Genomic DNA, 345,206 nt, shown 5'->3' with positions numbered 1-345,206 from the left:
AATTTTTAGAGTCAAGTATTCGGTGTTTTTTAGTTGCTGTTGCAGATGAATTTGATAAAATTGAGGAAGCATTTTTAACAGATGGGGCTTTTTAACAAGAGTGACCCCATCTTCTTTTACCGCAACTTGGCTTCAGGAGCGCTTGCACTAGGCTTTTGACGGGGTTGTCACCCCGTGAGCTCCCTCTCGCCACACTTTGCGTCGCCCATAGTCAGGATGAGCCTCGCCGGGAGTAAGCCTCACACTGGCAAGCTGCCATAACGCCGTGCCGTAGCGTCGTTCTCCATCGCTAAACCAGCCAATCAACTCGGCAGCAGATGCCCATGCCCACGCCCCTGCTGTCCCTTGGCGGAATAATTCATCCCGTTTGTGTCCTGCTTGTGCGGCGATCCAGTAGCGTGTTTCTCGTTCGATGAAGTAGATCGTCCATCCTTCGCACTCACTGGGGGGGAAGGTTCTCGCCCACTCGAGTGTATACCTCATCCCCCTCGACCGTGAGGTCTGCCGTCTTTGGCGCAGCAGGTGACCATTGACTGAGCTGGTTTGCCAAACGGTTCTCCCAGCGCAGGATCGTTGAGTGAGATTTACCGAAAGAGTGCCCAGTCGCTACTCCCATTCCTTCAGTGCGGACGTTCATCGCCAACGTCACAATTGTTGAGGAGGTCTGTAGGCCCGCCATTGGAGTCCCAGTTCGGTTGTTGAATTGCCTTGCGGCAAGCTTTACACATATATTTCTGCACAACAGCACCGTCTTGGAGGGTAACCTTGCCGTTTTTGACGACCTGCTGACTTTCACATTCTGGGCAGTGCATCGGCTCTCATCCACCCAATGCAACTATTTTACACATCACTCCTTAACAGACCAGTGCCCGCCCATATAAATCCCAGCTAGCACAAATTGGTTGATCCGACCTGCGCGGTCATAGTAGCTAGAAAGTCGTTGCAAGAACCAACGCCCTGCCGTTACCATGAACCCAATGTAGAGTACGGAATACAGAATTGTTGGTACCGCACCCGCCATGCTGTTCGTGCGCGTCACTGCGATCGCTAGTGCCAACAAACACCAAGCCGTGACATCATCGACCGCCGCGCACGTCAGAGCCAAAGTCTCCAACCGTGTACCTTGCAAGTTATTTTCGGTAATGATTCGAGCCAATACAGGGAAAGCGGTAATCGACATCGCCGCCCCCAAAAATAAAGCAAAGGCGGTAAAGGCGACGCTACTATTAGAAACCAGCGGATAAAGCAGCAAAGCGAGTAAACTACCCAGAGAAAAGGGTACTAAAATGCTAACGTGTGAGGTTAAAATTGCGATTTCTAAGTTGCCGCTGAGATATTTCGGATTTAGCTTTAAGCCAATCAGAAATATAAAGAAAATTAACCCAACTTGAGACAGCACGTTCAAGAAAGGAAGGGTTTCGGCTGGGAATAAATTGGCGGCTAAATCTGGAGCAATCAAACCAAACAGAGATGGTCCTAGCATAATCCCAGCGACAATCTCGCCAATCACCAAGGGTTAATTGATGAAGCGACACCCCAGTCCCATCAGTCGGGAGAGTCCAATCACGATCAGCACTTCAACGAGGACTAAAACGACTGCGTGCATAATTGCCTCAATAGCGATTCTTGAGTTGTAGAGCGATCGCTGCCATCAATCAGTCTACCCTCAACCTAATTTCTCAATAGTATTTGAGCAGATTCTTAAATATTTCTATATCTTTTTGCTGCCAGTTGAAGATTGCTTGGCTTCACATGGACTTTGCTAACCAAGTTTCTGCGAGGAGTGAGTCAGGGATCGGGCTTTTATGTCTCTCATCAACTGAAGAAAAATTTTTTAATTAATAGCTTGTCACTCAGCGGCAAGTTTCACTTTTTCCACATTTACAAAGCGAGGTTGCAAGGTGACAACCGTTTTGCGATCGCAATCCTTTACCTGACATTGCTAAATTAAACTTTAATTTAGAAATGCCCAATTTAGGGCAATCTAGAGATTCCAGCTAAATCTTGGCAAATTCACCAGAATCTGCCTCAACCGTTTTAGCTTGATAAAAGCAGTTTTGAAGAAAGGCTTTATGTAGGCGATCGCTAGAATAGTTGTTGTCACGTATACAAACAAAATTCATAAACCTTAAACTGCCTCTCCCACCAAGTATGCACAAGCAAATTTAGCTGATCTGGGGGGAAGAGGGGTTCGAGACAGACAGATAAAACTAAATTCTTCCCTTGACTTACCAAAATAGAATTGTCATGTTTAATAATGAAGAATATCTATCTAAAGATGGGGAATCAATCTTGAATCAAGTGTTGTACTGACTCAACTTGATCAATCTCTAGCAGATTCTTCTGCATATTACTCGCTGTTATGGAAACCCAAGACTCAGCTATCCATCAGTTTGAGCTTCAACTCTGAGTCGAATGCGCTTGAGGGGTCGCGGCAAAAGCTAAAGCTGGGAAGCTTATCTAACCGTATCTCTATGCATCGGGAATAACTCCGAATTATAGCCAAAGATCGTAATATGTGGAAGCTTTTAAAAGAATTGTTTTCTTCAAGACAATTTATCCCTCACGGTCACTGCTACCTGTGGCAAACGAAACTGGTATGGCTTCACCTGGTTTCTGACTTGTTGATTGCGATCGCCTATTTCTCAATTCCGGCGATGCTCATCTACTTCATCCACAAGCGGAAAGATATTCCCTTTCAAGGGATATTTGCCTTATTTGGAGCCTTTACTATTCTCTGCGGTACCGGGCACCTGATGGAAATCTGGACGCTTTGGCATCCAGTTTACTGGCTGACAGGAATTGAGCAAGCGATGACTGCCTTGGTTTCCTGCTACACGGCTCTACAAATGGTAACGCTGCTGCCGCAATTCCTGGCTTTGGAAACGCCCGAACAGCTAGAGATTCTCAACCAGGAACTCCAGAGCGAGATTGCAATCCGGGTGCAGGCAGAAGAAGCATTACGCCGCGTCAACGATGAGTTAGAAATTCGGGTTAGCGATCGCACCGCCGAGTTATTAAAAACGCTGCATAATCTAGAATCTGAAATCGCCGAACATAAACAGACACAGCAGGAGTTACTCCAGAGTCAGCATTTCATTCAACGGATTGCCGAAGCAAGCCCCAATGTTTTGTTTCTCTACGATCTGAGCGAGCAGCGCAATGTTTATATTAATCGTGAAATCGCCGTTACTTTAGGGTATACCCCCCAAGAAATTCAAGAAACGGGGTTAGATTTCCAGAAGCTGATGCATCCTGACGATTTCGCTAGACTGCCGGAATATTTCCAACAATTCGAGGACGCCTCTGACAGCGAAATCTTTGAGAATGAGTACCGGATGAGGCATCGAAATGGAGAATGGCGGACTCTGCTCAATCGGGATACTCTGTTTGCGAGAACCGCTGACGGCAAGGTGAAGCAGATTCTCGGCACGACCAGCGATATTACTGAAAGAAAGCAAGCAGAAGTTGAAATTCGTCTGTTGCTGGAAGCAACCCAAGCCATCAATCGTTCTGTTGACGTAGATACTGCTTTAGCAATTATTCTGCGGTTAATTTGTACGACAATCGGCTGGGATTTGGGAGAAACTTGGGTTCCGTCTGATGATGGTACAGTTTTAAAAAATAGTCCGGGTTGGTACGGGTGCGATCGCGATGCGGTCGTCGCTTTGCAACATAGCTCGGTTGAAGAATTCCGACGCCATAGCGAAACAGTCACATTTAGAGCCAACGTGGGTCTGCCAGGGCGCGTTTGGTCATCGCAGCAACCAGAATGGGTAGAAGATGTTTCCGCGACCACACAGGAAACCTTTGTGCGATCGCAAATCGCCGCAAAAGTTGGATTAAAGACGGGTTTGGGCGTGCCAATTCTCGCCAATCAGCGAGTGTTGGCAGTTTTAGTTTTCTTTAAGCGTGGCAAAAGTGCAGAAGATCGACATTTGTTTGAGCTAGTAAGTGCAGTTGCGGCTCAGTTAGGTTGGCTGATTGAGCGCAAACTTGCCGAAGCCGCTCTCAGAAGCAGCGAAGAACGGCTGCAAATGGCGTTAGATGGGAGTGCCTTAGGGATATGGGATTGGAATTTAACGACCGGAGAGATGTATTTCGACCGGCAATGGAAGAAGATGCTGGGGTATGAGCCAGAGGAGATTGAGAACAGTTACCAGTCCTGGGAGCGGCTAGTACATCCAGAGGATACCTCTAGGGCGATAGACTCTTTAACCTTGCATCGGGAAGGTAAAACACCCGTTTCCGAAATTGAATTGCGGATGCGCTCAAAATCAGGCGAATGGAAGTGGATTTTGTGTCATGGTAAGGTGATGGAGCGCGATCGCTCTGGTGTGGCGCTGCGGATGACGGGGACGCATAAAGACGTTAGCGGAGCGAAGCGCGACGAAGTCGTTCGCATTGCCTTAGAACGAGAACTCGCCTTGCGGGAAGCTCGCCTGAATGCCTTTTTCAGCTCGGCTCCTGTCGGATTGAGCATCATGGACGAGCAACTGCGATTCGTGCAAATCAACGAACTCCTGGCAGAGGTGAATGGTTTCCCTGCGGGTGACATGATTGGCAAGAGCCTCTGTGAAGTCATCCCCGATATCGCCCCTAAGCTGGAACCTCTCTATCGGCGAATGTTCGCAACAGGCGAATCTATTCTCAACCAAGAAATCAGCGGTGAAGTACCGAGCCAACCGGGTATTGTTCGAGACTGGATGGTTTCTTTCTTTCCCATACCAGACGAGGATAATCGGCTTTCTGGCGTTGGGGGAGTGGTGATGGAAATCACTGCTCGTAAACAAGCGGAGGTGGCACTGCGCTCGGCGACCGAACGCCTGCAACATCTGCTCACCTCTAGTCCGGGAATTATTTATAGCTGCAAGGCATCGGGGAATTATGACATCACCTTTGTCAGTGAGAATATCAAGACAGTTTTAGGCTATGAAGCCCAAGAATTTCTCGAAGATGGAACTTTTTGGGCAAGCCACATCCATCCAGAAGATGTTAGTCGCGTCTTTGCTGAATTACCGCGACTGTTTGTTACAGGAGATTACGCCTACGAATACCGCTTTTTGCACAAGGACGGAACTTATCGCTGGCTCTACGATCAGATGAAATTGGTCAAAGACGAAGCAGGTAATCCCATTGAGTGCGTTGGGTATTCCTTAAACATCAGCGATCGCAAGCACTCAGAAGAGCGGCTGCGACTGCTGGAGCGAGCGATCGCCGCTTCTAGCAATGGTATTGTCATTAGCGATGCCCAACTGCCCGACACGCCAGTGATTTACGTCAATCCAGCTTTTGAGTCCATCACGGGTTACTCGGCAGCAGAAACTCTGGGCAAAAATTGCCGCTTTTTACAGGGACCCGACACCACCCAACCCGCTCTTGAGGAGCTGCGGCTGGCACTGCGCGAAGCAAGAGAGTGTCGCGTTGTGCTGCGGAACTATCGCCAAGACGGCAGCTTATTTTGGAATGAATTTTCTATTGCTCCGGTGCGAGATGCTTTAGGGTGCTTGACTCACTATGTGGGGATTCAAGCGGATATCACCGAGGAGCGAATCGCAGTAGAAGCGCTGACCAATCAATTTAGCCGGACTGTCCTGCTCAAGCAGATTGCCGAAGAAATCCGCTCTAGTTTAGAACCTCAGCACATCTTTGCCACCGCCGCCGAACAAATTTCTCAGCTACTCAGGATCGATCGCTGCCTCATTCATACCTACGTGGTGGAACCGGAACTCAGAATTCCGATAGTCGCTGAGTTTGTGGCTCCTGGTTATCAATCGCTACTGTCTTTGGATATCCCTGTCGTTGGCAATCCCCATGTCCAGCTAATGCTCGCACAAGATGCTGCCATTTCCTCACCGGATGTTTATGCTGAGCCTCTTTTAGAAGCGGTTGAGCCATTTTGCCGCCAGATCGGTCTAAAGTCGATGCTAGCAGTGCGGACTTCTTACCAGGGAGAACCGAACGGAGCAATTGGCTTGCATCAGTGCGATCGCATCCGTCAGTGGACAGCAGACGAGATTGAACTATTAGAGTCTGTTGCGGCTCAAGTCGGGATTGCGATCGCTCAAGCTTCCCTCTTAGAGCAGGAAAAACAACACCGTGCCTATCTCGACTGCCAAAATCAACAGCTACAGCAAGAAATTAGAGTTCGTCAACAGGCACAAGAAGAGCTTGTCAATGCTCAAAGCGAACTGCGGCGGCAGTTAGTCGCGGTAGAGTCGGCATTGGATGGTATGGCGATTCTCAATGCCGAGGATGAGTACATCTATCTGAACGATGCTCATATCAAGATTTTTGGATACGACAACATTAATGACCTTTTGGGTAAGACTTGGCACAAACTTTTTTACCCAGATGAAATTAATCGCTTGGCTCAAGAAGTTGTTCCGATTCTGTTACGAGAGGGAGAATGGTGTGGAGAAGCAATCGGTAAAAAGCAGGATGGAAGCACCTTTTTCCTAGAAATTTCTCTGACTTATACCGAAGAGGGATTTCGGGTTTGCATCTGCCGGGACATTAGCGATCGCAAACAAGCGGAAATTGCCTTGCAACAGCAATTTTTGCGGGAACGGTTGGTGGGGACTATCCAAGAACGCATTCGCTCCTCTCTTAACCTAGAGGCAGTCTTGAAAACAGCCGTGGATGAAGTCCGACAATTTTTGGCAACCGATCGGACAATTATTTACCACTTTAATCTAGACTGGAGCGGGGTTGTGGCTGTCGAGTCAGTGGGCGAGGATTGGACGCCAATTGTCGGAAGCAATATTCAAGACGGCTGCTTTGTGGAAACCTATGTCCCCCTTTACCAGCAAGGTCGCATTCGAGCGATGGCGGATATTTACAACGCGGGTCTAAATGAGTGCCATATTGATTTACTCAGCCAGTTTGAGGTGAAAGCGAACTTGGTGGTTCCGATTTTGCAAGGAGAAAATTTGTGGGGATTGCTGATTGCCCAGCACTGTGAAGGCGCAAGGGAGTGGCACTCCTCCGAAATCGAATGTCTCAGACAGTTATCTGTGCAATTGGCGATCGCTATCCAGCAATGCACGCTCTTTGAAAAAGCCACCACTGAAATTATCGAGCGCAAACGGGTCGAGGAGGCATTGCAACGGAGCAACAGTCGGTATCAAAATTTGGCAACAAACATACCGGGCATGATTTATCAATTTATGATGCGCCCGGATGGGATGATGAGTTTTCCGTATATCAGTCCCGTTTGCCAAGAAATCTTTGGTCTTTCTCCAGAAGCGGTTCAGCAGAATATATCTTTAATATTTGATGTCGTTCATCCAGATGACTTACCCAATGTCATTGAATCGATCGCTGTCTCAGCGAATACGCTAAAACATTGGCATGGCATCTGGCGAATTATTGTGCAAGGGAACATCAAATGGATTCAAGGGGATTCTCGACCGGAAAAGCAAGCGGATGGGAATATTCTCTGGGATGGTTTGATGATCGATATTAGCGATCGCTTTCAGGCTGAGGCAGAATTACGCAGAGCGAAAGAAGCTGCCGAGGTTGCCAACCACGCCAAGAGCCAATTTCTCGCCAACATGAGCCACGAACTGAGAACGCCACTCAATGCCATCCTCGGCTTTACCCAAGTGATGAACCTTGACTCATCTCTATCCAAAGCTCATCAGGAATATCTGGGAATCATTAATCGAAGTGGCGAACATCTCTTGGAATTAATCAACGACATTCTAGAAATGTCCAAGATTGAGGCAGGCAGAACAACTATTCATGAAAATTGCTTTGACTTAATTCGCCTCTTGGACAACCTAGAAGAGATGTTTCGATTAAAAGCGAAATCCAAGGGATTACAGATTATCTTAGACTATGCCCCAGATATTCCTCAATACGTGCAAACAGATGAAAGTAAATTGCGGCAAATCTTGATGAATCTCCTCGGAAATGCCATCAAATTTACTTCATCCGGCGGTGTCACCTTGCGAGTTAGACATCAAATCGATAATCCGCAGAAATCTCATTCCCCATTATCCATTCCCAATCACCGTTTGGTGTTTGAAGTCGAAGATACCGGCCCTGGTATTTCCCCACAAGAAGTAGACAAACTATTTGAAGCTTTTTCCCAAACAGAAACAGGTCGGCAATCTCAGCAAGGAACTGGATTAGGCCTACCAATTAGCCGCAAATTTGTGCAACTTCTGGGAGGAGATATTGCAGTCAGCAGCCAAGTAGATCGGGGAACGCGATTTTCATTTGATATCCAGATTCGTCAAGCTGAAGCGACTGATATTCAAACGACACAGCCGCAACCCAGGGTGATTGGTTTAGTCCCGAACCAACTTCAATATCGCATCCTAGTGGTGGAAGATCGCCTGGAAAATCGCATCCTGTTAGTCAAACTCCTGACAGATGTTGGATTTGAAGTGCGTGAAGCCGAAAATGGTCTAGAGGCATTTGCCCTGTGGAAGACTTGGCAACCGCACCTGATCTGGATGGATATGCGGATGCCAGTGATGGACGGGTATGAAGCTACCCGACGCATTAAAGCGGATGTGAATGGTCAGGCGGTAGTCATTATTGCGATAACGGCTAGTGCCTTTGAAGATCAGCGAAACCTGATTTTGTCAACAGGCTGCGATGATTTCATCGGCAAACCTTTCCGGAATGAAATTATCTTTGAAAAAATGGCTCAACATTTAGGGGTACGTTATCTTTATGAAGAGTCATTAGAAGGCGAAAGTTGCTTCCTCCCTCGACCTAGGGGGAGTACGGAAACTTCAACACCCAATTCATCGTTTCTCCTAACTCCTTCATTCTTTCAAGAGATGCCTGTTGAGTGGATTGCAGCTCTCTATCAAGCCGCTATTGAGGCAGATGCGGAGTTGATTTTGAGCCTCGCCGAGCAAATCGCGGAGTCAAAGGCTCCAATATTCAATGCTCTGGTGGATTGTGTCAACAACTTTCAGTTTGAACAGATCACTGATTTAATCGAACAAATTATCTAATGAATAGCGATCGCGTATTTCCACTAAACGGAAATATTCTACTTGTTGACGATACGCCAAACAATCTGCGGCTGTTATCCGATTTGTTAAGTCATCAGGGCTATAAGGTTCGCAGCGTAACGAACGGACAAACTGCTCTAAAAGCGTGTCAGGCAAAACCGCCGGATTTGATTTTGCTCGACATCAATATGCCTCAAATGAATGGCTATGAGGTCTGCGAAAAACTGAAAGCTAACGAGCAAACCCGCGAGATTCCTGTAATTTTTTTAAGCGCTCTCGATGAGGCGATTGACAAGGTAAAAGCTTTTACGGTTGGCGGAATCGATTACATCAGCAAGCCGTTTCAGGTAGAAGAAGTGTTAGTCCGCGTCAAGAATCAACTGGCTCTGAGAGAAGCACAAGTAAAAGTTCTGGAACTGAACGCAGAGCTTGAAAATCGGGTCAAGGAGCGTACCAGTCAGTTAGAAAGGACGAATCAAGAACTCAATGAAGAAATTCTTGAGCGCAAGCGAATCCAGAGCCAACTGCTAGATATGGCGTTGCACGATCCGTTAACTGGCTTGCCCAACCGGGCTGTCTTCATGGAGCGTCTCGAAAACGCACTCAGCCGGACTAAGCAAGAGGCAGATTATCAGTTTGCGGTGTTATTTCTCGATTGCGATCGCTTTAAAGTCGTCAACGATTCTCTTGGTCATCTGGTAGGAGACGAACTGCTGATTGCATTTGCCAAGCGTGTCCAAAAGGCTCTCGCCCGCCGACTCGAACCCTGTCTGAGCATCGTCAATACGCTAACACGATTAGGAGGGGATGAATTTGCAATCATCGTTGAACAAATTAATGATGCCTGCACTGCTACCGTAGTTGCCGATCGAATTCTTCAAGAACTCATGCATCCTTTTCAACTATCCAGACATGAAGTATTCATGAGCGCCAGTATTGGCATCGCTTTGGGAAACAATAACTATGAACAACCTGAATATTTGTTGCGGGATGCAGATACCGCTATGTACCATGCAAAGACATGTGGCAAAGCTCGGTATCACGTTTTCGATCCAGCCATGCACCAGGAAGCTATCCAGCTTTTACAGCTAGAAACCGACCTGCGAAAGGCTATAAATCAACAAGAATTTCAAGTTTATTATCAGCCGATTGTTAAACTGAATACCGGCAAACTTGCTGGATTTGAAGCCCTAGTGCGCTGGAATCATCCCCATCGGGGATTTATCTCTCCATTGGACTTCATTCCAATTGCAGAAGAAACGGGTTTGATTACTCAGATTGATACTTGGGTAATGCGGGAAGCTTGCCAGCAATTAAAGATTTGGCAACAACAAAAACTAACGCAAGAACCTCTAACAATTAGCGTGAATCTTTCAGGTCGGCAGTTTTCCCAATCAAACTTAATTGAGCAAATTGACGAAATTTTTCAAAAAACTCAACTAAGTCCACAAAGCTTAAAACTAGAAATCACAGAAAGTGTCCTTATAAATAATAGCCAATCAGCAATGGCAATTATTCAGGAACTCAAGAAGCGTCAAATTCAGTTAAGCCTTGATGACTTCGGAACAGGTTATTCTTCCTTAAGTTACTTGCACTGCTTTCCAATTAATACCCTGAAGATTGACAAATCTTTCGTTAACCGTATGGAAAGTAGTCAAGAAAATATAGGCCTGGTTCCCGCAATTATGAGAATGGCTCATACGATGGGGATAAATGTGATTGCTGAAGGAATAGAAACTTCCGGTCAATTAGCCCAACTAAGAGCGCTCAATTGTGATTTTGGTCAAGGATATTTGTTTTCCAAACCTGTAGAAAGTAAATTAGCTTCAGAACTAATTAAAGCAGATCCTCAGTGGTAACAATTCTCTAGGAAACTTTCTTTTTATTCTAAAAATTAAATTTAATCTGCGGAGCATACAAAATAAATTTAATCGGGGGAGTGTACATCTGCTTGTATTTCTCCTTCGGCTAAAAGATACGGTGTTCGCACGTCTTTAGTTAAGTTGCAAAACGTTGATTGATTTCCCTGGCATCCCCCCAATAAACTGGGAGATTTTAACTTGATTTTCCCCTTGTTTAAGGGAGGTTATGAGAATAAAACGACGCTTGCAAGTTCAAGAAGACTTGTGTGTCCACGGTAGCCTTTAAAAGAGGGTAAAGTATTTTGTAGGTTGGCTTTCTTCCTTCAATCCAACACCCTGTTCGGTTGGGTAAGACCTAATCCTTCAAACCAACCGCAGATTTCGTTGCTTTAAAAATTTCCACAAAATTATTTTATGTATCACGGCTTTGTCCCTTTAGTCTACTATCTCCGGATATATATACAAAAAAGGAAACAATTCGTTAGATTTATAAAAAGTTAGTCTGAAGGCTTGAACTCCTTAGCCGGACAGCACAGACCTTTCCAAAATCGCACCTCTATCAACACTAGCCGCACTAAACTTTATGGTATCAACTCCTCCATCTCAAGCTTCGTCATCTCAATACGAAGTTACTAATTCAGAAGCAGAAATCGAGTCTTTGGTTATCGAAGCTAAACCAGAAAGTGATATTGATTTAGAGTTTCTATACACCAGAGATATTGAATTTCGCCAGGAAACCATTTACTTCATTGTTGTAGATCGTTTCTATGACGGCGATCCTGACAACAGCGAAGGGCCAAACCCAGAACTTTACGATCCAGAGCGAAAAGATTGGGGTAAATATTGGGGTGGAGATTTACAGGGAATTATTGAAAAACTAGATTACTTAAAGGACTTAGGAGTTACCGCAGTTTGGCTTACCCCCCTGTTTGAGCAAGTGGAAGCATTATTTGTTGAGCAAGCTGCGATTCATGGCTATTGGACGAAGGATTTTAAACGGATTAATCCTCGCTTTATTGGCAAGGATGAAGAACCTTCGCTCAATAAAACTCAAGATACAAAAGATACAGTTTTTGACAGATTAGTTGCTGAGTTACACAAACGCAAGATGAAACTGGTGTTGGATATTGTGTGTAATCACAGCAATCCAGATTTCAGCGGGAAGAAGGGAGAACTCTACGACGATGGAGTAAAAATTGCTGATTTTAATGACGATAAAGATAACTGGTATCACCACTATGGTGAAGTTACCAATTGGGAAGATGAGTGGCAGGTGCAAAATTGTGAATTGTCTGGTTTAGCAACTTTTAACGAAAATAACGTCGAGTACCGAAACTACATTAAATCAGCCATTAAACAATGGCTAGACCGGGGAGTTGATGCTTTACGGGTTGATACTGTAAAGCATATGCCGATCTGGTTTTGGCAAGAATTTAACGCGGATATTACCACTCACAAACCAGATGTTTTTATCTTTGGCGAGTGGATTTTTAGCGACCCTCGAAGCGACCTTTCGGTAGAATTCGCCAATGAATCTGGCATGACAATGCTAGATTTTGGTTTTTGTTTGGCAATCCGAGCGGCTTTGGCGCAGGGTGCTGAAGGAGGATTTCACCTGATTCAAGATGTTCTGGATCTGGATCATCGTTATTGCGGGGCGACGGAGTTGATTACATTTATTGATAATCACGATATGCCCCGCTTCCAGTCATTGAATCCCGATCCAGAGATGCTGCGGGTAGCGATCGCTGTGATTATGACCTCCCGTGGGATTCCCTGTATCTACTACGGTACAGAACAGTATCTCCACGACGATACCAACGACGGGAACGATCCTTACAACCGTCCGATGATGGAAAATTGGGACACCGAGTCACGCCTCTATCGAGATATCCGGTTGCTATCAGGTTTGCGGCGATTAAATCCAGCTGTATCGATGGGGAGTCAATGGCAAAAATATCTAACGCCTGACGTTTATTGTTATGTACGCCGTTACCGCGATTCTGTTTTGTTTGTAGCGATGAATCGAGGGGAAGCTGTTAAGTTGGAAGCAATTGATACGGAGTTACCAGACGGCGAACATACCGATATTTTAATGCGGCGCAAGTTTGAAGTTACAGACGGAAAGTTGCAAGACTTGGAACTAGACGCGCGGGATGTAATTGTCATCAGTCATGTTGGGGAACGCATCAAGGGGCAAACGATTGTGCGGGTGCAACTTAATGGAGTGCAGACACAGCCGGGTGAAACTGTTGTGGTAATCGGAGATTGTCCGGAGTTAGGCAATTGGGATATCTCTAAGGCGTATCCGCTAGAATTCATCAATACTAATACTTGGTTTGGGGAAATTCCCTTTGATGAAAGTGCTGGAAAGTTAATTACTTACAAGTATGCACTGTGGCGTGAAGGTCAGGCACCCTTGCGCGAAAATACTGTCGGTCGCCGCTGGGTTATTGCCACGGAAGGGACAGTAAAATGGCGCGATAGATGGGCAACAGGACGGGAATCTTAAGCATTTAAACGCAAAGGTACGCTAAGGAAATCCCAAAGGTACGCGAAGGAATATTTAACTTTGTGTACCTTGGTGATTTCCTTTAGTAACTCTGCGTTATAAATTTTAAGTTATTCTAAGGTTGCTAACAGTTCGAGGAAGACTCCGTTTGTCCAACCAAAGCCTATTTCGTTGGAACTGTAGCCAAAGAGAATTTCATGGGAAACATTGGCGGAGCAATTACAAACGTCATATTTTTCTACCAGCGTTCCGTATTTTTCAAACTCTTGCACTAGCAGAGATATAAATTTTTTCGCTAAACGATCGGCGTCTTCGTGATAACCATAGCGATGAAGTCCTTGAACTGCAATTAACTGTAAAGGTGCCCAACCAAAGGGAGCATCCCATTGATTTCCGGTTACATGAGTGCTGGTGAGTAATCCTCCCGGTGCCTCAAATTCGGGTAAATTTTCGGCTACTCTTTTGGCTTGTTCTTCAGATGCAATTCCAGCCCACAAAGGATAGAATGTGGTGGCAAATTCATAGGGGCGACGCTTGCCAGTATGGAAGTTGTAATCAAAGTAAAGTCCAGCTTCTTCATCCCAAAGAAATCGGTCAATTAATTTGTGGCGGTTGCGAGCGCGATCGCGCCACTGATGAGCAATTTCTTCATATCCCAAAATATCGTTTATCTGGGCGGTATCTTGCTCTGTTTTATAAAGCAAAACATTCAAGCAAACAGGCGCATAGTGAATAATATCTACACTAAATGGGCCAAAACGGTTGCTGATGTCAAACCCAGATTCTCGCATGGAACGATCGCCTTTGTAAAATAAATCAGTTAAGCGATCGCTCTGGCGGTCATAATACAAGTTGACATCGTAAGCTTCAACTGCAAACGTCCGATAATATTCCCGTACCCGATCATAATGAGTTCTCCCTTCTTCATCCCGCTCGGAAATTAACACTTCCGGCGCTGGACCTTCACCTAATGCAAAATAGCGCGAAAGTCCGGTTGCTTGATTCAGGTGGGGGGGTAATGTCCAATAGTAGTAAAAACGTTCAACGGTTGGCAGTACTGATTGCAGCCAGTCCCGATCCTGCGTGTGCTGGAAGAGAGCCAAAATCATCGGCGTAAGGACGGGAGGTTGCGATCGCGTCAGCATATAGGTACGATTGGAATTCAAAATCGTGCCGTAATGCTCAATTTCATAAATTAGCTGTTCCACCAAGCTTTTGGCTAATTCTATTTCTCCATCTCGCAACAATCCTAACTGGATAAAATAGCTATCCCAGCCGTACATCTCATTAAAACGGCCGCCCGGAACCACATAGGCATGAGGTAAATAGAGCAACCCGTGATCTTCAATTTGATCGACTTCTGCCGGTAAGGTGCGAATTTCAATTTGATTAAATTCTTCGTTGCTCAAAACTTCCCGCAAAGATGCCTCAATGAGCGCTCGATCTTCTGATTGCGAGACATAGATAGGCCAACCTTTACCGGGAATATGACCAATTTTCGGGTCGCGGGCAGCATCCAAAATATGCTCGTGAGAGCGATAGAGGGTTTTCCAAGTTTTTTTAATGTAGGCTTTTACTGCCTGAATTTGTTCTAGGGAGGGAAACAATTCGGTTTGAGGTAATGATTGATTAATCACGATTTTTCCTTAGTATTTGTAATAAATCTGTCTGTTACCCCCATCGATGGGGGGCAACAGTATCTGATGTCCAGTATGACAAAGGGGAATCGGTATTAGCGATCGCTTTCGCTAATTAATAAAGCTACCGGAAAGTGTTTTAAGGCGTCCCCAATCAACACCGTGCCATTCGCTCTTAGGGACTGAGAAGTAATTGCATCTTTCATTGCAGATGGCATTCCCTGCGGTAGCTTCAACTGGGTGTCACCCCATACTTCGCCCAAAGGATATTCTCCTTCTTGGACAACGTTCGTCAGCAATCGCGGGACAATCGTAATTGCCACCCGATTTTCATAACTTCTGGCAAAAGCAACAATCCGATCCTGAAACTTCCCATCCACTTCTAGGGGTACGTAATCTCCTTTTTGGAAAACTGCCAAATTTTGTTTTCTTGCCTCCAGAACCTTAGCTATCAAGAAAAGCTTAATTCTTCCATCCTCCTGACTCGTAAATAGCTCATCGATCAGCTTCAGAACATCTGCCTTAGCTTTCTCTTTAATCTCTTTAAGGAATGCTAGCCGCTGCTCAAAATCCACTGGACGCCGATTATCCGGGTCTACTAAACTCAGCTCCCATAACTCCGTTCCTTGATAAAAATCAGGTACACCAGAAGCGGTAATTTTTAGCAAAGTTTGGGAGAGAGAATTGAAAATTCCGTAGTAAGCTATCGATTGTTGGAAGGGCAGAAACTCCTGGAGAAATTGATTATCTGTGGAAGGCTTCAGGACTTCTTCGATAAAAGCAACAAAGCCATCTTCATAATCAGTATCCGGTCTGAGCCAAGCGGTGTGAACCTTAGCCTCTCGAACCGCTTTCACTACATATTCTTTCACGCGCTCTACAAAGTGCGATCGCTCGCTTTCAGCAAACGGAAAAGCACCAACCAGCGTTTGGTAAAAGAAATATTCATCATTCTTTTGAGGAAAAACCCGACCCTTCATGCGGCGTTTTTTAGAGTCGTTAATTTTACTCCAAGTTTTTACCTGTTCTTCCCACTCATCGGGAATTTCTGAAAGCACATTTATTCTAGCTCTGACATCTTCCCCACGCTTGGTATCATGGGTTGCCGTGGCATTCATTTTATGAGGCCAACGCTCATGCTGCTTTTGGTTGAACTCGTGAAAATCTGCAACGCTAACCCCAAATTGGCTCGGATTTCCACCCACTTCATTCAGGGATAAAAGTCGGTTGTAAACATATAAAAGCGTATCCTCAATTCCTTTCGCCATCAATGGGCCAGTCAACTGCTGAAGTCTCATCACGAAGTGACGCTGTACTTCTCTTTGTTCTGCCTTTAAAGAGTCCTCCTCTTCTAGCAACAAGAGTTTTTCAATGTAGTTCAGTTCCTTCAAAAGCAACGGCACTTGCTCTCTAGCTTTTTCAATGACTTCCTTCACATAGAAACGATCCGATTCTCTTAATCCCTCTTGATTGATATAAGTTCGATAAACGGGAAACAGTATCAGAATCTCAGCCAAGGCTCTTTGCAGACCATGCTGAGTAAAATCGATTCCTACTCTAGAATGCCCCGATACTCGTTTCAAAAGATGGGCTAAATTATCTACATCTCCCGCCATATTTTTCTCTACAATCAGCCTTTTTTTATCCATAAAAAGCTGCTCGTAGGGGGTGTTTAAACCTGTCAGTCTAGAGTAAATCTCAGTAAACCGTTCCTCGCTCTCAGTTCGGCAGAAAATACCGTTAACATAGTTTAAGAAGTCATAGCCGCTGGTTCCCTCTATAGGCCAGTAAGCAGGTAAATCTTCTTTATGTTCCAGAATTTTTTCAACCGTAATATAGACATCTCCAGCTTTGTTTCTCAGCCGTTGCAAATATTCACTTGGATCGTAGAGTCCGTCAATATGGTCGATTCGGAGTCCTGTGATTGTTCCAGACTCAACCAACTGACTTATAAAATTATGAGTTTTATGAAAAACCTTGATTTCTTCGACTTTGACAGAAATTAATTCGTTGACGGTGAAAAATCTTCTATAATTCAGTTCTTCAGCACCCACTTTCCAAAACGAAAGGCGATAGAACTGTTCTGAAAGCAACCTGTCAAGAGAATTAAAACTTTCTGGATTGCCCTTCTCTCCATTAAAAAATTCTATGTTGCTATCGATAAACTCCTGAACCTCTGGATTTTGGGTATAAAGTTCCCCCAAAAGTCCTTTTACAAAGGCTATCTGGTCATATCGTTCTTTACCTTTTGGTTCTACTAGCGTGTTTTTAAGCAGGTAAAGAATCCCTAGTAATTTAACAAAATCTGGATGATTTCTTCCCAGAGATTTAGCTAGTTTTCCTAAGTTATGAGTAATAAACGGGGCATAAGATTCTATTTTTACAGGAAGTTTTAAGCTAAAGTAGTTAACACTCAGCCCGCTTTGATCGTACTGGAGTTGAATTTCGGCATTTTCCAAACAATCTCCATAAAAATTCCCCAACATTGGGGCAAGAACGCGCTCTCTCAGGTTTTCATAAGGATGATTCCAGTCAATATCGAAGTAATCGAAATACTCGGAATTTGGTCCATTTTCGAGAATGTCCATCAAGAACTGATTTTGGCTATCATAAGCCATGTGGTTGGGAACAATATCCTGTACCCATCCCATATCGTAATTCTTGATTTCATTCACCAATGCTTCAAAATTTTCCGGTGTTCCTAGTTCGGGATTTAGTTGTGTGGGATCAACAACATCGTAGCCATGAGTGCTACCTTCTCTTGCTTTAAAAATGGGCGAAGCGTAAAGATCGGAAATTCCTAATTCAGCGAGATAAGCAATAATTTTCTTGGCTGAATCAAAGGGAAAATCTGCATTAAATTGAATTCGGTAAGTAGCTGCTGGAATCCGCATGATGTAATTTTAATTCCTCAATGATTTTTCTAATTTTGTCAGGTGAACAGTGCTTGCTCTACAGTGACGACTGGCGAAGCAAAGCCTCAATCGTCTCGTTATCATCAGTTTGATAATTAGGATTGGAAGGCTCTGCCTCGTCTATTATCCTGCTATCTCGTAGAGAACAATACTCTGTGGTTTGATGGTCAATTCTTGGTTTGGCGTGAGTTTTTCCGGTAAAGTGGAACCAGAACCCATCCACTGAGTATCGGAAGAGTCTAAAATCTTTTGCCAGTTGCCACTTGGTAGATTAGCTGTAAAAGTGACCTCTTTTTGATTGAAGTTCATAATGGAGTATATCTGACTAGCTTCACTCCAACGCCGAAGGAATAAGATTTTATCGGCTTCAATGCTGGACGCTTCTAGGGTGTTTTTGTCTGGTTTCTTCAAAGCAGGAATTGTTCGGCGTAGATGTATAAGTTGCTGATAAAATTCCCAAAGAGCTTTGTGTTTTCCTTCTTTTCGTTTTTCCCAGTTAATCTGACACTTCTGGAAGGTTTCAGGACTTTGGGGATCTTGCATTTCGCCTCGCCCCACAAATACTTTGAATTCTTCTTCTTTACTCTTGCGAATTGCTTCAATCAAATCCTTATCTGAATGACTGATAAAATAGAAGAAAGGCGCTTCCTCACCATATTCTTCACCCATGAAAAGGAAGGGAACAAAGGGAGATAGAAAAATAGCAGCCGCAGCTACTTTCAGCTCTTCTAAGGAAACAAGCTGAGATAACCTTTCTGCCAGGACGCGATTACCAATTTGGTCGTGAGTCTGGGTAAAAACAATAAATCGATATCCTGGTTCGTCTTTGGAAGAACTACCATGACGGCGCTTTCTATGAGAAGCGTATTGTCCGGAGTAAATAAAGCCTTCTTTGAAAGATTTTTCGAGTTGTTCAACCTTTCCAAAATCCTCGTAATACCTATCGTTCTCTCCGGTGAGTAAGGTATGCAATGCGTGGTGAAAATCGTCATTCCACTGTGCATCTATTCCATAGCCGCCCACTTCTTTGGGTCGAATGACTCGGACATCGTTCAAGTCGCTTTCGGCTATCAGATAAAATTTTCTACCTTGTTGCTGGGAAAAATTAGCAACTTGGTCTGCCATTTCCTGTAATAAGGGTCTAGCACCCATCTCAAAAATGCCCTGAATGGCATCTAATCTTAGACCGTCTATGTGATATTCTTGGAGCCAGTAAAGAGCGTTTTCTAAACAAAAATTACGGACGCCATCGCTGTATTTGTCATCAAAATTCATCGCCTCTCCCCAATCACCGCGATATTTGGTAGTGAAGTAGGGAGCAAAATCTCGGAAGTAATTTCCTTCAGGACCTAGGTGATTGTAGACGACATCGAGAATGACTGAGATACCGTGTTGGTGACAAGCATCAACGAGTTTTTTTAATCCTTCGGGGCCACCATAGGAATTCTGCACGGCAAAGGGAAACACCCCATCATATCCCCAGTTTCTCTCACCGGGAAATTGAGCAACTGGCATAATTTCAATGGCATTAATCCCTAACTCGCTTAATTCAACAAGTCGGGGAATTATTGCCTCAAAGGTGCCTTCTGGAGTGAAGGTGCCAACGTGTAATTCATAGATAATAGTTTCATCTAAGGGAATGCCAGACCAATTAGTATCATTCCAGGCAAAAGTGCTAGGATCGATGACTTGAGAAGGGGCGTGTACCCCCTTCGGTTGGTATTTTGAAGCTGGGTCTGGTCTATCAGTTGTTCCTTCGAGTTTGTAGTAGTAAAGCGTTCCTGGTTCAATGCCTGAAGCTTTAACTTTCCAGTAACCTTCTTCATCCTGTTGCATTGTGAGAAGGCGTTCTTCAGGAGAAACAATTTGTACGGCTACTGTATGAAGAGTGGGTGCCCAAACGGTAAATTCACAATTTCCGTTGCCCAAGTAACAAGCGCCAATTCTCACCTTTAATTAGCCTCGCTGTTAAGAGTATTTTTTGCCTAATGGCGAAGTCGCGTTAACGTATCCCAGAATATAGTTACGTTTAGTTACGTAGAACTGCCATAAGGTGTATTTTTATTTACTCAATTAGCGATCGCGCATATCAGCTTACTGACCTCTGGCAATGGCAGAAGGCTAAAAGCCACGCTGGTAGAGTCAGAAATGACTGCCTCTGTACTTGTGGCTAAGCTTTAGTGGCATCTTGAAATAGGGGGATTGAGAAAAATGCTATGGAAACAATGAGGATTCCTTTTCAATTGATTTGGGTAGTGGTAGCGATCTGTGTGCTGCCTAGCTTGCTGAATTTGTTGGGAGTGGATTTTGCCTCACCGAAGCATCCCTTCGAGGTGCCAGCTGTTGTGGGAATGTCTCCCCGCGCATTTGTCGAAGCGATGCAGTACACGCTTTCCGGAAGCTTTCTGCACACCATTCTGGAGTGGAGTGCGTTCTGTATTGCTCTGTCCATTGTTATTTTGTCTTTGATTCACTTCAGCCTGAAGCGCGATGCTGTCACGCTCATAATTGGCGTGGCAATGTTTTGCGCGGGGTGCATGGACACCTTTCATGCTTTAGCCGCCGACCGATTGAGCCAGGGGATAGCAGATAGCCAAAACCTAATTCCTTTGACTTGGGCAGTCTGCCGACTTTTTAATGCTTTGATTCTGCTGGGAGGCGCGGGAATTTTTCTGGCGACGAAACCAGGAAAGTGGAAGGGAGGCGCGGGTTTTGTTGCGATCGCTAGTGTATCTTTTGCTGTTGCTTCTTATACAATTGTCTATTTCTGTACCCATAGCGCCATACCGGCAACTATTTTCCCGAACGCGCTTGTCACTCGTCCTTGGGATGTCCCTCCCCTCTTATTGTTTATCTTTGCAGGTATTTTTGTTTTTCCTCGCTTTTATAATGCTTATCCCAGTCATTTTTCTTTAGCGCTAGCGATTAGCATGATTCCCCAAATCGCCAGTCAACTCCACATGGCTTTTGGCTCAACTGCATTATTCGACAACCATTTCAATATTGCCCATTTCCTTAAAATTATTGCTTACCTCGTCCCATTTATTGGCTTAAGTTCGGAGTATATTCATACTCTTCGCGAAGAAGCTTTAACCGTTGACAAATTAGAAGCCACACAAAAAATATTATTAGATAAAACCAAGCAGTTAGAACTCATTAATCTTGAGTTGCAAAAACAAATCGCTGAGCGTCAGCAAGTAGAAGAGGCGTTGCACCGCTCCAACGTCGGGCTTGAAAGGAGAGTTGAGGAGCGAACAGCAGAAATTAGACAGACAAACGATCTGTTATTGCTTGAAGTTTCTGAGCGCAAGCAAAGTGAAAATCGCTATCGAGAAAAATCTCAAGAGCTAAAAATTACTCTACTTAACCTCCAGAAAACTCAAGCTCAATTGATTCAAACTGAAAAAATCTCCAGCCTCGGTCAATTAGTGGCTGGAGTTGCTCACGAAATAAATAATCCAATTAACTTTATTCACGGCAATATCAATTATGCCTGTGACTATGCGAATAGTTTGCTCTATTTGTTACACCTTTACCAACAGCAATACCCCCCTACACCTGAAATTGACCAAGAAATTGAAGCAAGCGACCTTGATTTTATTATTGAAGATTTGCCAAAGTTACTAAAATCAATGCACTTAGGAATTGAGCGAATTCGAGAAATTGTTCAGTCCTTACGTTCGTTTTCTCGCGTCGATCAAGCGGAAATGAAGCCGGTTGATATCCACGAAGGCATTGACAGCACCTTGCTAATTTTGCAGTATCGACTGAAAGCGATCGCTGGCGGTCCCACGATCACCGTGACCAAAGAATATAGCGATTTGCCATTAGTTGAATGTTACGCGGGACAGTTGAATCAGGTGTTTATGAATCTGCTGAGTAACGCGATTGATGCACTAGAAGAGTCAGTCGCTAAGGAGGAAATATTTTGTCTTTTACCCAGTATTAAAATTAGCACCGCTGTTGAAGACGAAAAGCTAGCGGTGATTCGCATTGCCGACAACGGCCCAGGCATGACAGAAGAAGTCCGTTCTCATCTATTCGATGCCTTTTTCACAACGAAACCAGTCGGGAAAGGTACCGGCTTAGGGCTATCGATTAGTTATCAGATTGTAGTAGAAAAACATAGTGGCAGTATGGAGTGTATTTCTGCACCCGGAGAGGGGGCAGAGTTCGTCATTAAGATTCCGATTTCGCAGAACAAGATATCGCAACTCTAAATGATTCCAGAAGTCGAGGATCTATGTCGGCAGAGGCGATTAGCATAGAGTTGAGTATTGAGAAACGCGAGACGAACAGATGAACTTTTGTAGCGACAATGTCACCGGGATTTCGCCGGAAATTATGGCAGCGATCGCTGCCGCTAATCAGGGTACCACCATGCCTTATGGTGATGATAAATATACCCAGCGCTTGTCAGCCCAGTTCAAGGAATTGTTTGAGACAGATGTAACCGTTTTTCCCGTCACCACGGGTTCTGCTGCCAATGCCCTCGCCCTGTCCGTTATGACACCTCCGTTTGGGGCGATTTACTGTCATCGCCAATCTCATATCAATCTGGATGAATGCGGGGCACCCGAATTTTATACCGGCGGCGCAAAGCTAGTAACCCTGGATGGTGCAGATGGCAAGATTCGCGCCGCTGACTTGGCTGCTGTACTGGCAAAATCGGGCGCTGGCGTCGTCCATCACGTACAGCCTGCGGCTGTAAGCTTGACTCAGGCAACGGAAGCTGGAACTATCTATCAGCCAGAGGAAATTTCCCAGATTGCCGAAATTGCCCATTCCTACAATTTGGGTTTACATATGGATGGTGCCCGTTTTGCGAATGCGGTTGCTAGCTTGGGTTGTTCTCCAGCGGATATCACTTGGCGGGCTGGGGTTGATGTACTATCGTTTGGAGCGACTAAAAATGGTGCAATGGCAGCAGAAGCCGTCATCTTTTTTAATCAAGATTTGGCAAAAACTTTCGCCTATCGTCGCAAGCGCAGCGGGCATCTCTTTTCAAAGATGCGGTTTTTATCTGCCCAGTTGGAAGCTTACATTAAAGATGATTTGTGGCTGAAAAATGCTGCCCATGCTAATCAGATGGCTAAGAAATTAGCGCACGGGCTAACAGCGCTACCAGGAATGAACCTGTGCTATCTGGTTGCAGTAAATGAAATCTTTATTCAGATGCCGGAGGAAGTTATCCAAGGGCTTCTTGCCGATGGTTTCCAATTTTATCGCTGGGAGGGGGAATATTCATCAACCGTGCGATTAGTAACGGCTTTCAACACTAAGGAAGAGGATATCACTGCCTTGATTGAGGCGGCGCGGGCACACTGCAACGTGGTTTCTTCACCTCTAATTTCCACCTTCAATTTTTAGTAGAGAGGGCAAAGTTCCTTTCCCTAGCTTATGATTTTGTGCCCCGCAAGAGAGCCGAGTATTCGCGAAATGAACGCTGCGGCGCACCCACAATAGAGAATACCGATTTTGCTTGTGAAGAAGCATTATCAAGTAATAGTTCCAGTTCTTGAACTGCTTCTGGCGGCGTCTGCTGTCGTGCTGTCCAATCTGCAAAGTCAATCGGCAGATGCCACTGTTGTATCGCGGTGAAGGGCATCCCAATACTTTCGCCAGCCGCTTGCCACTCAGATATCATCCAATCCCAACTATGAGAAGGATCGCGTAGTTTTTCCACCTGATTGATAAACTCTGCCAGTGCAATATCTTCCGGTGAAATAATGTCCACAACCACAAACTTTCCACCCGCTTTCAACACTCGAAAAACCTCATTTAGCGCGGGTGTCAAGCTGGGGAAGTGATGGGCGACATAGCGGCAAGTCACAATATCAAACTGCTCATTTGAAAAGGGGAGTGCTGTAACATTGGCTTCCTGAAAATGCACGTTATTTAAGCCTCGTGCCATTGCTTGCCGCGATGCCTCTATTAACATTTTCTGGCTTAAGTCGATGCCAATCACTTCGCGGACATGAGGGGCGAAAGCAAACCCCGTATGTCCTGCCGCACACCCTACATCAAGTACACTCATCTCTGCTGTTGGTTCACCTGCCTGCACCATCAGCTCCAGATCGTGCCCTTGTGCGAAAATGGGTGATGTACTGTATGCATTTGCTGCACGGTCAAATTGCTCTCGGATTGCTTCTTCTGGCTGCATTTTTGGCTCCTAAAATAGGTGTGGACAGGATAGAAATTCGGTGGAATTAGTGTTTTTAGCTCTAAGCCAATCGGATTGAGAAGCGATCGCTTTCTGTGTCAACATCAACGCACGATGCAGGCAATGCCGATAACACGCAAAGCGTTAAAACATGCTCAACCCAGCAATTTCAGCATCTCAATCGCCAGACTCAGAATCAGCGGCATCTCTAGAGACGGGCATCACCAGCACCTTATCAACGCGATTGCCATCCATATCCATCACTTCAAAACGCCAACTACCCAGATGAAAATGGTCGGCAGCCGTAGGAATTTTCCCTAAATGGGTAATCATAAAACCGCCCATTGTGTGATAGTTTCCTTTTTGCGTTCCCGGCAATTCCTCAATATCTAATATTTCAAAAAACTCTTCCACCGACAACATTCCATCAATCAACCAGGAACCATCTTCGCGTTGTACGGCTGGAGGAGATGTTGTACTATCGATTTCTACATCACCAACGATTTCTACTAAGATGTCGTTGAGCGTAACTACTCCCTGAGTGACGCCGTATTCATCTACAACCAGCGCCATGTGAGTGCCGGTTTGCTTGAATAATTCTAGAACTTTCAGCCCTCCGGTACTTTCAGGCACAAATACCGGCTGTTTCAACGAGAGCGTTAGGTCAAGCTGTTGTCCGGACAGACAGCGCCCTAATAGGTCAGTCACGGGAATGATGCCCAAAACATTATCCAGCGCCCCCTGACAAACGGGAAATCGGGAATAGGCGCTGTTTATAATCTTGCGTTGATTTTCTTCCTGGGAGTCTTCTAGGTCAAGCCAGACAATATCCGGTCGGGGTGTCATTAACGCACTCACGGGTCGGTCTCCCAGGCGAAACACTCGTTCCACCATGTCTTGTTCTGCTTCCTCAAAGGTTCCCGCCTCCGTGGCTTGCTCGATTAAGGCTGTAATATCGTGTTCGGTGATTTCACCATCGGTAGACGGTCTGATGCCCAACAGCCGCACCATCATATCTGTGGAGGTACTCAATAGATAAACAACTGGGGCAGCAATAGTAGCCAACATCCGCATCGGGATAGCAACAGATGAAGCAATCCGTTCTGGATAGTTTAAAGCCAGCCGCTTGGGCACTAGTTCGCCAATAATCAGTGTCAGATAGGTGATGATCAGGATGGCGATCGCTGATGCGATCGCGTTTTTATACGGAGCGATCCAGGCAATCAACCCTAATAGAGGGGTAAGGCTTTTGGCGATAGTTCTTTCGCCGAAAGCACCGGAGATAATTGCTAGGAGGGTTATCCCCACCTGAACAATCGCCAAAAACTGATTCGGGGAATTCGCCAGTTCCAAGGCAGCGCGTGCTTTGACATCCCCTTGGTTAGCCAGCTGTTGCAGCCTCACCTTCCTAGCCGAGACGATAGCTAACTCTGACATCACAAAGATGCCATTGGCAACGATCAGTAGCAAAACAATCAGAAATTCGGTAGTAGGGGTCATTTGTCCATGTGTCAGTAATATCGGCGAACGGTGCCTTAGATGGAAGTAGGGGCGATACCCGAAGTTGGATGGTTAGAAAACCAGAGAACCAATGTGCCCACCCCGATATCAAAAGCTGGGGTTCCCCAAAAAAGCAGTAGCTATAGAGAAAGTAGCATTTTGTGTAAAGCAGAAATCTATCGGTAGAGCAGTCTCGATTTGAACTGCCTTCTAAAATGATGGAAGTAGGGAGGTATACTCCTGCCTTTTTGTCAGAACGAATTAAGCATTTCCTCCAACTGATGGCATTTTCTTCTATTATTCGTGCCCTAGGGCGATCGCCTCTCACGACAGAACTCCTTTCTAAGCTCGACCAACAACGGTATCTACAGCTCAACGGCATTCCCCGTTTGCCAAAGGGATTGGTGGCTTCTGCCCTCGCGCAAGCCCAAGGACAGAATTTGTTCGTGGTGTGTGCCACCCTGGAGGAAGTCAGCCGCTGTTGCGCTCAACTGGAAGCGATGGGTTGGCAGACGGTACATTTTTATCCGACTTCTGAAGCATCGCCCTACGAGCCATTTGATCCCGAATCGGAGATGACTTGGGGACAGATGCAGGTATTGGCAGATTTAGTCAAGGCTGAGGCGACAGGAAGTCCTCACTCCTCAGCCAAGATGGCGGTTGTGGCGACGGAACGGGCGCTACAACTTCATTTGCCACCTCCTGAAGCTTTTAAGCCTTTCTGCATCACCCTGGAACGCGGACAGAGTTGGGATTTAAACGCCTTTAGCAAGAAGGTGGCGACTCTGGGATACGAACGGGTGCCTCTGGTGGAAATGGAGGGGCAATGGAGTCGGCGCGGGGATATTATCGATGTGTTCCCGGTGTCGGCTGAGTTGCCGGTGCGTTTGGAATGGTTCGGGGATGAACTGGATCAGATGCGGGAGTTCGATCCGGCAACTCAGCGATCGCTAGATAAGATTGAGCGGCTGGTGCTAACTCCGACTGATTTTAGTCCGATTGTTCGGGCGGCGTTAGAAGATACGAACCGCCAAGACGCCAAGGTCGCGAAGGAAGAGAGGGAAGAGAGGGAAGAGAGGGAAGAAGAACCAGAGAAGAGTACGCGGCGGTTGTTGGGGGTGGCTTTTGAGAAACCGGCTTCTTTGTTGGATTATTTGCCGGAAAATACGCTGATTGCGATTGATGAGCCGGAGCAATGTCGCGCCCATAGCGATCGCTGGGTGGAACACGCTGAAGAACAATGGGCAATTGCGAATAGGAAGGAGGAATTACCCAAAATTCACCGCAATTTTGATGAATCTTTAGCGGCGGCGGAACGCTTTAAGCGGCTGTATTTATCAGAATTGGTTGAGTCCTCAGTCCTCAATCCTCAGTCCTCCGCACTCAATCTAGCTAGTCGTCCGGTTCCGGTAACGCCGCATCAGTTTGCTAAAATTGCGGAAACTTTGCGGAAGGAACGCGATCGCAGTTTCTCGATCTGGATCGTTTCTGCACAGCCTTCCCGTTCTGTATCGTTGCTCCAAGAACACGATTGTCCGGCGCAATTTGTCCCCAATCCCCACGATTATCCGGCGATTGACAAGTTGCAAATCCAGAAGACGCCGGTGGCGGTAAAATATTCGGGGATCGCGGAACTGGAAGGATTTATCCTGCCAACCTTCCGATTGGTGGTGGTGACAGACAGGGAGTTTTTCGGACAGCATTCTCTGGCAAGTCCCAGCTATATCCGCAAGCGTCGTCGGGCGGCGTCTAAGCAAGTCGATCCCAACAAGTTGCGCCCCGGTGATTATGTGGTTCACAGAAATCACGGGGTTGGTAAGTTTCTCAGGCTGGAAAGTCTGACGGTTAATAACGAAACCCGTGAGTATTTGGTAGTGCAGTACGCGGATGGTTTGCTGCGAGTAGTGGCAGATCAGGTGGGTGCGATGTCTCGGTTTCGCGCCACGGAGGGGAAACCGCCGGAACTGAATCGAATGTCCGGCAAGGCGTGGGAATCTACCAAGAATAAAGTCCGCAAGGCGATTAAGAAGTTGGCGGTGGACTTGCTGAAGTTGTATGCTCAGCGATCGCAACAACAAGGTTTTGTTTATCCAGCGGATTCGCCTTGGCAAGAGGAATTAGAAGATTCTTTCCCCTATCAACCGACGCCGGATCAGTTGAAGGCGGTGCAGGATGTGAAGCGGGAAATGGAAAGCGATCGCCCGATGGATCGGTTGGTGTGCGGTGATGTCGGTTTCGGCAAGACGGAAGTCGCCATCCGCGCCATATTTAAAGCGATTACCGCCGGGAAGCAAGTTGCGTTCCTCGCCCCAACGACGATTCTGACTCAACAGCACTACCACACCCTAAAAGAGCGTTTCGCCCCCTACCCAATTGAGGTGGGTTTACTCAACCGCTTCCGCAGTGCTGAGGAACGCCGCAATATTATCAAACGACTGGCAACGGGTGAATTAGATGTCGTCGTTGGCACTCACCAACTCTTAAGTAAGGAAATTCGTTTCCGCGATTTAGGGTTATTGGTGGTGGATGAAGAACAGCGATTTGGCGTCAACCAAAAGGAAAAAATCAAATCTCTGAGAACGCAGTTGGATGTGCTAACTCTTTCCGCCACCCCGATTCCCCGGACGCTTTATATGTCATTGTCGGGAATCCGGGAAATGAGTTTGATTACTACGCCGCCACCGTCTCGGCGTCCGATTAAAACTCACCTGGCATCATACGATCCCGAAGCGATCCGTACGGCGATTCGCCAAGAACTCGACCGAGGGGGACAGGTGTTTTATGTCGTCCCGCGAGTCGAGGGAATTGAAGAAACGGCTACAAAGCTGCGAGAAATGGTGCCAGGAACCAGACTGGCGATCGCTCACGGTCAATTAGACGAATCTGAGTTAGAAGCGACGATGCTTGCCTTCAGCTCTGGCGAAGCGGATATCCTCGTCTGTACCACGATTATTGAATCCGGCTTAGATATCCCCAGAGTCAACACGATCCTGATTGAAGATGCCCATAAATTTGGTCTATCCCAGCTATACCAATTGCGCGGACGGGTAGGACGTGCTGGCATCCAAGCTCACGCATGGCTATTTTATCCCAAGCACAAGGCGCTCTCAGATGCCGCACGGCAACGGTTACGAGCCATTCAGGAATTCACTCAGTTGGGTTCTGGCTATCAACTTGCCACGCGCGATATGGAAATTCGGGGCGTCGGTAACTTATTGGGTGCGGAACAATCGGGACAGATGGATGCCATTGGTTTCGACCTTTATATGGAAATGTTGGAGGAAGCGATTCGCGAAATTCGCGGGCAGGAAATTCCCCAAGTTGACGATACGCAGATTGACTTGCAGCTGACGGCGTTTATCCCCGCGGACTACATCACCGATTTGGATCAAAAGATGAGCGCTTACCGTGCAGTGGCTGCGGCGAATTCTAAGGAAGAATTAGTGAGTATTGCCGCAGAATGGAGCGATCGCTACGGGAGTATCCCTAAATCAGCAACTCAGTTGCTGCGGGTAATGGAACTGAAACAACTGGCGAAAAAACTCGGCTTCAGCCGGATTAAACCAGAAAGCAAACAACACGTTATCCTAGAGACACCGATGGAGGAACCCGCCTGGAACCTGCTCAAAGATAATCTGCCAGAACACCTGAAAACTCGCTTTGTCTACACCTCCGGTAAAGTCACCGTTCGCGGTTTGGGCGTCTTGCCTGCCGAGCAGCAGACGGAACATCTGATTACTTGGTTGGGTAAGATGCAAGGGGCACTCCCAGAACCGGCACTCGTCTAATTTACATATCAGTACTGACAGCTCGGTTTGCAGGGTCGAAGAGTTGAAATTTGTCTTTAAGTTTGTCTGCGATTAGATCGGGCAAATCGGTAGTGTCAAAACCTCTTCCTATCTCCCTGCAAATTTTTTGTTATTTTTGCTACCAATCCTCTATCAATCTCAGGAAAGATAATGAACAAATTGCACTCAAAAAAATTACCTCGTTGGGTACTTCCGCTTTGACTGAATACTTAGTTTTAATGTAATTAATGAATGCAGTACAGCCAAGCTCACTGTGTAAATCTCCTAGATCAGAATTATCGGAACATTGGTTTAACTTATCTAATTCTGTTCTTCTAAAATTGGCTTGAGCTGGCATTTCATGATTTCAACCAGTCGAGAAATAAACTAAATTCAGTCTCTAAGCAATCCCAGCTTAGGTATTTTGACGTGGCATTTGTTTAATTGGTGATTATTTCATCAAATCTTTAAAAATCCTGATAGAATTTGTTCGTAGTTTTATGAAACATTTCTTTAGGGTTTGTATCTTGGAAATAGGGATGAGCAAATACTCAAGCAATTGGAAAACACAAGGGTGAACCTAATGAGTATGATCTGCACAGACAAACAGCCGAATACCCTAGAAAGTATTGCACTCGCTTCAGCAGAAAGCGTACAAGCAGCTAAAGTCGTTCGCTCGCCTAAAAAGCAGCAATTCGATATACTGCGCCCACTCCGTCAATGGCTGGACGGAATTGCGATTTCTGACCGTCAGATGGCTGAGCTTCTCGCAAAGGCGATTCCGGCACAGTGCCCCTTTGAGCGTGATATCAAGCTATTTGGTCACAAAGTAGGACATATTCCTCCGTTGTGCAAACTGAATCCGTTTTATGACCAACTGGTAGGATTGCGTTTTCGGGCGCTTTGTTATCTAGTCGATCAATGTGGTGTGGATATCCAGTCCTACATCTAGAGAAAACTAGAGCAAATTGTGCTAAGGCAAGCATACACTTTCTGGCGAGCGCCAGATGACAGTAAAGGTAAAGGTTCAGCATCAGCCCAGTCAATCGCATCTCACCCAGTTGGGCGTCTCCGCTAGACCCATTTGGATGAAAGAAGTTTCCGAATTTTCCTAAACCTACGACGATCCGGAAACTTGCTAGTTTTTAGAAGAGGATGTCACTGTAACGCCGGAAGATGAAAGGCTAGTGCAAAAGGCCAAAGGCGACTTGAGTAACTCCCGCCAGGATGCCTTGCACTTGCAAGATGAAAGATTTTAGCCAGGTAACGCTGCCAACTGCAACTCAATTTCATCGGGATTGAGCTTCTGACCAATAAAGACTAACTGAGTTTGCCGGGTTTCCTGTGGTTGCCAAGGACGGTCATAAAATTGATCGAATCTCGTTCCCACTCCTTGTAATACCAGCCGCATCGCTTTGTTGGGAACTGCCACAAATCCCTTGATTCGATAAATTTCCTGTTGTTGCACCAACGCTTCTAACTGTTCTTGCAGCTTCTGGGGATCGAAAGTACGGTTTAAAATCACCTGAGTCGAGGTAATTTCTTCGTCGTGATCGTGGTCTTCTTCAGTGTCGTGATGACTGGGACGATTATCTAAGTTGTCTTCTACGGCACTCTGGAAACCCAAGAGAACCTCCGGATCTAATTTTCCGCGATCGCTCGGTACCATCTTGACAGCACGAGACAGTTCTCGTTCAATCAACTTCACGACCTCAGCCTGCTGGGTAGCGTTCACCAGATCGGTTTTATTCAACACCACCAAATCGGCACACGCCAGCTGATCTTCAAAAAGTTCTTGCAATGGCGTTTCGTGTTCCAGATTGGGATCTTCCTGGCGCTGTGCGTCCACCGCTTCGGGATCGCTGGCGAAGGTTCCCGCCGCCACCGCCTCGCAATCCACGACGGTAATGACAGCATCTACCGTCGCGGCATTGCGAATTTCGGGCCAGCGAAATGCCTTCACTAGCGGCTTTGGTAACGCCAAGCCGGATGTCTCCACTAAAATGCAGTCGAGACTATCTCTGCGCTTCAGCAGTTCTAGCATCGTTGGCAAAAATTCTTCCTGAACCGTACAGCACAAGCAACCATTAGTTAATTCAACAATATTGCTGGTGCTGTCGGCTTCTTCTTCTGGACAGTAGCCACAAGAACGCAGCAATTCGCCATCAATCCCCAGTTCGCCAAATTCGTTGACTAAAACAGCGATGCGGCGTCCTTGATTGTTCTGTAGCAGGTGGCGAATCAGAGTTGTTTTACCACTCCCTAAGAAGCCGGTGATGACAGTGACGGGAATTTTGGTAGCCATTGTTTGAAAAGTGTTGAGTTTTGAGTTTTGAATTAATCATTCAGTACCAAGGCGGCGAGGGTGTATCTCCGTAATTCTTTATGAGTGCCTTGTATACACGATTGACTATTCTAGGCTGAAAGCTGAAATTTAGGTGGATGGCGCGATCGTTCCAGGGCGATCGCAGCTAAATTCTGGATGTCCTTCCCCAGCAGAATCTCATCATTAGAAAAATATAAAAACTAAATGCTTGAACCCCTTGTGTAGCAGCTATTTCAAAAATAAGAGGCTTTTCCGTACTACCTTGACAGGCAATCTGATTGTTCTTTTGGCGATGCGAGTCTATTAACAACAAATAAAATACAGTTATCTCCATCAGCCGGTGCAAGGTGAGTGCATTCCCCTTCACAGGCTTAAAGATAGTTGATGGCAAATACAGGTGGCTCTATATTAGCTCCAGCTTTTTCCCTCAGCATTCAGTAAGCGATCGCTCCAATTCCAAATACTCGCTTTTAGCCGCTTGCCGCCTATGTTTCATCATCACCACTTCTCCTGCACCGCTGGTACAGAAGCGTCATTCAAGCCAATGATTTTTACTTGTTTACACGAAAAAATATTGAAAATTTGTATACATAGCTACTTATTTTTTTAGTTCAAAGAAAGATATTGAGGTCATTATTTTTACTTGTTTTGATGAGAAAATATTAATATTCATGCACATGAATACTCAATCCATTTATCTAAAGATATTATTGAAAAAATTCCTGACACTGGCACGTAGAGGTCAATAATTTATGGCTTACGAACGAGTCTCCAAACGCTCCTCTGGGAATTCTCACATCCATAAAAAAGATTCTCGCTGGACTACCCCTGCGATGCCAGTGCAAGCTAAACCAGTTTCTGCGTCGCCACAAGAGCAGGAACTACCAAGTTACACTCCACTACCCGCTAATTGGGCGACTAATAATAACTTGATGCGGAGTCTGTCAGGGGCAGGAGTAGTCCAGCGTCAGGAAGAGTCGGGCAAAGAGGAGCTAGAACCGATTCAAGCGAAGCTTACCATTGGTCAGCCCGGAGATCAATATGAGCAGGAAGCTGACCAAACGGCACAGCGAGTCGTAAATCAGATTAACGCACCAGTTTCCAAGCAATCATCTCAAGGTGAAACTCTCCAGCGCGAGGAGATGCCTGAAGAGGAAGAACTTCAGATGAAACCCGCATCCGGTACTCTCCAGCGCGAGGAGATGCCCGAAGAGGAAGAACTTCAGATGAAACCCGCATCCGGTACTCTCCAGCGTGAGGAGATGCCTGAAAATGAAGATGAAGAACTTCAGATGAAACCCGCATCTAGCACTCTCCAGCGCGAGGAAATGCCCGAAGATGAAGAACTTCAGATGCAGCGTAAATCAGATAGTGAACCAATGGCGGCTACGCCTGACTTAGAATCATCTATTCAACAGGCTAAAGGTGGGGGACAATCACTCTCGGACAATATCCGAGAACCGATGGAACAGGCATTTGGGGCTGACTTCAGTGGCGTCAAGGTTCATACAGATGCTCAGTCTGACCAGATGAATCAATCCATTCAGGCGAAGGCATTTACAACGGGGCAGGATGTCTTCTTTCGCCAGGGGGCATACGATCCGGGGAGTCGGGGAGGGCAGGAGTTGCTTGCTCATGAGTTGACTCATGTGGTGCAGCAGAATACGCAAAATGCCAAAATTCAGCGTGTGGAGCAAGGAAAGGGGAAGGAAGAAGCAGCAGAATGGGTGAAGAAAAATCCGAGACCAGAAGGTTTAACGCCTTATAACAGGAAGCAGAAAAGAGCAAAACAACCTAGCGATTCCGAACAAGACATAACCTTGACTAATCTGGGACGAACAGAAGGAACGAATGAGTTTCTAAAAACTCTACAAAATCCAGAAACGCTTAAAGCATATCAAGAACTTGAACAATTAACTGGGAAAGATATCCTCAAACAAGCAAGTATTTGGCCCGTAGGTAAAGGGACTTTTGGGACAGTGGTTCCCTATAAAAAATCAGGAAGTTCAGATACCGATCCTGCTACTCATGTAATTAAGAAAGAAAACCTTGGTAAAAGAAATTATGATGAACGAAAAGCCGAACGTAAGCGAGCTATATATATTCCTTTAGTTGCTCATGAGTTGGGATTTACGCATATGCCGCTTTCTACATCAATGCCGCAAGATAGCCAGGTAGATAGGCAGAACAAACAGAATAATGTTCTTTCTAATCTAGCACCAGGAAAAGATGGCAGCAAAAAGATGGCTGCGGCATCAAACCCTCACTATGCGCTTGAAACAATAGATAGAGAGTTTGAGGATTTTGTAAAAAAGGCGACAGGGAAATTCAGGTCCGATATTTCAAAGGGAGACCTGGAGGAACTCGAAAAAAAATTTGGATATACCAAAAGATTGGAGGAAGCCGAGGAAAAATTCAGTTGGAAGAATAAAATTCAGGAGTTGGATGTAGATGAGCAGCAAATTCAGGATGTAGTAATCCTCGATATGCTGTTTCAGTATCAAGATGGTTCATATACTCAATATATGTTCGATCAAGGTGGTTTACAAAAGATTGATAATGATGATTATGGCATAGGAAAAGTGGATAGAAATCAAACTGGAGTATATTCAAGCTCATTTCCCGTAGGATTACCTAACGCAAATAAGCTTCTTACCGAGGCTACTAAAAAACGCATTTTAGAGATGGATGCGGAACACTTAAAAAAAATCCTTAAGGCAGCTACATACAAAGATGGATCTGACAACAACCCAAAAGAAAAGCAAAAGCAACAGGTATTTGATGAAGCAAAAGCTTTACGTAACTTAGAAGATATCCAGTTTCTAATAAAGAAAGCAGAGAAATATGGTGGCATCTCACTCCGAGAAGTGTTTGACTTATACAATGCTAGAGATAAAGATGCGGTTCTCGATCCTAAAAGTAGCAAAGCAGAAGGCTGTGAGTCACTGATCAAAAAAATAACCAAACAAGAGGAAGTTTCACCTAGTCAGCTATACAATATTTTAGGTGTTGAATTTCCTACAGCACGACAAGACCTTTTTCAAAATTATCCTGATGTCCATAAAGAATTAGGAGGCATTGACAAAGACCGTCAGCAGGAGCTACAGGAAGAACGTAAACAAAAGGGTTATGCTCCAAGTATCAAAGACAACCCAGAGTTTATAGAAGCTATCAAGGAACGCTCAAATGCACTTCGACCAGAGCGCCAAAAAGTTATTCAAGAACAGCAACAAGCTAAAAATTTGAAGGCTTTGCGAAAGCTAATTAATGACATACCTAGTCAATTTGAATCATTAGGAAATATTAAGGTAGATGAGCTTTTGAAATCAGCGCAAGACATTAAAGATACAGAGCAAATCGAAGGTAACGATCATAGATTTAGTCAGCTCAAGAACTGGAAAGCAAGACGCACTAAAGGCAAAATTCGAGAAAAAATCTCTGCACATAAAGGCTATAGCTATGGTACAATACAAGATTTGTTAAATAATGCAGAAGCGGAAAGTTCAGCCATTAATCATGGCAGAATTAAAAGTAAGGCAATGTATCCTGTGAATGTATTCCGCCTTCAGAAACTCATTGAAGAGAATAAATCTTCTCTTAAAAAGAGAACTGATTTACTCAACGATCATATGGACAAAATAGTAAACAGTATTAAAACTTTAGATCCAGTTCCTCTTAAAGAACTGAGAATTCTTGGTGATATTCGCTTAGATGTAAAGCCAAAATTAGAAGCTGATATATATGCTTTAAATAACTTGATAGGGCAGCTAGAAAAGATAGTGAATAATGTACTGAAACATAAAGAATATGTCAAAGTTTTTGGGGAAAGTAATGTTTTGGAGGAGTATATTGTGAATTTTAAAAATGTCATTGAGTTATATAAAAAGGCAGCTCAACGGAGTTGGGTACCCTGAGAATATGAACCGTGTTCTTGACAAAAAAAAGACTCTGCCTCAACTCCTCTACTCTTCCAAAAGAAATTAATCGCCTTCACTCCACATCATCCGGTAAGTCTTTATCGTCATCCCAACTTACTCCGGAAAATATTGCGATCTCTCACTTCCACAGAACAACAATTTAAGCAATAGCAGAGTGCGATCACTTGCAGAGTGCGTCTCGATGCACCCTACAAAATGCGATCGCGTTTACTTTGTACAGGAATCAGGAGAGGATGCGATCGCTCCAGTTCTTGACTCTGCTGCTCAGTTGATCTAGTAGCGAGAACCGCTATAAACTACAGATGAACGCAGATATTCAGTTCGCCCAAGGACTTTTTAAATAAGTTATAAGTCACTGGGTAGAGATAAACGTAACTCACGCTCGTGCTTCGTGGTTCATAGTTCGCAAGTAATTTTCTATCCCCCGATGAACTATGAACCGTTTCATTACTTAGGTTGTTTTGTGCCGACCTAGTTGATTAAGCTTGTTGCCACATCTCCTGAATTTCACCTGGGAGATAGCTAGCAACTTCCTGAATTCGTTCGGGAGATAGCTCCTCTTTGGTTGCAGAAAATACAGCTTTAATAATTGTTTCTGCGTCTCTTTCGGGTAAATTACCCTCTTGCCTCAGCCGAACTAAAAAGTTCTCCGGTTTGATTTTTAACTGGGGTCTTATTTTGCTTAAGAAACTGACAATTGGATTGGTGTCTTCCCACAAATCTTCCACTTCATCAGTTGCTGACTTGTCCAGTTCTTCCTCGACTCGCTCCACCGCTTCATTAGACATTACGTCGCGCATGGTGCGGAAGACTACTTCAGCCGCATTTTTTGCTTCATCCAGATCATTTAAGTTTCCTTTTGTCTTGACTTTCTCTAAAAATGCGTGGTGTGATGCCATAATTTTCTGCAAACCCTAAAATTATCAAACTTGATTCAATGAGCGCTCTCAAAATGGGACGCTCAAACTCTAGTTAATTTAGAAAAGTAATTTAATTCTTACGTCTCTCTGAAGAAGTAAATAATTTTTCGTAACTTTCTATCTGAATTTTCAGCCAATTAAATCGTTAGTTGCTGTATTATTAGTCATTTGATAGAGTAGAAAATATTACCTCCCAAGCGGGATGTGACTTTCTCGGTGTGTGGAAGCGCTGATACAACCGCTGCAATTTTGTAGATTTCTCAAAAGTCCATACACTTGAAATTCGGAAAATGAAACCTGTTCATCCCTCGCGTCAAAATCGCTTCATTCCTAGCAACTGGCGAATTGAGCAACTGCCTGGATTAAGTGCTGAAAATCAAGCTGGATTAAGAGACTGTGGCATAAAAACCACTTTGCAACTACTCCAACAAGCTAGTAGCCCGGTGCAAAGACAAGCTTTAGCTGTCCAGTTACAGATTCATATTCAACACATCAATAAATGGGTGGCTTTGGCGGACTTGTCTCGCCTTCCGGGTGTGGGTTGCGAATATTGTGGACTACTGCTTCATGCCGGAATTGCTTCTTGTGCCCAGCTTGCCCAGACGCCCGTTGAAAGGATACATCAACAAATTTTGCGGCTCCAAGTCGCCACTCTACAACGCCGGGATCTCTGTCCCACGCGGGGAGAAATCGCACAATGGATCGACCAAGCGCGTGCAGCTACGCGATCGCCTTCTTGCAGTCGCGTCTAAGAGACATTTCCTATCACCACGATGCCCAATAAAAGCTGACAATCCTGAAAGCTTGATGATAATGGCTTCACCATCACCTAGCCTCCAGGATTGTAGAAAATCGTGTGTTGTAGTCTAAGAGTCTTGAGGGAGCGTCAACTTATTATTCGGCAGTTGCGAGATCCGTGCTGCCGCGAGTGCGTTTGCGTGTCAGCGTGTTGAACAGCATCTGACCAATTGCCTTGATCAAGTTGCCATTTAATTCTTGGAACAGCTTCATATTCATGGCAAAAGCATCATTGGCTTCATCCACAATCTTGTCTGCTGTGGCATCATCAATGGGCAGATCGTTCATGGCTTGGCGATAGGTTGCCTTGAACGCCTTTTCATCGTCAATTTCTTGAAATTCGTAGAAAGCTGTCCCTTGCCCATCCGTGAGGTTCATCGCCCGTTGAGCAATGCCCTTGAGGATTTGACCGCCGGACAAGTCGCCAAGGTAGCGGGTATAGGAATGGGCAACTAACATTTCTGGGGCTGAAGTCGAGACTTCGCGGATGCGCTGGATGTATTCTTCAGCAGCAGGCGAGGCAGAGATTTGTTCGCGCCAGTTGGTGCCGTAGTAGTAAGCGAGGTCTTGTTCTAGGCTCTTTTTCCGGTTTAGCTGGGGAAAATAAATCTTAGACAGAATGGGGTGTTGCCGGTGCCCTTCCATCTCTTCTTCCATTGCGGAATAGACGAAGTAGAGGTTCTTTACCAAATTCCGGTAAGAGTTCTTCTCAACAACGCCTTTTAAAAAGCACTTGACAAAACCAACGTTTTCCGCCATTGTGTGGGATTTTTTGGTTCCCTCACGCAATTTGGTTGCTAAATTGCTGCTCATGCTAAATTTCTTATCCCTAAAGTCTACGGAGGAGCGTACCGATCTTTTCCACGGCTTGAAAACCGCTAAAACGTTAGATTAGACTGATTTGCTGAGAATTTTCATTAAGAATTTTGAACATCGGCAGCTCTTGAGGCTAAGTCGCGGGGAAGCAAGGCAGCGACGATTTGGAATTCTAGATCGGGCTAAAACGTCGCTACAAAGCAGCCGCTAGGCTCTCCGTAAACATTTTATAATTTCTCATTTTCTGGAGATTAGGGAAATCAACCCACTAAAAAGGGCGGGTTTCCCCGCCCTGAAAGGCTAATCGATGCCTCATCGTCACCCACATTTAAAAGCTTGAATGCCAAAGCTTGAAACGATGGAATTAAGGTAGATACATCTGTATTGAAACAAGGCTTTGATAGATATCTAGAAAAATCCGCTTCAGTTAGGGGAGTGTCAAGTCCTACTGTGCTGTCTGACTAGAACCAAGACTTGCTTGAATATCCGGAGGCAGAATTACTTTGTCAACAACGTGGATGACGCCGTTGCTGGCTGGAATATTCGGCTGGATCACCTTGGCGTTGTTTATGGTGATTTCGCTGCTGGCACTATCAACCTTAACGGTAACGGGGGTACCTTCAACGGTTTTCACTTCGCCGGATTTTAGTTCGGTGGAAGAAATTTTACCTGGCACCACATGGTAGCTCAGAAGCTTGACTAGAGTTTGTTTGTTTGCTGGTTGCAGGAGTTTGTCCACAGTACCGGCTGGTAAGGCGGCAAAAGCGGCATCAGTCGGTGCAAATACCGTGTATGGCTTGTCTCCAGTTAATTGGTCAGTCAAGCCTGCTGCTTGCACTGCTTTGGTGAGAGTGGTGAAGGAACCATTGCTGGCTGCTGTTTGTGCCAGTTCTCCCAGGTTTTTGTCTTCGGTTGCCGCACCATTGGCTTCCGCACCAGGGGAGGTGGTAGGAGAAACTTCAGCACTGGGTGAAGTAGTAGTAGCAGGAGCTTCAGCAACTGGTGATTCGGTTGTTGCGGTCGAATCGCCCGTCGGAGCTTGGTTCGCTGTGTTTGCACCAGGCTGACCGCCGCAAGCAGAGAGAACGACCAGGCTACCAACACCGATGACGCTGAACAACAGTTTTCCTAAACTTTTCATGAATGGCCTTTTGGTAAAGATAAATTACAGAGCTATTTACAAAAGTTAATAATAAATTGGTCAAGAGCCTCTCAGCCTATGGAGGTATTTAGAAACGCGATCGCGTCTCTCTAAGGAAAGGTATTACCAGGCTAATGCCAGCCCATCGGCGCGGGGTTCGGAAGCGGCAACCAGTACCCCGCCTTGCCGCAAGATGATCTGCCCCTTGCCAAACATTCCGGGTTCTGCACTGATTTGGATATCATGACCGCGTTCAGCGAGCGCAAAAGCAATATTCCGGGGCACCATCTGTTCTAAAAGCACTGTCTTGCCAGCGACAAACCGCCATCTCGGTGCATCCAGCGCTGCTTGGGGATTCATCCCATAGTCTAGGAGGTTGACAACGACTTGCAGATGTCCCTGTGGTTGCATGGGTGCCCCCATGACGCCAAATGGCCCTAAAGGTTGACCGTCTTGGGTAAGAAAGCCGGGAATAATCGTGTGAAAAGGGCGTTTCGCGGCTCCCACTTGATTTGGGTGTCCCGGAGTTAGGGTGAATCCCGATGCCCGGTTTTGCAGAGCGATGCCCGTATCGGGAACCAGAATGCCGCTGCCAAAACCACTGTAGTTAGATTGGATGAAAGATACCATCAGTTCGCTGTCAGCCGCTGCGAGATAGACGGTGCCTCCCTTGGGCAACCCAGGCTGAGCGATCGCAGCTTCTTTTCCAATCAAACAGCGTCGTTCGTCAGCATAAGCTTTGTTTAGGAGATGTTCTACAGGCACCTCCATAAACCGAGGATCGCCAATATATTGATGTAAATCTGCAAAAGCCAGCTTCATCGCCTCAATTTGCAGATGGTAGCTAGAAACTGATTCGCGGGGGTAATCGGGCAGGGGATAACCTTCGAGAATATTCAAAGCCATTAGCGTCGCGATGCCTTGAGTATTGGGAGGAATTTCCCAAACGGTAATGTCCCGGTAGTTGGTGAAAATCGGCTGCACCCAGTCGCAGGAGTGGGTTGCCAAGTCAGATGCTGTCAAAATACCGCCGGTTTTGGCAGCAAAGTTAGCGATTTTTTCGGCAATTTCCCCTCGATAAAAGCTTTCCCCTTCAGTTTGAGCGATCGCTCTTAGGGTTTTGGAATGAAGCGGACTCCGCCAAATTTCCCCGGCGGCGGGTGCCCGATTTTCTGGAAAAAATACTTCTTTAAATGGCTGAAACTCTGGTGCAATCAGCGGCAAATAGATTGCCTCGGCTCGCTTCCACGCCCGTGCCGTCTCCGGTGACACGGGAAAACCTTCTTCAGCGTATCGAATCGCCGGGACAAATAGCTGCTCAAACGGTAGCTTTCCCCAACGCTTCCATAATTTTTGCCATCCCGACACGGCACCCGGTACGGTGACAGTCAGCCAACCCAAATCGGGAAATTGATCCATCCCGGCAAAAGCGTCTAGATTGAGATGCTGGGGACTTTTCCCCGAAGCATTCAATCCGTGCAATTGCCCATCCCAAACTAAAGCGAAAGCGTCTGCACCGATGCCGTTGGAGGTGGGTTCTACGACAGTCAGCGCGATCGCCATCGCGATCGCGGCATCCACCGCATTTCCCCCAGCCATCAGCATTTCCATCCCAGCCAAAGCCGCCAGAGGTTGGCTAGTTGCCACAGCACCTCGCTGCCCCATCACCACTCGTCGGGCACTAAAGTAGGGATAATCGGTTAAATTTTCTGGCGGCATTGCATTTTTAAACCGGGCAATTTATAGCTGGATTAAAGCGGGAAACTCTGTACCAAAGTTGTCTGGACTGCCCCCTGTTCAGCCGGTTCGATCGTATTCATTAGAATAACCGCACTGCGTCCATTTGGGGCTAAGCGCACTTCTCTGAGCGCATATTTCATCGTATTATCGCGGTATGTATTCAGGCTGCTCAGGGTACGTCTCCGATTGTTGTAAATAATCTCAAGTTGTAGAGCAGCACGATCTGTATCCGCATTTCCTCCATACGCAACTGATGGGATATATTTTTGCCGCATTAATACCTGTAGAGGGTCTTTCTTATTCTTCACTAAAAAGGTATAAACTTCACTTCCATCTGGGTTGGTGACGCGAGAAAGAGCAGGCAGTCTTCTTCCTGCTGCTGGACGATTTAATTTTAATTTGTACCGAATTACCGAAGTTTTTTTAAGTAATTCTGTTTCAGCGGCTTGAGTCGTTGGGCTTGAAGATTCCTGAGTATTTTCTGTTTCTATACAGCCATATTCAACGCAAGAATTTGTAGGTGCATTTACGATTTGCAATTGTGCTTTAGGCGTTTCCGTAATCGGGTTTCGATAACTTTCTAGATAAATATAGTGACGACTATCAGTTGAGAAACCTGATAGTCTACGACTTGTTTTGAAAATTTCCGCGAGTGCGTCTGAAGATATGAAAATCGTCGCAACCACGACAAAACTCAGTGAAATTACGGGTAAACTTTTCATGGCAATCTTATTCTTTTGAATGCAGAGATTATTTGATTTTAAATTTTTACTTGAGGATTGACAATTTCTTTTAAATTAGCGAAACACTCAGTTCCTGTTAAACTGTTACCCGCTCAGCCTAGAAGCTTCTGCACCCTAAAATTCCTTAGAGTCACCTGTAATAGATATTTCCTGGGAGGGATGCTTTTTAGTATTTTTGCTTAATAAAGCTAGGAGTTTAGAGTCAGCAAGCAAACCCCACATTGGCAACAACAAAAGCATCCTCTCTAACCCCCTATTTAAAAAAACAGCGATAGAATATCATCCGTTAGCTCTAAACACTCAAGAAAATTTCAGCATGAACTTTTTTACATACCTGTTGCACTTAGCCGGATCGGGTGCTGGGGCTTACATTGGTGCTAGCCAAATTCGCGATCCTTTAACGCGCCCAAACGTCCTCGCCGGGTTCCAACTGGCAGAATCCGGTTCAGTTCCATTTCTGCAAGCATTGAGCGATCGCGCCGCTGCTGAAGGCGATACGTGGCTAGCTGAAAAACTTGCCCGCCACGCCTCTGATGAAAAGCGTCACGGTCAAATTTTTGCCCAAGCGCTGAAGCGGCTGAATAAGCAAGTCATTGACTTCAAGAAAGCCGCTGAAGCTAAGCCAGAGGGTAAGCCGGATGAACGCCGCCGCAGTCCCTTTTTTGAAGCTTACTTTGAAGGATACTCCCAAGAAAGCTTGAAACCGCAGAATATTGACTGGGTGGTGTTCATGGCTAGCACGTATATCCTAGAACTGGATGCCAGCAAAGACTTCGTTCGCATGGCTAATGTGTTACCAGAGGATGAACCGAACAGCGCTAGCTTGAAAAAGGGACTCCTCAGTATCGCCCACGACGAAACCGGACACGCCGCTTATCTTTTAGAAGCGCTAAAGCGTCGCCTCCCAGATGCAGCAGTAGAAGAGATGGTGGATGCGTGGCGGACTCGCAAGGTGAATGCTTTGTTGGCAATGGTGACAAATCTGATGCAGAAAAGCGGACAGATACCTTCTCTGGTTCAGGATGGCGTTCCCACAGAAATGTCTGAGGAAGCAGAACTAGCGGTAGCTTAACCTATTTTCTCGTTCTCTGATTTCCTGTAGGGCTTTCGCATTTAGGCGAACATTTCTGTTACACACCCTGATTTTTGAACCCGAAGACTTCGCCCTCAATCTAGCCGTGGGGAGGGCGAGGCATTCAGAGCAACTATTGTTACAGCAAGCGTTTTTTCGCTGGAATGCGAAAGCCCCTACAATCATCAGGATGCTGTAGCGCGGTCGATTTGGGCAACTTCTCGATCTGACAGCTTGACATCGACAGCACGCACAGAGTCTTCAATGCTGGAAACTTTACTTGCGCCGGGAATAGGCACAATGGCTGGAGATTTTGCCCGCAGCCATGCTAGGACAATATTGTAGACAGAAACGCTTTTTTCTTGGGCAAGTTGCGCGATCGCATCAATATCTTCCAGTTTGCCCACGCGACGGCTACCACCCAACGGACTCCAAGGTAAAAACGTTAGTTGTTCCTTTTCGCAATACTCCAGCACTCCGTCCTCTTCCGGCTGACGATTCCAAGGATTGTACTGATTTTGTACAGAGACAATCTCAACCACATCACGGGCGCGTTTAATTTGCTCTACTGAAAAGTTAGAGACGCCGACAAACCGGATCATCCCTTGTTCTACAGCTTCTTTGGCTGGTTTGAGCGACTCTTCAATCGTGTAATCTGTATCGGGTGCGTGGTATTGCCAAATATCTATCGGCTTTCCCCCCAAAGTCTCAAAGCTGATCCGAATTGTCTCTCGTAGATGCTTGGGGTTGCCGTTGCGCGTCCAGCTACCGTTAGGGCGCATCAGTCCGCCCTTAGTGGCAACCAGAACATTACTCTTATCACCTGAATAAGAGGAAAGCGCTTTACTAATTAAGCCTTCGTTGTGGTGCTTATCTGATTCATCTTTGCAGTAGGAATCAGCGGTATCAATCAGCGTCACGCCCAAATCGAGGGCGCGATGGATGACTTTGATGGATTCTGATTCTGGGGGTCTGCTACTTAAAGACATCGGCATTCCACCCAGTGCGATCGCGCTGATTTTGACACCTGTATGTCCTAGTTCTTTCGTTTCCATTGTTTGATTTTGCTTTCGTCTTCTACCCCTTCAATTGATTGAAGATTGCCGGATGGAAATCGTCTGTCTGACGGTTAGTTCTCAACAAGCGATCGCAAATTCTGTTGGTCAACACCTTGCAAGGACACAGCATTAGCGTGTCCATACGTCTAAAAGGGCAATTCTAACTCGACGCACTCGTATAAAATCGCAGTGCAAACCGCCAGAAAACCCGCGAAGCGAATAATAGCGCCAACGCCAGAATTCCCGCACTCACTATCCAACCCACCTCGACGCGCCCCAGCATCGCCTCCGCTGGGATAGTCGTTAAAAACGCTACTGGCACTATGAAAGTAAAGAAAAAACGGTAAGCAGCGGGATAAGCAACCATTGGGTATCGCCCAGCTTCTAAAAAGCCTCTGAGTACCTCAGTGACGTTGTAGATTTTCACAAACCAGATGCTAGTCGCCCCCAGCATAAACCACAGGCTGTACAGAATTGCGAAACCGAATAGTAGCGGTATCGTACTTAAGAAATAGTCGCTGATTCTCAAACCCAACCGCGCCCCAGCATAGCCAATCAGCACCCCTCCAAAGACTAAATCTGGCAGTCCCCAAGGAGAAAAGGCGCGGGTAGAAAGCCAAAATTGGCTGCTGATTGGCTTCAGCAGCACAAAGTCTAATGTCCCTTGCTGAACCTGATCGACAATCCGGTTTAAATTAGGCACCAAAAAGCTATTAGAAAAGCCTTGCAGGATCGTAAAAACTCCCAACACAACCAAAGCTTCCTCCCATTTCCACCCTTCAAAGGTGTAACCATTGCGGTAAAACAAGGACAACCCAAACATACTACCGGCTAGGTTTCCCAAACTACTGAGTGCTGCTAGAACAAAATTAACCCGGTATTCAAGTTCGGCAGCGATCGCTGTACTCCAAAATAGCTTTAGTACCCGTAGATATCGTTGCATCTTCTCAAGGTTGCAAGGTGTGCCAATTTGAAAGTAACGCGATTTAGTCCTAGCAAGACTGCGAGAGCGATCGCGTCTTTAAATCCCACTTTTCTGACGCGGATCGTCGCTGGGAGGATGCCAGCCGCCTTGCACCCAAAACCGACGAGATTTCTGAATAAAACCATCATTATGAAACTCATCATTAAAATCAAGTCGATTGCAAGTAGCTCTACCTGTAGGTGTAATACCTAAAATTTTTATACCGTCTGCTGTCCTGATAAAATGTTCAGCCCACGGTTGCTGACGAGGATTAAATAAGGGTATTTCTTCTTGAGTTTCTGTGTCAATTCCTACTATAAAATTATAACGACGCTCATTACAGCGACGGCAAGCTAAAGCTAAATTTTCAATCTCATCAGACCCTCCCAAAGACTGCGGGAACAAATGCTCTATGGTGAGTAGAGATGTACTCAAAAATTCAGGAGAATGGCAATACTCGCACAAATATTTTGCTCGTTGCCGTACCAACTGCTGGAGCTTATTTGAAATCGTCACGGTTGAGCAGCAATTTGGGCGTTGATGTAGGTAAAAATCATGTCTAATTCTCCTATACCCTCCAGTTCAGCAGCTTCTTCTGGCGTGAGAAAATCAGCCTTTTTTTTCTCCAAAAGTTCTTCCATCCGGGACTGGAGTTCTTCTGTGAACTTGAAAAGATTCATATTCTTTACTTTTTCAACTCGGATGCCAGTCGTTAGCCAAGAAGAGGGTCTAATTACTACTGGGGTCATGGCATTCTCACAGTCGATTTAGTTCTAGTGTACTATTAAGCGCGATCGCGCCTTCACACTTCATATCTATGAGCGATGAATAGTTAGGGATGCGATCGCTGTACTCCAAAATAGCTTTAGTACCCGTAGATATCGTTGCATCTTCTCAAGGTTGCAAGGTGTGCCAATTTGAAAGTAACGCGATTTGCGGATAGCAACACGGCGAAAGCGATCGCACTCTTCCCCTCTTTCTTCCTACGCCCCCATCCCCGAATATTGTTTCAATCCCCGCCGCCACATCCAACGATTCCAGACAAAAAACAGCAAACACCAACCGAACATTGCCAACAAACCCCGCCCTAAATCCACTGGCAACCCTACCAACAAGGCCGCCGGGAAATGCACCAGATAGGGAAATGGCGTCCACAGCACCACCTCACGCACCGCTGGCGGAAAAACTTCTAGGGGTGCCACAACGCCAGAAAGAAACAGATACAGCAAAAACCAGAATTGCTCGATGGCGCTAGCGCGTTCCGTCCAAAAAGCAAACAGAGCAAACGTGTATTGGATGAGAAAGCGGAGCGTGAAGGCGATCGCTAACACCCCGAAAAATAATAAAATTGTCCCCACACTCGGCAACCAAAGAGCCTTCGGGTAGAGAGTGAAAAACAAGATTATCAACCCCGCAATGAACGGTAAACGGGCAAGGCGTTCGGAAAGATGAGAAGCGACATGATGCCATACCGGGTCTAAGGGTTGCAGCAGCCGAGAAGACAACGTCCCTTGTACCACCTGCTTCTCAAATTCCCAAATTACCCAAACAACCGTAAACTGCCTCACTAGGAAAGCTGCAATGAAATAGCGGGCAAAATCTACTGGCGACAGACCAAACTGTCCACCTTGCGCGGCTGCCTCCATCCAAATCCCCATCAAGATGAAGGGCACAGAACCTGATAACGCCCACAAAAATAACTCTGCCCGATACTCCACCATATGAGCGTAATAAGCTATCAGCAAAGTTTTGGCTGTTCTAATTGCTGAACTCATACAACGACTCCCGCCCGAAACACCTGACCGATTACTTCTTCAATCGGCGGGTCAGTCACCGCCAAATCCAATACATCCATTTCCGCCAAAATTTTAGCGACTGTGCGTGTTAGCGCCTCCCGCCGCACCAGCAAACGCACCACTTGACCTTCTACCGCTTTGATTTCGCCATAAGATTTTAAAGATGCCAAACTTCCCCTTTCTACATCATCTTTCGGTAGCGGATGCGCCAACTCTACTTTCACCTCGCGGTACGGGGCAAAGCGGTCTAGGAGTCCATCCAAACTGCCATCATAAATTAGCTGACCTTGATGAATCAGTAGCACCCGCTGACACAAAGCAGTAATGTCTGCCATGTAGTGGCTGGTTAAGAGAATCGTCGCTCCATAGAGCTGATTGTACTCCCGCAAAAACTCCCGCACCCCAACCTGAGCATTGATATCCAGTCCCAGCGTCGGCTCATCCAAAAACAACACCTTGGGCTGGTGGAGGAGTGCTGCTAGCAACTCAGCCTTCATCCGTTCCCCCAAAGAAAGCTTCCGCACCGGCTGATTCAGCTTGCCTTGCAGTGAAAGCATCTCCGTCAGTTCCCCCACCATCCGCCGAAAATCTTTGTCGGGGATGTTATAAACAGCGGCGTTTATCCTCAGCGAGTCCATCGCTGGCAAGTCCCAGAGCAACTGTTGCTTTTGCCCCATCACCAGCGTAATTTGTTTCAAAAAGGACGCCTGACGCTGGAAAGGAACCTGTCCCGCCACTCTTACATTCCCTGCGGAGGGATGGATTAACCCCGTGAGCATCTTCAGCGTCGTCGTTTTTCCTGCGCCATTGGCACCTAAAAACCCCACGACTTCCCCCGGTTCAATCTCGAAGGAGACATCTTGAACCGCCTTCACCTCGCGGTAGGTGCGGCGCAGAAAGTGCTGTAATGTCCCCTTAAGTCCGGGTCCTTTGACCGCCACTGGGTAGACTTTGCTCAGTTTCTCAGCCGAGACGATGGGCATTGCAATTCTTGTAGTTTATGGATCTAACTTGATGATCTCAAAGGCGACTAGTTGTTGCTATCCAACTCTGGCAAGACTTTCGGCACTTCTTCTACCTTATTTGTTCTGTAAGCATGATTAGTTGACATTCTTGAGTATTTTTGAGTATAACTGAGACATAAAGAGTAAACTCAATAATACTCATCAATAAAAAATGGAGCAAGCATCATGTCAATTCGACTTCTTATTGAGCCTGCTTTTCGGGTTGATAAATCAACTTATGTCACCGAACTTGATCCATTAGTGCTGTATGAGTATTTTGGAGAACCGCAAAGTAACGGCGGCTCTTCTAATCTTCTGATTGCTAGAGAGGTTGTTGAACATAGTGAAGATGGCAGCATTATTAGCTTAGAGAGAAGCCAAGTGACATTTAAGACGGGTAGAAACGAGCGTCTCACTAGAATTATCGTTGCACAAGATGCGTTAGACAGATTGGAGAAAAACTCACACGAACTCCTTACTCAGTCTAACCTGCCTCAAGCAAAGATTCACCGTCCAGATACTCAAGACCAGAAAAAGCCGGAAGCATCTGTCAACATGAACAATTCTAGAAACCGAGCTTTTCAAGATGGGGATAGAAAATTTCTTCAGGAGCTAAGGTGCCTCCCTGCGAATACCATCGAAACTGGTCAGATGCTTATCACCAGAGTTCGTTCAGAGATTTATTCTGAAGGAAATTTGTACTATCACTCCACCTCTGGTAGATTTGTTGAAAGTCCGAGAAACTTCTGGACTATCAAAATTCAACCTAGAGCAAAAACGCTTCGGATTACAGTTAAAGGTCTACCAGAAGAGCATGATGGCAACTTGGTTAGTAGACTGAACTTAAAAAAAGACCGGGCAAGATATTCTTCTTTTATCATTGATGAAGTGAATCAAATTGATGATGCGCTCAAAGTGATCCGCAAAGCTATGACTCTCTAGACTCTGAAGGAGCGTATCAACGAAATAGGGCAGAGGTATCCCCTGCCCTAGTAGATAGCGCGATCGCTTCTCGTTAACTTACAGACTATGCATAAACTCGACCGTTGAGATAATAGTCTCGCGTACCCTTGGCATTAATGGCTTCTCCCAACCGATTTAAAGCATGGACGTAAGCTGCTGTTCGCATCGAAATCGCTAGTTCCTGAGATATCGACCAAATTTTCTCAGTTTCTTCGACCATTTTTTCCATTAAGCGTTGATTGACTTCTTTGAGCGTCCAATAAAGTCCGCTGCGATTTTGTACCCATTCAAAGTAGCTGACTGTAACACCGCCCGCATTAACTAAAATATCGGGAAAGACGTAAATTCCTCGTTCTTCCAAAATTCTGTCAGCCGCCGAACTAACTGGACCGTTGGCGACTTCAAAAATATATCTTGCTTTGATATCTTTGACATTCGCCTCATTAATTTGATTTTCTAAGGCGGCGGGAATCAAGACATCCACATCTAAAGCTAAAAGTTCCTCGTTGCTGATGACTTCATGTTCATCCATGTGGCAAACGGTGTCTTGGCAGTAGAGGGCTTTAATACCTTTGCTGGAGACTTTATATTGCCGAATACTGGGAATATCTAAACCTTTTTTGGAATAGACACCACCTTGGGAATCGCTAACCGCAACAACTTTATATCCGGCTTTGTAGAGTAATTCTGCTATCTCTGCACCAGCATTCCCAAATCCTTGAACGGCTACTGTTGTCTCTTGAGGGAGGCGATCGACTTTGCTCATGATGCTTTCAATCACAAAGAAAGCACCCATAGCGGTAGCAGTATCTCTGCCTAAACTACCCCCCATTGTTAACGGTTTGCCGGTGACAACGGCTGGGGTAATTTGACGGCGGATGATACTGTATTGATCCATCATCCAACCCATAATCATGGGATTGGTGTATACGTCGGGTGCTGGAATATCCACGTCAGGGCCAATAAAGTCTGCGATCGCATCGACATATCCTCGACTCAGCCTTTCTAACTCCATCTTCGAGAGTTCTTTGGGATTCAGCGTAATTCCCCCTTTCGCTCCGCCAAACGGTAAATTTAACACCGCACACTTAAAAGTCATCCAAAAGGCTAAGGATTGCACTTCATCCATTGAAACATTGGGGTGATAGCGTACCCCTCCTTTAGTTGGGCCTCTGGTATCATCGTAACGGACACGATAGCCCTGAAAAATCCTCAAAGTGCCGTTATCCATCCGGACAGGAATTGAAACGGCTAAACTGGCTTTTGGATATTTTAAGTGTTCGGCTGCATCGTCGGAAATAGAAACAAATTTTAGGGCTTGTTCTAATCTTTGGCTAGCATCAGCAAATAATGAGTCTGACATCCCACGATTCCTCCTGTTGCACGATCAAGCTGGTATGCAAATACAAATTTCAATTTAAGAAAAACAGAACGGTGCAAATTCAGATAACTCTTGAGGATTGGAAGTAAAAAAGTTAACTGGTATGCAGCATAACCAATTACCCATTACAAACCCTACAAGTAATGTTTAATTACACCACCTGCTTCAGTAGATTCTCGCAATAGAAAACGATTGCTTTGGCTAGTGGTTCTTAATTAAGTAGGCAAAAACCGAACCCCCTCTAAACCTATTTTTCAATCGGTAACTTTGCGAATTGCTCATCGTCGAGTTTCTCAGCAAAGTGAGGATTTTTTGTTTATTTTTACCGACTTAATAAGTGTGCGCGTCGCACGTATTGCAATTAATTTTCTTTCTTGGAAGACGCTTAACTTTCCCTACCAACATTAAAACATAAAAAAAACTGTATTATATGTAACATTTTAAGAATAAGCGACACAATTCCGGTTTAAGTGGAGTTTGGGACAGCGGATGAGGGGGGATGACCCATCAGCGCGATCGCTGTTTATGAAATATCTTGGAAATTAGTGGCAAGCTCTCTAAAGCAGTGTGAAACTGTAAACAGAGGAAATAATTCTCATCTGCCCTGATGTCAAGCAATCAGTTCTTGTGTCGGCTGAATTCTTATGATTGAAATCTTAGCCGCACTCTCTGCATCTGCGGCGGCAGGGATGAGAGTAGCTCTTCCCTTGCTGGTAATTGGTCTATTGCATAGTACCAATCTCTGGTCAAGCGTGCCCCTACTATCGCGCTTTCCTCCTCCTGTCGTTTTAGGAGTGCTGACCAGCTGGTCGTTATTTGAGCTGTTCGCCTCAAAAAAGCTGTTGGGTCAGCGCGTACTGCAACTGATCCAGCTACTTTTCAGCCCAATTGTCGGAGCGATTATGGGCGTTGCCGTTGCCCAAATCGCTGGCGCTTCCACTGGGCTTCTCTGGATAGTTGCTGTGGTGGGCAGCTTATTAGCGTTCGTCCTCCAGCTAGTTCAGGTCGGCTGGTTCTACCGGTTGCGGCGTCTACCGCTATGGGTCGTCTTTTTGCAAGATGTTCTGTGCGTTGTCTTGGTGATCTTCGCCTTCGATGCGCCCAAGCATGGAGGCCTCATTGCCTTACTCTTGTTGTGGCTGGCTATTCGCAGCTCTAAGGAATGGTATCGCTGGTATCGAGGACAAAAACGCTCTAGGGGACACTATCAGCAACCCGACTAAAGGAAAGCAAAAGTAAAAAGGCAAAAGAAAGGATTGTTTGTTTTTAGTTTGGCTTTTTTACTTTTTTGTTTTATTTTTAGTTTTTACATTAGTCCGACAAAGTGTAGAGGGCCGCGACCGCTAATTAACTCGATTACTAAGGCAAGAAAGCCAAGCATTGCCAGCCGTCCGTTCCAGACTTCTGCTGCTGTGGTCATGCCCCACTCCCAGCGCTCTTGGGGATACATTTTGACTTTCTTTTTGAGCTGTGTGACTTGGGATAGCTTCAAGCTGGGGGCGTCGAGAGCATCAATCACCAAAGTCGCCATTGCTTCAATAAAGCGGGGATGAGTATCTAATGCTGGCACGCGGCGGAAGTCGTGGATGCCAGATTCTTCTGCCAGTTCGCGGTACTCGATGTCAATTTCTTGTAAGGTTTCAATATGCTCGGAGACGAAGCTAATCGGTACAACTAACAAGTGTTCGACTCCCTTGGCTCCCAGTTCTTTTAGGGCGTCTTCGGTATAGGGTTTAAGCCACTCGACTGGCCCGACTCGACTTTGATAAGCCAAGGTGTGGGAATTGGGTCGATTGAGGGTCTGCATAATTAGAGCGGTGCAGTCCTCAATTTCTCTTTGATAGGGATCTCCGGCTTCTTCAACGTAGCTGACAGGAACACCGTGGGCGCTAAAAAAGAGATGAACTTGGTCGGGATTGGGAAATTGGTCCAGTTCTTGGGTAATCAACTCAGCCATTGCTTGCAGGTAGCTGGGTTGGTGATACCAGGAGGGAATGACGGTGTATTCGATTCGGCTCAGTGCTGGGTCTTCCTGCCACAGTCTTTCTAAAAGGCGGAAGCTGGAACCGCTAGTGCTAATGGAAAACTGGGGATAGAGGGGGAGAATTACCAGGTGTTCTATGGCGTCGCGTTTGATGCGAGCGATCGCTTCTTCTGTAAAGGGATACCAGTAACGCATCCCGATGTAAATATTCGCTTCTTGTCCTTGTTGCTGCAATTTTGCCTGAAGCGCTTCTGCTTGGGCTTCTGTAATCCGCCGCAGTGGGGAGCCGCCCCCGATTTCCCGATAGTTTTCTTGGGATTTTTTGGTTCTTAAGGTGGAAATCAGCCACGCTAAGGGTTTCTGTAGCCCAGAAAAGGGTATGCGAATAATCTCTGGGTCGGAAAACAGATTAAACAGAAAAGGCCCAACATCCTCTAAATCATCCGGCCCACCCAGATTTAGTAGCAAAACTCCTACACGACCCATAGCGGTTACAGTTTCCAAATCTTTCATTTTCGTTACTGATTTTAACAATAATATTCTTTTAAAGGTTCGGGTCTGCAATAAGAGATACAGATTTTAACTAGGGGTGGAGTAGTGGCTACTATTTTAAGAACTTGGAGTTATCAACACCAATGGCTGTATGATGCGATCGCTCGTTTAGCTGCTGTGAGTGTAGGCGGGGAAGCAAGATTTCGTCAACTACCTTTGCAAGGGTTAACGATCGATTCAGAAACGTGCTGCTATGCATGAAATGGAACCCGATCGATTGCGGCAAATTCTCCAAGAAGTCTACCGGGTACTAAAACCGGGAGGTATCTTTGCCCTAGTCGATTTTCATCGTCCCACAAATCCGCTATTTTGGCCTCCAATCTCCCTATTTTTGTGGCTATTTGAAACAGAAACCGCTTGGCAGTTGTTAAAGACGGATTTGCCTGGGTTGTTGCAGGAGATTGGGTTTAATCTGGTGGAAGAACCGACTCTCCATGCAGGTGGAAGTTTGCAGGTGATTCACGCCCAGAAATAAACCACTCCAGAACGCACCAGAAACAGAGCCAGGGGGAAGCAGCGCCTCTACTCTGCATTCCCAGATACACGAATTAGCTGCAAATGAGACGCCTTCTCTTGCCTCACAAGCGGCTAATCGCCACCAGAAAATCAAGGAAATATATTACAGATGAAAAGCGAAACAATTGAGCTGTTGTCAAACCGGGAGTTAGATAAAATGCGTCAGGCTGGACGCTTGGCGGCTGAACTCCTCAACCATCTAGAACCGATGGTCAAGCCAGGAGTCAGTACCCTAGAAATCAACGATGAAGCCGAACGCTGGACTTTGGCTCACAAAGCGAAAAGCGCCCCGCTGGGCTACAAGGGATTTCCCAAGTCTCTTTGCACCAGTATCAATGAGGTGGTCTGTCACGGCATCCCCAGCGCTAAACAGGTTCTCAAAGAAGGAGACATCATTAACATTGATGTGACGCCGCTGGTGGATGGCTACCACGGCGATACCTCTAAGACGTTTTTTGTCGGGAAGCCCTCACCCATCGCGAAAAAGTTGGTTGAGGTGACGCTGGAGTGCCTAAACAGAGGAATTGCTGAAGTCAAGCCGGGGGCGCGGATTGGCGATATTGGGGCTGCGATTCAAGCCTACGCGGAAGGAGAAGGTTTTTCGGTGGTGCGGAACTTCGCGGGACACGGTGTTCACCGGATTTTCCATACGGCACCTGAGATCCTCCATTATGGTAGACGTGGAACCGGGAAGCGTCTAAGACCGGGCATGGTTTTTACGATTGAACCGATGATTAATGAGGGAACTTGGGAAGTCGAGCTTCTCGACGATGGGTGGACGGCTGTCACACTCGATCGCAAGCTCTCCGCCCAGTTTGAGCATACGGTGGCTGTTACTGAGGAAGGCGTCGAAATCCTTACCCAAGCTTAAGATTAGCGGTTCCCCGATCAAAGGTTGCTTTGTCGGGATCGAGAAATTGCTGGGAATTTATCAGGAGCGTAGATGCACCAGGTTTTAGTTAAAAAATCTAAAATTGTTTGGCTTCTACCCAGTTCTTCGCCGCAGTACCTTTGGGAGGATAAATTCATGGAAATCCCTGAGGTGAAAGCATCCCCCGGCTTATAGCCGTGGGGAGTTTCAACGGCGTTGTTTTTGTAATTCAGCAACTTGTGCTTCTAGTTTGTTGATACGCTGCTTGAGTTCGATTACCAGAGTGGCTAGGCGGTCAAACATGGGGTCTGCTGAGGCTGGTCGATTGCCTCTAGGGGCGATAGGAGGCGCTGGTTTCGTTGAGCCGGTTCTTCCAGAGGGGGACTGGTTCTGTCCTTGTAACTGCGACTGTAGCTGATTGATTTGCGATCGCAATTGATAAGTTTCGGATTCCAATCTAGAAATCCGCGATTCTAAGTAAGATGACTCTTGCGCCAGTGTTTGTTTGGGCAGCAAGGCGATTCCCAACATGATAGCAAGGCAAAGCAACTCCATTTTTCTGAACATACATTATCGATCCTCCTAGGGAGGACAATGCGTGTGTTGGTAATTTCATGGGGCACTCAGCGATCGCTTGGTGAAAGCGATCGTCTTAAATTAAATCAGAACAAGCAGGCTGTGTGGGTGTATCGATTGATTCAGGCGCTTGGACTTTCGTCTTTCTAATTTTTGATTTTTTGCTTTGCGTCCAGCTACAGATATCACGGGCTAGCTGTTTCCCATTGACTGCACAGTTAGAAGCTTTTTTGGTAAACTCTTCTACCGATGTAGTCGGGTCGCCAGGTCGAGATTTCACAAGACCATGAGCGCATTCATTCCGGTCGTAGCTCCAGAGCCTCACAGCATCAATCAAATCTTCCCTAGTTTTATACGGAACTTTCTCATCCCGCCTTTTCCATTCCTGAATCAATCTTCCTAGGAAAGTTTCTTTATTTGTAAACTGATGAGTTTCACCGGATTCTTTCAGTCTAACAACTAAGTAACTGAGAAGCCGATCTGAAATGATGCTTTCCGCAATCATAATTGATTCCAGGAAAAACTCTTTTTGAATTGCCTCTTCCATGCGCTCAAAGGCAAACTTATAGGATTGAAATTTGATGATATTTTTGGTTGTTTTAGTTTTCATCCTATTAACCTTTGCGAGAGTCCGCAGTATGGCACCCACAACAGATCGGTCAAATTCCTCAAAAGTCAGGTTGTGTACTCAGCGTTAATCTTCACATAGTCATAACTCAAGTCGCAGCCCCAGGCGACACCAGAACCCGAACCATTCCCGATGTTCAGCGCGATCGCAACAGTCTGATCTTTGAAGTTGGTAGGTGAGGCGGGGCGACCAAATGCAACAGGTTGACCGGACTCTACTTGCATTAAGTCATTGCTGGAATCAGTGCTGAGTAACTCTTTTGCCGACGCCGCCGCCGCTTGTTTTAAATAAGCACTCGCCGCCGCCCGATCGAAGGGCAACGGTTGACCATTTTCCATCAATAAGAAGTCCCCTAGCTGAATGCGGAGATGTTCTTGATCGAACAGCACTCCGGAACGACCCGCCGCTGCTGCAATTCTTCCCCAGTTTGGATCGTGCCCAAACACGGCTGACTTAACTAAGGATGAACCGACAACCGTTTTGGCAACCTGACGGGCAGCTTTTTCATCAGATGCGCCGGTAACTTGCACTTCAATTAAGCAGGTAGCCCCTTCGCCATCACGGGCGATCGCTTTCGCTAAATATTGGCAAACTTCAGTCAGCATCGCCTCTAATTTCTCGGCGTCTGATCCCATCTCGGTAATCGCTGGGGTGCGAGATTCCCCATTTGCTAAGGCGATCAGCGTATCGTTGGTACTGGTATCGCCATCTACGGTAATTTGGTTGAAACTTTGGTCAGCGGCTCGACTCACCATTTTTTGCCAGAGAGAAGGAGCAACCGCCGCATCGCAAGTGACAAAAGCTAGCATCGTCGCCATGTTGGGATGAATCATCCCAGATCCCTTCGCCATACCGCCGATTCGCACCGGGCGATCGCCAAAAGTGGTCTCTAGGGCAATCGATTTGGTCACTAAGTCGGTGGTGACGATCGCTTGGGCGGCTGCATCGCCGCCGGTTTCAGAAGCGGCGGCGACCAATTTAGGAATTCCATCCCGCAGGGCATCCATCTTAATTCGTTGCCCAATGACGCCCGTAGATGCCAACAAGATAGAGTCAGAGGAGATATTCAGTATTTGAGCCAACATCTGAGCGCTTTCAATCGCGTCGATCCAACCTTGGGAACCCGTAGCGGCGTTGGCTTGCCCAGCATTGCAGAGAATTGCGTGGGCGCTGTGTTTGGTAGAGAGGTGCTGACGGCAATAATCGACACAAGCGGCGCGTACTTGACTAGTGGTGAAAACGCCTGCTGCGATCGCTTCTACCTCTGAATAAATTAGCGCTAAATCCGGTAAGCCTGAAGGCTTTAGTCCGGCGGCGATTCCAGCCGCCCGATACCCTCTAGGAGCCGTTACTCCACCACTAATGATTTGCCAGTTTGTCATCACTCCCCCTGAAAGATAAATGATGCAAATTTTAGCAATTCTCAGGGCTGCGGTGAGTGTTACTGAGTCATAAATTAAATTGGACGCGATCGCGTACAGCCCTTTGGGCATGAAAATAGCAAAGCGAGGCGTTAGCCTAGCGCCCAAAAAGTCAATTTGCTTTGTGGATGCTTTCTACAGTTCACGCCCCCTTCTACGCGAGCAATTGGGGAGAAGCGATCGCGTCCCCAACAGCGCTGTCTGGTTTCGGAAGTTGGCGACTGGCACAGGTTTTCGCGGATCGGATTGCTAAAAATGGTGGTGAGTCTTTTAGGCTTGTAAGAACTAATCGTCCATCAGGCGAGGAGCATCTTATCTCAAGCAAGCGGAACTTCAGAAGCAATCGCTTGACCTTAATATCCTCTAATCTGTAAGCCTTAATACTTCAATTCTTCACCCGATAATGAAGCAATAAGACACCAGTTGCATAGATTTTGCTGTCCGTGAGTTCTAAAGCGGTCTGCTTGATGACTCCAGAAAAAAGTGGAATGCCCGAACCGAATAGTACCGGACTCAACTTCAGGATGATCTCGTCAATCAAGTTTTCGCCAAGAAGCATTGTTGCTAAATCCGCGCCGCCGCAAAGGTAGATGTCTTTGCCGGTTTCATTTTTCAATTTCCTGACCAATTCAGTAATATTGTCTGAAACTAGTTCAACATTCTCATCGGGGCTTTCCTTCATCGTCCGCGAGAAAACGTACTGCTTCATCGCTGGGTAAGGATTGGTCACGCCGAGCTTTAGCCCAAACTCGTATGTCCTGCGTCCCATTAAAACGACATCAAACTGCTTGAGCGATTCGAGATAATCGGTTATGTGTTCGCCTTCCGGAGGAAAACCATCAATCGTGTGGTCTTCGTGGGCAATAAACCCATCAATGGTGCAAGCTACGTAATATTTTAGTTTTCGCATACAGCAATTCTGGTTTGGATGCAGTCCAGTTTTACCCCACCCCGGCTCTTCCCTGCAAGCAAAGAGAGAGTTGGGGATGAGGTTTCGAGCTGCAAGACTCTCCAAAACTCTTGAAACCTTTGAAAAGCCGTTCGTTAGGCTTGTGTGGGAGCGAAACCCAACCACAACCTGGCTGCTCGCTTCACATCGTAATCTACCAAGATCACCAGTCTGCTTGGTGTGTTAGGCGGAAATAGAAGATGAATTTAGCTCTCCTGACAGGCTAGAGGGATCAATACATTCAGCATCAGCGCTCGCCTCAAGTTGAGGAAAATTGATAAACCACATTAAATCGGTTAAATAAGTAAAACTTAATTAGGCTGTTTATTCGGTCGAGCGATGACATCCAAGGAAATTTCTATGATTACCATTGGATTTTTCATTAACAAGTCTGCCTGATGTATGCAATTTGAGCGATCGCGCTGCCTTGAATTAGGTTTTAGGTCAAATTCAGGAGTTTAGATAATCACCCGTTAATCAGCCTATTGGTTTAGCTGATTATGGCGTCTAATCTAAAGAAAAAATTTATAAATACCATTGAAGATTCCACTGATAAGTAACGCTTTTTAGCTAGGCGCTCACTAATCAAGGTGATATATTTACCTTTAACGCAGAGGAAAAGCAGCGTTACCTGACGCAAAGAAGCTAGCGCGACCAACCTCAGCAAATTTTTCAAAAGCTAATTGTCGTAAATCTATCACTAGGTTCGCGACTTGGTTGTAGCAAACAACCGTCAATTTTAGTGCATTAAACCTTTGACCCTTCTAGGAAATCGGTTTGGTATGCCTCTAATTGGCATGGCTTTTGCGTTCAAAAAGCGTTCTTTTAATTAAGATAGCTCTTCCGTTCAAAATACTAAACCAGATTGTAGGAAGGAGACTTTATGAGCGAATTTTCTAAACTTTCACGCCGCAAATTTATCCTAACTGCTGGAGCATCCGCAATGGGGTCTTTATTGCTCAAAGGCTGTTTAGGAAATCCCCCGGAATTCAGCAACAGAACGCAAGCACAGACAACGCCTGCCGCTAACATTAGCCCAGAACAAGCACCGGAAACTAATAAAGTAAAACTAGGATATATCCCAATTGTAGAAGCAGCTCCTTTTATTATTGCTCAAGAAAAAGGCTTCTTTGCCAAGTATGGCATGACTGGAGTTGAGCTTTCCAAGCAAGCTTCCTGGGGTTCTATGCGGGATAACACCGAAATAGGTTCAGCGGGTGGCGGCGTTGATGGTGGTCAATATCAGATGCCAATGCCGCATCTCATTACTGAAGGCTTAATCACCAAAGGTAATCAGAAAATTCCCATGTACGTGCTGGCTCAGTTGATTACTCATGGAAATGGAATCGCGATTGCTAGCAAGCATCTCGGAAAAGGTCTTGAGTTAAAAATGGACAAAGCGACGGCATTTTTTGACGGACTAAAATCCGCAAAAACTCCTTTTACCGCTGCTTATACTTTTTCACAAGTTAATCAGGATTTCTGGATTCGCTACTGGTTAGCAGGAAACGGCATCGATCCAGATACGGAAGTTAAATTAATTCCCGTACCCTCTGCTCAAACTGTTGCCAATATGAAGACGGGAACGATGGATGCTTTCAGTACAGGCGACCCCTGGCCTTATCGAATTGTTAAAGATAAGATTGGCTTCATTTCAGCATTGACAGCGGAAATTTGGAAGTGCCACCCAGAAGAATACTTTGCTATGAAAGCAGAGTGGGTTGACAAGAATCCCAAAGCTACCAAAGCACTTTTGAAAGGTCTGATGGAAGCGCAGCAGTGGTTAGATAATTTTGACAACCGGAAAGAAGCCGCTGAAATCCTTGGCGAACGAAATTATTTTAATCTTCCATCCGAAATTTTAGCCGAACCATTTCAGGGGAAATATGACATGGGCGATGGTCGTGTCATTGATGATAAATCAATGGCATCTCTTTACTGGAAAGATGAAAAAGGAAGTGTTTCTTATCCTTATAAGAGCCACGATCTTTGGTTTATCACAGAAAGCGTCCGCTGGGGATTTTTGCCTGAATCTGCATTGGCAAATGCTAAAGCCCTTATTGATAAAGTCAATCGGGAAGACATTTGGCGAGAAGCTGCCAAAGAAGCCGGAATTTCTGCTGCCGACATTCCTACAAGTACGTCTCGTGGCGTTGAAGAATTTTTTGATGGTGTCAAGTTTGACCCAGAGAATCCCACAGCTTACCTGCAACAACTGAAAATCAAAAAGGTGAAAGCTTAGTCGGTTGTCGGCAGTTAGTTGATAACAAATAACGGACAACAGACAGCAACCAATAGACCAACAACCCCTTAGTCAATTAGTAAAGTTTAGGAGAACCCTGTCCATGACAACGCTACAAAGACGCCCTGCAACTGCTTCCCAGAACACCTGGTTATCCCGTCTGAACAAACAATTTCCTGACCTGATACCGCCAATTATTGCGATCGCTATCTTCCTCGGCGCGTGGCAGCTGTTTTCTTGGACTCCAGGTGCAACGCTACCAGGGCCAATACAGGTTGTCAAAGATACTTGGATACTAATTTTCTGGCCTTTTTATGACCGAGGCGGTACGGACAAAGGTTTGTTTTGGCAGATTCTCGCTAGTTTACAACGAGTCGCTATTAGTTACTCCTTAGCAGCGATTATTGGTATTGCCTTGGGCATCTTGATTGGTACGAATAAAATGATGTCCAAAGCTTTAGATCCCATCTTCCAGTTATTGCGAACCGTACCGCCTCTAGCTTGGGTGCCAATTTCTTTGGCAGCATTGCGCCAAAACGAACCAGCCGCCCTTTTCGTAATTTTTATCACCGCTATTTGGCCTATCTTGATTAATACAGCGGTCGGAGTGAAGCAAATCCCCCAAGATTACAACAACGTCGCCAAAGTTTTGCAGCTTTCACGGAAAGAATACTTCTTCAATATTCTCATTCCTGCTGCTTTACCCTACATTTTCACAGGTTTGAGAATTGCAATCGGTTTGGCTTGGTTGGCAATTATCGCAGCAGAAATTGTGATGTCCGGGATTGTCGGGATTGGCTTCTTTATCTGGGAAGCTTATCAGAATAACGCAGTTAGCGAAGTTATCTTGGCTTTAATCTACATCGGTGTTGTTGGTCTGCTGCTAGATAAAGCGATGGGTTGGATCGAAACGCGGATTTTACCCGAAGGACAGAAGTAGGGACTGGGTAATGGGTAAAAAGCGCCTACTTACTACCTATTACCTACTACCAATCACCCGTTAGTCATCACCAATTACCAATTACCAATCACCAACTACCATGAGCGTTTTTGTTGCCGTTGACCAAATTGATAAAGTTTTTTCGCTAACCGGCGGTGGCACCTATGTCGCCCTCAAAGGAATAGACCTCCAGATAAAGAAGGGAGAATTTGTCTCTCTAATTGGTCACTCCGGTTGTGGTAAATCCACTTTGTTAAACATGGTGGCAGGCTTAGATTTGCCAACTGAAGGTGTAGTGACGCTGGAAGGGCAACGCATTACTAAACCTGGCCCTGACCGGATGGTAGTATTCCAAAATTATTCGCTATTGCCTTGGCGCACAGTACGAGAAAATATTGCGTTAGCTGTAAACTCGGTGATGAAAGATTTGCCAGCCGGGGAACGCAAAGCAATCGTTGAGCAGCATATCGATATGGTAGGGTTGCGTCATGCTGCCGATAAACCACCCGCTCAATTATCCGGTGGAATGAAACAAAGGGTAGCGATCGCACGCGCCCTTGCTATTCGGCCCAAGTTACTGCTACTAGATGAACCGTTTGGTGCATTAGATGCACTGACGCGGGGTAACTTGCAAGAACAGCTGATGAAAATTTGCGAAGAAAACCAAGTTACCGCCGTCATGGTGACTCACGATGTCGATGAAGCGGTGCTGTTATCTGACCGAATTGTAATGCTGACCAATGGGCCAGAATCCAAAATCGGTCAAATTCTGGAAGTTGATATTCCCCGACCCCGGAAGCGGATGGAAGTAGTAGAACATCCCAGCTACTACAGCTTGCGAAGTGAGATGATTTACTTCCTCAATCAGCAGAAACGGATTAAGAAAATTCGGGCGAGGAAGACGACAGCGATCGCTCGTCATGGTCTAGAAAAAGTTAATCTCGATATTGGCTTCTTACCGCTAACCGCTTGTGCGCCTCTAGCTGTCGCTAAAGAAAAAGGTTTCTTTACCAAGCATGGACTTGATGAAGTCAACCTGATGCGTGAAACCAGCTGGCGGGGAATCACCGACGGCATGACTGGCGGATATTTAGATGCCGCCCAGATGCCCTCCGGAATGCCTCTCTGGTTAACTCTGGGAGGTCATGAAAACCGCTCCGTTCCGGTCGTCACCTCCCTGACCATGACCCGCAACGGCAACGCCATCACCCTTGCCAAGCACTTCTACGAGGAAGGCGTCTACACCTTATCTGATTTTAAAGATTACCTGCGTCGCACCCCCGATCGTCAGCACCGGATGGGAATGGTGCATCCCAGTTCCATGCACAACCTGTTGCTGCGTTACTGGCTGGCAGCTGGTGGCATTGACCCCGACCGCGACGTATCCCTAAAAACCATTCCTCCCGCCCAAATGGTAGTGGATTTGCAAGCCGGAACGATTGACGGTTACTGCGTCGGGGAACCTTGGAACCTCCGCGCCGCCGAGGAAGAAATTGGCTTTACTATTGCGACAGACTTAGAAATTTGGCTGGGACACCCAGGCAAAGTTCTAGGAGTGCGGGAAGACTGGGCAGCAGCTTATCCGAACACCCACATTGCCTTAGTTAAAGCTCTCTTAGAGGCTTGCAAATACTGTGCAGATACGGGTAATGCCCAAGAAATTCGGGAGATTTTGGCGCGACGGGAGTATGTAAGCACCGATTTGGCTTACATCCAGATGGGAGAACCAAACTACTCTGCCTGTAGCTTAGAGCATCCCATGCGCGAGTATGCCCATCACCAGTTTTACGGTGAAGGTGGAGTCAACCGTCCCAGTCGCACTGAGCAACTTTGGATTATGACACAGCTAGCTCGTTGGGGCGATACTCCTTTCCCCAGAAATTGGGTAGAAATCCTGGAACGAGTCTGTCGAGTTGGTGCGTTCAGTACAGCAGCGCGAGAACTGGGTCTTGACATTAGTTACACTCGCGGCGCAATTCAACTTTTTGACGGCACTCCCTTTAACGCCGATGACCCAATTTCCTACCTCAACAGTCTGGCAATTAAGCAGGACTTTTCAGTTGCGGAAGTTGTCATCGATTCCAGGACAAAGACGGCAGCTTAATTAATAGAAACCCCAGCGAAGGTCATTCGCGGCTATACAAACTCTTGTCCGCCTGCGTGGATTGAATTTGAAACCCACTTTTGTAGAGTTTTGCCTGTGTAGCCGCGATTAGAAATCCCCTAGTTTTGCTCCCACAGTTTATTTACTCCTTCTACAGCCATGCAAGCTTTTAACTTTCAAACCTCAAATTCTTTAACTCAAAACTCAAAACTCAACACTCAAAAATCCCCCAGTTCACCGTTTTTGGTGATTGAGAACGTATCCAAAGTTTATCCAACACCAAAAGGTCCTTACACGGTGCTGGAAGACGTTAACCTTACCGTACAGCAAGGCGAGTTTATCTGCCTCATCGGTCACTCTGGCTGTGGTAAATCGACACTGCTCAACATGGTGTCGGGTTTCAATACGCCCAGCAGCGGCGAGGTGCGGGTTGGCTCTAAGCGCATCACCCAACCGGGGCCAGACCGCATGGTAGTATTCCAGAATTACGCTTTGTTGCCTTGGCGGACTGCGTTTGAAAACATTTACCTGGCTGTTAACGCAGTTTATCCTAATAAACCGGAAGCTGAAAAAAGGGCAATAGTGCGAGATCATCTAGCAATGGTAGGACTCACAGAAGCTGCTGACAAAAAGCCGCCGCAATTATCCGGCGGTATGAAACAGCGGGTGAGTATTGCTCGTGCTTTGGCGATTCGTCCCCAAGTATTGATTTTGGATGAGCCTTTTGGGGCGTTAGATGCAATTACTAAGGAAGAATTACAGGAAGAACTGCTAAAAATTTGGAACGACAACCGGGCGACGGTGTTGATGATCACTCACGATATTGATGAGGCTCTATTTCTAGCAGATCGATTGGTGATGATGACGAATGGGCCTCACGCTAAAATTGGTGAGGTAATGGAAATACCTTTTCCGCGTCCGCGCGATCGCGCCCGCATTATGGAAGATCCGCAATACTACAAACTCCGGAATCACGCTCTAGATTTTCTCTACAATCGCTTCGCTCACGACGACGAATAAAGCAACAGGCAAAAGGAAAAATAACGCACCTTTTTTCCTTTTGCCTTTTAGCGCGTTAATTATAAAAAATACTAACGCTTTTTAAACAATCTCAATGGTGTTTCTATAGTAAAGAGGCTGGGAAAATGCGGATAGGCAGAAAGCTAACAAAACAACTCAGAGCCGCTTCCAAAGACGAAAACTTTCTGCACGGGCTGGAAAATATAGAAGGCATAGTTTCCAAGGTTCTTTCGGTTGCTATGATATTAGTTATCCTGTTAGCAATTTGGAATCTAGGCTTGTCTTTGGCACAAACGCTGATTGGTCAACCAGATGAGCCTTTTACTAAAACATTATTCAAAATATTTGGGTTGTTTTTGAATGTTTTGATTGCTCTTGAAATACTAGAAAATATCACTGCATATCTAAAAAAACACGTTATTCAAGTTGAATTAGTTATTGTTACTTCTATAATCGCTGTTGCTAGAAAAATTATTATTTTAGACTTGGAAAAAACATCAGGGGTTGACATAATTGGGTTGGGAATTGCCCTATTATCTCTTTCAATTAGTTATTGGATTATTCGTCACATGAATGCCAAACAGCATAACGAATAAGGCAGGTTGAGGACTGACACCCACACCGGCAGATCGAAGCGCACTTAATGATGAAATTTCAACTTAAATGGGCGTCCAGCGGTGCTTTGAGAATCTCCGAGTGGGATTAGCCCATTAGTCGATGCCGCGATCGCATCACCAGCTACTTCCTAATACATCCGATTCTTCATATAGCCGTTTCTTCGGTAATTCCGAAGATTTTAAGGAATCGGATGATATGCTCTTGACTGTCTGAGTGCTAAGTTGAGCTTTGGGGCACAAAGCAGAGACATATTTAGGTAAACCAAGGATGGAAATTTTGAAAAAATTACGTGTAGCAGTGATTATTTTGGTAATGATAGGCGGTTTTTTGCTCAATCCTGCTGACACGGGACTAACAAATACAATAGCTTCTGATAACGCGGTTTATCAGGAACGGAGCAACCACAGCTCAGAAGGCATTGGCAAGTTTTACATGGGTCGAGAAATTGCTAAAGTGATGGGACATGAGGGAGCATTTTGGCTGGAACGACCGAGTCGAGAAGCTGAAGAGCGACCTTCTAAAGTGGTGAATGCCCTTAACTTGAAACCTACTGATATTGTGGCAGATATCGGAGCCGGGACGGGATACATGAGCTTTCGCATTGCTCCCCTCGTGTCACAAGGGAAGGTGCTGGCGGTGGATGTTCAGCCGGAGATGCTCGACATGATGAATTTTATGAAAAAAGAGGGAAATATTACGAATGTTGAGCCAATTTTAGCCACAATTAAAGACCCAAATCTGCTGACAGCAAGTGTCGATTTGGCGTTAATGGTGGATGCTTATCACGAATTTGAGTATCCCAGAGAAGTGATGGAAGCACTTGTGAAGGCGCTTAAACCAGGTGGACGTGTAGTTTTAGTTGAGTATCGCGGTGAAAATCCGTTTATTCTGATCAAAGCGCTGCACAAAATGACTCAAAAGCAAGTGCGTAAAGAAATGGCAGCAGTGGGTTTGCAATGGTTGGAAACAAAAAGCTTTTTACCTCAGCAGCATTTGATGGTATTTCAAAAGCTGGAGGGATAAGATAATTTTGGGCTGCTGCTATATTTGAGCACCCCAACCCCCCTTTTTAAGGGAAGCTAAAACCAATATTTTTCATTTCTAAACTAAAAAAACTTGATAAAAATCAGAATCTGTAAATAAAAAAGTATTTTTTTATTTAGAGCTTACCCAATATTGCCAAAGTCTTAAGAATTTTAGCCCCCCTTTTTAAGGGGGGTTGGGGGGATCGAGCTAGGAAGTTGCAAGCTTACGATTTTCTACCAAACTTAGTTTTTAAGTCGTTTAGTGTTGGTGATTTTTGTTGCATGCGATCGCTTGTTTTTTTCACACTAATTCCGCCACTCGCTTCACCTGCTGATTTCATTGACAAACTAATGCGTTTCAACTGCTCGTTGACTTCTAGAACTCGCACTTTCACAACTTGTCCGACTTTGACAATTTGTTTTGGATCGTCTACAAATCGGTCAGAGAGTTGCGAAATATGCACCAAACCATCTTGGTGAACGCCAATATCGACAAACGCGCCAAAGTTAGCAACATTCGTCACAATCCCTTCCAGTTCCATGCCAATTTGGAGATCCCTTATTTCTTTGACTCCTTCTTTAAAAGTGGCATATTTAAACTCGGCGCGGGGATCTCTTCCCGGCTTTTCTAGTTCGCTGATAATATCGCGCAGCGTCGGTTCGCCGACGGTATCAGTGACGTATTTCTTCAAGTTGGTTGACTTAAGTTTTTCTGCAACTTGTGTAATTTGCTCCAACGGTACATTTAAATCTTTAGCGATCGCTTGTACAACCCCATAACTCTCAGGATGCACGGCTGTATTATCCAAAGGATTTTCGCCAGCGCGAATCCGCAAGAAACCAGCCGCCTGTTCAAAGGCTTTTGGCCCTAATTTTGGCACTTTCATCAATTCCCGGCGGTTTTTGAATGCACCCTGCTTGTTGCGATAGGTGATGATATTTTTGGCAACCGTTGGTGTCATCCCGGAAACAAAGGTCAAAAGTTCTTTTGAGGCAGTGTTCAAATCCACACCGACATAGTTCACGCAACTTTCTACCGTATCATCTAGCTTCGTTTTCAGTAATTTTTGATCGACATCGTGTTGGTACTGTCCGACGCCAATCGATTTGGGGTCAATCTTGACGAGTTCGGCTAAGGGATCTTGCAAGCGACGACCGATGCTGATAGCACCGCGAACCGTAATATCAAGATCGGGAAATTCTGCGATCGCGACATCACTCGCAGAATAAATCGATGCTCCCGACTCATTCACCATGACTTTAATCGGTTTGCGATCCATCGTCTTGAGAATTTCTGCAACGAACTCATCCGTCTCTCGTCCGGCAGTGCCATTACCGATGGCTATCAGTTGAATATTGTACTTTTCAATCAATTTCTTGAGAGTGCTGGCAGCCTTCAATCGCTGCTCGGCTGCTTGATGGGGAAAGACAGCCTGGTATTCTAAAAATTGCCCCGTCTCATCAAGAACGGCAACTTTGCAGCCAGTCCGAAATCCCGGATCGATTGCCAGCGTCGGCTTCAATCCCGCTGGACTCGACAGCAGCAACTCCCGCAAATTACTTTCAAATGTCTTAATCGACTCGACATCTGCATAAGCTTTTCTATCAGCACGCACTTCGCTAATCAGGGAAGCTTTCATCAAACGGTTGAAGGCATCTTTGAGCATTCCCCGATAAAAGTCTCTCACCGCAGGGACTTTCGTTTGGATTTCCTGCGACTCCAAATACGACAGGACAACTTCTTCATCGAAGGAAAGTTCTAAGTTCAATACTTCCTCCGTCTCGCCTCGCAGCAGTGCCAGCAAGTTGTGCGGCGCAATATTTTTTACCGAAGCCTGGAAATTTCGGTACATCTCAAATTTGGTGGAACCTTCGGGATGATCGTTTTTGATGCGCGAGACGAATACCCCTTCGTTCATCAAATAGTCGCGTAGATGCGATCGCACCTCAGCTTTTTCAGACACCGCCTCCGCCAGAATGTCACAAGCACCTTTAAGCGCTTCCTCCACCGTCTTCACTCCCTTTTCTTCAGAAATATACTTTGTTGCCTCAGCCTCCAAGGATGCAGGCTGAGCAGTGCGATTGTTCAGCGACTTGATGAACTCTGCCAGGGGTTCCAGTCCTTTTTCCCTAGCGATGGTGGCGCGTGTCCGTCGCTTCGTTTTGTAGGGTAGGTAAAGATCCTCTAGTTCGGTTTTTTGCACAGAGGATTCGATTTTAGCTTTCAGCTCATCGGTCAGTTTACCTTGGGATGCGATCGCTTCCAGAATCGCCGCCTTGCGCTCTTCCAGCTCCGTCAGGTAGGTAAATCGCTCCGACAGGTTGCGAAGCTGGATTTCGTCCATTGTGCCAGTACGCTCTTTCCGATAACGAGCAATAAAGGGAATCGTTGACCCCTCGGCGAAAAGTTCCAGCGCACTTTGCACCTGAGAAGGTTTGAGAGAAAGCTCTTGTGCCAGTAGTTGAGGAATGTTCAGCATCGGATGTGTTCAGCAGTTACGAATCAGACACTTCTGTGATGATCATCCTAAAACACCCATCCACGAATTATTTTTATCGCTTCCACATTGACAGAAAGCTAATTGTGTGTAAAGGCACCCTTACTGCCAAGGAACATCAATGGGATATAGCTGTTCTCAGTTGGATGCAGTACATTTTTGACCTCTCTCCAAACCTCTGTCCTAGCAGGAGAGAGGCTTTGATTTAAGTCTTACTCCCCTTTCCCACTAGGGAAGGGCTGGGGGTTAGGTTTGTATTGGACTCAACTAGCTTGCCCGCTATATTCTCACCTGGGAGCTATCTGTCCATACTGTCACCCAATCGGGTGAACCACTTGGAGGAAGATAATAACCTTTAGGCAAAGTAACTCTAATAAATAGAGTTGGCGATTTTTGAGCGATAAAATTGCGTCATCTGACGCTGATAAAAATTACTTTTCATTTTAAGAATATGTTGCTAAATGATACTCTGCACCAATTACCCAAAGTTGAACTTCATCTTCATCTGGAGGGAGCAATTCCCCTCACAGCCCTTTGGCAACTTATAGAAAAGTATAATGCCGTTTCTTCCGTTGGTTCATTCTCCCAGATGGAGCAAAAATTTCAATACAAAGATTTTCAACATTTTATTGACACCTGGGTTTGGAAGAACAACTTTTTACGAGAATACGAAGATTTTACATTGATTGCCAGTAAAATTGCTGAGGATTTAGCTTCTCAAAATATTATTTATGTGGAAGCTTTTTATTCTCCAGGTGATTTTATTCGGCATGGACTGGAACCCCAGAAACTCACAGAAGCAATTCGCAAAGGTTTGGATGTTCATGCCGATAAAATTACAGTGAATTTAGTAGCCGACCTGATTCGAGATTTCGGACCGGAACAGGGAATGACTTGGGTAAAACAGATTCACGAGGTAAAAAATCTTGGAGTCTTGGGAATTGGCATCGGTGGCTCGGAACAAACATTTCCTCCCAAACCCTACGAAGCGGTTTACGAGGAAGCGAGAAACTTGGGATTTAAAACTTCTGCCCACGCGGGTGAAGCAGCAGGTTCTGAGAGTATCTGGGGAGCCATTCGCAGCTTAAAAGTGGATCGTATTGGGCATGGTGTACGTGCGATAGACGATCCAGAATTAGTATCCTTTTTGAAATCAGAGCAAATCCCAATAGAGATGTGTCCTATCTCTAATCTGAGAACAGGAGTCGTTGCTGACATTGAACTCCACCCGATTAAAAAATTATACAAGGAAGGATTGCTTATAACGGTTAATACTGACGATCCAAAAATGTTCAATTCGACTTTAGGTTACGAGTATAGAATGTTGGTTGAAAAATTAGGATTTTCTTTGGATGATATTGTAAATTTGATTAAAAATGCCATCAAATCTTCCTGGTGTGATGACACAGAAAAAATGGAGCTATTTGGAAAAATTGAAACGGCACTGCCTTTAATCAATTCCTAATCTCTTAAAATTTCTACAATTAATAAAAGTCAAGCCTCAATCTACCCTTTTTATTAGAAAAAAAGAAGCGCTCGCTTCTTTTTTTCAGAGAGCGAGCGCTTCTAATTAAAATTTGTTCTGGCAACAAAAGTTTGTCCAGTTGCAAAAGCAACACTTCAAGTATTTGTTCCTAAACTTCCCCTTCCTCGAACTTTGGTTTATCAAACATTCCCTTCAGTTTCTACTGGCACTAAAATGTACTTTACCTGCTTATCAGGCCCCTTGACAATCTGAGGTTCAGATGGAGTGGCATCCTCAGATGCACCTTTCAATGCTTCTCCCGCACCTCTGACATTCTCGTTAACATTATCCGCTGCATCCTTGAGTACATCCACTGTACCTTTCACAGTTTCGTTAACATTCTCCGCTGTACCCTTAACTGTGCTAAGGGTATCTTTTACGGTGTAATTAACATCCTGGGTGACGCCCTTAACTTTGTCCCCTACATCGATTACTGTGTCGTTAACGCTGACAGCTACGTTTTTTACACCATCACCTACGCTTCTTACAGTTTGGTTAACACCGTCAGCGGCATTTTTGACTGCATTTCCTGCATTTCTTACAGTCTGGTTTACCCGATCAACAGCACCCTTATTCGCCATAGCCCCAGCTATCGCACCCACCGTAGCACCAATGAATGCTCCAATCGCTATTTTAGTCAAGGCATTATTCATGCCTGTGTCTGCCGGAGGAGTATCATATTCGTGTGGAATTTGCTCAACAAATATTTCATCTTCACCCAAAACTTTGTCATTATCAATCATAAAAATCGTCTCCTTTCTACTTAAATAGATACTGATGATAGCCGCTTGCTTAAATAGGCAAAAAGCGATATTCCCTTAACCTAAGCAAATGCGGAAATATCCTTCGCTAACGCTTAGTTCAAACCCAACTAATTACAATTTTATTCTAATTTGCAAGGGTTGTTTTTCAGGGACAATTGATAAAGGTTAGGAGTCATGAATTATGAGTTATCAATTTCCAACTCTTAACTCCTAACTCCTAACCCTTCTATCAATCATTCGCAGTCATCAAGACTTGCTTCTAAATGTCAGCAGTATCTTCATAACGTTGGAAACCAGAACCTTCCCCTTCTTGGAGATAGGTTGCATTAGGATCTAGTGAGGTTTCAGTCTCTGAAAACCTATTTCGATTAACCACATCTTCCTCATCTGGGCCGGAAATATATGCTGTCTGCATATCCATGTCCCTTTCCATGCCGATGTTCGCAGTTGTCGTGACCTGCGGCGTACTGATCACCGGATGCTCTTTAGCTACCTTGACGTTCTGCTCGTAAGATGGCTTGATATCCTCAGCGGCATCCTGAACTGCGTCCAATCCACTGATTGCAGATTGCTTGGCATCCTCAGTTTTATCCTGTAGCTGGTCTGCGGCACCTGCTACAACTTGCTTAGCATTTGAAGCTGTACCCTTTACTGCGTCCAATGTACCTACTACAGCCTGGCTAACACCTTCAGCGGTATCTTGTAATGTGCCTACTACAGCGTAGTTAACGCCTTCAGCTACACTCTTAACCGCTTCGCCAACACCTTTGGCTGTCTGACCAACACCGCCAGCTACAGTCTTTGCTGCTTCGCCAACACCTTTTGCAGTCTGGTTAACACCGCCAGCAATAGTCTTTGTCGCATCGCCAACACCTTTGGCAGCGTGTTTCACACCCTCAGATGTTCTCCTACCAGCTACCAGACCGGCTAGTGTCCCTAAGGTAGCACCGATGAGTCCTCCCATCAGCGCTCTAGATAAGGCTGGATTCATGCTGCTAGATTGTTGTCCAGCATTCATACTGCCGGATTGTTGCCGAGCATTGATGTCGGTGGGTTGTTGCCGAGCATTGATGTCGGTGGGTTGTTGCCGAGCAACAGATTGAGATGTAATCGTAGGGCTGTTTTCTGCTCTTGCTATTCCACTAGGTTGAGTTGTGCTTTCTGTACGAATATAAGGTTGAGCTGTCTCGCTAGAGCCAGCATTTTCGTCACGTCTCTCGAAATTTGGCGTATTATTAGTCATCATTGTCTCTTTTGCCCCCAAGCATCTAAATATCGTTTTGCTGTAGCTCGTTATCTATTGCAACTCTAACGAGCCTCAAGAAGGATTTAACTGAGCTAAAGGCAGACATGACTCAACACCTATTGCATCTGTAGTTGTAGATATGGAATCCCAATCATCGTATATGGCTATACCTTGCTGGGTATTTAAGGATGTCTCCCTTGAGGTCGGTGTAAGTCTATACGTGCGATCGCTAAATTAGCAGTAGCAGTGACTTCAGATCGTTAAGCCGTTTTGGTAGGCAGGAGACGGGGCATTATGACACAGAGCAATCAGCCTTTTGATCGGCATGACGAAAATACTGACCGGATTCCGGCACAGTCCAGCGTTCCTCCAGCAGACACTAGCGGAGATGGCGGTGATGCTGCGTCAGATGCAGCCAACGAAGAGACTGACGCGGCTACAGAAGAGTCTGGTGTTCAGCCAACAGGCACCCGCAGGCGTGTCGCGAATGCTGCTTTAGCTGGAGCAACCTTTGGTGCTGTAGTCAGTGCAGCTGCTGCGGCGTTTACTGGTAAAAGTGTAGGTGAGGGTATTAAAGCGATTGTTGAAGGTGCTGCGGATTTAGTAATAAAAGGTGCTGCTGCGGGTGTTCACCCTACGATTGAAGGTGCAATCGACAGCCTTAAAGGCGCTGCTACGGGTGTCCACCCTACGATTGAAGACCCTTGGGATACGCATAAAGGTCCTGTGGCTGTTCAACCTACTATTCCTATTGAATATGGCAGCGACACGCTTCAAAGTCCTGCTGCGATTGTTCAACCTCCGATTGAAGATGCCAGGGACACACTTCAAAGTCCCGCTGCGATTGTTCAACCTCCGATTGAAGATGCCAGGGACACGCTTCAAAGTCCTGCTGAGCCAGTTAAAACCCCTGTATCTCCCGTTGATGCTATCCCCCAATTAAATCCGCCCCCTGCCGCTAGTGCAACTGCCGCTAGTGCAACTGCCACTGGTGCAACGGGTAGTGTTGCGAATGATGTAATGAACAGCTCTGCTTTAGTGCAACTGTTGTTGAATCAGGTAGGTAGTGAACTAGCAATGAGTTTCTACGAGCAACTACCAGCAATTGTCCTGGCTGAAATTCAACGGTTAAGCACCAACCCCACTCCGGAAGAGCAGCAGCGAATCAGAGACAGCTGGACAAAAGCTTTAGAACCCATCGCTATTGCGATTATCCAATCGGGACAATTATTCAAATCCAATGCTTTGTATCCAACAAATAATTATCCAACAAACAATGGATATCAGAAGTATACTCATTCAACTGGAGACAAGTTGAATTAATAAATTTATCAATTTGAGGATTTTTGATATAAATATTGGTAGTAAAATTTTACTATCAATCAAAATTTAAGTTGGAATGCGGCAAAGAAACCCAACTCGATTAAGCATTGGTTGGGTTTCTTTGTTGTTGGGTTTAACCTACTGTTATTGAGAATGCGATCGCTTACTTTTAGCGGTTGCCTTTCTTAGCGTTTTAAACAGTTTGTAGGTGCTTGTTTCAGTTGATTGTGGCGATAAAAACCATTTAAGTTAAGCAAAGCAGAACGATAGCGAACTTTTCTGACATTGTTCCTGCCAGGGCTATTCAGCCTGTCAATTACAGTAGCTCTCGCAACTTTCAAGTAACCCTGATTGTCCCAATTAACTAACCGGGTGCCTGATGAGTTTGGCGGTATATTTTGCCGACCAATATCTCCGACAATTTCTATCGCTTCGCCGCTAACAGTTCTCTTATTAACTACACCGCTAACACAAGCGGTTACTTCGCCCAAAGTTTTGGTATCGTAAAGGTCTCCGACTAGGCGATTTCCTTTTTTACTAAATACATAACAATGACCTAAATCTACACCCTGCTGGTTCCCAGTGCCTGAGGGAGGTTTGCTACAAAATGTGTAATTACCATTCGATAGGCTTTGAATAGACTGAACTGGGGTTGGGGTTGGGGTTGAAGTGCTGGATGCGATCGCTGTAATTTTTAACGGTGTAGCTGCCCAACGTTCATTAGGATAGATTTCTTTTACTTCACCACTGAATGTAATTGCTTTTCCTTCTGCCTTGAAACTATCAGGAAGATTACAAGTTGCATATCTTATACCATTCTGTCCTTCAGTTACGATGACATAAGTTTCACCAACCAGTGTCACTTTACCCTTTTTGTCTTTCACAGTTTCTACGGTTTTTCTATCGTCATAGGTACATGTAGAAGAAAGCTGTGCCAATTTGGAGGGTGATGTCTGTGATACAGTTAGTCGCTGGGTTGATTCTGAAGATTGGGCGATCGCAAGGACGTGTTTCCCAGAGGTGATTGTTCCCAAAAGGGTGAGAAATAAGCTAAAAAATAAAATTGATTTCCGGCTATTACTCATTTTGATTGTTCTCGGTAAACTAATTGTATACAACACCAATGTAGAAAGCGTTTCCGAAAACTCTGAGTTGATTATGTGTCAGTATTTGAACTGACATAGGAAGGCTGGCGAAGCTGCGAATTCTATTTGCTAAGATTATTCTCTTTCATCCTTACTCGTACATCTGTTTATGGTTTGCTAAAAGCTGTAAATATATCTCATTTATCTTTGCTTGCATCCATTTCTCTTTAAAGATTGCGGCTGATTCAGCTTTCACCGGATCTACTTCATTGGGTAAAATATCTTTCCTTGCTTGAAGCAGGGCTTCTTTAGAAGTTTCTTTTTGAGGATTTGACTTAAATTTTCTGCCGCTTTTATGATTGGCATATCTGCGCGATCGCGTATAACCCATTTGTAAAAACTTCCGTGCCATATCCGCGCCAACAAAATCATCTTGTTCTAGGTAATCCAGAAACATCTGGTAAATTTTTTCGCTCGATTCTCTGGCAATCTCTGGAGTTTTAAAGCGCCAGTAGGGAAGAATTTCTGATTTGTAGGGTTCTACCAAAAGCACCCCCTGCTCGCCCTTACCCACGCGATAAAGTTCGGGAGAAGAGCGAAAATCGATTGCCTTAAAATCTAAAGTGTAATCAAAGGGCATGATAATTTTTATTTTGAATAATAGACTTAAAGAAAAAAGTCTTGCTTCTATCGAAAGTAACGAAAGGAGTCTTTTCTGTCATGCTATCTAGCCCCCAATCCGTCAACACTGCCCTTTCCACAGGGGATCTGCGGCGAGTCCACCACATTGCCTTGAACGTCCACGATCTGCAAGCTTCCCGGCACTTCTACGGGGGTATCCTGGGTTTGTACGAACTGACGGGTGAAGAAGTGCCGACCACATTGCGATCGCTTGTAGCATCAGGCAAAGTTACCAATTTCGTCACCCCCGATGGTACCGTCCTCGACTTGTTTTGGGAGCCGGATTTGCCACCCCCAGACAATGACCCGCATCGCGCTTTTACCCGCGCCAATCACCTCGCCTTTGACATCGACCCGCAGTTGTTCGAGCGGGCGGTCGAGGTGCTAAAACAAAATCAAGTGCCCATCGATCATGGCCCTGTCAGCCGTCCCACCGGACGAGGCATTTACTTTTACGACCCGGATGGATTCCTGATTGAAATTCGCTGCGATCCAGCAGAAACTAAAAAGGAAAGTATCTAGTGGAGCGTGCAACCAGTGCAGCTAATTAAGGTGATGGAAGAGGCGTTAAACAAGCCTCCGATTCAATATGAACCACACAAGCACACGCTGAAAGCTTGGGCGATGTATTGTCTGAGAGACCGAGGATTTAAAGTGGTTTATGCGGAAAAAGCCGATTTTGCTGTTGAAACTCGTGGCGGCGAGAAGCTCTATTTTAAAGTGGCAAATAGTGCAGAGAATTTAGACGGGAAATCTGGCTGGATAGTATTGGATAGCTCAACGAATAACGTCAGCATAACTGCACCTCAACAATAAGTAAGCGGATGCAATTAAATTGAAGATGTTCGTAGGTTGGAGAGCCACTTGCGTGCGGGGGAACCCCCCGCACGCAAGTGGTATTTGGCTTGGGAAAGCCAACCCCTGCATAGATTTCGCTATCGCTCACCCATCCTATACATCACTAATTTCACTTAGCTTAAGTTGTCCTGATTGTATTGAGATTTACTGCCTTCTCCTGGCGAGAGGAACTACCTTATCTACATCTTGTGTGTAATCAACGACCAAGACACTAAAACACCAAGGCAACAGGCGATCGCTTCTAGAAAAATCTACCTTCGTAGGGAGGTTGAAGGCTAGGCGATCGCTGAGCATAGTATCAGGACTTTAAAATTTTCTATTGTGTCAATTTAAGGAAAAAAACCATGATGGGAACGCTTTTTACCTGGGTAGCTACGGCTCTTAGCCTACTAATTGTTGATTTACTTGTTCCAGGTGTTAATATTGCTACATTTCCTGCTGCCTTAATTGCTGCTGTAGCGATTGGCTTGGTCAATGCTGGAGTTAAGCCGACTCTATCTCTCCTATCTATGCCGCTTAACTTCGTCAGCTTAGGAACATTTTCGCTCGTCGTTAACGGGATATGTTTCTGGGTGGCTTCAATTTTGGTTCCCGGATTTAGTATGCATGGGATTTTAGCTTTTCTGTTGGCACCCGTCGTTCTATCTTTTGCGAATACTTTCATCAGCAAATATTTTGCTGAGAGAAACGCGGGTGTACTAACCGGCAGCAGTAGTGACTTGAAAACTCAAGGTTAATCTCTATCCAGAGAAGTAAAATTGATAGAGATTAAAAAAAGGAGGAAAGCTAGATGCTGTTCCTCCTTTTTTAGTTTGCAAGCTAGAAAGATGAATGCAGTTTTGTATACCATCTATCAAAACGAAGATAATTCGTTAGGGGGAGGTCTTCAATTACTTGATTTAGGAGAATAAGACTAATAAGAGTTTAAATAAGAAAGTTGAAGTAGTCTCATGAAATTACTCCGGATTCTGGCTGGTCTTCTCGTGCCTCCTTTAGGCATTTTTCTGACAGTTGGTGTTGGCCCAACTTTATTCATCAACATTTTGCTTACGGTTCTGGGTTGGCTTCCCGGTAGTATTCATGCAGTTTGGGTAATCGTGAAGCACGAAGAAAGAATGGCTGGAGGAGAAAACGTATACTAAACCAAGGTTAGTTAGACGCTTCTATCCCTTGTAGCGCTAGTAGTGGGAGTAGAAGTCTTTCTCGAGTGCTGGTTGCGTGTTAAAACCCTACTGCAAGTTTAAAAATTGAGTTTAAAAAACAGAACCAGCTAAGTCTTAGCTGGTTCTGTTTTAATTAATGGTGAGAATCTTTAGGAGTCCCTGATTTACTGACATGTTCCTTTTCGCGAATTGCATCTGCTGCTGTTCGTAACAACTCACTCAAGATTTGACGTACCTGACGTTCTTTCTTAGCGATCGCTACCCCAGCATCACCCAGTTTTTCTTCAACCTGCGATCGCTTTTGTTCTACCTGCTGAACCATTATTTCAGCTTGAGGGCGCGAACGGTCGTACCAGTGCTTCGCTTCGTCCAGGTACCCTTTCACGTCCTCGGCGCGTCCCCCGTAACGTGCAGCTAAATTCGCTCGGAGAATCGCTAATTGAGCTTGCAGTTGAGCATAACGCTCTTTCAGCGATGCGACCTCATCGCTGTTTTTGAGATTATTAATCGCAGACTCCAGGGCAGTTTTGGTAGAAGGCGAGGTATCTTTACCAGATTCTTCGATGTCTACTAGCAGCTTATCAATTTCTTGCTGGAGTTCATTTTCTTCGTTGTCCAGTTGAGCTTGTAGCTGTTTAACCTCTGCTTGCGTTTTCGCAATATTTCGATGTCTTAGATGGCTAAAACCTTCAACCGCTCCCTCAATCGTAGCCGTGACTTCTTCTTTGAGTTCGCCACCTTTATCTTGCAAGTTTTCCAGAACCACAGAAACCGCATCTTTAACAATTGAGCGAAGTTCGGTGGAACCTTCCTTAAACTCCGAACCCACCTGAGATACAGCAGATTGAACAATTTCCCGAATCCGCTCTGCTCTGAGCTGTCCTGTTTCTTTAGCTTGATGGAGATCGGTTGTAATTTGTTCTTTGATTTTATTATTAGGCATTTTCTTCCTCGGTTTGTAGTAGTTGATTTAGATGAAGCTTTAATTAAACTACTTGTACAAGCTTTCCAGCAAAAAAAAGAGGTTATAATTCGCTTCTTCTATCTTGGCGCGATCGCTTAAAAATCGGTACTTCCTTTAGGTAGAAAACTTCTAATTCTGTATTCGCTAACTTGCGAGCGGGAAAGCAGCAACGATCGCCCAACCGAAAAACAACGCACTCCCCAGTGCATAACTCCACACATTATTAAGTTGGCTGCCAGCAAAGGAGAAAATACCCATCGCTAGCGGAAATAGCGGCAGCAACAGGTAGATAAAACCAAGTTGCGGAACCAAGTACACCGCCAAAATAAAGCCGCCTACTAGCAGCACGCTTTGCCACAACCACCACGCTACCCGCGAGAGTACCCCAGCATCCTGTTGCGCCACTCCCGACGCTAGAAACCAAGGAAGGCAAGCCAACGACAGCAAAGGCCAAAGCTTCAGACGTGCTGGAATTAGCCACCATTGCAGCCACACCGACTGTGCCATTGCCCCAAAACCCACCCAAAGCAGTACAAACAGCCCCAAGCCTATCCCCAGCGCCCTGAGTGTAGGACGTTGTAGGCGCAAGAGAATCCCCAGCCAGACGATGCCTGCCACAAAGAACCAAATTCCGATTGCACCGCCGACGAGGACGCCACCCAAGCTGTCAATTTCCCCCATACGGCTCAGCAATAGGAGTGAAGCGCTGGCAAGGAATGGAGCTAAGAACGAACCTAGCAAGCTTTGTAGCGGATGCACCTTTGCCTTGGGTGTAGTCGCCGGGTCAGCAACAGCAGGGGCAACGGCGAAAAGGAACAACAGCCATGCCACCAGATGCAATGCATACCAAGCCATCCGACGGTCAATATAGTTACTGCTACTCTGAATTCTGAAGGTAGCATCGAGCCACGTTCGGGCAGCTTGGTGGCTGATATTGCGGAGGAGAATGGTGATGTGTTCGGCGTTCGGGATGATAACGAGCGATCGCGCCCTTCCCCCAGCAAAGTTATCGTTTTCTCCTCCTGCCGCCGCCAGCAACCGCTGGGCATTCGTCACAAATCCACCTTCCCAACTCCCGGCTTGTAGCTGAAGATTGCGCGGGATAGAAGGCGTCACTCCCGCACCCGTTGGCGAGACGGCAACCGTTGCCGCAAAGCGGTCGGGATTGCGGATACCCGCCGACATCACCGCACCGCTACCCATTGAGTGCCCCAGCAGCGCCAAGCGGCTGGGATCGACCTCTGGTTGCTCCAACAGGGCTGCATAAGCCACATTCAGGTCTTGCTGAAGTGAATCGCGCTCTAGGGGTGCTGGATTCGCGCCATGTCCGCCGAAATCCCACAACATCACGGCATACCCCGCGTGCGCCAAAACGTGCGCGTAGCCCAGCATTAACTGCTTAGAACCTGCATAGCCGTGCGCCACCAGGACACCGGGTATTTTCTCAGAACCCTGTGGTGCGACGTACAGCATCGGCAACCCTTTATCTGAGAATGTTCGCGTCACCAATCCAGTCCGCGCCGCCGCCACCCCCCACCAGGAAAGTGCAATCAGCAACAGCGCCACAATTAGCGAAAATAAGCGCTTGCGAGTCATATCAATCCTTAACTCCGGAGTTAGGCTTAGGGTGATAACCCTTGATATGATGCATCAGATTGCGTCAGAGAAACTCAGAGTTTTCGCGATCGCAACCTCCCCACTATCAATGGAGACTGAAGTTATGTGGCTGGTAACGATTCACTGTTCGGGCGATGCGTGGAAACAGAATGGGACTACCTGTAAAGCGATCGCAGACAAGTATCACAGCACTTGTATCTCTTCCAAAAAAACGCCAGACGGTCAGCGCTTCATGGAATACAAGGTTGAAGAGGTCGGAGACGCCGAATCTTTCCAAGACGAGTGTTTAAGTCTTGAAGGATTCACGGCTTCCTTTGAGGCACTTTGACATGAAGCACTTTGACCTCGGTGCTTTTGGTCGCTTGCTTTTCCGAATCATTTCCCCCATTCCCACCCACCGCTTCAGCTTCAAATTAGGAAGTCAAGAAAGAAGCCCAAGCTTATGTTTAAAGTTATCACCCGTGAATTTTCCCAAGAGTTTGAAAGATGGACGGACGCATTAAATACAGCTAAGTCGCTGCAACCGAAATGCAAAGGTCTGTTTCAAGATATCCGCATTTTTGATGGCAAAGAACTGGTATGGGTGTACAGCCGTTCTCATACTTATCCTCAATTTGTTGGCCCTGGCACCTATAACAGATTGGCACGCTTATTTCTTCAGGAAGCGACAGAAGAGGGCGAAGAAATTGAGGGAGAGGACAGCGATTCATAAAATAGCGGATGTGCCACTGGTTATTAATTTAATAAAAACCGAGGAAAAGTTCCTTGAGGAAGCTACTAACCGTCTTACTTCTTACTTTCACCGTGCTAATTGCCTTTCGCATTCCAGCTTTAGCCGCAGATACTGCTAACGGTGCCAAAATCTTTAGCGTCCAATGTGCAGGTTGTCATCTCAATGGCGGCAATATCATCAGGCGCGGGAAGAATCTGAAACTCAAGGCATTAAAACGAAATGGCATGGATAACGTGGATGCGATCGCATCCATCGTCGCCAACGGCAAAAACAATATGTCCGCCTACAAAGACCGCTTAACGGGGCAAGAAATCCAAGATGTTTCTGCTTACGTGTTAGAACAAGCTGAGAAAGACTGGCGTTTTTAATAAGTTGCTGGTTGCTGACACATAACTAAGAAACACAAATCTCAGTCGAGAGGTGATAAATGTCTGAACTACAGCAAATAAAGACCACAACTTTTAACAGCTTTGCTGACTGGTGTTTGCACAAAAATAGCATCTCAGAAGCAGCAAGACACACAGTTGAGGTGCTGTTAGAGGAAGCTGACACTTGGGACTGCTATGAAGCGGATCTGATACTTTCATACTGCACTGAGCTGGATCTCAGCAGTAATAGAATTATCGACTTGAATCCGCTTTCTGGGTTAACCAACCTCACCCAACTGTATCTAAATAACAATTGGATTACCGACTTGAGTCCGCTTTCTGGGTTAACCAATCTCACCCATCTGTATCTCGGTAACAATAAAATTACCGATTTAAGTCCACTTTCTGGGTTGACTAACCTCACCCAACTGTATCTCAATATCAGTCGCAGCAATAAAATTACCGATTTAAGTCCACTTTCTGGGTTGACTAACCTCACCCAACTGTATCTCAATAGCAATAAAATTACCGATTTAAGTCTACTTTCTGGGTTGACTAACCTCACCCATCTGTATCTCAGTAGCAATAAAATTACCGATTTAAGTCTACTTTCTGGGTTGACTAACCTCACCCACCTGTTTCTAAATAACAATCAAATTACCGATTTGAGTCCGCTTTCTGGGTTAACCAACCTCACCCACCTGTTTCTAAATAACAATCAAATTACCGATTTGAGTCCGCTTTCTGGGTTAACCAACCTCACCCATCTGTATCTCAGTTGCAATCAAATTAGCGACTTAAGTGGGCTTTCTAGATTAACTAACCTCACCCATCTGTATCTAAATCACAATCAAGTTACCGACTTGAGTCCACTTCCTGAGTTAATCAGCCTCACCCACGTGGATCTCCAAGCTAATCCAATTTTTCATCTCAGTTGCTTTTCATGGCTTCTACAGAAGCGGCGCACTCTCTTAACGAAGCCCATTGATTTTCAAAAAGCCAAAAAAGCTATTGAATCTGTCTACGCAACGATTGACAAAGAAGAACCAGAAGTTCTTTTTTCCCCTAGCCCACACGCGGGGTGTACTCAACTATTCAACTTGCTCAAACTAGACAATACACCAGAAGAACAAACATTTGAGATGTGGAAATCCCTGAATATGTTGGGAGAGTCACTATCAAACCAGCTCGGTTGGTTTTTGGAAAGACTTTCGTGCCTATCTCTGTGGAATCATATCCGGAATGAAATAGCGTTATACAAGATAGCACTAGAGCCGACAGCAGGCGACGAAGAAGTATGGTGGGAGTTGCGTAAACTAATTCATAACTCTCCAGAACTCATCGGAGCTGATTCCAGCTCTTTTGATGCAGAGGATATTTATCCAGTAACCCCCACAGAGATTTTTAAGCAAATCTACGCAACTGAATTTTATGTTTCTTCGTTAGGTGTCACTCTTGACCAAAAGACACGGGAAGCATTTGACTGTCTGAACCAGCTTTTCGAGAATTGTGGTTTGATTTTCCCGTTTGAGAAGGTTTGTGTAGTATGCGATCGCCCTACTAAACTATCCCTCGACAGCCAAAACCGCCTGCACGCCGAAGGTGAACCTGCGATTCAGTTTGCCGATGGATGGCATACGGGATATTATTATCACGGTGTAAAGTTGCCTGAAAAATATGGCAAATTGCATCCCCATCAATGGCAGGCGCAATGGATTTTAGAAGAAGACAACGCCGAACTGAGGCGAGTATTAATTCAGGGGATTGGCTATGCACGAATCTGTCAAGAATTACAAGCAACTGAATTAGATTCCTGGCAAGAATACACCTTGCTAAAACTTGATGCTGATATTGATGGTTTCCAGCCTGATGATCTTGATGATGATGCTCCTCAAAAAGAGCCAATTCACTTGCTAAAAATGACCTGTCCTAGCACAAGGTTTATTCATGCTATGCGAGTTCCACCAGATATTACATCGGCTCGTGCAGCGATTCGCTGGATCAATTGGGACATCGATCCAGAAGAATTTTCCGTGCAAACCTGAATAGTAAGTTTTAGAGTAATTAACCACAGATAAACACTAATAAATTATCTTGCGTTTCTTTGGGGTTTAATTTTGAAAAGGTTGATTTTTAGCGCTACTTACTTAAATAAAATACAGACCTAACCCCTAGCCCTTTACCTACTAGGGAAACTACCGTGTATACATAAGTCTTCTTGAACTTGCAAGTCCCGTTTTGATCCCCCCAACCCCCCTTAAAAAGGGGGGCAATCAAGTCAAAGTCCCCCTTTTTAAGGGGGATTTAGGGGGATCAATTAACGTTTTGCCAATTAATGAAAGATGTGTATACACCGTAGACTAGGGAAGAGGGAAAGACCCTCTCCTCGTAGGAGAGGGGTTTGGGGAGAGGTTAAGTTTGTGTATCGCATCCAACTTCTGGCACTATAGGCAATAATTTTATCTATACATAACAAAGCGTCAACATGAATTTACCAGAATCAAGTAGATTACAATTTACCCCAGATTTGAATATCTGCCGCGTACTGAATGGAATGTGGCAAGTGTCAGGCGCACATGGAAGAATTGACTCAAAAGCCGCAATCCAAAATATGTTTGATTACATGGATGCAGGCTTCACGACTTGGGATTTAGCAGACCATTATGGCCCCGCTGAGGACTTTATTGGAGAGTTCCGGCGGCAATTGGTCGCAAGTCGTGGTGAAGAGTCGCTGTCTAACTTGCAAGCTTTCACAAAATGGGTACCAAGACCTACTAAAATGACGCGCAAGTTGGTAGAAGATAACATTAATATTTCCCTAAAAAGAATGGGAGTTCATTCCTTAGGCTTGATGCAGTTTCATTGGTGGGATTACCGTGATAAAAACTACTTGGATGCGCTCAAGTATATGACGGAACTCCAAGAGGAGGGAAAAATCAAGCATCTAGCTTTGACAAATTTTGATACAGAACGTCTGAAAATTATTACCGAAGCAGGTATCAAAATTGTGTCCAATCAGGTGCAATTTTCTCTAATTGACCAGCGCCCTTTAGTGAACATGGTGCAATTTTGTCAAGAGAATAATATCCAGCTTTTTGCTTACGGGACACTCTGCGGCGGCTTGCTGTCAGAAAAGTACCTGGGACAACCAGAACCGCGAGCAGGAGAACTGAAGACGGCTAGCTTGCGAAAATACAAGAATATGGTGGATGCATGGGGTGGCTGGAGTTTATTTCAAGAGTTACTTTCTGTCCTCCAAGAGATTGCTCAGAAGCACGGGGTAAATATCTCGAATGTGGCGGTGCGTTATATTCTAGAGCAGCCAGCAGTCGCCGGTGCAATCGTCGGCGCACGGTTAGGGGTGTCGGAACATATTGAAGACAATGCCAGGGTGTTTGATTTGATACTGGATGCAGAGGATGATAGGCGAACGAATGCGATCGCTCAACAATCGCGCGATCTATACCAGGTCATCGGTGACTGCGGCGACGAGTACCGACGATAAGCAGCAACTTCGCTACGGTTAACCACCCTGTAAGGGTAGCTGATTTTTTTCTTAAGATCGGATAACAAGGACGATTCAGCCCAAACACGTTTACAAACAAATCACCTATGAGTGCAAACGCCATTATTACTGATAACCCGTTACTCATCGGCAAAGGGCTGCCCCCGTTTGATGCCATCAAGCCGGAACACGTCGTTCCGGCGATGACGCAGCTACTGGCTGAACTAGAACAGGAACTTGCCACCCTAGAAACTCAGGTAGAACCGACTTGGAGCGGTTTAGTCGATCCACTCCAACAACTGGTTGAACGCTTAACCTGGAGTTGGGGCATTGTCGGTCATTTGATGGCTGTGAAGAATAGCCCCGAAATCCGCGAAGCTCACGAAACCGTTCAGCCAAAAGTGGTGCAGTTTTCCAACCAGCTGAACCAAAGTAAGCCGCTGTATGAAGCATTCAAGGCACTGCAAAGTAGCAACGCTTGGGATAGCCTGGAACCAGCCCAAAAGCGGATTGTCGAATCAGCGATTAAAGATGCCGAACTTTCCGGCGTTGGGTTGGAAGGAGAAAAGCGCGATCGCTTCAACGCTATTCAACTCGAATTAGCAGAACTTTCCACCAAGTTCTCTAACCACGTCCTCGACGCCACCAAAGCGTTTAGCTTGACACTCACCAACAAAGACGAAGTTGACGGCTTACCGCCCAGTTTAGTGAGTCTAGGCGCTCAAACTGCCCGTGCTGCTGGCGAAGAAAACGCCACCCCTGAAAATGGCCCTTGGCGCATCACCCTGGATTTTCCCAGCTTTGGCCCTTTCTTGCAGCACAGCACCCGTCGGGACTTGCGCGAAAAGCTTTATAAAGCCTATATCAGCCGTGCATCGAGTGGCGAGTTAGATAACACCCCACTCATCGAACGCATATTGCAACTGCGCCAAGAAAAGGCAAAGCTACTCGGTTTTGACAGTTTTGCCGAGTTAAGCTTAGCCCGAAAAATGGCTCCCAGCGTTGAAGCAGTTGAGGCGCTGCTAGATGAACTGCGCGGCGCTAGTTATGATGCGGCTAAGAAGGAATTAGAAGAATTAAAAGCGTATGCTGCAAGTAAAGGAGCCGCAGAAAGCAGCGACTTGAAGCACTGGGATATCAGCTTTTGGTCGGAACGCCAGCGGGAAGAAAAGTTCGCCTTCAGCGCAGAAGAGTTACGCCCTTACTTCCCCTTACCACAAGTGCTAGATGGGCTATTCAGTCTCGTAAAACGGTTATTTGGAATTACCGTCACGGCGGCTGATGGTCAAGCCCCAGTGTGGAATGAGGATGTGCGTTACTTCCAGATTGCCGATGAAACAGGCAATGCGATCGCATACTTCTATTTAGATCCTTTCAGCCGTCCCGCCGAAAAGCGCGGCGGTGCCTGGATGGACGAGTGCCTAGTCCGTGCCAAAATTATCGAAGCTGGCACGCCCACTACACGCTTACCTGTCGCCTATTTGGTCTGCAACCAAACCCCCCCAGTCGATGGCAAACCCAGCCTGATGACCTTTGGCGAGGTAGAAACCTTATTCCACGAATTCGGTCACGGCTTGCAGCATATGCTGACCAAGGTGGATTATCCTGGGGCGGCAGGCATCAACAATGTGGAATGGGATGCGGTAGAATTACCCAGCCAGTTCATGGAAAACTGGTGCTATGACCGACCCACTTTGATGGGAATGGCGAAGCACTACGAAACCGGGGAAACCTTACCAGAGCATTATTACCAAAAGCTTTTGGCAGCACGCAACTACATGAGCGGTACTGGCACGCTGCGGCAATTGCACTTTAGCTTAGTGGATATCGAACTGCACCATCGCTATCAACCGGGTGGGAAGGAAACGGTGGCTGATGTGCGAAACCGCATTGCCCAAACCACAACAATTTTGTCCCCTCTGCCAGAAGACTCCTTTTTATGCGGGTTCGGACATATCTTTGCTGGCGGCTATGCGGCGGGTTATTACAGCTACAAGTGGGCTGAAGTTCTCAGTGCTGATGCCTTTGCAGCTTTTGAAGACGCTGGCTTAGAAGATGAGACGGCTGTAGCTTCTACAGGTAAGCGCTTCCGCGACACCGTGTTGGCGCTGGGTGGTAGCTTGCACCCAATGGAAGTGTTCAAGTCCTTCCGGGGACGGGAACCGAGTACCGAGCCTTTACTGCGCCATAGCGGCTTAGCCGTGGCGTCCCGTTAAGGAACATCTCGCCGGGAGTAGAGAGAAATCCCATCCTGTAGAGACGTAGAATTTTGCGTCTCTACAATCCCTAATATTTTGCACAATCTTTGTGCGTTCACACTTGTGCCTTAACACTTGTGCGTTAACACTTAGTCATCCGACTTGATAATTTTGCTGAGTTTTATAAAATTAATACTTGCATATAAGCAAGGATTCGCAAATGCCGTCTAATGTTGTTGTTGGGAATGCTCATAGTGAAGGTGCAAATCGTTCTGGTTGGTTTCTCGGTCATTTTATAAACCCAATCGATGACATTCGATCGACTTCCAGCCTAGAAGTGAAATGGGGGATTCACCCAGCAGGAGACGGTAGATCCGAATGGGCAATGAATGAGGAAGCAACGACACTTTCTATCCTGATTAAAGGACGATTTCACGTTAAATTTCCAGAGCAAGAAGTCTTATTATCTCGTGAAGGCGACTACGTTCTCTGGTCTCCAGGCGTGCCCCATTCTTGGTCTGCTGAGTCAGATTGTACCATTCTGACTGTCCGCTGGCCCTCGAAGTTGGGAGATAGTGTAGCAGTTAGTTAATTGCTTTCAATATCGCGTTAATCATCAAAAAAATTCATGTTTGCACAGAAAATTATTCTGGATTAATTCCCCAATTCACCCAAGCGATCGCTTCCCGCGCCGATATCATCTCAGGTGGTACGCGCAACACATGAATAAATCCGGTGCTTGGGCAAGTCATCTTCAACAAAGATATCGGCTCTATATCAATATCGGTATCAATTTTTAATAAACTGTATTTTTGATAAGAATCTAACGCAATTGCCCCTAATTCCTGGGCGATTCTTTCGTAGCCAATTCCTTGAATTAGCACTCGCCGCAGTTCGGCGTTATCTTCATCTATTATCCATTTTGCTTCCCACTGATTCGGATGCAGCTTCCCAGATTTTTCAAGTATTTTATTACGCAGTTCATAACTATGGCGATTAGAAATCGCAGCTAGACAAACAAAGTCCGCCTGCGCGGACTAACGGAAAATTTGACATCTTAAAACCTGCGTAGGCAGGTTTCGTCTGTATAGCCGCGAATTCCATTCGTCAAGGCATTCTCATTACCCAACCTTCAAGGGCACAGGGCGCAATCTTCCGGCTACTTCGACACTGGGAAAATTTGGATCGAAAGTCAAATTTTCCAATCCATCTTTGAGAAGTACAAAAGTATCCTCAATCTTTGCACCCCGTACACTGGGATTCCAGGCGATAGCCATATTTTCTTCCAACGTGTCATTAGTCGTCGGATTCGCTACAACTTCTCGCGCCAAATATCCAGTCGTTCCACCTTGATGATGTTCTCGGATGGCATTAGGATATCCGTGCTTTTGATAAACATCAGCTAAAGTGTCATAAACTGCATTCAGAGCGATTCCAGGCTTTAAAAAATTCAAAGCTTCCGCTTCAATTTGACGCACATCACCATGCAATTTGGCGCTTTCATCCGACGAACCGAATGATACAAATCGGGTCAGATTCGCATACAAACCATGTCTTCTGGCGCAAAATACCAGCATCGCTTGCCGTCCAATCTCTTCACCTGTGGCGGTAGCATGACGGTATAGGGGCAAACGTCTCTCGCCTGCTACCAGCGTCAGCGCTGGATGTATCCCCCGCGCCCATAATGCCTCCGCACCCGCACCGGCAAGCTGATATTCTGTCCAATCCGGCTTGGCGGCTTTGAGTACCTCTGTCATCGCCTCGCTTGCCTGACGCCCTAACTGGCGATATCGCTCCAGCTCGCTCGACATCAGGGTTCGTTTATGCTGTTGTAGAGACGCGGGTAATCGTTTCTCGACATGAGGAATCGGGCGATCGCTTAAAATTTTCCCCCCATTGGTCGCCTGTTGCACAAAAGATTCACGCGCCGCAGCATCAGCCCAAGGATTCGCATAATGCTGGAAATTTCCGGGAATTTCCTCATCTTTTAACCGCTGCGCTTCGATTTCATCGGTTAATATCCAGGCATCCTCAGCAGTCACCAGCACTTCTGCGATTCCAGTTTCAGCCGTCAGCAGTACGGTGCTGGAACCGCCAGCAGTCGCCCAGGCGAACCAATCGGTGCCGCGCAATCGCAACCCCTGCGCGTCAGCTTCCGTTAAGGCGTTTCGGATTAACTCTAGTTTCTGAGAGACTTCTTCACTAACTTGATTCATAACTCACCTCTTACAGCAGGAAATTCCTCCCCCAGCCCCTCCCGGAAACGGGGAGGAAACTGAAGTTCTTGCCCCTTCCCTGCAAACGAAGGGATTCGGGGGTTAAGTTTTGATTCACAACCGCACAGGATTCTCAAGTGTGATGACGACAGCTTGCAACTCCTTCACCTTCTCCTCTGGAAGCGCATCATTGGCAAACATACCTGCGGCTAGTTCGGTTCCCGCCAGGTACTTAAGCCGATCCTGAGTCCGATAGGGAGGATACAACTCTGCGTGCAGGTGTGCTTCTGGATGCGGATTTCCATCGGTGGGCGCTTGGAACCACGCCATCAAGTAAGGGAAAGGACGATTCCACAAGCCGTCATACTTGAGAGTAACCGTTTTTAAGGCTTTGGCGAGTCCTTGACGCTGCCCATCTGTCAGCTCCACAAATGTAGGGACGGGCTGAATCGGGGCAATCCAGACTTCGTAAGGGTAACGGGCGAAAGCGGGGACAAAGGCGATCGCTTCCTCATCCAGATAAATAATTCGCTGATTATCCAAAATCTCTTTTTGGATCAAATCTTGCAGCAAACCCTGCTGATGCTCCTGATAATACGCTTGTTGCCTCTCTAACATCCGCGCTGGGACGGGTGGAACAAAGGGATAAGCGTAAATTTGCCCGTGGGGATGCTGTAAAGTTACCCCCATCTCGACCCCTTTGTTCTCAAAGGGCAGTACATACTGAATCTGCGGCGTTTCGCCTAAAGCGCGAGTGCGATCGCCCCAAACTTGCAACAATAACTCTAATTGATCCAGTTCTAAAGAACTGAGGGAAGCTTGCGGATCTTGCGTAAATACGACCACTTCGCACGCGCCGTTTGCTGGGAGAGTCTGCACAATGCTAGCGGGTGGATTGTGCGCCCCCAAAGCCATTGAGGGAAAGCGGTTGTCGAACACCGCCATATCATATTTCCCCTGCGGGAGTTCCGTCGGAAACTGAGGATCTTTGGTAGGTGCTAACGGGTTGTATTCTGGGGGCGGCATAAAAGTCCGCCCCTGACGGTGACTTGCATAAGCAATCCATTCGCCCCGCAACGGATGCCAGCGCAGGTGAGGATTCGCCTGCACTGGCTCATTACTAGGGCTAGTGGCTGTAATTTCCTCCGCAATGGGGAATCTGCTGTATAGAATCAGCTTGCGACCATCCGGCTTCAACAGCTCCTGGGAATACATTGTTTTCTTGCCCCAATGCAGCTTTAACTGTTGTGAGCATAACGTCCTCTTCGTCTTCCTCACCCCTGCCTAGAGTTGCATATGCGATCGCTTCGATGGGAAATTTCGGAGTCCGGTCAGCATATAGCAGTCCGTTTGCTTCTTGGTAGGTATCGGTCAACTGGGTGTAACAAAAACCGCTAAATAACTCGACTCGGTTTACCACATCTAGTAGCGCCGTATACCGGATTTGCAGTTCGGAGACATCATGGGAACGCACATATCCCCAAGCTTTTTTATCTTCCCGACCCGCATAAGCAATACCGCCAAACTCAGTCAGCATAATCGGCTGTCCTTGATGAGGATAGCCATCCAGCGTCAGAACCCGCCCACCCGGACGTTGGCGATCGAAAAGGTCTGATAGCTTCACTTCTGGACCGTAGCGTTTTGCCATCCGAGTCGGCTTATTATCGTAGTCGTGGATAGCCAAAATATCGGTCGCCGCACTTTCCCAACCGTCGTTACCGATGACTGGACGAGTTGGATCGAGAGTCTTGGTCAAATGATACAGTGCTTGGACGCAGTGCTGGTGGGCTGCTGTCGCCGTCAAGTCGGGAACGCCCCAAGATTCGTTGAAGGGCACCCAGACCACAATGCAAGGATGGCTGGCATCGCGTTCAATGACCTCAGTCCACTCCTTGGTAATCCGTTCCACCGCTTTAGGAGAGAAGCGATAGGCGCTGGGCATTTCTTCCCAAACCATCAGTCCTAGCACATCTGCCCAATACAAGAAGCGGGGGTCTTCAATCTTCTGGTGCTTGCGAACCCCGTTGAATCCCATTGCTTTGACTAGCTCAACATCTTGCCGCAACGCTTCATCGGAAGGTGCGGTCATCAGAGTTTCAGGCCAATAGCCTTGGTCTAGAACCAGTCGCAGATAGTAGGGACGACCATTGAGCATAAAGCGATCGCGCTGGATTCCCACCGTCCGCATTGCGGTATAAGACTTGATTTCATCCAGCAACTCGCCATTAGACCACAACTGCACTTCAACATCGATCAGAGTTGGCTTTTCTGGACTCCAAAGCAATTCGTTGCGGTAGTCGTCAATACCAGGGTCAGAAAGGGCAATCCGTCGGTGAATCTCTCCGTGAATTACTTCATAGGTATCGTTGACTAGCAACTGGCAGCCAACGGTTAGTTTTACCTTTACCTCGATGCCATCGCACTGGTCACCTGCAACAAAAGCTTCAAAGCCAATTTCCCAACGCTCAAAGTGCGGCGTCCAGCGGATGCGCTCAATATAAGTAGAAGGAACGATCTCCGCCCAAACGGTCTGCCAAATCCCAGTGGTGCGCGGGTACCAAATACTGTGCGGTTCCAGTTGCCAATCTTGCTTACCACGAGGTTTTGCCAAGTCTTGGGGGTCGTCTTGCGCCCACACTGTTACCCGCTGCGGTCCGTCCTCATTAAATACTGGCGTAATATCGATGCTGAAGGGAGTATGTCCGCCTTCATGGTCAGCCATAAATTGACCGTTGATCCACACGCGGGCGCGATAATCTACCGCCCCGAAGTGAAGCAGCACCCGACCTGCACCCTTAACAATGTTAAATTCCCGCTCATACCAGCAGTTCGGGTGAAACCCTGTGTCGCCAATGCCACTTTTTGAGGATTCTGGCGCGAAGGGAACTTCAATTGTATGCGTCCACCCGGAAACATCTGAGGGTCGAGTTATTTTCCCCTCATCGTCATAAGTAAACTTCCACGGACCGTTGAGACAAATCCAATGCGATCGCTGTAACTGCGGACGCGGATATGCTCTGTCGAACTGGTCAAAATTAGACTGAGTAGCGCCGCCAGACGCGATATAACAATTCTCCAGCCATTTCCCCAAAGAGTGCATATAGTCATCTATCCAAGGTTATATTTCTAGAGTACCCATAAATATCTGAGTACTAACTCTTTTAAGTGTTTTTCTATAAAATTTTTTAAATGTCTACACAGTCTGGATTTCAGCGATTTAAGGTTATTTTTTTCTAGCAAAAATACAGTTTAAGAACCAAGACTGTTTAATGCCATTAATAGGATAAGTAATGCCTATCATTATTACTACATCCATTTGCCGATCTTTTCCGGAGCGAGGTACGTTGCCTCTGTACCACATATCCGGCTACTGTGTTATCGACGCCTCAAAATTGTAAGTCTTATCGTGACTCAGATACGTAACTTTTTGTTTGAGTTCCGTTGCCGTAATCGCTTGCATAAAATCCTCTAACGACGATTTAAAATTCGTGTAATCGTTGGAGTGAATTGGGATGGCGTAGAACTAACAATTTATTGAATTGCCTTAACGCCTCGCTTGGCATCGATTATCAGACGAATTGCGAATGCTTTTGTTCCATACAAGTGCAGCAAAACCAAATCGATATCCGAATACTGTCGAGGAATTTCCTTCAGTTGTTGGTTAGCGAAGGTATTGCCAGTAATAAAGAGACGAAATGCCGTCTTCCCAGAAGCAGGTTGAAGCTTTAGCAGACTCGCATAACAGGTGGTAGTACGGCTGTGAGGAGCATCGACCCGTGTTTTCCAGGCATCGACTTAAGCTAAAAATCAACATTCCCCTTGGTAACAGTTAAAGGTTCCAAGTTTTGAGCAGATTAGGTTGCATTAAACTCCCTTCTTTATTAATTGTAGCAGTTGCGGAAAGGGAAGATATGATGGGAATGTTTGTATTCAGTTTTTGCTCGGCAATGCACTCGAAACGAGCTTTGTGCATTTGCGAGAGTAGAATCAAATCGATCGACGGCAGATCGTTAAGATTTATGGCGGGATTTTTCCAGTGAGGTGAGCGAAGATATTCACCCAAATGCACTCTCTCTGGCTAATGGAAAAAATTTGGATTGGTCAGAATCGTAAATCCGGCGTTATGTCAGGATAACTGTGATGGTTGCAATTAAGAAAATTGGGAGATTTTATTAAATTGGGTTATTTGCCGTTCGCAGAAAGAGTATATTACTGTTGCTTCATTGATAACGTACCTTTTCTCAAGAGTAGGATACGTTAGCACAACGCTTGTCAGGCATTGTTAGAAGCAAAAGAGTAATAATTTTGCTGCGTTCATCGTTCAGGAACACACGCTCCAATTTCGGAGAAGAATCGCGAAAACTTAACGATTTAACGAGCCGAAGCAGGCTGGACAGGCGAGCTGGTAGATTTCAGCTTTGGTGAATATGCTGACTTTGACAAGGTTTCTGATATAGGATTAACATTAGCTCGCGCTAAGCTTCCTAAACTTTGAAATCCTTCTGACTTATTAAAGGTTTCCAAAACCTGATCTAAACCCGTCATCTCCAATAAAATCCTAACCTGTTCGCTCTTGGAATAAAGTAAAATTTTGCAACCTGCGGAGCGGGTAAGCCTCACCATTGAAACAAGAGCCATTAAGCCAGAACTACTGATAAAAGTGACATTTTTGAGATCGAGGAGAACAAATTTGACTCCTGCGTCGATCAGATTCTCAATTTCTTGATGAAACTGAGCTGCTCTAGAGCTATCAAAAATGTCTGGGGATTTAACGATTTTAAAAAGAATGCTCATCTTAAAAACCTCAATGGGTAAATGGACTAAGGTGAGCAGTGCCCACCTTAGAGTGGGTTAAAGTATCGATTTTTACAGGGAAATTTTGGATTCTTGGAAGTAGCGGGCGATCGCATTTTCCAGCGACGGCAACAGTACCCCTCGTTCGCTGCCCAGAACGCTGTAGATTGGGCGTGGTGCCAATAGCCTCAGCGCTTGCATGGGACAAGCTTCAATTCGGGTAGCATCGAAACCAGCTTTCTTTGCAGCAAACCGTGCCAAATCTGCCCAAGAACTCTCACCAGGGTTCGCAATGTGCCACAAACCGTTCTCGCTATCAATTAAGAGGTCAAGGCTGGCATTGACCAGATCCGGAACGTAGGTCGGTGAAACGACCGAATCTTCTGCCGCAATAAAGGGTTTTCCTGCCGCTAGGGTGCGGAGCGCCATTGTAATAAAGTTGTACTCGTCCCACGGCCCGAAGAAGGCGCTGGTGCGGACGACGAGCGACGAGGGATGAAACTTTAGAACTTGCGACTCAGCTTCTACTTTGCTGCGTCCATACACATTGAGCGGTGCAACAGCATCGCTCTCCACATAAGGAGCAACACCAGTTCCATCAAATACCAGATCCGATGAGAAGGTGAGCAACGCCACTTTCTGCATCGCGCAAGCAGCCGCAAGAGTTGCTGGGCCAACTGCGTTTTCGCGCAGACAAGCATCCGGTTCGCGCTCCGCATCATCTACGCGAACATATCCAGCCGCATTTACAACCGCCCAAGGCTTGAGTTCAGCCAGTACCCGCTTAACCGAGGCAGGATCGGCAATATCCAGTTCCTGACGGTTAAGGAGGTGATAGGGGATACCCCGGATGTCGCAAATTCGAGCAAAAGCTTTCCCCAGCGTGCCTCTCGCTCCAATAATGGCGAGCGGACGCGGTGAGGAAGAACGGACAGGTGTGGAGGTGCTTAGGTACTGAGGACTGAGGTGCGTTTCTGGGTTTTTGTGCCTCTGCGCCTCTGCGCCGTTGCTCTCCGCAACGGGTGGATAGAGCAGTCGCTGGTTTCTATGCCACCATCCTGGCACATCCAAAAGGGGATGGTGAGGCATCTCGCCGCGTGCCAACTCGCGCAGCATATGGGCGATCGCAGTTGGGCGGGGTTCGGGCGATCGCAAGTCGAACACCCCAGGCTCGTAATGACCGTTATCTTTTGTTACCAAGCTAGTCCAGTCATAAGAACCCAGGAGCGACCAAGCGGTGATAGCCCGCAGATCGATGCCTTCGGAACGCAGACGGGTTGCTGCTTCCCACACCTCTTTAACCCAGCGCAGTTGTTCCTCGCGGGTGCAACCGTGATGGACTTCAGTGACCGCAATTGGCAAGCCGTAGCGTTCCCATGTCTCTTTGATTAGCGTGTAGGGTCCGGCGATTCCTTCAGCACGCACCCGCACTGCCTCGACATCTGCGTACTGCTGCCGCCCATTTCCCCCATGCGTCCATTGGGGATAGCGTTCTAGGCGCTCATCCAGAAAGCGATCGCTCGTTAAGTAGTGGTTAATCCCAATGATGTCCGGCGGGCAGGGATTTTCTAAAAACCACTCCAGTTCAGCTTCAGGAATTCCAACTTTACATAGATATTGCCACATCGGGCGATCGGGATTGAGGCGACCAGACAGCAGATCGAAACTCAGCCAGCGACGCTCATTTTCAAACTCTGCTTGGTACGCCATCTGTGGCGTGCTGAACACCTTGCACAAGTCCTCGGTTTGCACCAGCTTTGCGTCTGGGTTAACTTGGCGAATGGCCTGCATTGACAGGATTGTGCCGCGGAGTTGCGTCAGCAATGCCTGCAAGAAAGTTAAACTATCCCGACCGTGAGGATACCAGTGACCGTATAATCCGCTAAAACGCGCTGTCGTGAGCGGCTCGTTAACAGGGGTGTAATTTTCCACCCACGGATAGCGTTGGGCAACGGCTTCGGCGAACTGGGCAAGCCCAGGGGCAAAGGTGGGATTCACCAGGCTCGTATGGCGAGGGCCACTGCCGTGGTGAACTAAACCGACAATGGGACGGATACCGAGTTCGCGCAAACGTCCCAGTCGTTCATCCGCCCAAGACCAATCGGCACTATCTGGCCCATCAGGGGCGGTTAATTCCCAGAGGATCGGGTAGCGAATGGCACTCACGCCGAGTTCGGCAAACAAATTGAGGTCACTTAAGCGCGTTTTGTGACCGTTTCGTTCCAACTGGTTGAAATAGCGATCGCCTACGCGGTTAACGGTACACTCTACTCCAGCCCACATCTCCAATTTAGAGTTTTGAGTTTTGGGCTTTGAGTTTTGAGTTCGTTCAGAATTGCTAATGATTAGTTCTTTACTTAAGGCTGCTCTTATCATTCCTCACCCCCGAATAACTTGTGCATGAAGTGTCAGTAGCCCATGACTCATGGCTATTGTTTCCGATGTTTTATTCATCGTTCATGGCAGTAAAAATGATTCAAGCAAGCATTAGTCATTAGCAAATCCCTAATGACTAATGACTGTTGACTACTGACTAATGACTAACGGCTTTTCCGTGACCGTTTCCGTTTGTAGTTGCAACTTCTGTCTGCGGGCGTTGTTCAACGATTTCACTGAGAGAAACATTCTGGGTGTAGTTGCTTCTCGCTTCCACAGGTTCTAAAGTGATTGGTTCTTGTTTCGTGCCAATCTGTTTGTGAACCGTGAGCGCCTGAGCCACGCATTGATCCATGTTGTAATACTTGTAGGTCGCCAAGCGTCCGACAAAATGTACCCCCGGGGTTGCATCAGCCAATGCCTTGTATTTCTTGTAGAGTTCGGCATTTTCTGGGCGCGGTACTGGGTAGTAAGGATCTCCCTCTGCCTGGGGGTACTCGTAAACAATGCTAGTTTTACTATGTTCTTGTCCGGTCAGATACTTGAACTCAGTGATGCGCGTGTATAAATGCTCATTGGGGTAGTTTACGACTGGCGCTGATTGATGCACAGGCTTGTTGTGCGTTTCATGCTTGAATTCAAGGGAACGGTAGGGAAGCTTTCCATAGCGGTAATCGAAGTAAGCATCAACAGGCCCGCTGTAAATCATTTCCCGGTACGGAATGACTTTCTGAATTTCCCGATAATCGGTGTTCAGCATGATTTTGATGTTCGGATGAGACAACATCTTCTCGAACATCCGGGTATAGCCGTGCAATGGCATCGCTTGATAGCTATCGGTGAAATATCGATCGTCTCGATTGGTACGGGTAGGCACCCGTGAGGTGACTGACTTATCGAGATCCGAGGGATCGATTCCCCATTGCTTGCGCGTGTAGTTCCGGAAGAATTTTTCGTACAATTCCCGCCCTACTTTGCTGACAACTACATCTTCGCTGGTACGGATCTGTTCTTTTTTCTCAGCAACCGAGGCGAAAAATTCTTCGAGTTGAAAGGAGGTGAGACTCAGTCCGTAAAGTTTATTAACGGTGTCGAGGTTGATGGGCATGGGTACCAGTTGACCGTCTACACTCGCCAAAACGCGGTGTTCGTAAGAGCGCCATTCGGTGAATTTGGAAAGGTACTCAAAGACTTCGCGGGAGTTGGTATGAAAGATGTGAGGGCCGTATTTGTGTACGAGAACGCCCGCATCATCGTAATGATCGTAAGCATTGCCGCCAATGTGCGATCGCTTGTCAACCACTAGAACCTTCTTGCCCGACTGAGTCGCCAGCCGCTCTGCAAGGACACTTCCAGCGAACCCTGCACCCACAATAAGATAATCGAACATTCTAAAAGCCTCGCTTATTTAATAGAAATATGGCGGTGAAACCCTTACGGGAGTAAGGGAAAAATGAAACGGCTACCCTTGGGTAGAAAGTAAAAATTGAAAAACTGAAAAGTCAGAAAATCAACCAAAAACCAGTCCTGATTCGCTTTGAGCGGACTAGCTCAGGATGTTTGTTGAGGTTTGTTAACCGAGGTAACTCCTGCACGCTCGTCCATTTGAGACGCTGAAGTTTTGGCAACGCGATCGCGCAATTCTTGAGATACACTCGTGTCGTTCATTACACCCTCAATCAGTTGCATCATCCGCGCCCAAGTGGAATCCCACGAATTCTGCGCTAAGAAAGCATCCACCTGACTCAGCCATGCCGATCGATCGTAATTTTGCTCGATTGCTGCTTCGGCTGCGGCGACGAAATCTGCGACGGTATCTGCAATCTGCACTAAACCCATCTCTCCGTAAGGACGAACGACATCCCGGATCGAGGTAGATACGACTGGCTTCCCAGCAGCGAGGTATTCTGGAGTTTTGGTAGGGCTAATAAAGCGGGTTGACTCGTTACGAGCAAAAGGCAACAACGCTACATCCCACCCAGCAAGATATGCAGGCAACTCTTGATAAGACTTCCCACCCAGATAATGAAGATTGGGATGTTGGGGCAGCTCTTTGGGGTCTATTTTGACGACTGGGCCAATGATAACCAGATGCCAGTCAGGTCGCGCTTGGGCCATGCCACTCAGCAGTTCCAGATCCATGCGCTCATCAATTACCCCATAGAATCCCAGACGCGGGTGGGGAATATTTTTTTGATCTGCTGGTTCCTCTGTCAGAGTTTTTGCTTGTGCAAAGTGCGCTCTTTCAATGCTACTGGGGAAGGCGTGGGCATTCGGGTGCTGGTTGCGCTTGGCTTCGTAAAGGCTCTGTCCGCCTGTAAATACCAAATCTGCACGTTTAAAGAGTTCGGCTTCGCGCTCAATCATCACGGGTGGCGCTCCCTTAAATGCAGATAGCTCATCCATACAGTCGTAGACAACGACTAAAGGATCTAAGTGGTCTGCGATCGCGATCGCCATCGGTGTGTAATACCACAGGATATACTCGCGGATCTGCGCTTGTGCTAACAAATCATCAAGCATTCCCTTTTGAGCAGCAATGATTTCTTCCTCACTCATTCCTTCGCTCAAGTAAGGCACCACCACCGAGACACCACTCTCGCGGAGGCTAACATCCAGCCGCCAAGATGGATCGGAACTGAAAATCGGTTCTTCAATGAAGAATACTCTTCGCTGCTTTGCACAGCGGCTCAAGAGATGTTGCGGTCGTTGGTAGACAAAATCCCAACGCAAATGCGACAAACAAATGAGCGCCGGTGTATTTGACAAGGAATCAGAACCATCCGACTGTAATGTTGGAAATGCACTCGCTGAGGGAGACTCAAGTGCATCTTTTATGGAGAACTGTATCTCCCATGCCCCACCATTACTCACACTATTCTTTATCAAATTTTTGGGCTGGGACATAAATAGCCTCAGATATTTCGTAGATTGGATTTAAGCTTTCAGAATCGCCTACCTACACACAAAGAAGAACAAAGTGGAAAGCCTTGAAGTGAAAAGAACACTTAAAATTAATTCCTAGCTATAACTACAAAAAGCAGCTAGAAATGATGTTTTCCTGCCTTGTTTACCCTTTTTGCGACTCTAAAGCAGTTTTATTGACTTCGCACTTCTGCTTAATTTATCGGGTTTTATTACCATCCGCTTCTGCCTGGAGAAGGAATTTGCTGCCACTGCTAAAAAAATAATAGCTATTGTTGAGTTCTAGCTTCTACCAGAGGAATGACGCGACTTCTTCCTAAAGAATAAATTTAATGTTAAATTAGTTTGTGCTAAATAATACAAAACACCTAAGTATAGTGACTTCTAATGGGAGTAAACAAGAGATGCGGGTGGGTTGCAGGACTTAGAAGACAATGCTTCCAAGTAGCAGCATTATTGCATCCCTTTTCGATGGCTGTAGTAGCTTCAGTAACGAGCGCACGTAATCTCACGTAATTTGTTTTACGCCGGTTTATCATTTTAGGTGCTTGCGTTTTAGGTTATTCAATAAGAGTTATGTTCGCCGAAGCTGTGTGCTTAGCGATCGCTCTAAATGGATTGAATAAAGGTGAATTAAATGCTTGTATCCTAAAAAAATACAGCACTAAATTTATATAATTTATGCTTTATGTATCACCTTTAGTAGCAAATACAAAAGGTGTGCAAAAGTTTTTCGTAAGTATTTTAATAGCTAAAGCTACTAAAGAAAATATCTTATTTAGGCTTTAAATAAAAACCTTAATAATATATTAATAATTTTTATTGAGCGTGGAGTATACTTCGAGGAATTGCCTCGAAAGGCCTTCTGCAAAGTTACTGAACAGTAGATAGTAACTTCTCTAGGAGAATTTGGCGAACCTCCCAAAGGGAGTGATGAATCTTGACTCTGTTTTACAAACTGAGCGTTGAGCGATCGCTTGCTCAGAGAAACTGTAAAGCAGATGGATGAAAGGGGAAAATAGCCAAGGAAAGTTAATAACGAAAGGAAAATATTTTCCCCTCGATGACACAGTCTCAACTAATCACTAAGCTTATCTGCTGTGCTATCGGGAGAAGCATAGCATAGCTCCCCATAGAACTGTTTGTATTCTTAAGCACACACTGGCTTAAAGTAAAGTCAATCCTTCAGGGAGAGGTGGGTCTGTTCCTCTGGTAGAAGTAAAGAGAACTGATGGCAGTTATTCTTCCTAAGAGCGATCGCATCTGAGGAGAATAGCAAAACGCTCTGGTAATTCCAGACCCGTATTCTAAACCACGATCGTCCTAGATCGGGACTTCATGAGCGGGAAGTATATCCAGTCTTCGTAATTTAGCTGCCCATGAAGTTAACAAGACTGTTTTTGAATAATAACAAATCGCAGAGTTCTAGAGAATAAGAAAAACCACTACGATGAAACCTTCTAATTTGTCCAAAGTTCTTTTTGCAAGTACCTTTGCCCTCACTGTAGCGGCTCTACCCTTAACTCTGCCTTCTGTTGCCCAAACAGGCGGTGGTGCTGGTGGTTCAGCTTCCGGTACTGGTACGGGTGCAGGTGGCGCAACTTCTGGTACGACGGGTGCAGGCGGTGCAACTGCCGGTACCACAGGCGCAGGCGGTGCAACTTCTGGTACTACTGGCATCGGTGGCGGAACTGCCGGTACTACAGGCGCAGGCGGTGCAACTTCTGGTACCACTGGCATCGGTGGCGGAACTGTCGGGACAACGGGCGCGGGTGGCGGAACTGTCGGGACAACGGGCGCGGGTGGCGGAACTGCTGGTACCACTGGCATCGGTGGCGGAACTGCTGGTACTACTGGCATCGGTGGCGGAACTGCCGGAACCACAGGCACAGGCGGTGCAACTTCCGGTACCACTGGCATCGGTGGCGGAACTGCCGGAACCACAGGCACAGGTGGCGCAACTTCTGGTACCACGGGTGCAGGTGCTACTTCCGGTACCACGGGTGCAGGTGGCACTACTTCAGGGACTTCTACTGCTCCTTACGGCACAGTCACAACGCCTGGGGGTGCAACAGGGACTACCGCTGCTCCTGACGCCACGACTACGACGCCTGGAGGCACTACTTCAGACACAACTACGGTTCCCGGTAGCACAACTCCCAACGGCGCTACTACAGACACCACTTCTTACCAAGGAGTTCAGTCTGCAAGAGGCGATCGCAACTCCAGTTGGGGCTGGTTAGGCTTGCTGGGTCTAATCGGTCTAGCTAATCTGTTCCGCAAGCAGAACCATGAAACTGCACGTCAGCGTTAAACCAGCGTTAAACCAAGGCGTGCAAGTCTTTAAAAACCAAAGCTAACAACAAAGCCCTGGCTGTAAACCAGGGCTTTACTCATATATATGTAATTTTTCAAAGTTTAGGAAAGTTTAGGCGATCGCTTTCAAGCTTTACACAGATCCCAGAATTGAATCCAGACCCCATTGATGCTTCAGCAAGTTCTGATAGATAGTGTCTCGAATTATCATTTGCTTATGTAGCTGAACCAAAAATTGTTGAGCTTGCTCGCGAGACATATGCTGCACTTGATCTGCAAAAGAAATTAGGCTAAATTCTTGCTCTAAAGACAATTCAATGGGGCGTTCCATAATATTCTCCTGTGCCCAACTAGGCCAAAAACTAAAGTTAAGTAATTGATATGTGTCTGAAAATGAAGCTAAATGAACTAGTTTATTTAAACTTCTTTTGTTGCCTGACAATTACAAAATATCATTTTCAAGTTTGCAGCTTCCTCTTCCACCCGATGTAACTTTAATTTCCTTAAGAAATAATCCGATAGATTTATTCAATAAGGATTAGCCAAATATGTAACACTTCTTTGCACTCAGGCTGTTTGAGCTGTCGGAGAGTGAAGGGCAGCACGAGCAGACTAAAGTTGGATAATGCCCATCTGCTTGCGTGTCAGATTGAGAGAGTCCTTTGTCACTATCGGATCTATCTGAACTTTTTTACAGGACACAAGAAAAATAAACTCTCTTTCCGCAGTGATGGGTAAAAAATAGGCATCTCAGGGAAGGAAGGCTAGAAGGTTAGGCTATTCTGCCGTATTTGCTTCAAATAAAAATCGCTAATTCCTGAATTAAAGCGAATCTGCACAAATTAAGCCATTTATTAATGCTTTTGACCATTTTTGGATCTATCCCCAAACAAGGAACATACTTCTAAGCAACCCTTCTAAGAGAAAATATCCACTTAAACTAAATAGCAAGCTCCTTCATCTATAGACCTGTCCGAAAGCTCAACTCCAAGCGAACAGCACAAAATATAACTACTTGTCAGCCAGGTTTAGTGACTCGCTAGCAGCGTAGGTTATCAAACCGAGCGCCCCTCACCGTCGCCGGGAGGGATTGGGAGATGCAGGTTTGCCTCTGAAGATAAGAGGAGGGGGTTCTACTGTCCCCCTTAAACGGGTATCCCTAATCTACATAGCGATTGTCCTGATATAGCTAGCTCAAAGCTGAAGCCAACAGATAACAAAAAGGCTTCCTAGACCCTTCTTCTTCCAGGCTCTGATCTAATGAAACAACTCGCTATTTCTCAATTCCGTAAATATGGCTTAATTGGCGTTATCTCATGCGCCACCATGCTAGGGACAAGTTTCTGCCTCTTGAGTCAAGCAAAAGACTATTCCGCTACTCAAGGTCATCCCTCCCTTGCTTCTGGCTTAATATGGCCCACTCAAGGGAATCTCACTCAAGGCTTTAATACTTATCACGAAGGAATTGATATTGCTAATAGCACTGGAACTCCGATTGTTGCTGCCGCATCGGGTACAGTCATCAAAGCTGGTCGTGATGATTCGGGATGGGGATTAGGCAACGTAATAGAAATCCAGCATCCTGATGGAAGCCACACGGTGTATGGTCACAATAGTCGTCTTTTGGTGAGTAAAGGTCAACAAGTTACTCAGGGTCAAGTAATTGCTGAGATGGGTTCGACAGGGAATAGTACAGGCCCTCATCTCCACTTTGAGTATCATCCTGATGGTCGTCTAGCGGTTGACCCGGCTGCCGGATTGCCCTCTTTAGTCGCAGGCAGGATTCCACCGCCGCAAAGAGCAACCGCTGCGCCTAAACCGATTGATCCGCCTCCAGTGGTTTCTCAGACTGTACGCAACAACGCGGACACGAGAGGCAACACCAAACTTTACCCGAATCTAAATGTTTATTCTGGGGGTCGTCAGCAAGGGAACTCTCTTCGAGTACCGCGCGCGATCGCACCCAAACCACTGCAACCGATTGCAGTGACTCCGGCACCAGCGACTTATGCTGTTGCTGCGACTTTCAATCAATGCGGCAACCCCTTGATTGAAGGTGAGACGGCAAGCTCTCTGGTGAAAGTTTGTCGGGAAAATGGTCAATTGTTTTATATGGGGCAATTAAAGCAACAACCGAGCGCTTCGATGCAGCTTGCTGCTTGGCGTGTTGGGCAGGATCGGTATCAAGCGGATAACGGCAGTTATTCTTATTTTATTAGTCCACGCGGAGTAGAAGTTTGGCGAAATGGTCGTCAGCTACGTTCTGAGCCTTTTAACGGTTCTTTGAAGATTTCACGGTTCTAAAAGCTTTGGTTTGACGACTGATGGTTACGAATCTTCAAAGAACGTGCTAAGAGAAAGTGCTACCCGATTTCTTCTCTAGATAGACTATCAGGTTCTCTATGGGCGATCGCTCTTTCTACCCTGATTTTCCAAGGGAGGTGACAAAGCGATCGCCTTTTCTTTACTTCTTCTTAATAAAACTTATTTTTCTTCACTTTTTTTCTGAATAAAAAATTAAGATTTTAAGATTGCGATAATGTCTACCTTATTGTTTGACTATTGTGAGGAGTTAAAGCCTTACAGTATTGATTAACCAGATAGACAAAGCGTTCTGACCGACACGAGCATTACCATCTCGCATCGATGCAACTTTTCTGAAGGTGCGTCAGTGCGGGAAAACAGCGATCGGACAACTGAGCAAACGATTTATTCTAAAGCGGGGATAGACCAGATATTTCTGGAACTTGACTCGTTGATTGAATTGCCATCTGTCAGTTCACATTATTTGTGTATTGCTGAATTGTCTGTATGTCTTGGAACGGCTACACTTGAACGTCTCATTTAGAAAGTAAATTACACATTAGGTTCCTCTAATGTGGCTGAAACTCAACAATTCATAAAAAATCACCTGAGTTTCCGAAAAATGTTTCCGAAAAACTCAGCAGCCATCCTGAAGCATCACAAAGTGTTTCTCAACCATACGGAGAAAAATCATGGAAACTCTTGCTTACATTCATGTTTCTAATACCTATGAAGAGGCAGAAGCTGGTATCGAGTATACTCTGCGTGACTTTTCGCTGAACTGGAAGCAACCACCGAGTTCAGCTTGGCTGGGTTTACTTGGTGTAGCTTTCTTGTTCGGAGGTCTCAGCGAGATCCAACCAGCTAACGCAGCACAGTATTTTGTAAATACAAACGGCAGTTGTCTCAATGCTCGCTACGGTCCCAGCACACGTTACGGAGTGCATAGCTGCGTCCGTAATGGAGCTGCACTTGCACCAGTTGTGGCTTATCGCAACGGGTATGCAAAGCTTTCTACGGGCCGTTATGTTGCTGCTAACTATATCAGCACGAGACCAGGTTCTGGTTCTAATCCTGGTTCTGGTGTTGGCGGTTCCTTTCTCCGCCTAGGCTCTAGAGGTTCTGCTGTTCGACAAGTTCAATCTGCTTTAGGGGTTTCACCGACTGGATATTATGGTTCGGTGACTCAAAGAGCAGTCCGGAATTTTCAGTCGAGAAATGGCTTACGTGCAGATGGAGTAGTGGGACCGCAAACTCGCAGAGCGCTGGGAGTATAGAGAAGATTTAGCTAAGAAGCTGGTCTATCTATCCTAGAACGAGCTGAGTTAACCTCATTTCATCGAATTGATTTTACTGTTTAACAAGAATAGGGCGCACAACTGCGCCCTATTCTTTTGGGTTTCACTCAAATTTGGGATGGGGTGAGTTTGCAGTCGATTGGTAGCAAAACTCAGTTAAATATCCCATCCTAAAGACTTCGCAACTTGATCTGCCAGAGTCATCGGGTCGAAAGGTTTCGCAATTACTGCCTTTACTCCTAGTTGAGCAAAACGGCGTTGGTCAGCAGCCTGCATTTTAGCCGTCAACAACAGCACGGGGATGTGCTGGGTTACTGGATTGGCTTGCAGCTGTTGAAAAGTCGTTGTACCGTCCCAGTCGGGCATCATCACATCTAGAAGGATGGCGTCAAGTGGTTCAACTTCAGCCTTGGCAAGCCCTTCCCTTCCGGAACTCGCTGTCATAACGTCCCAGCTGGCGACCATTTCTAAGCTTAGCTGAGCCACTTCCCGAATATCCTCTTCATCATCAATTACCAGGATGCGCTTCGTTGTCACCATTGCAGTTTTCCTTCCTGTTGGGAACCATCCGATTCAGCAAGGCAATGATGCGCCCTTCAAATTGTTCTGGAGTAATCCGACCTTTAGTTAGAAACTCGGTTTGTTCTAGCCGCAGCCGCTCTCTTTCGGCGTTGTTCAAATCCTTAGCAGAATATACCACGATTGGAATTTGGCGCAGGCGATTGCACTGACGCAGCCAGTCTACTACAGCAAAACCATCGTACTCCGGCAGTACGATATCCAGCACTAGCAGATCGGGATTGATATTTGCTAATTTTTGAATTGCCTCGCGTCCGTTCTTCGCGTGAATCGTTTCCAAACCGTGGCGCTCAAACCGAGCAATCAGTACCCGCGCCAGATCCAGGTCGTCTTCCACCAGCAAAACTCTAGCAATCTTTGCCTGTTGCAACGACTGCTCTAGCGCTTGAAATAAGGATGCTTCATTTAAGGGTTTGCGAACCCAGCCGGTAAAATCAGGAGGGCGCGGCTTGTCATCATCTGAGTTTGGTGGAAGCAATACCTGAGGCGGAATGTCGTTGATTGTAGAATCCGCGCTGTCAATATTAGAACTGGCTGCATTTTCCATTGCAATTGCATTGGAAGCGATCGCATCTGAAGACTCAGACGGCTGCAACTGACCCAGATCGGTTTGCAGAAGGTTTCCATCTAGCAGGCTACTTAAGGTCTGATTCTCTAAAGAAGATTTGAGGAGATTACTCTGCTCTGGGGATAAAACGCTGAAAATGACGATGGGAATTTCCCTTGTATCGGGTCGCTGTTTCAAAACCGCCATTGTTTGCCAGCCGTTCATACCGGGCATAATCAGGTCGAGCAGAATCACCGCAGGTTGCTCCTGTAGCGCCAATTGTACCGCTTCTTGACCTGAGAAAGCCGTCTTGACTTGGTAGCCGCGCTGTTCTAATAAAGTTTGGACTACAGCACAGACCGCAGGCTCATCATCGCACACCAGCACGAGAGGCGTACCTAGTGCATTCTCAGCATCCGAAGGTAAGGGCACGGCACTGTCCTGAGTATCCACAGGGGAGTATTCGGCTTGGGCTGTCGTCACATCTCCCAAAGACAGATTCTCCCGTTCATCCTCAGCATTCAGCATTCGTGTCTCACCACTCAAAAGGGGCAGTGTAAAGAAAAAGGTACTGCCTTCATTCAGCGTACTTTCGACCCAGATACGACCTCCATGCTGTTGCACAATGCTGCGACAGATTGCTAACCCCAGACCTGTGCCACCTTTATCGCGCGAGTCAGAGGCATCAACTTGTTGGAATCGGTCAAAGATGCTTTCCAGCTTCTGTGCGGGAATCCCTCGTCCCTGGTCTTTCACTTTGAACAATACTGTGAGGGTGAGAGGTTGAGGAAGTGAGGGGGTAAATTCTTTCCCTGTTCCACCCTCCCCGACTCCAGAAGCGGGAAATCGCGTCTCTACAAGCGGCTCCCTGGTCTGCTGAATTTCGGCGCTGAGATAGACGTTGCTGCTAGGAGGCGAGAATTTGATGGCATTGCTGAGTAGGTTCGTCAGGGTCTGGATGATCCGGTCAGGATCGGCGTACAGTTGGGCGGATAGGGGAGACACGGATAGGGTGACTCCAGCTTTGTCAGCCATTGCCCGCATCACCTCTGATGCCTGAAGCATTAGAGTTGCCGCATCGCAAATCTGATTCTCCATCGCCACCTGACCCGACTCGATGCGCTCAATATCGAGGATGTCGTTAATCAGGCGCACTAAGCGGTCGGTATTCGAGACGGCAATCTCCAGCATCCGTTGAGCCTTTTCCGGTTTAGCAGTCAGCAGACCCCCTGCCAGCAAGCCGAGGGCACCGCGAATCGAGGTTAGGGGCGTCCGCAGTTCGTGACTGACGATAGAGACAAACTCATCTTTGAGGCGTTCTATGGCGCGGCGATCGCTAATGTCACGAGCGATCGCTGAGGCACCCGTCACCTGACCCGCCCGATTCTTAATTGGAGAAATCGTAATGGCAACATCAATTTGGCTGCCGTCTTTTTTAAGGCGCACGGTTTCATAAGGGGGGATGCGTTCTCCCTGCTTGATTCTTGCCAAAATTGACGGCATCTCATTGAAGCGGTCGGGTGTCAACAGAATCGAGATTGGCTGTCCCTTGACTTCTTGGGCGGTATAGCCATAGATTCGTTCAGCCCCTGAGTTCCAGCTGGTAATGATTCCATCTAGTGTTTTGCCCACGATTGCATCCTCTGAGGACTCAACAATCGAGGCTAGTTGGGATAAAGCTTCCTCCCCCCGCTTGCGTTCGGTGATGTCTCGTAAAATTACGGTAAATATTTTTTCCCCAGCTAATTCCAGCTTAGAAATGGAAGCTTCCGCTGGAAACTCCACACCATTTTTACGCTGTCCAAAAACCTCGTTGCGCTCTCCCATCTTCCGGGCGGTACCCACAGAAGTGTCAAAATTGCGAATATGCTGACGGTGAGCGATCGCAGCCCGCTTTGGCAACAGCAAATCCAGGGACTGACCAATTACCTCATTGGCGGTATAGCCAAATATTTTTTCCGCCCCTTGGTTAAATAAGGTAATTTGTTGAGTTTCGTTTACGGAAATAATTGCATCCTCAGCAATATCTAAAATCCCAGCCAGTCGCGCTTGCGATGCCTTTGTCTCCTCCTCTGCCAACTTGCGCTGCGTGATGTCTTGAATCTGAGCAGTAAACAACGGTTCACCCTTGGCATTATGCACCAGCGATCCACTCAAGAAAATCCATACAATGTGTCCCTGTTTGTGGAGGTATCGCTTCTCCACGTTGTAATGCTGAATCTTGCCAGCCAGCATTTGGTGCATATATTCCAGATTGGTTTCTAAATCGTCTGGATGCGTAATCGCTTGGAAGTTCCTAGCCAATAATTCTTGCTCCGAATAGCCAACGATCTCGCATAAAGAACGATTGACTTCCAGCCAGCGTCCATCTGTTGCCACCAGCGCCATTCCCACCGCCGCATAGTCAAAGGCACTCCGAAATCGTTCTTCGCTTGCTTGCAGCGCCTCTTCCATCTGCAAGCGGTAAGCGATTTGGTTTTCCAGTTCTCGGTTCGTTGCTTCCAACACTGCGGGGCTTGGGAGAGCAAGCGCTTTAGGAACTAATGGCACCAGAGATGCAGCAGTGTAAACCGAGACTAAAGCGGTAATTGCTTTGACGAACCCAGACAGCCAATAGGTAGGATGCCAAAGCGTCCAAATCTCCATGACATGGGTGGTACCACACGCGATGATAAATGAGCCAAATAGTAGAAAAATCCAGTCAAATGGGAGATCCTCACGCTTTCGGACAAAGTAGAACAGCGTCACTGGGATCGAATAATAAGCAAGGGCAATCAGAGAATCGGACACGATGTGAAGCCACACCAAACCAGGCTTCCATAGGTAGCAATGACCGTGAGGGATAAACCCTCCTGAACTAAAAAAGACGTTTAAAAATTCCAGCATCCAGCTTCTTTCCTTACCCTTGAAGTAAAAAAGACGTTTAAAAATTCCAGTATTAAGCTTCTTTCCTTAGCAGCTTGAGTCTACCTTAAAGTAAATTTTCTGGCAGGGCGATAAGATACTCTCAGAAGAGGCTTTAATAACCTCCATTCCCCTCGTTGGTAATCCCATTTTGTTTGACCGTTACCATACTTAATTTTCTGAGTTTGATTTTCTGAAGCTACGGACTGGTAGAGACAAGGAAAATCGTAAGTATTTGACAATCCAAAATAGTATAGCAATCAGATTTTAGTTATGAGCTAGAGGTTCAGCTACCCGACTTCTTAGAGAATTCGGGTAGCTCGCCTTCTAATCATTTAGTAAACTTGCTATCAACTCATTCTGCTGGTGGAGGGATGCATAGCTTTCCTAGCCTAACTTATAAATTTTCTCTGTATTTGTTTTCTCTGCCGCCTCTGCGGTTCGTAAAAAACAACATTTTTAAAGTCAAATGTAATTACGATAGCCTTTATTATTTTATTAATACATCTTTTTCATTTAAAATGGTTTATATAGGTAGGATTAGCCTCATATTATTAAATACAGATTTTAGCAAAGGTGCGTTTGCCAATTAGTCTATGAATCCAGAAGACATTCGGATAGCGATCGCGCAAGCTAGAGACGCTTGGATTGCGCGTGACGGCGAGGCTCTAGCAGCACTGTTTACGCCCAACGGTGAAATCATCGTACCGGGTCAACGATGGCAGGGGCAAGAGAGAATTCGGCAAGAAGTCGCTCATTTTGCTCAGCAGTATTCAGATGTAAGAATTGAGATTCAGCAGGTTATCGTTGATGGCGATCGCGCAGTAGTCGAGTGGTATTACGAAGATACTGAAAATGCAACAGGTCGTTGTAACAAAGCCGATGATGTTATTGTTATTAATTTCCAAGCGGGTCGGATTAGTCGCTGGCGTGAATATTTTGATACTGAAACGCCTAAGTTAAGAACATGATAATTGATTCTGTCAAAATTTAAATGAGGTGAGGCAACTATGAGCGACGAGCAAGAGGTATTAGCCGCCAATCAAGCTTTCTATCGAGGCTTCGAGAAAAAAGATATCGAAGCCATGAGTGCAATCTGTTCGCAAGGAACCGGGACTCTTTGTATACACCCCGGACGCAAAGCACTGAAAGGCGGCAAGGAAATTCGCTCTTCCTGGGAACAGATATTTAAAAACACCAGCTACATTGAAATAGAAACGGAGATTATCGCTACAGAGATTCGAGATAATATTGCCTACGTCGTGCTTGTCGAAAATGTGTTTCAAGTCAGCGGTGGTAGAAGAGTCAAAGCCCAGTCGATGGCAACGAATATTTTTGAGCGAATGGCACAAAAGTGGTATTTAGTCCATCACCACGGGAGTCCTTTAATGCGTTAAAGGTTGGGAAGCCACCTGAAAACGGAGGCTTCCCAACTCTTGTGACGTGGCGTTTGAGGAACGAAACTTAATGTTGACATAGAGATAGAATGAGGAACTACAAATAATTCTCTCCATCTAATTAGTGATTTTCGTTCCTCAATCTCCGAAGTGGGTAACAACGTCTCCTGAAGTTTCTGTTGTACCTTACAGAACCCCGGATTAGAGTTGCTTCGCGATAGATTCTAGAGGATTAGGTTGAGCGTTTTTTGGAGGTTGTGGCACCACAGTTGGGTAAGGATTGATAAGAGCATCGTCAATCCAGCCAGAATAATACTTGATGCTGGTAGAATTTTTCGACAAATTTACTAACTCCAGATCGCCTCGCATAGCATTAAGATTAATGCCACCGCTAGGATCGCGCTCTATAGAACCAATGCCTCTAGTACCTCCCCCAGAGTGACACTCACACACTTCATCAAATCCTCGGACAAAGCGCGAACCGTCCCAATGCCAGTCATTACCAGGCCAGGAGACAGGAGAAAACCACACCGGCGGCTTTTCCGATGATCCAAAAATTTCAGACCAAGAAGTTGCCCCCTGCCCATCCAGCGTCACTGTGAAGCCTGTTTCATATCTGACTTCGTAACGACCTTTCCGGCGCGGCAGAGGTTGATCGTTACTGGTATAGTCTGTAGGCAACCACCAGAGAACTTCAACGGTTTGTCCCGCAGTCGCATCGAGAGTAGCCGCAGGGGTGTCGTTCAACAATGCGCTGTAGAGAGGTACTTTCTCGGTCGGCAGTTGTGCGGTGATGGCAAAGCGCCAGCATTTCCAATCAGGATTATCGGGAACTGACAATTGCAACTGGCAGACCCCGTTGCCTGTACCAACCCAAAGCCGATCTGATTCCAGCAATAGCTTATCGGGAATTGTACCGATGAGCGGACTGTTGTCTACGCGGTACGAAGTCACAGAACCAGATTGCAGGTCAGAAGAGTTGGGACGGTACGCGACTAATCCCATTCCTGGTGAATAGTTGTTGCCTTCTCCACTAATTTTTGTTGCCATCCAGAATGTTGGGCGATCGCGAGTTCCTGAAATCTCGAAATCCAGAATCTCTTGTCTATCCATCCCTTGTGGATGAATAACTGTCCATTTCTGCTGCTGCGGCTGATAACCAACGAGAGTTGTTTTGCCGGTATACCCTTCTCCTTGCGGAAAGGCAAGCGACCACCACAAGCGATCGCCTACAATTTTAGCGGCGGTAATGTAAGGAAAGCTCAGACAACTACCTGTATATAAGGTTTGAGTTTTCGATTGCTTATCAGGAGTAATTAGCTTAATTACGACTTTTGCTTCTTTTTGGCAATCTGGAGTTTCTGAATTCCCTTCACGACTTACCCGATATTGATAAGTCTTGCCTTCATATTCAATCGTTTCGTAACGAGAAGGCAGATTTAACTCTCCCCCTAGCGCTTTTTGATGCTTCTCTGGCTGAGAAACAAAATTTTTGGGGAGGCTTCCTGGTTGCACAGAAAAATTACTACTATTTTTGTCAAAAACAAAATCATACTTGCGGGATTGAAACTTTACAGTATCGCCAGCAGTCACAATGTTGCGGATGTGAAAATCAAATTGCTGAGAAGGCAATTCATCTTTATCGGAAACCAGTTTTGGCAATTTAGTTGCTGAATTATCCGAATTCGCTATCTGGGAACTTTTGTCAGTTTGTGAAGTCGTTTTTGAGTTTGAAGCCGTCGATTTAGTAGAATTAGTTGCTTGCTCAATTGCCTGAGGTGATTGAGGAGTTTGAGCTGCACAGGCATTGAGAATTCCAACAATACCGAAAATTGCCACGAGACGCTTCATAGAGAGGTTTTCTCTCTTTTTGGAAAAATCATTTAATAGGGAAATCACGTCTAAACACAGATGAACACGATAGAGATAGATACAATCTTCGTTTTTGAATTTCCCGATAAGTAAGGATGCGAAAAAAGCTTATTTAAATAACACTTTCGCTAACGTTTATTAAAGGTCTACAAAACAGATTTTTTCCCGTTTCAGCCTTTTCGAGATGTGTCCGTGCCTTGTAGTCGAGAACACGTGGATCTCTTGAAAATTAAATTGTGCGCTTACGTGCTGTCTCGACTAACGCCTGAAAGATCCGTTGCTGATAGGGATCTTGGAGAGCGAGTTCTGGATGCCACTGAAGCGCGATCGCCCAAGGATGCTGTTCGTGTTCCATCGCTTCAATTACGCCATCAGAAGCGCGTGCCGTAACCCTCCACCCTGGTGGTACTGTCCGCACCGCTTGATGATGCCACGAGACTATCTCCGACTCTGTAATGCCAATCATCGCTGCTAGGCGACTATCGGGGTCAATTTGCACATGATGTTCGCAGAAGCGAGACTGATGGGTGCGGTGCGCGATCGCGTCACCAAATTCATCCGGCAGATGCTGCACCAAATTGCCACCCGTTGCGACTACCAAAATTTCCAAGCCGCGACAAATCCCTAGCACTGGGATATCTGTATCTAAAACCAGCTTGGCTAAAGCTAGCTCAAAGGTATCGCGCTGATGATCGACGTTATAAACTGTGGGATGGGATGAGTCGTTGTAAACCGCGGGGTCAATATCACCCCCGCCAGAAAAGATTAAACCATCAATTCTTTCTAAAATGGCTGCGGGATCGGGTTCTCCCGGCGGTAGTAACATCGGTAAGCCACCCGCTAAGCGCACTGCCTCTACATAGTCGCCTCTAATACTAAACAGGCGCGTATCCATCTGACCAGCGGTAGTAATTCCAATGAGTGGCGGCTTAGATTTCATTTTCTGATGTTAGCAGTTGATCGGGCGATCGCTCTGGCTCTTTAACCTCAGCATTGCGAGATTTTATCCCTGATGCTGGGAATCGAAAAACCTCTCCTATTGCTTCCAGTCTCCATCCTGAGAGAAGCTTCCGGCAATAAAAAGCGATCGCTGTCTGTGCAAGGTAGCCAATTGCGAAATCTACCGAAACATCAAACGAGCGATCGCCGTCTTTGCATTCTTAGGCTGAGTTCCCCTTAAGCATGACTGTTTTTGCAGATTTAGCGTGTCGCAGGCAATACAGTTTGCTGTGGTGTCTTGGGACTTTCAACAGCGTATTGAGGCAAGGAGAAAGTAGCTGAATTTTTGAGGGAGACGCGATCGGCTTTAGATCGCCTTTGTTGGGTGCAACGTGCCGTAAACTCTGCATCGGTGAAGCCAAGCCAGAACATCATCCCTGCTGTTTAGTAATTCAGGAAAGTTGATATTTGTGAATATTCCCTAGGGGGTAATCAAATTAGGTTAAATTTAGGTTAAGGTAACATCTACAAGAGATTTTGAAATTAAGACTCAATGTCATAAAAAGATAGCCATGATTAATCCTGACCAAGCGAGCAAAAACAGCTTTCTTTACCCTCAAAGCCGCTATTACGGCTCATTTACGCCCGAACAACTCGCTTTTAATGCCAATTTGCAAGAGTTTGCTCATAAAGTTGGCTACATTTCTGCTCTAGAGACCGGAGGCAAGCTTGCTCCCGAACAGGCATATGAACAAGTGAAGCGTCTCTGGAAACAGTTGAAACAGAGCAAGAAGGCACTCTCGATTGGTGGAGATCGACCCTCAGAAATAAGATAGTTTTTAGAGAGTCGCATTATAAAACTGATACAAGCCAGTTGAGCAATGGAATTGCTGAATACCCCTTTTGTTGTCAGAGCGTCATTGAATGGCTAGATAGGAACTGATGACAAAAGTGTTGGTGATTGAAGATGAAGAAGTAATCCGTGAGAGCATCCTAGACATCCTGATTGAAGGAGAATTTATTGCCATTGGTGCTGAAAATGGCAGCATCGGAGTGCAATTGGCAAAAGAATTGCGTCCCGATTTGATTTTATGTGATGTGAGAATGCCAGAACTTGATGGGTACGAAGTTCTCAGGGCGCTTCGTTCCGATCCGGTTACAGCTCCAATTCCCTTCATCTTTCTCACGGCTGATACTACTGAAAACTTCTTTCACCAAGGGCAACTCTTAGGTGCAAACGGTTATCTTGCTAAACCGTTTACAACTGCTTCACTTTTAGAAGCGATCGCTACTCATATGAGAAAATAATCCGACTTTCTTATTCTTAAGCAGGTGCTTGGGAATGTCTATTTAAATTTACGACTAAAGGGGGAGGCGGAGCCTCTCTTTTTTTGTCTTTAGGCAGATGCCAGTGAACCAGGAAACTTTGGCATGAACAAGCGGCTATTTCTCATTGCTTTCTCATCACGCTTGTAGACTTTCAACGCATACTTGTAGAGAGAGTGCAGGAAGCAATGCCGTGGAAAAAACGGAAAAACAGAAGATGCTGGCAGGCGAGCTATATCTAGCGTCTGACCCGGAACTCGCTGCTGGAAGCAAACGGGCGTCTCGTCTATTAAGAATGTACAATGCGACAACTGAGGAAGAGCTAGAGTTGCGATCGCAAATTCTCAACGACTTGTTCGCTCAGGTAGGCTCAACGGTTCAAATTGTACCTCCATTTCACTGTGACTACGGTAGCAATATTTACGCTGGCAACGGGTTGTACATGAATTATGGATGCGTAATTCTAGACTGCAATACCGTTCATATCGGTGACAATGTTTTGTTTGGTCCCTACGTGCAAATTTACACCGCCTATCATCCGACCGATCCTGAAATCCGTCAAACAGGTCTGGAACTCGCCGCACCCATTAATATTGGCAATAATGTCTGGATTGGAGGCGGCACTATCATTTGTCCAGGGGTAACAATTGGCGACAACACCACAATTGGAGCTGGAAGTGTTGTTGTTAAAGATATTCCTGAAAATGTTGTGGCTGCTGGAAATCCCTGTCGCATTATTCGATCAGCAACTTAAATTTTTGTTGAGTTTAATTAGAATTCATTAGAAAATTTTTAATCATTTAACAGTAGGATGACTCCAGAAGAAACTAGATTACAAGAAGACCGCGATCGCAAAGCTCATTGGCGGCGATGGGGGTCTTATTTGAGCGAACGACAGTGGGGAACGGTGAGAGAAGATTATAGTCCTGATGGCTCGGCTTGGGACTATTTTACTCACGATCAGGCTCGTTCTCGTGCTTATCGCTGGGGAGAAGATGGGATTGCCGGAATTTCGGATAACCATCAGCGACTTTGTTTTGCGATCGCGCTTTGGAATGGGGAAGATCCGATCCTTAAAGAAAGGCTTTTTGGTTTAACTGGGAAGGAAGGAAATCATGGGGAAGATGTCAAAGAATATTACTTTTATCTGGACAATACTCCCACGCATTCTTACATGAAATGTCTCTATAAATATCCATACCAAGCTTTTCCATATTCTGAACTCGTTGAAGAAAATAAGTGCAGAGGTTATCAAGACCGAGAATTTGAATTACTTGATACTGGAGTCTTTGATTCCGATGCCTATTTCGATATTTTTGTTGAGTATGCCAAAGCTTCACCAGAGGATATTTTAATTCAAATCAGTGCTGTCAACCGAGGAACCGAAGAGAAAACTCTGCATCTTCTCCCAACTCTCTGGTTTCGCAATACCTGGTCTTGGAATAATTCTGAAGATAAGCCCAAAATCAAAAAGCTCAAAAGTGACGAAAATCTAAGTATTTTAGAAGCTACTGAAGCAACGCTGGGCGAACGCTGGCTTTATTGTGAGGGGAATCAGGGTGCGGAAACGCCGCCTCTACTGTTGTTTACAGAAAATGAAACAAATCAGGAAAGATTGTTTGGGGTAAATAATCCCTCGCCCTACGTAAAAGATGGAATTAATAATTATATTGTCAGCGGTCAAAAAGATGCTGTAAATCCTAACCAAACAGGAACTAAATTTGCTGCCAATTATAGATTAAGAATTGCTGCGGGCGAAACCAAGGTGATTCGACTACGACTAACTGATTCACCTGACTTTGCAGAACCATTTGGTGCGGATTTTGACACAGCTTTCCAAAATCGCAAACAAGAAGCTGATGAATTTTACGAAAAAGTTACTTCTCCCTGTTCGCTAATGGAAGACAGGCGAAATGTGCAACGACAAGCTTTCGCGGGAATGTTATGGAATAAGCAATATTATTACTATGTTGTAGAGGAATGGTTAAAAGGCGATCCGATTCATCCGTCACCCAAGTCGCGCCAAAGCATTAGAAATTCTGAGTGGATTCATCTTTTCAATGATGACATTATTTCCATGCCGGACAAGTGGGAATATCCTTGGTTTGCAGCCTGGGATTTAGCCTTTCATGTCATTCCCTTAGCAACAATCGATCCGAATTTTGCAAAGCGGCAACTCGATAGATTGACACGGGAATGGTATATGCATCCCAATGGTCAATTACCAGCCTATGAATGGGATTTCAGCGATGGTAATCCGCCGGTTCATGCTTGGGCAACATTCCGCATTTACAAGATTGAACAAAAAATGTATGGTCGCGCTGATAAGAAGTTTTTAGAGCGCGTGTTTCAAAAATTACTACTCAATTTTACCTGGTGGGTGAACCGCAAAGATATCGGAGGGAAAAATGTATTTCAGGGAGGTTTCTTAGGAATGGATAACATTGGTGTCTTTGACAGAAATGTAGAACTTCCTACAGGCGGAAACCTAGAACAGTCTGATGGTACAAGTTGGATGGGAATGTACTGTCTAAATATGTTAGCGATCGCGCTTGAGTTGGCGCAAGAAAATTCCGCTTACGAAGATATCGCTAGCAAATTTTTTGAACACTTCCTTTATATCGCTGATGCGATGAACTGTATGGGCGATGCAGAGACATCTCTGTGGGATGAAGCTGATGGCTTTTACTACGATATGCTGCATTTACCCGATGGTACTTATTTGCCCCTAAAAGTGCGTTCAATGGTTGGGCTGATTCCCCTATTAGCAGTTGCGACGATTGAACCAGGAATGTTGGAGAAACTTCCAGGTTTTCAACAACGAATGCAATGGTTTATTCAAAATCGCCCGAACCTGAAACAAAATGTCGCGTGTATGGAAACGCCTGGGGTTGGTGCTAGAAGATTACTCGCGATCGCTTATCGAGATAAACTCCGCCGGATCTTAGAGAAAATGCTCGATGAAAATGAATTCTTAAGCCCCTATGGGATTCGCTCCGTTTCAAAATTTCATGCGAGTAATCCATACATTTTTGAGGTAAATGGAGAAGAATACCGGGTAGATTATGAACCCGCAGAATCCAGGAGCGGCTTATTTGGGGGAAATTCTAACTGGCGCGGGCCTATCTGGTTTCCGATTAATTATTTAATTATTGAAGCTCTTCAAAAATTTCATTACTACCTGGGTGATGATTTCCAAGTCGAGTGTCCCACAGGTTCTGGTCAAATGATGAATCTCTGGGAAGTTGCGACAATATTGTCGCAAAGGCTAATCCGAATTTTCCTTCAGGATGAATCAGGTCAACGCCCCGTTTATGGCGATTCGGAAATCTTTCAAAATAACCCGCATTGGCGCGATTTAATTCTGTTCTACGAATATTTTCATGGCGATAATGGCGCAGGACTGGGCGCTAGTCATCAAACTGGCTGGACAGGTGTAGTCGCTAAACTCATTCAGCAATGCGGCGAATACGGCGGACAAAATCAAGCATCCGAACCCACTCAAAAATAGACTGAACGGTGAACTATTATCAGTAGCAGTGTAATTTTTGCTTACCACTGCAAACTGGACGGGCAAAGTGTTGGGAATTGGGAACCTGGGTAAACCGGAATTCAAGGCTGGAGTCAAATGGTTAGCTTGGTCAGCAGGTCTAGCAGTCGCCAGCGTAGGAGGTTGGCTAGTTTATGGGTTGCTGCTAAATCGCTCCAGCGATCCGGTGGCGGTGCGTTTGGTAAAAGTAGAGCGAGGCACCGTTGAGAACACGATCAATGAAAGTGGCGTGGTTGAATTAGGCGGTCAGCAAACCCTCAAATCCCCAGCGGAAAGCGCTGTGGAACGGGTGTTAGTACAACTTGGCGATCGCGTTCAAGCTGGTCAAAAACTCATCGTTCTGCGCGACACCAAGCAAGAAACAAGCCTCGACGCCCAGCAGTTGGAGATTACTAAACAGGAACTCACTTTGGCACGCAGTCGCCAGAAAGTTGAAGAAGCCCAGGAAAGGCTAACAACTGCCCGAAGAGAACTTCAAAATCGTGTCAATCAGCAGGCGGCAATTCGGAAACAGGAACTTAGCATCAAACGCAATCAGCAGAAGATTGCCGAAGCTCAGGAAAAGCTAACGGCTGCCCAACAGGAACTCAAGCAGCTGCAAGTCCTCGCTGACAAAGGCTTCATTCCAGCCAACGAACTCCAGAATCAGCAAGAACAAGTCCGCGATGCCCAGTCTGCTTTACGAGATGCTCAGTTAGAAGCGAGTACAAGTAACTTAGAACTCCAGAACCTTCAGCAGCAGCGTCAAACTGACCAGCAAGAAATCTTAGACAAGGTGGCGACTGCACAAACTGAACTGCGGCAGGCACAATTAGAAGTCGCTACCACCAGTCGGGACATCCAGATGAAGGTGCTGGAAATCAAAAATCTTCAGCAGCAACTCCAAAACAACATCGTCACTGCACCCATTCAAGGGAAAGTTCTCAACATCATGGTTAAGAATGGGAATGGCGTCAACATTGGGAATGACCTGCTGACTTTAGGCGATCCAACGCAAGAGTTGGTGAAACTCAATCTTTCCACGCTGAATGCTGCCAAAGTGAAGAGCAATCAACGTGTCCGCATTAGTGTGATTGGTCCCGATGCGAAGAAATTTACCGGACGAGTGCAAAGCTTGTATCCCCAAGCGATCGCTAGCACTTCTAGCAGCAGCGAGCAGGAAAGCCAATCCGGACAAGCCACCGTGCCTGCAACTGTCAAGCTTGACCAACCCACCCGCAGATTAATTCCTAGCAGCCAAGTCAGCGTCGAAATCATTTTGCAGCAGCGCCAGAACGTCGTGGTTTTGAATACGGAAGCCATACAGCGCTCTGGTTCTAAACCCTTTGTCTGGGTACGAGATCAAGGCAAGGCGCAAAAACGGGACGTATCTTTGGGGCTAGAGGGATTAACAACCGTAGAAGTGACTTCAGGTTTGCAACCGGGGGACTCCGTGGTGCTGCCCCCACCGGATGCTTCCTTAGAGCCAGGAACGCCGGTTATTGTTCAAGAGAAATTAGAAAAGAAAGATGAAAAGTGATTGGTAATTGGTGATTGGTAATTGGTAATTGGTAATTGGTAATTAATATCCTTGCTCTCATGCTCAGCCTGGGAAACAGAAAAAAGAAACATGAGAAGTAATTGGTAATTCCTAATTTTTAAGTTGATATGAGCCTCTCCCCCTTCGACCTCCTCGCGCTCACCTGTAACTCGCTACGCAGTAACCCTGTGCGTTCAACCCTTACCACTTTGGGCGTTTTTATGGGTGTAGCAGCAGTCAGCGCCACGCTTCAAGTGGGCAGCATCAGTCGAGCGGTAATTGCCAAGCAACTCGCTGAGAGAGACGCCCCTCAAGTCTCTGTCTACATGAATGGGGAACTCCGGTCAGAAGACATGGAATACTTGCGACAGCGGCTAGAGGGCGTGCGGGCAATCAGTGCCTCTAGTGGGTTCTATCCGAATCCTCAAACCTTATTTCAGGATGAAGAAGCCCAACCTAATATGAGGTCTGTTACTCAAGACTTTCTGCTCACGTCGGGAAAGCAATTGGTAGCGGGGCGCTTCTTCACTCCTGCCGATTTTGAAAACTATCGCCCTGTCGTGGTGCTCGATCAATTTTTAGTAGACAAACTTTTTAAAGGTCAGAAAGCTGTTGGAGAAACCATTTATGCTAATTCAAGACCCTACGTCGTTGTCGGGGTCGTGCCAACCGTTACCCCATCTTTTGGGGAACCTGAAGGTGAGGTATTGATACCGATGTCGTTTTACTACGCCCTGACGGGTAGCCGCGACCTTGGCTCCTTCAAGATACGCCCTTACAAAATAGAAGACTTAGAAGATTTGGCAGACAAAGCCAAGCAACTGATGGAGCAGCGCTTCCCAGGCAAAGAGGTTTATGCCTGGAACAACGTAGACGAAATCTTGGCGCAGCAGCAAACCTTGGAAATGGCATCCAATGGGCTGACAGCCGTGGGAATCATTTCGCTACTCATCGGTGGCGTTGGCATTGCCAATATCACAATCGCAGCAGTAATGGAGCGTACCCCAGAAATTGGGCTGAGGCGGGCAATTGGGGCAAAAAGGCGGGACATCTTGCTGCAATTTATTCTGGAAGCGGCAATCCTGAGTTTATTGGGGGGAACTGCCGCTATTATCTCGGTGCATGGCTTGACGATGGTTGTCGCCGAAACTTTTAAGTTACCTTACGAATTTGAAAGCAAGACGGCTGCTTTGTCCCTAGGATCTGCACTCTTGGTAGGAGTAGGCGCTGGATTTTTGCCTGCTGTGAGAGCTAGTCGGCTCGATCCCGTGAAAGCATTGCGTAACTCTTAGCCTCAGTTACAGGCATTGCGTAAAGCAACTCAATTTTGGATTTTGGATTAAATCGGCAATTGTTCAATCTAAAATCTAAAATCAACCAGCTAAAAGCTATCCGCGATCATGCACAAGCTCGACGACCCAGATTCAAAACCTCCAGCTTCTAGCGGTAGGTTTTTGCCGCCTATCCGCTCTCTTTTTGGGGGGGTCGTTCTGCTTGTGAGTGCAACTTTGGGCACGACGTTAACGTTAGCCACCGTTTTTAAGCTTCATTCAACGGCGGTAAGAGCGACGACAGCTAATGTTCGGACAGCAGCTCAGACACAGACGCCGGAACTCGCACGCCCGATTATGGTTTCGCCAACGGATAGAGCAAAGCTCAAAACGGCTCCAGTCTCAGAAAGTCCGGGGGTGAACATAGGCAAAGCAATAGTTTTAGGGGGAACTGGTGTAAAGAATGCGATCGCTCCTTCTTCTGTTTCCCCACTCGCAACTAAAACCAGTCCAACTTTTACGCTTAACACCCAGCCAAGACAATTCCCACCCTCTCCGACTACTAGCCCGCCTTTACAAACAGAGTTGGAGGGATCTAGTATCTCCCCATCGGCAAAAAGTATTCGCCCCCAATCTTCGCCTCCCGTTGCCGCATCTCGGTCAATTTTAAAGACGTTCTCTGAAGCCAGGAAACCAGCCGCTTTATTGGCTCAAGCGAAACCAAAACCCAACCAACAAGAAACCGTAACAACTGGGCGGGGGATTCAATTAACCCTAGCTGATGTTGTTATCTTGGTATTGCAAAACAATAAAGATATCAAAAATGCTTATTTAGAAAGAATCGCCCAAAGACAAGACTTAGCAGTGGCAGAAGATAGATTTGTCCCTGATTTTACGCCTAGATTATCATTTAATCTCGATCGCTTTGGTTCGGGTGGAAACACTAGCACGAATAGCGATCTTGGTGTTGGTGCCACTGTTGAGGTCACGGTTCCTACGGGAGGTAGGCTGAGTTTTGGTTGGGAAACGAACGGTCAAACGTCAAATATAAATAATTTCAATGTTGATAGAGATAACAATCTATTTGGCTCAAATCTTCAGCTACGTTTAACTCAACCTCTATTACGAGGTGCTGGTGTTGCAGTTAATCAAGCTCCTATTGAAATTGCTCGACTCGATGAAAGAGCAAATATTCAAGGTTTAAAATCAACTCTCATTAATACCATCACTGAAGCTATCTTAGCCTACCGCAATTTACTTAGAGCGCAGGAAAGACTGAATATTGAGCAGATTTCTCTAGAAAGCGCCCGCCAAATTTTAGAATTTAACCAAGCCTTGATTGAGGCTGGGCGACTCGCGCCAGTTGAAATTGTTCAAAGCCAGACAGACATTGCAAATAGAGAAGTCAGCTTGTTAGAGGCTCGGAATAATTTGGAGTCTGTCAAATTAATTTTGTTAGATATTCTAGATATCGAGCAAACTCTTAATATTGAACCTGTAGAAAAAATAGTATTGCAATCGAAGTCTTTAGATTTAAATAATCTAAAACAAATTGCCTTTCAAAACAGACCGGATTATTTGCAAGCACAGTTCAGCTTGGAAAGAACAAAATTTGAAAGATTAATTGCAGATAATAACCGGCGCTGGAACTTAGACTTAGATGCAGGTTACGGCGATTCCTTAGATGACACCACCCAACTAACAGCTGGGTTAATCTTGTCCCGTACCTTCGGCGATCTCACTGTGGAACGAGATTATCAACGAAGTCAAGTAAACTTCCAGAAAGCAGAAAATACTTTAGAAAGTCTGCGTCAAAGTATCGATATTGAAGTAACAGATAGAGTTAGAAATGTAAATCTAAGTCTTCGACAGGTGCAACTTGCCCAGCAAGCAAGGCAATTGGCTGAGAGAACACTACAAATAGAACAAGAAAAACTGAGATTGGGAAGAGGGTCAATTTTTCAGGTTGTGAGTTTTCAGAATAATTTAGTAGAGGCAAGAAACCGAGAACTGGATGCAACGATTGATTATCTCAATGCCTTGACAAATCTCGATCAATCTGTCGGTACCACACTGGAAACTTGGCAGGTGAAAATTGAAAGAAAATGATATTAAGTCTCAGGAAAAAAACCATTGTTAAACTACCTGAGTCTCTGTCTCCAATAGGGTTTGCTGAACTTAGGCGAAGGGAAAACTATCTTTTTCCAGCTACTTATTAGCCCTGACAGATTCTATCGGCATCACATCATGAAAGCGGGTATAGTCGATCGAGCGCCGCCCGTCCGGCATCCTAGATAAGATGTCCACAAAACGCATATTCCACAGGATATCGGACGTGGCAAAGGAGTGACGGGCATGGATCGTCTGTGAAACGATTTCGTCTAACCCAGTCAGCATCACGACGATCTCGCTTTCCGACTCAGCCAGGGAGTCTACCGTAACCCCATAAAGCGGACTCGTCTCGTCAATCTGATGCATCACCGTCCAGCTCAATGCAAACATGGATGTATGACTGCGAACTAATTTGAGATCGTAAAACCGACGCATGAATTCTCCCTCCCGATTGACTTCGTTGCGAACTAAAGTCACCCGGATCTGCGCTTCTACAATTACGTCGCGCCGCTGGTTAGCCGTCCGAAACATCAGAGTCGGCACCCCATCATAGGGAGCGATCGCTGCCACGCGACTGAAAAGCACGCTTGCCGTTGGCACGGAGAACCGCGCAAACGCCAGTCCAGTCGCCATTGCCACTCCGAAAAGACCCGCCAGCGCTTCGACTGTCACCACCGCATTCGCGTAAGGCGTACGCGGATACATCGCACCGTAGCCGATAGTCGCCATCGTCTGGACGCTGAAAAAGAAGGCGTCAAGGAAGGAACCCGGTTGAGCGTTCTGGATGCAATCTCCTCCAGCTAGATAGATGAGGGCAAATACCGTGTTGGAGACTAAATACAACAGACTGAACAGCGCTAAGAACCATCCCCAGGAAAGGGTAAGCAGCAAATGATATAGATCGCCCCGATGAAATCCCGATACCCCTCGCCGCACGATGTTCAACTGCCCATCCCGGCTCACAAAGCGCGTTAATGAGGGCGAACGATATCTTTTGCCCATAGATTTTTGTTATTAGGAATCGGCGTCACGCAGGCGATCTTTCCTAGAAAGCTATCCCATCAAGAGGACAAACACAAGCATCTCGGTTGAGCCATCGTTCTCCCACCTGCTTTAGCGCTGTCATCACAGGTTGAATTTCTCGCCCCTTCTGGGTGAGCGAATACTCTACGCGGGGAGGAATTTCTGCGTAGACTCGGCGTTCTACCAAACCATACTCTTCTAGTTCTCTGAGCCGTATCATCAACGTTTTGGTGCTAATTCCAGGCAATGCTTCTAGGAACTCGTGGGTACGGCGATCGCTTGTAAACAACTCTCTGAGAATCAGAATAGACCATTTACTGCCGATTAAGTCCACGGTGAACTGGATTGGGCATTTTGTCTCTATGCACTGGCTGCTGTTAAGCATTGATGCCTCTAGATATCGCTCTTTTCTTTGCTTATTCTGACCAATCTTCTGAACAGAGGGACGCTGAAGTTAGCTCCCGCCAAATATTTTAATCTTTCTTAATAAAGCTCTGGACAAGTTGCAGCGGGTCAATCTTTTACTTTTGGTAACTATAGTGTCCTTCCAGCCACTGTCAGATTTACGGATTTTCTATTTTTAGGAGTTGAGTAGGATGCAAATAGAAAGAACGAACAGCCTTCCTTTCCGCTCAACTTCTTCAATAAATCAAAATATTTGGGGTTCTTCAAATGATTCGATTACTTGTCGGTGTATTAGTCTTTGTTATCAACACAATTTACCGCGATCGCCCTTATCCCCGTTTTTACGTCCTAGAAACAGTTGCTCGTGTTCCTTACTTTGCCTATTTATCAGTTTTGCACCTTTACGAAACAGTTGGAATGTGGCGCAGAGCAGATTGGTTAAAAGTTCACTTTGCGGAATCTTGGAACGAACTCCATCACCTCCTGATTATGGAATCTTTAGGGGGTAATCAGCAGTGGTTCGATAGATTTTTAGCACAACATACTGCTTTACTTTATTATTGGGTGATCGTTGTTCTTTACATTCTCTCGCCTCGTTCTGCCTACAATTTCATGGAATTAGTTGAAGGACACGCTTATCATACTTACGATACATTTTTGCAAGAAAATGAATCAGAATTAAAAGCTACATCTGCCCCACAAATTGCTATCAATTACTATCGAGACGGCGACTTGTATATGTTCGATGAGTTTCAAACTGGAGGAGTTCCAGAAGAACGCCGTCCCGTCATCAACAACCTCTACGATGTGTTTGTAAACATTCGAGATGATGAAGCGGAACACGTCAAGACAATGATAGCTTGCCAGAAGCCTGATGCTCAATTAACCTTCAAGAGTCCCCATACGATAGAAGTAGGTGCAACATTCCTTGCCCCAGATGAAGAAGTTAAATCAGTTGTTATGCAATAGGATGTTCTGATAAAAAAACAAAAGGAGAGATATTTACAATATCTCTCCTTTTGTTTTTTTGAAGGATTTAAAAACGGCTGTATCTCGTTTTTGTCAATACATTAACGCCATTTATCACCACAGAAAAAACAAGTAATGAAAATTAAGCGATCGCATTCTTGTGAAATCTCAGTCGCTCAATCAATTCATAAAACGGTGTCCAGTTATCTTCTTGGTCAATTTTCTCCCAAACCGCTTCTATTTCGGGTCTGACTAATGCAGTTTTAGGATTATGACGACGTAACCGTGTTGCTATATTATCCAGTTCGCTATCTGGGAAACTGAGTAAAGTTTGCAGGTATAAATTTCTCCAGTCTTCCAATAATGCTGTAGCCTCAGGCGCATTCAAAAATTCTTCTGCTTTCAGAATATTTGTCGCATCGTCACGCCAATTGCGGTCAAACTGATTTGTTACTTCCCAAAAGAAACTGTGATAGCTTACTTGTGTTTCTACCAGGAGTTTCAGAGTTTGCATCACTAATTCTTCTGCGGCTAAATCGGGCAGATTCTCGAATCCCAATTTACCGATCATCCGCGCGGTGTAAGTTCGGTTATAATGCTCGGCAAATTGGGATAGAGCAACTTCCATCTCTGGCATAGGAATAACCGCAGATAGGGGTTGTTGGAGCATTTCTAAATTTAGCTGGCAAATTCCTGGTTGATTGCCGTAGCTGTAGCGTCCGTAATAGTCAAAGTAGGCAGCAGTAAATTTGGGGTCGTAGGTGTTAATAAAAGCGTAGGGACCATAGTCGAAACTTTCCCCAGTAATAGACATATTATCGGTGTTTAAAACCGCATGACAAAACCCAACGGACATCCATTGAGCAACAAGTTCTGCAACCCGCTTGACTAATTCTGCATAAAACAGAATGTAGCGGTCTTGCTTATCTTTGAGGTGAGGATAATATTGTTCAATTACATGGTCTAAAAGCTTTTCAGTTAAATCCTTGCGTCCAAAAAAGTGCAATCGCTCAAATGTACCAAAACGAATGTGGGAACGGCTGAAACGAATCATTACCGAGGATCTTGTTGGAGAAGGTTCATCGCCTCGCCAGAGTCCTTCTCCCGTTTCAATCATTGATAAACAGCGGGAAGTACGAACTCCTAAATAATGAAGTGCTTCAGCAGCTAAAACTTCTCTGACACCACCTTTAAGCGTGAGTCTACCATCGCCGCCTCTAGAATACGGAGTCGTACCAGACCCTTTCGTTCCAAAGTCATAAAGTTCGCCATCCGTACCGCGCACTTGTCCGTAGAGAAATCCTCTGCCATCGCCTAAGCGAGAGTTATATTCTCCAAATTGATAGCCGTGATAACGCAAAGCTAAAAATGGTCTAACTCCTTGAAACATCCCAAATGCTTCGATAAAATCATCGTCTGTCACCGTGTCTGGTTTCAGTCCCAATATTGGTAATAATTCATCGTTGCGAAAGCGCAGAATATATTTAGGAAAGTCTGCCGCTGCTACTCGATCAAAATAATCATCGCCTAAAGCTTCTAAGGCAGACTCATAATTGAGATTTAAAAAAGGATTGGAAAACTTTTCAGGAGTCATAAGTTACTAAAATACCCAATGAATGTAATTCGTGCCTATACAAACATACGGACTGAAACAAACATTATAAAGACTGCGTAGGCAGTCTTTGTTTGTATAGCGCCAGACTTTAGTCTGTTAGCGAAGCGGCACGAAGTGCGCGCACCTTTGCCAGATGTTTCATTTCTATGCTACGGATAAGCAAGTATACAGTTTCAGCATCAAAAGACTGAAATATGCTTATTCGTCCTGCTACACCTGCTGACGTGCCATCTGTCCTCCCGATGGTTGCCAAGATTTGTGCCTTGCATGAAGCTTGGGATTCAGCAAAGTATGGATTCTTGCCGAATCCAGAGTTGCGTTATGAGAAGTGGTTGAGTCGGATAGCCTCTAGCACAGCTCTAGAAGCGTCACCGCAACGCGATCGCAATATCTTCCTAGCCGCTGAGGCTGAAAATAAGCAAGTGGTGGCGTTTCTGGTGGCGACGGTAGAACGGGAAATCCCGATTTACCGTTTACAAGAATATGCTTTTATTCACGACCTCTGGGTTGAAGAGGAATATCGCCAAGCTGGAATTGCGAAGGCGATGGTGATGCAGGCGATTGAACGCTTTAACTCGATTGGAGTCAAACAAATTCGCCTCGATACGACTGTTGCTAACGAGGCGGCGCGGCGATTATTTTCTTCCTGCGGCTTTCGCGTCAGTACGATAGAAATGCTGATTGAATTAGGCTGATACCAAGAGAACGGCTTTTTTTGTAAGTAGAGGCATCGGGTTGAACAGCTCTACCGTACTCGACACTCTTGTTTGGACAGGGACCCGCACCAGAGTGTGACCGTTCCCTTCTCGTTCAGACCAAGGTGTGTTTTTCGAGAAGCTTAGCCAATCCCGGTATCCCTTCCTCCACGTTTTTCTTAGCCGAGCCGCGCAATTTTTTATAGGTACCCAATACGAGGCTGCTTCTGACGCTCTCCATCCTGGCATCGGTAACGCTCAGGATAGCATCTGCTGCGGGAGAGCGGCTGGCAACGAAGTGCGCGACTGGATCTCCTTTCTGGACACTCTCGCTCCAAATGGGATCGAGTGCTGTACACCATCCTGGCAGGAACTGCTCGACAGCGTAGCCAATGTACCCTGGCTTTATACCCTTGACGGCGTTGTAGCCTGCCTTTATGGCAAGACCAGATATACCTGACTTGGAAGCGACCTCCTCATCGAGCAATTTGCAGAAGTCATCTACAACTTCAGCCTTTTTGCTTGGGTTCAAGAGCTGGTCGCTAAGTGCCATTTCGATCCTCCTAAGTGTAAAAGCGCTGGATTTTGATTCCACTAATTGTTTAGGGAAAAGACAGAATAGATGCTATCACAGTTACAAACTGTAATAAAGAAAAACTTAAGCGCATAGTTAATCTGGGGGAAGCGATCGCCCCTATCTTCTACCTGTTACAACAAGGGTGTCAATGCGGGTATTGCATAATTTGGCAAGATTGCACCAAAAAATTTTGTATTCTTCAAAGTCGATTGAGATTACGACTAATCAATCAAACTTGCTATGACTAATGCCCTGCGGGTAATTTAGCACTAGAGCCTTTCCCTAACAGGACTTACGCAGTTAATTAGTGAATGCATAATTTTATCGTAGGGGCATGGCAATCAAAAAGCCCCTACAGCGTGTTGACGTGCGTAAGCCCTACCTGAAACTGACTCAGGCTAGATTTGAATATCTTCAGCAACTCCGCCAGACAACTCATGCCAAAATTGCCCAAATGTTTGTCAATTTGTCAGAGGATCAGCTACTGCGTGTAATACAAGGACTGGCAATCATTAACGATGTGTTTGAGGGCAAGGCATCCGAACCACCCAGTTAATACTACGGTTTAATTTGACTTGAGCGAGAAACCCCGGCGTGTCTGCCGATATTTACCTAACTGCACTTGGAAACTTACCGTATCAGTCTTTTCCCCACTTCTTGCTTCCAAAATCCACTGACCGGGACGAAGCTGCCAAAATAGGGAATTCGATGGCTGCGTTGCCAGTTTTTCCCCATTCAACCACCACTCTACTGACTGGCTGCGCGTTCCAGCGACTTTAAACTCTAGTTGTTGCATTTCTGTCTGTACATTCTCTGTACCTTTGGGATTCGTTTTTTCACCTGGGTGCAATAAGAAAACATCGCCATTGTGAGGAGACAAAATCTTGACGCCACTAGAGACAAAACTTGGTTGATGCTGCCTTGCTAACCACTCATCGTACTCTGGAGGCAACTTTGCAGTCCCTGACTGACGCTCATAATCGCTAATATCTTCTGCGTAAAAATATTCTTGCACTACTGAGGGACAATCTGGGGTAGGGCGTAAGCCAGAAATTGCACAGATTGGGCGTTGCACCAGATTTTCTGGAGGGGGAAAGATGGCAGGTTCTCGATTCTGATGGAGGTGTAACATGATGCGATTCCAGAGGGGTGCTGCACCTGTCACCCCCGAAACTTGTCGCATGGGATCGCCGTTAAAATTGCCCACCCACACGGCTACGGTGTAGTCGGTGGTAAACCCGACCGTCCAAGTATCTCGAAAATCGGAGGAAGTGCCTGTTTTAACTGCTGCGGGGAATGGTAAAGCTAGCACTGAGTCTACCCCAAAGGCACTTGCACGAGCATGGCGATCGCTCAACATATCCGCAATCAATCCCCAGGTGGAAGGGTTGGCAGATGGCACTTTGGAAGGTTTTCGGTCGGCAGATGGCAGGTTGGAGAATGTTGTGACTAGCGGTGTAGCTTCTCCACGTCTTGCTAAAGTCACATACGCCCTCGCCAACTCCCATAAACTGACTTCACCGCTACCCAAAATTAACCCCAAACCGTAATATTCGGGCGACCGATTTAAATGCTCAAACCCTAATTGATGCAAATGATTTAGAAAATTTTGCACGCCGACTTTTTCTAATACCCGCACCGCCGGAACATTTAGGGAATTTGCTAAAGCGACGCGAACTCGTACCGGCCCTAAAAAAGTTTCATCATAATCTGTAGGACTATAGAGTTTTGCACCGGGAATCGCGTAATGAGTTGGCACATCCGCCAAGATAGTATTCGGACGAATCGTGCGGTTTTGTAGGGCAAATTCATATAAAAAAGGCTTCAAAGTAGAACCGGGTTGACGTAATGCCTGTACTCCGTCGTTGCGACCCAGTTGTGCTTCATTAAAGTAATCGGGAGAACCTACATAAGCCAAAACTTCCCCCGTGTGGTTGTCAATGACTAAGGCAGCAGCATGATGAACATTATTGGGGGTGAGGGTACGAATCACTTGCTGCACTTGCGCTTCCACAAATTGCTGCAAAGGGCGATCGATACTGGTGCGGATTTGGGACATCCTATTGGGGATAGCGTTTTCTGGGGCTTTGCTCGAAGATTTTTGATTTTGAATTGAAGAATTAGATAGTTGATTAGATACCCAAAATAAAAAATGAGGAGCGGCAATAATTCCCTGTTGTCTCGGTGCTAGGGAAATCTCTTCTTTGTAAGCTCGATCTGCTTGTGCGCGAGTAATATAACCGTCTTCAACCATGCGATTCAGAACATAAATCTGCCGCTTCTTGAGGCGTTTCCAATGGTCGTAGGGATTGAAGTAAGTGGGATTATTCGGAACAGCAGCGAGAAGACTTGCTTGGGCAAGATTGAGTTCGCTTGCCGGAATATCGAAATAGTTACGGGATGCAGCTTCTAACCCATAAATATTCCCCCCCATTGGCAGGCGATTGATGTAAGCAGAGAGGATTGCATCTTTATTCATCCCGGCGGCGATGCGCCAAGATAGCCAAATTTCGCGCAACTTGCCCGGTAAGGTGCGGGGAACGGGATCTAACATCCGCGCTAGTTGCATCGTAATCGTGGATGCACCGGAGGTAATCCTTTTCGCCTGAAGTGAATCTTTAAGCGATCGCGCTACAGCCTTCAGATCCAGCGCCCCGTGATGATAATATGAGCCATCTTCAGCAGCTAAAATCGCGTTGATAAAGTGGGGCGAAACTTGATTCAGCGGCACCACAGCGGTATGCTCTTGGTCGCGGGTCAGCAATCTTCCTAAAGGAAGTCCATTGCGATCGCTAAATTCAATCGCTTGCGTATCCTGGGCAATATCTTTGGCACGAACGGGTGCCAGATAAGGAAGCGATCGCACGATTAAACCCAGCAACACCAAAGCTAAGAATCCGCGAAATTTCTGGTTTCTCCCCCAACGCCAAAAGAGTTCCTGCATTTGAATTTGCCACTGTTTGGGTTGTCTCATCGCTTAACCCTTTCGCCAACGAAGACTTACCCCCTTATCTTCATTGTGGCGATCGCCTTTACCGGATGAGGGTGTTTTTAGGGGATGCGCGATCGCATCTTCCCTCTAAGCGCTTGAAACTGGCAGATGGTACGCTTCCACCTCAAGACAATGATGGGTAATTCTTCCTAATCACCCACTAGGGTCAGCCAATCGGATGAAGCAAGTACCCTTAAACCGCCGTAGTTTTGTAGTAATACAAGTAACTCATCTATAAAAAGATACGGTAGCCATTATGAAGATTGTTCTACACACTTATGGTTCGCTAGGCGACCTGCATCCTTATATAGCGATCGCCTTAGAATTAAAGGCACGCGGGTATCAAGCAGTAATTGCCACCGCTGAGTTTTACCATAACAAAATCGAAGCGGCTGGTCTTGAGTTCCGCCCAGTCCGTCCAGATTTTCCTACAGACGTCGAACAGCAACGAGAACTTGTGCGTCTGATCATGGACAAGCAAAACGGTACAGAATACGTCTTTCGCCAAGCAATCTTACCCTATGTCCAAGAAACTTATGAGGATCTGATGTCGGCAGTGCGCGATGCAGAGCTGTTGGTGACACACCCCCTCAGCTTCGCAGCAACGCCCGTTGTTGAGAAAACGGGAATTCGTTGGGTTTCCAGCGTACTGTCTCCGATGTCGTTCCTCTCCGCCTACGATCCCCCAGTAGTGGCGACTTTCCCCAGTTGGCTGAATCTACGCATACTTGGCCCTGGGTTTAATGGAGCGCTCATCCGCCTCGCTAAAAATCGTTTCAGCTCGTGGGATGAACCCCTACGACAATTACGGGCGAAGCTTGGTTTATCTCCCCTTGCTGATTCTATGTTTGAAGGGATGAACTCCCCCGACTTAGTGCTGGCTTTATTTTCAGAAGCTCTCGCAACTCCTCAACCCGACTGGCCAAAACAAACTTGCGTTACCGGATTTACTTTTTACGATCGCAATGGCGATACTGGTCTATCTCCGGAACTGGCATCATTTTTGGATGCGGGAGATCCGCCAATTGTGTTTACTTTGGGAAGTTCCGCCGTGTGGGTTGCTGACAAGTTTTACCTCGAAAGTGCCAAAGCTGCCTTAAAGTTGGGCTATCGGGCTGTATTGCTGGTTGGCAACAATAACCCCTCTCTGCCAAAAGAGTTGCAATCTAAAGATATTGGTGTTTTTGACTACGCTCCCTACTCGGAACTGTTTCATCGGGCTGCTGCTATTGTGCATCAAGGAGGCGTGGGCACAACCGCGCAGGTGTTGCGTTCCGGTCGCCCGATGTTGGTGGTACCCTTTAGCAACGACCAACCAGACAATGCTGCACGGATTACTCGTTTAGGAGTCGGACGAACTATCGATCGCGATCGCTACACAGCTTCCCGTGCGGCTAAGGAACTCGATCGCCTGTTGCGCGAACCTCGTTACCAGGCTAAAGCTACAGAAGTTGGCAATAAGGTACGAGCAGAAAACGGGGTTAAAGTTGCCTGCGATGCAATCGAAGCACAATTGAACAAAGATAAGAACGCTACCAACCTTCAAAGTGCGTCCGTCTCGCCTGTTTAACTATTTTGTAGAGAGATGCGATCGCGCTTTAGAAGATTGGAGCGATTTGGATAGACGCGATCGCATCTTTGAATCAGGAAAATTTGTCAAACCCTTAATGACTAAACAAGGGGATTCCATTCTATAAGTTTATGTTATAACATATGTAGTTACTATCCAATTAAGAGGTGATAGTATGCATACTCTAAAAATTCGACGGATTGGCAATTCTTTAGGAGCAACCTTCCCTAAAGAAGTATTGCAAAAGCTAAATGTCAGTGAGGGAGACAGCATTTTCCTGACAGAAACTCCAGATGGAGTTCAAATAACTGCTTACGATCCTGATTTTGAAGCCGCAATGCAGGCTTTTGCAGAGACCCGTAAAAACTACCGCAATGCCTTTCGTGAATTAGCTAAATGAAGGAACCCAGATGGGTGCCTGAGACAGCAGTAAGCGCCATACATGAAGAGCTAATTGCAGAACATGGGGGGAGGTCTGGATTGAGAGATGCAGGGTTACTTTCAGCGAGTCTAGCCAGACCTCGGCACTTATTCTCTTACAGTGAAAATGCAAAGCTATTTGATCTGGCAGCAGCCTACGGCTATGGTCTGGCAAAAAATCATAGTTTCGTCGATGGCAACAAGCGAATCGCTCTTGCTGTCATCGACGTTTTTTTACGACTGAATGGCTATAAATTAGTGGCACCAGAACCAGAAGCGGTAGTAATGATGAACTATGTAGTGGAAGGAGTGGAGAATCAAGATAGCCTAGCCGCTTGGATTGCGGAAAAATCTCAAAAATTCTAAGTTGTATTAAAAGATGCTAGCCGTATTGAATGATATTTAGTAAACTCTCTTGTGGTTAACAACTAGAAATGGTATATTTGTAATAATCGTACGACAAATACAGAAATTGATATATTTTGAGTAGATGCTAGCAATTTTACCTAGCAGCTGCTTTGTAGCAAATATTTTTTCTTGATAGTTAAACTCCCTTGGCTTTAAGCCAAGGGAGTTTAACTATCAACCAGGCGATCCACTTCAAAAGCGTCATGTTGGTCGCCCCTTAAATATCTAGGGTTGTAAATTACGTAATACAACTCACTTAGCTGGGCATATTTTGTCTGCTTCTCGTCGTATCCTCCCCTGTAAGTTTGAGAAACGACTTTTAATACAAAAATTGGGACAACATAATTTTCTTCCCACAAAAACACAGCTTAAAAGTCGCTTAGCATTTTTACGCCGTTCTACGTTCAAGCTGAGAATACCATCAGGAACAATAGTAGTTTGACGAACTCTATCTGTCATGTGGTAGATACCCATATTTACCCCAAAAAAACAGTCCATGCGCTATTGCCAAATGAAAGTAAGAATCGCTCTCAGCAAGTTGGAACTAGGTTTTGCAGTTCATTATCCATTGGGGTATCGTCAGAATCAGGTAGTTCTGTTGAGGATGGTGGATAAGGCAATGGGTTGGACTGCTTTCCCTAGACTTGTTGCCTAGAGCTTAGCCGAGCGTGAGTAGCGTTAGCTCAATATAAAGTAAAGATTTTGAGCGGAATGATTCAGCTACCCGGAAGACCGAGTCGTTGAGATGTAGACCTCTTGTTAGTGGGTCATGTAGGGATAACTCTTGTAGTTTACCCTCCGATGAATTACCTGCAATGAGGGAAAAAGTTATGCCAGTTTCAATTCCTGATACAGATTCGCTGTCTTCCCTTCTTGCACAGGATAGTACAGATAAATCCTTTCAACAGATAGGCACAATCGTGAGAATTTGGATGCGGTTTCTGGTTGTCGTAGCATTCGTACTGGGGATAGCCGGATGTGGCGTGATTAATCTCTCTGGAAATGAACCGCTTCCAGCAGTTCCTTCGCTAGCGACGCCGCAACTCCCAGACTGGATTGAGGAAATTAGCCCGACTGGGGAAGTTGAACCTCTAGCGCAGATTCGCATTCGATTTAAAGATGCTTTAATTCCTGTTGAGAGTCTTGATAGCCCCGAGCAACAGCAAAAGCTGAAACAATTTGAGATTTTGCCGCCGCTACCGGGACAATTTCGATTTTTAACGCCACGAATGGTGGGATTTCAAGCCGACAAAGCATTGCCGAAAGCGACGCGAGTCAGAGTTACTCTGAAAGCTGGTTTGGCGGATCTAAAAAATCATCGTCTGGATAAGGATTTGGCGTGGACTTTCAATACCGAACCGATTAAACTAACTAATTTACCGACTACTAATCCTGAAAATCCTGATAATCAAGCAATCGCTCTAAAGCCAACTCTAAAATTTAACTCAAATGTAGAACTGGATATCGCTTCAGTCCAAGAGCATTTGAAGCTAATTCCGGAAGGAAAACAGAAGGATATACGGCTGAAAGTTGATTTAGAAAAAAAAGAGACACCCTCAGAGAATGGACAGCCACAGGAGAAACTTGACCCTTCAACCCGCAACTGGACATATAATTTAGTACCGCAGCAGACTTTAGAAAAAGCGACTCGTTACCGCTTAGAATTTTCTCCGGGTTTGCGTCCTAATCGGGGGAATCTCCCCAGTGAGATGTCTTATGCTAGTCAGCTAGCTACTTATTCACCTTTGAAATTACTGATAATTAAATATTACGGAGTACCCGATGCCGGAGGGACTTATGGTCGGTTTGTCAAAGGAAGCCCTCAACTGCAATTTAATAACGGGCTTGACGCAGATTCAGCGATTGAGAATATTACTGTAACTCCTACGCCAAAAGAAACTCCTAAATTGGTTCAAGTTCCTGATGGAGAAAGTCTTGTTAGTCTCAACCCTTGGGCATTAGAACCTGCCACTACTTATACAATTACTATCGGTAAAAAACTCAAGGATAAGTTTGGGCAAACATTGGAAAAGCCAGTTACGCTCAAATATGAGACAGGCGACGTAGCTGGAGATATTTGGGTACCATCAAATCTAAATATTTTCCCATCTGGTAAAGATTTACAGTTAAATGTTTCCACTGTAAACTTGCCCGAATCAAAGTATAAAGCGGCTTATCGGGTATTGCAGCCGACAGATTTAGTTTATGTAGATTCCACTTATCCCAAAGGCGATGGGAATGATTTATTACCGAATCCCAATTCTTGGCAAAGTGTCAAGGTATCGAGTAAGAAAAATCAGTTAATTGATGTACCTGTTCCCATCCAGGAAAAACTGGGTACTGCTACGGGAATGTTAGCTTATGGAGTTCAGGCGCGAACTAATCGCTATGAAGAAAATGGTAAGCAACAATGGCGCGAACCGACGACTTATGGAATGGTGGAATTGACTAATTTGGGAGTGTTTGCACAGTGGTTCCCAGATTCGGGATTGATTCGCGTGCATCATCTCTCAGATGGTTCTCCCGTAGCATCTGCACCTGTAGAGATTTATGAGTCGAAATTAGAGACAAAATCTCGTCCTCAACCCGTACCTTGTGCATCAGGGAAAACGGATGAAGCGGGGACATTACTGTTGCGTCGTGAGGATATGCAGCAATGCACAAAATCCAGAACTGGATTTGAACAAGGGCCTAAATTGCTCGTAATTGCCCGTGAAAATCAAGATTGGGCATTTGTCCGCACGGAAGAATATAGCGGTGCTTATGGCTATGGTGTTGATGCTGGATGGGATGATGGGAAGCCAGTCTCACGGGGGGTAATCTTCTCGGATAGACAGCTTTACCAGCCAGGGGAAAAAGCATCGTTTACGGGTTTTGCCTACTACTTACAAAATGGCAAGATTCAGCAGGACAAAAATGCTAGTTATAAAGTCACTCTCCTAAATCCAGATGGTAAAAACACGGATTTAGGTACTCAAAAAACCAATGAATTTGGAAGTTTTTCTCTAGAAATGTCGTTTAAGGCTAATCAACCGCTTGGCTATTATTCGATTCAAGCGAAAGGCAAAAGTGGTGTAGAGGTTTTGGGTGACTTTCGCGTTGCCGAGTTTAAACCGCCTAATTTTAAGGTTGAGCTAAATCTAGATAAAGAATTTGCTCTAAAAGACCAGCAAGTTGAAGCGAAATCCACGAGCAATTATTTATTTGGTGCGCCTGTAGAAGGCGGGAAGGCAGAATATTACGTCACGCGATCGCAAGCTGATTTTAAACCGAAAGGGTGGGAGCAATTTTCCTTTGGGCGACAGTGGTTTTGGCCTGAGGAAAGTCCGACTGTTTCCAGTGATGTGTTGCAATCAAACCAGGTATTAGATGGTAAGGGGAACAGTCAAATTGTCAAGATAGCGAAGGATGTGCCTTACCCGATGACTTATCGGGTGGATGTGCAAGTCTCCGATGTGTCGAATTTGTCAGTATCGGATTCTAAGACGTTTACGGTATTGCCAAGCGATCGCTTAATCGGTTTACAATCCAATTTCGTTGCGGATGCGCTTCAATCTTTACCCGTCCAAGTTATCGTTACCGATCCTACAGGCAAGGCGATAGAAGGACAACGGGTGCGCGTGGAACTGCAACAGATGAAATTTAGCAGCGTCACGCGGGTGGTAGAAGGCAGTAATACTGCTAAAAATCAGGTTGAATATAAGACAGTTGCACAGACCGAAGTAAAATCTGGAACCATTCCTCAATCTGTTTCGCTGACACCTCCGGAATCGGGTTCTTACCGGATTCGAGCAAACTTTGCAAACACCAAGGATGAAGTTACCGCAACCGATTTGCAGATTTGGGCGACGGGTGGCAATGCGGTGAGTTGGGGAGAAAGCGATCGCGATCGCTTGGAAGTCAAACTCGATAAAGACACCTATAAACCGGGTGAAACGGCTACCGCTTTAATTCAATCTCCTTATCCGGAAGCCGAGTTATATTTTGCCGTTGTCCGCGACAAACCCCTGTACAAGACAATTACCAAAGTGAAAGGGGGTGCGCCGCAAATTCAATTCCAAGTAACGCCGGAAATGTTGCCAAATGCCGCAGTAGAAGCGGTATTAGTTCGCCAAGGCGTTCCCCTAAGCCAAGTGGAACCCGGAAGCTTAGAAAACTTGGTGCGGATTGGGTTTGCTCCTTTTAAAACTAACTTGGATGATAAGTATTTAAAAGTCCAAGTTACCCCCATTCAAACGCAACTAGAACCGGGTGTCCCAGAAACCGTACAGCTAGAACTCAAGGATGCACAAGGCAACCCAGCCCAAGGACAGTTTACCGTCATGGCGGTAAATGAAGCGGTGCTGCAACTGAGCGGTTATCGTCCGCCGGATTTGGTGCAGACTGTTTATGCAGAACAGCCGATTTCAACTCGATTTAGCGATAATCGTCCTAATGTGGTGGTGCAACCAACCTCAATGACGAAACCCAAAGGTTGGGGTTATGGCGGGGGACAATCAGCAGGCGCAGCGAATACCCGCACCCGCAAGGATTTCCAAGCCTTAGCTTACTACAACGGCTCGGTTCTCACAGACGCGACAGGGAAGGCAGAGGTGACATTTAAGTTGCCGGATGACTTGACAACGTGGCGGGTGATGGCAGTTGCTACCGATGGTAATCTGCACTTTGGCAACGGCGAAGCGACATTTATCACGACGAAACCGCTGCTGTCTAACCCGATCTTGCCGCAATTTGCACGTCCGGGCGATCGCTTGGAAGCTGGCTTATCTGTCACGAACAATACCCAACAAACCGGAAATCTGGCAATTAACGGTGTGGCGAACGGTTCGCTTCAGTTTGCAAATAAACCCGCTAATCTGCAAACCAAAGCAGAATCTGGCACTCGTGCGTATCGCTTTCCTATCGTGGCAGGAAGTCCCGGTAAATCTCAGGTGAAGTTTACTACTCAGTTGAATGGAACTGCTGATGCGTTTGAAGTGCCTTTGGAGGTGAAAGCGCTAGAGATTACCGAACAAGTCGTAGAAAGCGGTACCACTACGAATCAGGTAAAAATTCCCCTGAATGTGGATAAAAAGGTTGTCCCTGATGCGGGAGGTTTGGAGATTTCCCTTGCCAGTACGCTGATACCGGAAATTACCGCACCAGCGCGTCAAGTATTGCAGGATGAGCAATTGCCATTCTTGGAACCGGCGGCGAGTCAATTAGCGATCGCATCCAGCTTGCAAACGCTTTCTCAAAAATACGGTCAAACCTTTGCACAATTCAACCCAACTCAACAAGCGAACCAATCTCTAGAACACCTGCAAAAACTCCAGCAACCGGATGGTGGATTCGCCGCTTGGCCTGGTCAACAGAAGTCCGATCCGTTAGTATCTCCTTACGCAGCTCAAGCTTTGGCAAGAGCCTCGAAAGCGGGACTGACGATAGAACCGAGAATGGTGTCTCGCTTGACGACTTACTTGAAGAAAATTCTTGCAGATCCCGGTCAATATGATTTTTGTAAGCAACCACTCTGCAAGAATCAGGTACGACTAGAAGCACTCTCTGCTTTGGCGGAACTGGGAGAAAAGCGCAATGACTTCCTTGCAGACATCTACGCACAGCGCAGTCAATTCGATCCGGTTACGCAGATTAAGCTGGCGCGTTACCTATCTCAGTTTCCAGAGTGGCAAGAAGAATCTCAAACTCTGTCGAAACAATTCCAGCAGAATATTTATCAAACGGGTCGCACTGCTACGGTAAATTTACCCCAAGGTTTATCTTGGCTCAACTCGGCAACAACAGCGCAAGCTCAAGCTTTACGCCTTGCGATCGCGCAAAAGACTAACCCAGAAATCCTGGATCGGTTGTTGCAAAGTCTCCTGACACTGCGACGAAACGGCACTTGGCAGAATACCTACGACAACGCTCAAGCACTCACGGCTTTGGTGGAATATAGTCAGACGCAGCCAACACCGCCTAACTTTGCCGCAACGGTGAAACTCGCTGGCAAAAAATTGACATCGGCCCAGTTTAAGGGATACACCAACCCCAGCCAGGATCTTAAGGTGCCGATGACCCAGTTGCCACGCGATCGCCACGATCTGATTGTGCAAAAATCTGGTCAAGGCACGTTGCACTACTTGGTTGCCTACCGCTATCGCCTACAGGGAAATCAACCGGGAAGATTTAACGGCTTACGGGTGACACGCGAAATCCGTCCCGCTAGTGAAGAAAAGGTGTTGCGAAAGCTCAGTCTTTATGCTTCTGATGAGCCGTTGACGGTGAAAAGCGGTCAGGTGTTTGATATCGGTTTGGAGATTATTACCGATCGTCCAGTGAATCGTGTGGTCATTACCGATCCGCTCCCAGCCGGGTTTGAGGCAGTGGATGCAAGTTTCCAAACTTCTACGGCTGCATTGCAGGCAAAAGAAGATAACTTTGGCTTCAAGACAATTTACCGCGATCGCATTGTTGCCTATAGCGATCGCCTGGAAGCCGGAGTCTACTCCCTGCACTACCTCGTCCGTTCCGTCACTCCAGGCACTTTCCTTTGGCCTGGTGCAGAAGCTCATCTACAATATGCACCAGAAGAATTTGGACGCTCAGCTTCTTCTACTTTGAAAGTGTCGGATTAGAGCGCAAAGGAAACATAAAGTTTCTTCCCGGCTGACGTTAGGGAAGGAGAACTATGGGGTGCCATCATCTGTTTTGCGAATGATAGCACCTCTTTTTTGCCTGATTTTGCCTTTTGTGTGACTTTTGCTTTTTAACTTTTGCTTGTTTGCCGATTAGTTTTGCCGCGATCGCCCTTTCTTTGCAAAGATTAGTTAGATTGTTATGCCACAACGGCAGTTATGGCGATATCAAGACTAAGTAAATTCATAAGGGAAGCAACATGGCTGGAAAAACAATAAATAGTAGTGCCAGTGGTTTTCTTGTTGTCCTCTTGCCATTGGCGTTTGCGATCGCCTTCCTGTTTGTAGCATGGCCTGTAGTGCTGGCACTGGTGTTGGTGGGCATCTGTTTAAGGCTTTGGCAAAACTATCAATGGCAAAAGTGGAGCCAGCAAGTCAATCCTTTTTTCCATCAGCTGATTCAGGAAACCCAAGGGCGCGTTACAGCACTAGACTTGGCAATGAAAGCGAATCTCTCTGGAGCAGCAGCGCAGCGGTACTTGGATACAAAAGCCCAAGAATTTGGGGCAAGTGCCCTTGACTATCAAGACAAAGGCAAAGTGTATTACTTTATCACTGCCAACACTTTAGGTAGCATCTTTGATGACAGCGAACCTTCCCGCCAATCTTATGTCAATGATGCTCCAGAAGCTGTGGCACCTGCCCGCAAAGAGCAGCAACCACAGGAATTAGCTGATGACGAGGAGTTTGAGGAACCTGAAAACGAACCCACTGACGAACAGAGGGCTTCTAAAGCGCTGATTCAATCTGAACTTGCAAGGCGGCTGGATGTTCATTCCAGTACCATTTACAAACGCAGAAGTGAGCCATACTTCGCAGATTGGAGCCAAGGTCGAGATCCAGAAGGAATATCCTGGAGATTTGAACCCGATAGTATGCTGTTTTTTCCTATCGAAACCGAGTCTTAAAAGGAAAGCTGAACCGGCTCCAAGGTAAAAGATAAATTTTCTGGAAAGAGGCTCAGTTTGGAAAGGCAAAAAGGGTAAGGGACGATTCCCTTGCCTTTTGCCGTTTTTAGGGGATCTGCTTGCCAACAACTTGCCTATAACACGGTTATCCCTCCCTAGAGGATTGAGAAGCATTAAGAAATTAAAATGATCCTTAAAAAAAAGGCAAAATAAGAAAACAAAGGTTAATAAAACGGGTTTGCATCCTATCTGTGTCCAACCTGTCGAAAGCATTTATGAATGATCGAACCAAAACGGCCTGCGAATCAAGCAGTTAAGCTGGATACGAATTATCACCCTCGTATCTTTGATAAAAATATAAGCTTCGTGCCGCGTCAGATTAGCCCAAAACAATCCGAAGCACTGCGAATCATCGCTCGTCAGGTTGCGGCTCAACAAGAACTACGCCGTGGTTTGAACCGCTTAACCCGTGCCCCCCAATCGCACCCACCAGGGGAAGAACAGCAGGAGCGTTTCTTTACGCTCTCTGAGGAGCGCCTGCGCCTACTAGAATCCATTGTTATCAATGCAAATGACGCGATTGTCATTACAGAAGCTGAGCCATTGGAAGAGCCGCTTGGCCCCAGAATTGTCTATGTAAATCAGACCTTTACCCAAATGACCGGCTATCAACCGGAAGAGGTAATCGGTAAGACTCCGCGGTTGTTGCAAGGGCCGAAAACTGAGCGATCGCAACTCGATAAAATTCGTCAAGCTTTGTCACGATGGGAGCCAGTCAGAGTCGAGTTGATTAACTACCGTAAAGACGGTTCCGATTTTTGGGTAGAACTGAATATCTTACCGCTGGCAGATAGTACGGGTTGGTTTACCCATTTGCTAGCGGTGCAACGAGATATTACCGAACGCAAAGCTGCTGAGTACGAACTAAAATCCCATGCGCGGGCTTCAGCAGTCGTGGCGCAACTGGGGCAAGGGGCGCTCTCTGGCACCAATCTAGATACGCTGATGCAAGAAGCGGTGAAGCTGGTTGCCCAAACCCTGGAAGTGCCCTATTGCCAGGTTCTGGAACTGATGCCGGGAGGCAATGCTTTGTTCATGCGAGCGGGCGTTGGTTGGCAGGAAGGGTTGGTGGGTTCGGCAATCATCGGTGCCCACGATCGTTCCCAGGCAGGATATACCTTGCTGACGGGGAAGCCAGTGATTGTGGAAGACCTCCGGATCGAAACGCGGTTTTCTGGAACGCCACTGCTGCACAACCACCGTGCGATCGCTGGCATGAGTGTGATTATTCATAGTCAGGGGAACCCGTTCGGTGTTTTGAGCGTTCACACCCCTGACTACCGAAGGTTTACGGAAGACGAAGTTCATTTTTTGCAAGCGGTTGCGAATGTCTTGGCAACGGCGAACGAACGCCAGCTGGCGGAAGAGGCGCTGCGAGAAAGCGAAGAGCGGTATGCGCTGGCGGTTCGCGGGAGTAATGAAGGTTTGTGGGATTGGAACCTGAAAGCGGAAACCTTCTATTTTTCGCCGCGATGGAAATCGATGTTGGGTTGCCAGGAGGATGAAATTGGCGACAGCCCGGAGGAGTGGTTTAACCGCGTACATCCAGAAGACTTGGAGCGAGTCAAAAGCGCGATCGCTGCCCATGTAGAAGGGTTGACTCACCACTTCGAGAAAGAATATCGGATGTTACATAAGGATAAAACCTACCGATGGATGCTTTGTCGAGGAATGGCGATTCGAGATGCCAATGACAAAGCCTACCGGATGGCAGGATCGCAGACGGATATTACCGACCGCAAGGTGGCTGAGGAACATCTCATCTATGATGCCTTTCACGATCCGCTGACAGGTTTGCCCAATCGAGCCTTATTTATGGAGCGACTGTCCCAGGCGATCGCGCGAACCAGAAGACAGCCAGAATATCTGTTTGCCGTCTTATTTCTAGATCTCGATCGCTTCAAAGTCGTCAATGATAGCCTCGGTCATGTCATCGGAGACCAGCTGCTGATTGCGTTAGCAAAGCGACTGCAAAGTAGCGTCGCTTCTTGCCTGCAAGCCTCTGTGTGTAGCAGCAATACTGTGGCACGGCTTGGGGGCGATGAATTCGTCATCCTCTTAGAAGAAATTCAAGATATCGACGTTGTAGAAGCGATCGCCAAAAGCATCCAAAAAGACCTCCGGCATCCTTTCAACCTAGACAGACACGAAGTCGTTGTGACAGCCAGCATTGGCATTACCTTAAGTGCAATCGAGCAACGAGGTTCATCAGGCACTTACAAAACTTGCCCCTACCCCGGAGACATTCTGCGTGACGCCGACATCGCCTTATATCAAGCCAAGGCACTAGGCAAAGCCCGTTACGAAGTTTTTACCACCGCTATGCACACTCATGCGGTGGCTCGCTTGCAACTAGAAAACGATCTCAGACAAGCCCTAGCCAGAACTGAGGTAAAAGACCGGCTTCAAACAAAAACTGTCAATTCTTCTGGTTACTCTTCACTCAGTCGTGAGTCCGCATCCTTCAGTCATTCTTTCCTGCTTCACTATCAGCCCATTGTCTGCTTCATGACTGGCAGAATTACTGGTTTCGAGGCACTGGTACGCTTGTCTCACCCGTTTCGCGGCTTGATTTCCCCAGTTGATTTTATCCCGATCGCAGAAGAAACAGGTTTAATCATCCCTTTGGGAGCGTGGGTTCTGCGCGAAGCCTGCCGTCAAATGCGGCTTTGGCAACAAGAATTTTCTGACTTAGCACCATTAACCATCAGCGTTAATCTTTCCGGCAGACAGTTTTCCAAACCTAATTTAGTCGAGCAAATTCAGCAAATTCTCCAAGAAACCGAGTTACCAGCACCAAGTCTAAAACTGGAAATTACCGAAAGTGTGGTGATGGAAAATGCTGCCGCCGCTACGGCTAGTTTAGAGCAACTAAGCAACTCCGGAATTCAACTTAGTATTGATGACTTCGGAACCGGCTATTCTTCTTTGAGCTATTTGCACCGCTTTCCGCTCAATACTCTGAAGATTGACCGCTCCTTTGTTAGCCGGATGGATGCAGGCGAAAATTCTGAGATTGTAAAAACGATTGTTACGCTGGCTCATCATCTGGGATTAGATGTGATCGCAGAAGGTGTAGAAACGGCGGCTCAGATGGAACAACTGCGATCGCTACGCTGCGAAGCTGGGCAAGGATTCTTCTTTTCCAAGCCACTAGATAGCGAATCTGCTAGAGCATTAATCGCCGCAATGCCCCAATGGTAAGACCATTCAAAATCATCTTATTTTTAATTTTTCTGAGTCTGCTAACTATTTATAAAATCCCTCAACGATCTTTGCACTTGTGGTAGGTTGATGTAGACTTTGGCGGCTTCAATTAGATTCATGACATTTGCCGGACTCGCATCATCGATATCGTCACTCAATCGTTTCCCAGTCAACTTGCTATCGAGTTTAAATTGCAAGCGCAAGTAACGACTATCCTCATCAATCACCTGTTTAGCAATGTAACTATTAATATCTGACGAAGCATCAAAAATTACATCAAGAATCGGGAGTGCCCACTGAATCGCACCCCATTGTTGGGCACTTTCAAGCGGAATTGCGCGGGTAAGACTTCCCGTACCGAGGGATAAAACTGAAATTTCGTGGGGTTTATAACCTAACCGCAGGGCTTCAGCGATCGCGCAAGCTGTGGGATTATTTGCCCCAACACCACCGTCAATCACCGAGTATACGTTAGTAATCCGGTAAGCAGAAGTATTATTAGGCACTACGTTCCACGGCTCATCCACAAGCGCCATCCGAGTCCCGCCTCTGTAACCAATGATGCTACGAATCTGACCGCGTCCCGCCCCGCCGATGATTTCAATTTGCATTTGATTGTAATCACCATTGTCTTCTGCGGCTTCTTGCCCTAACGTAATCGAGTTTGTATCTCCGCCTTGGGCAATCCCTTCTTCTTTTTTATCCAGTCTATAGGCAGGAAAAAAAGTTGGGGCAGAAGCAGAACAGAGGCACGCTTCCCATAAGGGAAGTTCAGCAAATATTTTGCGCCAGCTTTTAAAAATAATCGGTTCTCGCTTAATTGTGTCGTAGGCAGTAATTAAGAGTTTTGTTGAAGTGATATCCGACAGTTTTTTGTATTTAAATTCTTCTTTAAGAGATTCAATCAAACCTTTGTTTGAGTATTTAGGGGCAGAAGGGCCGTACTGAAGAAGCAACCCTACCCGTTGCGCCGACCAAAGGTTTCGGTAGGGAAAGATTCGAGTCCCTTTGTTCTGGTACACATCCACGATGTCCTGGGCTGTGCGATCGCTAGCAATCGACGCCGCCAAAATTGACCCGGTAGAGGTTCCTGCAATTAAGTGGAAGTATTGGCTTAAGGGCTGACCGATAATTTTCTCAATCTCCGTCAGCATCGTTGCCGAAATGACACCCCGGATACCGCCCCCGTCAAAGCTCAAAATGCGAAAAGTCACGCTTGTTTCCCCACAAAAAATTGCTGTCAAATCTAATCGCTAATTGCTCATCCTTCCTTGTTTACGGGTCTTCTACCCATTGCCCTTTTGATTCGCCCTCGTAATGTCAATCGTAATTTTGCCGCCAAAGTCTGGAATCGGTGCGCCCGGTTTCGTTAACCGCACTTGGACTTGTGACACTTGTTTGAATTCTAAGATGGCATCTGCGATCGCGCTGATTAACTTTTCTACGAGGGCAAACTTAGCGGTTTTTACCAAATCCTTCACTGTCGAAATCACCGCGCGGTAATCCAGAGTGTCTTCTATGGCATCGCTGATGCCTGCTGGTGCCAAATCTAGCCACAAAGTTACGTCTACTTCAAACCATTGCCCCAATACCTGTTCTTCTGGTAAGTAACCAGTGTAGCCGTAGCAGCGAATTCCTGTTAGCTGAATGCTATCCATTTTGTCAAAAACTTAATTTCCTTGCTACTTCAAACCTGAGGAGCCAAAATTTCTCCTAAACTTTGCTCCGGTATCTTCGTTAAATCTTCAAGATTCTCAATGATTGTGGTGCAAATATCATCTAATGGTAAATCATTCGGATCTCGTCCAAAAGGATTTTCAATTTCATTACCGATTTCTTCAATCCCAAATAAAATAAAACTAATTATACCGACACCTAGCCCTGTCCACCAGCCGGAAGTATCGACAAGTTGAAAAGGTAGTGCGAAGCCATAGATCAGCAACAGTCGCTTTAGGTAAATCGCATAAGCTAAAGGAATGGGGGTTTTTAAAATGCGTTCGCAGCCAGTTAAAGCTTCTACCATTTGATCTAGCAATCCATTCATTGCAGCTAACTGATTATTATTTAAGGAGTTCCGCTCGTGTTGCTGCTGTAGGTAATCCCCAATCCAAAATGCTATCTTTAGCGGAGGGTTTTTAACGCTTTTGAGCTGAAGAAATTGCGATGGAGTTACTATCTCTTCTAACTCGTCGTTTAAAGCCTCTTGTCGCAACTGTAACTTAGTTGCGATCGCAAAAGCTCCTAATAACCGCATCGCTGTTGCTTTATCCTCTCTATCTGTTGATTCTCGTTCCGCAACCGATACTTGAATTTGCCGCGCTAAATTGCGGACGTTCACCACCAAAAGCCCCCAGGATTTGCGCCCTTCCCAAAACCGCTCGTAAGCCGTATTTGTCCGGAAAACCAATAATAAGCCTAAAACCAGATTATAAACAACATTAGTAACCAGATTATCTAAAAGGTTTCCAGCAATCGGTAATTTAAAATAATCGAGAATAGAAACGAAAAAACCAAACCCTCCACACAAAAGAACGCGGGGAAAAATAGTCGGTGCGACCGATCCCCTCAACTGTAAAGCCATTGCAAACCAGTTTTTATTCTCAATCGTCATGCTGCTGTTTATTCACTGAAGCAGAAAAAGATTAAATCATCGTTATCGCCTTCATTCAACAATATCTTGCCGAGTGCTGGCAACGATATCAAATAGCTCTTTCTGTTCTGTCAGAGGAACTTCAAACTTATCTAAACTTTGTTGAAAATCCGCCAGAAATACTTCCCACTCTTCAGGAGAAATTTTCAGATGAACATGAGAATCGTGCATTGAACGACCCGTATATTGTTGCGGGCCACCTGTCGCCCAGCAAACCATTTCTGTAACCAGATACTTGAAACCTGCTTTTGACACTCGGTGATGTGCTTCATCTACGAGAGGATTTGCATTCAATTTCGGGTCAACCATGATTCTGTCAATGAAATCATCGACTACGGCTGCAATATTGTAAACACCGCCCAGGCGTTCATAAAGTGATAGTTGTGAGTTCATAATGGCTTCTTCTTGAATTAAATAATTCCTGAATTCTCCTTGGCAACTGGCAAAGTTAGCGATCGCTCGGTAAGTATTTTAAGGTTTTAAAAAACCTCAATCCTACTTTAAAGTACACCCCAGCACTCGCGAATAAAATTTTTCCTGGGCTTCTGTTGGAAAAATTTATCTTCGACCTTCACTGGGCTGCTTTCGGGGGTGAGAAAATTTAGGGAGATTCTCCGCCGAGTATTTCTACTACACCTAGATTCGGTGTCTACAAATCTCGATGAGTAAAGAGTTTGGCATCTGCACCGCTGTAGGTGGCAGCAATATGCCCATCGCCTGCGATTTGATATTTGTATGTCACCAGTCCTTCTAAGCCTACAGGGCCGCGAGGAGGCATCATTTGAGTACTGATTCCCACTTCTGCGCCTAATCCGTAACGGAAGCCATCGGCAAAGCGAGTTGAACAGTTATGAAAGACTCCAGCAGCATTGACTTGTGCCAGAAAATTAGTTGCAGCAGCAGTATCTTCTGTCACGATGGCATCAGTATGCCGAGAACCGTAGGTATTAATATGGTCAATCGCTTCTGAGAGAGAATCCACAATTTTGATTGAGAGAATTAAATCGCTGTATTCTGTCGCCCAGTCGGCTTCAGTCGCCTGTGTAATGTTCAGAATTTCGCAGGTGCTTTCATCTCCTCGCAATTCTACATTTTTTGATTGCAAAGTATTCGCAACTTGCGGTAACAATTCCGATGCGATCGCTTGATGCACTAGCAGAGTCTCCACAGCGTTGCAGGCGGCTGGGTAATGGGTTTTGGCATCTACGGTAATCGAGATAGCTTTTTGCAGATCCGCCGCTTTGTCCACATAGACGTGACAAATCCCTTCCGCATGACCCAAAACAGGAATCCGAGTATTTTCTTGCACAAAACGGACAAAAGAGTTAGAACCTCTAGGAATAATTAAATCTACAAATTGATCTAATTTCAGCAGTTCTAAGGTTTCCTCTCTCGTTGTCAGCAATTGCACTACATCTGGATTTACTTCAGTCTTCGCTAATCCCTGGCGAATCGCTTTCACCAGCGCTTCACAAGAACGCACTGCTTCCTGTCCGCATTTGAGGATAACACCGTTGCCAGATTTGATGGCAAGAGTGGAAATTTGCATCACTGCATCGGGACGCGCTTCAAAAATCACTCCCAGAACGCCTAGAGGACAGGTAACGCGCTTGAGAATTAATCCCTCATCCAGTTCCCGGTGAACCTGCACTGCGCCCACGGGATCGGGCAGACGCCCCACATCTCTCACTCCCGCGATCGCGCCTTTTAGCTTTGTTTCATCTAACTTCAAGCGAGCGTAAAGCGGTTTGGGAATTCCTGCCGCCTCCGCTGCCTTGCAATCTGCCGCATTCGCCGCCACAATCTCTGATGCTGAGGATTCTAGCGCTTGCGCGATCGCTTCAATCGCTTGATTTTTCGCCTCTGCGGACAACACTGCCAAGCTTCGCGCTGCTTGACGAGTTTTTTGAGCGATCGCACTTAAGGACATGGAAGCAATCTGGGAAGTCATGGCTCTGAATCAAACGCCTACGTTCAAGCCAAAGTTTAGCAAAATGTGGCTTCTGTTTAAATTCTAATAGATGGGATGCCTGAGTTTAAATCGGATGAACCTAAGGCTAGAGATAGGTTTACTACTTTTTAATTGATTTATAAATTAAATTTATTAGCTCGATTTTAGCTCATTTTAATAAATTCTTAATTGTTGTTTGTAAAATATATAAGTAGTATGAAAATAAAATTTTCAGAAAAATTACAAAATATAACTTAAATGAGTATACATCAAAAAAAACTGTTAGTTTCTGCTAGCCCACCCGCAGATAAACAGTTGCAATCTAGACAACAGTTACGGATTGATTTGGCTCAAGAGTGCCAAAAATCCCAGCAGTTACGAGCTGATGGCGTTAAAAAGCGCCAAAAATCCCAGCAGTTGCTGGCTAATTTGCCTAAAACCTGTCAAAAATTACAGCAATTGTTGGCTAATAGTGCTGAAGAGTGCCAAAAGTCGCAGCAGTTACGGGCTAGTTCAACTAGAAGTGTTCCGGTCGAGCTGTTAGACATTGATTTAGACATTGATTTAGATGAACGCCTCCCCGCGATAGACTTGCCCTTAGATTCATTAGAGTATTTCGACGCGCTTGTGCAATCGCAGTCTGACGTAGAGACTCGTCTCCAAATGGTAGATCGATTGCAGTTAGACTTAGTAGAAAGTTTGCGATCGCTTGAGGACTCCCTTCAGCAATTTCCACTTGATTTAGGTAAATCTCTGCTGAAAGAAGAGCTGGTGATAGAAAATCAGCAGCTAGATGTCTTAGATAGAGATATCCTCCAAGAGTCTTCCGATAGCCCTGAGTGCGGAGAAATTGTAAAAGTTATTGACAAATTTCTTGCTCAATATTTAAGCGGAGATTACTCAGAAGATGATGAATCTACCGCCAGCGATACTCTTTGAGTATCGCTGGCGGCGATGAAATTTTTTATTTAGTTTCATCCCCATAAACCCGGTTTCTTCGAGAAAGCGGGTTTTTCATTTCAATGGTTCTATCTTTTGGTAGATGAATTTCTGAAATTTTCCGAAACTACTGTGACAAACCGTGTATCTAGCGAGTATTTGGTCAACAAATACCGCTGCTCCTTCTTCAGGGAGATGCATTATGTCACTCGAAGCCGGATTTGACGCGCTCAAACAAGGACGATATCAAGAGGCAGTTCGGTTGCTCAAGCAATACTGCCATTGTTCCGATGCTCGCGCCAAGACTACCTGAGAGGTTTGATGGGGCTAGCGAAAGCCTATCAAGGTAGCGGAGAGACCCAAAAAGCGATCGCGCTTGGTTTTGTCTTCCCATCCCTGTTCTAAATTTCGGAAATTTTCTTCATCCAACCTGTAGTTTCAAAAAGGGCGAACACTGCAAGCGCACGGTTCGCCTTCTTCTTGGTGCTGAGGAACTCAAAGCAGCAAACCAGGTGCTAGAAAATTTCATCGCAAATTTATATAAGTATTGTTTTCCTATGAAGAGTATATGAAGTTACATAGATTCAGTATTTTGACGGAAGATAATCGAATCCAATGACCTCTAAGTTAAGTAAAGAACAGTCAGGAAGTGGGCTTCAGAAAATGAGTGCAGTTTCAAAAAATGGGTGGGATTCCTGGAGAATGGCATCAATCGCGATCGCTCGGAATTCAAGAGCATTGGAACAGCTATCGGAGAAACTGACTTCAAAGTACACAGATTCAGAGATGGCTGGGATATGGCGGCAGGCACGGTTGGTGCTAGCAGAAGAAGATGAGTGCTGGCTGGAAGAAGAACTGTATCGCATCCTCATTCAGGATTCCCAAATCGCGGCTTAAAAATTTAGCGTTCCTTGTTTAATTCGCCCGAAGCTGCTAACTGAGCTTTCGCTTGTTGCCAAAGCGTTTCCAACTCATCTAATGTGTAATCAGAGAGGGGACGGTCGGCAAAAGCCTCCATTTTTTTCAGACGCTGAATAAATCGCTGATTCGTTCCCTGTAAAGCTTCTGAAGGATCGAGATCGTACCAACGCGCAAGATTAATCACCGTAAATAATAAATCTCCCAGTTCCGCTTGCTGATGGGCTTCGTCTTCCTGTTGCAGTGCCTCTTCAAATTCTGCTAACTCTTCGTGAAACTTCGCCCACACGCCTTCAATATTCTCCCACTCAAACCCAGCCGCCGCAGCTTTTTGAGAGATTTTCATCCCCGCCATCAGCGGTGGCAATGTGCGGGAATAACGAGTCAGTTTGCGACTTAGCTGTTGCGTGTCTTGAGTCGTTTCTCCTTTTTCTGCGGCTTTGATCTTCTGCCAATTTTCGTGGCCTTCCTCAGCAGTTTCGACTTCAACCTCTCCAAAGACGTGAGGATGACGGCGGATCAGCTTTTGAGTCAGCCCCTGAACCACCTCGGTTAAGCTAAATTGCCCGGATTCGCTGGCAATCTGCGCTTGCAGCACCACTTGTAGCAATAAGTCCCCCAGTTCTTCAGCGATCGCATCTTTATCCCCAGTGCGAATCGCATCTACGACTTCATAAGCTTCTTCGATGACATACGGGGTAAGCGTTTGGGGAGTCTGCGCTAAATCCCACGGACAACCCCCATTGGGCGATCGCAACTGGGCAACAATCTCAATTAACTGTTGCAGCGCTTCTAGTGCAGTTTGAGGCATGGGATGAGCAGATTCTGGGGAATTTGACATAAACGAAAATTCAGTTTGCCTTTCGATCTTACCTTTGCGTCCTCTGCGTCTTGGCGGTTGGTTTCTTGACTCTACGCTGATTCGATGCGCCCGTTCGCTTCCGAGTCTTCACCCGCTTAGGCATTACCGCCTTCAATCCACTTTTTTTAAACCGCTTGTAGGCAGAACCCCCCCAGTCACTGAAAGAGTGACTCATCGCACCCAATTCCAAACCCACAAACAGCGCTATCCATTCAGCTGGGTATTGAGTAAGCGATCGCTGCACCTGATTCGCTATCACCTGCCAAGTCCACCCGACACCCCAGACTAGCTGTAGCATCCCCAATATCAACAATCCCACGAGAAAGAGCCAGCAGGAGAGATAAAGCGATCGCACGATTGTCCCAATTGCTAACCCGTGGGAAAAAACCGAGCGGTGGCGTAAACTCTTTTGGTAGGGTATCCAAATCCACCGCAACCAACCCCAGCGCTGATAAGGACGGGAGTTTAGATCCAAGTCAGGGCTAAACATTAGCCCGCTGAATAAAAATCCTCCGGAAACAATTAACGTCAGATCGCCACTGCGAGTCAGCCCGAACGTCATGCCCGCCACCCAAGGCAGGCACCATAAAGTAATGCGATCGTGCGTCCGACCAGAGGGCATCCGTTAAAATTTGAGATTTTTTAAAATTTATTCTGTTTGAATAGTAGCAGCAGCAGCGTAATCTGCTATTATCTAAAAAGTGTCTGAATTTGGGCGGTTAGCTCAGTTGGTAGAGCGCCTGCCTTACAAGCAGGATGTCACTGGTTCGAGTCCAGTACTGCCCATTAAAAATTGTATAGTGACTAACTCTCTGTCATTTGCGACAGATTAATGTCATTTAGCCGAATTCAGCTTCATCCAGATTCATTTGGAGAAGGGAAGGTATGCGCGCATCTCGGAACCACAATAGCAGATTATGGAGCCGAACGATTGGGGTCGCCTGTTGTGCTATCTTCGAGCGATCGCTCGAACCCGTGGAGTTTGGCTTACGAATAAGCGATCGCTCTTTCATACTCCGTCATTATCTCAGTACCTCAGGGAATAATATGGGGCGGCAATAGTTTACTCGCTAAATTGGAGAAATTGAGATTGCAGCTAGAGGAGAAAGTAAGTAATTGCGTCAGATGCCCCCTAGTGATTGAATTTCTACTTGCTGCTCAACCTCTATTTCAACTTGAGCTTCGACAAGAGCCGTATAAATTGGGATATTAACCCCTAAAGCCTCAAAACTAACTACTAGAGAATAGGGAACTTCAGCATTTGGATCGTTATTCCAGCCCTCATGTCCAACTACTGCAATACAGAAAGCTTCTGTGAGTTCAAATGACTTTACAGTAGTCCAATCTTTTTGAATAGTTCCTGCACTTCTAGATACATCTCTAATTATTCCGTGATTATTTTGTTTGCCTAGAGTCCATTTAAAAATTCCCTCTCCTTTTTCGGCATCTTCCGGAGCATCATATTTATCTAAAATCCTGGCAAGAAATCGTTGTGGATCTTCTCCTCTCTTACTGCAATCCCAATCGAGCCAAGTAGAAAGATATTTTCGACGATTTCTACGAGTGCGACGTGGTTGTGCTTTGTAAGACAAGGTAACTTCCATCAAAATATCAAAATCCTCTCCCTGAGTTCGCAATTCTTCAGGTAATTTGACTTGGTAAACATGAGCCTGTCTAGCTTTGATAAGACGCTCTCCTCTGGTAATTAAAGTGATACGATTTGGAGCATTACCTAAAGCCCGTTCAAGATTTGGGATACCATAACCCATTAAACGAACAGTTTCTAATTTTGCTTTTGCTGATTCTGACCATCTGGCTGATTGTACTATCAACGCCCGGTAGAGAAGGCAATTTTCATCAGGCAAGTCAGCCGCAATACATGCAGCAATATGGCTAACTTTTGGCGCAGCAAATGATGTTCCAATAGTATCAGATGCAACGGCTGAACCACCATTTAAAGTTGAACGCACTAATTCAGGGCAAACATTTTTAGGGTAAGTAATATTGGGTGGTGTACCTTCATCTTTAACTAAATCCCCACCATATTCAACTACTTCCGGTTTAATCGTTTCCCAAATTCCTAAACCAGAGCGTGAAAAGGCTGATGGTTTATCTTTTTCTGATATCGAGTAACAAGGCGGAACATTATAAGAAACTGAAGAAATTGAGCCAACAGTTAAAGATTGAAAACTTTGTGCTGGGTTAGCAATTCTACAGGAATCTGCTAACAGATAATCAGGATATGTTCGATTTGCAGCAAGATGTTCTTGAACAGATAATCTTGTAAAGCCTTTTTTTTCGTTTAAGGGTCTGTTTAAGGGTAAATTGCCAGATGCAACAATAAAAAGAATATCCTTCTGCCATGTCAGATTATCAATAGCCGCTGCCCAAGCACTCATATATTGAGTTCGGCAAGGAACATCCCCAGTGATAGAGTGGTTAAAAAGTTTTGTTCCTGTTTGCTCGTGATAAAGTTCTACAACTTCACTTAGTAAATTAGGCGGAAATAGCTGCTTAGGTAGTTGGCATTTATCATCAAGAACTCTGGCATTTTGAATCCAGCAGACAGCTTTTTTCGTGCCACTACGAGGAATAGTTCTTGGATAAATTACTGCACCAGCGACTCTAGTTCCATGCCCACCATTACTAACGTAATCAGCCGTTTGTTGAGTCTTTCCAGGAATCCAAGACCTTGAGTTTCCTGAATCAATTGCTGCCTTGAGAAGAGAATGTCTTTCTTGAATACCACTATCTATTACACATACTTTAGGAGCATTTGATTCTGGTGATTCTAGTTGAAACGGTGGAGGAGAAACAGTATCACGTAATCCTTCCCGCTGAAGAATTTCAGCAAACTCATCTGGCTCACTAACATCAAAAATATAAGGAAAGCTTAAAACTAAATCTTTTAACCCTTGACCTGAGATTTGAATGCGGCAAGAAAAACTGTCTGACAGCTCAGAAGATTTAGGAATTATTCCATCGACTATATTTAAAATTTCTCCCTGATATGGAGGAGAGGTGACGAAATCCGTTAGTTCATCTTCTCGCTGCGATTTGAGAGCATCCCATTGCTGGTATGTAGCATCACGTTTGTCTATCCAATTATTAATTCGTTTAGCATATTTTTCATCACTCTCTCCTTCCTTCCGTTCTGGGCATTCAGGTAATTGTGACTTAGTACCTACACAGGCAACTCCTACATCCACAATATATATTTGCTCATCTCCAATCTGATCCCACTGATTTAGTAATTCTGGTGAAAGGATGTATTCTGGTCGCCTAGTTCCATCCAGAATTTCCCATATCCCCGCAACCTTATTACCCCCTCGCTCTTCTTTAATAAATTTCTCTATCTTCTTCTGTAGTTCACTAAATTCTTCTGTCTCATTGGCAGAAGCCCCAACAATATATCCATTTTCCAATTCAGCAATTAATTCAATACCATATTTCCTCAAATCTTCTGCATCAAAAGCAGTAGGATCAATTTGTAAAATGATAGGTATAGATTTTTCAGAATTTAGTGGCTTTCCCTCTTCCTCTCGTTTTTCTTGAGTATCTTGCCAATAAGAAACTAAGGAGTCTACTGAACTCTTTAGCTTACTTCCATGTCCCCATCTATCACTTAAATTTGCAGATGTTTGGGGATTTTGTTTTCTTCCTCCTCCTGGCGGAGATGCAGCAATTCCTTGTGTTGTTAGCTTAAGCTGGATATGCGGAAACCGCTCAGAGCGTTCAACCATTTAGTTCTCCAGACACCAAAATTTAACTTCAGGACACTTTGATTTCTTTAATAGCTTCTTCTAAATGTTCCTGAATAACTAGCTCCTCCCGCTCAAGAATTGCTCGTTTAGCTGCATCTTGTGCAACCCTCACAGCTTGAGCAGCAGAAAAACCTTCCATCTGCTTAATGATACTAGACCAGTTGATAGAGCCTACTTCAATTGCAGATAGTGTATCTTTAAGTATAAATCCTAACTCTTTTTCTCCAGGCTTGGGTACTTCTATCAAGTCATCAAATCGTCTCCAAAGGGCAGTATCAAGAGATTTGTTGAGGTTGGTTGCTGCTACCAGAAGACCAGAGGACGGTTCATACTCATCCAAAATCTGGAGAAATGTATTGACTACTCGCTTGATTTCTCCAACTTCTTGAGAGTCTTCTCGTGACTTAGCAATCGAATCACATTCATCAAGAAACAACAAACAGGGATTTTTTGAGGCATCTTCAAATACAAGTCTCAAATTGCTTGCAGTTTCGCCCAAAAAAGACGACACCATTGCATCAAATCGAACTTTGACGAGTGGTAAACCTGTATTCCAGGCTAAACGCTCTGCTCCCAGCGTCTTTCCACAACCTGGAGAACCGTACAAGAGAATTTTTTGCCTATAGCGCAGTCCATGATGAGCAAGTCTATCTCTTGCTGCATACTCACGCTCAATTCGCTGGAAACGTTTCTCCACAACTTCCGGCAGCACCATATGATGCCGTAGTTTCTCCCTCGGTATAACAGTAACTAGGGGAAGACTGAAGCGCTTGCTCGTCGGCAGTTCACTGAGAGACTGTAAGTTTTCCGATACCGATAGCGAAGCAGTAGCAAGTTTAGCAGCGTTAGAAGCTGTTTTGCTATTTGTTGCAGGCTTCTCCTTCTGGCTCTTTTTCTTTATGTTCTCTAACTGGTCAGCTAGCAGCGTATGTCCCTTGCTACGCTCTTCCTCGATTACTAGGTACGTAAGTTTGTCAATCGCCTCTGTGTCGGAACTGGCGATCGCTCTAAAAATTCTCTTGAGAAGCTCTGCTTTCATTACGCCCCTCAGTATAAGGGGTAGTGCAAGCCTATTTTAGCCAACTACTACCTTTATTTTATATTTTAGTACATATGTACTATATAAAAAATAATAAGCATAAAATATAGTGCATCGTGTAGAAGCGCTGACTCCTTGTTAAACAGTATTAAGTAGAATGCGATCGCTCATTCACTCCCTCCCAACTTTGACCGCATCGCTTGCCACGCCTCAATGTGTTGCTGTAACTGCTGTGTGGGCGATCGCATTTTTCCTGATAGTGCGATCGCGGTTAACCCAGCACGGGAACCGCAGGATTCATCGGTTGAGGTCGAGTAGAGCTAATTTTAGACATGACTGAAGATTGCGATCGCAATCTGGCATTGCGATTAATTTACATTAATTTACTTGGCGGGTGCCGATATAAAGAACGCACTGGGAGCAACCTGCACTGAGAACCAACGCCCGAACAGCAGGCATTCTTGCGATCGAGTTGATCCCTATTCCCTCTACAATTGAACAATTCAGAATGTCCAGCAGGACTTGCTTTTGCGCGAGAGGGAAAATGAGCCATCGTCCGATTATTCTAGGCATTGTTGGTGACAGTGCCGCTGGGAAAACAACACTAACACGAGGAATTGCTCAGATATTAGGTGAAGAAAATGTCACCATTATCTGTACCGACGATTATCACAAGTACGACCGGATTCAGCGTGCAGAGAAGGGAATTTCAGCACTGCATCCCGACTGCAACTACTTGGATATCATGGAGCAACACCTGTCCCTGCTTCAAAATGGACAGCCCATCCTGAAGCCGATTTACAACCACGACACGGGGATGTTCGATCCGCCTGAGTATATCAAGCCGAGCAAGTTTGTGATTGTTGAAGGGCTTCTCGGTTATTCAACCATGAAAACCCGTGACTATCACGATGTAAAAGTTTATTTAGCACCGCCTGAAGCTCTACGCGCTGAGTGGAAGATCAAGCGAGATACGATGAAACGGGGCTATAACGAAGAACAGGTTCGCGAACAATTGAGAAAGCGCGAACCAGACTCAGAAGCATACATCCGTCCCCAGCGCCAATGGGCAGATATCGTGGTGAGTTTCTACCCGCCTACAGACGCGCCAGAGGAGAGCAGTTCACACCTGAATGTGCAATTGGTACTCAGACCGACGATTCCACATCCAAGCTTGACCGAGATTTTGAACCCAAGCAGTCCTAATTACAAACCGGCAATTCGCCTGGAACTTGAGCGGGATATGGGTAAGCCGGTTGATGTGCTAGAAATTGACGGTCAAGCAACCAGCGAACAAGTCAAAGATTTAGAGCGGATGCTGTGTAACGACATCCCCGATTTACTGCCTTTCTGTAGCTTGGACGGCACCCCCAATCTGGGTACTCTCGTCGGGACAACTGGGGAAACGCTCCAAAGTTACCCTCTGGCACTGACTCAGCTACTAGTTGCCTATCATATGCTCAAAGCTGCAAATATTCACACAGTAAAGAATTAAAAAATTAAAAATGCAAAATTAAAAGTTGAATTTCTCAATTTTTAATTTTTAATTCTTAATTGTTTTGTTCTTGGCGCGATCGCAACTCTCACGGCACTATCGGGAAAACTAGATATAGTCTTTCCCGGTGCATTTATGACCTATTGCCTCAGAATTGCAGATATACCCCTTAGCGAACGTCCTCGCGAACGATTAATGGCTCAGGGAGCCAAAAATCTTGCAACCGCTGAGCTAATTGCGATTTTGCTAGGCACGGGTCAAGGGGCAGGAAAACTCTCCGCTGTCGGTCTTGGGCAATACATATTACAGGAATTAAGTCAACACCAACGCGATCCGCTGGATATGTTACGAGATATCAGCGTTCAAGAGTTGACAAAAATTCCCGGTGTAGGGCCAGCAAAAGCCACCACAATTCTAGCAGCGGTTGAGTTAGGAAAACGGGCGTTTCTATCTCGCCCCGGAGTTAGCACCATGATTGATAGTCCTGCTGCCGCTGCTGCTGCGCTCAGTCATGAGTTGATGTGGCAGATGCAAGAACGATTTGCCGTGGTGCTGTTGGATGTAAAGAATCGCTTGGTGGGTACTCAAGTGATTACCATTGGCACTGCAACTGAAACGTTGGCTCCTCCCCGCGAGATTTTCCGAGAAGTCCTTCGCCAGGGTGCGACGCGGCTGATTATTGCACACAATCATCCGTCAGGGAGCATTGAACCCAGTCAAGAAGATATAGATTTGACCCGTCAGTTGTTGATGGGAGCGCAATATTTAAGTATTCCACTGCTAGATCATTTGATTTTAGGCAATGGTGACTATCTGAGTCTGCGGCAAACAACCACCTTATGGGAGGAGTATCCGCAGGGGGATTGAAGTCGTTACAACGTCCCCATAACCTCTATGCTTTACCCACATCTGTTGAAAACCCTGTCACGCTACGGGAAAGGGCGAAGCCTTTGGATAGCGAGTTGCCCGTTTTTGTCCTCAAGTTATCGCTCAAATGCGAAAATCCCTACAGGGTTTTTGGACTTATGGGTAAAGCATAGCCATTAATCTTGGAGGCTTCTCAATTTCACAAGTGAGAGTTGCTGATTCATGAAGCAGTCGGGGATCTAAATCGCTGGCTCATAACTCAAATAAGATTTCTATATAGACTACTTTTAAAAAGCTTTCTAAAATTCATGAAAAGCATTGGCAAGATCCCTAGCTTCTCCAAGAAGTCTGGGAGCTGAATCGCTCGTAAAAACCGTCTTAACTAACCGGCATCTTTGTAACAATTTCTGTAACAGAACCCCTGTTCGCATCTTATTGCGTCTAGATTCAGGAGAAAGATACGGCTAATCTTACTATTAATCGGCAATGGTGCTAAAAGATGTCCGAGACTATCAAATTCTGTTTCTATCCTTGTTCCTGTTCTTAGGTATTTGGACAAGAGACTGGACGCTAAGACCGGATCTAATTCTAGTGGTGATGATAACTTGTCTAGTGACTCAGTGGCTAGCAGCATCGATTAAACAAAACTTATCCAATTTGCTTCCGGTACAAGATAATTGTCCGAATGAAATTGATTCAGGTTTAATAAATGTTCCTGTCAAGCTTTCACTACGGAGTGCTTTTATTACGGCTTTAGGTCTCAGTTTGCTACTAAGAGCCGATAGTTACAGCACAATGATTTTGGCTGGCTCTTTCGCAATTCTAAGTAAATTTATTTTTAATTTTCGGAATAAGCATTTTTTTAACCCTGCTAATTTTGGTATTATTGCCGCGCTTATCTTGACAAAAGATGCCTGGGTTTCGCCCGGACAATGGGGAGATGAATGGTGGTATGCGCTGTTATTTGCAGGCACCGGGGGCACGATTTTAAAACGAGTTGGTCGTTGGGATACAACTGCTGCTTTTTTAGGTTCTTACGCTTTATTGGAAGCAATTCGCAATATTTGGCTTGGCTGGACATGGGATGTATTTTTACATCGATTGATGAGCGGTTCTTTGTTATTATTCGCCCTGTTTATGATTACAGATCCTCGTTCTATTCCTAACGCTAGGAGTGGACGTTTAGTATGGGCAGTTTCTATTGGCTGCTTAACTTTTTTCTTGCGAAATCAATTTTTTATTTCTACTGCTGTTTTCTGGGCTTTATTCGCCCTTGCACCTATGACCGTTCTGTTAGATTTTCTCTGGTCAGCACCCCGATTTTCTTGGGCGGAGACTTCCTCACAGACCTTCAGTACTTCAGTCATTGATAAACCTGAGGAAACTGAATCTGAGACGTATCTACAAGTGTAAGTTTTTATTAATTACTAGCAGAGGTAACAATGAAGTTATTTCGGATCTGTAAAACTTTAGTGATAACGCTTCTGGCTGTTATTTGCTTTGCTCCGACAGCCTGGGGATTTTGTGGATTCTATGTAGCGAAAGCGGATACAAAGCTTTACAATAAATCCTCGCAAGTAGTAATTGCTCGCGATCGCGATCGCACTATTTTAACGATGGCGAATGACTATCAAGGCGATGTCAAAGACTTTGCCCTCGTTGTCCCCGTTCCAACAGTGCTTCAGAAAGAACAGGTTCACGTTGGCGACCCTAAAATTATCGAGCGATTGGATGCTTTTAGTGCGCCGCGACTGGTGGAATATTTTGACGAAGATCCTTGTAATCCGGTCATGTACGAGAGACTCCCTGCACCAGCAGCCGCACGAGAGTCAGGCGCTGTAAGAGGGGGCAGGAGGGATGAAGACAATAGCTTGGGTGTCACGGTAGAAGCTCGTTTCAATGTGGGAGAGTATGACATTGTTATTCTCAGTGCAAAGGAATCAAACGGTCTAGAAACCTGGCTAAATCGCAACGGATATAAGATTCCACGGGGTGCAAAACAACTGCTGCAACCCTATATCCGGCAAAACATGAAATTCTTTGTTGCAAAAGTCAATCTTAAAGAATTTCAAAATTCCGGTTCTCAATTTCTGCGGCCTCTACAGATGGCTTACGAATCGCCTAAATTTATGTTGCCGATTCGTCTAGGGATGATTAACTCCACCAGCGAGCAAGATTTGATTGTTTACGTTTTATCGCCTCAAGGTCAGGCTGAAGTTACCAATTACAGAACCGTAAAAGTTCCCTCGGATGCTGAAATCCCAGTATTCGTTAAAAGCGAATTTGGCGATTTCTACAAATCGATGTTTCAAACTTCATACACTCGTGAGGATAAAAAGGTTGCCTTTCTGGAATATGCCTGGAACATGGGGAACTGCGATCCCTGTTCTGCCGAACCTTTAAATCCAGAAGAACTGCGGAAAGCTGGTGTTTTTTGGCTAGATAATTATCCTTCGGATGCCCGCGAGTCAGCGCCTTTCCGTAGAGCCGTTGTTCCCTCTAATAATGTTTTTATCACCCGTCTCCATGTCCGGTACACCCGCGATAAATTCCCGGAAGATTTGGTGTTTCAAGAAACATCAAATGAACAAAATTTTCAAGGTCGTTATGTTCTTCGTCATCCCTTTACAGGAGATGTAAAGTGTCAAGCGGGTCAACAGTATAAACAGTCTTTGACTAAACGATTTGAACAAGAGGCGCAGACTCTCGCCAAGCTGACTGGGTGGAATATTCAGGATATTCGGAAGAAAATGCCTGTTGCACAAAGCAATTCTAGACCTTGGTGGCAAAACATCTGGCCTTAATAATGACCTAACATCCTAACCCTCTTTCCTGCAAAGGAAGGGGGAAATTTACAGCTTTTGAGTCCATCTTATTCAAGTTAAGTCGCTTCTCGTTCTAGCAGCAAAGTAACAGGGCCATCATTTTCAATTGCTACCTGCATCATCGCCCCAAATTCGCCTGTTTCCACGCGCAAACCGCTCTGGCGCAACTTAGCGATAAACTGTTCGTAAAGATTTTGAGCGATCGCAGGCGCAGCAGATTTATCAAAAGAGGGGCGGCGTCCTTTGCGACAATCTCCATAGAGGGTGAATTGGCTGACTACCAGCAGTTCACCCTCAATTTCTAGGACTGATTTCTCCCAACGTCCGCTACCATTCTGCTCATCTGGAAATAAGCGCAATTCCAGACATTTACGAGCCATCCACTCCAGTTCGGCTTCGGTATCTGTTTCGGCAATGCCTACGAGTAAATTAAGTCCGCGCCCAATTTTACCGACTACTCGATCTGAAACTTCAACTTGTGAGGATTTAACTCGCTGAATGACAACGCGCATAATTAGCTTCGATACATCTGTCGGGACATGACAATGCCATGCCCCGACCAAAAATTAGAGCCGCAATCTATTTGACCTAACTGAGAAAAGCGATTAGGAATTTAGCAATTAGCTAATTCCTAAAAACTATTTCCCAAAGCCTTTACCGCGAGAAGTAGAAGGCAGACAAACACAACTTTTGATTTGTTGTTGCAGAGTTTCTTTATCTAAATCCTGACCAATCAGTACCAACTGGTTTTTTGGTTTTCCTGCCCAGTCTTCATCATCGATGGAGAAGCGCTTGCCGCACAAGTGGAAGATATGACGCCGAGGACTTTCATCAAACCAAAGAATCCCTTTGGCACGGAAGACGGTCGAGGGCAACTGATTATCTAAGAAATTTTGAAATTTCTTGATCGCAAAAGGCTTGTCGCTTTCAAAGGAAATCGAGGTAAACCCGTCATTTTCCAAGTGGTGGGAATGATGATCGTGGTCGTGATGGTCGTGAGTGCAAACGCCATGATCGTGATCGCAACTACTATGATCGTCGTGATGATCGTGATGATCGTGGTCATGACCGTGGTCGTGGTGGTGATGGTCGTGACCCTTTTCTGCCTCGTCGTTTTGGAAATATTTGTCAGTCTCAAATAAACCGACGCTAAGAAGTAACGGCAGCGGAACCTGTCCTTTGGTGGTTCGCATAATCCGGGCACCGCCTTTCATATCCCGAATTCTGACTTCTAAGGAGTCTAAGTCGGCTTCATCCACCAAGTCTGCCTTGTTGAGCAGGATGATATCACCGTATGCGATCTGGCTGGCGGCGGCTTCGCTGTTGAATAAATCGAGACTGAAGTTTTCCGAATCTACCACCGTAATGATGGAATCTAGACGAGTCATGTCTCGCAGTTCTGTACCTAAAAAGGTAAGTGCCACTGGCAGGGGATCTGCGAGTCCGGTTGTCTCGACTACCAGATAATCGACCTTTTCTTCGCGTTCCAGAACTTTGTAAACGGCTTCGACGAGATCGTTATTAATGGTGCAGCAGATACAACCGTTACTTAACTCCACCATGTCCTCGCCGGTGGTGACAATCAGCTCATTATCAATGCCGATCTCACCAAATTCATTAACCAGAACAGCGGTTTTGACGCCTTGCTGATTGCTCAAGATGTGATTGAGGAGGGTGGTTTTGCCACTGCCAAGGAAACCTGTAATGATCGTCACGGGTAAGCCGTGCTTGGGGGCATCTATCTCTGGAGATTGACTGGGAGTGGTGGCTGGTTGCATAGTGCGACTTTCAGATTTTCTCAAAAAACGTTGATAGAGCTATACGTAAATTACTGTAGGAGCTAAGCGCTAAGCGGAGTGTAGGTTTAGCTCCCGATGATGGCTTGAAATGGAGATCCAACCTTTTACTTTATAGCAAGCGAACAGCTTCGCATACGCGCTAACAGAGCGATCGCTCTCTCCCTCCAGCTTACCTAACTCTGAAGAAGGCATTCTCCAATCCTTTTCGCATCGCCTAAGCATTTTTCATCTTGAAGCGAATTTCGATCAGTAAAGCAATGTTGTTAGCGTTAGTGTTAGCGGATGCGAACTGACAAGTCAGCGCTAGGCTAACGCCTCGCTTCGCTAACGCTATCGCGTTAAGTCGATGTTGAAGCGCATGATGTTGTGTTGAAGCCGCATTGCTCCCTAGTTACTCTCTTAAGCACCTACTTTTTGAGACTTAATTAGCGACAAAGTAAAATTTTAATTCGGATGAATGGATGGCTTGCTGACCAGGGAATTTAAAATACTGATACAGATGCACTTTATTTCTTAAGTTCTAGGAATGGCCCTAACACTCTACAACACCCTCACTCGTCGCAAGGAAGCCTTTGAACCCGTTGAACCCGGTAAAGCCGGGATGTACTACTGCGGCGTGACGGTGTATGACTATTGCCACTTGGGTCATGCAAGAGCTTGCATCGTCTGGGATGTGACGCGCCGTTATCTGCAATTTGTCGGCTATGACGTGCGCTATGTGCAGAATTTTACTGATATTGATGACAAAATCCTCAACCGGGCGCGTCTTGAAGGTTCGTCAATGGAAGAAGTCGCCGAGAAATACATCCAAGCTTATTTTGAGGATATGGCGCGGCTGAATATCAAAGAAGCCGATGAATATCCGCGTGCTACACACACGATCAATGGGATTCAGCGGCTGATTCACGAGTTGGAACAGAAAAATTTTGCCTATCCCGCTGGGGGTGATGTTTACTATGCGGTGCGTCAATTTCCGGAGTACGGCAAGTTGTCGGGACGCAAGTTAGAAGATATGCAAGCGGGCGCGAGTAACCGGGTGGAGGTGGAAGACCTGGAAGCGTCCAAGAAAAGAGATCCGTTTGATTTTGCGCTGTGGAAGGCGGCAAAACCGGGGGAACCCGCCTGGGAATCGTCTTGGGGTGCGGGTCGTCCAGGGTGGCACATTGAATGTTCGGCAATGGTGCGCGATCGCTTGGGCGATACAATCGACATCCACGCTGGCGGTGCTGACTTAATTTTCCCTCACCACGAGAACGAAATTGCCCAATCAGAAGCGGTGACTGGCAAGCCGTTAGCAAACTACTGGTTGCATAACGGGATGGTGACGGTAAATGGCGAGAAGATGTCTAAGTCTCTGGGCAACTTTATCACCATTCGCGAGTTACTCGATCGACCCGTCGATCCAATGGCAGTGCGGCTATTTGTTCTTACAGCCCAATATCGCAAGCCGATTGATTTTACCGATGAAGCAATACAAGCGGCGACAAACGGTTGGAATACGCTAAAAGAAGGTCTGTTGTTTGGCTATCAGTATCGCTCTCAGCTGGGTTGGGATACAAATCCCTCAGACAAGGATGCAAACTTAGACAATGAAACTGTAGAACGTTTTAAGACATCTGTCGATGATGATTTGAATTTTCCAGGCGGCTTAGCAATCCTATTTGAGCTGGCAAAAAGTATAAACCGCGATCGGAACCTCTTGGTGCATCAGGGCAAAACTGAGACACCCTTGCCTGTGCTTGAGCGTCAATGGCATACGCTAGTTAGTTTGGCAAATGTTTTGGGTTTAGATGTGGTAATTAGAGGCATTGTTAATGCAACACTGCCCGCCCCAACTGTTAGTGCGAGCGGCAGAGCTGGTTTAAGTGATGCAGAGATTGAAGCGATGATTCAGCAGAGACAGGAAGCGAGAAGTGCGAAAAATTTTGCTGAAAGCGATCGCATTCGCAACGAGCTACAAGCCAAGGGCATTACTCTAATTGATAGCCCGGATGGTACACGATGGCATCGTAACTAAGATGAGCATAGCGGCAACTGCCTATGTTGCACCAATAGCGATCGCCTTGACGAGATTTTCAGCAGGAGCGATCGCTTTCTTCTTTCTCACCCTCACTCTCGTCATCTGAGTCTCATCCTGACTTTGCCAGCGCTGTTTATAACGCTTTTGAGTTTAGCAATTTGGCTACCTTGGCTGATTGCTTGATTAGGAGAGTGGCTAAAAGCCTACAAAATGGCATCTACACAAAAGAAGAGTGCTAATTCACACCCGTGGTAGAGGCTTTGCGTTTAAAGTTTCCGTATAGTGTATCGAACAACACGTAAATTTACGTAAGCGATCGCGATCGCTGTTTCCGGATTAAGCGATCGCAAACGTGTAGAGATCGGTAGCACTACGCAGCTTTTTCAAAAGCTTGATAGTAGCCATACTGAATCAGGGCATTAACAGAGGTGCGATGGGACTGATGCACAAAATTCCAGAAGACACTTCTCACTGGACGGACTACTCACAAGAAATGCTAAGCAGGACTCAACAACAAGTAATGCCCTGGGCATGGATTGAGCAAGCATCAGTAACCCGGACTGAGGATTTTGAACAAAGCCAAACAGATGCGACTTCCCAACCGTCACCCCTACATTTAGATTCGACGCTAGAAGAATTAACGCTCTACGACGCTAGTATCGAGTCGGAACGTGCCGTAGAGGAAGCAATCCAGATTTTTGAAGCGAACCCATTGCTTCCTGGCATGATTATTACCGAACAAGGTAATTTCGTCGGAATGATTTCGCGACGGCGCTTCTTTGAATCTATGCGCCGTCTCTACAGCTTAGAGTTATCTTCCCCGCCCTCTCTGAAGGCACTCTACAGCATTGCCCGATGTGAGATTTTAGTATGCGATCGCAACAGTTCCATTGTCGAAACTGTACAGCAGTCCTTAAAGCGATCGCCCGAACTCATTTACGAACCGATCGTCGTGCAACTGCAATCGGGAATTTGCAGACTCTTAGACGTACATCAGTTACTCATTGCTCAATCGCAGATTCATCAACAGGCAGCAGAAGCACTGCGGCAATCAGAAGCTCAATCCAGAGAGAAAACAACCCAGTTGGAGCAAACCCTGCATGAACTCCAGCGTACTCAAGCTCAACTGATTCAGACCGAAAAAATGTCTGGGTTGGGACAAATCGTTGCCGGTATCGCCCACGAAATTAATAACTCTGTCAGCTTTATTTACGGCAATCTCACCCATGCCAGCGAGTATGCTTACGACTTGCTGCACTTGCTGCACCTGTTTATCCAGCACTATCCTCAGCCAGTGCCAGAGATACAAGCAGAAATGGAAGACATTGACCTGGATTTTCTGAGGTCAGATTTGCCGAAACTTCTATCTTCAATGCAGGTAGGTGCAGAACGGATCTCTGAGATTGTTCTTTCCCTGCGGAACTTCTCTCGGCTCGACGAAGCAGAAGTGAAGTGTGTCAATATTCACGAAGGCATCGACAACACGCTCCTGTTTCTACAAAATCGGCTCAAAGGCAGAGGTATACGCCCTGATATTGTGGTTCAAAAAGACTATGGCGACCTTCCTTTTGTAGAATGCAATGCTGGGCAACTCAACCAAGCATTCATGAATATCTTCTGCAATGCAATTGAGGCACTAGAAAAGGAAATTAGTCACAGACAAGGAAATACCCATTACCCATCACCGATAATTCGGATTCGCACGGAAGTCGGAGATAACAATCAAGTTGTAATTCGGATTGCAGACAACGGCATTGGAATGACATCTGAGGTACAGCAACGATTATTCGATCCTTTCTTTACGACTAAACCTATCGGCAAAGGAACTGGCTTAGGGTTGTCAATTAGTTATCAAATCGTGGTAGAAAAACACAGCGGTCAATTGACCTATATTTCCGAAACGGGCAAAGGAACAGAGTTTGCGATCGCGATTCCGATTCAGCAGTACAATTCATCCGCTACTCTGTCTCAGTGCGCCTGAGCCAAAATTGCTTCTTGTCTTTTTCTAAACCTTTTTAACTCAATTGTTATGGCAATCCTATTTGAGTGTGGATGCTAGTAGTTCAGATCCCCGACTTCTTTCTCGAAGTCGGGGATCTCGCCTTCACGAATCATTCAGGCTTGCGATATCAAAGTATAGGTACAGTGGATTTCTGTTAGCTGCCTCATTTCAAATCTGGTAGATTTCTCGCAAGAGGAAACCGCTTCCTCTATCTACCCACATTTCAGGGAGGAGAGATAGAGACTTAGACTTGCTTTGGATTTTGGGAAATTGCGAGTAATCAATCGGATTGGATATTACTACCTAATTAGACAGATTAATTTAACATTAGTACAACTCTTTAGATAGACGAGCCAAGAAAATAATAGAGGTAGGGTTTTAACAAAGAGTTTCAAGAAATATGTCTTTAGGCTGCTAACTGACGTAACTGATTGAAGGTCAATTTTTTTACAACCAACATTTGTTCGCTTTTGGCAAGAAAGCTGCCAAAGTCAGTATTTTTTAGCCTAAGTTCAGGATATTCCCATGAGTACGCAAAATCAGAAACATTCGGTTAAAAAGCTTGTTAGCTTGATGAGCGTTGCTGGCGCTAGTGTTTTCCTCAGTTTTCCAGCATTAGCCCTCATCAATTCCAACTCTAGTACGAGAAGCCAACAATTATTAGCTCAGAGTACTCCAGGTGGGACACAAACAAATCCATCTGGCGCTGGTGCTAACCAACAAACTCCCGCTGGTACGGGTACGGGTACTAACCAACAAACTCCCGCTGGTACGGGTACGGGTACTAACCAACAAACTCCCGCTGGTACTCGTACTGGGCAACCTAACTATGAGGTAATTAGCCCAGGAGTTGTGCAACAGAATCCGGCAGGTGCGGGCACTACCCAGCAAACTCCAGCAGGCACGGGAACTGGTACAACTCAGCAAACTCCAGCAGGAACTGGCACTGGGCAACAAACTCCAGCAGGTGCGGGTACTACCCAGCAAACTCCAGCAGGCACGGGAACTGGTACAACTCAACAAAATCCAGCCGGAACTGGCGCTGGGCAACAAACTCCAGCAGGCGCGGGAACTGGTACAATTCAGCAAAATCCAGCCGGTACAGGTACTGGACAACAAACTCCAGCAGGTGCGGGAACTGGTACAACTCAGCAGAATCCGGCAGGTACAGGTACAGGTACTGGGCAACAAACTCCAGCAGGTGCGGGTACAACTCAGCAGAATCCAGCCGGAACTGGGGCTGGGCAACAAACTCCATCTGGTGCGGGTGCAACTCAGCAGAATCCAGCCGGAACTGGGACTGGGCAACAAAATCCAGCAGGAACGGGCACTACCCAGCAGAATCCCGCAGGTAATACAGGGGCTACGCAACGGAGTGGTCGGCAGGGCAATTATACTCAGTACATGAGACTTGGGTACGCTGCAACCCAACAAAGAGATTACCAAACTGCTTTGATTAACTTTAGAAGGGCACTTAATCTACGTCCTGGGGATTCATATGCGACACGAGCGATTAGCAATGTAGAAAGCTATCTTCAACGCAGTCGTTAGTTAAATCTTCGGTGAGGATCGGCAAACAGGGAGTCGCGATCGCGACTCCCTGTTTTTTGTTTTTTAGACTTATTCTGCCTGACGCGCGATCGCTTCCTACCAGTCTGTCATCGAAAGCTCAACGCTTACGCAGCGCTAGTGCGGGTGCGAAGTTTGTCAATCGTCACGGCGATAATGATCACAAGACCTTTAACAACCAACTGCCAGAAAAATGACACGTTCATCAGGGTTAATCCATTGTTGAGGAGGGCAATAATTAAGGCACCGAGTAAAGTCCCCCAGATGGTGCCAATGCCACCCGTGAAGCTAGTTCCTCCCAAAATTACGGCAGCGATCGCATCAAGTTCGTAGCCTTGACCTAACATACCCGTCGCACTGTAGAGACGCGAGGCGCTCATCACTCCGCCTAAACCGGAAAGCAACCCACTTACACCATAAACAAATAACAGCACCCGACTTACCTTAATTCCTGTCAGCCGTGCTGCTCGTATGTTACCGCCTACGGCGTAAATATGCCTTCCTAATACTGTCCGTCTTAAAACAAACCAACTCGCTACAACGGCAAGCAAAGCAATCACAACTAGCCAGGGAATGGGGCCAAGATAATTGTTACCTATCCAAGCAAAATTTAGATTTCGATTTAGAACGGTTGTGCCATTAGCAACTAAGTAAGCAACACCCCGCAAGGCTGTATAAGAACCAAGCGTGACGATAAAAGGTGGCAAACCTAAATAGGCAATCAACGACCCATTTAGTAAGCCTAACCCTAATCCCGCTAATAGGGCGGCTGGTATGGCAAGTAAACCAAGACCTGGGATCAACGAGACAAGCACCCCGACAACTGCTGTCACGCCCAAAATTGACCCCACAGAAAGGTCAATTCCTCCGGTCAAAATGACAAATGTCATCCCGGTCGCTAGCACGATATTGATCGATGCTTGCCGAATGACATTAATCAGATTTCCGGGCGAAAGAAAGCTTGGCGTAACAATTGAAAAAATTATACAGATTGCAACCAAAATCGGTAGGATACCAGCAACCTGAATGAAATTTTTCCAAGCTTGACGATTACTCGCTTTAGAGCGATCGCTCGTTCCATTTCTGGTGGTTCTTACTTCTGTTTGACTCATGATTTTGCTACCTCTCTTGCCCCTGTGGCATAACCCATGATGTTCTCTTGTGTAATTGCTTCCCCAGTTGAGCCGCCTACTTCACCAACCAGGCTTCCCGCACGCATCACCAAGACGCGATCGCTCATTCCCACGATTTCCGGCAGTTCGCTGGAAATCATCAAAATGGCTACACCTTTTGCTGCCAGATCGCTAATAATTCGATAAATTTCGCTTTTCGCGCCGATGTCAACGCCGCGCGTAGGTTCATCGAGCAAAAGTACCTTGGGATTAATTGCCAACCAACGGGCTAGCAATAACTTCTGCTGATTTCCCCCAGATAAATCCATTGCCCTGATGCTTGGGCTGGCAAGACGAATCCCTAAGTTGCTAACGGCATCAGCCACAATTTTAAAAAGGGATTTTGAGTTGATGATGCCAGAGGTTGCCTCTCGTCCAAGAACATTCATAGTGATATTTTCACCAGAACTTATCTCCAGAAATAGACCGAGATCCTTACGATCTTCTGGGACATAGGCAATTCCCGCTTTAATTGCATCATCGGGTGTCGAGATATTGAGAGAACGACCTTCCAGCTTTATTTCACCGCTAGCCTTTCGGTCAGCACCAAAAATAAGACGAGCAATTTCAGTTCTGCCTGCGCCAACCAAGCCTGCTAAACCAACAATTTCCCCAGCATGCAGTTTAAAACTCGCAGATTTTACCTTGCGCCCATCACTTAAATTCTTTACCTCAAGGACTACTGAGCCAGGATGGGTTTGACGCTTATGTTCGTATAAATCCTGTAAAGAACGACCCACCATCATTTCTACTAAGCGAGGGGCGGAAATTTCACTCCTCTCCAGAGAGCCTATATACCCGCCATCTCGAATCACGCTAACGCGGTCAGCAAGCGCATAAATCTCTTCCATCCGATGGCTAATGTAAATAATCGCAATCCCTTCATTCCGCAAGCGGCGAACAACCTCAAAAAGTTTCTCTGTCTCTCGGTCTGAAAGCGCTGCTGTCGGCTCATCCATTACTAGAATGCGGCTCTTGTGTTTGAGCGCCCTAGCAATTTCAACTTGCTGCTGTTCTGCAATGGAAAGGGTTGAAACCAGGTCGCCCGCATCAAAACTCGCGTCGAGGTTTCTCAATACCTCAGATGCTTGATGCCGCATTCCGTCTCGGTCAATGAAGGTGCCTCCTTTCTTAAGTTCGCTCCCCATAAAAATGTTTTCAGCAACGGTCAGATTTGGGGCGAGATTAAGCTCTTGATAAATAATGGCTATACCCAAATCTCTGGCTTGACCTGGGTCTGTCATCTTAACAGCTTGACCGTCAATTCTGATTTCCCCTGCATCGGCTATATAGGCTCCAGCCAGGATTTTCATCAGCGTACTCTTGCCTGCACCATTTTCACCCATAAGGGCATGAACTTCCCCAGGATAAATAGTGAGATTTACATCATGCAAGGCGGTGAAACCATTAAAGGTTTTTGTAATTCCTTGCATTTCGAGTACGGGTTTAGTTTTTATTGAGGGTTGAGTGCTACTTGCCATCAGAAATCCCTGTAATGTTTGTGAAAATACGATTCAAATTGATGGATTATCAAGTCATAAATTGGTGCAATTAACGACAAAAACTTGGTTATTCACTTGTCCAGCCTTTATGCTGATTCACGTTTTCACGAGTAACCAACGTGACTGGAATGAGAATGTCTGGATTGGCAGGCTTGTTCCCTTTGATAATGTCATTCCCGACCTCAACTGCCTTGGCTGCCATGCGAAAGGGGTCTTGAGCCGCAGTCGCAACAAATAAACTATTTTCCTGCTTGAGCGCATCTAGAGCTTCGGGTGCGCCATCGACGCCAACAATAAAGAACTCTTTCCGTTGTGCTTGGGTAGCAGCTAGCTCCGCACCAATCCCACAAGGGTCATTAATTGCAAAAACGGCATCAATTTTTGGGAAGGATGTGAGCAAATCGCTCATGACTCTCAATCCCCCATCACGGCTACCTTCTGCATTCTGATCTTTTGAAAGGATCTTGATATTGGGATATTTGGAAAATACGCTCAGACATCCTTGGACTCGCTCAACGACTGAAGCAACAGGAGGGCCGTTGATAATTACAACATTGCCTTGACCCTTCAACCGATCGGCAATGTATTGACAACTTACTTCACCTGCTTGCACGTTATTAGAGGTAACAGTGGCATCAACACCTCCTTCAGCGGCAGTATCAACTGCAATGATTGGAATTCCTGCTTGTTTAGCTTTTTCAACCGCTGCAAAAATCCCCTTACTGTCAGCAGCATTAAGTATAATCATGCTGACATCTGAGGCAATGAAATTTTCGATTTGATTAAATTGCTGATTTAAATCGTCCCCGCTAGAGACGAGCGTTGTGCTAACGTCCGCACCGCCAATTCTCTTAGCTGCCGCCTCTGCACCCTTACCAACTTGTACAAAGAAGGGGTTGCCGAGATCGCGGACTGTGACAGCAACGGATGAAAGTTCTGAACTATTTTGTTGGCTGTTTTGAGCGTTCTGGGGAGCTGACGTGCAACTCACAAGAGCGCTACTAGCTAGACTAAAAAGACTCAATGCGATCGCTACTCGTTTCACCTTAAACTCCAATGAATGCTCATTTGGAAAGAGTCGCGCGAATAATAGCCTGCAAACCCAACAGCAATCCTTGTCGGATCTAAGCTTTAATCCCTAACGTTTTAGGCAAAAAGCTCTCCAAGTCTAGGGTTAGACCATTTTTTTCTTTTTTGCTAGTAAAATTTTCTCGATCCGCTTGGTAGAAGGCTTATTTAAAGAAAAATCTTCAGGAATACCCTCCTTATTTCCTCTTAAGAAGAGTTAGTTTTTCCTAAAAAGTATTAAAATTTGTGTAAGCATTCTAGGGTTTCAAAGCTAGAGAAAACTTTTTAGCAAAAGCCACTAAAGGTTTTGTTTAAAGGCTTGCAGAGTCTTCTTCTATTGAACTCACGATATTGTATATATTGCGACTTAAATACTGAGTTAGCATCAATCTCAAGATAGAGGCAAGACATTTAAAACAAGCAATTTCATTGAGTTTTGTGTATTAATTCTGATAAAAATTATTGGGATTATTTGTTAAATTCTTAATAGTAGACTAAAGTAGTTATAGCTAGGCAATATCGGCTTGTAAATAATTAATAATTTTTTGCTTTAAAGTATCTGATTTAAGGTAACTAGACAGGAAACTTTTAAAAAAGCTGGTATTGCTCAGACGCCTCATATTAGATCCAAACGCCATAATTGCAGAAATGTTTGACTAAGGGGTTATCAAACATTCATGACAAGTTATGTAAATGTGGTTACTTGCGTCTTGATTGAGATTTTCGCTTTGGAGCGATCGCTCCCATCGTTGAGCTGGGTTGATGAAAACCCAAATATGCGTCTCTTATCTGCTGCTTTGTGATTGATGCTCGTTGCGAAAACTGACTGAGGCGGTCACGAATGTCAAAAGGAAGCAGCCACGATCTTCTTGTAGTGACTGCTTTTGAGCGCCTCCTAACTCTATCAACCGTTCAAGTTGACCATTAGATTTTGTCTATAGTGCGCCTATAGTGTGTTAGTTACCGAACCGCATAAATCCTGACACTATGGCATGAGTTAAGCATGAAGTACGAGCATGTCTTACAACACAGTGAAGAAGACTGCGGAGCAGCTTGTCTTGCTGCGATCGCGAAACACCACGGGCGGACTTTTACGCTCAACCGCATCCGTGAAGCCGTAGGCACTGGACAGCTAGGAACCACATTGCTAGGACTCCGGCGGGGTGCAGAAGCACTCGGTTTTAATGCTAGAGCAGTGAAAGCTTCACCACAGATTCTTGACAAATTGAAGCAAGCACCGCTACCAGCCGTCATTCACTGGAAAGGCTACCACTGGGTTGTTTTATACGGGCAACACCGGAAAAAATATGCGATCGCCGATCCCGCTGCCGGCATCCGTTACCTCACTAAAAACGAGCTAGCGGCAGGCTGGACAAATGGCATCATGCTGTTACTAGAGCCAGACTCCGCCCGCTTTTTTGCCCAAGTTGATGATAAAGTTGGCGGTTTTGGGCGTTTCTTTAAACCCGTCTGGGCTTACCGAGGGATTCTGGCTGAGGCATTTATCATTAACCTTGTCTTGGGGTTGCTTTCCCTGACATCCCCCTTCCTCATCCAAATCCTCACCGATGATGTGCTGGTTCGGGGGGATACCCAGCTACTAACGGGTGTCGTGACTGCTGTTATGGTGATGAATGTTGTATCCAGTAGCCTCAGACTGGTGCAATCTAACCTAATCGCCCATTTTTCTCAACGGCTCCAATTAGGCTTAGTTTTAGAATTTGGCAGAGCAATTTTGCGTTTGCCGCTTTCCTATTATGAAGCTCGTCGCAGTGGCGAAATTGTCAGCCGCTTGCGAGATATTCAAGAAATTAATCAGTTAGTTTCTCAAGTCGTTGTCAGCTTGCCGAGCCAGCTATTTATTGCCATCGTTTCTTTTAGTTTGATGTTGTTCTACAGCATCAAACTAACAAGTGTTGCTGTGTGCATTGCTGTTGTTATGACAATTTCCACAATTATTTTCCTGCCGACACTGCAACAAAAAACTCGGAGCTTATTAGTCTTAGAAGCAGAAAATCAAGGCATTTTAGTTGAAACTTTTAAAGGGGCACTGACGCTCAAAACGACTACATCTGCACCGCAATTTTGGGAAGAATTTCAGAGTCGCTTCGGTCGCCTTGCTAATATCACCTTCCGGACAATTCAAATTGTCATTATCAACAGTACCTTTTCTGGATTAGTTTCTAGTATTGGTAGCGTCATTTTACTTTGGTTTGGCAGTAGCTTGGTGATTAATAAAGAATTAACTATTGGGCAACTGTTAGCTTTTAACGGCATGAATGGAAACTTTCTAGCGTTTATTGGGGCAGTCGTGGGATTTGTCGATGAACTCACTCGCGTTCAAACCGCCACCCAACGTCTTACGGAAGTAATTGACTCTACACCAGAAAATCCAGTTGATGACAAAAGACCCTTTGCTAAAATTCCGGGAGATGCAGATATTATTTCCACAAATCTCAACTTCCACCACGCTGGCAGAACTGACCTTTTAGAAGATTTTTCGCTAACCATTCCTGGAGGAAAAGTTATTGCACTCATTGGTAAATCTGGTTGTGGTAAAAGCACCCTAGCAAAATTAATCGCTGGATTATATTCACCACATTCTGGAAATCTCCGCATTGGCATCTATAATCTGCAAGATTTATCACTTGATTGCTTGCGACAACAGGTGATTCTCGTTCCCCAAGAGCCTCACTTTTGGAGTCGCTCAATTGTGGAAAACTTCCGCTTAGGTTCCCCGCACGTTGCATTTGAGCAGATTGTGAGAGCTTGCCAGATTGCGGGTGCAGATGAATTTATCAGCAAGCTACCCGACAAATATCAAACCGTTTTGGGTGAATTCGGGGCAAATATTTCTGGCGGACAGCGGCAACGATTAGCAATTGCCAGGGCGATTGTAAACGAGCCGCCAGTTCTGATTTTAGATGAATCCACGGGGGGACTCGATCCGGTGAGCGAAGCGCAAGTTTTAGAGCAGTTGCTGTCTCACCGCCAAGGCAGAACCACCATTTTAATTAGCCACCGCCCCAGAGTAATTAATCGAGCTGATTGGATTGTTTTTCTGGAGCAAGGTCGCTTGAAATTGCAAGGTTCTCTGGAGGAGCTACAAGCCCAAACTGGCGCTCATTTGGACTTTTTGATTCCCTAAAGTGAAATGATTATTTTACAGAGGCATTGGTGAGGTTAACATTGCTGGCAGAGGATGCGGAGAGGCTTTTTATGGTAACGTTCGCAGTAGCGGATGTCGTGTTGTCGCCTAAGAAAATCAGGTTGGAAGTTGTGTAAGGGTTGAGATATCCGGGAGGCGGTGTAAATCCGGTATATTGACGCAGATTGCCTTGCAAAACAGGAAAGGTAGAACCGTTCATAAACAGTTGATACTGGTTGTCTTTTACATACAATACATAGTTATTCATTGTTTTCTGGACGTTGAAAGTTACTTTCTCGCCTTGAGTAAAGCCAACGTTTTGCGCCCAGATGCTATTTTGCCAGAAACCTAATTCCAGCCCATAAGGTTGCGTTTCACCAGAGACGCCATTGCTCATCACAATCAGACTGAAGCCTGCACGATTGTTGTTGAGGTGAGTTTCTGAACTCACCTTGACGTTGAAACTGATGCTATATCCGGTACTGCGGTCAAGCAGCACTGGCGATACTTTGAAGTAGCCTGCTTGATTACTAGTATTACCCGTATTCAAAATAGTGCCTTCAGTGGAAGGCGTTGCAGTCGGTACAGGAGACTTAAAAGCATTTTCTTTATATTCCCATCCTTGTTGAGCGGGCGTTTGATTTGGCTGCGATACGCCGTCGTAAAGAGGAACGGCGTTAGCAGAAGTGGCTCCCATCGCTAAGGTAAAGCCAACAGTAAGGGCGGCTAGAGTTTTTTTCATGAGTTTGTTTCCTTTGATGACCATCTCGTAAGTAAAAAGCCGATGTTTATAATTTTTTTGCGGGTTGGACTAGCATGAGAATGCAGGTTGTCTTTGAGCTTTAACGCCAAAATTGGCTTAGGAGATTTTGGATGGTACTTAAGACAGAAGACAGAAAAAATTAGTAGTTGCGGGATTTTTAATTGTCATTGCTACCTGTTTCTCCTACCTACCACTTCCAAAAACGTTCATCGCTTAACAAACCTGCAACACCTTACAGGGGCGAGACAAAGCTTCTAAAAACTTCATAACTGGAAGCGATCGCTCTCATACATCTCATAAAGCCGATGCATGACACTAGGAACTCTCGAATTCCTAATCAATCCTGATTCCAGATACTTTACATCTTGCACCTACCAAATCAAAGCTCTGCCTTGATTCCTCTCGTTCTCTAGGCTGACGCTTAGAAACGAGGGGTGGATGGATTGTTGCCTTCCCAGTTCCCAGAGTAAGGTGCAAAATGTCCGTGTTCCCTACCCTACACTCAAATATCCAAATTCAACGAACTGTAGCTTCGCTACTGAAATGAGTAGATTTCACCGCTGATCTGAGGATATTGCTATCAGTATTATCACCGATGAAATAATCCTTTACCCTAAATTTATAATTTAGGGGCTTTAAATGAAGTTTCTGTGAATTAAGCGCGATCCTGCAAGCGATCGCATCATTTTCTGATATTAATCGTGAGCCAGAATCACTTGTTAATATTATCTAGCCGAAGTTTTTTCCTTAAAAACAGTAACGACTTACTACAGAAATTACAACTATCAACTATCTATCGATATATATAGCAGTTCTCACTTTGTTTCGATATCTACTCGTAACCTCACCCCTAACCTCTTCTCTGAAAGTGAGGAGGAGCAGGGGTGGGTTTATGTACTGCTTCCAAACAAGAATTCCGATATTTTAGCTAAGACCGAGCTAAGTAGGATGGACAATCCTGAACGTAGACAAGTGCTATTTGAGTGCAGCTTTAATTAAAACCTAGAAGGTGTCCAATTGCTTTGAAAATACTCAGATAAAAATTCCCTTCCATCGGTCGAAACAATACAAATTGTCCAGGAGTTCCAAAAAAGGGTCTGAGTGTCCAACCTAATTGACAGCCAACTAAAGCATAAAGAATTAACCAAAATTTCAGAACTCTGGTACGAGTTTCTTGTGCTGCTTCGCTATCTTGTACGGACATAAACTGTATTCCCTGATAGAGGAAAGTGACGCCAGTCAATCCGGTGAGAGCAAAGATACCCACATTTAACAATACAAAAAATTGGTAGTTGTGGGCGGTCAACAGAAAAACTAGCGCTACGGGTGCCAAGCTAAATTCTAAAACGCTAATCACGGCGACAGAAGTTAGAAGCATGGCGAAATACTGTCCAATACTTTTGCTTGAGCCAAAAAGAATGCTGAAAAAATATAAAGTTGGCAAGCAAAGAATCAGCGTGATTAAGTAAAAGCAGGGAAGTTTAACAGCAGAGGACAATGCTTGTAAAAAGCTATGAGATGAACCGATAATTGCGCCATAGGCGGCAAAAAAGAGGGAACTACAAACGAGTAGAGAGGTGATTTTACTGGGAAGTCTTACGCCTTGACGAATTTCTTCCATAAATCCTTGGCGATCGCGTAGCAGCCCCATTAAAACGGTAAAGTAGTGGGTGGTTTGAAATTCTTGTTTAATCATGGTGCGATCTTTTGACTCAGAGCCAAGAGAGGTTCAATAATAAACTGGGGATGATCTACATTCCTTAACCTCGCTTTTTCGAGTTGAGCCGGAAATATTTAGAGATTGGCTTGTTCGCAGTCCTGAAAAACGTGAGAATCGCAAGTCTTCTACAAAAATCTATAGTGGAATCGCGCTGACTTCAGCCCTGAACTAAAGTTAGGGATAAGAGCTAAAATCAGTTGAAATTGGCCCAAATACTGGGGAAACAAAGGCTTTTAACCTGTTTTAAGCTTTAGCTTTAAGGTGAGAGATTTATCTCAAGGCTCTTATATATCAGTACCATTCATCTATCGTGAATCGTCTTGATGTCTGCCTTTGAGGAGAAAGCTTTTCATCTCCCCTTTACCTTTTACCTGGATAGTTCCCCGTTCCTGAAACTGGTACTTATGCCGTAAGCGTTCATAAGTTGCTCCTGTCACTTGAATGCAACCCGCAATGCCTTGGGATTCCATACGGCTAGCAATATTCACCGTATCGCCCCATAAATCATAGATAAACTTTTTCGTGCCAATAACGCCTGCAACGACGGGACCGGTATTAATTCCAATTCGGATGGTGTAGTGTTGAGGGCGAGAAGTAGACAACGCTTCGCCAATCTTGGTACTTAAGCAAGTCATTTCCTCCAGCATATCCAGTGCCATTTCCGCGATCGCTTCCGCGTGATCTTCTGAAGGCATTGGCAGTCCTCCTACCACCATATAAGCATCTCCAATTGTCTTAATTTTCTCCAAACCGTGGCGATCTGCCAGTCGATCGAAGGCTGAGAAAATCTGATTGAGCAACTCAACCACATCAGTTGGGGAAATCCGAGCCGAAAGCTCAGTAAAACCAACAATGTCAGCAAACAATACCGTCACATCGGCAAAGTTTTCCGCAATCGTGCGCTGTTCCTGTTTTAATCGATGAGCGATCACTTCTGGAAAGATATTTAGCAGCAGACGCTCAGATTTTTCCTGTTCTGCTTGCAAATTTTTTAAAGCGGTAGCGAAGATATTTGCAATCACCCCAGATAGCAACACCGCCGTCAATACTGTCATCGCTTGCAGTACCGTAGCTAGCGTGCTGGTTCGGGCGATTTCAAGGCGCGATCGCTGTACGTCAGCATTTGCCAACCCAATTACTTTAGTGGAAACACTTGCCGCTTGCTCGTCAAAAGTGCTGATTTTGCTTCTAATTTGAGCGTCGAGGTTGATAATTTCTCGGATCGCTAACTCGTAAGCATTCAGATACTCCCACGCCGCCGCCTTCTGAGTGGCATTGAGTTGGGGTGCTTGTTGAATTCCCTGGCGCAAACGTTCCACCGCCTCATACACCGCCTGGATTTTGTCCTCCTGACGGTTGGAGAGATATTCTTTCTCCACCGACTGCATTTCCCGATATGAAATCATCAACTCCGAACTGGCAGAGAGTTGCAGCGTGTCGTGCAATAGCCGCGAATTTTGCTCTAACCGCGCCAGCACCCCCACATCATCGATTCCCAGCGTCCCCACCAACGCCACAGCTTCTTTAAAGCTGCTAGCATAGCGCTCGACAAGCTCTACATAAGCCACCAATTCCGGATTGCTCCGACGCAAAGCATCGCTAACCTTCCCACCATTGAGTAACTCTTGCAACTGGCTGCTGATATCCAGGGCTTTGTCAATTTGCTCCCGATGCGCCTGGACATAATCCTGGCTAGCGCTGGAAAATCCCATAGAAGGCCAGCTCAAAAAAAAGTCTTTTTCCAGTTGGCGGGCGTCTTGTAAGGCGGCATCCATCTGAAATACTTTTGCCTGCACCTCAATGCTGGTGAGAATCGCCGCTTCTGTCTCTCGCACCACTGCATTCAGCGACAGCCAGCTCGTCATCGCGACTTGTGTAATCAGCAGCAGCAGCGCCACAACTGCCCAAGTAAACTTGCTGGTAATGCTCAAGCGATGCCAGAGTTTACCTAAGGATAAAGGATGAAGTCTCAAGCGTGAAGTATCAAGTGTAAAATTTCCTCTTTTAGGCTTCATCATGCTTGCCTCTATGGTTTCTTTTACCCTTACCGAAGGGCTTCACCCTAGATTCTTCAGGCTTCTATAATCGCCTCCGGAGCCATATTTCCAAGCTTGGAGGAAGCGATCGCAGTAGTATCGAGGCAGTGGCGGTAACGTCTTCGTCCACGGTTGCAGGGCGGTTGCTAGAGGATATAAAGCCGTGTAAATTCCCAAGTTTAGGTAGTGAACCATCCAATCTAGAAGCATCGGGATTCCCACTAAGGGAATAATTCGAGCCACTAATCCGGGGTAAGTGACGGCTGTTTTTAACAGGGTTTTTGATAAGGAGGGAAACTGGACGACATCTTGTAAAAATGGGCGTAATACCTCATCTCCCAGCTGTTCCATCGCTTGAAATACGCTAGAAAGCAACTGGTTGATTTGATTTGGGTCAACTTTTTGCTCGATTCCCACGCCCATTGTTTTTTGAAACAGCCAGGTTACAGCGATATTCGGCTGATAAGGTTGCAAAAGTGCCAAAGCATTCTTATTAAGAGCATCTATTTGTAAAGCCTCGTGAATGCCTCCTGTTAACCGTTTCAGGTGCCGCACCATCCCCCCAAACCCGCCAAAGCTGACGGGAGATTGGTTGCCACTGCTATCTCCTACGGGCAGAATGCGACTCCAAGGCATCTTTAATGAGTTGCGGTAAGAGGGAAAGAAGCCAAATAGCACCCGTTGAAATTGCAGTTGGGACACTTCTACGCCTTGATATTCGGGCAACAGGCGCAGGTATTCTTCAAAGAAGAACTCTAAACTGGGACGACTGGGGTGAGCATCCAGGTAAGTAAATAGATAAGTCGTTCTGCCATCTCGTGCTGGGAAAGCTTCCCAAAAGTATTGGCATTGATTTTGAATCGATGTGAAAGTTGCGATCAGATCGCCGGTTTCGTTGTGAGGAAAGCCTTTGGCGCAACTACCCACGACTAAGCAGACGCCTTCCGGTTTTTCTCCCTGTCGCGCTTGCTGAACAATCGGAGAGAAATGTCCCATCGCATCGATTAACAACCGTGTTTTCATGCCACTGGATGCTTCCACCTTGACGCCATCCGGGTGAACCACTGCCCCTTCAAAGGGAGTGTTTTCAAACAACTGTCCGCCAGCAGCCAGAAACTTTGATTTGAGCGTGTCTAGCAGAAAAACCGGATCGACGCCGATATTCAGGACATCGCGCACCCATACGTCAGAACCTCCTAAAAAACTGACGCGGGCGGGATTATACTCGGTTGCGATCGCTTGCTCTAATTCCGCTTCAGTTAGTAGATTCAGCTCTAAAAATACTTCTAACTCTTGGCGGGAGATATTCCACTCTTGATCTCTACCGCGCAAGATTCCTCTTTCAATCAAGGCAACTCGCCACCCCAACTGAGCTAATGCAGCACCGATTAAAATTCCCAAAGTGCCGCCGCAGATTATTGCATCCCAGTCTACGCTTCCTAGCGGCTCTTGGCTTTCTTTCACCACCATCGGAATCGGTGTAGTGTCTTCCTTGATGGCTTGCCAAAGGCTATCGGCTTTACGCAGTCCGAGGAGAGGATTTCCCGGTACCTGAGATAGAATCTGTTCGGTTAGGCTCATGGATATTTGCAAAAGATGCTCCCAATCCATCCTAATCGGCAAGAGTTCTCAAGGTTGAGGGTTTTGGCTTGATGCGCTTTATGTAACCAGATTTCAGAGTCAATAAAATTGCTTGGCTGCTTAAGTAGAATTACTTTCGACACATGATAAAAAGCGCTATCGCCTAATGTCACAGCAGATTTTACAGCCTCGATTACCGCTTCCTCCACCGCTGATGATGTCCGAGGAAGGTTCGTTTGCAAACATGACGCTTCTGAAGCGAATGCCTGCGATCGCGCAGCGAGTAATTGCTGAAAACGACTTTCCAGCATCGATTGTAGACAACCTGGAAACCTTGATCCGGGAATTGCCAAATGGGATCGTGCGATCGCTCAAAGATGACAATGGCCCAGATTTGGCTGCGTGGACAACATATTTGGCTCCTTTTCTGGGGAAGCGTTGGATAGACATTCCCTGGTTATTTGCAGAGTTATACTTTTTCCGGCGGATTGTGGAAGCAACCAATTACTTTCTGCCAGGATCGAGCCAAGGCGTCGATCCCTACGGATTGCAAAAACGCTTGGGTTTAGAAACGGCAATGGATTCAATCCGGGCAATCGCCGCTAGGATTGGGTATCATACAAGCGATCGCCATACTCGTTTAATCCCACTGCTCTATTTTTCACTGTGGGGCAACCGCGCCGATCTCAGCCTTTGGCCTATTGAGGCTGGAGAAAGCGATCGCAGCCGTCAGGAAATTCAGCACGAAGAGGCTCATATTTTGGTCGATGATACACCCATCATTGCGGACAGGATTGCCAGCCTTGATGGGGGAAGAATTGACTTCATCGTCGATAATGCTGGTTTTGAACTCGTCTGCGATTTGTGCTTGGCAGATTTTCTGCTAACCACTCAGGCGGCTGAGATTTCCCTGCACCTGAAGCGGTATCCTATCTTCGTCTCAGATGCGACCATTCAGGATCTGCACCACACTTTAGAGGTTTTGGCTGCTGACATTGATCGAGAAGTGCGATCGCTTTCTCTGCGCTTGCAAGACGCGATCGCTTCCGGTCGTTTGCGATGCTATGACGATTTATTTTGGACAATGCCCTTGCCTTTCTGGGAAATGCCCGAAGCTTTGCGACAAGAGTTAGCACCCGCCAGCCTAATTTTTGTTAAAGGAGATGCTAACTACCGCCGCTGTTTAGGCAATCGCCAGTGGGACTTTACCACCCCTTTTCAAGACATTGCGTGCTACTTCCCAGCGCCGTTGGTAGCACTCCGCACGCTCAAATCGGAACTGGTGGCAGGTTTACAGCCAACTCAGATAAAAACACTTTCTGCTGAAGATCCTCAATGGTTAACCAATGGACAGCGAGGCGTCATCCAGTTCGTTGACTTCGCTGGTTAGAAGCGATCGCGAAAAGTTGCCCATACCGACTACGCACACAAAGCCGACTGCATTATTACAACCAACGGTATCAAATGCTAATCTCCCAAAAGTGGGAGGAAAAGCTGTTTTTATTTACGTAAGTTTTAAGCACGGCACAAGTTTCCAACGCTTCAAAGTTTATTTTGAGGGCAACATCATGACTGTAGGTGCAAACAACCAACCAATGCAACCTCAAGACCAATCCCTGTTTGCAGAACTATCCGAACAGGAACAAGAGGCAGTGGCTGGAGGTTTAGATTTATTCAGTTTTGACTTTGACGATTTGAAGGCTGAGATTCCCAATGGCACTCTCAATCTCAGTCCATTTAACATCAGTTTCACGATTGACGATACCAGCTATACAGCTCAACTAACAGAACCAGCAACAATATCAATCGTGGATGGAACTTTGACTGGAACTGGAGGAAATTTAACAGTTACTAGCAGTTAAATTGTCAATTTATTCGCTGCAACTATTCAGTTAAACCACATAGCAACCCCCCTATTTTAAAATTAGGGTGGGTTTTTTCATGGTTGACCAAACCCAGGCTCAAGCCACGAGTTTTTCTTTGCCATCAAGTAATAAACGCAGCATTTTTGAAAAGAGCGATCGCAAGGCGAGCATCGCATCCCTTTGAACAATTGATTGCTGATAATAATCTTTGAATAAAAGATTCTCAACACAGAAAATTTCTTCCAAAACACGTTTTTGATGCCTTGCAGATTTCATTTCCGTCCTTCAGGCAAAATAAAAAAGATGCGATAGAGCAAAACTGCTCTAGAGACTACTTACAAAAGAATATAGAATTGCGGCTTTTCTTTAAAAAGTGCCACAATTCCATTGATTCTGCCTGAAGAACCAGCTCAATTTCGCCTTAATAATCAATGATTTCAGGAAAAAAAGTTAATCGGACATTACTTTCAATAAGGTTATTGCAGTCCGTTGCCTCCGTCTTCAGGGAGTGTCGCTGGGATCGTTACATAACCACCTTCTTCACCAAGCCACAGGGTGATAAAATACCCACCCTCATCGTTAACTTCCAGTGGAGTGACAACATTCCCTCCAATCGGTATGCTGCCAGGTGTCGTGGGTGTGTGAAAACCGCCTGTAATGGTGGCAGCTTCCTCATCCGTGAGTTCTTCTAGAAGATTGAACTCCACCGTTTCCAGTTCGGAAAGCGCTAGAGCAAAGGGATGGGGCATAAAATCCTCCTAAATTTTCAAGTGTATTGTTGTTAACTAATTAGAGTTTTACTCGGTAGCATAAATGACCGTACCCCTCTGAGGTAAGGTTTTACATCAAAACAAACACGCTTTCAACCAATGCGACTCCTAATTAATTTAATAATTTTAAAAAATCAACAAAAAGTATTGTGTAAATTTCAGACAACAGGCTGCGCTAAGAAAAAGCGATTAACTGCTCAAATTTTAAACGATGGCAAAGAAATTAAATTTTATTTAAAGTAAATGCAATCATAGTAGAGAACACTCATTCATTGAATGGGACAATCATGCTTAGTGACAGCAACCCCGACTTTCTCCGCCCAGTCTCTAGCGACGAATTTCTTCCTCCCATCAGCCGATGGACAACGCTAGGGGGATTGTTTTTAGTCGGTACTTTTGGGGTAGCTGTGATGCTTGCCGCTTATACGCAGTACAACATTACTGTTAAAGCTGCTGCCGTTGTGCGTCCTATAGGTGAGCTGCGAATCGTGCAAGCTGCAACAGAAGGAACGATTAAAAGCATCTCTGTGAAAGAAAATCAGGTCGTGAAACAAGGGGATGCGATCGCTATCTTGGATAATTCCCAACTCCAGACGAAAAAAAGCCAACTGAAAGGCAATATCCAGAATAACCAACAGCAACTGAGTCAAATCGCAGCTCAAATCAGTGCCCTTGACAGCCAGCAAAAGGCAGAGTGGAACTTGATGAATCGCAACATTGCCTCAGCGCAAGCGGATCTGGGTCGCAATCAACGAGACTATCAAGAAAAGCAAATTACAACGAAGGCAGAAGTGCAAGAAGCACAGGCATCTGTGGATTTAGCAAGGGTGCAGATGAATCAATATCAACAGCTAGCAAATACGGGCGCGATCGCTCAACTGCAAATCAAGGAAAAAGAAGAAGCTTTCAAAGCCGCGCAAGCGAGACTACAACGGGCAAAAGCCACGCTAAATCCCAGTGCGGCACCCGTAGCAATTGCCAACGAGCGAATCGCTCAAGAAAGAGCAACGGGTGAATCTACCTTAGCAACATTGAACAAAGAACGAAAAACCTTGATTCAGCGTCAAATAGAAATCCAAAATCAACTCAACAGCGACACTTATGAATTTAAACAAATCGGGATGGAACTGCAAAAAAGTACGATCCGTGCCCCAGCATCTGGCACCATCCTCAAACTAGAACTGCGAAATGCCTCTCAGGTGGTGCGTGCAGCCGAACCAATTGCTCAAATTGCTCCCAGCAACACCCCACTCATCGTGAAAGCGCGGGTAGCGGCTCAGGATATCGGGAAAGTGGCGGTTGGGCAAAAGGTACAAATGCGGGTTTCTGCCTATCCCTATCCCGATTATGGAACTCTCTCCGGAAAAGTGAGCGCGATCACACCCGATGCGATCGCGCCTGAAAATAATAACGCCAACGCTCCTGCGGTTCCGCCCTCCTACGAAGTAACCATCCAGCCAGAAAAAATAAATCTGATCAAAGGCGATCGCCCCTATCCGATTCAGCCAGGGATGGAAATTGCCGCAGAGATTATTTCTAGAGAAGAAACTGTACTAACATTTATTCTTAGAAAGGCAAGGCTGCTCACCGATTTGTAGTTAGCCTGCTAGCACGGATGACTTGCTAATTATCCTTTAGTTGTAAGCGAGATAGCACGTTGTTTTCTACAATCAGAGGAAGAGTATTCGCTAAACAATTGAATTGCCATGAACTTGCCACTGGGTCGCCTATCCTTTTATCAGGAAATTAATCAGCCAGATGAGCAAATTAATCTGGCAAAAGCTGCTCTGGACATTGCTCAGGAAGAATATCCAGACCTCGACCCGGATGAATACCTCAATGCCCTCGATACAATGGCAGCGGAGGTACAAGAACGCCTACCTGCCCAACGATATCCCCTGCGGGTGATTCAAACTATCAATCAATATCTTTACGACGACTTAGGTTTTACGGGAAATAACGAGAACTATTACGATCCCCGCAATAGCTTTTTAAATGATGTAATCGATCGGCGCACTGGCATCCCGATCGCCCTAGCGCTAGTTTATTTAGAAATTGCACGACGCATTGATTTTCCGATGGTTGGGGTGGGGATGCCGGGGCATTTCCTGATTCGCCCGCAGTTTGAGGATGTGGGAATCTTTGTGGATGCCTTCCATCGCGGCGAGATTCTGTTTGAGCAAGATTGCAGAGATAGACTTGCGAAGATTTACCAACAGTCAGTGCAACTGCAAGCGACTTTCGTAGAACCCGTGAGTTCTCGGCGCTTTTTGACCCGGATGCTGACGAATCTGAAAATGATTTACCTGAACCGGCAGGAGTTGCAAAAAGCACTCGCCACAGTGGAACGGATTTTGCTGTTGTTCCCAGACGCACCGATGGAATTGCGCGATCGCGGTCTTCTCTACTTCCAAATGGGTCGCTGGTCAGAGGCATCCCAAGATTTAAACATTTATCTGGCGATACTTCCCAATGCGGAGGATGCTGGCGTGATTCGCCAGTTACTGACACAAATCGAACAAGATATCTATTAGCCTTTAGCGATCCATCTCCTCTGCCACTCGCTTGAGACGTCGCAATTGAGCTTGCATATCGGCTTTCGTAAAGGCAGCGGCGAAGGTATTAAAACCCCAACGCACGAAAGGACTGGGAATTTCAAACTCAAAGCGATTCAGCAGGCGCGTGCCCTTTCCCGTTGCCTCTGACTGACATTCCCAGCGATCGCGTCCTTTAAAAAATCCTTCAAATCCCCAGACAATTAGCCCTGGTTCTCGCTCCACAACTACCGTTTCGAGCGTGGGTTGCAATAAGGGAATTTGAATAATAAACCGACTTTGACTCCCCACATCTGTTCGCCACTCTCCGACGGGTTCGCACCGCAACGCCGGATTCAGCCATCGATGCATTAAGACACGATCGGTAATGCAGCGCTCAACCACCGTTGCACTAGCATTGATTTGGATAGATTGCTCGAAAACTTCAGTAGGAGACATACTATACAGACTTACTGGAAGCGAACGCTACAGAAACGCAAATCGGGAAGCACCGCTAAAAGTCGGATATTTGCGATTTTTTCGCCTTATTTATCTATAAAGATAGATTAAAAACTGAGAACGTTGGTCTATATCTATCTCATCCTGTTTTAGTCAGTTTTTTATTTTCCAATCAGCAGCTAGAGAATTGATCGGCGTGTAGGATAAGTCTTGGCGATTCCTGCTTAGCAGCGTAACTTTTGTATATTTGCCCATCCGACGTTAACTCAGAACACCATGAATGGAACTTGGCAAGGAATTACACTCACTCTCTTTCGAGAGGTGCCACTCAGGTTGAACGGGTTGTTAGCGCAGAGTACACCCGTACCGGCGGCTGAAACCGCTCCCGCAACCAATAATTTTTCGGTTGACAGTATTATCTCAGGGCTGGGTCTCAACCTAGGCAATTCGCTAGTGGATCTGATTAAGGCAATCCTAGCGTTAGTCGTTGGCTTGATCGTGGCTTCACTAGCGGCGGCGGCGGTGCGAGGACTGCTGAATCGCACGGACATCGATAATCGTTTAGCAGCATGGATTACGGGTCGCCAAGGGGCTGAAGATGGGCCGCCTGTGGAGAAATGGATCTCCAGCGTGGTGTTTTGGCTGATTATGCTCTTTGCCATCGTTGCTAGTTTACAGACGTTAAAACTAACAGCGGTTGCTGGCCCTCTTAACACTCTGTTAGAGCAAGTTACTCAGTTCATCCCCAAACTGGTCAGTGCAGCGATTCTCTTAGGAATTGCCTGGGTACTGGCAACCTTGACAAAGCTAGTGGTGACGCGGGGACTGCGGGCGCTACGGTTAGACGAACGTTTGGGCGAGCAAGCAGGGACTCCGACCCCAAGAACAAACCAGTCGGGCGAGCAAGTGGGGGGTACGACCACCCCAAGAACAAACCAGTATTCTCTGAGCGACACCTTAGGGAATGCTCTGTACTGGTTTATCTTTTTGCTATTTCTGCCGCTGATCTTAGATGCCCTACAGCTACAGCAAGCACTGGGTCCGGTTAATAACCTGCTAAATCAAATTTTGGCAGCAGTACCGAATATTTTGACTGCTATCGTCATCGGTGCAGCAGGTTGGTTGCTGGCGCAGGTGGTGCGGCGGATTGTGACGAATCTGCTGACGGCAACCGGAACGGATCGGTTGGGTGCAAGATTTGGAATTTCACGGGCAACCGGCGGACAAACGCTTTCCTGGTTGATCGGGACAATTGTTTTTGTTCTGATTTTAATCCCGACTGCGATCGCTGCTCTCAATGCTTTGGGAATTGCGGCAATTTCGGTTCCGGCGATCGCTATGTTGACCCAAATTCTCAACGCGATTCCGCTAATCTTTACCGCAGCGTTGATTCTTGGCATCGCTTATGTGGTTGGACACTTTGTTTCCGAGTTAGTCACCAACATCCTCACCAGCATCGGATTCAACAATATTTTCTACTGGCTGGGTCTCCAATCTAAGCCTTACACCCGCGCCACGCCAATTCTACCTCCGGCTCCAGAGGCACAGATACCGCCTACCGGACAAGAAACTATCCTTCAGGAACCGACGCCTCCCACCCGCACCCCGTCAGAACTCGCCGGGATTGTGGTATTGGTTGGCATTATGCTGTTTGCGACAGTAGCAGCAACTAATATTCTGCAAATTCCGGCGCTAACTCTGTTGGTCAGCGGCATTGTGGTGATATTAGGTCGAATTCTCGCTGGTTTGGTGGTGTTTGCGATTGGTTTGTATCTCGCTAACCTCGCCTTTAACTTGATTACCAGTTCCGGTACTCGCCAAGCGCGGATACTCGGACAAACTGCTCGGATTGCGATTATCGCCCTGGTTTCAGCAATGGCGCTGCAACAGATGGGAATTGCTAGCGATATCGTTAACTTAGCTTTTGGTTTGTTACTAGGAGCGATTGCAGTAGCGATCGCCTTGGCTTTCGGGTTGGGTAGCCGTGATGTTGCGGCTGGGCAAGTCCGCGAATGGCTGGCATCCTTTAAAGAAGATAAAACGCCTCGCTAATCACAAATTTTCTCGGTCAGTTAAATGTAGGGTGGGCATCCGTGTCCGCCCTTTTCAGTCAAAGTTGGATGGGTTGAGTGAAGACTGATGCAATCGCAATACATATCAATACATATAGATATAGCGAGAAATTCTTCATCTTTAACTTGATGGTGTGCTAAAGCGTAGGAATTATCCCGTAGATTTACTGATTAACTGGATAATATGTGGTAGAAATAATTCTATCCAGCGAATCTGACACTTAATATAGTTATGCTGCTCAATTTCTAGACGGGGGAGTAGTGCTAATTAACTAAAAATGTTCAAAAAATAAAGTCGTATAGCAGGGTGAGTGTGTGGAGGAGCTAAGAAATGTTGAAAAGTGTTTGCATTTATTGCGGCTCAAACCTGGGAACTCGTGATAGCTATCTTCAAGCTGCACAACAGCTATGCATTGAGCTGGTACAGCGCCAAATAACAATTGTCTATGGCGGAGGAAATACAGGTTTAATGGGTGCTGTCGCTAATTCTGCACTTGCTGCTGGCGGGAAAGTTGTCGGAGTAATTCCTCAAGTTTTGGTAGATCAAGAGGTTGCACATACTGGGTTGAGCGAGCTGAGAATTGTAAAATCAATGCATGAGCGCAAATCACTGATGTCCGATTTATCTGATGCTTTTATTGCTTTACCCGGAGGATTAGGAACATTAGAGGAGTTCTGTGAGGTGGCAACATGGACTCAGCTTGGATTCCACAGAAAAGCATGTGGGCTTTTAAATATTGAAGGCTTTTATGATAACCTTCTCTGCTTTTTAGATCATGCAACAGAGGAAAAATTTATTCGCTCAGAACACAGGAAAATTTTTATAGCTGAGAAAAATCCTATAAAGCTAATCAGTAAACTAGATGAGTTTGAGATACCCATACTTCCCAAGTGGATTGATCGAGCACAATTATAAAGTTAATAAAGTGAGCTAAACTTTAGTTGCTTAATTCCGCCATGTGGCTTGTCAAAAAGGGCTGTCATGCTTGTCGCGTCGTGCATGATGCCCTGGTGTCCGATCTGTTTCTATATCGTTATTAAACGACTTTTCCGACTGGCGATCGCATTCAGGGCAGCGGTTGAGGAATCTTACTCAATCAAATCTGATATTAAGATAATCTCTCGTCCTTTTAGAACTTGCAAGATTAGCTTTAATCGTTGCTCTCTCAACTGCTCTACCTGCCAGGGAGATGCCGTGAGAAAATGATGCAATGATTCTTCCTGCTCTAGCCCCGCTACTCTCGCTATTGCACCCAGCCATTTTCTCTTAATGTCTGCTAGCATCCCGATATGCAGATTTTTAAAAGCTTCAAAACTTCTGACTTCTGGAAATATTGGTTGATACCATTGGCAGTAATCATCCACGAATTTCACGGTCGGCTTGGCTGAACGTGGCTCTGTCATAGACTGGTTCTGGCTTTTAGCTGTTTTCCCTCATTATTCTCCACCCAGAATGACAGACGAGCAATATCAAAGCTTTTGATAAATTTTAAGGATTATAAAAAACACGCGATTGCTTTATGCGGAAACTTATCTATAGCCTTACTTGATTACTGAACATCGCTTTTTAAACGAGCCACTACGCTTTAAATACAAAAATCGCGAGTAAAAGAGAAAACTGGCAATTTGTTTGGAATTTTTATAGCCTAATTTCCCCCGGTTTAGTAAATCTTCCTGGAACTCGCGCAGAGGACATTGTCCTCTGCGCTCTAACTACACTGTTATGTAGCCAGACAAATACAATTACTATATTATGGCTTTAATATGTACAAAACAACTACTTTATTATAAGTATATTCGATCTAAATAAAACAAAAGATCAGTTGCACTGATCGATGATTTTGAAAATCGAATTAGATGAATTTTAAGTAGCAAAAAAACAAGCAATCGCTTGTTTTCAAAAAGAGCGATCGCGTGTTTTAATTCACTAACTTTGCACTCAACTCATTCTTAATCCGATTCAAAATTGAGGCTTCATCCAGTGAAGTCAGAATGCGACTTACCACGGCTTTTGGGCCATCGGGACCCCAGGAAGCGCCGTTCGCCAAGTAAGTTTTAGTGACTTGTCCAATCCCGTAAGAAGAAACCCCAGAAACACCTGCCTGAGTCACGGCAACTGATAGATAGGGACCTAAAGACACCCCACCCGTTGCGGGTGCGGAGAGTCCTAAGAGACTTTTCAGGGAACTCAGTCCCAAAGTTGCCAAAAGTTCGCTGGCACTAATTCCGCCCATACTGATGGCAATTTTTTGTAGCAGTCCCACCGCTCCAGGCTGAGTCATGGGAATGCCGTAGAGTTTAGATAACGTGAGAATCATTGCCACGTCGATGACGGCACCGCTGAGGAGATCGACAACCGTGACCGGGTTGAGGGCGATCGCAACTGCCTTCGTCATCACCCCTTTCCAGATGATCTGATTCGCACTTTCATCGCGAATCTGCATCTTCCTAGCAATCATCTGTTCGTTCACATCATCGGCATACAGCATGGTATTGAGCGCTACCAGAGCTTTGCCTTCCCGGTGTAAAATTTCCAGAATTTTCAGCTTCAAATCCAGAACTTGCGGCGTTCCTGGTCGCCGCTGCACTGCCCTCGTTCCGTCAGGACGGCGAACCGCCTGCGCCACCAGGGGAGAGGCTGCAACCATCACAATTTCATCCGGTGAGAGCAATTCCCGCACCCGTTCATCCCGTATTTTGCGGTAAATCGCCATCCGGTCGGCATCCGGATACTGGTCAATTTTGTTAAATACCAGCAACATCGGTTTACCGACTTCCCGCAATTGCGATAGCGCCTCGTATTCCACCTTGTTCATGTCGCCCGAAATGACAAACAGCAGCAAGTCTGCTTGTCTGGCAACTTGTCTGGCTAAGGTTTCGCGGGTTTCTCCGTCTACTTCGTCAATTCCTGGGGTGTCAATTAGCTCGATTTGGGAATTGCCTGCACTCGGCAGCGTGACTCGCAGGATATCGCTGACGCTTCCCGCCTCATTCTCTTGAGACAGTTGCCAGTTGGCACCTTGATGGGTGCGGGTGACGCCATGAAGCGGTCCCGTTTCAAACACGTTTTGACCTAATAAGGCGTTCAGTACCGAAGATTTACCTCGTCCCACCATCCCAAAGGCGGCAATTTGGACGACTGAGCGATCTAACTTCTCCAGCATCGTTGCCAAATCGTTAATCTCAGATTCCAGGCCCGTCCGCTCTTGTGCAGTGAGATCCAGGTTATCTACCAAATCTCGTAGAGCATTTTGTGCCTTTTTATAATTCAGTTCTGCTTGGATGTCATCAAAGCTCAAAATGGCGTTATCTAGTTCCCGATCCAAATCTGCGTCCGGGGTTTGTGAAGGGAACTGGCTGGCATTTGGGGTTCGGTCAGACGATAAACGACTCAAAATTGCACCTTTTGTCCTCAGATGTTACTCTTCTTTCATCCTAGTCAATACGGATCTAGTCTGGCACTTTCCATATCCAGAGGGATATTTTTACACGGTTCGTGCCAGCTCAGTATCAGCTGTGAGAATGATGTTATCTCGAAGGCGATCGCAATAAGTTTAGTATTGTTGCTGCTAATAGGTATTTGATCGGCACAGCGATTGTGAGTTCTAAGCGTTTACCCCAAACTACTGCCCACGTCCGAATTACCCATCTTTCCTGGCAACGGGGCTTTCTAGCAGGCGAAGTCACGGCGGCGGAATATGAATGGCAGTTCCAGTGGTGTTTCCGACAGGGTCAATTGTCGGTGACACCTTCTTTGGGACGCGCTTTAATTCAGGAACCTCTGGGTCGATTTTTAGAACAGAAAGATTACCAGCTAGAGCCTGGAGGAGACTATGCGTTTACGATCCGGGCGGAACTTTAAAAGTTTTGAGTTTTGAGTTTTGAGTTCGGTTTAAATTAAGAAAGTCAAGAATGGCAGAGTTTCCTAGTTCCTAGTCTCTCGTTGCTTCATGTATCTTTCGATCAGGAGGATAGCAACAATGTCATCAATTGGTCGGGGGAGACTCCGCATACCTTGGGGAATCAGGCGTCCTAAACCTTGGGGAGGGTACATTTGCCAATAGCGATCGCGTGCTTCCAATGTACTGTAGCGCTCATCTACCAGGACAATCGGCACCGACGTTGGAAATTGCTGAAGTTTCTTTTTCCAACTTTTGGAAGTGGTTTGATCGCCCATCACCAAAGTATCAATCGGGTACTCTTCACATAAGTCAAGGATCGTTGCGATCGCTGCTTCTGCCGGTACAACCTCGTGGTAATGCAGAGAATTGTCTTTCCCCACTACGGCTAAACCACACTTATCGCGCCCTGGATCGAACCCTAAAATCATCTGAATTGGCTAATTGCTAATTTACGAATGGTTAATTGCCATTAGTCATCATCTCATCACTCATGACTAATAAATTACATCCTCACCACAACTTCTCCGTCTTCAACTGCCTCCAAATTTAATTTCATGGGTCCGGCAATATAGGCGTCCTCTGCCACGACCGCTTTCAGAGAAATCGGCTTATTGTGCTTTTTCAACTGCTCGATAAACCGAATCAAGCTAACAATTCGATTGTCGCCAACCTGAACTGTATCTCCTAAAATCCCCGCGCGAGTGGCTCGGAACTGGGATGCTCCAAGCAGCAGGTCAATCCGCTGCCGAATTTGTTGGTCGGTCATGTTTGAAGGATCGGCAGATGTCGTTGCTACGACTTCACCAGTGCGGAATACAACTTGATTGGGTGCGGCGTCTGCAAAGACTTGTACCTGCTTTTCTCCCTGGACATAGTTACCAGCCGAAAAAACTCGGACTACATAGTTTCGACCATCCTGAATCTGGTTGATCAGTTGCTCGACCTGTGCCTCTGTAATTTGCACGACCCGTTCGTTCGCCACCTTGTTGAGACCGGGTTGGGTCGCTTTAATCGCTGTCCGATTCGCTTCCCGTAATAGCTGCTCAATGACCTGTCGGGCTGCGGCTGGCTCGACAATACGAAAAACGCCAGCCGCCAGAACCTGACCGCGCAGCAGTGCCAGACTACCCTGACGCAAAGTTTGATAAGACTGGTAATACTGTTCTAAGGTTGCCACTTCCTGCTCTAGGGAAGCTTGTTGTTTTTCGAGTTCTTTAAGGCGATTTTCTCGCTGGGCAATCACCTCATCTCGTTGAGAAATTTTGTTGTCAAGTAGAGATAAGGCTTTGTCTCGCTGGGCAATTTGCTCATCGCGATCGCTCAGGCTCTTCCGAAAGGCAGCAAGTTTCTCATCAAGTTCGACAAGGGCTTGATCCCGCTTGAGAATTTGCTCATCGCGTTGGCTAATTGCTCGGTCTTGCTGGGCAATTTTTTGGTCGCGCTGAGTCACTTTCGCTTTGAATTCAGTAATTTCAGCTCTGACTTGATTTCGCTGCTGGAGGAGTTCTTGGCGTTCTGCTTGAAGTTGTTGGATTTCGGAACGTAGCGTCTTGGCTTGCCCTGAGACAGATGTAAGCTGTTTTTGGGTTTGCTGAAAGCTGCTGGCAACCCGGGTCAGTTCGCTTTGAGTCTGATTTAGTTGCGCCTCCGTCTGGCCTTGTTTAGCCAGCGCAGCTGCCAAAGATCGATTAATCGCATCTAAGCGCTGCTGAGCGACAGATTGCTGGGTGCGAGCTTGAGCGAGTTCCTTCTCTACTTGCTCTTTTTGGGCGGCGGTTTTAGCAAGTTCGCTTTCGGTTTTCCGTTTCTGCTCGTTCGCTTTAGCAATATCCTTACTTGCTGTCTTGAGTTTTTTCTGCACTTCTTGGAGTCTAAAAACTCCAATCCGCAATTGTTCGCTGGTCGCGAAGATGATTGTTAGTGTTGAGGCAGAAATCGTTAGCCCTGTCAGAATCGTTACCAAAACAGCTGTTTTGCGGGGACGCAGATTGAACAACGACAGGCGTGCTTTTCCCACGCGCGTGCCAATGCGATCGCCTACCGTTGCGATGACGCTTCCCAACACTAAAATAGACAAAATCAGGAAGAGCGCACTGTCGGTCATTGTCTGCTACAGTCATTCCAGTTACAGCCTATCGCATCGCAGGCTAGAGAAAGGGTTAACAGGAATTAAAGATCGAAGGTGAAATCGGAAAGGTTAAAGGTTGGAAGGTTGAAAACTATCCGCTTAAAACCTGACACCTTTTAACTCAACTCCCGACTAAATGTTAAAACTGGATAACCTGCTCGCGCTACCATGCCGTTTTAACCAACAACCTAACCTACAACCTGACGAGAGCCTCTAGCTGTTTTCAAGTAAACTGCTGACTCAGTGTAACTGGGTTGTGTACCGTAATTTTTTTCTTGTGGATAGAAATCATTTTTTCCTCCCGCAAATCTCCCAGTAAGCGGGTGACAGTTACCCTGGTGGAGCCGATTGCTTCTGCGATCGCTTGATGAGAAAGCTTCAGATCGATCGTAATTCCATTGGCGGTAGGAACGCCAAAATCACGGCACAGAATCAATAGAAAACTCACCAAGCGCGATCCCATATCTCGGTGAGCTAATGTCTCAATCATCATTTCTGTTTGCAAAATGCGCGAAGAAAGCCCTCGCAGCATCAACATCGATAGCTCCGGATTATCCTTGAGCGATTGCTCTACCTGATCGATCGGTGCCGAAAGCAGCTCCACTGGCGTAAATGCTACAGCGTGATAAAACCGATCCGAACGATGCCCTGTAATTAAGGACAGTACTCCAAAAACGCTGTTTTCTCGCAGCAGCGCCACGGTAATTTCTTCCCCAGCTTCATACACGCGAGACAGCTTTACTGCACCTTTGAGCAAAAAGTATACCCGTTCAGCCGGGTCTCCTGGGAAAAAGATCGTCTTGCCCCGCTCAAAAGTTTCCACCACGGGTGGAAACGCCCCACCTCCCAGTTGACGGAACACAGCTGCTAGCGGTCTATCTTGCGTCACTGCCACTTCCTTTTTCCTAAATGCTGCCCTACAGACTTCTGCAACTTTCTGTCGGAGGAACTTTAACCATAGCAAAACAACTATGAGAGTTTTCTGACATTAGACACAGATAAACTGACTTCCAAGCGGTTTTTGTGCTATTTGATACAAAATTTTAAAGTAGTTTCCCCGGCTACCTTCTTTAGTTCTCTCCCTGCTCAAGGCAAGTAAGATTATGACGGAAAATGTTGATATCTTGACAGTATCTGCGCTATCGGGTGGGATGCATGGTGAGTAAGGAGGCACGCTCCTTACCCGTACTAGACAGCCTTGCTCCGGGCGATCGCGATCTTGAATACTCCCCTAAATCGGATATCCTCTAATATTGCCTTCAAAATCGACATTTATGCTAGATTTAACCGGAAAAAACGCCCTTGTCACCGGCATTGCCAACAATCGATCGATCGCCTGGGGGATTGCTCAGCAACTGCACCAAGCGGGTGCGAATCTAGGAGTGACTTACCTGCCAGACGACCGAGGCCGCTTTGAAAAAAAAGTGGCAGAGTTGGTAGAACCCCTCAACCCCAGCTTATTTTTACCCTGCGATGTCCAGAATGAGACCCAAATTCAGTCTACATTTGACGCCATCCGCGATAAGTGGGGCAAGCTAGACATCCTGATCCATTGTCTTGCTTTTGCGAACAAGGAAGATTTATCAGGTGATTTTAGCAACACTACCCGCGCTGGCTTCACCCAAGCTCTAGAAATTAGTACCTATTCTCTGGTGCAACTTGCTGGGTCAGCAAAACCACTGATGACAGAAGGTGGCAGCATTGTCACGCTGACTTATCTAGGCGGCGTTAAGGTGATCCCCAACTACAACGTCATGGGAATTGCCAAGTCTGGATTGGAAATGAGTGTCCGTTACCTGGCATCTGAATTAGGTCCACAGAATATTCGCGTGAATGCAATTTCGGCAGGTCCCATCCGCACTTTGGCATCGTCGGCGGTAGGTGGCATCCTGGATATGATCCATCACGTTGAGGAAGTAGCACCGCTGCGACGCACTGTAACTCAGAAAGAAGTGGGAAATGCGGCTGCTTTCTTGTGTAGCGATTTGGCAAGTGGCATTACAGGTCAGGTGCTGTATGTCGATGCGGGATACGAGATTATGGGGATGTAAAAAGAATCAAACATTAAAAATTAAAAATTAAAAAGCAAAGATTCTGCTAATTTTTAATTTTTAATTTTGCATTTTTAAGGCTTTCGCGTCTCCCAGATGCTCAGTAACGTAGGATAATAAACTTAACTTTATTTTCTTGAGTGAGCATCTGCGATGCAGGCACGCGATCGCCAATTTACACCTTCTCCAAGCATTGAACAGCTTTTGTCTCCTCGCATGGCAAGGGTTCCCCGCAAGACGGGCGAAACGGATGTCATCGTCACCGTCAAATTAGACGGGAATGGCACTTGCAATGCCAAAACCGGCATTCCGTTTTTAGACCATATGCTGCATCAAATCGCCTCTCACAGCCTGATTGATTTGGATGTAGCCGCGACGGGAGACTTGGAAATTGATGACCACCATACCAATGAAGATGTGGGAATTACCCTAGGAATGGCGTTGCATCAAGCACTGGGCGATCGCAAAGGAATTGTCCGATTTGGGAATTTCCTCGCCCCTCTCGATGAAGCGTTGGTTCAGGTAGCGTTAGATTTTTCCGGACGTCCTCATCTGAGTTATGGCTTAGAGATTCCCACTCAGCGAGTCGGGACTTATGACACCCAGCTGGTGCGGGAATTTTTTGTGGCGTTGGTCAATCACAGCCAGATGACGCTGCACATTCGCCAACTAGATGGAATTAATTCGCACCACATTATTGAAGCGACGTTCAAAGCGTTTGCGCGATCGCTCCGCATGGCAATCGAAGTTGATCCCCGTCGTGGCGGTACGATCCCCAGTTCTAAAGGCGTGTTATAGGTTTCCTTGCAAATACACTCCGATAAAGGCAACGAGAGCCGGGGAAATCCTCACCAGGCTCTCGCTTCATTCTGCTGAAGTTTCCGCGACCACTGACTCTCAATTCTTCTATGTCTTCAGAAATGAGAACTTATGGAAGAGGTTTGCGGATATAGCCATATTTATTGCCAATCTTAACTTTTGCTAGCCCTTGCGAAAAAGATTGAGCGCTATCAAATTGGGGTTTAATTACGAATTTGCCACTCTTATTGATATAGCCCCATTTGTCGCCGTTCTTTACCGCTGCTAGGTCTTCTGAAAAGTTATAAATATTATCAAATTGTGGGGGAATGACAACATTGCTTGCCTTGTCAATATAGCCTACCTTAGTGTCTATCGTTATGCCCGCCAGCCCTTGAGAAAAGTCCCCAGCCCAATCAAATTGGAGTGGAATAACAAGATATCCCATTTTGTCAATATAGCCCCACTTATTATTACTGGATATCACTGCTAGTCCTTCCGAAAAAAACTTAGCTTCCTCAAATTCCAACGGAACAATAACGTCTCCCCGATTATCGATATAGCCCCATTTGTTGTCTTTTTTGACTGGCGCGAGTCCTAGGGCTGATTCAGTGCGATCGCTTATAGAAAAAGATTCAGCAACATCAAACTGGGGCTGAATGACGAAGTTGCCTTTCTTGCCGATATAGCCCCACTTTTTACCGATTTCTACCGCCGCCAGCGCTAACGCAGTACGATCGCTTATAGAAAAAGATTCAGCAATATCAAATTTTGGGTTAATTACCAAGTTGCCTTTCTTATCAATATATCCCCACTTTCCATCTATCTTTACCGCTGCCAGCCCTTGAGAAAAATTCTTAGCCAAATCATATTTTGGTTTAATGACTAAGTTGCTACTCTTATTGATATAGCCCCACTTGTTCTTTAGTTTGATAGCCGCTAACCCTTGGAAAAAAGATTCGGCATTATCAAATTGAGGTTTGATTGCGAAGTTGCCTTTATTATCAAGATAGCCCCATTGGCCGTCTATTTTGACTGCTGCTAGCTCTTCTGAAAATGAATCAGCCCAGCTAAATTTAAGCGGGATGACTATTTGCGAATTACGGGCTTGTCCCTCAGTTGCATCAAAATTAACTTGAGAAGTCCGAAAATTTGAGATGGCTTCACATCCAGAAATTAGAGCGATCGCTAATCCAAACAGAAGGCTGGCAACCGCGACAAGCAATCTGTTGTGAGTTGCAATTTTCATAAAAGTACCCTATCCAATCGCAGCCAAGATTTAAGTAATCAATATTTGTTAAGCATCTGAAGTAAACCCTGTTATTGTCAGTGAAATTCTAAAGCTTGCTGGTAATGCCTGACTAGATTAGGCTATCCGAATTTAGAATTAAAAAATTAGAAAGGCACCCAGCTAGCTGAGTGCCCCTGTTTTATATCGGCGCGTGATTACTGTTTCATTTCAACATCAAGAAGGGGTGCGAGGAGCTGTCAGGACATCCCAAGCCGCTTTAGCAGCTTCGGCAAGGCGATCGCCTAAAGTTGACACTTCCTTCACGATGGACTCCCAGTTCTTCTCTGCATCCATTTGAATGAGTTTAATCGAGTATGAAATTCGCTCTGGATCGAACAACTTATCCTGTTCAATCTTCTCCCGTGCTTGTTTCACTGCATTGAGATAGGCATCGCGAGTATATTCGGTAGCAGATTTTGTTTCTACCTGCGCCCGTTTTTTAATGGCGTCAATCAGCGCCATCGTTTCACGCTTCAAATCTTCGGATTCGCCTGCCATATTTTCATCAACGATAGCCTTTGTCTCCGGGCTAACTGTTATGGCGGTTTCTGTATTATTAGGGACTTCTGTATTCATGGCTACATCTCATGAGTAGAGTTTTGAGTGAAAAAGATTAGCTTTTAGTAAGGTTCGGCTACTAATTTCACAAACCGGAAAATTGAAGAAATGCTAGTACAGCCAATAAATCATCAGCGGTAGCTAACTATTGGGGCAAGAAACGCGATCGCACGACCAATTGTGACAGCAACGGCTTGAGTTAACGTGTCGCGATTGTAGATATGGTAGAGTTCGTAAGTTCGTCACAGCTACTAAAGCAATCCCTACCAAGGCACCTGTCCAACCACCAATGAACCAGTAGCTGACGGTAATGATTGGCGCACTAAACAGACCTAATTAGGCAACGGTTTTAAACTGATTCACTCCGCTTGCTCTCGTTGAAGGCATCTGCTTAAATAAAGGGCTATATCAGAAATAGCATTTCTGTAGTATATTTCCTTCAGCCTATCGGTATAATTTCAGAGGGTTAAGGCAAAAAGCGATAGCAAAGGTACGGGTTAACAAACCTAACCTCCTATAAGAAATCGCTGGATTGGAGACCCTTCATTCCCCAGTCCGAGAGTCTAATTTTCAAGTTAAATGCTCCAAGACCCCGCGATTCGTCATCCCATTGCCATCAGTTTAGGAGCGATCGCTGGAGCATTGAGTCGCTACTATCTCACCCTCTGGTTTGCCCAACGCTTCGGCACCAGCTTTCCCTACGGCACCTTTTTTATCAACCTTACAGGTTGCTTTGGGATGGGTTTTTTTGTCACTCTCGCCTTAGAACGGGTAGCGAATATTCCTCTAGATGTGCGATTGATGGTAACGACCGGCTTTTTAGGAGCTTACACAACTTTCTCCACTTATGGGTTAGAAACATCTATTCTACTGCGCGATCGCAGTTATGCCGCCGCCGGTATTTACTGGGCAGGTAGCGCCATATTTGGAATTATTAGCGTTCAGCTAGGCACGCTTCTGGCTCGGAGCGGGCGGTAGAAAAAACCCTATGGCTGCTTAGCACACACCATTCCCAGAGCCTTCAATCTCGATCCTTGGAGACTAGACTGGTGCAGGAAAAATATCAACAATTGATTAAGTAGGGCGGTTGGCTCTCATTGGTGCTGCATTTACTCTTAAATCCCACGAAAACAACCGTACCAATGCCCTTTAGACTAAAAGCAGCAACAAACTTAACACTGGATTAAGAGGGTCTACCTTGACTGACACCAATACTCCTTTCCAGACAGTCTCGCGCAGCGAACTCCGGCAGCTCGTCCGAATGCAGCTGCAAATGCTGCTTGAGGCGGAAGACCTTCAGGGGGCAAAAGCAATCCTCGTCCCGGTGCAACCGGCGGACATTGCAGAAGCCATTGAAGGGTTGCCAGAGGCGATGCAAGCGATCGCCTTTCGCTTGCTCTCCAAGGACGAGGCGATTGAAGTTTATGAATATCTCGACTCTAGCGTGCAGCAGGCGCTGATTGAGGAATTCCGGCGGCAGGAAGTTCTGGACATTGTTGATAAAATGTCCCCTGATGACCGGGCACGACTTTTTGACGAACTGCCCGCTACCGTTGTCCGTCGTCTGCTCGAACAGCTCACCCCCACCGAACGCCAAGCGACAGCTCAGTTGTTGGGTTACGAGGCTGGTACTGCTGGACGATTGATGACACCAGAGTATATCTCTTTGAAAGAAAACATGACGGTGGCGGAAACGCTGGAGCGAATTCGCAGTTTAGCCCATGCTACTGAGATTATTTATTACCTTTATATTACGGATGCTGCTCGTCACTTGTCGGGCATTTTATCCTTACGCGATTTGGTAATCGCCAATCCCGATCAGAAGATTGGGGACATTATGACCCGTGATGTAGTATGCGTTTATACCAGCGATGACCAGGAAGAAGTGGCGCGGCTGATCGGGCGCTATGACTTTCTCGCTGTCCCGGTGGTAGACCGGGAAAAGCGTTTGGTGGGCATTGTCACCGTTGATGACGTGATTGACATCATCGAACAAGAAACGACAGAGGATATTTACAAACAGGGCGGTCTCCAGTCGGGGGGCGACAATTATTTCCAGACGGATTTACTCACGGTGGCTCGCAAGCGTGTCGTCTGGTTGTTCGTCTTGCTACTAACTAATACTGTCACCGGCACGATTATCAAAGCGGAAGAGGAAATTCTTCGGCAAGTGGTATCGCTGGCGGCGTTTATTCCCTTGTTAACTGGCACTGGCGGGAATGTCGGTTCTCAATCCTCGACAGTCGTGATTCGGGGCTTAAATACCGAAGAACTTCGAGAAATGGGGCCAGCACAGGTGGTAATGCGAGAAGCGATCGCTGGGGCACTCCTGGGAGTGATGTTAGGCACCGTGGCAACGTTATGGGCTTTCTGGCTCCTAAATGGAGATTGGTCAGTCTCGCTGGCTGTAGGGATTAGTTTGGTGGCTATCTCGGTTTTGGCATCAGTTGCTGGTTCCGGTCTTCCGTTCATTTTCCGCGCTGTCGGGTTAGATCCGGCTTTGATGTCAGCACCGTTTATTACAACGGCAGTTGATGTATTGGGCGTACTGATTTACTTTAATTTGGCGCGGCTAATTTTGAAGTTGTAGAAGCAGCGAGTAACTGGGTATTCAGTTGAATCGGGAAGTCATGAGAAGGTGACATCAAATCCGCTTGAGCAACCAGTGCATTCTTGTCGGCGTAGCGTCCTGAAAGGGTATAGAACCATAATTCCTGCGGCTTCGCTTTTCCCTCGCCGCTGACAAAGAGGGTTTGGGGATGAGCTTTCAAATGATGGTGATTCAAACGAATTTGATATACGTAAAATTAAACGTTGCGGATGAAATTTCGCGTCTACAATTCTGTTGCTGTATCAGGAGCAACAATTTCCCCTTCCATACTCATTAAAGAGTCTTGATCGGTAATCAAATCACTCAACTCATGGAAAGTGACGCCCATATCTTCACAAGCTTTCTTGAGTTCTCGCTTAAAGGTGCCTAAATCCTCACCATAGCCTGACAAATGAGCCGCAGTTTCAACTCCCTGTTTTGCATTTGCTTTAGCACAATCAACCAGCTCTAAACCTTTCAGAGGTATTGGTGAGGCCATAAGTAGTTTTGAATTTTAAGTTGTATTATTTGCAGCATACTGAGATTTACTCCAGAGACTTATCCTTCTGGAGTTAGAAAATCGAGGGAATTCAAATGTTTTTAGCGATGCTGCCAATATTTACAGACAGCATAGGCGAGGGTAACGACGCCGGTAATAATGGCAGATTCATCCACCTCAAATTGGGGATGGTGCAGCGGGTAGTTTTTTCTGTCCGGGTATCCCACACCTAGTCGAAACATCGTACCAGGAGAGTGTTCCAGATACATCGAAAAGTCTTCCGCACCGAGAGAGGGTTCCAGTAAAATTTGGACGCGATCGCTTCCCCACGCTTCTTTGGCAGCTGTTTCCACCAACTGAGTCAGCGCTGAGTCATTTTGCACAGAAGGGACTCCCCGGCGATAGTTGACTTCGCAGGTAGCTCCGTAAGTTTTACAGATATTGCAGACAATTTGCTCAATCCACTGGGGTAAGGTGGCATGAGTTTCCGGATGCAGCGATCGCACAGTTCCCAATAATCGCACATGATCGGCAATCACATTTGGGGCGCGTCCGCCCTCGATTTTACCAATCGTTAGGACGACCGGGCGCAACGGGTTCTGTGTGCGGCTAATCGCTTGCTGAAGAGAAGCGATCGCTTGCGCTGCAATCCAAATTGCATCAACTGCCTCATGAGGACGCGCCCCATGCCCAGATTCGCCTTTAATAATAATCTCCAGATCGTCTGCGGCTGCTGTCAAAGCACCGTAACGAATTCCCACCGATCCCGCCGCAATAGAAGGGAAAACGTGAACGCTCATAATCGCGCTGACATTCTCCATCACTCTATCTGCAACCATCCACCCAGCACCTTGAGCGATTTCCTCTGCTGGCTGGAACAGAAAACGCACATCTCCTGGCAAGGCATCTCCGAGCTGAGATAGTATCATCGCCGTCCCTAAACCGACTGTGGTGTGGACATCGTGACCGCAGGCGTGCATAATTCCCGGAAGACGCGAGGCATAATCTAAACTGGTGCGTTCTACGATTGGCAAAGCATCCATATCAGTACGAATTGCCAGTAGTCGCTCATCGATACCTTGTCCTTTTAACTCTCCAACTACGCCAGTTTTACCCACCGCTTCTTGGACATGAAGCCCGCAGGAAGACAGCACGCCAGCAACATAAGCAGCAGTTTGGTATTCTTGACCGCTTAGTTCTGGGTGAGCGTGGATATGTCGTCGGATTTCAATCAGGCGAGGCGCTAGTTTTTCAGCAATGTCTTTAATACGAGTTAGCACGGATTTCTTAATTGAATGAACGCTTATTTCATGATAAGAGTGGTTAAAAAACTCAACTGCCCTTTAGTCATTCAATTATAAGGACTGTGAGGGATTGCTGAATAATGGGTAAATAGAAAGCAATTGCAAAATAGTTACAAAAGTAGTGATTCTAAGCCTTGACAAAAACAGGGCAGAGGCTATAGGGAGCTAGTTGGACGTGATGCGATCGCTACCGGGATCGATTGATATCAAAACGTACTATTAATCATCATTCCCAAATCTAAATACCTTTCTACCCAGATAGTCGCATTTACAGATTTCGATACTTTCTTGATAATCATTCGGGTGAGAATCGCCAATTTCAAAACAGTTTTTAGGCGATTTTCAGAGGTTATAAAAATAAATTAAATTTAGTATTACCGGAAGGGTTAATTTATCAAAAAGGAAAAAACGACCCACTGCTGACAAGTAGCGATCGCCTTCAGCTAATTATGCAAAGCTTATAGTCATGTATCTGCTTGAGCGATCGCATTAACCCGTTACTAAGGTCTAGACGTATCGGTAGCTTGCAAAACCCAGTCTAGGTGTAACAAAATGTTACCCTAGCGAGTCTGGATCTAACCCCATAGCACGAAGTTGTTTTGCTAAAGTTTGGGCGCGTTGTTCAGCAAGTTGGGCGCGTTGTTCGGCAAGTTGGGCGTTTTGTTCGGCAAGCTGAGCGCGTTCTTCCGGTATCAGCAATCTTTGCCCTTGCTCGTCGTACCAGTACAACCACTCCCGCGTAATTCCTTGATAAATTCCCCGTTCTGCACCAATCGCCAATCCCATTTCTGGGAGCCAAACCGGGTTTCCTGGCTGCAACACATATTCGCCATCAACCAACCGATGGACTTCCAAATGCGGCTTTCTGCGACGGCGTGACGAATAAATTACGTAGTACAAAACCCCTAAATTCGCATAATCTAGCTTTTTTTGGCTATATTCTTTCCGATAAGTTTGGGAGACAACCTCCAACACCATCGTTGGGACGCGCTCTTCTTCCCAAATTGCATAACTTAAGCGCAGTTCCTCGTCAAAAAACCGCTCGACTCCTAAGCTAAGAAATCCATCGGGTACAATGGCTGGTTTATCAGGATCGTAGTAAATCCCCATATCTACGCCAAAAAACAAATCCATCCGATCTGCCCAAGCCATCGCCAATATTGCTTTTAGCAAACCAGGGATTAAATCTTGCAGTTCATTATCCACAGGCGTTTCGTCAGAGTCGGGTAGCTCCTCGGAAGAGGGAAAATACTTTGGTGGCTTGTACTCTAACATGACTAATTTCCCTAAGACTACTGACTCTATGATAAATAAGTAGATACAAACAAAAAAATTAGAGAAGCCCATTTTCTAAAAAATGGAATTTCTCTAAATTTATTTAATGCAAGTAGACTTGTCCCTTAAATAAAAACTTAATCGCAGACTGCAAAAGTTTTTTGTTTACCATCTAAGAAGTATAAAGCCTCAGAACAGTAAGCAAGAGAATCTACATCTAGTTGTTTGGGTGGTTCATCGGTCTTACTAACTTTCCACAATTCAATCGCTGGTGTATTAACATAGGTTTTTTCTTCTGGCGATTCCGCTTTCAAAGGACTATACTTGCGGTTAGCTAAACCTTTTTCTCCTGCGGGTTTGAAGTCCATTGAAGTGTAAATTACCCCTTCTTCTGGCTTCGTGGTGCGCCGGTAATCTTTCACGAGCGATCGCTTAAACTTTTCATTGCCTTGATTCAGGGCGATTTGAAATCGGAAATCAGCCGTTTCTTCAGCTACTAATAACATTGCATAGTCTTTCAAGCCATCTTGATTAAAATCAGCCGAGAAGATGCTGCAAGTAAACTTCTGGTTCGGAGTTTCACTAGACTTAAAGTTGCGAATCGACGGTACAAAATCGGATTCCTTAGCGAGGCGGTGTTCGCCAAGGGTTGCTTTCACAGGTTGCGGGACTTCGCCTTGACACTGCAAATTGGGTAACTCAGCCACTGTTGAGGGAGTTGGGGAAGTTGTCGATGTTGTTGATGTGGACTGGTTAGAATTTGTTGTAGAGTTACAAGCACCCAACATCAGAACCATTGCCAATAAGAAAATTTTTTTTATCATGAGCTGCTAATTAAATCTGTCTGCTCAAGTAGAGCTTCCAAGGCGCGATCGCAAATTCCGGGGATTAAGCGATCGCGGCTCAGGCGACACGTCATTAACGCCAACCTAACCAACGCAGAAAAGGCACAACCAAGTAGTAACTCACGCCCAGCCAGAAGGCAATCGTGACACCCAGGAGACTGAAAAAACCAAGGCTAGGAAGGAGATCGAACGAACTAAGAGTAAAGAACCCTAAACCCCCAAAGATTCCGGCTGTGCCAGCTGCGGCGACAATGGCGTGAACCAGTTGATGGCTGGGCAAACCAAGACCGAGCGTTAACGGGCCAACAGCAACTGCAATCAACGTGACCATTTGCAGCACCGTTCCAGCAGGCATCAGATGGCAAACCAGCCACCCTAACCCATAGCCAAAGACACCCATGAGTCCAGCCACTAAACGGCGCTTGCGTTGACCAAAGCCACCAGCTTCAGTAAGACCCCAAGCCGTTCCCCATCCAGCGAATGCAAATAGCAGAATGGCTTGTCCGACTGGGGGTGGAATATAGGGGAAAACAGGTGGTAGCTGCGCCAGCAAAGCAGCGAAATGAGTCCCTAAAGGGAACACATAAGCCAAAGAAAAACCAGTAACAGCAAACACCCCCCCCGCAATTCCGCCAACAAGCATCTCCCAAAGCGTATCCAGGCAAGCTGTCACAACTTTAGCGATCGCTCGAACCACGAAAAGAGCCGTTTGACCCGCTAGCGTCACAATAGAGGCGATCGCGACCCACAACAGCTTCAAACTTCTGCTAGCGAGGGTCGCGATCGCATCCGAGAAAGACTGCGGAACCTGACTGGTTTTCGTCTTCATGGAAGAATCCCCAGCCAGACGCTGCTGAATTTCCACAGCCGTCCCCGGTCGCTGGCGCACATCAGCCTGCACCATATCATCCAGCAAATCGGCGAAGGCGGGACTCACCGGGGCGCAATGACGCCAACGTAACTCTCCTGTCGCCGGGTCTTCCAACTCTGGGGGATATCGACCTGTGAGCAAGTGAATCATCGTTTGACCCAGCGCATAGAAATCTGCCGCCGGTCCCACCGCACCTCCAAAAATCTGCTCCGGCGGACTGTATCCGGGAGAAATCAAACGCGTTGAACTTGCCTCTTGTCCCACTTGGACAGTGCCTATCTGTTTCGCCCCGCCAAAATCAATTGCCACCAGTTGCCCGGTTTCCTGGCGAAGCATCAAGTTGGAGGGTTTAATATCTCGGTGAATAATCTGCCGCCGATGCAACTCTTGTAAAATATCAAGCGCTTGCTTCAGCCAATTCGCCACCAGCGGCTCCGGACACCCTTGGGGATAGTGGCGCTCCAGGATATCCTGCAATGTCTGACCGTTGATTTTTTCCATTACCAGACAAGGCAGACGCCGGTAAGAGGGATGACCCAAATTCACTACAAAATAGCTATCTGGCTCGACGCTAGGGACACCCGGATGATGCAGACTTGCTAAAACAGATGCTTCTTGCTCAAACAGTTCCTGCGCCTTTGATGAAGATTCCAGTAATACCTTCAGCACCCGGTCTTTTGCCAACTGCAAATCCCAGACTGTATAAATAGCAGCGAATCCCCCAGATCCTAGAGTCTGGAGAGGAATATAGCGATTGTTCAGATGTAGCAGTGCCCCACAACAGTTGCAAAATTTGTTTCCCCAAGGCTGGGGATAGGGACGCGAACAATCGGGATTAATACAGTGGGCAGCACTGGTCACAGACTAGAATTAGATGAAAACACAAGCTCCCTCGATTCTACTCGACGCCTCAGACTAACCGGAAAACCCGCCAGGATAATCTTCACCAGCGATAAGTAAATACGATACTACCAGCCCTTGAGGAACTTTATCTTTGTTCTAGAACCGACTGAGCGCTTGATAAGGGCATGGTGATTCTTAAAACGATATCCATTGGGTGGTATCGGGTGCAATCTAATAATTTAAAGTGTTTAGATACAAACAAAGCCGGAGAGTTGCTTCTCCGGCTTTGTTTTCACTTGTCGTGCTTCTTTAATGTATTACCAAAAACTTATTTGGCAGAGAGAGTAGTAGCGGTCTGCTGTTGAATCCATGCTGAATGCAAGTCCTCCTCTACAAAAGCCTTTTTCCCAGACTTTAAACTTTCAGCTATAAGCACTTTGATGGTTGGTAAATAAACCCCATTAACCATTTCATGTCCGTAACCAACCACTTTGCCAAAATGCCCAGTTTTCTGGCTAAGAACATCATCCCCTATGGCAAACATGATTTCCATCCTTTTGCGGTGATTCTTTTACTAATCTAATTACTGGTTTAAACCTTTGCTTCTATCAAAGGGAAGGAGTAGCTGTTCCAAAGAAATACCCAGATATTAAGTCATTAAGTGCTTTTGAATACATTACTCTGTAATTTTTTTGTTTTTTTAAAACAAACTAAATTTTTTTTGATAAGCTGTAATGTGGAACCAAAACTTGCCAATTTTACAAGTTGCCGACAGTCTAATAAATTGAAAGGATCATTTATCTGATTCTCTCCATTAATCCTTTGTTCAAGCCTATAGCAAGCACAAACAGCAAAATTAAATAATAATATTAAAGGTAAAAGAGATCCAATATTTATGGCTAAGAATGAATTCCTAAATCAACTGCTTATAAATGAATTTTAAAAACATTATTTAACTAGCAATTACTGTAACTAGAAACGGCGAACTAGTATACAATAAGCAATTAATTCCCAAAGATAAAAGCCTCAACATCTTCCCTTAATTGGGAAAATGTTGATTTTCTTAAAAAAATTAAGACGATCGGGAAGCTGAGAAAAACTAAAGTTTACGAGAAACTTGGACGCGATCGCTTTCTTAGGAAAAGTTTTTTCTTGCAAGTTTAGAGGGAACTTGGAACCAAATCTCGGTATCAAGAGCAAACCCAAAAACGCAGGAATCGTTGAAGTGGGCGAACTGACAAGTCAGCGCGAGGCTAACGCCTCGCTTCGCTGTTTTCATGCCCAAGGGGCTGTACGCTATCGCGCACCTCATCACAAAAAATATTTAAGTATAAAAAATCAAAAACTAAAAAACTGAAGCTTCGCTAAATGACTCAATTCGTCGATTGCCTCAGTATTATTGCTCTTGAGGTTAGTATTTATAGTTTCACGAGACTTACCAGCCTGTTGAGTCAAACCCGTGTAATTACCGGGACATTAGTGGCTCTTAGGCTAAATCTAGTGATTCTTCTGAGGAAATGAGTAGCCAGTGTGTGGAGTAATAAGGGAAGAACAACAACAGCCCAGAGCTGAGAAGGCCAAACCATGACGACCTACATTACTTTTGAAACCGCGCTACGGATGCTTGAAAACGCCTATTTAGCTTCCGTTATCTTCCTCCTTGCGGCTTCTTACCTGGGTTTAATCGCGATCGACAAGATTGAAAAAGCTAGCGACAACACCCCCTCACGGCAACTCGGTTCTCGTTGAACAGCGATCGCTAAAAGTTCTCGCTCAAATAGTTTGACTGTTAAAAATACCCATCTAGGACTCGCGTCATACTCAACCAAGCTGCGGATTGAAGTTGACAGGCTTCTGGAATCATCAGCATCAATCGTGTAGGACAAGTAAATCCCTACTATGCCGCTAAGGAGTAGACTGCGATGGGCTTGTTTGACAAAGTATTCAGTACTCAGAACAAAGTTCAAGAAACGCTTAGTCCAACGGAAGCATTTGCTGCTATTACCTTAGCTGCTTGTGCCTCTGACGGATACCTTTCCGACGAAGAAGCACGAGGCATTTCTTCTACACTGTCTCGAATGAAACTCTTCAGAAGTTATCCAGACGATGTGATGAGACGGATGTTTGATAAACTTCTCGGTATTCTTAAACGACAAGGCCCTAGCGGGTTGGTTAAAGCGGCTCGTGAATCTCTTCCTCAGGATTTACAGGAAACGGCTTTTGCAGTGGCAACCAATCTCGTCTTAGCCGATGGCATCGTTACCTAAGAAGAACAGAATTTTTTAAACGATTTGCATCAAGCTTTAGAGATTTCCACGGAAACGGCGGTGCAGATTGTGCAAGTGATGTTAATTAAAAACCGAGGTTAAACCTATCCCCTCACGCTTTTGGATTAAATCTCGATAAATATTCTTCAGTAGAGACTAAATGACCCCTGTTAAGGGGTTTTTTTTTCTGGTTACGATTCCCGGTATGCGCTCAGCACTCACATCCCTCAGAAATGTCTCAAATTTCTACTTTTTATCCAATTTTTATCAAGCTCTCCTCGTAAAGCATCTATATACTCTTGCGATCGCCATAACAGCGATCGCGCAGTCATTCTACTGTCTGGCGCTACTGACAAGGTTCTGCTTATACTTTCTAAAATAATTTATTTCTTCATCCTCCTAGGGGTATATTTTACTCTTTCTTTAGGTATACTTGGCAGAACCGCAAACACAGTTAGGAAGGAAACCTAAATGTCAGGAATGAACTACTTAGAGTTAGAACAAGAAATTGCCAAGATGGCTAGGGCGATGATGACCCGCAATAGCCAGATTGGGAAAGACCTGATAGCGAATTTGAGAAGTCAGATGACCCTCGAAGAGCTCGGTGGCATGATGCTGGTGAGTATCGAACGTTTAATCTGGTTTGACAGCGATTCAGTGTTGTGGACGATAGAGAATCTCATTCCTGCCGATGTAATGCAAGAAATTCGCACCATTACTTCAGTAGCTGTCGGCAAACGTTTGATTTGCAAAGGATTTATGCCAGGAAAAGATTTTAGTGTCGATGCAGCTGGCAAACTGCTACTCAACGACAAAGCTAAAACAGCGATATTACCTCTGGCGACTCTAACTCCTTTGAAAAGTTGAAGATGCCGTCAGACGATTGGCTGGAAAGCACAACGCTAGCCTAGGGAAACGTCCTCAAGCATTGTGCTACAAGTCCAATCCTGGATGGGTAAACATCTTCATCTCTTGTGAGTCACAGGATTTATAGTGATAAGAATCACTAATGAGTCAAATGGGTATCACACCCCCTAAACAGATTCGATCACCGAGGGGTATAAGTAAATGCAAGATACTCAATTTAGAGGATTCTGTGACTTACGATGCCCGACAAAGCCCTCATCACCAAACCGATTAATCAACCCACAGAAATCTTAAGCCAGTTGCACAGCGGACAGCTCCTCCGGGTCAATGGTTGTCGCAGCAGTGCCTTAATTATCTGTCATCGCCACCATGCAGAATTGGCGGGTCCTGGTGCAGGGATTGGCAGTCTGTTTGATATTAATTGTAGCCGGGTGATTCCCATTGGCAACCCGTCAGTGGTTTGCCCTGAGTCTCGCGTCGAGCGACAAAAAGCTTATGAAATTCGGCAACAATGGATTCGCTTTACTCAAAAAGCAATGGAGTATTGCGTGCCGTTGCAGCGTGCCCGTGTCATTTTAGTTGTATTTGAAAAATACTTTGGTCTTGAAGCGACTGCCCAAATGCCGGATGAGATTCTAGCTCAATTGGTGGGAGTTTTGCCAAAAACAATCCAAATGGCGCGTCGAGTGACTAGCAAGCCCTGTGAGAGTAACCCAAAGCAATCTACAGTCAAGGTGTTAAGTCTAACAGAAGGATGAGAGATGAAAGGATTCGTTGATTCGTCTTCTTGTCTCCTTACTGTAACCTGCCTTTAGCAAGGATAAAGTAGGAAAGAAGTACAGAACGAACAATTCCTTCATCGTTCATCCTTCGCCAGCAGGCTGGTGATTAGATCAGCTTGATGGCGCGGAGACCGAAATACAGCCCCACAGCAACAGCAAAAGCACCACCCAAAAGTAAGAAGTAAGCGATCGCTCCAGAGATTTCCATTTTTCCGATAGAACGCAATATCCACCATTGAAACATCAAGTGGAGTAGAATACAGCCCACGGGCGCTTGTTGGTTGATGGGGTTTGGTTTATGGAATCGGTGATTCGGGTTAATTTACCGCAGCAGGCTTACGAAATTGCGATCGCATCTTCTGGTCTAGAGCAACTAGGCGCTAAGATGACCAGTTTGAACTTGGGGAAGAAAGTGTTGGTTGTTTCTAACCCAGAAATTTTTCGGCACTATGGTCAAGAAGCGATCGCATCCCTTAAAGAAGCTGGTTTTGACGTTACCGAACTAACCCTTCCCGCTGGCGAACGCTACAAAACCCTCGACTCTGTCCAAAAAATCTACGACGCCACCTTGGAAAATCGCCTAGAACGCTCTTCAACGCTTGTTGCGGTAGGCGGTGGCGTAATTGGTGATATGACTGGCTTTGCTGCGGCTACCTGGCTGCGGGGGATTAACTTCGTACAAGTTCCGACAACACTCTTGTCAATGGTTGATGCTGCCATTGGCGGCAAAACCGGCGTTAATCATCCCCAAGGAAAAAATTTAATTGGTGCCTTCCATCAGCCGCGGCTGGTTTTAATTGACCCAGAGGTGCTGAAAACTTTGCCAGTGCAAGAGTTTCGGGCGGGGATGGCAGAGGTGATTAAGTATGGGATTATCTGGGATGCTGATTTATTTGAGCAGATGGAGCGATCGCCATATCTTGACTCACTCCCCTCTCTAGACGCTGGTTTATTACAAGAAATCCTGGCACGATCCTGCCAAGCCAAAGCCGATGTCGTCAGCAAAGATGAAAAAGAAGCTGGACTCCGCGCCATTCTCAACTACGGTCACACTATCGGTCATGCTGTAGAAAGCTTAACCGGCTACCGTGTCGTGAACCACGGGGAAGCAGTAGGGATTGGGATGGTCGCGGCGGGTCAGATTGCGGTTAACCTTCAGATGTGGGACAAGGCAGACGCCCAACGTCAAGATGCCCTAATTCAAAAAGCCGGATTACCCACCCAGCTACCAGCAGGGCTAGACATCGAAGCAATTATTGAGACGCTGCAAACCGATAAGAAAGTGAAAGATGGAAAGGTGCGGTTTGTCCTTCCCACCCAGATTGGGGCAGTAACTGTAACCGACCAAGTGCCGTCAGATGTAATACGACAGGTGCTGCAACAAATGGTTACTCACCAGTAATTTGTAAGCGCAAAAAGCTACACTAAGCCAACTGTTTTCGTCAAACGTCTCTGTTTATAGGGGCTTTCCGATGACTCACTTTGGCATCATCTGTCCTACCGCCTCCGGTCATCTCAACCCGATAACGACTTTAGGCTAAGAATTGGTTTCTCGCGGTCATCGCGTCACTCTATTCGGGAAGCCTGTATTGGCGTTGCATTAACTGAGCAAGGGTCTTTGGGCGCTCTTGAGCGCATTAGTTATGGCGTTCTTATCAAATATTTACTCGGAGATGGCGATCGCAGCCGTCTTTTTTTTGCCTAGATGCTTAACATAAAAATTTTTAAATTAACATATTGCAACATTTAAACAACTAGAGCTATATTCGTAGGGTAAGTATAAATTCCTAAGACATCACTTCTGATTGAGTCTATACAGGAAACTTTGGCGAAGTACAGGTTGCTCTGTTGAGTGCCTGCAATACGCCACCTAAATGCCGCAATATCGCCTCAACCTTGGGTAGGTTCTGATGATCAGTACTCAATTTCCGTGGCTCACCACGATTATTCTGCTGCCGTTACTCGCTTCCTTCGCCATCCCCGTACTACCGGATAAAGACGGCAAGACCGTCCGCTGGTACGCATTGGGCGTAGCGTTAGTAGATTTTGCTCTGATTGTTTATACCTTTTGGCGTCACTACGACTTAAAAAACCCAACATTTCAGTTAGTTGAAACCTATTCTTGGGTGCCTCAACTCGGTCTAAATTGGTCTGTAGCGGTGGATGGGCTGTCTATGCCGTTGATTGCTTTGACCGGCTTAGTCACCACCCTGGCTATCTTCGCGGCTTGGAACGTTACAAATAAGCCACGTTTGTTTTACTTTTTAATGCTGGCAATGTACAGCGCTCAGATTGGCGTTTTTGCTGCTCAGGATATGCTTTTGTTCTTCCTGATGTGGGAACTGGAGTTAGTGCCGGTGTACCTGCTGATCTCCATCTGGGGAGGGCCAAAGCGCCAGTATGCTGCAACCAAATTTATCCTTTACACTGCCTTAGGCTCGGTGTTCATTTTGGTTGCCGGTTTAGCAATGGCTTTCTATGGCGATACCGTCACCTTTGACATGGCGGAACTGGCAGCCAAGCATTACCCCTTAGCATTGGAACTCCTGGCCTATGCTGGGTTCTTGATTGCCTTCGGCGTCAAACTGCCAATTTTCCCGCTGCACACTTGGCTACCTGATGCTCACGGCGAAGCTTCCGCCCCCGTCTCGATGATTTTGGCTGGGGTGTTGCTGAAAATGGGCGGCTATGCGCTAATCCGCATGAATATCGAAATGCTGCCTAGCGCCCATGTTTATTTCGCCCCAGTACTCGTGATATTGGGTGTCGTCAACATTGTCTATGGTTCTTTAAACGCTTTTGCTCAAGGCAATCTCAAACGACGGCTAGCTTGTTCTTCGATTGCCCACATGGGCTTTGTACTGATTGGAATTGCCTCGTTCACTGACTTAGGGCTAAACGGTGCAGTTCTGCAAATGGTTTCCCACGGGTTGATTGCAGCGGCGCTGTTCTTCCTCTCAGGCGTTACCTACGAACGCACCCACACCCTGATGATGGAAAAAATGGGGGGCATGGCGAAACAAATGCCTAAAGTCTTTGCTTTGTTCACCGCCGGTTCAATGGCTTCTCTCGCCTTACCAGGGATGAGTGGATTTGTCGGGGAATTGACAGTCTTTTTAGGCTTCACCATGAGCGATGCTTACAGTTCCACTTTCAAAGTAGTGGTAGTATTGCTGGCTGCGGTGGGATTAATTCTGACGCCAGTTTATTTGCTCTCTATGCTGCGGCAGGTGTTCTACGGTAAGCAACATCAAGAGTTGGTAACAGATTTAGTCTTGCTGGATGCCCAGCCGCGCGAGGTGTTTATTGCCGCTTGCTTAATTATTCCGATTATCGGAATTGGTTTCTATCCCAAGGTGGCAACTCAAACCTACGATGTGAAGACTGTAGCGATCGCTGCCCAGGTTCACAATGTACTCCCTCTAGTCGCTCAAACCAAAGCGCCTCTCTACTCGCGCGGTTTGGTTGCACCAACTTTACCCGCTACTGCGGCTGGAAATTTGCTGAGTGCAGCCGAGTAATTGACTCGACTGTCCTTAGAAATCAATCGTGCTGATTTAAGGAGCCATGAAGATGGCTCCTTGTTTCTTTTGGATGGAGCCGAATGGTTAGGTTGTGGGGGAATGGAGGAGCGATCGCTATTTTCTCGAAATAATAATCCACACCGCATGAATGATTCCGGGAAAATAACCTAGAAAAGTCAAGACGAGATTGATCCAAAAGTCTCTTCCAAAGCCAACTTGCAAGAAAACGCCCAGCGGTGGCACAAAAATAGCGATCAGGATACGGAAGAAATCCATAAAAACACCTTTTGAGAATTAATGGGAATATTTTCTAGGATCTCATTGATTTGGGGAATTCTTCTCTCTATTCCGATAGAACTGTCAATCTATCGGTGAGTAGATAAAACAACTTTACTGTTATCTTTGCTACTAAAATGCTAAAAATCTTTAATGTTTAAAAATATTAAGTCAGTCGTCAGTAGAGAGGAATTTTGGGAACGGGAATTGCGGGCGATCGCCGAGAAGCAATGGTTTGTGTGAAACTATCGCGGAAATCCTCAGAACATCAAGCTGCACTGCATATTTATCAACAAGGCAGGAACTTTTTTGGGGAAAATCAGTCTAAGATGCGATGCTGCCCCACAGAATATGAAGTTATTCTATTAAGAAAATAAAGGCACAAATAAGCAGAGCTATTATTGCAACAAATCCGGCAAAATCTGAGCATTGCTGATATGGGTATTACTGCTGATACAGAAGCGTTGTCTAGACGGCTAAAGGGTGCAATGGTAAATGATCTAGACCAGCAGATTGAAGATTCCCTACAGCGGCTTGAGCATCTGTGGCAATGTGCTGGAAAGTTACCGATGTCTCACCAGGAGCCGCTCGTGGATGCTCTGAAAAAACTATCGACCCAGCTGCAAGAAATGCAGGCCGTCATTGAGCAACTGCGCCAACAAATTCAGCAAGAATTCGCTAACAAAAATCACGCAGGACTCAAAGAACAGCAGCGTTCCCCAACCGAAGGTGAGTTTATTTTCCTTTCCACTCACCAAAAAGCTTTACAAGCAATCGAGCCTGCTTATAGCAACTCAGAGGTGGTTTCCCAGGGAAAGGGGATTGGCTTTTTGGTGACAAATCCAGAAGCCGTAATTTTATCAGCCAACCGGACTAGCGGTGAGTGGCTCGAAAGCGTTCAAGAAAGCTTAGTCGGTAAGGCGCTGGTGGAGTTCGTGGTCACGGATGCTCGCGACGACTTTCAGACTCAGCTCAGCGCCCTACAACAGGGATTTGTTGTCAATAACTGGGAAATCTGCCTGCAAACAAGGCAGGGTAGGACATTTAAGGCTATCGTCACTGTCGAGCCAGTGCAAGAGCCGCAACATCTGCAAGTCGTAGGTTTGCGCTGGCTGCTGCAACAAATGCTTCCGTGTCAAGCCGAGCGGGTAGTAGATTTTTCGGGGACAAATTGGGAGTGCGCCGAGAGAGATATAGAAAATCAGGTTGAGGGAAAAATTGCCCAAAATGATAGCGGGGTAAGGGATACGAGGTTGCAAAAAACGCTGCACGAGCAACCCCACGACCAGCTCAATCGCGATCGCACAATCCACTTGCAACAGATACTTGACTTTGAAGCAATGCTTAAACGCATTACTGACAAAGTTCGCGATAGCCTCGACGAAAACCATATTTTGCAAACGGCTGTCGAAGAATTAACGTTAGTGTTGGGGATTGAAGGCTGCGATACAGCTTTATACGATGCCAATCAAACCACGGCGACAATTGCTCACGAATACACCCAAGGATTGCCATCGGCACTAGGAAAAGTCGTCACAATTTCTGACCTTTTTCAAGACGATGCTCAATTACTGAAAGGTCAGTATTTCCAGTTTTGTTACCTAATCCCTGAGATTCGAGGATCGGTGGCTATCCTAGCTTGTCCGATTTTTGATAGCCAAGCAGTGTTCGGGGATCTATGGTTATTTAAGCGGCAGGAAGAAGCTTTCAACGAGCTGGAAATCCAGCTTGTGCAGCAAGTGGCGTCTCAATGCGCGATCGCAATTCGACAAGCCCGACTCTATCAAGCAGCACAAACGCAAGTCGCAGAACTGGAAAAGCTGAATCGCCTCAAAGATGACTTTCTCAGTACCGTTCCCCATGAATTGCGATCGCCAGTTGCCAACATGAAAATGGCGATTCAGATGTTGGGGATTGCCTTGAATAAAGACCACGGACTGTTTGCAGAACTCTCGAAGCCGCCTGCAGAAAGAAACAAAGTGGCTCGCTACTTCCATATTTTGCATAACGAATGCGAGCGAGAAACCAACTTGATCAACGATTTACTAGAGTGGCAGCGAATCAATGCAGAGATTCAGCCTTTGGTACTGACAAGCATTCAGCTACAAGATTGGCTTCCCACAATTGTAGAAACTTTTCAAAAGCCAGCCCAAGAACGCGATCGCCACTTAGAAATTCACCTTGAGTCCGAACTGCCTCCGTTAATTTGCGATCGCACCAGTTTAGGACGCATATTCAGCGAGTTACTCAACAATGCCTGCAAGTACACGCCATCAGCCGAACGGATTGCAGTAAAAGCACGTAGCGTCGCAGATAAGATGGAAGTGAGCGTAATAAATACTGGCGTGGAAATTCCAGCCAGCGAGCGCGAACGAGTATTTGAAAAGTTTTACCGGATTCCCAACTCCGATCCCTGGAAGCAAGGCGGGACTGGCTTGGGACTGGCGCTGGTCCAGAAATTGGTTGCCAATTTAGGAGGCACGATTCATCTAGAAAGTGCTGCCAATTACACTTGCTTTACAGTGTCGTTGCCGCTGAAGCCTTCGACTCTTACTGAAGCGCAACCTTCCTGAGAAATGTGCCTTACTCAAGCTGACTAAACCGGCGATTATCGGTGTTTTTCCACTCCCATCGAGAGAGCAATTGATAATCCTAGATCCGTACTTTGATTTCTAGCATTTCATCCCGTTTCCAACTAAAGTCAGCCGCCACTGATTTTCGCTTTGTAGCCCAAAGTTGCGAGAACTTGGACGAGTTTCTGAGTATGATCGCCCTGAATTTCAATCGCATTTTCCTTCACTGTGCCCCCCGTGCCGCACTGAGCTTTCAACTGTTTCGCCAGGGCTTCCAGTGTTTCTAGTTTTACCTGAAAGCCACTAATTACAGTTACAGTTTTGCCCTTTCTTCCTTTCCGAGATGCCTGAACCTTGAGGTTTTGCTGATTGGGCGGTAGTTCTGGCACGGGTCGTTCTAAGGCATCTGAATTATCGGTGTTTCCGAATTCCGAGTAAATAACGCGATTTTGAGCGGGTGTTTTAGAACTGGATGCTTTGCCCTTGGGAGAAGACATAACAGTGAGTCGGGTATAAGTTATTCAAGAACAGATTAGATCGAGAAGGAGCCGGAAATCTCTTCAAAATTTGGGCGCGAGTTTTGTCCGCGATTTATTCAGATGTAGCAGTTCTCAATGAGAGTGTGAGATACATCTGTAAGAGCGCACCTGTCTACCCTGTAGGGCAATTTTAGCGAATTTGTTAAATCTCGCCGCCAAAATCGAACCAGTCGCCGCCGCCGTCTTCAAATGCCACTCCAGTTCCTATCTCAACGGCTGCACCTCCCAGCCCCACTCTATCTCCGAGACACCAGAACCTTCCAGCCCATTAATTTTGTTTTGGATAAACTCATCGAAACTATAATGAAGTTTGTGTTGTAATTCCCACAATTCGCTGTGACACGTACTCCCATTTCTCCGGATTCCCAAGAAACTGCTAACGCTTCTACACAACAACCCGACGCACTAGGGCGATTTGGACGATTTGGCGGCAAGTACGTGCCGGAAACGTTGATGCCAGCGCTGAGTGAGTTGGAAGCTGCTTTTCAACAATACCGAGCTGAACCCGCTTTCCAGCAGGAACTTCAAGGATTGCTGCGGGATTATGTGGGTCGTCCCAGCCCTCTTTATTTTGCCGAACGTTTGACGGCTCACTATGCAAAGCCAGATGGTACGGGGCCGCAAATTTATCTGAAGCGGGAGGATTTGAACCATACGGGTGCCCACAAAATCAACAATGCTTTGGCTCAGGTATTGTTGGCGAAGCGAATGGGCAAGCAGCGGATTATTGCAGAAACGGGTGCCGGACAGCATGGCGTCGCTACAGCCACGGTTTGCGCTCGATTTGGTCTGGATTGCGTCATTTATATGGGCGTCCAGGATATGGAACGGCAATCGCTGAATGTGTTCCGGATGCGGCTGATGGGGGCAGAGGTGCGCCCTGTGGCGGCGGGAACCGGAACGCTTAAAGATGCCACGTCAGAAGCCATTCGGGATTGGGTAACGAATGTAGAAACGACTCACTACATCTTAGGTTCGGTTGCAGGCCCTCACCCTTATCCGATGTTGGTGCGCGACTTCCATGCAGTAATTGGTCAGGAAACTCGCGCTCAAGCGATGGAGAAATGGGGCGGTTTGCCGGATATTCTCCTAGCTTGCGTCGGTGGTGGCTCAAATGCGATGGGACTCTTCTACGAGTTTGTGAAAGACCCATCAGTCCGGCTGATTGGAATTGAGGCGGCTGGTGAGGGTGTTGATACCGAGAAACACGCTGCCACGCTTACTAAGGGACGGGTGGGAGTTTTGCACGGGGCGATGAGCTATTTGCTGCAAGATGAGGATGGTCAAGTGGTGGAGGCGCATTCTATCAGTGCTGGTCTAGATTATCCCGGTGTTGGCCCGGAGCATAGTTATCTCAAGGATGAGGGTCGGGCTGAATATTACAGCGTGACTGACCAAGAGGCTTTGGTAGCGTTTCGGCAGTTGTCGCAGCTAGAGGGAATTATTCCAGCGTTGGAAACGTCTCACGCGATCGCTTACCTGGATATTCTCTGCCCTCAGCTGACTGGCAATCCCCGCATTGTCATCAACTGCTCTGGACGCGGCGATAAGGATGTGCAGACAGTTGCTAAAGTCCTGTCTCTTTAAAGGCGATTAGCTCTCTTTTCAAGTCGGTCATGGCTCAAGAGTAGTGAGTAATTTTTACTCACTACTCTTAATTCGTCATGAAACAAAACAAGGTGAAGTAGATTAATTAAAACCACCCTGTTTCACCCCAAAAGCGGAGATGGCTTAGAGGTAAGGTTGCGAGTGGATATATTGCACTCAATACATTGCACTCAACTGAGAACCCCTATCGTGAGTTCCATCCTCAGCGATTGGAAGAAGCCAGATTACGAAAGCGTGTAAATTGCGGATCGAATAATAGCCTTACAGTCCCTACTGGGCCATTGCGATGTTTTGCAATAATAATCTCTGCAATGCCTCGGTCAGGCGTGTCATTGTTATAGTATTCATCCCGATAAAGCATGATGATTAAGTCAGCATCTTGCTCAATACTTCCACTTTCACGTAAATCTGACATCATCGGGCGCTTATTGTTACGGGCTTCGACGCCGCGACTGAGCTGGGATAAGGCAATAATCGGGACGTTGAGTTCGCGGGCTAAACCTTTGAGACTTCGCGTCATTTTAGACAATTCTTGCACCCGATTGTCACTGGCTCCTTCCATTAATTGCAAGTAATCTAAGAGAATTAATCCCAATTCTCCATGCTGTTCTGCCTGGAGACGACGAGCTTGCGATCGCATCTGCATCACCGTCATATTGGGCGTGTCGTCAATGTAGATGGGCATCTCCGAGAGGGTGCCTAGGGCGTGCGAAAGCGGTTCCCACTCATTTTGACTAATTCTCCCAGCCCGCAGGCGGTTACTTTCAATTCCTGCCTCGCTAGCCAGCATCCGCTGCACCAGCTGTTCTTTGGACATTTCCAGGCTAAAAACAGCGACGGGCAATTTATGAAATTCAGCGATATTTCGAGCAATATTCAAACAGATAGCCGTTTTCCCCATAGACGGTCTTCCCGCCACGATAATCAAGTCAGAACGCTGAAAACCACCAGTCATCGCGTCGAGGTCATAGAAGCCACAGGGAAGACCGGGGAGGGCGAGATCCTGATGGCGGATTTCAATATCCTGAAACGTATTGATTAGGGTGTCGGAAATCGGTACCAGACCTTGCTGAGGGCGATCCTGGGTGAGACTAAAAACTTTCTGTTCCGCCTGGTCGAGAATCGTTGCCAGCTCGGTCGCTGTCTCATAACCCAACTGAGAAATCTCGCCGCCTGCTTGAATTAACTTCCGGCGCAGGTACTTATCCATCACCAGTGCCGCATACTGGTCGATGTTGACAGCAGACACGGTGCGATCTACCAGTTGGGCTAACTTACTCTGTCCGCCCACTTTGTCAAGTTCGCTCCTGTCATACAGCCAAGTAGTGACACTCATCAAATCTGTGGGTTTTCCTTGACTGCTTAAGGCAAGGGCGGCGCGATAGATTGCCTTGTGAGCGTTAATTGAAAATGCGTCTGGCTGAAGGATATCGGCAACTCGACCGATGGCTTCCGGATCTAGTAAAATACCTCCCAAAATACTTTCTTCGGCTTCAATGTTTTGGGGGGGTAAGCGATTCGCCAAGGACGACATCGCTTCGTTACCGTTTTTGCCTTGGAAATTCAGTTCGTTAGCCATAACAAGGCCGTTCTCAAAAAGATTCAGACCGTGACTATAGATAATGGGGGTTAAGCGATCGCACTCCTGCTTCACTCAACCCCCTTCCCTGGCAGGAAAATATCGGTCAAACCGTTGTAGCGGCGACTCAATTTTTCAGGCAAGGCACTCCGATTAGCTGGGCACAACCTGAATTTGCACAACTGCACTAACTTCAGGGTGTAGCTTGATCTCTGCCTTGTAGGTGCCCGTCTCACCAATATCGGGAAGACTGATCGTCCGGCGATCAATTTCCTTCCCAGTGGCTTGGAGAATGGCTGTCACCACTTCTGCACTCGTGACGGTACCGAAAATGGCATTTTCTTCACCCACCTGCTTGGCGATGGTGTAGCTGCCCACAGCTTCTATGGCAGTCTTCAGCTCAAGGCTCTGCTGTTTTTCTTCCAACAGGCGCACCCGCTCTTTTTCTTTGCGCCGTTCGACTTGCTTGAGCAAGCCAGCAGTGGCAGGGATTCCCAGTTTTTGGGGAATTAGGTAATTGCGAGCATAGCCGGGAGCGACTTCAACCAAGTCACCGCTTTTTCCTAGCTTGCTGACATCTTGATTCAAAACTAATTGCACGCGCTTCGCCATAGTTTTTTTTCTGCTACAGACAAAAGAAAATTAATCGTGGGGTAGAACACTCCATACTACGAAAATATGTTGAGCGATCGCAATATAAAATCTGAATTCAGCGAATGCCTATCTGTTTGCCGGGGTACAGAATCCTAAAACCGATCTTTCATCCCCCGCAGCCGAGCAAAAGCCTGCACTGGATCTTGGCTGTTCACTGCTGATTGCAGCGTCGGAGTGTCCCAGCGCAAAAATGGATTTGTGCGCTTTTCTACTCCTAGCTTCGATGGCACCGTTGCCTCCAAACGACTGCGGGCGTCTTTGACCTCAGCATAGCGGGATTGTAAATCTGGATTTTCCCCATCGACGGTGAGAGCAAATTGGAGGTTTTTCAGGGTGTATTCATGAGCACACCAAACGCGGGTAGTATCCGGTAAAGCCCTAAGCTTGCTCAAGCTTGACACCATCTGGGTGGGTGAACCTTCAAACAGTCTGCCACAGCCACCGGCAAACAAGGTGTCACCACAAAATAAATCGCCCGTTTCCTCAGCAGTTGCTGGCGGGAAGTAGTAAGCAATGTGGGCGCGGGTATGTCCGGGAACAAAGAAAACTTCGCCACTTCTACCGGCAAACTCGACGCGATCGCCCTCTTGCAAAAACACCTGTTGCCCTGGAATTCTACCTTTATCCTCAGCCCCGCCGTACACGCAGACATCCGGAAAGCGTTGCATCAGCTGCCGATTTCCGCCCACATGATCGCTATGATGGTGAGTATTGAAAATTGCTACCAACTGCACGTCAATTTCTTGCAAGCGTTGCAGTACCGGCTGAGCTTCAGCGGGGTCTACAACCGCTGCTATCTTCTGAGTCGGGTCATGCAGCAAAAAGATGTAGTTGTCAGAAAGTACCGGAATTCGGTCAACCTGCATTTACCACTGCCTCTGTAAGGGAGTGTCCCAAAGGGACAGGACTTTATCATTTCTTAACATTATTCTTACAGAAACTTTAGACAAATGCCAACGAACAGCAAACAGATAATCTTAAATAGACAGTAGACGCCACCAAATAATCGGCGAAACTTGAGGAGTCACTAACCACCTATGGCATGGACACGAGAACGCCAGTCAAACCTACAGATTCAACAAATGGTAGACCGTATCCTGTCAGCCGGTCAGTTGACCCGAAGCGAGTATCTGCATCTGACAACGGCTATTCTTTCTGATTACCTAGTGACAGACGAAGAACGTCGCCAGCTTAATCGCATCTTTGACAATATCCAAACGGGTCATCTAAAGTTTGTTGACTAGACCTTCTTCAATTCTTTTTTAGCAGATGGGAATGCCGAACAGACACCGAACCCTACTAGCTGATTTACTTACCATTGTTTTTTCCTACATACATTTATTCCAGTCTCTTGATATTTTAACTTCACCCATTATACTGATAAAGAATGAAGTCAGTCTCTAGAAAGGATTAAATTGGTTATTTCAGCTAGACTGTACTATTACTCGCTTATTCTATGTTCAACTATCTAAATTTAACTAGAAATTTGTGGATTTACAGCAAAACAAAAAATTAAAAATTTCATTGATTGTAAGCGATCTATCCGCTAGTGGTGCAGGAAGATGGGGAGGGGCTGTTCGTACGTTTTTGCTATATGAAGCCTTAAAGAAACTTAACCATGAAGTAAAAATATTTGGTTTTGTTTTTGGTGAAGAATCACTAGAAGTCGCTCAATCGAACATACCAATTGTTGCTATTCCTTGCGCTTATCATTCAGGTTTTATAAAAGCCGCTCAAAAACTCATAAAACAAATTGATGGAGATATTATATACGCCGTAAAACTGAAACCTACAAGTTTCGGATTATCTATCATTAAGAAAATAACAGCTCGTTGTCCTGTTATTTTAGATATAGATGACTGGGAACTCAGTTGGCATGGAGGCGAGCAATGGAAATATCGTCCCAGTTTAAAGCAATTTTATAGAGATACTTTGAAGCCTGATGGGGCATTAAGATATCCAGATCACCCTCTTTATTTGAAATGGATGGAAAGCTTGGTATCTTATGCCGATACGATTACATTACACACTCAATTCTTGAAAGATCGCTTTGGAGGCGTATATTTACCGAATGGTAAAGATACTACTCTTTTCGATCCTAGCCAATTCGATTCTGAAGCAAGTAGAATCCGTTATGGTCTCACAGGCTACCGTATTTTAATGTTTCCAGGAGCGCCACGACCGTACAAAGGTCTTGAAGAGGTCTTAGCAGCGCTAGACCGGCTGAATCAGCCAGACCTTAGACTCGTAATTGTTGGGGGAAGTCCCTACGATGCCTACGATAATCAATTAATGCAACAGTGGGAGCGTTGGATTATCAAACTACCAAAATATCCAGTTTCAGAAATGCCTGCTGTGGTAGCCGCTGCCCATATTGTGGTTGTTCCCCAACGAGATACCCCTGCCGCACAGGCTCAGTTCCCGCTCAAATTAACAGATGGAATGGCAATGGCAAAGCCAATTTTGTCTACTTACGTTGGCGATATTCCAGAGATTCTAGGCGGCACAGGTTATCTAGTTGCTCCTGAATCTCCAGAAGAAATTGCTGAAAAAATCCAATGGATATTCGAGCATTTAGATGAAGCAAATCAGCAGGGTATAAAAGCAAGAGAAAGATGTATATCCCACTATAGTACCGAGACAATGGCATCTATACTATCTGATGTGATTAAAGATTTGCAACTAGCTGGAAAAGTTTAGACTATCAATCAAGTGAAGCTCGCTTCGTAGCAGAAGAGAAAGTATGTTTTCAAACTCTAATAAGTTACTTCTACAATTTGCGTTACGGTATCCCGTCTTAGTCATAGCGACGGTTATTCTGGGCTTCTCCGGCGCTCTATTTAATGGAGTGAGTACAACCTTAATTGTGCCAGTAGTGCTGGACTTTTTAGGGCAGAATCAGCTGAATTTAACCGGAGGCCCCCCCCTGATTCGGAGAATGCTATCCGTGTTTGACGGTTTTACTGGAGAAAATCGTCTCATCGCAATGACTGCGGCAGTATTACTAGCCATTATTCTAAAAAATGTGACTAGCTATATAAGCTCTATAGTCGGTAGCTACTTATCTAAATCCTTGGTCAACGATATTCGTAAAGAAGGAATTAAGCTATTATTGGATGTCGATATTGAATATTTTGCAAAGACGAAAGTTGGAGATATCATCAATCGGTTAGGACAAGAAGTTAGTCGTACTGCTAGTTCAATTCGCGTTTTAATACGGCTATTTATCACAGCAGTCACAATTTTAGTATTTGTCTGGATATTGTTACTAATTTCTTGGCAACTGACCTTAGCATCTACAGTTTTGTTGATTTTAGTAACGCTGCCAAATCAATTTTATATCCAGCGCTCTAAAAAATTTGGGAAGGCAGTATCAAGAGCATCAAAGGCTTATTCTAGTGCCCAACTTGAAGTTTTGACTGGGATTCGGCTCATCAAAAGTGTTAGTAATGAAGAGCGGGAATTCGAGCGACTAAACAAACTGATTAAGGATCGAGAACAAGCAGAATTACAATCGCAAGCGAACTCGGCAGCGATTGGACCTATCAACGAAGTATCGGGAATTATTGTTGTATTAGCAATTGTATTGTTAGGTCGTGCTTTATTTTTACAGCAGTTGGAGTCGCTCTCGGCAGTACTGCTGACTTATCTAGTTGTGCTGTTCCGATTACTCCCTTTTGTGGGTCAGTTAAACAGTGCGAGGGGTGAATTTGCCAACTCTGCTCCTAGCGTTGAAGTAGTGACAGATTTCTTGCGCCGGGATAACAAGCCATTAATGGTGAGCGGTGGAGTTCCTTACGCCGGATTTAAAGAGGAAATTCGTTTTGAGGGCGTGTCTTTTGCCTATCCGGGGAATGACGATTTAGTTCTAAACAAGATAGATTTATGGATTCCTAAAGGGAAAACTCTTGCTTTAGTCGGAGCATCGGGGGCAGGCAAGTCAACGCTGGTCGATCTGCTACCAAGATTTTACGATCCGACAGAGGGTCGCATCACGATAGATGGAAAAAATATGAAGGAATTTGACATGCACTCGCTGAGAAAAGCGATGGGCATTGTCAGTCAAGATACCTTTCTATTTAATGATTCCGTTCGCAACAACATCGCCTATGCCTGGGAGAGAGTGACTGAGGAAGAGGTGATTGAAGCGGCTAAACGAGCAAATGCCTACGAATTCATTGTGAACTTACCTCAAGGATTTGATACAACGATTGGGGATCGCGGAGTTTTGCTATCGGGAGGACAACGACAACGGATTGCGATCGCTCGCGCACTGCTACGCAACCCAGAGATTCTAATTTTGGATGAAGCCACCAGTGCCCTGGATACCGTTTCAGAACGTTTGGTGCAACAGGCGATTGATGAACTTTGCCGCGATCGCACAACAGTTGTCATTGCTCACCGCCTTTCCACCGTGCAAAAAGCCGATCAAATTGCTGTAATGGAAAAAGGTCGTGTTGTGGAACTCGGTACTCATGCGGAACTTTTAAAGAAAAACGGCTACTATACCCGTCTGTACTCAATGCAGTTCTCTGAAACAACTCAAAATGTCATTAAAGCCGCCGTTAATGAAGCTTTAGTCAAAACTTCTTACGAAGTTCGGTCTCGTCTGAACCCCATGATTGGTTTTCTGAAGCTAGTGGTTGATGACTTGGTAGACAGTACAGAAGAGTCACGCGAATTAACCGAAGAAGCCTACGAGTCAGCAATTCGCCTGCTCAGAACTTTAGAATTTCTCGAAGATAGCTCTAAGATGAAATAAAAATTATCTATTGTTATTCTTCAAAACATTAATGCACTTACGCTTTTCAACTTTTGCAAGAATCTAAAATTTCTTGTACTTTATCTTTGATTTGAAAAGCGTCTTTTCCAAATTTACAATAGGGGATTTGATAAGTCCAAGTTTGATAAAATAATTCATTCTTGTGATATGTATGTGTTCCCTAAAAAGATATGAAGAATGTTAAATGAACACAAATAATATGTCCATGTAAACGATTTGTAGCGCTCAGACGATGCTGCTTAAATTGATAAACCCCTGAGTTTTGTTGTAATTCCGATTGATTTAAATAAATAAGTTTTTAAGTTTTTAGGTTTTTTTACTTCCTGATGCAAGTAGTTGTATGCGATGTTGCACGCTGTTTATTTTGATAGACAAGGAACGGCGCTGCAAAAATGTTTGTCGGCTCCAAGTTGATGCCGTACACCAGCGTTCATAGGCTGGAACTGCTATGTCTGTTAGGAAGTTGCGCCATTGTGTAACTAGCCTCGCCGGTTGTGTTTTCTCAGCACGGACTCGACCGTTTTCCATCATGGCACGCCGCAACTCTTTGTTGTCACGAAGGTGCTGGAGAGCAGCGATCGCATCCTCAAGGGAAGCTACCTCCAAATAGTCTAGTTCGCTTTGGCGCTCCGCTCGGAATGCAAAATCTGTGCCTAGAATTGCCGGTACACCAGCACACCAGGCGTTAATCAACTTCGTGGCAGGTTTCCAGGTGTAATCTTGGCGATCGAAGCTACGCACAGCTAGGACTACATCGACATCACTGTAGTCGTTCCAGCGCTCAGACTTCACTATCTGCCAACTCAAACCTAAAGCCTTCAGATGCTCCTGCCAGGATGGCTTCTTTAGTTCAGATGCTAAGTTATACGTAATACCAAAGTAGGCAGCATTCTCAAATCGATCTCCTCGTGCAGGATCGCGAGGAATTAACCCTGGTTGCGACCAAAGTGGAATGTAGGAACTATCTTTGAAGGTCGATTCTTCTTGAGGGTTTTGCACAACATGAAGCTGTGCATAGGGATGTCGCTCGTAGTCTGCCTTCAGACAAACCATCAGCAATTTTGCTTGTGGCTGTAAAGCAAAGGGGAAAGATCGCCGATGTGCTAATACGATTCCCTCAGTAGGCATGGTTCCTGTTAGTTCACACGGAAAGCCATCTGCTTTGAGGCGAAGGTAAGTTTGTAGCGTCCAACAGTATATACCTTGTCCAAAACCTTGCCAGTAAGTATCGGCACTCTTTGGCATATCCTCAACCCAGTCCGATTGGGGAAGGTAAAAATATATTGGCGGTAATTCATCAGTCATAATGGTATGAAGAGGAGCAGGCGTTGCTAGAGAATCTAGGCATATAAAATCTGCAATCAAAAAGCTGCTTTTCTTTCCTTGCCTAGAGGTTTATTAAATTGACAGTAAATAGAGCTACTTTGCACCACTAAGTGTTACTGAGTGTTGTCGTTATTATCAATTTAATGGAAATTCCATGCTTCTCTTACTCGCAATACCAATAATTTTACGGGACGGAACACCTGCGATCGCGCAATTCGGATGCGATGCCTTAAATCTTTCGTTTCCACCGCTAGGTAACGGCGCTTCAGAGATGTTTGCTGAGTCAAAGTTGATGCCATACATCAGCGCTCGTAAGCTGGAACTGCCATATCTGTTAGAAAGCTGCGCTACCGTGCAACGAGGCTCGTCCGTGTTGCCTTTCCTTAGGGCGGGCTCGACTATGGTAGCATGACTATCTTTGAAAGGCGCAATGGGATCGCATCTTCAAGTTAAGCCAAGCCGCTCCAGAGAGCAACTCTTGCCAACGATTACTTTTCAAGTTACTAGTTGATAGCTTGGTAAAGACTACAGAAGAATTCAGCGAACTAGCTTAGTAAGGCTAGGAGCTAGCAATTCCTTTACATATAAACTTTAGAAATTTTATATTGTAGTGCCAAGATAAAGTAGCCGCCTCAAAAAGTGAGACTAGTATAAAGATTTTATAAATTTATTACTTTTTTAATGACATCCATCTATCAAAGTGTTATAAACTTCACTATGCCGATTGTTAAGTAAATATTTTCATGAATTTTTCAGTAATGGAAAATATTAAATCTATTACAGACAGCAACTTGTCTTTTTATCGCTCTTTACATTATTTCGAGAAATATGCTGAGTTTCATACTTTAGGAGAGTTCTACGAATATTGTAATTGGGCTAAATCTAATCATGTTAAAATATATATATTAGGTAATGGATCTAATACTTTGTTTGCGAAAAAGAAGATTAAATCATTAATACTAAAGAATCAGATGAATAAACATTTGCAACCTCTTTCGGATAACAGGCTTGAAGTGTGTTCCTCTGTTTTCTTAATAGATGTACTCAAATATTGTTATGAAAACTCCTTTGACTCTTTTTATTACCTCGCATCAGTCCCAGCAACAATCGGAGGTGCCTTAGCTATGAATGCTGGTCGTGGTAGACAACACCAGTGTACTATATACGACTTTGTCGAAAGTGTCACTTTTTTTGATTTTGAAAGTAATACCATAAAAACGCTTGGAAGAGAGAACATTGTTAAAGGTTATCGAGAGACTGTATTTACAGGTATTCATTCTTGCCTTATATTAAGCGCTATCTTTAAATTCAACCAAGTAACCATCGAACAAAATCCTATAGCAGAAAGATGTAAATGGTCAAAAAAGTTTCAAGATAATTCAGCACCTAATTGTGGCTCCGTGTTTAAATTAGCCGATTATCGTATATTAAACCGATTAAAAGGATTTAAAATTGGAAAAACATCCTTTTCTTCTAAAACTTATAACTGGATACTTAATAAGTCTGTAGACAGTAAATCAATACTAATTCTTATTAAGATTGCCAAGCTTTTGCATCTAATAAATGGTAAAAAAGCTGAACTTGAATTAATTACTGTAGATTAAATAAACCTCCCAAATTTAATCAATCCAACTAAATTCGACGGTTTGTTCCAAAATTACAGATTAGGATAAAAAAATGAGAGTAGGAATTCTCACTTTTCACCATACAACTAACTACGGTGCAACTCTTCAAGCCTATGCATTGTGGACAATTATTAAAGAACAAGGTTTTGACGTTGAATTTATTGATTATCGTCCTCACAAAGCTGTCAGGCACTATTTAAAAGAAATTCAGCCTATTCAGCAAAAAAGTAATAAGTTTATAGTAAATCGCCAAGCTTTATTTAATTTGATCAAGGCTTGGAAGATGAGAAGATTTTTACTTTCTAAAGTACGTCTAAGCCGAAAAAAATCTTATAGAAGAACTCGTTTAAAAGAATTATACGGTAATTACGATATAGTCGTGTGCGGTAGCGATCAAATTTGGTGTATTGATACTTATTTTCGCGGCTTTGATCCTTCCTACTTTTTAGATTTTCTAAGTGAGGAAATGACTTGCCAAAAAGTTAGTTATGCTGCTAGTTTTGGTAAAACAGAGACTCTAGGAAAACATAAAGAAATAATCTGTAAACTAATCAGCCAGTTTAATGCTGTTGCGGTTCGAGACTCCAATAGTTTACGTTTAGTTCAACAAGAATGTGGCAGAGAAGCAGTAAAAGTCCTCGATCCGACTTTTTTGGTTGAGTACAGCAAAGTTACCTCAGTTCCTAAGTTAACAGAGGAATATCTTTTAATTTACAATCAAACACCTTTGAATCAGGAGCAACAAAACTTTGTTAGAGCAGTAGCTAAAGTTAAAAATTTAGTTATTATTTCTATTGGGGAATACGATCAAGTTGCTGATAAAAATTTCATAAATATTAGTCCACAGGAATGGTTAGGATATTTTAGTAAAGCTTCTTATGTTGTTACCAATACTTATCATGGAACGATATTTTCACTGATATTTAAGAAGTCTTTTACTGTATTTGCTAATAAAAAGAAAGCTAATAAAACTAACGATTTGCTGCAACTTTTTGGATTAGAAAATCGTGTTGTTTTAGATACAAGTTCGGTTAGTTCTATAACGGAAGAGTATTTAAAAATTAATTATGCCTTGGTTGACGAAAAGTTAGAAAAAGAGGTTTTCAGGTCTAAGACGTATTTATTCAATGCTCTTGATAGCAAACAAGAATAGTGAAGTTGGAATTTTGCAGCCAATACTCTATCAAGCAGAGCTTTAGAATTATTCTCATGCTCTGTGCCAGTAGCGATAATAAGGTGCAAGATTTCAATTAATATAGTTTGCATCACTTTATTTGCTATAAGGTGTCAAAAACAAATTTTGTATTCTTTACATTTGAAATTTTAGGTGTTTTTGACTTGAGCTATAACTGATTTTACAGGCGCTGTTATCTTTCCTCGTACGCGACGAATTTGGCTTCGCATACCCTGCGTTTTAATATTTAGATCGCGGCGTATCAAGAACGTATGTCTAGTCAAATTGGATGCCATACACCAGCGCTTATAGTCTGGAACAGCTACATTTGTTAAGAAGCTCCGCCATTGAGCAACGAGCTTTGCAGGGTGAGTTTCTTCCGAACGAATTCGACAATTGTCAACCATTGCACGACGTAATTGTGGCTCGTTACACAAACGTTGGAGTGCTGCAAGTGCTTCCCCAAGAGAATTTACTTCTATGTAATCAAGTTCACTTTTTCGCTCAAGTTGGAAGGCAGACTCACGCCCCAATATTGCCGGTACGCCTGCATGCCATGCATTAATTAGTTTTGAAGCTGGTTTCCAAGAATAGTCTTTTTGACCGTTAAAGTCGCGCACAGCGAGAACTGCATCAATTTCACTGTAATCATTCCAGCGATCGCGGCTTACTATCTGCCAGGACAGTCCTAAAGCATTCAGATGTTCCTGCCATGACGAATCTAACAGTTCAGAGGCCAGTTCTCTCTCACGACCAACAAAAGCAATATTCTCAAATCGATCTCCTCTAGTAACACTGCGAGGAATCAACCCTGGCTGTGGCCAAAACCGTATGTATTCGCTCTTCCAGAAGGGCCATAAAAGCATCTCTTCGCGAGGATTTTGCACGGTATGCAGCTGTGCATAGGGGTGTCGTGCTTTATCCCCTAGAATGCAAACGAGTAGCCATTTTGCTCCAGGTTGCAGATCATCTGGCAGGGAGTCTCGATGTGCAATGACAATCCCTTCGCTAGGTATGGTTCCTACAAGTTCGCATGGAAACCCATCCGCTTTAAGGTGAAGATACGTTTGCAGCGTCCAATTGTATATACCACGACCGCCATTTATAGAACACTGCCACTGCCAGTAAGTGTTAATGCTCTCTGGTAGCTCACCAGCAGGCCAATCATGTTGGGGAATATAAAAATAAATTTTTGGCAACCTATCAGTCATACGGGTGGGGATAATAAGAGATTATGGGAAGCATGGCTCTCGTAGCAGCATTAATTGTGCAAAAGTTTTAAACTCTTCTGGCTTTGGAAATAGCTGAGCGGATTCCGCTGCGAAGCCCTGCCGAATTTCGCATTTGTTGTAAGCTCTTTCGCATTTCCGTTGTTTGAACGGCTAGTTCGCGGCGGGTTAAAAATATTTTTCTAGTCAAATTTGAGGATGTACACCAGCGTTGATAAGCTGGGATTGCTACATCTGTTAAGAAGGTGCGCCAACACTCTACAAGTTTCTCAGGTTGTAGTTCGTCTGCACGTAGCCGACCATTTTCAACCATTGCCTGACGTAATTTTTTGTCATCGCGAAGTCGCTTGAGAGCTTGGATTACTTCATCCAGCGAAGTCACTTCTATATAATCGAGTTCGTTTCTGCGCTCGGCTTGGTAGGCTGACTCGCAACCAAGAATCGCAGGTACACCAGCATACCAAGAGTTATAAAGTTTTGAAGCAGGTTTCCAGTGAAAGTCATTTTGGCGACCGAAGCTACGTACTGCCAGAATGGCATCAACCCCACTGTAGTCGTTCCAGCCTACAGGGGTACCGACTAGCTGAAAACGCAAACCTAAGGCATTAAGTTGCTGGTGCCACGACGGCTGCTTTAGTTCCGCTACTACATTTTCTTCCCGACCCAAATAAGCAATATTTTCAAAGCGATCGCCCCGTGCTGGATCTCGCGGGATCAACCCTGGTTGGGGCCAATGGGGAATATAATATTTTTTTCCGGGAAGCAAATATCTATCTCCGAGCAGCCTATATGGTTTGAGCATCTCTTCGAGATTTTGTACAACATGTAGCTGTGCGTAGCGGTGTTTTGATTTATCTCCACAAACAACAATTAGTAATAGTTTTGGCCCTGGTTGCAAATTGTTAGGTACAGTAGTTGTCCACGCCACAACAATACCCTCAATAGGCATCTCTCCTACCAATTCGCAGGGGAAGCCATCAGCTTTAAGGCGAAGATAGGTTTGTAAAATCCAGTTATACGAGCCGGTAGATTTACATCTGCTATAAGCTTCTCGGTAAGCCTCAGGACTCTCCAAAATATTAGTAGTAGGCCAGTCTGACTGCGGAAGATAAAAATAAATTGGTGGTAAACTGTCAATCATAATGGTATAAAAATGTGACTAAATTAGTAGAGGAGTAGAGGTACCAATCAACTAGACTACTGAATTACTGACGAATTAACGGTCTTCTAAAGCTACTTTTAACCTTATGTACTAAGTTGCTTAGGCGAATGCGAATTCCCTTTGTTTGTGTGGCTAAGTCACGGCGTGTTAAAAATACTTTCCTGGTCGAATTTGAAGCCGTACACCAGCGGTCGTAAGCTGGAATTGCTATGTCTGTTAAAAAGGTGCGCCACTGTCTGACGAGCTGATCGGGTTGTAGTTCCTCCGCACGGAGCTTACCATTTTCAACCATTGCACGACGCAACTCTTTGTCATCGCGAAGACGTTTCAGTGCCAAAATCACTTCATCAACAGAACCCGCTTCTAGATAGTCGAGTTCGCTTTTGCGCTCCAATCGGTACCCAGACTCGCATCGTCCTAGAATTGCAGGTACGCCAGCAATCCAGGCATTGTAAAGCTTTGAAGCTGGTTTCCAGTAGTAATCATTTTTACGATTAAAGCTGCGTACAGCCACGATTGCATCAATCTCACTGTAGTCGTTCCATTGAATCGGGTTTCTGACTACCTGAAACCGCAAACCTAAGGCATTCATCTGCTCCTGCCATGACGGTTGCCTCAGTTCAACTACCAAATTTTCTTTACGACCCAGATAGGCAACATTCTCAAAGCGATCGCCTCGTGCTGGATCTCGCGGGATCAACCCTGGTTGAGGCCAATGCGGAATGTAATACTTTTCTCCTGGAAACAGATATTTATCCCCAACATGTATGTGTGGATAGAGCATTTCCTGGCGATTTTGGACAACATGAAGCTGTGCGTAACGGTGTTTCCCTTTATCCCCACAAACAACCACTAATATTAGTTTTGGCCCCGGTCGCAGCTCAGGTGGTACAGTACTTGTCCACGCAACAACAATACCCTCAGCAGGTATTTTCCCGGCAATTTCGCAGGGAAAACCATCAGCTTTCAGCCGAAGATAGGTTTGTAATATCCAGTTGTACGTGCCAGTGCATTTACCACTTTTATAAACTTCTTGATAAGTTTCAGGATTCACCGGAATGTTGCTATCAGGCCAGTCCGATTCGGGAAGATAAAAATAAATCGTTGGAAGCTGTTCAGCCATGAGGGATGGAGATAAGCATGGATAACTACGGTAAATCTTGAAAATCAAGCAATACAAGAAATCTTCAAACGCTCTGTCAAAGCCAATGTTTCAACTGAAGGTCATAATGACCGGCTTGTTCCGGAGGATACCACCCTGTTTCAACCTTCTCGATTATTTTAGGTAAAGCTTCGATAAATTCTGAACCCCGGTCTTTTGGATGAACCGTCCAGGCTTTCGGAGAATCGAGAACCCCTCGGACATACTGCGTCGCCTCCAGTTGGTTCGATACCATCACTTCCCAAGAATCCAAAGCCCCTTTACCAGCGATATTGTTCAATATCGTTTGTAACCTCACTGGCAACCGATTGGCAATCTTTTGCCGATAAGGACGCCACAGCACTGGTAATGGAAGTAACTTGTCGAAACGCTTCTTGTCAATTAAGTAAATGCGACTGCTGAAAAACTTAAATGTGTAGAAACCATGCGGGTTCCGCTCATAGGGCACCCGTTGATACATATTACCATCCTCTGTCGGTGGCCCAGTCAGCGGTCTGATTGCCATCACTTCCGGGTGTTGTTGCATCAACTTCATCCCCTCTTCTACCCAGCTATAATCGGGTTGCTGATGGAGCAGCATATCGCTGTCATAGTGAAGCATATAGTCACCTTGGGCTTCTTCAATGTGAAAAATCGTGCCCAAAATGGGGTAGCCCTTATAGTTATGTGTATACCGGATGCGGCTGCCAAAATGTTTGCGATATACTCGGTCGTGATAGGCTCCGGAGTAGTCAATATCGACTACCTTGTCTACCACACCATCACGCAGCAAGCGATCGCAGCGCTCCCGTAACTGTTCTAGAGTACCGATGCCTGGACGCCCGACTTTGTCCCCCGTTAGCGGTGCCGTATCTACAGCCAACACCCGTTCGCTAAACTTGAATTTACTCATCTTCACTAGATGAGGAATGGTGTGCATCATGAACGGCAGATCGGTTCGCGCTACCAAAATCCACAGTGAACAGCTAGCAATTGACATTAATTCTGCCTTTGTGTTTTAGACATCAGGAAGCTCCTAAAAAGATTTTAATGTATTATTCAAATTAACCTGCTGAGGATTTTTATATGACAGACGGCATCTATACACTAGCGAATGATGTAGTCTACGACCAACTCGTTGCTCTATTAAATAGCATAGAAGTCAATGTCGGTAAAGAAATCCCAGTCTGCGTTATTGCCTATGATAATCGAGTAGATCGAGTTCGCGCGGAAATCGCTAATCGGGAAAATGTAACCTTGCTGGATGATGTTAACTTGTTTGCTCGTTGGGAAGATTTTTCTAAACGGGTATGGGCAGCTCATCCAACTGCTTTAAAGACTTGGCAAGAACAAGGAATCCCCGGTGTTAATCGTATAGGCATGAATCGGCGATACTGCGCCTTTGATGCGGATAGCCCTTTTGAAAGGTTTATCTACTTAGATGCCGATATCGTAGTCATGGATTCCTTAAAAATTATCTTTGATAAATTAAATGAGAATGATTTTGTAGTTTATGATTTTCAGTATAAATCCCCCAATCATATCTTTAATCTCCAGTCACCAAAATTATTAGAACTTGTTGATAAAAACCGGCTTAGCACAGAGATATTTTGTGCCGGAATGTACGCCGGGAAGCGAGGGTTATTTCCCCAGGAACAAAGAGATTGGTTAGTATCCAAGCTAGAGGAAGGCGAGGCAGAAATTTTATTTATGCCAGCGCCTAACCAATCAGTTCTTAACTATATGACGATGAGAGGAGAGATTCCAGTTTATAACTTGGCGCTGCGTTTACCTGACGACCAAAAGACTGGAAATGCGGTTACTTCTTCCCATTTTGAAGCTAGGGATAATATTCTGTACGATCGGGGAAAACGACTAACCTATTTACACTATATTGGGCTGTCATCAAAATTGTTTTCTCGGATTAGTGAGGGAGAAAATATTGATTTTCCCTATCGGGATATTTTCTTGCATTATCGCTATCTTCACGAACCAGAGAAGCGCCCCAAGTTTATAACCAAACCGACACCTTACAATCAGGCTCCAAGTTTAGCCAAAAGAGTTTTAAAGAAAATTGGATTCACCAGTTGAGGATATTTGAATGAGTCGTGGTATCTATATTCTTGCTAACGATCGCGTAATTGATAATGCGATCGCGCTATTGAATAGCATTCGGGCTTATGACGCTGATAGTCCGATTGTGATGATTCCCTATAACAATCAATATCAAGCGATCGCTGATATTATTACTAATTCTTATGGGGTAAAAATATACGAAGATTTACAGTTATTAGAAAAGATAGATGATTTAGTCAAGCAGACCTGTGGTGACAACCTTTTAGATAGACCCAACTTGCTTCGCAAGTTAGCCTGTTGGTTTGGCCCTTTCGATGAATTTCTATATATTGATACTGATATTGTTGTATTTGAAAAAATCATAGAAAATCTTAATTATCTTGCAAACAATGATTTTATCTGCTGTGATTATCAATACACAGGAGGCATCAAACAAGTTTTTACACCCAAAATTACAGAAATCTTCACTGAAGACGAATTGAAAGATGTTTTCAATAGTGGTTTTTGGGGTTCAAAGAAAAACCTAATTACTCAACAAGACTTGCAAGATACTTTTGAATTTTGTGCATCTCATCCTGAATATTTCTATGTCTTGAACTCCGACCAAACGATTCTTAATTATCTCGTATTAAAGCGAATGTCTCGACGATTTAATATTGTTCGAGAAAACGGGAAGGGGCCTGGAAATTGGGCAGGAAGCCCGCATTTTAAGCAGGAAGGCTATAAATTAGTCGATCCAAAAGTTAACCAACCTCTGAAGTTTGTACACTGGGCGGGCGTCCGTTTAGAGCCAGGTGGTTCGTATTGGGATATTTGGGAACACTATCGTTATCTGAATGAACCTAAACCAGCTCAAGTAGCATTCACTCAGAAGAAAAAAAGCTTGTGGCAGCAAATCAAAGATAAAATCAAGGGATAAAAATAGAGTTCTTGCAATAATATTTAGAAACATCTTCTTAACCCACACTGTTTTTCAACTCGGAACCTCACCCCCAACCTCTCGACCTTCACGGAGAGGGGAGAGAATATTAAACCCTTCTGGGTGAGCGGGAAGACACAGAGATAGGGTTAAACCGTACTGCATCCAATCGAGAATTGCTATCAATTGAAATCTAGATTTTTAAATCAATAGCCTCCCAAGCAGCTTGAAAAAAGTCTTGTTCGCACAACATCGCATAGCGGTAAGTTGATTTCAAAGATGCTGTGGTAGAGGCATAACGATCAGCCAGATTTTCTAATTTCTGAGCTAGTTGCTCAAATTCCTCACTGCTATAAGTGCGAATCCAGTTAGTGTATTGATGGTCTTTTATTCCACTCTGAGCCATCTGCTGACCTAAGAAAGCATACAGACGCATACAGGGTGCCATTGCCACAGCAATTAGACCAACCTCCGAACTCCAAGCTGTTGCTAATAAAAAGTCGGTGTAGCGGCGTGTAGCAGCTCCCGGTTCTACTACTTGCAGGTTGACTCCCCACTCATCTGCATAGCCTTGATGAAGGGAAAGTTCATCTAAAACGCCCCCAGCTAGGGAATGAAACGTATTAAATCCCTGCGTGTCGGGAGCTTTAGCCGCAGCAATGCTATAGGCACGGGCAAAAGCTTCTAAGAAAAAGGCGTCTTGCCCCACATAGTAAGCAAATTGCTCCTGGTGTAGCGTGCCGTCGGCAATGCCTTGGACAAAAGGATGCTTGAGGCAGGCTTGCACTAAATCTTGATTTTCCTGCCACAAATTACTGGATATCGTCATAAACTGACTCGTAAATACTGGGCAGGGATTTTAACCCACCCTAGCAGAATTAAAAAAGCAATCGGAGGAGTAAGCTACCAATACCTCCTAGGAAATTCGCCAAATTTCCGCCGCTGCTACCCGCTTCCTGCAAAGGTGTTGTCAGCTCTTTAATGAAAACTTGGCTAGTCTGATAGCCTTGAATATTTCCCTGGATGGTAAAAAGTTCGGAAGCTTTCTGAGAATCCAGAACGGCTCCGGAGCGATCGCCCATTTGATAACGCGCTACTCCTCTCGCTAGATATGCGGGGGCAAAGTTGGGCTTAAGAGCCAGCGATTGGTTGAAATGATCGATTGCCCCTTGTTGGTCTCCTTTTTGACCCTCTGCTACACCCCATGCGTAGAAATCTTCAGGCGTGGCTGCATAGCTAGGGATGCCAATAGCCGCCTGCAAGTTAGCACCATTGATGTTAGCACCCGCCAAATTTGCATTAACAAGAAAAGTTTCTCTCAGGTCAGCGCCTGCCAGGTTCGCACCTGTCAAGTTTGCACCGCTCAGATTGACCCCAAATAGGGAAGTCCCGCTCAGATTAGCACCCCTGAGGTCAGCTCCACTCAAGTTGGCACGGCTGAGATTAGCACGGCTCAAATCAGCGCCGGTGAGATTAGCTCCTGACAAGTCAGCTAAAGCTAAACCAGCACCCCTGAGGTTGCATTGCGAACATTGTTTAGTCGCTAATAACTGTCTAGTATGTTCGACGTTTTCAGCTTTTGCAGGAGCAGCGAAGGAAAGTGTGGTCAGCAGTGCTGCTGTTGCGGCGATTTGGGGTTTCATATCGAGTTGTGCAGCGGTAGCTCTCTATTTTCCCCAGCATAAACCATTCGGGAAAACATCAAGCTTTATCGTACAGAATTAGAACCGCTGCCATTCTCTGGAGTGTGAGTATTTGGGCGAGGTAAGAGGCTGATGATTTGCGATGCGGTTTCTTGCAAGTTGAGTTCTGATGCCATTTGAGGGGCAGTTGACCAGCTATGTCCCAAAAATACATTGAGAGAGAATGTTAGAGTCGCGGCTACCATTAGTTTTTCCAGCATCTCAAACTCCCCCCCACAGCAGATAAATTAGCGCATAAGATTCTGATACTACTAATATGAATAGTTTTTATCTAACATTAGGTGATTGACATGCCGGAGAAAATGTGATCGTATTTCCAGGACTGGGTGATCCTAGTCACATACAGCGAATTTACCGTCTTAAAGAGGCGATCGCATCTTCTCATCGGCAAGCGCAACACCAAGCATTCCTACAACCGCAGCACCAAACTGGAGTCAATATCTTGTAACTTGGCGCAGCCACTCAAAGCGATCGCTAAATCAAGTTCATCTCGCAAAAGCTCCAGTACGTGTCGGACACCCGCCTCTCCCCCTACCGCTAATCCCCACAACACCGGGCGTCCCAATAATACGGCTTTTGCCCCTAATGCCAGGGCTTTGAGGACATCAGTGCCGCGACGGATACCGCCATCCACCAGAACTTCTGCGGTGTCCCCCACAGCCGCAACCACCTCACTCAGAGCATCAATCGTAGCGATCGCTCCATCCAATTGTCTGCCCCCGTGATTAGAAACAATCACCGCTTTGGCTCCATGTTCCACCGCCCGAAGCGCATCATCTCCCCGCAAAATCCCTTTTACCACCAAGGGCAAAGGCGACAGAGATTGCACCCATTCCAAATCCTTCCAAGTTAGCGCTGGGTTTAGCTGCTCTAAAAAATAGGCAAATAAACCCGATTCGCCGGGTTTATAGGAAATCTCTAAATCTGTCAACGTCGCTAAATTAGCCAGTTCCATCCCCGATGGCAAAACAAACTGATTTCGCGTATCTCGCTCTCGCTTACCCAGCAGAGGCGCATCAACTGTCAGACACAGCGCTTGGAAACCGGCAGCATAGGCGCGTTCTACCAAAGCACGGGTAAGGGCGCGATCGCGATGCACATACAACTGAAACCACTGCGGTGTCTGATTCCCGACGCTGGCAACTTCTTCTATACTTTTGGTTGCTAAGGTACTCAATACCATCGCGGTCCCCATTTTTGCCGCAGCTTTGGCAGTAGCAATTTCACCGTCTGGATGCGCCAAACACTGAAACGCCATCGGCGCGATGAGAATGGGCAGTTGTAGAGATTGACCGAGGATCGTGGTACTTAAATCTCGCTGGCTGACATCTACCAGCATCCGAGGACGGAGTTTGTAGCGTTCAAAGGCTGCTCGATTATCCCGCAGCGTGATTTCGTCCCAAGCACCGCTAGCGTAGTAATCCAGCGCCATCTGAGAGAGGTGCTGGTTGGCTAGCCTTTCGTACTCAAATAGATTAATAGGTCTAACAGGAGTCGTCATTTGCCAATGCTAGCCGATGCTCATCAAGAGCGATCGCATTTCACTTTGTTGCTATGACCTTTTTGCTATGTTATTGGCTACACAGAATTCAAGATTTGACCATGAATAAGTTATTACCCGCAATTGTAGGTGTGGCAGCTTTGCTCAGTTTAGGTACTGCGGCGGTGACAAATGCAAATGCAACACCAGATGTATCGGGAATCCGCCTAGCTCAACGACCTAACTGCAACAATCCTCAGACTCAAGGAGAAATGAATGCCTGCGCTGGAATAGATTACCAAAATGCAGATAAAAAGTTGAACCAAGTATACAAACAACTCCTACCAAGATTGCAAAGCTCGCGGCGACAGAAATTAATTTCAGCGCAGCAAGCTTGGATCAAGTTTAGAGATGCTAGTTGTACTTATGAAAGAACTGAATTTGCAGGCGGAACAATGGAACCGATGGTTTACAGTAATTGCCTTGCAGAGGTAACACAACAACGTACAGCACAATTAGAGCAATATCTAAGCAACGCCGATAAGTAAAGCGAGAATGCGATCGCACTACTGAAATGAAATAGTGAAGAATGCGATCGCTCTATTCCAACTCTATTCTGCAAGGCCCTTAGCGACCAATTAGATTTTTGCATAACTCCGGTTCAGATAAAGATATAGATGATGGAGCGACCAAATCTATAAATCAGCTGCTGGAGAATTTGCCAATGCACTACTGTCTCAAATCTCTCAGCCTTGCCACTGCTACTTTACTGCTTTCGCTGACATCTCCCCTTTTACCGCTTACCTTGAAGTTTGAGCCTCTTGCGGTACAGGCGCAAACGACCCAAGACAGAAAGGCTGAGGCGTTACAGCTGAACAAAGAGGGAGTTCAGTTACTAAATAGAGGTCAAATTCGAGAAGCTTTGCAGAAATTTCAAGCTGCTTTGGTCATTTCCAGAGAAATTGGCGATCGCAGGAGAGAAGGCTCGACTCTTGGCAATATTGGAAAGTCTTACTTTGAGTTGAAACAGTACTCTCAGGCTTTGGATGCCTTCCAGCAAGCTCTGGCAATTTCCAGAGAACTCAGCGATCGTAGAGGAGAAGCTGCTTATCTTGAGAATATTCGTAGGGTTCAGCTCGCTCAAAGTGGAGTACCTATCCTTGATAAGGCAGAAGTAGATCGCCTCATTAAGCAGGGTCGTCGGCAGCTAAAAGACAGTCAACTTCGAGAAGCTTCACAGACTTTTCAACAGGTGTTGGAGATTTATCGAGAGCGTGGCAACCGTGCAGAAGAGGCTGCCATAACTAGAAGAATTGGATCGATATACAGGAACGTAGAACAACATACCCAGGCTTTGGAATACTTTCAGCAAGCTCTAGCCATTTTTAGAGAAATTGGCGATCGCCAAAAAGAAGCCTACACTCTCGGCAATATTGGCTGGTCTTACTTTGACTTAGAGCAGTACCCTATGGCTATGGAGTCCTTCCAGCAGGGTCTAGCAATCCACCGAGAACTCGGCGATCGCCAAAAAGAAGCTGCTTATCTCGATAATATTCGCAGGGTTCAGCTCGCTCAAAGTGGAGCAGCCATTCCTAAAATCGCAGAAGAAGAACGCCTCTACGAGCAGCTCTTTGAGCAGGGTGAGCAGCAGCTCAAAAACGGTCAATTTCGAGAAGCATCACAGACCTTTCAACAGGTATTGGATATTTATCGAAAGCTTGGCGACCGTGCAGAGGAAGCGTCTACAACTTTAGAGATTGGTTCGATCTACGGTGAGGTAGGACAACATACTCAGGCTTTGGAATACTTCCAGCAGGCTCTAGCCATTTACAGAGAGATTGGCGCTCGCGAGGACGAAGCCGAGGCTTTCGAGGAAATTGGGGAGTTTTACTTGGAATCGGGACAGTCCACTCAGGGGCTGGAATACCTCAAGCAGGCTTTAGCTATTTACACAGATATGGGAGAGCGCAAGGCAGAAGCCTCCACTCTCGGCAGCATCGGGTGGATTTACTTTCACGATCTAAAACAGCCCTCTCAGGCTTTGAAATACTTCCAACAGGGTCTGGAAATCTATAGAGAACTCGGCGATCGTAGGAGAGAAGCTGCTTATCTTGAGAATATTCGCAGGGTTCAGCTTGCTCAAAGTGGAGTAGCCATTCTCAGCGAGACAGAAGCAGAACGCCTCTTGGAGCAGGTTGAAGACGGTCAATTTCAAGAAGTGTTACAGTCCCTGCAACAGGCATTGGAGAAATATCGAGAGCGTGGCGACCGTGCAGGCGAGGCTACTATAACTAGAAGAATCGGATCGATCTACGCTCAAGCAGAACCACCTATTCAGGCTTTGAAATACTATCAGCAGGCTCTAGCCATTTACAGAGAGCTTGGCGCTCGCGAGTCAGAAGCCGAGACTTTCGAGGAAATTGGGGATTTTTACTTAGAGTCGGGACAGTCTTCTCAGGGGCTGGAATACCTCAAGCAGGCTCTAGCGATTTACACAGAACTCGGCGCTCGCAAGAAACAAGCTTACACTCTCAGCGAAATTGGGGAGTTTTACTTCGACTCAAAACAGTACTCTCAAGGTTTGGAATACTCTCAGCAGGCTCTAGCCATTTATACAGAACTTGGCGACCTTACAAGAGAAGTCCGCATTCTCAACAATATTGGGAAGGTTTATGATGAAAACCTGAAACAGTACTCCCAAGCCTTGGAATACTACCAGCAGGCTTGGGTAATTAGAAGAGACTCCTGCGATCGCACAGGAGAAGAAAGAACTCTCCAAAGCCTTCAGAAGGTTTATAGTCGCAGGAGTCTCGCTGAAGAAACACCTATCTCCGATCGAGCAGTGGCTCGCCTGCTTGTAGAAGGGTTGCAGCAGCTTAGGAACAATCAGTTGCCAGAGGCAGCACAGTCTTTTCAGAAGGCATTGGAGGTCGAGCGGAAAGGGAGTAACCGCAAGCAGGAGGCGTTTATCTCCAGGCTAATTGGATGGAGCTACACGGATCTGGGACAGCATACCCAAGCTTTGGACTATTTCCAGCAGGCTTTAGCAATTTACAGAGAAATGGGCGATCGTAACAGCGGCGGTAGCTACGCTTCACGCAGGGAAGAACTCTCTACTCTCGATAATATTGGGTGGTCTTACGTCGCACTAAAACAGTACCCTCAAGCTTTAGAATCCTTTCAGCAGGCTCTAGCAACTTACAGAGAAATCGGCGATTCGTCTAAGGGCGATACCTACACTTCACGCTCTCAAGAAGCTACTGCTCTCAATACCATTGGTTCTGTGTTGGAAGCACAAAATCAACCGGAATTAGCAATTATCTTTTACAAACAATTTGTTAGTATCACTGAAGCCTTTCGTAAAAATTTGCAAGTCTTACCCAGTGCAAGACAAAACGCTTGTTCTCAAACATCTCCTAATAATGTATATCGTCATCTTGCTAACCTTCTCCTCAAACAAGACCGAATCCTCGAAGCACAAAGAGTTTTAGATTTGCTCAAAGTACAAGAACTCGACGATTACCTCCGCAACGTGCGAGGCAATAACAATACTAATCAAGGATTACCGAATCTCCTACTAGAACAACAGACTTGGGCGAGTTATGAAGTGGTTCTGGACAAAGCGGTAGAAATTGGCAAAGAACTCACTCAACTACGACAAATACGACCCGAAAACCGCACCCCAGCACAAGAACAGCGCATCGCTCAATTGGTGAAATCCCAAGAAAAAATTATCGAAGATTTCAATAACTTCAGCGAAAGTCCAGAAGTATTGGCACTGATTCAGCAGCTGAGTCCCAAGAGCAGGAAACCAGATTTGGTGGACGATTTAGAAGACCTGATTGGCTTACAAGATAACCTGAAAAATCTGCAACAAAAGGCAGTCCTCCTCTACCCCTTAATTCTGGACGACCGCATCGAACTCATCCTCACCACCCCTGACTCTCCCCCCATTCGGCGCACCGTCCACGTTTCCAAGAAACAACTCAACGAGACAATTGCAGCATTTCGCAGCGCCTTACAAGACCCCAAATCTGACGCCAAAATCCCCGCCCAACAACTTTACAACTGGCTGATTAAACCCCTAGAACCAGACCTGAAAGCCGCAGATGCCGAAACGATTGTCTATGCACCCGACGCTCAACTGCGTTACATTCCCCTAGCGGCTTTGTACGATGGACAACAATGGTTAGTGCAACGCTACCGCATCAATAACATTACTGCCACTTCCCTTACAGAACTCAATACCCAACCTCAACGGCAACTGCAAGTTTTAGCCGGTGCCTTTGCCACCGGACGCTACAGTTTCACGGTTGGTGGACAAGACTTTAACTTTGCTGGGTTGCCCTTTGCTGGAACTGAGGTAGAAAATTTAGCCAAGACCGTTCCCACTACAACCAAACTCATCGATAAAGCCTTCACCCCTCAAGTCACCGTTCCTAAAATGGATGACTACACCGTCGTGCATCTAGCGACTCATGCCGCGTTTGTCGTGGGGACACCGGATGATTCTTTTATTCTCTTTGGTAATGGCGATCGCATCACCCTCCGAGATATCCAAAAATGGAGCCTCAAAAACGTTGATTTGGTAGTTCTTTCTGCCTGTGAAACCGGATTGGGCGGAAAACTGGGGAATGGTGAAGAGATTCTCGGCTTAGGGTACCAGATGCAGAGAGCAGGGGCAAGGGCTGCGATCGCATCTCTTTGGACAGTCGATGATGGCGGGACTCAAGCCTTAATGAATGCCTTCTATGCAACTCTCAAAAAGGGCAACACTACAAAAGCTGAAGCCCTGCGTCAGGCACAAACTGCTCTGATTAGTAGCGACTATACAGCTTTGGATCAAAAGCGCGGGGGCATTGTCATCGAACGTATTGGCAATACTTCATCACCAGATGCGATCGCTCGCCTGAGCCACCCTTATTATTGGGCACCGTTCATCTTGATTGGCAATGGCTTGTAGCCTGTAAATTCGATGACTCTTGAAGAACGCGATCGCTCTATTAATGATGCTGTCACTGCTAAACGTAAATCAGCGATGAGTGTCTCACTTCCAGCATCCGGGAGAATTTATATTACTTAACTTATATTGAGAGTGTTGCCATCAAACTCCAGGCCTATTACAGTCACGCCTGCGGTAGTCTAGAACAGGTGACTTTATTTGCTGTGTTCAGGCGATCGCTTTATGTCTCCTACAGTTTCTAGTCCGGCTCGTACTATCCGCATCGGTTCTCGCAAAAGCCAACTCGCACTCGTCCAGACTTACTGGGTGCAAGAACAACTCCAGAAACACTTTCCCGAATGTACCTTTGAAGTCCACACGATGGCGACTCAAGGGGACAAAATTCTAGATGTTGCCTTAGCCAAGATTGGCGATAAGGGACTCTTTACGAAAGAACTCGAACTGGGAATGCTCAACCAAGAAACAGACTTTGCCGTGCATTCCCTGAAGGATTTGCCTACCAACTTGCCAGAAGGATTGGTTTTAGGATGCGTTAGCGAACGGGAAAATCCGGCAGACGCCCTTGTCGTGCATGAAAAGCATAAAGATAAGCAACTGGAAACCCTGCCAGAAGGGGCTGTAATTGGAACGTCCTCCCTGCGGCGACTGGCACAGCTGCGCCACCACTATCCTCACCTATCCTTTAAAGATATTCGGGGCAACCTAAACACCCGACTCGCAAAACTAGATACAGGTGAATACGACGGAATTATTTTGGCAGTAGCAGGATTGCACCGCCTGGGAATGAGCGATCGCATTCATCAAGTTATTGCCCCTGAAGTATCCCTCCATGCTGTCGGACAAGGTGCTTTAGGCATCGAATGCCGTGCTGGTGACACCGAAATTTTGGAATTACTCAAGGTACTAGAGCATCAACCCACTGCCCAACGCTGCTACGCCGAAAGAGCCTTTTTACGGAACCTAGAAGGTGGCTGCCAGGTGCCAATCGGGGTGAATACTCAGATTGACGGCGATACCCTCACCTTAACGGGCATGGTTGCCAGTTTAGACGGCAAGCGGATGATTAAAGATACCGTTAGCGGTGCTGCCAGCGATGCCGAACAAATCGGAATTCAGCTTGCCCATCGGTTACGGGAACAGGGAGCTTCGGCAATTTTAGAAGAGATTTTTACCGAAGTCGGACGCGGTCATTAATCCAAAATCAAAATCCAAAATCGGGTAGGCGATCCCCTGACTCGGTATGATGTAACCAAAATATTTCAGGAAACGCCAGCAATAATGCGAATTCTGTTTGTTGCAGCTGAAGCAGCGCCCATCGCCAAAGTGGGTGGGATGGGTGATGTCGTTGGTGCCTTACCAAAAATTCTGCGAAAAATGGGGCATGATGTGCGAATCTTCATGCCTTACTACGGTATGCTGCCCGACAAAATGGAGATTCCCAAAGACCCTGTTTGGTCGGGTTCTGCCATGTTCCAGTCGTTCTCAGTTTATGAAACCGTTCTACCTGGAACCGATGTGCCACTGTACCTATTTGGTCATCCGGCTTTCATGCCACGTCGCATCTATTCTGGGGACGATGAAGACTGGCGGTTCACGCTGTTTGCTAACGGTGCAGCAGAGTTTTGCTGGAATTACTGGAAGCCGCAAATTATCCACTGCCATGACTGGCACACCGGGATGATTCCGGTGTGGATGAACCAAGATCCCGATATTACCACCGTCTTCACGATTCATAATCTGGCTTATCAAGGGCCTTGGCGTTGGTATTTAGAGAAAATTACTTGGTGTCCTTGGTATATGCAAGGACACAACACAATGGCAGCAGCGGTGCAGTTTGCAAACAAGGTGAACACCGTTTCCCCCACCTACGCCCAGCAAATTCAAACCCCCGCTTATGGCGAAACGTTGGAAGGTTTGCTGTCTTTCATTAGCGGAAAGTTATCCGGTATTGTTAACGGCATCGATACGGAGGTTTACGACCCCGCCACTGACAAATACATTACTCAGACCTTCACAATTGATACTCTTGAGAAACGTCAAGCCAACAAAATTGCACTGCAAGAAGAAGTCGGCTTAGAAGTTAACAAAAATGCCTTTGTGATTGGCATGGTAACGCGACTGGTGGAGCAGAAAGGCATCGATCTTGTGATTCAAATGCTCGATCGCTTTATGGCGTATACCGATGCTCAGTTTGTCCTCCTGGGTACAGGCGATCGCTATTACGAAACCCAGATGTGGCAAATGGCTTCCCGCTACCCTGGTCGCATGGCAAACTACTTACTCTATAACGATGCTCTCTCCAGACGCATCTATGCAGGTAGCGATGCTTTCCTCATGCCTAGCCGCTTTGAACCTTGCGGCATTAGCCAAATGCTGGCGATGCGTTATGGCTGCGTGCCGATTGTCCGTCGCACAGGTGGCTTAGTCGATACCGTTTCTTTCCACGACCCAGTGAACCACGCTGGTACGGGGTACTCCTTCGACCGTTATGAACCCCTAGACCTTTACACCTGTATGGTTCGGGCATGGGAAGCTTTCCGCTTCAAACCGCAATGGCAGGAGTTGCAGAAGCGGGGTATGCAGATGGACTTCAGTTGGGACACATCCGCGAAAGAGTATGTCAAACTGTACAACTCCATTTACGGCATCACTGAGGAAGAACCCGCCCAGCCTGAGATGCAGTCAGAGTTAGTAAATACTTAGTCATAAAAAGCACTTCGGTTAAAAGCCCCCTGCTTGCAGGGGGCTTTTTGTTGGCTAGGGTGCGTTAGCGATCGCTAACGCTGTCAAACTTGGTGGCAAAGTTTCAAAACCTTGTGAGTGCATAGGATGCGCTCATTGTCAGCGTAAGTTACTCGCCCTAAAATCCAGGCATAAGTTAAGGTTATTGGCAATAATCCTTGAATTACAGACAATAAAAACGCTACAAGCACCATAATCTTTGGGGTTAGACCTTGTTCTAGCTAGCTTGCGATCGGTTATATATATTTTTTATATAAAGTACAGTTTCCGTACTACTGATAAATTCTTTGTAACTTTTTTGCAAACGCAACTAGCGACCACAAGACAAGCCTACAAATAAAGCAAGTTTTTACTGCATTTCAGCCTTTTCTCCGAAAGATGTCAGTAATATCGCGGATCTCAATCGGTATTAACGACGGCTAGGATTTAGCAGACCAGTTTTATGAAGTTTTGATGAAGCTTCCTAAAACTGCACAGCAGGGTCATCTCTAGCGTTCTTGTCGTTTACCAACGAAGTAAAAAATGTCTAAAGTACACTCTTCTGGATTGAGCCTGCTGTTGATTTTTAGTGCCTCGACGGTTAGCGTCGGACTAGTAACAAAACCAGCACTCGCTATTACCACCTACTACGTTGCGACGAATGGTAGTGATAGTAATTCTGGAAGCCAAAACAGCCCATTTGCCACTATCAGTCACGCAGCTTATAAGGCAAAGGCTGGCGACACGGTATATGTACGGGGAGGCACCTACAGCTTTACGAAAGAACAATACATTGGCAGCATCGGCACCGCCAGCAGTCCGATTAGCTACCAATCCTATCCAGGCGAGAAAGCAATTTTAGATGGCACTAAAACGCCAAGCAACACCAACATCGTGAATTTAGCTGGCGCATACAACATCTTCAAGGGCTTTGAAGTAAAGAACTCCAAATTTACAGGCATTGTGTCCTGGGGCGGCAACAACCTCCAGATCCTCAACAACACCGTTTACAACTCCTACAAGAACGGTATCTTTGTTGGTTACGACAAAGATATGACCACAGCCTCAAACATCCGAATCGACGGCAACACCGTTTATATGAATTGCCTTGCGAATAAAAGCCGTACCCTTGCTGATGGTTGGGATCAGGGGATCGCTAGTGGCAGAGCAAGCAACGTCACCATCAGCAACAACCACGTGTATCAGAACTACGGTGAGGGAATCGACTTTATTTTGACCAAGGGCGGTGTAGCTTCTGGTAATAAGGTGTATGACAACTACAGCGTGAATCTATACCTGGACAACGCTACTGACATCACGGTAGAGCGCAACCACATTTACACCACCAACAACACAAACTTTTACCGAGACGGGAAACCAGCGAGTGGGATTCAGGCATCCAATGAATACTACGATTTTTCCAACCCAGTGAATAACATTAAAATCCGCAACAATATCGTCATTGGGGGACTTACAGGCTTTGCCTATTTTTCAAATTACGGCAGAGGCGGAGGGTTGAAGAACTTTGTTATCGCCAACAATACCTTTTACAAAGCGACGCGAGCCATGCTCCTGATCCATAGCGATCCAGGTCATACAAACAATCTGATTGCCAACAACATTTTCTCCCAAACTGGCAGTGTCGCGATGACAGAAATTCCAGCCAAAACGGGATTGGCATTTCAGAATAACTCTTGGTATGGTGGCAGTGCTGGTATTGCTGTGGGTATCGGCGATATCACTGCCAACCCGTTGCTGGTAAATCCGGGAACTACAGTGGCAACTGACTACAAGCTTCAGCCTGGTTCCCTAGCCATTGAAAGAGGTACTACGCTTACTCAAGTCACGAATGATTATGCAGGATCGAGCCGTCCGCTAGGGCTAAAGCATGACATTGGGGCTTACGAATATTTCAAGTAGAAGAGTAATGATTTTTTAACGCAAAGGGCAATCTGGGAAAGGGCAAAGTTACGCAGAGGAACTACAAGTTTTTGCGATTACTAAGTCTTTTCCCTAGCCTTCTGTGCATAAAAAAATCCTACTGACGAATTAAGACCAATCTTTCTGGATGATGCTCTACATTAAATATCCCCTACCCTCAAAAAAGGGTGAGCTGTATGTAGTGCGTCAAAACAGAAATGGGATGAGTCAAACTAGCTGCAAGCACAGATTCCCGATTATCTATTAACAGTTACTTGCTGAAGATAGGGTTGTGGATCTTGTGCAACCCAGCCTAAATTCGAGTTGTAGCGCAACTCAAAATGCAGATGGGGTTTATCTATGTCAGGGAGTCCTGTGGTACCAACTGTTCCCAGGACATCCCCCTGGCTAACTTGTTTACCACGACTAACATCAATGGTTGCAAGGTGAGCATAACGGGTTTGGCGTCCTCCCGGATGATTAATAACGACTAAATTGCCAGAATCTCCGCGATCGCCAATAAAGGCTACAGTTCCCTTATCCACTGCTAGCACGGGTGTCCCGACTTCTGCCAACAAATCAATACCGCTGTGAAAAGCAACTTGATTGCTTCGAGGATTTAGCTGCCAACCATAACCCAGTGCGATCGCTGTCGTTGCGGGTAAGGGATAATGGGCTAGTTTTCGGTTGTTACGTCCAGCCAGACTTGCAGGCGACCAATTTACCCCAGGGATGAATACAACTCTAGGATTTTTCTGGCAACCGTTCGCCTCATAGAGTACATCGGCACGAATTCGGTAGGTTTTGGCTACATCTTGCCAAGTTTTCCTAGCCGGAACTTCGACGCGAATGCCATTGTAAGGCGGAATCAAAATTTCTGCCCCTACGGGTGCTTTGCCTTGTCGCAAAGACGGATTGATGCCGATCAAAGTAGTAGGAATGAGATTGTATTGGCTGGCAATACTTTCTAAAGTTTCACCAGCAGCAACTTTGTGGCGAATCAAGCGTTCTAAAACTGGCGGTGGGCACATTTGTTTGTCACCCTTCCCCTCAGTTGCAGGAGGCGATAAAAGGGTAGGTACAGCGAGAATGTCTTCAGCTACAGAGGATTTTGAAAATACCGCTGAAAAAAGGCAAAAAGAAACCGGAAGGAGGAAGAAAAAACTGAATTTTTGCTTTTTTCCTAACATTTCTAAGATGCGATCGCAATATCCATTCGCTTTTTTGATGCCATATTTGAGATTCCCCCAACCCCCGCGCTGACGCACCGCTGCGCTTAAACCAAAGCGGATAAAACAGGAGCGATCGCTGTATTTTAGGGAAGCTGTATTCATTCGCCTCTCTACATCTTTCGCCACTTGTCTCCTCATAAAACTCGCAAAATGCTGGGAATACTGTCTATCGTATCTAACGTGCGAATTTCATCCAGGGCTTGTCGAAAGTTGCCTTCCCGGACATCGTGAGTCACGACGACAATTTCGGCAAGTTCGCCGTGGATGCCAGTTTGCACCACAGATTCAAGACTCACCTGGTGGTTGCCGAAACTGGTGCCCAACTTACCAATAACGCCCGGACGATCCCGTGTCAAGAAACGAGCGTAAAACCGCGTAACTAGCTCCTCCATCGGGGCGATCGCGCAGTAATCTTGATGGGAACAGCTTAACAAGGGATGCAGTTTGGCAGCATCTCCACCACTTTTCAAAATGGCAGCAATATTTAAAATATCCGAGACAACGGCGCTGGCAGTGGGACCGGAACCCGCCCCACGTCCGTAAAACATCACCTGCCCAATCGGTTCGCCTTCTACGAGAATTGCGTTATAGACGCCGCTAATACTGGCAAGCGGGTGAGTTTTGGGTACGAGAGTCGGATGAACTCTAACTTGTAAAGACGCCAAATTTCCCGTTTCTCTGCCTGGAGTTTCTTTCTCCGGTGCCGGTAAATCTTGTTTAGCGATCGCTAATAATTTGATCGTAAAGCCGAGTTTTTCCGCATAGGCAATATCGGCGGCGCTGACCTTAGAAATCCCCTCACAGTATATTTCTGGCAGCTTGATGCGTCCCCCAAACGCTAAGGAAGCCAAAATCGCCATCTTGTCAGCAGCATCTAAACCGTCTACGTCAGCCGTTGGATCGGCTTCTGCATAGCCCAACTGCTGGGCATCTGCCAGAATCTCGCTAAATTCACCCCCCTCGGTTTGCATCCTGCTGAGGATGTAGTTCGTGGTGCCGTTGACAATGCCAGTCACCGAATGAATCCGGTTGACACTTAGCGCCTGCTTCAGGGGTTGAATCACCGGGATACCGCCCCCAACGGCTGCCTCTAGCATCACATAGACGCCTGCTTGATTCGCCGCCGTAAAAATTTCATCGCCGTAGCGAGAAATCACCGCCTTGTTTGCCGTGACAACGTGCTTACCATTGGCGATCGCTTTGAGGATGAGCGATCGCGCCGGTTCTAAGCCTCCCATCACCTCGACCACAATATCCACATGGGGGTCGGTGACAATCGATTCCAAATCGGTCGTCAGCAAGCTTTCTGACATTTCTACGAGTCGAGGCTTATCTAGCGATCGCACTCCCACCCGATAAACTTCTATTTCTTGCAGCAGCGGATGACGCCCATGCGGATCTAGCAAAATTTGTGCCGTACCCGTGCCGACTGTCCCCAGTCCCAGTAATCCGATTTTAAAAGCCACAACCGTTATCCTGAATTTTAACTCTACAGCGCTTGTAATTTACTTGTAATTTAGCTTTTCGGCTCTGCCTTCATCGCGTTGGCAATGCTAACACAGGGGATGCTACCAACACCCTTCCCATCATCGCCCCGAACAGTGAGCCAAAAACTGAGCAAAAGAGTGAACCGAATTGCCGATCCACCTGAGACATTCTAGAGGTGATGGCACCCATTACAGTTATTGAGTTGCGATCGCTTATGCTCAAACAAATTGCTCTTGCTGGTTTTGCGAGTTTCACTGTTGCTGCCTTCCCAGTCGTCAGCAAGGCTTTAACCGTTCAGGAAGTTCCCAATCCCCGGCAAGTCAATGGTGGCTGGGTGACAGACATGGCAGATATGCTCAGTCCGACGACGGAAGCACAACTCAACCAGATCATCTCAGATTTAGAGGCAAAAAATAGCAGTGAAATCGCGGTAGTGACGGTGCCAGAGACTTCACCTTCTGCTACTCCCAAGGCGTTCGCTACGGCGCTATTTAATTATTGGGGCATTGGCAAGCAAGGGCGGGACAACGGGGTGCTGCTACTGATTTCCCAGCGGGAACGTCGCGTAGAAATCGAAACGGGTTACAGTATCGAGTCGATTCTCCCCGATGCGCGTGTTAGCAAAATTATCCAACAAGAAATCGCACCGCGATTTAAGCAGGGTGACTTTAACGGTGGCACCCTGGCGGGAACGCAAGCACTGATTGTAGAGTTGAGAGCGGGTGAACTGCCAACTCCTGCTGCCGCAAATCAACAAAATTCCAACATGGGGATTCCTTGGGAAGTATTTCCGATTGGCGGAGTCGTGGTAGTTGCCGCCATCTGTGGCGGTGTTCTCGTCTTGATAATTCGGCGTTTCGTGAATTGGTTAAATCGTCCCGTCCTAATTGAACCAGAAGGGCGATCGCGTAGCTACAAACTTTGGGGAGGCGAAAAGCAATTACACTGCGCTCATTGCCAGCAACCCATGCAAAAACTAGACCCCGTTTTAGTGCTGCCCCATCTCACCCCAGCAGAACAAGCGGCACAAAATCTCGGTAGCGTCGAATTTGAAGGCTGGCAATGTCCCAAATGTCATCCTCATCTAACCGGAATGGGAATCCATATTCGCGCCTACGTTGCCACAATCAACAAATTTAGTAACTGTCCCATCTGCCAAGAACTGACTGTCGAACGCACCGATCGGATTCTGCAATCTCCGACAATCTACAGCGAAGGTATTCGCCAGATTACCCATAAATGTCACTGCTGTTTTGATTGTCGGGAAACAGAGGAAATCATTCCCTCTTTGACTCCCCCACGTCCCACCACGCCTAACATTAGCGTCAGGAGTTCTAGCAATCTCTATACCGTAAGTAACGACAGCTATAGCAACTTTAGTTCAGATACCAATACCAGTAGCTACCCATCCAGTAACGATAGCTATAGCAACTTTAGTTCAGATACCAATACCAGTAGCTATAGCACCAGCAACTATGACAGTGGTAGTAGCGACAACACTAGCAACAGTAGCAGTTGCGACAATAGCAGCAATAGCTGGAGTTCTGACAGCGGTAGTAGCTCCAGCACTGATAGTAGCTACAGTAGCAGTGATTTTGGCGGCGGGAGCAGTGGCGGTGGCGGTGCCGGTAGCGACTGGTAAGGACTGGTAGGGGCTGGTAGCGATCGCACCCCGCTTTTCCGGGAAGGATTCAACTGTATTTCCCCCTCGCCGCCTGCAAAGAGGGGGTTGGGGGTGAGGTTCCAAGTGTGTATTCCAACACAGTAAGAACCGCAACTAGAGTCGCCCTTCATCCGCGAAAAGTGCATTGGACGCAAGTAAAAAATGCGCTAATTAACGCCGGAAGGGGCCAGGATTGAGTAAGTTGACTTCAGTAATTTTGATAATGTAGGGGTTGAATTTACTTTTATCGTAAGATCCCACCCAAATTCCGTAAGTTCCCGGCTGCCACTGACCAGCAATGCCAGGGTTTTTGCCTTCATACTCATCATTGCACCAGCTGCCACCAGGTCCCTTGATTACGAGGGTAGTGTCTTCTGGGCTTTGCACTTGGATGGATAGAAAGTTGAAAAACGAAGTTAAAACTACAGTGTGATCGGGCTTATCGTCCGTAAAACCAACACATGGCCCGGTAGCGGTTTCGCTGCGACCTGCAATTTTTTGGGCCGCTATTTCGCCGCCACTGATACCCCGAATCGTCAACGGATCGGGCGAAAACCGGGGACCGAGGGTGACATTCTCGAATATGGGCGGGGATTGTACGGATTGGGCTTGCACCCTCGAAAGGCTCAACACTCCTACCGCCATCAGGGCTATGGTTGTGATGCCTGCCCAGAGGGACTTTCCTACCGATTTTTCCCCTAAATTGGGTACGGGTTTGTACATCCTCACTTCCAAAAACGGCACCTTGTTACCGATTATGTAACGGCTCTAGTTGTAGCAGTGACGATAGTATCCCATAAGAAGTTCCAAAGAAGAAGCCAAAAGCCTTCTCAGGCTGAGCTTGAGAAGGCTTGCAAAAGAAAAAGAAAGAAGATTTTCAGTTTACTTTTCTAGGGCTTGCTGTAAACGTAGCTTGTCCAGACCCCGCTGATTCAGGATCAACCAAGATTGAATCAAATCAGGACCATGCAAATCGCCGGTTAGAGCTGCGCGGAAACTTCGCATCACTAATCCTTTCTTCAGATTCCTCTCCTTGGTCAGCTGTTTGATGATGTCTTGGGCACCCTCTGCTGTCAAGGTTTGATGATTTTCTAGGGCGTCCAAAATCGCCTGCAAAGCGGTTTCGGTGCCGTCCTGCTGCAACTGAGTCAGTCCCTCTTCGCTGTAGGCTACGGTTTGGCTAAAGAATATCCGACTCATCTCGACTGCATCCTGCAAGCGCGTCAGGCTGGCACTCAGCAGGCTGGTTAACTGTTCTAACCAAGGGCGATCGCTTATCGGGTCAAATTCGTATCCAGCCGCCTGCCAGTAGGGAATCAGCTGATTTAATAGCTCATCTACCGGCATTTTGTGCAAATACTGACTGTTGAGCCAATTCAGCTTATCCCAGTCAAACTTTGCCCCTGCCTTATTGACTCTCTCAAAGCCGAACTGTTGAGCTGCTTCTGGCAGAGTAAAGATTTCCTTGGTGGAATCTGGGGGCGTCCATCCCAACAATGTCATGTAATTCGCCAAGGCTTCAGGCGTGTAGCCCATTTGCTGGAAGTCGGAAATGGAAGTGACGCCATCCCGCTTCGAGAGCTTTTTGCCTTCCTTGTTCAAAATCAATGGCGTATGGGCAAATTCCGGGATCGCGCTTCCTAGTGCCTCATAGAGCAAAATTTGCTTAGCGGTGTTGGCAATATGGTCTTCTCCCCGGATGACATGGGTGATCCGCATATCAATGTCATCCACCACCACTGCCAAATTGTACAGCGGCTGACCCACTGAATCGTCTGAGGCACGAGCAATCACCATATCGCCGCCGAGGTCGCTGGCTTTCCAGCTAACTTTGCCTCTTACCAGATCGTTCCAGGAAATCTCCCGGTCATCATCAATTTTGAAGCGAAGCACCGGACGACGCCCTTCGGCTTCAAAAGCCGCTTGTTGTTCTGGCGTCAAGTTCCGGTGGCGGTTGTCATAACGGGGAGCTTCTTTTCTTGCTGCTTGCGCTGTCCGCAATTCATCTAGTTCGGCTTCGCTGGTGTAGCAGCGATAAGCATAGCCCTGATCTACGAGAGTTTGAATAGCTTTGCGGTACAGGTCGAGGCGCTTGGATTGAAAAAATGGCCCCTCATCCCAGGTCATGCCCATCCATTTCAGACCATCAAGGATGTTTTGAGTATATTCGGGGCGCGATCGCGCTTCATCGGTGTCTTCAATTCGCAGGATGAACTCGCCGCCATGATGGCGAGCAAACAGCCAGTTAAATACAGCGGTTCTCGCGGTCCCAATATGTAAGTTCCCAGTAGGACTTGGTGCAATCCGAACTCTAACGGTCACAGCAGATTCTCTCAAAAGGTTTCTATATTTGTTGTAGCTGCTAGTTGTAGCTGCTAATAATTGTAGGGGCAGGTTTCAACACCTAACCCCTACTAGCTTTTCTACTACTTTTTACGGGACTGACGGGGCTCGAACCCGCAACTTCCGCCGTGACAGGGCGGTGCTCTAACCAATTGAACTACAGTCCCTTGTTTTCCGAGCCATTAACGATTATGTCGAGTCTCGTTGGATTTGTCAACCCCTTTTTTTCATTCCCTTTCGAATGGTGGGGTAGACAGGGCTTTTTTGGTCTCGTGCCAAGGCGCAAAGACGCTAAAACGTTGCTTCATTTGGCGTCTTTGCATCTTAGCGCGATATTGTCCGGATTAACTATGAATGTGGCGCTTGACTTTAATGCTCACAAGTGCTGCAAATACCAAGCCTGCGAGTGCCGAAGGTTCCGGGACAGAACGATGCGCCGCTGATTTGGTGCCAATGCCAAAAGCGAGTACCTGGGTAAACTGAATCGGGCTAAAGTTGTTATCGCTAACTACAATCAGCGACTTTCGCCCATCCGCCAAATCAGGGCCAAAAGTCAAACCTTCAATATTATCGAGCGTCACACCTAACTTCTCAAAATCAAGCAGCAGTTTTTTCTGAGCTGGGTTGATAGTGTTGAGGTTGATTGCACTGAGGCTGTTAATACTGCTAATATCGGTTGCCTTTTCTAAAGACACCTCAAACAGCTTGATTGTGTTCCCCACTCCAGTAGAAAAAGACCGTTCTAAGCTAAGAAACGTATCTTCATTCACTGCTAACAAATCTACTAAACCATTGGTCTTGAAACTATTAACAGGATTGGGTGCTGCGGCAACTGGATCGGTAACGTATAAAAATTCCTGTTCCGGCTTCCCAGTTACGAGGTTATATTTTAAGATTCGCGAAGGACTTGCCACCTTGATGTCAGCGACAGCACCATCCTGAACCAAGGCATTTTCTGTAGCTGTAAACAAATACTTTTGGTCAGGGGTAAGCGTCAAGCTTTCAAAGGCTAAATTATTGCGAATTCCGCTATCTTTAGCCGCTGTTGGTAAAAACTTCTGAGGAATTGGCAGGGTTTGAAGTTGCTGACCTGCCGAAGAAAATTCATTGACGAAAGGATTAATTAATTGGTTCGCATCTCCTTCCGAAGAGATAAATAGACTTCCCTTGCTAGTTAAGGCAATGCCTTCTGGGTCGAGACTTAAAGGAGCAAAAGGTTGATTGTTTATATTCAACAAGGTCGTTACATCTACAGGCGTCACCCCACCCTGCTTTAAAGAACCCTGAGAAATATCAATTTTGAGGGTATAAAACCGAGCTGGTGCCTTTTCACTTCGGTCATCAGAAATACTGTAATAAACGTCTTTACTGGCATCGTAAGTAATTCCTGATAGCCCTCCCAATTCAGTTCCCTGAAATGAAAAACCAGTCGGAAAAGTGGATTGTCCTAAGTAATCGACGCCGGTTATTTTGAATGCCTGAGCGGGATGTGCTGTCAGAAGTGCAGCGGTTAATCCACCAAGAAAACAGAAGGATGTAAAAAATTTATCGATTTTGCTCATGATTGCCAGTGTTAAATTCAGCCATTTACACCAGCACCGTATCATCATAAAAATAAGAAATTTTTAAGAAAAGGTTATCAGAGAGTTGAGTTGGAAAATTTTGGTATAAAAACTGTCACTCCCGTGCATCCAAATGAGACGCATCCTGCATAAAGTCTACCAGCCAGTCTTTAAGGTGACGGGTAGCGCGGCAATCGTCCTCGTTGTAGCGCAGAATGGCGTCGAGGAAAGTGCGATCGCGTGTTTTTAACCATTGATCGTACCAATAGATACACACTTGTCCATTCGCCCCCGCATCGCGCCACTCAAAACCCAACCAATGCGCGATCGCTTTTAAAGCATAACTTTCGACGGGCAGTGTCACGATCCCTGTTACCCAGTCATGGATATCTACAAAGCGCGATAGCACCGGACGTAGCCTCTCCGGCGGGGTGTTGTAGCATTTAGCCAGTCGCTTCATCGTCAGGATTTCGTAGTCGCAGAAATGAAAAATAGGAGCGAGAGGATAAGTCCAAACCAAATCTAAAAATTGCTGCCAAACGAACTCTTCGTCGCTAGCTTGTTCTGCTAAGAAAGGATAGAACGTTTCTGTATTAGCTTGACGATCAACCACTAAAACTCCCAGCAGATAATCCAGTTCTAGCGATGGTTCTGCCTCAATATCAAAGTAAAGTTCGATGGGTGAGAGGTGCGAAGATGGATTGTTCATCACCCATTCTGCGGTTTGAGTGGTTTTTGCGATCGCAAAGGGTTTCTCCAGAAGCATCGCCCGATTCTCCACTACTGATTGCGCTTGCTGTACTAGCTGTTGCGCTACCTCCTCTCCCAAAGCTGGCTCCAAAAAAGCCGGACTGACACTCGCCAAAGACTCCCGACTCGTCAGTTCAAGCGTCTGCAAATGCTGATAGCGACTTGGTGTTACACCCGGAATCAAAGAGAGATGTTGCTGTTCTTGCGCGATCGCATAGCAGTGATTTAACCAAGGGCAAAGATTGCACCGCTGACGGGTAATGAACACCTCTGGCTCTTGCCGAGACAGGAGCATTTCGATACACTCCTCTACAAGTGCCTGCATCATCGGCACCCATTTACTCAAATTGACTGCATAAGCCTTTTTTTCCCGTAATCGCAGCCAAACCGTATCCGGCAAAACCCCCTGAACAGACGCCAGTAGATGGGCGTGAAAAGCTGCAACCGTTTGATATTCCAGCTTAGGACGCCGACCTAAATGAATGTCACTGGGAACGTAAATCCAATTGCCAAAGTTTGATTGTCCGGGTTGTTTAATCAAAAAATCGGGACAACTCACGAGAGTTACTGTCTTCGGAAGGTGTAAGAAGGATTCATCCTCCATCCTTACTTCTTCCTCCTTCAGAAGCACGCCTCGGTAAATTAGCTCAACGCCTTCTTGCATCAAAGCAATCGTGGCATTCGCACCGGCGTGCCAATCTCCCCAAGCGTAATTGGGTTTGTGATAAGTCTGTCCCGCCAGAATGGTTTGCTGGAGAGCATACCGATCCTGTTGCAATTTGGCGCGAAAATCACTTTGAAAATCCTGCTGGGTAGGATCTCCATATAAATCGAGAAAAGACCGGCGACTACAACGTTGGTAGTGCCGCAACATATTAACAGTTAGCAGCATGACTTCAAGCTAACAGAGAATGAGTGAGCTTTCGCGATCGCTCTTATCGCACTTAGGCTAAATGGTGCTAGACAGACGAAGCCTGACGAGAGCGGACTTGTAGAGATACGATTTATCGCATCTCCTACGTGTAGATTTTGACAGCGCACCATCGGTTAGAGTAGTGGCGATTTTGAGCGTGAGGGTGTAGGCATGGCTAAGCGCAGCAAACGGCAGTTGATTGGGTGGCGATCGCTCTTATTGTTACTTCCTATATCGTTTTCAGCTTCTATCTATCGTAGTTTGGCGTTATTTGTAACTGTTCTATTGTTGTCATCAGTGAGGGCACAGGCAACCAGCGTTTCAATCGCCCAACAGCCAGCAACTTCCTCGCCAAATACAACGACTACCGATCGGCAACAAGCCTATACACGGGCACAGCAACTATTTGAGCAAGCAGGGCAACTACGGCAGCAAGGAACAGCAGAATCTCAGCAACAGGCACTTGCCAAATACGAAGAAGCTTTGAAACTTTGGCAGGAATTAGCTGTTAACGAAGCTCCGACCTATGCAGCTCGTGGTTTTGAAGCTTCGACTCTTCTTGCCATCGGCACGATCTACTATATTCAGAGCGAACCTCGCAAGGCACTGGACTATTTCGAGCGAGGATTAGCCATCAGGCGCGAGTTAAAAAACAGTCTTCAAGAAGCGATCGCTCGCGCCTCTACCGATAATGCTGGCTCCAACTCGGACGACCAACAAAAACTGCTCGACTCGTATAAGCAAGCACTTGTAGCCACCAACGTTGGGGAAGCTGCCCTGCTCGATTCTCTCGGCAATGTCTACTACAGCTTGGGCAAAATGCAAGAAGCGCTCAAACATCACAATCAAGCCCTGTCGCTGTTTCAAGCTGAGAAACAACCCTCTCGTGAAGCTATTACGCTGAACAACATTGGTGATGTCTACTTTAAACTAGGCGAAACTCAATCAAGCCTCGGCTTTTACAATCGAGCGCTGGTAATCCAACGTGCCGAGAAGGATACTGCCGCACAAGTCCAAACACTTCAGAATATCGGTCTGAGCTACATCAACTTGGGCGAATCGCAACAGGCGCTTGAATCTTATGAACAAGCACTAAAAATCCAACAAGAAAGGAAGGATTTGGCTGGGCAAGCGGATATCCTCAGCCAAATTGGCTTGCTCAACTACTCATTGGGCGAGCATCAGAAGGCGCTGAACTCCTATAACCAAGCGCTGGAACTCCAACAAGCAGCACAGGAAAATCTATCTGGAACAGGTTTAACCTTCAACCTTTCTCAGCAAGCTGGGATTCTCTCAGGTATCGCTAGCACCTACGCCTCATCAGGATTTAGCGATTATTCCAAAGCGCTGGACTTTTATAACCAAGCGCGATCACTTTTGCAAAAGGCGGGAAACCGATTTGGGGAAGCGACAGTCCTCAGCTCAGTCAGCTATGTCTACAACCAATTAGGGGAAATGCACAAAGCCCTCGATGCATTAAATCAAGCGCTCGTGCTGTGGCGTGACATTCCCGCTCCCGCTAGGGAAGCTTTTACCCTCCGTAACATTGCTGATATCCATAATTCAATGGGTGAGCCGCAGCAGGCGCTCGACTTATACAACCAAGCCTTAGATATCCAGCGTCGGGTGGAGGATCTCACTCAAGAAGCCGTCACCCTTAATAGCATTGCTGGAGTCTACCAGGCGTTAGGGGATTATCAGCTGAGTATCGATACAAACACCAAAGCACTAGAGATATTTAAAAGCATTGGTGATCGCACCAGACAAGCTTCAACCCTTGACGACATTGGCTTTGTCTACCAAGAAGCGAAAGTTTATGAGAAGTCGCTTGACTATCACAACCAAGCGCTAACTCTGGCAAGAGAAAATAACGATTTTTCGCGCCAATCCAGGATACTCGCCTCTATAGTTAGAGCCTACGAGTTATTAAAGGATTATCCCAAGGCGCTTGATGCTACTAAACAATTACTTTCACTGTCGCACCAACAGAAGGACAGCTTTTGGGAAGCCATGTCCTTCGTTATGAGCGGCAGGGTGTATTTGGCATCGGGAGATTATCCCAAAGCACTGGAAGCCACGCAAAAGGCAGTGACTGGGCACCGGAAGGTGGGGACTCGCCTAGCAGAAGCCAACGCCTTGCGGAACCTGGGCAAGGTTTACAATGCGTTGAAGCAGTACGAAAAAGCGCTTTCAACCTATGATCGGGAACTAGCACTACGGCGGTTGATGGGCGATCGCACGGAGGAAGCATATACGCTCTATGAGGTTGCGATTACACAACGCGACAAGGGGAATCTCAACGAAGCCCGTACCCAAATCGAAGCAGCCATCGAAATCGTTGAGGACATCCGTACCAGAGTCACCAGCCCAGAACTGCGTACTTCCTACTTTGCCTCCGTGCAGAATTACTACCAGTTCTACATCGACGTGCTGATGCAACTGCACAAAAAAGAGCCTTCTATTGGGTATGATGCTCTGGCACTGCACGCCTCGGAACGCGCCCGCGCCCGGAGTCTTTTGGAACTCCTAACAGAGGTTAACGCTAATATTCGGCAAGGAGTTGAGCCAAAACTGCTAGAACAAGAGCGCACCTTGCAGCAAAAACTTGATGCTGTTGAAAAACGCCGAGTTGAGTTATACAGTGGCAACCCCGCCAAAGAACAGGTAGAGAAAATTGAACGAGAACGAGAAAACCTCTTAGAAGAGTATCGGCAAGCTCAAGCTGACATCCGCGCTAAAAGCCCTAGCTATGCCGCCCTCACTCAGCCAAAACCCCTCACCTTAGCAGAGATTCAGCAGCAGGTTCTGGATGACGATACCCTGCTTTTGGAATACTCGCTAGGCGAAGAACGCAGCTATCTATGGGCAGTCACCAAGACTGGCATCACCAGCTGCGAACTCCCTAAACGCGCCGAAATTGAGTTAGCGGCGCGAGGTTTCTATGAACTTTTGAATACCCCTGGCTATCGCTTGGAAACCCGAAAGCCGACTGATAAACGGGGAGGCATTGCGGTTGAACTCGCTCCCGCTAGCACCGAAGTCGTAACCAAACTCAGCCAGATGCTCTTGGGGCAAGTGGCTGGGAAACTAGATAAGAAACGATTACTCATTGTCAGCGAGGGTGCATTGCAGTATGTCCCCTTTGCCGCGCTACCAGTACCAACGCAGCCAAGCACAGAAAACAAAGCCAATCCTTCCACCTCACCCACTCCACTGTTAGTCAATTACGAAATCGTCAATCTGCCCTCAGCCTCCACGCTAGCCGTGTTAAGACACGAACAAGCTGGGCGCAAACCTGCTGCTAAGGCTGTGGCGGTGCTAGCCGATCCCGTCTTTGGCAGTGACGATGAGCGAGTCAATAAAGCAAAAGGGCAGACAGAGAAGCAGGGGAGTATCGGAGAAAACCTTGCACTCAGTGCTTTAGCAAGATCCGCTAGAGAATCGGATGTCACTTTTAAGCGTCTACCCTTTACCCGGCAAGAAGCGGAGGAGATTCTATCCCTGGTACCAGCCGCAGAACGCAGGCAAGCCTTCGATTTTGCTGCCAATCGCGCTTCTGCAACTAATCCAGAACTCAGCCAGTACCGAATCGTGCATTTTGCCACTCATGGCATCCTTAATAGCGTGCATCCAGAATTATCAGGGGTGGTGCTGTCTCTGCTAGATGAAAAAGGGGAATCGCAGAATGGTTTCTTGCGACTGCACGATGTTTTCAATCTCAACTTGCCAGCTGAACTGGTGGTACTGAGTGCTTGCGAAACGGGATTAGGTGAAGAAGTCAAAGGCGAAGGATTAGTAGGCTTGACACGCGGCTTTATGTATGCGGGTGTGCCGCGAGTGGTAGTGAGTTTGTGGAGTGTTAGCGATCGCGCAACATCCGAGTTAATGACCAAATTTTACAAAGGAATGCTGGAAAAAAATCTACAGCCAGCAGCGGCATTGAGAGCAGCACAGATAGAAATGTGGCAAAAAACGGAATGGAAAGCACCCTATTACTGGGCAGCTTTCGTGCTGCAAGGCGAGTGGAAATAACAACCGAACTGTATCGCTTCTAGCTCCCTCAGGAGTTACACAGTTGGCTTAAGAATGAAACGAGGAGCCGCCAAGTAGTGACGAACAGCATCTCGCACAATCCTGCGTTGCAATCAGGAAGTTAATGTAATCGGGTTGGTTGACTTTCGCTGGCTTCATTCCTAAGTAGTTCTACCTCACCTCCCCTTGTTTCTCAACTGCGTAACTACTGAATCTTTATGAAGCTGGAATAAAGCTCAACTCTCCACTGATTTCAGGATAACTTATAAGTTTTAATTATGAATTAAATGAATTTACGTATTTATACTTAGGCAAGCTTTAGAAAAATTGTCCATCTATGATTTATTTTTTTCATCAAGTCTCCCATTTTTACTAACTTTCATGGCTAGACAAGCCGCTGGTAGGTCACTCTAATAAAATTACATTTAATAAGTCTTTACATATATAAGCTGTTTATATATGCATACTTTTTATTTTTTCAGTAAAGTCTACGTGGAATTACTAGAAATTCACAGAGGAGAATAGTAGGCTTCCTTTTACGGCTGAGTTGTATTCAATACCTGGCTAGGGCACCTTTAATTGCAACTTAGTACGCAAGGAATTCTAACTGCTGGGTCTGTCTACATTCTCGGCTTCAACTTAATTCTGCATGAGAGGAACACTTTATGAGTTTAATGAGAAAATTTACAGGAATTGTCGGGGGAGCAGCGTTGCTCACAATGGGTATAAATTCAGCTCCCTCTGAAGCTGCTCTGTTGGACTTTTCTTTAAGAAGTTTTAGAAAAGAAATTTCTTTTACTTTAGATACCTCGGTGACAGATCAGGATTCTTCTCCAACCGCTGGTTTCTTCCCAAACGCGATATCAGACCTTAAAATAGACGGTTCGCCAGTTCCATATTCTGATACGGCAAATGTGAATACTAGAGCGACTACTTCTGCGGGGTTTGGCGGTGGAATTGGGCCAGGAGAGTTTTCTAGTTTGAGCTTCTTTTTCAGAGGTTTTGATTTAAATTTACCGGATCCAGTCCCCATTCCTACCTCTTATTTCTTTGTTCTCTGGTTTGATAATTTTTCTTTAGTCAATCAACTCTCTAGTGACCCCAACGACTATGCATTACGCATTGGTTACGGAAGAGAAGATACTATTGGCTCTCTCCGTACAGATATTCCTCCAGAACTGCTAACTGTGACGCTTCGTCAAGCTCCATCTCCCAATCCTGTTCCGGAACCCAGTGCGATGGCAGGTCTTTGTGTCTTAGGCCTGAGCTTCTTATTAAAGAAGACTGCTCAAAAATCTTATTAAAGAAGACTGCTCAAAAAGCTTAAACAGGGCTTACGCAGCAGCAATTTAAACTGAGGAGATCAGCTTCACCAAACTCGACTACTGCCAATATCTACTGAGCAGTCCTGTCAACAACACGGTCACGAAATTGGTCGATCATCTTGAGGGTATTAGGCTCGCTCGTATCAATCGCTATCTGTGTGGCGAGAAGTTGACGCTTCGAAAGTTGTGGGACACCGTGGAACCCCTTCTACAACCGTCCGAGAATGCCTAAGTGCTATAAAATGATACGGGACACCGTGGAACCCCTTCTACAACCGTCCGAGAATGCCTAAGTGCTATTAAATGATACGGTTCTAGACAAGCGTTATTCAGACTCGATTGAACTAGTCAGGCGACAATACTGGTCAGGCGGCAATACAGTGGGAATGAGCATCGCGTGATTCGGGGCATTGGCTTGACGCCGCTGTCTGTACGTCAATGGTGAAACTGGACTGAAATGTCCCTTGCGTAAGCCCTGTCCTTTACAAACTCAAGGGGAGGCGAACCGTGAAACTAGATCCCATCCCTTCCTGACTTTCTACAGTAATATCACCCCCCATCATCTGGCAGAAGTGACGGCTAATCGCCAACCCCAGTCCAGTACCGCCATACTTTTTCGTCGTCGAGGCATCTCCTTGCATAAAGGCTTGAAACAATTGCTGTTGTTGTTCATCCGAGATACCTATCCCAGTATCGGCGACCCGAAAAAGGATGAAGGACGTTTTTAAGGATGAAGGATTTAGGGTCAAGGATGAGTCAGAGTTGCGGGTTTTTAGACTTGCTGCTGATAGTTGACTCTGAGCGATCGCGCTTTCATCTTTCTGCACCGTCAGCGTCACTTTACCTTGCTCGGTAAACTTGGCAGCATTGGAGAGCAAATTAAACAATACCTGCCTCACCTTAATCTGGTCAGCGTACATGGTGCCCAGATTCTCGTCACAATGAACGTCTAAGACATTTCCATTCTTCTCTACTAACGGTTTTACTGTTATGACAACGCTAATAATCAACATTTTGATATCAAACGTTTCCGGGTAGAGAGTCATTTTCCCGGCTTCAATTTTCGACAAGTCGAGGATGTCATTAATCAGTGCCAGAAGATGTTTGCCAGCAGAGTTAATGGATTGAAGATCGCTAATAAAATCTTCATCGCTTAAGCCGAGATCCTGGGCATCTTCTTCGAGAAGTTTGCTCAAGTTAATGATGGCATTCAAGGGTGTACGCAGCTCGTGGCTCATATTCGCCAGAAACTGACTTTTGGAGGTACTAGAAGCTTCAGCTAATTCTTTCGCTTGTTGCAATTCTTTGGTTCGCTCGGATACCCGTTCGATGAGATGATTCAGAGAAGTGGCTAATGACCCAATTTCATCGCCAGTGGTGACAGGGGCACGCAGATCAAAATTAGATTCCCGTGCTACCTGCTGAGCCACTTGAGTAACCGTGACGACTGGCTGTGCGATCGCGCGACTGGTACGCAGCGCCATCGTCCCTGCGATCGCAACCGAAACAAGCATACTCAAGATAATAATGATTTTCTCCAGTCCTTGAGCATTCTCCATCACTTCTCTCCCTTGCTGCTCCTGCTTTTGAGCCATGTCAAGGAGGTTGCTCAATTGTGCATTGAAGCGCTCTAAAGTCATCGCTGACTCCCCACGGATCGCGATGAGTAGTTGCCGTCGCGCTGACTCAACCGCCTTTGGCTGCAATTGCAATTGGTCAATTGGTTGCAAGCTAGACTCAGTTTGCTGAACGTAGGAGTCCAAAGTAGTCGTGTAAGCCTGCAATAATTCCTGTATTGTGTCGGGGGTTGCTGCTAACCAGGCAGGGTTGCTCTTGATGAAGCGTTCAATTTCCAACCTCAACTTCTTAGCTTTGCTAACACAGTCGAAAAATTGCGCTTTTTCCAATTGCAGCTGTTGTGAATCCTCTAGTACAGCAGCTAAATGCGAACCATGTAATTGCACCTCGATGACCGCATCCTTAAAATTTCCGAGCAGTTGTGCTTGTACGTGGGCATCATTGAGTTGTTTGACGCCTTGCCCTTGGTAATAGTCTGCGATTACTAACCCAGCTAGCGAACCGAAAAAGCCAATCGCAATTGCTAGGAAATAGCCGTAGCCAATCTTTTGGTGGATGCGCCAAGAACCGGCTTTCGGTTTCCAAGGTAAGAGAGATTTTAGCGAGTGGCGGTCGGTCGAGAGCGGCTGAGTCGCTAAAACTTTTTGGCTCTCTGTGGTGTCGTCAGCAGCGGTTGGCTCTTGAGGTTGCATCAGCACAAATTCCTTGCCTTGCTGCTAAAAATGACCAAATCAGCCCTATTAGATCGAGTCGAGTCTCGCTCGACCCTTAGCTCCACTTCTTTTATAACAGCACCACCGCTGAGCCAATGTGATTTGTATGGTGTTTTAAACAAGATCGAGGAAAGGGTTAAGTTTCCAAAAATGTAACCTAAAGCACTACTCGAAAGCTACAGTGCCAGATTAGGAACACGAGATTATTTGTTGTTCTAATTTGTGTTCCAAAATATGAATCGCTTTCTCCCGTGTAGTGCTAAGCCGAATTTCTGGAATCGTGAAAAATTGTTTCTCTAGCGCTGGGTATCCTCAGCCTGAGTGCCTGCCAATCTGCCCCGACGCTAGAGAAACTACCCAGAAGCCTGACTGTCTCCGGAAAAGGAGATGTCAGCATTCCGACAACGATCGCGCAAGCGCGTTTGGGTGTGGAAGTTCAGGGGAAAACTTCTCAGGAAGTTCAGCAGCAAGTCGCCCAACGCTCTTCTGCGGTAGTGAAACTGCTGAAATCCCGTCAGGTGGAAGAACTAAAAACGACTGGGATTACTCTCGCTCCTAACTATAGTTTCAAAGACGGTAAGCAAACCCTCAATGGATATATCGGCACCAACATTGTAAGTTTTCGGACTGGTCATGAAAAAGCCGGGACGCTGTTAGATGATGCCATCAAAGCCGGTGCAACACGAATTGATGGCGTTAATCTTGTTGCTGCGGATGAAGCGATCGCGCAGGCTCAACAGGAAGCGATTAAGGAAGCCTCCGAAGACGCCCAGAAGCAAGCAGCAGCGGCTTTGGGGGCACTCGCTCTCAATCAGCGAGAAATTGTCAGCATTCAAATCAATGGAGTCAATCCACCACAGCCAGTCATCGCCTCCGAGCAGGCTTTATTATCCCCTCGAAATCAGGCTGCTGACACGCCGGTTGTGGGTGGCGAACAGAAGATTATTTCATCCGTTACCTTGCAAATTCGCTATTAAAGAGCGGCTTAACGTTTCAGGATGCGTCCAATCCAAATTACACCTAAAATCCCTAACCCAAACCAGATAGCCACGATAATAAAGGCAGCAATCCAATTCTTAGGTTTATCTTCAGCGATCGCGCTTGTTGCTCTTTCCCGACAATCCGCCATCACGGCTGGGGGAATCATCTTCAGTACCAGCCAAATTCCCAGCGGCACAAGAATCAAATCGTCTAGATAACCAATGACTGGGATAAAATCTGGAATGAGATCGATCGGACTAAAGGCATAGGCGACGATCAACCCAGCCAATATCCTTGCATACCAAGGAACTCTGGGATCTTTACAAGCCAAGTAAATTGCGTAGGTTTCTTTTTTCAACCGATGGAGTTGTTGTTTCCATCCCTGCATTTGCGTTGACCTGAATGAACGTTAAACGCTAATGAAGCTGTAGCGATCGCTTACTGCAATACTTGAATAAGTTGCCACTCTCGGACTTTCCCGATCGCTCGGTAAGGCGAGGATAAATTGGCGAGTTGTTCTGATCTAATCCAAGCGTAGCTAGACGGTTGCAGCTCTGAAACTTGTTTAACCTGTTTCGCCAAATCGGGAGTGTAAAAGCATAGTAGCACTCCAGTTTTTCCCGTTCCTCTGATCCAATTCACTGGATGAGTTTGTAACACAGTGGCAATTTCCGGCTGCTGCATTAATGCCTTGATCTCAGGGTTGTAATCTCCGATTAAACCCGTGCTTCCCGCTACGGCTAAAGCAAACCAAGGTCCTACCAACCAAGCTGCTAACCAATAACGAGCCGTTAAAAACTTCTTGCCAAAGTAATAACGACCTATCCACACCACTGGTAACATTAGCCAACCCAACCCCAAACCAAGAGCGATCGCTCCATACTTTTGTATTTGTGCATCCCCTTTCACGCCAGGAATCGGAAAACTACCGTACAACGCCACACCTGCTAACACTAATAAGCAAGCTAACCCCCCAAAGGCATAACTGAGATTTTGCGGAAGCCATTTTCGCGGCGATTTGTTCTCATAAATCCTGGCAAGCCAATCCAAAGCAAGTCCTGCCAATAAAGCCACAAAAGGATAAAGAGCCAAAGCATAATGGGGCAAACGAGTCGAGAAAAAACTGATTTCTACAAACAGAATCAGCGGAAGACCCACTAATATTAGCTTCTGTCGAGGAAGTAGATTTCGTAAACAAATGCCTATACCTAACAAACTGAAAAAAGGCCAGGGAAACGCTTTGGCTGGAATATTCCAGAAATAGTAAGGCCAAGTATTTCCATCACTTTCATCTGAGCTAAGCCTGAAAATAAACTGGAACAATTCCTGAAAAGTATCTTTGTCATAGTGCAGCCAACCATTCAAAAGCCAGACAATTGTTGGAATGAAGCCAACTACAAAGCCTAAATAGAGCATGGGATTTGTGAGATGTCGGTGACGACGATGCTCCCAAATTAGGTAAGGTAACAGCGCGATCGCTGGCAAAAAAATCATATAGCTTCTGATTAAGAAGCCCAGGCCTAAACTTATACCAGCGACAAAGCTCCAAAAACCTTGATATTTTGGATGTCGTTCAGCTTTTAATAAAGACCAAATACCCAAAAGTGCCATGCAAACCATCGGCACATCTGGAACGGCTAATCGACTATATTGAAACCAAAAAAACTCAACACTTAGAATTGCCGCTGCTAACCATGCAGCTCGTTTACTTAACAGAATTGTCCCAATTTCATAGACCAATATCACGCTAATGATGCCAGCAATGATGCTCGGTATTCGCGCAGTTGCCTCACTAATGCCGAACAGCGAGAATGAACTGGCAATCAACCAATAGGCACCGGGAGTTTTACCATAATTAGCGATAGAGGGCTTTAACCAGTTGCTAGACTCCACTATTAATTTAGCTCGCCAAGAGTAAAGTCCCTCATCATGCGCCATTAGGCTTTGCTGTTCGTGACTGAATAGCAATAAAGGGACTGACCAAAGTAACAAGGTCAAATAGGGTAATAATGCCTGTAGGCGAGAGATTTTAAGCATTTGACTTCTCATTAAGCAGTCATTTTATTTAGTTGAAAATTAGCCTAGAAGATTTTAAGTTTTTTTTATCTAAACTTTTTTGTTGACCCTCACAAAAAAGCCGAGAGGAAACTGCTTTTTTCAAAGCAAGCATCTCTTCGGCTTTAAGCTTCGAGGTATTCAGGTACTTGAAGTACAAGGGTTAAGCAGTCGCTTCACACTCGGTCATTGCTTCCCGCAGGAGTGCTGCTTTGTCAGTTTGTTCCCAAGGCAAATCTAAATCCGTCCGTCCAAAGTGACCATAAGCAGCGACATCTTGGTAGAAACGACCGCCGCGATCGCTGGGTAGGTGACGTAATTTGAATTCTTGGAGAATCCCCGCTGGGCGCAATTCAAAGTTCTGTTTCACCAGTTCCAGTAAGCGCTCATCGTCTACTTTGCCGGTACCGAAGGTTTCTACCAAAATACTGACGGGTCGAGCAACGCCAATTGCATAGCTCAACTGGACTTCGCATTTTTCTGCCAAGCCAGCCGCCACAATGTTTTTAGCCACATAGCGACAAGCGTAAGCCGCACTGCGGTCTACTTTTGTCGGGTCTTTTCCGGAGAAGGCACCGCCACCATGACGGGAGTAGCCGCCATAGGTATCAACAATAATTTTCCGCCCAGTCAGACCAGAGTCGCCTTGAGGTCCCCCGATGACGAATTTGCCAGTGGGGTTGACTAGAAAGCGGGTTTCTTCGTCCGGCTGAATCGCCATATCCGCAAAAACGGGTTGTACAACCGCCGCCCACAAATCTTCTTTAATCTTGGCTTGGACTGCGGATTGCTCGCTAATTTCACCAATGTTGGCGGTGTGCTGGGTGGAAATCAGGATGGTGTCAATCCCAACGGGTTTCCCACCTTCATAGGCAACCGTTACTTGAGTTTTGCCGTCTGGACGCAGGTAAGGCAATTGTCCAGTTTTCCGAACTGCTGCAAGGCGGCGAGAAATTCGGTGTGACAAACTGATCGGCAAGGGCATCAGTTCCGGTGTCTCGTTGCAGGCGAAGCCAAACATGATGCCTTGATCGCCAGCGCCAATGGCGTCTAATTGGTCGTCGCTGGCTTCTTCGCGGGTTTCCTGCGCGGTGGTAACACCTTGGGCAATATCTGGGGATTGTTCATCCAAGGCAACCAAGACTGAGCAGCTGTTGGCAGAGAAGCCATTATCGGCATCGGTGTAGCCGATCTCTGCAATTTTTTTCCGGGCTAAGTTAACGAAATTTACTTGAGCTTTGGTGGTAATTTCACCTGTGATTAGCACTAAGCCGGTGTTGACGACGACTTCTGCGGCGACGCGGCTGCTGGGGTCTTGTGTCAGTAGCGCATCTAGAATGGTGTCAGAAATCTGATCGCAGATTTTATCGGGATGACCTTCAGTAACAGATTCAGACGTAAATAGGTAGCGACGAGACAAGGGCAATTCCTCCTGGGATGATGGCTCTTGCTAGGGCAGTGATTTGAGTTAAGTTAAGCTATTTTAACCTGCGATCCTAAAAACATTGAGACGCGATCGCTATTATGGTCAATTTATTTGATAAAGCTTTGATGAAGCGAATCGGCTGCCCTAGTATTTGGCGTTACAGTGGGAAGACATCGGGATTCGCTTTGTAGCGGGAATTTTTCGATGATTTTTATCAGAATAGTCGCTCTTGGTGGACACGAAAGCGATCGCGCTCATGCCAATTACAAATAAATCGGTGACGCTGAGACGGTGCTAGTGATGACAGCAATTTTACCGACAGCCCAACCGCAGAAATCTTTTACCCTAGTGCCGATGGTGAACCAGTAGCAGAAACCTATGACCATCTCTATGCCATTTTGACGACTTTGGAAGTCCTCAAACAATACTTGGCAGAGCGTCAGGCAACTGTTCTTGCTAACCAGTTTCTTGACTATTCCCAAGGCTTTCCTAAAAGGGAAACTACTTGGCTTTTACCGAGAAGATACTGGGGAAAAGTTGCTAATTGCCGATGAGCTAATGCAGGCGCTAAAGCGGGAAACTCAGAGGCGACAGCAGGCAGAAGAACAAGCCGAACAAGAACGCCAACGAGCCGAACAAGAGCGCCAGCAGCGGGAATTTGCTCAACAACAGCTTGCCGATATGGAAAACCTGTTAGCTCGTTATCGCGATCGCCTTGGGAATTTACCTGATAGCTAATGGCTAATTGATCGTTGGAGGTTCTCCCGATTAGCCATTCGCATCCAGAATTTGAATTTCGTCGAGTTGCGCGATCGCGACATCTGCACTTTCTAGATGCGCCGCCTCCGGTTTTCCCCAGCAGATGCCAATACAACCCGCCGCCCCCGCCTGACGTGCCATCTGAATATCTCCGGCAGAATCTCCCACCATCAGAGTATTGCTGGGTGAAACTCCCAGTCTCTGGCAAGCTTGCAAAAATAAGGCTGGATCGGGTTTAGTGGGACCTTCATCAACTCCCATCTCTAACTGGATGTAGGGCGAGAGCTGATGCCGTTTGACAAAAGCTTCTACTCGTGAAGTCGAAGCAGCTGATAAAATTCCTAATTTTAAGCCAGCTTGAAACAGAAGTTGCAGCACTTCCAAAGAACCGACAAATAAGGGGGAAGGGGCAGCATCTTTTAGAAATTGATCTGCTTCATTAAAGGTGCGACGAGCGATCGCTCTTGATTCCAACCACCCCCGCCCGGTCTCAGCAATATAAGCAGCAGCAGCAATTTCATTCTCTCCATGACTGCCTACGGCTAATAACCCCGTCGGATCGAGAGTATCTCCATTAATGCCAAACGCCATCAATAAAGGATCTCCGGTTCCGGGAATTTGGGCGTCTATAATGCGTGATCGCTTTTGCCCCAACTTTCTCAAAAATGACTCCGAATCTTCTAGGGTGCCGTCCTTGTCAAAAATTACCGCCTGGATATTCGGGAACGTGACCTCTCGACAGCGAATTGTTACCAAAATTTCCCCCTCAACTCATTAAACTGCAATAAAAAAAGAGGGAAATTCCCTCTTTGGTCATCACTAATTTCAAATTTAAAATCTGAAATTTCTCTGTCTCCTAACAAAATTACTCTTGTTCTATAGCAGGTGACAGCTCTTTAGCTTCTGTATCAGGTGACTCTTCTTCCTCTTCTGTAGCGGGTGGCACCTCTTCAGCTTCGATAGCGGGTGGCACTTCTGCCTCTTCTGTAGCAGGTGGCACGTCTTCATCTTCGATAGGAGGTAGCGCTTCTTCGTCAGAAACGCCGATTTCTATAGAAGGTATCGTAGTGCCTTGCAGCTTGGCTCGCATCTGCTCCCGATACTTAGCCGCCATTTCTTCCGCCATGTCATAGACGCGATCGCGGTTCTTGATCATGTCGCCTGGTTCTGGCTCTAGCTGCTTGGTGGAGAGCGAAATCCGTCCCCGTTCAGCATCAAGGTCAATGATCATCACTTTCACTTCATCATTGACATTGAAGACGCTGTGAGGTGTGTCGATGTGGTCGTGGGAAATCTCGGAGATGTGCAGCAGTCCGCTGACGCCGCCAATATCGATAAATGCACCATAAGGCTTGATGCCTCGTACTGTTCCAATAACGACCTCGCCCACTTCCAGACGATTCATCTTCCGCTCGACTAGCGCCCGTCGGTGTGACAGAACTAGACGGTTGCGGTCTTCGTCTACCTCTAAGAATTTTAGCGGTAGTTCTTCACCAACCAAATCTTCCTTGGGTTTGCGAGTGCTGATGTGAGAACCAGGAATAAACCCGCGCAATCCTTCAATCCGTACCAACGCGCCACCGCGATTGGTAGCGAAGACAAGCGATCGCACTGTAGCGTCTTCTGTCTGCAACTGCCTGACTCGCTCCCATGCTCGCATGTACTCAATGCGGCGGATGGAAAGGGTTAGCTGTCCATCTTCATTCTCGTCGGTCAGAATGAAAAATTCTCGCGTCTCGTTGGACTGCAACACTTCTTCCGGAGCATCAACCCGATTGATTGACATCTCCTGAATCGGAATGTAAGCCGCTGTTTTAGCGCCAATGTCAATCAGAGCGCCCCTAGGCTCTAAACTGAACACGGTACCGGCGACAATATCACCGGGATTAAAGTGATAGTCGTACTTATCGAGTAGGGCCGCAAAATCTTCGTGAGAAAATCCAATATCTGCTGTAGCGGTTGTTTTCTGATTGACCATGCGTATCGTTTCCTGGTGTTATCTCCGTATTTAACTGTGCCTCCTGTCGATGTACGCCCACGTTTACCGCGTGCAGTTTACACCTACATAGCTCTCTCGCCAAACCTATTGTATGAGATTTTCTAGGAGCGAGAAGTTGTCCAGACAGGATATTATAACTTAATTTGCTCATCCTCCGTTTGGCTAAAATTGCTCCCTAGCAGTAGGTAAGCGGTATTTCAGCTAAAGACTACATCTGAGGCAACAACTACTATTTCTGCATCTGGTTGCGGTACTTTGCCGCCATTTCCTCAGCTTTTTCATAGACTTTCTGAGGATTTTTCAGCATATCACCTAGTTCGGGTTCTAGTGCTTTTGTGGAGAGTGAGACGCGATCTTTCTCAGCATCCATCGAAATTATCATTGCTTTTATTTCATCATCGACCTTAAAAATACTTTCAGGTTTGTCAAAGTCAGCGTGGGAAATTTCGGAAATGTGCAGCAGAGCGTTAATGACTGCAATATTGATAAATGCACCATACGGCTTGAGTGCAAGTACTCTCCCAGTAACAACTTGACCAACTTCTAAATGCTTTATCCCTGCTGGATACAGTGCTAGTCGATGGGAAACAAACAAGCGATCGCGGTCTTCATCTACCTCAACGATCTTGATAGGGATTTCTTCTCCCATTAACTCTTCTTTCGGCTTACGGGTATCGAGACGAGAATGTAAAACACAGCCGCGCAACCCCTCAACTTTAACTGATACGCCAAAGCGATGAGTTTCAAAAATTATGGCGTAAACTGTGACGTTTTCTGCTTGCATTTGACGCACTCGTTCCCAAGCCAACTTTTTCTCAAGCTGTCGTATCGAAAGACCGAGTATCAAATTCCCCACTTCATCGTATTGGTTCACGATCAAGAATTCACGGGTTTCATTAAGCTGCAAGACTTCTTCTGGTGAGTCAATCTCATTGATTGACATTTCCCGAATTGGGAGAAAAATAGCTGTTGGTGCGCCAATATCAATTAAAGCGCCTTCCGGCTCCAGAGCGATCGCTTTACCAATTACAACGTCGCCAGGACGAAAGCTAGATAAATTCGAGTTCAAAAATGTTCGGCTGTAACCACCGCATCTCTAGCGCATACTGTAGCAGCTTTGTCAACCGCTAGTTACTAATAACCAATAAACAAAGAAGCCTGGATTGCTGTGTCACCAGGCTCTGATAAGGAAGGCTTATTATTTTCGAGAGGATCTGTTAGTTCAGTGTCTTCCTCTGTTCCACTGCCATGACTTCGCAGATGATTCAAGGTATCCACAAAATCTCGAATTCCTTGAAACTGCCGATAGACCGAGGCAAAACGGATATATGCAACTTCGCTGATAGATTGCAGACGCTGGAGGACTAATTCCCCAATTTCTTGACTGGTGACTTCTCTGATGATGCGCTGCTGTAATTCTGCTTCAATTTCATCAACCAATACTTCCAGAGTTCCTTGGGGGATGCCGGTTTTTTCACAGGCTCGAACAATCCCACGAATTAACTTGGAACGATCAAAGGAGTCTCGCTGACCTCCCCGTTTGATCACCGTAATTGGAACAAATTCAATGCGTTCGTAGGTAGTGAAGCGATGATTGCACTTCAAACACTCGCGGCGTCGCCGGATACTTTGTCCGGCTTCCGTGGAACGGGACTCAAGGACACGGCTATCGGTGTACTGGCATAAAGGACATTGCATTTTAAAAAGTCCTCGCTTGTTGGATAGACGAGCGTGAGGAAGGATTAGAATTATCTGCCACTTTACTAAAGAAATACCTAAAATTGGAAAAGCTGAGCCGGTTATTATCTTAACCCTTGTGGAAATACAAGGGTTAAGACAGTTGCGGCTCAGTAGCTTTTCCTAAATATTAAGTTGTAGTGCTGCGAGCTTTAGGTGCGAACTACTTCTTCTCAATCCGAGGAGGTTCGCGGAAAGCGATCGCAAAGAAGAGAGTACCCAATGCGAGGGTCAAAATCAAAATGTAAGCAGCGGCTTCCATATCAGAATTTCCTGATTGTTTGCTTTACTACCAGTCTACCTTGTCAAGAAAAACTAATAAGGCAAAAGGCGAAAGAAAAATACTTAACTTTTGCCTTTCGCCTGATTACATTTCTAGACAGCTTCCTTCTTGCGGGTACTCTTGTCACCCACTTTCTGGAACAGACCCCACTCAACCTGCTCTTCCAGGTCAGCCTCAACCCCAGCAAACACATCCCGGAACAGAGTCCGAGAGCCATGCCAGAGGTGCCCGAAGAAGAACAGCAGAGCAAATACAGCGTGTCCGAACGTGAACCAGCCACGGGGACTGGTGCGGAACACCCCGTCAGAATTCAGCGTTTCGCGGTCGAATGCAAAAGGCTCACCCAGCTGAGCTTTCCGAGCAAATTGCTTCACTTTAGCGGGGTCATCAAAAGTTTTCCCATCCAAAGCACCGCCGTATAAGCTTACGGTGACACCCGCTTGCTCAAAGCTATTTTTTGATTCTGCCCGACGGAACGGAATATCGGCGCGAATCACACCGTCTTTATCGGTCAAGATCACGGGGAAGGTTTCAAAGAAGTTGGGAAGACGACGTACCGACAATTCCCGACCTTCAGCATCTTTGAATACTGGATGCCCTAACCAAGCCTGAGCAATCCCATCTCCTTTATTCATTGGACCTGCGCGGAACAAACCACCCTTCGCAGGGCTGTTTCCGACATAGTCATAAAATGCCAGTTTTTCTGGAATTTGCGACCAAGCTTCGGAAGCGCTCGCCCCTTCAGCAATATTGGCTTGAATGCGCCGGTCAATTTCTTGCTTGAAGTAACCGCCATCCCACTGATAGCGGGTGGGACCAAACAGCTCAATCGGAGTTGTAGCACTGCCGTACCACATCGTACCTGCCACAACGAAGGCGGCAAAGAATACAGCGGCAATACTGCTGGAAAGCACCGTTTCGATGTTCCCCATCCGCAAAGCTTTGTAGAGTCGCTCTGGGGGTCGAACTGCTAGGTGAAACAAACCAGCGATAATTCCTACGACACCTGCTGCAATGTGGTGAGCGACGACACCGCCAGGATTGAACGGATTAAAGCCATCGGGTCCCCACTCTGGCGCGACAGGTTGGACGCTGCCAGTGATACCGTAGGGGTCGGAAACCCACATACCAGGGCCAAATAGCCCCGACAGGTGGAATGCACCGAATCCAAAGCACAAAAGACCCGACAAAAGCAGGTGAATGCCAAACATCTTTGGCAAGTCGAGCGCTGGTTGGCCGGTGCGGGGGTCTCTAAACAGTTCCAAATCCCAGTAAACCCAGTGCCAGACGGCAGCTAGGAACAGCAGACCGGAAAGGACGATATGAGCGGCAGCAACGCCTTCAAATGACCATACGCCAGGGTAGTTTCCTGAGCTGCCAGTAATGCTCCAACCACCCCAGGATTCGGTTACACCCAAGCGAGCCATGAATGGCAGTACAAACATCCCCTGACGCCACATGGGGTTCAGGACTGGGTCGCTGGGGTCAAAAATTGCGAGTTCGTACAGGGCCATCGAACCGGCCCAGCCTGCCACGAGGGCAGTATGCATCAGGTGTACAGATATCAATCGACCTGGATCGTTCAGGACGACTGTGTGTACTCGGTACCAGGGTAGTCCCATTGACTACGCTCCTCCTCAGATGAATAAGTGTCTACTTCGACGCTTCTTTTTTTATGTGCGATTTGCCGTTGTTTACCATAATCTAAGCCAGAGAAGCTCTCTTGCAAGACTGCGGGACTGTTTCACAAGGCAAAAGTGAAAATGAAAGATTATGTTACCTACTCTTAGCTTCAAGAGCCATGCCGATTGCAGGCTTTTTGCATGAGAGTTTCGCGTACTTGATGTTTTACCTCGGCAGATGTTACAGACACGATTTATCGTGTCGATGAGGTTTTTGGCCTCGTCACACCAGGTTCACGCCATTCCTAGGTCGGAAGACCGAGGGGAGTTACCATTTAAAGAAGTGTAACTATTGTTAGAATCCATTGCAAGCGGGTTGACAGTTGGGATTAAGGTAGCGATCGCATTCTTAACCTTTCATCCCGACTCCTGGGTGCTGCTGAGTTGGGGTAACGCTGCTGACTCGTTCATTCTCTGGATGACCTCTTCAGCATCAATCAAGCGTTTTAGCACTACTTGACCAATATTCTGATTGGCTGACTCAGTTGGGACATGAGCTGTGGGTTTGACTTCGACCATAAGAATGGCGTCTTCTACTCGATACAGCCACAGTTTTTCGCCTTGCTCGAAGATGCAAAGGTTCATTTGCTGAATTTCGGGTTTGCGTCGCCAAGAGTTTTCGTTCCACAAGCCGCCGAATTCCCATACTCGACCGACAGTCCATCCATCAGAAAGGAAAAAATACTTCACGAACTTTCAACTTTCTTTATACAGGCCCTAGATTTGGAAGTTGTTCACCATTAACTACCACTTCTATCACCCAGATGTCCTGGTTATGACGAAATCCACTCAGCAAAAGAATATAAATTAAACTTATAAGTATATTTTGTTACCCTTTCCAAGAAGCATGACTGGCGATCGCCCTTATGTGAGCTTGAGGGAATGCAAAAGGATTCAAGGCGAAGCGAACAAAGCGTCCCTTGGCTAAAGTATCTTGGTTGATGAAGGCGATCGCACTTTATATGATTTAAAATAAAATACTCTACAAAAAAGATACTTTAGCTAGATAATAATGAATTAAAAAGACACGGTTTTCCGTGTCTTTTTAAAACGTTTTATGCAACTTTTTCCCTATAAAGTAAAAACAGACAAAGCAAGAAAACTTAATCTGCCAGAACTTCCCAGGTCAAAGTGTAGTCAGCATCATCCTCAGTAAACTTACCCCGTTGCTCTCCACGACCTAATTGACTACTTGAAGCATTTAACGTGCCCAGATAATCATCCTTATCGAAAATCCCCGTATCTTGGTCATAAAGCCGAATTTCAGCAGAAGATGTAAAAGAAATCGGCGGGATATAAGTGAGGTTGCGTGCTTCGCGATCGTTGATACTTTGTACGCCTCCAACTTGTTGTCCATTCACAACCAAGTAAGCTTCATCAGCCCCGGCGTTGTCTTCAGTCCGTTCGCAGTACAGAGAAATCAATCTGAGTTTTGGCATAGCAACCAACCTTGTATTCAATCGACAAATCTTGAATACGAAACCTCATCCGACAAATCCGAGTGATATGCTTTAACTTGAAAAGAATCACCCGATAGAATTAAGTCTATATACTGTCTAAATCGGGTTTATTTTGCCACTCAATGGCTGAAACTCCAAGCAGACTGGTGTAATCGCTAATATGAAGGATGAGTCCTTGCTACTCAGACACTTACCATGACCATGACCACGCGATCGCCCGTAGAATTTCAAGACGCTTTTGATGTTGTTGTAGTCGGAGCCGGACACGCCGGTTGCGAAGCTGCCCTCGCTACAGCACGATTGGGCTGTCGTACCCTGCTGCTAACCCTTAACCTGGACAAAATTGCTTGGCAACCGTGTAACCCCGCAGTAGGGGGTCCTGCCAAGTCCCAGGTGACGCATGAAATCGATGCTTTGGGTGGGGAAATTGGGAAAATGGCGGATCGCACCTACCTACAAAAGCGGATTCTGAACTCGTCACGGGGACCTGCTGTGTGGGCATTGCGGGCGCAGACGGATAAACGGGAATATGCGGCGGTGATGAAGGGGATTGTTGAGAACCAGGAAAACTTGACAATCCGCGAGAGCATGGTCACAGATTTGGTAATGGGCGCTAACGATGAAGTGATTGGCGTCGAAACTTACTTTGGCGTGGCATTTGGGTGTAAAGCAGTCATCCTGACGACCGGGACTTTTTTGGGGGGTTGCATCTGGGTCGGGAATAAGTCGATGTCAGCGGGTCGTGCGGGGGAATTTGCCGCTGTTGGGTTGACGGAAACCCTGAATCGACTCGGATTTGAAACGGGACGGCTGAAGACGGGAACTCCAGCACGGGTTGATAAGCGATCGCTAGACTATACTAATTTGGAACCCCAGCCGGGTGATACGGAGGTGCGGTGGTTCAGCTTTGACCCCTCAGTTTGGGTGGAACGGGAGCAGATGCCTTGTTATCTCACCCGGACGACGCCGGAGACTCATCGGATTATTCGAGAAAATCTGCATCTGTCGCCAGTTTATGGCGGTTGGGTGGATGCAAAGGGGCCGCGTTATTGTCCTAGCATCGAAGATAAAATTGTGCGCTTTGCCGATAAGGAAAGCCACCAGATTTTTATTGAACCGGAAGGACGGGATATTCCAGAACTGTATATTCAAGGCTTTTCGACGGGATTGCCAGAGAATTTGCAGTTGCAAATGTTGCGAAGTCTCCCCGGTCTAGAAAACTGTACGATGCTGCGTCCAGCTTACGCGGTGGAGTATGATTATTTACCCGCAACCCAGTGCTATCCGACACTGATGACCAAAAAGGTAGAGGGATTATTTTGTGCTGGGCAAATTAACGGCACGACCGGCTATGAAGAAGCCTCTGCTCAAGGCATTGTAGCGGGAATTAATGCAGCTCGATTTGTCCGCAATCAAGAAATGATTGTATTCCCGCGCGAACACAGTTACATCGGGACGCTGATGGACGATCTGTGTACCAAAGATTTGCGGGAACCTTACCGGATGCTAACTAGCCGATCTGAGTATCGGTTGTTACTGCGGTCGGATAATGCAGATCAGCGCTTGACGCCGCTGGGTCGGGAAGTCGGCTTAATTGATGACCGTCGCTGGGAGTTGTTCCAACACAAGCAAGCGAATATTGCTGCTGAGAAGGAACGGTTGTACTCAACGCGGATTAAGGAGCATGATGAGATCGGGAAGGCGATCGCGTCTGACACCCAACAAGCCATCAAAGGCTCGATTACTCTGGCTGATTTGCTACGACGCCCTGGTTTCCATTACGTTGACTTAGATCGTTACGGACTGAGCAACCCCAGTCTAGACTCCGTGGAGAAAGAAGGCGCAGAAATCGATCTCAAATACTCTGGGTATCTCCAGCGTCAGCAGCACCAAATTGACCAAGTGAGCCGTCATGCAAACCGCCAGCTACCGCCGGATCTAAATTATGCAGCGATCGAGACTCTCTCGAAGGAGTCTCGTGAAAAGTTAGCGCAAGTGCAACCGCTCACGATTGGTCAAGCAGCTCGAATTGGCGGCGTCAATCCGGCTGATATCAACGCTTTACTGGTATATCTAGAATTACGCTCTCGGCAAACCGCCTTGGTTAGCAGCCAGTCATCGTAGAGGCTTTTTTGGTACCGCCTCCTTGCCTGATTGAGTGGTAAAAACATCAACAACTGACCGAGAGACGAGATTCGTCGCCTGTCTACCCGTTGACAATTGACAAGTGACAAAAAGCATGGTTTGCTAACTGGGTCAAGCCCAATTTAACGACAAAATTGGCTTGGTCGCCACGGGAAAATATAAGCTAGAAGTAAGGCGTTCTTTGAACCAATCAGTCAGGGAGCATTGACAACTGATTGCCTTAGGGAATAATGTCCCACAATTAGGAATTTCTGTACCGATATAAGCCCCATCAAATGTCTTAAGGCTTATCGTTGATTCAGTGTAGCCACGAGAGTGAGCAATCGATGACTCAGGATGTTAGCAATAACCAGAGGGACTCAGCACCCTTGGCAAATTCCACTTCTATCCAACCTTGGTCGGTTGACAAATATGCCGATCAATTGATGGACGACTTGTTTGCAGACATCGACCGGGTTTTGGAGGGCGGTAGCATCTCAACTCCAGAGCAGCCGCAGTCAGAGTATATCTCCTTACAACCTGTCCAAGTTTCGCAAGTCACCTTGCCCCCTACCTGGGTGCCACCAGAGGAGCTGCTCCCGGAGCAACCAGACAATACACCCCGCAGTATTGTGCAAACGCCTCTGGCGCTGGATATCAGCGTAGAGGAGATTCAACCCGAAGACAACAAGGATCGTGGGGAAGGCAAATTATTTGAGAAACTCCTGCTGGGACTGGCTTTGACATCGGCGGCAGCTACATTGCTGCTGTGGCTGGTGAGTCAGGGCAGGCTAAATTGGCTCTTTTCGCCCCCCGCAACGGTTACACCCGTCAGCCAAGAGGTTCAGTCTAAAGCAGATGAGCAGTTTGTGAACTATATGCAGCGATCGCTCGAAGTCATCGATCGCAAAGCTGACGCGAACAAACGCACGGGAAGTGCCGCCGCGCCCCAAGGGACTAATCTGCCGCCCGTGACAACTGTCCCCGGAAATGCGGCTGGGACAGCAAGAGGATCGGGTGTTATGGAAAGAGTCTACATTCCCATCTATCCATCACCCCAAAGTCAGTCTGTGGTTCCACAATCTGCCCTAGGATTGCAAGGCGTTTCCCCCTTAGTGCGTCCTCCCTTGCTTCCATCACTGCCAAGGCGTCCGGTACCGCCGGTGCGTCCCGCGCCCTCAGTGAGTTCGATGCTGCCAGTACGTCCCGCGCCCTCAGTGAATTTGATGCCGCCAGTGCGTCCCAAACCCCCAGTCAGTCGTCCGGCACCGTCGGTTCGTCCCTCAGCACCCTCATTGGGTTCCAAACCTCTGACACTGCCTCCGATGGCTGCCACAATGCCTCGGCTTCCCATCCCTGCCTTACCACCCCTGGCACCCCCAGCACCCCCCGCGCCCCCAGCCGCAGTACCCGCACCCAACCCAGATCCGGCTCCTACGGCGACGCATACGCTTGTGGGAGTCTTAGAATTGGGCGATCGCTCTGCTGCTCTATTTGACTTCGGCGGTGTTGCCAACCGCATCCGCGTGGGCGAAAACATTGGCTCTAGCGGATGGACTTTGGTTTCCATCTCGAATCAGGAAGCGGTTATCCGACGCAACGGAGAAGTCCGTTCTGTTTATGTTGGGCAGAAGTTTTAAATGAGTCATTAGAGATCACTCATAAGTCTATTACTAATGACTAATGACTAATGGCTGATGAGCGATCGCGCCTAATTGCTAACATGGTGACAAACCTGTAGTGGGAGTTCTTGCAGTGGGTCTATTTGACGATTTCAGCCGGTTTTTAGAAACCCGATTAGAAGAATTCTTGCGGAATAATCCTCATTTGGAATTACAGGCGCTAGAGGAGCAGCTACGGGAACAAGAAGATGATGCCCTTAAGCTGATTGCAGACCTGCAACTGCAAGAGAAAAAATTACAAGATGAAATCCTCTCAACCGCTCAAGAAATTCAGCGCTGGCATGTCCGGATTGAAAAGGCAAAAGCTGCCAACAGGTTCGATTTAGTCCAGCCTGCCCAAGAGCGAGAAGCAGCCCTGCTACGTCAAGGTAATCAACTTTGGGGACAGATGCAAGGGATTAAACAGCGAAGCGAGCAAGCAAAACAGCTACAGCGTCAAATTCAAGTTCGCCGCCAGGAAGTCCATACCAAAGCTGTTCAGGCGCAAGCAGCGCGTACAAGTTCTCAAGCTCAGCAGCGTGCGGAGACGGTTGGCTGGAATCAGAATTACCACCGCCCGATCAACAGTGGTCCCGATCCATTAGAGGCTAAATTTAAGCACTGGGAAGCGGACGACGAGCTTGAGCAGTTGAAGCGAAATATTGGGCGGTGAAGAGTTTTTGAGATGGGTAATGGGTAGAAGTGATATTAAGTCTGGTTGATTACCCGTAATAAAAGAACCCCACCTCGCTATCGCCTGCGGCTCCGGCTCCCTGCCCCTAATCCCCAGAGGGGACACCGAGTTCCCCTCTTGCGGGGTGGGGTTGGGGGTGGGGTTCCTAGAGATTTTTGCACTAGCGAGATTTCATATCTGCGATCGCTCCTCTGGTCACTCCAGCGATCGCTTGCTCCGTTGCCTTGGGTAAGTGATAATATTTCCCCCCAGATTGCTTTGCCAATTCCTTTGCGAATCCAGTGGAAATAAACTTATTTTCCGTATCAATCACTAACAACTGAATCCCCAAAGCGCGAATTCTGGAAGCAATGTCCAACAATTCAGCTTTAATATCCGGCTTTTCCCCTTCCTGCATCGGTTCGCCTAAAGAACGAGCTAAAGGAATATTTCCCCGTCCATCGGTAATCGCCACAATCACCACCTGACCGATATCCCCAGACATCTGAGCATTCATCCCGACGCGCACTGCCTGAGTCAAACCATGAGCCAGAGGGGAGCCGCCGCCACAAGGCAATAGCTCCAGACGCCGCCGCGCTAAAGCAATCGAACGGGTTGGCGGTAGCAGCACATCGGCTTGTTCTCCTCGGAAGGGAATCAACGCCACTTGGTCGCGGTTCTGATAAGCTTCTGTCAGCAGGCGCATCACCGCACCCTTCGCTGATTGCATTCGGTTGAGCGCCATCGAACCAGAGGCATCAACGACGAAAACGACGAGCGCCCCGGCTTTGCGGACTAAGCGCTTGGAGCGTACATCCCCCTGCTCGACGAATACCCGCCGATCTCCTCTTTGTCCTCCCTGACCCAGAGGGGATTGAGCGATCGCAGCGTCGTTTCGCTCCCGCCGAGCCTTTTGGTAGGGTGCAGCGGCTCTGAGCGTTGCATCAACGGCAATTCGCCGCACCTTGCCTTTCGGCAACATTGGCTTGACGTAGCGCCCTCGATCTTCTGAAATAATTAGACTACGACTGCCCGACTTGCCGTGACGTTGCGCCATTTGAGCAAAGTAAAGCACGGTAGGGTCGAGGATGACACCCTCTGGATCGAAGACAAATTCTTCCGGAATACTCGACTGATCCTCCTGGGGTTCTTCCGGTTCCTCTTCATCCTTCTCATCCGGCTCATCTTGCTCTTGCTGAGATTCGTCTTGGGGCGGTGGCGGTGGGGGAGGCGGTGGAGGCGTTTCGTCTGGTGGCGTCTGCACGACTGTAGCGCGGGGCACGATCACCAATTCCACCGCACGACGCAAGTCTTCCGCCGTCACGTTAGTGCGTCCCTCTAAAGCAGCCGCAGCCTTGGCAACTCGCACCGCAAAGAGTTCGGCTCGATGTCCCTGCACTCCTCCTCGAATTGCTTCATCAACTAGATAAGCAATTTGCTCGCGGGTGATGCGAACATCCTTCAGCCATTCCCGCGCCAAGACGATCTGAGTTTTCAGGTTGTCGATGTCTTCGGTATACTGTTCTAGAAATTTTTCTGGGGATTTGGTGTAGGCGAGAGCTTGTTCTACTGCTTGCACTCGTTCATCTAAACCGAGTACACCATCAGCAGAAAGCGCGATCGCAATTCTATCGAGCAAATGTTCTCGCAGTGGCCCTTCTTCCGGGTTGTAAGTGGCAATAAATAAAGGCTTACAAGGATGCTGAAAGCTAATCCCTTCCCGCTCAATCTGGTTGCGTCCTTCAGATAAAACAGTCAGCAGTTGGTTAGCAATTTGCTCATCAAGTAGATTAATTTCGTCTACATAGAGGACGCCCCGGTGTGCTGTCGCCAGTAACCCAGGCTGAAATATCGTGTCCCCCTGTTTAACGGATTGCTCGACATCCACAGAACCCAGCAGCCGATCCTCGGTGATTCCCAAAGGAATTTGTACAAATGGAGCCGGAATCACCTGCGCGTCAATCGGAGCATCCGGCTGGGCATTCACTTCTGCCAATAGTTTGTCATCCCACTCGCTGGGAGAATCGGGGTCGCAATTGCTAATCGATCCTTTGACGACTTCAATGGGGGGCAGGAGAGAGTGCAAGGCGCGTGCCATGACCGATTTAGCAGTCCCGCGACGACCCGCGATCGCTACCCCTCCCAGTCCGGGATCAATTGCTGCCAATAGCAGCGCCATTTTTATTGCTTCTTGCCCCACAACAGCAGCGAGGGGGAAGGCGGGGTTAGCTACAGATGCAGGCATAGTTTAAAAGCGATGCAAGTCCAATTTTTCAGCATAGCGCAAAGTTTGTCGCCTTCAACTAAGTCCGCCGCTTCAAATCCACCTAATTAATCTTGACATCCAAGTTTTTCCGGTGTTACATTAACCGCAGACAGTATAAACATCTTGCATTAAAAAGCGCGAATTTTTGAATGCTGTCTCAGTTGCAGGGTTTTGAGTCTCCCGCTGAGCGTCTAGTCAACCTTTTGGTTGAATATTCACTTTGAAGTTAGGTCAGTTCACCGACCTAACTTTCGGAAAGATCACAAAATATCTGGCTTAATGTTCAATCAACTGCTTGACTGAACGCTTGGCGGGAGTCTAAAAATCCTGCATCTGAGACTGGAACATCAAATCTTCGATATCGCAGAACTTGATTCAATTATTTTATTTGAGCAAGTTTCTGCGGACGCTAGATGCGTGATTTGTTGATGCTGTCAAATCAACGAATTATTTTGAGGTTTGATAATGCAAGCGATTCATCTAGCCACTAAGCCACAAACAGTCCAGCCAGATTCTTTAGTATATGTTGGTTGGGATTTGCAAAACGTCAGCTTAAAACAACCCAATGAATTGCAAAAGTTTGCTAAAGAACTACTGATTTTTTGTGGTTCAAAAGGAAATTTACATAGTCCGCACGTTTACTACAATTCACAGCATAAAAACCAACTTGCTGCAAACAATATTTTAGAAAAAGTTGGTTATAAAGGTGTTAATGTTCCTATTGCCAAAAAAAATAGCGCAGATCATCAATTAATACTGGACTGCCTTAAGACGGTTGTGTCCAAACCTTCGGCGGACATATTTACCTTTGTGTTAGGAGATAAGGACTATGTAGGCTTGATTTGCGTTTTGCGCTCCTTAGGAAAAAAAGTCATCATCTTTGCTCAGCGAGGTAGTGAAAGTAAAAAGCTGATGAGTATTTCTGATGAATTTTACTTTGTAGACCAATTACCTAACTTGGTTAGTAGCAAGGCTGTAATTCGGAAAGATAGCGTTTTGCCTTATATCACTTACGATGATGCTGTTGAGTGCCTTATTGAAGCTATCAAGACTGCGCTCAGCCAAGGTAAGCGTGCAGTATATCCTACTATTGACAAGCTGATGCGTCAAAGTCAGCGTTTTCCAAACTATAAAGGGGTTTCCACTATTCATAAACCTCATGCAACGAAATTTTCAAGCTTCAGCAAATTTGTTGCTGCTGTTGAAAAAGATGGGAAAATTAAATTGCAAAATGAGGAAATGTTGTTAGTATAGTTAAGCCGATTGCTGAAAGCTAGAGAATCAAGCGATCGCTACTTACCAAAAACTCAGTTTGGACAGAAATCGAGTTATCCAAAAGCCGCTAGTGGGCGGCTTTTTCGTGTTCGCCTAATTAACAACCATCAATGACTGGTACTGATATTTCCATGCAATTAATTGACCCAAAACCAGGAGAGATAAAAATGAAATTGCCAACATTTCAGAATGAAAAACTCTTGCTTCATGCCCTTACTCACCGTTCTTATGCCAATGAAAACCCCGGAGAATGTGAAAACAACGAACGTCTAGAATTTTTGGGTGATGCTTTGCTAACTTTTTTAAGTGGCGAATATCTCTATCGTCGTCACCCGCAAATGGGAGAAGACCAAATGACTCGTAGGCGTTCCGCGCTGGTAGATGAAAAGCAGCTAGCAAAGTTCGCTACCGAGATTGGTTTAAACTTCAAAATGCGGTTAGGTCAAGGTGCCATTCGCGAGGGAGGCTACTATAATCCAAATTTACTTAGCAGCACCTTTGAAGCCGTCGTCGGTGCTTATTATCTAGATAACAATTTGGATGTTGAGAAAGTCCGCGATTTTGTAGAACCACTATTTGATTCCGTTCCGGAGGATATCGTAGTGTCTCTCTCCAAAGTGGACTCGAAAAATCGGTTTCAGCAATGGGTGCAAGCAAATCCTGACCTTGGCTCAACACCACCGAAATATGTCACCAAACAAGCAGGCGGAACACCCCACGCCCCAGAGTTCATCGCCACAGTGCTTGTGGGGGATAAAGCCTACGGGGAAGGTAAAGGACGCAGCAAAAAAGATGCTGAGAAAGCTGCTGCTGAAGATGCACTGTCCAAACTGAAAAAACGAGGGCTGGTGTAAGCCGGAATTCGGAGAAACTCTAACTTTCGGGTCTTTTAACTTCTTGACAAGGCGCTGCAAACTCAAAGATACAGTGGTAGCGCAGACTAGAAGTTAAGTTATGAAGCCAAAAGATATAGTAGGACTCCTTAAAGACACATTTGCAGAGTGGCAAGAAGATAAGGCATCGCGGTTAGCGGCGGCGCTGGCGTATTACACCGTATTTTCTCTGGCACCGCTAGTTATTATTGCGATCGCGATCGCTGCCTTGGTATTTGGACAAGAAGCCGCTGAGGGGGGAATTGTTACGCAACTTCGAGAGTTGCTTGGCAAGCAGGGTGCTGAAGCTGTCCAAGAAATGATCGCAAATTCTCGCAAGGCAGAGGAAGGCACAATTGCCACTCTGATTAGCGTTGGTCTCCTCCTGTTCGGTGCCTCCGGCGTTTTTGGTCAGCTGCAAGATTCACTCAACACCATCTGGGAAGTCGCCCCCAAGCCTGGACGCGGCATCAAAGGCTTTATCAAAGACCGATTTTTGTCCTTTGCAATGGTACTGGGCATCGGCTTTTTGCTCTTAGTTTCGTTGATCTTGAGTGCCGGCTTGACATCAGTAGGCGACTATTTGGGCCACTTGATACCCGGTTTGCCCTTCCTGCAAGCCCTAAACTTTTTCATCTCCTTCGGCGTCGTGACGGTGCTGTTCGCGCTGATGTTTAGAATTTTGCCAGATGCGAAAATTGCCTGGGGTGACGTGTGGATCGGTGCCGCCATTACCTCTTTACTATTTACCATTGGTAAGTACTTACTGGGGTTGTATCTAGGCAATGGCAGTGTCGGCTCAACCTACGGCGCAGCTGGCTCATTTGTAGTGCTGCTGTTGTGGGTAAATTATTCCGCCCAGATTCTCTTTTTCGGTGCCGAATTTACTCAAGTCTACGCCAACAAGTACGGCTCTCGAATTGTCCCCTCCAAGAATGCTGTACCCCTTACCGAAGAAGCGAGGGCACAGCAAGGAATTCCTCGAACTGACGATGTCAAAGCATCTACTGCACAAGATCAAAGCGATCGCTCGTCTGGAACCTCTACCAGCACCATACAACGGGTAGATCCGCCAAAGTCCAGACACCCGATGGTAACAGTCCTCGCCTTAATGATTGGCGTTTACCAAGGCTTTGCATCTCTAGTGGGAGCCAAGGGGAAGAAGAACAAACAAAAATGATGTATTCTGAGGAACTTTGCAGAGATTTATTAGGTGAGTTTTCTTAGGGCGCAGAGGCTATCAATATATGTTTTGGTTTGTTACAACTTTCTCATAAGTATTGACTTTCTTAGGCAAGATAGCAGTAAAGGCAGAAACAACTTTAGCTTGTGCCTTGTCCACCCCTTACGGAAATGGTAACGGAAGATGCAAAAGGCTAGCCTTCCGTTCTTTGCAATATAGATTTTTTTATACTTGTGGCAGTCCTTTTAGCCCTTGCATTTACTGACGCTGACCTTTAGGGTAAAGTCTTAATGTACGAAAAGCGAGGTTTTTGCGCTCTAGAAGACAACTCGATTTACTGGTTTGCCGCCATAAACCACTTCTTCCTTGCCTAAAAAACAAGAAGATAAGACAACAATAAGTCTCTTTAATAAAGGATTAAATTTATGAGTTCTTCGGAAGAAAATTACATCAATTATATAGAATTGGAATCCGCTCAAACAAATCCAATTCAGTCTAAAAGTGATTCCTCGCTTCCTAGTGTAAATGGGACAGAAAGTGGAAATCTCGATAAAGTCAGAGATATTCTTTTTGGGAATCAGACGCGAGAATACGAAAAAAGGTTTGCTCGTTTGGAAGAACGTTTAGTGAAAGAATCCACTAACTTACGCGATGACACGAGAAAACGTTTAGATAATATTGAAAACTACCTCCGAAAAGAACTTGAATCTATAACTGACCGATTAAAAACTGAGCAATCAGAACGAGACGAATCAGTAAAAGGGCTTTCTCAGGAATTAAAAAACTTGATTGGTTCTTTGGAAAAGAAGCTCGCGCAACTGGATGAACAAACTACAACGAAAGAGCGAGAGTTACGTCAGCAGATTCTAGAGCAATCTAAAAATTTGGACGATGAGATTAGGCAAAAATATGAAGAACTTTTGGCTGCGCTTGAACGAGAAGCCCAAGAACTTCGTAAGGATAAAACAGACCGTTCAACTCTGGCATCTCTGTTTGCAGAACTAGCAATGAGACTTAACACTCAACCGGGAATTTCTCGAAATGAATAATTTTTCTACAAAAGAGATTTTTAAGGGGGGAATCCAAAATTATCCGTCCATAGACTACTAAATCGCTCTAGCTCCCTCATCTGATGTCGGCATAATAATTTAGTTGTGAATAGGGGGATTTGAGCAATGGCTGACTCTTCTACCCATGATTTATCTAGCAATACTCCAGAAAATAATCTTTCAACGAACGAGGATCTCTCAGAACTTCGGAGTTTGCTTCTTGGTTTTGAGCAAAGCGAACTTGATAAACTGCATGAGCGACTAAATAATCCCAATATTCATGCAGAGGATATCAGCCAACTGCTTCCAGAGGCGATTATCCTACGGACAATGCGAGATAAGCAGCTAAGCGAAGCAATCGTGCCAACGGTTGAAGAAGCGATTCATTTATCGGTCACAAAAGACCTGAATATCCTGTCAGAGGCGATTTTCCCCGTAATCGGCCCTGCCACGCGCAAAGCGATCGCTACAGCTCTGGAAACTACAGTCCAGTCCCTCAATCAAACTGTTGAACACAGCTTGTCTCCACAAGGCTTTAAGTGGAGATTGGAAGCTTTACAGACAGGAAAATCATTTGCCGAAGTTGTTCTTCTCCGCACTCTTCTCTATCGAGTTGAACAAGTTTTTTTGATTCATAAAAAAACTGGATTGTTACTTCAGCACGTAGTAGCGCCAAACGTAGCCGCTCAGGATGCAGACTTAGTTTCAGCGATGTTAACAGCGATCCGGGATTTTGTCCAAGACTCTTTTAGCGTACAAACCGGCGATTCCCTAGAAACGTTGCAGTTTGGCGAACTCACTATCTGGATTGAACCTGGTCCGCAGGCAATATTAGCAGGGATTATCCGGGGAAATGCACCCAAAGAATTTAAGTTAGTTTTCCAAGAAGTAATAGAAAAAATTCACCTCAAATACGACCAAAAATTTAATTCGTTTGAGGGAGATACTGCTCCCTTTGAAGGCAGCACGCTTTATCTTGAAGATTGCTTTCAGGCCCAGTATCAACCCAAAAAGACAAAACCTTCTCCTGTTCTATGGATTTTATTAAGCTCTATATTAATAGCTTTGGGTAGCTGGTTCTTTTTTGACTTCACAGAGAAACAGCGATGGACAGCGTATTTGGAAAAATTAAATGCTCAGCCAGGAATGACCGTAGTTACTTCCGAGAAACGTCGGGGAAAATATTTTATTTCCGGACTTCGAGATCCTTTGGCGGCAGATCCAATCAAGATCATGAAAGAATCAAATATTAATCCCAAAATAGTTATTAGCCGCTGGGAGCCTTACTTATCTTTTTATCCAAAATTTACTGAAATTAGAGCGAAAGACTTGCTTCAACCTCCGGCAACTGTATCTTTAATCGTTGATGAAAAGGGCACTCTTCGTGCTGAAGGTTCTGCTCCTTATCAATGGATTATTGAAACCAGAAAACTGGTGCGAGCAATTCCCGGAATTAATAAATTTGACGAAAAAAATCTTATTGAGATGGAACTTAAAGAACTTGAGCTTAGTGAAAACAAGATCGAAAAGCAGTTACTCTTTTTTACAGAGGGAAGTACACAACTTGAACCTGACCAGGAAATCATGATAGAAAACCTTATAAAAGAAGTTAAAAAACTTACAAATGCCGCACCTTATTTAGGTAAAAATGTCCAAATTGAAATTTTAGGACACGCTAACAAAATAGGCTCAGAGCAGAGAAATATGATCCTAAGCCAAGGGCGTGCCGATGCTATCCTTTCTACTCTAGTTTCGCAAGGAATAAAGAAAACCAATCTTTCTGCGGTGGGTGTAGGCACAAAAGAAATTTTGGATAAAGAAACGACCCAACAGGATCGATCATTGAATCGCAGCGTCTCTTTCAAGGTAAAAATAACTGATACCTCCGGGAGAGAAATAACTCAGTAATGATCCAGAAAAAAATGTGTATGGTGGGTGCATTCGCCACCGGAAAAACGAGTTTAGTCTCACGTTTTGTTAAAAGTATTTACTCTGATACTTATCAAACAACTGTTGGAGTAAAAATTGATAAAAAATCACTCAATATTGGAGGGAAAGAATTAAATCTCATTCTTTGGGATCTTTATGGAGAAGACGAATTTCAAAAAGTTCGGATGTCCTACCTGCGGGGTTCGTCAGGCTATTTCCTGGTAGCTGATGGAACCCGCCGTACTACCTTAGATAAAGCTTTTACACTTCAAAAAAGAGTAGAAGATACGATTGGCACCCTTCCCTTCATTTTGGTACTCAACAAATGGGATTTGACGGAGGAATGGGATATTGATGATACAGCAATGGACGAAATAGTAGAAAGAGGTTGGCTAGTCGTTAAAAGCAGCGCAAAAACAGGTTTAGGTGTAGAAGAAGCTTTTCTAACGCTTGCGAAGAAAATGATAGAGGTATAGATGCTTGACCTCCCTTCGCCAATTCTGAATTATATTCACACTTTGGCTGTTGAAAATCGTTCCCCAGCCTATCTCCTGGTAGAAAAAGATGGTCGTTTGTCCGATTGGGGCGGGAAGCTGGAAGCCTATGGAGTGAATGATTTGCAAAAAGGGGAATATATCGGGAAACAAGTCTTTTTTCTAGAAGGTCTTTTTCCCCTAAACGGTTCTCCTATCTGTATCCCTTGCATGAAAACGGAATATGGGCTTTCCGCAGATGTCCATCTTGTACCTGGAGAAGAGAGAGACTGGGTATTGCTATTAGATGCAACCTTGGAAGAAAGCCAGCACCGTCTGATGCAACAACAAGGAAACGAATTGAACCTTTTGCGAGAGGAACACTGTAAAATATTAAATCAATATTTTGGGAAGGATATTACCCAATTACCACAAACGTTGCTGACTCTTCAAGAGAGAGGAGAACGGCGGGATGTTACTATTCTTTCCATCCATATTTGTGGACTCACTTCCTACAGTGAAAATAACCCTCCCGAAGTAGTTTTTAAAACATTAAATTTATGTATCCCTATTATGATACAGATACTTATTGATGAAGCTGGGATAGTCAATAAAATAACTGGAGATGTAATAACGGCTTTCTTCGGGGTTATTGCCTCAACGGGATGTCCTAAAAATCAGGCAATAAAAGCTGCACGAGACATAATTGAGGCCATTGCAGAGATAGGTGAAGCGAGGAAAGGCGAGCTTGGTTTAACTCTCGAAATCGCTATTGGTATCGCTTCGGGACCCGTTACTTTCGGTATTTTGGGTAGCAAAGGTAGCAGAATGTTCACTGCTATTGGCTACTATGTTAATTTAGCAGCTTGCTTGGAAAGTCAGGCACGTCCCAGCGAGATTCTCATCGACGAAAATACATTTCAAGAGCTTGATGAGATGAAAAAATATTTTTTAGAAAATTTCCTTCTATTGAAAGGAATTGTTGAACCTATACGAACTTATTCTTGCCTGGTAAAATAATGAAAGAATCTATTACAAACGAGCTTTTTGCCGCCCTGAATATTGTAATTTTAGAACGCCTGGATAATGGATTTTTTACAATAGTTGGGACGATGCCGGATTGGTTTAATAATTTCCATGTAAATACTACGCAGGAACCGGATAGATTAAATTTGGGTCAGCAATTCCCTTTTCTGGATAACTTTCTCATCGATGCTGAACATTTCTGGGAAGAAAAGGGTACAGAACCCCTAAAATCCGGGCTGTGGACTGAAATTAATATATTGGGAAACGAATGCCATCTAGAGGCATCAGCCGTTTGTCTGGAAGATAAGAAAATACTCTTGATTGAGTGTTTGGGATTTGCTTATGAAGAAAAACAGTCTCTGATCCAGAAAGCTAGACAAAATAATCTAACTTATCAACATCTTATTAAAGAAATACAAAAAAAAGAAATTTTACTTCACTGCTTTGTACACGACATAGCAGGACAACTAACGGGACTTAACTGCTGCTTTGCACTTCTTGCTTTAGACAATTTGACACCAAAAGGCAGAGAACGCCTAGAAATCGGGAGGAAGCAATGTACCAAGCAAGAGATGTTGATTCAGGAAATATTGAAGGCATTTTCTGCCGAGGTAAAATCACTAGAGGCTTTTTCACTCGATCCTGCTCACGCTCCAGATGCAATGATTTGTGCAGTGGAAGTGGTGGATGCTTTATTACCAACTTTTACATTCCATAAAATGCAGTTGCAATTGGCTGCTGACATCAATAGCTCGGAAGATTGGAAGGTAGTTGGGGAAAACTCGCGTTTGGAGAGAGTTCTTTTTAACTTAGTAGAAAATGCTCTTAGACATAGTCCATCTGGTTCTACTGTGACAGTTAATCTCAAAGAAGATGGAGAATTTATTTTGGTGAGTGTGGACGATGAGGGTTTTGGTGTACCGCCGGAGCTTTCAAAAAATTTGTTTCAAAAATTTTCTCAAGGTACAGAGAAAGCTGGCAAAGCCGGTTTAGGACTTTATTTTTGTCGGATTACGGTTGAACGCTGGGGTGGCAGTATTGGTTATTCACCCCGTAGTGAACGAGGTTCCCGATTTTGGTTTCGGCTCCCTAGACCCATTGTGCAATCATAGACTTGGATTTTAACTATCTACAAAATTTTTCGGGCGGAGAAGTTGGATGGTTCATTGCTATGAACCACGAACTATCAAAAGCCTACGTTGATTGACACGTACCCACGTAGTATTGGTTACGGTAAAAAGCGATCGCTCTTAGTTTTTTGCATTCAAAGTGATTTCAATCTGGCAGCAATATCGTAAAATCTGAGTGAGCTCGTGCGGGAGAAAGCGTAAAATGGACAGTCGAGTGTACGAATTTGACCAGACGCAGAACCAGCTGATTCGGGATCTTGCTCAGAAAATGCGCTTTGTTAGCTACTTTCTGACCGCTTTAGGGGTGCTTCTGGTTATAGATGGGATTGTCAGTATCGCAAAAGGTGAAATTGGCGGCCTTATCACTGGCGTTGTTCAAATCTTCATTGGTTTATGGACAAGTAAAGCAGCCTCTTCTTTCCAGCTTATTGTCGATACTCAGGGAAGCGATATGGAAAATTTGATTGGTGCCCTTGGGGAACTTAGAAAACTTTATACACTCCAATACTGGCTGATATTGATAGCGGTCTTCTTTGTTGCTGTTGCACTAATTATGACAGTGATTTTTGGAACATTCCAAGTCACTCGATGACAGACGGTTGAGCGTTTCTTGGGATGGGAAATCAGTTCAGAAATAGGCAATATATCGCTTTTTACACCTATTTTTGAATCTTTAATTCTTAATTCCTCGCTCGCCATAGCGCAGTAGCCTTTCCAAAGTTGCCAAACGGTTATCCCAAACTTGAATTTGGTAGGGCTGCTCTATACCTTCCCGTTTCATCCATTGATTGAACTGAAATTTAAAAGCTTGGAGTGAAATTTTCGCCTTTGCCAGGTTATTCGCAGAAGGATTCGCAGCCAGCTGATTCAGCGTATTTGAGAGAGCCTCTGATTGTTTGCGCCACTCCGAGAGTGCTGGTTCCTTAATCCCAAACTGGTTAGTTTCTAAAAGAAAATCCCATTCTTTTTGGAGTGCCGCGTAACGAGTCGCAGCGGCTAGGAAAGGTTGGCGATAAGGCAACGGTTCTGTGGATGATTTTATTTCCCTCCCCTGAGTGCGGCGGAAGATTCCTTGCAGATTTTCGTTGAGATTTTCGGCGGCAAATAGAGCGTAACCGCTGGCAGGAAAATTCCGCAGCGCTTGTATTTGATCGATTGCCACAACATCTGGCAGATTCAGTAAACGAATCGAGGGCAAAACGAGAGTTGAACCCAGTAGAGCCTGAGTAAGTAAAGGCTGTGCCAAACTCTGGAGTTTGTTAGTATCTAAAGCGTAAGTCATCGGCACCAGCAAATCTACATCTCCGCGCTGCGCCCAGACTTCCCAATGTTGTTGTAGTTTTTGCAAGCGCTCAGTTTCAGGAAAAGGAAACACTGCCGCTGACACAATCAGGTTCGGTTTTAAGGCGCGTAGGCTTTTCGATGCATCTGCTACAAAACTGTTAATGGCATTGGTGCGAAATTGCGTCCACTTTTGCCATAAATTGCGGTCTTTCGGCGAAATCTTTGCCGGATCGACCCCGTGTAACTGCTGAAATTGCTGACGAGCCGCTGTACCGTAGCCAAAAGCATAACCCGCACGGGGATCTTGAAAAGGATAGCGAATGTAATCGAACTGAATGCCATCCACTTGATAGTTTGTGGCAATTTCCCCCAACATCTGTATTAAGTAGCGCCGTACCTCCGGATTCGCCGGATCGAGAAACGTTTTTCCCGAACCCAAGTGGAATAAACGCCCCCGGTTATCGTAGCCTGCCCAGGTGGGATGCAGATCGAGTACCGGGCCGGGATACTCTTTCGGAAGCTTGACTAAGGTGTTATGACGCTGGTTGCCGACGGCGAAAATCCACACCCAGGCGTGCAACTCCATGCCGCGCTCATGAGCGAGTTTGACTGCGCTAGCTAGGGGGTCCCAGCCGCGTACCAAGGGATTCTGAATCTGAGCGACGCGACTGGGATAAATGGGATATCCCGCATTGACTGTTTCAAAAAAGACCGTGTTAAACCCTGACGCTGCTAGTCGGTCGAAAATTTTTGCTAATTTTTGCTCCGAACCAGCGCTGACAATGGTACCCCGATCTAACCACATCGCCCGAATTTCTGACTGTCCTTGGGGTCGGTCGGTGGGATAGTTGTCCCAGAGAGTTCGTCGCGCCTGGAGCCATTGCTGTCGGGCAGCGCTGTAGTCTTTTTGGTCAACTAGCTGAAGAAATTTTTGCAACCCTGTCCGGGCAGTTTTGAGTGCTGATTCCTGATTAGAGCGTGAAGAAGTTTGAGCGATGAGCTTGGTTTGGGTTGAGGAATTATTTCCGTTTGCCGTTCCCACCTTGTTCGTGGCGTTGGCAGTTAACATTGCACTCTCAAAGCGTCCGATGAGCGCTTCCAACTCCTGGCGCATCGCGGTTGCTTGTCCGCTTGTGATGAGCTGGGAGCTTGGTTTTACTTCGAGTCCAGGTGGAGCCACTAAACCATCGGCGTTGACGTCTGCGGCTTGGGTTGCTGGGGCAGGAGGGAAAAGGATAGGGGTTCCCGACTGGGTGCGGGAAGCGGCAGGCGTCCGATCTGCCGCAGTCCCTGGAGAAACGGAATTCGTTGAATTTGGCTGCCCGTTTGGCGGGCGTGGTGTGGCAGCCGCAGTGGTTCCGGCTGGGGAGGAACACTGCTGGGGCGCATTGGTTGGTGCATTTTTGGCTGTTCTCACTCCCCCGTAGCGGTTCAGGGATGCCCGCAACCATGCACTATCCAGGTTTGGGCTAGAGGCAGTATCGACGCCCCAACGCCAGCCCAGAAAGACCGAGCGATCGGTGGTTACGACCGCCGGTGGATTCTCAACCGACTTCCAGACAGCAGCGGTTTGACTGGTCAATCCAGCGGGAATGATTACACCCCCCTGGGCGGTTCCGGCAAGTCCGTTCTGTTGCACCCAACCCTGATTTTTAGCGGGTGCGGGTGCCAAGGTGGAGGGGCTTTGTAAACCGAATCCCCAGTAAGCGCCAAAGAGCGATCGCAATTGCGATCGCACATTCGCTTGGGAAAGCGTGCCTAAAGGCCCAGTAGCGATCGCTCGCCCGCCTTTACCCATCCATTCTTGGATTGCTTGTACCTGTACGGCACTTAGGGTTTCAACATTCGGTAAAAATAAAACCTGCGTCCCTGCTAAATCTGCCGCCTGCCGGACTTGTTGTAAATCCACCACACAGTAGGCAACACCACTTAGTCCTAGGCGGGTTGTAATCCCCTCCCATTGGTTAGCATTGTCCTGGGTTTTCACGACTCCCAGTACACCCGGTGCGGCACCGGCAGGAAAAGAATTAAAAAATAAACAGGAAAAATTTACAACTAAAAATACCCAATTCCAAGCCTGAGATTTTTCCTTTCCCTGGCGTTCCCGCTTCAAACCAAAACCACTCCTCAACACAAGCTGCTCCTGAAATAGCTGTTAGCGATTAGCTTTTCATCCTTAGCCATCAGTTATCAGTCATTAGCCACAAACTAACGACTCATGACGAATTACCAATGACTTCTTTTAACAGCCAAGGGCTAATCGCTCATTCTAAGCAACGACCTCAGTTAGTCGCAACAAACTAATGACGAATGGCTAAGGACAAATCACAATGACTTTTTGACAGCGAACCACTGGTCCTAAGCAACGACCTCGTTAACTGGAAAGCGGTCAATTAGATGAATTGCCCGATAGGCATTGCGCTGTAACGAATCTGAAATGTGAGGCACATGAGGAATTTGAGATAAGAAATCCACCGTCCGTCGCAATACTCGGACGACATCCCCTTCATCTAAGCTGGTGTTGGAGCAGAGTTGATCCCATTGAACCCCTAACGCCCACTGTTCCACCAAACCGGTTAAGTCATACTCCATCCAGACTGGTAGCGCTACGCGATACCGCCGCTGTAGCTGGAAGAGGTTGCGCCGCAAGCCCCGCAAACCTCCCAAAGATTCGTCCATCTCAGCCGGTGCATCGTAGTGCGTCCAGCTATCCGGTCGCATCGTTTCGGTCACAAAGGAGGCACAAGCAGCGGCTAAGTGGTGGGGATCTAATTCGTCGAGTTTACCCGACATCAGGGCTAAAGCCATCCACAGCTCGTTGTCACCCCGAATCGCAGCAGCGGCTTCTCCTAGGGGTGTCGGCATCACGCCCTCTAGCCCGCCCATGCGTTGCAAAATTTCAATCAAGTCCATAAATTCTTCCCAGTGGCGTGCCAGGCTGTCTTGGAACAAGCTCTGAAGCTGGGAAATTTGGTCTAGTAATCCCTCTCGGCGCTGCTGGCGCTTGAGGAGGGCGGCGGGATTGCCCCATTGATGGGCAGGGTGATTTTGCAGTTGCGCTTCCACTGCGGCTACTTGCTGCTGTTGCGCGACCACTTCTGGGGCAGTATCTTCTTCTAGATCCGCCTCTGGACGACCGCAAGCGTCGTTCCGACAAGCCCAGCCAATTTGACGGGCAATGACCTCTGTGGATTCGGTGCCCTTTTTGCAATGACCGGGTTTTATCGGCATTTCCGGCGGGGGCTGTACGGATTTAACATTGGACACGCGGGGTAATTGGCTGCAAGCGACGACATCGGCAGCAGTGACTACATACCAGCGGTTATCTGCACCTAAGCAAATTAGATAGGGCGATTGACCGGAACCGCGTGTTTTGGTGACTAAGACAGCGGGTACAGGAGAAGACACCGGAATGTGTTTCCCTTTTAAACTCAACAACGTACCGGGTTCTACAGAAGCGATCGCCATCGCAATTTCCCGCGATCGCTCGGCTTCGGCTTGAGTTTGTAAAATTTTCAGTAATCGGCGTTCTTCTCTAAGACGTTCCTGAAGCTTTTCATACTGTTGCAGGCTCTTATCGTCTACTGATGCCAGATCCGCTTCGATTTTTGCCAGTTCCTCGGATAAGTCAGCGATCGCTTTCCGAGTGGGTTCGAGATGCACGGTTGCCAAATACTGCCCGAAGCTGCGTTCTACTAATTCTCTCGCTTCTTCCAGACTATGAGTTTGCAGCAAGTTCAAAACCATGCCGTAGCTGGGGGTAAACTGGCTCACCAATGGGTCAGGCCCGTTGGTTGCCAAATAAGCCGCTTCCTTTGAGCCTTCAAAAGGCGTCTGCAAGGTCACTACATGACCCGTGGTGTCCATCCCCCGACGTCCGGCACGACCCGACATTTGCATAAATTCGCTGGGCGTCAGCAGTCGGTGTCCCCGGTCGGTGCGTTTGGAAAGGCTAGAAACTACGGTTGTTCGCGCAGGCATATTAATCCCCGCAGCCAGGGTTTCGGTGGCAAATACGACTTTTACCAAGCCCTCCTGGAACAATTCTTCGACCAGACCTTTCCATGCTGGTAAAATTCCGGCGTGGTGAGAGGAAATCCCGCGCAGCAACGGTTCAACCCCGCCGCTACGGGCTGCTTCTGGATTGTGGGCTAAAAATGCTTCAACTTTCTGTTTTAAAATTTTTGCTTCTTGTTCGTTTACCAGCGTCACTTCCCGCAATTCATCCACCGCCTTGTCACAACCCCGGCGGCTGAAGATAAAGTAAATCGCTGGCAGCATATCCCGTTTCCACAAATGGCTCAGGACATAAACTAAACTTGGGCTGTCTTGCTTTTTGCCTTTTTCTTTGGTTTGTGGGCGCTTGGGCTTGAGTCGCGGATTTATTTTTTTTTGCGAGTCATCGAGGAGGGGAAACAGTCCTTTGGGATTGCAGAAATGAAACTGCAAAGGAACGGGACGAAAATCGGAGTAAATCAGCTTGGTGGGGCCATGAACCCGATTTAACCAGTCGGTGAGTTGATCGCTGTTGGCGACCGTTGCCGAAAGCGCGACCAGCTGAATTTCGTGGGGACAATAAATAATGGATTCTTCCCAAACCGTGCCCCGCTGTCGGTCGTTCATGTAGTGGCATTCATCTAGCACCACGGCTTCTACACCCGTGAGGGAGGTGCCGACTTCGCCGATGCGGGTGCCATAGAGCATATTCCGGAAAATTTCCGTGGTCATCACTAAGACTGGAGCATCCCGGTTGATGGACGTATCGCCGGTCAATAACCCTATCCGGTCAGCCCCAAAGCGATCGCGGAAGTCCCGTAATTTCTGGTTTGATAGCGCTTTCAGGGGTGTAGTGTAAAATACCCGCTTGCCGCGACTCAGGGCGCGGTAAATGGCGTATTCCCCAATCAGCGTTTTTCCCGACCCGGTAGGGGCACACACAACGACCGAGCAATCGGCATTTAACGCAGCGATCGCTTCCTGCTGAAACCGATCCAGTTCAAAGGGAAATAAGGTCTTGAGGTCTAGCTCTGGTATGGTAGTGGGCACGGTACGGTCAAATAGTTCCATTAAAAAATTGCAAACAGAATTCAGCCAAATCTCGCCATCAACTGTCTTCTTGTGCTTCCTTTAATTCTAAAGGACTTCCCAGGAATAAATTATCTTAACAATGGCTCTAGGGACGCGGTATTCAATGGCTCCCAATGATGGCACATCGCTATTTTTTTAGGGAATTCCTTTCAGTGCAAATTAGCACCCAATCGGCGGGATGCACCAGATTACCGAATTATCGATTTCGATAATGACGCTTGCCCTGAGAATCGTGACGCTATTTGCTTTTCTAGGTGCCCTTTCCCGAAGCTAGTCTCTCAAGTCACTTGAAACCGCTTTACGAAACTTCAAGTTTATTCGTAGCGGCAGAATAATAGAGCAATTGTCACTATAATAAATAATATAGCTAAAATTCATGGAAAATCTCGATCGAAAAGCCTGAATTATCGCCAATACCTGTCTGTTTCTATTTAAATCTTTCTTCTGCTTTCTCTGGCAAATTTGACGCTTTTTAAATATTTTCTGAAAAGCCTCTCAATCGCGATCTAAGTTAGCCTTTTCCATCGTCGGCAATTCCTACATCTTCTGATGAAAAGGAACTATAGGGTAGAGGATGTAACGAGCGATACAGTGATTGGCAGCAGAGCTACGGCTATGCGAAATTGCGATCGCTCAAAAAGATGAAATCTAAAATCATCCTTTTGGCGGATAGATAAAAGCTGCGTTTAATCCTGACCCAGGCAACTGGAATGGGAAGAAATGGGTATCCACTTCTCAAAAAAGGCAGAAGTCGGATTCAAGATGACAGGCAAGAATTTTTATCGGTACTGATTCAGCAGTCAATTTGCCGTGTTGGGTTTCGTATCTCACCCCTCCACGCCCCCCAACCGACAAAATGACACCGACAAAATGACATAGTTGAATTCGGTTCTCCTACTAACTGAATTGGTTTTCTAGTACCCAGTCCGAATGGGCGGGTTCCAAACCCCCCAAACAGCCCTCAGTCCCTTATTTATCCTTCCTAAACGTCGGTGCCACAAGCCAACGGACACTACCCTGCCAGCATGACGGTGACGGATACCGCTCACCGAAAAATTTCCGATGGAAACCGGATCATCTATCAGCGATTGAAACAGGCGCTGAGTCTTAGTTTGCGTCGCCAAATTTTTGTGGCGGTATGCGACGACCTCACCCTGAGAAATCGTCTGGCTGCCCGATTACACGCAGAATTGGCGATTTCGGAAGACGGAAGAAGAAACAAGTCCAATCGCACTCATTCGTCTTTCCTGCCGAATCCTGGCTCCTTCCAAGGCTACCCCCGACTGGTTAGCCTGAACTTAAACTTGAGCCAGCCGCATCCCATCGCTCAGATCAATCGCTGGTTAGCCAAACACCCGCCCCCTGACAACAACCCACCCGGATTTCAAATTTTGGGGGTGGAACTATTAACCAAGCAGCCAGCAACGGTACAGGGATTATTTCTGCGCTCTCTCAGGGGTATTGAGCGCAGTTTGCCGCGCTTAGAATCTAGCTTGTTGCTGTGGATGCCTCGCCCTTGGTTCCGGGCGATTCAGCAGTCGGCACCTGAGTTTTGGCGGTGTCACACCGGCTTATTTGAGTTTGAAGGGGAACCCACGCCTGTATCAGAAGAGACGTGGTATCCGTCTCTACAATTCTCAGCGCCCCGCGAACAAGCTGCTGAGCAAGAGACGGCTGTACCTCAAGAAAATCTGTGGCACATTCTGAACCGCGACTTCGCGAAATATAGCGAAACCCGTTCGGAAAATCCAGTTTCAGGCAATGATTCTGGTAAGGAAGAGGTAGAAGCGACGCCTCCGGGAGACGAATCTCAGCATCCGGCGACAAGTTCGCCAACTGATACTTCTCCCCTACAGGAATCAGAAGAAAAGAGCGATGAATCAGCATCCATTCATCCTTCCCATTCTGAAGCCCCTCATCAGGCGATTGAGAATTTGCCTCAGGTGCAATCGTTGCAGGAAATTGCTCAATTACAGCAGCAATCCTGTCCGCCAGAGGCACTTGCTGAAGCTTATCTGAGGCTGGGGAATCATTACCGCGATCTAATTGAACTCGAACAATCGAATACCTCGCAAGAAAACCTGATCGTTGCCATCCAAGCTTACGAACAGGCATTGAGTTGGCTAGAGGCAGATTCGCCGCTGGTACCGGATACCCTTAATGACTTGGGCAATCTCTACTGGATGCTAGCTCGCTATCCAAGCAAAGTCGAGGAGATGCTTGTCTATCTGGAGCAAGGGATTCAAGCGTATCAAACCGCTTTAACCACCTTCAATCCCGATGAAGCGCCCCACACCTATGCCATGATTCAAAATAATTTGGGGGCGGCATACGGAGAAGTGGCTCGTTATCGAGATGCTGCCGAGAACTTGCAATACTCGATTGGCGCTTATCAGGAAGCTTTGCGCTATCGTCCTTCCCAGATGGAGCCGCTCAAATATGCGGCGACGCATAATAATTTAGGTACAGCTTACTGGCATTTAGCGCAGCAGCAGCAGCCGGTGACAAACTTGCAACAAGCGATCGCATCTTATACAGAAGCGCTGTTGTATTACAATCCGGAGCAAGAGTCGCTTAGCTGGGCAATGCTGCAAAACAACATTGGCACCGCCTACTGGAATCTCGCCCAGTACGAACAACCCGCAACCTATTTAAAACTTGCTATCGACGCTTACTTGAATGGACTAAAATATCGGACGCCGGATGTAGTCCCGGCAGCTTGCGCGGCGACGCAGAATAATTTGGGTACGGCTTACTGGCATTTGGCAAGCCAGATAGAAACGAAGGTGGAGGCACGACAGGAATATTTGCACTCGTGTATTACAGCCTATGAAACTGCGATCGCGCTTGTCCACCGGCTGAGCCAAAACACGCCCCCAGTGCCGGTTACGTTTGATGCCTCTGCCACCTACAATAATTTGGGGCTGGCTCACTACCAGATGGCGACGGATAAGCAGTTCGCTTTGGCTCAGGGTTCCCTGTTAGAGCATTTAGAGGCAGCGCTACACAACCATTTACAAGCGTTGCGGGGTTTTAGCGCTCAACCCGATGCCTACGAATCCACTTTGTCTTATGTTGTGCAGACAATCCGGGCGTTTTTCCGCGAACGTGGCTTACAAGGTCAAAATCTCGCCCTTTCTAAGGTTCCGGGTAAGCTGTTGCCAGAATTACTGCGACGGTTGTAATTCCAATGCGCTGAATCAATCTGCTTGTGTAGAAATATCCTATTCGAGCTGTGAGACGTTAGCCCTTCAGATCCCCGCCTTCTCTGGAAGTCGGGGATCTCTTCTTTGGAAATCATTTAGCAGTGCTAGAGCTTGGAATCTAAAGCAAAATCGCGATCTTGCTAACGAAAAATTATTTTCATTTATTCCAAGAGATTGAAGAAAATGAAGCTTTCCCAGACTCCTGCTACACTATTGTGGGGAATGAAGCTATGAAAGATTTTCTGGAGGCTGAATTAGTTGCTGACTTGTTAATAATGACTTTCAAAAGTTTTAATGAGTTATTAATTGCCTAAAGCTAATTGAAACCATTTTTATGGATGGTGGAAGCCAGTTTATTCTTCTTAGTGGGGGCACTGCCATGCCATGTCCCTAGCGTTCCCTCCATCAATTTGCCGTCACCCAATATCCCTAAATCTATACCGTGCAGAACATACCTCAAGATGATTCACCGAATGTTCCTGTCCAAAGAAATTGGTATTTAGTGACATTAACTCAGGTGTCGAAGCGTGAATTATTTTGCAAGCAAATTTTACACGCGATAGAACAAGAGAAGCTACAAGATGTGATTTTAAGAGTGGAAATGCCAAAAGAATCTGTATATCAGAATTTGGTATTGCTGGAGACGACGAGTTTTAAAGCTCTACGCGATCGCTTGCGACAGCTAGACTACGATCCCAAAATTTCGCCTAAACCCTTAACTTCCGAGCAAGTTAACCGGATGTTGGGCTTATAAAAAAGCAGTAGGGGCAGGAAAACAATCCTGCCCCTACGTTTATGGATTAGCGGAGAAAATCGGTAACTTTAACGACCGGAAACGGCTAAAGCGCCAGCGATCGCGGAAACGATTCCAGACACAGTTGCCGTACCAAACAGCCACCAAGCGGCAGAGGCAGCAGCTTTGCGAGTTTCTTCTGCCTGCCGCTGCGCTTGATACTTCACTTCGTCTAAGCGGCGTTGCGCTTCCTGTTGGAGGCGATCCACCCGTTGCAGGACGCTGTTGCGTGCGCCTTCAATTTGATCGACGAGCCGGTTAGCATCTTCCTCGGAGATGTCCTCGCGGGAAGACATGATGGCAACCAGAGTATTGCGATCGAAATGGGAGAGGCGATCGCGCAAGGCATCAAACCCAGCTTGCGGATCGTCAAACAACTTGCGAACATCTTTCTTGATGCTGTCATAGTTGAGTTCTGGGCGATCCAGCGAGTTGAGGTAGTTGCGAATTTGAGCAAAAATCCCGTCAATCGTCTGTTGAATTCGCCGTTGAATGCTGCGAATTTGCTCCACGAATTGATCGCGTACCGAGAGGACTTGATCCACAATTCGGGCAGCTTCTTCCTCAGAGATATCCTGCCGTTGCGACAGCAGAGAGATCATCGTGTCGCGGTCGATGTGAGATAGGCGATCGGTGAGACTCTCAACTCCGGTGCGCGGATCGTGCAGCAACAACTGCAAATCGCGCTTAATTGCTTCTGGGTTGAGTTCGTCTTTGCCAGTATTCCGCAGGTAGTCTTGTAGCGTGCTTTGGAAATCTTGGATTTGTGCCTGCGTCCGGGTGGCAAGGCGACGAGGCGCTCTGACGATGTTTTTGATCGTACCCTGCACCTGATCGATGACCTGATTTACTTGCTCTTCGCTTAGGTCTTGCCGTTGACTCAGTAGCTTCACCAGGGTATCGCGGTCTACTTGAGATAGCCGTTGCCGCAGTGCCGTCGCACCTTCTCTGGGATCGGAGAGCAGCCTGGTCAAATCCCGCTGGATGCCTTCGGGATTCAGTTCGTCTTTACCAGTGTTCCGCAGGTAATCTGCTAGAGCCGTGCTGGTTTTGTCTACCTGCTCTTTGGCTTTATCTACGACCATTTGCGGTGCTTGGACAACGCTGCTCCAAGAATGTTGCACCTGATCGATGATTTGATTTACCTGGTCCTCGCTCAAGTCTTGTCGCTGACTCAGTAGCTGAACTAAGGTATCGCGGTCAAAGCGAGAAGCTCTCGACCGAAGAGCCCACATTCCTGCCTGCGGGTCGTTCAGGAGAGTTTTGATATCTCGCTGGATGCCTTCAGGATTCAGTTCGTCTTTGCCAGTATTTCGCAGATAGGACTCTAAATTGACCCACACTGCCTCGGTTTCCGATTGAATTCGGTCTCGGAGGGCTTGGGATTCGATCAGCACCCGATCGCGTGATTGTTCTAAATTCGTAGCGATCGCGTCAGCTTCTGTCTCGCCGATGTCTTCGCGTCCCCGCAGCAATTGCATCAAGGCATAGCGATCGTACAAAGCAAGACGACGCTCAAGGGTGTCATGGTCGGCATCTGCGTCTTCTAGCACCTTTTTGAAATTGTCGTTAACGCCTTCTGCGCTCAGTTCTGTCTTGGGTGCTGTTCGGATATAATCTTCAACTCGGCGGCGCAGGTCTTGCGTCCTTTCTTCTTCTTCAGCTGCCCGCACTGTCACCAAAACTTCTTGCCGGATGCCTTCCAATTGATCGGAAATGTCGTTGATTTTGTCTTGGGTAAAGACGCCCCGTTGTTGCAACAGGTTGGCAAAATATGACTTGTCTAGTTGCTCCAATTCCCGGCGAATTGTCCCCGGATCTCCTTGGGGGTCGTAGATGACTTCTTTGAATTCCCGGTTAAGTCCTGGTCGGGTAATCTGCCAGGAGTACGTGTTGAGCAGGTAGTTGTCTACATCTGCTCGAATGGTGCTGTAGGGGAGTTCTGGTTTAACTCCTGCTTGAGTCGCTAGTTTGTCGGTTTGCTCGGTTACTTTGTCTTTAGCTTTCGAGAGGGAACTTAAGATGGTTTGCACATCTAAATCTGAGAGATCCGTGCGTCCCATTGCTAATCCCATCAGGGTCGTTAAACCCTGTTGAACGCTTAGCTGAATTGGACCAGGAGCTGCGTCGTCGGCTGCTTTTTGATCGGCTTTTTTAGAGTCGCGCGTCTCTGCAATCAGCTGGTCGAGTTTGGCGTTGATATCATCTGACTTAACTTGACCCGGTTGTGCAGACTTGAGATAGTTGAGCAGTTCGCCCATCCGATCGGTTTGTTGTTCTCGCGATCCCACGGCTTGCCGCCATACGCCTTCGAGTTGGTCTACGATGCGGTTAAGGTCTCGTTTCGAGAGGTCTGTGCGATCGCTTACCAAATTTACAAATGTTTGGCGGTCGATGTTGCGAAGATTATCGGTGTTAGCGATCGCTTTTAGTTGCGGGTCATTGAGCAATCTTTCAAATTCACCCCGAATCTTTTGTATATCGAGTTCAGGGGGACGCAAGGAGCCTAAATAATCCTCCAGCGTCTCGCGGATGCTGGCAGGATCGATTCCCGATCCCAGTTCTCTCCGCACGGCTGCTGCTGCTGCCTCTGCGGTTGACACAACTTGATTATTCACAGCTTGTGCGCCGATTGCTGCGGTTGCTGTGCCGACAATTGCTTGGAAGCCGCTGGTTGCAGTATTGACAACTGAACCCACTAACGATCCCACTGTCGTCGAACTTACCCAGAATAGCAGGCAGAAGTAGGTTGCCCAAATTACCAGACCGATAATAGCACCCAAGCCGCCACTGCTAATCAGGCTCAGTTTCACTGCCAGGAAACACGCGATCGCTAACGCAATGGTGACTGTCACCAGCGTCCAAATTCCGACTGCTGTCCCTATTTTGCGAATTGTCCCTCCCAAACTTCCAGATTCATCCCGATCGGAATCTGAATCTGATTGATGCCCCAAGTAAGAGATCCCGGCGGCGACTGAGAGGTTGGTTAACAATAATTGCAACGCAAAAGCTAACACTATCCCAGAAATCAGCGCTACAAAAAATTGAGGCCCTGAAAAGACAAGTGCCGCTTCTTCTGGAGTATTCACCGTTGGATCGACTGGTGTAACTTGAGCGAGCCAAAATAGGGTTTTGTACATTCCCATGAGTATTCCCGTACTCTCAAACATGATATTTTCTTCCTCAAAGCAAATCCCGCGCAAATTATAAATTAAGGTATGTTGAGTGGTCAAAATCTGCAAAAAAGACCACACTCTGAAACACCCGTTTGTCAAAAAAACGAGTGATTATCTTTCTGGTTTCTTTGTACTCATCTACTTAAGTAGTTACTCTGTATGTATCGCCTAACTCCTCTCTGTACGCCAGAATCGTCGAATCGGTCACTACAAAGCATCCTCCTGAGGTCTGAAATGTATACCTGTGGCAGGATGGAGAGAGTAAGGGAGTAAGCCGCGAGCAATAAAACTACATTTGCAGACCTTTTCCTAAAACACGCTGCTGCTTCTTTCCCTAAGCACCATTATCTAGGCGATCTGCTCCGAAACCATGACGTACAGTTTAACTTAAGGAGTGGAGCAATAACCTTTAATGAAAGTTTATCTTCTATCCAAATTTTAGGAACTGAATCAGAAGCTAGAGATACTTAGCTCAGGGCTTAGACTGAACGAATAAAATAATATATCAGATGCTTTTATGCAAGCCCCTATCGGTGTAAAATCGTTAAATATCTGAGAAAACACCAGGAATTCATTGTTACAGGATTGTTTCTGATTCGTGAAGTAACCGCCCATTTTCTGAGATTTTTTTGAGAGAAGGTGCAAACGGAGCTTGCAAAAGTAACAGGTATTCTCCATATCTTTAGAACTATAATGCTTGATTCATTCTTATCATAAATATCAAATTTAAATGCAATATGGTCATTAAGTAGAATTCCCTTAAAAGGTATAACTTAATTTTTAAGCTAATTATCCAATATTGCCAGCACCTATATTATCAGTTATTTCGATTTGGTAATTTTAGTAGGTGTATTGAAATTTTCAATTGTATTTGTAAATAAAGATTTAACTCTTGTTAGTTTTGATGGTTATAAACGTCAAGATTAACTGATAACCTTGGAACTTAACGAACATTTTAATATCAAAGGAATAATTTTATATTACTTGAAGTAAAAGCTGGTGAGGGGTAATACGGTTTGGTTAGAAAAAGAACGTGAAAAAGTGATATGTCTCTATATCTATAGCGTTTCTCAGATGGCTTGAACATATTGTGGTTCTCATGTTCGGTAGCAGATTTTTGATTGCCATTCCCGTGCCGATGTATCTCGTACCAATTCTCTGTAAAGATGCGCTTAATAATAGAATAATAGAGCTTCAGTGGCAGGCGAGCGATCGGGTGAAGTGGAGTGAGGACTTTGTGGGAGGCATCTTGATGGCAAGCTGTTGACGAGCGCATCGGACTAGTTAGTGCTTGCCAGCCTGTTTTCAGCGTTTGCCTTTGCTCGTTTGCGATCGCTCTTGACACGCAAGACACTATCTATTTATTAAGCGCATCTTTAAAAAGAATTGGTATGACCTCTTTTTTCCTCAGCCCTTTTTTCTTCACCTCTCAGTCCTCAGTCCTCACCTCTCAGCCCTCAGTCATCTCTCCTCCCTTCTCTTACCAAGGGTTGCCAATCAACGTGAAAGCTGCCCAGTAGAAAGGATGCTCAAGACTTCTATTTCCCAGTCCAGCCATTGAGGGTGGCAAGGGAAAGCTGCCATTGAGGGTGCGGAGTTGACCTCCCTCTAAGCGCACTTTGCCGTTGAGCATTGCCACCTGTGCCTGACGCACCGCCTCCGCCTTGATGGGCGCTTTTTTCAATTGTTCGTAGAACTCTGTCATCAACCCCAAAGTCCCTTCATCGCTGACGTACCAGAGACTCGCTAGGGCTGACTTGACGCCTGCCTGCACTGATAACCCGGCAAAGCCTAATTCTGCCTGTTCATCTCCCAAGGCTGTGCGACAGGCACTTAGCACCAGCAATTCTACAGGAGGGTCATTCCAACCTAACTCCCGCAGCTGATCCAATCTCAGCTTGGTGTCCCACAGCTGAATATAGGAATTGCTCGGGTTCCCTGACTTAAATTCCCCATGCGTGCCTAGGTGAACAATTCCGAAAGGTTCTTGCTGACGCTGCGCCTTAAGATTTTTCAGAGTGAAGGCATCGTTGAGGAAAGATTTACCCGACCATAGGGAAGAGGCGATAATGGACAATTCCACGGGCACGGCGGGTAAGGGGTTTTGGTTAGTAAATTTGGCTGCTCCCATTGCCAGGACTTGGGTTTTTTTAATATCCCGGTAACGAGTATCGGTTAGGCTGAGACTCGGCATGAGTCCGACGCTGTATTTTTCCACTAGGAATTGTTGACCGTCATGGAGGGCAGCAACCGGAAGACTCCGCAACCCTGTATCCATGAGGAAAACCAAATTATCGATCTTGCTAGCTTCTAAATCAGCTTTTACGGGTGCTATCAACCACTTATAGAGTTGTTGGGAAGAATTGAGGTAACGGTTTGTTTTAAGCGGCTTAGTGATTTCTGAGCGAAATTCCTGGGCGACTTTGAGAACTTGACGGCGTGTTACCCCTGTGACTCTCCTGCGAATTGGTGGCTTTTTAGCTGTCACAATGACGAGTTCGAGTTGGTCGTTATCCTGCGGTAGGGGATTGTTTGACGATTGAGCTGGAAGTTGAGCTAGCTGATTTAGGGCTAATCCCTGAGAGTTGAATTGCCAAAGAATATCTAATTGTGGCGCGGGATAAGGGAGTTGACTTTTATCTGCTGCTGTTCCTGGTGTAACTGTTGCAGGCACAAAAGCAACATAAATGAGTGCCGGTTTCACTCCAGTTGCTTTCTCAATTTCGTTAAGAATTTCACGCGCCTCATCCAAGGTTTTTAGGGGAAGATCGGGCGCGAGTCCCAAATATTGCTGGAATTGCCTTGTAAACTCTTGGTCGATTTGAGCAACAACTGGATCGATTTCGACTGAGGCAAGGGTTCTCGTTGCCGGTATTCGTGTCAGCGGCGTCTCCTGCGGTGGTGATAATTCGCTAGAAAGTGGCGTTGGGGAAGGTGTTGGCGTGGGAATTGGTGTGGGGATTGGCGTGGGAATTGGTGTGGGGATTGGCGTGGGAATTGGTGTGGGGATTGGCGCTGGAATTGGTGTGGGGATTGGAGTTGGAATTGGCTCAGCTACATTGATGGTGAGCTGTTGCGGGGCGGAGAAGGAAACGCGATCGCTCGCACTAATTGTAAAGGCATTGAGCAAACCAGTCGCACCCGTAGGCGGTGTGTAAACTAAAACATCGCTCAACGACAAAATGGTTCCCGGTACGATGACGGTACCATCTTGTTTGGTCAGCGTTCCCCCATTAATGGCATCAATGCGTATTGAGGTAAAATCGCTATTTGCATCGGTTATAGATGGATTTAAACTCGCAACAGTGAATGTAATCGACTGATTTTGTTGAGTATCCGTTAGCAGAGTATTTGCGGTCAAAGTCGGTGCTTGGTTAATAAAGGTTATCTGAATACCATCAACACTAGGATTGCCCACCTCAAAGGTATTGTTATTGGGAATCAGAGTATCGATAGATGGAATGGTTTGTGCAGAAGAAATCAGCTCCCCATTCCCACTACTTCCACCCGTATCAATCGCTCCCGCCGTACCGTTGTTAGTCGCATCGCCGACGATAAATTGAAAGTTATCTTGCCCCCCATCATGTTGGATGATAACAGAGCCTCCTTGGGTCACTCCACTGGTGAGGATGGTTGCTGAAGTGCCGCCAATTATATTCAGTCCCTTAACAACTCCTAGGGAAGATATTGTGACATTACCACCGCTGAGTGAGCCATCGATTCCATCTACTTGTTCTTTAGCTTGGGTATTTATCGTATTAAAGGTAATATTGTCATCTGTTGTTAAGCTAACTAACCCACCTAATGCATTAGTAACCAGATCGGGAAAATCTGGATCGGGAGGGGGGGGATTAACAGTAGCAGAGGAATTAATGTTGCCGGTGATTATATCGTCCTTAGCTGTGAAGTTGACCGCACCCCCTGTAGCAACGATGGGGTCAGTAGCAGAGGAATCAATATCGCCGGTTTGAATACTACCTTGGGCATCTAAGGTAACTGAGCCGCCTATCGCATCGAATAAAGTGGCACCACCACTTGTTTGGCTAACAACAGCAGAGGAATTAATGGCATCTGTTTTAAGATTGCCTCCAGATGTTATCTTGACGTCACCCCCTGTAGCTCCTGGATTATCTCCAAGGAAAAATATGTCAGCTTCTGCAAAAGAATTAATTGTGCCTGTAGTGATGTTACTGCCAGCTTCTAAAGTGACTGCGCCGCCTGTAGATTGAAAATAAGAGGTGGAGGAGGAATTGATATCGCCATTAACTGTAATTGTGCCGGTGTTAGTAGTTAAACTCACCAGACCACCATCATTATTATTATTAGAGGAAGTAATATCACCTGTAAGAATGTTTCCATTAGTGGCATCCAGGATGATACTTCCACTGTTCGCGTATAAGTTAGAGGTGTCTAGATTGCCGGTAGCGATCGCGCCGTTGCTACTGGTGAGTTGAATCTTCCCGAACGGACCAAAACCAGGAGGAGGATCGATCTTAATATTTCCAACAGTGATACTTGCTCCGGAAATTGTTATATCTCTTCCATTGGTTCGGATGGTGTTCGCCGTATTTTGCATCACAAAAGAACCAACCTTATCACCATCAGCGTCTGCCGTAAAAGTGATTGACGTAGCAGGCCCGCCGCCGAAGTTCAGAGTTCCGTCACTTGTAAGATCGTTGATAGTGATGTTGTTAGTCGCTTGCAAAATCACATTGCCAGAGGCGGAGGCATTTTCCAGTTCGGTTTCCGAAATGATGAAATTTGCAGGAGCATCACCCTCAAGAATTGTGCCATCGGCTAATTCAACGTCTTGCGCTCCCGGACCCGCACTTTGATCTGTTACCGTGATATTGAGTGGATCAAGTAGTAAGGTTCCCGCCTTACCTTGTGGCGCAAGCGTATCCACCTTACCTTTGAAAGTTAAGCTTTCCTTGCCTGAAACTTCCACAAATCCGCCGTCGCCGGAATTTTTGCCGCCACGAGCGCTGATATTGCCGTAAAATTCAGTTGCCTTGTCAGACCAAACGATCGCACGACCCCCATTACCGTTGTTCTTGCTATCGACATCGATCGAAGAATCTGGATTGATATATGTTCTAGAGGCATTTGGTACTGTGCCCTTCCCTTGATAATCGCCGCCAATTAGCACCGTTCCGCCGCCAAGACTGCCGGAAGCGTTGATGTTGGCACCCACCAGCCCTACTTTGTCACCCAGAACCTGCACTTTACCGCCAGTCTGACCGGATGCGTTAAGGTTGCCAGCTACAATCGCAGTTCCTGTATCGGTGGGGATTGCAACGCCAGATCCCGTCAGTACCACTTGACCTTTGCTATCAACGGTGAGTTTAGTGGCATTCCCAACTTTTCCACCAGTCAGCAGCTGCGGTACGGATTGAGGATTAGGGATTGGGGATTGGGGATTAAAATTCTGAGTTGCGACCTCCAAACTGAGTAGGTTTCCAGGTTGACTAATCCGCACAGATTTTCCGCCGGAAACCGCTGCCACGGTAATATTTCCTTCGGGTGCCAAAAGTTGCCCGGTATTAACGATAGTGCCACCGAGTAAGGTGAGATTTTTCCCCTGTCCTACTGCTAAGTTTCCAGCGTTAACGATGGCACCAGGTTGAGGAGGCGTGAAAGCAAAAGTGCTGGGATTTCCTTCTAAAGCGGCATAATTATTGTTACCAATCGCATTAAACCAATTATTGCCAAAGCCGATACTGTTGGCGGTGGTGGCAGTGAAAGATGCAGGCACATTTAGACTAGCGTTGTTGCCAAATACAATTCCGGCTGGATTCATCAAAAATAAGTTTGAATTGCCGCCAGTGACTTGAATTAAGCCATTAATGACGGAGACATCTCCACCCACAACTCGACCGAGAATATTCTGAATGCTGGGGGTGGAGAGGAAGTTGGCAATCTCACCTTGATGGAGATCAAATTGGTTAAAGCTGTGGAAGAGATTCTCACCTTGGCTTGATAGCTTACCGCCAGTGATGTCGAAGCGATCGCCATTGACGTTGACAAGGGTACCAGTGCCATCAGCAGCCGGAATGATGGGTTGTGCCAATGCTTTTTCTAAGCTGATGACTCCTGCTAGAGGCAAGGCTGCCATCACTAAGCTAACTTTTCTCACTAAGGGTTTCATAATTGCTCTCTCTTCCAGATATTAAGAAATATTGAACAACCAATCGCAGTTCTGCTTTGCCGAAGTCACTACGTTTTTGTTTACACGGGTTGTTCCTTTAACCAATCGCTAACTGTGATGTACTTTCTGGACAGTTATTATACTGCTGTTATAACTTATCTCAACCAGGATTGTCTTCAGGAAATAAAAACAACCAAGTCTAAGAAAAAAGTTTTTTTAGAAGAATTTGATGAGACTTATGGATGAATTTAATTTTATCGGAAAATACTGATACAAAAGCGTCTATCCCCACCTTGGTATTTTGAAAATGATTTTCTGCAAAAATAAAATCATAATCGTCAAAAATGATCGTGCCGCCAACTTTGACAAGCGCCCAACTTAAAACTGCATCTTCCAGAACATCGCTAGCTAGGTGGGAGCCATCAATGTAAACTAAATCATAAAAATCCAAGGGTAAGGAACGCAATATTTGTTGAGATTTCCCTACTATTTTCCGAACCTTTCCCGCTGCACCTGTACGATTTATATTAAAGTTAAAACGCTCTTCTATAGAGCTTAAATAGTCACAATCATATCTTTGATGTTCCAAGCTACCTGCAAAGGTATCTATACAGGTAATTTGGCTAAAACTATCTATCAAAATATTTTCTAAAAACCAGCAAGTAGAGCGGCCCTCCCAACTACCTATTTCTAAAATATTTAATCCGGAGATTTTAGATAAAGGTTTAAGATGCTCATTCAAAATATCAAGGTTGCGGCTAAACCAGTCTGTAGAAAATTGATAACCTTTCAATATTGTCTCAATTTGATAACGAGCTTTTGAAAATTCAGGCTTGATTGTTAAGAGTTTATGGTAATAGCTCATTGCCTCGGCAACTCTACCCTTTTGCTGAAAAATCATGCCTAAATCGTAGTATGCTTCAGGAAATTCAGGTTTAACTTCCAGCGCTTTCTGATAACAAGCGATCGCTTGTTCAATCTGTTCTTGCATCCACAATCTTGCTCCCATTTTAAAATAGGCTTCAGCTAAGAGGTTTTGCGATCCCTGGTAGTTACTTATATCCCCTTGAACAGAGAAAAGTTGAGCAGATGTCTGCAAATCGGCGATCGCTTCTGGATAGTTACCCAATTTAGAATGGGCATTTCCCCGGTTATTGTAGGCGGCGGCAAAGTTAGGATTAAGCTGCAATGCCAGAGTATAATCGTCAATTGCTCCTTGAGTATCTCCTAAATCGAAGCGTGCGACACCTCGATTAGTGTAAGCTTCAGGAAAATTAGGATTGATATTCAGCGCCTGAGTGTAATCCTCAATTGCTTTTTGCCCATCGCCAAGTCTGGAGCAAGTATTACCCCGATTGTAATAAGCAACAGCATCATGGGGATTGAGATGCAAGATTTTGCTATATTCCTCGAAAGCTTTTTGATAGTAGATTTGCCAAATTCTCTGTACTGTTAAATGCCTTTCCTGGTGGTGATGTCTGTAAGTTTGGGCTTCGTGCTGTCTCCAGATAATCACTTGTTCAGCAACAGAAATCCCGGTTTGACCAGAGAGGAATAAGCTTAAAAATAAAGTGCCAGTTGAGAGATATTCGGTTTGCACTAGGTTGAAGATGCGGGGCAAGTCTTGTACCCAGTCTCCAATCTTGAGGCTGAAGCAGGGAGGGCAGAATTTTAAATTAGCGATCGCTTCTCGAAATAATTCATTTCCCTGCTCTTGATAAATTGGGGAAGGCACATCCTTGAACTGCCCGATAACTGCTGTATAAGGTAATGCTAAGGATGCATTGAGAAAGCTTGGTAAACTCTCTAGCGCCTCATCATCCCCATCTAGAATAAATACTTGTTTTACATTTTCTCTTTTTGCATCAGCCAGAGCCTGTATCAGCGTAGAAGCTGGCCCTTTATGCTCTAGGCGTCTAATTTGGCATCTATTTTTAACAGCAGCCAAATTAGGAAAAATATTGCTTCCATCATCGTATACAACAATATCAAAATCTCCCTGAATCGAACGGATAGCCCGTTCTAGATAGGGATAGCTAGGATCGTAATATCGAATAATGATCCGTGTCATCGCCGTCAACTTAAGAATACAGAACAGTGTTCATCCCACACCAGTCGCTCAAAATTCCCCTAGTCTGAGTCATGATGCTTTCGTTGCCACACTCCAAGTAATTTTCGTGTATCTGTCATAAGGAGTAGGGAAGCCCTGCTCTTACTGGCATCGGAAGACTCTAGAGATTGTGAAATTTAATTGTCTCCAATGATACTTTGCAACTTTTGGCAGTAATCTCGGATCTTTAGCCCAGAGTCTTTGCAGCACCTAGTGATGTTGTAGGCGATCGCGCATCAAGAGGGCGATCTGCTCACATCTGCGACTCTAATTGTTGTAACTAATTGGAAAATTCAGAAAATTCTATCAATCGCGCCATTTTCCGGCTGATAACCTTAAGCAGTAGGCTCTCTGGGGTTCTCTCTGTCTTAGGTCTTCTTGCTTATTTGTTAATATTTTGTTACAAACAAGAGAGTAAGCACTCTTATGGACGCGAAACATTATGTTAGGCGGCCTTACTGGTTTCACAAACAATACTGGCACTGATTGGGGAGAACGCCTCCTCAATACAGTTGCTAGCAAGACTATTCGCCACATGTTTACCCAGAGTGAGTCTGTGGAAGTTGCTGTTCGCTGCTATCCCTCCAGCAAGCTTTTGCAGGGCAGTATTGACAGCTTCAAAATGAGCGGTAGTGGTCTTGTGATTCGCCGCGAGTTTCGCACCGAGGAGATGTCGTTTGAGACAGACGCTGTCTCGATTGACTTCAGCTGTGTAATGCAAGGTCAGATTCGCCTTAAGCAACCTACTCAGGCAGTTGTACAGGTGACGCTAACCCAGGCAGATATTAACCAATCCTTTCAGGCAGAACTGGTGCAGAAGCGCCTGCAAGATATTTCCACACCAGCTTTGACAGATTTATCTGGCGGTCAGCCCGTTTCCTTTACCGAAGTCCAAGTACAGCTGCTGCCCGAAAACCAAGTGCAAATTTTTGCAAAGGCAGATTTGGGCGAAAAAGGATTGGTGCCACTCAGCATGAAATCAACCTTAAGCGTGGAACGGCGACGTCGAATTCGGTTTAAAGATCCTCAATTTCAGGCAGAGGCGGTGCCAGAAGAAACACGGGAGATTTCTCAGACGTTGACCTCGGCATTTTCTGAAATTTTAGATAACATGGTCGATTTGGATCGCTTTAATCTTGACGGCGTAACCATGCGAATTAACCGTTTGGAAACCCAAGGAGATAAGCTAATTTTCAGTGGCTATGCCCAAATCGAGCGCGTTCCCAATAATCCTTGATTGTAGTCAATCGTCATGGGTTACTGGCAATCGCAGGGTCAGAACCGCGTTAACCGCGTTAAAAGGAACAGGGATAAGGAACGAGGATTGAACACCCCTGTTCTATCCTTAATTCCTTAAGGTAAGCGATCGCACAACTGTGTCTTAACCTCTCGGCCTTAGGATAACAGTAGTGTTATCTGGGAGATATCTTGTGACTGCTGGAACCTCACCCCCGCAGCTTCAGAGAGAGTTAGGGGTTTTGGGTGCCACGATGATGGGTTTGGGTTCGATCGTGGGCACGGGCGTGTTTGTCAGCATCGGCATTGCCGCCGGAATCGCAGGACCGGCGGTAATTTTGGCGATCGCGATTGGAGCCGTTGTGGCAACCTGCAACGGTCTCAATAGTGCCCAGTTAGCAGCGAATCACGCCGTCAGTGGTGGCAGCTACGAATATGGCTACAAGTATCTCAATCCGAGTCTGGGTTTTACCGCAGGCTGGATGTTTCTCTTGGCAAAAACTGCTTCAGCCGCAACGGCAGCTTTAGGTTTTGCTGGCTACTTGCTGAATGCGACAGGTTTGTATGGGCGGGGATTTCTGATTCCCACGGCGCTAGCTGCGGCGATTTTAATGACTTTAATTGTTTTGAGCGGGATTCGCCGCTCTAATCGCGTCAATATTGCCATCGTCTTGGTGTCGCTGCTCTCTTTAATTTTCTTTGTCCTTATCTGTCTACCCCGCGCCACAGAGGTTGGTACAGAAAATCTCACGCCATTTTTCAAAGGTTCTCCGGCGACGGTACTCCAAGCCAGTGCGCTGATGTTTGTGGCTTACACGGGTTATGGAAGGATTGCCACGTTGGGCGAGGAAGCACGGGAACCCCGGAAGACAATTCCAATCGCGATGATTGTCAGCCTGGGGGTGACAATGCTACTTTACATGGCAGTGGCAACGGTTGGCATTGGGGCGGTCGGGACAGAAATTTTGGGCAAAGCAACCCAGGCACAGGCAGCACCCCTCGAGGTGGCAGTTCGCAGCGTTGCCGGTTCAAGAGGTGCGGCGATTTTATCAATTGGTGCGATCGCGGCGATGCTGGGGGTACTATTAAACTTGATTTTGGGTTTGTCCCGCGTGCTGCTGGCGATGGGAAGACGCCGGGATATGCCCAGAATTTTGGCACGGCTAAATCGGCAAGGAACGACACCCGATTTAGCGGTGGTCGTGGTAGGAATTGCGATCGCCCTTTTAGTTCTGCTTGGCAATGTCAAAACGACTTGGTCATTCAGTGCCTTTAACGTCTTGATTTACTACGCAATTACTAATCTGGCAGCATTAAAAATGCCAGATTCAGAACGGCTCTATCCCAAATGGATAGCCTGGGCAGGTCTAGGATCTTGCCTGTTCCTGGCTTTCTGGGTAGAGCCGCAAATCTGGCAAATGGGTCTGGGATTAATTGTCGCTGGTCTAATCTGGCACCAAGTCAGGCAAAGAGTTAGGGAGTTATGAGTTATTAACTCATAACTCCCTAACTCAAAACTTTTCCTAGCGACCAACACCGATGTATTGGAAACCGGCGCTTTCTATTTCCTTCCGGTTGAGGAAGTTACGACCATCAATCATCACCGCGTTGTTCATCAGCTTAGACATTTTGCTATAGTCTAGGGTCTGGAACTGCTGCCAGTCTGTCACCAACACAAGGGCGTCACAGCCATCAGCCAGCCGTTCGGGATCGGTTTCCACCATCACGCCGGTTAACCCATGACGCATCCCAGTTGAAGAAACAATTGGATCGTAGGCTTTCACTTTCGCTCCCAGCCGGTTGAGTTGCTCGATGAGATTGAGCGCTGGAGCATCGCGCATATCATCGGTATCGGGTTTGAAAGTCAGACCTAGCAATCCCACCGTTTTGCCTTTGAGGATTTTTAGCGCCTGTTGCAGTTTTTCGATCGCAATCACGCGCTGGCGCTGGTTGACACTCACAGCAGATTTGAGCAGTTGAGCTTCATAGCCGTAGTCGTCCGCGGTATGAATCAAAGCCGAGACATCTTTCGGGAAGCAGGAACCACCCCAGCCAATCCCAGCTTGCAAGAACTTGTTCCCAATCCGGGAATCCAAACCGATGCCCTTAGCGACTTGGGTAACATCAGCACCCACGCGATCGCAAATATTAGCAACTTCGTTGATAAAGCTGATTTTGGTTGCGAGGAAGGCATTGGCGGCGTACTTAATCATCTCAGCAGAGTTGATGTCTGTCACCACGACGGGCACTTGCGGTAAGGATTTGTCTTCTGCCACCTGGCGCTCGACAATGGGAGCATAGAGTTCCTGCATCATGGCGATCGCTTTCGGATTGGTGCTACCCAGCACAATCCGATCCGGGTTAAAGGTGTCGTAAACCGCCGAACCTTCGCGCAAAAATTCTGGATTGCTAACAACATCAAACTGAGGAGTTGTTTCTAGTGTCAACTCCTCGGTAACAACGCCACCAGCTCCCACTAGGGACTTTTGGCGTTCCAGAACGCCATCAAGTACAATCATCCGCACCCAGTCCCCAGAACCAATTGGCACTGTGGATTTATTCACAATGACTTTGTAACCACCGTCAAGATGAGCGCCAATTCCACGGGCAACGGCTTCAACATATCTGGTATCGCTTTCACCATTTGCCAAAGCGGGCGTCCCTACTGCGATGAACAAAATTTCTCCATGAGCCACTCCAGCACCCAAATCGGTAGTGAACTCAAGATGCCCTGACTGGGAAGCCGATTGCATAATTTCTGACAGTCCTGGCTCATAAATCGGGGACTGTCCCGCTTTCATCAACTTGACTTTTTCTTCGTTATTGTCAACGCAGATGACATGATGTCCAATATGAGCAAGACTGGCACCCGTGACCAAGCCAACATATCCAGTGCCAATTACGCAAACACGCATAGGAGTAAACCTCAAAAAAATTGGAATGACAGTTCTGGGGGTACGATTCTGTTGGGTAGTCTTTTGTTAAAAGTCATTGATAATTAACTTTTGACAAAGGACTCTAATTCACGAATCGCTGTGGATGCGATTCTCCGGCAGAGAAGCTAAGCGATCGCGAAAATCTTCTATAGTCAGTTGTAACCCTTCTTGCAAGGGTATTGTTGGCTCCCAATCCAGCCAAGTCTTTGCCCGCGTGATATCCGGACGCCGTCGGCGAGGATCGTCTTCTGGCAGTGGCTCAAGCTTAATCTTCGAGTCTGGGTTCACCATCTTTTGGACAGCCTCAGCCAGCTCTAAAATCGTATATTCATCGGGATTCCCTAAATTAATCGGTCCCGTATGCTCGCCATTCATCAGCCGCATCAGCCCTTCCACTAGGTCTGAAACGTAGCAGAAACTTCGGGTTTGCGAACCATCACCATAAACGGTTAGGGCGGTACCCCGCAGAGCTTGCACTACAAAGTTGCTAACCACTCGACCGTCATTTTCTAACATTCGAGGGCCGTAGGTGTTGAAGATTCGCGCGACTCGAATTTCTACATGATTCTGGCGATAATAGTCAAACGCCAGTGTTTCTGCAATTCGCTTGCCTTCGTCATAGCAGGAGCGAATTCCTATCGTATTGACATTACCGCGATATTCTTCAGTCTGGGGGTGGATTTCAGGATCGCCGTACACTTCTGAGGTGGAAGCCAAGAGTAATCTCGCCTTCACCCGCTTTGCCAGTCCTAACATATTCAGTGTACCCAGGACATTCGTTTTCACGGTCTTTACTGGGTTGAACTGGTAGTGTACTGGAGAGGCGGGGCAAGCTAGGTGATAAATTTGCTCCACTTCCAAGCGTATCGGTTCGGTGATGTCGTGACGGATGAGTTCAAAATATGGATTATCCAGCCACTTCAGGATGTTGCGTTTGTGTCCGGTATAGAAGTTATCGAGGCAAATGACTTCATGCCCTTGCGTCATTAGCCGGTCGATCAGATGGGAACCGATAAAACCAGCACCACCTGTGACTAAAATTCTCATCTGGCAATTGAGTCTTTTAAGAGTTGGAATCCATCTTAGACTAACCTTGCCATGCGATGGTGTCCAGATGTACCTGCATTTTCAATAAATCTTTGAAGATATCGATGAAGATAATGTAAAGATTAGCGATCGCTTCTCGGCATTCATTTCTTCGCCTCAAGTTCGTTCCTTTCCCACTCTCAGCCTGGAATAGTACCCTATGTAAGACGCCAAGCTACGAAAATACGCTGGGTTCCTAAGCTTAGCTTAAAAATCCAGCGTAAGTCTCAATTCAGTAGTCTCAATCCAAGCGCTACTCTTGATCCAGGCGCAACACCGCCATGAAAGCTGATTGCGGTACATCAACCGTCCCAATCGACTTCATGCGCTTCTTCCCTTTAGCCTGCTTCTGCAACAACTTTTTCTTTCGAGAAATATCACCGCCGTAGCACTTGGCAAGCACATCTTTTCTCAAAGCGGGGATATGTTCGCTAGCGACAATCTTACTGCCAATCGCGGCTTGAATCGGAATCTTGAACTGATGCCTAGGAATCAGTTCCTTCAACTTTTCTGTCAAACCACGTCCTACGTTGTAAGCCTTATCCCGATGCACAATCATCGCTAAGGCATCAACGGGGTCGTTGTTGATTAAAATATCTAGCTTAACCAGGGGATTTTCCTGATAGCCAATCAAATGATATTCCATACTGGCATAGCCGCGAGTTCTGGACTTCATTTGGTCAAAAAAGTCCGTCACCACTTCCGCCAGGGGTAACTCATAAGTCAGCGTGGTTCGCCCCTGCGTTAAATACTTCATATCTTTGAAGACACCACGCCGGTTTTGACATAACTCCATCAAAGTCCCCACATAGACTTCTGGGGTAATCATGTCTACCTTGACATAAGGCTCCTCAATTTTTTCCCGCTCGTTCGGCGGCGGTAGGTGGCTGGGATTATCAATGTAGACTTCCTCTCCCTTATTGGTAATCACCCGATAGACCACCGAAGGAGCGGTGATAATCAAATCTAAATCGTATTCCCGCTCTAGACGCTCTTGGACGATCTCCATGTGCAGCAAGCCCAAGAAGCCGCAGCGGAAGCCAAACCCCATTGCGCTGGACGTTTCCGGTTCGTAGTTCAACGCTGCATCATTTAATTTCAGTTTTTCCAGGGCTTCCCGTAAGTCTGGGTATTGATCGGCATCGGTGGGGAACAAGCCGCAAAAGACCATCGGCTTTGCTTCAGTGTAACCGGGCAATGCCTCGCTAGCAGGGGCATTCGCTAGGGTAATAGTGTCTCCTACGCGAGCATCTTCCACCGCTTTAATTGCCGCTCCTAGGTAGCCCACTTCTCCAGCGTGCAGTTCGTTCACCGGCTTCTGAGTCGGGGAAAGGATACCCAATTCGTCAATTTCATATTCTTTGCCAGTCGCCATCAGACGAACGCGATCGCCTTTTTTGACCGTACCATCCATCACCCGGAAGTATACAATTACACCCCGATAGCTGTCATAGTAACTATCAAAAATTAAAGCTCTCAGCGGTTGGGACACCGTATCTATCGGCGGCGGGACTAAGTGAACGATCGACTCCAGGATCTCGTCAATCCCAAGCCCTTCTTTCGCAGAAGCGAGAATTGCACCGCTACAATCCAGTCCGATAATTTCTTCAATTTCTCCCTTTACCCGATCTGGCTCAGCTCCAGGGAGATCGATTTTATTTAATACTGGAATAATTTCCAGATTATTCTCAAGGGCGAGATAAACATTGGCAAGCGTTTGCGCTTCCACCCCTTGAGAGGCATCCACTACCAAGAGTGCGCCTTCGCAAGCGGCGAGGGAACGCGACACCTCGTAGGAAAAGTCTACGTGACCAGGTGTATCAATTAGATTTAGAACGTACTGTTGACCATCCTTGGCGGTATAGTTCATTCGGGCAGCTTGCAGCTTAATCGTAATGCCGCGCTCCCGTTCTAAATCCATATTGTCCAGGAACTGTTCCTTCATCTGCCGATCTTGCACCGTGCCCGTAAACTGCAAGAGGCGATCCGCCAGAGTGGATTTTCCGTGGTCAATGTGGGCAATGATCGAGAAATTACGAATGCGAGAAACAGGTACGTCAGTCATAGCCAAACAAAAAGGCACGAACGGCAATTGAAAAGTTCAGCGGACTTCAAATATTGTAATGTTTCCGATGCCCAGGCAGTTAGGACAGCCGCAGATATGTCCCTTCTGTCAACGTGAAACAATTCTTTAACTTTGAGTAGGACAGTTACCGCCTTCGATGACTATACAGTAGAAAATCTGCGCGGTTTACCTAAATCAGAGACAGCGATAAAAATAGATGCAGGACTGAGGACTGAGGGTTGAGTAGGGAGGACTGAGGACTGAGAGTTGAGGAAGGAGGACTGAGGGTTGAGGAAGGAGGACTGAGTAACTGTCAAACAGTCAGTCAAGCGAAGCGATAACCATTTAATTTGGCATGGGAGGGTGATGAGAACACAGCAAAAGGTATTGTGAATCTAAAGACTTAAAAAGAAATCTTGTGTATTCAAGTAGATTAGGGCACATTGGAATTAAATCCATGCAAAAACTGCCCTGATGAAAAACCTTTAAAAAAAGGGTAATTTTCTGAGGAGAAAACGACTTTTCTACCGAAAAGTGGCAACGCTTCAGGAGCAGCCGCCCTCACCTCACCAGAAAATAGAGCGCTATTGCCTACTAGCAGTTAGCGCCCAGAGAATGTCAGAATGCATACTAGGGATCGGAATTGCAAAATTTTGTTGCCCATTAGGATAGGAGCTGCCCTCTACTCACTGCGTTGCTTGCATCAGCAGTTAGCATGGAAAGACGGCGCATCCTCTTCCGCATTGGATTTGCTTGGAAATGTCATCACTGCACTGATATGAACGATCGGGCCAGATATTCTCAGGGTTCAGCCGAAAAGGTGGAAATTTCTATCCACCTTGATTCTGAACTGTTAGCACAAATTAAGCACCTGACCAACGATCCGAGTAAGGTCATTGAGACGGCAATTCGGCAGTGGCTTAGAGGTGAACGAGATCGAGATGATGAACTGACTCGGAACCTAGAGAGGAATCCGCCCGTGCCTCCAAGAGGGGAATGGAACGATTAATGCAAAATAAAGAACACTCTAGATGTAGACTTTAGCCGCAGGGCAAGTCTTTTGAGGTTGTATCTATCACAGAAAACGGCTGGTAATCATTAGCTTCTTCTCCTTTTGCAGTTTACAGGTATACTCTGATGGCGGCTCCTGTTAATGTCTCACTGCCAACTTTCGAGTCAACTGTGTCAAGTCCAGATCAGTACCAAAAACTGCTGAGTCAGATTGCTAGGAATATCCGTCGCACGCTCGATCTAGATACCATTTGGCAGCAAACGGTTAGAGGGCTAGGAGAAGCGCTTAACGTTAGTCGCTGCATCATCTGCAACTACGAAAGTTCTAAGCCCAAAGTGCAGGTGGTGGCGGAGTATTGCCAGGAGACGTTTCGGTCGATGCTGGGACAACAGTTACAGCTTGCCGAGCAACCCTATCTAAGGCAAGCACTGGAGACACAAGGCGAGCCAGTTGTGGTAGAACAGGCTGGGGTGAATGCGTTTGGGCAACAATCGGTATTAGTCGTTTCTACCTGCTATCAAAACCAGCCAAATGGCGTCATCGCTTTGCAACAGTGCGATCGCACTCGGCGATGGAACGATGCCGAAGTTGAGTTAGTTAGAGAACTGGCAGATCAGGTGGGAACCGCGATCGCTCACGCCACCCTGTATAAAGAATTAGAAGAAGCCCGCGAACAAGCAGAAGAAGCTTCTCGCCTCAAATCAGAGTTTCTGGCAAATACTTCCCACGAACTTCGGACACCGCTAAACGGCATGATTGGCTCCCTGAAGCTGATCCTAGATGGGACGGTAGACGAGCCAGAAGAGCAACTGGATTTTATCCAAGATGCTTACCGTTCAGCTTTACATCTCCTCAACCTGATCAATGACATTCTCGATGTCGCCAAAATTGAAGCAGGCAAAATGGAGCTGGAACTGGGACAGGTGAAGCTGGAAGAACTATTCGGGGATGTTGAGGAATTTACCCAGAATCAGGCGCAGCAGAAAAACCTGAGCTTATGCATTCAAATGCCATCTACTTACGATGAAATTATCCTGTATGGCAACTACCAGCGGCTGCTCCAGGTGATGTTAAACCTGATAGGGAATGCAATCAAATTTACCCATGAAGGCGGCGTCACGGTCAGTGCCGAGGTCAGTAAAAAGAAACTTAAGTTTGGAGGACAGGAATGTCCAGGCGTCGTGAAAGTCCAAGTCGCCGATACGGGGATTGGCGTCTCCCTTGACAAGCAAGACAAACTATTTCAATCATTTAGCCAGGTGGATGGCTCTCGCACTAGACAGTACGGTGGTACCGGATTGGGATTGGCAATATCTCAAAGGCTGGTAGAAGCAATGGGTGGGGTCGTAAACTTCTACAGTATGGGCGAAGGTCTGGGTTCAACAGTTACGTTCACCGTGCCTCTGTATCAAGAGCCGGTAATGATTTCAACGCAACAGACAGGTTCGATGGATTGTTAATGTAGGTGCTACTTTCGGGGATTGATGAAATTGGATTGAGTTGGCTCTACCAGTTGAAAGCACAAACAAGCTGCTTGCTGGTAGTTTCAGGCTCTACGATGAAATTTCGAGAAAGCAAGCACGCCAACATAGCCTGCGAGGTCAACAGGATTCTATGACTGAGCCAATTTCCGAACCGTACCAAAACTTTGAACCAAATTGCTAACAGGAGCGATCGCACACTCAATCTAAAAGCGATTTTCAGCAAACGGTTGAAAGTTTGGGAAAAGCACTGGACATAAGCCGGTGCCTTAGTTTTAATTGTTCGGTAAAGTGAATGGCTCTCCCACAACTCCCGACGCGGGTACGGGACTCGGACTAACAATCTCCCAAAAGCTGCTCAAAGCAATGGCTGGCAATATTCATGTTCATCGTTACGGGGAAGGGCTCAGCTCAACAGTCATGGTCACTGTACCCCTGTATCAAGCTCCAGTAATGATTACTACGCCACAGACGGGTTCAATAGACCTATTAATCTAGGTGGGTACAGCGACGCTATCGGGTTTTTCTGCTAACCCCAGTTTTCAGCGAATTGTGTCGCCAAAGCGTGTCACTACTCTGCAAAGATTTTTACACTAGGAAAGAAGTTGATTAAAGTAAGAGTCTATGACTGAGCAAGCAAATGCTCGTGACTTGTTTCGGGCTGCCTACGAAAACCGCTACACCTGGGATACTAATTTCCCCGGATATAGTGCTGATGTAGAACTCAAGCAAGGTGATGAAGTCTACAAAGGCAAAATTCGCATCAACAGCGACATGACTGTTGAAGTTACCGGCATCGAAGACGAAACGGTGCAAGAGAGCATCTATACTCAGCTCAGGGATATTGTCACCCACCGCAAGCGGGGGTCTTTTGACAAAGCTCACGGCAAGAACGAATTTAACCTGGGGGAAACGGACGCCAGCGGCGCTACGGAAATTCTAGTTAAAGGCGATGCGATGGGATCTAACTACAAAATCCGAGGCACTGAAATTTGCCAGGTGAGTCGGGTAATGGGTCGAATGGCATTTGTCATCGATACCGCTGAAAGTTTAGACACCGGAGAAGGCTACGCCGCCAGTCGCTACGATGTTGTCTTCCGGAATCCTCAGACAGGTGAATTGCTCAGAGAAATGCAATTTGAGGATACCTTCGATAAAGTCGGCGATTACTACGTGATGACCAAGCAGGTAATTCACGCGAATGAGCAAGGTCAGAAAACGACTACCGAGTTCAACTACGCGAACGTCAAGTTACTGGAACCAGCAGCGGTATAGGCAGTCGGCGTTACAATACGCTCTCAGCGGTTCCCAGTGTTCTCCATTTTCGCGATGAGTTTTTATCTCTGCGTGAACTAGGATCAACATAGCTGCAATAGAAAGAAAGATTCGATAAGGTAAACTAACCATGTCACAAACACTGGCACTGACTTCAGAAAACGTCGAACAAGTTTTGGATGAACTGCGCCCTTACCTAATGTCCGATGGTGGTAACGTTGAGCTGGTAGACATCGACGGTCCAGTCGTGAAGCTACGCCTCCAAGGAGCCTGCGGATCTTGCCCTAGTTCAGCAATGACGCTGAGAATGGGAATTGAGCGCCGCCTGCGCGAATTTATCCCCGAAATTGCCGAAGTTGAGCAAGTCCTTTAAAGGCAAAAGGTAAAAGGCAAAAGGCAAAAGATTTTTTCTGATTTCTTTTGCCTTTTTAGTTTAATTGAACCAGTCTTTTCAAAGCCAAAGGCAAAAGAAATAAAACAGATATTTCTTTTGCCTTTTTAGTTTCTCCTATTTACTTTTCCTATGCCCCATCCTCTCTATATCTCTTTCATCTGGCATCAACATCAACCTCTGTACAAAAGCCGCGCAGTCAACCAGTATCGTTTGCCGTGGGTGCGGCTGCATGGGACGAAAGATTACCTAGATTTAGTGCTGCTGCTGGCTCGTTATCCGAAGCTGCATCAAACGGTTAATCTCGTGCCATCTTTGATTTTGCAGTTAGAGGATTATGTTGCTGGCACGGCGATGGACCCGTACTTAGCAGCAGCTTTGACGCCAGAACAGCAACTGAGTGATGAACAAAAAAGATTTATTATTGAGCATTTTTTTGATGCCAATCACCATACTTTAATTGACCCTCATCCTCGCTACGGAGAACTGTACGGGCAACGTCAAGAAAAGGGGGAAGAATGGTGTTGGACAAATTGGAATCCGCAAGATTACAGCGATTTGCTCGCTTGGCATAATCTGGCGTGGATCGATCCTTTGTTTTGGGACGATCCAGAGATTGAGGGCTGGTTGAAGCAGGGAAGAAACTTTACTTTAAGCGATCGCCAGCGAATTTTCTCTAAACAACGAGAAATCTTGAGTCGCATCATTCCGCAGCACCGGCAGATGCAAGAAGCGGGGCAACTGGAAGTATCGACAACGCCCTACACGCACCCAATTTTGCCCTTACTGAACGATACCAACTCCGGTCGGGTGGCGGTGCCCAACATGACCTTGCCGAAGCAGCGCTTCCAGTGGGCTGAAGATATCCCCAGACATCTCCAAAAAGCTTGGGATATGTATAAAGATCGGTTTGGGCAAGAACCGCGTGGTTTGTGGCCTTCAGAACAATCGGTTAGCCCCGAAATTTTGCCTTATATCGCCAAGCAAGGATATAAGTGGATCTGCTCGGATGAAGCCGTCTTAGGTTGGTCTAAGAAGCAATTTTTCCATCGAGACGGCGCGGGGAATGTCTACGAACCCGAATTACTATATCAACCTTATTGGCTGCAAACCGAGTTCGGCGACTTAGCGATCGTGTTTCGGGATCACCGATTATCAGATTTAATTGGCTTTACTTATGGAGCGATGGAACCGCGCCGCGCCGCCGCCGACTTAGTCGGGCATTTGGAAGCGATCGCTCGCACCCTGAAACACCGCCAGAAAGGAGGCGGTACAGCCCTAGAACAACCGTGGCTGGTCAACATTGCCCTTGATGGCGAAAACTGTTGGGAACACTACCATCTGGATGGTAAGCCCTTTTTAGAAGCTCTTTATCAAACGCTGAGCGACCACTCAGAGCTGAAATTGGTCACGGTTTCGGAATTTCTAGACCAGTTCCCTCCCAAGGCAACCATCCCCGCCGAGCAGCTGCACAGCGGCTCTTGGGTCGATGGCAGCTTTACAACTTGGATTGGCGATCCCGCCAAAAATCGCGCCTGGGATCTCTTAGAGGATGCGCGGAAAGTCTTGGCTAGCCATCCAGAAGCAACCGAGGAAAACAATCCAGAAGTTTGGGAAGCTTTGTACGCCGCAGAAGGTTCCGATTGGTTCTGGTGGTTTGGCGAAGGTCATTCCTCAAACCAAGATGCCATGTTCGACCAGCTGTTCCGGGAACACCTGTGTGCGATTTACCAAGCTTTAAATGAGCCGATCCCGTCGAACTTGCGCCAACCCGTAGAAGCTCACGAAGCGCGGGGAGACCATCGACCCCAAGGCTTTATTCATCCCACCATCGATGGACTGGGTGACGAACAGGATTGGGATCGCGCTGGTCGGATTGATGTGGGCGGATCGCGGGGTACGATGCACAAGAGCAGTGCCATTCAGCGTCTTTGGTACGGCGTAGATCACCTTAACTTCTATCTACGGCTGGACTTCCAGACCGGCATTCAACCGGGTAAAGGCTGTCCGCCAGAGTTGCATTTGCTGTGGTTCTATCCCAACCAAACAATGCACAATAGCCCCATTCCGCTGGAAAATTTACCTGACGAAGCGCCACTGAACTATCTGTTCCACCACCATTTAGGGATTAACTTACTGACTCACACGATTGAGTTTGAGGAGGCTGGGGAACATTTCAAGTGGCATCCTCGGTTTAGCCGCGCTCAAGTGGGTTTAAATAAGTGTTTGGAAGTGGCAGTTCCTTGGGCAGATTTGCAAATCGGTCCAGATTTTCCGCTGCGGATGGTAGCTATCTTAGCGGATGGCGAACGGTTTAGTAGCTATGTGCCTGAAAATGCCTTGATTCCGATTGATGTTCCTTAAGAATTCAATCGCAAAAATCAGGGATTTTTGTAAAATCCCTGATTTTTCTAACTTTGATACCGCATAACTGTCCAAACATTTCCACTAATTAGGGTATCTAGTTGGAAAATGTGAAAACTTGATTTGAGAGGCTGTGAGATTTCTTGCCAAGGAACAATCGTAAAGCCAAGTTGCGAATAAAATCGTACTAATTTAGGCTTACAGACTAAATAGAGGGGATGGGTCGCTTCTTGAACAAGACGCTTCACTAGATGGGAACCCAGGTGCTGGCTGCGCCAAACAGGTTTCACAAATAAGTAATACAGCATAGAGTGCGTACTATAGCCGTTTATTTCACCGCAAGCTACTAACCTTCCATTACATTCAATGACCCAGAACCGCGACCAATTGACAAAAGCATAGGTGAAAATTGAGAAGAAAAATAGAATAAAGGAAGCGGCCAAACAAAGAGTAACAATAAAAAGAAGTGCAAGGATAAGAAATAAAATAATTCCGAGCAAGAAATTAGAAGCAAGAATTTTGATAATTTGTATGATTGCTAGCATGAAAAAAGTCAAGGCAATCAAAATTAGGAAATTGAAAGATAAAACTCTCAGATCAAATTTTAAAGCCTCAGATTTTGTAAATTCTAATAATAATTGCTGAATTAACCATTTTTCTTCCGCACGGGCTGGTCGGAGAACACACCCTGGTGGCAATGAAGGAGGTAGGTCAGCCATTAGTCCATTTTGTTGCAGCAGTGAACATCAAAGTCTGCGGCGATGAGGGCAATATTAGCAGTATGGGAGCCGTTGTCGTGTTTAAATAAACTGGAAATTTAGGAGCGATCGCTAACTATCCCTACTCATGTATCAGGGTTGGGTGTTACCGTCACCCGACGATCGACTTCATCAATCGTTATCGATGCCAAGCCAAACTGCTCAATCACCCACGCATTGGTCGTTAGGTGGGTGCTAATCTCCGCCACTCGGTATTGACTCGTCGAGTCAGCTAAAGCCGCTGGCAATAGCAACTGATCCCCCAGGTGTACATCGACGGGTGCGCCAGTGTTATGAAAATCCAGCAACTCCTGACAAGCCATATCGGCAACTTTATCGGCTGGCAGTCCCAGACGTCCCAAAGCACCAAAGAAAGCCTTGCTATTCTCGTACTCAGCGGTGAGGAAAATCCCCGCCCCCGGTGCGATACCCCTTTCCCGTAAGGGTTGGACAGTGGCTTTGAGATCTGCTTGATGCAACACATTCTCGGCGCGGCTAGCCATCCGTTGGGGAATGTGGGAAGGAAGTTGTGTCACCACAGCAATCCCCCGCACCTGCTGAAATTCTCCAGGTTCCAGAAGGCTAATCCCTCGCAATGGTTGGATTTCCCTGTTCTTACCCCTAACGCCCCTACCGCTAACGCGAAGTTCCACTTCTCCTTGACCTTGGGGATACCACCCCCAACTGCGTATCCTCACCTCAGCTTCCACTCCCATCTGACGTAACAGAGGCAAGTAGACTTGCTCAATGTAGGTATAAGCGGGACTATAGGCGACATGGGTGCCGCCGCGCAGCGTCACCTGCAATTCTCCCTGCGCGATCGCTAAGGGCAGCAAAATTGTCTGCAAAACCAAAGTAACCGCACCCGCCGAACCGCCTTCTTGTGCTTCGGTAACATCAAAGGTGTATTTTCCCGGTTGGATTGAATCACCCGGAATAAACTCTAAAGCCGTTGAACCCAACGTATCCCCCTGCACTTTCGCTCCGCAGATGGCAGCAGCGGCACGCACAGCCGTTAAGTGTTGGGCAGCGAGTCCGGGCTTTTTGCGTCCTGCCCGAACCCGCCCAATCCGGATCGGATGGCCTGCGATCGCCGCCAGACTGAGGGAAGTCCGTAAAACCTGTCCGCCGCCTTCTCCGTAGGAACCGTCGATGTAAATCATGAGTAAAAGGATGCTTCAAACGTATTATGAAGGAAGTGACCAGATTTTAACGGCGCGGCATGGGAACAGTTTGGGAATTAGATTTTTATTCGCGTCCAATTTTGGACGAACAACAGAAAAAGATTTGGGAATTATTGGTGTGCGAAAGTCCGTTGGATATCCGCACCAAACCTGAGTCCCTGTTTCGTTACGCCGAGTTTTGCCCGAATAGCACGGTAAATTCGATCTGGCTGCGAACGACGTTGGAAGAAGCGATCGCTAGGGCAGCTGAACCTCCTCAAAAAATCCGCTTCTTCCGCCGCCCGATGACCAAAATGATTGTGAAAGCCTGCGATGAGTTGGGCATTTCCGCTCAGCTGAGCCGTCGAACTTTTACACTGTATCGGTGGCTGCAAGAGCGGATGCAGGACGTTTATCCCCAGCAACCAGGCTACCAAGGAGTTGCCCCGAATCCCTCTGTCCAATACCAACCCCAGCCGCCCCAACCTTTACCGGATGCGCTGGTTGGGCAAAAGTGGGCATTTGTAACCTTGTCAGCGGAAGCCTTTGAGGAAATGCACGAGTGGGACATCGGCTTTCGAGAAGCTTTTCCACTTATTGGATTAGGAGATTTCGCGCCTTTGCCACCGGAGACGCAGATTCCAGGGGTGGTGATTTTCTCTCCCAGAGCAGTACCGATGGCTGGCTGGATGTCGGGAATTGAACCGGCGTTCCTGAAATTTAATCGGAACACACCGCCTAGATTGCTTTTAGAGACGGGTGAGAGTAATAGCTGGATTTTGGCAAGTATCAAAGATTCAAAAACTTTGACGGAAGCCGAAAACTTTGAGGACGCCAAGCGAAAAGCTGGGATGTTGCATTTTTTAGCGATTCAGTCCGATCCGCAATCAGAATCCTTTGCGGGTTTTTGGCTAATGCAAGAATTGCCTCTAAGTTAAATTGATTCCAAAGTAAATCTTTCGGTTTCGCAACCAGACTGGGAGAATAGAAGACAAAGACATAAAAAAAGGCTCTCAGACAAGCATAAAAGTCGGAGTAAAAGCGCGGATGTTGAGACTGAGCGACAGAATTTTGCACTTTTGACTTTGACTTTATGAGGGCGTCTTGGCGGTTCCATCAATAAATTCCACGGTCAGAATATGGGTTTTAACGATTTACCACAAGAGACGCTAGCAGAGCAGTTATTGGAGTTAGCCACTCGTTCTGGAGCCGAGGAAGCGGAGGTTTATCAAGCGCGATCGCTTTCTCGCCCAGTTTTTTTTGAAGCCAATCGGCTCAAACAACTGGAAAGTGCCCAATCAGAAGGGACGGCGTTGCGGCTGTGGCGAGAAGGGCGTCCGGGTTTAGCCGTTGCTTATGGCCCTGTGGAACCGCAAGCACTGGTAGATCGAGCGATCGCTTTGTCGGCACTCAACGGGGTGGAAACCGTGGAATTGACTGAGGGGCGGGCATCTAAGTATCCCGACTTGGGCGAGTTTATGCCCGTCGAGGAGCTGATATTAATGGGCAAAGAAGCGATCGCCCTCGTCCGAGATGCTTACCCAGAAGTCCTCTGCACCGCTCAATGGGAATGCGAGGCAGAAACGACGCGCCTTGTCAACACCAAAGGATTGGATTGTCGCTATACCGATACGACCCTCAGCTGTTATCTGGCAGCCGAATGGGTGCGGGGGGATGATTTCTTGAGCGTTGGCGATGGACAAACCCAGCGGGATAGCCTCGATCCGGTCGCCTTGGCAAACCAAATTTTGCAGCGGTTAGCGTGGGCGAAAGAAAACATTTCACCCCCCATCGGTCGCGTGCCCGTGTTATTTACCGCCAAAGCAGCGGATATGCTTTGGGGAACCCTCTCAGCTGCACTGAATGGGAAACGAACCCTTGAGGGGGCTTCGCCGTGGAGCGATCGCTTGGGCGAACCCGTGACTTCAAAAGCCCTCACCATTACCCAAAACCCAGAATCTGGGCCGTTTAGCTGTCCTTTTGATGATGAAGGCACGGTCACGCGGAATCTGGAATTTATCAAAGACGGCATTTTGCAGCTGTTTTATACCGACCGCACGACCGGACGCCAGCTGGGTAGCGGGACTACTGGAAACGGGTTTCGTCCCGGTTTAGGTAGTTACCCGACACCGGGGCTATTTAATTTGCTGATTCATCCGGGAACTGGGGATCTGCTGAGCTTAATGCAGCAGATGGGTGATGGGCTGGTAGTAGATCAGATGCTGGGAGGCGGTTCTGGGATTTCGGGGGACTTCTCGATTAACGTTGACCTGGGCTACCGGATCAAGAACGGTCAGGTGGTCGGCAGGGTAAAAGATACGATGGTGGCAGGTAACGTATACGCAGCCCTCAAGCAGCTAGTGGCATTGGGAGGCGACGCCGAGTGGAATGGTTCGGTCTATACCCCATCTCTGATTGTGGAAGGGCTGTCTGTCACCGGCAAAATGCTGAGTTAATCCGAATCGAAGACTGGCTAATTGCCCGTTAGCCGTTAGCCATTAGCCATTAGCCATGAAATGAGTTGAGGGCAAAATGTTGAATGACTTATGAATTATTTGAGAGTGTTAAGTTCTCAAGTTTTGTCTTTACACTCAAGACTCAAATTTCCCAAATCCAAGGTCAAAGCTTTCTTACAACCCAGACGGCGTTTAGCGATCGCTGAAGCTTGTCTAATTGGGTTAGTATCGGGACTCGCCGCAGTTCTGTTCAAAGTCGGCGTCGGGACCTTGGGTGCATGGCGAGTTCATGCTTCCCACTTTCTCCCTGCATGGTTCGCATTACCCGCCATTGGTTTATCCTTTGGACTCCTCTCCGGCTTCCTAGTCGAACGTCTGGCACCAGAAGCAGCGGGGAGCGGCATTCCTTTTGTTAAAGCTGCCCTTTCTCAATTCCCCATCGCCCTGAATTTACGAGTTGCCCTCGTGAAGTTAGCCAGCAGCATTATTGCTCTGGGTTCCGGACTCACCTTGGGGCGTCAAGGGCCAACCGTGCATATCGGTGCAGCCGTTGCTGCTCAATTCAGCCACTGGGTTCCTACCTCGCCCGACCATCGCCGCCAGATGATTGCCGCTGGTGCGGGTGCTGGGTTAGCGGCTGGTTTCAATGCACCGATTGCCGGTGTGCTGTTTATTGTCGAAGAACTCCTCCAAGATTTATCCGACCTCACCTTGGGCACAGCCATTCTCGCATCCTTTATCGGTGCGGTTGTGTCGCGGCTGCTGGGCGGTCGTAGCCTTGACCTCAACCTCGATATTAGCCAATCTCAGACTAGCTTTTTTGCCCAAGAGATTCCTTTTTACCTGTTGTTAGGAGCCTTGGCTGGGGTGCTGGGGGCAATGTTTGGGAAAGGAATTTTTACTTCCCTCGCCTTCTATCGCCGCCTCAAACTTTCTCTACCGCTGCGAATTGGGCTGGCTGGATTAATTTCTGGTATCGTGACCGCCCTTCTCCCCTCAACATTTCGAGACAACACCGGGCTGCGAGAGTCCCTGCTGGCAGGTGGAGTGAGCTGGGAAATGGCAGCGATCGCTTTTGTGGCTCAGTATATACTCACGCTCGTCGCCTGTGGTTCTGGTGCCCCTGGCGGGTTATTCGCGCCTTCCCTGATTCTGGGGTCTGGGCTTGGCTATCTGGTCGGGTTCGTGCAGGAGGTAACCTTGGCAGTGGGTTCACCGACTACCTACGCCCTGGCTGGTATGGGGGCATTTTTCAGTGCCGTCTCCAAAGCGCCCATCACCGCTATTGTCATCGTTTTTGAAATGACAATGGACTTCAATCTTGTTCTGCCGCTGATGATTGGGTCTGTTGTTGCTTACCTGGTGTCAGAAAAGATAGTTAGGGGGTCACTCTACGATCGCCTGCTGAAGTGGAATGGGATTGAACTAGAGAAAAAGCCAACTACCGATGGACTCTTATCGATGCTGAAGGCGGCAGACGTGATGCAGCGCCGAGTCGAAACCTTAACCAGCAATATGACCCTTGATGAAGCCGTGCAAGCCTTCTCTCGCTCCCATCATCGCGGCTTTCCGGTTGTGTATAAGGAGAAACTGGTTGGGATTATTACCCAAACTGACCTTGCTGGAATTGCCCAACGGGGATTACCAGGGAACGCCCCTTTGAGCAAAATCATGACCCCGAAGCCGATGGCGGTAAACCCTACCGACTCCTTGGGTGATGTTCTCTATTTACTCAATCGCTATCAACTCAGTCGGTTGCCAGTGACGGAAGGGCGCAAGCTGATTGGGATTATTACCCGTGCTGATATTATTCGGGCGCAAGCAGATAAGCTGAACGGTCAATCGGTGAATATTGGCCCGCGTCCGGAGCCTTCTTACTGTGTTTATCAAACTCGTTCTCCGGCAGTAGGAAGCGGACGAATGCTCGTTACCATCGCCAACCCGCAAACCGCACCCGCATTGTTGCAAATGGCAGCGGCAATTGCCCGCGATCGCAACTACGAAATCGAATGTCTTCAGGTTATCTCGGTTCCCCGCAACAGTGCCCCTGCTCAAACGCCCGTTAGCACTACGAAAAGTCGTCGGTTGCTCCGTCATGCCGAAAAACTGGGGCAAGATTGGCAAATTCCCGTCCACACTCAGATCCGCGTGTCTCATGATGTTGCTCCAGCGATTCTGGAAACCATTAACGAGCGTCACATTAATTTGCTGCTGATGGGCTGGAAAGGCACCAGCATCACGCCCGGTCGAGTTTTTGGCGATGTGGTAGACACGATCATCCGGCAGGCTCCCTGCGAGGTGGTGCTGGTGAAAATGGGCGAAGAGACTCCAGGTGTAGAAGAGCCGAGAAGCAGAGGCATCAGGGCGCATATCGCTGCCAATTCTCCCCGGCCCCCCCGCATCCTGGCACCCCGGCATCGCATCGGGGCACACTCACCCACCGTGTCCCTCTGCTTCAATCGCTGGCTGGTTCCGATTGCGGGTGGTCCCAACGCCCAGCAAGCTTTGCAACTCCTACCCGCTTTGATGTGTCTGAGTAAGACACCCGCAATTGAGCTAGCCCAAGTTTTCCATCCTTCCACCCTCTTGCCGGACACCGCCATGTTAGAAAAATCAGCCTTGTTCCTCAGCCGCCAACTGAGTGCAAGCGTGACGGCGATTCCCCTTCGTTCCAGTTCTGTCTCGGATGCCGTGATCGATCTAGCGCAAGCTGACGCCTGCGATGTGGTGATATTGGGTGCTAGTCGGGAAGGGCTATTACAGCAGGTGATGAAGGGAAATATCCCCGAAGCGATCGCGCGTGGCGTGAGAAGCACCGTGATTTTGGTAAGAAGCGCCCAGTAAAAAATTAAACAGAAGAATTATTCATTTCTGGTTAATTTCTGATTTTGACTTGCCCCTCACGGATTTGCACCACAGGTCGATTCGCCATCCGCAACAAGCGTTCGTCGTGCGTTGTCACCATCACAGTCGCACCGAAGGCGTTGAGTTTCTGGAGAATTCTCAGCACCGATGCCGAGTTATCCGCATCGAGATTTCCAGTGGGTTCATCTGCCAGTAACAGCGGCGGCGTTCCGACAATGGCGCGAGCAAGACTGACGCGCTGTTGCTCTCCACCAGAGAGTTCTTCAGGAAAACAATCCGCTTTATGCTGCAACCCGACTAATTTCAGCGTTGGAGGAAGGCGGCGCTCAATTTCCTTGCGCGTGAAGCCTTGCGCCCACAGTACAAAAGCAATATTTTCCGTTACTGTCCGGCGGGGGATGAGTTTGTAGTCTTGAAAAACAACGCCGATGCGCCGCCGCAGCAAAGACAGGCGATGACCCCGCAACTGCGCCACGTTGCAGTTATCGACCATGACCTCGCCATCCGTGGGGCGTTCTTCCCCATACAACAGCTTTAAGAGTGTTGATTTACCAGAACCAGAAGGCCCGGTAACAAACAAGAAATCCCCTCGCTTAACTTCCAAATTCACATCCAATAACCCACGGCTGCCATTGGAATAAATTTTTGTCACTTCCCGCAATTTCACCATGACTGCTGAGGAGGCTGAGTAATTGGCGTCCCGTGCGTCACTCCGGCGATCTTTGCCAATGCTGGGATGAGCAGAAGCTGTGGTCATATAAAAGTTATCAGTGCGTAATGCTAAGGGCTAATGGGTAATCGCTCATCGTTCATGGCAACTTCAATGAACAATTAACAATTCAAAACTCATAACTTTTTACCACAGCTCGCAAGGCAAATTGCGGTAAAGCCATCATTCTTCGCCAGCGCCAGGGTTCTTGATACAAGCGATAAAGCCATTCCAGATGATTATCCCGCAACCAAGCGGGTGCCCTGGATTTAATTCCAGCCCAAATATCAAAGCTACCGCCGACACCAATCCAAATCGATTCGGGACACAGGTGTCGGTTTTGGGCAATCCATAATTCCTGACGGGGAACGCCTAAACCCACGAATATCAGACGGGGTTGGAGAGTTTGCAGGGTTGTCTTAAATTCTGGTTCTGCTTCCGGTAAGAGGTAGCCGTGTTGACTCCCAGCGATCGCAATTCCCGGCACTCGTTCCTCCCAAACGGCAGCTGCTGCTTGCGCGACTCCCGGTGCCCCACCATAGAAAAAAATCGGGCAAAGCTTCCCCATTTGCCCAGCTTCCTGTAAAAGTGACTCTGCCAACTCAATTCCCGGACAGCGTCTCAGGCGTCTACCCTTTAGCCGCAAATAAAGGACAACCCCAGCTCCATCCGGAATCACCAGTTCAGCCTGCTGGATGATCCTTGCAAGGGTGGGGTTGTCTTCTGCCTGAATCGCCATTTCCGCATTTAGCGTAACGACATGACCGCCTACCTTCTCATGTAGGCGCGAGATTAGCCACTTAGAATAGTCTTCTAACAGATGAACGGGCACTCCCAGGACGGGAAAATGTTCGGGTTTCTCCAATAGCATCGAATTTTGGTTAGGCTTTACACCAGCCATAGCAGCTCTGTCGTTTCAAGACTATGAACGCTAACTTATTCGCTGTATTGTAGAGTATTCCCGAACTTTGGTACAGAATCGGGAAACAGAATTTTTTTATATTTGCAGATCGTATTTTTTTTAAATTGCTCTTTTAAGAGAGCCATCTGCATACAGCTCCAGAGGCACCAGTTCAGTTTTTCCGTTTACGTTAACTTTTGAGTAGACAATTTTCACAAAGGGAGCTTTGTTTTGGTTGTAGCGATAAGACATATTAAACCTCCACGCGAACCTAGACTTTAAAAATTTTTTAGTTGATTTTATTCCAATGTCTTCTTTTTAGACTTACTTTTCTTCTACACGTAAGTCGATTGAAACCTCCAGAAGAGAATAGTAAGCTTTCTAATGATTACTTTGTAAAAAACTGGACTGTGTAGAACTAGATTTGTATCGTCTAAAGCCATCTAAATTAAGGGTAAATCTACAGAAAATTTCTGTCATTAACCCTTGGGCTTAAGTCTGTAGATACACATAAACCGTATTACTTTAAGTGAATACTTCTTGAGATAGAGATCGGTGAAAAGGGAAGTAATGTCTGTTCTCCCATGCTCATGTTAATAGCTCCTGCCCAGTCGTCGCGCACCAAGATTTGAGAAAGCCGCCGAATCATCGTAGCATCGACGACGCCATCAATCTCTAGAACATCCAAATGCTCAGAATGTAACCAACTCCAAAAAAAGATTCCCAGGCTTTACTTTAACAATGCTAGCCAGTAAAAGAACCAGATTCCGATAAGGTTGGCAGCGAGATCGGACAGGGTGGAGGAACGAAGCGGTGAGAGGGCTTGCAGACTCTCATCAAATAAGGCAAAGATACTAATCAGAATCGGTGCTAGTGGCAGGCTTATGGGACGAGACCAAATATTAATCATCCGGTTCCCTAAAGCTTTCTGACCTAAGTAACTGGCAAAACCTAATAAAATGAAATGCCCAATTGTGTCATAAAAAGGAATGGCGGAAATTTTGACAGGGACAATTCCCCAATAAGCCAAAACAAAAATTGTCAGTAAAATCAGGAAATAAAGAATAAAAGCCAGAACCCAGCGCCAGTTTGATTTCATTCCCATTGCTCCCTGAGGCGCGTGTCACACCTCAGCGTAAGTTTAGAAAATCTGTTTGCTTTCAATTAAAATAATTTTAATAAATTTAACTGGTTATATTTAATAAAAAATTACACAACTATACTGCGATTTGTTTATGAAATTAAAGGGGAATTCTTCTTCAAATACATCCATTAAAACAGATTTTTTAGGGTGGTAGGCGGTCAAGTAGAGACGCGGTTAATCGCGTCTCTACAACCCATCCATTTTGGCTGACAAATTTGGCTGACAAGTTAGTGGATTAAACAGCGTTAAGCGTGGCGGTTGACTTCTTGTTGGAGCCACGGATCGACCGGCTGTCCATCTTTGCGGCGCAACTCAATCTGAATCGCGATCGCTTCTTTGGCTCCTGGCGGCGCGGGTTGCTGATGGAAGAGAATATCATATTCGGCTGGATCGTGATTGCGCTCTCGCAGCCAATCCTGCACCTTCACTGAGGCGAAGATAGATTGCCCGTCTTGAAACATCCGGGTAATCTGCATCTGTAGCGTGTAAGGATTTAAGCGACCCATAAAGTTTTGCCTTTCTAAACAGCGATATCTATAAACTTCTAGCTCACACTAGCAGTTTTTCTGTTTTTCTGCCGATAAGTAGATAAGTCATCATTTCTCCCTTTCCTTTCACCTGAATTGCACCCCGCTCTTTCCATTGATATTTGTCCTGTAAAAGCTGGTAAGTGGCGGCGGTAACTTGAATAGAACCCGTTACTCCGTGGGATTCCATGCGACTGGCTGTATTAACTGTATCTCCCCATAAATCGTAGATAAACTTTTTCAAACCAATGACTCCAGCAACAACCGGACCAGTATTAATGCCAATCCGGATATTGAACTCTTCGCCATTCACTGCATTGAAGCAATCAATTGCCTTTTGCATATCTAATGCCATTTCGGCAATGGCTTCTGCATGATCTGTGCGAAGGATAGGTAAACCGCCAACTACCATATAGGCGTCGCCAATCGTCTTGATCTTTTCCAAACCATGTTGTTCAGCGAGTTGGTCAAACGCAGAAAATATTTGGTTGAGCAAGTTGACTAGTTCTACTGGTGATGTATGAGCAGCCATCTGGGTAAAACCAACGATATCTGCAAATAGAACTGTGACTTCGGCAAAGTTATCAGCAATGATAGTAGGTTGTTCTTTTTGTAAACGGTCAGCGATCGCCTGGGGCAAAATGTTGTGTAGCAGTCTCTCCGCCTTCTTTTGCTCTGCTTTTAGTTCTTGTAAAGATGACTCTAAAGCTTCTAACATCCAGTTAATGGTACGAGCCAAGATAGACAATTCATCTCTGCCAGCAATTAAGACGCGCATTGACAGATCGCCTTTAGTACCAATGCTCCGAACCTCCGTACTGAGATAAGCTAGCCGAGACAGAAGCAATTTTTCTAACAGAAATAAAGTTGCCCCGGTAAACGCGATCCCCACGACCAAAGTAGATATACCCAGGGACACTACCAGATAAGTCAGAAGAAGTTGGCTTTGTTGATAAAATTCTTTGGGCATATCAACTCGCAACAGCATTACGGGTTTTCCGTCAATGTCCCGCAGTAGGGTATATCCCACCATCCCGCTATTGCTGAGCGATCGCACCAAAATCGAAGAAGAACTATCGGACATTTTTGACAAAGCCGGAAGCACCGATTTGAAGTCGTCAGGTAGTTGCGGATCGTTTGCCAAGTACGCAGTGATAGGTAAATGGGTCAACTCGCTCAAAGCCTTGATTTTTTCAGCATTCAGGTAACGCCCTAAGATCAGCGTTCCCCGACTAGGCCCTTTACCCTCGCTAGTGAGAATTGGTCTGGCTGCGATCGCCATTGGCCCTTGGGGCAACAGAAGGATGCCAACATAGTGGTCAAGTCGTTTGGGGTTCTGTAGCAGGCTTGTGTTAGCCGCTAAGTATGCCTGGATGTCTTTGGGAATGGGGATTGCTTTGCGCTGCTTCAGGTTAAAGCTTTGACCAAAAACCAACTGACCGGAGGAATTGATAAATAGGATTAAGTCGGATCTGAGCGATCGCAAGGAAATATCATTCAGATTGCGATCGATATAGCGGCGGTTGCCATCCTTGATGAAGTTATAGGTATCATCCCACATCGCCCATTGGTCGTTTAGAACGCTGAACTCACTCAGGTAGTTAGAGAAGGCATCCTGAACTCGTTGAACGTTCCGGTAAGCCTCCCGTTCGTACAATTTGGCGAAGCCTCTCAGCAGGATGGTTGACGAGGTGACATACAAAACCCCTATCAAACTTACGACGGTAACGCCAATCGTCAGCAGTGTTTTTTCGCGTAGTTTCATGCCCCTGAATGAGCGGTCAGCGATGCAGGTACTGACACGCTACACCTAAAGTACCCAAAATCTGAGCAAGTATTTAAGTATTAAAGATTAAGAGTGCGTTTAAGACTCGCCCAAGGCTGATTGCAACTGGGTGCGTGCTGTTTAGAGGGCTTTGTTTAGCTTGCTGCGATCGCGATCGCCATCTAGTAATAGATTGGGTCGTCCGCTGTCGAAGGCTACATATATACAAAGTTAAGATTTAAAAATCTCCTGCAAGCACGAATAGATTTTGAAGTCTAACCGATATTTCTCAATCATCTAACTCTGCCAAGAATTCTGCTACTAAACCAAATCTTACAATTCTCTGCTTGTATTCATCCCGTACTTCTGCAATTTGTTCTACTAATTGATGGCAACTTTAAATTAGGCGTTTATGAAGAATATTTAGAAGCATTTTCTGGTCTTCTAAAGATAAAGCTTCAACTGCTGCAATTGCTTGTTGAAATGCAGATGGCTGTGTTGCTTCAGTCATAAATTAACCTGAGTTCGGGATAAGGAAGGGGCAAAACAGGTAGGGTGAAAGTGCTAACTTCTCATCCATCTGAATTACCCCATGCTTAGTCTAGAAGAACTATTTTGCTGTGTCGACG

General features: G+C 46.2%; 263 protein-coding genes, 2 tRNA genes and 10 pseudogenes. 136 read left to right on the top strand and 139 right to left on the bottom strand.

Going from position 1 to position 345,206, the window contains the following annotated elements; all coding sequences use genetic code 11:
- Positions 1-180: 180 nt before the first annotated feature.
- Positions 181-812 (bottom strand): annotated as a pseudogene (locus NDA03_RS04465) (IS1 family transposase); the annotation flags it as partial.
- A gap of 59 nt (positions 813-871) precedes the next feature.
- Positions 872-1,606 (bottom strand): annotated as a pseudogene (locus NDA03_RS04460) (cation:proton antiporter); the annotation flags it as partial.
- A 177-nt stretch (positions 1,607-1,783) separates the two neighbouring features.
- Between NDA03_RS04460 and NDA03_RS04455 the strand changes: the two are divergent.
- The 4 genes from NDA03_RS04455 to NDA03_RS04440 all read left to right on the top strand — a co-directional run bounded on the left by NDA03_RS04455 (position 1,784) and on the right by NDA03_RS04440 (position 13,352).
- The gene (locus NDA03_RS04455; protein ID WP_190687844.1) at positions 1,784-1,951 is read left to right on the top strand and encodes a hypothetical protein; all 168 of its coding nucleotides are present in this window, start codon (positions 1,784-1,786) and stop codon (positions 1,949-1,951) included.
- A gap of 565 nt (positions 1,952-2,516) precedes the next feature.
- A complete protein-coding gene (locus tag NDA03_RS04450; protein WP_348237393.1) occupies positions 2,517-8,978 on the top strand; it encodes a PAS domain-containing protein in 6,462 nt (2,153 codons plus the stop codon).
- Complete coding sequence (locus tag NDA03_RS04445; protein WP_190428828.1) at positions 8,978-10,837, top strand: GGDEF domain-containing response regulator; 1,860 nt, start codon at positions 8,978-8,980, stop codon at positions 10,835-10,837. Before NDA03_RS04450 ends, NDA03_RS04445 begins: the two co-directional genes overlap by 1 nt.
- 586 nt (positions 10,838-11,423) lie before the next feature.
- Positions 11,424-13,352 carry an alpha-amylase family glycosyl hydrolase gene (locus tag NDA03_RS04440; RefSeq protein ID WP_190438964.1) on the top strand — a complete coding sequence of 643 codons (1,929 nt, stop codon included), beginning with the start codon at positions 11,424-11,426 and terminating at the stop codon, positions 13,350-13,352.
- 110 nt (positions 13,353-13,462) lie between these two features.
- Here NDA03_RS04440 and NDA03_RS04435 read toward each other — a convergent pair whose 3' ends face one another.
- The 3 genes from NDA03_RS04435 to treZ all read right to left on the bottom strand — a co-directional run bounded on the left by NDA03_RS04435 (position 13,463) and on the right by treZ (position 19,854).
- Positions 13,463-14,986 (bottom strand): trehalase family glycosidase, encoded by a 1,524-nt coding sequence (locus NDA03_RS04435; protein ID WP_348237401.1) that lies wholly within the window; start codon positions 14,984-14,986, stop codon positions 13,463-13,465.
- Between the two features lie 98 nt (positions 14,987-15,084).
- On the bottom strand, positions 15,085-17,883 hold the full coding sequence (gene treY, locus NDA03_RS04430) for a malto-oligosyltrehalose synthase (RefSeq protein WP_348237392.1): 2,799 nt from the start codon (positions 17,881-17,883) through the stop codon (positions 15,085-15,087).
- 144 nt (positions 17,884-18,027) lie between these two features.
- On the bottom strand, positions 18,028-19,854 hold the full coding sequence (gene treZ, locus NDA03_RS04425; protein ID WP_348237391.1) for a malto-oligosyltrehalose trehalohydrolase: 1,827 nt from the start codon (positions 19,852-19,854) through the stop codon (positions 18,028-18,030).
- Positions 19,855-20,129: 275 nt separating this feature from the next.
- Here treZ and NDA03_RS04420 point away from each other — a divergent pair, with 275 nt between their 5' ends.
- Together NDA03_RS04420 and NDA03_RS04415 are read left to right on the top strand one after the other, a co-directional pair.
- Positions 20,130-22,124: an ATP-binding protein gene (locus NDA03_RS04420; RefSeq protein WP_348237390.1), complete on the top strand. Its 1,995-nt coding sequence runs from the start codon at positions 20,130-20,132 to the stop codon at positions 22,122-22,124.
- A gap of 79 nt (positions 22,125-22,203) precedes the next feature.
- A complete protein-coding gene (locus NDA03_RS04415) occupies positions 22,204-23,274 on the top strand; it encodes a low specificity L-threonine aldolase (RefSeq protein ID WP_348237389.1) in 1,071 nt (356 codons plus the stop codon).
- A 28-nt stretch (positions 23,275-23,302) separates the two neighbouring features.
- On the opposite strand, the gene NDA03_RS04410 is transcribed toward NDA03_RS04415, so the two are convergent.
- A complete protein-coding gene (locus NDA03_RS04410; RefSeq protein WP_348237388.1) occupies positions 23,303-24,067 on the bottom strand; it encodes a class I SAM-dependent methyltransferase in 765 nt (254 codons plus the stop codon).
- Positions 24,068-24,244: 177 nt separating this feature from the next.
- Complete coding sequence (locus tag NDA03_RS04405; protein ID WP_190410123.1) at positions 24,245-25,567, bottom strand: hemolysin family protein; 1,323 nt, start codon at positions 25,565-25,567, stop codon at positions 24,245-24,247.
- A 281-nt stretch (positions 25,568-25,848) separates the two neighbouring features.
- Between NDA03_RS04405 and mfd the strand changes: the two genes are divergently transcribed.
- Positions 25,849-29,355: a transcription-repair coupling factor gene (mfd, locus tag NDA03_RS04400; RefSeq protein WP_348237387.1), complete on the top strand. Its 3,507-nt coding sequence runs from the start codon at positions 25,849-25,851 to the stop codon at positions 29,353-29,355.
- Positions 29,356-29,944: 589 nt separating this feature from the next.
- A complete protein-coding gene (locus tag NDA03_RS04395) occupies positions 29,945-30,307 on the top strand; it encodes a Mo-dependent nitrogenase C-terminal domain-containing protein (protein WP_190410141.1) in 363 nt (120 codons plus the stop codon).
- Between the two features lie 303 nt (positions 30,308-30,610).
- Here the strand turns inward: NDA03_RS04395 and cobW are convergent, their stop codons facing one another.
- Entirely contained in the window at positions 30,611-31,660 is a 1,050-nt protein-coding gene (cobW, locus tag NDA03_RS04390; protein WP_190527018.1) for a cobalamin biosynthesis protein CobW, read from the bottom strand.
- Between the two features lie 773 nt (positions 31,661-32,433).
- Here cobW and NDA03_RS04385 point away from each other — a divergent pair.
- Positions 32,434-35,595, top strand: a complete 3,162-nt coding sequence (locus NDA03_RS04385; protein ID WP_348237385.1) for a DUF4157 domain-containing protein — start codon at positions 32,434-32,436, stop codon at positions 35,593-35,595.
- 503 nt (positions 35,596-36,098) lie between these two features.
- Here NDA03_RS04385 and NDA03_RS04380 read toward each other — a convergent pair.
- The gene (locus tag NDA03_RS04380; RefSeq protein WP_190527020.1) at positions 36,099-36,518 is read right to left on the bottom strand and encodes a DUF2267 domain-containing protein; all 420 of its coding nucleotides are present in this window, start codon (positions 36,516-36,518) and stop codon (positions 36,099-36,101) included.
- Positions 36,519-36,829: 311 nt separating this feature from the next.
- Here NDA03_RS04380 and NDA03_RS04375 point away from each other — a divergent pair, with 311 nt between their 5' ends.
- Entirely contained in the window at positions 36,830-37,291 is a 462-nt protein-coding gene (locus NDA03_RS04375; protein ID WP_348237384.1) for a DUF4332 domain-containing protein, read from the top strand.
- A 142-nt stretch (positions 37,292-37,433) separates the two neighbouring features.
- On the opposite strand, the gene NDA03_RS04370 is transcribed toward NDA03_RS04375, so the two are convergent.
- The 4 genes from NDA03_RS04370 to NDA03_RS04355 all read right to left on the bottom strand — a co-directional run bounded on the left by NDA03_RS04370 (position 37,434) and on the right by NDA03_RS04355 (position 41,756).
- Entirely contained in the window at positions 37,434-38,150 is a 717-nt protein-coding gene (locus tag NDA03_RS04370; RefSeq protein WP_190429697.1) for a heme oxygenase (biliverdin-producing), read from the bottom strand.
- A 448-nt stretch (positions 38,151-38,598) separates the two neighbouring features.
- Positions 38,599-39,294, bottom strand: a complete 696-nt coding sequence (locus tag NDA03_RS04365; protein WP_190527026.1) for a fasciclin domain-containing protein — start codon at positions 39,292-39,294, stop codon at positions 38,599-38,601.
- 123 nt (positions 39,295-39,417) lie between these two features.
- Positions 39,418-41,013, bottom strand: coding sequence for a gamma-glutamyltransferase family protein (locus NDA03_RS04360; protein WP_348237383.1), 1,596 nt, complete (start codon positions 41,011-41,013; stop codon positions 39,418-39,420).
- Positions 41,014-41,045: 32 nt separating this feature from the next.
- Positions 41,046-41,756 (bottom strand): DUF2259 domain-containing protein, encoded by a 711-nt coding sequence (locus tag NDA03_RS04355; RefSeq protein WP_190410115.1) that lies wholly within the window; start codon positions 41,754-41,756, stop codon positions 41,046-41,048.
- Between the two features lie 337 nt (positions 41,757-42,093).
- Between NDA03_RS04355 and NDA03_RS04350 the strand changes: the two genes are divergently transcribed.
- Entirely contained in the window at positions 42,094-42,849 is a 756-nt protein-coding gene (locus NDA03_RS04350) for a ferritin-like domain-containing protein (protein ID WP_348237382.1), read from the top strand.
- A gap of 185 nt (positions 42,850-43,034) precedes the next feature.
- On the opposite strand, the gene NDA03_RS04345 is transcribed toward NDA03_RS04350, so the two are convergent.
- From NDA03_RS04345 to NDA03_RS04320, 6 genes are all read right to left on the bottom strand, one after another.
- Positions 43,035-43,904 (bottom strand): aldo/keto reductase, encoded by an 870-nt coding sequence (locus tag NDA03_RS04345; RefSeq protein ID WP_190535214.1) that lies wholly within the window; start codon positions 43,902-43,904, stop codon positions 43,035-43,037.
- Between the two features lie 163 nt (positions 43,905-44,067).
- Positions 44,068-44,850, bottom strand: coding sequence for an ABC transporter permease (locus NDA03_RS04340; RefSeq protein ID WP_190410112.1), 783 nt, complete (start codon positions 44,848-44,850; stop codon positions 44,068-44,070).
- 78 nt (positions 44,851-44,928) lie between these two features.
- Positions 44,929-45,387, bottom strand: coding sequence for an HNH endonuclease (locus tag NDA03_RS04335; RefSeq protein ID WP_190985723.1), 459 nt, complete (start codon positions 45,385-45,387; stop codon positions 44,929-44,931).
- On the bottom strand, positions 45,384-45,620 hold the full coding sequence (locus NDA03_RS04330) for a hypothetical protein (RefSeq protein WP_190535222.1): 237 nt from the start codon (positions 45,618-45,620) through the stop codon (positions 45,384-45,386). The genes NDA03_RS04335 and NDA03_RS04330 overlap by 4 nt, the downstream gene beginning before the upstream one ends.
- Before the next feature lie 234 nt (positions 45,621-45,854).
- A complete protein-coding gene (locus NDA03_RS04325) occupies positions 45,855-46,646 on the bottom strand; it encodes an ABC-2 family transporter protein (protein WP_190985724.1) in 792 nt (263 codons plus the stop codon).
- Entirely contained in the window at positions 46,643-47,650 is a 1,008-nt protein-coding gene (locus NDA03_RS04320; RefSeq protein WP_190985725.1) for an ATP-binding cassette domain-containing protein, read from the bottom strand. Before NDA03_RS04320 ends, NDA03_RS04325 begins: the two co-directional genes overlap by 4 nt.
- A gap of 207 nt (positions 47,651-47,857) precedes the next feature.
- On the opposite strand from NDA03_RS04320, the gene NDA03_RS04315 reads away from it, so the two are divergent.
- On the top strand, positions 47,858-48,613 hold the full coding sequence (locus NDA03_RS04315; RefSeq protein ID WP_190985726.1) for a hypothetical protein: 756 nt from the start codon (positions 47,858-47,860) through the stop codon (positions 48,611-48,613).
- Between the two features lie 85 nt (positions 48,614-48,698).
- Here the strand turns inward: NDA03_RS04315 and NDA03_RS04310 are convergent, their stop codons facing one another.
- Complete coding sequence (locus NDA03_RS04310; protein WP_190535225.1) at positions 48,699-49,997, bottom strand: Glu/Leu/Phe/Val dehydrogenase; 1,299 nt, start codon at positions 49,995-49,997, stop codon at positions 48,699-48,701.
- Positions 49,998-50,659: 662 nt separating this feature from the next.
- Between NDA03_RS04310 and NDA03_RS04305 the strand changes: the two genes are divergently transcribed.
- Positions 50,660-51,238 (top strand): DUF4126 domain-containing protein, encoded by a 579-nt coding sequence (locus tag NDA03_RS04305; RefSeq protein WP_348237381.1) that lies wholly within the window; start codon positions 50,660-50,662, stop codon positions 51,236-51,238.
- Between the two features lie 83 nt (positions 51,239-51,321).
- Here the strand turns inward: NDA03_RS04305 and hemH are convergent, their stop codons facing one another.
- On the bottom strand, positions 51,322-52,485 hold the full coding sequence (gene hemH, locus NDA03_RS04300; RefSeq protein WP_190430498.1) for a ferrochelatase: 1,164 nt from the start codon (positions 52,483-52,485) through the stop codon (positions 51,322-51,324).
- A gap of 111 nt (positions 52,486-52,596) precedes the next feature.
- Here hemH and NDA03_RS04295 point away from each other — a divergent pair.
- Together NDA03_RS04295 and map are read left to right on the top strand one after the other, a co-directional pair.
- A pseudogene (locus NDA03_RS04295) lies at positions 52,597-53,026 on the top strand (methyltransferase domain-containing protein).
- A gap of 150 nt (positions 53,027-53,176) precedes the next feature.
- On the top strand, positions 53,177-53,938 hold the full coding sequence (map, locus tag NDA03_RS04290; RefSeq protein ID WP_190438996.1) for a type I methionyl aminopeptidase: 762 nt from the start codon (positions 53,177-53,179) through the stop codon (positions 53,936-53,938).
- Between the two features lie 207 nt (positions 53,939-54,145).
- On the opposite strand, the gene NDA03_RS04285 is transcribed toward map, so the two are convergent.
- The 4 genes from NDA03_RS04285 to NDA03_RS04270 form a co-directional block, all read right to left on the bottom strand.
- The gene (locus tag NDA03_RS04285; RefSeq protein ID WP_190410106.1) at positions 54,146-54,505 is read right to left on the bottom strand and encodes a hypothetical protein; all 360 of its coding nucleotides are present in this window, start codon (positions 54,503-54,505) and stop codon (positions 54,146-54,148) included.
- 85 nt (positions 54,506-54,590) lie between these two features.
- On the bottom strand, positions 54,591-55,124 hold the full coding sequence (locus NDA03_RS04280) for a hypothetical protein (RefSeq protein ID WP_190675346.1): 534 nt from the start codon (positions 55,122-55,124) through the stop codon (positions 54,591-54,593).
- A gap of 65 nt (positions 55,125-55,189) precedes the next feature.
- On the bottom strand, positions 55,190-56,524 hold the full coding sequence (gene argJ / locus NDA03_RS04275) for a bifunctional ornithine acetyltransferase/N-acetylglutamate synthase (protein WP_348237400.1): 1,335 nt from the start codon (positions 56,522-56,524) through the stop codon (positions 55,190-55,192).
- Positions 56,525-56,948: 424 nt separating this feature from the next.
- Positions 56,949-57,473, bottom strand: a complete 525-nt coding sequence (locus tag NDA03_RS04270; RefSeq protein WP_348237380.1) for a dihydrofolate reductase family protein — start codon at positions 57,471-57,473, stop codon at positions 56,949-56,951.
- 922 nt (positions 57,474-58,395) lie between these two features.
- On the opposite strand from NDA03_RS04270, the gene NDA03_RS04265 reads away from it, so the two are divergent.
- The 6 genes from NDA03_RS04265 (at position 58,396) to NDA03_RS04240 (ending at position 65,459) form a co-directional block, all read left to right on the top strand.
- The gene (locus NDA03_RS04265; protein WP_190410102.1) at positions 58,396-59,754 is read left to right on the top strand and encodes a CmpA/NrtA family ABC transporter substrate-binding protein; all 1,359 of its coding nucleotides are present in this window, start codon (positions 58,396-58,398) and stop codon (positions 59,752-59,754) included.
- A gap of 103 nt (positions 59,755-59,857) precedes the next feature.
- The gene (ntrB, locus tag NDA03_RS04260; protein WP_190410101.1) at positions 59,858-60,694 is read left to right on the top strand and encodes a nitrate ABC transporter permease; all 837 of its coding nucleotides are present in this window, start codon (positions 59,858-59,860) and stop codon (positions 60,692-60,694) included.
- Between the two features lie 100 nt (positions 60,695-60,794).
- The gene (locus NDA03_RS04255; RefSeq protein WP_348237379.1) at positions 60,795-62,798 is read left to right on the top strand and encodes a nitrate ABC transporter ATP-binding protein; all 2,004 of its coding nucleotides are present in this window, start codon (positions 60,795-60,797) and stop codon (positions 62,796-62,798) included.
- 159 nt (positions 62,799-62,957) lie between these two features.
- Entirely contained in the window at positions 62,958-63,818 is an 861-nt protein-coding gene (locus tag NDA03_RS04250) for a nitrate ABC transporter ATP-binding protein (protein WP_190535252.1), read from the top strand.
- 125 nt (positions 63,819-63,943) lie between these two features.
- A complete protein-coding gene (locus NDA03_RS04245) occupies positions 63,944-64,414 on the top strand; it encodes a phosphate-starvation-inducible PsiE family protein (protein ID WP_190687774.1) in 471 nt (156 codons plus the stop codon).
- 334 nt (positions 64,415-64,748) lie between these two features.
- Positions 64,749-65,459: a class I SAM-dependent methyltransferase gene (locus tag NDA03_RS04240; RefSeq protein WP_348237399.1), complete on the top strand. Its 711-nt coding sequence runs from the start codon at positions 64,749-64,751 to the stop codon at positions 65,457-65,459.
- A 226-nt stretch (positions 65,460-65,685) separates the two neighbouring features.
- Here NDA03_RS04240 and NDA03_RS04235 read toward each other — a convergent pair whose 3' ends face one another.
- Positions 65,686-67,941: a Tex family protein gene (locus NDA03_RS04235; protein WP_348237378.1), complete on the bottom strand. Its 2,256-nt coding sequence runs from the start codon at positions 67,939-67,941 to the stop codon at positions 65,686-65,688.
- 469 nt (positions 67,942-68,410) lie between these two features.
- Between NDA03_RS04235 and add the strand changes: the two genes are divergently transcribed.
- Complete coding sequence (gene add, locus NDA03_RS04230) at positions 68,411-69,424, top strand: adenosine deaminase (RefSeq protein WP_348237377.1); 1,014 nt, start codon at positions 68,411-68,413, stop codon at positions 69,422-69,424.
- A gap of 200 nt (positions 69,425-69,624) precedes the next feature.
- Here the strand turns inward: add and NDA03_RS04225 are convergent, their stop codons facing one another.
- Together NDA03_RS04225 and NDA03_RS04220 are read right to left on the bottom strand one after the other, a co-directional pair.
- Complete coding sequence (locus NDA03_RS04225) at positions 69,625-70,227, bottom strand: hypothetical protein (protein ID WP_190429271.1); 603 nt, start codon at positions 70,225-70,227, stop codon at positions 69,625-69,627.
- Between the two features lie 280 nt (positions 70,228-70,507).
- Entirely contained in the window at positions 70,508-71,494 is a 987-nt protein-coding gene (locus NDA03_RS04220) for a hypothetical protein (protein WP_348237376.1), read from the bottom strand.
- Positions 71,495-71,788: 294 nt separating this feature from the next.
- Between NDA03_RS04220 and NDA03_RS04215 the strand changes: the two genes are divergently transcribed.
- Positions 71,789-72,817, top strand: a complete 1,029-nt coding sequence (locus NDA03_RS04215; protein ID WP_190439030.1) for a hypothetical protein — start codon at positions 71,789-71,791, stop codon at positions 72,815-72,817.
- 185 nt (positions 72,818-73,002) lie between these two features.
- On the opposite strand, the gene NDA03_RS04210 is transcribed toward NDA03_RS04215, so the two are convergent.
- On the bottom strand, positions 73,003-73,902 hold the full coding sequence (locus NDA03_RS04210; RefSeq protein ID WP_190985739.1) for a hypothetical protein: 900 nt from the start codon (positions 73,900-73,902) through the stop codon (positions 73,003-73,005).
- A 151-nt stretch (positions 73,903-74,053) separates the two neighbouring features.
- Positions 74,054-74,542 (bottom strand): DUF4385 domain-containing protein, encoded by a 489-nt coding sequence (locus tag NDA03_RS04205; protein WP_190985740.1) that lies wholly within the window; start codon positions 74,540-74,542, stop codon positions 74,054-74,056.
- Positions 74,543-74,622: 80 nt separating this feature from the next.
- Between NDA03_RS04205 and NDA03_RS04200 the strand changes: the two genes are divergently transcribed.
- From NDA03_RS04200 to NDA03_RS04185, 4 genes are all read left to right on the top strand, one after another.
- Complete coding sequence (locus tag NDA03_RS04200; RefSeq protein WP_190985741.1) at positions 74,623-75,105, top strand: VOC family protein; 483 nt, start codon at positions 74,623-74,625, stop codon at positions 75,103-75,105.
- 15 nt (positions 75,106-75,120) lie between these two features.
- Positions 75,121-75,399 (top strand): hypothetical protein, encoded by a 279-nt coding sequence (locus NDA03_RS04195; protein ID WP_190429277.1) that lies wholly within the window; start codon positions 75,121-75,123, stop codon positions 75,397-75,399.
- A 386-nt stretch (positions 75,400-75,785) separates the two neighbouring features.
- Entirely contained in the window at positions 75,786-76,178 is a 393-nt protein-coding gene (locus NDA03_RS04190) for a phage holin family protein (RefSeq protein WP_190439040.1), read from the top strand.
- A 213-nt stretch (positions 76,179-76,391) separates the two neighbouring features.
- On the top strand, positions 76,392-76,583 hold the full coding sequence (locus tag NDA03_RS04185) for a YqaE/Pmp3 family membrane protein (protein ID WP_190410085.1): 192 nt from the start codon (positions 76,392-76,394) through the stop codon (positions 76,581-76,583).
- A gap of 154 nt (positions 76,584-76,737) precedes the next feature.
- On the opposite strand, the gene NDA03_RS04180 is transcribed toward NDA03_RS04185, so the two are convergent.
- Together NDA03_RS04180 and NDA03_RS04175 are read right to left on the bottom strand one after the other, a co-directional pair.
- Positions 76,738-77,547, bottom strand: a complete 810-nt coding sequence (locus NDA03_RS04180) for a histidine kinase (RefSeq protein WP_348237374.1) — start codon at positions 77,545-77,547, stop codon at positions 76,738-76,740.
- 165 nt (positions 77,548-77,712) lie between these two features.
- On the bottom strand, positions 77,713-79,164 hold the full coding sequence (locus NDA03_RS04175) for an alpha/beta fold hydrolase (protein ID WP_348237372.1): 1,452 nt from the start codon (positions 79,162-79,164) through the stop codon (positions 77,713-77,715).
- A 109-nt stretch (positions 79,165-79,273) separates the two neighbouring features.
- On the opposite strand from NDA03_RS04175, the gene NDA03_RS04170 reads away from it, so the two are divergent.
- The 7 genes from NDA03_RS04170 to NDA03_RS04140 all read left to right on the top strand — a co-directional run bounded on the left by NDA03_RS04170 (position 79,274) and on the right by NDA03_RS04140 (position 86,581).
- On the top strand, positions 79,274-79,513 hold the full coding sequence (locus NDA03_RS04170; protein ID WP_348237371.1) for a hypothetical protein: 240 nt from the start codon (positions 79,274-79,276) through the stop codon (positions 79,511-79,513).
- Between the two features lie 114 nt (positions 79,514-79,627).
- Complete coding sequence (locus NDA03_RS04165) at positions 79,628-79,897, top strand: hypothetical protein (protein ID WP_348237370.1); 270 nt, start codon at positions 79,628-79,630, stop codon at positions 79,895-79,897.
- Positions 79,898-79,950: 53 nt separating this feature from the next.
- Complete coding sequence (gene petJ, locus NDA03_RS04160; protein WP_348237369.1) at positions 79,951-80,286, top strand: cytochrome c6 PetJ; 336 nt, start codon at positions 79,951-79,953, stop codon at positions 80,284-80,286.
- 59 nt (positions 80,287-80,345) lie between these two features.
- The gene (locus NDA03_RS04155) at positions 80,346-82,331 is read left to right on the top strand and encodes a leucine-rich repeat domain-containing protein (protein ID WP_348237368.1); all 1,986 of its coding nucleotides are present in this window, start codon (positions 80,346-80,348) and stop codon (positions 82,329-82,331) included.
- A 440-nt stretch (positions 82,332-82,771) separates the two neighbouring features.
- On the top strand, positions 82,772-83,791 hold the full coding sequence (locus NDA03_RS04150; RefSeq protein WP_348237367.1) for an aldo/keto reductase: 1,020 nt from the start codon (positions 82,772-82,774) through the stop codon (positions 83,789-83,791).
- Positions 83,792-83,898: 107 nt separating this feature from the next.
- Positions 83,899-86,007: a M3 family metallopeptidase gene (locus tag NDA03_RS04145; RefSeq protein WP_348237366.1), complete on the top strand. Its 2,109-nt coding sequence runs from the start codon at positions 83,899-83,901 to the stop codon at positions 86,005-86,007.
- 202 nt (positions 86,008-86,209) lie between these two features.
- Complete coding sequence (locus tag NDA03_RS04140) at positions 86,210-86,581, top strand: signal peptidase I (RefSeq protein WP_190410076.1); 372 nt, start codon at positions 86,210-86,212, stop codon at positions 86,579-86,581.
- A 52-nt stretch (positions 86,582-86,633) separates the two neighbouring features.
- Here the strand turns inward: NDA03_RS04140 and NDA03_RS04135 are convergent.
- The 8 genes and pseudogenes from NDA03_RS04135 to NDA03_RS04100 all read right to left on the bottom strand — a co-directional run.
- A pseudogene (locus tag NDA03_RS04135) lies at positions 86,634-86,951 on the bottom strand (DUF6745 domain-containing protein); the annotation flags it as partial.
- A gap of 159 nt (positions 86,952-87,110) precedes the next feature.
- Positions 87,111-88,205, bottom strand: a complete 1,095-nt coding sequence (locus NDA03_RS04130; protein WP_348237365.1) for a M24 family metallopeptidase — start codon at positions 88,203-88,205, stop codon at positions 87,111-87,113.
- A gap of 114 nt (positions 88,206-88,319) precedes the next feature.
- Positions 88,320-89,420, bottom strand: a complete 1,101-nt coding sequence (gene galT / locus NDA03_RS04125) for a galactose-1-phosphate uridylyltransferase (RefSeq protein WP_348237364.1) — start codon at positions 89,418-89,420, stop codon at positions 88,320-88,322.
- Entirely contained in the window at positions 89,332-91,305 is a 1,974-nt protein-coding gene (locus tag NDA03_RS04120) for a glycoside hydrolase family 2 TIM barrel-domain containing protein (RefSeq protein WP_190667104.1), read from the bottom strand. The genes galT and NDA03_RS04120 overlap by 89 nt, the downstream gene beginning before the upstream one ends.
- A gap of 1,271 nt (positions 91,306-92,576) precedes the next feature.
- Complete coding sequence (locus NDA03_RS04115; protein WP_190410072.1) at positions 92,577-92,999, bottom strand: STAS domain-containing protein; 423 nt, start codon at positions 92,997-92,999, stop codon at positions 92,577-92,579.
- A gap of 72 nt (positions 93,000-93,071) precedes the next feature.
- The gene (locus tag NDA03_RS04110) at positions 93,072-95,282 is read right to left on the bottom strand and encodes a family 1 glycosylhydrolase (protein WP_347277024.1); all 2,211 of its coding nucleotides are present in this window, start codon (positions 95,280-95,282) and stop codon (positions 93,072-93,074) included.
- A 250-nt stretch (positions 95,283-95,532) separates the two neighbouring features.
- Positions 95,533-96,765: a UDP-galactopyranose mutase gene (gene glf / locus NDA03_RS04105; protein ID WP_190410070.1), complete on the bottom strand. Its 1,233-nt coding sequence runs from the start codon at positions 96,763-96,765 to the stop codon at positions 95,533-95,535.
- 284 nt (positions 96,766-97,049) lie between these two features.
- Positions 97,050-98,282: pseudogene (locus tag NDA03_RS04100) on the bottom strand (glycosyltransferase family 1 protein); the annotation flags it as partial.
- A 1,468-nt stretch (positions 98,283-99,750) separates the two neighbouring features.
- Here NDA03_RS04100 and NDA03_RS04095 point away from each other — a divergent pair.
- Positions 99,751-100,614: a WGxxGxxG-CTERM domain-containing protein gene (locus tag NDA03_RS04095; protein WP_190410068.1), complete on the top strand. Its 864-nt coding sequence runs from the start codon at positions 99,751-99,753 to the stop codon at positions 100,612-100,614.
- A gap of 135 nt (positions 100,615-100,749) precedes the next feature.
- Here the strand turns inward: NDA03_RS04095 and NDA03_RS04090 are convergent, their stop codons facing one another.
- Positions 100,750-100,947: an NblA/ycf18 family protein gene (locus NDA03_RS04090; RefSeq protein ID WP_190410067.1), complete on the bottom strand. Its 198-nt coding sequence runs from the start codon at positions 100,945-100,947 to the stop codon at positions 100,750-100,752.
- Between the two features lie 929 nt (positions 100,948-101,876).
- Here NDA03_RS04090 and NDA03_RS04085 point away from each other — a divergent pair.
- On the top strand, positions 101,877-102,920 hold the full coding sequence (locus tag NDA03_RS04085; RefSeq protein ID WP_348237363.1) for a M23 family metallopeptidase: 1,044 nt from the start codon (positions 101,877-101,879) through the stop codon (positions 102,918-102,920).
- Between the two features lie 692 nt (positions 102,921-103,612).
- Complete coding sequence (locus NDA03_RS04080) at positions 103,613-104,197, top strand: peptidoglycan-binding domain-containing protein (protein ID WP_190410065.1); 585 nt, start codon at positions 103,613-103,615, stop codon at positions 104,195-104,197.
- Between the two features lie 177 nt (positions 104,198-104,374).
- Here NDA03_RS04080 and NDA03_RS04075 read toward each other — a convergent pair whose 3' ends face one another.
- Entirely contained in the window at positions 104,375-104,755 is a 381-nt protein-coding gene (locus tag NDA03_RS04075) for a response regulator (protein WP_190410137.1), read from the bottom strand.
- On the bottom strand, positions 104,727-108,230 hold the full coding sequence (locus tag NDA03_RS04070; protein ID WP_348237362.1) for a PAS domain S-box protein: 3,504 nt from the start codon (positions 108,228-108,230) through the stop codon (positions 104,727-104,729). The genes NDA03_RS04075 and NDA03_RS04070 overlap by 29 nt, the downstream gene beginning before the upstream one ends.
- A gap of 614 nt (positions 108,231-108,844) precedes the next feature.
- On the opposite strand from NDA03_RS04070, the gene NDA03_RS04065 reads away from it, so the two are divergent.
- Both NDA03_RS04065 and NDA03_RS04060 read left to right on the top strand, forming a co-directional pair.
- On the top strand, positions 108,845-109,219 hold the full coding sequence (locus NDA03_RS04065; RefSeq protein ID WP_190527113.1) for a nuclear transport factor 2 family protein: 375 nt from the start codon (positions 108,845-108,847) through the stop codon (positions 109,217-109,219).
- Between the two features lie 39 nt (positions 109,220-109,258).
- A complete protein-coding gene (locus NDA03_RS04060; protein ID WP_190527115.1) occupies positions 109,259-109,645 on the top strand; it encodes a nuclear transport factor 2 family protein in 387 nt (128 codons plus the stop codon).
- A gap of 201 nt (positions 109,646-109,846) precedes the next feature.
- Here the strand turns inward: NDA03_RS04060 and NDA03_RS04055 are convergent, their stop codons facing one another.
- Both NDA03_RS04055 and NDA03_RS04050 read right to left on the bottom strand, forming a co-directional pair.
- Positions 109,847-111,496: a hypothetical protein gene (locus NDA03_RS04055; protein WP_348237361.1), complete on the bottom strand. Its 1,650-nt coding sequence runs from the start codon at positions 111,494-111,496 to the stop codon at positions 109,847-109,849.
- A 250-nt stretch (positions 111,497-111,746) separates the two neighbouring features.
- Positions 111,747-112,457 (bottom strand): gamma-glutamyl-gamma-aminobutyrate hydrolase family protein, encoded by a 711-nt coding sequence (locus NDA03_RS04050; protein WP_348237360.1) that lies wholly within the window; start codon positions 112,455-112,457, stop codon positions 111,747-111,749.
- Between the two features lie 72 nt (positions 112,458-112,529).
- Between NDA03_RS04050 and NDA03_RS04045 the strand changes: the two genes are divergently transcribed.
- The gene (locus NDA03_RS04045) at positions 112,530-112,697 is read left to right on the top strand and encodes a hypothetical protein (RefSeq protein WP_190533831.1); all 168 of its coding nucleotides are present in this window, start codon (positions 112,530-112,532) and stop codon (positions 112,695-112,697) included.
- Positions 112,698-112,717: 20 nt separating this feature from the next.
- Here the strand turns inward: NDA03_RS04045 and NDA03_RS04040 are convergent, their stop codons facing one another.
- Positions 112,718-112,891, bottom strand: a complete 174-nt coding sequence (locus NDA03_RS04040) for a hypothetical protein (protein ID WP_348237359.1) — start codon at positions 112,889-112,891, stop codon at positions 112,718-112,720.
- 137 nt (positions 112,892-113,028) lie between these two features.
- On the opposite strand from NDA03_RS04040, the gene NDA03_RS04035 reads away from it, so the two are divergent.
- From NDA03_RS04035 to NDA03_RS04005, 7 genes are all read left to right on the top strand, one after another.
- On the top strand, positions 113,029-113,292 hold the full coding sequence (locus NDA03_RS04035) for a hypothetical protein (RefSeq protein WP_190410057.1): 264 nt from the start codon (positions 113,029-113,031) through the stop codon (positions 113,290-113,292).
- 106 nt (positions 113,293-113,398) lie between these two features.
- On the top strand, positions 113,399-113,764 hold the full coding sequence (locus NDA03_RS04030) for a response regulator (protein WP_190410056.1): 366 nt from the start codon (positions 113,399-113,401) through the stop codon (positions 113,762-113,764).
- A 211-nt stretch (positions 113,765-113,975) separates the two neighbouring features.
- Positions 113,976-114,536 carry a sugar O-acetyltransferase gene (locus NDA03_RS04025; RefSeq protein WP_348237358.1) on the top strand — a complete coding sequence of 187 codons (561 nt, stop codon included), beginning with the start codon at positions 113,976-113,978 and terminating at the stop codon, positions 114,534-114,536.
- Between the two features lie 57 nt (positions 114,537-114,593).
- The gene (locus NDA03_RS04020; RefSeq protein WP_348237357.1) at positions 114,594-117,293 is read left to right on the top strand and encodes a glucosidase; all 2,700 of its coding nucleotides are present in this window, start codon (positions 114,594-114,596) and stop codon (positions 117,291-117,293) included.
- A gap of 37 nt (positions 117,294-117,330) precedes the next feature.
- Positions 117,331-118,851, top strand: a complete 1,521-nt coding sequence (locus NDA03_RS04015) for an efflux RND transporter periplasmic adaptor subunit (protein WP_348237356.1) — start codon at positions 117,331-117,333, stop codon at positions 118,849-118,851.
- A gap of 128 nt (positions 118,852-118,979) precedes the next feature.
- Positions 118,980-120,143 carry an ABC transporter permease gene (locus NDA03_RS04010; protein WP_190428460.1) on the top strand — a complete coding sequence of 388 codons (1,164 nt, stop codon included), beginning with the start codon at positions 118,980-118,982 and terminating at the stop codon, positions 120,141-120,143.
- Between the two features lie 204 nt (positions 120,144-120,347).
- Entirely contained in the window at positions 120,348-122,231 is a 1,884-nt protein-coding gene (locus NDA03_RS04005) for a TolC family protein (RefSeq protein WP_348237355.1), read from the top strand.
- 99 nt (positions 122,232-122,330) lie between these two features.
- Here NDA03_RS04005 and NDA03_RS04000 read toward each other — a convergent pair whose 3' ends face one another.
- On the bottom strand, positions 122,331-123,236 hold the full coding sequence (locus tag NDA03_RS04000) for an ion channel (protein WP_190667088.1): 906 nt from the start codon (positions 123,234-123,236) through the stop codon (positions 122,331-122,333).
- 43 nt (positions 123,237-123,279) lie between these two features.
- The gene (locus tag NDA03_RS03995; RefSeq protein WP_190410050.1) at positions 123,280-123,642 is read right to left on the bottom strand and encodes a helix-turn-helix domain-containing protein; all 363 of its coding nucleotides are present in this window, start codon (positions 123,640-123,642) and stop codon (positions 123,280-123,282) included.
- Positions 123,643-123,929: 287 nt separating this feature from the next.
- Here NDA03_RS03995 and NDA03_RS03990 point away from each other — a divergent pair, with 287 nt between their 5' ends.
- On the top strand, positions 123,930-124,631 hold the full coding sequence (locus tag NDA03_RS03990; RefSeq protein WP_348237354.1) for an alternative oxidase: 702 nt from the start codon (positions 123,930-123,932) through the stop codon (positions 124,629-124,631).
- 142 nt (positions 124,632-124,773) lie between these two features.
- Here NDA03_RS03990 and NDA03_RS03985 read toward each other — a convergent pair whose 3' ends face one another.
- A complete protein-coding gene (locus NDA03_RS03985) occupies positions 124,774-126,225 on the bottom strand; it encodes a YdiU family protein (protein WP_190667084.1) in 1,452 nt (483 codons plus the stop codon).
- Between the two features lie 215 nt (positions 126,226-126,440).
- On the opposite strand from NDA03_RS03985, the gene NDA03_RS03980 reads away from it, so the two are divergent.
- Positions 126,441-126,941 (top strand): GNAT family N-acetyltransferase, encoded by a 501-nt coding sequence (locus NDA03_RS03980; protein WP_348237353.1) that lies wholly within the window; start codon positions 126,441-126,443, stop codon positions 126,939-126,941.
- Positions 126,942-127,056: 115 nt separating this feature from the next.
- Here NDA03_RS03980 and NDA03_RS03975 read toward each other — a convergent pair whose 3' ends face one another.
- Positions 127,057-127,494 (bottom strand): hypothetical protein, encoded by a 438-nt coding sequence (locus NDA03_RS03975; RefSeq protein ID WP_348233045.1) that lies wholly within the window; start codon positions 127,492-127,494, stop codon positions 127,057-127,059.
- 358 nt (positions 127,495-127,852) lie between these two features.
- Here NDA03_RS03975 and NDA03_RS03970 point away from each other — a divergent pair, with 358 nt between their 5' ends.
- A complete protein-coding gene (locus tag NDA03_RS03970; protein ID WP_190440448.1) occupies positions 127,853-128,074 on the top strand; it encodes a hypothetical protein in 222 nt (73 codons plus the stop codon).
- Positions 128,075-128,083: 9 nt separating this feature from the next.
- On the opposite strand, the gene pbpC is transcribed toward NDA03_RS03970, so the two are convergent.
- A complete protein-coding gene (gene pbpC, locus NDA03_RS03965; protein ID WP_348237352.1) occupies positions 128,084-130,492 on the bottom strand; it encodes a penicillin-binding protein 1C in 2,409 nt (802 codons plus the stop codon).
- Between the two features lie 274 nt (positions 130,493-130,766).
- Here pbpC and NDA03_RS03960 point away from each other — a divergent pair, with 274 nt between their 5' ends.
- The 7 genes from NDA03_RS03960 (at position 130,767) to NDA03_RS03930 (ending at position 143,757) form a co-directional block, all read left to right on the top strand.
- A complete protein-coding gene (locus NDA03_RS03960; RefSeq protein ID WP_348237350.1) occupies positions 130,767-132,080 on the top strand; it encodes a glycosyltransferase in 1,314 nt (437 codons plus the stop codon).
- 175 nt (positions 132,081-132,255) lie between these two features.
- Positions 132,256-132,480: an AbrB/MazE/SpoVT family DNA-binding domain-containing protein gene (locus NDA03_RS03955; RefSeq protein WP_190410043.1), complete on the top strand. Its 225-nt coding sequence runs from the start codon at positions 132,256-132,258 to the stop codon at positions 132,478-132,480.
- The gene (locus NDA03_RS03950; RefSeq protein WP_190428973.1) at positions 132,477-132,866 is read left to right on the top strand and encodes a type II toxin-antitoxin system death-on-curing family toxin; all 390 of its coding nucleotides are present in this window, start codon (positions 132,477-132,479) and stop codon (positions 132,864-132,866) included. Before NDA03_RS03955 ends, NDA03_RS03950 begins: the two co-directional genes overlap by 4 nt.
- Positions 132,867-133,404: 538 nt before the next feature.
- The gene (locus tag NDA03_RS03945) at positions 133,405-133,563 is read left to right on the top strand and encodes a hypothetical protein (protein ID WP_348237349.1); all 159 of its coding nucleotides are present in this window, start codon (positions 133,405-133,407) and stop codon (positions 133,561-133,563) included.
- A gap of 277 nt (positions 133,564-133,840) precedes the next feature.
- Entirely contained in the window at positions 133,841-139,525 is a 5,685-nt protein-coding gene (locus NDA03_RS03940) for an alpha-2-macroglobulin (protein ID WP_348237397.1), read from the top strand.
- 260 nt (positions 139,526-139,785) lie between these two features.
- The gene (locus NDA03_RS03935) at positions 139,786-140,493 is read left to right on the top strand and encodes a hypothetical protein (protein WP_190410039.1); all 708 of its coding nucleotides are present in this window, start codon (positions 139,786-139,788) and stop codon (positions 140,491-140,493) included.
- 279 nt (positions 140,494-140,772) lie between these two features.
- Positions 140,773-143,757, top strand: coding sequence for an EAL domain-containing protein (locus tag NDA03_RS03930; protein ID WP_348232640.1), 2,985 nt, complete (start codon positions 140,773-140,775; stop codon positions 143,755-143,757).
- Between the two features lie 41 nt (positions 143,758-143,798).
- Here the strand turns inward: NDA03_RS03930 and NDA03_RS03925 are convergent, their stop codons facing one another.
- The 5 genes from NDA03_RS03925 to NDA03_RS03905 form a co-directional block, all read right to left on the bottom strand.
- Positions 143,799-144,974, bottom strand: coding sequence for a patatin-like phospholipase family protein (locus tag NDA03_RS03925; RefSeq protein ID WP_190686716.1), 1,176 nt, complete (start codon positions 144,972-144,974; stop codon positions 143,799-143,801).
- A 72-nt stretch (positions 144,975-145,046) separates the two neighbouring features.
- On the bottom strand, positions 145,047-145,418 hold the full coding sequence (gene folB / locus NDA03_RS03920) for a dihydroneopterin aldolase (RefSeq protein WP_190410036.1): 372 nt from the start codon (positions 145,416-145,418) through the stop codon (positions 145,047-145,049).
- A 29-nt stretch (positions 145,419-145,447) separates the two neighbouring features.
- Positions 145,448-146,371, bottom strand: a complete 924-nt coding sequence (locus NDA03_RS03915; protein WP_190986653.1) for a bestrophin family ion channel — start codon at positions 146,369-146,371, stop codon at positions 145,448-145,450.
- Positions 146,372-146,422: 51 nt separating this feature from the next.
- The gene (locus NDA03_RS03910; protein ID WP_348237347.1) at positions 146,423-146,803 is read right to left on the bottom strand and encodes a group 1 truncated hemoglobin; all 381 of its coding nucleotides are present in this window, start codon (positions 146,801-146,803) and stop codon (positions 146,423-146,425) included.
- 256 nt (positions 146,804-147,059) lie between these two features.
- On the bottom strand, positions 147,060-148,361 hold the full coding sequence (locus tag NDA03_RS03905; RefSeq protein WP_190527153.1) for a glutamate-5-semialdehyde dehydrogenase: 1,302 nt from the start codon (positions 148,359-148,361) through the stop codon (positions 147,060-147,062).
- A gap of 258 nt (positions 148,362-148,619) precedes the next feature.
- On the opposite strand from NDA03_RS03905, the gene NDA03_RS03900 reads away from it, so the two are divergent.
- Together NDA03_RS03900 and NDA03_RS03895 are read left to right on the top strand one after the other, a co-directional pair.
- Entirely contained in the window at positions 148,620-149,300 is a 681-nt protein-coding gene (locus tag NDA03_RS03900; protein ID WP_190410032.1) for a hypothetical protein, read from the top strand.
- A 663-nt stretch (positions 149,301-149,963) separates the two neighbouring features.
- Complete coding sequence (locus tag NDA03_RS03895) at positions 149,964-150,197, top strand: hypothetical protein (RefSeq protein WP_190410030.1); 234 nt, start codon at positions 149,964-149,966, stop codon at positions 150,195-150,197.
- Between the two features lie 4 nt (positions 150,198-150,201).
- On the opposite strand, the gene mazG is transcribed toward NDA03_RS03895, so the two are convergent.
- Positions 150,202-151,059 carry a nucleoside triphosphate pyrophosphohydrolase gene (gene mazG, locus NDA03_RS03890; protein ID WP_348237346.1) on the bottom strand — a complete coding sequence of 286 codons (858 nt, stop codon included), beginning with the start codon at positions 151,057-151,059 and terminating at the stop codon, positions 150,202-150,204.
- A 28-nt stretch (positions 151,060-151,087) separates the two neighbouring features.
- A complete protein-coding gene (locus NDA03_RS03885) occupies positions 151,088-151,702 on the bottom strand; it encodes a metal-binding protein (protein ID WP_348237345.1) in 615 nt (204 codons plus the stop codon).
- A gap of 91 nt (positions 151,703-151,793) precedes the next feature.
- On the opposite strand from NDA03_RS03885, the gene NDA03_RS03880 reads away from it, so the two are divergent.
- Together NDA03_RS03880 and NDA03_RS03875 are read left to right on the top strand one after the other, a co-directional pair.
- Positions 151,794-151,866, top strand: a tRNA-Val gene (locus NDA03_RS03880).
- A gap of 99 nt (positions 151,867-151,965) precedes the next feature.
- Positions 151,966-152,142: a hypothetical protein gene (locus tag NDA03_RS03875; RefSeq protein ID WP_190410027.1), complete on the top strand. Its 177-nt coding sequence runs from the start codon at positions 151,966-151,968 to the stop codon at positions 152,140-152,142.
- A 59-nt stretch (positions 152,143-152,201) separates the two neighbouring features.
- Here NDA03_RS03875 and NDA03_RS03870 read toward each other — a convergent pair whose 3' ends face one another.
- The gene (locus NDA03_RS03870; RefSeq protein WP_190410026.1) at positions 152,202-154,823 is read right to left on the bottom strand and encodes a S8 family peptidase; all 2,622 of its coding nucleotides are present in this window, start codon (positions 154,821-154,823) and stop codon (positions 152,202-152,204) included.
- Between the two features lie 28 nt (positions 154,824-154,851).
- Positions 154,852-155,883, bottom strand: a complete 1,032-nt coding sequence (locus tag NDA03_RS03865; protein WP_190410025.1) for an ATP-binding protein — start codon at positions 155,881-155,883, stop codon at positions 154,852-154,854.
- A 157-nt stretch (positions 155,884-156,040) separates the two neighbouring features.
- Between NDA03_RS03865 and NDA03_RS03860 the strand changes: the two genes are divergently transcribed.
- The 6 genes from NDA03_RS03860 to NDA03_RS03835 all read left to right on the top strand — a co-directional run bounded on the left by NDA03_RS03860 (position 156,041) and on the right by NDA03_RS03835 (position 161,049).
- Positions 156,041-156,223 (top strand): hypothetical protein, encoded by a 183-nt coding sequence (locus tag NDA03_RS03860; protein WP_348237344.1) that lies wholly within the window; start codon positions 156,041-156,043, stop codon positions 156,221-156,223.
- Positions 156,224-156,427: 204 nt separating this feature from the next.
- Positions 156,428-157,378, top strand: coding sequence for a phosphoribulokinase (locus NDA03_RS03855; RefSeq protein ID WP_190410023.1), 951 nt, complete (start codon positions 156,428-156,430; stop codon positions 157,376-157,378).
- Between the two features lie 135 nt (positions 157,379-157,513).
- Positions 157,514-158,245 carry a DNA repair protein RadC gene (gene radC, locus NDA03_RS03850; RefSeq protein ID WP_190430057.1) on the top strand — a complete coding sequence of 244 codons (732 nt, stop codon included), beginning with the start codon at positions 157,514-157,516 and terminating at the stop codon, positions 158,243-158,245.
- A complete protein-coding gene (locus tag NDA03_RS03845) occupies positions 158,242-158,418 on the top strand; it encodes a hypothetical protein (RefSeq protein WP_190430049.1) in 177 nt (58 codons plus the stop codon). The genes radC and NDA03_RS03845 overlap by 4 nt, the downstream gene beginning before the upstream one ends.
- Before the next feature lie 313 nt (positions 158,419-158,731).
- Entirely contained in the window at positions 158,732-159,658 is a 927-nt protein-coding gene (locus NDA03_RS03840; protein ID WP_348237343.1) for an RnfABCDGE type electron transport complex subunit D, read from the top strand.
- A 29-nt stretch (positions 159,659-159,687) separates the two neighbouring features.
- Positions 159,688-161,049, top strand: a complete 1,362-nt coding sequence (locus tag NDA03_RS03835; RefSeq protein ID WP_348237342.1) for a DUF2330 domain-containing protein — start codon at positions 159,688-159,690, stop codon at positions 161,047-161,049.
- A gap of 77 nt (positions 161,050-161,126) precedes the next feature.
- Here the strand turns inward: NDA03_RS03835 and dtd are convergent, their stop codons facing one another.
- Complete coding sequence (gene dtd / locus NDA03_RS03830) at positions 161,127-161,582, bottom strand: D-aminoacyl-tRNA deacylase (RefSeq protein ID WP_190430052.1); 456 nt, start codon at positions 161,580-161,582, stop codon at positions 161,127-161,129.
- A gap of 126 nt (positions 161,583-161,708) precedes the next feature.
- On the bottom strand, positions 161,709-162,848 hold the full coding sequence (locus NDA03_RS03825) for a GTP-binding protein (RefSeq protein ID WP_348237341.1): 1,140 nt from the start codon (positions 162,846-162,848) through the stop codon (positions 161,709-161,711).
- A gap of 547 nt (positions 162,849-163,395) precedes the next feature.
- On the opposite strand from NDA03_RS03825, the gene cysS reads away from it, so the two are divergent.
- The 3 genes from cysS to NDA03_RS03810 all read left to right on the top strand — a co-directional run bounded on the left by cysS (position 163,396) and on the right by NDA03_RS03810 (position 168,442).
- The gene (gene cysS / locus NDA03_RS03820; protein ID WP_348237340.1) at positions 163,396-164,886 is read left to right on the top strand and encodes a cysteine--tRNA ligase; all 1,491 of its coding nucleotides are present in this window, start codon (positions 163,396-163,398) and stop codon (positions 164,884-164,886) included.
- Positions 164,887-165,322: 436 nt separating this feature from the next.
- The gene (locus tag NDA03_RS03815; RefSeq protein WP_348237339.1) at positions 165,323-166,870 is read left to right on the top strand and encodes an ATP-binding protein; all 1,548 of its coding nucleotides are present in this window, start codon (positions 165,323-165,325) and stop codon (positions 166,868-166,870) included.
- Between the two features lie 546 nt (positions 166,871-167,416).
- Positions 167,417-168,442, top strand: a complete 1,026-nt coding sequence (locus NDA03_RS03810) for a hypothetical protein (RefSeq protein ID WP_348237338.1) — start codon at positions 167,417-167,419, stop codon at positions 168,440-168,442.
- A 125-nt stretch (positions 168,443-168,567) separates the two neighbouring features.
- On the opposite strand, the gene NDA03_RS03805 is transcribed toward NDA03_RS03810, so the two are convergent.
- The 3 genes from NDA03_RS03805 to NDA03_RS03795 form a co-directional block, all read right to left on the bottom strand.
- A complete protein-coding gene (locus tag NDA03_RS03805; protein WP_190440522.1) occupies positions 168,568-169,572 on the bottom strand; it encodes a ribose ABC transporter permease in 1,005 nt (334 codons plus the stop codon).
- Complete coding sequence (locus NDA03_RS03800) at positions 169,569-171,113, bottom strand: sugar ABC transporter ATP-binding protein (protein ID WP_190527183.1); 1,545 nt, start codon at positions 171,111-171,113, stop codon at positions 169,569-169,571. Before NDA03_RS03800 ends, NDA03_RS03805 begins: the two co-directional genes overlap by 4 nt.
- Before the next feature lie 88 nt (positions 171,114-171,201).
- Positions 171,202-172,179 (bottom strand): ABC transporter substrate-binding protein, encoded by a 978-nt coding sequence (locus NDA03_RS03795; protein WP_348237337.1) that lies wholly within the window; start codon positions 172,177-172,179, stop codon positions 171,202-171,204.
- 700 nt (positions 172,180-172,879) lie between these two features.
- On the opposite strand from NDA03_RS03795, the gene NDA03_RS03790 reads away from it, so the two are divergent.
- On the top strand, positions 172,880-173,005 hold the full coding sequence (locus NDA03_RS03790; protein ID WP_277879374.1) for a hypothetical protein: 126 nt from the start codon (positions 172,880-172,882) through the stop codon (positions 173,003-173,005).
- A 200-nt stretch (positions 173,006-173,205) separates the two neighbouring features.
- The gene (locus NDA03_RS03785; RefSeq protein ID WP_348237336.1) at positions 173,206-175,350 is read left to right on the top strand and encodes a peptidase domain-containing ABC transporter; all 2,145 of its coding nucleotides are present in this window, start codon (positions 173,206-173,208) and stop codon (positions 175,348-175,350) included.
- Positions 175,351-175,360: 10 nt separating this feature from the next.
- On the opposite strand, the gene NDA03_RS03780 is transcribed toward NDA03_RS03785, so the two are convergent.
- From NDA03_RS03780 to NDA03_RS03765, 4 genes are all read right to left on the bottom strand, one after another.
- On the bottom strand, positions 175,361-176,092 hold the full coding sequence (locus NDA03_RS03780; RefSeq protein WP_348237335.1) for a hypothetical protein: 732 nt from the start codon (positions 176,090-176,092) through the stop codon (positions 175,361-175,363).
- Between the two features lie 1,012 nt (positions 176,093-177,104).
- Positions 177,105-177,809 carry an actin-binding WH2 domain-containing protein gene (locus NDA03_RS03775; RefSeq protein ID WP_190410010.1) on the bottom strand — a complete coding sequence of 235 codons (705 nt, stop codon included), beginning with the start codon at positions 177,807-177,809 and terminating at the stop codon, positions 177,105-177,107.
- A 329-nt stretch (positions 177,810-178,138) separates the two neighbouring features.
- A complete protein-coding gene (locus NDA03_RS03770) occupies positions 178,139-179,851 on the bottom strand; it encodes an adenylate/guanylate cyclase domain-containing protein (RefSeq protein ID WP_348237333.1) in 1,713 nt (570 codons plus the stop codon).
- A 39-nt stretch (positions 179,852-179,890) separates the two neighbouring features.
- Positions 179,891-181,450, bottom strand: a complete 1,560-nt coding sequence (locus NDA03_RS03765) for an FAD-dependent oxidoreductase (protein WP_348237331.1) — start codon at positions 181,448-181,450, stop codon at positions 179,891-179,893.
- Between the two features lie 166 nt (positions 181,451-181,616).
- On the opposite strand from NDA03_RS03765, the gene NDA03_RS03760 reads away from it, so the two are divergent.
- Both NDA03_RS03760 and NDA03_RS03755 read left to right on the top strand, forming a co-directional pair.
- Positions 181,617-182,840 carry a damage-control phosphatase ARMT1 family protein gene (locus tag NDA03_RS03760; protein WP_348237330.1) on the top strand — a complete coding sequence of 408 codons (1,224 nt, stop codon included), beginning with the start codon at positions 181,617-181,619 and terminating at the stop codon, positions 182,838-182,840.
- Between the two features lie 178 nt (positions 182,841-183,018).
- A complete protein-coding gene (locus tag NDA03_RS03755; protein ID WP_190410007.1) occupies positions 183,019-183,312 on the top strand; it encodes a hypothetical protein in 294 nt (97 codons plus the stop codon).
- A gap of 99 nt (positions 183,313-183,411) precedes the next feature.
- Here NDA03_RS03755 and NDA03_RS03750 read toward each other — a convergent pair whose 3' ends face one another.
- Together NDA03_RS03750 and NDA03_RS03745 are read right to left on the bottom strand one after the other, a co-directional pair.
- Positions 183,412-183,591 carry a hypothetical protein gene (locus NDA03_RS03750; protein ID WP_190410006.1) on the bottom strand — a complete coding sequence of 60 codons (180 nt, stop codon included), beginning with the start codon at positions 183,589-183,591 and terminating at the stop codon, positions 183,412-183,414.
- A gap of 200 nt (positions 183,592-183,791) precedes the next feature.
- Positions 183,792-184,064 (bottom strand): hypothetical protein, encoded by a 273-nt coding sequence (locus tag NDA03_RS03745; protein WP_348237329.1) that lies wholly within the window; start codon positions 184,062-184,064, stop codon positions 183,792-183,794.
- Between the two features lie 308 nt (positions 184,065-184,372).
- On the opposite strand from NDA03_RS03745, the gene NDA03_RS03740 reads away from it, so the two are divergent.
- Positions 184,373-185,683 carry an HlyD family efflux transporter periplasmic adaptor subunit gene (locus NDA03_RS03740; RefSeq protein ID WP_348237328.1) on the top strand — a complete coding sequence of 437 codons (1,311 nt, stop codon included), beginning with the start codon at positions 184,373-184,375 and terminating at the stop codon, positions 185,681-185,683.
- 108 nt (positions 185,684-185,791) lie between these two features.
- The gene (locus NDA03_RS03735; protein WP_190440549.1) at positions 185,792-186,619 is read left to right on the top strand and encodes a SirB1 family protein; all 828 of its coding nucleotides are present in this window, start codon (positions 185,792-185,794) and stop codon (positions 186,617-186,619) included.
- A 3-nt stretch (positions 186,620-186,622) separates the two neighbouring features.
- Here the strand turns inward: NDA03_RS03735 and NDA03_RS03730 are convergent, their stop codons facing one another.
- Entirely contained in the window at positions 186,623-187,078 is a 456-nt protein-coding gene (locus tag NDA03_RS03730) for an SRPBCC family protein (protein ID WP_190527197.1), read from the bottom strand.
- A 276-nt stretch (positions 187,079-187,354) separates the two neighbouring features.
- On the opposite strand from NDA03_RS03730, the gene NDA03_RS03725 reads away from it, so the two are divergent.
- Together NDA03_RS03725 and NDA03_RS03720 are read left to right on the top strand one after the other, a co-directional pair.
- Positions 187,355-189,130 (top strand): mechanosensitive ion channel, encoded by a 1,776-nt coding sequence (locus NDA03_RS03725; protein ID WP_348237327.1) that lies wholly within the window; start codon positions 187,355-187,357, stop codon positions 189,128-189,130.
- Between the two features lie 351 nt (positions 189,131-189,481).
- The gene (locus NDA03_RS03720; protein WP_348237326.1) at positions 189,482-190,066 is read left to right on the top strand and encodes a TIGR00730 family Rossman fold protein; all 585 of its coding nucleotides are present in this window, start codon (positions 189,482-189,484) and stop codon (positions 190,064-190,066) included.
- A gap of 185 nt (positions 190,067-190,251) precedes the next feature.
- On the opposite strand, the pseudogene NDA03_RS03715 reads toward NDA03_RS03720, so the two are convergent.
- Positions 190,252-190,554: pseudogene (locus tag NDA03_RS03715) on the bottom strand (transposase); the annotation flags it as partial.
- A gap of 515 nt (positions 190,555-191,069) precedes the next feature.
- A complete protein-coding gene (locus NDA03_RS03710; RefSeq protein WP_348237396.1) occupies positions 191,070-192,476 on the bottom strand; it encodes a GTP-binding protein in 1,407 nt (468 codons plus the stop codon).
- Positions 192,477-192,748: 272 nt separating this feature from the next.
- Between NDA03_RS03710 and NDA03_RS03705 the strand changes: the two genes are divergently transcribed.
- The gene (locus NDA03_RS03705; RefSeq protein ID WP_190409998.1) at positions 192,749-193,012 is read left to right on the top strand and encodes a DUF3146 family protein; all 264 of its coding nucleotides are present in this window, start codon (positions 192,749-192,751) and stop codon (positions 193,010-193,012) included.
- A 63-nt stretch (positions 193,013-193,075) separates the two neighbouring features.
- Here NDA03_RS03705 and NDA03_RS03700 read toward each other — a convergent pair whose 3' ends face one another.
- From NDA03_RS03700 to ntcA, 3 genes are all read right to left on the bottom strand, one after another.
- The gene (locus NDA03_RS03700) at positions 193,076-193,480 is read right to left on the bottom strand and encodes a pre-16S rRNA-processing nuclease YqgF (RefSeq protein ID WP_348237325.1); all 405 of its coding nucleotides are present in this window, start codon (positions 193,478-193,480) and stop codon (positions 193,076-193,078) included.
- Positions 193,481-193,554: 74 nt separating this feature from the next.
- Positions 193,555-195,156, bottom strand: coding sequence for a DUF3084 domain-containing protein (locus NDA03_RS03695; protein WP_190409996.1), 1,602 nt, complete (start codon positions 195,154-195,156; stop codon positions 193,555-193,557).
- A 247-nt stretch (positions 195,157-195,403) separates the two neighbouring features.
- On the bottom strand, positions 195,404-196,075 hold the full coding sequence (gene ntcA, locus NDA03_RS03690) for a global nitrogen regulator NtcA (RefSeq protein ID WP_190409995.1): 672 nt from the start codon (positions 196,073-196,075) through the stop codon (positions 195,404-195,406).
- Between the two features lie 379 nt (positions 196,076-196,454).
- Between ntcA and fabI the strand changes: the two genes are divergently transcribed.
- Together fabI and hisB are read left to right on the top strand one after the other, a co-directional pair.
- The gene (gene fabI, locus NDA03_RS03685; RefSeq protein ID WP_190409994.1) at positions 196,455-197,231 is read left to right on the top strand and encodes an enoyl-ACP reductase FabI; all 777 of its coding nucleotides are present in this window, start codon (positions 196,455-196,457) and stop codon (positions 197,229-197,231) included.
- Positions 197,232-197,384: 153 nt separating this feature from the next.
- Complete coding sequence (gene hisB / locus NDA03_RS03680; RefSeq protein ID WP_190532581.1) at positions 197,385-198,029, top strand: imidazoleglycerol-phosphate dehydratase HisB; 645 nt, start codon at positions 197,385-197,387, stop codon at positions 198,027-198,029.
- Between the two features lie 130 nt (positions 198,030-198,159).
- Here hisB and NDA03_RS03675 read toward each other — a convergent pair whose 3' ends face one another.
- The 3 genes and pseudogenes from NDA03_RS03675 to NDA03_RS03665 form a co-directional block, all read right to left on the bottom strand.
- A complete protein-coding gene (locus NDA03_RS03675) occupies positions 198,160-199,278 on the bottom strand; it encodes a WG repeat-containing protein (RefSeq protein ID WP_348237324.1) in 1,119 nt (372 codons plus the stop codon).
- A 216-nt stretch (positions 199,279-199,494) separates the two neighbouring features.
- A complete protein-coding gene (locus tag NDA03_RS03670; protein WP_190409991.1) occupies positions 199,495-199,896 on the bottom strand; it encodes a hypothetical protein in 402 nt (133 codons plus the stop codon).
- Between the two features lie 119 nt (positions 199,897-200,015).
- Positions 200,016-200,208 (bottom strand): annotated as a pseudogene (locus tag NDA03_RS03665) (hypothetical protein); the annotation flags it as partial.
- Between the two features lie 249 nt (positions 200,209-200,457).
- Between NDA03_RS03665 and crcB the strand changes: the two are divergent.
- The gene (gene crcB / locus NDA03_RS03660) at positions 200,458-200,856 is read left to right on the top strand and encodes a fluoride efflux transporter CrcB (RefSeq protein ID WP_190686055.1); all 399 of its coding nucleotides are present in this window, start codon (positions 200,458-200,460) and stop codon (positions 200,854-200,856) included.
- A 220-nt stretch (positions 200,857-201,076) separates the two neighbouring features.
- Positions 201,077-202,468 (top strand): magnesium transporter, encoded by a 1,392-nt coding sequence (gene mgtE / locus NDA03_RS03655; RefSeq protein ID WP_190430354.1) that lies wholly within the window; start codon positions 201,077-201,079, stop codon positions 202,466-202,468.
- Here mgtE and NDA03_RS03650 read toward each other — a convergent pair.
- The 7 genes from NDA03_RS03650 to NDA03_RS03620 form a co-directional block, all read right to left on the bottom strand.
- On the bottom strand, positions 202,437-202,664 hold the full coding sequence (locus NDA03_RS03650; RefSeq protein WP_348237323.1) for a hypothetical protein: 228 nt from the start codon (positions 202,662-202,664) through the stop codon (positions 202,437-202,439). The genes mgtE and NDA03_RS03650 overlap by 32 nt on opposite strands.
- Positions 202,665-202,712: 48 nt before the next feature.
- Positions 202,713-202,967 carry a hypothetical protein gene (locus NDA03_RS03645; RefSeq protein WP_190440574.1) on the bottom strand — a complete coding sequence of 85 codons (255 nt, stop codon included), beginning with the start codon at positions 202,965-202,967 and terminating at the stop codon, positions 202,713-202,715.
- Positions 202,968-203,068: 101 nt separating this feature from the next.
- Entirely contained in the window at positions 203,069-204,247 is a 1,179-nt protein-coding gene (locus tag NDA03_RS03640) for a M20 family metallopeptidase (RefSeq protein WP_348237322.1), read from the bottom strand.
- Positions 204,248-204,826: 579 nt separating this feature from the next.
- Entirely contained in the window at positions 204,827-205,546 is a 720-nt protein-coding gene (locus tag NDA03_RS03635; RefSeq protein ID WP_348237321.1) for a Uma2 family endonuclease, read from the bottom strand.
- 137 nt (positions 205,547-205,683) lie between these two features.
- Positions 205,684-206,370 carry a hypothetical protein gene (locus NDA03_RS03630; protein ID WP_190532600.1) on the bottom strand — a complete coding sequence of 229 codons (687 nt, stop codon included), beginning with the start codon at positions 206,368-206,370 and terminating at the stop codon, positions 205,684-205,686.
- A 94-nt stretch (positions 206,371-206,464) separates the two neighbouring features.
- Positions 206,465-208,123: a serine/threonine-protein kinase gene (locus tag NDA03_RS03625; protein ID WP_348237320.1), complete on the bottom strand. Its 1,659-nt coding sequence runs from the start codon at positions 208,121-208,123 to the stop codon at positions 206,465-206,467.
- A gap of 310 nt (positions 208,124-208,433) precedes the next feature.
- The gene (locus NDA03_RS03620; RefSeq protein WP_242028962.1) at positions 208,434-208,658 is read right to left on the bottom strand and encodes a hypothetical protein; all 225 of its coding nucleotides are present in this window, start codon (positions 208,656-208,658) and stop codon (positions 208,434-208,436) included.
- Between the two features lie 1,031 nt (positions 208,659-209,689).
- Between NDA03_RS03620 and NDA03_RS03615 the strand changes: the two genes are divergently transcribed.
- The 4 genes and pseudogenes from NDA03_RS03615 (at position 209,690) to NDA03_RS03600 (ending at position 211,997) form a co-directional block, all read left to right on the top strand.
- On the top strand, positions 209,690-209,854 hold the full coding sequence (locus tag NDA03_RS03615; RefSeq protein WP_190411245.1) for a hypothetical protein: 165 nt from the start codon (positions 209,690-209,692) through the stop codon (positions 209,852-209,854).
- A gap of 173 nt (positions 209,855-210,027) precedes the next feature.
- Positions 210,028-210,474: pseudogene (locus NDA03_RS03610) on the top strand (tellurite resistance TerB family protein).
- Between the two features lie 378 nt (positions 210,475-210,852).
- A complete protein-coding gene (locus NDA03_RS03605) occupies positions 210,853-211,239 on the top strand; it encodes a hypothetical protein (RefSeq protein ID WP_190411347.1) in 387 nt (128 codons plus the stop codon).
- Positions 211,240-211,478: 239 nt separating this feature from the next.
- The gene (locus NDA03_RS03600; RefSeq protein WP_190411246.1) at positions 211,479-211,997 is read left to right on the top strand and encodes a hypothetical protein; all 519 of its coding nucleotides are present in this window, start codon (positions 211,479-211,481) and stop codon (positions 211,995-211,997) included.
- Between the two features lie 130 nt (positions 211,998-212,127).
- Here NDA03_RS03600 and NDA03_RS03595 read toward each other — a convergent pair whose 3' ends face one another.
- A complete protein-coding gene (locus tag NDA03_RS03595) occupies positions 212,128-212,223 on the bottom strand; it encodes a cytochrome b6-f complex subunit PetL (RefSeq protein ID WP_190411348.1) in 96 nt (31 codons plus the stop codon).
- Positions 212,224-212,319: 96 nt separating this feature from the next.
- Between NDA03_RS03595 and aroB the strand changes: the two genes are divergently transcribed.
- The 3 genes from aroB (at position 212,320) to NDA03_RS03580 (ending at position 215,716) form a co-directional block, all read left to right on the top strand.
- Positions 212,320-213,423, top strand: a complete 1,104-nt coding sequence (aroB, locus tag NDA03_RS03590) for a 3-dehydroquinate synthase (protein ID WP_190686036.1) — start codon at positions 212,320-212,322, stop codon at positions 213,421-213,423.
- Positions 213,424-213,931: 508 nt separating this feature from the next.
- On the top strand, positions 213,932-215,542 hold the full coding sequence (locus NDA03_RS03585; protein WP_190527228.1) for an NAD(P)H-quinone oxidoreductase subunit 4: 1,611 nt from the start codon (positions 213,932-213,934) through the stop codon (positions 215,540-215,542).
- Complete coding sequence (locus NDA03_RS03580; protein ID WP_190411361.1) at positions 215,543-215,716, top strand: hypothetical protein; 174 nt, start codon at positions 215,543-215,545, stop codon at positions 215,714-215,716.
- Here the strand turns inward: NDA03_RS03580 and NDA03_RS03575 are convergent.
- Positions 215,660-215,821, bottom strand: coding sequence for a YqaE/Pmp3 family membrane protein (locus tag NDA03_RS03575; protein ID WP_190411249.1), 162 nt, complete (start codon positions 215,819-215,821; stop codon positions 215,660-215,662). The two genes, NDA03_RS03580 and NDA03_RS03575, sit on opposite strands and share 57 nt — an antisense overlap.
- Positions 215,822-216,258: 437 nt before the next feature.
- On the opposite strand from NDA03_RS03575, the gene NDA03_RS03570 reads away from it, so the two are divergent.
- A complete protein-coding gene (locus NDA03_RS03570; RefSeq protein WP_348237319.1) occupies positions 216,259-218,394 on the top strand; it encodes an ATP-binding protein in 2,136 nt (711 codons plus the stop codon).
- A 128-nt stretch (positions 218,395-218,522) separates the two neighbouring features.
- On the opposite strand, the gene NDA03_RS03565 is transcribed toward NDA03_RS03570, so the two are convergent.
- On the bottom strand, positions 218,523-218,891 hold the full coding sequence (locus NDA03_RS03565; RefSeq protein WP_190411251.1) for a translation initiation factor: 369 nt from the start codon (positions 218,889-218,891) through the stop codon (positions 218,523-218,525).
- 378 nt (positions 218,892-219,269) lie between these two features.
- Here NDA03_RS03565 and trpB point away from each other — a divergent pair, with 378 nt between their 5' ends.
- Complete coding sequence (gene trpB, locus NDA03_RS03560; RefSeq protein ID WP_348232607.1) at positions 219,270-220,520, top strand: tryptophan synthase subunit beta; 1,251 nt, start codon at positions 219,270-219,272, stop codon at positions 220,518-220,520.
- A 223-nt stretch (positions 220,521-220,743) separates the two neighbouring features.
- Here the strand turns inward: trpB and dnaB are convergent, their stop codons facing one another.
- The 3 genes from dnaB to gloB all read right to left on the bottom strand — a co-directional run bounded on the left by dnaB (position 220,744) and on the right by gloB (position 223,640).
- Positions 220,744-222,120: a replicative DNA helicase gene (dnaB, locus tag NDA03_RS03555; protein WP_348237318.1), complete on the bottom strand. Its 1,377-nt coding sequence runs from the start codon at positions 222,118-222,120 to the stop codon at positions 220,744-220,746.
- Positions 222,121-222,273: 153 nt separating this feature from the next.
- On the bottom strand, positions 222,274-222,732 hold the full coding sequence (gene rplI / locus NDA03_RS03550; RefSeq protein ID WP_190428532.1) for a 50S ribosomal protein L9: 459 nt from the start codon (positions 222,730-222,732) through the stop codon (positions 222,274-222,276).
- A 134-nt stretch (positions 222,733-222,866) separates the two neighbouring features.
- Complete coding sequence (gloB, locus tag NDA03_RS03545) at positions 222,867-223,640, bottom strand: hydroxyacylglutathione hydrolase (protein WP_190686030.1); 774 nt, start codon at positions 223,638-223,640, stop codon at positions 222,867-222,869.
- Between the two features lie 171 nt (positions 223,641-223,811).
- Here gloB and NDA03_RS03540 point away from each other — a divergent pair, with 171 nt between their 5' ends.
- The 3 genes from NDA03_RS03540 (at position 223,812) to NDA03_RS03530 (ending at position 227,536) form a co-directional block, all read left to right on the top strand.
- A complete protein-coding gene (locus tag NDA03_RS03540; protein ID WP_190411256.1) occupies positions 223,812-224,018 on the top strand; it encodes a hypothetical protein in 207 nt (68 codons plus the stop codon).
- Between the two features lie 244 nt (positions 224,019-224,262).
- Positions 224,263-225,474, top strand: a complete 1,212-nt coding sequence (locus NDA03_RS03535; RefSeq protein ID WP_348237316.1) for a glycosyltransferase — start codon at positions 224,263-224,265, stop codon at positions 225,472-225,474.
- Between the two features lie 43 nt (positions 225,475-225,517).
- Entirely contained in the window at positions 225,518-227,536 is a 2,019-nt protein-coding gene (locus tag NDA03_RS03530) for an ABC transporter ATP-binding protein (RefSeq protein ID WP_190411258.1), read from the top strand.
- A 327-nt stretch (positions 227,537-227,863) separates the two neighbouring features.
- On the opposite strand, the gene NDA03_RS03525 is transcribed toward NDA03_RS03530, so the two are convergent.
- Together NDA03_RS03525 and NDA03_RS03520 are read right to left on the bottom strand one after the other, a co-directional pair.
- A complete protein-coding gene (locus tag NDA03_RS03525) occupies positions 227,864-228,862 on the bottom strand; it encodes a glycosyltransferase (protein WP_348237315.1) in 999 nt (332 codons plus the stop codon).
- Positions 228,863-229,023: 161 nt separating this feature from the next.
- Positions 229,024-229,182: a hypothetical protein gene (locus NDA03_RS03520; protein ID WP_348237314.1), complete on the bottom strand. Its 159-nt coding sequence runs from the start codon at positions 229,180-229,182 to the stop codon at positions 229,024-229,026.
- Between the two features lie 444 nt (positions 229,183-229,626).
- On the opposite strand from NDA03_RS03520, the gene NDA03_RS03515 reads away from it, so the two are divergent.
- The gene (locus NDA03_RS03515; RefSeq protein WP_348237313.1) at positions 229,627-230,487 is read left to right on the top strand and encodes an FAD-binding protein; all 861 of its coding nucleotides are present in this window, start codon (positions 229,627-229,629) and stop codon (positions 230,485-230,487) included.
- Positions 230,488-230,560: 73 nt separating this feature from the next.
- Positions 230,561-231,661 (top strand): polysaccharide pyruvyl transferase family protein, encoded by a 1,101-nt coding sequence (locus NDA03_RS03510; RefSeq protein WP_348237312.1) that lies wholly within the window; start codon positions 230,561-230,563, stop codon positions 231,659-231,661.
- A 170-nt stretch (positions 231,662-231,831) separates the two neighbouring features.
- Here NDA03_RS03510 and NDA03_RS03505 read toward each other — a convergent pair whose 3' ends face one another.
- From NDA03_RS03505 to NDA03_RS03490, 4 genes are all read right to left on the bottom strand, one after another.
- Positions 231,832-232,893 (bottom strand): hypothetical protein, encoded by a 1,062-nt coding sequence (locus NDA03_RS03505; RefSeq protein WP_190411262.1) that lies wholly within the window; start codon positions 232,891-232,893, stop codon positions 231,832-231,834.
- A gap of 67 nt (positions 232,894-232,960) precedes the next feature.
- On the bottom strand, positions 232,961-234,052 hold the full coding sequence (locus NDA03_RS03500; RefSeq protein ID WP_190536887.1) for a hypothetical protein: 1,092 nt from the start codon (positions 234,050-234,052) through the stop codon (positions 232,961-232,963).
- Positions 234,053-234,116: 64 nt separating this feature from the next.
- Positions 234,117-235,196: a hypothetical protein gene (locus NDA03_RS03495; RefSeq protein WP_348237311.1), complete on the bottom strand. Its 1,080-nt coding sequence runs from the start codon at positions 235,194-235,196 to the stop codon at positions 234,117-234,119.
- 76 nt (positions 235,197-235,272) lie between these two features.
- A complete protein-coding gene (locus NDA03_RS03490; RefSeq protein WP_190411265.1) occupies positions 235,273-236,214 on the bottom strand; it encodes a glycosyltransferase family A protein in 942 nt (313 codons plus the stop codon).
- An 86-nt stretch (positions 236,215-236,300) separates the two neighbouring features.
- On the opposite strand from NDA03_RS03490, the gene NDA03_RS03485 reads away from it, so the two are divergent.
- Both NDA03_RS03485 and NDA03_RS03480 read left to right on the top strand, forming a co-directional pair.
- Positions 236,301-237,305 (top strand): Npun_R2821/Npun_R2822 family protein, encoded by a 1,005-nt coding sequence (locus NDA03_RS03485; RefSeq protein WP_348237310.1) that lies wholly within the window; start codon positions 236,301-236,303, stop codon positions 237,303-237,305.
- A 10-nt stretch (positions 237,306-237,315) separates the two neighbouring features.
- Positions 237,316-238,209: an Npun_R2821/Npun_R2822 family protein gene (locus tag NDA03_RS03480; RefSeq protein ID WP_190675441.1), complete on the top strand. Its 894-nt coding sequence runs from the start codon at positions 237,316-237,318 to the stop codon at positions 238,207-238,209.
- Between the two features lie 193 nt (positions 238,210-238,402).
- Here the strand turns inward: NDA03_RS03480 and NDA03_RS03475 are convergent, their stop codons facing one another.
- From NDA03_RS03475 to NDA03_RS03460, 4 genes are all read right to left on the bottom strand, one after another.
- Positions 238,403-239,038, bottom strand: coding sequence for a TenA family protein (locus NDA03_RS03475; RefSeq protein WP_348237309.1), 636 nt, complete (start codon positions 239,036-239,038; stop codon positions 238,403-238,405).
- Between the two features lie 49 nt (positions 239,039-239,087).
- Positions 239,088-239,852 (bottom strand): pentapeptide repeat-containing protein, encoded by a 765-nt coding sequence (locus NDA03_RS03470; protein WP_190667709.1) that lies wholly within the window; start codon positions 239,850-239,852, stop codon positions 239,088-239,090.
- Positions 239,853-239,917: 65 nt separating this feature from the next.
- Positions 239,918-240,112, bottom strand: coding sequence for a hypothetical protein (locus tag NDA03_RS03465; protein ID WP_190411270.1), 195 nt, complete (start codon positions 240,110-240,112; stop codon positions 239,918-239,920).
- A gap of 209 nt (positions 240,113-240,321) precedes the next feature.
- Positions 240,322-241,413 (bottom strand): alpha-hydroxy acid oxidase, encoded by a 1,092-nt coding sequence (locus NDA03_RS03460; protein WP_190432859.1) that lies wholly within the window; start codon positions 241,411-241,413, stop codon positions 240,322-240,324.
- Positions 241,414-241,514: 101 nt separating this feature from the next.
- On the opposite strand from NDA03_RS03460, the gene NDA03_RS03455 reads away from it, so the two are divergent.
- From NDA03_RS03455 to NDA03_RS03435, 5 genes are all read left to right on the top strand, one after another.
- Positions 241,515-241,940 (top strand): lysozyme inhibitor LprI family protein, encoded by a 426-nt coding sequence (locus tag NDA03_RS03455; protein WP_348237308.1) that lies wholly within the window; start codon positions 241,515-241,517, stop codon positions 241,938-241,940.
- Positions 241,941-242,116: 176 nt separating this feature from the next.
- Complete coding sequence (locus tag NDA03_RS03450; protein WP_348237307.1) at positions 242,117-246,355, top strand: tetratricopeptide repeat protein; 4,239 nt, start codon at positions 242,117-242,119, stop codon at positions 246,353-246,355.
- A gap of 222 nt (positions 246,356-246,577) precedes the next feature.
- Complete coding sequence (hemC, locus tag NDA03_RS03445; RefSeq protein ID WP_190411275.1) at positions 246,578-247,549, top strand: hydroxymethylbilane synthase; 972 nt, start codon at positions 246,578-246,580, stop codon at positions 247,547-247,549.
- An 84-nt stretch (positions 247,550-247,633) separates the two neighbouring features.
- Complete coding sequence (gene glgA, locus NDA03_RS03440; RefSeq protein ID WP_190411276.1) at positions 247,634-249,058, top strand: glycogen synthase GlgA; 1,425 nt, start codon at positions 247,634-247,636, stop codon at positions 249,056-249,058.
- 561 nt (positions 249,059-249,619) lie between these two features.
- Entirely contained in the window at positions 249,620-250,996 is a 1,377-nt protein-coding gene (locus NDA03_RS03435; RefSeq protein ID WP_348237306.1) for a right-handed parallel beta-helix repeat-containing protein, read from the top strand.
- Positions 250,997-251,253: 257 nt separating this feature from the next.
- Here the strand turns inward: NDA03_RS03435 and NDA03_RS03430 are convergent, their stop codons facing one another.
- Together NDA03_RS03430 and NDA03_RS03425 are read right to left on the bottom strand one after the other, a co-directional pair.
- Entirely contained in the window at positions 251,254-252,330 is a 1,077-nt protein-coding gene (locus NDA03_RS03430; protein ID WP_348237304.1) for a M23 family metallopeptidase, read from the bottom strand.
- Between the two features lie 32 nt (positions 252,331-252,362).
- A complete protein-coding gene (locus tag NDA03_RS03425; protein WP_348237303.1) occupies positions 252,363-253,694 on the bottom strand; it encodes a homoserine dehydrogenase in 1,332 nt (443 codons plus the stop codon).
- A 200-nt stretch (positions 253,695-253,894) separates the two neighbouring features.
- Here NDA03_RS03425 and NDA03_RS03420 point away from each other — a divergent pair, with 200 nt between their 5' ends.
- Complete coding sequence (locus tag NDA03_RS03420; protein ID WP_348237302.1) at positions 253,895-255,358, top strand: TPM domain-containing protein; 1,464 nt, start codon at positions 253,895-253,897, stop codon at positions 255,356-255,358.
- Positions 255,359-255,550: 192 nt separating this feature from the next.
- On the opposite strand, the gene NDA03_RS03415 is transcribed toward NDA03_RS03420, so the two are convergent.
- The 5 genes from NDA03_RS03415 to NDA03_RS03395 all read right to left on the bottom strand — a co-directional run bounded on the left by NDA03_RS03415 (position 255,551) and on the right by NDA03_RS03395 (position 260,926).
- On the bottom strand, positions 255,551-256,024 hold the full coding sequence (locus tag NDA03_RS03415; RefSeq protein ID WP_242030517.1) for a hypothetical protein: 474 nt from the start codon (positions 256,022-256,024) through the stop codon (positions 255,551-255,553).
- Positions 256,025-256,261: 237 nt separating this feature from the next.
- Positions 256,262-257,701, bottom strand: coding sequence for a glutamate--tRNA ligase (gltX, locus tag NDA03_RS03410; RefSeq protein ID WP_348237301.1), 1,440 nt, complete (start codon positions 257,699-257,701; stop codon positions 256,262-256,264).
- Between the two features lie 114 nt (positions 257,702-257,815).
- Positions 257,816-257,889: transfer RNA gene (locus NDA03_RS03405), tRNA-Asp, on the bottom strand.
- A 177-nt stretch (positions 257,890-258,066) separates the two neighbouring features.
- Entirely contained in the window at positions 258,067-259,284 is a 1,218-nt protein-coding gene (locus NDA03_RS03400) for an esterase-like activity of phytase family protein (RefSeq protein WP_348237300.1), read from the bottom strand.
- A 115-nt stretch (positions 259,285-259,399) separates the two neighbouring features.
- Positions 259,400-260,926 (bottom strand): TM0106 family RecB-like putative nuclease, encoded by a 1,527-nt coding sequence (locus tag NDA03_RS03395; RefSeq protein ID WP_348237299.1) that lies wholly within the window; start codon positions 260,924-260,926, stop codon positions 259,400-259,402.
- 192 nt (positions 260,927-261,118) lie between these two features.
- Between NDA03_RS03395 and NDA03_RS03390 the strand changes: the two genes are divergently transcribed.
- Both NDA03_RS03390 and NDA03_RS03385 read left to right on the top strand, forming a co-directional pair.
- Positions 261,119-264,979: a tetratricopeptide repeat protein gene (locus NDA03_RS03390; RefSeq protein WP_348237298.1), complete on the top strand. Its 3,861-nt coding sequence runs from the start codon at positions 261,119-261,121 to the stop codon at positions 264,977-264,979.
- 665 nt (positions 264,980-265,644) lie between these two features.
- The gene (locus NDA03_RS03385) at positions 265,645-266,283 is read left to right on the top strand and encodes a PEP-CTERM sorting domain-containing protein (protein ID WP_348237297.1); all 639 of its coding nucleotides are present in this window, start codon (positions 265,645-265,647) and stop codon (positions 266,281-266,283) included.
- Positions 266,284-266,786: 503 nt separating this feature from the next.
- On the opposite strand, the gene NDA03_RS03380 is transcribed toward NDA03_RS03385, so the two are convergent.
- Complete coding sequence (locus NDA03_RS03380; protein WP_348237296.1) at positions 266,787-268,574, bottom strand: ATP-binding protein; 1,788 nt, start codon at positions 268,572-268,574, stop codon at positions 266,787-266,789.
- Between the two features lie 443 nt (positions 268,575-269,017).
- Here NDA03_RS03380 and NDA03_RS03375 point away from each other — a divergent pair, with 443 nt between their 5' ends.
- Positions 269,018-269,572 carry an SIMPL domain-containing protein gene (locus NDA03_RS03375; protein WP_348237295.1) on the top strand — a complete coding sequence of 185 codons (555 nt, stop codon included), beginning with the start codon at positions 269,018-269,020 and terminating at the stop codon, positions 269,570-269,572.
- A gap of 8 nt (positions 269,573-269,580) precedes the next feature.
- On the opposite strand, the gene NDA03_RS03370 is transcribed toward NDA03_RS03375, so the two are convergent.
- The 3 genes from NDA03_RS03370 to metK all read right to left on the bottom strand — a co-directional run bounded on the left by NDA03_RS03370 (position 269,581) and on the right by metK (position 273,051).
- Complete coding sequence (locus NDA03_RS03370; RefSeq protein ID WP_190427609.1) at positions 269,581-269,964, bottom strand: YkvA family protein; 384 nt, start codon at positions 269,962-269,964, stop codon at positions 269,581-269,583.
- Between the two features lie 50 nt (positions 269,965-270,014).
- A complete protein-coding gene (locus tag NDA03_RS03365; RefSeq protein ID WP_348237294.1) occupies positions 270,015-271,613 on the bottom strand; it encodes a glycosyltransferase family 39 protein in 1,599 nt (532 codons plus the stop codon).
- 181 nt (positions 271,614-271,794) lie between these two features.
- Positions 271,795-273,051: a methionine adenosyltransferase gene (gene metK, locus NDA03_RS03360; protein ID WP_190411289.1), complete on the bottom strand. Its 1,257-nt coding sequence runs from the start codon at positions 273,049-273,051 to the stop codon at positions 271,795-271,797.
- A gap of 306 nt (positions 273,052-273,357) precedes the next feature.
- Here metK and NDA03_RS03355 point away from each other — a divergent pair.
- Positions 273,358-273,795 (top strand): annotated as a pseudogene (locus NDA03_RS03355) (hypothetical protein).
- 30 nt (positions 273,796-273,825) lie between these two features.
- Here NDA03_RS03355 and NDA03_RS03350 read toward each other — a convergent pair.
- The 8 genes from NDA03_RS03350 to NDA03_RS03315 all read right to left on the bottom strand — a co-directional run bounded on the left by NDA03_RS03350 (position 273,826) and on the right by NDA03_RS03315 (position 280,956).
- Positions 273,826-274,572 (bottom strand): HAD family hydrolase, encoded by a 747-nt coding sequence (locus NDA03_RS03350; protein WP_348237292.1) that lies wholly within the window; start codon positions 274,570-274,572, stop codon positions 273,826-273,828.
- Between the two features lie 109 nt (positions 274,573-274,681).
- Positions 274,682-275,794 (bottom strand): 30S ribosomal protein S1, encoded by a 1,113-nt coding sequence (locus NDA03_RS03345; RefSeq protein WP_190433695.1) that lies wholly within the window; start codon positions 275,792-275,794, stop codon positions 274,682-274,684.
- 250 nt (positions 275,795-276,044) lie between these two features.
- Positions 276,045-276,884, bottom strand: coding sequence for a S1 RNA-binding domain-containing protein (locus NDA03_RS03340; protein ID WP_190536908.1), 840 nt, complete (start codon positions 276,882-276,884; stop codon positions 276,045-276,047).
- Between the two features lie 65 nt (positions 276,885-276,949).
- Positions 276,950-277,513 carry a transcriptional regulator NrdR gene (gene nrdR, locus NDA03_RS03335; protein ID WP_190411293.1) on the bottom strand — a complete coding sequence of 188 codons (564 nt, stop codon included), beginning with the start codon at positions 277,511-277,513 and terminating at the stop codon, positions 276,950-276,952.
- A gap of 202 nt (positions 277,514-277,715) precedes the next feature.
- A complete protein-coding gene (locus NDA03_RS03330; protein ID WP_190411294.1) occupies positions 277,716-277,814 on the bottom strand; it encodes a photosystem II reaction center protein T in 99 nt (32 codons plus the stop codon).
- Positions 277,815-277,927: 113 nt separating this feature from the next.
- On the bottom strand, positions 277,928-279,457 hold the full coding sequence (psbB, locus tag NDA03_RS03325; protein ID WP_190425144.1) for a photosystem II chlorophyll-binding protein CP47: 1,530 nt from the start codon (positions 279,455-279,457) through the stop codon (positions 277,928-277,930).
- Positions 279,458-279,874: 417 nt separating this feature from the next.
- Complete coding sequence (locus NDA03_RS03320) at positions 279,875-280,207, bottom strand: hypothetical protein (RefSeq protein WP_190425142.1); 333 nt, start codon at positions 280,205-280,207, stop codon at positions 279,875-279,877.
- Positions 280,208-280,620: 413 nt separating this feature from the next.
- Complete coding sequence (locus NDA03_RS03315; protein ID WP_190425141.1) at positions 280,621-280,956, bottom strand: hypothetical protein; 336 nt, start codon at positions 280,954-280,956, stop codon at positions 280,621-280,623.
- Between the two features lie 222 nt (positions 280,957-281,178).
- Here NDA03_RS03315 and mnmG point away from each other — a divergent pair, with 222 nt between their 5' ends.
- The 3 genes from mnmG (at position 281,179) to NDA03_RS03300 (ending at position 285,435) form a co-directional block, all read left to right on the top strand.
- Positions 281,179-283,101: a tRNA uridine-5-carboxymethylaminomethyl(34) synthesis enzyme MnmG gene (gene mnmG / locus NDA03_RS03310; protein ID WP_190984967.1), complete on the top strand. Its 1,923-nt coding sequence runs from the start codon at positions 281,179-281,181 to the stop codon at positions 283,099-283,101.
- Between the two features lie 347 nt (positions 283,102-283,448).
- Positions 283,449-284,741, top strand: a complete 1,293-nt coding sequence (locus NDA03_RS03305) for a hypothetical protein (protein WP_190677954.1) — start codon at positions 283,449-283,451, stop codon at positions 284,739-284,741.
- A gap of 115 nt (positions 284,742-284,856) precedes the next feature.
- On the top strand, positions 284,857-285,435 hold the full coding sequence (locus NDA03_RS03300; protein ID WP_190425136.1) for a TIGR04376 family protein: 579 nt from the start codon (positions 284,857-284,859) through the stop codon (positions 285,433-285,435).
- Positions 285,436-285,616: 181 nt separating this feature from the next.
- On the opposite strand, the gene bchD is transcribed toward NDA03_RS03300, so the two are convergent.
- Positions 285,617-287,680, bottom strand: a complete 2,064-nt coding sequence (gene bchD, locus NDA03_RS03295) for a magnesium chelatase ATPase subunit D (protein WP_348237291.1) — start codon at positions 287,678-287,680, stop codon at positions 285,617-285,619.
- 486 nt (positions 287,681-288,166) lie between these two features.
- On the opposite strand from bchD, the gene NDA03_RS03290 reads away from it, so the two are divergent.
- The 9 genes from NDA03_RS03290 (at position 288,167) to NDA03_RS03250 (ending at position 297,230) form a co-directional block, all read left to right on the top strand.
- Positions 288,167-288,955, top strand: a complete 789-nt coding sequence (locus NDA03_RS03290) for an NYN domain-containing protein (protein ID WP_348237290.1) — start codon at positions 288,167-288,169, stop codon at positions 288,953-288,955.
- 188 nt (positions 288,956-289,143) lie between these two features.
- A complete protein-coding gene (gene rnc / locus NDA03_RS03285) occupies positions 289,144-289,830 on the top strand; it encodes a ribonuclease III (RefSeq protein ID WP_348237289.1) in 687 nt (228 codons plus the stop codon).
- Positions 289,831-289,930: 100 nt separating this feature from the next.
- Positions 289,931-291,028 (top strand): YihY/virulence factor BrkB family protein, encoded by a 1,098-nt coding sequence (locus NDA03_RS03280; protein ID WP_348237288.1) that lies wholly within the window; start codon positions 289,931-289,933, stop codon positions 291,026-291,028.
- A 428-nt stretch (positions 291,029-291,456) separates the two neighbouring features.
- Positions 291,457-292,080, top strand: a complete 624-nt coding sequence (locus NDA03_RS03275; RefSeq protein WP_190433709.1) for an OmpH family outer membrane protein — start codon at positions 291,457-291,459, stop codon at positions 292,078-292,080.
- A 126-nt stretch (positions 292,081-292,206) separates the two neighbouring features.
- Positions 292,207-293,988: an OmpA family protein gene (locus NDA03_RS03270; protein ID WP_190667014.1), complete on the top strand. Its 1,782-nt coding sequence runs from the start codon at positions 292,207-292,209 to the stop codon at positions 293,986-293,988.
- Positions 293,988-294,485 carry a Rab family GTPase gene (locus tag NDA03_RS03265; protein WP_348237286.1) on the top strand — a complete coding sequence of 166 codons (498 nt, stop codon included), beginning with the start codon at positions 293,988-293,990 and terminating at the stop codon, positions 294,483-294,485. The genes NDA03_RS03270 and NDA03_RS03265 overlap by 1 nt, the downstream gene beginning before the upstream one ends.
- Positions 294,486-295,502, top strand: a complete 1,017-nt coding sequence (locus NDA03_RS03260; protein WP_348237285.1) for an adenylate/guanylate cyclase domain-containing protein — start codon at positions 294,486-294,488, stop codon at positions 295,500-295,502.
- Positions 295,502-296,620: a HAMP domain-containing sensor histidine kinase gene (locus tag NDA03_RS03255; RefSeq protein WP_348237283.1), complete on the top strand. Its 1,119-nt coding sequence runs from the start codon at positions 295,502-295,504 to the stop codon at positions 296,618-296,620. The genes NDA03_RS03260 and NDA03_RS03255 overlap by 1 nt, the downstream gene beginning before the upstream one ends.
- A gap of 220 nt (positions 296,621-296,840) precedes the next feature.
- Entirely contained in the window at positions 296,841-297,230 is a 390-nt protein-coding gene (locus NDA03_RS03250; RefSeq protein ID WP_348237282.1) for a hypothetical protein, read from the top strand.
- 81 nt (positions 297,231-297,311) lie between these two features.
- On the opposite strand, the gene NDA03_RS03245 is transcribed toward NDA03_RS03250, so the two are convergent.
- Positions 297,312-300,056, bottom strand: coding sequence for a family 10 glycosylhydrolase (locus NDA03_RS03245; protein ID WP_348237281.1), 2,745 nt, complete (start codon positions 300,054-300,056; stop codon positions 297,312-297,314).
- Between the two features lie 224 nt (positions 300,057-300,280).
- Positions 300,281-302,989, bottom strand: coding sequence for an RNA helicase (locus tag NDA03_RS03240; protein ID WP_348237280.1), 2,709 nt, complete (start codon positions 302,987-302,989; stop codon positions 300,281-300,283).
- Positions 302,990-304,035: 1,046 nt separating this feature from the next.
- Between NDA03_RS03240 and NDA03_RS03235 the strand changes: the two genes are divergently transcribed.
- Entirely contained in the window at positions 304,036-306,195 is a 2,160-nt protein-coding gene (locus NDA03_RS03235) for a tetratricopeptide repeat protein (protein WP_348237395.1), read from the top strand.
- Positions 306,196-306,353: 158 nt separating this feature from the next.
- Positions 306,354-306,530, top strand: a complete 177-nt coding sequence (locus tag NDA03_RS03230; protein WP_348237279.1) for a hypothetical protein — start codon at positions 306,354-306,356, stop codon at positions 306,528-306,530.
- A gap of 2 nt (positions 306,531-306,532) precedes the next feature.
- Here the strand turns inward: NDA03_RS03230 and NDA03_RS03225 are convergent, their stop codons facing one another.
- A complete protein-coding gene (locus NDA03_RS03225) occupies positions 306,533-306,676 on the bottom strand; it encodes a hypothetical protein (protein WP_348237278.1) in 144 nt (47 codons plus the stop codon).
- Positions 306,677-306,718: 42 nt separating this feature from the next.
- Here NDA03_RS03225 and NDA03_RS03220 point away from each other — a divergent pair, with 42 nt between their 5' ends.
- The gene (locus tag NDA03_RS03220) at positions 306,719-306,970 is read left to right on the top strand and encodes a chromosome segregation ATPase (RefSeq protein ID WP_348237277.1); all 252 of its coding nucleotides are present in this window, start codon (positions 306,719-306,721) and stop codon (positions 306,968-306,970) included.
- 68 nt (positions 306,971-307,038) lie between these two features.
- Here NDA03_RS03220 and NDA03_RS03215 read toward each other — a convergent pair whose 3' ends face one another.
- A complete protein-coding gene (locus NDA03_RS03215) occupies positions 307,039-310,179 on the bottom strand; it encodes an MFS transporter (RefSeq protein WP_190411316.1) in 3,141 nt (1,046 codons plus the stop codon).
- A 1,105-nt stretch (positions 310,180-311,284) separates the two neighbouring features.
- Here NDA03_RS03215 and NDA03_RS03210 point away from each other — a divergent pair.
- Positions 311,285-311,452: a hypothetical protein gene (locus NDA03_RS03210; RefSeq protein ID WP_348237276.1), complete on the top strand. Its 168-nt coding sequence runs from the start codon at positions 311,285-311,287 to the stop codon at positions 311,450-311,452.
- Between the two features lie 213 nt (positions 311,453-311,665).
- Here NDA03_RS03210 and NDA03_RS03205 read toward each other — a convergent pair whose 3' ends face one another.
- Entirely contained in the window at positions 311,666-316,333 is a 4,668-nt protein-coding gene (locus tag NDA03_RS03205) for a CHAT domain-containing protein (protein WP_348237275.1), read from the bottom strand.
- Positions 316,334-316,532: 199 nt separating this feature from the next.
- Complete coding sequence (locus tag NDA03_RS03200) at positions 316,533-318,404, bottom strand: tetratricopeptide repeat protein (protein WP_348237274.1); 1,872 nt, start codon at positions 318,402-318,404, stop codon at positions 316,533-316,535.
- Positions 318,405-318,885: 481 nt separating this feature from the next.
- Between NDA03_RS03200 and NDA03_RS03195 the strand changes: the two genes are divergently transcribed.
- Together NDA03_RS03195 and NDA03_RS03190 are read left to right on the top strand one after the other, a co-directional pair.
- Positions 318,886-319,680 (top strand): DUF2993 domain-containing protein, encoded by a 795-nt coding sequence (locus NDA03_RS03195; RefSeq protein WP_190428742.1) that lies wholly within the window; start codon positions 318,886-318,888, stop codon positions 319,678-319,680.
- 193 nt (positions 319,681-319,873) lie between these two features.
- Positions 319,874-321,166 (top strand): APC family permease, encoded by a 1,293-nt coding sequence (locus NDA03_RS03190; protein WP_348237273.1) that lies wholly within the window; start codon positions 319,874-319,876, stop codon positions 321,164-321,166.
- Between the two features lie 36 nt (positions 321,167-321,202).
- Here the strand turns inward: NDA03_RS03190 and NDA03_RS03185 are convergent, their stop codons facing one another.
- The 3 genes from NDA03_RS03185 to lepA form a co-directional block, all read right to left on the bottom strand.
- On the bottom strand, positions 321,203-322,594 hold the full coding sequence (locus tag NDA03_RS03185; protein WP_190411322.1) for a UDP-glucose/GDP-mannose dehydrogenase family protein: 1,392 nt from the start codon (positions 322,592-322,594) through the stop codon (positions 321,203-321,205).
- 108 nt (positions 322,595-322,702) lie between these two features.
- Positions 322,703-323,662 (bottom strand): UDP-glucuronic acid decarboxylase family protein, encoded by a 960-nt coding sequence (locus tag NDA03_RS03180; RefSeq protein WP_190411323.1) that lies wholly within the window; start codon positions 323,660-323,662, stop codon positions 322,703-322,705.
- Between the two features lie 292 nt (positions 323,663-323,954).
- Positions 323,955-325,766 carry a translation elongation factor 4 gene (gene lepA / locus NDA03_RS03175; RefSeq protein WP_190411324.1) on the bottom strand — a complete coding sequence of 604 codons (1,812 nt, stop codon included), beginning with the start codon at positions 325,764-325,766 and terminating at the stop codon, positions 323,955-323,957.
- Between the two features lie 778 nt (positions 325,767-326,544).
- On the opposite strand from lepA, the gene NDA03_RS03170 reads away from it, so the two are divergent.
- The 6 genes and pseudogenes from NDA03_RS03170 to NDA03_RS03145 all read left to right on the top strand — a co-directional run bounded on the left by NDA03_RS03170 (position 326,545) and on the right by NDA03_RS03145 (position 332,289).
- Positions 326,545-326,775 carry a type II toxin-antitoxin system CcdA family antitoxin gene (locus NDA03_RS03170; RefSeq protein WP_190411356.1) on the top strand — a complete coding sequence of 77 codons (231 nt, stop codon included), beginning with the start codon at positions 326,545-326,547 and terminating at the stop codon, positions 326,773-326,775.
- Between the two features lie 188 nt (positions 326,776-326,963).
- Positions 326,964-328,238, top strand: a pseudogene (locus tag NDA03_RS03165) (ATP-binding protein); the annotation flags it as partial.
- Positions 328,239-328,550: 312 nt separating this feature from the next.
- On the top strand, positions 328,551-328,757 hold the full coding sequence (locus NDA03_RS03160) for a hypothetical protein (RefSeq protein WP_348237272.1): 207 nt from the start codon (positions 328,551-328,553) through the stop codon (positions 328,755-328,757).
- A gap of 126 nt (positions 328,758-328,883) precedes the next feature.
- A complete protein-coding gene (locus tag NDA03_RS03155) occupies positions 328,884-329,534 on the top strand; it encodes a DUF3386 domain-containing protein (RefSeq protein ID WP_348237271.1) in 651 nt (216 codons plus the stop codon).
- A gap of 130 nt (positions 329,535-329,664) precedes the next feature.
- A complete protein-coding gene (locus NDA03_RS03150) occupies positions 329,665-329,907 on the top strand; it encodes a NifU family protein (protein ID WP_190411328.1) in 243 nt (80 codons plus the stop codon).
- Between the two features lie 150 nt (positions 329,908-330,057).
- A complete protein-coding gene (locus NDA03_RS03145) occupies positions 330,058-332,289 on the top strand; it encodes a glycoside hydrolase (protein ID WP_348237269.1) in 2,232 nt (743 codons plus the stop codon).
- A gap of 47 nt (positions 332,290-332,336) precedes the next feature.
- Here the strand turns inward: NDA03_RS03145 and NDA03_RS03140 are convergent, their stop codons facing one another.
- Together NDA03_RS03140 and rtcA are read right to left on the bottom strand one after the other, a co-directional pair.
- Positions 332,337-333,008 (bottom strand): GNAT family N-acetyltransferase, encoded by a 672-nt coding sequence (locus NDA03_RS03140; protein WP_190411330.1) that lies wholly within the window; start codon positions 333,006-333,008, stop codon positions 332,337-332,339.
- A 125-nt stretch (positions 333,009-333,133) separates the two neighbouring features.
- Positions 333,134-334,210 carry an RNA 3'-terminal phosphate cyclase gene (rtcA, locus tag NDA03_RS03135; protein ID WP_348237268.1) on the bottom strand — a complete coding sequence of 359 codons (1,077 nt, stop codon included), beginning with the start codon at positions 334,208-334,210 and terminating at the stop codon, positions 333,134-333,136.
- A 59-nt stretch (positions 334,211-334,269) separates the two neighbouring features.
- Here rtcA and NDA03_RS03130 point away from each other — a divergent pair, with 59 nt between their 5' ends.
- The 3 genes from NDA03_RS03130 to NDA03_RS03120 all read left to right on the top strand — a co-directional run bounded on the left by NDA03_RS03130 (position 334,270) and on the right by NDA03_RS03120 (position 339,510).
- Entirely contained in the window at positions 334,270-335,148 is an 879-nt protein-coding gene (locus NDA03_RS03130; RefSeq protein WP_190526457.1) for a Tab2/Atab2 family RNA-binding protein, read from the top strand.
- Positions 335,149-335,349: 201 nt separating this feature from the next.
- Positions 335,350-336,666, top strand: a complete 1,317-nt coding sequence (locus NDA03_RS03125; protein ID WP_190436794.1) for a TldD/PmbA family protein — start codon at positions 335,350-335,352, stop codon at positions 336,664-336,666.
- A 90-nt stretch (positions 336,667-336,756) separates the two neighbouring features.
- Entirely contained in the window at positions 336,757-339,510 is a 2,754-nt protein-coding gene (locus tag NDA03_RS03120) for a chloride channel protein (protein ID WP_348237267.1), read from the top strand.
- Positions 339,511-339,541: 31 nt separating this feature from the next.
- Here NDA03_RS03120 and ftsE read toward each other — a convergent pair whose 3' ends face one another.
- The 5 genes from ftsE to NDA03_RS03095 all read right to left on the bottom strand — a co-directional run bounded on the left by ftsE (position 339,542) and on the right by NDA03_RS03095 (position 344,577).
- Positions 339,542-340,201 (bottom strand): cell division ATP-binding protein FtsE, encoded by a 660-nt coding sequence (gene ftsE, locus NDA03_RS03115; RefSeq protein ID WP_190411357.1) that lies wholly within the window; start codon positions 340,199-340,201, stop codon positions 339,542-339,544.
- A gap of 169 nt (positions 340,202-340,370) precedes the next feature.
- On the bottom strand, positions 340,371-341,111 hold the full coding sequence (locus NDA03_RS03110) for a WecB/TagA/CpsF family glycosyltransferase (protein WP_348237394.1): 741 nt from the start codon (positions 341,109-341,111) through the stop codon (positions 340,371-340,373).
- Positions 341,112-341,871: 760 nt separating this feature from the next.
- Positions 341,872-342,240, bottom strand: coding sequence for a VanZ family protein (locus NDA03_RS03105; protein WP_348237266.1), 369 nt, complete (start codon positions 342,238-342,240; stop codon positions 341,872-341,874).
- A gap of 290 nt (positions 342,241-342,530) precedes the next feature.
- A complete protein-coding gene (locus NDA03_RS03100) occupies positions 342,531-342,791 on the bottom strand; it encodes a hypothetical protein (protein WP_190526449.1) in 261 nt (86 codons plus the stop codon).
- A gap of 43 nt (positions 342,792-342,834) precedes the next feature.
- A complete protein-coding gene (locus NDA03_RS03095) occupies positions 342,835-344,577 on the bottom strand; it encodes an adenylate/guanylate cyclase domain-containing protein (protein WP_348237265.1) in 1,743 nt (580 codons plus the stop codon).
- Between the last annotated feature and the right edge of the window lie 629 nt (positions 344,578-345,206).

It is taken from the genome of Trichocoleus sp. Lan, assembly GCF_039961855.1.
Taxonomy (GTDB): Bacteria; Cyanobacteriota; Cyanobacteriia; order Cyanobacteriales; family FACHB-T130; genus FACHB-T130.
Note: the sequence above shows the minus strand (reverse complement) of the source record. Positions and strands in the feature narration are given on the sequence as shown.

Excerpts from the sequence above, each read along its gene's own strand:
- NDA03_RS04450 (WP_348237393.1), top strand. The coding sequence starts at position 2,517 with ATGTGGAAGCTTTTAAAAGAATTGTTTTCTTCAAGACAATTTATCCCT.
- NDA03_RS04445 (WP_190428828.1), top strand. The coding sequence starts at position 8,978 with ATGAATAGCGATCGCGTATTTCCACTAAACGGAAATATTCTACTTGTT.
- NDA03_RS04440 (WP_190438964.1), top strand. The coding sequence starts at position 11,424 with ATGGTATCAACTCCTCCATCTCAAGCTTCGTCATCTCAATACGAAGTT.
- treY (WP_348237392.1), bottom strand. The coding sequence starts at position 17,883 with ATGCGGATTCCAGCAGCTACTTACCGAATTCAATTTAATGCAGATTTT.
- NDA03_RS04420 (WP_348237390.1), top strand. The coding sequence starts at position 20,130 with ATGAGGATTCCTTTTCAATTGATTTGGGTAGTGGTAGCGATCTGTGTG.
- NDA03_RS04415 (WP_348237389.1), top strand. The coding sequence starts at position 22,204 with ATGAACTTTTGTAGCGACAATGTCACCGGGATTTCGCCGGAAATTATG.
- NDA03_RS04410 (WP_348237388.1), bottom strand. The coding sequence starts at position 24,067 with ATGCAGCCAGAAGAAGCAATCCGAGAGCAATTTGACCGTGCAGCAAAT.
- NDA03_RS04405 (WP_190410123.1), bottom strand. The coding sequence starts at position 25,567 with ATGACCCCTACTACCGAATTTCTGATTGTTTTGCTACTGATCGTTGCC.
- mfd (WP_348237387.1), top strand. The coding sequence starts at position 25,849 with ATGGCATTTTCTTCTATTATTCGTGCCCTAGGGCGATCGCCTCTCACG.
- NDA03_RS04395 (WP_190410141.1), top strand. The coding sequence starts at position 29,945 with ATGATCTGCACAGACAAACAGCCGAATACCCTAGAAAGTATTGCACTC.
- cobW (WP_190527018.1), bottom strand. The coding sequence starts at position 31,660 with ATGGCTACCAAAATTCCCGTCACTGTCATCACCGGCTTCTTAGGGAGT.
- NDA03_RS04385 (WP_348237385.1), top strand. The coding sequence starts at position 32,434 with ATGGCTTACGAACGAGTCTCCAAACGCTCCTCTGGGAATTCTCACATC.
- NDA03_RS04380 (WP_190527020.1), bottom strand. The coding sequence starts at position 36,518 with ATGGCATCACACCACGCATTTTTAGAGAAAGTCAAGACAAAAGGAAAC.
- NDA03_RS04375 (WP_348237384.1), top strand. The coding sequence starts at position 36,830 with ATGAAACCTGTTCATCCCTCGCGTCAAAATCGCTTCATTCCTAGCAAC.
- NDA03_RS04370 (WP_190429697.1), bottom strand. The coding sequence starts at position 38,150 with ATGAGCAGCAATTTAGCAACCAAATTGCGTGAGGGAACCAAAAAATCC.
- NDA03_RS04365 (WP_190527026.1), bottom strand. The coding sequence starts at position 39,294 with ATGAAAAGTTTAGGAAAACTGTTGTTCAGCGTCATCGGTGTTGGTAGC.
- NDA03_RS04360 (WP_348237383.1), bottom strand. The coding sequence starts at position 41,013 with ATGCCGCCAGAAAATTTAACCGATTATCCCTACTTTAGTGCCCGACGA.
- NDA03_RS04355 (WP_190410115.1), bottom strand. The coding sequence starts at position 41,756 with ATGAAAAGTTTACCCGTAATTTCACTGAGTTTTGTCGTGGTTGCGACG.
- NDA03_RS04350 (WP_348237382.1), top strand. The coding sequence starts at position 42,094 with ATGAACTTTTTTACATACCTGTTGCACTTAGCCGGATCGGGTGCTGGG.
- NDA03_RS04345 (WP_190535214.1), bottom strand. The coding sequence starts at position 43,904 with ATGGAAACGAAAGAACTAGGACATACAGGTGTCAAAATCAGCGCGATC.
- NDA03_RS04340 (WP_190410112.1), bottom strand. The coding sequence starts at position 44,850 with ATGCAACGATATCTACGGGTACTAAAGCTATTTTGGAGTACAGCGATC.
- NDA03_RS04330 (WP_190535222.1), bottom strand. The coding sequence starts at position 45,620 with ATGACCCCAGTAGTAATTAGACCCTCTTCTTGGCTAACGACTGGCATC.
- NDA03_RS04325 (WP_190985724.1), bottom strand. The coding sequence starts at position 46,646 with ATGAGTTCAGCAATTAGAACAGCCAAAACTTTGCTGATAGCTTATTAC.
- NDA03_RS04320 (WP_190985725.1), bottom strand. The coding sequence starts at position 47,650 with ATGCCCATCGTCTCGGCTGAGAAACTGAGCAAAGTCTACCCAGTGGCG.
- NDA03_RS04315 (WP_190985726.1), top strand. The coding sequence starts at position 47,858 with ATGTCAATTCGACTTCTTATTGAGCCTGCTTTTCGGGTTGATAAATCA.
- NDA03_RS04310 (WP_190535225.1), bottom strand. The coding sequence starts at position 49,997 with ATGTCAGACTCATTATTTGCTGATGCTAGCCAAAGATTAGAACAAGCC.
- NDA03_RS04305 (WP_348237381.1), top strand. The coding sequence starts at position 50,660 with ATGATTGAAATCTTAGCCGCACTCTCTGCATCTGCGGCGGCAGGGATG.
- hemH (WP_190430498.1), bottom strand. The coding sequence starts at position 52,485 with ATGGGTCGTGTAGGAGTTTTGCTACTAAATCTGGGTGGGCCGGATGAT.
- map (WP_190438996.1), top strand. The coding sequence starts at position 53,177 with ATGAAAAGCGAAACAATTGAGCTGTTGTCAAACCGGGAGTTAGATAAA.
- NDA03_RS04285 (WP_190410106.1), bottom strand. The coding sequence starts at position 54,505 with ATGTTCAGAAAAATGGAGTTGCTTTGCCTTGCTATCATGTTGGGAATC.
- NDA03_RS04280 (WP_190675346.1), bottom strand. The coding sequence starts at position 55,124 with ATGAAAACTAAAACAACCAAAAATATCATCAAATTTCAATCCTATAAG.
- argJ (WP_348237400.1), bottom strand. The coding sequence starts at position 56,524 with ATGACAAACTGGCAAATCATTAGTGGTGGAGTAACGGCTCCTAGAGGG.
- NDA03_RS04270 (WP_348237380.1), bottom strand. The coding sequence starts at position 57,473 with ATGCGAAAACTAAAATATTACGTAGCTTGCACCATTGATGGGTTTATT.
- NDA03_RS04265 (WP_190410102.1), top strand. The coding sequence starts at position 58,396 with ATGAGCGAATTTTCTAAACTTTCACGCCGCAAATTTATCCTAACTGCT.
- ntrB (WP_190410101.1), top strand. The coding sequence starts at position 59,858 with ATGACAACGCTACAAAGACGCCCTGCAACTGCTTCCCAGAACACCTGG.
- NDA03_RS04255 (WP_348237379.1), top strand. The coding sequence starts at position 60,795 with ATGAGCGTTTTTGTTGCCGTTGACCAAATTGATAAAGTTTTTTCGCTA.
- NDA03_RS04250 (WP_190535252.1), top strand. The coding sequence starts at position 62,958 with ATGCAAGCTTTTAACTTTCAAACCTCAAATTCTTTAACTCAAAACTCA.
- NDA03_RS04245 (WP_190687774.1), top strand. The coding sequence starts at position 63,944 with ATGCGGATAGGCAGAAAGCTAACAAAACAACTCAGAGCCGCTTCCAAA.
- NDA03_RS04240 (WP_348237399.1), top strand. The coding sequence starts at position 64,749 with ATGATAGGCGGTTTTTTGCTCAATCCTGCTGACACGGGACTAACAAAT.
- NDA03_RS04235 (WP_348237378.1), bottom strand. The coding sequence starts at position 67,941 with ATGCTGAACATTCCTCAACTACTGGCACAAGAGCTTTCTCTCAAACCT.
- add (WP_348237377.1), top strand. The coding sequence starts at position 68,411 with ATGTTGCTAAATGATACTCTGCACCAATTACCCAAAGTTGAACTTCAT.
- NDA03_RS04225 (WP_190429271.1), bottom strand. The coding sequence starts at position 70,227 with ATGATTGATAATGACAAAGTTTTGGGTGAAGATGAAATATTTGTTGAG.
- NDA03_RS04220 (WP_348237376.1), bottom strand. The coding sequence starts at position 71,494 with ATGATGACTAATAATACGCCAAATTTCGAGAGACGTGACGAAAATGCT.
- NDA03_RS04215 (WP_190439030.1), top strand. The coding sequence starts at position 71,789 with ATGACACAGAGCAATCAGCCTTTTGATCGGCATGACGAAAATACTGAC.
- NDA03_RS04210 (WP_190985739.1), bottom strand. The coding sequence starts at position 73,902 with ATGAGTAATAGCCGGAAATCAATTTTATTTTTTAGCTTATTTCTCACC.
- NDA03_RS04205 (WP_190985740.1), bottom strand. The coding sequence starts at position 74,542 with ATGCCCTTTGATTACACTTTAGATTTTAAGGCAATCGATTTTCGCTCT.
- NDA03_RS04200 (WP_190985741.1), top strand. The coding sequence starts at position 74,623 with ATGCTATCTAGCCCCCAATCCGTCAACACTGCCCTTTCCACAGGGGAT.
- NDA03_RS04190 (WP_190439040.1), top strand. The coding sequence starts at position 75,786 with ATGATGGGAACGCTTTTTACCTGGGTAGCTACGGCTCTTAGCCTACTA.
- NDA03_RS04185 (WP_190410085.1), top strand. The coding sequence starts at position 76,392 with ATGAAATTACTCCGGATTCTGGCTGGTCTTCTCGTGCCTCCTTTAGGC.
- NDA03_RS04180 (WP_348237374.1), bottom strand. The coding sequence starts at position 77,547 with ATGCCTAATAATAAAATCAAAGAACAAATTACAACCGATCTCCATCAA.
- NDA03_RS04175 (WP_348237372.1), bottom strand. The coding sequence starts at position 79,164 with ATGACTCGCAAGCGCTTATTTTCGCTAATTGTGGCGCTGTTGCTGATT.
- NDA03_RS04170 (WP_348237371.1), top strand. The coding sequence starts at position 79,274 with ATGGAGACTGAAGTTATGTGGCTGGTAACGATTCACTGTTCGGGCGAT.
- NDA03_RS04165 (WP_348237370.1), top strand. The coding sequence starts at position 79,628 with ATGTTTAAAGTTATCACCCGTGAATTTTCCCAAGAGTTTGAAAGATGG.
- NDA03_RS04155 (WP_348237368.1), top strand. The coding sequence starts at position 80,346 with ATGTCTGAACTACAGCAAATAAAGACCACAACTTTTAACAGCTTTGCT.
- NDA03_RS04150 (WP_348237367.1), top strand. The coding sequence starts at position 82,772 with ATGAATTTACCAGAATCAAGTAGATTACAATTTACCCCAGATTTGAAT.
- NDA03_RS04145 (WP_348237366.1), top strand. The coding sequence starts at position 83,899 with ATGAGTGCAAACGCCATTATTACTGATAACCCGTTACTCATCGGCAAA.
- NDA03_RS04140 (WP_190410076.1), top strand. The coding sequence starts at position 86,210 with ATGCCGTCTAATGTTGTTGTTGGGAATGCTCATAGTGAAGGTGCAAAT.
- NDA03_RS04130 (WP_348237365.1), bottom strand. The coding sequence starts at position 88,205 with ATGAATCAAGTTAGTGAAGAAGTCTCTCAGAAACTAGAGTTAATCCGA.
- galT (WP_348237364.1), bottom strand. The coding sequence starts at position 89,420 with ATGTATTCCCAGGAGCTGTTGAAGCCGGATGGTCGCAAGCTGATTCTA.
- NDA03_RS04120 (WP_190667104.1), bottom strand. The coding sequence starts at position 91,305 with ATGCACTCTTTGGGGAAATGGCTGGAGAATTGTTATATCGCGTCTGGC.
- NDA03_RS04115 (WP_190410072.1), bottom strand. The coding sequence starts at position 92,999 with ATGAGCATTCTTTTTAAAATCGTTAAATCCCCAGACATTTTTGATAGC.
- NDA03_RS04110 (WP_347277024.1), bottom strand. The coding sequence starts at position 95,282 with ATGTGGGCTGGAGTAGAGTGTACCGTTAACCGCGTAGGCGATCGCTAT.
- glf (WP_190410070.1), bottom strand. The coding sequence starts at position 96,765 with ATGTTCGATTATCTTATTGTGGGTGCAGGGTTCGCTGGAAGTGTCCTT.
- NDA03_RS04095 (WP_190410068.1), top strand. The coding sequence starts at position 99,751 with ATGAAACCTTCTAATTTGTCCAAAGTTCTTTTTGCAAGTACCTTTGCC.
- NDA03_RS04090 (WP_190410067.1), bottom strand. The coding sequence starts at position 100,947 with ATGGAACGCCCCATTGAATTGTCTTTAGAGCAAGAATTTAGCCTAATT.
- NDA03_RS04085 (WP_348237363.1), top strand. The coding sequence starts at position 101,877 with ATGAAACAACTCGCTATTTCTCAATTCCGTAAATATGGCTTAATTGGC.
- NDA03_RS04080 (WP_190410065.1), top strand. The coding sequence starts at position 103,613 with ATGGAAACTCTTGCTTACATTCATGTTTCTAATACCTATGAAGAGGCA.
- NDA03_RS04070 (WP_348237362.1), bottom strand. The coding sequence starts at position 108,230 with ATGCTGGAATTTTTAAACGTCTTTTTTAGTTCAGGAGGGTTTATCCCT.
- NDA03_RS04065 (WP_190527113.1), top strand. The coding sequence starts at position 108,845 with ATGAATCCAGAAGACATTCGGATAGCGATCGCGCAAGCTAGAGACGCT.
- NDA03_RS04060 (WP_190527115.1), top strand. The coding sequence starts at position 109,259 with ATGAGCGACGAGCAAGAGGTATTAGCCGCCAATCAAGCTTTCTATCGA.
- NDA03_RS04055 (WP_348237361.1), bottom strand. The coding sequence starts at position 111,496 with ATGAAGCGTCTCGTGGCAATTTTCGGTATTGTTGGAATTCTCAATGCC.
- NDA03_RS04050 (WP_348237360.1), bottom strand. The coding sequence starts at position 112,457 with ATGAAATCTAAGCCGCCACTCATTGGAATTACTACCGCTGGTCAGATG.
- NDA03_RS04045 (WP_190533831.1), top strand. The coding sequence starts at position 112,530 with ATGCTGGGAATCGAAAAACCTCTCCTATTGCTTCCAGTCTCCATCCTG.
- NDA03_RS04040 (WP_348237359.1), bottom strand. The coding sequence starts at position 112,891 with ATGATGTTCTGGCTTGGCTTCACCGATGCAGAGTTTACGGCACGTTGC.
- NDA03_RS04035 (WP_190410057.1), top strand. The coding sequence starts at position 113,029 with ATGATTAATCCTGACCAAGCGAGCAAAAACAGCTTTCTTTACCCTCAA.
- NDA03_RS04030 (WP_190410056.1), top strand. The coding sequence starts at position 113,399 with ATGACAAAAGTGTTGGTGATTGAAGATGAAGAAGTAATCCGTGAGAGC.
- NDA03_RS04020 (WP_348237357.1), top strand. The coding sequence starts at position 114,594 with ATGACTCCAGAAGAAACTAGATTACAAGAAGACCGCGATCGCAAAGCT.
- NDA03_RS04010 (WP_190428460.1), top strand. The coding sequence starts at position 118,980 with ATGAGCCTCTCCCCCTTCGACCTCCTCGCGCTCACCTGTAACTCGCTA.
- NDA03_RS04000 (WP_190667088.1), bottom strand. The coding sequence starts at position 123,236 with ATGGGCAAAAGATATCGTTCGCCCTCATTAACGCGCTTTGTGAGCCGG.
- NDA03_RS03995 (WP_190410050.1), bottom strand. The coding sequence starts at position 123,642 with ATGCTTAACAGCAGCCAGTGCATAGAGACAAAATGCCCAATCCAGTTC.
- NDA03_RS03990 (WP_348237354.1), top strand. The coding sequence starts at position 123,930 with ATGATTCGATTACTTGTCGGTGTATTAGTCTTTGTTATCAACACAATT.
- NDA03_RS03985 (WP_190667084.1), bottom strand. The coding sequence starts at position 126,225 with ATGACTCCTGAAAAGTTTTCCAATCCTTTTTTAAATCTCAATTATGAG.
- NDA03_RS03980 (WP_348237353.1), top strand. The coding sequence starts at position 126,441 with ATGCTTATTCGTCCTGCTACACCTGCTGACGTGCCATCTGTCCTCCCG.
- NDA03_RS03975 (WP_348233045.1), bottom strand. The coding sequence starts at position 127,494 with ATGGCACTTAGCGACCAGCTCTTGAACCCAAGCAAAAAGGCTGAAGTT.
- NDA03_RS03970 (WP_190440448.1), top strand. The coding sequence starts at position 127,853 with ATGGCAATCAAAAAGCCCCTACAGCGTGTTGACGTGCGTAAGCCCTAC.
- pbpC (WP_348237352.1), bottom strand. The coding sequence starts at position 130,492 with ATGAGACAACCCAAACAGTGGCAAATTCAAATGCAGGAACTCTTTTGG.
- NDA03_RS03960 (WP_348237350.1), top strand. The coding sequence starts at position 130,767 with ATGAAGATTGTTCTACACACTTATGGTTCGCTAGGCGACCTGCATCCT.
- NDA03_RS03955 (WP_190410043.1), top strand. The coding sequence starts at position 132,256 with ATGCATACTCTAAAAATTCGACGGATTGGCAATTCTTTAGGAGCAACC.
- NDA03_RS03950 (WP_190428973.1), top strand. The coding sequence starts at position 132,477 with ATGAAGGAACCCAGATGGGTGCCTGAGACAGCAGTAAGCGCCATACAT.
- NDA03_RS03945 (WP_348237349.1), top strand. The coding sequence starts at position 133,405 with ATGCGCTATTGCCAAATGAAAGTAAGAATCGCTCTCAGCAAGTTGGAA.
- NDA03_RS03940 (WP_348237397.1), top strand. The coding sequence starts at position 133,841 with ATGCGGTTTCTGGTTGTCGTAGCATTCGTACTGGGGATAGCCGGATGT.
- NDA03_RS03935 (WP_190410039.1), top strand. The coding sequence starts at position 139,786 with ATGGCTGGAAAAACAATAAATAGTAGTGCCAGTGGTTTTCTTGTTGTC.
- NDA03_RS03930 (WP_348232640.1), top strand. The coding sequence starts at position 140,773 with ATGATCGAACCAAAACGGCCTGCGAATCAAGCAGTTAAGCTGGATACG.
- folB (WP_190410036.1), bottom strand. The coding sequence starts at position 145,418 with ATGGATAGCATTCAGCTAACAGGAATTCGCTGCTACGGCTACACTGGT.
- NDA03_RS03915 (WP_190986653.1), bottom strand. The coding sequence starts at position 146,371 with ATGACGATTGAGAATAAAAACTGGTTTGCAATGGCTTTACAGTTGAGG.
- NDA03_RS03910 (WP_348237347.1), bottom strand. The coding sequence starts at position 146,803 with ATGAACTCACAACTATCACTTTATGAACGCCTGGGCGGTGTTTACAAT.
- NDA03_RS03905 (WP_190527153.1), bottom strand. The coding sequence starts at position 148,361 with ATGACTTCCCAGATTGCTTCCATGTCCTTAAGTGCGATCGCTCAAAAA.
- NDA03_RS03900 (WP_190410032.1), top strand. The coding sequence starts at position 148,620 with ATGAGTATACATCAAAAAAAACTGTTAGTTTCTGCTAGCCCACCCGCA.
- NDA03_RS03895 (WP_190410030.1), top strand. The coding sequence starts at position 149,964 with ATGAGTGCAGTTTCAAAAAATGGGTGGGATTCCTGGAGAATGGCATCA.
- mazG (WP_348237346.1), bottom strand. The coding sequence starts at position 151,059 with ATGTCAAATTCCCCAGAATCTGCTCATCCCATGCCTCAAACTGCACTA.
- NDA03_RS03885 (WP_348237345.1), bottom strand. The coding sequence starts at position 151,702 with ATGCCCTCTGGTCGGACGCACGATCGCATTACTTTATGGTGCCTGCCT.
- NDA03_RS03875 (WP_190410027.1), top strand. The coding sequence starts at position 151,966 with ATGCGCGCATCTCGGAACCACAATAGCAGATTATGGAGCCGAACGATT.
- NDA03_RS03870 (WP_190410026.1), bottom strand. The coding sequence starts at position 154,823 with ATGGTTGAACGCTCTGAGCGGTTTCCGCATATCCAGCTTAAGCTAACA.
- NDA03_RS03865 (WP_190410025.1), bottom strand. The coding sequence starts at position 155,883 with ATGAAAGCAGAGCTTCTCAAGAGAATTTTTAGAGCGATCGCCAGTTCC.
- NDA03_RS03860 (WP_348237344.1), top strand. The coding sequence starts at position 156,041 with ATGCGATCGCTCATTCACTCCCTCCCAACTTTGACCGCATCGCTTGCC.
- NDA03_RS03855 (WP_190410023.1), top strand. The coding sequence starts at position 156,428 with ATGAGCCATCGTCCGATTATTCTAGGCATTGTTGGTGACAGTGCCGCT.
- radC (WP_190430057.1), top strand. The coding sequence starts at position 157,514 with ATGACCTATTGCCTCAGAATTGCAGATATACCCCTTAGCGAACGTCCT.
- NDA03_RS03840 (WP_348237343.1), top strand. The coding sequence starts at position 158,732 with ATGGTGCTAAAAGATGTCCGAGACTATCAAATTCTGTTTCTATCCTTG.
- NDA03_RS03835 (WP_348237342.1), top strand. The coding sequence starts at position 159,688 with ATGAAGTTATTTCGGATCTGTAAAACTTTAGTGATAACGCTTCTGGCT.
- dtd (WP_190430052.1), bottom strand. The coding sequence starts at position 161,582 with ATGCGCGTTGTCATTCAGCGAGTTAAATCCTCACAAGTTGAAGTTTCA.
- NDA03_RS03825 (WP_348237341.1), bottom strand. The coding sequence starts at position 162,848 with ATGCAACCAGCCACCACTCCCAGTCAATCTCCAGAGATAGATGCCCCC.
- cysS (WP_348237340.1), top strand. The coding sequence starts at position 163,396 with ATGGCCCTAACACTCTACAACACCCTCACTCGTCGCAAGGAAGCCTTT.
- NDA03_RS03815 (WP_348237339.1), top strand. The coding sequence starts at position 165,323 with ATGGGACTGATGCACAAAATTCCAGAAGACACTTCTCACTGGACGGAC.
- NDA03_RS03810 (WP_348237338.1), top strand. The coding sequence starts at position 167,417 with ATGAGTACGCAAAATCAGAAACATTCGGTTAAAAAGCTTGTTAGCTTG.
- NDA03_RS03805 (WP_190440522.1), bottom strand. The coding sequence starts at position 169,572 with ATGAGTCAAACAGAAGTAAGAACCACCAGAAATGGAACGAGCGATCGC.
- NDA03_RS03800 (WP_190527183.1), bottom strand. The coding sequence starts at position 171,113 with ATGGCAAGTAGCACTCAACCCTCAATAAAAACTAAACCCGTACTCGAA.
- NDA03_RS03790 (WP_277879374.1), top strand. The coding sequence starts at position 172,880 with ATGACAAGTTATGTAAATGTGGTTACTTGCGTCTTGATTGAGATTTTC.
- NDA03_RS03785 (WP_348237336.1), top strand. The coding sequence starts at position 173,206 with ATGAAGTACGAGCATGTCTTACAACACAGTGAAGAAGACTGCGGAGCA.
- NDA03_RS03780 (WP_348237335.1), bottom strand. The coding sequence starts at position 176,092 with ATGAAAAAAACTCTAGCCGCCCTTACTGTTGGCTTTACCTTAGCGATG.
- NDA03_RS03775 (WP_190410010.1), bottom strand. The coding sequence starts at position 177,809 with ATGATTAAACAAGAATTTCAAACCACCCACTACTTTACCGTTTTAATG.
- NDA03_RS03770 (WP_348237333.1), bottom strand. The coding sequence starts at position 179,851 with ATGATGAAGCCTAAAAGAGGAAATTTTACACTTGATACTTCACGCTTG.
- NDA03_RS03765 (WP_348237331.1), bottom strand. The coding sequence starts at position 181,450 with ATGAGCCTAACCGAACAGATTCTATCTCAGGTACCGGGAAATCCTCTC.
- NDA03_RS03760 (WP_348237330.1), top strand. The coding sequence starts at position 181,617 with ATGTCACAGCAGATTTTACAGCCTCGATTACCGCTTCCTCCACCGCTG.
- NDA03_RS03755 (WP_190410007.1), top strand. The coding sequence starts at position 183,019 with ATGACTGTAGGTGCAAACAACCAACCAATGCAACCTCAAGACCAATCC.
- NDA03_RS03750 (WP_190410006.1), bottom strand. The coding sequence starts at position 183,591 with ATGAAATCTGCAAGGCATCAAAAACGTGTTTTGGAAGAAATTTTCTGT.
- NDA03_RS03745 (WP_348237329.1), bottom strand. The coding sequence starts at position 184,064 with ATGCCCCATCCCTTTGCTCTAGCGCTTTCCGAACTGGAAACGGTGGAG.
- NDA03_RS03740 (WP_348237328.1), top strand. The coding sequence starts at position 184,373 with ATGCTTAGTGACAGCAACCCCGACTTTCTCCGCCCAGTCTCTAGCGAC.
- NDA03_RS03735 (WP_190440549.1), top strand. The coding sequence starts at position 185,792 with ATGAACTTGCCACTGGGTCGCCTATCCTTTTATCAGGAAATTAATCAG.
- NDA03_RS03730 (WP_190527197.1), bottom strand. The coding sequence starts at position 187,078 with ATGTCTCCTACTGAAGTTTTCGAGCAATCTATCCAAATCAATGCTAGT.
- NDA03_RS03725 (WP_348237327.1), top strand. The coding sequence starts at position 187,355 with ATGAATGGAACTTGGCAAGGAATTACACTCACTCTCTTTCGAGAGGTG.
- NDA03_RS03720 (WP_348237326.1), top strand. The coding sequence starts at position 189,482 with ATGTTGAAAAGTGTTTGCATTTATTGCGGCTCAAACCTGGGAACTCGT.
- NDA03_RS03700 (WP_348237325.1), bottom strand. The coding sequence starts at position 193,480 with ATGATTTTAGGGTTCGATCCAGGGCGCGATAAGTGTGGTTTAGCCGTA.
- NDA03_RS03695 (WP_190409996.1), bottom strand. The coding sequence starts at position 195,156 with ATGACCGACAGTGCGCTCTTCCTGATTTTGTCTATTTTAGTGTTGGGA.
- fabI (WP_190409994.1), top strand. The coding sequence starts at position 196,455 with ATGCTAGATTTAACCGGAAAAAACGCCCTTGTCACCGGCATTGCCAAC.
- hisB (WP_190532581.1), top strand. The coding sequence starts at position 197,385 with ATGCAGGCACGCGATCGCCAATTTACACCTTCTCCAAGCATTGAACAG.
- NDA03_RS03675 (WP_348237324.1), bottom strand. The coding sequence starts at position 199,278 with ATGAAAATTGCAACTCACAACAGATTGCTTGTCGCGGTTGCCAGCCTT.
- NDA03_RS03670 (WP_190409991.1), bottom strand. The coding sequence starts at position 199,896 with ATGAATACAGAAGTCCCTAATAATACAGAAACCGCCATAACAGTTAGC.
- crcB (WP_190686055.1), top strand. The coding sequence starts at position 200,458 with ATGCTCCAAGACCCCGCGATTCGTCATCCCATTGCCATCAGTTTAGGA.
- NDA03_RS03645 (WP_190440574.1), bottom strand. The coding sequence starts at position 202,967 with ATGGCCTCACCAATACCTCTGAAAGGTTTAGAGCTGGTTGATTGTGCT.
- NDA03_RS03635 (WP_348237321.1), bottom strand. The coding sequence starts at position 205,546 with ATGTTAGAGTACAAGCCACCAAAGTATTTTCCCTCTTCCGAGGAGCTA.
- NDA03_RS03630 (WP_190532600.1), bottom strand. The coding sequence starts at position 206,370 with ATGATAAAAAAAATTTTCTTATTGGCAATGGTTCTGATGTTGGGTGCT.
- NDA03_RS03620 (WP_242028962.1), bottom strand. The coding sequence starts at position 208,658 with ATGGAAATCATGTTTGCCATAGGGGATGATGTTCTTAGCCAGAAAACT.
- NDA03_RS03615 (WP_190411245.1), top strand. The coding sequence starts at position 209,690 with ATGACGACCTACATTACTTTTGAAACCGCGCTACGGATGCTTGAAAAC.
- NDA03_RS03605 (WP_190411347.1), top strand. The coding sequence starts at position 210,853 with ATGAACTACTTAGAGTTAGAACAAGAAATTGCCAAGATGGCTAGGGCG.
- NDA03_RS03600 (WP_190411246.1), top strand. The coding sequence starts at position 211,479 with ATGCCCGACAAAGCCCTCATCACCAAACCGATTAATCAACCCACAGAA.
- aroB (WP_190686036.1), top strand. The coding sequence starts at position 212,320 with ATGGAATCGGTGATTCGGGTTAATTTACCGCAGCAGGCTTACGAAATT.
- NDA03_RS03585 (WP_190527228.1), top strand. The coding sequence starts at position 213,932 with ATGATCAGTACTCAATTTCCGTGGCTCACCACGATTATTCTGCTGCCG.
- NDA03_RS03575 (WP_190411249.1), bottom strand. The coding sequence starts at position 215,821 with ATGGATTTCTTCCGTATCCTGATCGCTATTTTTGTGCCACCGCTGGGC.
- NDA03_RS03570 (WP_348237319.1), top strand. The coding sequence starts at position 216,259 with ATGGGTATTACTGCTGATACAGAAGCGTTGTCTAGACGGCTAAAGGGT.
- NDA03_RS03565 (WP_190411251.1), bottom strand. The coding sequence starts at position 218,891 with ATGTCTTCTCCCAAGGGCAAAGCATCCAGTTCTAAAACACCCGCTCAA.
- dnaB (WP_348237318.1), bottom strand. The coding sequence starts at position 222,120 with ATGGCTAACGAACTGAATTTCCAAGGCAAAAACGGTAACGAAGCGATG.
- rplI (WP_190428532.1), bottom strand. The coding sequence starts at position 222,732 with ATGGCGAAGCGCGTGCAATTAGTTTTGAATCAAGATGTCAGCAAGCTA.
- gloB (WP_190686030.1), bottom strand. The coding sequence starts at position 223,640 with ATGCAGGTTGACCGAATTCCGGTACTTTCTGACAACTACATCTTTTTG.
- NDA03_RS03540 (WP_190411256.1), top strand. The coding sequence starts at position 223,812 with ATGGCATGGACACGAGAACGCCAGTCAAACCTACAGATTCAACAAATG.
- NDA03_RS03530 (WP_190411258.1), top strand. The coding sequence starts at position 225,518 with ATGTTTTCAAACTCTAATAAGTTACTTCTACAATTTGCGTTACGGTAT.
- NDA03_RS03525 (WP_348237315.1), bottom strand. The coding sequence starts at position 228,862 with ATGACTGATGAATTACCGCCAATATATTTTTACCTTCCCCAATCGGAC.
- NDA03_RS03520 (WP_348237314.1), bottom strand. The coding sequence starts at position 229,182 with ATGGCATCAACTTTGACTCAGCAAACATCTCTGAAGCGCCGTTACCTA.
- NDA03_RS03515 (WP_348237313.1), top strand. The coding sequence starts at position 229,627 with ATGAATTTTTCAGTAATGGAAAATATTAAATCTATTACAGACAGCAAC.
- NDA03_RS03510 (WP_348237312.1), top strand. The coding sequence starts at position 230,561 with ATGAGAGTAGGAATTCTCACTTTTCACCATACAACTAACTACGGTGCA.
- NDA03_RS03505 (WP_190411262.1), bottom strand. The coding sequence starts at position 232,893 with ATGACTGATAGGTTGCCAAAAATTTATTTTTATATTCCCCAACATGAT.
- NDA03_RS03500 (WP_190536887.1), bottom strand. The coding sequence starts at position 234,052 with ATGATTGACAGTTTACCACCAATTTATTTTTATCTTCCGCAGTCAGAC.
- NDA03_RS03495 (WP_348237311.1), bottom strand. The coding sequence starts at position 235,196 with ATGGCTGAACAGCTTCCAACGATTTATTTTTATCTTCCCGAATCGGAC.
- NDA03_RS03490 (WP_190411265.1), bottom strand. The coding sequence starts at position 236,214 with ATGTCAATTGCTAGCTGTTCACTGTGGATTTTGGTAGCGCGAACCGAT.
- NDA03_RS03485 (WP_348237310.1), top strand. The coding sequence starts at position 236,301 with ATGACAGACGGCATCTATACACTAGCGAATGATGTAGTCTACGACCAA.
- NDA03_RS03480 (WP_190675441.1), top strand. The coding sequence starts at position 237,316 with ATGAGTCGTGGTATCTATATTCTTGCTAACGATCGCGTAATTGATAAT.
- NDA03_RS03475 (WP_348237309.1), bottom strand. The coding sequence starts at position 239,038 with ATGACGATATCCAGTAATTTGTGGCAGGAAAATCAAGATTTAGTGCAA.
- NDA03_RS03470 (WP_190667709.1), bottom strand. The coding sequence starts at position 239,852 with ATGAAACCCCAAATCGCCGCAACAGCAGCACTGCTGACCACACTTTCC.
- NDA03_RS03465 (WP_190411270.1), bottom strand. The coding sequence starts at position 240,112 with ATGCTGGAAAAACTAATGGTAGCCGCGACTCTAACATTCTCTCTCAAT.
- NDA03_RS03460 (WP_190432859.1), bottom strand. The coding sequence starts at position 241,413 with ATGACGACTCCTGTTAGACCTATTAATCTATTTGAGTACGAAAGGCTA.
- NDA03_RS03455 (WP_348237308.1), top strand. The coding sequence starts at position 241,515 with ATGAATAAGTTATTACCCGCAATTGTAGGTGTGGCAGCTTTGCTCAGT.
- NDA03_RS03450 (WP_348237307.1), top strand. The coding sequence starts at position 242,117 with ATGCACTACTGTCTCAAATCTCTCAGCCTTGCCACTGCTACTTTACTG.
- hemC (WP_190411275.1), top strand. The coding sequence starts at position 246,578 with ATGTCTCCTACAGTTTCTAGTCCGGCTCGTACTATCCGCATCGGTTCT.
- glgA (WP_190411276.1), top strand. The coding sequence starts at position 247,634 with ATGCGAATTCTGTTTGTTGCAGCTGAAGCAGCGCCCATCGCCAAAGTG.
- NDA03_RS03435 (WP_348237306.1), top strand. The coding sequence starts at position 249,620 with ATGTCTAAAGTACACTCTTCTGGATTGAGCCTGCTGTTGATTTTTAGT.
- NDA03_RS03430 (WP_348237304.1), bottom strand. The coding sequence starts at position 252,330 with ATGAATACAGCTTCCCTAAAATACAGCGATCGCTCCTGTTTTATCCGC.
- NDA03_RS03420 (WP_348237302.1), top strand. The coding sequence starts at position 253,895 with ATGGCACCCATTACAGTTATTGAGTTGCGATCGCTTATGCTCAAACAA.
- NDA03_RS03415 (WP_242030517.1), bottom strand. The coding sequence starts at position 256,024 with ATGGCGGTAGGAGTGTTGAGCCTTTCGAGGGTGCAAGCCCAATCCGTA.
- NDA03_RS03400 (WP_348237300.1), bottom strand. The coding sequence starts at position 259,284 with ATGAGCAAAATCGATAAATTTTTTACATCCTTCTGTTTTCTTGGTGGA.
- NDA03_RS03395 (WP_348237299.1), bottom strand. The coding sequence starts at position 260,926 with ATGCTGCTAACTGTTAATATGTTGCGGCACTACCAACGTTGTAGTCGC.
- NDA03_RS03390 (WP_348237298.1), top strand. The coding sequence starts at position 261,119 with ATGGCTAAGCGCAGCAAACGGCAGTTGATTGGGTGGCGATCGCTCTTA.
- NDA03_RS03385 (WP_348237297.1), top strand. The coding sequence starts at position 265,645 with ATGAGTTTAATGAGAAAATTTACAGGAATTGTCGGGGGAGCAGCGTTG.
- NDA03_RS03380 (WP_348237296.1), bottom strand. The coding sequence starts at position 268,574 with ATGCAACCTCAAGAGCCAACCGCTGCTGACGACACCACAGAGAGCCAA.
- NDA03_RS03370 (WP_190427609.1), bottom strand. The coding sequence starts at position 269,964 with ATGCAGGGATGGAAACAACAACTCCATCGGTTGAAAAAAGAAACCTAC.
- NDA03_RS03365 (WP_348237294.1), bottom strand. The coding sequence starts at position 271,613 with ATGCTTAAAATCTCTCGCCTACAGGCATTATTACCCTATTTGACCTTG.
- NDA03_RS03345 (WP_190433695.1), bottom strand. The coding sequence starts at position 275,794 with ATGGTCAATCAGAAAACAACCGCTACAGCAGATATTGGATTTTCTCAC.
- nrdR (WP_190411293.1), bottom strand. The coding sequence starts at position 277,513 with ATGCAATGTCCTTTATGCCAGTACACCGATAGCCGTGTCCTTGAGTCC.
- NDA03_RS03330 (WP_190411294.1), bottom strand. The coding sequence starts at position 277,814 with ATGGAAGCCGCTGCTTACATTTTGATTTTGACCCTCGCATTGGGTACT.
- psbB (WP_190425144.1), bottom strand. The coding sequence starts at position 279,457 with ATGGGACTACCCTGGTACCGAGTACACACAGTCGTCCTGAACGATCCA.
- NDA03_RS03315 (WP_190425141.1), bottom strand. The coding sequence starts at position 280,956 with ATGCCAAAACTCAGATTGATTTCTCTGTACTGCGAACGGACTGAAGAC.
- mnmG (WP_190984967.1), top strand. The coding sequence starts at position 281,179 with ATGACCACGCGATCGCCCGTAGAATTTCAAGACGCTTTTGATGTTGTT.
- NDA03_RS03305 (WP_190677954.1), top strand. The coding sequence starts at position 283,449 with ATGACTCAGGATGTTAGCAATAACCAGAGGGACTCAGCACCCTTGGCA.
- bchD (WP_348237291.1), bottom strand. The coding sequence starts at position 287,680 with ATGCCTGCATCTGTAGCTAACCCCGCCTTCCCCCTCGCTGCTGTTGTG.
- NDA03_RS03290 (WP_348237290.1), top strand. The coding sequence starts at position 288,167 with ATGCAAGCGATTCATCTAGCCACTAAGCCACAAACAGTCCAGCCAGAT.
- rnc (WP_348237289.1), top strand. The coding sequence starts at position 289,144 with ATGAAATTGCCAACATTTCAGAATGAAAAACTCTTGCTTCATGCCCTT.
- NDA03_RS03280 (WP_348237288.1), top strand. The coding sequence starts at position 289,931 with ATGAAGCCAAAAGATATAGTAGGACTCCTTAAAGACACATTTGCAGAG.
- NDA03_RS03275 (WP_190433709.1), top strand. The coding sequence starts at position 291,457 with ATGAGTTCTTCGGAAGAAAATTACATCAATTATATAGAATTGGAATCC.
- NDA03_RS03270 (WP_190667014.1), top strand. The coding sequence starts at position 292,207 with ATGGCTGACTCTTCTACCCATGATTTATCTAGCAATACTCCAGAAAAT.
- NDA03_RS03265 (WP_348237286.1), top strand. The coding sequence starts at position 293,988 with ATGATCCAGAAAAAAATGTGTATGGTGGGTGCATTCGCCACCGGAAAA.
- NDA03_RS03260 (WP_348237285.1), top strand. The coding sequence starts at position 294,486 with ATGCTTGACCTCCCTTCGCCAATTCTGAATTATATTCACACTTTGGCT.
- NDA03_RS03255 (WP_348237283.1), top strand. The coding sequence starts at position 295,502 with ATGAAAGAATCTATTACAAACGAGCTTTTTGCCGCCCTGAATATTGTA.
- NDA03_RS03250 (WP_348237282.1), top strand. The coding sequence starts at position 296,841 with ATGGACAGTCGAGTGTACGAATTTGACCAGACGCAGAACCAGCTGATT.
- NDA03_RS03240 (WP_348237280.1), bottom strand. The coding sequence starts at position 302,989 with ATGGAACTATTTGACCGTACCGTGCCCACTACCATACCAGAGCTAGAC.
- NDA03_RS03235 (WP_348237395.1), top strand. The coding sequence starts at position 304,036 with ATGACGGTGACGGATACCGCTCACCGAAAAATTTCCGATGGAAACCGG.
- NDA03_RS03215 (WP_190411316.1), bottom strand. The coding sequence starts at position 310,179 with ATGTTTGAGAGTACGGGAATACTCATGGGAATGTACAAAACCCTATTT.
- NDA03_RS03210 (WP_348237276.1), top strand. The coding sequence starts at position 311,285 with ATGTTCGGTAGCAGATTTTTGATTGCCATTCCCGTGCCGATGTATCTC.
- NDA03_RS03205 (WP_348237275.1), bottom strand. The coding sequence starts at position 316,333 with ATGAAACCCTTAGTGAGAAAAGTTAGCTTAGTGATGGCAGCCTTGCCT.
- NDA03_RS03200 (WP_348237274.1), bottom strand. The coding sequence starts at position 318,404 with ATGACACGGATCATTATTCGATATTACGATCCTAGCTATCCCTATCTA.
- NDA03_RS03195 (WP_190428742.1), top strand. The coding sequence starts at position 318,886 with ATGTTAGGCGGCCTTACTGGTTTCACAAACAATACTGGCACTGATTGG.
- NDA03_RS03185 (WP_190411322.1), bottom strand. The coding sequence starts at position 322,594 with ATGCGTGTTTGCGTAATTGGCACTGGATATGTTGGCTTGGTCACGGGT.
- NDA03_RS03180 (WP_190411323.1), bottom strand. The coding sequence starts at position 323,662 with ATGAGAATTTTAGTCACAGGTGGTGCTGGTTTTATCGGTTCCCATCTG.
- lepA (WP_190411324.1), bottom strand. The coding sequence starts at position 325,766 with ATGACTGACGTACCTGTTTCTCGCATTCGTAATTTCTCGATCATTGCC.
- NDA03_RS03170 (WP_190411356.1), top strand. The coding sequence starts at position 326,545 with ATGAACGATCGGGCCAGATATTCTCAGGGTTCAGCCGAAAAGGTGGAA.
- NDA03_RS03155 (WP_348237271.1), top strand. The coding sequence starts at position 328,884 with ATGACTGAGCAAGCAAATGCTCGTGACTTGTTTCGGGCTGCCTACGAA.
- NDA03_RS03150 (WP_190411328.1), top strand. The coding sequence starts at position 329,665 with ATGTCACAAACACTGGCACTGACTTCAGAAAACGTCGAACAAGTTTTG.
- NDA03_RS03145 (WP_348237269.1), top strand. The coding sequence starts at position 330,058 with ATGCCCCATCCTCTCTATATCTCTTTCATCTGGCATCAACATCAACCT.
- NDA03_RS03140 (WP_190411330.1), bottom strand. The coding sequence starts at position 333,008 with ATGGCTGACCTACCTCCTTCATTGCCACCAGGGTGTGTTCTCCGACCA.
- rtcA (WP_348237268.1), bottom strand. The coding sequence starts at position 334,210 with ATGATTTACATCGACGGTTCCTACGGAGAAGGCGGCGGACAGGTTTTA.
- NDA03_RS03130 (WP_190526457.1), top strand. The coding sequence starts at position 334,270 with ATGGGAACAGTTTGGGAATTAGATTTTTATTCGCGTCCAATTTTGGAC.
- NDA03_RS03125 (WP_190436794.1), top strand. The coding sequence starts at position 335,350 with ATGGGTTTTAACGATTTACCACAAGAGACGCTAGCAGAGCAGTTATTG.
- NDA03_RS03120 (WP_348237267.1), top strand. The coding sequence starts at position 336,757 with ATGAATTATTTGAGAGTGTTAAGTTCTCAAGTTTTGTCTTTACACTCA.
- ftsE (WP_190411357.1), bottom strand. The coding sequence starts at position 340,201 with ATGGTGAAATTGCGGGAAGTGACAAAAATTTATTCCAATGGCAGCCGT.
- NDA03_RS03110 (WP_348237394.1), bottom strand. The coding sequence starts at position 341,111 with ATGCTATTGGAGAAACCCGAACATTTTCCCGTCCTGGGAGTGCCCGTT.
- NDA03_RS03105 (WP_348237266.1), bottom strand. The coding sequence starts at position 342,240 with ATGAAATCAAACTGGCGCTGGGTTCTGGCTTTTATTCTTTATTTCCTG.
- NDA03_RS03100 (WP_190526449.1), bottom strand. The coding sequence starts at position 342,791 with ATGGGTCGCTTAAATCCTTACACGCTACAGATGCAGATTACCCGGATG.
- NDA03_RS03095 (WP_348237265.1), bottom strand. The coding sequence starts at position 344,577 with ATGAAACTACGCGAAAAAACACTGCTGACGATTGGCGTTACCGTCGTA.